Consider the following 461373-nt stretch of genomic DNA (forward strand, 5'->3'; position numbering starts at 1 on the left):
ACGGCGTCGTGGCCGGGGATGGGGCCGCGCTCGCCCTCGCCGAGGACCACGGCCGGGAGTCCCGCTATCTGGTGGTCTTCGCGCCCGCGGGCTGACGATCGCTTCCGGGGTCATGGGTGTACCGGCCCGAGGTCGGTCGCCGGCGCCGGTGGCGGATCCGGAGGTCGATCATGAAGTTGGCCGCACCCGCGAAGGTGCGCGCCCGCCATGCCCTAGGCTCGGCACGTGCGTTGGTGGCGAGGGCTGGACAACACGCCAGTCGACTGGCGTGGTGGCGTCGTCACGATCGGTTTTTTCGACGGCGTCCATGTGGGCCATCGGAAGATCATCGGCCGGGCCGTCGAGCGGGCGACGGCGCTCGGCCTGCCGTTGCTGGTGCTGACCTTCGATCCGCACCCCGGCGAGGTACTGCGCCCAGGCAGCCATCCGGCGCTGCTGACGACGCTGCAGTTCAAGACCGAGCTGCTCGCGGCGATCGGCGTCGACGCCCTCTGCGTCCAGCCGTTCACGCTGGAGTTCAGTGAGGTTCCGGCGGACGAGTTCGTCGCCAAGATCCTGGTCGAGACGCTGCGGGCCCGGGTGGTCGTCGTCGGGCAGAACTTCAGCTATGGGCACCGGGCGCTCGGCAGGATCGACACGTTGGTCCGGTCCGGCGCGCAGCACGGGTTCGAGGTCGACGCCATGCCGCTGCTGCGGGACGACCACCAGGCCGGCCCCGATTCGACCCCGGTCGTCAGCTCGACCCACATCCGCGCGCAGGTCGCCGAGGGCGACGTCGCCGGCGCGGCGCAGGGCCTGGGTCGGCTGCACCGGGTCGAGGGGGTCGTGGTGCACGGCGACGCGCGTGGCCGCACGATCGGCTTCCCCACGGCGAACCTGCAGGTCACCCCATGGGCGGCGATCCCGGCGGACGGCGTCTACGCGGGGTACGCCTGCTGGTCGGGCCGTCGCCAGCCGGCCGCGATCTCGATCGGCACGAACCCGACCTTCGCCGGCCGGGAGCGCCGGGTCGAGGCGTTCCTGCTCGACTTCGACGGCGACCTGTACGGCGAGTACATGGCCTTCGAGTTCGTCGCCCTGCTGCGCCCGACGTTGAAATTCAACTCGGTTGAAGAGCTGGTCAGCCAGATGACGCTCGACGTCGGGGCGACCCGCACCGCCACCACCGCGACCTGACGTTCAGGGCGATGACCTGACGTTCTGGGCGATGGGGCATCAGGTGGCGAACGGGCGCAGAAGGTGCCCCTCGGGCCCGCCGGGTGGGTGCGTTGGCTGCTCGGTTCCCTGGAGTTGATAGGCTGCGAAGTCAAGACGGGTGAGGTGTGTTCGCAAGCCGCAAGCCTTGATCAACGTCAATCGTGATCAGGGGCACGGAGTGGACAGTCGGAATGCCTGGGTGACGAAGACCCTGGGCACACCCCCCTGTGCGAGAAGAAGAGGTGGATCGTGCCGCTTTCCAGCGACGTGAAGCAGAAGATCATGTCCGATTACGCCACGGTCGAGCGTGACACCGGCTCCCCAGAGGTGCAGGTGGCCATGCTGACCCGGCGGATCAGTGACCTGACCGAGCACTTGAAGGTGCACAAGCACGACCACCACAGCCGTCGCGGCCTGCTGTTGCTGGTCGGTCGGCGCCGCCGGCTGCTGAACTACCTGCAGAAGACGGACATCGGCCGGTACCGGGCCCTGATCGAAAGACTCGGCCTTCGCCGGTAAGTGACCAGAGGGAGCGTCCCATGGGGCCGCTCCCTCTGCCGCATATCGGGTAGGTGCGGACAGTCGCGAGGCGGCGGATCCTGGTCGCCGCCCTGCGGGCGGCCTCCCGGCGGCCCGTGATGCTAGCCCGGGGGGCGACCCCCGGACCCGCGGCGATCCGCTGGCGCGGATCGCGGGTTCTCGGGCCGGCGGTGCGCTGGCCGGCCAGTGGTTCAGGGGCCGGCATGCAGGCGCAGGGTACGAGGTACGAGAAGTGCAGAACCGCTCCGGGCGAGACGAGACCCCGGCGCGGCGGAGGACCTGACCGGGTCCGTGGTGGCGCGAGCCGCCGGTCCTCGGTCGTGACTCCCGGATGGCCCGCGTACGCGGAGCCGGCCGAGAGCCACGACTGAGCACCGGCACCCCTTCGCCAGACGGCCCCGGCCAGGTGAAGAGGATGGAGGACCAAAGAAGTGGATGACTCGACAACGGCGACCGAGGCGGTCGTCACCACCCCGCTCGGCACCCGGACGATCCGGTTCGAGACCGGCCGGCTGGCCAAGCAGGCCGCGGGCTCCGTGGTCGCCTACCTGGGCGACACGATGGTGCTGTCCGCGACGACAGCCAGCAAGAACCCCAAGGAAAACCTGGACTTCTTCCCGCTGACGGTCGACGTCGAGGAGCGGATGTACGCGGCCGGGCGCATCCCCGGCTCGTTCTTCCGCCGCGAGGGCCGGCCGAGCGAGGACGCGATCCTGACCTGCCGGCTGATCGACCGGCCGCTGCGCCCGTCGTTCACCAAGGGCCTGCGCAACGAGATCCAGGTCGTCGCGACCGTGCTCGCGCTCGACCCGGAGACGCTCTACGACGTCGTCGCGATCAACGCGGCCAGCGCGTCGACGCTGCTCGCCGGCCTGCCGTTCACCGGCCCGGTCGGCGCGACCCGCGTCGGCTACGTCGACGGCCAGTGGGTCGCGTTCCCGACCCACGCCGAGCTCGCCCGCGCCACCTTCGACATGGTCGTCGCCGGCCGCGTGCTGGAGGACGACTCCGACGTCGCGATCATGATGGTCGAGGCCGAGGCGACCCCGGGCACCGTGGCGCTGCTCGCCGACGGCGCTCCGGCGCCGACCGAGGACGTCGTCGCCGCCGGCCTCGAGGCCGCGAAGCCCGCGATCCGCGAGCTGTGCCGGGCCCAGCGGGAGCTGGCCGCCGCCGCGGCCAAGCCGGTCCGCGAGTACCCCGTGTTCCTGGACTACACCGACGACGTGCTGGACGTGCTGACCAACGCGGTTGGCGACGAGCTGGCCGCCGCGCTGCGGATCGCCGGCAAGCAGGAGCGCGAGACCGAGCTGGACCGGGTCAAGGCCCTGGCGGTCGAGAAGGTCGGCTCGCAGTTCGACGGCCGCGAGAAGGAGATCGGCGCGGCCTACCGGGCGCTGACCAAGAAGCTGGTCCGCAAGCGGGTCGTCGAGGACGGCCTGCGCATCGACGGCCGGGCCACCACCGAGATCCGCGCGCTGTCCGCCGAGGTGGACTACGTGCCGCGGGTGCACGGCTCGGCGCTGTTCGAGCGTGGCGAGACCCAGATCCTGGGTGTCACGACGCTGGCGATGCTCCGGCTGGAGCAGACCATCGACACGCTCAACCCGGACCGCACCAAGCGCTACATGCACAACTACAACTTCCCGCCGTACTCGACCGGTGAGACCGGCCGGGTCGGCTCGCCGAAGCGCCGCGAGATCGGCCACGGCGCGCTGGCCGAGCGGGCGCTGCTGCCGGTGCTGCCGAGCCGCGAGGAGTTCCCCTACGCGATCCGGCAGGTCTCCGAGGCGCTCAGCTCCAACGGGTCGACCTCGATGGGCTCGGTGTGCGCGAGCACGCTGTCGCTGCTGAACGCCGGTGTGCCGCTGCGGGCGCCGGTCGCCGGCATCGCGATGGGCCTGATCCGCGAGGGCGACGCGTTCGTCACGCTGACGGACATCCTGGGCGCCGAGGACGCGTACGGCGACATGGACTTCAAGGTCGCCGGCACCCGCGAGTTCGTCACCGCCCTGCAGCTGGACACCAAGCTCGACGGCATCCCGGCGAACGTGCTCGCCGCCGCCCTGCAGCAGGCCCGCGCGGCCCGGCTCGCGATCCTCGACGTCATGGCCGAGGCCATCGAGGGCCCGGACGAGATGTCGCAGCACGCGCCGCGGGTCATCTCGGTCAAGATCCCGGTGGACAAGATCGGCGAGGTCATCGGCCCGAAGGGCAAGATGATCAACCAGATCCAGGCCGACAGCGGGGCCGAGATCACCGTCGAGGATGACGGCACGATCTACATCGGCGCGGCCGACGGCGTCTCCGCGGAGACGGCGCGCTCGGCGATCAACGCGATCGCCAACCCGCAGATGCCGGAGGTCGGGGAGCGCTACCTCGGCACGATCGTGAAGATCACGAACTTCGGCGCCTTCGTCTCCCTCACCCCGGGCAAGGACGGCCTGCTGCACGTCAGCAAGCTCAAGCAGCTCTCGGGCGGCAAGCGGGTGGAGAAGGTCGAGGACGTGCTCAACGTCGGCCAGAAGCTGCAGGTCGAGATCACCGAGATCGACAGCCGCGGCAAGATCAGTCTCTCGCCGGCGGAGGAAGCCGCCGCCGTCGCGGGCGCCTGACACGCCCATGACACAACTCGACGAGACCCAGACGCCGTCGGCTCGGGCCGCCGCGCTGCTCGCGGGCCGGCCGACCGTGGAACTGCTGGGCGGGAGCGCGCGGCGCACGGTCCTGCCCGGCGGCCTGCGGGTGCTGACCGAGCAGGTGCCCGGCGTACGGTCGGCCGCCATCGGCGTCTGGGTCGGCGTCGGCTCGCGGGACGAGGACCCGGCGACGGCGGGCTGCTCGCACTTCCTGGAGCACCTGCTGTTCAAGGGGACGCCGAGCCGCGACGCGCTGACCATCAGCGCGTCCGTCGAGGCCGTCGGCGGTGATCTCAACGCGTTCACCGCGAAGGAGTACACCTGCTACTACGCGCGGGTCCTCGACGAGGACCTGCCGATGGCGATCGACGTCGTCTGCGACATGGTGGCGAACTCGGTCATCACCGCGGCCGACGTCGAGGCCGAGCGGGGCGTGATCCTCGAGGAGATCGCCATGCACGAGGACGACCCCGGCGACGTCGTGCACGACGTCTTCGCCGAGGCCGTCCTCGGCTCGTCGTCGCTGGGCCGCCCGGTCCTCGGCACGATCGACTCGATCGAGGCCCTGCACCGGGACACGATCGCCGAGTACTACCGGGGGCGTTACACCGCGCCGGCGCTGGTGGTCGCGGTCGCGGGGAACATCGACCACGACCGGACCCTGGCGATGGTCGCGGAGGCCTTCGCCGACCGGCTCGCCGGCCCGGCCGACTCCGCCGGGCCGCGCGGCGGTGCCTACGGCTACCCGGGCAAGCCCGGGCTGCTGGTCTCCCGCCGGCCGACCGAGCAGGCCAACGTCGTGCTCGGCACCGCGGGGATGTCCCGGCGTGACCCGCGCCGGTTCGCGCTGGGCCTGCTCTCCACGGCGCTCGGCGGCGGCATGAGCTCGCGGCTGTTCCAGGAGGTCCGGGAGAAGCGCGGCCTGGCGTACTCGGTCTACTCGTTCGCGACCCACTTCGCCGACGCGGGCCTGTTCGGCCTGTACGCCGGCTGCGCGCCCAAGCGGGCCCGTGAGGTGCTGGAGATCTGCCGCGACGAGGTCCGCCAGATCGCCGAGCGAGGGATCACCCAGGAGGAGCTCGACCGGGCCCGCGGCCAGACCCGCGGCTCGCTCGTCCTCGGGCTGGAGGACACCGGCTCGCGGATGAGCCGCCTCGGCAAGGGCGAGCTGGTCCACGGCGAGCTGCTCTCCGTCGACGAGGTGCTCGCCAGGGTCGACGCCGTGACCCTCGGCGACGTCCAGGCGATCGCGGGCGAGCTCGTGGCGCAGCCCTGGGGCCTCGGCGTCATCGGGCCTTTCAAGAACGACAGCGACTTCGCGGCCCTGGTCTCCTGACCGGTCTCGCCTGACGAGGCCCTTCCCTGTCGGGGGAGGGCCTCGTCCGGTTTCGGCGGCGGACCGGGTCGTCGGGCACTTGGCCTGGCGCGGTACCAATCTCGCGCGGCAACGACCTCGCGCGGCACTAACCTGGCAGGGCGTAGCGGGTCCGCAGGCGTGTCCGCCGAGCCGATGGGTGGTTCTCTTTCATGATCAACGTGGCTGTGCTCGGGTCCAGGGGCCGGATGGGCGCGACGGTCTGCGCGGCCGTCGAGGCGGCCGACGACTTGGCGCTGGTGGCGGCGATCGACGCCGGTGAGGACCGGTCGGCGCTCACCAAGGCCGACGTGGTCGTCGACTTCACCAGCCCGTCCGCGGTCATGGACAACGTGCGCTGGTGCGTCGAGAACGGCCTGCACGCCGTCGTCGGCACGACCGGGTTCGACGACGCGCGGCTGGCCCAGGTGCGCGGCTGGCTCGCGGCCTCTCCCGAGGTCGGCGTGCTGGTCGCGCCCAACTTCGGCATCGCCGCGGTCCTGATGATGCGGTTCGCCGCCCAGGCGGCCCCGTTCTTCGAGTCAGTCGAGATCGTCGAGCTGCACCACCCGAACAAGGTCGACGCCCCCAGCGGCACCGCCCGGCGCACCGCCGAGCTCGTCGCCGCCGCCCGCCGCGAGGCCGGCCTGGACCCGGCCGGCCCGGACGCGACCACCACCGCCCTGGACGGCGCCCGCGGCGCGACCGTCGCCGGCGTCCCGGTGCACGCCGTCCGCCTCGGCGGCCTGGTCGCCCACCAGGAGGTCCTGCTCGGCGGCTCGGGGGAGACCCTGACGATCCGCCATGACTCGCTCGACCGGACGTCCTTCATGCCCGGCGTACTGCTCGCCGTCCGACAGATCGCCTCCCGCCCGGGCCTCACCGTCGGCCTGGACCCCCTGCTCGACCTGTAGGCGAGCCACCCGGACAGGTCCTTCGCCGCTCCGCCCTTGTATCTGGTTCGGCCGCCGCTTCCTCCGCGATGGCCCGGGTGGCCCGGGGTAGCCCGGGTTGGTCTCGGTGGTCGCGGTGCTGTGTTCGGGCGACCGCGCTTGTGGCCTAGGGCAACGCCGGTTTCCATACCTGATCGGTGATCACTGACAGCCGTTCCCGCGCCCGAGGGCGCTTGATCGCGTACTGGGTATGGAAATCGTCGTTCCATGCCCTGGTTCGCGCCTTTTATCCATATCCAATTAGTGATCATGGCTGGCCGGGCCGCTGAAATCGGCCGAAGATCGCCAGCTGGGTAGCCAAACCGGCGCCTGCGCTCGAAACGAAGAAGATCCACCTCGGGTGGCCCGACCTCGCCGAGAACGTGTCGCGTCCGCCGAGGGCGTCCCGGCGCCCGAGGCGTTCCGCGGTGCGGTCGATCTCCGTGTTCCGCGGTGTGGGGGGGTTATGCGAGGCGGTCGCGGGCGGGGAGTAGGCGGCGGGCTGGTGGGGCGGCGATCGAGGCGACGATCAGTTGGCCGGCGCGGTCGCGGACGCAGCCGAAGATCGCGATGTACAGCGGGCGGGCGGCCGGGAGTGGCAGGCCGTCGTCGAGCTCGTAGCGGGCGTTGGTGACCTTTCGGAACCCCGCGACCGGGTCGTTGGCGGCGATCGGCGGAGCGTCCGGCCGCCAGGTGACGATCACCTCGGTGCAGCCGTCCGGCCAGGTCCACTGGAGTCTGCCGGCCACGACCGCGAGGTCGCGGGCCGGCTCCAGGCTGTCGGCCGGCGTTCGGGTGAGCAGCCGGGTGCTCTCGTCCTCCGGGTCGATCGTGTCCGCCGCCTGGGCCGTCGGGCCGGCCGCCGGCTCGGTGATCGTCTCCGCGGCCAGTTCCTCCGCCGCCGGGCCCTGCCAGACGGCGGGCTGTGACCACACTCCGGCGATGCCGGCCCGTACCTCGTAGCCGGGCAGCGCGGCCTCGGCGGGTACGCCGCCGTCGTCGATCCGGGTCGTCGCGGTGACGCCGACCGCTCGGCTGGAGCCGTCCGTGCCGATCCGCAGCACCCGGTAGTGGACGCCGGGCGTGGGGGAGGGCACCCAGCTGACCTCGACGGCGCCGGCGGCGCGGCGGACCGCGAGCGCGCCCGGCGGCAGCAGGCCCTCCAGGAGCAGGGCGCGTGCCTCGTCCGAGTCCGCCGCCAGTTCCAGGGCGGCCATCGCGAGCGCCGCGCGGTCGGCCGGCGCGGCGGCGGCAGCGGCGGCGAGCAGCTCGCCGGCTCGCTGGTGGCGTTCCTCCACCTCGACGGTGACGGCGGCCAGGTCGGCGCCGTCCGGGCCGGGCACGTCCCGGGCGATCCGGCTCAGCTCGGCGGCCAGTTGCCTGGCCTGGTCCAGCCGATGGGCGGCGACGGCCTGGGTGAGCCTGGCCCAGCCCTCGTGGGCCTGGCGGATCACCGACTCGATCGCCTCCCCGAGAGCGCGGATCGGCGGGGTGGCGGTGCCGGCGATCTCCAGGGCGTGCGCGAGCCGCTCGTGGGCCGCTATCGGGGCGCCGGCGTCGAGCAGAACCCTGGCCTGTTCGAGGATCTCCCGCCAGTCCTGGTCGCTGCCGTGTCTCGACCGTCCGGGCGTGGCGGCGGCCGGCGACGTGTGCCCGGACGCCGCCCCGGGCTCGCGGGCCGTCCCTCGGGCCGGCGTCGAACCGGTCCGCCGATCGGGTGCCGAGCCCTGCGCGTGCTCCTGGTCGGGAACCTGGGTGATGGCCGCGTCATCCACGCCGGCCTCGCGGGCGAGGGCGCGGACCACGGCCTCGGCGCGCGCCCGGTCGAGGCCCTCGCCGCGCGCCGCCGTGACGAGCAGGGCCGCGTCGGCCGGCAGCAGCCGGTCCTCCACCAGCAGCACCGCCGCCAGCCGTGGGCGCAGCAGGTCGGCCGCGGCGGCCGCCAGCGCGTCCAGGTAGGCCTCCGGGTCGCCGTCGAGCAGCAGCGTCGTGACCGCGGCGAGCAGGTCGTCGATCAGCGCGCGGCGCCGGTCCGGCCGGCGGGCCCGGTTGCGGGTCGCGGCGCCGTCGCGGGCCGAGCGGATCGTCGCCTGGTCGCTGCCGGGTGGCACGCCGAGCAGGTCGAACAGGCTGCGCGGCGCGTCCTCGCCGACGATCCGGCCGAGCTCGTCGAGGTCGGCGCGGACCTGGCGCAGCACCTGGCGCGGCACCGAGCGGCGCGTGGTCCGTTCCGGTGTTCCGGCTGGCACGCGCGGGTAGCCGGCGATCCGCCGGTCGAACTCGGCGGCGTCGACCCCGGCTCCCGTCGCGATCAGGCGCAGGCCGGGGATCTTGTCCTCCGGTAGGCCGCCGAACCGCTCGACGAGGCGGTCGGCGGCCGCCGCCACCGTCGCGAACCGCTCGTCCTCGCGTTCCGCGCGGGCCTGGGCGACCACCTGGGCCAGCTCGACGCGGGCCCGCTGGCCACGCAGCGCCGCCGCGAGCTCGGGGTGCTGGCGCAACAGCGCGTCGATCACGCCGCGGTAGCGGGGATGGTCACGGCTGCGCTGCCAGAACGCCCAGACCGCGTCGATCTGGGCCGAGACCGCGGCGTCGTCGAGCGTTGTCGCCTCGGCGAGCGGGATGTCGTAGATCTCGAACGGGTCGCTGTGCTCGACCCCGCCGCGCGCATGGATCGGCCCCAACACCCGGCTTCGGTAGTCGTTGGCGTCGAACGGCCCCATCAGATCCCTGCCCTCGTCATCCTTCCGCTGCGTCGCCCGGGCGACCGGGGCTCAGGTCCAGCCGATCGGCGGCCCGCCGAGGCCGCCGCGGAAGCCGGGGCCGGGTGGTGGGCCGCCGCCCGGGCGACCGTCGTTCGGTCGACGGGCGCGGCTGGCGTCCCTGGCCCGGCGGGCGCGGGCGACCTGGTCGCGCTCCCGGGCCACGTCGGCCTGGCTGAGCGCGGCGGACGTCTCCACCCGGACGGTCAGCGGCCGGTCCGCCAGCCCCTCGTGTCGGGCGGTCACCTCCAGGATGCCGTCGAAGCCCATCCGGAAGGTGATCTCGATCTCGGTGCCGGCCGGGTAGCCGGACGGGATGTCGACGATCTCGGCCTCGGCGATGATCTTGTTGTCGTCGAGGCGGCGGGACTCGGTGCCGCCGGCCTGCTCGACCACGTAGACCGTCACTGCGTCCTGGTCGTCGCGCACCGTCCCGAACGGGCGGCGCACGACGACCGGCAGCCGGTCGTTGCGGTGTACCAGGAAGACGGCGCCGTGCTCACCGAACCGGTCGAGCGCGAGCACCCCGAAGCCGCGGGAGATGACGTTGATCACCTGCACCTCGACGGTGCGGCGGACCCGGGCCGCGGGCAGGCCGAGCGCGTCGGCGAGCCGCCGGCAGGCCGCGTCCAGGTCGGCCGGGTCGGCGGCGTCGACGCCCGCGCCGTCGGCCAGCCGGCCGCGGGTCACCAGGTCGCTGACGACGAGCCGCTCGAGCGCCTTCTTCTCGCCGTAGATCGCCGCGCCCTTCGCGACGGCCAGGTCCGGGTCGCTGAGCTCGACCGGGACGCCGAACTCCTCGGACAGCCGCCGCGCGACGGCCGGCATCCGGGAGGCGCCGCCCACCAGCAGCACCCGGTCGACGCCGCGGGCACCGCGCTCGGTGGCCGCCGTGACGGCCGCCCTGGTCAGCGTGATCGTGCGGTCCAGCAGGCCACTGGTCAGCCGTTCCAGCTCGGCCCGGGTGAGCTCGACGTCGAGTGCCGCGCCCGCGTGCTCGACCCGCACGACGGTCACGGTCCGATCGGTCAGCTCGCGCCGCGCCTGCTCGGCCGCCAGGGACAGCGTCTGCGCGGCTGCGCCGTCGTCGAGCAGGTCGGGCAGCGTCGGGAACTTCGCGGTGAAGGCGTCCGCCAGGTGGAGCACCAGCTTCTCGTCCCAGTCGGCCCCGCCGAGCTGGTGGTCGCCGTCGATCGCCATCACCGAGACCCGGCGGTCGGCGAGCTCGACGATGGTGACGTCGAAGGTGCCGCCGCCCAGGTCGTAGACCAGCGCGACCTCCTCGTCCGCGGCGCTCGGCCCGGCCAGCGTGCGCCGGGAGCCCACCTCGAAGCGGGCGAAGCCGTAGGAGAGGGCGGCCGCGGTCGGCTCGTTGATGACGTCGACGACGTTGAGGCCCGCGTACTCGCCGGCGAGCACGGTCGCCCGGCGTTCCTCGTCGCCGAAGTAGGCCGGCACGGTGATCACCACGTCGCGGACCGGCTCGCCGCCGGTCAGCTCCGCGTCCGAGATCAGCGCCGAGAGGATCAGCCCACTGACGGCCGGGGCGGACCAGGCCGTGCCCGGCGGCGCCCCGGCCGGCACGAACCGCCACTCGCCGTCGCCCATCCGCCGCTTGACCAGCGCGCACACGTCGTCTGGCCTGGACCGGGCGAGCTGACGGGCCGTCTCGCCGGTGATGTAGTCGTCCGCGCCGACGAAGAGCACGACGCTGGGCAGCGTCGCGGAGCCGTCCAGCAGGGGCACGATCTCGGCCTCGCCGGCTGGGGAGACGCGAGCCAGGCAGCTGAAGGTGGTGCCGAGGTCGATGCCGAAGACAGTCCCGTCTCCGGACAGCCCGGATGAACCACCCCGTCGTGCGCGCACAGGCAAAAACCTATCCGGTCACGGACGCGGGCGGGCTCCGGATGCCCGATCGGTGGTTCCGATGGGACAGGTAGAGTGACGGCCCGTGCACACCGTCCTCTCCACGCGACATCGGTAGCCGGCCCGCGTTCGTTCGCGCGCCGTGCTGTTGCCGTTTTCCAAAGCCGCCGTGAGAGGTCAGGTTTTTCCGCGATGAGTGATGCCCCGATCGTCAAGCCGGTCGCGATCAGTGGATTCCCCGAATGGCTGCCCGGAGTCAGGGCCGTGGAGCTGGCCTGGCTTGACCGGATTCGCGCCACTTTCGAGCGGTACGGCTTCTGCTCCGTCGAAACACCGTCGGTGGAGTCGCTCGACGTGCTCGCCGCCAAGGGGGAGACCTCCCAGGAGGTCTACGCGCTGCGCCGGCTGCAGGCCGAGCCGGGTGACGACTCGGGGCGGCTCGGGCTGCACTTCGACCTGACGGTGCCGTTCGCGCGCTACGTCGCCGCGCACTTCAACGAGCTGACCTTCCCGTTCCGGCGTTACCAGATCCAACGGGTCTGGCGGGGTGAGCGGCCACAGGAAGGCCGGTACCGCGAGTTCACCCAGTGCGACATCGACGTCATCAACGTCGACTCGGTGCCGCTGTACTTCGACGCGGAACTCCCGCGGATCGTGCACGAGGTGCTCACCGAGCTGAACGTCCCGGCCTGGACGTTGAACGTCAACAACCGGAAGCTGCTGCAGGGCTTCTACGAGGGCCTCGGCATCGACGACCCGGTGGCCGTCATCCGGGCCGCGGACAAGCTCGACAAGATCGGCCCCGACGGTGTCGCGAAGGTGCTTGTCGACCAGGTCGGGCTCACGGCCGCGCAGGCGAAGTCGGTGCTGGACCTGGCCGCCGTCAAGGCGAGCGACTCGGCCGCCGTCGCCGAGGCCGTCGGCCGGCTCGGCGTGAAGTCCGACCTGCTCACCACCGGGCTCGACGAGCTGGCCTTCGTCCTCGACGAGCTCGCGGACCTCCCCGTCGGCAGCGTGGTCGCCGACCTGTCGATCGCCCGGGGGCTGGACTACTACACCGGCACGGTCTACGAGGCGAAGTTCGTCGACTGGCCCGGCTTCGGCAGCATCTGCTCGGGCGGCCGGTACGACGACCTGGCCGGCTCGTTCATCCGGCGCAATCTGCCGGGCGTCGGTATCTCCATCGGTCTGACCCGGATCTTCGCCAAGCTGGTCGCCGAGGGGATGATCAATCCGGGGCCGGCGAGCCCGGCCGACGTCCTCGTCGTGATCCCGAGTGACGAGCGGCGCCGGGTCGCGGTCGCCACGGCCGGGCGGCTGCGCGCGCGTGGCCTCAAGGTCGAGACCTACCACCAGGCCGACAAGCTGGCCAAGCAGCTCCGCTACGCCAACCGCAAGGGCATCGGCGCCCTCTGGTTCCCGCCCTTCGAGGACGGCAAGCCCCACGAGGTCAAGAACCTGGCCACCGGCGACCAGACCGAGGCCGACCCGGACACCTGGACTCCCTGAGCCTGCTCGGCCGATTCGTGGCTGCCTGCCGGCCGGTGATCGCCGTTTTCGCCCTCGCGTGGTCATAATCTGGGCGTTCTTGCAACCACCCGAGGGCCCAAACGGCGATAACCGCTCCAATGTGCGCCACGGCGGCCCGCCCATAACGGCCCACCGGGAAGCTGACCCGGGGGTCAGCCTGCTCGGTGGGCCGCTAGCCGGGGGTGACGGGGGCGAAGACCCCGGCCGTCGCCGTGGTGGCTGTCCGTCGGCAGGGCCGGCGGCGGGTACACAGTCACCGTGGCGGTGGCGACCGCCCGTGAGCGGCTGCCGGTTCCGGTGTACCACGGCCACGCGCGCCGACCCAGACCTTGCTCCGGACGGGTGACCGGACGGGTATGTGGGTGCGGACACCGCCACACTCGGGGCCTCTTCCCGGCGAGTCCGGGTGCGTACCAGGTCGTCGGGCTCGGCTCACCCACAGCGCCGACGCTCCGGGGACGGCCGGCCCGCGACGTCGGACGGTACGGACCCGCGTCGGCCGGCGTGGTCTTCGGCCGGATCCCGGCCACCGGCAACCTGGACATCCCGGCCGCCGGTTACGGTGGATCGGCCGCCTCCAGCGGGGCGGCCCGATCGCGGAGGTGGCAGTGCGGGTTCAGGTGATCGCGCGGACGGAGTTCCTCCCGCCGGCCGACGTGCCGTGGGAGACCGACGCCGACGGCGGCCAGGCGCTGGCCGAGTTCGCGGGCCGGGCCTGCTACCAGAGCTGGAACAAGCCGAACCCGGCCACCGCGACGAACGCCGGCTACCTGCGCCACATCCTCGATGTCGGCCACCTGTCCGTGCTGGAGCACGGCACCGTGACCCTCTACATCACCGGCGTCTCGCGCAGCCTCACCCATGAGCTCGTCCGCCACCGGCACTTCTCCTACAGCCAGCTCTCCCAGCGCTATGTCCCGGAGCGCGACGCGGAGATGGTTGAGCCCGAGGTCGTGGCGGCGGACCCGGAGCTGCACGCGCTGTTCCAGGAGGCCGCCGCCGCGTCGCTGGAGGCGTACTCGAAGCTGCTGGAGGGCCTGGAGAAGCATTTCGCCGAGGTGGCAGCGCCGACCTCGCGGCGCAAGCAGGCCCGCCAGGCGGCCCGCTCCGTGCTGCCGAACGCCACCGAGACGCGCATCGTGGTCACCGGTAACTACCGCGCCTGGCGGCACTTCATCGCGATGCGGGCCTCCGAGTCCGCCGACGTCGAGATCCGGGGCCTGGCCATATTGGCCCTGCGCGCGCTCCAGGACGTCGCTCCGAACGTCTTCGCGGACTTCCGCGTCTCCACCCTCGACGACGGCACCGAGGTCGCGTCCAGCCCGCTCGTCAGCGAGGGGTAGGTCATCCCGGACGTCAGGCTGCCCGCCTGTCGTCGCGTCGGGGCGGGCTGACCCGGCGGCGACAGCCGCCGTGAACCCGATGCGCCGTTTCGGGCAAATACCGGTGTGAGCGCAGACACCAGCGTCCCAGCCGTCGCGGAGCCGGCGGAGCTCCCGCTCAGGCGTGGCCAGCGGTCACGCGAGGCGGGCAGTCCCGTCCTCCCGGCTCGGGATGAGCCGCCTGACCGGACGGACGCGCGGATCGTCGCGCGGTCGGTCGACTCGCCGGCGGCCTTCGCGGAGCTGTTCGACCGGCACGCGGTGGCGATCTACCGCTATCTGGCTCGCCGGGTCGGCCCGCAGGCCGCCGACGACCTCGTCGCCGCCACGTTCCTGGTCGCGTTCGAGCGGCGCGGCGCCTATGACCTGGACCGTGCCGACGCGCGGCCCTGGCTGTACGGCATCGCGTCGAACCTGGTCGGGCGCCACCACCGCGACGAGGCCCGGATGCTGCGGGCGTATGCCCGCAGCGGCGTCGACCCGGCGGCCGAGGACGGGACGGAGCGAGCCCTGGAACGGGCCGACGCCCAGGCCTCGGGGCCGGCCGTCGCGGCCGCCGTCGCCGAGCTGCCGCCCGAGGACCGGGACGTGCTGCTGCTGTTCGCCTGGGCCTCGCTGAGCTACGCGGAGATCGCCCAGGCCCTCGCGATCCCGCTGGGCACCGTGCGCTCACGCCTGCACCGGGCCCGCCGCCGGGTCCGGGCCGCCCTCGACGCCGACGCCGGGCGCCTGATCGTGACCGAGGAGAGCGACCATGGCTGACCACCTCCCGGCCTCCGGGGCCGGCCCCGCACCAGACGCCCGCTCGAACCCGGCTGCCGCCCTCAACGGCGCGCGGACGTCGGTCCCGTTGGACGAGGCGTCCGGCGGGCTCCCCGCCGGCCAGCTGGTCGTCGAGGAGGCCGTGGCCCGGGCCGAGCTCGCGCCGTTGGCCGGGCTGCGCCTCGGTCTTCCCGAGCCGAGGGCCGCCGCGCTCGCGGCGGCCCGCGACAGGCTGCTGAACCGCGCGGCGCAGGTCAGCGGCACGAGCGCGCCTGCCGCCGCCGCGCCTGCCGGCGGCGTTCCGGCCGACGGTGCCCTGGCCGACGGTGCGGCCGCGGCGCCGACCACGGGGCCAGACGCGGGGTCGGCCCGGCACCGGCTGCGGCTGCGGCCGCGGGTCACGACCCGTCGCGTGATCGCGGTGGCGGTCGCGGCCGTCGTCGTGGCGGCCGGGCTGTTCACCCTCGACACGGTGACGGTGGGGGGCAGGGCGGACGCGACCGCGGAGGCGTCGACCCTGCTGCGGCAGGCCGCATCCGTCGTCGCGGCGAAGCCGGATCCGCCGGTCGGCCCGACGCAGTACCGGGAGATCACCACTCGGGCCTCCTACAGCTCGAGCAGCACGGGGACCGACGGCAGGGAGGTCACCTGGCTGGTGGAGTCCGTGACCCGGCTCTGGATCCCCGGCGACCCGACGAAGCCCTGGATCATGCAGCAGGGCGGCCCGACGGCGATCCACTGGTTCAACCCAGGGGACGAGGTCTGGGCGAAGGCCAACGGACTGGGCGGGCAGAGTTCCCTGCCGTACCTGACTCGTGCCGTCGGCGGCGAGTTCAACGGCCCGATCTCGGACATTCAGGCCTGGCAGGCGCCGACTCCCGGCTTCCTGTCCCGCCTACCGCGTGACCCGGACCAGCTGCTGGCCCGGATCTACCAGGATTCGAAGGGGGAGGGCCGGTCGAAGGACGGCGAGGCGCTGGTCTTCATCGCCGACGTCATGCGGTGCGGATTCGTGCCCGCGGATCTGCGGGCCGCGTTCTTCCGGGCCGCGACCGGCATCCCGGGCGTGACGGTCACGGACCACGCGGCGAATCTCGCCGGCCGTACCGGCGTGGCGGTCGGCCGTGACGAGGGCGGTGACACCCGCCAGGAGATGATTTTCGACCCGGCCACGGGGGAGTTCATCGGAGAGCGGGAGGTCGTCCTGAACGCCGACTACATCCCCGGGGTCCCGGTGGGCACCGCGATCTCCTACACGGCGGTGAGCAGCGAGGTCGTCGACTCGGCTCCGACCGGCTGACCGTACCGGTCCGGCCGGGCCGGAAGTCACAGTCCGAGGGTCGGCAAGGCAGGTCGGAACGGGCCGGCGGACGTTGTCGAATGGAGCCGCGGGGCAAAGCGGCGACGTCCGCTCGACCGTCGAACGGCCCGCGCCCGGCCAGGACGACCGGGCCCGGGCTTGGCCTCAATGACCGAGGAGCCCACCGATGCCCGGTGCCATGGACGTCGCGGCTACCGACCGCGCCGAATCCGGGGCCGCGAGCCTCACCGACGCCGAGGCCGCGCTGCTGGACGCCTACTGGCGGGCGGCGAACTACCTGTCGGTCGGGCAGATCTACCTGCTGGACAACCCGCTGCTGCGCGAGCCGCTGGCGGCCGAGCACATCAAGCCGCGGCTGCTCGGCCACTGGGGGACGACCCCGGGCCTCAACCTGATCTATGCCCACCTCAACCGGGTCATCAAAGCCCGGGATCTCGACATGATGTACGTGATCGGGCCGGGGCACGGTGGGCCCGGCATCGTCGCCAACGCCTACCTGGAGGGCACCTACTCCGAGGTCTACCCGACGATCAGCGGGGACGAGGCCGGGATGCGTCGGCTGTTCCGCCAGTTCTCGTTCCCTGGCGGGATCCCAAGCCATGTCGCACCGGAGACCCCCGGGTCGATCCACGAGGGCGGCGAGCTGGGCTACGCGCTGGCGCACGCCTATGGCGCGGCCTTCGACAACCCGGAGCTGGTCGTCGCGGCCGTCGTGGGTGACGGCGAGGCCGAGACCGGGCCGCTGGCGGCCAGCTGGCACTCGAACAAGTTCCTCGACCCGGCCCGCGACGGTGCCGTCCTGCCGATCCTGCACCTCAACGGCTACAAGATCGCCCAGGCGACCCTGCTGGCCCGGATTCCGGAGGCCGAGCTGGACGCGCTCATGCGCGGCTACGGCTACGCCCCGCTGCACGTCACCGCCGATCTGGACGACGACCCGGCCGAGGTGCACCGCCGGTTCGCCGCCGTGTTGGACCAGGCGCTCGACGAGATCGCCCGAATCCAGCGGGCGGCCAGGGCGAGCGCCGCGGCCGGCGAGGACGTCGACCGCCCGGCGTGGCCCATGATCATTATGCGGACCCCGAAGGGCTGGACCGGGCCGCGGGCCGTCGACGGCAAGCCGGTCGAAGGCACCTGGCGTGCGCACCAGGTTCCGCTCACCGAGGTGCGCACGCATCCCGACCGGATCGCCGCGCTTGCCGCCTGGCTGGCGAGCTACCGGCCGCACGAGTTGTTCGACGCGACCGGCCGGCTGCGTCCAGAGCTGGCCGCACTCGCGCCGGCGGGCCGGTCGCGGATGAGCGCCAGCCCGCACGCCAACGGCGGTGAGCTGCTGCGCGAGCTCGCCCTGCCCGACTTCCGCGACTACGCCGTCGACGTCCGCGCGCCCGGCACCACGGAGACGTCCGCGACGACGGTGCTCGGCGCCCTGCTGCGCGACGTGATCCGGGGCAACCCGTCGAACTTCCGCCTGGTTGGGCCGGACGAGACGGCGTCGAACCGGCTGGGCGCCGTCTTCGAGGTCACCGACCGGGTCTGGGAAGGCTCACTGCTGCCGACCGACGAGCATCTCGCCCGGGCCGGCCGGGTGATGGAGGTGCTGTCCGAGCACCTGTGCCAGGGCTGGCTGGAGGGTTACCTGCTGACCGGGCGGCACGGGTTGTTCTCCTGCTACGAGGCGTTCATCCACATCGTCGACTCGATGGTCAACCAGCACGCGAAATGGCTGAAGACCACCCGGGAGATCCCGTGGCGACGGCCGATCGCCTCGCTGAACTACCTGTTGACCAGCCATGTCTGGCGCCAGGACCACAACGGCTTCTCCCATCAGGATCCCGGCTTCATCGATCACGTCGTGAACAAGAAGGCCGAGGTCGTCCGGGTCTACCTGCCGCCGGACACGAACACGCTGCTCTCGGTCGCCGACCATTGTCTGCGCAGCCGCGACTACATCAACGTGATCGTGGCCGGCAAGCAGCCCGCGCTGAACTACCTGACCATGGACCAGGCGATCGCCCACTGCACCCGCGGCCTCGGTATCTGGGACTTCGCCAGCAACGACCACGACGACGCGTCGCCGGGCGCGGACGGCCTGCCCGACGTCGTGCTGGCCTGTGCGGGCGACGTGCCGACCCTGGAGACGCTGGCCGCGGTCGACCTGCTGCGCCAGCACCTCCCGCGGCTGCGGATCCGGGTGGTGAACGTCGTCGACCTGATGGCGCTGCAGAGTGAGTCCGAGCATCCGCACGGCATCTCCGACGCCCGGTTCGACGCGTTGTTCACGGCGGACCGCCCGGTCATCTTCGCCTACCACGGCTATCCCTGGCTGATCCACCGGCTGACCTACCGGCGCGCCAACCACCACAACATCCACGTCCGCGGCTACATCGAGGAAGGCACGACGACCACGCCGTTCGACATGGTGATGATGAACGGCCTCGACCGGTTCCACCTGGTCGCCGACGTGATCGACCGGGTTCCGTCGCTCGGCGCCCGGGCGGCCCACGTCCGCCAGCTGATGATGGACGAGCGCCTCCGAGTCCGCGCCTACACCCGCGAGCACGGCGAGGACCCGCCCGAGATCAGTGACTGGGTCTGGCCCTACTGACCGCGTCCTCATCACTGGCTGGAGCTGATCACGCGTGAGTGAGCGGTCATCGTCAGCCGTGGACGTGCTGGTGGTCAACGCGGGCTCCTCGACGCTGAAGCTGGCCCTCGTCGCGCCGGGCGATGACCTGATCGGCGCGCGGGAGCTCGCCGCGCCCGGCGGCCACGCCGACCTCGCGGAGGCCCGAGCCGCCATCGACGAGCTGCTCGGAGCCGACGGCCTCGACCGGGCCAGCGCCGGGCGGGTCGCCGTCGGGCATCGGATCGTGCACGGCGGCACGGATTTCACCGCGCCGGTCCGGATCGACGCGCGGGTCGCCACGCGGCTCGCCGAGCTGACCGCGCTCGCGCCGCTGCACCAGCCGGCCGCGCTCGCCGCGCTCGACGAGACGCGGGCGCTGCTGCCGTACGCCGTCCAGGTCGCCTGTTTCGACACGTCGTTCCATGCCACGCTGCCGCCCGCCGCGACGACCTACGCCCTGCCGGCGGCCTGGCGTGAGCGGTACGGCCTGCGCCGCTACGGCTTCCACGGCCTCTCGCACTCCTACGCCGCCGGCCGGGCCCGCGCGCTGGCCGAGGCCCTGACCGGGTCAGCCGCCCGCCGGATCGTCACCTGCCATCTCGGCTCGGGGGCGTCGCTCGCGGCCGTTCGGGACGGGGTCAGCGTCGACACGACGATGGGCTTCACCCCGCTGGAAGGGCTCGTGATGGCGACCCGCTCCGGCGACGTCGACCCCGGCCTGCTGCTGTGGCTGCAGACCTCGGCAGGGCTGAGCGCCGAGGAGCTCACCGACCAGCTCTTCCACGCCTCCGGCCTGGTCGCCCTCGGCGGGACGGCCGACATGCGGGCCCTGGTGGAGCGCGCCGACCAACGTGAGGAAACGGCCGTGCTGGCCATCGCGGTGTATCTGCGTCGGCTGCGTGCCGGCATCGCCGCCATGGCCGCGTCGTTGGGCGGCCTCGACGCACTCGTCTTCACCGGCGGCGTCGGCGAGCACTCACCCCAGATCCGGGCCGCGACCGCCGACGGCCTGGCCTTCCTCGGAATAGCCCTGGACCCGGCCCGCAACGCCAACCATGACCCAACCACCACCCCCGACACCGACCTCACCGCCGACGGCGCCCCCGTCCGGTCCTACGTACTCGCCGCCCGCGAAGACCTAGAAATAGCCCGCGGCGTCCGCTCGGTCATCGCGGCCGAGTGACGTCGATTTCCATACCAATTTGGCGATCATCGACGGTCAGCGGTGCACTCACCCGCGATGATCGCCAGCCTGGTATCGAAACAGTCGCCCTGCGCCCGATAGGCGTCTTTTATCCATACCAGGTTCGCGATCTTGTCGATGGCGCCGGCCGGATACCGCCGAAGATCCGCGATCGGGTATGGAAACCGGCGCCACCTCCGACCGGAAGACCCGTCGGCAGCGTGACGCACCCTGCGCCGATGAAGGGTGACGGACTACGGCGTGGGCGAAGCGGTGGGGGAGATGGGAGTGGGGGCCACAGCGTCGGCCGGGCGGTGCCAGCCGACGGCGCGTAGGCCGGACAGGACGGCCAGGGCCACGAGGAGGGCCAGCAGAGCGGTCTTGGCGGGCCCGAGGACCCAGGCGGCGAGGCTGCTGCGTTCGCGGGTCAGCAGGATCGTCGCCGCGAACGAGGACGGGATCGTGATGACGGCGACCGCGTCCGGCCCGAGCCGCACCGGCAGGGCCGCCAGGCCGACCGCCAGGGCCATCAGGACCAGCAGGGCGACCGTCACGCGGGAGACGTCGGGGGACAGCGACAGGCCGACCGAGAGCCGGGCCCGGCTGGGGCGCCGGACGTCGGTCGTGTAGTAGGCGTAGACCTCGCGGTTGTGCTGGACGTCCTCGACGTAGATCCGCTCGATCTCCCGGTCGTAGAGGTCGAGCACGGCCGGGTGGCTGATCTCGATGCTGGAGTCGTCGGTGCCGATGCTGACGTGGTAGCTGCCCGGGCCGCCGGGGTCGAGGTCGACGAGCGCGACCGGGTTCGTCAGCGCCAGTGCCCGGGCTGGGCGGCGCCACCACCAGCCGGGGGTGGTCCGGGACGGGGGTGGTGGGCGGCGGCAGAGGATCGCCCGGCGTTCCTCGGTCATCTTGATCAGGCTCGGCTGGTAGGGGTCGAGCCGGACGGCGGCGAGCGCCTCCCAGCGCCGGCCGTACTCGGCGACCGTCGAGAGCACCGGCTCGGCGTCCGGGCCCGCCGCCCGCAGCTCGGCCACCCAGCTGACGAACGCCGCCAGGTGGCCCTCCACCTCGTCGGCGGTCGGGTTGTCGGGGCCGTCGGGGTCGCGCCACAGCTCGCCGGTGGCGAGCAGCAGCGTGCCCGCGCTGCACAGCGCGTCGAACGGCTCGTCGAGCGCGGTCATGAGCACCTCCTGCGCCGGCTTGACCAGCACGGACCACTGGCGCAACGCGGCCTCCGGCACCCACAGCTCGGCCGCCTGGCCCAGGTAGGTGTGCAGCGTCCCCAGCGACAGCGGGCGGCGGCCCTTCGAGGGCGCCAGCCGCGGGTAGTTGCCAGAGAACTTCCCGGGACGGAACCGGGAGATCGCGTCGATGACCCGGCGGACCGGCGCCGACGGCGGCAGGCCGATCCCGGCGGCCAGCAGCGCCACCACGTTGCCCTGGATCGCCACGGAGGTCGAGTAGGGCATCAGGTGGGCCGCGGTGTCGCCGGGCCCGGAGAGGTTGAAGCCGACCAGGGCGCGCTTGGGCAGCGTCGAGATCGGCAGCAGCACCGAGACCTCGGGCGGGAGGTGGCCCGTCGTGTCGATCCGGCCGGTCGGTGGCACCACGGAGGTCAGCAGGCCGTCGAGCGGGCCCCAGTTGACCGAGCGGGCGAGCTGGGCGCGGTTCGCCGACAGCAGGGTGAACTGGTCGACGACCCGGCGCCGCACCCCGAAGAACTCCGCCGGTGGCGCGAGCAGCGTCGTCGTCACCTCGTCGACGTCTGTCAGGTCGAGGATCGGTGCCGCCGCCGCGTCGTCAAGCCGCCGCCACCGACCGGTTGTCACCGTCGCAGACTAGGACATCTCTCTCCGTAAGGCTCGAAGCCGGCACCCGTGGAGGTGGCGGCGTCGCCCGGCGTTGTGCCGCCCAGCCGGTATCGGTGACGGAGCGGATGCGGCACGGTAACCTGTGCGGAAGTCCTATCCCGGACCTGCCGGATCGACGTCGCTACTGGATCTACGTTGCTACTGGATCTATGTTGCTGAGCATTCGTGGTTGCTGAGCACTCAACGTCGTTGATCGGGCAGGAACCCCGGCATCCGACGGATGGACCGGTGATCATGCCCAAAAACTTTGGCCTCGGCGTCACGGTGCGCGCGCCGCGGGCCGGCGGCCACGCGCTGGTTCGCCTGGCCCGCCGCGACCTGTGGCAGCGGCTCGACCGAAGCATGATCTCCAGGGCGCGCGGCGCCCGAGCCGAGTCGGGCCGCGACCAGCAGGTTCGCTGACCGGCCGGGTGTGGGCGGTCGCCGCCGCGGCGCCGGGCAATGGCGCCGTCCAGGGGCGGTGGCCGCGCTGAACTGTGGGGAACGGTCCGGTGCTCGGCCGGTGCGGCGAGATCGGGCGCCGTATCGTCAAGGTGTCCGCGGCCTCGTCCAGCGTTGACCGGCGGCGGTCGGGACCGTGGGCGCGTCATCGCCGCTGGCGGGAGAATGACGCCTGCGCCGCGGTCCAGGGTGGAGACCGGCGGGCCGGGCGCGGGCGCGGCCGGGCGCGGACCTGGCCCGATGGGTGGACGGGCCCGCGCGGGCGGCGCATCGTCGCCTGGAATGAAGCCGAGTGGAATGTCGGAGGTGCCAGCTAGCGTGGCCGGTATGTCAGTGTTGCCCCCGGCGCCTTTCGGGCGCCTGCTCACCGCGATGGTGACGCCGTTCGACGCCGACGGCGGCCTCGACCTCGATGGCGTGGCGGCACTGGCCACGCACCTGGTGGACGCGGGCAGCGACGGCCTGGTGATCAGTGGGACCACCGGTGAGTCGCCGACGACCTCCGACGCGGAGAAGGACCAGTTGCTGCGGACCGTGCTCGGCGCGGTCGGCGACCGGGCGAGCGTCATCGCCGGCGTGGGCACCTACGACACCCACCACACCATCGAGCTGGCGAAGGCCGCCGAGCGGGCCGGCGCGCACGGCCTGCTGGTCGTCACGCCCTACTACAGCAAGCCGCCGCAGGCCGGCCTCGCCCGGCACTTCCGGTCGGTCGCCGACGCCACCGGGCTGCCGGTGATGATCTATGACATTCCGGGCCGGTCCGGCGTCCCGGTGGCGACCGAGACGATGCTGGCCCTCGCCGAGCACCCGAACATCGTCGCGGTGAAGGACGCGAAGGCCGACCTCGAGGCGTCCTCGCGGGTCATCGCGAACACCGACCTGGCCTACTACTCGGGCGACGACGCGCTCACGCTGCCGCTGCTGGCCGTCGGTGCCGTCGGCCTGGTCAGCGTGGTCGCGCACGTCGGGGCGCCGGCCCTGCGCGCCATGATCGCCGCGTTCGACGCGGGCGACCCGGTGACAGCGCGCGAGCTGCACCAGGGCCTACTACCGATCTTCAAGGGAATTTTCAGTACGCAGGGAGTGATCACAACGAAGGCCGCTTTGACCCTCGCCGGCCTGCCCGGCGGGCCGGTCCGTTCACCACTGGTCGACGCCACGGAGGACGAGATCGCTCAGCTGACTCTCGACCTCGCCGCGTCGACGCTCACGCCGCCGGCAGACCTGTCCCTCGCGATGGCCGGGGTCACGACCCGCCCGGCCCAGCCGACCCTGGCGGTCCGGGGGGCAGCCGCGTCATGAGCCACCCGCATCCGGGGCTCGGTGCCCCGCCCCCGCTGCCCGTAGAGGGCCTGCGGATCATCGCTCTCGGCGGTCTCGGTGAGATCGGCCGGAACATGACCGTGTTCGAGCACGCGGGCCGGCTGCTCATCGTCGACTGTGGCGTGCTGTTCCCGGAGACCGACCAGCCCGGCGTCGACCTGATCCTGCCGGACTTCACCGCCATCCGGGACCGCCTCGACGACATCGAGGCCGTGATCCTCACCCACGCGCACGAGGACCACATCGGCGCGGTGCCCTACCTGCTGCGCGAGCGGGCCGACATCCCGCTGGTCGGGACCCGGCTGACGCTGGCGCTGATGGTCGCCAAGCTGCAGGAGCACCGGATCAAGCCGGTCACCCTCCAGATCACCGAGGAGGAGCGGCACAGCTTCGGGCCGTTCGACCTCGAGTTCTTCGCCGTCAACCACTCGATCCCGGACGCGGTCGCGGTCGCGATCCGCACCGCCGCGGGCCTGGTGCTGCACACGGGCGACTTCAAGATGGACCAGCTGCCGCTCGACGGCCGGCTCACCGACCTCGGCGGCTTCGCGCGGCTCGGGGCCGAGGGCGTCGACCTGCTCATGTCGGACTCGACGAACGCCGAGGTCCCCGGCTTCGTCACCTCCGAGCGCGAGATCGCGCCGGTGCTCGACGGCGTCTTCCGCGAGGCCGGCAAGCGGATCATCGTGGCCTGCTTCGCGAGCCACGTCCACCGCGTCCAGCAGGTTCTCGACGCCGCCGAGGCGCACGGCCGCTCGGTCGCGTTCATCGGCCGCTCGATGGTCCGCAACATGGGGGTGGCGCGCGATCTGGGCCTGCTGCGCGTTCCGCCGGGCCTGATCATCGACGCCCGCGACGTCGAGTCGCTGCCGGACCGCAACATCTGCCTGATCTCCACCGGATCCCAGGGCGAGCCGCTCTCGGCGCTGTCCCGGATGGCCAACCGCGACCACGCGATCCGGATCGAGGCCGGTGACACCGTCGTGCTCGCCTCCAGCCTGATCCCGGGCAACGAGGAGTCGGTCTTCCGGGTGATCAACGGGCTGACCCGGTGGGGCGCCAAGGTCGTCCACAAGGGCGTCGCCAAGGTGCACACCTCCGGCCACGCGCCGGCGGGCGAGCTGCTCTACGTGCTGAACGCGACCCGGCCGTCGAACATGATGCCGGTGCACGGCGAGTGGCGGCACCTGCGGGCGCACGGCGTGCTCGCGGAGCTGACCGGCCTCCCACCGGAGCGGATCGTGCTCGCGGAGGACGGCATGGTCGTCGACCTGGTCGAGGGCCAGGCGACGATCACGGGCGCGGTGCCGTGCGGCTACGTCTACGTCGACGGTCTCGCCGTGGGCGACGTCCGCGAGTCGAGCCTGAAGGACCGGCGCATCCTGGGCGAGGAGGGCTTCATCACGATCACCGCCGTGGTGGACGCCGCCGCGGGGAAGGTCGTCGCCGGCCCGGAGCTGCTCGCCCGGGGCTTCTCCGACGACAAGGTCGCCTTCGACAAGGTGCGCAAGCTGGTCAACGACGGCCTCGCCGACGGCATGCGCTCCGGCATGACCGACGTCAACGCCCTCCAACAGCTGGTCCGCCGCATCGTCGGCCGCTGGGTGAGCGACAACTACCGCCGCCGCCCGATGATCATCCCGGTGGTCGTCGAGGTCTGACGAGGAGCCAGCCGGGTCCGCGTCTCGCGAACCCCGGTGGCTTGATCGCCGTTTCGGCCCTCAAGTGGTTGCACGAGCGCCCGATTTGCAATCACCCGGGGGCCGAAACGGCGATCAGTGTCCGTCGGCGTTCCGCTAGTCGGCGGCCGGCGAGGCGGTGTGGTGAGCCTGGCGGCGGGCGGCGCGTTGGAGATCGAACACGCCCAGCAGGACCAGGATGAAGACGAACAGGCCGAGCATCAGCGCGTGGTCGGCCGCCGCGTAGTCATACGCCCGGATGCGGGAGAAGCCGAGGGGTGAGACGGCAGCCCCGGTGACGCTGAACGCCGCCAGCCAGCCGGGCCTGAACACGCTGAGGACGGCCATGGCGAGCCCGGCCACCAGGAAGGCCGAGGGCAACGACTCGGACAGGTCGTAGTACAGCGAGTACACCTCGAAATAGCCGCCTCTCACTATCAGTCGCGTGGGCAGGTCACCCGAGAACCGCGCGACCCGGTAGAAGAGCGCGACGGCGGGAACCCACCCGGTGATCAGCAATGTGGTGACAGCCAGCGGCCGGCGGTACTCGGCGCGCCCCGGGGCCGTGGGCGCCGTCCAGACCACCGTGACGATCAGTGCGAGCAGACAGAGCGTGGCCAGCAGGGCCAGCGGCGGACGCTGCAGCCGGCTGACCGAGCTGAGCGTCAGAACCGCCGCGGTCGCCGGCAGGACCGTCACGGCCGCGGCTCGGGCCACCCGCCGCTTCCCCAGGGCCGCCGCGCCGAACGCGACCAGCCAGGGCAGATAGACCACCAGCCCGTCGGTTTCCAGCGGGCCCAGGCCGACCGGCGCTGGGCCGCCCCACAGTGGCTGATCCGGCGAGGCGAACGGCCAGACCGGGCCAGGGCCCTGCTCGGCGACGGTGAGCATCACGGCGGAAAGCACACCGCCGGCCGCGAGGGCGACGGTCGCGATGGCGAGGCGTGCCCTGGCCGGAATCCATCCGATCACCGGGCGGGCGCGGGTGGCGAGACCGTTTCCCACCAGGTCGGCGGCCTCGGCGAGTGTTGGTCGCCCCCGCCCGACCGCCTCGGCGGCATCGAGCAGGGTGGCCATCAGCGCCGCTTCGTGCTCGGCGCGCCAGTGGCGCGGGTAGGCGAGCAACAGCCGGCCATACGCGGCGGCCAGACGGCTGCCGGCGGCGGGGGAGGCAGGGGTGCTCGGGCGGGCGACGGTCCGGTGCGGGTTGCCGGCGTCATCGGCCGGGGCGCTGTCGTGCCCCGAGGCCTCGGCGCTCATGCGAGGGCCCCGGCCGGCCCGGTAGCGGAGTCGAGGCCGCCACTGAGCCCGGCTCTGCGTACCCGCAGCCTGCGGTCCGCCTCGGCGGCGTTGGCGCGCAGGCGCGCGGTCTGATCTTCGAGAGCGGCGGCACCGTGGTCGGTGAGCTCGTAGTACCGGCGCAGGCGCCCGGCCACCGCCTCCTCGCGCCCGCGGCGGACCAGGCCGTCGGCCGCGAGGCGGTCCAACGCGCTGTAGAGGGTGCCCGCCCGCAGCCGGACGCGGCCGTTTGAGATCGTCTCGACCTCGCGAATGACGCCATAACCGTGGCGTGGCCCGTCGGCGAGCGCGGCCAGGACCAGGAAGGTGGGCTCGCGCATCTCGTCCCCTGACATGCGCTCCATATATACCGATAGTCGGTATATATAGGCAGGATGCATGTCCCAACTGACCCACAATGATCGGCGGCGCGCCCGGAAGGTCGGGGATGCGTGGAGTGGCGGGGGCCTGCTTGTAACGTGCTGGCGTGGCCACACGCACGACCGGGGCGGGCGCTCGACCCCGGGGGGGATCCGCCGCGTCCCGGTCCTCCGGAAGCGGCAGCCGGTCGGCGGCCCGCGGCGCGGGTGCGACCCGTCCCTCGGGCGGTTCCAGCGGCTCCGGCGGCGCCCGAGGGAAGTCCGCCAAGACGCCCTGGTCGCTCGCGGTGACGTTCTGGCTGCTGCGCGGGGTCGTCCGGCTGTGGCAGGCGATCGCGACGATGTTCGGCTCGTCGCTGCGGCACGTCCGGCGCGGCGGCAAGGAGCTGTGGATCGAGCCGGAGCACCGGCGCGACGGCGCGGGGCTCGCGTCGCTCGGCGGCGCGATCCTGACGCTGGCGGCGGTCTGGTTCCACGCGGCCGGCCCGGCTGGCTCCGGGCTCAACCTCGTGCTCCGGCTGCTGTTCGGCGCTGGCGCGATGCTGTTGCCGCTGATCGGGCTGGTCGCCGCGTGGCGGCTGGTGCGGGCGCCGGCGGACCCGGACAGCCGTGGCCGCGTCGTCATCGGCTGGGCCGCGACGACGCTGGGAACGCTCGGCTTCTACCACATCGTGCGCGGCATTCCCGACTACTCCGGCGGTACTCGTCAACTGCGCGCCGCCGGGGGAACCGCGGGCTTCGTCGCGTCCTCGCCGCTGGCCGCGGCCGTCACCCCGTATGTCGCCGCGCCGCTGCTGATCCTGTTGGCACTGTTCGGCGTCCTCGTGGTCACCCGGACGCCGCTGCGCCAGGTGCCGGTGGTCTTCCGCGGCCTCGCCGACCGGCTGGCCACCGGTCTGCGCGAGGACGCCACCGCCGGCCGCGGCCGGACCGGGGCCGGCACCGGCTTGGACGACCTCGACGACGGAGCCGGACTCGCGGACGAGCTGCTCTCCAGAGGCTCCGGGACGGGTGGGACGGGTGCCCCGACCAGCCGGGGTCGAGGCCGCTCCCGGGGCGGCCGCGCCGGCAAGTCGGTCGACGACGTGTACGACATCGACGCCGCCGTCGGTCGCGGGCGAGTCCCACCACCGGGCGGCCACGGCCCCGCGGTGGAGGCCGGCGACATCCTCGATCTCGACCTGGGCCTCGACCTCGGCCCGGGCCTGGAGGCCGAGGAGGCCGCCGAGGCGCCGCCGGCCGCCACCCGGCGCGCGCCACGGCAGCGTGCCTCAGCCGCCGCGTCGGCCCCGGCCGCCGCGGACGCCGACGACGAGATCGAGCACCTGGTGCCGGTGCCCGTCGAGGGCGACTACGTGCTCCCGTCACCGACGCTGCTGAAGTCCGGCACGCCGCCGAAGCTGCGGTCGGCCGCGACGGACGCCGTGATCGCCTCGCTGACCGACGTGCTCACCCAGTTCAAGGTGGACGCCCGGGTCACCGGCTTCACCCGTGGCCCGACGGTGACCCGCTACGAGGTCGAGCTGGGCTCCGCGGTGAAGGTCGAGCGGATCACCCAGCTGGGGAAGAACATCGCCTACGCGGTGAAGAGCCCCGACGTCCGGATCATCAGCCCGATCCCGGGCAAGAGCGCGGTCGGCATCGAGATCCCGAACACCGACCGGGAGCTGGTCTCGCTCGGCGACGTGCTGCGCAGCCCGGACGCGACCGGGAACCCGGCACCGCTGCTGGTCGGCCTCGGGAAGGACATCGAGGGCGGCTACGTCCTCGCGAACCTCGCGAAGATGCCGCACATCCTCATCGCGGGCGCCACGGGCGCGGGCAAGTCGACCTGCATCAACACGCTCATCACGAGCGTGTTGGCGCGCGCCACCCCCGACCAGGTGCGGATGGTGCTCGTCGACCCAAAACGCGTAGAACTGACGAGCTACCAAGGAATTCCGCACCTCATCACGCCCATCATCACGAACCCCAAAAAGGCGGCCGACGCGCTGCAGTGGGTCGTGAAGGAGATGGAAAACCGATACGAGGATCTCGCGGCCTGCGGTGTTCGCCATGTGGACGACTTCAACCGCAAGGTGCGAAACGGCGAGATCGTCGCGCCTCCCGGTTCGGAACGCGTCTACACCCCTTACCCGTACATCCTGGCGATCGTCGACGAGCTGGCCGACCTGATGATGGTCGCTCCCCGTGACGTCGAGGACGCGATCTGTCGGATCACCGCGATGGCGCGTGCCGTCGGCATCCACCTGGTGCTCGCTACCCAGCGGCCCTCCGTCGACGTCGTCACCGGCCTGATCAAGGCCAACGTGCCGTCTCGGCTGGCGTTCGCCATGGCGTCCCTGGCCGACAGCCGGACCATCCTCGACCAGGCCGGCGCCGAGAAGCTGGTCGGCCTTGGCGACGCCCTCTTCCTGCCGATGGGGGCCAGCAAGCCGGCCCGTATCCAGGGCGCCTACGTCTCCGAGGACGAGATCGCCGCGATCGTCGACCACACCAAGGAACAGGCGGTGCCGGCGTTCCGCGAGGACGTGTTCGAGGGGGAGGCCGGGCCCCGCAAGGAGATCGACGAGGAGATCGGCGACGACATGCAGCTGTTCCTGCAGGCCGTCGAGCTCGTCGTGAGCTCCCAGTTCGGGTCGACCTCGATGCTGCAGCGCAAGCTGCGGGTGGGTTTCGCGAAGGCCGGCCGGTTGATGGACCTGATGGAGAGCCGCGGGATCGTCGGACCCACCGAGGGTTCGAAGGCCCGTGATGTCCTGGTGATGCCAGATGAGCTAGAAGGACTTCTAGTTACGTTGCGGAGTGGCTGACGTCAGTCAGTTGGTCCTCTCGGGTCCCGTTGCGGGTTTCGACCGGCGGCGTTGAATCGTAAACTCAGACAACGTCTGTTCATCGCCGCTTGGCCGCTCTCTCCCCGCGCTTCGTTGATCGTCATTGGCTGACCGTCGTCCCCACGCCGGTCGCCGATGTCGGGTCATCGGGGTCGCGGCAGCGCGGACCAGCGCCGGACGCGTGCGGAGGTTCGCCCGTGGTGGCTATCGACGAGCCGCGCGACCAGCGACGCGCCGAAATTCCCGGCCCGTCGCCGGACGGGCCGGCTGCTGCGCCCGTGACCCCCGCGGCCCCCGGGTCCGCCGATCCGGCCGGCTCCTGCGGCGCGCGGCTGGTCGCCGCCCGGGTGGCCGCCGGCATGTCGATCGAGGAGGTCAGCGCCCGCACCCGGATCCGGGCCACGCTGATCCGCCAGATGGAGGAGGACGACTTCGCGGCGGTCGGTGGCGCCGTGTACGCGCGTGGCCACATCCGCGGCATCGCCCGCGCGCTCGGCGTCGCCCCGGAGCCGATCGTCGCGGCCTTCGACGCCGCCCAGCCGGGCGGGCCGACCCCGTCGTTCACCACCCCGGCCAACTCGTTCGACCCGCTGCGCCATGGCGCCACCAGTGGGAGCAGCCGGCGCTGGGGGGCCGCGATGGTCGTCGCCGCGGTCGTGTTCTGCGCCGTCCTGCTGTTCACGCTGTTGCGGCCGGGCCCGTCGCACAGCCAGCAGCCCGGGGCGGCGTCGAGCTCCCGCAGCCCCGTCGCCGCGGCACCGGCCAGGGCCGAGCCCGCCCCGACGACGCCGGCGCCGACCCAGGTCAGCCTGCGGCTGCAGGCCGTGAGCGCGCCGAGCTGGCTGCAGGTCAGCGATGACTCGAACAAGGTGCTTTACCAGCAGATCCTCACGAAGGGCGCGTCCCAGACCCTGACGGCCAAGGCCATGCGGATACGGATCGGCAACGCGGGCGCGATGAGCCTGAACTGCAACGGCCGCGACCTGGGCTCGCTCGGCGGTCCGGGCCAGGTCGTCACGGTGCAGGTCGGGCTGGGCGACGCCGGTGCGTGCACGGTCGAGGGCAACCCGGCGTCGGCGAACCCGGCGCGCTGACCCGCCACGTCTCGTCAGGAGATGGTCCGTCGGGTGTCCGACCCCTGGGCGCGGCAGCGCCCGACCGGTCCCGCCCGGTAGCCTGACCTGGTGCCCGCCGGTCAAGCTCATCGCGTCGCTCTGGTCACGCTGGGCTGTTCGCGCAACGAGGTCGACTCGGAAGAGCTCGCCGCCCGGCTGGCGGCGGGCGGCTTCCGGCTGGTCGACGACGCCGCCGACGCCGACGCGGTGCTGGTGAACACCTGCGGCTTCGTCGATGTGGCCAAGAAGGACTCGATCGACGCGCTGCTCGCCGCGGACGGGCTACGCGGCGGTGGCGGCAGCGGGCCCGGCCCGCAGGCCGTCGTCGCGGTCGGCTGCCTCGCCGAGCGTTACGGTGCCGAACTCGCCGAGAGCCTGCCCGAGGCCGACGCCATCCTCGGCTTCGACGCCTACCCGGACATCGCCGACCGGCTGTCCGCCGTGCTGGCCGGCAACCGGCCGGCCGCGCACGTGCCGCGCGACCGCCGGTCGTTGCTGCCGATCAGCCCGGTCGACCGTGGCGCGGCGGCGGCCGGGGTGGTCGTACCAGGACACGGCACGCACGCGCCGACGAGCGTGGGCGCGGCGGTGGTCCGCCGGCGGCTGGACGACGGGCCGGTCGCGGCGCTGAAGATCTCCAGCGGCTGCGACCGGCGGTGCAGCTTCTGCGCGATCCCGTCGTTCCGCGGCTCGCACGTCTCCCGGCCGCCGCAGGACATCCTGGCCGAGGCCGAGTGGCTGGCCGGCCAGGGCGCCCGCGAACTGGTGCTCGTCAGTGAGAACTCGACCTCCTACGGCAAGGACCTCGGCGACCTGCGCGCCCTGGAGAAGCTGCTGCCGCAACTGGCGGCCACGCCCGGCATCGTCCGGGTCCGCACGGTGTACCTGCAGCCCGCCGAGACCCGCCCGACGCTGCTTGAGGTGCTGCTGACCACCCCGGGGGTCGCGCCCTACCTGGACCTGTCGTTCCAGCACGCGAGCCCGGCCGTGCTGCGCCGGATGCGCCGGTTCGGTGGCTCGGCCGACTTCCTCGACCTGCTGCGCCGCGGCCGTGCCTTCGCGCCGGCCCTGGGTGCCCGGTCGAACTTCATCGTCGGCTTCCCCGGCGAGACGCCCGAGGACCTCGACATTCTCGCCGACTTCCTCGAACAGGCCGAGCTGGACGCGATCGGGATCTTCGGCTACTCGGACGAGGACGGCACCGAGGCCGTCGGCCTGCCCGGCAAGCTCTCCGAGGCCGAGATCGAGGACCGCCGTGCCCGGATCGCCGACCTCGTCGAGCAGCTCACCGCCGCCCGCGCCGAGCGCAGGGTCGGCGAGACCGTCGAGGTCCTGGTCGAGGAGATCGACCCCGACGCGACGCTCGACGCCGAGGCGGCCCGGTTCGCCTACGGCAGCGCCGCGCATCAGCAGCGTGACGCCGACGGTGCCTGCTCCGTGCGGCTCTCGGCAGGTGCCAGCGACGTGCCCGTGGCCGTCGGCGACCTGGTGGCGGCCCGGGTGGTCGGCACCGAGGGCGTGGACCTGGTGACCGAGCTCGTCGAGGTGGTCGACCGGGCCAGTGGCGGGTCGGTGCCGGTAGCCGCCGGAGCCCGTCCGTGACGGTGGCCGGCACGGCCGACGGCGCCGCGGTGCCGGATGACGAGGCCGTCGGTACCGCGGCGCCGGACGACGCCGTGCCGGTCGCGGTCGACGGGGCGATTCCGGCCGCCCGCGTGCCCGCCGCCGCGGAGACCGAACCGGTCGCATCCGGGGCGCGGCTGCTCAACATCGCGAACATCCTGACGATCATGCGGCTCGTCCTGGTGCCGGTGTTCGTCGTGTTCCTGTTCGTCGGGCCACACGAGGACGCCTGGCGGCTCGCCGCGTTCGCCGCCTATGCCGTCGCCGCCGTCACCGACCAGATCGACGGCGCGGTGGCCCGCAGGCACGGCCTGGTGACGGAGTTCGGGGCGTTCGTCGACCCGGTCGCGGACAAGGCGCTGACCGGCGCGGCGCTGGTGTCGCTCTCGATCCTGAACGAGATCCCGTGGGCGGTCACCGCGGTCATCGTCGTGCGCGAGCTGGGCGTCACCCTGCTGCGGCTGTGGGTCATCCGCCACGGGGTGATCGCCGCCAGCCGCGGCGGCAAGATCAAGACGTTGCTGCTGAACATCTCGCTGGGCCTCGCGGTGCTGCCGCTCACCGGGCTGGCGGCGGACGTCAGCAAGGCGGTGCTGGCTGTCGCGCTGGTCGTGGCCGTCGCCACCGGCGTCGACTACGTCGCCAGGGCTCTGAAGCTGCGCAACACCTCCAGGGCGGCGCGGCAGCCCGCCGAGGCCAGGGCCGGGGAGGCGCCGGATGGGGCTGGACGGGACGTCGATGCTGGCTGAGGTCGTCGCGGTCGGTGACGAACTGCTCTACGGCGACATCATCAACGGCAACGCGGCCTGGCTGGGCCGCCACCTCGCCGACGTCGGGGTGCGGGTCGAGCGGTCGGTCGTCGTCGGCGACGACGTGACGGTCATCGAGCAGGCGCTGCGGGCCGCCGCCGGCCGGGCCGACGTCGTGGTCGTCACCGGTGGCCTCGGGCCGACGCAGGACGACCTCACCCGTGAGGGCCTCGCCGCCGCCGCAGGGGTGGGGCTGCGGCGCGACGACTTCCTCGAGGCCCAGCTGCGCCGCCGGTTCCGCGAGCTGGGCCGCCAGGTGCCCGAGATGAACTACCGGCAGGCCGATCTGCCCGAGAGCGCCGAGCCGTTGCCGAACGTCCCCGGCACCGCTCCGGGCGTCCGGGCCGAGATCGGCCAGGCCGTGGTCTACGCGCTGCCCGGCGTGCCGCACGAGATGTACGCGATGTTCACCGCGAGCGTGCTGCCGGACCTGCTGCGCCGGGCCGGCCAGCCCGCGGTCGTCGTGCACCGCGTGCTGCGCACGGCCGGAATCTGGGAGTCGGCCGTCGCCGAGGCGGTGGCCGGCGAGGTCGAGCGCCTGCGTGGCGTGGGGAACCCGACCATCGCCTTCCTCGCCAGCGGCGGGCAGACCAGGCTGCGGATCACCGCGCGGGCCGGCGACCGGGCCGAGGCCGATCGGCTGATCGCGCCGGTCGAGGCCGCGGCGCGCGCCGCGCTCGGCCCGGCCGTCTACGGCGTCGACGACGAGACGCTCGCCGGCGTGGTCGGCCGGCAGCTGACCACCCGGACCGCCACGATCGCCGTCGCCGAGTCGCTCACCGGCGGCCGGCTGGCCGCGGCGTTCACCGAGACGCCCGGTGCGTCCGCGTACTTCCGCGGCGGCGCGGTCGTCTACGCGACCGACTCGAAGGCCTCGGTGCTCGGCGTCGACCCGGAGATCCTGGCGACCGACGGCGCTGTGTCGGCGCGCGCCGCGGCGGCCCTCGCGGTCGGCGTCCGGGACCTGTTCGGTGCCACCTGGGGGCTGGCGACGACGGGTGTCGCGGGGCCCGACGAGCAGGAGGGGAAGGCCGTCGGCACGCTGCATCTGGGTCTGGCCGGTCCGGACGGCACGACGACCCGTTCGCTGCGCCTGCCCGGTGACCGGCCGCGTATCCAGACCTTCGCGGTTGTCCAGGCGCTGGACGTGTTACGTCGTACGCTCTCGGGACTGCCGGTGGCGGGCACCGGGCCGTCAGGAGCCATGGAGCTTCCGGACAGATAACGGTCGAGGAGGCGCGGTCATGATGGATCTCCACTATGATCGCGAGATGAGCCCGTATGCCGCGCCCCACCGGACTGGGGACGTGCTGCGTCGGGACGCGTTGAACGGCGGCGAAAGCTTCCGCCTGACGGCGGCGGGGCGGAATGTCGGAGTTGAGATGGTCCCGCTGCTGTCGGGTCGGAACCTTCGCCAAATCGGCATAAGGCCGCGGGATGTCCGGGCCGCCGGTGACGACGCCCGGGGCGGCCGCGGCGCTGGTCGGATGGCGTGTAGGGAATCCTCGGTCTTCGATCTGGGTTGCTCGACGCAGGGCTACGGTCCCGTTAACGACGGCCCGACGGCCGCGTCGGTGGGTATACGGTGAAGCTCAGCCCGTGGACGAAGGGGGAGGCGCGATGGTCCTGCTCCGACGCATGATCGGCGAGGCGCTCCGCCGCCGCCGCCAGGATCAGCACCGCACGCTGCGCGAGGTGTCGTCCGCGGCGCGGGTCTCGCTCGGTTACCTGTCCGAGGTCGAGCGGGGGCAGAAGGAAGCCAGCTCCGAGCTGCTCGCGTCGATCTGCGACGCGCTCGGCGTCCGGCTGGCTGATCTGCTCCGCGAGGTCAGCGACGACGTGGAACTGGCCGAGCTCGCGACCGAGACGCCGCGCGTCGGCGCGCCGATGGTGGTGTCCGCCCGCCCACCGGCCCCGATGGTCGACCGGGCCGCCTGACCGCTGCGACGTTTCACCGGCCGGCGGTTGTTCGCGGGTTCTCGGTGTCGCTTTGTTCCATTCCGTCCGAATTGTCCGACACGGTGACCATCGCTTTGACCGAGAGTTCTGCCTGGTCAGCGGCGCGCGTGTCTGATCTCGGACATATCTCGCGCCGGCGACCTGCGTCGCGGGGGGTTTCTCCGGCGCCTGGACGTGCGACGATCGGAGCATGGCGAATGTCGTCCGCCGGGCCTTCCGCTATCTGTCGGCGTCGGCGAACCGGAAGTTCGATGAGAAGGCCGATCCGCGGGTGCAGATCGACCAGGCCATCGACGAGAGCCGTCGCCAGCATGAGGCGCTGCGCCAGCAGGCCGCCCTCGTGCTCGGCAACCAGCGCCAGCTGGAGATGCGGATGGCTCGCCAGATCGAGAACGTCGCGAACCTCACCGAGTCGGCGCGCACCGCGCTGACCTTCGCCGATGACGCGCGGGCGGCCGGTGACACGGCGACCTCGGCCCAGTACGAGCAGACCGCGCAGACGTTCGCCAGCGAGCTGGTCTCCGCCGAGGCGGCCCTGGAGGACATGCGCACCCTGCACCAGCAGGCCGAGCAGTCCAGCGGACTGGCCCGCCGGGCGGTCGACGACAACACCGAGCGGCTGCGCCAGCAGCTCGCCGAGCGGGCCCGCCTGTTGACCCAGATCGAGCACGCCGCGATGCGCGAGCAGATGAGCAAGGCGATGGAGTCGATGTCGGAGCTCACTCCGCCCGGCGACACACCGACGCTCGCGGAGATCAGGGAGAAGGTCGAGAAGCGGTACTCGGTCGCCCTCGGCCGCCACGAGCTCGCGTCCTCCGGCGTCGAGGCGCGGATGCTGGAGGTCCGCCGGGCGAGCATCGACGCGCGGGCCACCAACCGGCTCGCCGAGCTGCGGGCCAGCCTCCCGCCCGCGCCGGGCGCGGCCCAGGGCGAAGCCGGCGGCCCGGCGCAGCAGGTGGCGGCCGGCGCCGACCGGGTTGCCCTGGGCAAGAGCGAGCAGCCCGCGCCGGCCACCCCCACCACGCATGGCGCCCCGGAGAACCAGGGCGCCCCGGGCCCGGCGACCAACGGCCACTGAGCCAGCTCGCGGGGGGAACGGACGATGACGACGCCTGGAGCGGGCCCACCAAGGCCGCCGACCGGGCCCGACCCGCTCGGCCGGACCGGGCCGTGGTCGAAACCGCAGTGGTCCGCGCCGTACTCCGCCGGACAGCAGTGGCCGCCCTACACCCCCGGCCAGCCCGGCGGCCCTGCCGCGGATCCGTCGCAGCGGCGGCCCTGGATGCGGCTGGAGGGCTGGGACTGGCGCCGGACCAGGCCCCGGGTGCCCGACGCGGTCGGCGCGGACCTGGAACGGCGCGCCGCCTGGCGGCAGACCCGCGCGGCCGGCCGATATGTCCGCCGGGCGCAGTGGACGGCCGGCTGGTGGGCCGGGTTCGGCGTCATCACAGCCGGGATCGGCGAGGCGATCGACCCGTCGGCTGGGTGGCTGTGGCTGGCCGTCGGCGCGGGTGCGCTGGTCAACAGCGGCGTCTGGGTCGCGCACGCGGCCCGCTACCGGCTGCGCAACCCGGGGCCGCCGCTGCCGGTGGCACCCGCGCCGGGCGTCCGGGCGCTGACCGGCTCGGCGGCGGCCGCTCCGTTGCGCCGCGGGGAGGCGGCGATCACGGCCTTCCTCGCGCTGTCCCGGCCGCTGCCCCCGGGCCCGACCGCGGACGTGGTGCGTGGCGCGATGGCCTCGGCGGCCGAGGTCGTCGACGGGCTGCGGCTGCGGGCGAGCCGGGTGATCGCCTGTGAGGAGGCGGCCAGGGCGGTGACCGACCCGGCGGGGCGGGCGCAGGTCAACGCCGCGGCGCGGGCCCTCGTCGCGGAGATGGAGGCCGCCATGCGCGCGCTCGACGAGCTCGTCGCGGCATCGGCGGAGGTCGTCGGTGCCGGCGCGGCGGCGGGCGGCCTCCCGCTGGCAGGCGTCGCCGGCCCGCGACCGGTCGGCGGCGCGGGGCTTGGGATGTCGCCCGTCGATGTCGACGGGCTCGCCGCCCAGGCCGAGAACCTGCGCGGCTACGCCGCCGGCCTGCGCGAGCTGGCCGGTGGACGGCCGAGCTCCGGCGCCGAGAACGGCTGGAAGCAGCCCTGGGCCTAGCCGGCGACGGTGCCCGGCTCGGCGGGCTGCCCGGCGGCCAGGTGGGTGGCGGGCAGGCGCCGGGCCACGACGATGCTCACCAGGCCCACCGCGACGGAAATGGCGAAGGCCACGGCCAGGCCGGTCGGCGACGCCGCCTGCCCGGCCGCGTCGACGTGCCCGCCCTGACCGGCCGAGCTGCCGGCGGCCACCGCGACCCCGCCCAGGCCGGTGCCGAACGCGGTGCCCAGGTTGTCCGCGAGCGAGACCGAGCCGCTCGCGGCGCCCTGCCGGCCCGGCGGTGCCGCGTTCAGCGCGACGTTCATGCACGGCGAGTACGAGAGGCCGATGCCGTACGCGGCCACCGACCAGAACGCGAGACCGACGGGCAGCGGGACCGCCGAGTCGAGCAGCGTCACGCCGGCCCCGGCGATACCGACGACCATGAGGCCCATCCCGGTCGTGACCAGGAAACGCGCGGAATGGCGGACGGCGAGCCTGGCCTGGGTCCAGGATCCGCAGGTCCAGATGATCGCGGCCGCGGTGACGCCGATGCCCGCGACGCCCGTCGTCGAGTGGCGGTGCGAGGTGATGGTCAGCGGAAGGAAGGCCTCCGCGCCGAAGTAGACGAACGCGATCAGCCCGCGCGAGATCACCGCCGCGGGCGCCCCCGCTCTCGCCCGCGATGCCCCGGCCGGCAGCAGCCGGCTTAACGGCCGCAGCCCGGCCAGCAGGCCGGCCGCGACCAGCGGAATCCCGAGCAGGGAACGGCTGGTCAGCCCGGCGAGCACCAGGCCGGCTCCCACCGCGACCAGCACCGCCCGCAGCAGCGGAGTTCGTCCCGTCTCCTCCGCCGGCCAGATGTCCACCATCGCGGCGGCCCGCCCGGAACCGGCGAGCTCGTCGGCCGGAGGACCGTCGGCGAGATCGGTGGGCCCGGCGGCCAGCCGGCGGGCGGCGAGGCGCATCGCGTAGACCGTGACGCCGCCGGCGAGCACGACCAGCGGGATCAGGCCGCCGAACACCCAGCGCCAGCCGGCCTGCTCCGTGACCAACGCGGCCACCGCGGGCCCGCCGAGGCTCGGCACCACCCAGGCCGTGGAGATCACGGCGAACATCTTCGGCCGGATCTCGGCCGGGTACATCTGGCCGATCGTCGCCATGTTGATCGAGGTCATGGCGCCCGCGCCCAGGCCCTGTAACCCGCGGCCCACGATCACCACAGGCATGCTGACCGCGGTCGCCGCCACCGCGAGGCCCACGCCGAACGCCAACAGGCCAACGAGCAGGGGCCGGGCCGCTCCCGTCCGGTCCATGGCCGCTCCGGCCAGCACCGCGCCGACGACCGTGGTCAGGAAGAACGCTCCGGTCACCCAACCGTAGAGGTTCAGGCCCCGCAGGTCGGCCGACATCGCGGGCGCGACGGTCAGCACGGCCAGCGACTCGAACGCGACGAGCGTGATGGTCGAGACCAGCCCGATGCTGAGGATCCGCAGCTCGGGTCCCCAGATCCGGGCCGGGGGCGCGGTGCGCGGCCGGTCGGCGAGCGCGGTCACGCGCTCAGCCCCGCAGCCGCAGGCCGCCGCGCGGCGTCGGGTGGAAGCCCGCGCGCACCAGCGCGTCGCCGAGCGCGCTGCCGGTGATCGCCCGACCGTCCGCCCGCTCGACGGCGAGCTGGCCGAGCCAGCCGTCACGCACGGCCAACGCCAGCGCGTCGACCGCGGGTTGCAGGGCACGCGCGGGCTCCGGCCAGGACAGCAACGTCTTCCCTCCCCGCTCCACGTACAGCACCAGGTCGCCGTCGACCAGCACCACCAGCGCCCCCGCCTTGCGGCCGGGCCGGTGGCCCGGCCCGTCCGGATCCTCGGACCGGGCCGGCCACGGCAGCGCGGCGCCGTAGGGGTTCGCCGGGTCTGTCGCCGCGAGCACGACCGCGCGACGGTCGGTCTCGCGGCGCGCGCCCGGCTGGGCACGCCCGCCGGGCGCGGGGAACGCAACCGCTCCGAGGGCTCCGGTTATTCCGCCGGGCTGTTCGACCCAGTCGGGCTCCTCGTCGGCGGCGCGCTGGGTGGCGGCGACGGCCCGCAGCCGGTCCACCGCGCCGGGCATCGCGAACTGGGCGGCGCCGAGCCCTTCGACGAAGTAGCCGCGGCGGGCCCGGCCGGCGTCCTCGAAGGCGGACAGCACCCGGTAGACGGCGGCGAACCCGCCGGGCGCGCGCTCGGCGACGACCGCGCCGCGGGTGACGAGGCCGTGCCGGTCCAGCAGGGTCTCCGCCAGCGCGTGGGCCCGCCGGGTCGGGTCGGTGTCGCGGGGCGGCAGCAGCGACCAGCGTCCGGCGACCATGGGCGGACCGCCGCGACGGGGGGTCGCGGGCCGGCCGGCCCCTCGTCCGGTGCCGGTGAGGCCGGCGCCGTAGCCGGAGGCGAACCGCATGGTGGACCGCCGCGGCCGGGGCGGGGCGCGGTGAGTGGTCGCCGAGCCGCCGGACAGCCGGGCCCGCAGCGGGGCGAGCGTGTCGTTGGTGATCAGGCCGGCCCAGACGAGATCCCAGATCACGCCGGCCAGCGCGGTGTCGTCGAGGCTGCCGACCCGGTCGGACAGCGTCCGGAAGAACAGGGCCTGGTCGTCGGCGAGCGCGTCGAGCACGGCCCGGTGCAGTGGGGTCGCCGCGGCGTCGTCGATCATCAGGTCCGGCCCGTCGTCCGTGGGCGGGTGTTGGCTGCCGTCGGCCGGCCGCTCTCCGGCCTCGCCGGTGGCCAGCGCGGCGAGATCCACCGTCGCCGCTCGCGAGGACGGACTGGGCTCGCCGGTGTCCCCTGCTCGCGCGGCCAGGGCGGGCAGAAGCAGCGGGGCGGCGTCGGCGAGCATCAGAGTCACCCAGCCGTCGTCGCCGGGCAGGCCACCCGCGCCGGCCCAGAGCACCTCGCCGGTCGCGCACAGCTCGTCGAGCATCGCCGGCGAGTAGTCCGCGACCCGGGCCGGCAGGACCAGCTGCTCCCAGGCGCTCGCCGGGATCAGCGCCCCCTGCAGCTGCTCGACCGCCCGCGCGACGGCGTCGACGCCGCGGGACCGTCCCGCCGTCACCGCCTGCCAGGCCGGCAGGAAGGCGCCGAGGGCCCGCGGCGGCACGGCCTCGACCTCGCGGCGCGACGCGGCGAGGCTGCGGCGACGCAGCCGGCGCAGCACCTCGGCGTCACACCACTGCTCCCCGGTCCGGCCCGGACGCAGCTCGCCGCGCACCAACCGGCCCGCGCCCACCAACCGTTCGAGCGCGCCGACGGCCACCGAGACGCCGAGGCCGAACCTGGCGGCGAGCTCCTCGGCGTCGAAGGGGCCGCGCGTGCGGGTGAACCGGGAGACCAGGTCGCCCAGCGGATCGCGGACCGGCTCGGTGAACGCCGTCGGCACTCCCATCGGCAGCGGCACCCCCAACGCGTCCCGCAGCCGTCCGGCGTCCTCGACCGCGACCCAGCGCTCCTCGCCCGCGATCCGTACCTCCAGGGCCCGACCGGCAGCAGCCAGGGCCCGCAGCCACTCCTCGGTCGCGCCCCTGGCCAGCGCCTCCGCGGTGGTCAGGTCGCCAAGCACCCGCAGCAGGTCGGCGGCGCCCTCGACGTCACGGGCCCGCCGGTCGGGCGCGAGCCGGGCCAGCTCCGCCTCGACCTCGGCGAGGGCCGTCGGGTCGATCAGCTCCCGCAGGTCGGTCTCGCCGAGCAGCTCGGCCAGCAGCCGGCTGTCCAGGGACAGCATCTGCGCGCGGCGCTCGGCCAGCGGCGCGTCGCCGTCGTAGAGGAACGTGGCGACGTAGCCGAACAGCAGGGAGCGGGCGAACGGCGACGGCGCCGGGGTCTCCACCTCGACCACCCGCAGCCGGCGGGCGTCGACGTCGCGATGCAGCTCGACCAGCGCCGGGACGTCGAACACGTCCTGCAGGCACTCCCGCATCGTCTCCAGCACCACCGGGAAGTTCTCGAACCCGGCCGCCACCGACAGCAGCGCGGCGCTGCGCTGGCGCTGCTGCCACAGCGGCGTGCGCCGGCCGGGGGAGCGACGCGGCAGCAGCAGGGCGCGCCCGGCACACTCGCGGAACCGGCTGGCGAACAGCGCGCTCGCGCCGACCTCGGTCCGCACGACCGCGGCGATCTCGTCCGGGTCGAAGACGACGTCCGCGGCGCCCGGCGCGGCGTCGGCGTCCGGCACCCGGGCGACGATGCCGTCGTCGGTGTGCATGACCTGCACCTCGGCGCCGTACCGCTCCCGCAGCCGGCCGGCGATCGCCAGCGCCCACGGGGCGTTCACCCTGGCGCCGAACGGGGAGTGCACCGCGAGGCGCCAGTCGCCCAGCTCGTCGCGGAACCGTTCGACCACCAGGGTCCGGTCGTCGGACAGCCGCCCGGCCGCCTCCCGCTGCTCGTCAAGGTAGGCGAGCAGGTTGCTCGTCGCCCACTCGTCGAGGCCGGCCTGCCGCAGCCGCGCCTCGGCGTCCTGCGGGCTCTTCCTCGTCAGCTCCCGCAGGAACGCTCCGAGCGCGCGGCCGAGCTCGGCCGGCCGGCCGGGGGAGTCGCCGTGCCAGAACGGCAGCCGTCCGGGCCGGCCGGGCGCGGGGGTGACCAGCACCCGGTCCGGGGTGATCTCCTCGATCCGCCAGCTCGACGAGCCCAGCAGCACGACGTCGCCGACGCGTGACTCGTAGACCATCTCCTCGTCCAGCTCGCCGACCCGGCTGGCCTTCTCGCCGACGAGGAACACCCCGAACAGGCCCCGGTCGGGGATCGTGCCGCCGCTGGTGACCGCGAGCCGCTGGGCGCCGGGCCGGCCGGCGACGGTGTTCGCCGCGCGGTCCCAGACGATCCGGGGGCGCAGCTCGGCGAACGCGTCCGACGGGTAACGGCCGGACAGCATGTCCAGCACCGCCTCGAACGCGCCGCCCGGCAGCGTCGCGAACGGCGCCGCCCGGCGGACCAGCGCGCCCAGCTCCGCCACCGGCCAGGTGTCGACGGCCGTCATCGCCACGATCTGCTGGGCCAGCACGTCCAGCGGGTTACGCGGGTAGCGGGCCTCCTCGATCGCGCCGTCGCGCATCCGCTCGGCGACGACGGCCGCCTCCAGCAGGTCGGCGCGATGGCTGGGGAGCACGACGCCGCGGCTCTCGACCCCGACCTGGTGGCCGGCCCGGCCGACCCGCTGCATGCCCGCGGCCACGCTGGGCGGCGACGAGATCTGGACGACGAGGTCGACGGCGCCCATGTCGATGCCCAGCTCCAGGCTGGACGTCGCGACGACGGCGGGCAGCCGGCCGGCCTTGAGGTCCTCCTCGATCAGCAGCCGCTGCTCCCGGCTCACGCTGCCGTGATGCGCGCGGGCCACCTCGGCTGTCGGCAGGGATCCACGGGCCAGTCCGGCGGCGCCCATGACCTCGGCGGGCGTCACCCGCGTGGGCTCGGCGTGGTAGCCGAGCGGGCCGTCGAGCTCGTCGGACTGGCCGTCGGGCGGCCCGGCTGGCGGGCCGTCTAGGTCGATCCGGCCGCCGCCGCGGTGGACGCTCGCGTTCTCGGCCGCGATCAGCCGTTCGGTGTGCAGCTCGTTCAGCCGGGCGCAGAGCCGCTCGGCGACCCGGCGGGAGTTGGCGAAGACGATCGTCGACGTGTGAGCCTCGATCAGGTCGAGGACCCGGGCCTCCACCGCCGGCCAGATCGACGGCTTGGCCGGCTCGGCCGCCGGCGGGCCGTCAGCGAGGCTTTCCAACGTCGGCAGCCCCGACACCCCGCCCGGCGCCGTCAGCCCGGCCAGACCGTCCGGAGCGCCCGGGTCGGCCATGTCCCGCACCGGCACCACCACGTCCACCAGCAGCGTCTTCCGGGCCGGCGGCCGGACCACCGTCACCGGCCGGGTGCCGCCGAGGAACCGGGCGACCTCCTCGACCGGGCGCACCGTGGCCGAGAGCCCGATCCGACGGGCCGGCGCCGCCGCGGGGGCCGGATCGCCGCCCGACTCCGACGTCCGCAGCGCGTCCAGCCGCTCCAGACTGAGGGCCAGGTGGGCGCCGCGCTTGGTGCTCGCGACCGCGTGCACCTCGTCGACGATGACCGTCTCCACCGCGCGCAGCGCCTCGCGCGCCTGGCTGGTCAGGACGAGGAAGAGCGACTCCGGGGTGGTGATCAGAATGTCCGGCGGGGTTCGGCCGAAGGCTCGCCGCTCGGTCGCGGGGGTGTCTCCCGTCCGCATCCCGATCCTGATCTCGGGGACGGTCTGGCCGAGCCGGGTCGCCGCCGCCTGGATGCCCGCCAGCGGCGCGCGCAGGTTGCGGGCGACGTCCACGGCCAGAGCCTTGAGCGGGCTGACGTAGAGCACCCGGCAGCGCCGGGTCGGGTCGGCCGGCGGCCCGGAGCGCACCAGCTCGTCGAGCGACCACAGGAACGCCGCCAGCGTCTTGCCGGATCCGGTCGGTGCCACCACCAGAGCGCTTCCGCCGGCGCGCACCGCCGCCCAGGCGCCCGCCTGGGCCGGGGTCGGCGCCGGGAAGGCAGCCTGGAACCACGCCCTGGTCGGCGCCGAGAACGCGGCGAGCGGATCGGAGTCTGGCACGCCCGCCAGTCTGCCTCCCACCTACGACATAACGCCCCGGTCGGCCCGGCCGCGCCGCTGGCTGGCAGTCGGTGGCCGGCAGCCGGCAGCCGGCCTCGGCGGAGGCCGCCGCCCCGCCGGACCCGCGGCGCGGGACCACGTGAGTCATACCTGGTGGCCGGAAATCCGCCGAGATCTATCGCCACCAGTGCCGAGCCCGGCAAGGCCGGCCCGGCCGGCTTGATCGCCGTTTCGGCCCTCAGGTGGTCGTGAAACCGCCCCGATTACAGCCGCCCGAGGGCCAAAACGGCGATCTTGCCGGTGTTGGGGCGGGGCGAACCTTGCCAGGAGCGGCACTAGGTATGACTCGCGTGGGGCGGCAACGCAAGGCGGGCCGATTTGTCTGGATTGCGGACCGGATCGCGATCAAGGCTGCCCCTTGGGTGGACGGGGCACGCGGTGGAGGCCGTGGCGATCCGTGAGCGGGATAGGTGGCCGGCTTGCCGGGACGCGTCTGGCGCGGGCGGGCTGACCTGGCTGGTAGGCCCCACATCCGGGCGCGGCACACTGAACAGGTGCGACTCACCGAGTTCTGGTCCAGGATGAACCGCCAATTCGGGACCGAGTATGCGGAATCGGTTGCCCGGGACCATGTGCTGGGCAGCCTGGGCGGCGCGACCGTCGAGGGCGCCCTGGCCCGCGGCGACGACGCGAAGGCCGTCTGGCGCGCCGTCTGCCAGGAGTTCGACGTCCCGGCCAAGGAGCACTGACCGGCCTCGCCGGGCCCCGCGCCCGGTGCCTTGCCGGCACACCTGGGGAAAAGTCGGGGCGCGCTGGCGCGTCGACGTTCAGGTCGAACGAGTGTTCGGTTAGTCTGTCCACAGGGGGACGGTTGTCCACAGTTGCGGGCCACCCTCTCGAAACTGTCGGACCCACCCCCTAACGTCGCCTTCGTGGCCACCAAGACTCGACGACCTCAGCCAGGAGTAGCTCCCATGGCAGGACCCGACCGCGACAAGGCGCTCGACAACGCCCTCGCGCAGATTGACAAGCAGTTCGGCAAGGGCTCCGTCATGCGTCTCGGCGACGAGACCCGGGCCCCGATCCAGGCGATCCCGACCGGCTCGATCGCCCTCGACGTGGCCCTCGGGATCGGTGGGCTGCCGCGCGGCCGGATCATCGAGATCTACGGCCCGGAGTCGTCCGGCAAGACGACGGTCGCGCTGCACGCGGTGGCCAGTGCCCAGGCCGCCGGCGGCATCGCCGCCTTCATCGACGCCGAGCACGCGCTCGACCCGGACTACGCGGGGAAGCTGGGCGTGGACACCGACAACCTGCTGGTCTCCCAGCCGGACACCGGTGAGCAGGCCCTGGAGATCGCCGACCTGCTGGTCCGGTCCGGCGCGCTGGACATCATCGTCATCGACTCGGTCGCGGCGCTGGTGCCCCGCGCCGAGATCGAGGGCGAGATGGGCGACAGCCACGTCGGCCTGCAGGCCCGGCTGATGTCCCAGGCGCTGCGGAAGATGACCGGCGCGCTGTCGAACTCGAACACGACCGCGATCTTCATCAACCAGCTGCGCGAGAAGATCGGCGTGATGTTCGGCTCGCCGGAGACCACCACAGGTGGAAAGGCGCTGAAGTTCTACGCCTCCGTCCGCCTCGACGTCCGCCGGATCGAGACGCTCAAGGACGGCGCTGACGCGGTCGGCAACCGGACCAGGGTCAAGGTCGTCAAGAACAAGGTGGCCCCGCCTTTCCGGACCGCCGAGTTCGACATCGTCTACGGCGGCGGCATCAGCCGTGAGGGCTCCCTCATCGACATGGGCGTCGAGCACGCGATCATCCGGAAGTCCGGCGCCTGGTACACCTACGACGGCGACCAGCTCGGCCAGGGCAAGGAGAACGCCCGCAACTTCCTGCGCGACAACCCCGACCTCGCCGACGAGATCGAGAAGCGCATCAAGGAGAAGCTCGGCATCATCCCCACGCTCGACGGCGACACCCTGGCACCCGTCCCGGTCGACCTCTAGCCCCTCACTGGCGGGTCTGTCTGTCCACACCGGAGCGCCGGCTGGCCTCCCGGCGCCTCTCGCCCTGCCACGCACTCTGCCGGCGCACCGCGCTGCCGTGGTGGGTCGGTTCCCCTGCCTGAGACGGCGGCGCAGCGGGGAAAGCGGGGACACGGGCCCTGGGGACGCCTGGATCGATCTTTTGAGCTAGGAGGGTGCATGGTGGCGCCGGCCAGGACGGGCCAAGGAGCGGAGGTCGAACGGGATCCGCTGGCCGTCGCTCGGGAGATCTGCCTGCGGCAGCTGGCGGTCCGGGCGAGGAGCCGGGCCGAGCTCACGGCGGCGCTGCGGCGCCGCGGGGTAGCCGACGACGTCGCGGAGGCTGTGCTGGACCGGCTGACGGCCGTCGGACTGATCGACGACGACGCGTTCGCCGCGGCGGTGGTGTCCTCTGCCTACGAGAACCGTGGGCTTGCCCGACGAGGCCTCGCCGTCGAGCTGCGGCGCCGGGGCGTGGACGACGACGTGGCGACGGCGGCGCTGGCCAGCGTGGACGGCGCTGCCGAGGAGACCGCCGCGCGTGACCTCGTCGAGCGTCGGCTGCGTGGCATGGGCGGGCTCGAACGGCAGGTGCGGTTGCGCCGCCTGGTGGCGATGCTCGGCCGGAAGGGCTACCCGACGGATCTCGCGGTCCGGGTCGTCACCGAGGCGCTCGAAGCCGCCGGCGACGGCGCGGCCGACGACGACCTGCCGAGCGACGACCTGGACGACGGACTCGACTGACCGGAAGCCGCCGACACCGACGGGCGAGCAGGGGCAACAACCGGGCAAGAAGCAGCCACAGCGCCGGATGGCCATTGACCTGGCGGCTAGAGACCAACGATCTGTGCTGACCGGTATTTCTTGACCCGGCAAAACTGGTCGATCTACGCTCAGCAACGGCGCGAGGACTCCCGCGGACAACGCGGTCGCGATAGTTGGCTCAAGTGCATATGTAGGCAACACCCAGTGCTCCTTGGCGCTGCCGACCTCGTCGGTCGCGCGCGGGAGAGCGTTTCCACGCACCTGGAGACCGACACCGGGTGAATGCCGACGGTGTCGAGAAGGCGTCACGGCGTTTTCTCCGACCTGGCGAAAATGCCGCCGTCTCGCGTGGGCTACTCGCCGCTCCGGTCCGTTCGACGGGACCTGACAGGGTCGGCTTCTGCAGTTCGCCGGCGTCTGCAGTTCGCTGGCCGCTGGCTGGCTCCCGATGGGCTGGACGTGTGCCCGGGAGCAGCTTTCCCGCGGGCTCCGCGTGGAGTCGGTGGGGCTCCTGCTCCACGACCCGGATCGGGAGGAGCAGCGTTGATCGGCGTGCTCGTGGCACTCGTCGCGGTGGTGTTGGTCGCCATCGTCGCCCTCGCCCTGGTCGTGCTGCGGCTGTTGCGGGCGGGCTCGCGTGCCGGGGCCGAGCCGGGTCCGCGGCCATCACCGGTGGCCGACTCAGACGCGGCAGCGGCTCTGCGCGCCGCGCAGGCGGAGGCCGTCGCCCACGCCGAGACGGTCGCCCGGGAGCACGCCACCGCCGTCGCCCGAGAACATGCCGAAGCCACGTCCCGCGAACAGGCTCAGGCCTTGGCCCGCAAGCTCGCCGAGGCCGACCGCGAACGGGCCGAAGCGGCCCGCCGCGAGGCGCAGGAGGAACGCGACAAGGCGCTGGCCGAGCTGCGCGGCCGCCGGGCCGAGCTGCGCGAGTGGGACAGCCGGCTCACCCAGCGCGAGGCCCGGATCGAGGAACGCCTGGCCACCCTCGAGGACCAGACCCGCCGGATCGAGTCCCGTGACCGCGAACTCGCCGAGCGGGACGCGGCCCTCGCCCGTCGGGCCAGGGAGGCCGACGACCTCGACGCCCGCCGGGTCGCCGCGCTCGAACAGGCCGCCGGCATGACGTCGTCCGAGGCGAAGACCGAGCTGTTGTCGGTCGTCGAGCAGCACGCCAGGCTGGAGGCCGCGACGCTGGCCCGCGAGATCGAGGCCCGGGCCGAGGACGAGGCCCAGGAGCGGGCCCGCCGCATCGTCACCATCGCGATCCAGCGAGTCGCCGCCGAGCAGACCGCCGAGTCGGTGGTCTCCGTCCTGCATCTGCCGGGCGACGAGATGAAGGGCCGCATCATCGGGCGCGAGGGCCGCAACATCCGCGCCTTCGAGTCGGTCACCGGCGTGAACGTGCTCATCGACGACACCCCCGAGGCGGTGCTGCTCAGCTGCTTCGACCCGGTCCGCCGCGAGGTCGGCCGGATCACCCTGTCCGCGCTGGTCGCGGACGGGCGGATCCATCCGCAGCGGATCGAGGAGGAGTACGAGCGGGCCCAGCGCGAGGTCGAGGAACGCTGCGTGCGCGCCGGCAAGGACGCCCTGGTCGAGGTCGGCATCGGCGAGATGCACCCGGAGCTGGTCGTGCTGCTGGGCCGGCTGCGCTACCGCACCAGCTATGGCCAGAACGTGCTGGGCCATCTGGTCGAGTCCGCCCACCTGGCCGGGCTGATGGCCGCCGAGCTGCGGCTGCCGGCTCTGATCGCCAAGCGGGGCACCCTGCTGCACGACCTCGGCAAGGCGCTCACCCACGAGGTCGAGGGCTCGCATGCCCTGGTGGGCGCCGAGATCGCCCGCCGCTACGGCGAGCACGAGGACGTCGTCCACGCCATCGAGGCCCATCACAACGAGGTCGAGCCGCGTTCGGTCGAGGCGGTGCTCACCCAGGCGGCCGACGCGATCTCCGGCGGCCGCCCCGGCGCCCGCCGCGAGAGCCTCGAGTCCTACGTGCGCCGGCTGGAGCGGATCGAGCAGATAGCAGCCGAGCGCCCCGGCGTCGAGCGGGTGTTCGCCATGCAGGCCGGCCGGGAGGTCCGGGTGATGGTCGTCCCCGAGGAGGTCGACGACACCGCGGCCCATCTGCTCGCCCGTGACGTCGCACGCCAGATCGAGGACGAGCTCACCTACCCGGGTCAGATCCGGGTCACGGTCGTCCGCGAGACCCGCGCCATCGAAACCGCCCGTTGAGCCACCCGGCCATCGCCGTAACCTGGGTGAGTGATGGGCCGTAGCTACCAGGTGCGCACGTTCGGGTGCCAGATGAACGTGCATGATTCCGAGCGGATCTCCGGGCTGTTGGAATCCGCCGGCTATGTCCCGGTGGACGCCGGCGAGACGCCGGACCTCGTCGTGTTCAACACCTGCGCCGTCCGGGAGAACGCCGACAACCGCCTCTACGGCAACCTCGGCCACCTGTATCCGACCAAACGCGACAATCCGGGCATGCAGATCGCCGTCGGTGGCTGCCTCGCGCAGAAGGACCGCGGCACGATCACCCGTAAGGCCCCGTGGGTGGACGTGGTCTTCGGCACCCACAACCTGCATCGCCTGCCGGTGCTGCTGGAGCGGGCCCGGCACAACGCCGAGGCCCAGGTCGAGATCGCCGAGGCTCTTGAGGTCTTCCCCAGCACGCTGCCGGCCCGCCGGGCCAGTCACGCGTCCGCCTGGGTGAGCATCAGCGTCGGCTGCGACAACACCTGTACCTTCTGCATCGTCCCGAGCCTGCGCGGCAAGGAGCGCGACCGCCGGCCCGGCGACGTGCTCGCCGAGGTCGAGGCGCTGGTCGCCGACGGCGCCGTCGAGGTCACCCTGCTCGGCCAGAACGTCAACTCCTATGGCCGTTCCTTCGGGGACCCGGGTGCCTTCGCCAAGCTGCTGCGCGCCTGCGGTCGGATCGAGGGTCTCGAGCGCGTGCGGTTCACCTCTCCGCACCCACGTGACTTCACCGACGACGTGATCGCCGCGATGGCCGAGACCCCGAACGTCTGCCCCAGCCTGCACATGCCGATGCAGTCGGGCTCCGACGAGGTGCTGCGCCGGATGCGACGGTCGTATCGCCGGGACCGCTACCTCGGCATCGTCGAACGGGTCCGGGCCGCCCTGCCCGACGCCGCGATCACGACCGACATCATCGTCGGCTTCCCGGGCGAGACCGAGCGGGACTTCCTGGACACCCTCGACGTCGTGGGCCAGGCCCGGTTCTCCGGTGCCTTCACGTTCCAGTACTCGCCCCGGCCCGGCACCCCCGCCGCCACCATGGACGAGCAGGTCCCGCCGGCCGTCGTGGCTGAGCGCTATGGCCGCCTGGTCGCCCTCCAGGACGAGGTCTCGCTGGCGGAGAACAGGGCCCAGGTCGGCCGGACCGTCGAGGTCCTGCTGGCCGAGGGGGAGGGCCGCAAGGACGAGTCCACCGGTCGCCGTTCCGGCCGTGCCCGCGACGGGCGGCTCGTCCACCTCGGGCCGGACGCCAACGCCTCCGCCCGCTCGGGCGTGCACACCTCGCCGGCCGAAGAGGCGGCGGTGCTCGCGGAACTGGCCCGGCTGCGCCCCGGCGACGTCGTCACCACCGCGATCACCTACGGAGCGCCGCACTACCTGGTCGCCGCGGGTGCGCCGCTCGCCGCGCGGGCCACCCGCGCCGGGGACCTCTGGGCGGCCGACCGGGCGGCGCCCGCGGGCACGGCCCGCCAGTCGGTCAGCCTGGGCATGCCCGGCATCGGTGCGGCCGTGGCCGGCACACAGGCGCCTGACGAGACGCACGACGAGACCCATCCGCACGGCGATGGCCAGGCCTGCGGCTGCGCGGCGCCCGCACCGAGCCCTGCCTCAGCCCTGACGCTGGTCTCCGTCCCGACGCCTGCTCCGGCGCGGTAGCGGGGTGGCGCTCGTCGTCGCGGCGGTCTGCCCGCATCCTCCGCTGCTGGTGCCCCGGGTCGGTGCCGGTGAGCTGGTCGCCGCCCGTGAGCCCGCGTTGGCGGCCGTCCGTCGGCTGCGCGCCGCGAACCCGGATGTCGTGGTGGTCGTCGGCGACGACCCGGACGCCCTCGCGGCCGGCTTCCACACCTATCCGCCGGCGGCGGTAGGCGACTTCCGCGGCTTTGGCGTCGACTACCAGGTCCCGCTCGGGCCCGCGCCGCTCGCTGGGATGCCCGTTCTCGGTGGAGTCCCCGACGCCGTGGGGGAGGGCGGAGCGACCGACGTCCCCAGGCTGCCGCTCTCGCTCGCGGTCGGTGCCTGGCTGCTGGCCGAGACCGGCTGGGACGTCGCCCGCTGGGGGCTGGGGGTCTCACCGAAAGCCGAGGCCGCACAGGCTGTCGCGCGGGGCGCCGACCTGGTCGCGGGACCCGGCCGGGTCGCGCTGCTCGTGATGGGCGATGGCAGCGCCCGCCGGACGCCCAAGGCCCCCGGCGCCCTGGACGAGCGGGCCGAGCCCTACGACGCGGTCGTCGAACGCGCGCTGGCGACGGTCGATCTCGACGCGCTGCTCGCCCTGGATCCGGGCCTGTCCGCCGATCTGCTGGTCGCCGGGCGCGCCTCCTGGCAGGTGCTCGCCGGCGCCGTCGGTGCGCGGCCCAGCGGAACGCCCACGTGGGGGGCGGACGTTTTGTACGCGGACGCCCCGTTTGGCGTCGGGTATTTCGTCTGCGTGTGGGAACCGGGGGGTGTCGGGTGACGAGCGCCGTTGACAGGTTGGACGAGCCGCGAGGCGCGACCGTGGGAGGTCTCGCCGCGCTCGTCGCCGGACCCGCGGATGGCGCGGCCGTGCTGATGCTGCCCGGCTTCACCGGCAGCAAGGAGGACTTCCTCCCCATCCTGCCGCTGCTGGCCACCGCAGGGCTGCGCGCGGTCGCGGTCGACCTGCGCGGCCAGTACGAATCGAAGGGCGACCCCGACGGGCCCGACAGCCAGTTCTCCCTGGATGGTCTCGCCTCTGACGTCGCCCTGGCCGCCCGGGAGCTTGGCGGCCAGGTCCACCTCGTCGGCCACTCGTTCGGTGGCCTCGTCGCGCGGGCCACGCTGCTGGCGGACCCCGGGCTACTGGCGTCGGTCACCTTCTTCGGCTCCGGACCGGCCGCGATCGGCGGGCCGCGAGGCCTCGCGCTGCGCGCGATGTACGCGCTCTACGCACAGGGCGGCCTCGACGCGGTGTGGGCCGGGACCCGGGCGCTCGACCCCACGGTCCGCTCGGCGGCGGAGGCCGACTTCCTGCGGCGCCGCTTCTTCGGTAGCTCCGAGCGCGGCATGCTGGTCATGGCGAAGGCGCTGCTCGGCGAGCCGGACCGGGTCGCCGCCGCGACGGCCGCCGCGGCGGCGCACGGCATTCCGCTCCTGGTCACCCACGGGGTCGACGACGACGCGTGGCTGCCGGCGCAGCAGGCCGACATGGCCGTCCGGCTGGGGGCCCGCCACGCCGTCATCCCCGCCGCGATGCACTCGCCCGCGTTGCAGAATCCGACCGGCACCGTCGAGGTGCTCGTCGCCTTCATCCGCGAGGCCGAGGCCGAGGCCGCGGCCTGAACGGCGGCGACAACCCACACGAGGCGGCGGACCGGGCCCGGACGAGCACCCGCCCGGCCGTTGCCGACGGTCATGTCGGTCGCCGCGGACGGGCCTCGGCGCGGTCTCCGTGGCAGGCTTGACGGCATCCTGAAAGGGCGGTGACGGTGCGGGACGACGCTGACGGGCAGCGCCAACCTCGTGGCCGGGTGGTCGCGATCGTCGGGCCCACCGCGGCCGGGAAGAGCGACCTGGCCCTGGACCTCGTCGCCTCGCTGGGGGACGGCGCCGCCGAGATCATCAACGCCGACTCGATGCAGCTCTACCGGGGCATGGACATCGGGACCGCCAAGGTCCCGATCGAGGAGCGACGCGGAATCCCGCACCATCTGCTCGACATCTGGGACGTCACCAGGACGGCCGACGTCGCCAGCTACCAACGAGACGCCCGGGCGATCGTCGACCGTCTGCTGGCCGAGGGCCGGCTCCCGGTGCTCGTCGGCGGTTCCGGGCTCTACGTCCGGGCCGTGCTCGACGAGCTGGAGTTCCCCGGCACGGATCCGGCGATCCGCGCGGGCCTGGAGGCGCGGCTCGCCGAGATCGGCCCCGAGGCGCTGCACGCCGAGCTGGCCGCCGCGGCCCCGGAGGCCGCGACGGCGATCCTGCCGTCGAACGGCCGGCGGATCGTGCGGGCCCTCGAGGTCGTCGCGCTGACCGGCGGGTTCGTCGCGCGGCTGCCGGAGCACCGCTCGCACTACGACGTGGCCGTCATCGGCGTCGACCGGGCCGACCTGGACGACCGGATCACGACGCGCGTCGACCGGATGTGGGCCGCCGGCCTTGTCGAGGAGGTCCGGGAGCTGGACAAGGTCGGCCTCTCGACGGGCCGGACCGCGTCGCGCGCGCTCGGCTACGCGCAGGTGCTGGGCTGGCTGCAGGGTGAGTTCGCGTCGCAGGAGGACGCCCGCTCCGCGACCGTGACGGCGACGCGGCGGTTCGCGCGTCGCCAAAGGTCATGGTTCCGCCGTGATCCACGGATAAGCTGGCTCGACCAGCCCGATGCCGGCACCGTCCGCCGTCTGGTGGGCTCGCTGTGAAACTGGAAGGGCCCGCGGGCGCGCGGCTTCAGCACCGTCGCGCGCCGCGCGGCCCGTGACGTGTGACCGGAAGTCTCGCCGCTGATGTGCGCCAGCGGGGGCGCGGCCGGTCCATCCCGGCGTCCGGGAGTGGCCGCGTGACCCAGCTCGACCTTGCGCTCATCCATGCTCTCTACGCCGCCTTCGACGACGGCACGCTCCGGTTCACCTTCGAACCCGAGGTGGACCTGCGGACCGGGTCGGTGCCCGGCATGACCGCCCGCCTGCAGTGGGCGCACGCCGACCGCGGCCTGCTGGACGCCGCCGACGTCCGGGCGATCGCCCAGTTCGCCGGGCTCGCCGACCAGCTCGACCAGTGGGCGCTGCGCGCCGCCGTCACCGAGTGCCGCACGTGGCACCGGATGGCCACCGGCGGCGCAGTCCGTCCGCCCCGGCTCTGGCTGCACATCGGCTCGCGACAGCTCGCCCAGCCGCGGTTCGCCGCCGAGATCGTCACCATGGTCCGCGACCGCGGCGCGCTGCCGCCCGGCGCCGTCGGTCTCGCCTTCACCGAGGAGACGCTGGGGCGCGCGGACCCGTCGCTCCCGCGCACCCTCGACCGCCTGCGGGACAGCGGCGTGGCCGTCGCCGTGCGCGCGTTCGGCCGCTGGATCGGCTCGCCGGCCACCCTCGACCTGCTGCCCCTCGACCTGGTCCGGCTGGACGACCGTTTCCTGCGCGCCACGCTGCGTGATCTGGAGGGCGAGGCCGTCTTCGCCGCGATGGTGACCCTTGCCCGACGCCGCCGGACCGTGGTCCTCGCTGACGGGGTCGACACCGCTCGCTTCGCCGCGCGCCTCATCAGCCTCGGCTGCGACCGCGCGACCGGCCCCGTCTTCTGCCCGCCCCTCGGGGTGGACGAGGCTCGCCTGCTGGCCCTCGGCCGCGGCCGTCCCGACGAGCCCCGCACCCCGCACCAGGACGACACCCCGCACCAGGACGACACCCCCCACCAGGCCGGCACCCCCAGCAGGACAGCCACCGCCCACATGGCGCCCACCGGCTGACGCCGACCCCCTCGGGCCGAATCCGGTCAGAGGAGGGTGAGGATGCGTGGGCCGTCCGGGGTGATGGCCACCGTGTGCTCGACGTGGGCGGCCCGGCTCCCGTCGGTGGTGCGCAGCGACCAGCCGTCGGCGGCCGTGTGGTGGCTGTCGCGGCCCCCGGCGAGCAGCATCGGCTCGATCGCGAGCACGAGGCCGGGACGCAGCGGGAAGCCGCGCCCGGACGGTCCGTCGTTGGGGACGTGCGGGTCCTCGTGCATCCGCCGGCCGATGCCGTGGCCGCCGTAGCCGTCCAGGATGCCGAAACGCTCCCGGCGACAGACCGTGCCGACCGCGTGCGAGATGTCGCCCATCCGGCCGCCCGGGCGGGCCGCGGCGATCCCGGCGGCGAGGGCCTCCTCGGCCGCCGCGATCAGACGCAGGTCGGCCGGCCGGGCCGTGCCCACGATGAAGCTCGTCGCGGCGTCGCCCGTCCAGCCGGCCAGCTCGGCGCCGCAGTCGACGCTGACCAGGTCGCCGTCACGCAGCCGGTAGCCGTCGGGGATGCCGTGCACGATCACGTCGTTGACGGACACGCAGGTCACCGCCGGGAAAGGGGTCGGCGCGAAGGCCGGCCGGTAGTCCTTGAACGTCGACGTCGCGCCGGCCCGCGCGATCACCGTGGCGGCGACCTCGTCCAGCTCCAGGAGGCTCGTGCCGACCTGCGCCGCCTCTCGGACCGCCGCGAGGGCCTGGGCGACGACCTGGCCGGCCGCCCGCATCGCCCCGATCGCCTCTGCCGATTTCAGCTCGACCATGCCAAAGCCCACCTGTTCTCGGCCTTGCCGGCCGTTCGCGCTGGGACGCACCGTGAGGACTACGCGGGGTGCCGCCCACGTCCGGCGACTCCCACGAAGTACCGGTATAACTATCACGGTACGACGGATCGGGGGTGCATGGCCCCTCCCACCGGACGGGCAGCAGCGGCGGGCCGAGGGGCGGCCCCGTACGATCGCGGGGTGCGGTTTGTCAAGGGGCAGGGGACCGGGAACGACTTCGTGATCGTGCCGGACCCGGACGGTGAGCTGGAGCTGACCCCGCGCCTGGTGCGTGCGCTGTGCGACCGGCGGTTCGGCATCGGCGCCGACGGCGTGCTGCGGGTCGTGCTCACCGCGGCCGAGCCGTCGGCCGCCGGGCTGGGGAATTCCTGGGCCGCGGATCTCCCGGACGGGCGGCGCGCGCCCGCCGAAAGCCGCACGGCCCGACCGGCGGGAGCCGGCGGCGCCCGGTGGTTCATGGACTACCGCAACGCCGACGGGTCGATCGCCGAGATGTGCGGCAACGGCCTGCGCGTCTTCGGCCGCTACCTCGTCGACGCGGGCTACGAGCGGGCCGGGCTGATCCCGGTCGCGACGCGCGCGGGGGTGCGCCTGGCTGACGTCCCCAATGAGGGCGACGTGACGGTCGAGATGGGGCCCCCGACGATCGGCCCCCTCGGCGCGGAGCGCGTCTCCATCGCCGGCCGGACCTTCGAGGCCACAAACGTGTCGATGGGCAACCCGCACGCGGTCTGCTTCGCCGACGACCTCGCCGAGGCCGACCTGAACGCTCTCGACCTGACCCGACTGCCCCAGGTCTCCCCGGCGGCCTACCCGACCGGCGCCAACGTCGAGATCGTCATCGGTGCCCCGGACGCCGTGCGGATGCGGGTCTACGAGCGAGGCGTGGGCGAGACCCTGTCCTGCGGTACCGGGGCCTGCGCCGTGGCGGTCGCCGCGGCGACCAGGGCCGGTCGGGGCCCCGGGACGGTGATCCCGGTCGACGTCCCCGGCGGGCGGGTCACGGTGCTGTGGGACAGCGATCAGGTACGGCTACGCGGCCCGGCCGTGCTCGTCAGCGAGGGCCTGCTGCGTTCCGACTGGCTTGCCGCCGCCCAGGCTGGCTCGGCGGAGCCTGCGCTGGCCGGTCGTCCCACCTGACGATCCGCTCGGCGCTCGGCCATGGCCTGGCCCGTGACGGCGGCCTGATCCGTGCCGGTGGCCTGGTCCGTGACGGTGACGTGGTCCGAGAACCGAAAACCCGTCGCGGGGGTTGGCTGGGCGTGGCACGCTACCGGCACCGGCGATGTGTAGCACCTCCCGCTCCGGCGGGGCGCGAACCGCCGGGGGCCGGGAACCGCGGAGCAGGCGATAACAGACCGCGGAACCAGGCCGCATGGGAACAAGGCCCACAAAGGGCCCTCGGCATCACCCGTCCCGGATGTACATCCTGGACAACTGGAGCGAACGGTCACCGCGTGGAATTCGGGTGCGGGTCCGTCGCGTTGGAACGGACGGTATGAGTCTTCCAGCTGAATCCACTCCCAACAGCCCGGTCCGCCGGCCCGCTGCCACGCGAGGCGACCGGAACCCTTCTGACGCGGTGGCCCGGGTGCTGGCCACCGACAACGCCCTTGAGGACGCCGCCGACAGCGGCGAGATCACTTTCACGGGCCTTGGCTTCTACGACGACGCGGGCGACGAGCTGGCGGTCGAGGAGCGCGGCGCGCTGCGCCGGATGCAGGGGCTTGCCACCGAGCTCACCGACGTCACCGAGGTCGAATACCGGCAGCTGCGGCTGGAGCGGGTCGTCCTGATCGGGGTCTGGACGGTCGGCACGATCGTCGACGCCGAGACGTCGATGGCCGAGCTCGCCCAGCTCGCCGAGACCGCGGGCTCGGTCGTGCTCGACGCGCTGGTCCAGCGCCGGGACAAGCCGGACACGGCGACCTACGTCGGCTCCGGCAAGGCCAAGGAGCTGGCCGAGGTCGTCCGCGCGGCCGGAGCCGACACGGTGATCTGCGACGGTGAGCTCACTCCCGGCCAGCTGCGCCAGCTGGAGGAGGTCGTCAAGGTCAAGGTCATCGACCGGACCGCGCTGATCCTGGACATCTTCGCTCAGCACGCGACGTCCAAGGAGGGCAAGGCACAGGTCGAGCTGGCGCAGCTGCAGTACATGCTGCCGCGCCTGCGCGGCTGGGGTGAGTCGATGTCCCGGCAGGCGGCCTCCGGCGGGCGCGCGCCCATCGGTACCCGCGGCCCCGGTGAGACGAAGATCGAGACGGACCGCCGCCGGCTGCGCGCCCGGATCGCCAAGCTGCGCCGGGAGCTGCGCGAGATGGAGACCGTCCGCGAGACGAAGCGCTCGTCCCGCAAACGCGGCGAGGTGCCGTCGGTCGCGATCGCGGGCTACACCAACGCGGGCAAGTCCTCGCTGCTCAACCGGCTGACCGGCGCGGGCGTGCTGGTCGAGGACGCCCTGTTCGCCACGCTGGACCCGACGGTGCGCCGCGCGACCCTGCCCGACGGCCGGGCGTTCACGCTCACCGACACGGTCGGCTTCGTGCGCCACCTGCCACACCAGATCGTCGAGGCGTTCCGCTCCACGCTGGAGGAGGTCGCCGACGCGGACCTCATCCTGCACGTGGTCGACGGCTCGCACGCCGACCCGGTCGGGCAGCTCTCGGCGGTGCGCGAGGTGCTGAACGACATCGACGCCGGCGACGTGCCCGAGCTGGTCATCGTCAACAAGACCGACATCGCCGACAAGACGACGGTGGCGGCCATCAGGCGGGTGGCACCGGACGCGGTCTGCGTCTCGGCCAGGACCGGGGCGGGGATCGCCGAGCTGGTCGAGGCCCTCGCGACCCGCGTCCCGCACCCGCAGGTCGAGGTCGACGTCGTCGTCCCCTACAACCGGGGCGACCTGGTCGCCCGCGTTCACGAATCCGGCGAGGTGCTCCACCAGGGGCACAACGCCACCGGTACGGAGCTGCGCGCGCGCGTCTCCGCCGCCCTCGCCGCCGAACTGGGCGCCTACCGCGCGCCGGCGCGAGTCTGATTCGATCGTGCCGAGACCGGCTCCGCTAGTCCGCCTCTCGGCGGACGGGCGGGGCCGGTTTCGGCGCACGTCCTGACCGGTTCGCCACCGGAGCGAGATCGGCGCGAGCCCGTCAGAGGTCGGCCTGCGCCGTCCAGAGAGCCGAGATCGGAACGGCGCGCAGGCGTGGGCCGAAGGGCAGGACCTCGGGACCGGCGTAGAGCACATATCCGGCGTGGAAGCGGTCGCCGATCTGGTCGGCCAGCCGGCGCAGGCCGCGGAAGTCTTCCGTGCGCACGGTCTCGGCGGCCTTCACCTCGACCCCGACGATCTCACCGGACGCCCGCTCGAGCACCGCGTCGACCTCGTTGCCGTCCCGGTCCCGGTAGTGGAAGAGCGAGACCGGCTCCTGGGCCCAGGTCAGCTGTCGGGCCAGTTCACCCAGGACGAAGTTCTCGATCAGCGCGCCGACGTTCGCGGTCGGGTGAGACGCCCGCCGCGGCGACATACCTGTCAGGTGTCCGGCGAGGCCGGAGTCGACGAATATGATCTTCGGTGTCGCGACAGCTCTGGTGGTCAGGTTGTTGGACCAGGCCGGAATCCGCTGAACGACGTAGGAGAGCTCCAGCGCGGCCAGGTGTCTGCGGACGGTGGTCGCCGGCACCGCGAGGTCGTTGCTGAGCCGGTTCGGAACGAGAAGACCGCCTGCCGTTGCCGCCAGTGCCTGAACAAGCTGGCGCAACTCCGCCGTCCGTTCGATCTCGGATATCTGGCGAATATCGCGTCCGATGAGGTCCGAGATGTACGACTCGAAGAACCGGGCCCGCCGACGCAGATCCTCACGGCGCACGGCCTCGGGGTAACCGCCGCGCAGCGCCCGCTCGACATAGTCGTTCCGATCGAGGGCGCCCGGGGCCAGCAGCGGCTCGTCCCGCGCGAAAACGGCATCGACGAACGCGTCTGGGCCGCCATCGATCTCGCCCTGGGCGAGCGGCCATAGCTCCACGGTCTCCGACCGGCCCGGCAGGATGTCCGGAATGCCCTTCATTCCCCACAGGCGCGCGGACCCGGTGAGGAGGTACCGCCCCGGACGGGGGTCTCGATCCACCTTCGACTTGATCGCGAGCAGGAGATCCGGGGCTCGCTGGATCTCATCGATCATCAGCAGCCCGTCCGCGTTGACGAAGCCGGCAGGATCCGCCAGGGCCGCGGCTCGCACCGCGTCATCGTCCAGGTAGTAGGTTCGCGCCTCGCCGTGTGCGTCCACGGCGAGACGCGCAAGCGTGCTCTTTCCGACCTGGCGCGCGCCGTTCACGACGACGACGCGCGTATCCGCCAGCGCGGCGGACACCAACGCCTCCGCGTGCCTGGGGAAAAGCTCACGTCTCAGCTGCGACACCGCCACCACCGCCGTCCCTCGCCACCACGCCGCCAGCCGATTCTCTCATGATCGACGGTCGATCTGCCGCCATGGTCACGGTCGATCTGCCGTCATGATCACGGTCAATCTGCCGGGCGTGGCGCGGTGGATCCGGTACGCGGAGCCATCCGGTCGGGGCGCTTGGCGGTGGAGCGTCCGGTGGCGCGTGCCCGCGCTGTTCCGGACGCTCCGTCGCGCCTCAGTCGGGTCTAGACCCGCCGCATGACCGCGACGACGCGGCCGAGGATGGTGGCGTCGTCGCCGGCGATGTCGTGGAACGCGGGGTTCTCCGGCTGCAGCCAGACATGGCCGTCGTCGTGGCGGCGGAACCGCTTGACGGTCGCCTCGCCGTCGATCATCGCGGCGACGATCTCGCCGTTCTCGGCCACCGGCTGCTGGCGGACGGCGACCAGGTCCCCGTCGCAGATCGCCGCGTTGATCATCGACTCACCGACGACGCGCAGCAGGAACAGCGTGCCCTCGCCCACGATCTCCCGGGGCAGTGGCAGCACGTCCTCGACGGCCTGCTCGGCCAGGATCGGACCACCGGCCGCGATCCGGCCGACCAACGGCAGGTAGGCGGTGGCCGCGGTGAGCTGGGCGTTCTCGTCGTCGTCCGCGCGCACGTCGTCGTCCGAACCGAGGGTGTGCACCCGCAGCGGCGTCCGGCCCTTGCCCGCGGCGAGGTCGGGCCGGGTCTTCGGGAGCGGCCGGATCGGCGCCTCGCCCTCGGAGGTGACCACCTCGATCGCCCGCGGCCGGTTTGGGTCCCGGCGCAGGAAACCCTTGTCCTCCAGCATCTTCAACTGGTGCGCGACGCTGGACGTGCTGGTCAGCCCTACCGCTTCGCCGATCTCCCGGACGCTCGGCGGGTAGCCGCGACGCTCGACGGCGTCACGGATCACCTCGAGGACCTTCCGTTGCCGGGTGGTGAGACCCTGTTCGTCGACGGGCCCGTCGGGGAAGTCGCGCACGGTCCCACCGGCTTCGCCGCGGCCGGCGGACGGGCGACCGGCCCTGCGCGGTCCCCTTCCCTGCGTGGTCATGGCGTGGGCACTCCTAGCCTCGAGGTCATGGCGACCGTTCTCCTTCGTCGAGCTCGTCGAGCGAGGCTCGACATCGGGGGACCCGGAGCGCCTCCCGGCGTGTCCGGATCGAACGCCCGACAGGCCGGCCCACCGGCACCGAGGCCGGCGAGCCCGACCGGAACGGGCGCCTCAGGTTTCGGCGCCGCAGCCCGGCCACGCCGCCCCACTGGACCCGACGTCCGGGGACGCCTGCGCCGGGACTCCCGTCACCGGGACCCGGCGCTTCAGGGACCCCCGCGGTTCAGGGACCCCCGCGGTTCAGGGACCCCCGCGGTTCAGGGACCCCCGTTCTGCGGGGACCCCCGCCGTTCGGGGAACCCGACGTTTGGGAGACATCTGGGTGAAGCTGGGCGTGTGGATGAAGCTGCGCGCGTCATGCCTGATCGTGATGACCGTAGCCGGACGACGACGGAATCTCAAACACGCGTTCGAGCGTGTCCGGGTAGCTTGCCGGGCTTATGCGTGTAAGAATCGACCATCAGTTCGAACGACACCCTGCCCCAGTACCGGCCACCGCCGCATGTTGACCTTGAGTTAGCGTCGTCGGTGGTCCGCGATGTCTGCCCGGGGAACATCTCCCCGGACCCCCGAGTTGGTTGAGCTTCGCTCGACGAGCGCAGCCGGGTCGCTGGCCCGGCCGCTAGGAGGTTGGCGTGACGAACCCGCGTGGGGCCACGACGATCCCGGGCCGCCCGGCCCCGGTAGGTCCCGACGGTGCCCAAGTGATCAGTCTTCCCGTGCCGACGCGCCGGCGCCCTGGGCGCGCGGCAGCGCCCGTGGCCCCGGTACAGAGCCCGCTGGCGCGGGCGGCGGCGGCCGAGCATCCCGTCGCCGGTGTCCGGCCGGCGCGCCGCCGAACCCGTCGCGAGTCCCAGGCCGCGCCCGCGCTGCGGCTCACCGCCCGCGGCCGCGTCGTGGCCGCCTTTGTCATGGGCCTGGCGCTCTGGGGTGCCGCGAGCGGCATCTGGCTCGGCGTGACCTGGCTCCTCGCCACCACCGGCCACTGACCCAGGCGTTTCGCGGTCTCCGGTCGGCCGGGTGTCATACCCGGATGGCGATCTTCTGCCGGTAATGGGCTGCTGGTCGACCATGATCGCGAAGTTTGTATGAACTCTGGCGATTGATGTGCGATTGGCGCCCTTTCTTGATGGACGGTGCGTGATCGTGACCTCCACGGTTGAGGGCCAGCCGCCGATGATCGCCAGTTTGGGTATGGAATCTCGCGTTGGCGGATGATCCGCAAGTGAACGGCTGATCCATGCGGCGGCCCTGAGTCGTTTACTGTCGGGCCTGCTACCAGCCGTGTCCGGCGAGGCTTACGGCGGCGGGCGAGGAACGCGGGCGTGAGGCGACGCTGGCGTTGTGATACCCCCGTCCCGACTGCCCACCGGCGCCGAATCGCGCGGTGAAGCCGAGACAGAGCATTCCCCGCGGACCGTGGGGAGAGCCCACGTGCCGACGCTGGCCCATCGGTGCTGGTGATCGCGGATTTGGCCCTCGGATGGTCGGGGAAGAGGCCTGGTCGCGACCAGGGGAGGGCTAAAACGGCGATCAAGGACGGGCCGCGGGGTCTGAAGGGGCGCGACCCACTGCGCCAAGCGTGGCCACCACCGCCACTTCGCGGATCACGGCCATGTGGATCTTCATCTGGCCTCCGAAGATCCACGGCATGCGGTCTAGCTGTCGGGTCGTGACGGTGATCGCGGACAGGGCCCGTGAGTGGTGGTCCTCGTGCCGGCTCCGGCGGCTGGGATCGGAGCGGGATCGCGGACCTCGGCCGACCAGCGTGTCGTCGCCTCCCTCCTGACCTGCGAGGACGGGACGAAGCGGCGGTGTCGGAGCAGGTTGCGCCCGGCGTGTCCTGCGGCGGTGGATTCCGACACGCGAGGGGGGCATGCGCACCGACGAACCGGGCATGCGCTAGTCTGGCGACACAACATCTTGTAGTTACACACCTGTAAGTCATCCACTGGTAGTTTTGAAGGACACCGCGCTCGGCGGTGCCGACAGGCCGGTGCGAGGGCTCGGAGGTTCGTTCGCCGTCCCCGGTGACGCGCTGTCGCGCGGCTACCGGCCCCGGGTGCTGTCGCCATGCCCTGCGTCAGCCCTGTCCAGGGTGCGGCACGATCCCAGGTCGATGGATCGCCGTGCGCTCGCGCGGGCGGCCCGCCTCGACGAGCGTGAAGAAGGGAGGAGCCGTGCGATGTCCGTTCTGCCGGCATCCCGACAGCCGAGTGGTCGACAGCCGGGAGGCCGAGGAAGGCGCGGCCATCCGGAGGCGGCGGGCATGCCCGTCCTGTGGCCGGCGTTTCACGACGATGGAGGAGGCGTCGCTGCGGGTGCGCAAGCGCAGCGGGGCCGCCGAGCCGTTCAGCAGGGCCAAGGTGGTCGCCGGGGCTCGTAAGGCGTGCCAGGGCAGGCCGGTGAGCGCCGAGGACCTCGCGATCCTGGCCCAGCGGGTCGAGGACACGGTCCGCTCGTCGGGCGCGGCCGAGGTCGCCGCCGAGGACGTGGGCCGGGCGATCCTGGGTCCGCTGCGAGAGCTCGACGAGGTCGCCTACCTGCGGTTCGCGTCGGTCTACCTGGCGTTCGAGTCGCTCGCCGACTTCGAGCGGGCGATCTCCGAGCTGCGGGCCGACCCGGCGGCGCCGGCGAGCCCGGCCGCGCTGGCCGACGACCTGGATGTGGCCCTGTCGCCCGCGGCGGGCCCCGCCCGGCCGTAACGCCCGCGGCGGGCCTGGCCCGCCGCGGTTACACCGACGCGACGCCGTCGGTCACACCCGTCACGACGCGCCTCCGCCAGCGGTGGCGCGCGGAGTTCTGACGCGCGGAAACGCGAGCGCGTAGCAGGTCCACAACATCATCCGGGCCTTCAAGGGGACGAAGAGCTTGTGCCCTCCGAAGGCCAGCAAGCGGGTCGCGAGGCCGTCGGTCTATTCGGCGTGCCCGCGTTCGGCGCAGCGCACGAGACCAGCTGAGGAGTGTCATGACGGAGACCCGCGGCGCGAAGCAGAAGGCCAGCTCCAACGGAAAGGCCGCCTCGACCGCCGGGAAGCCCGCCGCCGCGGGGGAGGCCGCCACGGGCGAGGCCGGCACCGCCGGTGCAACGGCCACCGGGGGTGGCGCCGCCGGGGGTGGCAAGCCCACCGCGGACGCCGGCAAGGCCGCCGGGTCCGGCAAGGCCGCCACCCCCAAGGCAGCTGCCCGCAAGCCAGGCCTGCGGATCGAACGGCGTAACACCACCGCCGGGGTGCACCCGTACGACCAGGTGACCTGGGAGTCGCGGGACGTCGTCATGACGAACTGGCGGGACGGCTCGATCAACTTCGAGCAGCGCGGCGTCGAGTTCCCGGTCAACTGGTCGATCAACGCGTCGAACATCGTCACGAGCAAGTACTTCCGGGGCGCGGTCGGCAGCCCGCAGCGTGAGTCGTCGCTCCGTCAGCTGATCGACCGGGTCGTGCACGCCTACGGGCGGACCGGCCGGGACAACGGCTACTTCGCCTCCGACGAGGACGCGGAGATCTTCGAGCACGAGCTCACCTACATGCTGTTGCACCAGATGTTCAGCTTCAACAGCCCGGTCTGGTTCAACGTCGGCACTCCGGCCCCGCAGCAGGTGAGCGCCTGCTTCATCCTCGCGGTCGACGACACGATGGAGTCGATCCTCAACTGGTACCGCGAGGAAGGCCTGATCTTCAAGGGTGGCTCGGGCTCGGGCCTGAACCTCTCCCGCATTCGTTCGTCCAAGGAGCTGCTGTCCTCGGGCGGAACGGCTTCGGGGCCGGTCAGCTTCATGCGGGGCGCTGACGCGTCGGCGGGGACCATCAAGTCCGGCGGGGCCACCCGGCGCGCCGCGAAGATGGTCGTTCTCGACGTCGACCACCCCGACATCGTCGAGTTCGTCGAGACCAAGGCGCGCGAGGAGGACAAGGTCCGCGCGCTGCGGGACGCCGGTTTCGACATGGACCTCGGCGGCAAGGACATCACCTCGGTCCAGTACCAGAACGCCAACAACTCCGTCCGCGTCACCGACGACTTCATGCGCGCGGTCCAGGACGGCATCTCGTTCGACCTGCGGGCCCGGATGGACCACCGGGTGATCGAGTCGATCGACGCCCGCGGCCTCATGCGCAAGATCGCCACGGCGGCCTGGGAATGTGCCGACCCCGGAATCCAGTACGACGGCGTCATCAACGACTGGCACACCACCCCGGAGGCCGGTCGGATCTCGGCCAGCAATCCGTGCTCGGAGTACATGCACCTGGACAACTCCAGCTGCAACCTGGCCTCGCTGAACCTGATGCGCTTCCTGCGCAGTGACCTCACCTTCGACGTCGAGGGCTTCGTCCACGCCGTCGAGCTGATCATCACCGCGATGGACATCTCGATCTGCTTCGCCGACTTCCCGACGCCCCAGATCACCGAGGTCACCCGCGCCTACCGCCAGCTCGGCATCGGCTACGCCAACCTCGGCGCGCTGCTGATGGCCTCGGCCCGCGCGTATGACTCCGAGGGGGGCCGGACGCTCGCCGCCGCGATCACCTCGTTGATGACCGGCACGGCGTACCGCCGCTCGGCCGAGCTCGCCGGTGTCGTCGGCCCGTACGACGGCTACGCCCGGGACGCAGACGGCCACCGCCGCGTCATCCGCAAGCACGCCGCCGCCAACGACGCGGTCCGCAGCGTGCACAGCGAGGACGCGCGCATCCTGGCCGCCGCCGGCCAGGAATGGGCGAAGTGCCTCACGATCGGCGAGCGCGACGGCTGGCGCAACGCCCAGGCCAGCCTGCTCGCGCCGACCGGCACCATCGGCCTGGCCATGGACTGCGACACCACCGGCATCGAGCCGGACCTGGCACTGGTCAAGATGAAGAAGCTCGTCGGCGGTGCCAGCATGAAGATCGTCAACCAGACCGTGCCGGCCGCGCTGCGGGCCCTGGGCTACACGGAGGAGACGCTCGAGGCGATCGTCGAGTACATCGCCGAGCACGGCCACGTCATCGACGCCCCCGGGCTGCGCCCCGAGCACTACGAGGTGTTCGACTGCGCGATCGGCGAGCGGGCCATCGCCCCGATCGGCCACGTCCGGATGATGGCCGCGGTGCAGCCGTTCCTGTCCGGCGCGATCTCCAAGACGGTCAACATGCCGGAGACGGCCACCGTCGAGGAGGTCGAGGAGATCTACGTCGAGGGCTGGAAGCTCGGCCTGAAGGCGCTGGCGATCTACCGGGACAACTGCAAGGTCGGTCAGCCGCTCACCGACGTCCGGGGCGCGAAGCGCTCGGTGGACGAGGCGAAGGCGATCGCCGACGCGAACGCCGGCACCAGCGCGGCGCCGGCCCCGGTCGTCCACCGACCGGTCCGCAAGCGGCTGCCGAAGACCCGCCCGTCGCAGACGGTCTCGTTCTCCGTCGGCGGCGCCGAGGGCTACATGACCGCCGGCTCCTACCCCGACAACGGCCTCGGCGAGATCTTCGTCAAGATGTCCAAGCAGGGCTCGACGCTGGCCGGCGTCATGGACGCGTTCTCGATCGCGATCTCGATCGCGCTGCAGTACGGCGTGCCGCTGGAGACCTACGTCTCGAAGTTCATCAACATGCGGTTCGAGCCGGCCGGGATGACCGACGACCCGGACATCCGGATCGCCCAGTCGCTGATGGACTACCTGTTCCGCCGCCTCGCGCTGGACTACCTGTCCGAGGAGCAGCGCGCGGAGCTCGGCATCCTGACCGCCGCCGAGCGGGCCCGCCAGATCTCGGGCCAGTACGGCGGCCCGGCCGACGCGGACCTGGCCGACCCGGCCCAGACCGAGATCGCCCCGACCACGTCCCCGGCCGCCGGCAGGTCCGGTGAGCACACCGGCCACGGTCCGGCGTTCGTCGAACTGGAACTACGCGGCGCCGCCCCCGGCCAGTCGCTGTTCGCCCAGACCGCGGTCGACGCCCCGTTGTGCTTCACCTGCGGCGTGACCATGCGCCCCGCCGGCAGCTGCTACGTCTGCGAACAGTGCGGCTCCACCAGCGGCTGCAGCTAGCCGCTCCCGACCAGGTCTGCCCCGCTCCGCACCTTGATCATGATCGCGAGTTTGGCCCTCAAATGGTTGCGACCAGGCCCGATTCGCGACCACCCGAGGGCGAAAACGGCGATCACCGCGCCGGGCCGACCTTCGCCGGGCGCAGCACTAGGGATGGGCACCTCTTGGAGTGAGTTGTGGGGTGCGGTCTGGTGGCCGCACCCCACCTGGGCGACGGCTAGGGCGACCTCGCCGTCGTTGGGCAGGTGCGCTTGGGGGACGAGGTCGTACGCGGGACTGAGGGTCATCGATCCATCGGGACGGTGCACAAGCGAGATGTCTTTCGCGTGTGGGTCGAGGTTGCCGATGGCGACGGAGACGACGACGAGGGTGAACAGTCGTCGGAGCGAGTCGTCGTCCCCGACGTTCGAAAAAAGTAGGGCGATGGAGACGCCGGCCTGCTGCGCGAGGCGGGAGAGCATCCTGGCCTCGGGAAGCAGTTCGCGGAAGAAGTTGCCTCTGGTCCTCGCGCGCCCGGGTTCGCACCGCGGTGAGCGGGATCGCGGCCCGGCGGCGGGCCGGAGTGGGCAGCTGGACCCGTCCTGGGACTCCGCGGTCCCAGGACGGGGGGCGTGCTCTCCGCGGTAATCAGGCGGGCACGACGACCGTCTTCACGATCTTGTCGGCGAGCGTCTGCCGCTTGGGGTCCCACAGCGGGAACAGGTAGCCGATGTAGCAGATGACGCTGTCGACGAAGTGGCAGAGGTCGCGGGCGAACGCCATCGCGGGTCCGATCGGCTGGCCGGTGACCTCGCTGACGAGTCGGATGTTCAGCGTCTTGCGGCCCAGCGACTGACCGGTCCTGCCGGCCTGGATCCATCGGTTGTAGACGATCCAGCCGAGCGAGGCCAGCCAGAGGATGACCAGGAGCACCACCGCCGGCCCGCGGAGGATCGATCCGAACAGGACCAACACGACGATCTGTGGCAACACGTCGATGAGGTATGCGCCGACTCGCTGGGCCCAACTGGCGTAGGCGCCCGGCCCCGCCGGCTGGCCGGGTCCGTAGCCCGGCACGGGCTGCGGGTACGGGTTGGGCTGGTAGTAGCCGCCCTGACCGGGCTGCTGGTACTGGCCGGGCTGCTGGTACTGATCGGCCGGCGGGTACTGGCCAGGCTGCGGGTACTGCGGGTACTGGCCGGGCGGGGGCTGCTGGCCCCACTGCGGCGGAGTCGGCTCGGACGGGGGTGGGTTGTAGCCGGTCACGGTCGGCCTTTCTGAGAAGAGCGGTCCTGCATGGATTGGCGACCGCCTAGCTGAAGTGGTACCGATGCAGCTGGAAAAGCCAGCTGAGAGCCACGACGACGTAGGCCGAGTACCGGGTCCGCGCACGCGCGGCGGCGGACCAGGGGCGTGGCGGTGGCGCCAGGCCGAGGAACCGGGCGGCCAGGATCGGCGTCGTCGCGGTCACCAATGCCGCCGCGAGATAGACAAGAGGGTTGGTGCTCGCGGCAGCAGCCCATTCGCCGTGGGTCAGCGCGACCGTCGCGGTCGTCAGCCCGCAGAACGGACACGGCAGGCCGGTCAGCGCGCGCAGTGGACAGGAAAGCCCCCGCCCGCCCGTGTGTGCCATGATCGTCGGGTAGATCGCCCCGATCAGGCCCGCACCCAGCGCGGCCATCGTGATGTGCTCGGGAACCGAGTACATCCTCCGCAACATCGCCGGCATCCCCCATGTACCCGCAGACGGCATTCGCCGCATGCTAGGTGAAGTCATGCCCATCCGCAATGTCGGAAATTTTGCTTGTTACATGATTTGCGGCGCGCTCGGTGACCGCGACGAGACCCGCGTCGACAACCAGTCGCTGATCGGCGTGTGTGGATGACGCAGGCGCGGCCAATGGTCGCGATGCGTGACGCAGGGCCGCGTGGTGTCGGTGGCCGGCCTCTGGCGACGCTTCGCGCGGGCATTGTCAGCCCTCGACCGTTCGGGCCGGCGCGACCTTGTCCTTGACCCCGATGAGGGAGTTTGTTGCCGGTGTTGGGTTTGTTGTCGATGAGGCGTGTTGGAGGTGAGTCGGAACGTGGGCTACCCCGGCGGTTCGGCGGGGTCGAGCGCCGGTTGCTCGAGTTCGCCGGAAGGGCCGCGGGCCGCGAATAAGTACCCGCCGCCAGCTTGACCGGCCCGGCCGGTGGTGGCCAATCCTTCGCCACTGGCTGGGCTACTGAAAACCAATGCGAATGCGCTGTAATGAATGAGTCACCGCGCCCTGCCGTCGATACCGACGTCCTGGGTGTCTAGTGCCGCCTCCGCCTCCGGCAGAGTTCACCCGTTTCGGCGTCCCCATGATCGTTGTTTCGGCCCTCCGGTGGTCGTTACCGGGGCTGTTTCGTAGACACCAGAGGGCGAAAACGGTGATCAAGGTGACGGGCGGACCCTGGCCGTCACGGTACTGGCTTCGGGGTCAGGCTTCCCGCGGGCTGTTACCCCTGGGGCTCGGGCTTCCTCGGTCCGGGAAGACGACCCAGCGCATGACGCAGTACATGTAGATCGCCTCGCACGAACCCCCTGCGAGCCGGGCGATGTGGTATTCGACGCCGAGGTGGGCGAGGCCGTCGGTAACGCCCAGGATGAACGCCGCGTAGTTGATGCCGATGGCGACGAGGTAGAGCGTGACCTGCCCGCCGACCGGACCGTGGGAGCGGAAGTTGAAGCGGCGGTTCAGCAGGAAGCTCAGCCCGAAGGCCACCAGGTAGGACAGCGTGATCACGGCGGGAAGCGGCCAGTGCAGGCCAGAACGGAAGACCGTCAGCAGGCTGAGGTCGACGGTGAACGTGAACCCGTTGATCACAGCGAAGCCGAGAATACTGGGAGTGACGATCCGCGAAAGCCCGAACGGAAGACGCCGGGAGACGCTCTCCGTCGCGGCCTGAAACCGCCCGGTGCGCGCGGCGGGAACGGCCGCGGCGTCCGGCCGTTCGACGACCGTCTGACCGGCTGGCTCGACCACGGGCCTTGGCCCTTCCTGCCGATGAGTACGTCTGCCGCCGGAGACGCTACTGCCCGATGGCGACTTTTCGGTGACCAGACCTGGAAGAAGGGGGCGTCGGTAGGGCAGTCGCGAGGCGTGGAGGGTGCGCGGCCGGGCCGGGTGGCCTGGGCTGCCTGGTCGCCCTCGGCGATCGCTCCAGCGGCGACCCCGGCACTCGTTGGAAGCAACCTATGGTTGCGTAAGTCGGCTCCTCCGGCTAACCTGACGTGCAACCAAGTGTTGCAGGAGGTTGACGTGGAGCTGGGAACCATCGAGCGCGAGATCTTTATCGACGCCTCGCCCGAGGTCGTCTTCGAGGTGGTGAGCAGTCCCGACCACCTGAAGGAATGGTGGCCGGACGACGCCAGCTACGAGCCGGCCCCCGGGTCCACCGGGGAGATCGTCTTCGGGGACCGCGACACGGGCGGCACCGTGGTGGCGTTCACCGTGCTCGAGGTGCGGCCGCCGAGCACCTTCTCCTTCCGGTGGACGCATCCGGCCGACCAGCCGGCGGCCGTGGGGAACTCGCTGCTGGTCACGTTCGAGCTGGCGCCGTCGGGCGCCGGGACGCTGCTGAAGATGACCGAGACCGGCTTCCGGGAGCTCGGCTGGGAGGCCGCCGTCCTGGAGCACCAGTACAAGGACCACGTCAGCGGCTGGGACTTCTACCTGCCGCGGCTGGAGCGGTACGTCGCGGCGCTCGGGGTGCGGCGGTGAGCACGGCGGTGGCCGAGCGGGTCGACGACGACCTCTGGTCCGCGATCGGGGACCCGACCCGCCGTCGCCTGCTCGACCTGCTGCTCATCGACGGCGACGGCACCGCGACCACGCTGAGCCAGCAGCTGCCGGTCACCCGCCAGGCGGTGGCCAAGCACCTCGGCGTCCTGGACCGGGTCGGCCTGGTCCAGTCGGCGCCGGCCGGCCGGGAGAAGCGCTACCGGGTGGACGACGCCCAGCTCGCCCGTGCCGTCGCCCAGCTGGCGTCGGTCGGATCGGCCTGGGACGCCCGGCTGCGGCGGATCAAGCGGATCGCCGAGACCATCCAGCGCGCCGAGGCCGACGGGCAGCAGGACTGACGAGACCAAGGAGAACCGAGATGGTGGACATCCTGCACAGGGTCGGGGTCAAGGCCGTGACTCCGGAGAAGGTCTACGAGGCGCTGACGACCGTCGAGGGCCTCGCCGGCTGGTGGACCGACGACACGAAGGGCGACGGCGACGTCGGGGGAGTGCTGCAGTTCCGGTTCCCGCCCGTCGGCGGGTTCGACATGCGGGTCGTCGAACTGCTGCCGCCCGAGCGGGTGGCGTGGCGGGTGGTCGACGGCCCCGAGGAATGGGTCGGCACGACGATCGACTGGGAGCTGCGCCAGAGCGGCGACTACACGATCGTGCTGTTCAGCCACGAGGGCTGGCGGGAGCCAGGGGAGTTCATGCACCACTGCAGCACGAAATGGGGCTCGTTCCTGCTGAGCCTGAAGGCGCTGCTGGAGACCGGCGTCGGCGCGCCGGCGCCGCGGGACATGGAGATAAGTGACTGGCACTGACCAGGCGTAGGGGCGGCCGGAAGATCTTCGGTCTCCAGAGGGCCTTCCGTGGGTCTTCCGGCGCCCCAGGCGGGCGACTCGCGGACCCTGCGGCCGGCCGCCCATCTCCGGTGGAAATTGGCCGTTTCGAGGTAACGTGCCTGGTAGATGGCCTAATGGTCCGCGCGGGGCAAGAAACTCCGTGACCGCGGCTGCTTGTAACGGGTTGCCGGCTCCGACGCAACAGTAGCTGGATACCCTCGCACGATGCCCGCTCCGACGTCCGCTGGTTCCTCAGTCCCCACGTTGCCCCCTGACCTGCAGTCTCTGCGCGCCACAGCGGTAGAGGTGCTGCGCGGCAACGACCTTGGCGACGTCACCAGGCCGTCCCCCACCCTGTATCCACACCAGTGGCTGTGGGACTCATGTTTCATCGCGATCGGGCTGCGCCACATCGACCCGGCCCGGGCCGCGGCCGAGGTGCTCTCGCTGCTGCGCGGCCAGTGGCCGAACGGCATGATCCCGCACGTGATCTTCGCCGAGGTCGACGACTTCTACCACGCCGGCCCGCAGCGGTGGCGGATCGACCGGGTCACCACGACGGCGTCGGGCGCGCTGAGCACCGGCATCACCCAGCCGCCGATGATCGCGGAGGCCGCCCTGCGGGTCGGCGAGATGCTCGACCCGAAGGCCCGCGCGGACTTCTACCGGGCCCTGCTGCCCGGCCTGATCCGCTTCCACGAGTTCCTGCACTTCGAGCGTGACCCGGATGACGACGGCCTGGTCACGCTGGTGCACTCCTGGGAGTCGGGGATGGACAACACCCCGCCCTGGATGGAGGCGACGCTTCCGATCACGCCGCGCCGGGTGAACGTGCTCAAGCGGCTGGGCGCCGCGGAGGCGCTGGACGCGATGCGGCGGGACTCCAAGGAGGTCCCGGCGGAGGAGCGTCTCACCTCGGCCGAGCTCTTCACCCTCTACCGGGTGGTCCGGGAACTGCGCCGCAGCGGGTACGCCTTCCGGAACATCCGGGAGACCGATGTGCCGCTCGTGCAGGACGTCGCGTTCAACGCGATCCTCGTCCGGGCCGACGACCATCTGGTCGAGATCGCCGCCGAGGCCGGCGTGAAGCTGTCCAGGCGGCTGACCCGTCAGATGCGCCGCTGCCGCGAGGCGATGGAGCGGCTCTGGTCGTCCTCGACCTACTACAGCCGTGACTTCCGGACCGGCGAGCTGCTGCGTCACGAGACCGTCGGCGGTTTCCTGCCGCTGTACGCGGGCGTCGTTCCCGAGGACCGGGTCGACGTGCTGGTCAAGGCGATGACCTCGCCGCGGTACTGGCCCCGCTACGGCGTCGCGAGCGTTCCCGCCGACGACCCGGTGTTCGAGCCGCGCTGCTACTGGCAGGGGCCGGTCTGGATCAACATCAACTGGCTGCTCGCCGACGGCCTGGAGCGCTACGGCCGTCTGGACGCGGCGCGCGAGCTGCGCGCGAACGTGCTGAACCTGATCGTCAACTCGGGGGAGATGTTCGAGTACTACTCCCCGCTGGACGGCTCGGGCGCCGGCAGTAACAGCTTCTCGTGGACCGCGGCGCTGCTGGTCGACCTGCTGGCCCGCGAGGACCTGCCGGAGATCCAGGCCGTGGCGGCGCGGATGGCGGGCGGGCGCGAGGGCGTCACCGGGGTGCCGGGCGCCCGGCGGGCGGGCGACGACGCGCTGCTCGGCCGGTCCGCCGGAACCGGGGCTCGCGGCGGTGCCGGGGGCGTGGACGGCGAGAACGGCTGAGCCACGGGGGCTCGGCGCGCCGAGCGGTCACGGACCCGGTGTGGGGTGGATCACAAATGCGGAGTCGTTACACGCCGTGCGGAGGGTACTCCGTCTGATGCTGGACGTGTGACGCTCGAAGGTGGGACGGCAACCGTCTACACGTGACGTGTGTTTCTGTGCAGAGGGTGCCGCCCCAACCGCGAGGCGTTGTGAAAAGCGTCCGAGGGGCGTGTGCTGTAGGGAAGAACTGCCTAGATAGTTCGTCGTTTCAGCCACAACGGCCGATCGGCGGGGTAGTCTTCGCGACAAGCGAGTACAGCGTCCCGAGGTCGAGGGTCTACACTGCGGCGTAGGCCCGGCGTTCGCTGCCGTCCGGCTGTGCCTGCGCGGGGAATCGGTTCGCGTCGTCAGACGTTACCTCCACGTGCAAGGACGACGACCCACTCGCACCGACCTTCGGATCTATCACTGATGACGCTGTCTGCTCTGGAACTTCACGACGACGCCCCGCGCGCGCGTACCAGCGCGCGGCGCCCGCGTCGGTCGACTTCCGCTGCCCGTACTTCTTCCGCCCGTACCTTGACGGCAGTCGCCGAGGACATTGACGAGCTCGACGTCAGCGCTGTCGCGGAGCTCATTGCCCGCGGCCGCGACTCCGGCGAGGTCAGCCGGTCCGAGCTGCGCGAGGCCCTCGAGTCCGCCGACGTCGGCGTCGAGCTGCTGCCCGCGCTGGTCGCCCGGCTCGTCGCGGCCGGCGTCGAGGTGGTCGAGGAGGAGGACGGCGCGGAGCGATCCGCTGCCCCGTCCGAGACCGGCCGTGTGACGGCCGAGCACGCTGGCACCGCCGACCTCGTGCGCATGTACCTGCGCGAGATCGGCCGGGTCCCGCTGCTCAACGCCGCCCAGGAGGTCGAGCTATCCAAGCGCGTCGAGGCTGGCCTGTTCGCCGAGCACAAGCTCGCCACGGCGGCCGACCTCGAGCCCGAGCTGCACCGTGACCTGAAGCTGCTGGTCCGCGACGGCGAGGCCGCCAAGCAGCAGCTGGTCTCGGCCAACCTGCGTCTGGTCGTCTCGGTCGCCAAGAAGTACAGCGGCCGTGGCATGACGCTGCTGGACCTGGTGCAGGAGGGGAACCTCGGCCTCATCCGCGCGGTCGAGAAATTCGACTACGCCAAGGGCTACAAGTTCTCCACCTACGCGACCTGGTGGATTCGCCAGGCCATCGGCCGCGCCTTGGCCGACCAGGCCCGGACGATCCGGATCCCCGTTCACGTGGTCGAGCAGATCAACAAGATCACTCGGTTGCAGCGCCAGCTCGTCTCCACGCTCGGTCGCGAGCCGACAGACGAGGAACTGGCGCTCGAGCTCGACATGCCGCTCGAGCAGGTCGTGGAACTGCGCCGGTACGCGCAGGACACGGTCAGCCTGGAGACCACCGTCGGTGACGACGGCGACTCCGTGCTCGGCGACTTCATCGAGGACTCGGACGCGACCTCGCCGGCGGACGCCGCCTCGTACGGCGCCATGCAGGACGAGATCGACCACGTGCTCGGCAACCTGTCCCCGCGCGAGCGGGAGGTGATGCGCCTGCGGTTCGGCCTCGCCGACGGCAAGCAGCACACCCTGGCGGAGGTGGGCAACCGCCTCGGCCTCACCCGCGAGCGCATCCGCCAGATCGAACGCGACACCCTGCGAGAGCTCCGCAAGCCCGCCGTAGCAGGCCGCCTGCGCGAGTTTCTCGACTAGCAAGAGCTAGTCGAAGGCCCGTCCCCACACAGGGGGACGGGCCTTCTTCGTTTGCACCCCGGCCCCATTCGCGACGCGCAGCGGCAGGCGCCCGTGAGCGGAGGAGGACGCGGCGCGGAGGTCCCTTGGGAGCGAAGCGAGCAAGGGACCTCCGCGCCGCGCCCGGACGGAGCGAACCAGAAACCCCCCTATCGGATGAACGGGGCAAGTGCCTCGGGGTTGGCGATGGCGGCGAGGCTGACGGCGCGGTCGAGGGGGACTCCGGCCAGGAGGCGCTTGACCGGGACCTCCAGCTTCTTGCCGGTCAGTGTGCGGGGGACGTCGAGGATCTCGATCACGCGGTCGGGCACGTGCCGGGGGGAGAGCTCGGCGCGGATCTCGGCCTTGAGCGCGGCCGCCCGTTGCTCGGTCAGCGTGCCTCGCCTGGTCATCACGACGAACAGCAGCAGCTGGCCGGCCTGGCGCGGGCCCGCCGAGGTGTCGACGACCAGGCTGTCGCGCACGCCGTCGGACCGCTCCACCACCCGGTAGAGCTCGGCGGTGCCCAGCCGGATGCCGCCACGGTTGAGGGTCGCGTCCGAGCGGCCCTCGACGACCACGCCACCGGACGGGGTCAGCCGGGCGAAGTCGCCGTGCCGCCAGACTCCGGGGTACGTCGAGTAGTAGCTGTCCCGCAGCCGGGAGCCGTCCCGGTCGCCCCAGAACAGCAGCGGCATGGACGGCATCGGCGCCGTCACCACCAGCTCGCCGACCTCGTCGACCAGCGGTTTGCCCGCCTCGTCGAAGACGTCGACCGCGCAGCCGAGCGCCCGGCCGCCCATCTCGCCGGCGCGCACCGGGGTGGTCGGCAGCGCGGCGGCCAGCGGCCCGCACACGTCGGTGCCGCCGCTGATCGAGGTGAGCAGGACGTCGGGCTTCACCGAGTCGTACACCCAGGCATAGCCGTCGGTGGACAGCGGCGAGCCGGTGGAGCCGACGGTCCGCAGCGTCGACATGTCGGCGACGACGCAGGGGGACAGGCCCTTGCCCAGGCAGTCGTGGATGAACGCGGCCGACACCCCCAGGCAGGTCAGCTCCAGGGCCTCGACCAGCCGCCACAGCGTGGAGTTGTCCGGGAACGTCGGGCTGCCGTCATAGAGGACGATCGTCGAGCCGACCAGCATGCCGGAGATGAGAAAGTTCCACATCATCCAGCCGGTTGTGGTGAACCAGCAGAATCGATCGTCCGGGCCCAGATCGAGGTGTAGCGCCAGGGATTTGAGGTGCTCGAGGAGGATTCCGCCGTGGCTGTGCACGATGGGCTTCGGAAGGCCGGTCGTGCCGGACGAGTAGAGAATCCACAACGGCGCGGCGAACGGCATCGGCTCGAAGGTCGGGGTCTCTTCCAGGCCGATCACGAGCTCGTCCCACCAGGTCATCCCGGGCAGCCGCATCCGGATCGCGCGCTCGACGACATCGGCGGCCACGTAGGGCACGACGACGGTGGCGGCCAGTTCCGGCAGCGACTCCACGAGCTCGCCGATGTTGTGCAGGATGTCGTGCGGCGTGCCGTTGTAGGTGTAGCCGTCGACGACGATCAGTACCTTCGGGGCGATCTGGCTGAAACGGTCGGCCAGCCCGGAGGGGCCGAAATCCGGCGAGCAGCTCGACCAGACGGCGCCGATGCTGGCAGTGGCGAGCATCGCGATCACCGCGTGCGCGCAGTTCGGCAAAACCGCCGCGACCCGGTCGCCGCGATGAACGCCCAGCCTGCGTAGTCCGGCAGCGCACCGGGCGACCTGGCGGCGCATCTCGTCCCAGGACAGCACGACCGTGGCCGCGTCCTCCCGGATCGCGATCACCGCGGGCTCCGGGCCCCGGCGGCCGAGCGCGTTCTCGGCGTAGTTCACCTTCGCGCCCGGGAACCAGGTGGCGCCGGGCATCCGGGCATTGGCCAGCGCCGGGCCGTCGCCGCGCTCGCCGCGCAGGCCGCAGAAGGTCCAGATCGAGTCCCAGAACGGGCCCAGCTCGGTGGCCGACCAGCGCCACAGCTCGTGCTCGTCGGCGAACCGCTTCCCGTACTCGGCGGCGACGAACTCCCGGTAGTGCGTCACGCCGGAGTCGCGGACCCGTTCCGGCGAGGGTTCCCAGAGCAGCGATCCCTCACGGACCCCCTCGTTGGGCCCATCCGCGCCGTCGGGGGTCTGCGTGTACTGGTTGCCCGCCACCCGACCGACCCTAGTGAATCGGAGCCGACATTCCATCGCTCGCCACCACACACCGGGCGGGAAGTAATCTCCCACGCTTCTGCGGCCACCCGGTTCAAACAGGTCGTAGCGCCCTGGAAACCCCGCGCAATGGCCGGGCCCGGCCTCGGGACGGAACGGGCGGGCTCCGTCACCCGCGGGGCGGCCGGTGACCGCCGGTCGCGGGTGATGACCGGGCGCCACGCCAGGTCCGCTCCACGCCAGGCACGAGAGAGCTACCGTCGCGGTATGGACGCGAGCGGCGGCGAATCCGGCGAGCCGGTGGAGCCGGGCCCCGAGCCGGCGGAGTCCGGGCGGGACACGCTGGTGGTCTGGGATGACGGCATGCTCGGGTACGACTTCGGCCCGCACCACCCGATGCACCCGGTGCGCCTCGCGCTGACCATGGACCTGGCGGCGCGGACCGGCGTGCTCGCCACCCCGGGCCTGACGAGGGCCGGCGGGTCGCTCGCGACCGACCAGCTGATCGAGCTGGTCCACGACCCCGCCTACGTCGCCGCCGTCCGCCACGTCGGCGCACCCGGCGGCGGCAACCCACGGCTGGCCGCGATGTTCGCGCTCGGCACCTCCGACAACCCGGTGTTCCGCGGCATGCACGAGGCCGCGGCGACGGCGACCGGCGCGACCCTGACGGCTGCCAGGGCGGTCTGGTCGGGCACCCACCGGCACGCGGTGACGATCGCCGGCGGCCTGCACCACGCGATGCGGGCCGGCGCGAGCGGCTTCTGCGTCTACAACGACCCGGCCGTCGCGATCGCCTGGCTGCTGGCCAACGGGGCCAGCCGGGTCGCCTACGTCGACGTCGACGTCCACCACGGCGACGGGGTCCAGAACGCCTTCTACGACGACCCGCGGGTGCTGACGATCTCCCTGCACCAGTCGGGCCGGACGCTGTTCCCCGGCACCGGCTTCCCGCGGGAGAGCGGCGCCGGTGACGGCGAGGGCACGGCGGTGAACGTCGCGTTGCCGCCCGGCACCGACGACGCCGGCTGGCTGCGCGCGTTCTCCGGGGTCGTGCCGGTGCTGCTGCGCCAGTTCCGTCCGGACGTGCTGGTCACCCAGCACGGCTGCGACACCCACGCGCTCGACCCGCTGGCCGACCTGCGCCTGACCGTGGACGGCCAGCGGGCCTCCTACCTGGCCCTGCACGAGCTGGCCCACGAGGTCGCCGGCGGTCGCTGGGTCGCCTGCGGCGGCGGTGGGTACGCGCTGGACACGGTGGTCCCGCGGGCCTGGACGCACCTGCTGGCGATCGCGGCGCACGCGCCGGTGCCGGTCGAGCGCGCGCTGCCGACCGAGTGGCGTGAGGCGGCGCCCGGCCGGGTCAACGTCGCCACCGGGCGGGGGCCGGCGCAGGACGACGCGGCCGTCGACGCGATGCCGACCGCGTTCGGCGACGGCGGCGGTCCCGTCACCTACCGCGGCTGGGACGCCGGCGAGGGAGACCCGGACGACCCGCTGGACCGGGCGGTCGCCGAGACCCGCCGCGAGATCCTGCCGCTGCATGGTCTCGACCCGTGGCGAGACCGCTGAGCGCCGTGGGGTACCCGGCCGGCTGGGAAGCCGACGTGATCCTCTCCGACGGGGGCACCGCGCACATCCGGCCGATCCTGGCCAGCGACGGGCCCCGGCTGCTGGACTTCTGGGACCGGCTGTCGGAGCGGTCGATCTACCTGCGGTTCTTCGGGGTGCGCCGTGGCCTGTCGCCGGCGGACGTCGAGCGGTTCACCGTGGTCGACCAGTCGGTGCGCGGGGCCCTGATCGCGCTCATCGGCGAGGACATGGTCGCGCTCGCCCACTGGGAGGGGACCCCGGCGCCCCCCGAGGACGGCGCCTCGCTGCCGGTCGCCCGGTCCGGTCCGGACGTCGAGGCGCCGGTCCGCCCCGCGCCGGCCGCCGAGGTCGCCTTCCTGGTCGAGGACGCGCAGCAGGGCCGCGGCGTCGGTTCGGTGCTGCTGGAGCACCTGGCGGCGGCGGCGTGGGAGCGCGGCGTGCGCCGGTTCGACGCGGACGTGCTCGCCGAGAACCAGACCATGGTGCGGGTGTTCCTGGACGCCGGCTACAAGGTCTCCCGGCGGTGGGACTCCGGCGCGGTCCGGCTGTCGTTCGACATCGAGCCGACGCAGATGTCCGTCGACGTGATGCGGGCCCGCGAGCATCGGGCCGAGGCCGCGTCGATCGGCCGGCTGCTGCGCCCCCGCGCGGTGGCGGTCCTCGGCGCGTCCCGGCGCCCCGGCGCGACCGGCAACGCGGTGCTGCGCAACCTGCTGGACGGCGGGTTCGCCGGCCCGGTCTACCCGGTGAACCCGGCGGCCGCGGCGGACCCGGGCGCGGTCTCGTCGGTCCGGGCCTTCGCGCGGGTCGAGGACATCGACGGCCCGGTCGACCTCGCGGTGCTGTGCGTGCCACCCGCCGAGACCACGGAGGTCGTCGAGGCCTGCGGGCGCCACGGCGTGCGCGGCCTGGTCGTGATCACCGACCTGCGCGACGAGCCGGCCGAGGCGACGCTCGCCGCCGCCGCGCGCGCCGCCGGGATGCGAGTGGTCGGACCTGCGAGCCTCGGCATCCAGAACCCCGCCGCGGGGCTGAATGCGTCGTTGACGGGTCAGATGCCGCCACCCGGACGGATCGGGTGCTATTCGCAGTCCGGGCCGCTGGGGACCGCGATGCTGACCGCGGCGGAGACCCGCGGTCTGGGCATGTCGGTCTTCGTCTCGGCCGGCGACCGCGCCGACATCTCGGGCAACGACATGCTGCAGTACTGGGAGGACGACCCGGCGACCGAGGTCGCGCTGCTGCACCTGGAGACGTTCGGCAACCCGCGCAAGTTCGCCCGGCTGGCCCGCCGGGTCGGGCGCAGGACCCCGGTGGTGGTCGTGCGGGCCGGGCGTTCTGAGCTGGACAGCGCGCTGCTGCGGCAGGCCGGCGTGATCTCCGTGGACCGGGTGTCGGCCGGCTTCGACGTCGCGCAGCTGCTCGCCAGCCAGCCGCTGCCGCGGGGCCGGCGGGTGACCGTCATCGGCGACTCGCGCGCGCTGGTCCGGCTCACCGTCGAGGCGGCGGAGGCCGCCGGTCTCACCGTCGAGTCCGTCCTGCTGAAGCTCGGCAGCGCCCCGGAGCCGTTCGCGGCGGCCATGCGGACCGCGGCCGCGACCTCGGACGCGCTGATGGTCACCGTCGCCCCGCTGCCGCCGCAGCCGGTCGTGCCACTGGCCGTCGCCGTCGCGGCCGCCGCGGCGACGCTGGACATCCCGGTTCTCGCGGGCGTGCTCGGCGGGACCCGGATCCCGGAGCTGGGCGCCGTGCCGGCCTACCCGTCGCCGGAGGGAGCGGTCGCCGCGCTGCGCCAGGTGGTCTCCTACGCCCGCTGGCGATCCCGGCCGCTGGGGGCCGTCCCACCGCTGGAGGCCGACCTCGACGCGGCCCGCGCGCTGGTCGCCGGCCGGTCCGGGCCTCTCGACGACGAGGCGGGCACCGCGCTGCTGGCCTGCTACGGCGTCGAGGTCGAGCCGATGGTCAAGGTCGACAGCGCGGACGCCGCCGTCGAGGCGGCGAGCCGGCTCGGCTGGCCGGCGGTGCTGAAGGCCCGCTCCCGGCCCTACCGGCACCGTCCGGAGCTGGGCGGACAGCGGCTCGGGCTGCTGGACGAGGCGGCGGTGCGGGCCGCCTGGGCCTCGCTGCGCGACCGGGTCGGGCCGGACGCGCCGCTGGTCGTGCAGCGGCAGGCCGCGACCGGGGTTCCCGTCGTGCTCGGCTCGGAGGAACACCCCAGGTACGGCCCGCTGGTGTCGTTCGGGCTCGCGGGCCCGACGACCGACCTGCTCGGCGACCGGGCGTACCACATCCTGCCGCTCACGGACGTGGACGCGGAACGGCTGGTGTCGTCGGTGCGGGCCGCGCCCCTGCTGTCCGGGTACCGCGGCTCCGAGCCGGTGGACGTGGCCGCGCTGCGGGAGCTGATCCTGCGGCTGGCCCGGCTGGCCGACGACCTGCCGGACGTGGCCCGGCTGATGCTGGACCCGGTGATCGTGTCCGTGCGCGGCGTGACGGTGCTGTCGGCCGAGGTCGTCGCCGGGCCGCCGCCGCGGCGCGCGGACGCCGGGCCCCGGCGCTACTGGACGGCTCCGGTCCGGGCCGTCGACCCGATCTCCTGACGGTCGCTCGCCGCGCGCCGCCGGCAGTCAGGAGCGTCACATTCATCCGCCGGGCCCCGGCGGATGGGTCGCTACCCGTCGTCGTAATGTCCCATTCGGTGAGAACCGGGCCGCGAACCGGCGCAAACCGGCTTTCCGGCTGCGCTTCGTGGCGGCCTGGGTCGGCTGCCAGCGCTGCTCGGACCGCTTGTGAAGGGCCGGGCAGAACGCCGGCCAGCGGCAGGGTTCGGCCCGGTTCCACACAACATGTTCCCACCGTCGACAATTGGGACCCATGACGCCGTCCTCTGCCGCCGAGCCGTCCGGCCGCCCGCCCGCCGGTCCGACCGGCGGGTACGCCTCGCCCTATCCGGACCACGGGTACGGCGCGCCGGAGGACAACGACCCCCGACCCGGCGCCGCGCCCTGGCCGCCCGCGCCACCGGCCGGTGCCCACGACTGGGACGACCGCAACTGGAGCGGCGGCCAGGACTGGAGCACGTCCGCCGTCTGGCCGCCGGCCGCGACGGCGCGGACCGAGCCTGGTCATCAGGCGGGCGCCGCGCAGCCGCCGGTCGGCTCGCCGTACCAGGACCCGGGCGGGCCGCGCGGCTACGACACGGCGAACGGGTCGCACGGCGGCGTCCTGGGCAACGGCGCGCACGGCGACGGGTCACCCGCCGCCAACGCGGGCGCGGGTGGCGACGCCTACGGCGCCAGCGCCACCACCTATAGCGACGGCGCGTATGCCAACGGCGCCTATGGAGACGGCCCGTACGCCAACGGCGCCTACCGGGACGCGGGCTACGGGGGCTACGACCGGGCGCCCTATGGCGGGCAGAGCCAGGACGACGGCTACGGCGGCTACCCGGCGAGCGCACCGCCCGCGGGCTATCCCGGCTACGAACCGAGCGGCTACGACCGCGGGGACCAGGGCGCCGGCGGGTACGGCCCTGGCTACGGCGGCTTCGAGGTCGGCGGACCGAGCGTCGGCGGATCCGGCGTCGGCGGGCCAGGCGTCGGTGGATCGAGCGTCGGTGGTGCGCCGTCGGCGGGCGGTCCTGGCTACGGCGCGGCGCCGGCGGACGGCTACGGCGCGGCACCGGCCGGGAGCCCCGGCTACGGCGCGGCGCCCGCCGCGCCCGGGCCCGGCGCCGCCCGGCAGGCCTACGGCCAGAACCCCTACGGCCCGACCGCGCGGCACACCGGCTCCGTGCCGCTGGCCGAGCCGTCGAGCCGGCCGGCCGGCTCCGAGCAGGCCCGCTCCGGTCCACCCGGGCTCGCGACCACGCCGCCGCCCCAGCCCCCGAGCTACCCGCCGGGGGAGGCACCGCCGTTCGCCGGCCCGACCCCGCCTCCTGCCCCGGTCTCCACGCCGCCACCACCGCCCCCGGCCCCACCGGCACCACCGTCCGCGAACGCCACGGCCGGTCCCGGCGGCCAGCCGTCGCCCGCCCCGGCCGCGGCTGCGCCCGGCGGCGCGCCCGGAGCGGGCGGGGCGCTGCCGACGTCGGCCGCCGTCGCCGAGACGCTGTTCACCCGGGCGCCGATCGCGCTCGCGTTCCACGACGCCGCCGGCCGGTACGTGCGGGTCAACGACGTGCTGGCCAGGCTGAACGGCCGGACCGTCGCCGAGCACATCGGGCGCACCGCCCCCGAGCTGCTCGGCGAGATCGGCCACGAGCTGGCCAACCTGCTCGGGCGGGCGCTGCGCAGCGGCGAGCCGGTCGGCGACCTCGAGATGAGCGTCGCGACCGGCGCGGGCGGCCCGACCCAGACCTGGCAGGCGAGCTGGTACCCGGTGCCGGGGCCCGGCGGCGCTCCGCTGGGCGCGGTGTTCGTCGCGATCGACGTCAGCGCGCGCCGGGACGCGGAGCAGGACGCGGCGCGCGAGCGGGAGCGCACCCGCGTCCTGGCCGAGGCCGCCGGCGCCGATGTCCTGCGGGCCGGCCCGGACGGCACGTTCGACGCCGACCTGCCGCGCTGGCGGGCGTTCACCGGACAGCGGCGGGCCCAGTCCGACGGGTTCGGCTGGATCGACGCGGTGCACCCCGCCGACCGGGACGCCGTCCGCCGCGCCTGGCAGACCGCGCTGGACCGGGGCGAGAGCTTCGAGGCCGAGTTCCGGGTGCTGGGCTCGGACGGCGCGGAGCGGGTGCTGAGCGCCCGGGCGCTGACCGGCACGACCGGCGGTGAGTGGGTCGGCGCCCTCACCGACGTCACCGACCTGCGGGCCGCCGAGGCGGCGGCCGAGGCCGCCGCGGGCCGGGTCCGGGCCGCCACCGACCGGGTCGAGCAGATCCAGCGGGTGACCAGTGCCCTCGCCCGCGCGGTGACCAGCGAGGACGTCGTCTCCGTGGTCATGGAGGCCGGACGGGTGCTCGGTGCGTCAGGACGCGGCGTCGCGCTGATCGACGACGCCCGCGAGACGCTGGTCTTCCGCGCCCTGGCGGGCTACTCGGCCGATCACACCGCGCGGTGGTCGCGGATCGGCCTGGGCGCCGTGCACCCGGCCGCCGAGGTGGTCCGGGGCCGCCGGCCGTTGTTCCTGACCACCCGGGAGGAGCTGACGGCGCGCTGGCCGGTCCCCGACCTCGTCGCCGCCGTCAACGCCGCCGACGACCGGTCCTGGGCGCTGCTGCCGCTGGCCACCGGTGACACCCCGGTCGGGGTGCTGCTGTTCGGCTTCCCGACCGCCCGCGAGTTCAGCCTCGACGAGCGTGGCTACCTGGAGCTGCTCGCCGACCAGTGCGCGCTGGCCTTCGAGCGGGCCGAGCTGTTCGAGAGCGCGCTCGCGCAGGCCGCCGCCGGCCGGGTGGCCCAGGAGAACACCGCCGCGGCCCGGGCCGCCGCCGACCGGGCCGCCCGCCGGCTGGGCGTGCTCGCCACCGTGAGCGCGGCCGTGGCGGCCGGAGTCGGCCCCGCCCCGGCCAGCACGCCGGACCGGGCGTTGCGGGCGCTGTCCGAGGCCGCCGTCGGCGAGCTTGCCGACGCCTGCGCCGTCTACCTGCTCGCCGACCCGACCGCCGAGCAGCCCGCGGTCGCCGACGGGTCGCCCGTACGGGCCGACGGCTCGGGGGACACCGAGCCGGACGGCGACGAGGAATCCGCCTCCGTCGTGCCGGCGCCCGAGCTGGTCCGCGTCGCGGCGACCGTTCCGACCGGCGCCGCCGCGCTGCCCCGGCCGCGGCCGTTGCGCTGGCCGGCGGCCAGCGCGGTCGGCCGCGCGCTCGCCACGGGGCAGCCCCAGCTCGCCGTCCTGCGCGACGCGGCCGCCGACCCGGCCCAGACCGGACCATCCGGGGACGGCCCGAGTTCCGAGCGGGTCCTGTCGTCGGTCCAGACGCTGGCGGCGCCGGCCACGGACGAACTGCGCTGGGCCCGCCGCGCCGGCGCGAGCACGATCGCCGCGGCCCCGATCCTGCGCGGTGGCCGGGCGATCGGCGTCGTCACGCTGGCCGCGCTCGGCGACCGGCAGCCGCTGGCCGAGGCCGACCTCGCGATGGTCGGTGAGCTGGCGGCCCGCGCCGCGGATGCCGTGGACCGGGCCGAGCTCGCCGCTGCCGCCGCTCCGGCGGCGCTCGCGGCCAGCCGCCGGGCCGCCGCCCGTTCGCTCACGCCGGCCGGGCTCGCCGTGGTCGCCCGCCACCGCCCCGGCGAGGGCGGCGTCAGCTGGGACTGGTTCGACGTGATCGACCTCGGCGCCGGCCGCGCGGCGCTGGCGATCGGCAACATCGCCGGCGGCGACGCTGCGGCGGCTGTGATGGACGCCCTGCGGGCCTCGGTACGCGCCTGCGCCCGGCTCGACCTGCCGCCGCACGAGGTGATCACCCTGCTGGACGGCGTGCTCGGCGACCTCGCCGTCGAGGGACGCCAGGCTGACGGCGCCGACGAGCCCGATCAGGCGGGCGGCTCGCCGGGCGCCGGCGGGCCGGCTGACCTGCCCGTACAGCTGGCCACGTGCATCTACGCGATCGTCGAGACCGACTCCGGGCGGGTGACGCTGGCCAGCGCCGGGCACCCGCCGCCCCTGGTGGTGGCGCCCGACGGGCTGGTCTCCCGCCTCTACATGGAGGTCGGTCCCGCGTTGGGCTCGCGGCGCGACGACGTGAAGGAGTACGTCGTCCGCCTCGGACCGGACTGGCTGCTCGCGTTGTTCACCGACGGGCTGGTCGCCGCCGGTGGCCGTGAGCTGGACGCGGGGGTCTCCCAGCTGGCGGGCGCGCTGGCCCGGTCCGGGGTGCCGCTGCCAGAGCTGGCCGACGAGGCGTTCGCCCTGCTCGGCCCGACAGCGGGCGCCACGGTCGAGACAGTCACCCGCGCCGGCGCGGAGCCGGTCGGCGGCCCGGCCGAGGAGCCGGTGAGCGTCGACGCGGCGCTGCTGGTCGCCCGGCTGCCGGCGGCCCCGCCGCCCGGCGCGACAGTGGAGATCCCGGTGGACGGCGGCGCGGCCGACCTCGCGACGGCGCGGGCCGCCGCCCGGGCCGCGCTGGCCGACTGGGCGCTGCCCGCCGACGCGCTGGAGACGACCGTCCTCGTGCTGTCGGAGCTGGTCGGCAACGCCGTCGCGCACGGCCGGGCGCCGATCGACGCCCGCGTCCGCCGGCTCGCCGACCGGGTCGTGGTCGAGGTCGCCGACGGCGGCGGGCGGCTGCCGCGGCGACGGCACGCCGGCGTCGAGGACGAGGCCGGCCGCGGCCTGGACCTGGTCGCCACGCTCGCGGACCGCTGGGGTGCCCGGCCGTCCGCAGACGGCAAGGTCGTCTGGGCTGAGATCGGCCCTGCCGCGTTCACGGCCGGCCAGTCCGGCTGAGCCGCCGCGTCACCTCGGCCGGGAGCGATCACCGTGCTCCCGGCCCGCTCCGTCGTGCCAGGCCGCCCTCCACCGGCCGGGCGGGACCGCCACCCGGCGGCGGTGCGCGCGGCAAACGCCGCTCCGGTTGCTCGCTTCCCGACCGGTAACGTGAGCGCCATGGCGGACACGATCGTGAGCCTCGACGCGGTCAGCGTGCGGCGAGACGGGGCGGCGTTGCTGTCCGACGTGAGGTGGACGGTCACGGCCGGGCAGCGCTGGGTCGTGCTCGGGCCGAACGGCGCAGGCAAGACGACGCTGCTGCTCGTCGCGGCCGGCCGGCTCTTCCCGACCGCGGGCGCCGTCGACCTGTTCGGCTCGCGACTGGGTTCCGTCGACATGCGTGAGCTGCGCTACCGGGTCGGGCTGGTCAGCTCGGCGCTCACCGAGACGCCGCCGCCCGAGGAACGGGTGCTGGACGTGGTCCTCACCGCCGCCTGGGCGGTGTTCGGCCGGGGCTACGAGCGGTACGACGAGATCGACATGGCCAGGGCCGCCGGGCTGTTGCGCCAGTTCGGCTGCGGCGCGCTGGTTGACCGCCGGTTCGGCACCCTGTCCGAGGGCGAGCGCAAGCGGGTCGCGATCGCCCGCGCGCTGATGACCGACCCCGAGCTGCTGCTGCTCGACGAGCCGGCCGCCGGCCTCGACCTGGGCGCGCGGGAGGCCCTGCTGCGCCGGCTCACCCGGTTCGCCGCCGACCCGACCGCGCCGGCGATGGTGATGGTCAGCCATCACGTCGAGGAGATCCCGGTCGGCGTCACCCACGCCCTGCTGCTTCGCGACGGCCGGGTGGTGGCCGCCGGGCCGGTCCAGGAGACGGTGACCGCCGGGCCGCTGTCCGAATGCTTCGGCATTCCGCTGGACGTCACGGTCAACGGGGGCCGCTTCACCGCCCGGCTGGCACCGCGCCCGCCGCGCCCCCGGGCCGCTGCGCCGGCCTGAGCGGGCCGCTGCGGCCGTGTGGACGGCCGTGCCGACAAATCAGGTGCCGTATTGGCTAAACACGGTCCAGAAGGGCCCACAGGCTTCCTGCGCCGTGCGCCTGGGCGCCGTTCGCGGTGACGCGGCTGCGCAGGGCCCGATCCGAGGTGAAGACGAGCACGGGTGGCGTCGCGGCGAGCGCCGCCGCCACGATCGCGTCGTCGCCGGAGCCGGGCGCGTGCACCACGGTCAACGACCGCGCTGAATCCGGCGGCCGATCGGCATTCTCGGCGAGCCCGGACCGGGTTACGGCAAGCACCGTGCCGGGCTCGACGCCAGCCCTGGCCGCTCCTTCCAGGACGAGAACGACCCGCTCCGGCGGGCCGGGCGGGCTACCGGGTTCCGCGTCCCCGGCCGGCCTCGCGGGAGGCTCGGTGGCCAGCCCAACGGGTGCCTCGGCGGGCGGCTCGACGTAGGTGAGCAGGCGCAGAATCCGCGCGTGCAGGCGGGCGGCGGCGCCCGGGCGATCACGCCACCAGCCGTCCGGGCGGGAACCGACCACGTTTGCCGCGTCGATCACCCAGGTTCGCGCGGTCATCGCGGGGTGCTGACCAGGCGGGCCGGAATGACAGTGCTGATCCGCGCGGTCACCGCACGGACGCCGAGGGGGCGCCGAAAGACCGGAGGGTGGACCGTTCCGGCGGACCATCGGTCAAGGTTTCCCATTCGTGCTGCCGGCTCGTGCCGGCCTCGCGCTGGCGAAAGTCCGTCCCATAGGGGAGACAGCGGCCGCCGGATGCCGACCGTAGCGACTCCAAAGCCCGCCGACACCGCGTGGCTCTGTTTGACGAGCAATGGCGCCCCACCGGCCGCTGACCGTCGCGTAGGGCTGGCTCCAGGGCTCGCGGCACCCGTGCGTCGTGGCCCATCTGTCCCCAAGGGTGTGAAGTTCCGGGTCCGGGCGGGTGATTCCGTTGACACGATGGGCCTCCTATCATGCCGGCGGCGGTGGACTCTTTAGGTTCCGCTGACAGATCCACCGGTGCGACACCGTTCCGTGGTCGTGGGCATCGCCGGACGGCAACCGGGGCGAACGCGGAAGCCCGCCATCAGGGTTCCGGCGTCGCCCCACCCTTGATGGACATCACACCCATAGCCGAACCAGCAAACCACCGTGCCCGCCGATTCGTCGGGCTGCCGTAGGCTCGGCCCGGTCCGGAGCGGCGGAGGCTGAATCGGCGGGGAACCGCACGAAGCGGCGTGCCACAGCCTTGATCGCGCCATTGTCGCGGCGTCGCTTCACCACTGGCACTCTTGGCACGCGGTAGCTCCAGATGCCGACGGGAGCGCGCGGGCAGACATTGCGGCGCGCCGGAAGCCGAGCCGAAGCGCCATGTGGTCGATTCGGGGATCTCGCCCGTAGGCCCGCGTCCGCGCGTAGCGGAGTCCGCACGGATCTGCGTCGACAGATCTGCGCGCAGCGCTGAATCGTCGGTAGCCAGGCGAACAAGGTCGGCCTCCCGGCTCGCCACCTCGAACCAGTCGCGAACGTTCCCCGTGTTCTCGTGGTAATACTAGACGCGTGAGTTCTGGGGTCCGCTGACCTGAACCGCTGACCTGAAGGAGTTGACATGGCCCAGAAGACCATCGTCTCGTTGATTGACGATCTCAGCGGCGAAGAGGCCGACGAGACCGTCCGGTTCGGCCTCGACGGCGCGCAGTATGAGATCGACCTCTCCGAGAAGAACGCGACCAAGCTGCGTGAGTCGCTGGCCCCGTTCGTCGGCGCCGCTCGCCGTTCGGGTGGTCGTGCCTCGGGTGGCCGTCGCGCCGCTGCTCGCGTCACTTCTCGCCGTGGCGGTGGAACGGACCGTACCGCCGACATTCGTGAGTGGGCGCGCAGCAACGGCTACACCGTGAGTGACCGCGGCCGTATCGCCTCCAACATCGTCGAGGCGTACGAGAAGGCCCACTAGTTCGAGGCGGGTTCGCCTGCTCGCCGGTCTTCGACCGGCTTCGCCGGAGGCGGCGAACGAGAGGTCTGCCACGGGGTCATCTCCCCCGACAATCCGCAAGCGCGGCTTGCCGGGGACCCCGGGTCCACTGGAACCCCCGTTGTCGAGGTTCTCTCGGCCCGGGGGTAGGCAGATTGTTGGCCTTCGGTCGGGCTTCGCCGCCGGCCGCGGACTGGATCGCCACCCAGCGCTCCAGCTCGTGGAACCGGTGCTTCGAGGTGGGGTAGGGGTGGCCGTTCCGACGGTTTTCGGCCGGCTTCCCGGTGGCCCGCAATGTTCGTCCAGGGGATCTCCCCTGATGGCCCGCCAGCGTGGCTCGCGGGTGATCCTGGTCCCCGGAACCCCGGCTGTCGAGCATCGCTCGGCCCCGGGGCAGCCGGATTTCCGGGTTCGGTCGGCTTCGTCGGCGTGACCGGACCAGATGTCCGCCGTACGGGCGGTTCCTCAGCTATCCACGGTGTCCGCTGGCCCGGGATTGGCGGCCGGCCGGTCGGGGATTTTCGTTGACCTCGGCGAGGCCCGAGTCGGCTCGGTCTCCCGGTGCCGCGCCCGGCGGGGTGTTCGGCTGGTTACGGGATGACCGGTCCGAGTTGTCGTTTTCGCATTTTTCCAGTGACTTCGAGGGTCCGGCCGGATTTGGCGACTGCGTCGCGTCAGGCCGGTTGCCCGGACGGTGAGACCGACGGGCACCTTCGTCAGCCTTAGGTGAATCTATGTCACCACAGGGTGACGAGAAGGCCGGCTGGCTCCCGAACGGGAGCCAGCCGGCCTTTTTGGCGGAAACCAGCGCCCGCGGGCGCCGCTGCGCGGGCTGGCCGGCCCGCTGTCGTGCGCCCGATCAGACCGGGCGGTGCTGGCGCATCCAGGTCTCGATATCTCCGACCGCCCGCGGGAGAGCGGCCGACAGGTTGCGGGAGCCGTCCGAGGTGACAAGGATGTCGTCCTCGATGCGCACGCCGATGCCGCGCAGCTCAGGTGGGACCGTCAGATCGTCGGGCTGGAAGTAAAGCCCGGGCTCCACGGTGAGCACCATCCCGGCGGCCAGATCCGCGTTGCGGTACGTCGCATCCCTCGCCTGCGCGCAGTCGTGAACATCCAGACCGAGCATGTGCGAGGTGGAGTGCAGTGTGTAGCGCCGGTGCACGCCGGCGCCCGGCGCTTTCGTGTCCTCGGAGAGTGACTGCTCGACACTCGCCGGCAGCAGGCCCCAGTCGTGCAGTGCGGTGGCAATCACCCGCATGGCCGCCCGATGCGGGTCCAGGTACGCCGCGCCGGGCCGGACGGCGTCAATTCCGGCCTGCTGCGCGGCCAGCACCACCTCGTAAACCCTGCGCTGCACGTCGCTGAACGCACCGCTGATCGGCAGTGTGCGGGTCACGTCCGCGGTGTAAAGCGAGCGGCTTTCCACCCCCATGTCCAGAAGGGCGAGCTCCCCGGGGCGCACCGGGCCGTCGTCGCGCCACCAGTGCAGTGTGGTCGCGTGGTGTCCACAGGCCACGATCGAGCCGTATCCGACGTCGTTGCCGTCGACCCTGGCCCGCCGCCAGAACGTTCCCTCCAGCCAGCGTTCGCCGTTGGGGAGCCTGGCCGCCGCCGGCATCTCGACGACGCATTCGGTGAAGCCACGCACCGTCGCGGCGACGGCCTCCTCCATCCGGGCGATCTCGTAGTCGTCCTTCAGCAGCCGGAGCTCCGACAACGCCTCGGCGAGTTCACCGTCCCGACTCGGCGCATCCGCGCGGGCGGCCCGCCGGCCGGGATAGGTAAGCACCGCCTCGTCGACCTGAGCGTCCAGCCCACGCAGCACCCGCGTGTTACCAGGGGCGAGCCGGCCCAGCGCGGCCGGGAGTTCCGTCAGCGGCCGGCATTCGATCTCCAGCGCCTCGGACGTCTCCCGAACACCGGGTCGCGGGCCGACCCAGAGCTCACCGAGACGGTCGGTGTAGAAGGCCGGCGTCGACCGGTCGGAGCGGTCGGCCACGTACAGCACGGTGTCGTGCTCGCCGGCTGGATTCGGCAGCAGCAGCAGAACCGCGTCCGGATCACGGCAGCCGGTGAGCCAGAAGAAGTCGCTGCCTGGCCGGAATGGGTAGTCGGTGTCGTTTGCCCGTACCCGCAGCCCGCCGGTCGGAATCACCAGGGCCTCGGCGGGGAATCGGGTCCCGAGCAGCGCGCGTCGTTTCGCGGCGTAGGGAGCGGCGTCGTCGCGGGTCCCCGAGAGATCCGCGGGCGGCGCCCACCCCGTCGCCATGAACTGCCGGAACGCCGCGTGCGGTTCCTCGTCATGGCTCACCTGCCCGGCGGCGCGGCCACCGCTCGTCTCAGGCGTGGGCGCCGCGGCGTCTTCGGTGGGCCCGGGTGTTCCGGTGGTCACGGCCGTATCGGTGGTCACGGATGTTTCGGTGGTCACGGATGTTTCGGTGGTCACAGCCGGCCGGTCTCCCGGCACGGTCGGCGAAACGTCGGCTCGGTCGGTGAACGCGCCGCTCCCCGGCGGCGACGGTGAGCTTTCGGCGGGCTGAGCACTCATGGGTCAACGTTAGGCCGAGCGGTTGGGACAGCGCGGCCGGCCGGGAAAGTCGAGGTACCCGGCCTCCGCCGGGCCCGGTGGTTCGCCGCGGCCGGCTGCGCGAAACCGCCGGTGAAATGGCACGACTGGCCCGAAGGCGCCACCGTCGTACCGGTCTGACCGGGGACGGACGATCTTCGGCCGCCGGTCCGGTCGGGAGTATCGGGCCACGTCGTGGACCGAATGTCGAAACGACGCGTCGGCGGACCGGGCAGACCGAAGCAGGAAAATCCGCGACGCCGCGCAGTCGGGAGGCCGACGCCGCAGGCGAGGCCCGATCCGTCCCGAATCGTGATACGCAAGGTGGTGGACCCGCCAGTCGGGTCGAACCTCCACGATCGGGATATCTCGGCGCATCCGCGGGGAGGCCTCCACCATGACGTGGCCAGACGAGCCGCGACCGCGCGGCGGGCAAGAGGGAACGCCGCGGCCTCGCTACCAGGGGAGCCCTCGCTACCAGGGGAGCCCTAGGTACCAGGGGAGCAGAGCCGCCGATCCGGGCGGGTATCCCGACGAGGACCAGCCCGTCCCGGCGCCACCGCGGCGGGGAGCCGAGGGCACCCGCCGGCTGGTGACGGCGGTCGCGGCGCTCTGCTCGCTCGGCGTCCTGCTGCTCGCGGCCTGCGGCTGGGGGGTCGTGCGCCACTACAACGGCCGGGTGCATCACGTCGACCTGAGCCTGGCCGCGGCGGGCCGCCCGGCGGCGGCTCGCGGTGGCACCGAGAACATCCTGCTGGTCGGCTCCGACTCGCGCGCCGGCCTGGGCGGCCAGTTCGGCGAGGTCGAGGGCCAGCGGTCGGACACCACGATCCTCGCCCATCTCGACCGCGACGGCTCGACGACGATGGTCTCGTTCCCGCGCGACCTGTGGGTGACAATCCCGTCCTACCAGTCGGGCGGGGTCACCCACGCCGAACAGCGGTCCAAGCTCAACTCCGCGTTCTCACTCGGCGGCCCGGCGCTGCTGGTGCGCACGATCGAGGGGCTCACCGGCCTGCGGGTCGATCATTACGTCCAGGTGGACTTCGGCGGTTTTCAGGCGATCACCGACGCTCTGGGCGGGGTGACGGTCTGCGTCAAGGAACTGCCGGCCTCGCTGCGTGCCCGCGGGTTCGACAACCTCCACGACAGGATGTCGGGCTGGTCGGGCCAGGTCGGCGCGAACCGGCTCGACGGCGCCCAGGCCCTGGCCTTCGTCCGGCAGCGGTACGGCCTGCCCGAGGGCGACCTGGACCGCATCCGCCGCCAGCAGCAGTTCCTCAGCGTGGTGTTCCACGCGATGACCGCGCCGTCGACGCTGGCGAACCCGGTGCGGGTCCGCGACGTCCTGGACGCGACCACGTCCGCGCTGACGGTCGACCGGGGCACCAGCCTCACGGATCTCGAGCCGCTGGCGCTGCGGATGCGGACGCTCACCGGCGGCGGCTCCGGGTTCGAGACGGTGCCGGCCACGCCCGCGACCCGCGCGGGCCAGTCGGTGCTGCTGGTCGACCCGGCGAAGCTCGCAGCCTTCCTCGCCCCGCTGCGGCCGGCGGCCACGGCCGCGCCGGGCGGCCTCCAGCCGCGGGCCGCGGCGTCGACCAGCGTGACGCGCGCCGCGCGGCCCGCCGCGTTGCCGGCCGGCGGCGCGCCGGCCGCGGCCACCCAGCCTGCGACCGGTCAGTCGTCCGGCGGTTCGTCCTGTACGTACTGACTCCTGGCCGCCTCGGCGCCGGCCTCCGGTGACGCCGCCGGGGCCGAGTCAGGGGTGGGATCCTTGGCCACGGAGTCGTCCTGGGGCGCCTCGGGTGCCGGCGCGCCCGGGCGGCGCTGGTCCAGCGCCGCGTTGAGCTCGGCGCCGAGGAGGACCGCGAGGCCGGTGATGTAGAAGAACAGCAGCGCGGCGGCCGGAGCGGCGAGCGAGCCGTAGACCAGCTCGTTGCCGAAGACCCGCTCCAGGTACAGCCGCAGCACGTAGCTGCCCACCAGCCAACCGACCAGCGCGAACACGGCGCCGGGCAGCGCGCGCCGCCAGGGCCGCCGCTGCGGGAGGGCCTGGTGGTAGAGCGACGTCAGCACCGTCAGCGCGACCACCGCGACCACCGGCCAGAACGCCGACTTGAGGAGCAGCTCGATCGTTGGATGATGCTTGGCGCGCAGGAGTTCGGCCAGCAGGCCCGGCCCCAGCACCAGCGCGGGCAGCAGGATGATGCCGGTGATGACCTGGATGATGAACAACCGCAGGGCGACGATCCGGCTGCGGACCGCGGAGCGCAGGTCGCGCTGGCCGTAGGCGATCGTGATCGTGTTGACGAAGGTCGCCATGGCGGTCGAGCCGGTCCACAGCGACAGCACGAACCCGATCGAGATCACATCCGGGCGCCCGTGCGTCAGGATCTGGTCGACCGTCGGGCGGACCACGTCGTCGACGACGTCGGCGGTCAGCAGGTCGTCCGCGCCGCGCAGCAGGCTGTTGCGGATGCTGTTGACCGCGTCGGAGCCGAGCGCGTCGCCCAGGTAGCCGATCGACCCGAGCAGGGCCAGCAACAGCGGTGGCAACGACAGCAGCTGCCAGAAACCGGCCTCGGCCGCGAGGCCCAGCACCCGGTCGCGCCAGGCGTTCGACATCGCGCGGGCCGCCACGCGTCCCGCGTCCGCCGCGTGCAGCCGCGTCGCCGCGACGACCCGGTGTACCAGCGGGACGGCCGGCGCCTGGCCGGAGCCGTCGCCGGCCGGGCCGCCGTCGGCCTTCTGGGCCGCCGTACCGGCCGCCGACGACGTTGTGGCGCCGTTCGGGGGCCCGGCGGCGCCCGAGGGAGTGGTGGCGTCGCCAGCAGGCCTGTCGCGCTGATCGGGCTCGGGCCGGCCGTTGCTGGACCGCCGCCGCGCCGACGACGGCCCGGGCGGCTCGCCGGCCGGATGCGCTGCCGCGTGGTGGATGGACGTGGAGCGGTGCTCAGCGGGAGGCGTCTCGTGGCTTCCGGCCCCCCGTACGGGCGACGGCACCACCACGGGCGCGCGCTCGTTGGCCGTGGTCACGGCCCCAACCGTACGGGGTCGCCGGCCGGCGGTTGTGGACCATCTGTCGATGTGCGCGGTTGGCAGTATCCCCGCCGTGCTCCCGTTCCGCCAGGTGGGCGCACGGAGGGCCGGCATTGATGGCTGAGGGTGCTGTCCGCGAGCGCATCCGGGCTACTCGGCCACAACGTGACGCGGGCCTGCCGGGAGGCCGCCCGGGACCGGGCGACCACAGGGGTCGCCCGGCACGAGCGGCGGACCCGGCAGGCCCGCGCCAGTTCGGTTCGTCAGCTGCCGACGGTCAGCTTGTCTGACTCGTCGTGGTATTCGACGGCCATCTCGCGGAGCTTGGAGTCGTGGGACTTGGCGTGGTGCCGGCAGAAGAGCAGGTCGCTGCCACCGGGCAGGACGACGCGAACGTACGCCTGAGCGCCGCACCTGTCGCACCTGTCGAGGTTGGTCAGCGTCGGCTTCGTGGTAGTACCAGTCACACCCTCTCCAACTGTGTCCGGCGGCCAGAGCTTCCAGCCTGGCCGTGTGATCGGTCCCTCACACTTCGCTAGGACCGCCGGCCACGCGATGAGGTTGCATCGCATGGCGTCCGGTCATGCCGGCTGGAGTGGCGCCGTTGCGTCCAGAGCGGCCGTACCGCGTCCCGTTGGGTCTCCTCTGACCGCCGAGACCACCATCTTCGACCCTTCCCGGAGTCGTGCCCCGCGTTTCGCGGTTTCCGGGACTTCAGCCCCCTTTCGGGGGATTGAGCGCCATGCGCCAGGGGCCGTGCCCCGCCTACCTACAGTTCGCTAGGTGCGACGGGCTCCGAAGACGATGTCATCCCATGCTGGCACCGACTTGCGCCCACGTCGACCGCCTCCGGCACGTTCACCAGTTCGGGGGGTGTTCCGCGGGCGGTTCGATGGCGGACTCCCGGCGTCCTTGTCACCCTCCGTAGCGGCCGATCCGGGCGTCCTGTCCTGGTTCTTCCCGGGCGACTTCTCCGGCTTGTCCTGCTTTTCGGCGGCTTTCGCGGCGGCGGCCGCCGCCGCGAGCCGGTTCACGCCGGTAGCCGACGTCTTCTTCGTCACGTCGCCCTTCGCGGCGCCGGCCTGCGCACTCGCCTCGGTGGCGGCCGTCACCTCGGTTGGCGCTCCGTCACCGGTCGGTTCGTCAGCGTTCGGAACGTCGGCCGCCGCGTCCGTCGCGACGAGCTCCGGGTCGTGCGCGCCGGGGTCACCCGGAGTAGGTGCCTCGGCCGCCGCCGCGGCCGCGAGGGCCGCTCTGCCGCGCGCGGACGTCGTCCGGCCAGTCCTGGCCGAGACCGCGGCCGGGAGGGGCTCAGCGGCGGCCTCGGCCGCCGCTACCTGCGCGTCGGGGCCGGGCGTCGTCGGCGCGGGCGTGGTCGTGACGGGTGTGCTCGGGACGGCGGCCGACGGGCGGTCGGCGTCGGCCGCCCTGGCCGCCGGTCGGGCCGGGGAGCGGGAGGGCCGGGCCGGGACGACGGCCGGGCCCGCGACGCGTGGCGCGGCCAGGACCGGCTCCGCGGCCGGTGCGACGACCGGCAGGTCGTCCAGCTGGTCGGCCTCCGCCGGATCGGCGGCGGCCGGGAACTCGTCGCGAGCGGGCGCCTCCCACGACAGCGCCTCCTGGGCTGGTGGCGCGGTGGCGGGCCGGGAAGCCGCGCCGTGCTCCGGCGCCGTTGGGTCGACGGGCGCCTGCCGCGCCCACTGGTCGCCGGGGGTGCCGGCGCTGGCCTCGGCCGTGGCGGCGGTCTCGGCACGCCACGGGGTGTTCGAGGCCGGAGCCACCGCTGGCGGGGTGGGCCGAGGATCGGGCTGCCGGGCCACCTGGGGTGCCGGGGCAGGTGGGGTCGGTCGCGCGGTGGGGGTGCCGGGCGTTTCCAGGCCTGGCGGCGGCACCGGGCGCGGCTGGGCCGGTCGGGCCTCGGGCCGCTGTGGCGGGGCCGGAGGCAGCCCGGCGCGCTGGGGCGATGGCTGGGCCTGGGCGGCCGGCGGCCGGGCGGGCGCGGGCGCCGGGCGGGCCGGGGGAGCGGGCGTCCCCCGCGGCGGGGCGGTGGCCGGGCGCGGCAGCGGGCGGGCGGGCGCGGGCGACGGCGGGGCCAGGTGGTCGGCCGGCTCGTCGAACAGGTCCGCGTCGAGGGCGAGATCGAGGTCCGCGTCGTCGTGGTCCGGCCACCGACGGCCGTCGAGCGGCCGGGTCGGCCGTAGGTCCAGTGCCGGCGGCCGGGCCGGGCGGTGCGCCGCGGCCGGGCGAGCCGGGCGGCCCGCCTGCGCGGCGAAGGGCGTCTCGGGCTCGCCGGCCGGCGGCGCGATCGGCAGCCCGCCGGTGTGCTCCGGCGCGGGGAGGCGATAGGAGGGGGCGACCGGCGTCGGTCCGGTCGGCGGGCCGGCCGGCGCGCCTCGTCCGGCCGGGCCGCCGGCGTGCGGCGTCGCGTAGGGGTCCTGCGCGTACGGCTCGTCCGCGAACGGGTCCTCGCCGAACAGCGGGCCGCCGTCCGGTTCGGCGTCGAACGGCTCCGCGGCGAACTGCGGGAACGGGCGGGGGGCGTCCGCGGCCTGGTAATGGGTCGGGACCGGCTGCTCCGGCGGCGGGTAGCCGTCCGTCTGGTATCGGGTCTGGCCGACGGGTTCCGGCCGCTGCGGGGCCGGCGGGTAGGCGGCGGGGTCCGGGTACTGGCCCGGCCGGGCGGCGCCCTGGCCGAGGTCGTCACGGGACGCCTGAGAAGCCTCACCCGGGTACTGGGAGGCGGGGTACTGGTCTCCCGGGAACCGGGCCGCGGGGTGCTGGGCGCCAGGGTGCTGGGCGCCAGGGTTCTGGGCGCCAGGGTTCTGGGCGCCAGAGTGCTGGGCCGCGGCCGGGTAGTGCTCCTGGGGCGCGGGCTGGAACGGAGCCGCCGGGCCGGGCGTCTCCTGGTAGCCGCCGGCGGGGAACGGCGCCGGCTGGGCGTACCGCGGCCGCTGGTCCCCCGAGTACCCGGGGGCCGGGCGGGACGGGCCGGGCTGCCCCGCCGTCGGTTCGGGCACCAGCGTGAGGGCGGGCGGGCCCTGGCGGGCCGGCGCGGGGGCGGGCGCGGCGGGTGCCGGCGCGGCGTCGAGGGGCTCGGGCGCGACGAGCGCGCGGGCGGCGTCGTCGTGCGGCCGGACCCGGCGGACCACCGGGTCCCAGGTCCAGCGGGCGCAGCGGCTCTCGGAGGTGAGCTGCACCAGCCAGATCCCGTCGACCCGGCGCCAGGCGTCCCACTGGGCGCTGTCGGGGTTGTCCTGCCCGGCCATCAGACGGGCGTCGACCACCTCGCCGAGCGGCCGGCCGGGGGCGCCACCGGCGTCCTTGGGCAGCAGCGCGGCGCGCGCCTCCTGCACCACCCGGGCACGTTCGGCGAGGACCGGGCCCTCGTAGCGCTCGACCCGCTCCACCGGAATGCCCGCGGCGCGGGCGACGTCGGCGGCGGTCTCGCCCGCGCGCAGCCTGGCCTGGATCTCACGCGGGGTCAGCGCGCTCTCGGTCCGGACCTCGCTGCGCCGGGCGCCGCGCAGCGCCGCGCGCAGCCGGTCGTCGACAGGGACCCGGAACTGGTCGGCGTCGGACCGGCTGCTCGCGTCGGCGAGCACGAGGTAGCCGCCGTCCTCGCTGAGTGCGACCGCCCGCAGCTCGCGCATGACGCCATCTCCTCCCGTCGCCTTGCCCGCGCCCCGCCCGACGGGCCGCGCTTCGTCCCGGCCGGCCGCGGTCCGAAGCCTGGACCGCGCCGCCCGGCAGGCCTCGACCCGCCGGCACCGCCGCACATCGTCCCGCGTCGTCGTCGCGCTGACTCCCGAACCCGCCCGGAAGCCGAGCCGGGCAGCAGGCGGGCACGGCCACGATCACGGAGGGTGAGGGGTGGCTGGTGACAGACGGTCGACGATGGGCGGGGAACGACGGTTGGCCTGCGCCGGTGGGCGTTCGACCAGTGGCCTCGGTGGACGCGACCGGAGGCCAGGGCACCGCGCTGGGCGCCAATGGCATGGTCGCATCTGCTTTGGCCGGCTGGCCCGTGCCGGGCACCGACACCCATAGTCTGCCGTCCTGACCGGGTCGCGGCGATGTTCACCCGACCGTCCGGGCGTGTCGCACCCGGTCGAAGCGCGCGAAGCGCCCACGTCGGTCAGGGCCGGCGGCCGCCGGGGGGGCGGGTGGCCGGCGGGCGGCGGCGGACCGTGCGGGACGGGATCCTCGGCCGGTTCTGGTCGATGCCGGCGGCCAGCGCGGCGCCGACGATGCCGGCGTCGTTGCGCAGCTGGGCCGGGACGACCTTGGTGCGCACCGTCAGCAGGTCGAGGAACTTGTCGGCCCGCTTGCTCACCCCACCGCCGATGATGATCAGATCTGGCCACAGCAGCGCCTCGACCGTGTTGAGGTACTTGCTGACGCGCTTGGCCCAGTGTTCCCAGCTCAGGTCCTCGCGTTCCCGGGCCGCCTCGGACGCCTTGGTCTCGGCGTCGTGGCCGCCGATTTCCAGGTGCCCCAGCTCGGTGTTCGGGATGAGCTGCCCGTGCAGGAACAACGCGGTGCCGATGCCGGTGCCGAAGGTGGTCATCACCACGAGGCCGGGCACGTCCCGCCCGGCGCCGAAGGCCATCTCGGCCACCCCGGCGGCGTCCGCGTCGTTGATGACGACGATCTCCCGCCCGCCGAGGGGCTCGGCCAGCGTGGCGGCGACGTCGGTACCGACCCAGCCCTTGGCGACGTTGGCCGCGGTCTGCGCGACCCCGCCCTGGATCACCGCGGGGAAGGTCACCCCGATCGGGCCCTGCCAGCCGAACTCGCCGACGATCTCGGCAACCACCGCGGCGACGGCGCCGGGCTCCGCCGGGCTCGGGGTGGCCAGCCGGACTCTGGGCGCGGCCAGCGTGCCGTCGTCGATCTCCACCGGTGCGCCCTTGATGCCGGACCCGCCGATGTCGACTCCGAAGACGCGCATCCCACTCCCTCCAACGCCGTCCGCCCGCCGGTGACGTCGTCGACCGACTACCCGTAACGTCCAGCCACCCGTAACGTCCAGCCACCCGGAAAGTCCAGCCACCCGGGATGTCCCGGCGCCGCCGTAGTGTCCCAGGCCCGTCAACGAGATCGCGACCGACCGGCGACAACCCGGTTCGCTCCGTCACTGGCGGGCGCCGGTGCCGGCCGGTCGCCGCGGCTCCCAGCGGGTCCGCCAGCGCCCGCGTCCGGCCCGCCCGTTCAGCCGTACCCATACCCTGTCAGGTGTGCGCCTCATCGACACCTTCGGGCGGGCGGCCACGGACCTGCGAGTGTCCCTGACCGACCGGTGCACGCTGCGTTGTACGTACTGCATGCCGGCCGAAGGGGTGCCGTGGCTGCCGGGCACGGCCATCCTCACCGACGACGAGGTGGTCCGGCTCGTTCGGATCGCCGTCGAGCGGCTCGGCGTCACGGAGGTCCGGCTGACCGGCGGTGAGCCGACGCTGCGCCCCAACCTCGTCGAGCTGGTCGGCCGGCTGGCGGCGCTGCGGCCCCGGCCGGAGCTCTCGCTGACCACCAACGGCCTGACCCTGGCCCGCTCGGCCGGCGCGCTGCGCTCGGCCGGCCTCGACCGGGTGAATGTCTCGCTGGACACGACCGATCCCGCCCGCTTCCGTGCGATCACCCGCCGGGACCGCTGGTCCGACGTCGTCGCCGGCCTCGCCGCCGCCGCCGAGGCTGGGCTGCGGCCGGTGAAGGTGAACGCGGTGCTGACCCGGGGCGTCAACGAGGACGAGGCGCCCACGCTGCTGCGCTGGTGCCTGGAGCGCGGCTACGAGGCGCGCTTCATCGAGCAGATGCCTTTGGACGCGCAGCATGGCTGGGACCGTGCGTCGATGGTCACCGCCGCCGAGATCCTCACGGCGCTGCGCGCCGAGTTCGCGCTCACCGCGGTGGGTGACCGGGGCTCCGCGCCGGCCGAGCTGTTCCACATCGACGGCGGGCCGGCGACGGTGGGGGTGATCGGGTCGGTGACGGCGCCGTTCTGCGCCGCCTGCGACCGGGTCCGGCTGACCGCCGACGGGCACGTGCGCAACTGCCTGTTCGCCCGCGAGGAGGGCGATCTGCGCACCCCGATGCGCTCCGGCGAGACTGACGACGAGTTGGCGGAGCGCTGGCGGCAGGCGGTCTGGATCAAGCGTCCCGGCCATGGCATCGGCGAGCCGTCGTTCCGGCAGCCGGACCGGCCGATGTCCGCGATCGGTGGCTAGCGAGGGCCCGCGATCGGCGGCTGGAGAAGGCGAGGACCGGTGGGCGCACTGGAGGACTGGGTGGCCCGGGCGGGCGACGCGCTGGGACTGGACCCGGCCGCGGTCGACGTCGCGCAGCTGCTCGACCTGACCCGCGACGTGGCACACGGGGTGGCCCGGCCCGCCGCTCCGCTGACCGCGTTCCTCGTCGGCCTCGCCGCGGGCCAGGCCGGTGGTGGCCCGGCGGCGGTGGCTGACGCGGTCGCCACGGTCCGGGCCGCGCTCGCCGAGGGGCCGCCGGACGGAGATCACTGACGGGGACAGCTGACGGCGTGACCGTCGTCGCCGTCACGGAGGATGCGCGGCGGCGCTCCTACGGCATCCGGAAGCTGCCGGTGTCGTCCAGGTAGCCACGCATGTCGAGGGCCATGGTGTGCATCATGTCCTCGTTCGGCTCGGGCTCGGGCTCACCGTCGTCGTCCCAGTCCGGCCGCCGCCAGCCGCGCCAGCGCCTCGTCTCGGCGCCCGAGTCGTCGACGTCCGCCTCGTGGCCGTCGCCCTCGCCGTCGTACTCGTCCTCGTAACCGTCGAAATCGTCGTACTCGGCCTGCCGCGGCTGGGCCGGGTAGCTTGATCGCTGGTCGGGGTACTCGTCGGCCGGGCCGCGCTGGTAGGCGGCGGGACGCTCGCCGCCGACGTACGTCTCGTCGCCGTAACCCACCTCGCCGTACCCCGCCTCGGCGTGACGCCGCGCGCCGGGTCCGGTGCCGCCGGCCGGTAGGCCGCCGGGCCCCGTGCCGGTGTAGCGGTCGCCGGCTGGATCCCGTGGGTGGCGAGCCGCCGGCTGGGCCACGTCCGGTGCCGCCGGGTAGCGGTCGTCCGGGTAGCCGGGCCGCGGCTCCCTGGCCGACCGGGCGGCGTCGCCGGGGAACGCACGGGCCTGGTCGTCGGCGTGGTGGCGGGCGGCGGCGCGCCGTGGATCGACGCGGCCCGGATCGACGCGGCGCGGATCGACGTAGGCGGGGTCGCCGTCGAAGCCCGGCGGGGGAGTGGCGGCCCGCCGGGGCCGGGGAGCCTGCTCGTCGCGGCGGCCGCGGGCGTCGTCCCGGCCGTACCGGTCGTCGTCCGGCCGGTATCGACCAGGCGGTGGCGTCGGGCGCCGGACCGCTGTGGTGGGCCGCTCGGCCTCCTGGTCGTAGGGCGGCCGGTCGCCGTACCGGCTGGCGGTGGCGGGCCGGCGGGCGGGCACCCCACGGGACGGCGGGACCGCGCGGGAGGTCGCAGTGGTGGCCTGGCCGTCCCTGGCCGGGCGACGGGCGGACGCGCCGGCGGCCTTGGCCGCGGCGGGCACCGGCACGGCCCGCCGGACGATCAGAGCGAGCACCGCGATGAGCGGGACGGCGACCAGCGCCGACAACGGCCGCCAGAGGGTGAGCCCGACGAGGGCGAACACCGCGGCGACCGCGACGATCCCGAAGAGGTGCCGTGGGCCGCCGTCGCGGGAGGAACGCCCCGGGGTGCCCGGCAGGTCGTCGCCGGGAACGGCCCGGTACGCGCTGTCGTGCCCGGCTGCCCGCGTACGCGCCATGCGGACCAGTGTGCCTGACCCGTCCAGCCCCGGGAGGGAACTGGCCGAGAGAGCCGGGTGTGGCCGTGATGTCCGGGCGGCGTCGGCGGGATGGCGCGTCGCTGTTTCCCCGGCGGGATCGATGTGATCTGCTCGGAGCGGGAGATCTCCGGACGGTGGGGCCAGCTCCGTCGGGTGAACCGCTCCGACGCTCTCGTCGCCGTGCGTGGGGCGTGTCCCGCGGTGGCCTCCGGAGACGTCCAGTGGCGGCACGGTAGGCGGCGTCGCAGGGTGGTGCCGAGAGGTGGTGACGGTGCGTGCGCGGATGGCACGCGCAGGGTGGACGGAATCACACCTGGTCGGCAGGACGCGGCACGGCGGCCAGTAGCTTTAATGTTGTGTGAAGACGTAGTTTGACCATGGCTCGGTGCCGCACCATGGATTCGGCCTCATATTGGGGAGGTTTGCCGTGGTCGCGCGAGCAGCCGATCGGCGTCGCCGGTCGTGGTCCGTCCTCAGGGCCGCAGTAGCAGGCGCCGTCGTGGGTGTCCTTGTGCTTACTTCCGCGTGTAGTTCCGCGAGTAACAAATACGTTACAAACAAGGCCGCCGGCGTCTACGTGAAGGTGCCGGAAGGCTGGAGCCACGTGCAGATCCAGGACCCACAGCTGCTGGGCATCGACGCCCGCCAGATGAGTCCGGACATGTACGTCGCGCTCAGCCAGCGCGAGTGGATGACCAAGCTCGACGCCTCCGGGAGCACCCAGCCGACCTCGGCGCTCGCCCCGGACTCCCAGCAGCCGAACGGATTCCTGCAGGTTCGCCAGCTCCTGCCGGAAGAGGCCAAGACGATTTCCACCGACAGCCTGCGCAACCTGCTCGTCTCGGTCGACGACGCGCAGGCCGCGCAGGACGCCGCCATCAAGCAGGACCCGATCGGCGCCCGGCTGCACCCGGCTTTCCTGCTCCTGGCCGACGAGACCGTCAAGAAGGCCGATGGCGTGCACGGCGTGCACCTCATCTACCAGCTCTCGACCTCGGCTGGCCTCGCGGAGATCGACCAGACCAGCCTGCTGGACCAGAACCAGACCGTGCTCTACCAGCTCGTGATCACCTGCACCGCGCTCTGCTACGCGCAGAACAGCCCGGCGGTGGACAAGGTCCTGAGCTCCTTCACGATCAAGCCGACGTCGACGAGCTGACGGCGCGGGCCCCACGCGACCGCACGCAGACGCGACAACCCATCGACGAGACCGACGAACCGACGGACTGAGGGCGATAGTCATGGACCAGACCGACCCGCCGACGCCGGACGTCCTCGCCACCACCGGGGCGAACGGCACGTCCCCGGCGCCGGATGGCGACGGGGGCGCGGCAACGGCGACACCGGGCCCGAGGCGCAAGAAGGTCTCGCTCTGGGACCGGGGGAAGTTCCTCCTGCTGCTGCTCGGTCTGTTCGTATTCGTGGTCGCCGCGCAGGTCTCCGGGAACCCGCTGATGTCCTGGGGCGACGCCCTCAGCATCGAGACCCGGTCCAGCTGGTGGCTGTTGGCCCTGGCCGGGGTCGAGGTCGTCCGTCAGGTGCACATGTACATCGGCGAGCGTTCCTCGCCGTACTACGTGTTCTGGACCGACGGGGTGTTCGGCCGGGCCGAGCGCCGGATGCTGCGCTTCAACGACTGGAACCGCTACCGCCTGAGCCGCGCGGCCAAGTGGGTCGTGACGCTCGTCGTGGCGCTGTTCATCTACGCGAAGCTCGAGCACGTCTCGCTGTTCGACGCCGTCGTCAAGGTGCCCGACGCGATCTGGAGCGCCATCCCGCTGCTGTTCCAGATCGTGCTGTTGCTGCTCCTTGTGGTCGGCCAGTTCGCCGCGATCTTCTGGTTCATGTCGAAGGGCGGCGTCGAGGTCTACTACCCCGACGACGTGAAGACCCGTTTCGCCGACGTCTGGGGGCAGGACCACGTCGTCTCCCGGGTCAGGGAGAACGTCTTCTACCTGGAGCACCCGGAGGAGATCGAGAGCAAGGGTGGGTACGTTCCCGGCGGCATCCTGCTGTGGGGACCGCCCGGGACCGGTAAGACCCTGCTGGCCGAGGCGGTCGCCGGCGAGACCGGCAAGCCCTACGTCTTCATCGACCCGGGTGCGTTCCAGGCGATGTTCATGGGTGTCGGCATTCTGAAGGTGAAGTCGCTGTTCCGCCGGCTGCGCAAGCTCTCGCTGCGCTACGGCGGCGTGATCGCCTTCTTCGACGAGGCGGACAGCCTGGGCAACCGCGGCCAGCTCGCCCAGGGCTTCAACCGCAGCGCCGAGCCGACGCTCTCCCGCCGGGCGACGGTCCTGGGCGCGCAGGGCTGGCGTGCGCCGTCCTATGCGGACGGGCTGGACGACCACGCGGGCTGCAACGGCGTGCACTACCTGAGTTCCAGGGCGCAGGCGGAGCTCTACGGGCAGCGCGCCTCGGCGGCCAGCGGTCTTGGCTTCGGAGCCGACGGCTCGATCGCGCGCCGGGGTGGCGTCGACCGGGCCGTCATGCCGATGGGCGGAATGGGCGGCGGCGACATGGGCACGCTGCAGGCCCTGCTCGCCGAGATGTCCGGCCTGAAGAAGCCGCGCGGTTTCCTCAACCGGGTGGTGCGGCGCACGCTCGGGATGAAGCCCAAGCCTCCGCCGAAGTACCGCATCTTGATCATGATGGCCACCAACATGCCGAACTCGCTGGACGAGGCGCTGTTGCGACCGGGCCGCATCGACCGTCAGTACGAGGTCGGCTACCCGAGCAAGGAAGGCCGGGTCAAGACCTACAAGGGCTACCTCGCGAAGGTCCGGCACGAGCTCACCGAGGAGCAGATCGACCGGCTCGCGATCATGAGCCCGCAGGCCACCGGCGCGACCATCAAGGACACCGTCAACGAGGCGCTCACCCAGGCCATCAAGGACGGCCGCGACATGATCACCTGGCCGGACGTCCTGCGCGCCCGGGTGGTCAAGGAGCACGGGCTGCCCGACGACCACGAGTACATCGAGCGGGAGCGGCACAGCGTCGCCCTGCACGAGGCGTGCCACGCGGTCGCGGCGTACCGGCTGCGTCGCGGCACGGCGATCGACATCGCGACGATCGAGCGGCGCGGCGGCGTGGGCGGCTTCGTCGCCTGGGTCCAGCTCGAGGACTCGATGTTCGAGTGGCGGTCCGAGATCGAGGCGCACGTGATGGTCGCGCTCGCCTCGCTCGCCGGCGAACGGATGTTCTTCGACGGCGACAACACCCGCGGCGTCGGCAACGACCTGCAGACGGCCACCCGGCTGGTCGCGGAGAACATCATCGGCGCGGCCATGGGCGACACGATCACGAACTGGGGCTGGATGTCCGGCGTCGGCCTGGGCACCGGTTCCATCGACGCCGACCGGCCGCTGGGCCGGCAGGTCGAGGCCAAGCTGCGGGAGCTCTACGAGCGCACCGAGGACCTGCTCAGCGCCAACCGGCGTGAGGTGCTGGCCCTGACCCACGCGCTGGAGACGCACAAGACCATCACCGGCGAGGACGTCGAAGCGATCATGGAGGGGACCGTCGGCCCGACCGTCGACGGCCGGCGCTACCACGAGGACGAGTTCCTCGAGATCGCCGAGGAGTACCACACCAGCGCCTTGGCGGCGCACCGCGGCGGGGTCGAGGACCAGGTGCAGCTCCCCGAGCTGGACCGGGTCGCCGCCAAGGCCTCGGCCAGGGCGCCGAGCCCGGCCGCCAGCCCGTCCCAGACCGCGTCGTCCGCCCAGGCCACGGCCGAGCCCGAGTAGCGGCCGGCGCCCGTCCAGCGAGAACAGCGTGGCCCCCGACCAGTCCGACCGGTCGGGGGCCACGCTCGCTGTTGGCCGAGGTTCGCGGGTGCCGGCCGCTCAGCCCGAGCTGGGCGTGGGCCGGGCCGCCGCCGACACGGGACGGGCGGCGTCGGCGCGGCGCAGCGACGCGAGGCCGATCGCCGCGGAGACCAGCGCGGCCACGCCGGCCAGCACCAGTCCCGCCCGTGCTCCCAGGGCCTGCGCGACGGTGCCGGCGATCGGGCCGCCGACCGGCGTGGTGCCGATGAAGGCGATCGACCACAGCGCCATCACCCGGCCGCGCATCCTGGGCTCGGACGACAGCTGGACGGTCGCGTTGCCCGTCGAGATGAAGGCGACGCTGGCGGCACCGGTCAGGACCAGCGCGCCGACAACCAGAGGCAACGACGGAGCCGCGGCCGTGGCGAGGATCAGCACCCCGAACACGGCGGCGATGACGACCAGGCTGCGCACCCCGGTCAGGCGGCGCCGCGCCACCAGCAGGCCACCGACGACCGCGCCCGCGCCCGCGCCCATCGCGCCGGTCAGCAGGCTGTAGGTCGCCGCCGTGCCGTGGAACGTCTCCCGGGCGACCAGCGGCAGGGTCACCTGGAACTCGTAGGCCAGCGTGCCGGTGATCACCATCATCATCAGCGGGATCCGGATGCCCGCGGTGCGGACCGCGTAGTGGAAGCCCTCCCGGATCTGGCCCGGGGCCTTCGTCAGCCGGGGCTTCGGCCGCAGCGCCGCGCGGTCGAGCCGGATCAGCGCGACGATCACCGCGGCGAACGACAGCGCGTTGAGCAGGAAACATGTGCCGGTCCCGATGAGCGTGATGAGCAGGCCGGCGATCGCCGGGCCGACGACCCGCGCCGCGTTCATCGTCACCGAGTTCAGGGTGACCGCGTTGGGCAGCGTCTCGGGGCCGACCATCTCCTGGACGAAGCTCTGCCTGGCCGGGTTGTCGGCGGCCTGGGTCAGGCCGAGCAGGGCGGCGAAGACGACGACCATCCACAGCGCCACGACGTGGGTGATCACGAGAACGCCGAGGACGGCGGCCAGCGTGGCCTGCAACGACGCCGTCGTGATCAGCAGTGCCCGGGTGTTGGCGCGGTCGGCCACCAGCCCGCCGTACGCACCGACCAGGAGGACCGGCAGGAACTGCGCGGCGGTGACGACGCCGAGCATCGTCCCGGAGGCGCCGAGGGACAGCACCAGCCAGCCGAGCGCGATCGTCTGCATCCACGTGCCGCACATCGAGATGATCTGGCCGGTCATGAACCGCCGGTAGTTCGGCACCCGCAGCGCGGCGAACGTCCCGCCGGCCGGTGGGGCGGACCTCGGCGATCCGGCCGGGGCGACGCTCGTTGCCGGCGTTCCCGCTGAGTGGCTGGCCGTCGCGTCGGTGCCCGGATTGGCGGCGGCCGGGGGAGGAGCGCTGGCCGCGGGTGGCTGCCTGGTGGGCGGACCGACGGTTCGCTCGTCCGCTCCGCCCGCGACCGTCGCCTCGCGGTCTGTCTCGAAGTCCGTTTCCAACTCCCGCAACACCCGTCACGCACCTCCGACGGGTGCAACCTCTCCGCCAAGGTCGTTATTTCACATCAGGTAACTATCTGGCAGGTGGCCGGTCCCGGTGGTCCGGGCTGGCGGTCTGGGGCGGGTGGTCTGGGGTAGGCGGTCTGGCTGGGGCGGGGCCCGATGTCTGAGATGGCGGGCTGTCCTGGACCCGTGTCTCGCCAGCGGCCGTCGGGAAGCGTGTCGATCCTGGTCGATCGGCGCCCGTCGCCGCCGTTTCCGATTCCAACTTGCCGATCGTCGAGCGGGCGGAGCCTCCGAGGTTTGGCCTGATCGCCAGCCTGGTAGCGGAACTGATGGTTGGTGCCCGATTCGACGCATCTATCGATACCAGGTTGACGATCATCGCCGTGACACACTCCTGAGACCGCTGAAGATCGCCAGATCGGTATGCGGATCGACGGCTCGACACCTCGGACGCCCGGCTGGACCTCCTGCCCCACGGGGGTGGTCGCCGAGGGCGCCCTTGGCGCCCGAAGGCGTTCCGCCGTGCGGTTGATCTCCGCGTTCCGCCGTGCGGTTGATCTCCGCGTTCCGCCGTGCGGTTGATCTCCGCGTTCCGCCGTGCGGTTGATCTCCGCGTTCCGCCGTGCGGTTGATCTCCGCGTTCCGCCGGCCTCGGAGGGTCGATGGTGAGCCGTGGGCTCGTCCAGCAAGCCAACTGATGGACAACTGGCCGCTGGCGAACAGTCGTTCGATCGCCTAAAATACGAACATACGTTCGAACTCTCGACGGTCTCCCTCATCGTGCGCCGGATATCCCGGCCGCGGGCAGGCATGCCGTGGTGAGCTGGCGCAGAGGGGTGGCAACAAGGTGACCGACGTCCCCGACGACCGCGCAGGCATACCCGAGCCTGGGATACCGAGCGAGTCCGGCAACGCCTCCGGTGAGCCCGACCGACCCGGTTCAGGGATATCGGGCGGCGATCAGGCCCGATCCCCCGCCCCGAGCCCGGCCGAGGACCAGCTGCCGGGCCTTGAGAGCGATCAGGCCCTACCCGCCGACCAGCCCGCGTCCGTGGATCGACTGCCGGGACTCGACGGCGCCGAACTGGCCGAGTCGTCGCTGGCGGCCGGCGGCGGTGACGACCCGACCTATCCGGGTTGGGCGCCGCCGAACCCGCGGCTGCCGACCGAACCGGAGCGGCTCTCCGACATTGACCTGGCGACCGCGGTGATCGAGGGCCGAACGACGGTCGACGCCACGACCGCCCGTTGGATCCTGCTGCTCGGCGAGTTCGACCGCCGCTCGCTGTGGCTCGCCGACGGGGCCGTCTCGCCCACCGCGTGGCTGCGCCGGGAGTGCCGGATCAACGCGCCCACCTCGACGAACCTGATCACCGTCGCCCGCGCCCTGCGCGACCTGCCGGCGACCCGCGCCGCCTTCACCACCGGCACGATCAGCTTCGACCACGTCCGCGCGATAGCCCCGGCCCTGGGCGACGGCCGACTGGACCTCGCCCGCCGCGCCGACCCGATCTTCGCCCGCGCCGCCGCCTGGATGACCCCCCGCCAGGTAGCCCGTGTCGTCAGCACCTGGACCGACATCGCCGACGCCTGAGGCAGCCGGCCGGAACCGGCGCTTGCGCGCCTTCGGCCGGCTTGCCTGCTTCGGGCGCTTTGCGCCCTCGCCCACCCGGTTCGGGGCCGAGGGGGCCTGCGAGGCGTGCGCTTGTCCAGGGTCAGTAGCTCTGGTCGCGTACCGACTGCATCTGTGGTCGTGTCCCGGCGGCGGTGCGCTGGCGGGCTTGGGGCGCTTTGCGCCCTCGCCCACCCGGTTCGGGGCCGAAGGGGACCCACGAGGGCGGTGTCCAGGGTTGGTATCCCGGGGCGCGCACTGGCGGCGCTGCGCGGGCCGAGTCGTCTGCTTCGGGCGCTGAGCGCCCGTGCCAGCGTGGTTTCGGGCCGAGGCGGATGCGCGGGGGAGGCGCTTGTCCGGGGTCGGTGTCTCGGGTCGCGCACCACCAGCGCTGTGCCCCAAGTCGAGTCTCGGCAGCTCGTGGCGGCGCGGACTGATCGCTGTTTCGGCCCTCTCATGGTCGTCCCAAGGCGCAGAACGCGACCACCGCAGGGCCAAACCGGCGATCAAGCGTCGCGAATCGGCTGCGAGAGCGCGCGACGGGACCAGAGACGCCGACCACGGACAAGCGCCTACGCGCAAGCCGGCGTCGCCCCGAGCCACGTTGGCGGGGGCGCTCCGCGCCGGGCCGACATGCTTCGCGTGGTCCGTGGGACGGAGCGAAGCCCGTTCGCTGCGGAGGACGCGAGCCGCAGGCCACAACCGCAGCGAAGCAAGGTTGGGGCCGTAGGCTCGCGCCCGGACGCAGGGAACAAAAGTTACAGCGGGATGTTGCCGTGGACGTTCTTGTCGGGGCGGCCGGCGGCGAGGGCTTCGGCGATGGCGGCGGCCACCACGGTGCGGGTGTCGCCCGGCTCGACGACCGCGTCGACCACGCCGAGCTCGACGGCCTTGTCGACGCCGCCGACGGTGACTGCGTGCTCCTCGGCCAGCTCCTTGATCTTGTCGGGCTGGCGCTGCTCGGGGACCGCGGCGATCGTGCGGCGGTGAATGATCTTCACGGCCGCCTCGTGGCCCATGACGGCGACCTCGGCGGTCGGCCAGGCGTAGACGGCCGTGGCGCCCAGGGAGGCGGAGTTCATCGCGATGTAGGCGCCGCCGTAGGCCTTGCGGGTCATCACCGTCACCCGCGGCACGGTCGCCTCGGCGAAGGCGTAGAGCAGCTTGGCCCCGCGGCGGACGACGCCCTCCCATTCCTGGCCGACGCCGGGCAGGTACCCGGGCGTGTCGACGAGGACGACCAGCGGCACCCCGAAGGAGTCGCACAGCCGCACGAAGCGGGCCGCCTTCTCCGCCGACAGCGAGTCGAGGCAGCCACCGCGGCGCAACGGGTTGTTGGCGATGACGCCGACCGTCCGGCCGCCGAGGCGGCCCAGCGCGGTCACGATGTTGCGGGCCCACCGGGGGTGGATCTCGACGAAACCGTCGTCGACCAGCCCGCCGACCAGCGGGCGCACGTCGTAGGCGCGCCGGGGCGACTCGGGCAGGAACTGGGCGAGCTCGCGCGGCTCGACCTCGCCGATGTCACCCTGGTCGGCCAGCAGGCCGACGACGTGGCGCGTCGTCTCGTACGCCTGGTCGTCGGAGTCGCAGGTCATGTGGACGACGCCACTCTTGGTGGAGTGGATCGTCGGGCCGCCGAGGCTGTCGAACGTGCAGTCCTCCCCGGTCACCGAGCGGACGACGTCAGGACCGGTGACGAAGACCTTGCCGTCCGGACCCATGATGACCAGGTCGGTCAGCGCCGGGCCGTAGGCGGCGCCACCGGCGGCCGCGCCCAGCACCAGCGAGATCTGGGGGATCCGGCCCGACGCCCGCACGATCGCGGAGAACACGCGGCCCATGCCGTCGAGCGACGAGACGCCCTCCTGCAGCCGCGCGCCGCCCGAGTGCCAGATGCCGACCACCGGGACGCCCATCCGGGCCGCCGACTCGATGGCGTGCACGATGCGCGCACAGCCGTCGCGGCCCATCGCCCCGCCCTGCACCGTCGCGTCGCTGGCGAACGCGACCACCTCGTTGCCGTCGACCAGTCCCTGCCCGGCGACGACACCCGAGCTGTCGGGCGCGGCGAACAGGTTGACGCTGTCGGCATCGAAGAAGCGGTTCAGCCGGGCGACGGGGGAGCGAGGGTCGACGAGTTCCAACGTGGACAGACTCACCGGTAATCTCCTTGCCTGAACGGCGAACAGTCTGCTCCTGCACCCAGCCGCGGCAGCGGTGGGTGTGTTGCACATCCGTGTTACGCGGGGCGAGTCGCGACTACGAGGGGCGATACGCAGTTCCTCGGCCAGTGCGCCTTCCCCGGATCCGCTCACGCGGCTCGCGGGGGCGTGCGGCGCCCTGCTGAGGCCCGGCCCGTCGGCCGTGGCGGGTGGCACGGGTTCTCCGATTGGCCCGCTCGGCCATCGGCGCCGTCGTTGGCGCCACCAACATCACGAGAGCTGCTGGGTGTCCGGGTCCGGACCCGGACACCCAGCGCGTTCCCATGTCTCCGGGGACGGGCCCCGGAACGCGCACCCGCTCGCCGGCATTCTCGCCCGGCGGGCGGGGTTCTCGCCGCCGCTAGGCGGGCGTGAACGCGAGGCAGACGTCGTGTCCGCCGAACCCGAAGGAGTTCGACAGGGCGGCGCCTGACTTGATCTTCCGGTTGTCGATCCGCACCACGTCGAGCTCGACCTCGTCATCGAGAGCGTCGAGGTTGCGGGTCGCCGGGACGATGCGCTCCTGCATCGTCTTGACCGTCACGACGGCCTCGACGGCGCCGGCCGCGCCGAGCAGGTGCCCGGTCATCGACTTGGTCGCCGTGACCGCCGTCGCGCCGGCCGCTGCTCCGAGTGCAAGGTACAGCGCCTTCGCTTCGGCAAGGTCACCGACTGGTGTCGACGTCGCGTGCGCGTTGACGTGAGCGACATCACCGGCCACCAGCTCGCCGGTCTCCAGTGCCTCGGTGACCGCCCGGGCCGCGCCGGCCCCGGTCGGCTCCGGAGCGGCCACGTGGTAGGCGTCGGCGCTGATCCCGGCGCCGGCGAGGTAGCCGTAGATCCGGGCGCCTCGGGCCTTCGCGTGTTCCTCGGCCTCCAGCACCAGGATTCCGGCGCCCTCGCCCAGCACGAACCCGTCCCGGCCCTTGTCGAACGGCCGGGACGCGGCCGCCGGGTCGTCGGACCGCCGCGACAGCGCTTGCATCTGCGAGAACCCGGCGATCGGCAGCGGATGGATCGCCGCCTCCGTACCGCCCGCGATGATGACGTCGGCGCGGCCGAACTTGATCAGGTCGTACGCGAGCGCGATCGCCTCGGTGCCCGACGCGCAGGCACTGACCGGGGCACGTACCCCGCCCTTCGCGCCGAAGGCCAGGCCCACGGTCGCGGCCGGCCCGTTCGGCATCAGCATCGGGACGACGTGCGGGGTGACCTTGCGGAAACCCTGCTCGCGCAGCACGTCGTGCTGGGAGAGCAGAGTCAGCACGCCGCCGATGCCGGAGCCGACACAGACCTGAAGGCGCAGCGGGTCGATCTCCGGCGAGCCGGCGTCGGCCCACGCCTCCCGGGACGCGACCAGAGCCATCTGCTGGGTCCGGTCGAGCTTGCGGGCCTCGACACGGCCGAGCGGAAGCTCGGCCGCCAGCGGGGCGGCGATGTGGACCGGCACCGTCTCGATCCAGTCCTCGGTGAGAGCGCGGACGCCGGACCGGCCGGCGAGCAGGCCCTCCCACGTGGACGCCACATCGCCCCCGAGCGGAGTGGTCGCCCCGAGGCCGGTGACGACAACCCGCCTAGGGGACCGGGTCACGCCGCGATACCAGCCTTCTGGATGTACGAGACCGCGTCACCGACGGTCTTCAGGGTCTTCACGTCGTCGTCCGGGATCTTGACGCCGAACTTCTCCTCGGCCGCGACCACGACCTCGACCATCGACAGCGAGTCGACGTCCAGGTCGTCAATGAAGGTCTTCTCGGGGGTGACGTCGGAGGGCTCGACGCCGGCCACCTCCTCGAGGATCTCGGCGAGACCGGCGAGGACATCAGTCTGGGACATCGGGGACCTTTCTTGATCGGGCAGGAGATTCAGGTGCGGTTCTTGTAGCTGCCACCCGCGGGCGGGGGCCCTGAGCCGGGTCAGGCCCGGCAGATGGAGGGTTCCAGGGGACCCGCCCCCCGAGCGGATGCCGTGGGTGAGGCTCCGGCGGAGCCGCCCGTGACGCCCGGCCTAGGGGCAGCGGATGACCTGGCCACAGTAGGTCAAGCCGGCACCGAAGCCGAACAGGAGGACCGGGTCGCCGCGCCGCAGCTCCCCGGCGTCGAGCAGCCGGGCCAGGCCCAGCGGGATGCTGGCCGCCGAGGTGTTGCCCGCGTCGACCACATCGCGAGCGATGACGGCGTTCGTGGCGCCGAGACCGTTCACGAGCGCCTCGATGATCCTCAGGTTGGCCTGGTGTGGGACGACGCCGGCGAGCTCGTCGGGGGTGACCCCGGCCCGCTCGCAGATCTTCTTCAGCGCCGGCACCAGGGTGATCGCCCAGCGGAAGACCGCCTGTCCCTCCATCCGGAACAGGTTGTCGCCGTAGCCGGGCACCCTGATGACGTCCGGCCGGGAGCCGTCGTGGCCCCAGACCGCCGGGCCGATCTCGTCGACCTCGCTCGGGCCCACCACCGCGGCACCGGCACCGTCGGCGAGCAGGATGCAGGTCGTCCGGTCATCCCAGTCGACGTAGTCCGAGAGCCGCTCCGTCGCGACCACCAGCACGTGGCGGGCCGAGCCGGAGCGGACCGTGTCGGCCGCCTGGGACAGTGAGTAGCAGAACCCCGCGCAGCCCGCGTTGATGTCCAGCGCGCCGGCCGAGAGAGCGCCGATCCGGTGCGCGATCTGCGGGCTGGCGCCCGGGATCTGCGACGGGCTGGTGCAGCTCGCCGCGATCACCAGGTCGATGTCGGCGGCGGTGAGGCCGGCGGCGGCGAGCGCCTTCTCCGCGGCGGCCGCGCCCATCATCACGGTGGTCTCGTCCGAGTCGGCGATCCGCCGGGTGGCGATGCCGGTCCGGGTGCGAATCCATTCGTCGGACGTCTCGACTCGTTGGGCGAGATCGTCGTTGGTGACGACGCGGACCGGTCGGTAGGTACCGAATCCGAGCACGCGTGCTCCGGTGGTCATCAAGCCTCCCCGGCGTGGGCGGTGGCAGGTTCCAGCTCCCTGGCAGGAGCGGGGATCACGACCGAGGGCTGCTCGGCGCCGACGTGCTCGGCGATGAGCTCGCGAGCGGCGACCAGGTCGTCCGGGCTCTTCACCGCGAGGATCCGGACGCCGGGAAGTTCTCTGCGGGCGATGCCGGCCAGCGTGCCCGCCGGCGGCAGCTCGATGACGGCCTTCACGCCCAGCTCGCGCAGCGTCGCCAGGCACAGGTCCCAGCGGACCGGGTTGGCCACCTGGCTGACCAGCCGGGCCAGGACCTCGGCCCCGTCGGTGATGACGGCGCCGTCCGCGTTCGACACCTGGCCGAGGCGAGGAGCACCGGTCACGACACCGGGCGCGACCGCGGCGAGCGTGTCGCGGGCCGACGCCATGAAGTGGGTGTGGAACGCGCCCGCGACCGCGAGGGTCCGGACGCGGGCACCGGCCGGCGGCTCCTCGGTGAGCCGGGCGAGCGCCGCCAGGTCACCGGCGGCGACGATCTGGCCGGCGCCGTTGCGGTTCGCGGGCGTCAGGCCGAGGCCTTCCAGGTGTGCGACGACCGCGTCCGGGTCGCCGCCGAGCAGCGCGGACATGCCGGTCGGCGTGACGGCGGAGGCCGCGGCCATCGCCCGGCCGCGCAGCGCCACGAGGACCAGCGCGGCCTCCGGCGAGAGTGCTCCGGTGAGCGCCGCGGCGGTGATCTCGCCGACGCTGTGGCCGGCCACCCGCAGATCCGGACCCGCGAGTCCGGGCAGGCCGAGCTGCTCGGCGGCGAGGAGGCCGGTCGCCACGATGAGCGGCTGGGCCACCGCGGTGTCCTTGATCGTGTCTGCCGGTGCCTCGGTGCCGAGTTCGACGAGGTCCAGGCCGGTCGCCGCCGAGAACCAGCGCAGCCGCTCCGTCACGCCGGGGAGGTCGAGCCACGGATGCAGCATGCCTGGGGTCTGGGCGCCCTGGCCTGGCGCGAGGATGGCGAGCACCTATTTACCTAACCCTTCGCGGTGGTGGTCTGTCGCTGGCGGCCACTCACCGATGTGCCGACGGCTCGTTGTAGCAGACCTACAAAACGCGGAGCACGGTTGCGTACGTTAGTCGTGTCGCTGGACTACGGCCGACAAGCGTGTGACAGGGCTGTTAAGTCGGTCGATGTGACCGGTGTCGCACCGGTAACCTGCGGTCAGCTGACCATGCTCGCATTCTCGCAGCTGTAGGTCACGCACGAGGCGCATGCCGTGTTCGCGTGCCGACCTCGACAGTCGGTGGTCGGCGATCTACAACCGTCGTCTACGCATGCGAGCTGTCGAGACGGCCCAGAAGCAGAGCTATGTGCAGGGTGAAACGCTGCCGGTGGTCGGCGGTGTCAAGGCCGCAGATCTCGGACGCCTTCCGCAGCCGGTAACGGACCGTGTTCGGATGCAGGTAGAGCGCCTTCGCGGTCGCCTCCAGCGAGGCGCCGAAGTCGAGGTAGGTGCCCGCGGTCTCCAGCAGCGGCGCGCCGGCGTCCCGCAGCGGGAGGTAGACCTCGTCGATGAGCGCCCGGCGGGCCCCCTCGTCGCCGGCCAGCGCCCGCTCCGGCAGCAGCGCGCGGGCCGTCACCGGCCGCGGCGCCGCGGGCCACGCGGCCACGACGTCGGCCGCCGCGATCGCCGCCCGCGCCGACTCGGCGGCACCCGCCAGATCCGCCGCGACCGGCCCGACCACGACCGGGCCCGGCCCGCAGGCCGACATCAGCACCTCGGCGGCCGCCAACGCGGACTCGACGCTGGGGGCGAGCTCGCCGTCGGCGCGCCGCCGGCTGTTCGGCCGGTTCGGGTCGCCGGTCGCCGCCGCCACGGCGCGCGCCGCCGCCTCGCGCGGGACCGCGCCGGCGCCGGGCGCCGCCGCGACCGTCCCGCCGGCGTGCGGTTCCGCCGCGGCCGTCCCGTCGCCTGGACCGTCGGTCGTCCGGAACCGGCCGCCGACGATCATGACCAGTCGCTGGTTGTGCACGCTGGTCAGCACCTCGAGACCACCGGAGCGGGCCAGCCGGTGGACCTCGTCCACGACCGCCTCCGGGGCCTGCGGCGGCGCCGCGCCGACCACGACCGTCACCGCGGGCGGGTTGCGCCAGCCGACCGCCGCCGCGCGTGAGGACAGCGCCCGGTCCTGGTCGCCGCGCACGACGTGGTCGACGACGAGCGCCTCCAGCCGGGCGTCCCAGGCGCCGCGCTCCTCGGCGACCCGCGCGTAGACCACCGCCCCGGCGAACGCGATGTCCCGGGAGTAGCGCAGCACGTCGTTGAGCACCCGCTGCTCGTGCTCCGGGTCGACGATGTTCGAGACCTCGGCCTCGATCGTCTCGACCGCCACCCGGACCAGGTCGACGAGGCGGCGGAAGGTCACCGCCCGGACCAGCTCGCGCGGCGCCACCCGGAACACGTCGCTGGACAGCTCACGGGCGTGCTCCGGGCGCCGGCACCACTCGACGAACGACGCGATGCCCGCCTGCACGACCAGCTGGATGTCGGCCCGGTACCGCGCGGACATGCCGGGGTACCACGGCAGCTGCTCGGACATCCTGGCCACGGCCTTGTTCGCCAGCAGCCCGCTGGCCCGCTCGATCCGGCGGATGACGGCGTCGTTCGTGGCCGCGTCGGTGCGGCCGGCAGAGTCGTTGCGGCCAGCAGAGTCGTTGCGGTCGGCAGAGTCGTTGCGGCCGGCCGAGTCCCGGGGCGGGGCGACCGGGTCGAGTCCCGCGGCCTGGGCCGGCACCGGGGGTGACGGCTCGGCGGGGGAGCCGGGCGGCGGGGACGTCACCTCGGCGGCGGGCTGCTTCCGGGCGGACGGCGGGGACCCGTCAGCGCGCGCGGAGGCCGGTCTGGCCGGAGGCTGTGTCACGGCGTCCAGCATGCCTCACCGCGGCCGCCCACCGCGCCGTCCGGGCCGGACGCCGCGGGTGCCCCGCCGCCAGCGGCTCGCGACCTGCCGTCGGAGATGCCGGACACGGCCGTGTCCGGACGGCCACAATGAGGCGATGCCCCGTCAGCGAACACGCCAGGCGCCTGTCCTCGCGGCTGGCCTGGTGACCGTGCTCGCCGCGTTGCTGGGAGCCTGCTCGCAGGTGCTGCCGATGAGGTCGAGCAGCCTGATCCCGACGGACCTGATACCTGCCTTCCGGGCCGCCGCCACCACGTACGGGCTGTTGTCGGCCGCCCAGCTCGCGGCCCAGGCGAGGGTGGAGAGCCGCTTCGACTCCTCGGTCGTGTCCCGCGCGGGCGCCGTCGGGATGATGCAGTTCCTGCCGAAGACCTGGGCCGAGTTCGGCATCGACGGCGACGGCGACGGCGTGGCCGACCCGCTCGACCCGCTCGACGCGATCCCGTCGGCCGCGCGGTACGAGCAGCACCTCGCCGGGCTGGTCAGCCACCTGCCCGGGGACCGGGTCGCCCTCGTGCTCGCCGCCTACAACGCCGGCCCGTCGGCGGTCCAGGCGGCCGGCGGCGTCCCCGACTACGCCGAGACCAGGACCTACATCGCCCGCGTCAACGAGTGGGCCGCCACCTTCGCGACGGAGGTCTGAGTCACGATGGTGACCACCGCTGATCTTCTGACGGATGGCTTCGGGCGGGTTCAGGAGGCGGTCCACGAAGCCGTGGCGGGGCTGACCGCCGAGCAGCTGAACCATCGCCCGCAGGGGCGGCTCAACTCGATCACCTGGCTGGTCTGGCACCTGGCCCGGGTGCAGGACGATCACGTGGCCGGCGTCGCGGGCACCGAGCAGGTCTGGACCGCGGCAGGCTGGGTGGAGCGGTTCGGCCTCCCGCTGCCGCCGGAGTCGCACGGGTACGGCCACACGTCCGACGAGGTCGACAGCGTCCGCGTCGGTGACCCCGGCCTGCTGACCGGCTACTACGACGCCGTCCACGACGAGACCCTGCGCTACGTCGCCACGCTCGGCGACCAGGATCTCGACCGCGTCGTCGACACCCGGTGGGATCCCCCGGTCACCCTGGCCGTCCGCCTCGTCAGCGTGATCGCCGACGATCTCGAGCACGCCGGCCAGGCCGCCATCCTGCGAGGGCTGCTGCCCCCCGGCTGACGGCGTCGAGCGCGGCTCGACCGGCGGCTGGCCGTCAGTCGCCGACGGAGCCGTCGAGGCGTTCGCGGAGCAGGTCGGCGTGGCCGTTGTGGCGGGCGTACTCCTCGATCAGGTGGACGTAGACCCAACGCAGGCTGAGCCGCACGCCGCGCTGGTCCACGAAGGTGTCGTCCAGGCCGTGGGTGGCCGCCACGGCGCGGCAGGCCTCGACCTCCGAGGCGAAGGCCGTGAACGCCTCGCCGGGGTCCGCCGTGTCGACGTCGTCGAAGTCGGAGTTCTCGTTGTCCTCCCTGATGAAGCGGTACGGGATGTCCTGCTGGTCGAGCCGGCGGCGGAACCAGGAACGTTCCACGTCGGCCAGGTGCCGGACGAGGCCCAGCAGCGACAGCGACGACGGCGCTACCGCGCGCTCGCGCAGCTGCTCGGCCGTCAGGCCCGCGCACTTGAGCAGCAGCGTCTCGCGGTGGTAGTCGAGCCAGCTCTCCAGCATCTCGCGCTCGTCCGCGATGCCTGGCTCGTCCCGGCGGTTGACCTTGGGGGCTGTCCACGTCATGCCTGGCATGGTCGCGCCGACCTGTGACAGTTTCGAGCCATTTCCCGCCGGGTGGCGCCGCGCCCAGGCCCGTCGGGGCGGACGCGGTTTGGTGGTTGCGGCGACACGGCGCTAGGTTTCCGACCATGACCGACTCCTCGGCTCGCCTGGCCGCGGGCGACGTTGCCCCCGACTTCACGCTCCCGGACGCCGACGGCAAGGACGTGTCGCTCGCGTCCTACCGGGGCCGGCGGGTCGTCGTGTACTTCTACCCACGGGCGAGCACACCCGGCTGCACCAAGCAGGCCTGCGACTTCCGCGACAGCCTGGCCCAGCTGAACGACGCCGGCATCGACGTGCTGGGCGTCTCCCCGGACAAGCCCGCGGCGCTGGTGAAGTTCCGCGACAACGAGGGCCTGACGTTCCCGCTGCTGTCCGACCCCGACCGCGCCGTGCTGACCGCGTATGGCGCCTACGGCGAGAAGATGATGTACGGCAAGGTGACCACCGGTGTGATCCGCTCGACCTTCGTCGTCGGCGCCGACGGCACCCTGGAGAAGGTGCTCTACAACGTGAAGGCCACCGGTCACGTCGCCAAGCTGATCCGCGAGCTGGGGCTCGCGGCGGCCTGACTCACCGACCGGGCCGGCGGGGCCCCGCCGGCCCGGGTCCGGGTCGGCGCTACGCCTTGAGGACGGCGTCGAAGAGTTCGGCGGTGCGCTGCCAGTGCTGTTCGGCGGCCTTCTCGTCGTAGACGCCGGGGTGGTCGGTGACCGCGAAGCCATGCCGGGCGCCTGGGTAGAGCTCCAGCCGGTAGTCGACCTTCGCCTGGTCCAGCGCGGCCGCGAGCCGGGCCTGGTCCTCGGGGGTGCAGGAGCCGTCCTCGTCCGCCACCCCGAAGTACAGCCTCGCCTGAATCCTGTCCGCCTGGGTGTGCGGGCTCGCCGGGTCGTCCGCGACGGCGAGCCGGCCGCCGTGGAACGACGCGGCGGCGGCGACCCGGTCGGGGAACGTGCCGGCCGCGAGGAACGACAGCCTCCCGCCCATGCAGTAGCCGGTGGTGCCGACCTTCTCGGCGTTCGCCGCCGGGACGTCGGCCAGCGCCGCGAGCAGTGCGCCGGTGGCGGCCATGGCGCCCGCGTTGGCCACCCCCATGACCTGCCCCAGCCTGGCCCGCTCCGCCGGGTCGGAGAACGCGGTCTTCGGGTCGAACGGGAGGGCGTCCGGCGTGCGGAAGTGGACGTTCGGCAGCGCCACGGCGTAGCCGAGATCCGCGAGCCGTTGGGCCATGTCGTCGGTCGCCGGCCGAACGCCGAACGCGTCCGGGTACATGATCACCGTGGGCAGCGCGGGGCCGGCGTCGGCCGGGTGCCCGGCCGGAAGGTGCAGGTGGACGTCCATCACACCGTCGTCGGTGGGCACGTCGAGCTTGGTCACGGACAACACGAACTCCTGGGCGTCTGCCGCCCGGCCGCGCAAGGGCCGCCCCGACGCCGAGCGCGGTCGGGTCCTCCGGGTCGAGCGGGAAAGGATCTGCCTGGGCCGGGCCCAGGGGCGCCGCCCGGCGAGTCCGATCGGCCGGGCGGGCCGGCTCGGGCCGTGGCCGCGGCGAACAGCATCCCTCATAGCCGCAGGTCGGTCGCGGTCGAGGCCCGGCCCACCCCGCCCCGTTTGGGCCCTGTGGTGGTCGTCTTCAGGACGTTTTCAGGACGGCCGGCCGGTCAGCTCGGCGATCGTGCGCGACGTCCTCCCCCGGCGTCGTCAGCCGGCGGCGTTGACCGCGGCCTTGAACGGGTCGGGGAGCAGCTGGTCCTGGGAGAGCGTCTTGCCGTCGACCATCACGGTCGGGGTACCGGTCACCCCGCGCTTGGACGCGCTGTCCGCGACCTTGGCGACGTAGCCGTCGTACCGGCCCGACCTCACCGCGCTGGTGAAGGCCGGCGACGTCAGGCCGACCTGCGAGCCGAGCTGGATGAGCCGGTCGTTGGAGAAGCCCCCGGAGTTCTCCGCCGGCTGGTTGGCGAACAGCACCTGGTGGTACTGCTCGAACTTGCCGTCGTTGGCCGCGGCGGCCCCCGCGTTCGCGGCACGGACCGAGTCGGGCCCGATGAACGACATCATGTGGTAGACGGCCTTGATCTTGCCCGCGTCGATCAGCGAGCGCACGGTCGAGCCGGTGGTGGTCTCGAACTGCCGGCAGATCGGGCACTGGAAGTCCTCGTAGAAGTCGACCGTGACCGGGGCGGTCGCCTTGCCGACGACGATGCCGTTGTCCTGGCCGGTCGCCGTGGCCGGGAGGACGACCGGCTTGGAGTGCTGGCGGGTGTTCTGCACGACGATGCCGATGACGGCGGCGAGGATGATCACGCCGAGCACCGAGGCGAGCACGATCATCTGCTTGCGCCGCCGCTCCCTCGCCGCGGCCTGCGCCCGGGCCGCCGCGGCCCGTTCGCGCCGGACCGCCCCGCGCGGGTCCCGGTCCGGCCGGGGACCGGTGTCGACCCCGCCGCCCGAGCGGCCAGCACCCGGGCCGTTGCCCCGGCCCGATCCGCGTCCCGCGCCCGTGCTCATCGCTCGCGCCTCATGCGTCCCGCCCTGTCCCCGGGCCGCGGCTGGTCGCCCGTCCGCACCCGGTACCCGTCGTGCCAGTCCCCGCCGTCGCGGCTGTCGTCGGTCTCGTGCCCGTCGGCTTCGCCGTCGGCCCGGTGCTCGTCGCCAGCCCGGTGCTCGTCGCCAGCCCGGTGCTCGTCGAGGCCGCCGGACGTCCTGGGTCGACGGTCGGGGGCCGGGCCGAACAGCAGGCGGTCCAGCGTCAGGTAGCCGTCGGGCCAGACCGCCAGCAGCGCGCTGGCCAGCAGAAGCAGACTGTCACGAACTAGTTCCGATGTGTAATGGGTCGGCGCGCCCTTCGCGAGATCGCCGCCTTTCGAGAAGCAGCCACACTCGATGTGCAGGCCGCGGGCGGCCGCGGACGCGATCGCCCCGATGTAGACCGCCAGCAGCAGGCACGACAGCAGCGCGCCGGCCCGCACGGCCAGGCCCAGCAGGAGCAGGACTCCGAGCGCGATCTCCACGAACGGCACCGCGTAGGCGACGGGATGGACCAGCGCCTCCGGCAGGATGCGGAACGCCCGCACCGAGCGGACCATCCCGTCCGCGTCGCCGACCTTCAGGCAGCCGGCGACCAGCCACAGCACGCCCAGCCCGAGCCGCAGCAGCGTCGAGGCCACCCGCGCCCACGGCCGCCTGCCGCCCAGCGCGCCGCTGGCCGCCGGATGGTGGCTCATCGCGGCGCTCCCGCCCGCACCAGGACCGGAAGGTCATGGATGTAGTCGGTGATCTGGGTGCCCGGCGGGTAGCGCAGCGCCAGGTAGCCGTCGCGGCCGAACGCGAGCACGTCGGCGCCGTGGTTCTGCGTCATCGCACCGTCCGCGCGCGCCGTCGGCGGTGGGACGTCGACGCCCAGGGTGCGCGCGGTCGCCTGGATCCGTGCGAACGGGCCGGTCAGGCCGTAGAAGCCGAACCCGGGGTCGAAATGGTGCAACCAGCTGGCGAGCACCGCTGGCGTGTCGCGCGCCGGGTCGGTGCTGACGAAGACGACGCGGACCTGGCCGCGGACCACCGGGTCGAGCGCGCCCAGCGCGGCGGCGAGGTCTGCCATCGTCGTCGGGCAGACGTCCGGGCAGTGCGTGTAGCCGAAGTACAGCAACGTCACCAGGCCGGCGGTGCGGGCGCGCAGGTGGAACGCGAGCCCGTCGGTGCCGGTCAGGTCGAGCGCCGGCATCGGCAGCCGCGTCGCCGGGCTGATCCCGTGCAGGCCGTCGCCGCGACGGTCGTCGACGATCGCGGCCTGCATGCCAGGGGTGTGGTCGGCGCAGGCCGGCGCCCCCGCGAACAGCGCCGTCAACGCGATCGCCGCGACCGGCACCGTACGAGCCGCAGGCGCCGCGCGGGCAGCCCGCGCCGGGTGCGCGACCGGCGCCGTGCGCCGGGCCGGCCGGCGGGCGCCGGCCGGCCGAACCGTGGCGACGACGGCCGGCGAGGTGGTGGCCATGGTCCTCCGCGTTGAGAACATGGGCAGACGAGCGGACGGCTCGGGCGTGAGCGGGCCGAGGCGTCGATCGAAGTAATCGATCGACTACATGTAGTGACGAGACGGTGTCACGTTAACCGCAACCGGCGACGGGCGGCGTGAGGTACGGCCCAGCCGACCGCCGGGCCGGGTGTGACCCATCGGTCGGACCACCGTTTCCGCTCGTCAGGCGTTGGCTCCTCTGGCACTCTTGGTGACGGACCCGTCTGGCACTGCTGGTGACGGACCCGTCAACGCATCACCGACCGTTGGCCCGGATTGCGCGTCCGAGTGCGCGCGGACCGTGGTCTGGCGAGACGAGAGGTCACACCCGTGCCGCAGGACCCGGCGATCATCCAGAGTCAGATCGAGGAGACACGCGCCGAGCTGGCGGAGACCATCGACGCGATCGCGGAGCTGGTCCACCCCCGCCGGGTCGCCGAGCGCGCGGGCGAGCAGGCCCGCGCGAAGCTCGCCGAGCTGCGCGCCCGCGCCGGCCACCACGGCGGCCAGCCGCTCGAGCTCGCGGCCGACGCCCCCGGCGCGGGCCTGGTCGCCGCGGAGCCGCCCGGCGTGCGTGGTCCGGCCGGAGGGTCCCGCAGCGTCCGGTGGGGCCGGGTCGCGCTCGCGGTCGGCGCGACGATGCTGCTGGTGGTGGGCACCACCCGGCGCCGTCGCCGGCACCGAGGCTGAGGCCGGCGCGGTCCCAGGCCCGGCGACTACAGTCCCGCTGGGGAAGCCTGGACGCCGCCTGGGCCTGCGAACGCGACTGGGCCTGTGGGCGGGCGCTGCCGGGCCTGTGGACGCGACTGAGCCTGGGGACGCCGAGTGAGTCTTGACAGCCACGGCCGCGTACCTGCCGGCCGGATCGTGCTGGTCCGGCACGGAGAGACGGAGTGGAGCAGGTCGGGCCGCCATACCGGCCGTACCGACATTCCGCTCACCCCCGACGGCGAACGGCGCGCGGCCGCGCTGCTGCCGGCGCTGCGGGGCTTCCGGTTCGCGCTGGTCGCGACCAGCCCGCGCACCCGCGCCATCCACACCGCCGATCTGGCCGGCCTTTTCGCCGCGCCCGTAGGTGGCGGGCCGACGCACCAGCGCCAGGGCGGCCCCGACGGGGTGCGCCCGGCCGTGGCCGACGTGGCGGCGCGCGAGGTCTGGCCCGATTTGGCCGAGTGGGACTACGGCGACCTGGAGGGCCTGACCACGCCGACGATCCGCGAGACCCAGCCGGGCTGGACGATCTGGACCGGCCGGGTGCCCGGCGGGGAGACCGCCGGCCAGGTCGCCGCCCGGGCCGACGCGGTGCTGGCCCGGGCGCTGCCGCTGCTGCGCGACGGTGACGTCGCACTGGTCGGACACGGGCACATGTCGCGGGTGCTGATCGCGCGCTGGCTCGGGTTGGACCCGGCGCGCGGCGCGTCGTTCCTGGTGGAGCCGGCGAGCCTGACCATCCTTGAGCACGAGCGGGAGACCCGGGTCCTCGGTTCGCTCAACCTGCGGCCGTCGCCGCCGGAGGCCAGGCTGGACGCCTTCCAGCCCGGCGCCTCCGCGTCCGCGCTATAGGTCGCCCCTTCTGCGCAACGCCGTCAGGGCGATCACCCCCGGCACGACCGGCAGCCAGTAAGTGATCAGCCGGAAGACCAGGACGGCGGTGACCATCGCGGCGGCCGGGCCGCCGGCGGCCGTCAGGCCGATCGCGAGCGCGGGCTCGATCGCGCCGACGTTGCCGGCCGTCGGCGCGGCGCCCGCCACCGCGGAGCCGACCAGGTACACGGCCGCGACCGACAGCACGCTGACGTTGCCGCCGAACGCCCGTTCGCTGGCCGTCAGCGCGATCACCTGAGCCACCTTCGTCCCGGCCAGCGAACCGCTGAGCGCGGCGGCCCGGCCGGGGGAGTGGACGAGCCCGCTCAGGTGCGCCCGGAAGGTCGCCAGCGGGCCGCGCAGCCGGTCGCGCACCCGTCGGCGGGTCAGCACCACCGCGAGGACGGCGACGACGGCGCCCGCCACGATGCACACCGGTCCGAGGCCGAGGCTGGACATCGTGTCGCGCAGCGGCCCGGTCAGCCCCGCGGTCATCCGTGAGTCGCCGAGCAGCGCGGCCACGCAGGCGAGCGCGGCCAGGTGCACCAGGCCGCAGACGACCCGGATGGACGCGATCGTGGCGACCCCGGCCGGCCGGGGAAGTCCGCGGCGTTCCAGGAACCGCAGGTTGACGGCGATCGCGCCGAGGCCGGCGGGGATGATCCGGTTCGCGGCGGCGGCGGCGAACTGCACCCCGGTCGCGACCCGCACCCCCACCGGCAGGCCACTGCCCGCCCGTAGCGCGATCCCGTTGGAGACGTAGTACAGAACGGTCCCGACGCCGCAGAGCGGCAGCCACGGCCAGCTCGGCGCCGGGATGTCGGCCAGCTGGTGCTCGACCTCGGCGCGGAACTGGACGGCGAGCACCGCGAGCGGCACCCCGAGGACGACGGCGAGCAGGACCGTGCGCCGCCGGGGTGGCCGAAGCGCCCGGCGGGCCCCGAAGTCCAGCTCGCTCGCGGCGAGGGCTCGGTCCCCCAGCCCGGCGTTCCGGGCGCGGGCGCGCCCGCCGGGTGCCGGCAGCGCGACGGCGTCCGCGCCGCCCGCCATGCCGGCGACGGCGGGCAGGCCGATGGCGAAGGCCGGGCCGGCCTGCCGGGTCCGGTCCGGCCCCGCGGTCAGCATCGGAACCGCCGGCGAGCCCGGGACGACCGGGATGGCCGCCGGGCCAGCCAGCACCGACGTGCGCCGTACCAGCACCCGAAGGTTCAGCGGGGTCGCCAGCGACCGCGACCGCCTGGCCGCTCGGCTGGCGCCGCTGGTCGGGGCTCGGTCGCGCGCGGCCTCGCCGGCGTCGCGTGAGCCTCGACCCAGCAGTGGCAGCCCGGCCGGTGACGTGGGGAGCGTCGTCGCTCCGGTCGCGTCCGCTGCCAACAACGTCGGAGTCTCGATGACTGGGGCTCCCCTCGGGCAGGGCGGTTCGGGCGGAGTCGCTCGATTACTATCCGGGACTACCCGCTCCGCCCGTCATCATTGTGCGCACGGCCATGCGCGTTCGGCCATCGACGCGACCGGTGCCGCCGGCCGGGCGACCGGCGTTCGGCGTTACCGGTCGTGACGAGTCCGAACTGCCGGCCACGACTGGCGATACAACGGTCAGTGTGGGTGGGCCGTGCGACGGAACTCCCCGCTGGCGGGTGTCCGTTGGCGGTCTGACGGAAGAAGGAACGGTGTGGCACGGATCGCCCCATGCCCGACAGTCATGACGATATGTGGCGCCGGCGCCCGACGGAAGGAAGCTCGATGTCAGACCTTTTGGATCTTTCGGTGAACACGCTGGGTGGCGAAGCGGCGACCTTTGGCGGGCTGACCGGCGGGCGCGTGGCCCTCGTCGTCAACGTCGCCAGCCGCTGCGGGCTCACCCCGCAGTACACCGGGCTCGAAGCGCTGCACGAGGAGCTCGCCGGTCGGGGCTTCACGGTGCTCGGCTTTCCCTGCAACCAGTTCATGGGCCAGGAGCCGGGTACGGCGGAGGAGATCGCCGAGTTCTGCTCGGCGACGTACGGCGTGACCTTCCCGCTGACCGAGAAGATCGAGGTGAACGGGCCCGGCCGCCATCCGATCTACCAGGCGCTGACCGAGACGGCGGACTCGACCGGAACCGCGGGTGACATCACCTGGAACTTCGAGAAGTTCGTCGTCGGCGCCGACGGCCGCGTACTAGGCCGTTTCCGTCCCGGAGTCGAGCCGGCCGACCCGGAGCTGCGCGCGACCATCGAGCAGGCGCTGTCCGCCTGACCGGAGCGCACCCGAACGAGCCGGACGGCTGAACGACGAGTACTGAACGGCGAGATGCCCGAGCCATGAGCGCTCGGACGGCGAGGTGCCTGAGCGGCGGCCGTGCCCCGGCGCGGCGCCGGTCAGGCCTGCTGACAGGCCGCGAGGCCGGTGAGACCGGCCGTCGGCCCGCCGGCACAGAGCTCGAACCAGACCTGCTTGCCGTGGCCCTCGTCGGGCGGCGGGTCCACCACGCCCCAGGCGCTCGCCAGCGTCGCGACCAGATGGATGCCGCGGCCCGACTCGTCGGACGGGTGGACCGTGCGCAGCACCGGATGCAGTGGGCTTCCGTCGCCGACGAAGAACCGGATCCGATCCGGGTGCGCGACCAGGGCGAGCTGCAGCGCCGTGAGCCGCCCGGCGAACCGGACGGCGTTGGTGACCACCTCGCTGATCAGCAGCCGGGCCACCTCCACGTCCTCGGCGCGGTTCCAGGCGGCCAGCAGGTTGGACACCAGCCGTCTCGCCTGGCCGGCGGCGCTCGTGTCCGCGAGAAGGTCGAACCGAGCGGTCAGATCGTCGGCCACGCCCACCCTCCCGCCGCGAACCGGTCCGGCTGCGATCTCCAAGGCCACGTGCGGGCCCAGCTCCCTGAGGCCAGGTGCGGGGCTCAGGCTCCTGCTGGTTGCCTGCCACCGCTGCCTGTGCCGCAAACCTTGGCAACCGGGCGCCGGTCAGACCCGTGCTCCAGCTGACGTCCGCCCTAGATGACGTCGATGCCGTCGAGGATCGGGTCGCGACGCGTCATCCACTCCGGGGTGATGTCGTCGGTGAGGGGCGGCTGGCCGGGACGGCGTGCCATCGGGTCGAGCGGGCGGCCCGTGGCCGGGTCGACGCTGTCGCTGTGAATCGAGCGGTGCGGCGGTGGCGGCGCCGCGATCGAGCGGCTCTGCCCGCGTGGCGGGCCGGCGTGTGGCCGCAGCCGCGGGTCGATCGACCCCGGTAGCCCGTCGAGGCCCAGCACCCCGAACTGGTCGGCGACGCCGTTCGGCTCGCCGGGCCTAGACCCGACTGGCGGCGACCCGACTGGCGGCGGCCCGACCGGCGGTGGGCCGGCTGGCCGGCCCTGCGCGTCACCGGGGTACCCGGCGCCCGGCCGCCCGTCCGCCGGCCGCGGTGGCTGCCGTGGCGGGTAGGAGGCGGGCCCGCGGCCCTGGCCAGGCTGACCGCCGGGTCCGCCCTGCTCGGGCCTGGCCGCTGCCGGGTGCCCCTGTCCTGCCTGTGCTCCCGGCGGGTAGCCCTGCTGGCCGTTCGGAGCGCCGGGGTAGCCCGCGCGGGCCGCCGCCGGCCGTGGACCCGACTGGCCGGGCGGTAGCTGCTGCTGGCCGGGCAGGTGCTGGTGACCTGGCGGCTGTTGCTGGCCTGGCGATACCTGCTGGCCCGGGGGTAGCTGCTGGCCGTGCGACGCGGCGACGCCGGGCAGCCCCGACAGGCCGCCGGGCCCGCCCGGATGGCTGGACGGGCCCCCGGGCCGCTGGCCCCCCTGACGCGGGTTCGGATCGGGGTAACGGGCGGCCGACGGCCCTGACGGCGGTCCCGGCGGGCGTTGCGGACCGCCGGCCTGGTGGCGCTGCTGCTGCGGGGCCGGTCCGGGCGGCGGGGTGGACGGTCGGCCTGGCGGCCCGAAGCCCTGGGCGGCGGGGCCTCGCGCCTGCTGCGGGCCGGAGCTCAGGAACGGGTCATCGTCGGAGCGCGTCGGCGGTGCCACGGGGACGCCGCCCGTCAGGCCGGGTGGCGGAAGAATCGGGTTCCCCCCGGTCAGGCCGGGCGGTGGGAAACCGAGGCTCGCCGCCGTGGTTCCCGGCGCCGGGAACGCCGGATTGCCGCTCGCCGCCACGGGCGGTGGGAACGCCGGGTAGCTCTCCCCGGGGGGCGGAATATGCGGCATCGGCCCCGTCGGCGCCGGCCCGGCCGGTGGCGGGCTGGCCGGCGGCGGGGTCGACGGTGGCGGGGGCGACGGCGGGCCTGAACGACTGGTCGCCGGGATGAGCACCGGCCGGCCGACCGTCGGTGGCCCCGTCGGAGGCTGGGCACTCGGCGGCGGCGCCGGAGGCGGCGGGGGAGCGACGGCCGGGCGCGGTCCTGGTGGCTCCGGCAGGTTGCCCGGCATCATCCGGCCATCCGGCGTCATGACCGGGTGAGCCCCGGTCCCCGGCCCGCCGGGCCGCCCCGAGTTCATGATCGGCTGCTGGCGGCTGGGCGGCTGGGCGGCGGCCGGGATCGGCTGGGCGCCGGTCCGCGGCTGGGAGGACGCACCGGGGATCGCGTGAGCGCCCGACATCGCGTTGGTGATGGCCCGGCGGGTGGCGCCGGGCAGGGGACGCGGCGGGGCCACCTCGTCGTCGATCCCCGGAAGCTCGGGCGGCAGACCCGTGACCGCCACGACGGAGGCACACGGCCAGAGCCGGTCGCAGCCGAGGCAGACGTCGAACTCGTTGGGCTGGTGGAGGTCGATCAGGGCGAGCAGGGAACGGATGTGCTCGATGGTGCGCGGGCCGGCAAGCACCGGACCGCTCCTGATCATGTCAAGTTCCGAGCAGAGTCGACCGTGATAACGCTCGACGTCGGAAACGTCCTGATCCTCCATTATGACCAAGCATGCACCATGCGTCGGCGCGACGCGCGGGCGGTACCCGCCAAGCTGGACGAACCTGCCCCGGACGGGTCACGTGGACCGGTGCTCGTCCGGGCGCCGGACGTCTGCCGCCCAGCGCGGCTCGGCCGGCGGCCGTGGACCCGGAGAACGGGTCCACGGCCGCCGGCCGGGTGGGCCGGGCGCGGCTACGCGCGCTCGGGGCGGACCTCGTCGTTGCGGCGGACCTGACGCATCAGGCCCTCCTGGAGGCGAGCGAACTCCTCGATGTACGGGCTGTCCGCCGGGTTGCCGCCGGGCAGTTCCTTGCCCGGCGCGCCGCGGTCGAACGCGGGCTCGAAGCCGGCGTACGGACTGCCGCCACCGCTGGGGAGGCGGTCAGGCTGGCCGTTGTCGAACGAGGGGTAGTGGTTGCCGCCCTGCGGCGGCGCCCCCCGGTCGGCCGGCGCGTCGTAGGCCGGGTAGGACGGCGGCGGGCTCGACGGCCGCTCGGGCGGCGCGTTGTCGAACGCCGGGTAGTGCGAGCCGTTCGAGGGCGCCGAGCGGTCGGGCGCGGACTCGTAGCCGAAGGGCGCCGAGCCGTTGGTGGCCGGCGCCGCGCTGATCGACAGCGGCGACGAGCGCAGCGCGTCCGAGCCGCCGTCCGGCTCGACCGCCAGGAAGCCGTCGGTCTGCGGGAAGATCCGGGCCGAGAGGCTGACCGACATCGGGTCGCTGCCGTACGTGATCACGTCGACCTGGTCGTCCGGGCCGATGCCCCCATTGCGGGCGAGGTCGACGAACCGGAACAGATCGGCCCAGCGCAGGCCGTCAAGGTCCACACTGATGCGGAGTGCCATTTTGTGTCCCGTCCCGTGAGCTGCGTCGTGTGCCGACCGGCGCATGGCCGAAGCGTCCCCCGCTGATCCGCGTGCGCCGATCGGCGGGCCCCCGCTCGAGGCGGGATGAGCCGGCTCGTCCGCGGGTGCCTGCCCGCGCCCCCCCGGTGTGAATCTGACCAGCTAGGTAAATCTGACCACTTGCGTGGATCTGGCCAACTCCGGGCGATGGGCGGCAGCTTATACCCCGTTGGGAATGTGCCTGCGGGGCGGGCGTCTTCCCGGACATCCGTCGGCTTCCGGGCGGGCCGCCTCGGCGCGGGCGAAAGTCCGACTTCGCCCGGTTTCCGCCGCTGGACGAGACGACCGGGCGAACGGGATGCCGACGCCAGACCAGCGGGGACGGCGCATTGGTCAGCAAGCCCGGCAATGGGACCGGCGACCGGCGGCGACCGTGGGAGTAGTCTCCGGCCCGTGACAAGTCTCTCCGGTGGTGTCAACGGCCTCGGCGGCCCGGCCGGGGTCGACATGCGCTCCGGTTCGCTGCCGATACGGCTCCTGCATGACCGGGTGCTGGTCGAACCGCGTGAGGACTCGATCGATCGGCGCTCCAAGGCTGGCATCGTGATTCCGGCCACGGCCCAGATGGGGAAACGGCTCTCCTGGGCCGACGTCGTCGCCGTCGGAACCGCGGTTCGCACCATCCAGATCGGTGACCGGGTGCTGTTCGACCCGGAGGACCGCGCCGAGGTCGAGCTGCACGGCTCCACCTATGTCCTGATGCGGGAACGCGACGTGCACGCGGTCGCCGCCGAGCGCCTCGACGACGGGCTGACCGGGCTCTACCTCTGACCGGTCGCTACCGCTGGCCCGCCGGCGGCGGGTCGTCGCTGATCTCGTCGTAGCCCGCGCGGACGGCGAACCGGGTTAGCTCGACCCGGTTGCGCAGCCGCAGCTTGCTCAGGACGTTGTGGACGTGGTTCTGCACGGTCCGCGGCGAGACGCCGAGCCGGGCGGCGGCGTCCTTCGCGGACAGGCCCTTGGCCACCAGGCGCAGCACCTCGATCTCGCGGGCCGTCAGGCTCGGCGTTCCGGGCTCCGCCGGCCGCCGGGCCGCCCGGGACAGGTCGCCGAGGACGAGCGCCGCGAGGCCCGCGCCGAACACCGGGACACCGTCGGCGGTCCGGCGCACCGCGTCGACGAGCTCCTCGGGCCGGGCCGACTTGACCAGGTAACCGGACGCGCCGGACTTCACCGCGGCCAGCACGTCGGCCTGCTCCCCGGACGCGGACACCACGAGCACCGAGCCGGTGAAGCCGCTCGCGTGGCCCGGGCCGAGCAGCGCGCGGATCACCTCGACGCCCGAACCGTCCGGCAGCGACAGATCCAGCACGACGAGGTCGGGCCGGGTCGCGGCGACCACCCGCAGCGCCTGGGCGACGGACCCGGCCGTCCCGACCACCGGAAGACCGGCCTGGTCCAGGTCGCGAGCCAGTGCGTCCCGCCACAGCGGATGATCGTCCACGACCACCACCCGTGGCGGCCGGCCGGCGGCGCGCGTCCCGGTCCGCGGCGCCTCGCCGTCAGCTGGGGACACCCCGTCACCTCGGGACACCCCGTCACCTCGGGACACGTAGCTCCACCTCCGTTCCAAGCCCCGGGCCGCCGAGGACCGTGACGTCGCCGCCCAGGTCCCGGACGCGGCCGCGGATGCTGACCGCGAGTCCCAGCCGGCCCGCGGCGGCGGCCTCGTCGGCGCGGCCGGGCGCGATGCCCACCCCGTCATCCCGGATGGTCACGAGCACCTCGTCGCCGTCGTCCTCGACCAGCACCCAGGCGGACGCGGCCGGCCCGGCATGCCGGGCGACATTGTCGAGCGCGGCGCGCACCGCGGCGACCACCTCGGCGGCGCGGTGGGTCGCCAGCGGCACCGGGACGCCCGGCGTGGCGACCGTCACCCGGGGCGCCCCCGCCCGGCCGAGGTAATCGGCCCCGCCCAGCGGCTCGTCGGTGGAGCCCGCCGGTGGATGCACGAGTCGGACCAGCAGTTCGGCGAGGTCGGTTCGTGCGCCCGCGCCCGCCGTGTCCGGCGAGATCGGGTCGACGGGGGCCTCGCCGGGACTGGCCACCCGCAGCAGGTCGCGCAGCACCGACTCCTGCTCGGCGGCCAGCCGGGCGACCTGGTCGGCCGGCAGGCCGCGCGGCGCCTCCCGGGCGATCAGCGCGAGCACCTGCAGGACGCCGTCGTGCACGGCCCGGGCGAGCCGTGCCCGCTGCGCGTCGGCGGCCCGCGCGGCGAGCATGGCGGTCACCGCCGCCTCCGCCCGCAGCGCGGTCCGGGTCAGGTACCCGGTGACCGCTCCGGCGAGCAGCACCTGCAGGGTCGTCCTGACCAGGGAGTCGGTCACCGTGCCCCACTCGGCGAAGAACGCCGCCGCGATGAGCAGCCCGCCGACGACACCGCCCAGGGTGCCCCAGACCAGCGCGGCACCGAAGACGCCGCTGATCGCCCAGATCATCGGCAGTGCGTGGCTCGACCGCGGGCCGACCAGCTCCGCGCCCACCACGAGGGCAGCGCACACGGCCAGGTCGGCCAGGGCGAGCGCCCGCAGCAGCCGAGGCCGGGAGCGGCTGGCGGTGGGTGTCACCACGGTCAGGGCCGCCGACCAGGCGGTCATCACCACGATCAGCGCGAGCCCGAGCACCGGCCGGTCGGCGTAGCGGAGCCGGACGCCGGCCGCGATCGCCGCGTAGCCGAACGCCACCCATCGGAAGACGGCCAACGACCGCCACAGCGCCCCGCGCACGCCGTCCGGGCCGGCCGGGTAGGCCTCCGGGCTGACGGTGGGGAACACCGCTGTCTCCTTTGGTCGTGCCGCCGTGCGTCCGAATGGCGCACCGAGGCGGCCGGGAGCAGTGTGGCAGAACCGGGCGGTCGCGCCCTGAGCGTTCGTACTCAGGACGATCCGGGTGTTCGTGCTCAGGCCGGGCGCCGGCCGGGTCCCGAGACTGGCCGCATGACTACCAAGGCGCCCTCGTCGCGGGGCACTACCGCGTTCCTCGTCCAGTCAGCGGTCTCGTTCGGGATCTCGCTCGTCGCGGTGCTCTGGGCCGCCGCGCATCTGCCGGGCGACGGGTGGATGCGCGCGTTCGTCTTCCTCGGGCTGCTCTACGTCGTCACGTCGTCGTTCACGCTGGCCAAGTGCGTGCGTGACCAGCAGGAGGCGGCGAACGTGGTCAGCCGGGTGGACCAGGTCCGGCTGGAGCGGCTGCTCGCCGAGCACGACCCGTTCCAGGCCCAGCTGCACTGAATCTGGATGTGACGGGTCAGACACGAGGAGAGCCCGCCGAGATTGGCTCGGGGCGGCTTCCGGCCCGTATCCTTCGCACCGTCCTCGGTGATCCAGGCGTGGCCGGCCCGCTTGGGCGGGCGTCGCCACGGTGAAATGCGGACATAGGGCGCGGGGATCACTGCGTGCCAGAGACGTTGCGTATTGTGACCATCCGATCCCGTTCGGGTGAGCAAGTCCGGGCGTAGCGGTGGCTGGCGCCCAGGCGGGGCGTGCTGCTCGCCAGCGGCGGGCCTGGGATGAACGCCTCGTCTGGCGCGATGAGATCGTCCCCCTGCTGGTGGGACCCCCTGGTGTCCGGCCGCCTCGCGGCCGGCGCCACCGGCAGTCGGAAACGGACGGAAGGAAAGGAGAGGCATGGCTCGAGACTTCGACGCCCCGCGCGGCGGCGATGGAGACGACGACCTCCAGGAACAGAGCCTGGAGGCGCTGAAGGCGCAGCGGGTCGGCGCGGCCGCCGACCTGGGCGACGACGTGGACGCCCTTGAGGCGGACCTGGACCTGCCGGACGCCGAGGTGCGCGACGAGGAGCTCGCCCTGCGCGTGCTGCCGCGCCAGGCGGACGAGTTCACCTGCACGAGCTGCTTCCTGGTGCACCACCGCAGCCAGCTCGCCGACGTTCGCCGGACGGTCTGCTCGGACTGCGCGGCCTGACGCGTCTGGTCCCCGAGCTGCCTTGGCTCGGGCTCGCCCCTGGTTCGGCCGGGTTGGACCGCCTCCCCGGGATTGCCAGGAGAGGCGGTCAATGCGGTCGCGGGCGCCAGCGAAAGCCGCGGGTAGCGACCCGCGACCGCGACAGAGAGTGACCTCACAGCTACCGTACGGTGGGAGCTGGGGGGTGGTGGGATGCCGGGCGAGCGTGACAACGTTCCCGGAGAGCAGGGCGACGGTCCCGGAAGGCCAGGCGACGGTCCAGGGGAGCAGGGCGAAGGCCCGGGCGGACCTGGACGCGGCCGGCCGACAGGTCTGGTGGGCGCGACGACGAGGCCCGAACCCCGCGCGGCGGCGGCGGGCCTGCGCCCGCTGCGCAGCCGGCTCACGCCGCCCGCGCTGCCCGTTCCGCACATACCCAGGCCGCGGCTCTGGGAACTTCTCGACGCGGCCAGCGGCCAGGCGCTGACGATCGTGCGCGGGCCGGCGGGCTGCGGCAAGACGGCCCTGCTCGCGTCCTGGTACCTCGCCCGCCGCGACGCGCTGCCGGTCGTCTGGCTCCAGGTCGACCCGGCGACCGACGTCGCCCCGGCACCCACCGGGACCGACGACGGGACGCCGGCGGCCACCGGCCTGCCCCCGGCGGCTCCCGCCGGGGGAACTCCCGCCGCGCGGGCCTCCCTCTGGGAGCACCTGCTCGTGGCCCTGCGCGCCCATCCCGAGGCGGACCCGGACGGCGCACTGGCCCGGCTGAGCCCGCCGGTGCCCGGGGGTGCCAGCGACCTGTTCTGCCGCGAGCTGCTCGACGCGTTGGCCGGCGGCCGGCCCCAGCCGCTGGTGCTGATCGTCGACGACCTCGGGCTCATCGGGGACCCGGCGGACATCGCCGGCCTGGAGCTGCTCGCGGCCGGGGTGGCCGGGCTGCGGCTCGTGCTCTGCGGCCGGCGGGTCCCGGTCTCCGCGCACCGGGCTCGGGCGGCCGGCCAGCTGACCGAGATCGGCCCTGAGCTGCTCGCGTTCGACGCCACCGAGACCGACCGGCTGCTCGCGGCGATGCGGGTGCCGGCCGTGGCGGCCCCCGGCCTGCTGGCCGCGACCGCCGGCTGGGCCGCCGGGGTGCGCCTCGCCGCCGCGGGCCTCACCACCGCCGCCGACCTCGCCGCCCTGACCGCCAGCCAGAACCTGGTGCCCGGCGCGCGCGCACTCGTGGCGGTGACCGCGGGGACGGGGCCGGCCAGGGTCGGTGCCCCGGCCTCCGCCGGTGGCGAGCTGGCGGACACCGACCGGGACACGGGCACCGAGCCTCCGCTGCCGCCGGCCGCGTTCGCGCCGGTCGCCGAGTACCTGCGGGCGGAGGCGCTCGCGACGTTGCCCGCGCCGGTGCGCCGCCTGCTGCTGCGTACCAGCGTGCTGGACGCGGTGTGCGCGCCGCTGGCCGACGTGGTCGCGGCCGAGCCGGCCGCCGGAGCGCGGCTGCTGGCCGAGCTCGCGGCCGGTGCCATCCTCGCCTCGCCGCTCGCCACCGCGCCGCGGGCCCACGGCCCGGCCGTCACCGACGCCGGCTACCCGGGCGAGTTCGGCTACGGGACCGATTCGCCGGGCGCGGGTGCCGTGGCCGGCCCCGCCCCGGCCGACGATGGCTGCTCCGCGGGCGCGGTCGCGGTCGCCCCGACCTCCTGGTACCGGTACCACCTGCTGCTGCGCGGGATGCTGCGCGAGACCCTGCGCCGCGACCCGGCCGAGGATGAGGCCGAGCTCAACCTGCGCGCCGCGCTCTGGTACGCGGCGAACCGCCGGCTGGTCGACGCGGCGCGCCACGCCCGCCGGGCCGGTGACTGGCGCTACCTGGCCTGCCTGGTCGCGCGCGGCACCGTCCCGCTGATCCTGCAGGGCGAGCTGCCCGAGCTGGCCGCCCTCGTCGGCGGCTTCCCGGACCGTGCCGCCGGGCTCGGCCCGGAATGCGCCATCACGGCCGCTCTGGCGCGGGTGCTCGCGGGTGACGCGTCGACCGCCGGAGAACACCTGGAGCTGGCCCGCTCGCGGCTGGCCGCGTTCCCGCCGGCCGGCTCCGGCGGGCCCGTTGCCACGCGTCAGGGCCAGGCCGGGCCGCCGGACCCGGCGGACAGCGCCGGCGGGGCGGCTTCGGCCCGGCGGGTCCTGCTCGTCGCGATCGAGGCCGTCGAGCTGCGCCGTGCCGAGCTGGCCGGGGACGTGGAGGCCACCCTGACGGCCGCCCGCCGGGTACTGCGGGTGCGCGTCGCGTCGGAGCTCGGCCCGGCGGCCGGTCTGCCGGACGGCCTGCGGCCGCTCGCGCTGGCCGCCCGTGGCCGCGCCGAGCTGTGGCGCGGCCGGCTCGAGACCGCGGAGGACGCCCTGCGGGTCGCGCTCGCCGAGGCCAGACGGGCCCGGCTGGGTGGAGCCACCGTCGGCTGCCTGGGCGCGCTGGCGCTCGGTTATGCCCTGCGCGGACGGTTGCGGCAGGCCGACGAGGCCGCGGCCGGCGCCCTCGCCGCCGCCATCCGGCTGCGCGAGGTCGGTCCCGCGAGCCCAGCCCGGGCGGCGATGCCCGCCGCGGACGGCTCGGCCCCGGGACCGGGGGCGTTGGCACTGGGTGCGGGTTCCGGCGACGGCGCCGCGGTACTCGGCCATGCGGTCGCACCCCGCGGTGCCGCGGATGACGGCCAGGTAGACGCCGATCGGCTTGCCTGGCTCGCCGAGGCGCCGGCGCTCACCGGAGTCGCCGAGGCGCTGCTGGCCCTGGCGACCGCGGCCGGACATCGGGGGGACACCGCTGGCGGGCTCGGCTGGGCCGACCTCGCCGCGCACGCCGCCGGTGAGTCCGGGCAGCTGCCCGACCTGGTGAACCTGCTGCGGGCCTGGCTGCGGCTCGGCCGGCGGACCGGGGACGACCTGCGGGCCGCCAGGCGCGCCCTGGCCGCCTTCCCGGCCCGGGAGGCACCGGCATTGCTCGCCCTGGTGCGGGAGGCGACGCAGGCGGACCTGCTGGTCGCGGGCGGCAACCCGGACGCGGCGCTGCGGCTGCTCGGGCCACCGGATCCGGCCGGCCGTCGCGAGCGGCCCGCGGCCCGGCTGGCCAGGGGACGCGCCCACCTGGCGCAGGGAGACGCGGCGGAGGCGGCGCTCGCGGTCGCGCCGCTGTTGCGCGCGGACGGCGGCGGTTCGGCGAGTGTCGTCGCCGCGTGCGCGATCAGCGCGGTCGCGGCGGCGCGGCGTGGGGACGGGGCGCAGGCGGGCGGGCTGCTCGCCCGCGCGTTCGCGCTCGCCCAGGACGAGCTGCTGGTGCGGCCCTTCCTGGAGCTCGGGCCGGAGATCATGACGCTGACCGACGCGCACCCCGGGCTGCCGGACGCGGCGCCGGGCCTGGTCGCCGCGTTGCGCCTCGCCGTCACCCGGGACGTGCCGCGCCGGCCCCCCGGCGCCCGCAGACCCGGGTCAGCGGAGACCCGGGCGCGCACCGGCCCGCCGAGCGCGGCCGCGCTGCGCTCGAACGCGCCTCGACTCGACCGCGGTGGCGCCGTCACCGTGCCGACCGCCCGTCGGGCGCCGCTGCTGGCCGACGGCCACCCGGGCGGCCTGGATGATCGCGGGCTGCCGGCGGCGGGCGAGGACTTCAGCCACGTCGGCGCCGAGCCGCCGCCGCTGGCCGCCAACGGTCTCGCCCGGGGCGAGCAGTCGCCGACAGGGCGGCCGGACCCGTCCGTCCGGCCGGCACGGCCGGTGCCCCTGCCGCACGGCGGGCCAGGACGGTACCCACCCGGTGCCGCGATGGCGGACCGCCGTGGCCTCATCCCTCGAGACGCCGCCGACCGTGGGCAGGCCGGCGCCGCGCGGCCGGTCGGCCCGGAGACGGGGCTGGTCTCGGGCGGGCTGGCCCCGTTCCCGGCGGAGCGCGAGGCCGGCCAGCCGTCGGCCGGCCGGGCCGGGCGCGGGGCGGACCGGCTGAGCGACCGTGAGCTGGCGGTGCTCAGCTACCTGCCGACCATGCTCACGACGGCCGAGATCGCCGCGGAGCTGTACGTCTCGGTCAACACCGTGAAGACGCATCTGAAAAGCATCTACCGCAAGCTCGACGTCGCTCGGCGCCGCGATGCCGTGCACCGCGCCCGCGCCCTGCATCTGCTCTGACTTGCATCTGCTCTGACTCGACGCGCGGCTCTGGCCGCCGCCGGCCGCGGCGGCGGTTCTGACCTGTTTGTTCGCTCTGGCGGGGTATGGGCGAATGGGGCCGCGGACGGTCCGCGCCCCGGCTCGGCGCAGGTGCGTCACCATCCGTAACGATGACGCACCGTAGTTAGATGGCGGCGCTGGGCGGGCGCCTGGCCGCGCCGGGCGCCGCCGCCGGCCGGCCGTCCTAGGGGCGCAGGCCGCCCGGCCGCCACGCGTCGGGCCCGGTGGTCGCCGGCCGTGGCGCGGCCGGGGGCGGCAGGTTCGCGGGATGGACCGTCCAGTCGCCCAGCTCGCCCGGGAGCCCGGTGGGCGGGCGCGGCTCACGTTCGCCGAGGCCCGGGTTGAACAGCCAGATCAGCCGGAGCACCAGGGTGACGATGCCCGCGATCGCCAGGATCAGGCCCAGTGCCGGGAGATTCAGGCCCTGAACCCGCCAGGTGATCGCGTACCGGAGGATCGCGCCGACGACGATCATGAAGATCGACGAGCCGATGGTCACCGTTCTTCACCCCTCTCGGGCCGCGGTTCCGGCTCGCCGCCGGCCGGCGGACGCCGTGCCGCCCTCTGCTGGGCGGACGTCCGTCGGCCTGGCGCGGGACCCGGTCGCGGGCACGGTGAGTGCCGCGACCGAACGGGTCGGAACGGGCGGACCGTGTCGCCGGGAACCGTACCCTCGGTAGCAACCTGTTACACAGAGTGGGTGCGGGCGCGTTGGCCCGGTCGTGCCAGCGGTGCTGCGAATGGCCCATGTGTGCAGAGCGTAACTAGCCCGTTCGGGTAGTCGGAATGCGATCAACAACTACCGCTTGCATCTGTGTCGCTACTCTCGATAGACAGAGAGCGCTCTCATAGGACTTTAGGCCCTGTGTTGATCTCGAAAGCCCGAGTCAAGGTTGGCAAGGGGTAAAAAGTCCCGCCCGGCGTCTAGCGTGCCCCCGAGGGGGCCCCTACGCTGACCCAACATGTCCAGCTTGGTCGGTAATACCCCGGCGGCCTCGACCCGGGACGCCGAGCCCTCCGCGCCGATCGTCGCATCGGCGCTCTGGCGGCCCATGACGCCCGCCGCGACCGCCGGACTCCTCGTTACCTGTGCAGTTAAGCCTGGCGTCGACCGGACCCGGAGGCGGGCGTGACCGACCACATGCTTGATGGCGAGACGGATACCGATTTGGTCGGTACAGCCGGAATGTCTCACCTTCGTCGCCAGCCAAGACCGGTGACTATCGACACACCCTCCGCTGTCCTGCGCGGACCAGCGCCGCTGGTCGACGGCGCGGCGGTTCACCGGCATCCAGGTTCGGCCGGGAACCCGCCGATCGCGAACGCCTCGATGGTGGGTAATTCGTCGTCCGCCGCGGTCGACCGGGTACGCGGCGCCGGAATGGGAGCTCAGCCGGTTCGGCCGGCGGTGGTCGGAATGCAGGCTCGTACCCAGCTGAGCCCGCGTGCGGGCCAGACGCCGCGTGACCTCGCCCTCGGCGCGGCCGAGCTGCGCGGCATCCTGCGCCTCGTCGAGGACTGCGAGCGCGCCGCCACGCTGCCGGCGTTCCGCGAGGCCGTCCTGGACGCCATGTCCCGCCATCTCGGATACCGCAATTCGGCCTTCTTCCTCGGGCCGACCCTGGAGGCCGCCTTCCAGGACCCGCGCCCGTCTGGCCGTGGGCTCGCGTTGCGGATGGCCGGGCCGTTCCTGGACCGCTACCGCGGGCTGGAGGTGTTCTCCGACCCGGAAAGCCTCCGGCTCATCCGGGAACGCGGCCTGGTGACCCTGGAGGACGTCGGCAACCCGGCCCGGCCGGAGATCCGGCTGCGTATGGAACGTTTTCTGCGCGCCCACGGCATCCACTCCGAGCTGCTGCTCAGGCTGGCCGGGCCGGCGAACATTGGCGCGGTGATCTCCCTGCTGGACCCCCGGCCGGGCGCTTTCGGCCCGCGCGACCGGGCGATCGCCGCGGTGCTCGGGCGCCATCTGGGCAACCTGCTGCGGTTCCACGTCCGCGCCAACACCGGCCCGGCCGTGACCGCCAAGCTCTCCGCCCGGGAGCGCGACGTGGTCCGGCTCGTCGCCGAGGGGCACTCGAACCGGCAGGTCGCCGAGGCGCTGTGCATCAGCATCGACACCGTCAAGCACCACCTGACGCACGCGCTGGTCGCGACCGCCTGCACCAACCGGACCCAGCTGGCCCTTGCCTGGCAGCGTGAGATGGGCCCGTCGACGCCGGTCGCGAGCACCGGCCGGGAGTGAGCCGGCGCCGGGCGCCGAGGCCCGCGAGGCCCGGCGCCCGGCCCGGGGGTACCCCGGCGGGGACCCCCACCCTCCCGTGGGCTGAATGCCTGTCTTGTCTGGTTTTTTGCGGTTAACGACCGAATATCGCCGGCGTTCACGGAAAGCCCCGACCTGCGGCACGCACGGTCGCTGGGCCGTCCCCGCCCGGCCGCGCCGCAGGCCAAGTCGGGTATGAACGGCCTCCGGCGGCTACCCGGCCCCAGGTCCGATTGCCGACCGTCGTGAACGCCGTGGCCGTTCTCGGCGTCGGCTGCCGGCATTTGGCGGGGCAAGGCGGCGAGGTCGAGGACGCCCCGCGGGTCGGCACGCACGGTGTTCGCGCGTAACCCCCCGATCTGACTAGCTGGAACGTGCCACCCCGATGTAGCCCGGAGGTCGGCCGCGGGACTGTTTGCCGTGGACCGGCGTGTCGCGCGGACACGCAAGGGCCAAACGTCCGCGGCGGCGTGCCGCCTTGGGATGACGGCCTCCGCCACGGCCACCCCCCGCGCCGCCGCGTCGTTCGACCGCCCCTTCCGGGCGTAGGTCGTTTTGCTTTGTGGACTCGCGTTATGAATTTGTTGCCCGGGATTGTGTCAGGCAAGGAAACTTTTTCCGCACCCGCTATGGCGAAAAGTTACAGGGAAACGTCGGACGGTGTCTGCGGACTCATTCGGAAGGAACGGCGCGGCGGTGCTTCAACCGCCGAGAGTGGCCGCTTCGACCGCGTCGGATTCGCCGTCGGATGCCGGTATCTTTCGCCGGCCACGGCGCGGCAGTGCGGCGGCACGATCGTTATCGGTTGACCGCCTGGACACGCACAGGCATGGTCTGTACAGCCCCACCAGGCTCAGCCGGTGCCACCGCGCAGAGATCACTCTGCGGCCGGCTAGAATTCCCAGGAAGCTTCTCGGCTACGCGTCGTACCTACGGGACGGGTAGCCGGGGACCCGCGTGAAACCGACCCGGGTGCGTCCGGACAAGCCGGTCGCGCCCGTAGTACGGCACCTGGAGACGTTGTTTTTCGAGATGACCAAGGCTGTGGCGCACGCCCGTACTGGCCCGCCCGCGCGTCATCGCGCGATCGGCCGAGGGCCCGCTGCTCCGGTGGCGAAACCGGCGCGGTGATGATGCCCACGACAGGCCTGTCCGGCGAGCCCGTTCGGTCGCAGCGGCGCGGCCTGGGGCGTGGCCGTCGCGGCGGGATGGCAGCCGTCAACCCGCAGCCCGTACTCCGGTGTCGCCGCGGGCGTCACTGGCTCAGGAGGACCAGTCGATGACCAGGACTTCCAGTCAGCGCGACCCAGTCCGCCCCACCCGGCCGGGCGACGCGGCAACGGCGTCGGTCCCCACGGCCAGCACCCTGCCCGCGCCGGCGACGGCGGCCCGGGAGCTCGTCGCCGTCGTGACCCCGTTCGCCGAACCGAACGCGGCGCTGGTCGCGGCGGTCGAGCGGGCGGGTGGCCTGGGAGTACTGGACCTGGGCCGCGACGCCACTCGCGCCCGGCGGGCGCTCGCCGACGCCGCCCGCTGGTGTGACGCCTTCGCGGTCCGCGTCGGCCCGGCGGCGCCGCTGCGCCCGGCGGACCTGCCGGCCGGCGTCGACACCGTCCTGCTCGCCGACCCTGACCTGCTCGCCGCGACGCGGCCCACGGGCACGGCCGAGCCCGCGGAGTGGGACGTCGCCAGCGCGGCCGGCCCCGCGGCCCAGCGCCGGGTGCTCGTCGAGGTGACCTCGGTGGCTGGCGCGCGCGCGGCCCTGGCGGCCGGCGCGGACGGCGTGGTCGCGCGCGGCAGCGAGGCCGGCGGCCTGGTCGGCGACCTGACGACCTTCACACTGCTGCAGCACCTGCGCGCCGCGAGCCTCACGACCCGGTCCGGCGCGCCGGCCCCGTTCTGGGCCGCCGGCGGCATCGGGCCGCACTCGGCGGCCGGCGCGGTCGCCCTCGGAGCGGCCGGCGTCGTCCTGGACGCCCAGCTCGCCCTGGTCCGCGAGGTCGAGCTGCCCGCCGAGGTGGCCAGCGCCATCCGGGCCATGGACGGCAGCGAGACCACCCTGCTCGGCGACCACCGGGTGTACATCCGCCCCGACCTTCCGGTCGCGCGCCTGGCCGCCACCCCGGCCAACGATCCCGCCCGGCCGCGGGCCACCGGCGAGACCGCCGCCGACCTGCGGGACACCGGCGGCGAGATCGCCTCCGACGGCACCCTGCCCGCCGGCACCGGCGCCACGCCGTCCGCGGCCGAGATCGCCACCCGGCTGGGCGCCAAGGACCTGCGGGCCCAGCTGCTCCCGATCGGTCAGGACGGGGCTTTCGCCGGCCCGCTCGCCGACCTGTACGTCACCGCCAGCGGCGTCGTCGGCGCCGTCCGCGCCGCGATCGGCGACCAGCTGGCCACCGCGGCCAGCCTGCGCCCGCTCGCGCCGGGCGCGCCGTTCGCCGCCGCGCGCGGCCTGCGCTACCCCCTCGCCCAGGGCCCGATGACCCGGGTGAGCGACGTCCCCGCCTTCGCGAAGGCGGTCGCCGACGGCGGTGGGCTGCCGTTCCTCGCGCTCGCGCTGCTGACCGGCGAACAGTCGCGGGCGCTGCTGACCGAGACGGCCGAGCTGCTCGGTGACGCGCCGTGGGGCGTCGGCGTCCTCGGCTTCGCGCCGCCGGAGGTGCGCAACGCCCAGCTTGAGGCCGTCCTGGCGGTGCGGCCGCCGTGCGCGCTGATCGCCGGCGGCCGGCCGGCCCAGGCCACGCCGCTGGAGGCCGCCGGGATCGACACGTTCCTGCACGTCCCCTCGCCGGGGCTGCTGGACCGGTTCGTCGCCGACGGCGCCCGCAAGTTCGTCTTCGAGGGCCGGGAGTGCGGCGGGCACGTCGGGCCGCGGGCGAGCTTCGCGCTCTGGGAGGCCCAGGTCGCCGGCCTGCTGGCCGCCGGCGAGCGGGCCGGCGGGACGTTCTTCGAGGAGCTGCACCTGCTGTTCGCCGGCGGGGTGCACGACGAGGCGTCGGCCGCCGCCGTCGCGGCCGTCGCGGCGCCGCTGGCGGCCCGCGGCGCCAAGGTCGGCGCGCTGATGGGCACCGCCTACCTGTTCACGGACGAGGCGGTGACGTCCGGCGCGATCCAGGCCGGTTTCCAGGACGCGGCCCTGGCCTGCGAGCGGACCGTGCTGCTGGAGACGTCGCCCGGGCACGCCACCCGGTGTGTCCGCTCGCCGTTCGTCGACACCTTCCTCGCCGCCAGGGCCGACCTGGCCGCCGCCGGGCGTGGCCGCCAGGAGATGTGGGCCGAGCTGGAGAGCCTCAACCTGGGTCGGCTGCGGATCGCCAGCAAGGGCGTCCGTCGTGACGGCGGCGCGCTGGTGACCGTGGACCCGGCGACCCAGGCCGCCGAGGGCATGTTCATGATCGGCCAGGTGGCCGCGCTGCGGGCGGAGCGGACCACCGTCCCGGCACTGCACGAGCAGGTCACCACCGGCGCGGGGGATGCGCTCGCCCGGCGGGCCGCCGAGCTGGGCCTGGCCGCCGCCGAGGTCCCGGCCCAGGCCGGCACCGACGCGGCGCACGAGGGAACGCGGCGGGACGCGGCGGCGCGGTCGGTGGCCGCGGTCCGCGAGACCGCCCGGCCGCTGGACATCGCGATCGTGGGGATGGCGGCGGTCTTCCCGGGTGCCCCGGACGTCGAGACGTTCTGGGCGAACATCGTCTCGGGCGTCGACGCGGTCACCGAGGTGCCGGCGGACCGGTTCGACGCGGACCGTTTCTACGCCGAGGACGCGTTCGTCAAGGACGCCGGGAAGATGACCCCGTCGAAATGGGGCGGCTTCCTGCCGCCGATCCCGTTCGACGCGCTTGCCTATGGCATCCCGCCGCGCTCGCTGCGCAGCATCGAGACCGGCCAGCTGCTCGCGCTGGAGGTCGCGGCCAGGGCGCTGCGGGACGCCGGCTACGACACCGGGATCGGTGGTCAGGACAAGGCCGGCGGCCGCCGGCGGGCCGGCCGCGCGTTCGACCGGTCCCGTACCTCCGTGGTGTTCGGCGCCGAGGCCGGCGCCGACCTCTCGGGCGCCTACGGGCTGCGGGCCGGCTTCCGCGCCCTGCTCGGCGACCTGCCGGCCGAGCTCGACGACCACCTGCCGGAGCTGGACGAGGACTCGTTCCCGGGCATCCTGGCCAACGTCATCGCCGGCCGGGTGGCCAACCGGCTCGACCTCGGCGGGTCGAACTTCACCGTCGACGCCGCCTGCGCCTCCTCGTTCGCGGCTCTCGACGCCGCCTGCAAGGAGCTCGCCGCCGGCAACGCCGACATGGTGCTCTGCGGTGGCGCCGACACCCACAACGGCCTGAACGACTTCCTGATGTTCGCCTCGGTGCACGCCCTGTCGCCCAGCGGCAAGTGCGCCTCGTTCGACTCGTCCGCCGACGGGATCACCCTCGGCGAGGGCGTCGCGGTGGTCGTGCTCAAGCGCCTCGCCGACGCCGAGCGCGACGGCGACCGCATCCAGGCCGTGGTCCGGGCCGTCGCCGGCTCCTCCGACGGGCGGGCGCTCGGCCTCACCGCGCCGCGCCGCGCCGGCCAGGTCCTCTCGCTGGAGCGCGCCTACGGGCGGGCCGGCGTGTCGCCGTCCGAGGTCGGCCTCGTCGAGGCTCATGCCACCGGCACCGTCGTCGGCGACCGGACCGAGCTCTCGACCCTCACCGACGTGTTCTCCGAGCACGGCGCCGAGCCGGGCAGCATCACCGTCGGCTCGGTGAAGTCGCAGATCGGGCACACGAAGTGCGCCGCCGGCATGGCCGGGCTGATCAAGGCCACCCGGGCGCTCGCGGCCGGCGTGCGCCCGCCGACGCTGCACGTCACCAAGCCCAACCCGGCCTGGGAGGCCGGGTCCAGCCCGTTCGCCTTCGAGCGCACCGCGCGCCCGTGGGCGGCGCCGGCGGCCGAGCGGCACGCCGGGGTGTCCGCGTTCGGCTTCGGCGGGACGAACTTCCACGTCGTGCTCTCCGCGTACGACGGCGCGCCCGAGCCGGCCCACGGGCTGGGCCTGTGGCCGGCCGAGCTGTTCGTCGTCCGCGGCGCGGACCGGGCGGCCGCGGCCCGCCGGCTCGACCGGCTCGCCGAGCTGGCCGAGACGAACGAGTCCGCCGGGCGGCCGTGGCGGCTGCGCGACCTGGCCCGCACGGTCGCCGACGACCGGTCCGGGCCGGTCCAGCTCGCGTTCGTCGTCGCCGACCTGGACGAGCTGCCGACGGCGCTCGCCCGTGCGCGTTCCTTCCAGGCGGACCCGAGGGCCGGGCTGTTCGTCGCGCCGGACAAGGCCGACCAGACCGACCGGGCCGACCAGACCGACAGGGCCGACCAGACCGACGACACCGCCGGGCCCGGTCGGGTCGGGTTCCTGTTCCCGGGCCAGGGCAGCCAGCGGCCGGGGATGCTTGCGGACCTGTTCGTCGCGTTCCCGCGGCTGCGCGAGCTGCTCGCCCACGGCCCGCACCTGGCCGACACGATGTTCCCGCCGGCTCCGTTCGGCCGGGCCGAGGCGGACGCGCAGGCCGCCGCGATCACCGACACCCGGGCCGCCCAGCCGATCCTCGGCCTCGCGGACCTGGCGATGGCCGACCTGCTGGGCTCCCTGGGCATCCGCGCCGACGACCTGGCCGGCCACTCGTACGGCGAGCTGGTCGCGCTCACCGTCGCCGGCGTTCTGGACCGGGCCGACCTGGTCGGGCTCTCCGAGGCGCGCGCCGCCGCGATCCTCGCCGCGGCGGGTGACGACCCGGGCACGATGGCCGCGGTCTCCGCCACGGCCGAGAAGACCCGCGCCGCGCTCGCCGCCGCCGGTGGCCTGGCCGAGCAGGTCGTGCTCGCCAACCAGAACGCACCGAAGCAGACGGTCATCTCCGGCACGACCGCGGCCGTCGGCGCCGCGCTCACCGCGCTGTCCGCCGCCGGCCTCACCGCCAAGCAGATCCCGGTCGCCGCCGCGTTCCACAGCCCGGTCGTGGCCGGGGCCGCCGCCACGCTCGCCGACGTGCTCGCCGGGCTCGACGTCCGCCCGGCAGACGCGCGCGTCTGGTCGAACACGACCGGCGCGCCCTACCCCGGCACGGGGGACGAGGTGCGGGCGACGCTCGCCGGCCAGGTGGCCGCCCCGGTCCGGTTCGTCGAGCAGGTCGAGGCGATGTACGCCGCCGGGGTCCGCACGTTCGTCGAGGTCGGGCCCGGCCGGGTCCTCACCGGCCTGGTCGGCAAGATCCTCGCCGGCCGGCCGCACCGGGCCGTCGCCACCGACGTCGCCGGCGAGCCGGGGCTGCGCCGGCTGCTCCTCGCCGTCGCCGAGCTCGCCGCGGCGGGTGTCCCCGTCGACGTCGCCCCGCTGTTCGCCGGCCGGGACGCCAAGGCCGTCGCCGTGGCCGACGCGCCGCGCCGGCCCGGCTGGCTGGTCGACGGCGCCTTCGTGCGCACCGCGGACGGCCGTCCGGTCGCCGGGGGCCTCAAGCCGCCGACGGTCCTGTCGCTGGCCGCGCCGCTCGTCCCGGCCGCCACGCCCGGGTCGGTCCTGTTGCCCGCCGAGCCGGACGCCTCGCGGCCGGTCGACGCGGCCGTGCTGGAGTTCCTGCGGACCACGCGAGACCTCGTCGCCGCGCAGCGCGACGTCGTGCTGGGCTACCTCGGCCAGGGCGGCGCACGCGACCTGGGCCACGACGGTGCCCTGCTCGACGGCCTGGGCCTTGGGAGCGTCGCGCCACAGGCCTTCCACCCGGGTGGCGCGCAGCCGGCCGGGCGCGCGCTGGCGATCCCCGCGCAGGCCGTGCCGGTGGAGCCGGTGGCCGCCCAGGCGCCCGCCACCGCCTCGAACGGTGTGCCCGCCGGGCCGGTGGGCCGTGGCGTGGTGTTGGACGCGGTGGTGGAGGTGATCGGTTCGCAGACGGGTTATCCGGCGGAGATGCTGGAGCCGGGTCTTGACCTGGAGGCGGATCTGTCGATCGATTCGATCAAGCGGACGGAGATTTTGGGGGAGTTGGCGGGTCGGCTGGGTCTGGCTGGTGCCGAGGGTGGCGAGCTGGATGAGTCGGTGGTGGAGGAGTTGGCGGCGATCAAGACGGTGGACGGGATCGTCGACTGGATCGTCGCCCGCGCGCCCCGGACCGCTCAGCCCGGCCCCGACGGGCCCGCCGCGCCCGCTGGTGGCCCGATCCCGGCCGGCTCCGTCCCGGCGGGAGCCGCCCAGCCGCCGACGCTCGCCGGGCCGCCCGCCCGCGGCCTGGTGCTGGATGCCGTCGTCGAGGTGATCGGTTCGCAGACGGGTTATCCGGCGGAGATGCTGGAGCCGGGTCTTGACCTGGAGGCGGATCTGTCGATCGATTCGATCAAGCGGACGGAGATTTTGGGGGAGTTGGCGGGTCGGCTGGGTCTGGCTGGTGCCGAGGGTGGCGAGCTGGATGAGTCGGTGGTGGAGGAGTTGGCGGCGATCAAGACGGTGGACGGGATCGTCGACTGGATCGTCGCGCACGGCGGCGGCTCGGCCGGCGCGGCTGGTTCCGCCGCCGCGGTGACGCCGTCCGCCGGGGTCGTGCCGCCCGGCGCGGTGCCCGCGCAGCCGACTCCGGCCAGGTTCGGCACGCCCTTCCAGGCCGGCCCGGGCCTGTCGACAGCCCCGCCGTCGCGCAACGGCTCGTCCCACAACGGCGCCGCGCACAACGGCTCGTCTGGCAACGGCCTGTCCGGCGGCGGCTCGTCCCAGCCCGGGGCGCATGTCCCGTCCCGAGCGGACGCGCCGCCAGCCGTCGCGACGCTGGACGCCGGCCCGCGGCCGGTGGGCCGTGGCGTGGTGTTGGACGCGGTGGTGGAGGTGATCGGTTCGCAGACGGGTTATCCGGCGGAGATGCTGGAGCCGGGTCTTGACCTGGAGGCGGATCTGTCGATCGATTCGATCAAGCGGACGGAGATTTTGGGGGAGTTGGCGGGTCGGCTGGGTCTGGCTGGTGCCGAGGGTGGCGAGCTGGATGAGTCGGTGGTGGAGGAGTTGGCGGCGATCAAGACGGTGGACGGGATCGTCGACTGGATCGTCGCGCACACCAGCGCCGCCGCCGCGGGTGCGGCCGAGACCACCCCGGCCGCCGCCGCCGCGAGCACACGGATTCCGCTGCGCAGGTTCGTCGTCGAGCCGGTCCCGCTGCCGGCCGCGCCGAGCGTGGCCGAGGCGCTAGCTCGGTTGGGTGCCGCCCGTCCGGGCGGGCCTGGCCCGCTGGCCGGCGGCCGGTTCGCCGTCGTCGAGGGCGGCCTCGGCGTCGGCCTGGAGCTCGCCGACCTGCTGGAGCAGGCGGGCGCCGCGGTCCGGCTGCTCGACGCCGGGGCTCCCGACCTGGCCGACCAGGTAGCCAGCGGCGTCGCGGCCGACGGGCTGCTCTGGGTCGCCGCGCTGGACGCGGGCACCGGGTCGGCCGCCGAACTGCCCGGCGCGTTCGCCGCGCTGAAGGCCGCGGTGCTCGGCCCGCGTGCCGCCGGTGGTGGCGGCGGTACCCGCCGGCTCGTGCTCGCCAGTGGCCTCGGCGGCGACTTCGGCCGCCGCGCCGCGGCCGGCGTGGACCCCGGCCCGGCCGCCGGCGCCGGCTTCGCCGGCCTCGCCCGGACGCTCGCCCACGAGCTGCCGGACGTCGCCGTTCGGGTGGTCGACGTCGACCCGAAGGACGCGCCGCGCCGGATCGCCGAGTCGCTGCTCGCCGAGATGCTCGCCACCGACGCCCCGCTGGTCGTGGGCCACCGCGACGGCGTCCGTTCGGCCCTGCGGGTCGTCCCGGTCGAGCTCGCCGCGCCGGTGTCGGCCGGGCTGGAGACAGCCGGGCTGGGTCCGGACTCGGTGGTGCTGCTGACCGGCGGCGCCCGCGGGATCACCGCCCTGCTGGCGGTGGAGATCGCCCGTCGGTCCGGCGCGCACGTCGAGCTGGTCGGCCGGACCCCGCCGCCCGCCGCCCCCGAGGACCCGGCGACCGCCGGTGCCCTCGACGCCCCGGCGCTGCGCCGCGCCCTGATCGCCACGGGGATGCGCAAGCCGGCCGAGATCGAGGCCCGCCTCGCCCGGCTGCTCGCCGAGCGCGAGGTCCGGGCGACCCTCGCCGAGCTCGAGCGCACCGCGGCCGGCGTCCGCTACCACGCCGTCGACGTCCGCGACGCCGCCGCCGTGCGGGCCGTGGTCGCCGACGTCTACGCCCGGCACGGCCGGCTCGACGGCGTCGTCCACGGCGCCGGTGTGCTGGAGGACCGGCTGGTCCGGGACAAGACGCCCGAGTCGTTCGCCCGGGTGTACTCGACCAAGGTCGACGGGGCCCGGGCGCTGCTCGGCGCCCTGCGCCGGGACCGCTGCCTGCGCGAGACCGGTTCCGCCGCGCCGAGCGGTCCCGACCTCGGCGGGCCCGGGTTCGTCGTCCTGTTCGGCAGCGTCGCCGGCGTGTTCGGCAACCGCGGCCAGGTCGACTACGCCGCGGCCAACGACACCCTCGACGCGCTCGCGCACGCGCACGCCGGGGTGTTCCGGACCTACCGGCAGACCGCCCAGCCCGGCTCCGCCGAGCCGGCGGGAGTCCCGGGCCGGGTCGTCAGCGTCGACTGGGGCCCCTGGCGCGCCGAGGGCGGCGGCATGGTGTCGGCCGAGCTGGAGCGTGAGTACGCCCGGCGCGGGATCGGCCTGATCGAACCAGCCGAGGGGGTCGCGGCGCTGCTGCACGAGCTGTCCAGCCCCCAGGCCCCGGGGACGCAGGGCCCGGCACAGGTCGTCTACCTGTGCGGCGAGGCGGATGCCCTCCATGGCTGATCACCCCAGGGCGGGCCACCTCGGTCCCGACGGCGGCGGCGGTGAGCCGGTCGCGATCGTCGGCATGGCCGCGCTGTACCCGGGTGCCGGTGACCTGGACCGCTACTGGGCGAACATCGTCGGCGGGGTCGACGCGATCCGGGAGGCCCCGCCCGGCCGCTGGGACGACGAGTTCCACCGGCCCGAGGCGGCCGCGACCGCCCCGCCGCCCGGGACGCCCCGCGCCGACCGGCTCTACACCCGCCGCGGCGGGTTCGTCGACGAGCTCGCGACCTTCGACCCGACCGAGTTCGGCATCATGCCGATCGCGGTCGAGTGGGCCGAGCCGGACCAGATGCTCGCGCTGCGCCTCGCCGCCGAGGCGATCTCCGACGCGGGTGGCGCCGACCGGCTGGCCGACCGCGACCGCGTCGGCGTCGTGCTCGGCCGCGGCGGCTACTTCGGCCCGGCGTTCGCCCGGATCGAGCAGCGGGTCAAGACCGCCCGCCAGGTCGCCGTGACCCTGCGCGAGGTGCTGCCGGACCTGCCGGACGAGGCGATCGAGCGGGTCCACGACGCGTTCGTCGCGAAGCTCGGCCCGGAGCGGCCTGAGGCGGCCATCGGGCTGGTCCCGAACCTGGCCGCGTCCCGGATCGCCAACCGGCTCGACCTGCGCGGCCCCGCGTACACCGTCGACGCCGCCTGCGCCTCGTCGCTGGTCGCCGTCGACGCCGGGGTCCGCGAGCTGCGCCTCGGCCGCGCCGACACGATGATCGTCGGCGGGGCGCACATCGTGCACGAGCCGACCTTCTGGTCCACTTTCGCGATGCTGCGGGCGCTCTCGCCGTCCCAGCGGATCCGGCCGTTCGACAAGAGCGCCGACGGGGTGCTCATCGGCGAGGGCGTCGGTCTGGTGGTGCTGCGCCGGCTCACCGACGCCCTGGCCGCCGGCGACCCGATCCAGGCGGTCGTGCGCGGCACCGGGATGGCCAGCGACGGGCGGACGTCCTCGCTGATGTCGACCGCGGCGCAGGGCCAGGCCCGCGCCGTCCGCCGGGCCTGGGCCGACGCCGGGCTGGACCCGCGCGCGCCGGGCGCCGTCGGCCTGATCGAGGCGCACGGCACCGCGACCCCGACCGGTGACGCCGCCGAGCTCGAAAGCATGGCCGAGGTCTTCGGCCCGGGGGGGCCGGGCCAGGCGCCGATCGGGCTCGGCTCGGTCAAGTCGATGATCGGGCACACGATGCCCGCCGCGGGCGCCGCCGGCCTGATCAAGGCGGCCCTGGCGCTGCGCAACCGGACCCTGCCGCCGACGCTGCACTGCGACGACCCGCACCCCGCGTTCGCCGGCACCCGGTTCGCCCCGGTGCTGACCGCGATGCCGTGGGCCGAGCCGGCCGGTGGCGGACCGCGCCGGGCCGGGGTGAACGCCTTCGGCTTCGGCGGCATCAACGCGCACGCTGTCCTGGAGGAGGCACCCGACCGGACGGCCCCGTCGCCGGCCGGCACCTTCCCGGCACCCGTCGCCGTCCCCGTCGCCCTGGCGGCAGACCCGGCGGTGACACCAGCGGCAGACCCGGCGGTGACACCAGCGGCAGACCCGGCCGCGGAGCCGGTGCTCCTGCTCGCCGCCGCGACGCCCGCCGAGCTCGCCGCCCAGCTCGCCGTCCCCGACGCGGAGCTGCTCGCCCGCGACGACGCCGCCAGCCCGCCGACCGGCGGACCCTGCCGGCTCGCGCTGGTCGCGCCGACGCCGCGCCGGCTGGCCCTGGCCCGCACGATCGTCAAGCGCGGCACCCCGTGGCGCGGCCGCAACGACCTGTGGTTCACCCCGAACCCGCTGCTCGGCTGGCCACCCGCCGCCGACCGGCCGGCCGCCGGTGGCCCTCGCGCGGTCCCAGCTCCGCGCGCGCCCGAGACAGAGCGGGCCGGGCGGCTCGCGTTCCTGTTCTGCGGGCTGGAGGACAAGTTCGCCCCGCGGATCGACGACGTCTGCGCGCACTTCGACCTGCCGCTGCCGGACCTGGGCGAGACGGGCGTGCTCGGCGGGCACGGCCGGGCCAGCGTCGAGGTCGGCCGGGTGCTCGACCTCGCGCTGCGCCGGCTCGGGATCGTCCCCGACCTGGTCGGCGGGCACAGCATCGGCGAGTGGAACGCGATGATCTCGTCGGGCATGGTCCCGAACGACTACGTCGACGCTTTCATCGGCGGCTTCGACCCCGGGTCGGTCGAGGTGCCGGGGGTCATCTTCGGCGCGGTCGGCTGCGGCGTGGAGCTGGTCGCCGAGGCGATCGCCGGCCTGCCGGACGTCGTCGTGTCGCACGACAACTGCCCGCACCAGTCGGTGATCTGTGGCAAGGAGGCAAGCGTCACCGAGGCGCTGGCCCGGCTGCGGGCCCAGGGCGTGCTCGGCCAGGTGCTGCCGTTCCGCTCCGGGTTCCACTCGCCGTTCCTGCGGCCCTACCTGGACCTCGCCCCCTCGCCGATCGCCGCGATGCCGCTGGCCAGCCCGGACGTCCCGGTCTGGTCGGCGACCACCGTCGAGCCCTACCCGGCCGACGCCGAAGCGATCCGCGAGCTGGCCGTGCGCCACCTGGTGGAGCCGGTGCGGTTCCGCCAGCTCACCGAGCGGCTGCACGCCGACGGCGTCCGGATGTTCGTCCAGGTCGGTGTCGGCAGCGTCGCCGGCTTCGTCGACGACACGCTGGCCGTGAGCGCTCGGGCCGACGCGGCCGCGCCGGGCGAGGCGCCTGCTTCGGATCACGTGACCGTCGTGTCCAACAGTCCGAAGCGGTCCGGCCTCGACCAGCTGCGCCGGGTCGCGGCCGCCGTCTGGGCGGAGGGCGGCGCGCCCCGGCTGGACCTGCTGCCCTGCCGCCACCGCCCGTCGGCGGCGCCGGCCGTGGCCGAGCCAGTCGTCCGCGCGCCGGCCGAGACCGCGTCGCCGGCGGCCCCGCCGGCGCGGCGCGGCGGGCGCCCAGCGCTGCTGCGGCTGGGCTCGCCGATGGTCCGACTCGGGCCGGACGCTGCGGCGCTGCTCGGCGACCACACGTCCGTGGGCCGGCCCACCGCCGTGCCTGCCCACGGTCCCCTTCCCGCCGCCGCGCGGACCGAGCGGGCCGTCACCGCCAGTCGAAGCGACCGCGAGCTCACCGCGGCCGGGGCGGCCGAGCATCCGGTGCTCGCGGAACTCGGGCTGGCGCTGGCGGAGACGGCCTCGGTGCTCGCGGACGTCCAGGCCAGCTGGGACCGGCGCCGGGCCACGGTGCCGGCCGCGTCCTCCTGGTCACCCGGTTCGGTGCTGACCAGGCCACGGCCCGCCCCGGCTGGTCCTGCCGGTCCGGCCGCGCCGCAGGCACCGGCGGCGTCACTCGCGCCGCCGGCGCCGCCCGCACCGCCGCGTGCCGCGCCGGTCACGGTCGGCCGGTCGGGCCCGATCACGAGGACGGTGCGCCGGACGCTCTCGCTGCCGGAGCTGCCGCACGTCATCGACCACTGCTTCTACCGGCAGCCACCCGGCTGGAAGGACCTGTCCGACCGCTTCCCGGTCATGCCGATGACCGCCGTGCTGCAGATGATGATCGACGAGGCGCGGGCGCTCGCCCCCGGGCGGGTGGTCGTCGCCGTCCGGGACGTCCGGGCGCTGCGCTGGGTCGCCATCGAGCCGGCGGTCGAGGTGACCATCGCCTGCACCGAGCTGCCCGACGGCGCGGTCCGGGTCTCGATGGACGGCTACGCCCGGGTGACCGTCGTGTTCGGTGACGCCTTCCCCGCGGCCCCCGCGCACACGTCGTCCAGCGTGGACCTGCCTCCAGACGGGCGGCTTGCCGACGAGGTCCCGTCGCCGCACCAGGCGGCGGAGCTCTACGGCGGCCGGTGGATGTTCCACGGCCCCAGCTACCAGGGCATCACCCACGTGGACGCGATCGCGCCGCTGGGCGCCCGCGGCCAGCTGGTCGTCACCGGCGCTCCGGGCGCGCTGCTCGACACGATCGGGCAGCTCTACGGCTACTGGGCCACCCAGTACCTCGACGTCGACTCGCTGCTGCTGCCACAGGCCGTCACCGAGATGCGCTTCTACGGCCCCGACCCGGCCCCCGGCGACCGGATGACCTGCGTGACCCGCATCCGCGACATCGCGGCCAAGACCGTCACGGCCGACCTGGAGGTCCGGGCGGCGGACGGCACGGTCTGGTGCGAGGTCACCGGCTGGACCGACCGACGGTTCACCGCGAACGCCTGGCTGTGGCTGCTGATGCGCGACCCGGAGCGCAACACCGTCGCCGAGCCACGCCCGGATGGCTGGGTCGTCGTCCCCGACTACTGGCGCGACATCGCCTCCCGCGAGCTGGTCGTCCGGCACTTCCTGGACGCCGGGCGCCGCCAGGTGCTGACCGGGAAGAACCCGCGCGCCGCCCGCGAATGGCTGCTCGGCCGGATCGCGGCGTCCGACGCCGTCCGCCGCTGGCTGTGGGCCCGCGGCGCCGGGCCGGTCTGGGGCATCGAGATCACCGTCGACAACGACGCGAGCGGCCGCCCGGTGATCACCAAGGTCCCGGAGCGGCCGGGCATCCCGGCCGGGCCGCTGCCCAACCTCTCGATCGCGCACAAGGTCGACCTGGCCGTCGCGCTGGTCGACTCCGAGGGCGACGTCGGCATCGACCTGGAGACCGTCGCGGTGCGCACCCCCGGGGCCTACGCGGCCGGGCTCACCCCGGCCGAGCGTCAACTGCACGCCGCGCTGGTCGCGGGTGCCGCCGACCCGAAGCACAACGCCGACGCCGTCCGGCCCCCCGCCGAGGCAGCCCAGGCGGACCTGGCCGAGACCGGCCCAGGCGGCGAGGACGAGGCCGGCCAGCTGGCCGCGGCCGCCTGGTTCGCCCGGATCTGGGCGGCCAAGGAGGCGGTCGCCAAGGCGGACGGCACCGGGCTGCTGGGCCGGCCACGCCGGTTCGTCGTCGATCTGGTCGTCCCCGTCGGCGCCGGCGTGAGCGACTCCGGCGCCGACCTGGCCGTCGAGCTCGGTCTGGACGTCGGAAGTCCGGAGATCGTCGGGCCGGACCAGGTGACCGCCGACGGCATCAAGTCGCCGCCGCCACGCCCCGCCGAGTCGGCACACGCCGAGCCGCCGTTGCTGCTGAGAGTCACCGTGCTTGCCGACCCGGCGCCGGCCCAGGCCGCCGACGGTGACGAGGCGGCGGGGACTGTGACCCGGGTCCCCGCCGGGGCGGGGACTGTGACCCGGGTCCCCGCCGGGGCGGGGACTGTGACCGGCTACCTGCGCCGACGGTGGGTGGCGCTGCGTACCGTCGACGGCATGGGCCGGGTGCGGCGGGAGACCGGCGGCGGCGACGCCGTCCGGATCGGTGACCACATCGTGGCCTGGACGTCGCCCTCCGTCGAGCGAGCCGCCCGGGCCCGCCTGCCGCGGGCCTTATCCGAGCTGGTCCCGGCGGACCAGGCCATCGAGGCCGGCGACCACGTCGGCGGCGAGTAGCCGGACCGAACCTCCAGCGAACGCAGCCGCCGATCCCGTGAACCCGGAAGACCTGAGCACCCCTGACGAAGGAGCGCAGACCACATGACCATGCAGGACACCCTCCGTCCGGCCGACCCGGCGCTGGATGCCCTCGACACGCGGATTCTCGGTGAGGTTGCCGAGATGCTGCGGGAGGTGATCGGCGAGGAGTACGTGGTGGACATGGAGATCGCCATGGACACCTCCTTCAACGAGGACCTTGAGCTGGAGAGCATCGAGTTCGTGACCCTCGCCGACCGGATGCGGGTCACGTACGGCGACAAGGTCGACTTCGTCGGCTTCCTCGCCGAGATGGACGTCGACAAGGTCATCAACATGCAGGTCGGTGAGGTCGTCCGGTTCATCGCCGACTCGCTGCGGGCTGGCGTCGGCGCGTGATCACAGACCGCCTGCCGGCGGCGCCGACGGGCCTGGTAATACCAGTAGGGCTGGTGGGGCTGGCGACGTCGACGTGCCGGGATGGCATGTCGAGAAAGGAGTCCAACCGTGGCTGAAATCGTCGCGAACGGCGTGCGGCTGCATGTCCAGCGGCTCGCGCCGACCGGTGGCGCGCGACCGGACGCGCCCGTCGTGGTCATGCTGCACGGCATGGTGATCGACAACCTGGCGAGCTTCTACTTCTCGCTCGGCAACGCGATGGCCGACGCCGGCTGCGAGGTCGTCTGTTATGACCTGCGCGGGCACGGCAAGAGCGAGCGCACTCCGAGCGGTTACGGCATCGCGACCGCGATGGCCGACCTGACGGCGGTGCTTGACGAACTGGGCATCGACCGGCCGGTCCACCTGGTCGGCAACAGCTACGGCGCCACGCTCGCGCTGACCTACGGCGTCGAGCACCCCGACCGGGTCGCGAGCCTCACGCTGATCGAGCCGCCGTTCCGGATCGAGGGCCTCGGCGAGGAGATGGCTCGCTCGCTGACCCAGGTACTGGCCGCCATCTCCGACGACGAGGTCGAGGAGTGGCTGCAGTTCAGCGCGGGGCGCGCGGTCGGGCGGATCATGCGCTCGGCGCAGGCGCTGCTGCGCGAGACCACGGTCGCCGAGGACATGCTGGCGACGAAGCCGTTCTCGCCGGAGCGGCTCAGTGCCCTCCCGGCGCCGGTGCTCGCCATCTACGGCGGAAACTCGGAGATCATCGAGCAGGGCGACGGCCTGGCCCGGCTCGTCCCCGACTGCACGTTGGTGGTGCTCGAACACCACACCCACATGGTCCTGCGCGAGGCCGCCGACTACCTGCGCGAGCTGCTGCGCTGGTGGGTGCTGCGCCGCGACGAGCAGATGCCGGCCTACCAGCTGCACGAGGGCAAGAAGTTCGAGCTGGCTGACTGGGTGCTCTCGCGGACCATCCCGGCGGACCTCAACGCCGAGCGCCGGGCGGCGCGCGCCGAGGCCCAGGAGGGCGCGGAGCGGGCCACGGTCGTCCCGCAACCCGTCCCGGCCGGCGCGAGCACAACCTCGGCGGCGGCCGGCGCGTCACGACAGGAACCCCGGGCTTCAGCCGGGTCGACGCAGCACGAACAATAGGTCTGGGAGTCCCAGGCCAAGACCGAACCCCCGGGGAGTGATCAGGAGTGGCTCGCATCCTGTTCGTCGTCCCGCCGTTGGCCGGGCACGTGTACCCGGCCGTCGGAGTCGCCGGCGAGCTCGCGGAACGTGGCCACGAGGTCGCGGTCGCCGGTCACGCGAGCGTCGTGCGGTCGCTGGTGCCCGGACCGCTGCGGCTGGTCGAGCTGCCCGAGGACCTCACCGCCGAGGCCAGGGCCGAGGTCGAGGAGAAGTCGCGGCGGCAGCGCGGCACGAGCTCGTTCAAGTTCCTGTGGGAGGACTTCCTGCTCCCGCTGGGCGCCGCGATGGCCCGGGACCTCGAGCCGATCGTCGAGAAGTGGCGCCCCGACGTCGTCGTCGTGGACCAGCAGGCGGTCGGCGGCGCCCTGCTCGCGCGCCGCCAGGGCCTGCGGTGGGTGACGCTCGCGACCACCTCGGCCGAGTTCGACAACCCGTACGGGATCATCGCCGCGGTCGGCCAGTGGGTCGTCGACCAGCTGCGCGAGTTCCAGGTGGCCGCCGGCGTCCCCGCCGAGGAGGCCGCCCGCGGTGACCTCCGGTTCTCCGACCAGCTCACCCTGGTCTGCTCGGTCACCGGGCTGCTGCGCACTCCGGACGCGGTCGCGGCGTTGCCGCCGCACACGGAGTTCATCGGCTCGGCCGCCGGGCTGCGCCAGCCGCCGACCGACTTCCCGTGGACCTGGCTGGATCCGAAGCGCGCCCAGGTGCTCGTCTCGCTCGGCACCGTGACCCGGGAGGCCGGCGGCCGGTTCCTGCGGGTCGCGACCGAGGCGCTCGCCGGGATGGCGGACCGGGCGCAGACCATCGTCGTCGCGCCGCCCGGCATCGTCGACGACCTGGCCGCCGCCGCGCCCGCCGACGTGCTCGTGCGCGCCAGCGTGCCGCAGCTGGAGCTGATGGGCCGGCTCGCGGCCGTCGTCTGCCATGCCGGCAACAACACTGTCTGCGAGGCGCTGTCACAGGGGGTGCCGCTGGTGGTCGCTCCGGTCCGCGACGACCAGCCGGTGATCTCCGAGCAGGTCACCCGGGCCGGCGCGGGCGTGCGGGTCCGGTTCGGCCGGGTGAACGCGGCCGGCGTCGCCGCGGCGGTCGGGTCTGTTCTCGACGACCCGGAGATCCGGGCGTCCGCCGACCGGCTACGCGCCGAGTTCGCGGCGGCCGGCGGGGTGACCGCCGCCGCGGCGCACATCGAGAAGCTGCTGGGCTGAGCTCGTTGCCGTGGTGACCTTACTTTCCTGGACGCCGATCTTTGTCGTCCTGGGGCTGCTGGTCAACGGGGTACGGCTGCGCGGACGGCTGCGCCGGCTGGACACGCTGCCCGCCTCGGGCCGGCCGACCGATCCGGACCACCTGTTCATCTGCGCCGCCGGCGTCCAGCTGACCGAGGCCGCGAAACGGTCGGCCAGCTACCATGCCAGCCGCGAGCGGCTCGACGTCCTCGACCTGATCCCGGCCGACCTGACGATCGAGCGGGCGCTGGACGTCGCGCGCATGGTCGACACCCGCACCTACCGGGCCGACCGCCTCGCCCCGGGCCGGGGAGCGTTCCAGGCGCTGCTGGTGCGTGCCGAGGTCGCGCACCGGGCCGGCGTCGAGGTGCGCGACGACTACACCCCGGTCGAGCTGGTCGAGGTCACCGAGAAGCTGAAGCGGCACGCCCCGGCCAGCACCGACCTGGCGGTGCTGCCCGGGCTGCGCGCCGCCCGCGACGACGGCGCGACCCGGGTGCGGGTGCAACGGCGGTGCTGGTCGGTCTTACGCCCGATGAACACAATCCTCCCGACGCTGCGGGACGTCGCGACGGTCGTCGGGGTCCACCTGAACCGGCCCTGGGGGCTCGCGGCGACCGCGCTGTTCTGGTGCCAGCCGTTCTTCGTCTGTGCTGGCAGGGTGCCCGTCGCCCCCCGCGATCTGATCCGCAGCCCGATCGTGCGGATCACGGCCGGCGTGGAGTACTCGATCAGCACGGTCCGGGCCTGGCGGCGCCAGCAGCGCGCGGCCTCCGAGGCGAAGGCGGCCGGACTGCCGGCCGACCCGGTCAAGGCGAAGACCAAGGCCGAGGCGGCGGACCGGCGCGCGCGCTACCAGCGGGCCTTCTCCGAAGGCCCGGAGATGTTCTTCGCCCGTCCCTGGCCGGACTGCCCCTGGTGCGCGTCGACCGAGCTGCGAATCCGGCTCGTCTCGCCCGACCTGGAGCTGCGCAAGCCGGGCCGCTTTCAGATCGACGAGTGCCTCGTCTGCGGCCACCTGTTCCAGAACCCGCGGCTGACCCCGGCCGGCCGGGTGCTCTACGAACGCGACCGCCAGGACGGGATGAACGCGGCGAAGGCCGAGGTCGCCGTCGTCGCCCGCGCCGCGCAGCTGCGGGCCAGGGCCGAGGTGGTCCGGCCGTTTCTGCGGCCGCGGGCCTGGCTGGACGTCGGCGCCGGCGTCGGGTCGTTCTGCAACGCGGCCCGTTCGGTCTGGCCACGCACCGTGTTCGACGGGGTCGGGCCGGCCGAGTCCATCGGCGAGGCGCGGCGGCGCGGCTGGGTGGACCGGGCCTATCCGGCGAGCTTCGCCGACATCGCCGAGGCGATCACGGGCCACTACGACGTGATCAGCATGTTCGGCTACCTGGAGCGCAGCCGCGACCCGTCCGAGGACCTCGACGCGCTGGCGAAGGCGCTCGGCCCCGGCGGACTGCTGGTCGCCGAGCTGCCGAACCCGGCCGGCCTGGGCGCGCGGCGGCTGGGCCGGTACTGGCCGGGCTGGGGGGTCCCCGGGGTGCGGCAGCTGATCCCGGTCGACAACCTGGTCGCCGCGCTGGAGGACCGGGGGATGCGGACCGTCATGGTCCAGTTCGGCGCGGCCCACCAGCCGGGCGACCTGGTCGCCGCCGTGGGCCTGATGATCCAGGCGGTCGCGCCGAGCCCGACGCTGCCCTGGCTTCCGGGCTCACCGTCGTCGCCGCTGCGGTGGATCGCCCGTGGGACGGCGCTGACGGCGTCGATCGTGCCGGGAGTGCTGGCCGGTACCGCCGGTGCCGCGCTCGTCTCGTATACGCGCCAAGGGGATCGCTCCAACACATATCGTGTGGTGGCGCGGATGGAGGGGTGACGGACGCCGCCGTCACCGATGGTGCCAGTGGTTTGATTGGGTATGCGTAGTTTGTCCCAAGGTGATCAGAAGTGTTGTAGTTAGACATTGATTGTCTGATCTGCGGCGTTCATTGTGATTCCCATGAGATCGCAGCCCGCCTCGCGTGGTTCCGTGTCCCGGTCCGGCGCGACCCTCGTCGCCGACCTCCTCTTGCCCGGCCGGCCCGGGCCCGACGGGTTCAGGCCCGACGACGCCGGTCCGCCGGTGCCCGCGCCGCGCGACGGTGACCGTCCGGTGGCCTCCGTCGACGTCGACCAGCAGCCCGCGTGGCTTGCCCCCCAGCGCGACGGCGTGCTGACCATGAAGGAGGCGGTCGCCGCGGGCTTCTCCCGGGCCGAGATCCGCCGGCGGGTCGACAGCGGCCGGTGGCAGCTCTACTCCGGCGACGTCCTGGTCACCCAGGCCGGCCCGCTGACGCTGATCCAGCGACTGTGGTGCGCCCTGGTGTCGATTGGCCCGGACGCGCTGCTCGGCGGTGCCTCGGCCGCGGCGCTTGGCGGCCTGCGCGGCTGCGCGGAGCCCTGGCTGACGGTGATCCTCGCGTCCGGCCGGCGGGTCACGCCCCGCCCCGGGGTGAAGCTGCGCGCGACCGCCCGCCTCGCCGACGAGGATCTGCACCAGGACGGCTGGCCACCGCGCACCACGCTGCCGCGCTCGCTCGTCGACATGGCCGAATGGGCGGCCAGCCACGACGAGGCCCGCACCCTGCTCGCGCTCGCCGTGGCCAGCGGGATCGTCGAGTCCGACGAGGTCCGCGCGGCGCTGGCCCGGCGTGGCCCGATCGCGCGCCGGCAGGTCATCGGCGACGTCCTCGACGACCTCGACGGCGGCGCTCCCTGGGTCCCCGACCTGCTGTACCGCCGGCTGGAGGCGCGCCACGGCCTGCCCCCTGCCCTGCGCGGCCGACCCGATCCCCGCGCGCCAGGACGCCTCGACCTGTTGTACGAGGCCTGGCAGGTCCGGGTGGAGATCGGCGCGGTGGCCGCTCCAGGCATCCGCACCGCTGCTGAGGTCCCGCCGCCAGGGACTGGGCCTGTCGGCGTCCTCGGTCCCGGCGGACTGGCCGCCGCCGGCCCCTGGCCGTCCGTCCCGGGCGCCCGGGGGATCGTCCGGCGCGCCAACCGGCTCGTGCTCCGGGTGCCCCGACACCTGCTCCTGGAGGAACCGGACCGCGTCGGCACCGCCGTCGCGACCACCCTGCGCCAACGCGGCTGGCCCGGTGCCCCGCGCGTCGGCCGCCGCCCCGCTGCCTCCGGCGCCCTCCCACTGGGCAACGTCTTCGGCCCTGCCCTGGACCAGGCCCTCGGCCCCGCCGTCGGCGCGACGCTCTGCCTCGACGTCGACTGAGCCCTGACCCGAGCACCGCTTGACGGCTTGGTGGTCGCGGTATCGACGCGACATCGCGGCCACCAGTAGCCGGCGTCCTATTTCGCGGCTTGGGCCAGGGTCAGCAGGCCCAGCACCAGAACTGCGCCACTTCGCCTCGTGGCAGGTCAGGGGCCCTCTGCGTTCGTCGTCGGCCGCCGCGCTAGGGTCTGCCACAAATCAGATCAGTGACAAACGTCACGATCAGGGTGGGGCGGTCTCATGATTTTTCGGCGTAGGCGTGCGCGGGCCGGGAACGCGGCGTTCGCGGCCGTGCTGGCCTGGTTACCCATCGCGATCGCGGCCTGTGGGACGTCGAGCTCGACCTCCAACCGAGCGGCCGCCTGTCCGACACCGGCGCCGGGCGTGACCGCTACCTCGATCAAGGTCGGGTTCATCTATCCTGACAGCGGTCCCGCCGAGATTGTCTCCGTCTTCGGGGCGGCCCGCGGCGGTGTCGAGGCCCGCATCGACCAGCAGAACGCACAGGGTGGCGTCAACGGCCGCAAGCTCGATCTCGTGTGGGGCGACGACCGGTCTGACCCGGCGACCTTCTCGCTGGTGGCGGGCGACATGGTCCATGCTCAGCAGGCCTTCGGCCTCATCAGTTCGTCGATTGTGCTGGACAAGTCGGCCGACTGGCTCGCGAAGGAAAACGTTCCGATCACCGGCTTCGCCACGAGCGCCATCTGGAGCGACTACCCCAACCTTTTCCATACCGGTAACCGCTTCAACTCCGGCGGCTCCTCCGTGTTGGGTGACTTCGTCAAGGCGCGGGGCGGGACGAAGGCACTGGTCCTCGTCGACCCGAACGTCGCGAGCTCCCAGGGCCTCGTCGCCCAGTCCGCCGCCAGTCTGCAAAGCCGCGGAATCCAGGTCCTCGGCCAGGTGGCCTACACCCAGGGGGCCGGCAGCGCCGCTCGCGTCGCCGAACAGGTAAAGAAATCCGGCGCGGACACCCTCGTCGGCGCTGCCCAGTCCGATGCCTTCATCGACATCTATGCGCAGGCCAAGGCGCTCGGAGCGAACATCATCGTCGCGGTGGACACCAGCTCCGCCAGCCCCGCCCTGCTTGCGCGCCGCGGCAGCGACATGCCCGGAATGACATTTCCATCCACGACCGCCGCGCAGGGCAGCCCGGCGATGATCGCCTACCAGCACGCGATGAGCACCTACGCTCCGGAGGTGACGGATCAGGGCGACCAGATCGCGATCGGCGGTTACACCATCGCCGACGAGATGATCGAGGGCCTGCGGCGTGCCGGTCCCTGCCCAACTCGCGAGGCTTTCATCCGGAACCTCCGCGAGATGACCAACTTCACGGCTGGCGGCCTGATGGCGCCTGTCGATCTGTCCCAGCCGAAGCTGCCGACGCTCTGCGAGAGCTTCCTCAACGTCGACCGGTCGGGCCGGAGTCTCGTCCTGGTACAGCCACCCGCCGCGCTTGACCACGACGGCTACTGGTGTGGCGTGTCACTCCAGTAACGCCCAACGTGGGTGGCCCTGCGGGACTCCTGACTGGTGGAACGACAGCCCGCCCACCGTTGATCACCCGCCAGGCGTGGTGGTTGCCCGACCCGACCACCACCACGCGACCCAGGTTGGCGATCAGCAGGCTCGATCGGGCCCGGCCGGACGACAACGAGGGCGTGGCAGGCGCGGCCTGCTCAGCTGGCTGGCTTCTCGCTGTGGCCGCCGAACTGCTTGCGCATGGCCGAGAGGATCTTGTCGGAGTAGAGGGCCTCGCCGCGGGAGCTGAAGCGTTCGTAGAGGGAGGCCGTGAGGACGTGGGCGGGGACGCCTTCCTCGACGGCGGCCAGCACGGTCCAGCGGCCCTCGCCGGAGTCGGAGACGCGGCCGCCGAACTGGGCCAGCTCCGGGTCCTCGACCAGGGCGGCGGCGGTCAGGTCCAGCAGCCAGGACGCGACGACGCTGCCGCGCCGCCAGACCTCGGTGATCGCCGGCAGGTCGAGGTCGTACTGGTAGTACTCGGGGTGGGTGAGCGGGCTGGTCTCGGCGTCGTGCTCGCCGGCCAGCGCCTTGCCGATGTTGGCCTTGTTCAGCACGCCCAGGCCCTCGGCGAACGCGGCCATCATGCCGTACTCGATGCCGTTGTGAACCATCTTGACGAAGTGGCCGGCGCCGGGCGGGCCGCAGTGCAGGTAGCCCTGTTCGGCCGGGGTCGGCTCGCCGGAGCGGCCGGGAGTGCGCTCCGCGGTGCCGATACCGGGGGCGATGGTCGCGAACAGCGGCTCGAGGTGCGAGACGACCTCCGGCTCGCCGCCGATCATCAGGCAGAAGCCGCGCTCCAGGCCGAAGACGCCGCCCGACGTGCCGACGTCGACGTAGTGCAGGCCCTTGGCGTGCAGCGCCTTGGCCCGGTCGACGTCGTCGCGGTAGTAGGAGTTGCCGCCGTCGATGATGATGTCGCCTGGCTCGAACAGGTCGGCCAGCTTGAAGACGGTGTCGCCGGTCAGCCCGGCCGGGACCATCACCCAGGCCGCCCGCGGGGTGCTCAGCGCCGCGGCGAACTCCTCCAGCGTGGTGGTGCCGGTGGCGCCCTCGGCCGCGAGCGCGGCGACGGCGTCCTTGTTGACGTCGTAGACGACGCACTCGTGCCCGGCCCGCTGCAGCCGGCGCACCAGGTTGGCGCCCATCCGGCCCAGGCCGATCATCCCCAGCTGCATGTTCGTCTCTCCGCTCGTCGCGCGTGTACCCACCCGAGTCCGCCGCTACGGACCTACCACCACCGACGACCGGCTCCAAGCCGGTGCTGCCGTCACGATCGCCACAAATCGTGCCGCACGCTGAGCTGCCACACGAACTGTGCTGCCACAAAGGGTGCCAGCCTCGGCACGTCCCGCACCACTGTGCCCCTGCGCCGCCAGACCCCGCCAACCGGCCCCGCCGGAGGGGCTCGGTTCTTGATCCGGTGGGCTGGAGAGGTGTAGACCCCGGGCTATGAGAGCGCCAGAGCGTGGCCGACAGCGTGGCCGACGATGACCGCGCAGGACTCGATCCCGGCCCAGCCCAGCGTCGAGGCACCGCGGCGGCAGTTCGTCAACGATCCCGACGCCATCGTCGAGGAGGCGCTGGAAGGCCTTGAAGCGGCCTATCCACGCCTGATCCGGTGGAACCGCGATCCCAGCTTCGTCGCCAGGGCCACGCCGGCGCCCGCCGGGCAGGTGGCCGTCCTCTCGGGCGGCGGGTCCGGGCACGAGCCGCTGCACGTCGGGATGGTCGGCGCGGGGATGCTCGACGCCGCCGTCCCGGGCGCGGTGTTCGCGAGCCCGACGGCGGGGCAGATCCTGGCCGCCACCCAGGCGGTGTCGGGCGGGGCCGGGGTGGTGCACGTCGTGAAGAACTACACCGGCGACGTGCTGAACTTCGAGATCGCCGCCGAGGTCGCCGCCGACGACGGGATCGAGGTGCGCCAGGTCCTGGTCGACGACGACCTCGCGACGACATCCGCCACCGGCGACGGGCCGGGCCGGCGCGGAACCGCCGCGACCGTCGTCGTCGAGAAGATCGTCGGCGCGGCGGCCGCCGCCGGGGCCGACCTGGCCCGGGTCGCCGCGCTCGGGCAGCGGGTCGCCGCGACGTCACGGTCGATGGCCGTCGCGCTCGCGGCCGGCGCCCATCCGGGTGACCCGCGGCCGTCGTTCGACCTGCCGCGCGACGAGGTCGAGTTCGGCGTCGGGATCCACGGGGAGCGGGGGGTCGGCCGGAGGGCCTTCGCCTCGGCCGACGAGCTGGCCGACCTGCTGGTCCGGCCGCTGGTAGCCGATCTCGCGATCGGGCGCGGCGACCGCGTCATCGCGATCACCAACGGCCTGGGATCGACGACCAACCTGGAGCTCGCGGTCATCCATCGGCGGGTCGCGACGATCCTCGCGGCGGCCGGCATCACGATCGAACGGGCGCTCGTCGGCCCGTACGTCACGTCGCTGGACATGGCCGGCTGTTCGGTGACGTTGACGAGAGCCGACGACGAGCTGGTCGCGCTGTGGGACGCCCCGGTCCGCACGATCGCGCTGAGCTGGTGACCCTGGCCGGCGCGGCGCCGGCTTCAGGGTGGCGGAGCGGCGCCGCCGGTGACCGGCGGTGCGCCGAAGGAGGCGAAGTGGACGGAACAGCGGTGGACGCGAACGAAAGCCCAGACCAGCACGCGACGGGCGAGGCCGGCGAAGGCACGGTGGTCGGCGAACGTCCAAGGGCCGGCGAACGTCCAGGGGCCGGACACCCGCGGGCCGACGACCAGCCCGGCGGCCTGGACGTGGTGGGCGCGTGGGCATGGGTGGAGGCGTTTCACCGGCGGTTCTCGGCCGACGCCGCCGAGCTCGGCGAGCTCGACCGGCGCGCCGGTGACGGGGACTTCGGGAACAACATCCTGGCCGCGCTGCGGCGGGTCCGGGCGCGGCTTGAACAGACGCAGCCGACGACCCCCGGCGCGGTGTTCCTCGGCGTCTCGCACGGGTTCCTGAACACCGGCGGCACGTCCGGCCCGCTGTTCGGCCTGTGGTTTCGAGGCATCGGCCGGGCCACGGACGGCCCGGTGCTGACGCTCGCCCAGTTGGCCGCCGGCGTCGACGCCGGCACCGCGACGGTCCAGCGCCTCGGCAAGGCGCGTCCCGGCGACAAGACCATGGTCGACGCGATGGTTCCGGCCGTGGGCGCGCTCGCCGCCGCCGTCGCGGACGGGCTTGATCTTGCCGATGGCGTCGCGCTGGCCGCCGAGGCCGCCCGGGGCGGCGCGCTGGCCACCGAGGCGCTGCGCGCCCGTCGTGGCCGGGCCTCCTACGTCGGAGATGTCGCCCGTGGCGTGCTCGACCCGGGCGCCCTCACCGTGGCGCTGTTCTTCGACTCCTGTCACGGCTAGTCGCGGCCGGCCCTTTCCCGAGACGGCACCGAATTGCCGAGCCGGGCCGGTAGCGAGGGCGGAAGGTCGGTTTTCCGACCGGTTGTCCCGCACCGCGCGGCGCGTGGCATATTCAGCCGTGCGCGGTCGCTCCGCGCCGCCTGATCTTGTGAGTCCGCACTGCTGGGGGGCACCACCGACGATGACCGAGACCGGTGTTCCCCTGCAGGAGCGGCGCCCGGGCGACCCGGAGATGCTCGGCCGCCACCGGATCCTGGGCCGCCTCGGTGCCGGCGGCATGGGAGTCGTCTACCTGGCCGAAGGCCCGTTCGGGCAGGTGGCGATCAAGCTTATCCGCGAGGACCTGGCCGACGACCCGGATTTCCGGCGCCGGTTCCAGCGCGAGGTCCAGGCCTGTTTCCGGGTCGGGGGTACGCGGACGGTCCGCTTGGTCGACTTCGAGTTGGCCGCGGCTCGGCCGTGGCTCGCGACCGAGTTCGTCGACGCGCTCAATCTTGCCGAGCATGTGCGCGAGCATGGCCCGCTAAGCGCCGACGAACAGCTTCTGCTGGGCGCCGGCCTTGCCGAGGCATTGCTCTCGATTCACGCCACCGGCCTGATCCATCGCGACTTCAAACCGTCGAACGTGTTGTGGACGGCGCACGGTCCCAAGGTCATTGATTTCGGTATCGCCGCGGCGGCCGACGCGGCCGGCCTGACCTCGACCGGGCATTTCGTCGGCACGCCCGGCTGGCACTCGCCCGAGCAGGTCTCCGGCCAGGAGGTCACCGGCGCGGCGGACATCTTCGCCTGGGGCGGGCTGCTCTGCTATGCCGCGACCGGGAAGGCGCCGTTCGGCACGGGCACGCCCGAAGTGGTGCTGCACCGGGTCGCGGCGGCCGAACCGATCGTCGACCGCGAACTGCTCGCGCCGGCCCTGCGCGAGCCGGTAGCCGGCGCCATGGCCCGGGACCCGGCGGCCCGGCCGACCGCCGCGGACCTGTATGCCGCGCTGATCGGCCCGGTGCCCAGCGACGTCAACCTCCCGGTGACCCGGGTCCTGGTGTCCAAGCCGGGGGATACCCCGCCCTCCACCCCCGTCGCCGTGACGCCGACGCCCCCGTGGTCGGCGACCGTGGCTGCGGGCCAGGGCGCGCCCGAGGCTCCCCGGCCGCGCCGGTCGCGCAAGCTGATCGCCACGTTCGTCGTCGGTGGCGTGCTCCTGCTCGCCGCGGCCGGCACCATCGTGGGCCTCGTGGCGACCCGGGGTAATGGTGATGGTGGCACTCCGGCCAGCGTCGACACCTCGGCCGACTTCACGGCGGACGCCCCCTGGCGGATCACGATCGACGACCAGATCAACGGCAACGACGCCGAGGGCTGCGCGGTGACCGTGCTGGACGGCGACGGCGTGGAGCGCGGGAAGCTCGACGGGATCTACGGCCGCAAGACCTACCAGGTCTCCGTGACCGGCGCGTTCCACTGGACCGTCAACAATGACGCCTGCGTCGTGACCCCCGAGAAGGGCGCGGGCGACGTGCCACTGCCCTTCGCCCAGCAGGCCTACGAGGGCGACACGCCGTCCTTCCAGGCGCAGGGTGCGATCTCGGTCGACCCCATCGACTTCGGCGACGCCGACAGCTGCGATCTCACCCTGCGGGCAGTCGACGGCCGGACGCTCGACTTCACCACGGCCCACAAGGGCGACGGCCCGGTCACGCTGGACCCCGGCGCCCCGACCGAGGTCTACCTGTCCGAGCCCGGCTGCGGCATCAAGATCTCGGCAGCCGGGTAGCCGGACCGGCGGCGCCGGATCAGGCCGCGGCGGCTCAGGCGGCAGCCGGCTGGACGAAGCCGCGGATGGCCGTCAGGCCGCCGTCGACCGGGATCGTGGCGCCGTGTACGTGGGCGGCGTCGTCGCTGGCCAGGAAGACGGCGACGGCCGCGACCTCGGCGGTGCGGGCCAGCCGCCCGTCCGGGGCGGTCGCGGTCAGCTCGGTCAGGAAGTCCCGCAGGCCCTCGTTCCACTCGGTCTCGGTCGGGCCGGGGGCGACGGTGTTGACGCGGATGCCGCGCCGGCCCCACTCGGCCGACCAGGACGTCGTCAGCGAGTGCAGCGCCGACTTCGAGGCGCCATACAGGGCTGCCCCGTTCATGCCGATGAGGCCGTTGATCGAGCCGACGTTGACGATGACGCCGGCGCCGTGGTCGAGCATCGCCGGCACGAGCGCGGCGGCGAGCAACAGCGGTGCCTTGATGTTCGTCGCGAGGACGGTGTCGATCAGGGCGTCGTCGGTCTCGACGGTCGGCCGGCCGCCGACGAGCGCGGCCGCGTTGTTCACCAGGATGTCCACCCGGCCGCCGGCCACCGCCAGCGCGTCCCGGGCCAGTGCCGCGACCCCGGCGCCGTCCCGCAGGTCGCCGGCGAGGAACGTAGCCGCGCCTCCGGTCTCGGTGATCTCGGCGACGACCTTCTCGCCGGCCGCCGTCCCACGCCCGGTCACCAGCACCTGGGCGCCTTCGGCCGCGTACGCGAGCGCGATCCCGCGGCCGATGCCACGGGTGGACCCCGTCACCAGCGCGGTGCGGCCAGCCAGTCGTTGCGTCACGGCGTCTCCCTCACGTTGCTTAATGGACTCTGCGGTCCAATCCTGGCCCGCGAATAATGGACTGGCAAGTCCAGAACTTGTAGGTTGGCTCACGTGAGCCGCCCACTCACCGCGAAGGGTGCAGCCACCCGCGAGCGGATCGTCTCGGCCGCCGCCACGCTCGTCCGTGCCCAGGGGGCGCAGAACACCGGGCTCGACGACATCAGGGCGTCCACCGCGACCAGCAAGAGCCAGCTGTTCCACTACTTCCCGGGCGGTCGGGCCGACCTGCTCTACGCGGTCGCGGTCCACGAGGCGGCCCTGGTGATCGCCGACCAGCAGCCGGAGCTGGACCGGCTCGGGCCGCCGCCGAGCTGGCGGGCCTGGCGCGAGACCGTCGTGCGCAAGTACCGGGAGCAGGGACGGCAGTGCCCGCTGCGCTCGCTCACCAGCCAGCTCGCCGACTCCGACCCCCGGGTCGGGCCGCTGGTCGCGTCGATGGTGTCGGACTGGCACGCCTTGCTGCTGGCCGGAACCACCCGTGCCGGGGCCACGGCGCCGGACGCGCTGGCGACGTCCGTGCTCGCCGCGGTCCAGGGCGGCGCGGGCCTGCTCATCGCGACCGGCGAGCTCGGCTACCTGGAGACGGCCGTCGACCTCGCGATCGCGCCGCTGGTCGCGGCGGCCTGAGTCTCCGGCCGGCTCGCGCGACGGCCTGGCTGTCGCGCGGCCGGTCAGGCCTGCTGGGTCTCGCCGGGCGGGTTCAGTAGCCCGAGCAGGCGGTCGAGGAACGTGACCTGGCCGCGGACGAGCTTGGTCCGGGCGGTCGCCACGTCGAACCAGGCGACCCGGTCGATCTCGGGGAAGGCCTGGACCCGGCCCGAGCCGCGCGGCCATTCCAGCTCGAAGGTGTTGCTGACGGCCGTCGCCGGGTCGAACTCGCCGCGCAGCGCGTACGCCGTCACGATCTTGCCGGTGGACTGGCGGGCCTCGCCGAGCTCCAGCCACGCACCCGCCGGTGGCGGCGAGCCGAGCTCCTCGGCGAACTCCCGCGCGGCGGCCAGCCGCAGGTCCTCGCCGGGCTCGGTCTCGCCCTTCGGGATCGACCAGGCCCCCGCGTCCTTCCGCGCCCAGAACGGCCCACCCATATGGCCGATCAGCACTTCCGGGCCGTCCTCGACAACCCGGAACAGCAGCAGCCCGGCGCTGACCACCCGACCGCCGCCGGCCCGACCCCCGCTCACAGGCCGTAGGTCTCCAACAGGCGAAGCCAGACCTCGCTGACCGTGGGGAACGAGGGGACGGCGTGCCAGAGCCGCTCCAGCGGCACCTCGCCCACGATCGCGATCGTCGCCGAGTGCAGGAGCTCCTGGACGTCCTGACCGGTGAAGGTGGCGCCGACGAGCACGCGGCGTTCCTCGTCGACGACCAGCTGGGAAGTGCCGACCAGGCCGACGCCCCGGACCGAGGAACCGGCGACGCCGCTGGTCGGCACCGAGACGGCCCGGACCGGCAGGCCGGCCTCGCGGGCGGCCTGCTCGGTCAGCCCGACGGCCGCGACCTGCGGGTCGGTGAACGTGACGCGGGGGATGAGGCGCTCGCCCGCGACCTCGACGGGTACGGCGCCCGCCGCGTCCCGGCGGCCGGCGACGAGGTCGGCGACCAGCCGGCCCTGGTACTTGCCCATATGAGTCAGCAGAGCCCGGCCGTTCACGTCGCCGATCGCGTAGAGCCAGCCGTCGCCGTCCGCCTCCCCCGAGCCGCCGGTTGCCGGCGTCGCGCCCACCGCGCGCAGGCTGCTGTCGACCGTGACCGGGCGGCCGGGGGTCAGGCCGACGGTCTCCAGTCCCAGGTCCTCGGTGGCGGGCCGGCGGCCGACGGCGACCAGGATCTCGTCGGCCGTCAGCTCGTCGCCGTTGTCCAGGGTCACCACGACGGGCGGCCGCCGGCGCTCGCTCGACGCGGGCCCCGGCGCGGCCCCGTCGTCGCCGCGCCGGACGGCGGTGACGCGGCAGCCGGTGCGCACGGCGATGCCCTCGGCCTCGAACGCGGCGCCGACCTCGTCACCGGCGAACGGCTCCTCCCGGGCGAGCAGCCGGGGCTGGCCCTCGATGATGGTCACCTCGGCCGTACCGAGCCGGCGGAACCCCTGAGCGAGCTCGGTACCGACCGCCCCGCCGCCCAGCACCACCAGCCGGCGCGGAACGAGGGTCGCCCCGGTGGCGCTCCGGTTGTCCCACGGCTCCACGTCGGCGAGGCCCGGAATCGGCGGCATGAACGCCTTCGTCCCGGTCGCCAGCACGACCGCCTTGCGGGCCGCCAGCCGCCGGGTCGTCCCGGCCGGCGTCCCCGCGTCCGGCTGGATCGCGTCGGCGGTGTCGACGTCCACCCGCAGCGGGCCGGCCAGCCGGCCGCGGCCCCGCACCAGCGTGACCCCGCGGTCGAGCAGCCACGGCACCGCGCCCTCGTCCGAGTAGCCGCCGACCATCTCGTCCCGCCTGGCGAACGCGGCCGGGGTGTCGATCTCGCCGGTCACGGCGCTCGCGGCGCCGGGCACCCGGCGCGCCGCCGCGATGACGTCTCCCGGCCGCAGCAGCGTCTTGCTCGGGATGCACCCCCAGTAGGAGCACTCGCCGCCGACGCGCTCCCGCTCGACGACGGCCACCGACAGCCCGGCCTCGGCCGCGCGGCCGGCGACCACCTCACCCGCCGGCCCGGCCCCGATCACGACGACGTCGAAGACCTCCGGGCCTGGCCCGTTCGCGACTGCGCTCATGTCACCCCGTTCGCCCTGGCTGTTGCCGAGATCGACCGTTCCACGACCGTGACCGTAAGGCCTGGGCGCCCCGCGGCGGCGCAGGCTGCCCGGGGCCTCGTCAGGTGGCGCGACGACCGTCCGGCTGGCCGCCCGGTCAGGAGGCCAGGTCGGTCATGGTGCCCGGTGCGGCGCCGTCGGGGTGGGACGGGCCGGTGCCGCCGTTGCTGGACACCCGGCTGATCGAGCTGACGACGGCGCGGCGGGCGGCGCGCAGGCTCGCCGCGGCGGTGGCCGCCGCCGAGGTCGCGGCCGACGCGACGGTGACCCCGGTGATCGGGACCGTCTCGTCCAGGTCCACCTCCGCGGGAACGGGGGGCGTCGGCTGCGGGCGGGCGGTGGCGCGCACGGACGGCAGCCGGCGGGCGTCCGGCGCCGCGCGGCGGGCGACGTCGGCCGTGGCGTCGTCGGGCGTCTCCTGGGACGCGCGCTCGGCGGCGACGCGGGCCTCGTACAGGTCGATCTCGGCGCGGGTCCGCGTCTCGTCCCACCCGAGCACCGGGGCGACCAGCGCCGCGACCGGCCCGGCGGCGGCCAGGCCCCGGTCCGCGGCCTCGAAGGAGATGCGGGTGCGGCGGGTCAGCACGTCCTCCAGCCGCAGCGCGCCCTCATGCGTCACCGCGTACAGCGCCTCGACGGCGAGATACGCCTCCGCGCCGGGCAGCGCCGCGCCCAGGCTCGGGTCCGCGACGACCAGGTCGACGAGTTCCTCGGTCAGCGTCCCGTACCGGCGTAGCAGGTGCTCGATCCGGGCGACGTGCAGGCCGGCGCGCTCGGCGAGCCGCTCGCGGGCGTTCCACAGCGCCTGGTACCCGTCGGCTCCGAGCAGCGGGGTCTTGTCGGTGCACGACGGCGGTACCACCCTGGTCAGCCCGGCGGCCGCCGCGTCCACCGCGTCCTCGGCCATCACCCGGTAGGTCGTGTACTTCCCGCCGGCGACCGTGGTGAGTCCCGGCGCGGCGGCGAGGACGGCGTGCTCGCGGGACAGCTGCGCCGTGTCCTCGGACTCGCCGGCCAGCAGCGGGCGCAGGCCGGCGTAGACCCCGACGATGTCGTCCCGGGTGAGCGGGCTGCGCAGCACCCGGTTGAGCTGGTCGAGCAGATAGTCGATGTCGGCCCGGGTCGCCGCCGGGTGGGCGAGGTCGAGCTCCCAGTCGGTGTCGGTGGTACCGATGATCCAGTGGGTGCCCCAGGGGATGACGAACAGCACGCTGCGCTCGGTGCGCAGGATCAGCCCGGTGGTGCCCTGCAGCCGGTCGCGCGGGACGACCAGATGGACGCCCTTCGACGCCCGCACGGAGACGGGCCCCCGGGCGCCGCCGAGCAGCGCGTGCAGGTCGTCGGTCCACACCCCGGTGGCGCCGATCGTCTGGCGGGCCCGGACCCGGATCTCGGCCCCGCCGGGCGACTCCAGGTCGCGCACGACCGCGCCGGTCACCCGGTCCTCCTCCCGCAGCAGCCCGACGACCGGAGCGGACGTCACGACCGCGGCGCCGTACCTGGCCGCGGTGCGGGCGACGAACATCGTGTGCCGGGCGTCGTCGACCTGCCCGTCCCAGTACTGGATCGCGCCGACGAGGGCGTCGGGCCGCAGCGCCGGGAACTCGCGCAGCGCCGCCTTGCGGGTCAGATGCCGGTGCAGCGGCAGACCGCCGGAGTGCTGTGTGCCGGGAGCTGGGCTGATCCGGGCCAGGCCCTGGCCCAGGGTGTCGTAGAGCAGCACGCCGCTGCCGATGTAGGCCCGCTCCCAGCCGTGGTGCGTCAACGGCAGCAGGAACGGCACCGGGCGGACCAGGTGCGGGGCCAGCGTCTCGAGCAGCAGGGTCCGCTCCCGCAGCGCCTCGCGGACCAGCGCGCCGTTGAGCTGCTCCAGGTAACGCAGCCCGCCGTGTATCAGCTTGCTGGACCGGCTGGACGTGCCCGCCGCGAGGTCGCGGGCCTCGACGAGGGCGACGGACAGGCCGCGGGCCGCCGCGTCCAGCGCGGTGCCGGCGCCGGTGACGCCGCCGCCGATGACGAGCACGTCGAACGTCTCGGTGGCGAGGCGCCGCAGTGCCTCGGCGCGCTGCGCCGGCCCGAGGCGGCCGCCGGCCGTGGCGATCGGCGGGACGGCGGCGGCGTCGGGGACGAAGCCGTCCGAAGGGTCCGTGCCGGGCATCGGGGGTACCTCCTACGGATACCTGTGCGACCGAGAGCGGGTTCGGGGCGTGGTCCCCGTCAGCCACCATCGTGCCGGGCGGGTGCGACAACCGCCCCCGAGGCGGATCGGAGACGCGGTGATGTACGCCGCTGTTGGGCTGGTGTCCCGGACCTGGTAACCAACCGGCCGACCCGATCCCTTCAGCGCCTGCATCGTGCGCCCTTCCGGTGGATGATCGCGGTGTCGGCCAGCCAGCCGTCGCGTCATCTGTTACTTATGGGTAACCTATGACCCGCCGGCCGACGCCCCGGCACCGCCCGGCGGTGCCGCGCACCCGGGAGCGAGCACCCATGGATCTGACGTTCACCCCGCAGGAGGAGCAGTTCCGTTCGGAGCTGCGGAGCTGGCTCGACGCCAACATCCCCCAGGAGTGGCGCGAACCCGTCTTCTGGGAGCGGATCCCCGCGGACGAGGGCTTCGAGCTGCGCCGTGACTGGGAGCGGCGCAAGGCCGCGGCCGGGTTCGCCGGGATCGCCTGGCCCACCGAGTACGGCGGCCGCGGTGGCACGCCCGGCATGAAGGCGATCTACGACGAGGAGATGGCGCTCGCCAGCGCCCCCGAGTCGGCCAACGCGCTGGGCCTGACGTTCCTCGCGCCGACGGTCATGGCGATCGGCACCGAGGAGCAGAAGCGGGACATCATCGGCCCGATGCTGCGCAACGAGGTGATCTGGTGCCAGGGCTTCTCCGAGCCGGGCGCCGGCTCGGACCTCGCCGCGCTGCGCACCTCCGGCCGGCTGGAGGGCGACGAGTTCGTCGTCAACGGCCAGAAGATCTGGACCACCAACGCGATGCACGGCGACAAGCTGTTCACCCTGGTGCGGACCGAGCCCGGTAGCCAGTCCCACCGCGGCATCTCGATGCTGCTCATCGACATGCACCAGGAGGGCGTCGAGGCTCGCCCGCTCAAGCAGATCAGCGGGGCATCCGAGTTCGGCGAGGTGTTCTTCACCGACGCCCGGGTCAAGGTGTCCGACTGCGTCGGCGGCGTCGGCAACGGCTGGAAGACCGCGATGATGCTGCTCTCCTTCGAGCGCGGCGCCTCCGGCATCTCCCAGTACGCGAACTACCGGCGCGGCTACGACCAGATCGTCGCCGCCGCCCGCGTGCTCGGCCGGGACACCGACCCGACGCTGCGCCGTGAGCTCGCCAGCCGGCTCGTCGAGCTGGAGTGCCTGCGCTACCACGCCATGCACGTGCTCACCCAGGTCGAGCAGGGCCACGACCTCGGCTCCGAGTCCTCGATCACCAAGCTGCAGTGGTCGGAGACCTACCAGAAGCTGTTCGAGACGTTCGACCATCTGCTCGGCGTCGACGGCGTCCTCACCTCGCCGGTCGAGGGCCTGGACCTCAGCGCCCTGCAGCACGAGGCGTTCTGGACCCGGTCGGTGACGATCTGGGGTGGCTCGTCGCAGGTGCAGCGCAACATCGTCGCCGAGCGCGTGCTCGGCCTGCCGCGGTAAGGGGACGAGGCACAGTGTTCTTCGCGCTGACCGATGAGCAGCGGGCGCTCGCCGAGACCGTCCGCGACTATCTCGCGGACCGGTTCGACCTGACCGCCGTCCGGGCCGTCTTCGAGGACACCGCCGGTGACGGTCACCCGGCCGACCTGTGGAAGGCGTTCGGCGAGCAGGGCTGGCTCGCGGTGCTCGTGCCCGAGGAGAACGACGGGCTCGGCCTCGGCCTGCTGGACGCGCAGGTCATCGCCCGCGCGCTCGGGGCCGGCGCGGTGCCCGGGCCGTGGCTGGCGACCGTGCTCGCCGGCGAGGCGGTCCGGCTCGCGGGCTCCGCCGAGCAGCGTGCCGCCGTGCTCGGCCCGCTCGCCGCCGGCGAGCTGGTCGCGACGGTCGCGCTGCGCGCTCCCGGCAAGGCGTTCGACGTGTCCGGGGTGGGCGTCACCGCCGACGCCGACGGGCGGCTGACCGGGACGGCGTCGCCGGTCGAGTACCCGGCGGTCGCGCGCCTCGCCGTCGTCGCGGCCACCGAGCCCGACGGCGGGATCGGCCTCTACCTCGTCGAACCGACCGCCCCGGGGGTCACGGTCGCCCCGCACACCAGCTACGACGCCACGACGAGGCTCGGCGGCCTTACGTTCGCCGGCGCCGCCGGCGAGCGGCTGGCGGGCTCCAGCGGCGACGTGCTCGCCGACCTGAACCGGCGCGGCGCGGTGCTCACCGCCGCCGACCTCGTCGGCTCCGCGCGGGCCGCGATCACCCGGACCGTCGAGTACGACAAGACCCGGGTCCAGTTCGGCAAGGCGGTCGGCAGCTTCCAGGCGATCAAGCACACCCTCGCCGACCTGCACGTCGCGGTCCTGATGGCCGAGCACGCCGCGCTGTACGCCGCGCACGCGCTCGACGAGGCCCTGCCCGACGCCGAGCTCGCCGTCGCGGTCGCCAAGGCCAAGGCCAACGACGCCGCGACCGCCGCGACCGGCGCGATGATCCAGTACCACGGGGGCATCGGCTTCACCTGGGAGCACGAGGCCCACTTCTTCTACAAGCGGGCCAAGCGCCTCGTCGGCACCTTCGGCGACTCCGCCCAGCACCTGGACCGCGTCGCCGCGCTCAGCCTCGACAACTGAGGACCCTGGCCCGCGGGGTCAGTGGCAGTGCACGCGCCTGGTCCAGAGCAGGACGGGCGGGGTCGCGGTGTCGCTGCCGCCGTAGGTGTGCTGCCAGTCGCCGAGGGCGTTGGTCTGTTCGGGGCGGACGGCGAGCACCAGGGGAGTGCCGGGGCGGATGCCGGGCCTGCCCTTCGCCGTCGGCATGCCCTCGACCCAGCGGGTGTAGAGATCGGTGACGTCGGCGGTGATCTCGCGGGGCCTGGTCGCGGTCGCGGCCGGCTGCCCGTCGGCGCCGGGCTGGCCCGCGGCGGCGAGCGCGGCCGTGTCGCCGTCGCCGACGGGGTTCGGCAGGTTGTACGGCGTCCAGTCGAAGTCGCCGCGCGGCCGGTTCGCGACCAGGTCGAGCGTGGGCACCCTGGCCGGCACCACGCCGCGGGCCAGGCCCGTCAGCGCCGACGGATAGACCCCCAGCGGATAGGGGCCCTCGTCACCGATCGTGCCCTCGCTCGCCAGCAGCGTCAGCCGCAGCTGGACCTGGGCCACGCAGGCCAGGGGTGCCGGCAGCAGCGGGAAGACGAGCTCACCGGTGAGCAGGTGGTCGTCGCCGCGGCGCGGCACGTGCCGGTACATCCGGCCGACCGGGAGCCCACCCGAGGCGGCGGTGACCGCGGTCGGGCGGCCGCTGCCGGCCGCGAACGCGCTCAGCAGGAACGTCCGGGTGGCCGCGATCGGGACGCCGGGCGACTCGGTGACCGGGGGCGGGGCGGCGGTGGTCGTGGCCACGACCACCGCTGGGGCGCTGGGGGTGGGCAGCAGCGGGCGCAGCGCCGCCGGCCCGCCGCCCATCACGCCGAGCACCACCGAGCCGAACGCGATCAGCAGGACGGCGCCGCCCGTCGTCGTCAGGAAGATCCGCCCACCAAGCCCGGGTGACCGCAGCGTGACGCCGAGCCGCCGGTCGAGGCCGCGTTCGACCCGGCGGCCGATGCGAGCGAGAACGGCGCGCGTCTTGCGGGCGCGGCGACGCGCGAGCCGCGCCGGACCGGCGACGCCTGCCGTCAACAGCCAGGCCAGCCGGACCAGGCGGCGTCCGGACCAGCGCAGGCCCAGGCCCGTATGCGCCGCCGTCACTCGCCCAGCCCTGGCCGTGGCGTGGGCCGCCTGAACGCTCGCGCGGGTGATCCGCCTGACCCGCGGCGCTGCGCGCGCGCCGGGAATCCTCGCGAGGCCGGTTCGCGCCGGGCGCCCCTCAGCGGGAGTCCGGTACAGCGCCGCGGTCCGGGCTTCCGCGGCTGCCGGGCCCGTTCCCGAGACCGTCGGCGTCGTCGGTGGCTCGGGGGGCGCCGGGGCGAGCGGAGCAGGTGGGCTGGCGTCGTCCCGCGTGGTCGTCACCACCGAGAGGTTGTCCATGTGTGAACTCCCGGGTGTCGACCCCTCTTCGTGGTGAAGATGTCACTCCAAGTCGCGTTCCCGCCTGGAGGCGCGCCGGGTGCACCTGTGGGCCTCCTGTGTCCCGACAGATGCCGCTAGCCTGCCGGCAGCACGGTGTCGGGTCGGGGACGCGCGCGCCTACCTCCTGGATCGCTGCTGGTACGTTTCGGCCCGATTCAGACCCTTGGAGTGCCGCCATGTCGACCCCAGCTCCTGGCCAGTCGCCGGACCCGTTCGCCAAGCCCGGGCCGCAGCAGACCCCGGCCGGCGGGCCGGCCTACCCGCCGGCTCCCGGGCCTTACGGCGACCCGACCGCGCCATACTCCGGGGGCTACGCGCCTGGCGCCGGTGACCCGAACGCCGGGTACGGCTACCCGCCCGGCGGCTACCCGCCCGGGGACCCGAACGCCCAGTACGGCACCCCGCCAGGCGGCGGCTACCCGCCGGCCGGCGACCCGAACGCGCCCTACTACGGCCAGCCCGGCTACCCGCCTGGCCCGGGTTACCCGCCCGGCCCGGGCTACACCCCGGCGCCCGGTGACCCGGGCTTCGGCTACCCGCAGCCCGGCTACCAGCAGCCCGGCTACGGCGTGCCCGCCGTCTGGGGCGCGGACCCGGCGGCGCCGTTCGGGCGGCACCAGCTGACGGGTGAGCCGCTCTCCGACAAGGACAAGCTGACCGCCGGCCTGCTGGAGATCTTCCTCGGCTGGTGCGGCGCCGGCCGGTGGTACCTGGGCGACTACGGGATCGCGACCGCCCAGTTGCTCACCTGCGGTGGCCTGCACATCTGGTCGCTGATCGACGGCATCATGATGTTGACGGGCAGCGTCCGGGACAAGCAGGGCCGCCCCCTGCGGGACTGACCATGATCTCCGGAGAGCAGCTGGCGGGCTTCGCCGTCGCGGCGTTCGTGCTGATCGTGATCCCGGGCCCGAGCGTGCTGTTCGTGGTGGGGCGGGCGCTGTCGCTGGGGCGGGGCGCCGCGATCGCGAGCGTCGTCGGCAGCGCCCTGGGCAACTACGTCGTCGCGGTGCTGGTCGCCTTCGGCCTCGGCACGCTGGTGGAGCGCTCGGAGCTCGCGTTCCTGATCATCAAGCTGGTCGGCGGGGCGTACCTGGTCTGGCTGGGGGTCCAGGCGTTGCGCCACCGGCGGGCGTTGGCCGAGGTGGCCCAGGCCCGGGTCGCGGCGACGTCCCGGTGGCGGACGGCCCGGCAGGGCTTCGTCGTCGGCCTCACCAACCCCAAGGCACTGATCATGTTCGGCGCGGTGCTCCCGCCGTTCGTCAGCCGGGACGCGGGGCACGTGCCGGCCCAGATGCTGCTGATGTCGCTGGTCGCCATCTGCATCGGGCTGGTCTCGGACACCGTGTGGGCGATGACCGCGAGCGCCGTCCGGTCGTGGTTCACCCACGACACCCGCCGGCTCGCGGCCGTCGGCGGCGCCGGCGGCCTGGCGATGATCGGCGTCGGCCTGACGGTAGCCCTCACCGGCCGCCGCGGCTGAAACCGGCGCGGCCCGGGTCGCGCCGGCCTCGCGAGGCGCGCGGGCGTCAGCCGAGCAGCTCCGGGAGGGCTTCGGCGACCAGCTTCCAGTCCGGGGTGGCCGGGTCGATCAGCGAGTAGTGGTCGCCCGGGGTCTCCAGCAGGCGCGCGGTGGCGCCGGCGGCGGTGGCGGCCTCGACGTAGCGGACGCTCTGGTCGAACGGGACCTCGTCGTCGGCGCGGGCGTGCGCGCACAGCACCGGGACGTCGAGCGGGATCGCCGCGCCCGGATCCGCCAGGCGATAGGCCTCCGGAAGCCGTGCCGGGGTGCCCCCCATGAGGTCAACGGCCGCCGTGCCGCCTACGCCGTCGCGGGCGCAGTCGGCCAGCCACACCGCGCCGGCCTGGGAGACGACGCCGGTCAGCTCGACGCCCGGCCGGGCGCCCGGCGCGCCGGCGGGCAGCCTGGAACGCCCGGCGGCCCAGACGGCGAGGTGCCCGCCCGCGCTGTGCCCGACGGCGACGAGCCGGGAGGTGTCCACCGGCAGCGTCGCCAGCAGGTCGATCCCCGCGGCGACGTCGGCGAACGTGGCCGGCCAGCCGCCACCGTGCCCGACCCGCCGGTACTCCAGGTTCCAGGCCGCGTAGCCCCGCCCGGCCAGGTCCCTGGCCAGCGGCCGGGCCAGCGTCGAGCTGTACCGGGCCCGCCAGAACCCGCCGTGGAGCAGGACCACGGTGCCGCGCCCGGCCCCCGCACCGTCGGCCGGCAGCCACAGCTCGCCGAACTGGTCGCCATCCCGGCCATACCGGTGCACGCTCGGTCGCACGCCGCGCTCCCGCCTGGACAGAGAGAACATTTCCGCGCAGCCGTCGACTGGCCCTGCCGGCGGGCGCCACTCGACGTAGCCTGATCACGGGGGACGTGCTGCGCCCCCCAGGGGACGGGGCGTGATCACGCTTCCGTCCGCGTCTGGAGGGCATCATGCCCTCAGGCCGTGCCCGGGCGCACGGGGAGGTGGTCGCCGATGAGCCGGTATGCGGTGGACGTCCACGACCACGCGCTGGTGGTGTCCTGGGACACCGGGCTCGGCGACGTGGCCGCGCGGGTCGCCCATTTCCCGACCTCGGTGGACGAGTCGGACGCCCTTCAGCTGGCCCGCACGCTGACGTTCCTGTCCGCCGCGGCCTGGCGCACGTACACCCACCCGGAGGAGGCCGCGCTGCAGGCGCTGCCGACCGGGGACGACAACCTCAGCGGCCGCGGCCGCGAGGTGTTCGGCAAGGTGGTCGCGGCGATCGAGAGCCCGCACCTGCCGCGCGAGGGGCTGATCCAGCAGGCCGTGGTCGTCGTGGAGGAGGCCGCGCACCGGGTCGGCCGGGCGCTGCACACGATCGCCGACACCGAACTGACCACCCAGGTCGCCGCCGACGTGCGCGCCGAGCTGGCCGCCGTCGAGAGCGCCGAGCTGGGTGAGCTGTCCGGCCGCGCCCGCCAGGCGGTCACGCTGAGCCGGGCCGACGCCTCGCCGCTGCAGATCGCCGCGGCCGACCTGCTGCTGCGGGGCGACCCGTTGGGCTCGCGGGCGCTGTTCACCGACGTCGAGCCGACCGCGGCCGCGATCGCGGCCGCGCACTGGCTGCACGCGGCGGCGATCGTCGCCGCCCAGCACGCCGACCTCGACGTCACCCAGGTCGTCGCCGAGGCGGACGCGATCGAGCCGCTGCCGCACCGGACGCCGACCCTGGTGCTGCACCAGGTCGAGGCGGGCGACTCGCCCCGCGAGGCCGTGCTCGACCTGATCTCGCACGCGATGGTCGTCGCCGAGGGGCGCAACCCGGACCTGGACGACATCTTCGAATGGGTCGCCGAGATCGTCGAAGACGGCGGCCCGCGTGACGCCGACGGTGACGACGACGGCCCGCTGCCCCGGCTGCTGACCCGCCCGCCGACGCCGGTCGACGGCCTGGCGATCCAGATCCGCGGCGGCCTCGACGACGGCTCCGACGACGACCACGCCGACGACCCGCTCGGCCTCGCCGACGATGACGATGACGATGACGAGGAGATCGGCGAGACCGTCGTGCTGCCGGACCGGCTCACCCCGCTGGACCCGCGCCGCCCGGCCGTCGACCTGCTCGAGGACCTGCTCGCCGGGATCCACGGCTGCTGGCTGCTGTACCGCGAGTTCGCCGATCCGCCCACGGTCCCGCGCCCGCCGGAGCCGGCCGCCGCGAGCGCCGTGGCGCCGACCGCCGAGACCGTCGCCGCTGCCCGGCGCATCCGGCGCGAGCAGCTGCGGGCGGCGTTCGACGACGAGGTGCGCGCCGCGGCCGCGACCCTGCGCGACCAGCTCGTCTAGGCTGGGGCGCATGTCGCGGGCGCTGGTGCTCGGTGGCGGCGGGCTCGCCGGGCTGGCGTGGGAGATCGGGCTGCTGGCCGAGCTGGCCAACGGCGGGTCGGATCTGGCCGCGGCCGACACGGTGATCGGATCGTCGGCCGGCTCGGTGGCCGGCGCGCTGCTACGGACCGAGCCGAGCCTCCAGCCATCGCTCGCGTTCCAGCTGGCGGCGCACGAGGCGGGAACCGAGCTGTCGGTCAAGCTCGACCCGGAGCTGCTGTGGACCATGTTCGGCGAGGCGGTCAGCGGCGCCCGCGACCTGGAGTCCGCGCTGTCCCGGATCGGCGCGATGGCGCTGGCCACGCCGACGGTCGCCGAGGCCGAGCGCCGTCAGGTCATCGAGGCCCGGCTGCCCAGCCACGCCTGGCCGGCGGCCCGGCTGCTCGTCACCGCGATCGACGCCGAGCGCGGCGCGCTGCTCGTCTTCGACAAGGACTCGGGCGTGCCCCTGGTCGACGCGGTGACGGCCAGCTGCGCCGTCCCCGGGGTCTGGCCGCCGGTGACGATCGGCGGCCGACGCTACATCGACGGCGGCTCCGGCTCGCCGACGAACGCGACGCTCGCCGCCGGCCACGATGTCGTGCTCGTCGTCGCGGCGATGACGATGCCCGCCCGCGGCCCGTTCCTCGGCATCGACGACGAGGTGCACGAGCTGGAGTCGACCGGCAGCAGGGTGATGGTGATCAGCACCGACGACGCCGCCCAGGCCGCCTTCGGCGTGAACCCGCTGGACCCGAGCGTCCGCCCGGCCTCGGCCCGCGCCGGCCGCCGCCAGGGCCGCTACCTCGCCTCCGCCGTCCGCGCCTTCTGGGCCGGCGCGGCATAACTGGTGGGGGCGGTGTAGCCGGTCAGGGCCGGGACCGGACCTGCCAGAGGTCGGGGAAGCTGGGGCGAAAGAGGGTCGAGCGCAGGTAGGCGCTGCCGGCCGAGCCGCCGGTGCCGGCCCGGGCGCCGATGATCCGTTCGACCATCTTGACGTGGCGGTAGCGCCATTCCTGGATTCCCTCGTCGATGTCGACAAGGGCCTCGCACACACCGGCGGGGGCGGCGCGTTCGTCCTGGTAGACCTCCAGGAGGGCGGCCTGGACCGCGTCGTCGCCCGGCCAGGCCTCGCTCGGATCCCGGTCCAGGATCTCGGCGGGGAGCTGCCAGCCGGCGGTGGCCAGGTAACGCAGCAGCGAGGCGAAGACCGACCGGCGGCCCACGATCGCGTCGAGGGTGGCGTCGCCGCTGGGGTGGGGGAAGTCGCGGCGGCCGAGTGTCGCCTCGATCCAGCGGAACTGGGACGACTGGAACCCGCTGGACGAGCCGAGCTCGGGGCGGAAGCTCGCGAACTGGCGCGGGGTCATCGTCTCCAGGACGTCCAGCTGCCCGACGACCGTCTTGAGGATCTTCGCGACCCGCCCGGCGGTGTGCATGGCGCCGACGCCGTCCCCGGCTTCCAGCCGCCGCTGCAGCAGGGCCAGCTCGTGCAGGATCTGCTTGAACCACAGCTCGTACACCTGGTGGATCACGACGAACAGCAGTTCGTCGTGCTCGTCGGTGCGCGGGTGCTGGGCCGCGAGCAACTCGTCGAGGTGCAGGTAGGTGCCGTAGGTGAGCTCGTCCGCGTCCTGGCTGGACCCGCTCGGGCCGGTCATCGGCGCCGGCCGCGGCTGGTGAGGGCCCCGACTCGGAGGACCCCGGCCCCGAGGCCCGCGATCCCGGCGGCGGCGAGCGCCGTGAGCCGCGTCTGGCGGCGCATCCGGTCCGGGATCTCGGCGTAGGGCATCGTGGTGAAGCTGACCAGTTCGTAGCGGGAGACGAACCGGCCGGGCAGCCGGCGTTCCAGCCAGTGCTCGGCCGCGACCTTGGCCTGGAAGACCTTCGAGCTCACCCGGTCGCGCATCTCGACGAAGTTGTCCAGGGCCATCTCGGCGATCGCGTCGCAGTTCGCCTTGCGGCGGCGTTCGTACGCGGCCAGCGCCGCGGGCCAGTCGTCGCCGGACTCGGCCAGGCAGCGGTCGATCTCGACGCAGTCCTCGAACGCGCAGTTCGCGCCCTGGCCGAAGAACGGCACGATGGCGTGCGCCGCGTCGCCGACGAGCGCCAGAGTCGTGGCCACGCCCGCGCCCACGCTCGTACCGCTGTGCACCCACGGCCAGGCGCGGATCGTCGCCAGCGAGCCGAGCGGGTTGCGCTGGTAGTCCTCGACCAGGTCCGGCGCCAGCCCGACGACATCGGGATAGTGCGCGCGGAAATGGTCGACGATCTGTGCGGGGGTCCGCAGCGCCGCGAACTGCTCGGCCGTCCAGAACAGGGTGCAGGTGAAGGACCGGTCCAGGTTCGGAAGGGCGATCATCATCGACTCCCCGCGCGGCCAGATATGCAGCGCGTCCGGGTCCAGCGCGAACTCGCCGTCCCGGGCCGGGATCGTCAGCTCCTTGTACCGGTGGTCGAGATAGTCCTGGCCGAACGTGAAGCCTGGCCGGAACGTGACCGCGCGCCGGGCCGCGCTGAACGCGCCGTCGCAGGCCAGCACGAGGTCCGCCCTGGCCAACCGCGGCCCCTCGTCGGTGTCGAACCGCAGCTCGCCGGTGTCGAGATCCAGCTGGGTCAGCCGGCAGCCGAACGACACGTTCACCCCGGGCGTCTTCGCCGCGACGTCGAGCAGCGCGAGGTTCAGCTCGGCGCGGCTGATCGAGTTGATCGCCCGGCGGCCGTCGGCGCTGTACGGCCGGAAGCTGCGCCCGCCGGCCTGGTCGTGCACCATCCGCCCGTGCATCGGCAGCGCCCGGGACAGGGCCTGCTCCCGCAGCCCGACCTGGTCGAGCGCGGCCAGCCCACGCGCGGAGATGGCCAGGTTGATCGAACGCCCGCGTTCCGGCGGCGCGGCGCGGGGATCCTCACGCCGCTCGTAGACGACCACATCCAGGCCGCGGCGCCCGAGCAGGGTCGCCAGCAGGCAGCCGGCCAGGCCGGCTCCGATGATCACGACGCGCCGCGGCTCCCGCGGGTCGCCGGCGTGGGCCCGCTCAGGCATCGAGCACCGCCGCGAGCGCGCCGGCGGCCCGCCAGCAGTCGTGGAACGTGCAGTACAGCGGCGCGGGGGCCAGCCGGATCACGTCGGGGCGCCGGGCGTCGGCCAGGACGCCGTGGTCGTGGCGCAGCCGCTCGGTGAGCGGGCCGACGTCGTGGCCGTGGACGCGGACCGAGAGCTGGGCGCCCCGGCGTTCCGGCTCGCGCGGGGTGATGATCTCGACAGACCGTGACGCGCAGACCTCGTCGAGCAGCGACTCCAGGTAGGCCGTCAGCCGCACGCTCTTGGCCCGTAGCGCCGGCAGGCCGGTCTGGTCGAACATCTCCAGCGAGAGCAGCACCGGCGCCAGCGCGAGGATCGGCGGGTTGGACAGCTGCCAGGAGTCGGCCGAGTCCACGGGCGTGACCGTCGGCGCCATCTGGAAGCGACTCGCCGGGTCGGTCGACCACCAGCCGGCGAGCTTCGGCAGCGACCGGTCGGCCAGGTGCCGCTCGTGGACGAAGGCACCGGCGAGCGAGCCCGGCCCCGCGTTGAGGTACTTGTACGAGCACCAGGCGGCCCAGTCGGCGCCCGCGTCGTGCAGCCGCAACTCGACGTTGCCGGCGGCATGGGCGAGGTCCCAGCCGGCGACGGCGCCCGCCGCGTGGGCGGCGGCGGAGATCGCGGCGACGTCGAGGAGTTCGCCGCTGTAGTAGTTGACGGCGCCGAGCAGCACGAGCGCGACGCCCGCCCCCTGCTCGGCCAGGCAGGCGACGACGTCCTCGGAGCGCAGGGCGGCCTCGCCGGGCCGCGGTGCCAGCCGGACGACCGCCTCGTCCGGGTCGTAGCCGTGGAACGCGGCCTGCGACCGGACCGCGTAGCTGTCCGACGGGAACGCGCTGTCCTCGATGACGATCCGGTGCCGGTCGGGGGTCGGCCGGTAGAAGCTGACCATCAGCAGGTGCAGGTTGACGGTCAGGGAGTTCATCACGACGACCTCGCGCGGCAGCGCCCCGACCAGGCGCGCGGCCGGCTCCCGGGCCAGCTCGTGGTAGGGCAGCCAGGGCCGGCGGGCCTCCAGATGCCCCTCGACGCCGAGCCGGGCCCAGTCGTCCAGCTCCTCGCCGAGCCGGGCCCGCAGCGCCTTCGGCTGTAGCCCGAGTGAGTTCCCGGCGAAGTAGGCCGCCGTCCCGCCCGCGTGCGGCGGCAGGTGGAACTCGTCCCGGCGGGTCGGCAGCGGATCGTTCGTGTCCAGCTCCAGCGCCTGGCTTTCCCGGCCGACCAGGGTGAGCGGGCCCGTCACCCGAGCCCCTCAACCAGGCCCGCGCCCGCGGCGGCGGGTGCGGTGGCCGGCGCGGCTGTGGGTCCGGCGAGCCCCAGGAAGTCGCGTGCGTTGCCGGCGAGCAGCCTGGCGCGGGTGGCGGCGTCGAGGAAGTCGGCCGCGTGGACGACCGAGCCGGCGGGGCGTTCGCCGAGCGGGTAGGGGTAGTCGCTGCCGACGACGACCCGGTCGGCGCCGATCGTGTCGACGAGCAGCCGCAGCGCGCCGGCGTCGAAGACCACCGAGTCGACGTAGAACCGGCCGAGGTAATGCTCGGGGTGCAGCTCGGACGTGCCGATCACGTCGCCCCGCCGGTGCCAGGCGTTGCCGAGGCGGCCGAGCCAGAAGGCGAACGAGCCGCCGCCGTGGGCGAAGCAGATCCGCAGGCCCTCGTCGACCCGGTCGAAGACCCCGCCGAGGATCATCGCGAGGATCGACAGGTGCGTCTCGGACGGCATCCCGACCAGCCACTGCGCCATCCACCGGTCGAGCCGCGGTGAGGTCGGCATGTCCCACGGGTGCACGAAGACCGGCGCGCCGAGCGCCGCCGCGTGCTGCAGGAACGTCACGACGCCCTCGTTGTCGAGGTCGTGGTCGCCGACGTGGTTGCCGATCTCGACCCCGACGTGGCCGGCGGCCAGGCAGCGCTCCAGCTCGGCGCAGGCCGCGTCCGGGTCCTGCAGCGGCACCTGGCACATCGGCAGCAGCCGCCCGGGCGCCGGCGCGCAGATCTCCAGCGCCAGGTCGTTGAGGATGTGCGCGATCTTCGTGGCCTGGGCGACGTCGTGGGCGTAGGAGAAGAAGACCGGGGTGGGGGAGACGACCTGCCGCGCCACCCCGTCGGCGTCCATGTCGGCCAGCCGGATCTCGGCGTCCCAGCAGTCCGACGCCACCCGGCGGAACTCCCTGCCGGCCAGCATGATCATGACTTCGGCCTCGGTCTCGAACCGGGCGGTCGGCGTGTCCGGGCCGAGGTCCGGCCAGCCGTGCGGCACGTAGTGGGTGTGGACGTCGATCACCTCGACGCCCGGGGTTGGAGGCTCGGCGGCCGGGGACTCGGTAGCCTGGGATTGGGCGGGTCGCATGGGCCGGCGTCAGCCCCTTCCGGGGTGCACGGTGCCGCACTTCGGGCAGGTCCGGGCAGCTTCGTCGGCGTAGAACGCGCTGAACACCGGTGGCAGGTCCTTGACGATGTCGCGTACCTGCAATTCCGTCTCGTGCACCAGGGCCGCGCAGTCCGGGCAGTACCACTGGAACTTCTCCAGCAGCCCCTCCTCCCGGATCCGCTCCACGACCAGCCCGACGGAGCCCGCCTCCGGTCGCTGCGGCGAGTGCGGCACTCCCCGGGGCAGCAGCCAGGTCTCGCCCGCCCGGATGTCGATGCGCCGCGGGCTGCCGTCCTCGTCGATGACGTTGACGTGCATCGAGCCTCTGATCTGGTGGAACCACTCCTCGTACGGGTCGACGTGGTAGTCGGTGCGGGCGTTCGGGCCGCCGACGACCTGGACGATGTAGTCGTCCCCGACCACGAGCGTCTTGTTGCCGACCGGTGGCCTGAGCAGGTGCTGGTTCTCCTCGATCCAGGCGCCGAGGTTGATCGGCTGGGAGAGGCTCATGGCTCGGCCCTTCTCGGCACGTACGCGACGGCCTGCATCTCGATCAGCAACAACGGGTGCGGGAGCTGGTGGACGGCGACCGTCGTCCGGGTCGGCCCGGTCTCGTCGAAGAACTCGGCCCAGACCTCGTTGTAGCCGCCGAAGTCGTTCATGCTGACCAGGTAGGCCGTGACGTCCACGAGATCGGCCAGTCCGGCCCCGACTTCAGCGAGCAGTGCGCCCAGGTTCTCGATCACGGCTCTGGTCTGGGCCCGGATGTCCAGCGACGTCGTTCCCAACGGGTCGACCGCCGCGCCGACGAACGTGTTGTCGGGCCGCCGCGAGGACGTCCCGGACAGGTAGACGAGGTCGCCCGCTCGCCTCACATGCGGGAACCGCCCCCGTGGCGTCGCCGTCCCGGGGACCACCCTGGCCGAGCCGGAGGTCTCAGCCATCGGCCCCGCCCTCGTTCCCTGCCCTGGCGCGCACGCTCGCGGTGCCGAGGCCGAAGATCTCGACGCGCACCGGGCCGGCCCGCAGCGGCACGGCCGCCGTCGCGGCGCCGGCGAGGATCACCTGCCCGGCGCTCAGTGGGAACCCGTACTGACGGGCGAGTGGGACCAGGGCCCGCAGCGCGTTCAGCGGATGCCCGAGGATCTCCCTCGTGGACCCCGCCTCGACGGTCTCGTCGCCGGCGAACAGCTGGACCGACAGCGCGCCGAGTGTCTGCCGCCACGACTCGTGCATCGGCGGGCGCCACGTCCCGACGACGAAGAACGCGGCCGAGGTGTTGTCCGCGACGACGTCCGGCAGGCTGAACCGGAAGTCCGCGTACCGCGAGTCGATGATCTCCAGCGCCGCCGCGACCCCGCCGGTGCAGGCCACGATGTCCACGTCCGGGTCGCTCAGGTCGACGTCCCGGGCGAGCCGGAAGGCCACCTCCGGCTCCACCCGCGGATGGATCAGCGTCGTCAGGTCCACCGAGCCGCCGTCGGGCACCATCATCGCGTCGGTGAGCTGGCCGCAGATGATCTCGGAGATCCCCATTTGCTCCATCTTCGCCCGGCTCGTCATCCCGAGCTTCGTGCCGACCAGCCGCTCACCGCGCGCCAGCCGCCGGCCGACGACGGCCCGCTGGATCCGGTAGGCGTCGGCCAGCTCCAGCCCAGCCGGCAGCTGCGGCACCGCCGTGACCCGCAGCCGCGCGTCATCGAGATAGCCAGCCGTCTCCTCGATCGGCTTCACAGCGCCACACAGACGTTGGTCAGCTCGGTGTAGAAGTCCAGCGAGTGCTCGCCGCCCTCGCGGCCGATCCCGGACAGGCCGACGCCGCCGAAGGGCGAGCGCAGGTCCCGCAGGAACCAGGTGTTCACCCACGACAGCCCGACCCGCATCCGCTGCGCCACCCGGTGCCCGCGCGACAGGTTCGTCGTCCAGACCACCGAGGCCAGCCCGTAGTCGGTGTCGTTCGCGAGCCGGACCGCCTCGTCCTCGGTGTCGAACGGGACGATGGCCGCGCACGGCCCGAAGATCTCCTGGCGCAGCGGCGCGTCCGCGTTCGTCAGCCCGGTCCACAGCGTCGGCGAGATCCACGACCCGCCGTCCAGGCCGTCACCCAGCGCCGGGACCCCGCCGCCGACCAGCACCCGGGCCCCCTGCTCCTCGGCGAGCCGGTAGTACCCGAGCACCCTCTCCCGGTGCTCGGTGGAGATCAGCGGTCCGGTGGTGGTCGCCGGGTCGTCCGGTCGGCCGAGCCGCAGCGCCTCCGCCTGCTTGACCAGCCCGGCCACGACGTCGTCGAAGACCGGCCGTTCGACGTAGACCCGCTCCGTGCACAGGCAGACCTGGCCGGTGTTCGCGAACACCGAGCGGGTCAGCCCGGCGAGCGTCAGCTCCAGGTCGGCGTCCGCGAACACGACCGCCGCGTTCTTGCCGCCCAGCTCGAACGACACCGGCCGCACCCGCGGCGCGACCGTCCGCATGATCGCCGACCCGGTCGCCGACGAGCCGGTGAACGTCACCCCGTCGACGCCGGGATGCTCGGTGAGGAACTGTCCCGCCGACCCCGGCCCGAAGCCGTGCACCACGTTGTAGACGCCGTCCGGCACGCCCGCCTCGGCGAGCACCTCGGCCAGCAGCGTCGCCGTCGTCGGCGTCCACTCGCTCGGCTTGACCACGACGGCGTTCCCGCAGGCCAGCGCCGGCGCGACCTTCCAGGTCAGCAGCAGCAGCGGCAGGTTCCACGGGACGATCACGGCGACGACGCCGAGCGGCTTGCGGACGGCGTAGTTCAGCGCCTGCTTCCCGCCCGCGAGGTCGGTCAGGTAGCTCGGCGCCCCGGCGGCCGCGACCGTGTCGGCGAAGGCCCGGAAGTTCGCGACCGCGCGGGCCACGTCCAGCTCGCGGGCCTGGGCCAGCGGCTTGCCGGTGTCGCCGCTCTCGGCCAGCACGAACTCCTCGAACCGGGCCTCGATCCGGTCCGCGACCTTGCGCATCAGCCCGGTCCGCTGGGCGACCGACAGCGCGCCCCACGGTCCGTCGAGCGCGGCCCGGGCCGCCAGGACCGCCCGGTCGACCAGATCCTTGCCGGACTCCTGCACCCGGGAGCGGACCGAGCCGTCGACCGGGTCGACGTTGTCCCAGCTCGGGCCCGCGTCGACCGGACAACCGGCTACGAAGGCGCGCAGGACGGGCGGGTCCGCGCCGCCTGCCCCGGCGGTGCTCCGGGGTGCGGCTCGCCCGGCCGTCGTCGGGCCGACGGGGACGGTCGCGGAAGCCATGCCCACCAGTCTCGGGCGGCTCCATATGTTCCGCAAATACCGAGCAGGCGCTGGCGGCCGGGCCGTAGCCGCGATCGTTGGGTCGCACCGCACAGCCGCGCGGCGGCTCCGGATCAGCTCCGGAGCCGCCGCGGGTCTCCCGGGCCGGGCTCAGCCCTGGGCGCCGGCGGGCGTGGTGGTCGTGCTGAAGCCACCCACCTTGTTCGCCTGGATCGCGAAGTCGTTGGTGAACGTCGTCGACAGGTCGACCGATGATGTGGCCGACCCGATCAGCTCCTCCATTGCCAGCACGGTCTTCGGGCCGCCCGCTGGCATGATCCCGTCCGGCAGGAACTGGCCCTTGTCCTGGCTCAGCGCGCTGATGTAGTCCGCCTTGGAGATGACACTGTTCTGGACGTAGGCCGGTGGCAGGGCGTTGGCGATGTCCGTCGCGGTGTGGGTGTTGATCCAGTGCATGGTCGCCACGAGTGCGTCGACGACCCGCTGCGTCGCGTCCCTGTGGCTGTTGACCCAGCTGGTGAGGGCGATGACACCCGCGGCGGGCCAGGCGCCACCGAGCGCGGTGGTCGCGCCGGAGGTCGTCGCCAGGTCGATCGCCGAGTAGGCGATCCCCAGCTTCTGCATCGCGGTGACCGTCGGCTGGGTGGTCATGACACAGGCGGCGGAGCCACTCTTGACCGCGGCGATCGCGATGGATCCGGCTCCGACGGCGAGGCGGTGGAAGTCCGCGGACTTGAGGCCCTTCTGCGCCGCCAGGAATTTCGTGAGCGAATCAGTGCCGGAGCCGAGGTCGGTGACTCCCAGCGTCTTTCCGGCGAAGTCCGCCGCCGAGTGCACACCGCTGTTCGTGCCGCACATCTCGCGTTCGCCGGGCGCGCCGGACAGCTGCACGACGTCCTCGACAGCCTTGCCCTTCACCTGGAAGTCGATCGTGTGGTTGTACCAGGCTCCGGCCATGTCGACCTGGCCGGAAGCCATCGCGTCCTCGGCGCCGGTGCCGCCGTTGGACTCGGTGCTCAGTACGACGTTCACGCCGTACTTCTTGTAGAAGCCGAGCTGGTCGGCGAGCTTGTACGGCAGGTAGATCTGCTTGTCGATGCCACCGACCATGAGGCGCACGGTCGGGGTGCTCGTTCCCGAGCCGGATTTGGAAGAACCTGAGCCGCCTGAGCAGGCGACGGTTCCTAAGGTGAGAGCACCGACGACTGCGATGGCGGCCACGGATCTGCGCATGGCGAGTCAGCTTCCTTTCGAGGAATGGGCGGGGAGAACGTGCGGCAGGTGCCGGAGGGCGGCGGTCAGATGGCCGCGCTCTCCGTCGGGCTCGGGGGGCGCCAGGACAGGACCCGGTGCTCCAGCAGAGTGATCAGGTACTCGGCGACCAGGGTGATGACGGCGACGACGAGCATTCCGGCGAAGACGCCGTTCGGGTCGAGGTTGCCCTGGGAGGTGCGGATCACCAGGCCGACACCGTGCTGCGCGCCCAGCACCTCGCCGACGAGCGCGCCGACGATCGCGAAGCCGAAGGCCGTGTGAAGGCTCGCGATGATCCATGTCAGCGCGGACGGGAGCGTCACATGGCGGACGATCTGCAGTGTCGACGCGCCGAGCACCCGGACGTTGGACAGGATGGTCCGGTCGACCTCGCGCACGCCCTGGAAGGCGTTGAAGAAGACCACGAAGAAGACCAGCACGGCCGCGAGCAGCACCTTGGGGGTCGTCCCGACGCCGAACGCGACGATGAAGATCGAACCGAGGACGATACGCGGGATCGCGTTGACGACCTTGATATAAGGCCCGAGGACGTCGGCCAGGAAATGGTTCTGCCCCAGGCTGACGCCGAGGACGACCCCGGCGAGGGCACCGATGACGAAGCCGAACACGGCCTCCTTGAGCGTCGTGGCGATGTCCGTCCAGAACGACCCGAACTCCGTGCCGTGCTCGAACAGGTCGAGGGTCCGCCGCCAGATCCCGGTCGGCTGGCCGTAGAAGAACGGGTCGACGATCTTCAGGCTGGTGAACAGCTGCCAGCCACCGAGGACGACCACGGCGAAGAGCAGGCGCGCACCCCACACGGCCAGCCGGCGGCGCCGGCGTGCCCGGCGAGCCAGGGCCGAGGCTCGGTCCACCGTGGCGTCGGCGGGGACGGCCGCGGCCGACGTGGCGATGGTGCTCACGCGCTCGCCGCCGCGGTGCGCGCGTACGCGGCCTCGACCTCGTCCCGCAGCGAGCTCCAGATCTGCTGCTGAACGTCCAGGAACTGCCGGTCGAACCGGAGGTCCTGGACGGCGCCACGCGGGCGCGGCAGGTCGACGTCGTAGGAGGTCTTGACCGAGCCGGGGCCCGACGTCATGACGACGACCTGGTCGGCCAGGGCGACGGCCTCATCCAGGTCGTGCGTGATGAACACGACGGTGGGCCGCAACTGCTCCCACAGCGTGATCAGCTCGGTCTGCATGATCGCCTTGGTCTGGACGTCGAGCGCGCCGAACGGCTCGTCCATCAGCAGGATGCGGGGCTCGTTGATCAGCGCCGCGGCCATCGCGACCCGCTTGCGCATGCCGCCGGAGAGCTGATGCGGGTGGTGGTCCTCGAAGCCGCTCAGGCCGACCCGGCGCAGCCAGTCGCGCGCCGTGGCCTCGGCCTGCCGCCGGCCGCGGCCGTTGAGGACCGGCCCGAGCGCGACGTTGCCAAGTACGGTCTTCCATGGCAGGAGGGCATCCGCCTGGAACATGAAGCTGACGCCGTCGGTCAGCCCGTGTACCGGACGGCCGTCGACGGTGATCGTGCCGTCGCTGGGCTTCTCCAGGCCGCTGACCAGGCTGAGAGTGGTGGACTTACCGCAACCGGTGGGTCCGACGACGGCGCAGAAGCGTCCGGGCTCGACCCCGAACGTCACGTCTTTGATCGCGGTGAACGCGTGTCCCGCGGGGTCCAGGAACCGTTTGGTCACCCCGTCGAGTTCAATCCTGGCCCCCCCGAGGGCCGCGGACGCTTCGCCCGCGGTGGCGTTGGGTTTGCTGGCCATCGTGTCGGCTGACCTCCTCGGTCGACGTGTCGTCGGACACGGTCGGCAGCTGTGGTTGGCCGAACGTAAAGTGACGCTTCGGTGACGTCACGGTTTCGCGCGCATGTCGGGGTTTTGCGCGTTCTGCTCATGAATGGGCCCGTCGGTCACCTTGCCGGACCCTGTGATCCACCGCACAATGACGTCCGTGTCGCGCGGGATGAACCGGAAGCTGTCCACCCGAATCCTGATCAACCAGTTGCTGATCCTCGGTGCGACGGTTCTCATCGGTTTCGTCCTGTTCGCTCGCGTCGAGCGCGGCCAGCTGGACGGGCAGTACGAGCAGCGCGCCGCGGCCATCGCGCAGACCACCGCGGGCGTGCCCGACGTCATCGGGTGCCTGGAGGCCCCGCAGCCGCCCTGCTCGACACGGGTGGAGATGATCGCGGAGCGGATCCGCCGAGAGACGGGGGCCTCCTACGTCGTCGTCATCGACATGAACCGTGTCCGGCATTCGCACCCGATCGCGGCCCTGATCGGTCAGCAGGTCAGCGAGCCGATCGCGACGACGGACGGCCAGACGCACACCGGCATCGACAACGGGAGCACCGGGCGTTCCGCCAACGGCAAGGCGCCGATCTCCGGTGGTCGGGGGCAGCTGGTCGGTGAGGTGTCGGCCGGCATTCGCGAGAGCTCGGTCTCGCTGGCGCTGTGGCGGTCGCTGCCGGTCTACGCGCTCTGGTTCGCCGTGGCGCTCGCGTGCGGCGCGGTCGCCTCATGGCTGCTGGCGCGGCGCCTGAAGCGTCAGACGTTCGGCCTGGAGCTGGAGGAGATCTCGCTGCTGCTCCAGGAGCGAGAGGCGACCCTGCACGGCATCCGGGAGGGCATGATCGCGCTCGACCCGGGCGGGCGGGTCTCGATGATCAACGACGAGGCCAGGCGGCTGCTCGGCATCGGAACCGCCGGCGTGGGCAGGCGTCTCGACGAGCTGGTCGAGCCGGGGCGGTTGGCCGCTGTGCTGACCGGCCAGATCTCCGGTCCCGACGAGGTGGTGCTGACGGACGACTACTGCCTCACGGTCAACCGGATGCCCGTCACCCTCTACGGCCGGCCACACGGCGCGGTCGTCACGCTGCGGGACCGCACCGAGATGGCGGGGCTGCTGCGGGAGCTCGACAACGTCCGTGGCCTGACCGAATCCCTGCGCGCCCAGCAGCACGAGTTCTCCAACCGCATGCACACCGTCGCCGGGCTGCTGGAACTGGGCCATGCCGACGAGGCGCTCGGCTACCTCACGGAGCTGCATGCCCGCGAGGCCCGGTTCGGGGACGCCCTGGCGGCTCGCATCGCCTCACCGCTGATCGTCGGGCTGCTCGTCGGGAAGGCCGCCCAGGCCAGCGAGCGAGGCATCGCCCTGTCGATCGGTGAGGAGACCTGGCTCGGCGAGGTGCCGGACCTCGGCGACCCGCTGGTAACGATCATCGGAAACCTGATCGACAACGCGTTCGAGGCGCTGTCCAGCTCGGACCCGCCGGTCGTCGGCCCACGGGTCACGGTGGACCTGTTCGAGGACGAGGACGACGTGCGGGTCCGGGTGGTCGACAACGGACCGGGGATACCCGAGGGCGTCGGCCGGTCGGTCTTCCTCGACGGCTTCTCCACCAAGCCCGCGCGGGGAAGCCTTCGCCGTGGCCTCGGTCTCGCGCTCGTCCACCGTCTTGTCCAGCGGGTCGGTGGACACATCGACGTGTCCGAGGGCCCTGGCGCGGCCTTCGACGTCCGGCTCCCGAGGTGCGGCGAGACCATATCCGCGGGAGGGGTGCTCGTGGCGTGAGGAACAGTCCTATCCGGGTGCTGATTGTCGATGACGACTACCGCGTCGCCGGGATTCACGCCGCGTTTGTCGGCAGGGTGGACGGATTCGTCGCGATTGGCGCCGCGAACAGCGCCTCGACCGCGGTGGAGCTGGTCGACAGGCTGCGTCCCCACGTGATCCTTCTGGACATATACCTGCCAGATCGCGACGGCCTCTCCCTCATGCGCGCCCTCGCCGAGCGGAGCGATCCACCCGACTTCATCGCCATCACCGCGGCCCGCGACGTGAGCACCGTGCGTACGGCCATGCAGCTCGGTGCTGTCCACTATCTGGTCAAGCCATTCCGTTTCGCCGACCTGCGCGACCGACTGCTCTCCTACGCGGACCTGCGCCAGCGGATCGCCACCCTCGAGATCGGGGATGCCAGGCAGGAGGACGTCGACGAGCTGTTCGGAATGCTGCGTCGCCGGACTGTCCCGAAGATCCCGGTACCGTCGAAGGGACATTCGGCGCCGACCCTGGAGCTGGTCCGCAACGCCGTCGCGGCCGCGCCCGGCGAGGTCTCGGCCGTCGAGGTCGCCGCCGCGGTCGGAGTCAGCCGCGCCACCGCGCAGCGCTACCTGCGCTACCTGGCCGACCACGGCCTCCTTCGTCTACAGCTGCGCTACGGCGCGACCGGACGCCCCGAGCATCGCTACTTCCCCGCCACCTGAGGTTGAGCCGCTGGCGACCGGGAACCGGTGGTTTACCAAGCAAACGCTTGGTAGCGTGACCTGTCGTGCCAGCGGCCTACATCGTTGAAGCGGTCCGGACCCCGGTCGGGCGGCGCGGGGGCGCCCTGTCGGGCGTACACCCAGCCGACCTGGGGGCGGCCGCGATCAGCGCCCTGATGGAGCGTTCGGGCGTCGACCCGGCCGCGGTCGAGGACGTCATCTTCGGATGCGTCGACGCGGTCGGCCCGCAGGCCGGTGACATCGCCCGGACCTGCTGGCTGGTCGCCGGACTGCCCGACCACGTGCCGGGCACGACCGTCGACCGGCAGTGCGGCTCATCCCAGCAGGCCGTGCACTTCGCGGCGCAGGCGGTGCTGTCGGGCACGGCGGACCTGGTCGTCGCCGGTGGCGTGCAGAACATGAGCGCGATCCCGATCTCCTACGCCATGACCGCCGGGCAGGCGCTCGGCTTCGCCGACCCGTTCTCCGGCTCGCCGGGCTGGCGGGCGCGCTACGGCGACGGCGAGGTCTCCCAGTTCCGCTCGGCCGAGATGATCGCCGAGAAGTGGTCGCTGAGCCGGGACGTGATGGAGCGGTTCGCGGTCCGTTCGCACGAGCGGGCGATCGCGGCCCGCGCCGAGGGCCGGTTCGACCGGGAGATCGTGCCCGCGTTCGGCCTGACCGCCGACGAGGGCCCGCGCGAACCGAACTGGGCGAAGATCCGCTCCCTGCCGACGCTGATGCACGGTGGGCGGGTCACGGCGGCCACCGCGAGCCAGATCTCGGACGGCTCGGCCGCGCTGCTGATCGCCAGCGAGGCCGCGGTCCGGACCCACGGACTGACCCCACGCGCCCGCGTCGACCACATCTCCGTGCGCGGCGCGGACCCGGTCTGGATGCTGACCGCGCCGATCCCGGCGACCGCGCACGCGCTGGCGAAGGCCGGCCGCACACTCGACGACATCGACCTCGTCGAGATCAACGAGGCCTTCGCCTCCGTGGTGCTCGCCTGGGCCGCCGAGACCGGCGCGGACCCGGAGAAGGTGAACGTCAACGGCGGCGCGATCGCGCTGGGCCACCCGCTCGGCGCCACCGGTGCCCGCCTGATGACCACCCTGCTGCACGAGCTGGAGCGCACCGGCGGCCGGTTCGGCCTGCAGACCATGTGCGAGGGCGGCGGCCAGGCCAACGTCACCATCCTGGAACGGCTGGGCTGAGCCGGCGGCTCGGAAGCGGGGTCGGTCTTATGACGCAGGGCGAGATCGAGGCGGCGGTCGCGGTGGCCGGCAACGCTGCCCGGTACGACGGCCAGGCGGTGATCGTGACGGGCGGCACCCGGGGGATCGGCCGCTCGATCGCCCTGGCGTTCCTCGCGGCCGGCGCCGACGTGCTCGTCTGCGGCCGGTCACGACCGGACCTACTGCCGGCCGTAGCCGGCCGGGAGGCCAGCTTCGTCGCCGCGGACATCCGGGACGCGGCCGAGGCGAAGGGGGTCGTCACCGCGGCGGCCGACCGGTTCGGCCGGCTCGACGTCCTGGTGAACAACGCGGGCGGCGGTCCGGTCGCCGACGCGGCCACCGCCTCGCCCCGGTTCTTCGAACGGGTCGTCGCGCTCAACCTGCACGCCGCCTTCTACGTCGGCCAGCCCGCCAACGCGGTCATGCGGACCCAGCCCGGCGGCGGCGCGATCGTGAACATCGGCAGCGTCTCCGGCCGCCGCCCCGCGCCCGGCTCGGCCGCCTACGCGGCGGCCAAGGCCGGCCTGGTCGCGCTCACCTCGTCCCTCGCGCTGGAATGGGCGCCGAAGGTGCGGGTCAACCACGTGACGGTCGGGCTCGCGAACACCGCCGTCGACGCCGGCGGCTTCTACGGCGAGGCGACCGGCGCGATCGACGCCGTCGTCCCGATGGGCCGGGCCGCCCTGCCCGCCGACGTCGCCGCCGCCTGCCTCTACCTGGCCTCTCCGCTCGCCGGCTACGTCACCGGCGCCGACCTCGAGGTCCACGGCGGCGGCGAGCTCCCCGGCTTCTACGTGGCCACCAACAAGAACACCTGACGCCGCGTCGTCGAGAGCGCGTCAAGGTGTTCTTGACGCGCATAGGCGTCAGGCTTACCTTGACGGCATGGCTACTTCAGGAGCTTCCACAGTGACGACCAGTGAGCCGGCGCTCGCGCGCTGCTCGTTCTGCGGCAAGGACCAGAATTCGGTCGCCAAGCTGGTCGCAGGTCCGGGCGTCTACATCTGCAACGTCTGCGTCGACCTCTGCAACCAGATCATCCCGCTCCCGGCGCCCGAGCTCGGCTCCTGGGACGAACAGTCCGATGACGAGCTGCTCGCCAGCCTGGCCCGGATTCAGGCCGTCGTTTCCCAGGTCGACGCCGCTGTCCACCACCACGTGGACGCCCTGCGCCGCCGGGGAATCAGCTGGACCCGCATCGGCGAGACCCTCGGCGTGACGAAGCAGGCCGCGTGGGAGCGCTTCTCCGGCGAGGACTGAGGCCTCGCGGTCGGAGCGTTCCGCGGAACGCTCCGACCGCCCGGTCGCCCTGCCGAAAGGCCTAGAGAGGCACCAGCGTCGTGGTCGTTGCCGGCGCGAGCGTGGTGGTCGTCGGCGGTGCCAGTGTCGTGGTGGGTGCCAGCGTGGTGGTGGGTGCCAGCGTGGTGGTGGGTGCCAGCGTCGTCGTGGTCGTCGGTACGAGCGTCGTCGTGGGTGCGGGCGTCGTCGGTACGAGCGTGGTGGTCGGCGCGAGGGTCGTGGTGGGCACGAGTGTGGTCGTCGGCGCCGCGCTGGTAGTGGTGGACGGTGGCGCGGTGGTCGTCGTCGACGTGACCGGCGGCTTGGTCGTCGTCCGCGGTGGGTGCGTCGTGTGCGGCGGCCGTGTGGTGTGTGGCGGCCTCGGGCCGCACCACTTGCCGAGGGTGTTGACGGTGGGAACGCTGAAACCGAGCGCGACCATCTGCTTGAGGAAGGACCGCCGGCCGGTGCTGCCGGGAAGGCTGTCCTCGTCGGCCGGGCCGTCCGCCGAATCGTCCCGCGGGCGCTCCTGCATGTTCCCCCCTACATGTCATCCACCGAGGTCGCCAGATACCGAAGGCGCCTGGATACCGAGGGCGCCAAGATATCGCATCACGGTAAGGCGATCCCGGATTCCGCGAGAACCTCGATTTCGCGGAGCTGCGCGACGCAGGTGGCCACCTCGACGGACGGGGCCGGGGTCAGCGCGAAGATCTCGGCGAGCGACTCGGCGATCTGCGCGACGGTGCGGCCGCCGTCGCAGAGTTCCAGAATGACCGCGGCGGTGTTGTTCAGACGGTGTTCGCGCGGCGGGGAGCCCTGGCGAACCAGGAAGCCGTCCGTGAGCTGTATCACCTCGTTCCCCGGCGCGAGCACGGGCCGGTCGTCGTCCGACCGGTCGTAGGAGAAGTCGACCGCGGTGAGAATCCCGTCGGCAATACGTTCGCGAAGGTACCGGCGCGGGTCGTCCCAGGCGTTACGGAATTCCATAAAGGTGGGTGCGTCGTGTGGAAAATCCGCCAGGAGGCGTTCGTAGGCCCTTTGATGTACAGCCACCGTGAGGGGCGCGCTCCCGTCGCCGCCGGCCACGGACGCTGGTAGCAGGCACACGTCCCAGTCCCGGTCCGCGACCACCGCGAGCCGGTCCCGGTGATCCGGCCGGGTCGGTACCACCGGGCCGGCCGGGTCGTCGACCACGAGAACCTGGCCGTAGCCGCGCCGCGCCGCCGCCGTGAGAGCGGCCCGCCAGCGAGACAGCCGCCGCCACTCCGGATCGGCCGCCGGCCCGGCATCCGCCTGGACCCGCTCCACCCGCCAGGCGACGTCGGCCGGGTGGAGGTGGGCGTCGCAGGTCTCGTCGTCGCCGGCCACGCACAGAACCGCGTCGAAGACGGCCAGGGGATGCGCGGACTGGGCGCGGGCCTGCCCGAACACCGCGTCGGCGTCGACGTCCGGGCCGAGCAGCTCCCGGAAATGCTCCTCGATCGGCGCGTGATCCCAGCCGATCTCCGACCAGGCCACCTGGTAGTTCCGAATCCGGTCCTCCCACCGGTTCGCGTACCCGGTGCCGGCGGGCCGTGGGAAGCGGTGCAGCCAGCCCAGCCCGGGATGGCAGAGCACCCGTGCGCCCCGCTGCCGGAACTTCTCGTGCAGGTAGCCCTCCTCCGCGCCGAATCCGCGCAGCCTGGGGTTCAGCCCGGGCCACGCCTCCCGGCGGCAGGCGAACAGACCGAGCCCCTGCATCGCGATCTCGAACGGCTCACCGCTCGGGTCGTCGACCCGCGGGTCACGCCCCCACTGCCCGAACATGCCGGCGCCCCAGGTCGGCTCCAGATGCGTCGCGGCCGGCTCACCGAGACTGTCGTACAACAGCGGCCCCTGGAGCAGGTCCCGGCTTTCTGGATGGGCCTCGAACCAGTTCACCAGGTGGGTGAGCGCACCGGGCCGCAGCAGCACGTGTGAATCGACGCAGCAGACGATGTCCGCGTCGGTCTCGCGAAAGACCAGGTCACGCACGGCCGTGCCGCGATAGCCGGCGAAGGGGACGTATCGATAGCCGGGAATCCAGTCCGCCAGGGCCCGCAAAGGCTCCGCCGCGGCTCCCTCGGGGTGGTTGTCGATGACCACGAAGGACAGCTCCGCCGATACCTCGGACTGGTAGAGCCGTATCGCCTGGATCGTGAACCAGACCCCATCGAAGTCGTCGTAGGTCGCCATACCCACGCAAAGGCGTGGTAGCGCCCGGCCCCGTTCGTCTGGCACGAACCGAAATCCTACCGTCGCTCTGAGGACGAGCGGTCCTGGCCAGCTTTGATGGGTGGCTGATTTCACGTCGACCCGGGTAACGGCCAGGCTGCTTCAGCGGTCCGGCCCCCATAGCTCCCGGACGGTCGCATACACCTTCTGGTTGTGGCTGAACTCGACGACGTTGCCATCCGGGTCGTGCACCGCGCAGATGTAGCCGACCGGGTCCGGCATGTCCCGGGGCTCCCACCACAGGCTGCCGTCCGCCCGGGCCCTCGCGGCGATCGCGTCGACGTCCGCGCGGTGCGGGACCTCGATGCCGAGGTGCGCGAACGGCTTCATGATGCCCTGCCGCGTGCCCCGCGCCGTGTTGAAGGCGGTCAGGACCAGGACGAACGGTGTCTCCCACTGGCCCGGGTTGGACAGCCAGGCGTTGCGGCCGTCGGCGTCCTCCCGGGTCGCGACGACGACCAGCGGTGTCATCGACGTGTAGAACGCGATCGAGGCGTCGAGATCCCCGGACGGCAGCGCGATGTGGGTCCAACGGGGCTGGCTGAGCGCGGAGTCGACTGGTCCCGGCGTAGCGGCGGGTGTCCGCGTCCTGTCGGTGGTCACCGGCGTCACTCCTTCTGCGCTGCTGGTGCCGTGGTCGCACCGGGTTCTCGGCTGTTCGTACCCGGTAGGCCCGCGCGGGCGCACCTCCGCGGGGTCGCCGTCCCAGGTCGCCGTCCCAGGGGGCCGGGGCGCCACACGCGACGTCCGCGACGCGATGGGACCTTGGGTGTCGCTAATGGTGTTCAGGTGATTACTAGGTGAGACTTGCTCTATCGGCTGGCGGACGCGGGCCTGGAGGAGTCGCGACATGGTGATGAGACCGAGACCGGCCACGCGGCGGCGCCCCGCGCGGGCCACGACCGCGGCCGCCGGGCTGGCCGTCGTGCTGACCGGTGGCCTGGCCGCCTGCTCCTCGGAAGGGTCCGCGCGCCCGGCCGCGGCGGCCGGCCCGTCGGTACCGGTCTCGGTGCCGAGCTACGACCCCGCGAAGGGCGCCCGTTCGGACGCCACGGCCGGCACCTGCGGCCCGGACAAGGACGGCGGCTGGTCGCTCGCGGGCACCGTGCGCAACACGGCGAAGAGCAAGCGGTCGTACTCGATCGTCGTCGACTTCGTGACCGACAAGGGCAGCACCGTCGTCGACACCCGGGTCGTCAAGGTGCCCGGCGTCGAGCCGGGTACGTCGGTTCCGTTCTCCGTCGCCGGCGCCGCCGGCCGCGGCAGGGACGCCCTGCGCTGCGTGCTGCGCGACGTCCAGTTCGGCTGACGGCCTCCCCGTCCGGTTCACCCCGCGCCGTGCTGACGCGCGGCTCGTAGGAGAAGGAGAACGTCGTGGGCGGGGTGGCGTGGGGTCGGTGGCTCGCGCGGCGGTGGGGGCGCCTGGTCGGCACGCTCGCGACGGTCGCGGGCCTGGTCACGGCGGTCGTCCTGGTCGTGGGCGCGGTAGGGGGCCACTCCGGTTCGACCCGGCCGACCCCGCCGGCGGCCACCGAACCGGCGAAGCCCCGGCTGCCACCGGGCGTCACGCTGATCGCGCAGCTGTCCCACGACATCCCGCGTTACGCCACGCCCGACGCGACGAAGGCGGCGGGCGTGGTGCCCGGGTCGTGGCTGGGTTCGCCCACGGCGTTGCCGGTGATCGATCTGCGGCCCGGCTGGCTGCGGGTCCGACTGGCGCAGCGCCCGAACTTCTCGACGGCGTGGATCCGGACGGCCGACGCGCGGCTGGTGAGCACCTCCTACCGGATCGTCGTCTCCGTCCGTGACCGGCACCTGCGCCTCTACCAGAACGACAAGCTCACGCTGGACGCCCCGGCCGGCGTCGGCACTCCGGATGACCCGACGCCGACCGGCGAGTTCTTCCTCGCGCTGTTCGCGCCTCCGCCCGGTCCCGGGTACGGCGACTTCATCCTCGTCACGTCCGCGCACTCCACGAAGATCACGGACTGGGCCCACTCCGGGGACGCGATCGTCGGCATCCACGGGCCACTCGGCGCCGACGAGGCCATCGGCACGACCGGCGCGGCGGTCTCGCACGGCTGTGTCCGGCTGCACCTGGCCGACCTGGCCCGGCTGCGCCAGGTCCCGGCCGGTACCCCCATCTCGGTCGTGGGCAGCCCGGTTCTCTGACGGTCCCGGTTCTCTGACGGTCCCGGTGCTCTGACGGCCCCCGGGCGTGCCGGGACCCTCGGCTTTCGACACGCCGAGTAGCGCAATGTAGTAATCTGATTACGCTAAGTGATTATGGTGGCCCTCGGCAGTGTCAACCGCATCCCGCCGCGCGACCCGGCGCTTGCTCCGTCGGCGTAACGGGGGCGGGGAATGCTCGAGGAGCTTATGTGCGCATCGCCGGGAGAACCGGGTCAAGAACCCGGTCAATGATCATTTCTGCGCGGGTCGCGGCGCCGGCCGCCCTCGCGCTGGGCACCGCCGCCGCGGCCGCGGCGGTCGTGCTCGGCCCGCAGACCGCCAGCGCCACCCAGTCGTCCACGCTCACGCTGACGTCGTCGTCGAGCCCGGGCCGGTTCACCGGCCCCGGCCAGACGCTCACGTACAGCTATGTCATCAACAACGGCGGGACGGCCACGCTCTACAACGTCGGCATCCAGGATCCGCAGAGCGGGCTGTCGCCCGTCGACTGCCCGAACTCCGTGCTCGACGCCGGAGCGTCGGAGACCTGCGAGGCGACCTACACGACCACCCAGGCCGACTTCGACCGAGGATTCGTCACGGACCTGGCGACCGCCAGCGGCGACCTGGCCTCCGAGGGCGGCACCCTCACCTCGGCGCCGGCCAGCCTCACCGTCCCCGACGACAAGGCGGCGCAGGCCCCGACCACTCCGAGCGACACGCCTGGCTTCGTCTCCGACCAGGCACCCGACGCCTCCCCGAGCCCCACATCAGGCTTTGTCTCCGACGCCGCCCCGGGCGCCGATTCCGGCTTCGTGTCCGACGCCGTCCCGAACAGCACGCCCGACGCGACTCCCGGCACCGCCTCCGACGCCGCGTCGGGCTTTGTGTCCGACGTGGCACCCGACGCGGTGACACCCGACGCGGTGACACCTGGGGCGGTGGCACCTGAGGCGGTGGCGCCCGGCGCGGTGGCGCCGGCCGGTTCCGCCGCAGACTCGGTCGGGGCTCCGCTGGCGCCGCGGCCCAACCTGACCGGCGCGGGCGGCGGCGTGACCATCCTGCCGCTGCCGTTCCCGCTGCCGATCGGCGGTATCGGAACTGACAAGGGCGGCGTGGGCACCGGTGTCGGCGGCGTCGGCGTGGCCGGCGTCGGTGTAGGCGGGGTGGGCGGCCCGGGTGGCGGTCTCGGTCCTGCTGGCGGTGGGGGCCCGGCTGGCGGCGCCGGCCCGGCCGGCACGAGCCCGATCGGTGGCGCCCCGGCACAGGTCACCGGCTGACCTGGCTCCACTCGCGAGCCCCAGGCTCGGCGCGTCCGCCCCGGCCGCGCCGAGCCTGCCGTCCGTGGGCCCAGCTCGGACGGTCACCGCCCTGTCCGGGCCGGCGTTGAGTCTGAATGGCGGCCCCGTCCGGGTCCGGACCGCGATCGTCTGGGCGGCGGATCAATCCTGAGCGGTTGGCCCCCCGTGGCTGCCATTTCCCATACCCAATCGGCGATCATCACGCCCTGCGGGCGCCGGGCGTCTTCATGATCGCCAGTTGAGTATGGAAATCGTCGGCCGATGCCCTATTTTTCGCATTTATCCATACGCAACTGGCGATCACCGCTGTCACTCGCCGCTGGATCGCCCGAAGATCGCCAGATGGGTATGCGAAGCGGCGCCCTGACTGCTCCGGGCCTTCGGCGGATTCCCTGCCCGCGCCGGAGCGTTCGCCGAGGGCGCCCCGCCGCCCGAGGCGGTGCGGCCGATCTTCGCGTTCCGCGGTGCGGCCGATCTTCGCGTTCCGCGGTGCGGCCGATCTTCGCGTTCCGCGGTGCGGCCGATCTTCGCGTTCCGCGGTGCGGTCGATCTTCGCGTTCCGCGGTGCGGTCGATCTTCGCGTTCCGCGGTGCGGTCGATCTTCGCGTTCCGCGGTGCGGTCGATCTTCGCGTTCCGCGGTGCGGTCGATCTTCGCGTTCCGCGGTGCGGTCGATCTTCGCGTTCCGCGGTGCGGCCGATCAGAGCACAGTGCTATGTGGCAGCCCGGCGGCTGGAAGGCGGCTGGTCAGTCGCTGGATTCGGCGGCGCGGCGGGCGTCACGCATCGAGCGGGCGTCCTGGCCGGCGAGGGGGTCGGTTCCGACCTCGGCGTTGTGGGCGTGCGCCAGGTGGTGCAGTCCGAAGACGGAGTCCATGCCGGCCTGGAGGCCCATCAGGTCTTCGGCCTGGTTCACCGCCTTCTTGGTGAGGGCGAGTCCAAGGCGGGGCATCGTCGCGATGCGCTCGGCGACCGCGGTCACCTCGGTGGCGAGGCCGTCGCGGGGGACCACCCGGTTGACCATGCCCAGCTCCAGTGCGCGGCGGGCGGCGACGCGTTCGCCGAGGAACAGGAACTCCTTCGCCGCTCTCGGCCCCATCACCCACGGATGCGCGAAGTACTCGACCCCCGGAATGCCCATCCGCACGACCGGGTCGGCGAAGAACGCGTCGTCGGAGGCGATGATCAGGTCGCAGACCCAGGCGAGCATCAGACCGCCGGCGATGCAGGCGCCGTGCACCTGGGCGATCATCGGCTTCGGCAGTTCCCGCCACCGCCGGCACATTCCCAGGTACACCTCCTGCTCGCGGGCGAACCGGCTCTCCGCGCCGGAGGCGCCGACGTGGTCCCACCACAGGCCCGCGCGCCGGGTGAACGACTGGTCGATGTCCCGCCCCGGGGTTCCGATGTCGTGGCCGGCGCTGAAGTGCCGGCCCGCGCCGGCCAGCACGATGACCTTCACCTCGGGATCGGCCGCGGCCCGGTAGAACGCGTCGTCCAGGGCGTAGGTCATCTTCGAGTTCTGGGCGTTACGGAACTCGGGCCGGTTCATCGTGACCCGCGCGACCGGCCCGGTCACCTCGTACAGCACCACCGGAGGCTCGGCATCGTCGGCCGTCGGCGCCGGCTGGGCGATCTGCTCGGTCATCGCGACGTTTCCCTTCCGAAAGGCGGCACCAGGTCTGTCGGGGCGGCATCTGGGGCCGCTGACCGCAGGCCGAGGCTTTTGGCCAGCTGGGCGCGGTGGAACACCGGGTCGCCGAAGGCGGGAATGAGCGCCCAGGCGCGCTTGGCGAACAGGTGCAGGTCGTATTCGGTGGTGTACGCGATCGCGCCGTGGCACTGGATCGCCACGCGGGCCGCGAGCCGGGCCGACTCCGCTGCCAACACCTTCGCGACGCTGATCGCGTCCCGCGCGGCGAGCGTCGCGTCCCGCGCGGCGAGCGTCGCGTCCCGCGCGGCGGTGTGGTCGTCGGGGGAGTGGGCCAGCTGCCACCCGGCGGCGAGGACCGCGGGGCGGGCGAACTCGGTCGCGAGGTGCGCCGAGGCGCACGCGTGCTTGACCGCCTGGAAGCTGCCGACCGGAACCCCGAACTGATGACGAGTCTTCACGTAGTCGACGGTGATCGTGAGCATTCGGGCGGCCAGTCCGACGAGAACCGCCGACGTGCCGACCGCCGCTCGCCACCAGGCCAGCCGGGCGGCGTCCGGGTCGTCCGTCAGGACCGCGCCCGCCAGCGGGTCCGGCGATGCGGTCAGTCGGGCCAGCGCGCGGGCGCCGTCGACCGTCCCGACCGGCGCGAGCTCCAGCTCGTCGGCGCGATAGATCCGCAGCCGGGCCGTGCCGTGCGGCAGCCCACCGAACGCGTCGGACGCCAGCGAGCCGGTCGACACGTTCGACGCCGACGCCGACGCCGACGCCGACGCCGACGACCCCGACGACCTCGCCGAACCCGACGACGTCGCGCCGGGCGGCGCGGGTACCGGCAGGATGATCAGGTCGGCCTGCTGGCCGTGCGGCACGACGATGTCGCCGGACGGCGTGCGGGTGGCGACCGCGACGAGCGCCCGGCCGGCGACGAGGTCGGGCAGCGCCGGATGACCGGCGGCGGCCAACAGCGGCGCGGCGAACGCGACCGTCTCGACGGCGGGCACGGGCAGGCCAGCGTGGCCGACGCGTTCCAGCAGCGGGACGACGTCCGAGATGGTCAGGCCCAGCCCATCGGCTCCGTCCGGGACCAGCGCGCCGGCCAGACCGATGTCGGCGAGGGTCGCCCAGACCTTGCGCACCTGCTCCACGCCGCCCGCCGCCGCGCCGGAGCTGGCCGGCCAGGCGCCGCGGATGAGGGCCGTGGTCGCCTCGGCGTCGAGCACCGGAATGACCGCCCCCACGAGGGCAGCAGCCTCCGGGTCGAGTTCGAAGTCCATACCGGCTCCCTTCCGCGGTTTCCGGGTCAGACCCTGGGCAGGCCGAGGAGGCGTTCGGCGACGACGTTCCGCTGGATCTCGTTGGTGCCGGCGTAGATCGGGCCCGACAGCGAGAACAGGAAGCCCTTGCTCCACGGGCCGTCCAACTCGGCACCCGCACCCAGCAGATCGAGCGCGGTCTCGTGGATGCGGACGTCCAGCTCCGACCAGAAGAGCTTGTTCAGGCTCGACGCCGCTCCGGGCTGTCGGCCGTTGAGCAGGCCGCTGACCTGGTGCAGCGTGAAGAGCTGGTAGGCCTGTGCGTCGATGTGGGCCTGTACGACACGGTCGCGAACCGCCGCCGGCAGCCCGCCGGGAGTGGCGCGGGCGAGCTCGACCAAGCGGTTCGCGGTGGCCAGGAACCGGCCCGGCGGGCGCAGCGTCAGGCCGCGTTCGGAGCCGGTCGTCGCCATCGCGACCTGCCAGCCCCTGCCCACGCCACCGAGGACGTTCTCGGTGGGGACGAAGACGTCGTCGAGGAAGACCTCGGCGAAGCCCTCGTCACCATCCAGGCGCTCGAAGCCGCGGACCGTCACCCCCGGCGCGTCCAGCGGCACCAGGAAGTACGTGAGCCCGTGATGCCTGCCTCCGGCCCGGCCTGTGCGTGGCCCGGCTTCCGGCTCCGAAGCCGGTGCAGCGGGCGTGCCAGTCCGGAACAGACCGAACAGGTGGGTGCAGAACGCGCCCCGGGTCGTCCAGGTCTTCTGGCCGGAAAGACGCCAGCCACCGCCTTCGACGTCTTCGACCCCGGTGGAACGCAGACCGGCGAGATCGCTGCCCGCGCCCGGCTCGGACCAGCCCTGCGCCCAGGTGTCCAGGCCGGCGGCCATCCGGGGGAGGATCCGGTCCTGCTGCTCGGGAGTGCCGAACTCGAAGACGGTCGGGGCGAGCAGGAAGATCCCGTTCTGGGTGACCCGCTGCGGGGCGCCGGCCCGGGCGTACTCCTCCTCGAAGACCAGCCACTGCCAGAGGCTCGCGTCCCGGCCCCCATAGCGCTCCGGCCAGGAGACGACCGCCCAGCGAGCCTCGAAGAGCCGCCGTTCCCAGTCGAGATGGGCGGCGAAGCCCGTTCGGGTGTCGCCGGACGGTAACGGCGTCGCCGGCACGTTCGCCGTCAGCCACGCCCTGGCCTCGGCGCGGAACGCCTCATCCTCGTCCGACCAGGTCAGGTCCATCAGCCGTCGCCCTGATCGGCCTTCTGATCGGTCCCGTCCGGGGCCGGCTCGGCCTTCGGCGTGGAACCGAAGCCGGAGCGGACCTCGTCGGCGATGCCGGCCAGGTTGAGCTCGAAGGTGAAGCCCTGCTCGAAGCGGTAGCTGCGTTTGACGTCCCACGGGTCGATCCCGTTGAACGCCTCCTTGGCCATCCGGATCACCCGCGGGTCCTTCGCGGCGATCTCGCCGGCGACGGCTCGGGCCGCGTCCCGCAGCTTGGCGCGCGGGACGACGGTGTGCACCGAGCCGAACGCGTGCAGCTCGGCGGCGGTCGCCGTGGCCGAGGTGTACATCATCGCCCTGGCCTTCAGCTGCGGGACCAGCCGCGACAGGTGGGTCGCGGCGCCGAGCGCGCCCCGGTCGACCTCGGGTAGGCCGAAGGTGGCGTCGTCGCTGGCGACGATCACGTCGGCGTTGCCGACCAGCCCGATCCCGCCGCCCAGGCAGAAGCCGTGCACCGCGGCGACGACCGGGACCGCACAGTCGTAGACCGCGGCGAAGGCGGCGAAGCAGCCACGGTTAGCGCCGATGAGCGCCTGATGGCCCTTGTCGCGCTGGATCTCCTTGATGTCGACGCCCGCGTTGAATCCGCGTCCTTCAGCCCGCAGGACGACGACCCGGACGGCCGGGTTCGCGCCCGCGGCCCGCAGCTCGTCCGCGAGGGCGTACCAGCCGGCCACCGGGAGCGCGTTCACCGGCGGGTAGTCGACGACGATCTCGGCGATCCCGCCGTCCACCACCGTAGTGATCATCCAACCTCCAGGATCGAGCCGCGAGCACTCTAACAAGCGCTTGGTTGGCAAACCAGCGTTGCCGGGCCGGGCGCTCCGCGGCCGTCGCCCGCCCGGCTCGCGCCTGGGCCCGCCCGGCTCGCGACCCCGCCGACCGGGCCCGCGCCTCCGCCCGGCCCGGCCCGACCCGCGCCGCCCCCCGGCGCCCGCCGCCCGCGCGCCGGAAGGCGTCGGAGGCGTCCGAGGCGTCCGAGGCGTCGGAGGAGTCGGCGACGCTCGCCCGGCGCGGTCGTTGGATGTGGCGGAAATGGTCGCCGAATGTTCGGTTTCGAGGTTGGAATGCCCTCGACCGCACAACCTCCGGTACATGTCGGAAATGCGACTGGACGGGTGCCGACACGCCCTGTCGTTGGATTGACGGCGCGAACCGGTGTCATTGGCGTGGGTCGTTCGCACAATTGCTCTACTGACGTTGTGGGAAGGATCTGGCGATGGCTGCGCAGCGACGAGCTACTTCTCGGCCCGGCCGCGCGCGTGCCGCCTCCGGAGGCGCCGGCGCCGACGGACCGGGATCGCGCGGGACCGGCACGGCCCGGGCCGTGCTTGGCGGCCTCGTGGCCGGCGCGCTGATGGTCGCGCCCGTCGCGCTCCTGACGGCCAGCCCCGCCGAGGCGGCCGGGATGAGCCACCCGCTTTTCGACCATCCGCTCGACATTCACATCAACATCGGCCCTTCGGCGGCCCCGCAGCCGCCGGCGGACCTCGGCGGCATCTTCGGTGAGGTCACCCGGGGAATCGGCGGGCTGCTCGCCAGCGGCGGCGTGCCGACCCCGGCGCCCAACCATCCGGCCGGCCGCACCGGGTCCGGCTCGGGTTCCCGCGGCGGCTCGGGTTCCGGTCAGGGCGGGACGACGGCGACCCATCCAGCCGCGCCCGCGACCCCGGACCCGACCGTGGACGCCGGCCTGGGCGACCCGGCGGCCATCCCGCCGACCGCCGAGCCCTCCGAATCCGCGGCTCCCAGCAGCGAGGCGACGCCGGCGGGGGCCACGCCCGGGCCGACCGCCACCCCGGCCGGCCCCGCTCACCCGGCGGTCGTCCACGGCCAGTTGATCTCGTCATCCGATGGCGCCTCGATCGCCGCCCTCGACACCCTCGCCATCGTCCTGGCCGGTGTCGGTCTCGTCGGACCGCCGGCCGCCGCCGTGCTCAGGGGCCGCCGCGCCGCCCGGTAGCCGGATCGCGACCGGACGGCCCTGAGCGCGGCCGGGCGTCCTCGCGGGTGACGAACCGGAGAATGGCCTCGCGGTCGGGGGCCGCGCGTGGATGCGTCAGCGAGAACGGCGACCGGCGCGCGGTCTGGCCGGGCTGGGCGGCGAGTGGCGAGCCGGGCAGGGGGAGTATCCCGTCGAGGACGAGCTGGCCGGGCCGGCGGTCGCCCTCCCAGGCGCCGTCCGGGTGCCGAATGAACAGCTCACCCGCCACCACGGCGAGCCTGGCTGACCCCGCGGGCCCGTCGGACGGCCCGAACCCGCCGGACAGCGGTTCGAAGACCGGTTCGTCGCCGTGGCCGGCCGGCCAGCTCGCCCGCAGCCGGTCCGCCGCGGTCCGGATGCGGGCCAGGCTGATGCCGGCGCGCCGCAGCGCCGCGATGGTCCGTGCCTGGGCCAGGTCGTTGACGCCGGGGCGTAACAGGCCCGATCGCCGCCAGTAGGCGATCTGGCGTTCGGTGGTGAGCCCGGACCGCGCGTGCACCGTTCGGCCCGCGCCGGCCGGCGGAAGGCCGTCGTCGGCTCCCGCGGCCCGCGTTCCGGCGGCAGGTAGCGGCGACCCGCCCGTCATGCCAGCAATGTACGCCCGAGTCCGTGGCGGTCGCGGCCATCAGCGGCGTCGCGGGCCGGTCCGTACGGGGCCTATCGGAAATGGCGTTGCCCCGCCGGAACTCGGCCGGCGGGGCAACGCTCCGGACGGAGCCGGGACGCCGGCCGGACGTTCGACCGTCCCAGGCGCGGGTCCCGCGGATGGCCGTGCGGCCTGCTACCGGCGCGAGCTTCCCTCACGTCGGTACGAGAACGGGCCGGGAAGGTCGACGCTGGACAGGCCGCCGTGGCCGCGTTTGGACCAGACCCGCCAGGAGACACGACCGAGCTTGAGCGTGACAGAGGAGATCCCGTGCTCACCTATGTTCATGTGAAACGGGCCGATCTTGGGGCGACGGGTATAGCGCAGGCCCATGTCAGTGCTCCAGGACTGTCAGTGAGGTGTTCCAGGGAACACGCGCCGGACTTTGGCGGCGATGATCGACAATTTCCCCGTTTTCGTCGCATCAACCCTTTTGGCCTCGACAGGTGCCCGACCGCCGGGCGTCGCCCGGGGCCCCGGCCGACCTGGGTTCCCGACGCGATCGCCCGAGCGACCTGCCCCGCGTCCGCCGGGGCGACGGCGACTGGTGACCTGGCTCGGAACCCCGAAGCGGCCCAGCGGTAAATGGTTCGCGAGCGTCCCAGTTCCGCGTGATGATTCCGTCGTTCGCCGCGGCGACCGTGCACGGCGAACCTGGCGAGGGAGATTCATGACGACGACCGGCGCTCTGGGATCGGCGCCCGCGGGGTTGGGGCCGCAGGTCCGAGCGGTGGGCGGACGGCTGCGCGGCAGCCGGGAGTCGGGCGTGGCCGTCTTTCGCGGTATCCCGTTCGCCGCGCCGCCGGTCGGGGCGCTCCGGTTCGCCGCGCCGCGGCCGGCAGCGACCTGGGACGGCGTTCGGACGGCGGTGTCGTACGGCCCACCGGCGCCCCAGACCAGCGAGATCGGCGAGGTCCCGGCATCTCAGGGTGAGTCGGGCGACGACTGGCTTACGGTCAACGTCTGGTCGCCCGAGCCTGACCCCGCCGCGAAGCTCGCGGTTCTGGTGTGGATCTACGGCGGCGCCTACACGTTCGGCGTGGCCAGCCGGCCCGAGTTCGACGGCGGCCGCCTCGCCCGGGAGGGCGGCGTGGTCGTGGTGACGTTCAACTACCGCCTCGGCATCGAGGGATTCGCGCAGATCGCGGGAGCGCCCTCCAATCGGGGCCTGCTCGACCAGGTCGCCGCCCTGGAGTGGGTACGCGACAACATCACCGCCTTCGGCGGCGACCCGGACCGGGTCACGATCTTCGGCGAGTCGGCTGGCGGCGGTTCGGTCGCCGCCCTGCTGGCCATGCCACGGGCGGCGGGGCTGTTCCGCGCCGCCGTCGCGCAGAGCGTGCCGGGCACCTTCTTCTCGACGGACCTGGCCGCCGACATCGCCGCCGCCTGCGCCGACGAGCTCGGGCTGGCTCCCACGGTCGCCGACCTGGCCGCCGTGGACCCGGCTCTGCTGGCTCTCGCCGGAGACGCCGTCGCCGCCACGATCATGGAGCGGGCGCGACGCTGGGGCCAGCCGGCCCGCCGGTCGATCCTGTTCGCGCCCGTCGTCGACGGCGACGTCCTGCCGGCCACCCCGTGGCAGGCCCTCGCCGACGGCGCCAGCCGGGCCGTGCCCCTGCTCGTCGGCCACACCCGCGACGAGCAGCGCCTGTTCACCGCGATGTCCGGCCTGCTCGGCCAGGTCACGCCCGAACAGGCGGACGCGGCGCTACAGGACTTCGCGCCCGGTCCGGACGGCGCCAGCCGCTACCGGGACGCCTATCCGGAGGCGAGCCCCGACCAGCTCTACGAACTGGTCCACTCCGACTGGCTGTTCCGTATGCCCACCCTGCACCTCGCCGAGGCGCAGGCCGCGGCGGGTGGCCGGGCGCACCTCTACGAGTTGGCCTGGCCGGCCCCGGGCATGGGCGGCACGCTCGGCGCCTGCCATGGCCTCGACGTACCGCTCGTGTTCGGCAACCTCACCGGGAGCCAGCCGGCGATGCTGATCGGCGAGCCGACCACTCCAGAGGCGGAGGTGTTGTCCGCGCGCATGCGAACCGCCTGGACCAGTTTCGCCACGGAAGGCGACCCGGGCTGGCCGGCCTACGAGCCGGATAGGCGTCTCACGCAGGTCTTCGACACCCCCTCGGTCATCACCGCCTATCCGGAAGAGCGGTCCCGCCTGATCTGGCGGAACCATTCCTTCCCGGTCCTCGCCCTGCCCGGCGAATAGCGCGCGACATTCGCGGCAGGATTGGCACGCCCTGCGCGGCCGCCCGCGGGGGTCGCCTAGCTGAGTGTGACGGTCTCGCCGTCGCTGGCCAGATGCTCGACCCGGTCGAGGCCCGGAACGGCGGGTACGCCCGGGTCGGTGGGGGCATAACCCGAGGTCAGGACGGTCGTCGAGTTCAGGTTGACGACGACGTCGATCTTGTCGCCCCGCTGGCCGCCGCCCGTCGCCGGGATGTCGGCCTGGTGCTCGGTTCCGTCGCAGACGGCGGATTGCGGCGCGCCAAAACCACCGGAGAACCCGACCGCCGCCTCCAGGCTGATGGTGCCCGGTGTTCCGGCAGGACAGGCGTAGGAGACACCGATGAGCAAGGTTCCCCCGTTGACGGCCGCTCGATCGATTTTGACTCTTTTCGAGGGAGAAGAGGATCCGCCGCAGCCGGCAATGCCGACGGCCATGATTAGAGCGGCCACGAGGTGCGGTTTGTAGAACGCCATTCGGCGCATCGGCCAACCACCCGTCTCTAGTGCGGTCTTCTTGGCTCGCCCGGCATCCGTGACGATTTCTCTTGCGGGCTACCGTAATGCCGATATTTCGGGATTTACCCTATCCGTGCGTGGCCCTCGGACCGGGCCATCGCGGCGACCTACCGCGGCGCGAAGGTGTCGTGTCACTGACACGGGCATTTCAGGTGGTTGGCGGGCGTCCCAGACCTGAGGTCAGGCCTGCAGGCGCCGGACCCAGTCGTGGAAGGCGCCCAGATGGTGCTCGCTCGGCACCAGCACGCCGCCCCTGGCGTAGGCCCGCGAGGCCATCGCCGGCTGGCAGCGTTCACAGGCGGCGAAGTCCTGCCGGTTGACCCGGTCGAACAGCTCGACGGAACGATCGAGGTCGGTGCCTGCCTCGACGACGGCCGGCAGGTAAAGCCAGTCGCACTCGACCAGCGTGCGGTCGGCCGCCACCGGAAACATCCGGTGCAGGATGACGTGGTCGGGAACCAGGTTGACGAAGACCTGCGGGCGGATCGTGATCGCGTAGTAGCGACGCTCCTGCGCCGGCGCCAGGCCGGGCAGGCGCTCGACCCCTGGCGACCCGTCGACGGTGAAGCCCGCGACGTCCGGGCCGAACTCGGCGCCGTGCCCCACGTAGTACTGCGCGGCGTAGCCCCGGGCGAACTCCGGCAGGACGCGGACGAGCTCGGGGTGGATCGCCGGGCAGTGGTAGCACTCCAGGAAGTTCTCGACCAGCAGCTTCCAGTTGGCCGCCACGTCGTACGAGACGCGCCGGCCGACGCGCAGGCCCGCCACCTGGTAGCGCTCGATCGCCGCCGGATCTCCCAGCCGCTCGGTGGCCGCGCCGATGACCGTCTCCTCGAACGACGGCGGCGACGCGGCAGGGCACACCCAGACGTAGCCGAGCCACTCGCGCACATGCACCCGGTGCAGGCCGTAGGCGGACCTGTCGACGTCGGGCGCGTCCGCGAGGTTCGGCGCGGCGACGAGCGAGCCGTCCAGGGAGTACGTCCAGGCGTGGTACGGGCAGCGCAGGGTGCGCCGCGTCCGCCCGGCCGCCTCGACGCACAGCCGCGCGCCCCGGTGCCGGCACACGTTGAGAAAAGCGTGCACGGCTCCGTCGAGCGCCCGGGTGATCAGGACGCTCTCCCGGCCGACCGGCACGGTGCGGAACTGTCCGGGCTCGGCGAGGTCCGAGCCGTGCACCGCGCACGTCCACACCCGTTCGAAGATCCGTTCCTGCTCCCGGGCGAAGACCTCCGCCGACGTGTACGCGGCGCCGGGCAGCGTCGGCAGCAGGGTCGGGCCGGCCGGGTCCGGGCGGGAGGCGGGATCGGTCATCGAGGAGCCGTCAGGGCGGCGCGGGCCGGGTCGAACAGCGCGATCGGGTGGGGGGTCGAACCGGTCAGGGCGAGGTCGGCGAGGATCTCCCCGACGACCGGGACGAACTTGAAGCCGTGCCCGGAGAAGCCGCAGGCGACGGTGACCCGCTCGTGCGCGGGATGCCTGGCGATGACGAAGTGCTCGTCGGGCGTGTTCGTGTACATGCAGGCCTTGGCCCGCAGGAAGCGCCCGGCGGCGTCCGGCAGCCGGGCTTCCAGATGGGCGGCCATGTCCTCGATCTCCCGCGGGCGGATGGCGCGGTCGATGGTGTCGGGCGTGGTGACCTCGCCGCGGCGGAAGAACGCCACCTTCACGCCGCCGTCCGGGCCGTCCAGCGCCGGGAAGCCGTAGACCTGGATCCCGGCGGACTGCTCCCAGATGTAGATCGGCTGGCGCGCCGGCAGGAAAGGCTCGACGCCGCCGCGCGGGGCGAACCAGAACTGCACGTGGCGCTCGACGACGAGCGGCAGGCCGAGGTCGGCGAGCAGCCGCGAGGCCCAGGGGCCGGGGCAGACGACGAGGGCGTCGGCCCGGTAGGTCCCGGCGGCCGTGCGGACCGCGACCCCCGCGCCGTCGGCCGACCACGACACCACCGGCTCGTGGAAACGCAGCTCGGCACCGAGGCCGGCGGCCAGCGCCAGGTTGGCCTCGACGGTCGCCTCCGGCCGGACCAGCCCGGCCTTGTCCTCGTACAGCGCCACCTCGTCCGGCTCGGGCCGGAACAGCGGATACCGCCGGCGGATCTCGGCCGCGTCGAGCAACTCGTGCGGCAGCCCCCACTCCCGGGCGCTGCGCAGGCTGCCGGCGACGACCACCGAGTCCGGCCGGCCCGCCATGAGCCCGCCGGTCAGGGTGATCAGGTCCCGGCCGGAGTCGCGCGCCAGCTTGTCCCACAGCTCATAGGCGCGCAGCAGCAGCGGCACATAGGCCGGGTCCTCGAAGTAGGACTGGCGGGTGATCCGAGACCCGCCGTGGCTCGCGCCCTGGTCGTGGGCCGGGCCGAACCGCTCCAGGCCCAGCACCCGGCGCCCACGGGCGGCCAGGTGATAGGCGGCCGAGCTGCCCATGCCGCCGAGCCCCGCCACGATGACGTCGTACGCCCGCACCCCGCACCTCATTCATCGCCGGATCCTGCTGCCCGTCGGGTCGAACAGCGGCGCCGCCCGCACGGTCGCGGCGACCCGCTCGTCGAAATAGGCGATCTCCACCGGCTGCCCCGGCGTGCTGAGAGCCCTGGGCAGCCACGCGTAGGCGATCGGGGCGCCGACGCTGTAGCCGTAGGCGGCGCTGGTCACGTGGCCGACCGGCACGCCGTCGGCCAGCACCGGCTCGCGGCCCGCCGGCACCGTCCGGCCGTCGTCCACCGTCAGGCAGCACAGGGCTCGCGGGCCGTCCGGCCGCAGGGCCGCCCGGCCGACGAAGTCGCCGTGTGCGAGGTTCACGGCGAAGCCCAGGCCAGCCGAGTACGGGTCGTCCTGCGCGGTCATATCCACGCCCCAGGCCCGGTAGCCCTTCTCCAGCCGCAGGCTCGTCAGCGCGCTGCGCCCGGCGGCGACGGCGCCGACCGACGCACCCGCCGCCCACAGCGTGTCCCACAGCCGCGGGCCCAGCTCGGCGCTCGCGTACACCTCCCAGCCGAGCTCGCCGACGTAGGAGACGCGCAGCATCGTGACCGGCACCGCGTCGAGGTGGGTGCGGCGGGCGGTGAAGTAGCCGAACGCCTCGTGCGCGAGGTCCAGCGTCGTCAGCGGCGCCAGCAGGTCGCGGGCGGCCGGGCCCCACACCCCGACGCAGCAGGTCCCACCGGTGATGTCGGCGACGTGCACGTCGGCCGGGGCGTGCGCGCGCAGCCATGCCAGGTCGAGGCTCGAGTTGACGCCGAGCTGGAACTCCCGCGGGCCCAGGCGCGCCACCGTGATGTCGCCGCGCACCCCGGCGCCCTCGTCGAGCAGCAGGGCGTACGTGACGGCGCCGACCGGCCGGTCGACGTGGTTGGAGCACATCCGCTGCAGGAACGCGGCCGCGCCGGGGCCGGTCACCGCGAGCCGCTTCAGCGGGGTCAGGTCGAACAGGCCGACCCGCTCCCGGGTGGCGAGCGCCTCGGCCGCCGCGATCGGTGACCAGTGCCGAGCCGCCCAGACGTCCCGCGGCGGCAGGTCCGGCACCGGCAGGCCGGCGTTCGCCTCGAACCACAGCGGCCGCTCCCAGCCCGCGCCCTCGGTGAAACGGGCGCCGAGCGCGATGTGGCGGGCGTAGAACGGGCTCACCCGCAGCGGCCGCGGGTCGCCGGCAGGGTCGAGCGGGTGGATGACGTCGTACACCTCGACGAACGCGCGCTGCCCGCGGGCGTTGACGTAGGACGGCGAGAGCTGGGCCTCCTCGAAGCGCTGGGTGTCGCACTCGTGCAGGTCGACCGACGGGCGCCCGTCGACCAGCCACTCGGCGACCGCCCGCGCGACCCCGGCGGAGTGGGTGACCCAGACGGCCTCGGCCAGCCACAGGCCAGGCCGGCCCTCGACCGGGCCGAGCAGCGGGAACCCGTCGGGCGTGAACGAGAAGACCCCGTTGAGGCCGTGCTCGATGTCGGGGAGGCCGGGCAGCAGCGCCCGGGCGTCCGCGAGCGACGCGGCGAACTGCTCGGCGGCGAACGGCGGCTCGACGTCGGTCGGCATCGGGTCGTGCGCGTACGAACCGATGCCGAGGCAGCCCGCCGTCTCGCGGAAGTACAGATCCCGGTCCTGATGCCGCAGGATCGGCACCCCCGAGGGCAGGCCGCGCACCGGGCCGGTGACCGCGTACTGGTGCGCCAGCGGCAGCAGCGGGACGGGCGCGAGCTTCGGCCCCCAGTACCCGGCCGCGCAGACGACGAGGTCCGCCGGGACGTGCCGGTCACCGACCCGGACCCCGTCGTCCTCGAGCGCGGTCACCTCCTGGCGGCCGTGGAAGACCGCGCCACGGGCGATCGCGGCCTGCGCCTGCGCCCGGGCGGCGTCGACGGCGCGGGCCAGGCCGTCGGTCGGCACGTGCAGGCCGCCGAGCACCCGATCCGGCTCCAGCAGCGGGAACAGGGCGTGGCACTCGGCGGGGGAGAGGACCCGCGCCGCGATGCCCCACGCGAGGGCGAAGCCGTGGCGCCGGTGCAGCTCCGCCAGCCGCTCGGGCGTCGTCGCGACCTCGATGCTCCCGACCTGGTCGAAGCAGCCGAGGGCCAGGTACTTCTCGACCGTGTACCGGGCGAAGCCGGCCATCGTCCGCGACGGGTTCACCTGGAACACCAGGCCCGGCGCGTGCGACGTCGAGCCGCCGGTGCGAAACAGCGGGCCGCGGTCGAGCACCGTGACGTCCGTCCAGCCGCGCGCCGTCAGCTCGTCGGCGAGCGCGCACCCGACGATGCCGGCACCGACGATCACGACCCGTGGGCTCATGGCGTCAGGTCGCGGTCATCGGGTCGGCCGTCATCAGGTCGGCGCAGCGCTCGGCGACGAGCAGCACCGTGACCATCGGGTTCACCGAGGGAAGCGTCGGGAAGACGGACGCGTCGGCGATCCGCACGTTCGCCAGCCCGCGCAGCCGCAGCTGCGGGTCGACCACCGCCAGCGGGTCGTCGGGCGCTCCCATCCGGCAGGTGCTGGCCGGGTGGTAGACGGTGTGGTGGGCGGCCCGGCCGTACGCGGACAGCTCCGCGTCGGTCGTCAGCGCCGGGCCCGGCGCGATCTCGCGGGCGATCCAGTCCCGCAGCGGGGCGGCCCGCGCCACCTCGCGGGCCAGGCGCAGGCCGTCGACCACGGTCCGGTCGTCGTAGCCCTCGGCGTCGGTGAAGTACCGGAAGTCGAGCAGCGGCTTGGTCTCGGGCCGGTCGTCGGCCAGGGTGAGCCGCCCGCGGCTGCGCGGCCGGGGCACGTTCGGCGTCAGCCCGAAGCAGTTGTCGACCACCGGGTAGCCGAGCGGCTCGGTGTTGACCGTGAACGGCAGCTGGTAGATGTGGAACATCAGGTCGGGCCGGTCCTGCGCGGTGTCCCGCCGGACGAACAGCACGGCGTCGGCGTCCATCGCGGACTCGGCCGGCAGCGGCCGGGTCGCCTCCCACATGATGATCGACTCGGGGTGGTCGAGCAGGTTCGCGCCGACCCCCGGCAGGTCGATCCTCGTCCGCGCGCCCAGGTCCGCGGCCGGCCCGATGCCGGCGAGCAGCAGCAGCCTCGGCGTGTCGATCGCGCCGGCGCAGAGCACGAACTGGTCGCCGTGGACCTCGCCGCCACTGGTGGCGACGGAGACCACCCGGTCGCCGTCGAGCCTGAGGTCGTAGGCCCAGGTCTCCGTCAGCAGCGTGAGGTTCGGATGGTCGAGGAGCGGGTGCAGGTAGGCCACGGAGGACGAGCTGCGCACCCCGGTCTCCGGGTGGTAGCCGACCGGCGCGAACCCCGCTCCTTCGACGAACGGCTTCGCGTTGAAGTCCTCGACCAGCGGCACGCCGAGCGCCTCGACGGACGCGGCGATGAAAGCCTCCGTCAGCGCGTTGCGGTGCCGGGGCGCCACCGGCACGATGTTGGTCCGCAGCCGCCGGAAGAGCGGGAGCAGGGCGTCATAGGTCCAGCCGTCGGCTCCCGCGGCCACCCAGTCCGCGAAGTCGGCCGGCGGCGGCAGGAAGCTGATCATCGTGTTGTGCGACGAGCAGCCGCCCAGCACCTTCGCCCGTGAATGCCGGATGCGGCTGTTGCCCCGCGGCTGCTCGGTGATCGGGTAGTCGTAGTCCAGCTCGGACTCGAGCAGGTTGATCCAGTTGCGCAGCCGCAGCACCCGCTCGTCCCCGACGTCGCTCGGCCCGCCCTCGATCAGGCAGACCGTCGCGCCCCGCTCGACCAACCGTGCGGCCACCACGGCGCCGGCCGTCCCACCGCCGACGATCACCACGTCGTACGAGCCGTGCGCCTCCATCAGCAGCCCCGCCCCGTCCCCCGCTGTTGCGGATGGCACAACTTGCTGCCCCTGCCGCAACAGGATCGGATGGGAATCGCCGGCCGGTCAATGGGCCGAGCCAGGAGTTCACCCGCGCGAAACCGTCCCGCTGTGGGCGCCTTCAGTTGCTAGGAGAGGTGGCCGACCGCCGCGTTGATGTCTGTCGCGGCCCTGCGGACGGCCTCGGCGACCTCGGGGAAGCTCCCCTCGGGAAGGCGGTAGGTCGGCCCCGAGACGCTGACGGCCGCGCGTAGCTGGCCACCCCAGCCGCGGATCGGCGCGGCCACCGCGTTGAGGCCGATTTCCAGCTCCTCGCGGGTGCTGGCCCAACCACGGTCGGCGACGTCCCGCAGCTCGGCGGCCAGGACGGCGGGGTCGGTGATCGTGTGGGGCGTGAACCGCTCCAACGGATCTTTTACGAGCCTGTCCCGTTCGTCGGGCGGCAGCGTGCTGAGCAGGACCTTGCCGCTGGACGTGGCGTGCAGGGGCGTCCGCTGCCCGACCCAGTTGTGGCTGGCCACGGCCGCTGGCCCGCGGACCTGACTGATGTTGACGGCGAAGCCACGGTCGACGATGGCCACGTTGACGGTCTCGCCCAGCTCGTCGGCCAGCCGCTCGCAGACCTCGCGACTCGCGTGCCCGAGGTCGAACTGCGCGGTCACGGCACCGGCCAGCCGCGCGATGCCCAGCCCCAGCCGGTACTTCCCCCGCCCGCGCGGCTGCTCGACGAGCCCCCTGTGCTCGAGCGCCCCCAGGAGCCGGGAGGCGGTCGACTTGTGCACCCCGAGCTCGGCCGCGACCTCGGTGACGCCCGCTTCTCCGCCGCGCGCCAGGATCTCCAACACGGTGACCGCGCGATCGACCGACTGCACGAGCGCCGTCTCGCTGTTGCTCATGGCGCAACTCTAAGGCCGGTCTTGGGTAGGGGAGTCGTGTCTGACCAGGGCATACCCGGCTACCGCGGAGCGGTGGCTTCAGAGGGTGCGTCGTGTGGCCTTCGCGCGCAGCGCCCATGCTCGGGCGGCGGCGACCAGGATCAGCGCGGCTACCAGCGGTACGCCGAAGAAGACGACCAGCCCGTAGCCGATGTTGGCGCCGATCACTCCGGCGGTCGCGACGTGGTACCCGAAGCCGAAGACCACACCGACCCCGACGAGCGGGCACACGACCTGCCATAGGCGCCGGTCGGCGGTGCCACGGCGGGCCTCGTGCAGCAGCAGCGCCGTGATGGCGGCCATCAGGAGCAGGGCGGCGATACCGAGAGCCGTCATTCGCCCGGGCGGGATGTCCAGCGGTCGGACGGCGTAGTCGAGTTCCGAGCGTGGGACGCCCTGATAGTCGTCCTGACCGAGCAGTCCCGCGACCGCGACCGGAGCGGCCGCGACCAGAAGGAGGGCGGCCCCGGCGTGGAGCGCTCGCGTAGGGGTGGACACCGGCGACCGCTTCGGTGGTGAGGTGAGCATGAGAGCCAGTCTTCCCAGTGGCCGGCGGTATGGCCTGAGCGCAAATACTCAAATTCATCGGGCAGCGGTCCGTCGCCATTTGAGGGACACGCCGTGACTTTGTCCGGCAGGCGTCCCTGAACCCGGGCACAACGGCTTCGTGCTCCGGCGAGGTTGCCTTGCCCGAGGTCGACGGGTGAGCGGGCCTGGCGTTGAATAAGGCCATGTCTGTCGCCCGTGACTATGAGCCGAGCCCGTCGGACTGGGTCCGCAAGCAGGTCGAGGAGTACGAGAGCTCCGGAGGCACCCGCGGCACGGAGCTGAACGGCCGGCCGGTGATCATTCTCACCACGGTCGGCGCGAAGTCGGGCAAGATCCGCAAGAGCCCGCTGATGCGGGTCGAGCACGAGGGCCTCTACGCCGTCGTCGCCTCGCTGGGCGGCGCGCCGAAGCATCCCGTCTGGTACTACAACGTGCTGGCGAACCCGCGGGTGGAACTCCAGGACGGGCCGACCAAGCAGGCCATGGTGGCCCGCGAGGTGACCGGCGACGAGAAGGCGCTCTGGTGGGAGCGCGCTGTCGCCACCTGGCCCGACTACGCGGAGTACCAGAAGAAGACCACCCGCCAGATCCCCGTCTTCGTCCTGGAACCCGCCGCCGGCTAGCGCCACATCTGACCAGGCCGGCCTCGCCCGACGGCGGCAAGATCGCCGTTTCCGCCCTCGCGTGGCCGTAACCGCCGCGGTTTCGTGACCATTCGAGGGCCAAGACGGCGATCATGTTCGCCCGCCCGCCCTGCTGGACCGGCGTCAGGCGCGCAGGGCGGCGCGGATGGTCTCGGCCGGGTCGCCGGCGTGGTAGCGGCGTTCGCTCGGTTCGATGTTGTCGAGGAACTGCTGGTAGCGGACCGCGTAGGCGAGGTGGCCCAGCGGCGCGCCGAGGGCCAGGGCGCGCGCCGGGTCGCTGCCGGGGCGGCACGCCGCCCAGGTGGCGATCCAGGCGTCGGCGGCGTGCGCCCACTGATCGTCGGACAGGAACTCGCGGGGCCGTAGGCCGTCGAGCACGGGATGCCCGACATGGCTGTCGGAGAAGTCGACCAGGACGGTGTGCTTTCCGTCGGACCGCCAGTTTCCAGGGTGGAAGTCGCCGTGGAGCAGGGTGGTCGGCAGGCCGCAGGCTTCCAGCTCGGTGATCAGCTGCGGCAGGCGCTCGGCGAGGCGATGGACGGCGGTCAGTTCCGCGGCGGTCAGCTCGTGCGCGGCCGGGCCGTCGAGCAGCTGGTTGACCTCGTCGACCAAGGCGGCCGGGGACCGATTCGGCAGGCCGCTGGGAATCGTTTCGGGCCGGGTGGCCAGTTCCGCCTGTGCCGTGGCGAGCCCGCTGACGGCGGCGCGGATGGTGGCGGCCGAGGCGTTCCAGCAGTCCGAGCCCGGCACGTGGTCGAGCAGGACCCGTCGGCCCTCGGGATCGGCCGCCAGCACGGTGGGGGCGAGTCGTGGTGCGACGTGCGCGAACGCCGCGATGACGTCTGCTTCGTGGGCCGCGAACGGCGGGGTCGTTTTCAGCCAGACCGGCCCGGTTGCCGTCGGGATGCGGAACAACCCGGCGAGGTTCCAGGTCTTGACCTGTTCGACAGGTCCGGTCGAGGGCCGGCCCGCGGTCCGTAGCGAGGCATCGGCCCAGCTCAGCGCCTCCTGGAGGCCTTCTCTGGTGGCCCATCGGGCTCGAAGGGTCTCGGGCGCGGTCAGCAGCTGGTGCTCGGTGTTCGAGGGAGCTAACGGGCGGTCGGCGGGACGGCGGGCCGCCTGCACGTGGTAGGTCACATGCCCGTCGCGGGCACCGTCCGCGCCCTCGACATCGAGCAGCCGCAGCACCATCACGGGTACGTCCAGCTCCCGGGCGATGCGCGCGACGACCGGCTCGACGTCCGCCCACCACGGGCTGTCCACCGGGAAGGGCCCGAGAGCCCCGAGGCAGTCGCCGCCCGCGGTGACCACCGCGCTGATTGTCCGCCCTGCTCCGCGATCCACCGGGCCAGTGTCGGGGCCCGCGATCATCTCGGCAAAGGGATATCGGAGCCCTGCGCACGGTAGCGGGTCACGAAGCCGGGTGCTGCTGCGCTGCTGGGTAGCCAGCGGAGTCGGCGCGTGTCAGTCAGGCTCGTCGCGGGCTCGGGTGGCGGACCCGCGGGGGAGACGCTGGCGGGGGCTGAGGCCGGCCCACGTCTCGGCCCAGTCAGACAGCGGTTCGAGCAGGCCCTGCAGCCGGCGGCCGGTCGAGGTGAGCCGGTAGTCGCCAGCCTCGTCGACCTCGATCAGCCCGGCCTCCCGCAACTCGCGGGTCCGCTGAGTGAGCTGCGCCGACGGGGCGTCCAGCAGCGACTCGATCGCTCGGAACGATCGCGGCGCCGTCCGCAGGCTCCAGAAGATCATCAGGCTGTGCCGCCGGCCGAGCAGGTCGAGCAGCACGGCCAACGGCAGATCGGGACCGCCCGTCGACCGGTTCTCCGGCGCCGGGCGCGAGGCGGATCGACTCACCAGCCGCTCACGCGCCGCCCGAGTGGCCACCGTGACTGCCGATCACCGTTCTCGCGCGTCGGTACGCGCCACCCGCCTGGGCCGAGACGATGCCGGCGACGCTCTGCACCTCCGGGCGATCCCACACGAGGCGGGCCTGCCGGGTGATCTCTTCGTAGCTCTCGCGCCCCGCGCGCGTGCCGAGCACGTAGCCCAGCCCGAACGCGACGGCAACCGTGGGGCGGATCCGCATGCTGCCTCCCGAGGCCTGGGCCGAGCAAGGTACGCCACGCTGCGTTCCGCGGGGCCGAGTGACGCTGGCTTGGTGACGTTGGTTCCGAGCGACCTCGGCCCGGACGAGCCGGGCCGAGCCTGCGCGACGGCCCACCGCCCACCGCGATCACAACGGACCTTACCCACTCGCACCGACAACTCAGGACCGATCCGCCGGCCCGGCGAGGACACCGGCCACCGACAGCCCGGCAACGAGCCGTCAACGCGCACCTACCCCACCGCCGAACCCCCCGAACCTCCGGTAAGCTGACTCTCGTCGCCCCGCGCCGATGCAAGATCACCTCGGGAGATCCTCCCGGGAGTGGGACACATCGGTAGGATCGACACGAACGGTCCTGCGTAGCTCAATTGGCAGAGCAGCCGGCTGTTAACCGGCAGGTTATAGGTTCGAGTCCTATCGCAGGAGCTTCACGCCGGGAGAAACCCCAGGTAGAGGCCATGTTGATCTCGCAGAGACGATCACTGGTCGAGGGTCGAGTAAGATCATATCCGACTTACTCCCCACATTCGTTTTTCGTCATTCTCGGTCGGCCCTGGTCGCCAGCCACGCCGTCACGTCCTCACGGCGGTATCGCACGTGTCGCCCGATCCGCAGGCCAGTCGGCCCCTCCCCGGTCGTCCGCCACTTGTAGATCGTGTTCACCGGCACGCCGAGGTACTCGGCCAGGTCCCCGACCGTCCACAGCCGGTCCTGATCAGCGCTCTGGCCGTTCACTGTTCCGTCCTCTCACTGATGTGATGTCCAGTCGCGGACGCCGTTGCGCCGCGCCGGCCGCCAGATTTACAAGATCGCTGGGCGCCCCGGAACCGGCCCCGCCCACCCACCCCATCGCCGCGCGCGGCGGTCTTCACGCCCCGGCCTGATCTGTGGTCGCGGAGGGATCGCGTCCCCGCCCGGCGTAGCGCCATTCGCCGACGACGAGCGTCCGCGCGTCCCCGTCCGGCCGGCCGAATTCGTCGAGGGTCACGAGCCCGCCGGCCTCATCGGTGCCGAAGGGTCGGCCACCGAGCGCCGCCCCCAGGAGCCTTGCCCAGCGACGTCGCACCGCCCGGACCGCGCCGAACGTCGTCGAGTAGCGCCGGCTTTTCGTCATCCAGTGACTGCCGAACCCGAAGGCGTGCGACCAGCGGATCAGACCGACCGTCCGACCCGGCGCACGGCCCGCCGCCGCGTCGAGCGCCTCCGCGAATGCCCGGTCAGAGCCCAGACGCCAGCACGCTTCGACCAGACGACGCGGATGATCGCGCAGCGGAAGGCGGGCCAGGTGGCCCAACGACCGCACGGGGGAGTCGAGCAAGCCGTTACCGGTGACGCTTTTGGTCAGGTATTTGGCGAGGTAGTTGGCGACCTGCGCCGCGTTCGTCTCGCCGTCCAGGTCGATACGGCGGATGTCGACCTGAGCGCCCCAGCGGACCTCCCACCGGCCGTCTGACGAGGGTTGCGCCGGCAATGCCCCCGACGCGTCGAGCAGCGCGACACCTGCCGGGTCCGGCGCGTCCACGGCCACGGTCGCGACGACGCCGCGTAGACAGTCCGCGATCAGGTCCCCGGCCGCCCAGCTCGGCACCGCCGCCGGTTCACCCGAGGAGTCCCGGCCGTCGACCCGGATCACCACGTGCAGATGGACCAGGCCGCGTTTCTGCATTTCGGCGACCTTCACGAACGACACCCGGATCTCGCGACGCAGACCGGTCATGGTCAACCCGGCCGCTGAAGCCACCGCCGATTCGAGCCTGTCGCGGGTCGCTTTCCAGAGCGCGGCGCACATGCTGTTCCAGACCACGGCCCGGCCGTAGTTGAAGCAGCGCGGACAGATCGGTTCCCCGAGCCGCCGGTCGTCGGGTCCATGGCGTTCGGTGCAGCCCAGCGCCCGGCCGTGTTCGCAGGTACCACGACGCGGCCGGCACACCTTGGCCTCAGCGCCCCGACCGCACCGGGAGTGGACCGGTCCGAAGCTGGGAGCCGTCAGCGTGACGAACCAGACCGGACATCCAGCTCCCACGTTCTGGTTGCCTTTGGCCGCGCCAACGAGTCCGGTGATGACGATCCGGCGCGCGTCGCGCTTGTAGAGCGCAGAACACGTCGGACACGCGGACGCGCGCCGGTTGTTGCACCGCACATGTACGACGGGCGGGCCCGAGGCTCGGCGGATCTCACCGGTCGCCAGGTCCACGTGATCGGTCTGCCCGGCCAGACGGATCGGCCGCGCGCAGCCCCCCGCAGCCTTCGCCTGCTCATGCCCGGCCAGGACCTGTCAGCCGACCACATCCCGCAACGTCCACTCCTGGTCGCGCACGGCCACAGGACACGACATCACAGGCAAACAGGGTTAAAGGACAGGAAACGGGGAAGGGCGCTGCGCGTTGCCCCGCATCCCCGCGATCGGGGCAACACACCCGAGAGGAGGGAACGGCGGGGGAAAGCTGGGGCCGACCAACAGCCCCAGCCGGACCGCACATGACCACCGAAGCGTTCGATGTCCCGACGCTCACCGGACAGCTCCGCGCAGCGCTACGCCACGGCGTACGCGCCGCCAGCCTCGCCGCACACTCCTCGGACCTGATCGACCTGCTCACCGCCGGCAACCCCGGCACCCGCGACGAACGCGCCATCGTCGCCGAGCAGATCATCCGGACCGCGACCGAGCCACTCGGACCCGACATCGGACCCGCCATGCGGATCATGCTCGGACTCGAACCCGGAACCTGGCACACCCGGATCGAGACCCGCCGCAACCGCGCCGCAACCCTCCTCGGCATCGAGCCCGGCACCTTCCGCCGCCGAAGCCACGAAGCCGCCTACCTGCGCGACATCGCGTGGGAGATCTGGCAGACCCGCCGCAACCCGGCCTGAACCCGGACACGCAAACGGGGCACAGACGACGCTGTCTGTGCCCCCGCCCGCGAACGCCCAGGACGCCATCCCACAGGATCAACGCGGACCAGTACGGCCGTCCTCGTCCGTGTCTGGCCGTTTGCCAGCGCGGGCAGACTCCATCGCCGCCCGCCTCAAACGCTCCACGGCCGCGCGTTCCACCGCCGAGACCGGCACCAGATACCTGGGCCGCCGCCAGAGCAGGGCCCGAGGCAGCACCTGCCGCACCGTTCGATCGCTCATGCTGCAATCGGTCGCGGCGAAAGGGTCGCAAGCCAAATCGGGATCTGCGGCCAGGACACGATCTCCCACACGTGCCGGATTTCAACGCGGTCGCCGACTCGGACTGCCACCTCATGCGGAATCGCCGACCGACCGACACCAAGCGGGGGGCAGACCGCGCACGTCACGACCGCGTGACCATCCCCGCGATGCCCCCGCAGCACGCCAGCGACCGCGACGGCGAGCGCCGTGCGCGCGGGTGACACGCCCGGCGGGCAGATCACGACGGATGCCACCGACGACGATCGGCCCATGCTGACCGCGACCCGCGTCAGCTCACCCGCGTGGATCTCCACGAACTCGAACCCCGACGCCACCACTGCCGCTGACCGCCGTGCCATTTCCAGGCCCGGCCGCGTCTGCTCAACAGCGACCGGCCGCCCCAACAACAGGCCCGCCGTAGTCGCCGGCAGGTTCAACGGCAGCGCCGGTACAAACAGGGCTTCGAGGCCATCTCCGAGCGACACCGACACAGCCGGCATGCCCATTGCCATCGCCTTCTTTCCAGCTCCCCGTCGCACGAGGGGCGACATCCGGGCCGCAGCCTGTGCCACGACCCGGGAACGCCCAGCCGTGCGGCTAGGCGCGATCCGCGAGCAGCCGGAACCGGTTGAACTCGCCTCCAGCGACCGCGCGCAAGAAGATGTCGATCTCGGCCGCAGAGCAGCCGAGCATCACGTCTGGATTGGACGAGTCCCGGATCGCGATGCCGCCGGGCACCGCCGCCATCTCGACGCACATGCCGCCCGCGCCGTTCGACTCGGCCGGGTGCTGCCAGTTCAGATCTACCGCCGACAGCCCATCGAGAACGGGCTTGCGACGCTGCCTGTCCGTGTAGACGGGCGCCTCTTCGTACTCGGGTACCTGTTGCATGAACTTCCCCTCCGTCTAAGCGCCGCCCGGCCCGCGCGCAGGGCAAGAAGGACGCGGGCCGGGCGAGTGGGAAGCGCGGCGCGCGGATGCGCACGCGCTACACCCCAGAGGAGACACCCAGGAATGGCAGGGAACCCGGACAGCGTGTCCGGGTACGGTCAGCGCTCTTGGCGCCGCGCGCCCGCCGCCGTCATCGCATCGTCAATCGTGCGGAGGATTGCCGGCCAGGGCAGTTCACGGCCGGTGGCGCTCCTGGGCTGGTGGAGCGGCCACACGTCTTCCCCGTAGACGAGCCGCACGCCGGCCCGCTGCAACGTCGTAATGTGGGCATCCCACGCGGGCTGACCCGCGTGCGCCGCGTTGACCCGAGGAAACACCACGACCGGCACCTGCCGGCCGCCGACAGCCTCGCAAACCTGCGTCAGCGCCTGGTTGTCCGCAATCCCAAGCGCGATCTTGGCGACCATGTTCGCGGTCGCCGGTACCACGGCGTAGCAGTCGACCTGCGGATGCGGGCTGACTTCCTGAGGAAGCCGCGGAGCGGAGCGGACCGGCCAGCCCGTCACCTGCTCGATACGGGATGTCTCCCCTTCCGCGTCGAGCCACGTCGCCGCCGTCGGAGTCGCCGTGACCGCGACCGACCAACCTCTTTGGAATAGAGGCTCGACCAGCCGGGGACGCACCAGTTCCGCGCCGCCAGCCGCCGATACGACCACGCCGACGACCCCCGCGCTCACTACACCGCCCTGCACCGCGCTGCGAGCGCAAGCAGGGCCGACGATCGCCCCCCGGTAACCGGGGCACGCCGAGCCATGGTCTTCACCGTCTCCCGCACCGCCGGATGGTGCCGGACAAGGGAAGGAGCCTCGCGTTCGGCGTCGAGCAGCGTAGTCAGAGCGTCGTCGTCGCGCGCCATCATGTGCAGCGCACGGGCTACGTCGATGCGGTGTGACACCCGCCGCTCGACGGGCATGCTCTCCGCTTGGACTACCTGGCCCTGCTCAACCACCGTCGTGACGTCCCCGAGATCCAGAGCCGCCGACAGCCGGTGGAGTTCGACGTTGGTCGGTCCAAAGCCCGTCTGCCAGTGGTTGCCGTCGTACCCAAGCTGCTCAGCCGCGCGAGCCGCGACGCCGAGCAGCTCGGTCGCCGTCGAGCGGTCCTGTTTCCGCGCCGCCGCGACTGCCGTCCGAAGGTGCAACATGCCGTACAGGCTCAGTGCGGCCGGATCGCCCTGGTCCAGTTGCACGCGCAGCCAGGCTGACGCGGTCTTTCCGAGGTTCACCGCGTCCTCGAAGCGACCCAGCTCCAGGAGTGCATGGGTGCCAGCCCGCGCCGCAGAGGCCAAAACCAGCGGATCGTCAGAGTGATCGGCCGCCTGCATCGCGCGTTCGGCCGCGATCCAGCTCAAATCTGCCTCGCCCAGTTTGCTCAGCGTCGTCGACGCCAGATGGTGCGTCCGAGCCGAGGCCGCCCACGCACCGTGTTCGTAGTCGAGACCCGCGCCCGGTGCTGCGTCCTCCAGGTGCTGCGCCGTCCCAATCAGCCCCGGCAGAGCCGCGACAACGCGGCCGATCCGTCCCCGCTGATAGTCGGCCCAACCCGCCTCAACTGCTCGTACGACTGGTTGCAGATCGATGATCGGAGGATCTTCCGGGGCGGAAAACAGAACCCGCGAGAGACGACGCGGGCTCATAAGCGCATCCCTCACGGCCGGGACGTCGTCCCCCTGGAAAGCCTCTTCGGAGAGGATCGGCTGCCCGAGGAGATCACCCAAGGTCACGCGGAGCGCCTTCGCTACCTCAGCTAGAAGATCGACGCGGCGGATCTCCCGTTCTCCTCGCTCGACCTTGCTAAGCCAGTCCTCCGACCGACCCACGAGACCCGCGAGGACGGCCTGTGTCAGGCCCCGACGACGCCGGTAGAACGCAATCCGCTCACCGATCGTCAACCGATCTCCGGCCCCTCTCATAGGACGATCTTAGGTGCAGCCGTCGCGAGCCACTGGCGAGGGGCGCGGCTGCTATGCGACTACCGATTCGTTCGCTTTGGGGTCAAGGTGAACCTGCGGGAGACCCCTCGACGCCAGCGCCGGCGGGATGTCCACGGCGCCGAGAGACGGCCCTTGCAGCCGCTCGGGCCGGAACGGCCACCGCGTTGCCGGGAAGTCGGATGAGCGCTGGCGCCGCGACCCAGCCCTTCATAGCCTCAGCCACTGCCGCCGCGTGGCGTACTGCGTCGGCATCGCCAGTGCGCTCGACGGCGAACTGGATGACGTCCATATAGCGCTTCCAGGCCTTATAACGCGCGACGCATCCAGCCAGGACGAGCAAAGCAGTGGTGAGGGCGATGACGACGTACATGACGAGGGCTCCTACGCCTGCCCTCGCCGCCCCCGGCTCCGACGAGGGCTGACTCGTGCCAGCAACCATCGTCGAGACCGTCGGGCCGCCTCAGAGCTGTCCTCTGTCAGCGAGTGAAGAAGGTGCCTCGTCTCTAGAAGAGTCCGAGAGAGCGGCGCTTGCGCCCGCCGGGGGGACGGGCGTGAATCTTGCGCACTGGCCTTCTAACTCTGGTTGGCGCGACCATCACCTGAATCCGCACCTACCACTACCCTGTGGAAGAACGGGTCCCGGTTGCCATCCGGAGAATGAGGCCTAGAGCCAGGTGACGCTCGCGGCCACGATATCAGTTGGTGGCCCGGGTGGCCCGGGTGGCCCGGGTGGCCCGGGTGGCCCGGGTGGCCCGGGTGATTGTCTAGTCCCAGCTGATACTTGACGTTTCCGTCCCAGCTGATGTTGGACAGGTGGCCTAGGAACGCTCGGGGGATGGTGTCGCTGGCCTCCTGTCAGGGCGTGACCTGGAGGTGATCCTTAACCCAGTCGCGTAGGCAGTCTGCCTCGGGACGGCCCTGCCAGGTGCCGAAGAGGCTGATCGCGACGACGAACAAGGCCATGCCTACGCACCCGGCGGCGGTAGTTGCCGGGTGGACGGCGGCGGTGCCGCTGGCGGTGACGAGGTCAGCGACTGTGCGGACCACGTTGAGGACGAAGCCCGTGGTCGCGATGCCCAACCACGCGAGCATGATTGCCTGGGTCACCGGGCGCCAGCCGATCCAGCACGTGATCCGGCTGCCGGCGGCGGATGCCCACAGGTCGCCCCGCAGGATCGGCCGAAACGAGCCGATCCCGACTGCAAACACCCATAGCCGCAGCTCACCGTCGCGCAGCCGCCCGGCGATGGCAGCGCCGCTGAGGCCGTGCGCGTCGGCGTATTCCGCGGCGGCGGTGCGGGACGCCAGTCCAGCGGCAAGCTGCCGGCTGGCATCGTTGATGTTCAGCGGTGAGTCCACGACGAAGCGTTCGCCGCGCCAGCTGAGTGACCAGTTGATGATCCACTGTTGCACCTCGCCAGTGTCTCAACTGTCAAGCATCCCTACCGTCTTTCTTGGGTCGACTCGGGCCGGTCGTAGGGTCCGGGGGCCCAGGGGTGTCGGGTATGGCTTTCAAGCATCTGCCGTACGAGTGGCTTCACATGATTGGCCGCCCGGCGCCCCCTCGACGACTCGGCCGCTGATTGAGAATTGCGATCTGATCGCTGCGTAGGGATGAGCCGGCGAGGTCGTCTGTGGACAACGTGCTGGTCAGAGCAGGGAGACACGGGTGGAGCGTGTGTGGGCCGGGGTGGACATCGGCAAGGAGCACCACCATGTGGTGGTGATCGACGCCGACGGCGCCCGAATGCTGTCGCGCCGGGTAGCCAACGACGAGCCGACGCTGCTGGATCTACTCGGCCAGGTCACCGCGTTGGCCGAGCGGGTGCACTGGGCCGTCGACCTCAGCACAGGCGGAGCCGCGTTACTGCTGGGGCTGCTGGTCGCACACGGACAGCAGGTGTTCTACCTGTCCGGCAATCAGGTCAGCCGGGCGGCCGGCGGCTACCGGGGCGAAGGCAAGACCGACGCGAAAGACGCCGCGATCATCGCCGACCAGGTCCGCATGCGCCGGGACCTGGCCCCGATGCGCGTCGACGACGAACTGATCGTCGAGCTGCGGATGCTGGTCGCCCGCCGCCGCGACCTCGCCGGCGACCGGGTTCGCCTGGTCAACAGGCTGCACGAGCACCTGCTGGGCATCAGCCCCGCCCTCGAACGCGTCCTGAACCTGACCAACCGCGGACCGCTGGTCCTGCTCACCCACGTCCAGACCCCGGCCGCCATCCGCCAGCTCGGCCCGGCCGGGCTCGAACAGTGGCTGCGGTCGCAGAAGGTTCGCGGCGCCGCCGCACTGGCCGCCACCGTCACGGCGGCAGCGAACTCCCAACGCACCACCCTGCCCGGCGAACAACTGGCCGCGCAGCTCGTCGCGGACATGGCGAAGGGGGTGATGTCCCTCGACGAGCAGATCGCGCAGACCGACACGCTCATCGAGGGCCGGTTTCACCGCCACCGACACGCCGCCGCCCTGCTGAGCATGCCCGGCATCGGGGTCCTACTGGGCGCGGAATTCCTAGCCGCGACCGGCGGCGACATGGCCGCGTTCACCTCCGCCGACCACCTCGCCGGCTACGCCGGCCTGGCCCCGGCCCCACGCGACTCCGGCCGGATCAGCGGCAACCTGCACCGTCCCCGCCGCTACCACCGCGGCCTGCAACGCGTCTTCTACACCTCCGCGCTGGTCAGCATCCGCTACAACGACCAGTCACGAACCTTCTACGACCGCAAACGATCCGAGGGCAAACGCCACACCCAGGCCGTCCTCGCGCTCGCCCGCCGTCGCGTCAACGTGATCTGGGCGCTCCTGCGCGACAACCGTTGCTACCAACCAGCCCCACCGCCCCTGATCGCGGCCGCAGCCTAGCTTGATCATTTGACAACTTCATTGAGAATCAGCTGGGACTGGACAGGTGGCCCGGGTGATCGCGTCGCGAACTTTCGGTACTGCTTCAAGGGCGGCCTTCGGCCGCCGCGCCGTGCCGCCGCACACGCCACGCACGGCCAGGACCCGTCAGCCCGCCACGCCCCGGGGCCCAGCCTCGCTCCGCTCGGCACCCCGGACGTGTCGGGCCGCCACCCGCCCGCGCGCGTCGGAGCGTCGCCCCGTCGCCTTCAAGCGGACCTCACTTTCGGCGGATCGAAATGGCGGTGGCGCTTGCTGCACGCTCTTGTCGCATGCGCCGCATCTCTGCCTTACGTCGCTTCAGATCCTCCTTCGTGGTTCCCCCAAAGGACCAACCGAAAAATATAGATAGCGACCTAAAAGACATGAATAGAATCGCCATCACGAAGAACCCGGCAAAGCTGGAAAGCGCGACCGGCGTGATCTGCCTAGTTTGAAGCCACCACCCGGCAAAAACACCGACGGCGGCCGACAGTAGCATGACATCACGTATCGTGGCGAACGCCACCGGGCGACGCACAGGGTCTGACGAAAGACCGACCAATTCCAGTTTGTCGACTGCGACGACCGGCGCATCGGAGCCCTCATCTAACTCACCATCTCCGCCACTCACCGCCTCTACCAGCGGCGCACCAGTCTCTATGACACTAGATTCCGACAGTCGTCGACCAGGAAACGGAGGCGGCGCCCCAGGCTTGGCACGTCCCGACAGTGCGGCCCGAACGCCTTCCAACAACCTACTCCGCGCCACACTCTCCGACAGCTCGAAAAGATCGAAACTGCGAAGATCCGCCCATAGCCCGAGCGGGTCACAAGAGCTGATGCGAATCGGAATCAGAGTCCGATGAGAGCCAACCGGATCAGCCAGCCAGACCGGCCCCCAATGCCTCTGAGCCTCGGCAGATAGAACGAAGTCATCAGACAGCAGAGCGATGGTACGACGAGTTCCACGGAGCGCATGTTGGAGCCGACCGACCACACTTGATCCGGCGACACCGTCCCAAGCATCCAGATGAGTACTGTAACCATTCTCTTCAAGCTGCCAGGCAATCCACTTCGCCCAACGCTCACCTGAAGGCGCATACAAGATCAGGAAGTCTGTATCCACGTGCCGCCCCCATTGTCTGTCCCCCGGACTCAATAGTCTCACCGCCCGCCTACCTCGCGGCGCGTCCCCGGGGCGCTGCCCCGGACCCCGGCCCTTCCACCAGAGGAGGGGAGGGACGGTGCGAGTCCGCGTGTCTCCTCCGACAGGCAGGCACCCGAAGGGTTGCCCCAGGAACCCCGACCGCGCAAGACCCGCACCCGTGACGATGGGCGTGACACCGTCGGCGGATCTTGCACGGCCGAGAACCCTGGGGCAAAGCAAAGCTTGCCTGCCCGCCGGAGGAGCCCCGCTCAGCCGGAGTTATGAGGGGCAAGCACTCAGACCTGGCAGGCGCACCGGGCGGGACGGCGGACGCGCAGCAGGTCCGCCAGGTGCATAACCTCTTCCGGCAGCATCCGCATGACCAGGCCGACCATTCGGGCGCCGGCCGCGCCGTCCCCGGCCGCCGTGATGACCTCCCAGACCGCCAACTGATACGGCGTGATCCCGGGGTCCGGGCAGGCCGCCGCGCCGACCTCGGGTACCCAGCCGCCCCCGTCGTCGTCCCCGGGCAGCGTCAGCGCGTCGGCCAGGTCAGGCACCGGGCAGACCGGCACCGGCACAGTCGCCGAGTCCGCGACGCCCGCCGGGAAATCCTGAAAGACCAGCGTGACGACCGTTCCACCACGCGGCCGTGACGCGAAGTGATCCACCAGCACCGACGGCGGCAACAACGCGGCGACGCCCGCCAGATCCCGGGGTGTGGCTCCCGAGTGCAGGGTCATCGCGTGCCGGCCGCCGTCCATCGGTACCACCTCAGCGCTAGGGGGCATCCTGTGGATCTTCGGCTAGCCAGATGAAGATCGCGGCAATGGTGATCTCGTTGGTGAAGTAGTGCGCGCGCTTGGTGTAGCGGGTCGCGAGCGCGCGCCACTGCTTGAGGCGGTTGAAGAATCGTTCGACGACGTTGCGGTTCTTGTACCGCTCCTTGTCGAACGCCGAGGGCCGACCGCCAGCCGAACCGCGCCGCTGGCGGTTGGCTTTCTGGTCGGCGCGTTCGGGGATCGTGTGGCTGATGTTGCGCCGACGCAGCTCGGCCCGGATCGCCTTCGAGCTGTACGCCTAATCGCCCAAGACGTGATCGGGCCGAGTCCGCGGCCGGCCGGGACCGACCCGGGCGACCCGAATACCGCCCATGACCTGGGTGAACTGGGTCGAGTCGTTGACCTGGCCGGCGGTCAGCACGATCGACAGCGGCCGACCCTTCCCATCGACCGCGGCATGAATCTTGCTCGTCAGCCCACCGAGGGACCGCCCGAGCTCTTCCGCCTCCCCGGCGGTCTCCGCGGTGTGTCCGTTAATCTTGCTGGCCCCTTTTGATCCTCCGGGAGCTGGGGACGGGCACCCGCGGCGTGCTGGTGCGCGCGCACGACCGACGAGTCGACCGACACCTCCCACACGACCGCGCCCACGGAGTCGTCCTTGACCACGATGTGCGCGAGGATCTTCTCCCGGGTGCCGTCCAGCGACCACAGTCGAAAACGGTTGTAGACGGTCTGCCATGGCCCGTACCGCTCGGGCAGGTCCGCCCACGGAATATTGGTCCGCTCCCGGAACAGGATCCCGTTCAGGATCTTCCGATGATCAGCCCTGCGGCCACCACGAGGCGGGTCCTTCGGCAACAGCGGCTCGATCCGCGCCCACGCAACGTCGGTGATCTCATGCCGACCAACCATGAATCATGAGGGCTACCGAACTCTCATGATCCACGAGATACGGCCTAGCGGGCATCTCATAACCGCTGCGACCGCGGGAGGACCGGGAAGCGTAGGTACCGGGGGCGATCGGCACGGGTTCGAAAACGTCGGCTCCTGATAGCGGCTGGGCATGGAACGCGGACTGTTCTGCTGACCGCGTCGGCCGACTCGCTTCAGCCAGGCGCCCCGGTCTGGACTAAGGGCGCCTTGCTACGCTGCGTGTCCCGTACGCACCGGAGCGGCAGGGGGCCTGTGAACATGAAGCCGTTGATCAAGCCGGTGGTCGCAGCTCCCGACCTGGCTCTTGGCTGCAACGTGACCACGCACAACCAGACTCCGCCCTGCGGCGCCGCGGCCGGCATGGATCTTGACTCCGGGGGAGGAGAGATGGGCGGCCTAAGCGATGAGGAATCGACGGCGCTGGCCCGGCGCTACTGGAACTCGCGCGAGGCGCGGAGGTTGCTGGAACGCGCTGACTTTCCCGGTGACAAGATTCGCCGGTGCGTCAGGCGAGCAAGACCCGCGCGCAGCGTCCCACTCGCCGTCGCCTCCGCCCGATCGCTCATCTCCGGTCGGTGCGGGTGAGTCGCACCGAACCGCGATCATCGTGGCGCTCATCGGAGCCGCCGCCGTCATCGCCACCGCGGCCGTGACCGGCATCTTTGGATTGATTGGTGGAGGTCAACCACAGGCCGGACCAACTTCGCAGACCGCCACTTCTCCGGTGGGTAGGGCGAGTTCGGGGACATCACCGACGTCACCCGCTGCCGAGCCGACCGACCCGAACTTGTTGAACAACATGGCAGGAAAGACCTTCAAGGGCACGGTCCACCAGGAAGGGCTGAACGACTACGCCGTAACGGTAGTCTTCCTCGCCCAGCTTCGATCCGCCGGCGCCCCCGGAACCCTCATCGGCAAATCATCCTGAAGGCGGCTTGCCGCTCGGCTACGAGCGGCAAGCCGCCCGGTTGCCCTGACGTCATCCACCCGGCGGCGGACGTACCGGACAGGTGAGCGGCGGCGAGCCGGATGGAGATCCTGTCTGGAAGGCCGCGCCGGTCGAGCGCGACGCCGAAGAGACCGGAGACCGGAGCTTGCTCGTCGCGCGGCGGCTGGGCACGTGGTGTCCGTCGACGCACGCGCGATCACGGCCCCCTGGTAGGCTCCGGCGAAGAGACAACAACGCCGCTGGTCAGAGTGCTGCCGAGTATCCGGGCGGCCCCCTGCTGGCGCAGGTTGACCCGGCCAGCGATCGCGTTAGAAGCCTCAGGTCTGGCCGATGCCCGAAACCGCTCAGACTCGCAGACCGCAAAAGTTGCCGACAAAGGTCTGGAGCTGAATCTGCCAGTCGTAGAGCCACCAGTTGCTGTTGTACGGGGCAAAGCTGCCGTCGGGATAAGTGGCAGGTCCAGAGCCGACGACGGCGAGCTGCCAGGCGCCGGAACTTCCGGCAGGCCTCCGGTAGGCGTTGTAGCAGTACGTGGAGCCGACGAAGAACTTCGATGCGTGGTCCCAGCCCCACTGGCCTTTCGTTGTGGAATACGCTGGCAGGACTGCGTCGTAAGTGCCGGAGTGGTAGTCGTGCCACACGCCGATACCGACAGAGCTGTTGTTGAAGATGTAGTTGTTGGGCACGGCGGCGTTGGCTGCGACGGGCGGTGCGATGGCAAAGGCGGCCAGGACCGCCACCATCAGTGCCAATAGGCGAACAGGGGAAGATGTGAATCTTCTGAGCGCGCGTGGTACGGGGAGGAACATGCGTTCGCGGTTCATCTGTCTCCTTCATCTCCTTCGCGGAACGAATCGGTCGCCGCGATCACGGCTTTGGTTGCCGAGGTCGTGCGGTCGGTGTGGCGCTCGCCGCCGAAGAGCCAGGTCGGAGCTGTTCTGTTGGTGCCCAAGCCGCGCGGCCGACAGACGGCTCGCGGCTGCGTTTGATCACCACCCTTCACAGCGTCTGGTGATCTACTGAACACAGTTGCTGGCGTACTGCGAAGAGCCCGTTTTCCACTTGCTGCCCCACCGAGGCGCAAGTCCATCGATGATGGCGATCATGCGCCTTCTTCCGGGAACGAAGAAGCGGCACGACGGCCAAAAACCGTGGCTTTCGTGCCATCGTGCCGCGACGAGCGCTTTCACCGTGTGGTCGCCTGCGCACCCCCAGGCGTGACGCGGCTGAGCCTCGGCGCGGTGGGTGGACGCGGGTCCGGTCGGCCAGAACGTCTCGCCAGAGCGACGCTGTCGCCGGCGTGGTGCCCGGCTGCCTGGTAGGCCTCGGCGAGCCGGCTTCGGGACCGGTGCCGCACTGGGCTGCGACCGATCTACGCTGCTACAGGCAGGCTTGATGACTGCGCCTGCGGCCGATCGACCAAGACGGGCCCACCAATGCCGGATGCACTGAGCGAGCTGGAGATCAGGGAGCTCGCCGCGGCGTTCCATGCCCCGGGTGCGGCCCGTCAGCTTCTCGAGACGGCCGGCGTTCCCCGCGAGCGGCAGCCTGGTTGGGGGGAGTGCAGCGCGGAGGAGTTCTGGCGCGAGGTCGCGACGCTGCTGCGCTCGGGTGTTCTGGCGGACGGCCGTGAGCGCGTCCTGACTGCTGCCCGCCGCAGGTTTCCCGCGAATCACGTGTTCGCGATTAAGAAGCCCCAGAACGGGGCGACGCCAGCCGACGACCGCGCGGACGTCGGCTCGCCAATCCCGGTACGGGCCGACGACGGAGACCACGCTCGCCGAGGGACGCGGCACCTTCTGGCCCGAAGGTGGATATCGCGTGGGAGTGGTTTTCGACTCGCCGCGGCACTTGTCGTGGCGGCGCTCGGTATCGGTGTGGCGTGTGCGCTACTCGTCTTCCTGCCACCGCGCGTCGGCGGCCTCGGGGCCGCGGTGGCGCTGATCGCGGCCGGCGGGATCGCCGCCGGCGCTTGGCTGATCGGAACCGGCGCCTCACCCGTGGGGCCGGTCGCGGCGAGGGCCGACACGTCGACCTCGGTCGGCGCCAGCCTGGGCCGCGGGATCGTCGTCGACCGGGGAAGCCGGCTGAACGTCAGGAACTCGACGATCACCTTCCACGCCGAGGCGAGTGGCGAGGTGGTGCCCCCAAAAGTCCATGTGCGGATGGGCCACCTTCCCCTTAGGCCCGCCGCGTACGAAGACCGTCCAGAGCTCAGCGGGATGCTCGACTATCGACTCGGCCAGGGCAGGTCGGTCGCAGTCTGCGTACTGGTCGGCGCGCGCGGCGTCGGCAAAAGCAGCCTGGCTGCGGCGCACGCCCGGCGAGCCGCCGAGCATGGCTGGTCGGTGGTGGCCTGGTTCGACGCGCGGGACTCCGCCGGCCTGCTTGTGGCGTTCAGCCTGCTCGCGGAGCAGCTCGGTGTCGCACTCGACAAGGAGCCGGAGGCATCCGCGCACGCTGCGTTGGACTGGCTGCGTGCCACTCGCCAGCGCTGCCTGCTCGTGTTCGACAACGCCGTCGACCCAGACGCGGTCCGCCGCTGGATTCCGGCCACCGGCAATGTGCGCGTGATCATCACCACGAATGAAACCGACTTCGCCGTTCTCAGCACGGCCGCGCCGATCGAGGTCGAGGTGTTCACGTCCGTGCAGGCGGTCGCCTACCTGGACCGGCGCACCGGCGGCGGCGTTGAGGGCGCCGCCGAGCTGGCCGAGGACCTCGGCCGGCTGCCACTGGCGCTGGCGCAGGCGGCGCCGACGATCATCGACGACGTCCATGAGGGCCGTTCCTACGCCGGATATCGCGCCCGCATGGCCTCGGTGCCGCTGCGCGAGCTGCTCGGCCCGGTGCGCGGCGACGCCTACCCCCTCGGATATGCCCAGGCTGTCATGCTGGCGGTCGAGCGCGTCGAGCAGGAGATGGCCGCCGTTGGCCCGGTGCGGCGAGTCCTCGACATTGTCGCGCTGTTGGCGGGGGACGCCATTCCTCTTGACCTGGTGCGGGCGACCGGGGTCGAAGGGGACGCGGAGGCCGTCGACCAGGTGTTGCGGCGCCTCGAGTCGATCAGCCTGCTGAACCGCGTCGGGACCGGTGCCGTCGGCATGCACCATCTGACCCAGTTGGTCCTGCTGGGCCGCGGTCGCCGGCTGAGCACGCTCGGCGGGTCCTTGCGTGACCTGGTCGCAGCGCTTGAGGCAACGGCGCCGGCGACCGAGGACGCGTGGCCGCGCCGCGCGCTCATCGGCCAGCGGGCCCGTCAGTTGACCCACCTTCTCGGGCATTCCGAGGCGGGGCTGGCGAGCGCGCCGGACCTGCACGAGCGTCTGCTGCGCGTTCAGGCGCACGGCTTGGAGCTACTCAACGAGGTCTCCGACCACGCGCTGGTGCTCGCACACGGCACCGAGGTCGTGGCGCGCCTGGCCGATGTTGCGGGCACCGACGACCCTGCGGTGCTGTCCGCGCGCCAGCATCTGGGCGAGGCCTACCGGCGGTCCTGGCGGGAGCCCGAGGCCGCCGCCCTGCTCGAACAGGTCCTCGACGCTCGCGTCCGCGTCTCGGGGCCCGACCATCCTGACACGGTGGCCACCCGGGCAGCCCTCGCCGGGGCCTATCTGCTCACCGGTCAGCTTGCCCGGGCCGAGGATCTGTTCAGCGAGGTGGTGCGCGCCCGACACGCGGCGCTCGGCACGCGGCACCGCCAGGCCTTGGCCGCGCGCAACGACCTGGCCACCGTCAAGGCCGCGCGGGGAGATCTCGCGTCGGCTATCGAGATTCTCGACGAGGTTTATCGGGACCGCGTCGCCGCGCTGGGCAAGGATGATTCCGACACCATCGACACCCGTCTTTCCCTCATGTCCGTAAGCCTGCGCGCCGGCGAGATCGACCGAGCGACGGTGCTGGCCGAGCAGGTCGTCGCTGACCGACGGCGGGTACGCGGCGTCGACCATCCCGAGACGCTGGCGGCACGGCGGAACCTGGCTTTCGTCTACGTGTCCGACGGCCGGGTGAACGAGGCGATGCTGTTGATGGAGGAGGTGCTGCGGGGGTACCAGCGCGTCCACGGCGACGATCATCATGAGACGCTGTTCGCGCGGATCTACCTCGCCGATGTCTACGAGGCCGCGGGGCGCGACGGCGAGGCCGTGGCCCGCAACGAACGCACGTTGCCTCTCGCGCGCGCTGCCTTCGGCGAAGACCACTTTCTCGTACAGGCATGTGCCAGCCGCTTGGCGGCGGCCTATCTGAAGCGCGGCTCGTATCAGGAGGCGATCGCCCTCCATACGAACATCGCGGCGGAGCAGCGTGGCGCGCGCGGCGACGACGACAGCAAGGTGGTCAACAGCCGCACCGTCCTTGCGCGTTCGCTGCGCAGCGTCGGCCGCATCGGTGAGGCCGTCGACCTGTTCCGGTCCATTGTGGCCGATCTCGCCGCCACCGTCGGACCGGATCATCCCGACGCGCTGTCCGTCCGGGGCGAGCTCGCCGACGCACTCCTCGAAGCGCGCGCCGAGGAGGCGGCGGTCGGTTTGTACGAGGACGTGGTCCGGGCACGCCGGCGCGTGCAGGGCGACGACCATCCTGACACCCTGCGCGACCGGGCCGGGCTGGCCGACGCCTACCGGCAGACCTGGCGACGCAACGAAGCCGTAGCCGCGTTCGAGGAGGTCGTTGCCGACTGGGCTCGGCTGCGCGGACCGGAGCACCCGAGCACGATCGGCGCGCGGAAAAGCCTCGCCGACGCCTACGCAGCGATAGGGCGGCGCGACGACGCGGCGAATGAGCTGGAACAGGTTTTCGAGGCGCGGACCAGACTGCTCGGCGACGACCACCCGAGGACCCTGACCACCATGGGCGCTCTCGCCCAAGCCCTCGCCCACACGGGCCGCCACGACCGGGTCATCCCATTGCTCACCGCCGCCGCTGCGGGTTTCGCGCGGGTGAGCGGCCGGGCCCACATCGACACCCTCACCGCGCGGCGGGCTCTCGCCGACGCGTACCTCGCGCTCGGCGAGACCCAGCGCGGCCTGGCGTTGCACGTTCAGGCTGCCGAGGACGCTCGGCAGGACTTCAGCAGGACCACGCTGGTCGACGTCGGGCTCGACCTCTCGCTGTCCCTCGCGCGGCTGAAGGCGGGTCAGCTGACGGGCACCACCGAGAGCCTGGAGCGCGGCGTGGACACCGCCGAGCGGGAGCTGGGCGCGGATCACCATTCCACGCTGCTGTTGCGGGACGCCGTCGCCGCGCAGTATCTCGACCTTGACGACATCACCGCGGCGATTCGGGTGCACGAGGAGAGCCTCGCCCGGAGGCGCGCCAGGTTCGGTGACACGCATCGCAGCGTCCTGGACAACAGGTTCCGGCTGGCGAAGGCCTACCTCCGCGCGGGTCGCAACAAGGAGGCCGTCGCGGCCTTCGCCGATCTGGCCAAGGTGGTGACCTCGTCGCGCCCGAACCGGGATCGCCGCGACGCGGCGATGCTGCTCGCCTCCGTCCGCAGGGGACTCGCCGAGGCCCACCTGCACAACGGCGACTACGACCAGGCCGTGCGCCTGGCGGCCGAAAGCGTGGCTGAGGCTCGCCGGGCGGTAGGGGCGGACAACGAAATCGTCTTCGAGGGGCGGGCGTTGCACGCGGACGCGCTGGCCGCCGCGGGCCGCACAGACGAGGCCATTGCCGCGTACGAGGGGTTGATCACGGATCTCGGGCGGACCCTCAACGGCAGCCGGGCCGAGGCTCTCGGCTATCAGGTCCGGCTCGCCTGGCTCCAGCACAGCGCGGCCCACTTCGAACGGAGCGCCGCGCTGCTCACCGAGGTCATCGCGGTGTCCGCCGAGATCTGGGGTGAGCGGCATCCGCAGACCCTGCGGGCCCGTTCGCTGTACGCCCAGGCCACCGGTGCCCAAGCCGCTGGCGCGGACCCCCGGGACGAGCGGGGCGTCGCCGAGGCGGTCGACCGGCTTCGGGACGTGAACGCCACGCAGCGCGAAGCGCTTGGCCCCGACCATCCCGACGGCCTCGACAGCCGCTACGCCCTGCAGACGCTGCTGCGCCTCGCGGGCCGGCAGTTCGAAGCGCTGGCGGTGCTGGAAGACCTGGCCGGCGACCAGCGCAGGGTACGCGGCGAAGGCCATCGGAGCACGCTCCAGACGCGGGGCGATCAGGCCGAAGCCCACTTCGACGCGGGCCACCACGATCAGGCGATCGCCCTACAGGAACGCCTCGTCGCCGACGAACGGGACCTGCTCACCGCCGGTGACGAGCTACTGGTGCTCCACCGGGCCTCGCTGACCAGGATGTACGTGCTGGCCGGCCGTCACTCCGAGGCCCGCACGCTGGCCGCGTCCGTCGACGCCGATCTCGATGGAGATCGCAACCAGAGCATGTGGCGCGTGATCCAGCAGCAGATGGCGAGCATCGCGCTCCACAAACGGCTGAGCACGGATGACCCGACCGACGACGACCTCTCCGCGTTGATCGCCGTGCACGGCAGTGACGATCCCACCGTCCTACGTTTCCGCTACCGTCTGGCCATCGCGCACGGCACAGCAGGTGATCCCGCCCGCGCGGCGACCGAGTTCACGGAGATCGTCGGCGACTTCACGAAGGTGTTCGGCGCCGACCACGAGGACACCTTGTTCACCCGGTCCTATCAGGCTTACTGGCGCGCCGAGGCGGGCGACCCGGCCGGTTCGATCGTCGCGCTCGAGCGGTTGATGACCGACGTCCGCAGAGTCCTGGGCGACGAGCACACGCTCCAGTTGAGTTCGCGGATCCTGCTCGCCAAGCTGCGCGGCAGAACAGGCGGAGACCCGGCGGCGACCGCGGCCGAGTTCGCCGTGCTCGTGCCGCTGGCGCGCGTCCGTTGGGGGCCCGACCATCCCGACACTCTGGCGACGGCGGAGGGCCTCGCGCGCTGGCGGGGTGAGGCTGGCGATCCGGCCGGCGCGATCGCCGTCGCCGCGGACCTGCTCAGCCGCCGGATGGTCACGCTGGGCCCGGATCATCCGGCGACACTGAGCGTTCGCGTCATGCTGGCGCGTTGGCAGGGTGAGGCGGGCGATCCTGTCGGCGCGCTGCTCGCCATCGAGTCGGTGCTGGTCGAACTGGTCCGCGTCCTCGGGCCGGCCCACCGCTTGACGGCGACGGCACGGGTGATCCGCGCGCGCTGGCTTAGGGAGACCGGCGACGCGGCCGGTGCCGCGACAGAGCTCCTCGCGCTCATCCCGCTGCACACCGACCTGTTCGGCCCCGACCACGAGGAAGTCTGGACGATCCAGCACAATGCGGCGCTCTGGCACCTGGAGGTGGACGATGCCGAGCGCGCGATCCTGATCGGGACCGAGCTGCTCGCGAGCAAGGAGCGCGCGCTGGGGCCAAGCCATCGCTCCACGTTGGAGTCGCTGGGCGAACTCGCCGCGTGGCACGGCCACGCCGGCCGCCCGCGCCAAGCAGCGGCCGAGCTCGCCGAGCTGCTGCCCGTGGTGATCGACGCGCTCGGACCCGAAGACGAGATCACCTACGCGGTCCGCGGGGCCTATGCCCGATGGTGCGGGGAAGCGGGCGACACGGCGATCGCGATGCTCACCGAGCTGCTGCCCGAGATTCAGCGAGCACTCGGCCCGGACCACTATCGGACCCGAGCGGTAGCCGAGCGCCTGGAAGAGTTCCAGGGACGTGCCGACCAGCCCGCCGACGCCTGAGCGCCGACGACCATCGCCGGTGAAACGCCCCGGTGTGGGGCTACCTTATCGGTGTGGTGACGGGACGAGGAGTTCTCACGGTCACCAGTGGTGAACCGTCCGAGTGCGCCTCAGGTGGATGGCAGTTCTTCGAGTCTTACGCACCGGCCGAGCGCCGGTGACGCCATCCGGTCCGGTGCCCAGCCCCACCGGCGACAGTCTCAGTACAGTCCCGATCTCGACCTTCGGTAGTGCGAATCTGTTGCTGACCGGGCTGGGCACGGTCGTGATGGGGGTGAGGTCCGGTCGAGGGGCTGTCCGAGGTCGAGGTGCGCGAGTTCGCACGATGGTTCCCGGAGCGCGACTATGACCCGGGCGGTGCGCTCGTCCAGACCGCGGTGGAGACGTAGCGGGTCGGGTCGTCTCCGAACCCGGCGAGCACCCGGGCGGCGAGGACCGGTCCCAGGCCTGGCTGGGGCAGGAGGATCTCAGCGTCCGGGTGCCGGCCGAAATTCGCGGCCAGGTGTTCCTCGCTGGCACGCGAATCCATAGACATTCCGCGCGCGGGGCCGGTTGGTTCGTCCACTTTCGGCTGGCCCGGCCCCGCTTGGCTGGGTTCAGGGGGCCTGGGCGGGAATGTTCAGGGATAGTGGGGTCGAGCGGCGGGCGTCGACGACGACGGACTTGATCGCGGCGCCGTTGGTGAGGACGGTGTGCACCACGTTGGTCAGATCGACGACGTCGACGAAGTCGGCGTGGACGTAGTCGCGGCCGATCCAGAGCGGGTGGACGGCGCCCGCGAGCGCGGGATCCCAGTTGTTGATGAACTCGGTTCCGGACGCGCCCTCGCCCCCGGCGGAGTTGCCCACGGTGATACGTGTGAAGCCGAGGGTGGGGTATTCGACCCGGTAGGCCTCGATGAGCTTGTCGAGGGCGGCCTTGCTCACCGCGTAGGAGCCGAGGGCGGGCCAGGGCTCGGTGACCGAGCCGGTGATGGACGACAGGTAGGCGGCGACCCCACGGCTTTCGAGCAGGTGGGGCATCGCGGCCGCGGTGACGAGGGAGGCACCGATGACGTTGGTCTCGAAGACGGTGCGCCAGGTGCCGGCGTCCACGTCGACGAGGCGGCGCAGGACGCCGATGCCGGTCGCGTAGACGATCGCGTCGATGCCGCCGAGCCCGGTCGCCGCCTCCTCGACCGCGGCGCGGACGGAGCCCTCGTCGGTGACGTCGCAGGCGATCGCCAGCGAGCCCGTGCCGGCCTCGTGCGCCGCATCCACCAGTCGGTCCTTGCGCCGCGCGAGCAGCGCCACCCGCGCTCCGCGCTGGCCGAGGCCTATCCCGATGGCACGTCCTAACCCGCTGGAGGCGCCGACCACTACTGCTCGCATGGTGAATTCCCTTTTCGTCTCGTCGTCGGGTGTGAAAATGCGGCACTCACGGGCGTTCGTGTCGTCGCTGGCGACAGTCGAACCAACCGCGCAAAGCTCAGAACGCGGGAGGCGCCTTGAGCATCGCGCCCGCGTCGATCCGGAGGTTCAGCCCCGTCATGTAGCGGGAGTCGTCGCTCGCGAGGTACACGACCAGGGCAGAGACGTCCTCCGGCTCGATGTACGGGATCGGCATCGCCTGCATGACGGGGAAGGCGAGTTCCGCGTCCGCGCGCGTCGGGTTCTCCAGGTCCGGTCGGAACGCCCGGTAGACGTTGTCGTTGTGCAGCAGCACGGTGTTGACGTTCGTCGGGTGAATCGCGTTCAGGCGCACGGAGTGCGGCGCGAGCTGCAGCGCGAGGACCTCGACATACCTGGCGACGAGCTGCTTCGCGAGCGAGTAGCCGACCCCGCCGGGCGCGCCCATCTGGTCGGTCAGGCCGCCGATCATCCCAGCCGTCGAGCCGGTGACGATGATCGAGGAGCCCGCGCTCAGGTGCGGGAGGGCGACGGCGACCGTGTTCTGGACGCCCCCGAGGTCGACGTCCAGGGCATCGACGAAGCTGCTGCACAGCGTCTCGTCCGTCAGCGGGCAGACGCCGGCGTTGGCGCACACGACGTCCAGCCGGCCGAGCTTGGCGAGGCCGGCGTCGAGGGCGGCGCGCAGCTGGTCGCGGTCGCGGACGTCGGCCTGCGTGGCGACGATCCGTCGGCCGAGCGCCTCGACCTCCTTGACCGTCACGGCCAGGTCCTCGGGGGTCGCCAGCGGGTAGCTGACGCTGTTGATCTGTTGGCAGATGTCGACCGCGATGATGTCCGCGCCCTCGACGGCGAGCCGAACGGCGTGGCTGCGTCCCTGGCCGCGTGCCGCTCCGGTGATGAAGGCGACCTTGCCGTCCAGCTTGCCCATCGGTGTTCTCCTGATTCTTCGGGAAGGTGCGTCCTCGCCGCGGGACGACGTGAGCTGACCGGTCCGACGACGCCGCGCGGTCGCTTAGTCGTTCAGGTGGTGGTCGATGAACTGCCGGATGTCGGCGTCGAGCTCACTCAGCGGTGGCTGCGGCCTCCCGCCGATCAGGCCCTTTGCCAGCACCGCCTGCGCCTGCGGACTGATCGAGGTAGGCACCGGGATCTCGGGTGCCGGCACATGGAAGGCGGGTCGAGGGTCGTTCTCGCTCACGGCATCCTCCCCAGCGGCCGAGCCCTGGAGCAACGGCCGGCAGCTGTGCTCCGCTGGCCTGGCTCGGCTGTGCTTCCAGATCGTCTCGGCAACCGGCTGAACGGCGATCGATGATGCTGACCACCTGTTTAGCACATGGTGGGCGCCGTGAGCCCGGGAGGAGCCCTCAGGCGCGGGAGGGCCGATGGCCGAAGTCTTCGTGCGCGCGCCCGGAATCGTGGCCGCAGGGCCAGCCGCGGATGAGGCCGCCCTCGCAGCTGTCCCACGCCTCGGTCGCCGTCACCGGATGGTCGTGTCCCGCGCTGGAGACGCCGACGAGGAAACTGACGGTGTGCACGACGGCGGTGGCGACCGCGCCTGGCTGAAGGCGCGAGCGCACCTGCCCAGGCTGTTGCGCGTCGGCCATCATCTTGGTGCGCACCTGGACCAGCGGCCGCAGCGCGACCTGTCGGCCGGCCGTGCGGGAGGAAACCGTCAGTGGGGTGAAATGGCTGAGCAGTCCGGGCCGGCCTCGCTCGTCCGGTGCCAGCTGACCTTTGGACGGTGTCTACCCCCTGGCTGGGCTCGGTCCGACAGCGTCGCCACACCAGAATCCGTCTGGCCTGATGCTCGGCACGGTGACGAAGTTCGTCCCGACGGGGTTGACCTTGAGGAAGTTGAAGCACTTCGTCGGCGCGGTCGGTGTCGAGATATCCGTTGGCGCGAACAGTCCGCCGCCGGTGAAGTCGTGGACCTGACGCAGTTTCTCGATGAATTTGGCCCGAGTTGGGCAAGGTCCTGATACCTCTAAACCTTTGATCATCTCGTCGGCGGCGACGTAGGAACCGAGGGCGATCTCGTCGTCGGGATCGGCGAGTTCCGGCGCGAATCTCGCCATGGCCTCCTGGTAGGTATCCATCGCGGGCGCCTTGTCCTCGAACGGCATGTAGTCCACGAATACTGACATTCCGCCGAGGGCGCCAGGGTGCATCCGTAACAGGCTCGGGCTGTATCCGGCGCTGCTGAGTGCGACGTTGAGCCTGACGCCGGCCTTTCTCGCGGCCGAGTAGATGTCGACGAAGGCGTCGGTCTGTGCGGCGCCGACCAAGGTGTCCGCGCCCGTCACGCGGAGCCGATCGACCACTTTGTCAGGGCTCGAAATATTGTCGGTGTAGGGGTACTCGCCGACGACCTGGATGCCCTGACTCTGTAGACTCATCGTGAGCTGGGTCGCCAGATCCTGAGAGGCGGCTGAAGACGGGTCGAACACGACGAGAGCTCGGCTCCCATTCTGGGTCCTGACGTACTTGCCGAAGACGTCGATCGCGCCGCCCTTGTTGAAGAGGGATCCGAAATGGAAGAGATTGCCGTGTTCGCTCCAATCCGCGCTTGTGGCGATTCCGGTCACCGGGATGCCAGCCTTCTCCAACCAGCCCGCGGATGGAGGCATGACGACCGAGACGGCGATCAGCCCGAAAACGTGCTGCCGGTCGACGAGGTCATGTGCCGCGACCGCGAAAGCAGCGGCGGAGGACTGGTCATCACGCCATGTGATGACGATCTGACGGCCGTCTACTCCGCCGCTCGCGTTCTGTAACGCGACTCTGGCGTCGACACCGCTGCGGGTGGCTCGGAACGCCTCTGCCACCGCGCCACCGCTGTCGGGGTAGATCAGTCCGATGGTGATCTTGTTCGAAGTGATGCCCGGCGCTTGGCAGGTGTTGTTGCCGTGGCCGCCAGCTCCCGACGTGCCGGTGGCGCAGCCGGCCAGCGCTGCGGGCAGCCCGACGATGACCGCCGCTAGAGCGGTCGCCGCGCGTTGGCGAATCGGTCTTCTGTCGGTGCAAGTTCTCATGTCCTCGGCTCCCCGTCGAGACCTTTCGGTTTTTGAATGATCAGACTCCGCCGGCCCACCGGCCGGCGACTGAAAGCTTCTCCGGCGATGTGCGGCGTCGTTTAATGGCGGCGAACCGGTTGGGCGCACTCCCGGTGCCGCAGCCGCTTCTCTATTGTCGACGCAGCCGGGCTCAGGCCCGGACTCTGTTCCGAAGCGGCGGGAAACTCGGCCGGCCTATCGAAGTGATCTGGCGCAGCGGCCGATTCCGTGCGTGGGCAAACGCGAAGGCTGACGCACGCGAGTATTCGTGCTTCACCAGGCCGCCCGCCTGGATTTCTGGTCGTAGGCGCTCCATGCACACCCCCGCGCCGTGCATGTTCCCATTTCGTTCGCTCAGCTGACGGAGGAACAGTCGGGTGCCTGGATCCAGAAGGCTGCCGCCAAAGAGTGGCGGTGCAGCCGAAGAAGTATCTGACACACGCTGTCTGAACGTTGGTTTAGCATGCGCCCGGTCGCTGGTCAAGGTGGTCGTAGGCGCCGGTGCGCCGGCGATTGTCACGTTCGGGCGGCTACTCACCGTGATGGAGGGTGGGGTCGGTGTCATTGACCCGCGGCGCGATGACAGCGAGAACGGCGCTCACGCCGACGACGCGTCACCACGGGCCGTGACCAGGCTGCTCGCCCTCGCGGACGACGATGCCGTCGCTGTGCTAAGTCCCGATGTTTTGCGTCTGTCGAGGTGTCGGAGGCGTTCCCGCCAAGATAGGCCTGCTCGATGTCTGTGGTGTCGTCGCGGTAGTCGGCTGCGGGGACCGCGAGTCCAGTTCGGCCGCCGCGTAACACGATGATTCGGTGGGTCGGTCGCGGGGTGGTTTCTCAGCGAAGATCCATCCGGCGGTCGAGCAGGGGCAGAAACCGATGTCGGTCCTGGTCACCGCCGGACAGCGCGGGGACAGCCCGCAGTCCGTATCTCGGCGAAGGTCTAATAGTTGGCCAGGAAGTGCTGCACTTCGGGGGCGGCGATCTGGGCGCCGTAGCCGGCGTTGAGGACGAGGCAGGCGACGGCGATGTCCCGGGCTGGGTCGAAGGCGACGAACCAGCTGTTGGGCTGTCCCTGGTTGTCGACGTCCGCGGTCCCTGTCTTGGCGTAGACGGTGGGGCCGAAGCCGAGTCCGGCGGCTGTGCCCTGGGTGACCACGTCGCGCATCATGGTTTTCAGTTGCGCGTCGACGTTGGTGGGCAGGGGAGTCGCGGCGGCCTGGGCGGCTCCGGGCAGCAGGATGGGCTGCTTGAAGGTTCCGTTCGCGACGGTGGCCGCGACCGAGGCCATCGCGAGCGGGGACGCGGTGAGGTGGCCCTGGCCGAACATGTTCTGGGCGAGTTCGGAGCCGCTGGCGCTCGCCGGCTGGTTGTAATAGGTGGCTGGTTTGCCGAGGCCGATGTCCCAGGGCTGGTTGAGGCCGAAGTACTCCTTGGCGACCGAGGCGAGGCGGCCGTTGCTCTCCTGCCGCCACCACTGGCTGAAGGCGTTGTTGCAGGACTGGGCGAAGTCGTAGGACAGCGGCGTCGACGCCGGCTCGGACTCGCCCTTGTCGTTGTGGTAGCTGATGCCCTGCACGGTGTAGACGGCGGGGCACTCGACCGGGGTGTTCGCGGTGAGGACGCCCTGGCTGAGCAGGGCGGCGGCCGAGATGATTTTTCCGGTCGAGCCCGGTGCGACCGCGGCGGTGAGCGCGAAGTCGTTGTAGCCGGCGTTGTTGGCGATGGCGAGGATCTGGCCGGTGGACGGCTGGATGGCGACGAGCGAGCTCTGCGGGTGCTCCGCGACGGCGCCGCGCGCGGCCTGTTCCGCCTTGGCGCTGATGGTGGTGGCCAGGGTGGCGTCGACCGGCGCGGAGATGACGGCCTGGCTGCCCGTGACGGGCGCTCCGGTCGCGGACTGGATCTCGACGTCGAGCCCCGGTTGGCCCAGGTCCTTGGGTGGGCTGGCCTTCAGCGCTCCCGCGATCGTGTTCAGGCCCGCGTCCCCATAGGAGGTGAGGCTGTTGCCGGTGGAGTCGAGGACGGACGTGGCCTTCGGGGCCACCGGGACGGCGGCGAGGTGGGTGGTCGCGGTGAGGTTCGGCGCGAGGTCGTCAGGGGCCCACGCGATGGACCACGCTGGCGAGTCCGGTTTCTGGTAGGCGACCAGCGACGAGTGGTAGGTCCAGGTACCACTGATCGTCCCGGTGCTCGCGGTGGCCGCGACCAGGTCGTTCATCGCGACGGTGACCTTGACCCGGGGCGTCGACACGGTCGCGGCCGGCGCGCTTTCGGGCAGCCTGATGGCGCCGGTGGGTGAGCCGCGCAGCGTGCCGAGATGGAGGCCGTCGCGGTACGCGGCGAGCGCCGCCTCGGCGGCCTGTGGGCTGTCGGTGTAGCTGGCCGCCAACCCGAGGTTGCCGGCGCCCCACGCGGTCAGGAAAGCGGTGGTGAGCTGCTCGCCGTCCTGCTCCGGTGAGGTTCCCGTCGGCACGAAACCGACGACGGGATGGCTCTTCTTACCGGGCGCGACCACGGTCACGATGGTCGCGGCGACGGCTACCGCGACGACCACGGCCGCGACCGTCACGAGCGTGACGAACTTCCACGACCTGCGGCTCCGATGGCGCCTGGCCGGGCGAGGGGCGTCCTGCCACCCGCGCCCCTGGTCCGGGCCGGGGGGGTTCTGCCACTCGTCCGCAGGGTCGTATCGCCCGTCCGGGTGGGCCGCGCGCCGCGCCTCGGGCCCCGTGCTGGCCGATCGGCGATTTTCGGCCGGATCCGGCGCCCACGGGTCCATGCCGGGAACGCTACGGGTGGCGATTCATGCCGTCAAAGCGGACAGGGGCCCGGCTGCGCTCCCGCCGCGTCCGTCGCGGTCGCGCCATATGGTCGTGTTGGCCGTGGTGGCCTGGTTGGGCGCGTGGGCGGATCGGAGGCCGTGGATGGGATCTCTGGTCGTTATCGGGAAGTGGTTCATCCTCAGCCTGGCGGGTCTGGCCGCGGCTGGCTGGCTGGGCTCGATCCTGCTGCGGCGCCGCGGCCGCCTTGCGGTGATCCCGGTTGCCACGCTCGCGACGCTGCTGACGCTGGCCACCGTGGCGGACCTCGTCAACGCCCACTACGGCTATCTGCCCCGCGTCGACGACGTCGTCGGCCACCCGAGCTGGCCGACGGCCCGCTTCCATGACGCCACGGCCTCGCCGCCCACCCGGGTCCGGGCGCACCCGAACGGATCGGTGACCTCCCTGGCGATCCCCGGCGTGCACAGCGGCTTCGGGGCCCACCGCGCGATGATCTACTTACCCGCCTCGTACTTCACCGACCCGGCCCGCCGTTTCCCGGTCGTCTACCTGCTCCATGGCACTCCCGGCGCCCCGGTCGACTGGTACCGCGCCAACCGGGCCGCCCAGATCGGCGCCCATCTCGCCGCCGCAGGGCAGGCCGCGATCCTCGTCGCACCGCAGGTCAGCCGCGGCTGGCTGGACGACAGCGAATGCGTCGACCGCCCGAGCGAGCACATTGAGACCTACCTCATCGACGACGTGATCCCCACGGTCGACCAGCGGCTTCGTACCATTCCCAGCCGCGCGGACCGGATCTTCGCCGGGATGTCCGCCGGCGGATTCTGTGCCCTCAACCTCGGCCTTCGCCACCGCGACACCGTCGCCACCATCGTCGACCTGTCCGGATTCGACCGGCCCACCCACACCGGCGGCATGGTCGGACTGTTCGGCCGTCAGCCCGACCTCGCCCGCCTGGCCGCGGCCAACAGCCCCGCCGTCTACGCCCCCAGCCTGCCGGGGGCACCACCGATGCGGATCTGGCTGGACTGCGGTCGCGACGACCACACCGCGCTCAACGACCAGCGACACATCGCCAGCCTGCTCACCGGCCGTGGCTACACCGTCATCCTGCGGCTGCGCGCCGGCGGCCACGACTACGGCGTCTGGCGGCCCGCGCTCCGCGACAGTCTCACCTGGGCGATCCCGACCGATCGGGCCACCACGACCGCCTCCCAGCTGGACCATCCCCCGCAGGGAGCCTGAAAACACCGAGGGTCCTTCGTCGTCCGTGCCTCCCGGATCCGGCTCGCTTCACCCCATGAGACGTCCCTGGTGCGGTCGCACGTGACGTTCTCCATCCTTGCGCTGAAGCGGCCGGCGGTCGATTGCTGGTCGGGTACGTTGCTGCGCATGCCCGACCTCGACCCCGCCTCGCCCGCCGACGCGTACGTGGCTCTGCTGGAGGGCAACGCGCGTTTCGTGCATGGGGACCGGCTGCACCCCAACCAGGACGCCGATCGTCGATCCGCGGTGGCGCCGAGGCAGCACCCGTTCGCGGTGCTGTTCGGCTGCTCCGACTCCCGCCTCGCTGCCGAGATCATCTTCGACCGCGGGCTGGGAGACCTGTTCGTGGTTCGTACCGCGGGCCACGTCGCGGGACCTGAGGTGCTGGGCAGCATCGAGTACGGCGTCGGTGTGCTGAAAGCACCCCTCGTCGTCGTTCTCGGCCATGACTCCTGTGGCGCCGTCACCGCGGCCTCGGAGGCCGACCGGGACGGGGTCGCGCCGGCCGGCTACATCGGGGACGTGGTGGAACGCGTCATGCCGAGCATCCTGGAGGCCCGCGCGGCGGGCGCGACGGGCATCGACGAGTTCGTGCGGACCCATATCGAGCGGACGGTCGAAGGCCTGCTGGGACGGTCGGTGCTGCTGGCCAGCGAGGTCGCGGCGGGGCGGTGCGCGGTCGTCGGGCTGTCCTACCGCCTGGCGGACGGGACCGTCGGCGTCGTGGCCAGCCACGGCCCCTTGCCCAGCGGTGTGGGCCGATGATCGCCGTTATCATGTGGACGTGCCCGGATCGGACGCCCTGCTTCCCGCGGTGCTGCGCAACCGGCCCAGCTTCGTGCTTCTCCGACTGGCCGCGCTGAGTCGGCAACACTGTGCCGATCAACTGTCCTCGGTCGGCATCAGCCAGCATCAACACGGAATCCTGTGCTGCCTGCAGGAGTACGGCCCGGCCTGCCAACGCGACATCGCCGCCCGGCTGAGCATCGACAGCGGTGACCTCGTCGCCTTCGTCGACGGGCTCCAGAAGGACGAGCTGATCACCCGTCAGCGGGATGAGCGGGACCGGCGGCGCCAGATCCTGTCGCTGACCCCGGCCGGCGCCCGGATGCTGCGTCACATCGAGGACCTGCTCGACGCCTCCGAACCCGGCCCGCTCGAGGTCCTGCCCGAGGACCAACGCCAGGAGTTCCTCGCCGCCGCGACGCTCGTGCTGGCCCACCACGCTCCCGACACCTGGGGCGAGCCGGCCGACCGGTCCGGCGTTCCCGTGCCGGCGCGCTGACCCGGGGCGACCCGAGGCGAACCCAGGCCGGACCACGACCCGGACTCCAGCGCGTTTCGAGGCCTCCCGCCGATCCTCGATCCTCGACAGGTCGGCAACGGGAAGGCTCGGCAACGGGAAGGCGGAGGCCATGAGCGTGTGCCCACCCCAGACGGCGGCGGTCGTCGGCACCGGGACGATCGGCTTGGGCTGGATCGCCCTGTTCGCGGCCCGCGGGCTGCGGGTCCGGGTCAGCAGCACGCACCCGGCGGCCCCCGAGCGGGTCGCGGCGGCGCTCGGCCTCTACGCGGCCTCGATGCCGGGTGGGCCGGTCGACGTCCGGGACCTGATCGCCCGGCTCGACTTCCCGCCCACCGTCGAGGACGCGGTGACCGGGGTCGACGTGGTCCAGGAGACCGCTCCGGAGGACCTCGCGCTCAAGCAGGAGCTGTTCGCCCGGATCGCCGCCGCGGCCCCGGCCGGGGCGCTGCTGTTCTCGTCCACCTCCACCCTGCTGCCGGACGACCTCGGCGCCGCCGTCGACGAACCCGGGCGGGTGATCGTCGCCCATCCGTTCAACCCGCCGCACATCGTCCCGCTGGTCGAGCTGGTGACGAGCCGCGGCACCAAGCCGGAGGTCGTGGAGGCCGCCGCCGACTTCTACCGGTGGCTGGGCAAGACTCCGATCACCCTGCGCAGGCCCGTGCCCGGCTTCGTCGCCAACCGCCTCCAGGCGGCGTTGCTGCGCGAGAGCATCCACCTGGTCCGCGAGGGGGTGGTGACCGTCGACGAGCTCGACGACGTCGTCACCTCCTCGATCGGCTCCCGGTGGGCGGTGGTCGGACCGTTCCGGGCCCTGCACCTGGCCGGTGGCCCCGGTGGGCTGCGCCACTGGCTGAGCCACCTCGGCGGCGGTCTCGAGCGCACCTGGGCCGGGCTTGGCCAGCCGCCGAGCGACGAGTCCGTCCACGCCCTGCTCATCGAGCAGGTCGACGCCTCGTTCGGCCGGCAGCCCTACGAGGATCTGGCGGCCCGCCGTGACACCGAGCAGAACGCGGTGCTGGCCGCCATCGCGGCGGCGCGGGCGGCGGGCACCGGGCCGGCCGACGCGTAACGCCGGTCAGCGCGTACGCCGGTCAGCCAGGGCCGACCGTCACAGCGGCCCGCCGCACGGTCAGGGCCGCTCCCTGCCCGAACAGGCGGTTGCTTGTCTCCCCGAGCTCGTCGACGAAACGCTGGGGCGCCGGAGCGCCCCGCCGGGGGTCGAAACAGCCCTCGGCCGAGAGCCGGACCAGGCCCCGCCCGTCCGCTCCGGCCGCGTCGAGCAGGGAGAACAGCCCCAGGCCGAGGGTGAGCTGCCGGGGCGCGGCTGGCTGCTCGCGGCCGCCGTGGTCGAGCACCAGGTGCCGGCGGTCCAGCGCGCGGAACCCGAGCCGGTCGACGACGAGGACCTCCGCCCCGTCCACCGCCCACCGGACCGCGCCCCGGGACGGGTCGTAGGAGATCGACAGAGCCGACCAGTCCTCGGGCCGGCGGGTGGCGACCGGAACGGCGTAGCTGAAGCTGGCGTGGGTCGCGCCCGGCCGGGCGAGGCGCTCGTAGAACGCGTAGACCGCACCGCCGGTCAGGAGGAAGTCGAAGACCAGCCCCGACTCGACGTCGGCCAGGATCAGCGCCCCGGCGGCCAGCCTCAGATCCGTGGAGGCGTCGGTGACCGCGTCGCCGAACGGGTGCCCGGCGGTGCCGAACGTCCGGACCCGTAGCGACGCCGACCCGGTCAGCGTCGCCCCCGGGGGCGTGTCGAAGCCCGGAAAGCCGCTACCGGCCGGCCGGCCGACGAGCGCGTTCCACTTGAGGTGGTCGTTCTCCCGCCCGGGGCCGGTCGCGTAGGCGAAGGCCGGTTCGCCCGTGTCGGGATGGGCCCCGCTCGACTCCACCACCAGCCCGTCGGCCGTGGGGCGGACGGTTCCGTCCCCGGACGGGAAGGGACCGACCGGGCGCAGCGTCCAGGCGGTGGCCAGACCGGCGGCGAACTCGTCGACGAAGACCTCCCGGCCCGGATCCGGGCCGCCGGCCGGGTCCTGGCCGGGCCGGGTCCCCTCTTGGAGCTCGCCGTGCACTTCCTCGCGGACCTCGTCGCGCACCGTGCCTCCCGCCGCCGGGCCGAATGCCACCGTCCGGCGCGACGGTGCCCGTCCGGGCTGGAGGGCTGGTCAAGGGGACGTCCAGTCGCCGCCCGTCCCTGGACCGGGCTTCGAGCCGTCCGCGACCTTCGACGCCCACCATCGCCGGACACGGCGCCGGCCACCACGGCGTCCAGCCCGACCGCCCGGCCCGCGGGCCGAGCGTGCCGGCGGGACCCCTTCCGACAAGGACGATGGCATGTCAACCACGATCAACGCCGGTCACGACCTGGTCCACGCGGCGCGGCGGGTCGCCGGCATCGCGGCCGAGCACGCGTCCGACGCCAACCGTCACCGCCGCCTCCACCCCGACGTCGTCGAGGCGATCACCGAGGCCGGCTTCCTGCGGGCGTTCGTGCCGAGCGCGGTGGGCGGCGCGGCCGGCTCCCTCCGCGAGTTCTCCGGGGCCGTCGCCGCGGTCGGCGAGCGCTGCGCGTCCGCGGCCTGGGTCGCCTCGGTCAGCGCCTACGTCGGCCGGATGGCCGGTTTCCTGCCCGCGCCAGGGTGGGCCGAGGTCTGGTCGGCCGGTCCCGACACCCTGCTCGTCGGCGCCCTCATGCCAGCCGGATCGGCCACCGCGGTGCCCGGCGGCTGGTTGGTGTCCGGCGAATGGGCCTACATCAGCGCGGTCGACTTCTCGGCCTGGGCCCTGGTCTGCGCGCTGGCGCCGGGCGACGGCGGCCCGCAGGCCCGGTTCTTCGCCGTCCCGCGCGAGGCCTACTCCATCCGCGACACCTGGCACACCACCGGCATGCGCGGCACCGGCAGCAACACGCTGGTGCTGCCGGAGGTCTTCGTCCCGGCGCACCGGTCGGTCGCCCGGTCCCGGATCGCCGCCGGTCAGGGCTCCGATTCCCCGGCGCCCTGCCACAACGTCCCGCTCGGCGCGATCAACGGCCTGGCCTTCGGCGGCCCGGCGCTCGGTGCCGCTCGCGGGATGCTGGCCGCCTGGTCGGCCACGACGGCGCGGAAGCTCGGTGGCGGCCGGGGCCGGCCGGTGGACCGCGCGGCCTTCGACGGGCCGCTGACCTGGGCGTCGGCCGGGATCGACACGGCCGAGCTGCTGTTCGACCGGGTCGCGGCGACGGCCGACGCCGGAGATCCGGGGCCGCTGCTCTCGGCCCGCGGCTCCCGGGACAGCGTGGTGGCCATCAGCCACCTGGTCGACGCGGCGAACCGGGTGTTCGCCGCGAGTGGCAGCTCGGCCCAGGCCGAGGACAGCCCCATCGGCCGGGCCTGGCGGGACGTGCACGCGGCGGCCAGCCACGTCGCCGTCCGGTTCGAGCCGGCCGCCGCCGCGTACGCGGACGAGATCCTGCGGGCCCCGGCCTGACCTGACGCGGCCCGGTCGTCCGTGCCCCGCACGGACGACCGGGCCGCCGGCCGGGACGAGCGCGGGCTACGGCCCCACCGGCTCCGGGGCCGCGCCGGCAGGGGCGGACCGGGACGGCTCCGCCGCCCTTGCCCCGGCCGGCCCGATCACGGCCGGCCCGGCGCCGGCGGGCTCGGCCGGTGCCGCCGGTCGGGTGTGCTTGCTGACCGCGAACCGGCGCATGGCCGGCTTCTCGACGAGGACGTGCAGCAGCCAGGCGGCCGTGATCGCCAGTGCCAGTGCCAGCAGGATCAGGCCGACCGCCGGCGCGGTGTCCCAGGTGCGCCTGCGCCCCAGGGCGATGTGGCCGTACTTCAGGATCAGCCGGTGCAGGAGGTAGAAGGCGAAGGAGATCTCGCCCAGCCAGACCATGACCCTGTTGCGTAGCGGCGAGAAGCGCTCCCGCAGGTCGGCCGCCGCGGCCGCCGGTATCACCAGCGCGATCGGGATGATCGTCGCGGCGACGAAGGTGTAGAGGTTCGGCACGTGCAGCGAGATGTAGTAGCCGATCGCGACCAGCACGACGGCCGGCCCCAGGCCCACCCGGATCCATTTGCCGGTCTGCAGGATGCGGGCCATCACCATGCCGAGCACGAAGTCGAGGGTCCGCACCGGCGGCAGCATGTAGACCAGCCAGAGGCGCCAGACCGGCGTCGTCACGAAGAGCGGCGACGCCGGGAGCAGCTTCGCGACCAGCGGCAGGACGAGCACCACGACGACGATCAGGCCGGCGGCCGGCCACAGCAGCGTCGGGCGGATCCGCCGCACCAGCAGGAACAGCACCGGGAAGGCCAGGTAGAACAGCGCCTCGCAGGACAGCGTCCAGCTGACGTCGTCCATGCTGAAGAGAATGTTCGCCCGCGGTACCCAGGCATGCACCAGCAGCAGGTTGGGCACGGCCGCCGACGCCGTCACGGCCTCGCCGGCCGCGACCATCAGCACGAACGCGGCGATCCAGGCGACCACGTAGTTCGGATAGATCTTGACCGCCCGCCGGCGCCAGAACCGGCGGGCCGAGTCGTCCGGCCGCGCGGTCCAGGTCAGGACGAAGCCGCTCAGGACGAAGAAGAAGCCCACCCCGAGCGCACCGGCGTCGGCCACCGCCCGCGAATAGTCGCCCCCGATGCCCTGGTCGCGAAACGGGAACTCGTAGGCGGCGTGAAAGGCGAAGACCAGGAGTGCGGCGATGAAGCGCATCCCGGTCAGGGACGGGAGTCGTTCACCTTGATGGTGGCGAGTGGTTTCCACCGGGCATCAGCTCCAGCAGGTGGGTGGCAAGACGGCCAGTCTTGGGCTGCCGGCTCGGGGGTGGCTGGAGAACGGCTCGGGACAGCGGGGCTGGCCGTCGCCGGCACCCGGTGCCGGCGCGGCCGCCTCCACCGCGCCTTCAGCGGATCGCGAGCGGCCCGGAGCACGGTCACCGGCACCCGGCCCGGCCGATGGCGGCCCGGCCGACCGAACCGCTGACGACGGGAGCCGCTCATGACCGGGACACCCGGCAAGGTGGTCGTGCGTGACCAGATCCCCCCGGTCCGGTGGGCCGCGGAACAGGGGCGGTTCCTGCTTCGGGCCACCGACACCGGCGGCCGGTTCTCGCTCCTGGAGCTCACCACGCCCCCGGGCGGCGGGCCGCCCGCCCACCAGCACCGAACGGTCGACGAGGCCTTGATCGTGACGTCCGGGCGCTACGAGATCCGGCTCGGCGGCCGGGTCGTCCTGGCCACGCCCGGCACGGTCGTCTACGGCCCGCGCGGGCTACCGCATGGATTCCGCAACATCGGCGCCGAACCCGGCACGATTCTGTGCATCGCCAGCCCTGGCGGGGTCGAGTCGATGTTCGAGGAGCTGGCCGAGCTCTCGCGGTCCGACGGCCCCCGCGACCGGCGGCGGCTGGCCGAACTGATGGCCCGCCACGACGTCGAGTACGTCTGACATGGCCACGCCTGACCTGGCGACGGCCCCGTCGGCGACCATCGCGCTGATCACCGGAGCGAACAAGGGGATCGGTTTCGAGACCGCCCGCCAGCTGGGGGAGCGCGGGCTGACGGTACTGGTCGGCGCGCGCGACGAGGGGCGGGGCGAGGCCGCCGTCGCCGCGCTGACGGCCGAGGGCCTCGACGCGCGGGCCGTCCGGCTCGACGTCACCGACGAGGAGTCGGTGAAGGCGGCCGCCGCCTGGGTGGCCGACACGTTCGGGCGTCTCGACGTGCTGGTCAACAACGCCGGCATCCTGGTCGACGCCGGCCAGCCGGTCACCGAGACGACCGCGGCCCAGGTCCGGGAGACCTACGAGACCAACGTCTTCGGCCTGGTCGCGGTGACGCGGGCGATGATCCCGCTGCTGGCCCGGTCGCGCGGCGGCCGGATCGTCAACCTCTCCAGCAACCTCGGCTCGCTGGGCATCAACACCGGGCAGCCCGAGCGGCTGGCCGCCTTCCAGATGCTGGCCTACGGGTCGTCCAAGGCGGCCGTGAACGCGTTGACCATCCTGTACGCGAACGCCCTGCGGGGGCACGGGATCAAGGTGAACGCGGTCGAGCCGGGCTTCGTCGCCACCGACATCAACAACCACGCCGGCCCGGGCACGGCGCGGGAGGGCGCGCAGATCGTCGTCCGGCTGGCCACGGTAGGCGACGACGGCCCGACGGCCACCTTCCAGAGCGCGGCCGGCCCGGTTCCGTGGTGATGCGATCCGGCCCGCGCGGCGGGCGGAGGGGACAGAACAAATGCGCACCGTGATCTTGCGTGACTTCGGTGGCCCCGACGTGTTGCGGCTGGCCGAGACGCCGGCGCCCGAACCCGGCCCTGGCCAGGTGCGGATCGCGGTCGAGGCGGTCAGCGTCGGCTTCGCGCAGACCCAGATGCGGCAGGAGCGCTTCCCGGCGCCCATGTGGCGCCCGACGCTCCCGGTCGTGCTGGGCGGGGACGTGGTCGGCGTGATCGACCGCCTCGGCCCGGGGGTGGCGGCGGCGGCCGGCGCGCCGCGGATCGGCGACCGGGTCGGCGTGTTCGTCCTGCACGGCGGCTACGCGGAGCGGGTCGTGGCCGACATCGGCGGCCTGGTCCCCATCCCGGCCGACCTCGACCCGGCCGTGGCGACGCTCCTGCCGGGGACCGGGCCGATCGCCGCCGGCCTGCTCGACATCGGCCGCCTCCAGCCTGGCGAGAGCGTCCTGGTCCACGCCGCGGCCGGCGGCATCGGCCACGTCGCCCTGCAGCTCGCCCGGCGGGCCGGCGCCGGCCTGATCGTCGCGACCGCCGGCTCCCCGGCCAAGCGGGAGTTCGCGCGCTCGCTGGGCGCCGACGTCGTGGTCGACTACACCCAGGACGGCTGGCCGGACCGGGTGCGGGCGGCGACCGGCGGGCGCGGGGTCGACCTGATCCTCGACGGGGTCGGCGGGAACCTGCTGCGGGCCGGGGTCGGGCTGCTCGCGCCGCTCGGCCGGCTGGTGTACTACGGCTCGTCCGACGGCGGCCTCGACGTGCCGAGCATCTCGACGATGGACCTGATCGGGCTGAAGTTCGTCACGGGCTTCGCGCTGTCCGCCTGGCGGGCGGCCCGCCCGACCCAGTTCCAGGCCGGGCTGGCCGACCTCACCGCCGCGCTGCGCACCGGCGGGGTGACGTGCGAGGTGCACGCCCGGTTGCCGCTGTCGGGCGCGGCCGAGGGCCACCGGATCGTCGAGTCGCGGGCCTACCGGGGACGGGTGGTCCTGCTGCCGTCCCTTCCCGACGCCGACACCGGCGGCCGGGACCACCCGCGCGGTCCCGTGCTGGGCGAGGCGGCCGGGTCGTCGGCTGGCCGCTGATCCGGGCCGCCGCCGAGGACCCGGCGAGCTGCCCTGGTCAGGGCGAGCCGATGAACTCGGGCTGGGTCTTCAGCACCGCGTCGAGCAGACCGGGGAAACAGCGGTCGAGGTCGTCGCTGCGCAGGGACAGGATGCGTTCCGAGCCGCGCACCCGGACCTGGATGATCCCGGCCTCCCGCAGGACCTTCTGATGGTGGGAGAACGTCGAGCGGCTCACCGCCAGGCCGGCGTCCCGCAGGAGGCGGTTGCACGCGGACTCGCCGAGCTGGGCGAGCGCCCGCACGGTCGCCAGACGGCCCGGGTCGGCCAGGGCCGCGAGGACCCGGGGTAGTCGCAGCTCCTCGACGGCCGGGTGTGACTCGTCCAGCACAACGGTCATGGCCTCAGTGTAGGTCGGTCCGGCGCGGACGTTGAAGATCGTGATACTGTTCGATGAGTATCGACCTGGTCGACCGTCATCGAACAATCACCACCGAATCAGGAGAGCCGGCATGGCCACCCCCATCCCTGACTCCCGACGTTGGCTGATGCTGCCAGTGATCATGGCGGCATTCTTCATGTACGGCTTCGACGGCAACGTGGTCAACGTCGCGATCCCCTCGTTGCAGCACGAGCTGCACGCCGGTCAGGCCGCCCTCGAGCTGATCGTCGGCGGTTATGTCTTCACGTACGCGGCCGGCCTGGTGACCGGCGGGCGCCTCGGGGACCTGTTCGGCCACCGGCGGCTGTTCCTGGCCGGCATGGCCAGCTTCACCGTCGCGTCGGTGCTGTGCGGCCTGGCCCAGAACACGACCGAGCTGGTGCTCGCGCGCCTCCTGCAGGGGCTCACCGCCGCGGTGATGGTTCCCCAGGTCCTGGCCCTGGTCGCCGCGGTGTTCCCCCTTCAGGAGCGCCCGCGCGCGATGTCCTGGTACGGCGTGACCGCGGGGCTCTCGGGGATCTGCGGCCAGATCTTCGGCGGGCTGCTGCTGGTGGCGGACGTGTTCGGCCTTGGCTGGCGGGTCATCTTCTTCGTCAACGTGCCGATCGGGCTGCTCGTGCTGGGCCTCGCGCTGCGCCTGCTCCCGCGGGCCGACACCGGGCGCCGGCCCAGCCTCGACCTGGTCGGCGTGGTCGGGATCTCCGGGTCCCTGGCGTTCGCGCTGGTCCCGCTGGTGCTCGGGCGCGACCTGGGCTGGCCGGTCTGGGCCTGGGTGCTGCTCGCCGCCTCGGTCCCGGCCATGGCCCTCGTCCTGGTGTGGGAGGGCCGGCTCGCCCGCTCCGGCGGTCAGCCCCTGCTGGACCTCGGGCTGTTCCGCGGCCGGATCTTCAACGCAGGGCTGGCCATCAACGCGACGTTCATGCTCTTCTTCACCAGCACGATCTTCGTGATGAGCCTGCTTCTCCAGAACGGGCTCGGGCTGTCCGCGCTGCGGGCCGGCCTCGCCTTCGGCCCGATGGCCGTGCTGGCGATGGTGGCGTCGCTCGGCGGCCGGCGCCTCGTCACCCGCTACGGCCTGCGGGTTCTCACGCTCGGCTGCGCGGTGACCGGGGCCGGCGTGCTGCTGGCCGCCGTCGCCCTGCAGACCCTCGGCGGGCGGATCACCGAGCCATGGCTGGTCGTCGCCCTGGGCCTGGTGGGTCTGGGCAACGGGCTGATCCTGCCGTCGCTCGTCGGGGTCCCGCTGGCCGGCGTGGCGCCCCAGCAGGCCGGGGTGGCGGCCGGGATGCTGTCGACGACGCAGCAGTTCGCCAGCGTCACCGGGGTCGCTCTGATCGGGACCCTGTTCTTCACCTCGCTCGGCTCCAGGACCGGCCGGGCCGACTACGCCACGGCGGCCGAGCTCGCCGCCTGGGTCGCCCTCGGAGCCGTCGTGGTGATGACGGCGCTGGTCCAGGTGCTGGCCCGCGCGGTCGCCGCCCAGGCCGCCGCGCCGGCACCCGGCCGGCCCGCGGCCGGCTCCGATCCGAAGACCGCCCCCGCCGGGGCCGAGGCCTAGCGCGCCGCCCGAAGCCGATACCGGAAGCGCCCGACCGGTCCGCCGCCCCCGCGACGGACCGGTCGGGCGCTTTCGTCGCTGAGCAGCGGCGGGGTGCCGCGCCCTGGGCTCGTTGGCGCCCTCCGGTCTGGAGCATTTCTCCAGCCGCCCGCCATCGGGACTGAATTGATTCGCCACCGTGGCCGGTAATGCTGCGACAGCACGGCGATAACTCCCGCGCTTATCCCGTCGTCGCGCGAGCCGCGCGGGGGCGGCCGGCGCGGGAGGGCGCCGCGCGAAACGTACGGAACCGTTCAAGTGGAGGTTCTCATGGCCGGCGAAGGCGTATCCGTCGAACTGTACGTCGAGGTCCAGCAGTTCTACGCGCGGCAGATGCAGGCACTGGACAGTGGGAAGTACGAGACGTTCGCCGAGACGTTTACCGAGGACGGCCTGTTCACCCACACCCCAACCCGGCCGGCGGCCAGCACCCGGGCCGGGATCGTCGCCGACCTGTACGACTTCCACGCCGGCGCGGCCACCGACCCGGTGCAACGGCGCCACTGGTTCAACATGATCACACTGGTCCCCCTCGACGACGGGACGATCGAGTCGACCCTCTACGCGCTGGTCCTGCGGACGCGGCCCGGCGGCCAGCCCGAGGTCACCTTCAGCGGGACCGCGAGGGACGTGCTCGTCCGCCTCGACGGCCGGCTCCACAACCGCTCGCGGACCGTGACGCACGACGGCCAGCGGTGAACCCCTGATGGCGACCGGGCGGCGGCCGTCCCGGTCGCGCGACCGCGACCAATGTCTGTCCAGCCTCGGAAGGATGGTGCCGTGAGCCGGCGAGTTGTCATTACCGGAATGGGTGTTCGGGCCCCGGGCGGCCGCGACGCCAAGGAATTCTGGGACCTGCTGATATCGGGCCGCACAGCCACCCGTCGGATTACCTTCTTCGACCCGTCCGATTTCCGGTCGCAGGTCGCCGGCGAATGCGACTTCGACGCCGCGGCGGAGGGGCTGTCCCCCCGGGCCGTGCGCCGGATGGACCGGGCGACCCAGTTCGCGGTCGTCTGCGCGGGCGACGCCCTGGCCGACAGCGGCCTCGACCCGACGGAGCTGGACCCGACCCGGACGGGGGTCAGCGTCGGCAGCGCGGTCGGCGCCGCGACCAGTCTGGAACGGGAGTACCTCGTGCTGTCCGACAGCGGCCGGCACTGGGTCATGGACGACGACCACCTGTCGCCGCACATGTTCGACTACCTCGTCCCGAGCGCCATCCCCCGCGAGGTGGCGTGGCGGGTCGGGGCCGAGGGGCCGGTCACGATGGTCTCCACCGGCTGCACCTCGGGCATCGACGCGGTCGGGTACGGCGCCGAGCTGATCCGGGAGGGAAGCGCCGACGTCATGGTGGCCGGGGCCACCGACACGCCGATCTCGCCGATCGTCGTGTCCTGCTTCGACGCGATCAAGGCGACCACGCCCCGGACGGACGCGCCTGACCGCGCGTCGCGCCCGTTCGACGCGTCGCGCAACGGGTTCGTGCTGGCCGAGGGTTCGGCGATCTTCGTGCTGGAGGAGCTGGAGCACGCCCGCCGCCGCGGCGCCCCGGTCTACGCCGAGGTCGCCGGCTACGCGACCCGGTGCAACGCGTACCACATGACCGGGCTGCGCAAGGACGGCCGGGAGATGGCCGAGGCCATCGACGTGGCGCTCGACGGCGCCCGGCTGACCGGCGACGGCATCGACTACGTGAACGCGCACGGGTCGGGCACGAAGCAGAACGACCGGCACGAGACCGCGGCGATCAAGCGCAGCCTCGGCGAGCACGCCCGCCGCGTCCCGGTCAGCTCGATCAAGTCGATGGTCGGGCACTCGCTGGGGGCCATCGGCTCGATCGAGATCGCGGCCTCGGTCCTCGCGATCACCCACGGCGTCGTGCCGCCCACGGCCAACCTGCACGAGCCCGACCCCGAGTGCGATCTCGACTACGTCCCGCTGACCGCCCGCAGCCTGCCGGTGGACAACGTCCTGACGGTCGGGAGCGGCTTCGGCGGCTTCCAGAGCGCGATGGTCCTGCGCCGCCCAGACGGGCGGACGGCGTGAGCCCCACCGCCGTCGTCACCGGCCTGGGTGTCGCCGCCCCGACCGGGCTCGGCGTCGACGCCTTCTGGCGGGCCACCCTCGACGGGACGACCGGCCTCGGCGAGGTGTCGGGCTTCGACCCGTCGCGGTACCCGGTCCGGCTGGCCGGCCAGGTGCGCGACTTCGAACCGGCCGAGCACCTCCCGGGCCGGCTGCTGCCCCAGACCGACCGGGTGACCCGGCTCGCGGTCGCCGCGGCGGGCTGGGCGCTGGCCGACGCCGCCGTGCGAACCGAGGCCGTCCCGGCCTCCGGGATGGGCGTCGTGCTGTCCAACGGGCAGGGCGGCTCCGAGTTCACCCACCGGGAGTTCCAGAAGCTTTGGACCCAGGGTTCGCGCTTCGTCAGCGTGTACGAGTCGTTCGCCTGGTTCTACGCGGCCAACACCGGTCAGGTGTCCATCCGGCATGGGATGCGCGGGCCGAGCGGGGTCCTGGTCGGGGAGCAGGCCGGCGGCCTGGACGCGATCGGCCAGGCCCGCCGCAACGTTCGCGGCGGCACCCCGCTGGTGGTGACCGGTGGGGCCGACTCGGCCTTCGACCCGTGGGGCTTCATCGCCCAGTACTCGCACGGGCGGGTCAGCCGCGGCCGCGACCCCCGGCGGGCGTACCTCCCGTTCGACCGCGAGGCCGACGGCCACGTGCCCGGCGAAGGGGCGGCGATCCTGGTCGTCGAGGACGCGGACGCCGCCCGGGACCGGGCGGCCACGGTGTACGGGGAGATCGCCGGGTACGCGGCCACCTTCGATCCCGGACCGGACTCGTCCCGGCCGCCGGCGCTGCGCCGGGCCGTCGAGCGGGCGCTGGCCGACGCCGGGGTGGCGCCCGGCGAGGTGGACGCGGTCTTCGCCGACGCGGCCGGGCGGCCGGGGCCGGACCGGATCGAGGCCCAGGCCCTTGCCGACGTGTTCGGTCCCCGCGGCGTCCCGGTCACCGCGACGAAGGCCGCGTATGGCCGCCTCGGGGCGGGCGGAGGTCCGCTCGACGTGGTCACCGCGCTGCTGGCGATACGCGACGGCGTCATTCCAGCCACCGTCAACACGGCGGACGTGCCGGCCGAGTACGCCCTCGACCTGGTGACCGACGACCCGCGCCCGGCGGAGGTCGGCGTGGCCCTCGTCATCGCCCGCGGCTACGGCGGCTTCAACTCCGCGGTCGTCGTCCGCCGCCCCGAGGTCGGCCCGCCCGCGGCCCCGTAGTGCTCGCGGCCCCACCAGTCCCCGAGAAGACAGAAGCCCACAGCACCACGACCGGAGGAGGTCCACAGATGACCACGGTGAGCGTCGACGAGTTGTCCGCGGTGTTCGTGGAGTGCGCCGGCGAGGACGAGGGGGGCGAGATCACCCCGAGCAGCCTGGACACGACGTTCGAGGATCTCGGCTACGACTCGCTGGCCCTGATGGAGGTCACGGCCCGGATCAGCCAGCGGACCGGCCTGGCGATCCCGGACGACCAGGTGGCCGACCTGGAGACCCCGCGCGCGCTGCTCGACCTGATCAACAGCCTGGCGGTGAGCGCGTGACGGGCCAGGAGCCGGTCGAACGGCCGGCCGGCGGCGCGCGGCACGAGCGGGTCCACACGATGACGGTCGCCGCGCCGGCGGAGGGCGTCTACGACCTGGTCGCCGACGTCACCCGGTGGCCGGCCGTGTTCGGCCCGACCGTCCACGTCGAACACCGGTGGCGGGACGCGGGCGCCGAGCGGTTCCAGCTCTGGGCGACCGCGAACGGCGAGGTGAAGACCTGGACGTCGCGGCGGACGCTCGACCCGGTCGCGGGGCGGATCACGTTCGAGCAGGAGCGCAGCCAGGCGCCGATCGCGTCGATGGGCGGCGAGTGGTCCTTCAGCCCCGACGGTCCCCACTCCACCCTGATCACCTTGCGTCATCACTTCACCGCCGTCGGGGACGACCCGGCCGCGGTCGAGTGGATCGGTGTCGCGCTCGACCGCAACAGCGAGGCGGAGCTGGCCTCGCTGCGGCGGATCGCCGAGCTCGGCCACCCGCCGTCCGACCTCGTCTTCGCCTTCGAGGACGTCGAGCGGACCCCGGGCCGCGCGGCCGACGCCTACGAGTACATCCGGCGCGGTGACCTGTGGGCCGATCGCCTGCCCCACGTGAGGTCGGCCCGGATGACCGAGGACGCGGACGGGGTGCAGGAACTGACGATGGAGACCGAGACCGCGGACGGGTCGACGCACCGGACCTCCTCCACCCGGCTCCTGCTCGGCGGGAGCCGGATCGTCTACACCCAGCACGTCCTGCCGGCCCTGCTGCTCGGCCACAGCGGTCAGTGGATCTTCGAAGAGGACGTCACCCCCGGGCCGGACGGGGGAGCGCTGGCGACAACGGTCACCGCCCGGCACCTGGTCGCCGTGGATCCGGCCGCCGTGCCCACCGTGCTCGGGACGGGCACGACGCTCGCCGAGGCCAGGGCCTTCGTCCGGGACGCGCTCGGGGCCAACAGCCGGGTGACCCTGCGGTCCGCCTGCGCGTACGCCGCCGACCGGGCCGCGGTCGCCGGCGCGCGGGCCGGTCAGCGGTGAGCGGGACGGCGGCGGGCCCGGCCGCGATGAGCGGGGCGCGGCTCGAGGCTCCCCGGCTGCTGGAGGTGGCCGACCGGGTCTTCGCCTACGAGCAGCCTCCCGGCGGCTGGTGCGTGAACAACGCCGGGATCCTCGCCGACGGCGACGGCGTCGTGGTGATCGACACCGCGGCGACCGAGGCCCGCGCGCGGCGGCTGCGGCAGGCGGTCGACCGCCTCGGGGCGGGCCCTCGCCGGGTGCTCGTCAACACCCACTCCCACGGCGATCACACGTTCGGCAACCACCTGTTCGGCCAGGCGGCGACGATCATCGCGCACGAGAACGCCCGGGCCGAGATGCGGGCCACCGGTCTGGCCCTGACCGCCCTGTGGCCCGACACCCGCTGGGGGCGGATCGCGGTCACGCCGCCGGTGCTGACCGTGTCCGACGGGCTGACCGTGCACGTCGGGGACCGGTCGGCGCGGCTGCTGCCGGTCGGGCCGGCCCACACCACCGGGGACCTCGCGGTGTGGCTGCCGGACGACCGGGTGCTGTTCGCCGGCGACCTGCTGATGTCCGGCTGCACGCCCTTCCACCTGTTCGGCTCGATCAGCGGGGGCCTCGCGGCGATCGACCGGCTGCGGGCGCTGAACCCGCGGACCGTGATCTGTGGGCACGGCCCCCTCGCGGGACCGGAGGTGCTGGACCGGTGCGCGTCCTACCTGCGCTGGGTACAGCGGCTCGCCGCGTCGGCCCACGCCGCCGGCCTGACGCCGCTCGCGGCCGCCAGGGAGGCCGACCTGGGCCCGTTCGCCGATCTCCTCGACCCCGAGCGGCTGGTCGGAAACCTGCACCGGGCCTACGCCGAGCTCGACGGCGGCGAGGTCGCCCGGCCGCTGGACGCGGCCGGGATCTTCGCCGAGATGGTGGCCTTCAACGGCGGCAAGCTACCCGCCTGCCTGGCCTGAGCGGCCGGGCCGGTCGTGTTCGGCCGGCGCGGGCGGGACGTCAGAACCGGGATCGAAGGAGGAGACGATGGCGACTGTCGAGACCACGGACGAGGCGAGCGTGGGCGGGGACTCCTGGCCCGGCGGAGGAGGCCGGGACGCGGGCTCGCCGCCCGGCGTCGCGGCGCCGACCGTGCGGATGATCGAATTCCAGGACGGCCTGCGGCTGGCCCATCTGCTGTGCGCGATCGCGGAGATCGGGGTCGCCGACGCGGTGCCGCCCGACGGCGCGATCGGGGTGGCCGAGCTCGCCGAGCGGACCGGGACGAACCCCGGAACCCTGTACCGGGCGTTGCGCGCGGTCGCCAGCCGGGGGGTGTTCACCGAGGTCGCGCCGGCCACGTTCGCCCTGACCCCGTTGGCGGCCACGCTGCGGTCCGACGCCGCGGGCTCCCTGCGGGACACCTTCCGGCTCCAGGGGCAGCCCTTCATCCGTGAGGCGTACGCGGCGATCGGACACTCGCTGCGGACCGGGGAACCGTCCTTCGAGCACGTGCACGGCACCAGCCTGTTCTCCTACCTGCGGACCCGCCCCGAGGCGTCCCAGCTGTTCAGCGACGCGATGGGCAACGCCGCCCGGCAGGTGCAGCGGGCCGCGCTGGAGGCGTACGACCTTTCCGGCGCGCGGCGCCTGGTCGACGTCGGCGGCGCGCACGGCCAGCTCGTCGCGGCGGTCCTCGCCCGGTATCCCACCCTGACCGGGGTGGTGTTCGACCGGCCGGAGGTGGTGCCGGGCGCGGCCGACGTGCTGCGCGCGGCCGGGGTGGCCGACCGGGCCGAGCTGGTCGGGGGCGACTACCTGCGCTCGGTGCCCGGCGGCGGCGACGTCTATGTGATCTCCCACGTCACCCACCAGCTGAGCGACGAGGACGCCGTGACGGTGTTGACCAACATCCGCGCGGTGATGGCCCCGAACGCGCGGATCGTGATCATCGATCCGGTGATCCCCGACGGGGACGTCGCCCACCCGGGCAAGTTCATGGACATCACCATGATGGCGCTGACCTGGGGCCGGGACCGGACCGAGGCGGAGTTCTCGGACCTGTTCGCCCGCAGCGGCCTGCGCCACGCCCGGACGGTGGCCCTGTCGGCCCCGTCCAGCGTCGTGGTGGCCACGGCGGCCTGACCGCCCCGGTCCGGCCGCCGGCTAGGCGCTGCGCAGGACGGTCCGCTGAAGGGCCTGGATCTCGGCCGACGGGTCGAGGCCCAGCTCGTCGGCGAGCGTCGTGCGCAGCGTCTGGTAGGCGAGCAGGGCCTCGCTGCGGCGGCCGGCCCGGCCCAGGGCCTCGATCAGCCGGCCGTGAAACCACTCGTTCAGTGGATGCTCGGTGACGAGGGCACGCAGGTCCGCGATGAGGTCGCGGTGGCGCCCGAGGGCGAACTGCGCCTCCACCCACGCCATGAGCGCGGCGATCCGGAGTTCTTCGAGGTGCACGACGTGGGCGCTCAACAGACGGCCGCGCGTGACGTTCGAGAGCGGCGAGCCGACCCACCCGGCCAGCGCCTCCCGCAGCAGCGCGGACGCCTCCTCGTGGCGGCCGTGGGCGAGCAGGCCGCGGCCCCGGGCGACCCGTGCGCGGAACGCCGTCTCGTCGACCTGGTCGGGATCGACCCGCAGCAGGTAACCGGGCGACTGGGTCACGAGCAGCTCGCCGCTGGAGCCGACCAGGCCCGCGCCGCCGATGAGCTTGCGCAGCTGGTAGACGTAGGTCTGCGTCGTGGTGACGGCGCTGGCCGGTGGTTCGGTGTCCCAGAGCTCGTCGATGATCGTATCGACGTGGACGACCCGGTTGGACTGGACCAGCAGCAGGGCCAGCATCTGCCGGACCTTCGGCGGGGACGGGGTACGGTCCCGGCCCTGGTGCCACACCGTGAGTCCGCCAAAGATCTCAAATCGGGTCACGCGAACCGTCCTTAAGGATGGGCTCTTCGATTCGACCGGGTGGGATGTCGCGACCACTCGTGGCCCGCTCCCTGGGTCATTGAAGATGCCCGGGAAGTATCCGGCAAGGCGTCCGAACCCAAGGGTGCAACCTTCGTATCGAAGGTTGTAGTCGACGACTGCCATTCTGAAGCGGCTCACGCGGCGCGCCGCCTGCGGCTTTCGGATGATCATATGGCCGCCCGGCCGTCGTTGTGACGAGTCTAACTCGAAAGAGTCGGTCGGCCGGTCATACGATCCAGGTGGACCCGCAGGCGGCGCACCGCTCGTGCCGGTGGCGCCGCGGGTCCGGTTTGTTTGCCCAGCTCGGCGGCGGGCGGCGTCGCGGCCCCCGGCAGGCGAACGGGATTACCACTCCTGATATTCCTACTGGCTTTCACGTACCTCCTGAACGGGTGAGCAACGTGGTCGCGGATCGGTTCAACCGGTCGGGGCGCGCCGATTGTCGACCGGTAACTGTACGTAGAAGCAAGGAAGCGGCACGTGGCTGGAACCGAGCTCGCGGGCGCAGGGTGTGTCGAGCCCGCGGGCCCGCGGGGCGGTCGCCGGCCGCGCCGGCTCGGCTCCCGGTGGCGGCGCCGGCCGTCTCCCACTCGGGTGACAACCTCGCTCGCGATGCCACGTCTCGCCCTTTCTTCCCTGGTCGGCACGGTTGAGCAGGGGCGAGGCGGCCGGCTGCGTCGGACCGCGCGGCGCTTCGGCACGATAGCTGGGCGGCGCGGACCCGGCCGCGTCTTAATGAGAACGAAATGCGCGGTTCACACTACGCACACAGTAGCGGCTTGGTTGCCGAACCCCTTGCGTGGAGTGAAGAGGGTATGCAACCATGACCGAAGGTACACGGAGGGTAACGCTGCCCCATTGGGAGACACATGGGCGAAGACCGGTTGTACCCAGGAGACATTATGGCCGACCGGATCGGCGCCCGCGTCCCCGAGGTCGTGAACGAGTACCACAAGCGCCTGGCCGATAGTGGCAGTCCGATTATTGGTACGGTTTCCTGGGATCAGGCCGCCCGGCAGGCGAAATTGATAGTTCTCGACGTCGCGGCCGCGCTGCGTTCTGGTTCCGCGCCGTCCCGCGGGGCACGGATGCTGGCTCGGGAGGTGGGCCTCGGGCGGGCCTCGTACAACATTCAATTCACCGAGTACCTGCGCGCGGTCGGGATCCTGTTCGACGTCATTGTCGCGGTGGTCGCGGGCGAGACCGGAACGGACACGGCAACGCTCCTTCTCGCCGTCGGCGCCCTCAACCAGAGCATTATGCGCTCCATCCAGGAAACGGCGAACGGGTATGTGGGATTTCTGCTGGACCACGTCCACCAGTCCCATCTCGACGAGCGCCGGCGCATTGCCCGCGAGCTGCACGACCAGGTCGGGCACGGCATCAACGTCGCCCTGCGGCACCTGGAGCTGTTCGATCTCTACCGCGAGTCGGACCCACCCCGGGCCGAGGCGTCCGTCGTCACCGCCCGCGAGGCGGTCGGGTCGACCGGGGGTGCCGTCCGAGGCCTGACCTCGGAGTTGCGGCTGGTCGAGCCGCTCGAGAGCCTCGACACCGCCCTGCGGGCCCTGGCGGAGTCGGTCCTGGCCCTGGCCACCCGCATCGAGGTCGAGGTCAACGGGGACGAGGCCTGGGTCCCGCCGGACATGCGGGACGAGAGCTACCTGGTCCTGCGGGAGTCGATCCGCAACGCCGTCGAGCACGGGCGGCCGGAGACGGTCCACGTGCGGGTCGACATCGCCCCCCACGAACTGCGCGGCGTCGTCGACGATGACGGGACGGGCTTCGACCCGAACCGCCCGCGCTCGGGCGCCGGCCTCGCCTCCATGCACGAGCGGGTCGCTCTCCTCGGCGGATCGCTGTACCTGACGAGCAGCCCGGGCGAGGGAACCCGCGTCGAGATGATCGTTCCGCTACCGGGGAGGCGCGATGACCCGCACCCTTGATCCGATCCGCATCCTGCTCGCCGACGACCATGCCCTCTTCCGGGACGGGATCCGGCAGATCCTGGAGACCGCGCCTGACCTGGTCGTGGTGGGGGAGGCGGGCAGCAGCGACACCGTCGTGGTCGCCGCCCTGCGGACCCGGCCCGACGTCATCCTGCTCGACGTCGAGATGCCCGGCGCCGACGTGACGGTCACGGTGGCCACGCTGCGGCGGGTCGTGCCGGAGGCCCACATCCTGGTCCTCACGATGTACGACGGGCCGCAGCTGGTCCGGAACCTGATCGGGCTCGGGATCCGCGGCTACCTGCTCAAGAGCGCGACCCGCCACGAGCTCATGTCGGCGATCCGGGGAGCGTGCCATGACGACACCCGGGTGTCGCTGGTGGTCTCGCCGGAAAGCGTGACGCTCGCCCAGGTCCGCGGCGAGCAGCCGCTGTCGCGGCGGGAGCGTGACGTCCTGGAGCTGGCGGCCGAGGCGATGACCAACATCCAGATCGCGTCGCGCCTCTCGCTGACCGAGGCGACGGTGAAGCGACACATGCACAACATCTTCGGCAAGCTGCACGCGACCTCGCGGATCGACGCGATCAACAAGGCGGTCGCCGCCCGGCTGATCACGCCGCCCCGCCCGGACCTCGACGCCAAGCGCCTCAGTAGTTGCCCAGGCCGCCGCACACGTTGAGCGCCTGGGCGGTGACGGCCGCGGCGCCGTCCCCGATGAGGTAGTCGACCATCGCCGCGACCTCGTCCGGCTCGACGTAGCGACCCATCGGCACCCGCTCGGTGATCCGGGTGAAGACCTCGTCCTTCCCGACCCCCCAGATCCCCGCGTAGTGCTCGCGGACCTGCGCGGCCATCGGGGTCTCGACGAAGCCGGGGCACACCGCGTTCACGGTGACGCCGGTTCGCGCCAGCTCCAGGCCCAGTGCCTTCGTGAACCCGACGACACCGTGCTTGGACGCCGAGTACGGGGCGGCGGAGACCACGCCCTGCTTGCCCCCGGTCGACGCGATGCTGATCACCCGGCCCCAGCCCCGTTCCACCATCCCGCCCAGGTTGAGCACCTCCCTCGTCACCAGGAACACGCTGTTCAGGTTGGTATTGATCACGTCGAACCAGAGGTCGTCGGAGATCTGGGCGGTCGCGCCACCGCCACTGCGCCCGGCGTTGTTCACCAGCACGTCGATGCGCCCGAACCGGTCGCGCGCCGAACGGACCAGCCGGCGGATGTCGCTGGGCGAGGTGACGTCGCAGGTCGTGCCGTCGACGTTGGCGCCCTGGTCCTGGAACGCCTTCACGGTCTCGGCGAGCCGCTCGCCGTCCCGTGCGCAGATGAACACCCGGTAGCCGGCGGCCACCAGGTGATGGGTGATGGTGAGGCCGATGCCGCTCGTCGCGCCCGTCACCAGGGCGACGTTGTGCTGTTCGTCGTTCATCGTTACAACCCTCCTGTCGTCCGGCGGCCGGATCCTCCGGCGCGGACGTAGTGGGAACGCGAGGTCGCTGATCAGCGAGGTCGACAGGATCCCGGCCCCGGACACCTCGGCCAGCCGGCCGGAACAGCACCGGGTGCCGGGGTCGGACGCCTCGGATTGACCACGTCCCGAGCATCGGGAACCGGGCTGGAGTCTCGCTTCAGGACCGCTGGTGCCGACTTGTTGACAAAGTCGATCAGGTAAGTAGAGTATGATTCGCTGGTACTGCCAATCATTGATGATGACAGCTAATCGAGGGCGACGCTTCGCGGCGGCTTGGCGAGGTGGCCCACACCCATCGACGCCGGGAGGGCGCCACGTAGCGGCTCGGCGACCACTCCAGCAGCCCTCGACCCGAAAGGGCCCGCACCGCATGGCTAATCGGTCTGACCCCCGAGAGAGCGGCGTAGCAGTCTCCCGGCGCCAGGTAGTCGACCTCCCGCTGTCTCGCCGAGGGCTTCTCCTGGCCGCGGGGGCGACCGGTCTGCTCGCGGCGTGCTCGTCCACCTCGAACCCATCCGGCACGGCGGCAGGACCGCCCGGCAAGCCGGTCCGGGGCGGCACGCTGAAGCTCGGTTCCGAGGTACCGAGCTCCGGCATCGACCCGGTGACCAGCAGCGATCCCACCGGACTGGCTGCGGTGCAACTGGTCAACGAATACCTGTTCTCCCTCGAGGCCGACGCGACGTTGCGACCGGTCCTGGGCCTGCGGAGCTCGGTGGACCCCTCCGGCCTGGTCTGGACCGTCCCGCTGCGGCGCGGGGTGACCTTCAACGACCACACCCCGTTCACGGCCGACGCCGTGCTCTCAAGCCTTGGGCGCCTCACCGCGCCGCGGTCTGAGTCGCCCGCCGCCGCGACCTTCAGGGGAATCCTTGACACAATCACCAAGATCGACGACTTCACGGTTCAGTTCAGGCTGCATCGACCCTTCGCCGATTTCCCCTACCTGTTGTCGTCGGGAAACTTCAACACGTTCATTCTGCCGCCCTCCTACGGTGGGAACTGGGCGAGGACGCCGATGGGTACCGGGCCGTTCACCCTTACCGCGAATGTCACCGGTCAACGCTTGAGTTACGCCCGCCGACCGGATTACTGGAACGCTGGCCGCATCTACGTCGACGGGGTCGACCTTCTGCTGTACAAGGACGCCCAGGCGCGGTTGCTGGCCCTTCAAAGTGGTGAGATCGACGCCGAGACCAGCTCGATCGCCACCGACGGGGCGAGCCTCAACCGGTCGAGAATCACGACCGCCGCCGGGCCCAGCTCGACGTTCACGGCGCTCGCGCTGCGGACCGACCGGCCCCCGTTCGACGACCGCTCGGTCCGGCAGGCCGTCGCCTGGGCGCTGGACCGCTCGGCCGTCAACGCGGTCCAGCTGCGGTCCGAGGGCGCGGTGGGCAACGACCACATCTTCGCGCCCAGCTACGGCACCCGGCCCCAGGGCCTGGCGCAGCGGGACAAGAACCTTCAGAAGGTCAAGGAGCTGCTGGCCGGGCGGACCATCGCGTTCTCGATCACGGCCTCGCAGTTCGAGGTCTCCTACGCGGCCCAGCTCCAGCAGCAGCTCACCGCCGCGGGATTCAAGGTCGAGCTCGCGACCCTCTCCGACACCGCCTACTACGCGGGCAGCGACACGACGGCCCCCTGGCTCAACGCGGAGGCCACGCTGACGGGCTGGGCGGCCCGGCCGTCGCCGTCGGAATTCATCTCGTACATGTTCAGGACCGGGGCGGCGTGGAATGCCTCGCATTACAGCAATCCCGCCCTGGACCAGCTGGCGGTCAAGCTCGACGCGGTCACCGGCGACGGGGACAAACAGGGACTGGTCAACCAGATCGGCCGCATTCTCTGGGACGACGTACCCGTGGTGATTCCCGTCTGGGAGCCGACCGTGCGCTTCACGAACAAGCGGGTTCACGGCCTCGGGGCGGACATGGCCCTCGATCTCGGCGGCGTCTGGATCGGCGCCTGACCGGTTCGGCACCGTCCCCGCAAGGCTCGCGGTCCCGGGAAGGCTGGCGAAATGCTCCGCCTCATCGCGATACGACTGGTCGTGATTCCGCTCGTCCTGCTGGCCGTCTCGGTCGGCGTCTTCTTTCTCGTCCAGGTCGTCCCGGGCCAGCCGGGCCGGGTGGTCCTCGGGCCGTACGCGACCCAGCAGCAGGTCGCGCTGTGGCAGCACCGCCAGGGCCTCGACGGGTCGGTCGTCGCCCGGTACCTCCGGTGGATCGGGGGATTCGCCCGGGGCCGGTGGGGGACGAGCCTCTCGCTCGGCGTCCCGGTCCGGCCCCTCGTCCTGGGCCGGCTCGGCAACTCGATCCTGCTCGGCCTGTTCGCGCTGCTCGTGACGACCCCCGTGGCGATCGGCATCGGTCTCTGGCAGGCCCATCGCCTCGGCCGCAGGTCAGACCGCGTCCTGACGCTGGTCGGGGTGACCCTGTCGTCCATCCCGGAGTTCGTCAGCGGAGTCATCCTGCTGATCCTTTTCGCGGTCGAGCTCCACTGGTTCCCGGTCGACTCACAGCTCGCGTGGTCGGGACTCGACCGGGTGCGCGGAATGCTGCTGCCGGCGGTGGCGGTCGCGGTCGCGTCCTTCGGCCACACCAGCCGGATGATGCGCTCCACCACCACGGAGGTGCTCGGGTCGGCCCACTATCGGACCGCCGTCCTGAACGGGGTGCCGCCGGGGCGCCTGCTGCGCCGGCACGTGCTGCGCAACGCGTTGATCCCGACGACGGCGGTGCTCGGCAACCAGGCGGCGTTCATGCTGGGCGGGCTGGTCATCGTCGAGATCCTGTTCAACTATCCGGGGCTGGGCCAGCTGCTGGTCGACTCGGTGGTGAACAAGGACATCTTCGTGCTGGAGGCGTGCACGCTCGTCGCCGCACTGGTCTCGATGCTGGTCATCCTGACCGCCGACGTCGCCTACCGGCTGCTCGATCCCCGCGTCCGCTCGAGCCCGGACGGGCGGTGACGGGTGGTCGTCGCGGAGACCTCGCTCGGCCGGGCCGTCGAGCCGGCGAACCTGGCCGACCGGGCGGCCGCGGCCGGCCAGCCCGCCCGCGGCCATCCGGCGCGGCGGCTGCTGCGCCGGCTGTCGTTCACCCTGAGCGCGGCCGTCGTCGCCTTCTGGGTGATCATGGCCGTCGCCTGGCGGTGGCTGGGCGTGCGCCCCTTCGTCGCGGCCGGCACGCCGCTGCGCGGGCCTGGCTGGTCGCACCTGTTCGGCACCGACAACCTGGGCCGCGACGTGCTGGCCCGGGTTCTGGCCGGGGCCGAGCCGGTCATCGCCGTGGCCCCGGCCGCCACGGCGATGGCCGCCCTGGCCGGAACGGCGGTCGGACTGGCCGCGGGTTGGTACCGGGGCCTGACCGACGAGCTCGTCATGCGGGCCTGCGACGTGCTCACCGTCTTTCCCGGGATCATCACGCTGATTCTCATCGTCTCGGCGTTCGGTCATTCCGTGCTGACGATCATGCTGGCGATCACGGTGTTCCTGACCCCGCTGATCGCCCGGACGGTGCGGGCGATGGTGCTCGTCGAGCGGGAGACGCAGTACGTCGAGGCGGCTCGGCTGCAGGGCGAGCGCGGCCTGTGGATCATGTTCCGGGAAATCCTCCCGAACATCACACCGACCATCGTGATCGACGCGTCCGTCCGGCTGGGGCACGCCATCTTCATCGACGCCGGACTGTCGTTTCTCGGCCTGGGCGCCCAGCCGCCGTCCCCGGACTGGGGGCTGGCGGTCACCCAGAATCTGACCCTGCTGCAGAACGCCTGGTGGACGGTGGCGTTCCCGGCGTGCGCCATCGGTTCGCTGGTCGCGGCGGTGAACCTCGTCGCCGACAACCTGCGGGAGGTGCTCGAACAATGACGACGCCGGCCGCCCTGGAGCTACGTGATCTGACCGTCACCTTCCGGCAGCGCGGGAACGACCTGCCGGCCGTGCGGGGCCTCGATCTGACCATCGCCGCCGGCGAGACGTACGGACTGGTGGGTGAGTCCGGGTGCGGCAAGAGCACGACCGCGTACGCCGTGGCCCGGTACCTGGCCCAGAACGCCCAGGTCACCGGCGGGTCGATCCGGGTCGGCGGCCGGGACGTGCTCCGTCTCGCCGGCGACCAGCTCCGCCAGTTCCGGGCGACCGAACTGGCGATGGTCTACCAGGAGCCCGGGGCGGCCCTGAATCCGACGATGCGGATCGGCGACCAGGTGGCCGAGGTCCACGTCGCGCACGGAATGCCGGTGGCGGCGGCGCGGGCCGCCGCCACCGAGGATCTCGGCCGGGTCTCGTTGCCGGACCCGCGGAGAATCTCGCTCCGGTATCCGCACGAGCTTTCCGGGGGGCAACAGCAGCGCGTCGTCCTCGCGATGGCACTCGCGGTCCGGCCCCGGCTGCTGATCCTCGACGAGCCGACCACCGGACTGGATGCCACGGTCGAGGCGGAGATCCTTGACCTGGTCGGGCGGCTGCAGGCGGAGCTGGGATTCGGCGTGCTGATGATCAGCCACAACCTGCCCCTGATCGCGAGCATGTGCGACCGGATCGGGGTGCTCTACGCCGGGCGGCTCGTCGAGGAAGGACCGGTCGACACCCTTCTCCGGGCCCCACTGCACCCGTACACGGCCGGCCTGCTTCGCGGCGTCCCCCACCTGCGCGGACCGGGCCGCGAGATCGCGCTGCGACCCATTCCCGGGCGCCTGGCCGCGTCCGACCGGACTGCGCCCGGCTGCGTCTTCGCCGCGCGCTGCTCCGTCGCGACCCTGGAATGCCGCGAGACGGAGCCCCGGCTGGACGCGGCGGCGGGGGAGTGGCCGCTCCACCGGGCGCGGTGTTTCCATCCCGGCTCCCTCGACCCGCGGCCGCCGTCGGGGACGAGCGGCGCCCCGCGCCGGCCGCCGGGCGAACCCGTGGTGCGCATCGAGCACCTGACCAAGCGCTATGACGGCGCGTTCGCCTGCGACGACGTCAACCTGGAGATCCGGCGCGGTGAGGTCCTCGGCCTGGTCGGTGAATCCGGCAGTGGGAAGACGACCGTGGCCCGCTGTCTCGCCGGGCTCGTCAGCTACGACGGCACCATCCGCGTCGACGGGGTCGCGCGGCATCCGAACGTCGGTCGGCGTGACCCGCGGGCCCGCCGCGACCTCCAGATGGTGTTCCAACAGCCGGACGCCTCGCTGAACCGGAGGCGGACGGCGGCCGCCATTCTCGGGCGCGCCATTCGCAAACTCGGCGGGGACTGGACCGTCGAGCGGCTTGGCGACAGGGTCCGGCTGGACGCGGCGACACTCCAGCGCCGGTCGAGCCAGTTGTCGGGCGGGGAGAAACAGCGGGTGGCCATCGGCCGGGCCTTCGCCGGCCGGCCGGCCGTGGTGGTGTGCGACGAACCGGTGTCCGCCCTCGACGTCTCGGTGCAGGCCGGCATCCTGACCCTGCTCAAGGAGCTGCTGGACACGGGGGAGGTCTCGTACCTGTTCATCTCCCACGACCTCGGCGTGGTCCGTTACCTCGCCGACCGCATCGCCGTCATGTACCGGGGGCGGATCGTCGAGGTCGGGCCGGCGGCGGAAGTCCTCCGGTCGCCCCGGCACCCGTATACGCAGCTGCTCCTGGCCGCCGTCCCGCGCCTCGACCACGGGGTGCCTGCCCGGCGGCGCCGCCCGCCCGCCCCCGGTGCGGCCCGCCACCCGGACGTCGACACGTCCGGGCTCGAGTCCGCGGCGGGCTGCGCGTTCGCGGGTCGATGCCGGCATCGGATCGACGGGCTGTGCGAGGTGACCTCGCCTCCGTGGCGCGGGGCGGACCACGAGCACGGCCTTCGCTGCCACCTGACCGCACCCCCCGGCGAGGCCGGGGGAAGCCGGCCGAGCCCGGCCCCGCTCGGCGTGCCCACGCTCATCAAGGAGGCGAGGAGTGACGATCGCTGACACCTCGACCATCGAGGTCATCCCCCGCAACGCCTTCGTCGGTGCCGACATCACCGGAGTCGACCTCACCCGGCCCCTCGACGACGCGACGGTCGCGGCGATCCGGCGGGCGGTGCTCACCTGGAAGGCGGTCTTCTTCTCCGAACAGCATCTGGACCATGCCCAGCACGTGGCCTTCGCCCGGCGATTCGGTACGCCCAGCGCGACGACAGCGGTGCAGCCGCGTCGCTGGCGGCAGATCGAGGGCTACCCGGAGATCTTCCCGATCGTCTACAAGGCGTCCGGCAGCGCGTATCCGAGTGGCCGGCCGGCCCGGCCGGACGACGTGCTGCTGTCCGAGCAGATCCGGCAGGAGACGTTCTGGCACCAGGACGGAACGACGCTGCTGAACCCGCAGGCCAGCGCGGTCCTGCGGGCGGCCACCGCCTACCGGCTCGGCGGCGACACGGGCTTCGCGAACATGGCCGCCGCCTACCAGGGACTGCCCGAGTCCCTGCGCACCTTCGTGGACGGACTGCGCGCCGTGCACCGGCTGGGTATCCGGGACATCCCGTCCGAGGACATCCGCAAGGACATCCGGGCGCATCCGCGCTCGGTCATCCACCCCGTCGTCCGGGTGCATCCCGAAACCGGGGAACGGGCCCTGTTCGTCAACCGCATCTCGACCGAGGACATCATCGGCCTGACCATGCGGCAGAGCCAGCGGATTCTCGACCTCCTGTTTGACGAGACCGAGAAGCCCGAGTACGCGGTGTATTTCCACTGGAAGCCCGGGGACGTCGCGTTCTGGGACAACCGGTCCAGCCTGCACCGCGGGCCGGCCGACCTCGGGAAACTCGGCCACACGGCCGAGACCGACCGCCTGCTCTACCACGTCGCGCTCCTGGGCGACGTGCCCGTCGGGGTGGACGGCCGGCCGTCGACGGCGCTCGAAGGCGAGCCGGCCGAGCCGTATGTCCCCGCGTCCACCGGTGACTGATCCCGGCGCGTTGCCAATCCGCCGACCGACGAACTGAGGAGAGACAGATGCGAGGGTTCGTGACCGATCCGGCCGGTCAGGCCGGGCTGCGGCTGGCCGACGACCTGCCCGAGCCGGAGCCGGCGGCCGGCGAGTTCCTGCTGGAGGTCCGGGGGTACGCCATCAACCCGGGCGAGGTCGGCCTGATCGCGCGCCGGCCGAACGGCTGGCGGCCCGGGCAGGACGTGACCGGCGTGGTGCTGCGGGCCGCCGCCGACGGCAGCGGGCCGCCCGTCGGCAGCCGGGTCGCGGCCGTCGTGGACTGGGAGAGCTGGGCCGAGCGGGTCGCGGTGCCGAGCGGTTGGGCGGCCGTCCTGGACGACCGGGTGAGCTTCGCGCAGGCCGCGGCCATTCCGTGCGCCGGGCTGGCCGCCCTCCGGACGTTGCGTTACGGCGGCGCCGTGCTGGGGCGGGACGTCCTGGTGACGGGGGCCACCGGAGGCACCGGGCAGTTCAGCGTCCAGCTCGCGGTGCTGTCCGGCGCCCGGGTAACGGCCCTGGTGAGCGGCCCGCAGCGGGTCGACCTCGCCAGGGAGCTCGGCGCCCACCGGGTGCTGACCTCCCTCGAGGACGACACGGTCGGTCGGTTCGACCTCGTCCTGGACGGGGTGGCCGGCCCGACGGTCGCGCAGGCCGCGCGCCGGCTCAAGCCGGAGGGCACGCTCGTGGTCTACGGGGGCGGGACCGGATCGACCGTGGAGCCGCGCGACCTCTACCTCAACGGCGTGGCCAACGGGCGGCTGATCCTGGGCTTCATCGGCATCCTGCCCCACGAGACCAAGGGCGAGGACATCGCGATCGTGGCGGACCTGGTCGCCGAGGGCCGGGTGCGACCGCTCATCGGCTGGCAGGAGGACTGGACCCGTACGCCGGACGCGTTCGACGCACTGGCCAAGCGGGCCATCCGGGGTCGCGCCGTCCTCCTCCGGGAGCCATAGGCCGGGTAATCCGCCGACCATTCGGCTGCGCCCGAGCCTTGAGATGTGTTCGATCCATCCGCGAGGTGAGTGGCCGATGGTGAGGTCTCGGGCGGCGTATCGAATGCGCTCGCAGCGCGAGACCAGCTTGGGGAGCCAATGCGCATCAGCGACGAGCGGCAAGAGACCTATACCAGAATCGTGACCCAGTCACGCCACGCTCCGGACGACAATGGCTCGTCGTTGCGGCAGGCACCGCCAGCTCCGGGCGATGCCCGCCCAGCGCCCAGCGCCCGGGACCGGGCACTGGAACTCGCCGCGCTGCGCGAACGCGTGGCGGGCGGACCGGATGAATCGGCGACCGCGGCCCAGCATGCCCGCGGGAAGCTCACTGTCCGCGAGCGACTCGACCTGCTCTTCGACAAGGGAACCTTTACCGAGCTGGAGGCATTGCGGCGGCACCGGGCGAGTGGTTTCGGTCTGGAGTCTCGCCGGCCGTACACCGACGGAGTAGTGGTCGGCTGGGGGCAGATATATGGCCGGCTGGTTTTCGCCTACGCGCACGACTTCCGCGTCTTCGGCGGCGCGCTCGGGGAGGCTCACGCCGAGAAGATACACAAGATCATGGACATGGCCGAGGCGGCCGGCGCACCCCTGGTCGGCCTGTGCGACGGCGCCGGTGCACGGATCCAGGAAGGCGTCACGGCGCTCGCCGGCTACGGCGGGATCTTCCAGCGCAATGTCCGCCTTTCCGGGGTTGTCCCGCAGGTCTCCGTGGTGCTTGGGCCGTGCGCGGGTGGCGCCGCGTACAGTCCCGCGCTCACCGACTTCGTGTTCATGGTCCGCGGCGCGTCCCAGATGTTCGTCACCGGGCCCGACGTCGTGCGGGCGGTGACTGGGGAAAAGATCACGCACGAGGGCCTCGGCGGGGCCGACGTCCATGCTGAGACCACCGGCGTCGCGACCTTCATCCATGACAGCGAGGAGGTCTGCCTCGCCGACGTCAGATATCTCCTCTCGATGTTGCCGTCGAACAACCGTGAACTGCCGCCGGCGGCGCGTGCCGTGGACCCGCCCGGCAGGCTTACGGGCCAGCTTCTCGACATCGTCCCCGCTGACGGCAACCGCTCCTACGACATGCGGCTGGTGATCGAGGAAATTGTCGACGACGGCGAGTATCTGGAGGTACACGAACGCTGGGCGCCCAACATCATCTGCGCCCTGGCCCGCCTCGACGGCCATGTGGTCGGCATCGTCGCCAACCAGCCCGCTTCGTTCGCTGGAGTCCTGGATATCTCGGCGTCGGAGAAGGCCGCTAATTTCGTCCAGACCTGTGACGCGTTCAATATTCCGCTGGTGACCCTGGTCGACGTGCCGGGATTCCTGCCCGGCGTCGCGCAGGAGCACGGCGCGATTATCCGGCATGGCGCGAAGCTGCTCTACGCCTACTGCAATGCGACGGTGCCCCGGGTGCAGGTCATCCTTCGTAAGGCCTACGGAGGCGCCTACATCGTCATGGACTCGCATTCGATCGGCGCCGACCTGTCGCTCGTGTGGCCCACGAACGAGATCGCCGTGATGGGTGCGGAGGGCGCCGCGAACGTGGTCTTCCGTCGGGAGATCGCCGCGTCCGAAAACCCCGAGCGGACCAGGGCCGAGCGGATCGCCGAGTACCGCCGGGAGCTGATGCATCCCTACTACGCCGCCGAACGGGGGTTGGTGGACGACGTGATCGACCCGGCGGAGACGCGATTCCGGCTGATCGGGGCGCTCGACATGCTGCGCAAGAAGGACGTTCGGCTGCCCGCGCGTAAGCATGGGAACCAGCCGCAATGAGCGGCCCGGGCCCTGGCGCGGAAAAGGGCCGCGCGTCGGACCCGCCTGGTCCGGACATCCGTGTCACGCGCGGACGGGCGGACGAACGGGAACTCGCGGCGCTGACCGTGGTGCTCGCCATGCTGGTCAGGTCCCGAACCGGCGCGTCGGCTTCGGACCAGGCCGGGGCCACGGCCGTGCCGGGCTGGCGGCCCGCGGAGATGGGGGGCTGGACGGCGGCGGGCTCCTGGGCGGATGCGCCACCGCCCGGGGTTCGTCACCCGCGGGTCGCCTGACCGGGGGTACCGGAAAGCCTGCCGTTGTGCTGATCGGCTGGCTGGTGGCCGGCGGTTACCCGGCCTCCCGGCTGTCCGAGACGGCCTCGCGGACCGGGGCTCCGGTGACGTCGTGCGCGGCCACCGCCGGAAGGGCGGCCGCGCCCATCGGCTCGGAGCGCCAGTGCGCGAGGTTCCAGCCGGTCGACAGGTCGCCCTCGAGGGTGACCATTCCGGTGTTCGCGAGCCAGAGATCCTCGACAGAGCCAACGCCGCCGGCCCGAATGCCGACCCAGGCCCGGATCGCGGCGCCGTGACTGACGACCAGGACGGCGTTCTGGTCGGCGTGCGCGGCGGCGATGGTCGCGATGGCGGCGTCATACCGGTCCACGAACTCGCGGCCGGTCTGGCCGCCGGGCATCGCGCGGTCCAGGTCGCCGTGGATCCAGCCGCTGACGACGTCGAGGTAGGTGGCGATGGCCGCCTGGTCGCTGCGCAGCTCCAGGTCGCCCGCGGCGATCTCCTCGACGCCCTCCTCCACCCCGACCGCCAGCCCACGGGCTTCGGCGACGGGAGCCGCGGTGAGCTGAGTGCGAACGAGAACCGAGGCGTAGATCGCCGAGATGCTCTGGCCGTCGAAGGCGGCCGGCAATGCCTGTGCCTGCCCGTGGCCGAGGGGGGTCAGCCCGGCCCCTGGACGCGCGGTGTCCAGGGCGCCGGCGACGTTGTAGCGAGTCTGGCCGTGGCGGAGCAGCATGAGTCGCATCGCAGCCGAGTTTAGCGTCCGGCCCTCGTTCAGCTGTTCGATGACGACCGGCGATCAGATCCGGACGCGGCCGCGGGGAAGTGGCAGCGGGAGGTCGGTGTAGGTGACGATCCCCGGGGCCGCGGCGACGACCCCGGGGATCGCGTTCAGGGCGGGAAGCGCCGTCATCACCATTCCCAACACCATGAAGTCCCCGAGGGTCTTCCACTCGAAGTCCGCGGGCGGGGCGATGTCGATCTGGGTGCGGATCGTCGGGCGCCCCTGGACCTCGATGACGTAGCCCGTATTGATCTCCCAGTCGGGGTCGAGGGTCTGGCCCTTGCGCCAGCGCACCCGCAGGTCGACGATCGTGCGCCCGCCGATCCTGCCCTGCCAGCTGATCGCGATGCCGGCGACGTGGTTGGCGGCGATCTGCCATGAGCCCAGGTCGACGTCCTGGGTCGTCCGCGCGTACTCGGCCTCGCAGACCACCTCGTCGAACTCGACGCCGAGCGCGTCGCCGAGCAGCCGCACCGCGTCCTCGAAGACGGCCGTGGCGGAGGCCGTCATCCTCGGCAGCTCGGGGTCGTCCATCGGCCGCCCGAAACCGACCGGCAGCTCGGTGGCCGGCGAGTCGTAGCCGGAGATGTCCGCCGTCTCGGTGACCACGACCTTGTCCACCCGGTCGCAGCAGCTGGCGGACACGATCGCGACCAGGTCCGCGAAGCCGGGGTTGATACCACTCCCGAAGATCGAGGACTGTCCCCGCGCGCACGCCTCGGCGATGCGGCGACGCCCGTCCCCAAGCGAGTGACCGGTGATGAAGGCCGCCGTGCTGACGATGTTGGCGCCAGACTCCAGGATGCGGACGATCTCGTCGATGTCGGGCCACATCGGGTTGTAGACCACGCAGTCGGGCTTCAGGCCGAGCAGGGCGTCGACATCCGCGGTCGCCAGCACCCCCGTCGGCGCGATGCCGCATAACTCGCCGACGTCCCGCCCCGCCTTGTCCGGCGACCACGCGAAGCACCCGACGAGCTCCAGGTCGGGATGGGCCACGATCGCCTCGACCGACTGCCGTCCGACATTGCCCGTCGTCCACTGCACGACCCGGAACGTCATCGCCCACCTCCAGCTTCCGGGGCCGGCGCGCCCGGCCCCACCCAGGTCACACGGTTGCCGTCCGACCCTGACCTCACCTTAAGATCTAGATGTATTGACGTCGAGCGAATCGGCCGTTCCTTGCGAACCTGGGCCTTGGTCGGCCGTGTGGGGATTGGAGCTGGTCTCGGTCTGAGCTTGATCCATCTAGATGATTCAGGTTGATCTGACCGTGATCGGCCGGGCGCTGAGAGCGGGCCTGTACAAAGAAGCGTGGGGTTGCGGCACCCGTCACCGAGGAGAGACAGCGATGCCTGGTAAGCGCACGTTGACCGATGCGACCGCGCGGCACCGGTTCGAGCTGGACATCGACGGTGTTCTGGCCGGGTTCGTCACCTACACCGCGCACGCGGGGATCATCGCGTTCAACCACACGGAGACGCTGCCGGCGTTCGCCGGTCAGGGCGTCGGGGGCGACCTCGCCCGGGGCGTGCTCGACGAGGCCCGTGCCCGGCAGTTGAAGGTCTGGCCGCGCTGCCCCTTCATCAGCGCCTGGATCGGCAAGCACCCCGACTACGAGGACCTTGTCGACCCGGAGTGGAGCGCCGAGCACGAACCGGCCGATGGGTAGCACCAGGGCCGACGCCACCGGCATTGGCCTGGCGGGCGATGCCAGCGGCGTCCCGCTCCGGGTCGGTCAGGTTTCGGTGGGGACGGCGTACCGGGTCGTGTAGTCGGCGAACTCGTCGGTGAGCCGCGGGTAGGTCCAGCCGAAGTCGGTCGGGGTGTAGCGGTGGCGGCCGTGCGCGTCCTGGGGGACCTGGGCGAGCCAGGCGCGCATACGGCGGGCATGCAGGTCGCGGACGGTCAGGCCGAAGCGTTCGTAGAGGCTGCCGACCGCGCCGACCGGGTCGGCCATCAGCTGGTCATAGCGGACGTGGACGCACCAGCCGGGCGGGCTGTCGGTGTCGAACGCCATCGCGGCGCTGATGGCCCGGCGAGCCTTCCCCTTCCACTCCTCGGCCGTCGGACGCGGATCGGTGCGTTTCGTCAGCGGGCGCTGAGCGGCGTTGTTCAGGCTGGCCAGCGAGGTGACGACGGGGGCCGGGTCGCGATGGGTCCAGATCACCCGGGCATCCGGGTACGCCGCGAGCAGGGTCGGCAGGCACCACAGGTGGTTCGGGGACTTCAGCACCCAGTGGCCGGTCGGCTGCGCGGACTGGAAGGCCTGCAGCGCCAGCTTGTGCTGGGCGTAGGCCGGGGTCATGTCCGTCGTCTCCAGCCACCGGCCATAGGACGGGACATGTGCCTGCGTCTCGATCCCCAGGGTGCGCAGGTCGTACATGAACAGCGCGATGCACTCCTCGGCGACGCTCGCGCCGAACGGGTGCATCGCGCCCAGCGCGGGGTTGAGCCTGAGCAACTGGCCGAGCTCCCGGGCGCTTTGCGCGATACGCGGGTCCTCGGCCGCGGTCTCCAAGGTCGGCGGCGGAATGGGATGGGCCGCCTCCCATTGCCGCAGCGGGCGGGAAAGAGGATCCAGCCCGAGCAGGATCGACAGCAGGCTGGTGCCGGTGCGGGGCAGGCCGACGATGATCCACGGGCTTTCGATCTGTTCGGCGCGGATCTCCGGGTGCGCCGAGGTCCAGGCCTGTAGGGCGATGCGGTTGACCAGGGCGTTCGCCAGCATCCGGGTGACGAGAAGACGGCCGAAGGTCGTCAGGTCGGCCTCCGTGGCGGCCGCCGCCAGGTAGCGCTCCAGCGGTTCGCGATAGCTGGCCGAGCCGAGGTCATCGGCCCCGAACTGCGCGCGGGCCCGGGCCTGCGCCGCGGCGACGACCTTCTCGGGCGACAGCGCCGGCCAGTCGAGCCGAAGCCGGCGAAGTCCAGCGCCGACCGCGTTGAGCAGGCGAAGCGGCGGGTTGCGCAGTTCGGCCTCGCGCCAGGTGTACTCCCTGACCGGCGCGGCTTGCCTCGGGTCGCCGGCCGGATTGGCTAACGGACCTGGGTCGGCCGCGGCCCCTGCGGCCTGCGCCGTCTCGGCCTCGACCGCCGGGGAGACGCCGGGGACGGCCGGAGTGGTGGGAGCGACGGCGTTCGTCGGTTCGGTGGCCATGGCCGTCAGGCGCCGAGCTCGACGACGGTGCGGCCGACGGAGCGGCGCGCCTGGTGGTCGCCGAGCGCCGCGGGCGCCTCCTCGATCGTGACGCGACGGCCGACGAACGGCCGGATCGAACCGGCGGCCAGCAGGTCGAGGAGCTGGCCGTGCACCTCGTCCGCCGTCTCGCGGCCGAACGGGTTGAGGCCGAACCGCCGCATTCCCGGGTCGATCTGGTCGACCCACGCGAGCATCACCCCGACGATCGAGAAATTGCCGATACAGGCCAGGCGTAGCGGTCGGCCCGTCATGCCGTTCTCCGGATCGTCGGCAAAACCGACCGGGACGTAGCGGCCATCGCGGGCGATGCACGTCCAGGACTTGCCGACGAACGCCCCGCCGGACAGGTCGTAGATGACGTCCGCCCCGACGTCGTCGGTGTTCTTGAGGACCGCCTCGGCGAAGTCGTCCTTCGTGTGGTCGATGACGACCTCCGCGCCCAGCCGTTCGCAGACCTCTGCCTTCGCCGGACTGGAGACGGTGACGAACACCCGGGCGCCGATCGCCTGCCCGAGCTGGATGGCGGCGGTCCCCAGCCCGCTGGCACCGGCATGGATCAGCAACGTCTCGGCGGGGGTCAGCTGAGCCCGATGCAGCAGAGCGAGCGCGCCGGTATGAAACGGCAGCAGGAAGGCGGTCGCTTCGGCGTCGTCGAGCCCCGGCGGCGCCTCGAAGACCGATACCGCCGGCGCGATCGCGTACTCGGCGAGCCCACCGAGGGCGTTCTTCGTGATCGCGACGACGCGCCGGCCGACCCATGCCTCGGCGCCGTCCCCGGCCGCGTCGACCACCCCGCACACGTCCATTCCGAGCGTGAACGGCGGTGGGGTCGGAAGCGAGACCAGATTGCCGCGACAGCGGTCGATGTCGTTGAAGTTGAGCGAACCCGCCCCGACCCGGACGCGTACCTCGCCGGGCCCGGGCACCGGTAACTCGACCGTCGCCACGGCGAGAACGTCTGTCGGGTCGCCATGCTCCCGCACCTGCAGTGCCTTCATTCTGGGTTTCCCTCCCCGGTCCGCGGCAGACGGACTCAGATTTCCTCGGGCGTCGCCAGGCCGAGAAGCGCGGTGACGGCCGGTACCAGCAGCCGGTTGAGCTGGCGGCGGATCGTGGCCTCATCCAGGTCGCCCGGGCCGGGGACGGCGGCGTAGGAGATGATCAGCCGCAGGATCCAGTCCACGAGGTCGCCGAGCTCGGGTTCGGCCAGTCCTGCGACGGTCACGTCGACGAGCGGGCGGATCGCGTCCTCGCTGATCCGGCGCAGCGACGTCGCACGTATCGCCCGTCGTGCCGACCAGGCCGCGTCACCGGTCGAAAACAGCGCCGCGTGGACCGGCCGCCGCTGAACCTCCCGGATCGCGAAGACCATGCCCTCGACGAGCCGTAACGACGGGTCCGTCACCGACGCGAGTAGCTCGGCCGCATCGGCCGACATCTGCTCGGACTCCCGCGCCAGCACGGCATGGAAGATCTCCACGGTCCCGCCGTAGCGGCGGTAGAGCGTGGCCCGCGAGATCCCGGCGCCGCGGGCGATGTCGGCGGCGGTCGTCCGGCTGACCCCGAGCCGGACGAAGCACTCGGCCGCCGACGACAGCACCGCGTTCCTGGCGGCCGGGTCCGTCACGATCACCGCCCGCGTCATGAGACGGATCATGTAACACGTTCCAGTTCGACTCAACCCTGCCGTTGGCCCCGGGAAGCGGCCCAGGCCCGGCGGTCACGAAGCGGGGAACGCGCCGGCGTCGATCGGGCTGGTGGGGGCGGAGTTCGTCAGATCGCTGGTGTGCAAGGTCAGCGTCCAGACGCTGTACTCGATCGTCGTGCTGGTCGACGAGGTCGTGTATTCCACGGGATTGTCGAACTTGTCGAACGCGCAGTCCCGGGTGAACCGGCGGTTGCCGTCGTCCCAGTCGGTACCGGTCGTGTAGTAGGCGTCGTACGTCCCGTTGGGAATACCGGTGACGGTCGCCGAGCCGCCGGCCTGCACGTACACGGCGCGGATGAGGTCACCACCGGACATCACCTTGACCACCGAGTCGGCGGCGCCCTGGTTCTCGACGGTCAGGTGGCCGTAGCCACTCGAACGGCCGCCGGGAAGCGGCCCGGTTCCGGGCCGGCGGTCCGGGTCCGCCGTGGCGGCCGGCAGGAATGTGCCGAAGGTGTACGGATGGCCGGGGTCGGCGGTGGTGAGCGCCAGGTAGGCCAACCGGAACTCCTGGGCACCGTTGACGTTGGACGCCCGGGGCAGACCGGTGCCGCCGGTGCAGACCGAGGCGTCCTTGGTGTCCGTGGCGATGGTCGCCAGGTCGTTGGACAGGTCGCGCATCGCGGTGATCACCTGGCCGGTCGAGGCGACCTCGGGCCTTGGCGGGCGCAGGTTGCCGAGAACTCCGGCCTGGGCGTCCAGGTTGAGCTGTACCGCGCCGAGCGCGTTGGCCAGGTCGGTGGGAGTCTGCGCGGCCCCGATTGCGTCGAATCCCGGCTTTAGCGCGGCGTCGACCGTCGAAAGTGCCTGCTGGAACTCTTCGCGGGACATCGCCGTCGGCGGCGGCAGCGACCGGCGCACCGTGGGCGACGGTGAGACCGACGGCGCCGACGTTGGCGCGCCGCCTCCGCCCATACAGCCGGTCATCGCCAGCGTCAGGGCGCCGACTCCCGCGATCAGACATAACGTCCGCGGTCTGGCGCGGCGCCGTCTGATGGCGCCAGCGGGGAACTCGGAAGGTGACAGGGACAGGTGGCGCCCTCTTGACACGACAGCCTCACATGTCGAGTCACACAAGACTTTGGCGGAATCGCCCGATATCCGGGGAGCATATGCGCCACCGCCGGCCGAATGGGAGGCCTTCGGTCAACACTTCCCGCGGGCGCTCACGCTCCTGTTCGCCGCCTATGCCGACTCTGCCGCACGGGGTCGGATGAAGATCGGGAAGCCCCGTGCGATCAGTCCTCGCCGTAGTCGTGGTCCGGGTGGTCGGCCGCGCCGAGGCGCCAGTAGCCCCGGGAGGTCAGGGCGGCGCGGGGCCACTGCCGTTCGGTCAGGAAGTACGACCGCAGCTGGCGCACGGCACCCGACTCGCAGGCGACCCAGACCTGCGTGCCGGCCGGCGGGGTCGCCGACCTCGCCGCCGTGGCGAGCTCGGCTCCCCAGGCATCGGCGACGCGTCGGTGGTGCCAGGTGATCGTGGTTCCGGCCCGGGCGGGCAGCGGGAGCTCGTCCTGCGCGCCGGCCACCTCCAGGTGGACCTCGGCGGTCGCGGTGTCAGGAAGAGCCTCGAGCAGGGTCGCCACGGCGGGGACCGCGCTCTCGTCGGCGCCGATCCACCAGTGCGGCACGGTCTCGTCAAGGGAGAACCGGCCACCGGGACCGGCGATGGCCACCTGGTCGCCGACGGCCGCCCGCTGCGCCCAGGTCGACGCCGGGCCCTCCCCGTGCAGCACGAACTGGACCTCAAGGGTGTTGGTCGCGGCGTCGTAGCGGCGCGGGGTGTAGGTGCGCATCGTCGGCCGTTTCCCGGCCGGCATGACCAGACCGTCGGGACCCAGTTGCGGAAGCGCGAGCGTGCCGTTCTCGTCGGGAAGGAAGACCTTGATGTGGGCGGTCGGCGCCGGCGTGGGGAAGCCCACGAGTCCCGCGCCGCTGAAGTGGACGGCCGTCAGGCGCGGGGTCAGTCGTTCGACTCCCACGACCTCGACCTGGCGCGGCGGCGGGCGATGCCCGCGGCGGCCGGCGGCGCCCCGAACGGATGGTGTCGTCATGGTTGCTCCTCGGACCTCGATGACCGTTACGAGCATATCTCGATATATCGAGAGTGGGTCCGAGTTGGGGTGATCGGGAGCCGGGTGGGGGCTCTCCGCCCGTTCGAGCGGATAGGTCCGGCTATCGCCGGCAACGGCGCGGGCGCCTCGCCGGCCTCCGGATCGTCGCCTCGCGCGGGCCGTTCCCACGGGGAAACGGACCCGTTCCACCGTGGACAGACAGTCGTGGTTCGCTCTCCTCAGCGAAGGAGGCACGAACGGCGTGGCGAAGGTGTCGGGGCACGTCATCGTCTGCGGGCTGAGCGCTCTGGGGTCGCGGGTAGCCGAGCAGCTGGTGGCATCTGGGGTCGCTGTGGTGGTCGTGGACGACCGCGACCCGACGGGCTCGCGCCGGCGGCTGGAACGCAGCGGCGTCCGGGTGGTCCCCGAGAGCGCGCACAGCCCGGAGGCGCTGCGCGAGGCGGACATCGACACGGCGCTGGCCGTCGCCGCCTGCGGAGACCTGGATCTGGACAATCTGCAGACCGCGATCGCCGCCGCCGAGGTCGCGCCGAGCAGGCGGCTGGTCGTGAGCATCGACAACGCCCAGCTCGGCGACCAGCTCGCCACCGCGATCCCGGCCGCGACGGTCATCAACATGGCGGACCGGGTCGGGCCGAGCTTTGTCGAGGCCTGTATCCGGTCCGATGTGGTGCACGCCTTCACCTTGTTCGCGGATCCGGCGACCAACCACGACCAGGAGGCTTCGGAGGTCTTCGCCGTCGTCGACGCCGTCGTGGACGAAGCCGACGCGTTCCGGGCCCGCTACGGCGATCTCACCCCGATCGCGTTGCGGCGGCCGTCCGACCGGGACCCGGTGCTCTGCCCACCACGAGACATCCCGTTGGCCCCGGGGGACCAGCTGACGATGCTGGGCCGTCTCGCCGAGTTCGACGCCCGTGGGCTGACGGTCGCGGGAATGCACGATGCCCGTACCTTCGCTGAGATCGCAGCCGTCGCGCGCAAACGGCAGGAACGCTCCGGGTCCGACCCCATCCTGCGCAGTGACGCGGGCCAGGGGCGGCTCGGCCGGGTCCGGGCGCTGCTCGCCACCATCCGCGCCGAGTTCGACGGCCCGTTCCGCTGGGCGCTCGCCGCCGTGCTCACGCTCGTGGTCCTGAGCACCGTCGTGCTGCGACTGACCTACGCCGCCAACGACCCGGACGCACCGGACAACTTCGACGCCTTCGACGCGCTCTATCTGACGGTCGAGACGATGACGACGGTCGGGTACGGCGACTTCAATTTTGGCGACGCCACCCATTGGCTACAGGCCTTCGGCATCCTTCTGATGCTCTTCGGCGCCCTCTCGGTCGCCGTCATCTACGCCTTCATCACCAACGTCATCATCAGCCGGAAGCTGGAGAAGGCGCTCGGTCGCGGCCGGGCCGGCACCGTGCGCGGCCATGTGGTGCTGTGCGGGCTCGGCAAGGTCGGTACGGCGACGATGGAAGGGCTGCTGCGTGCCGGCCGGGCCGTGGTGGTGATCGAGCGGGACGAGCACAACCGGTTCCTGCCGGTCGCCCGCGAGCGTGGCGTCCCGGTGGTGATCGGCGACGCGACGGTGCGGACCACCCTGCTGCAGGCCGGTCTCGGCCATGCGACCGCGATCGCGGCTCTGACCAGCGACGGCGTCGCCAACCTGGAGACCGTGCTGTCCGCCCGCGATGCCTACGAGGAGCTGGCTCAGGCCCGCGACGAGCGGCTCGCGGCCCGCCACGCCGCCAGCAAGGCGGGCGGCCGGTCCTACCAGCGCCATGCCCGCGTCGCGGCCGGCCCGACCCCGGATGCAGGGTCCGACGAGACCGCGTTGCGGGTGGTGCTGCGCGTGGCCGACGCGTCGATGACCTCGGAGGTGGAGCGTCGGTTCGACATCCACACCGTGCGCAGTGCCGCGGCGCTCGCTGCGCCCTACTTCGTGGGCGCAGCCCTCGGTTACGACGTCATCAGCACCTTCTACGTCGAACGCACCCCGTTCCTGGTTGCTCGCATGGTCGTGCGCCCCGGTGCCGCCCTGGTCGGCCCGACCCTCGCCGAGCTGGCCACCGGGGCCCGCATTCTGGCCGTCACCGCGGCGGCGGAGCCGCACAGGGCCGGGCCCAACGGGGAGACTCCCGCCGCGGCGGTGAACGGCGCGGCGGTGAACGGCGCGGCGCCCGCCCGGCCCAATCTGCGGCCCAGCCGCCACACCCGGTTGCGGGCCGGCGACGAACTGCTCGCGGTCGGCCCGGTGACCGAGATCGTCGACATGATCCGCCGCAATCAGCGCCCGGTCGACGCACGCCGTTCGGAGTCGCTCTCGCCGGCGGGCGCCAATGGCACGGCCGAGCCGGAAGAACGCGACGGCTGACGTTTCCTCGTCCCGTTGGACGTGGCGAAGGCAGCCGAACTCAGGCACGGTGGCAGTACCCGCACCCGCTGACAGCGTGTCCTATCCGGCCGGTCCGTCCATCGTTCTTTCGGCTGATGTCTGCCATCCGGCCGATCCGCCGATCGTTCTTTCGGTGGACCCGGCGCGGGACACCTCGGGGCGAAAGACAGGGACTCAAACGGGCCCGAAGCGGGGATCTTGGAGTCAGAACACCACCTGGTGCACAAGGAAAGTGATGACCGATGCCCACCGAGCCCTACCCGGACTCCCCGGCCCCCTCCGCCCCGCTGCCCGCCGACCCAGGCCACCCCGTCCGTCTTGACGCCGAGCCCGAGCCCGACGAGCGGCTCTCGCGCTGGCTGTGGCTGGTCAAATGGTTCCTGATCATTCCACATTCGATTATCCTGCTGTTTCTCTGGATCGCGTTCTTCCTGCTCACCGTCGTCGCCTTCTTCGCGATCCTGTTCACCGGGCGCTATCCGCGCGGGATTTTCCGTTTCAATGTCGGAGTGCTGCGCTGGACCTGGCGGGTTCGATACTATGCCTACGGCGCGCTCGGAACCGACCAGTATCCACCATTCACGCTCGGCGACGTTCCGGACTATCCGATCCGTTTCGACGTGGCCTATCCGGAACGCCTTTCCCGTGGCCTCGTCCTGGTGAAGTGGTGGCTGCTCGCCATCCCGCAGTATCTGGTGGTCGCGATCTTCGCCGGGTTTGGCGACTGGGGCGGTGGCGGCCACCGGTTCCTGCACGGTGACCACGGCTTCGGCGGACCGCCCGGGCTGGTCGGCCTCCTGATCGCCGTCGCCGCCGTCGTCCTGCTGTTCAGGGGCCGGTATCCGCGTCCGCTGTATGACCTGATCATCGGTCTGGACCGGTGGACCGCCAGGGTCATCGCCTACGCGGCCCTGATGACTGACGTCTACCCGCCGTTCCGGCTCGACCAGGGAGGGCCCGACCCCTCGGCCGCGCCGACACCCCCGGCGCCCCCGGCGCCGACCTGGCCGGCTGCCTCTGTCGACGCTTCATAACCGCTGGCACATAAGGAGAACGGAAGTTCTCGTCTCGGCCGCCGACCCGCCCCGGGCCGGCGGCCGAGCGCGTGCGGAGCGGTTCAACCCCGCCCGGAGCGGTGCGATTTCCGGCTAGTCTGACAGCGCACAGAAGATCACCAGTTCGGCGACGTACGCGGGTCCGGTACTGGTCACATCACTGGGTCACGGCAGCGGGTCACGGCGACATGGGGTCACGGCGACATGGGTCGCGACGCCGGCGGGTCACCGCGGCGGCAGGTCATGGTGCGACACGGGTCTCGGAGGCGAGCCTGGTGTGATCATCAGGGTGACGGTGCGGCACGCGTCCACGGGCGCGAGCCGGGACGTCGAGATCACCGCGGAGCCCGCTACCACCCTCGCGTCCGTTCTGGCCGCGCTGCCGCTGCCCGCCGCGGGCCGTCCCTGCTACATCGGCGAGCGGCTTCTCGACCCGACGGTCACCGTGGGGGAGAGCCCGCTGCTCCAGGGCGCGACTGTCAGTATCGGCGCACCCGGCCCGCGCCAGCGCGCGCTGGCGGCGGGGGCGGTCGGCGCACTGCGGGTTCTCGACGGGCCCGACGTGGGAGTCGTCGCCTGGCTCCCGCCTGGTCGGCGGACGGCGGCCCGCACCGGCGACGCCGACCTCGTGCTGCACTGCGAGCAGGCCTCCCGTGAGCACGTCGAGATCGAGATCGATGTCCTGGGCCGAGCGGCGGCCGTCGACGTCGGCTCCTTCAACGGCACCTTCCTCGATGGCGAGCGGCTGACCGAGCCGGCCGTGCTGTCGGCTGGCTCGCTGCTCCAGGTCGGTTCCGACCGGCTGGAATGGGTTTCGCTGCCGGCCGCCGGCCTGATCACGAAGCCAGGCGGTGACGGCCGGCTCGACTTCGACCGGACGTTCATCTCCCCGCCGGCCGTCCACCCGGCCGAGATCGTGCTGCCGACCCCACCGACCCGGCCGCCCACCTCCCGGCTGGGAGCCTGGCTCTCGGCCCTGCTTCCGGTAGCGATGGGCCTGGTGCTCGCCGTGGTCACGCACCGCACGCTTGTCCTGCTGATGTGCCTGCTGGGCCCGCTCGGCGTGATCGGGACCCAGATGAGCGACCGTCGCCAACGCCGGCTGGACCGCGGGCGTTATGAAGAGGCCACAGCCGGCGTGGCTCGCGGTCTCGGTACAAGGATCGCCGACGAGGAACGGACCCGTCGGGCGCAGGCACCAGACCTTGTCGAGGTGACACTGGCGGCGACCGGCGCCAGTCGGCACCTGTGGCCCCGGAACGCGGACTCGCCGGATGGGCTGTCCCTTCGGCTCGGCGTCGGCACCGCCGCGCCTTCGTTCGTGATCCGCGGCGAGCGGTGGGCCGGCTTCCGGGAGCCTGAGCTGCGCGGGGTTCCGCTGACGGTAGACCTGCGCGCCGTCGGGGTCCTCGGCATCGTCGGCCCGGCGGCCACCGCGGGATCGCTCGCCCGTTGGCTGCTGATCCAGCTCGGCACGCTGCGCAGTCCCGACGACCTGCGTCTCGTGCTCATCACCTCGAACGACGGTGCCGACCTTTCCTGGGCGACCTGGCTGCCGCACACCTACGACAGCGAAGCCGGTGATCTTCCCTGTTGGGTGGGGAACACGGCGTCCACCCGAGCCGACCGCGTCCGCGAGTTGCGCGAACTGATCTCGATCCGGCTGGCCGAACGGCGCGGGAACACCAATGTCCGCCACGAGATGGACGTGGTCGTCCTGCTGGACGGCGCTCTCGCGTTGCGCAACCTGCCCGGGATGAAGGCGGTCCTTCGCGACGGTCCCGAGGCCGGCGTCTACGTCCTCGCGGTCGACCGGACCGCGCCGAACGAATGCCGCGGCACCTGCGTCGTCGACGACCACCTTGCCCTGGAGCTCACGCGCGGGCGGGGCGAGCCACCGGTACACGGCGTCGCCGAAGGCCTCGACGCCGAGCCGGCCGAGGAGCTCGCCCGCGCGATCGCGCCGATGCGGGACCGGCTGAGCCTCGGCGGCACGGCGGCGAGCCTGCCCACGCAGGTCCGGCTCCTCGACCTGGTTGGTATCCAACGGCCGAGCGCCGGCGCCGTCGCGGAGCTGTGGGCCGCCTCGCCGGGACCGACCACCCGTGTCGTTCTCGGCGCCGACGCCGACGGGCCCGTCACCATCGACCTGGCCGCCCAGGGACCGCACACGATGCTCGGCGGCGCCACCGGGGCGGGCAAGAGCATCCTGCTGCAGACGCTGGTGACCTCCCTGCTGCTGGCGAACGCGCCGGACGAGCTGAACCTGGTGCTCATCGACTTCAAGGGCGGTGGTGCGTTCCTGCCGTTCGAGAACTGCCCCCATGTGGTCGCGCTGCTGCGCTCGACCGGGGAGACGGCGGCCGACGTGTTCGACCAGGCGGCCGCCCGGCGCGTGCTCGCGTCGGTCCGAGCCGAGGTCCACCGGCGGGAACGGCTCCTCGCGCGGTACGGCGGCGAGATCGACGAGTACTGGCGTGCCCGACGTACCGGCCGCCCGATGGCTTCGTTGCCACGGCTTGCGCTGGTTTTTGACGAGTTCGCCCGGGTGCTGGAGACCTCGCCGGACTTCCTGCGTGAGCTGGTCAACGTCGCTGCCAAGGGGCGATCGCTGGGCATGCACCTCGTGCTGGCCACCCAGTCGTTGCAGGGGAAGCTCTCCGCTGAGCTGAAGAACAACATCGACCTGCGGATCACCCTGCGGCAGAACGAGCCGGCTGACAGCATCGAGGTCCTCGGTGTTCCCGATGCGGCGGCCATCCCCGGCCGGCTGCGCGGACGCGGCCTGATCCTCTTCACCAAGGACGAGACCCGTGCGCCGCGGCCGTTCCAGTCTGGCTACCTCGGCGACCCGCCCCCCGCCGACGGCGCGCCACCGGCCCGGGTCCGCGTCGTCGACTGGGGCGCGCTCGGCCTGCCGCGACCCGAGGAGAAGGTCGACCACGGAGGCGCCGCCACCGACCAGACGCTGACTATTCGCGCCATCGAGGAAGCGGCGGCCCGGGCGGACCTACCGGCACCGTTCCGGCCTCTGCTGCCACCGTTGCCCGCTGACCTGACGATCGCCGACCTGGCCGCGGCCGCGACGACACCGGCCGGCGCTACGGAGATCCCGGTCGGCCTGGCCGACGAGCCGGCCGTTCAGGCGCAACCCCCGCTGGTCTTCGACCTTGCCGGCACCGACCGGCTCCTGGCCGCGGGCGGACCGCAGAGCGGCCGCACCACGCTCGCCGCCGCGCTCATCACCGGTATGGCCGCACGGTTCAGGCCCGACGAGGCGCATGTCTACGTCATCGAACGACAACCAGCTGGCCTCGACGCCTATACGGCGCTGCCACACTGCGGCGCCGTCGTCTCCACGGCGGAACCTGACCGCGTCCGCCGGCTGACCGCCTGGCTGCTCGGGGAGGTCACCACTCGTCTGTCCACCCGCGCGGCGCCGGCCGGCCTCGGCGGTGCCGGTGCCAGGGGCGGTGCCAGCGGCGGTGGCGGTGGCGCGGCCGCGGGGCCGGGTGGTGGCGCGCGGTGGCCGTGGATCGTGCTGATCGTCGACGGTTGGGAGTACTTCGAGAACCGGGCCGACCCGAATTTCGTCGAGACAACCCCGTTGCAGGAACTACGCGAGGTGATCGCTGCCGGACCACCCGTCGGAGTCCATGTCATCCTGCTCGGCGGCCACGACCTCGCCGGCAGCCGGACGGCGGCCTTGTTCACCCGCCGGCTCCTGCTGCCGTTTGGCAAAGAGGAACTGCGCCGACTGCACTACCCGACCGGCACCCCGAGCCCGCCCGACCTCCCCGGCCGGGCCGTCGACGCCGCGACCGGTACCCACCTCCAACTGGTTCGTTCGCACCTGTCGGCGGCCCGTCTGACCGAGTACGTCACCCAGCTGAGGCTCGGGCCTGCCATTGACGACGCCCGCGGCCCGGACCGCCGGTCGGAGCCTGACCGGGCTGGGCCCGCTCGACAGGTCAGAATGGCCAGTCATTCCGAGAGCGGCCCCGCCGCCAATGCGGATAGCGATCGTTCGCCGGCGGACTTGGCGTCAGCAACCCACCGGCGGGCATTCGTGCCGCCGACCGCGGTCGCCCCGTTGGCCTTCGGACTGCCGCGCGCGTTTCCGTCGATGCCGATCCGAGTGCGATCCGACGAGCTACCGGCGCCGCATCCCGCACCCTCCCCGACCTGGCTCCCGCTCGGCATCGGGGGAAAGGACGTGGCAACCGTCGGTCTCGACCTGTTCGGTCCGGGACCGCACGCCCTGCTCGTCTCCGGCCCGCCCGGATCGGGCCGCACGACCGCGGCCGCGACCATCGTCCGGGGTCTTCGCCGTCTGGGCGTCGGCACGCTGGTCGTCGCGCCGCCACGATCGCCGCTCCCCGCCCTGCTCGGCGACGACGACCCGGGCATCCGCCTGATCCGCGCCGGCGACGTGAAGGACACCCAACTCCGCGAGGCGGCCGAGACCTTCGGCGACGGCCGTTTCGCCGTCATCGTCGACGACTGCGACCACCTCACCATCGAGCCAACGGTCGTCAACTTCGCCGACGCCCGCACGCTTCTCGAAGACGCCGCCAGCCCAGCCGCAGCCGGCCGCCAAGCCCTCATCCTGTGCGGCGACGCCACACCCATCCTCAACGGCCAACGCCGCTCCCTGCTCAAGGTAACCAACGAGATCAGGACGTCCGGCGGCCTCCTCCTGCTAACCCCGACCTCCCCGCACACCGCCCGCGAACACAACCTCCGCCTCGAACCCGACCAACTCGTCCCCACCCCACCAGGCCGGGGCTACCTCACCATCCGCGGAACCGCAACCCTGATCCAGCTGGCAACCTGACCGAGCGAAGTCCTGGGTTGGGTCCCTTGGACCTTGGCCGATGCGGGCGGCGTCGCCTGTATGGTCGAAAACCTGCGAAAATTCCCTCGTGCCGGGTCCGGCGAGGTCGGCCTGTGAGCTTGATCGCGGTTTTGGCCCTCAAGCGGTCACAAATTCGTGGCGGTTACAACCACGCGAGGGCGAAAACAGCGATCTTTCTGGCCTCGAGACGCGGCCGACCTTGCCGGTCGCGGCACTAGAAGCCTCACTGCCCACGGGGCCCCAGGCCCCGGCGGATAGGGCCGAACGATCCAATGCGCTCGGCGGCCGAATTGGGCCGGGCGGCCGATTTGAGCAGAAGCACGATGGGCGCACGGCCGAAGACGCGGTGGTGGGTCCCGGTGGCGGCCGCAAGACGTGGAGTCGGGCTGCCATTCCTTGCCTGAAGTCAGGTATCCGCGCGACGTCGACCGAGCCCAGGATTTACCTTGTGCCGAACGCTAAAGGCTTTCCGGGGTCTCTTGGCCGAGTAGGTCGCGATAGTCGTCCACAACCTCCTGCACCTCGGGGTCGTCCACCTCTGATGCCCACTTAATGAAGATGTTGAGAAGGTTGATCTGCTTGAGATCATCTAGAAGGTCGGCCACGCATCGGTAGTCGAGCCAGTCGATTGGCTCTGTCGGCTCCTTGAAATGTCGCGCGATGAGCGGGCGCAATGCGATAGCCAGCCACCCCGGGTCTACTCGGCGAAGAGCATCCCGCGCAAACAGGATATCATCGGTGGCACCGATCGTTGCATCAAAGACCTCGTCGATAAGGTCCATCGTTAGTGACTCCGGACCTTCGAGTAGAACCCGCAATGCGGTAGCTCGCCCTCGCCGAGTTCCGAGCGCCTGGCGAAGCTGGGTTCGGATGTCGACCGTGAATAGCCGCATCCTGGCGGCAATGAACGCGTTCTCGGCTTCCACTAGATTTTCCCAGGGTTCCATTTAGTTCTTTCTTCCAGCGCGTTTCCAGGGTAGTCCGAGGAACTTCTCTACAAAATCGTCTGGTTTCATCGGTTTTGTTGGGTATATGCTTGCGTGGGTCGGAAAATGTACGCCGCCGGCGTCTCTGCCGTCTCGTATAAGTCCAATCCCATCTGGCATCGGGGTGTCGGCGGGTATGGAATGATATATGCCTCTTACTGGCACCTTTGTGACGTCTGCGAATGTTGAGGCCCCCTTCACCTCGGGGGGTTCCTGAGGAATTATCATGCCGTCGGGCCCGATGTCGAAATCTTTACCGAGGCGAGGGGCTCGAGGTCCTTGTGCGTTGCCGAATGCGTGGAGGAGATCCTTGCATGGTGCAAGTCCGAAAGGGTCGATCCAGGTTAGCGGGTTCGTTACGTAGGTCCACGGATTGGGCGCAGGGGAGAGTCCCAAGGCGTCGGACGTTTTATAGCGTGCTGTCGCTGGGTCGTAGTAGCGGTGGAAGTTGTAGTTGAGGCCGGTTTCGGGGTCGTGGTACTGGCCGGGGAAGCGTAGCGGGCAGTCGGTCGTGGTCGGGGTGGATGGTGGGGAGACGCCCCAGAGCGTCGCGCGGGAGTGCCAGGCCAGGCGGCCGTCGGGGTCGACCAGCTCGGTTGGGGTGCCGATCAGGTCGGTGACGATGGCGTGGAACTGGGTGTCGTACCAGGCCTGATCGGGGTCGTCCGGCCGGGAGTTGGCAGACGAGGCCTGGTCGCCGGTGGGGCGGCGTTCCGACTGGGTGAGGGGCCGGAAGGTGTTGGGTTCCCAGTCCCAGGTGGTGACCGTTGTCGTGCTCGGGCCGGCGGTTTCGCCCGGCTCAGCCTGGACCGTGTGGTGCTGTTCGGCGAGGACGAGGCCGTCCCAGACGAAGGTGATCTGTTCGACGATGTCGCCGGCACTACTGAGGCGTTGTTTGGCGATGCGTCGGCCGAAGGCGTCGTAGCGGTATTGCCAGACGGTGCCGTCGGGTGTCGTGACTGCGGTCAGGTGATCGTCGGCGTCCCAGGTGTACCGCCAGTCGTCGGTCTCCCCGGCGGGGCGGAGCTGCCGGCGCAGGATTATCCGGCCTTGCGCGTCGTGCTCGTAGCGGGTCTTGCCCGCCTGACGGATCAGCGTGCCGTCGTAGCCGCGCTCGCCCTGTTCGTCGGCGGTGTCAGGGTCGACGGACGCTGGCCACGCGGCGTGGGTGAGATTGCCGGCAGGGTCGTAGGCATAGCGCTCCGCCCAGGCGCCGCCCCGGACGGCGGTGACGCGGCGCATCGCGTCGAGCTCGAAGTGATGCACGCCGGCCAGGAGATCGTCGGTTTCGGCGAGGTAGCCGTCCGACGTGTAGGCGAAGTCGCGGCGCTGAAGGAGTCTGGCGGTGCCGGCCCCGGCCGGCTGCCCAAGCCCGGCGGGGCCCGGGCCGGCGGGGCCCGGGCCGACGACGAGTGCCTGGGAGCGCAGCTGATCCCTGGCGTCCCACCGCTGGGTGAGCACGACCTCGGCGCCGCCGGGGGCGTCGCGGACTAGGTGGCGTTCGAGCTCGTGGCCTGCCGCGTCGTGGGTGAAGGTCAGGAGCTGGCCGGCCGTGCGGAGCGCCAGCGGCCGGCCGGCAGGGTCGTGTTCCCAGGAACTGATGGCACCCGACGGTGTGGTGCGCCGGGTTCGGTGGCCCAGTGGGTCATAGCGCGAGGCCAGACGGCGCCCGTCGCAGATCTCCGCGGTGACTCGGCCGAGGAGGTCGCGTTCGACGAGAACCTCGGCGTCCGGGCTGGTGGCGCGCACGACTCGGCCGGTGGCGTCGTAGGCGAACGTGGAGGTGCCGTCCGGGCCGGATCTCGCGACGATGTCCCCACCCGAGTCCCGGGCGAAGGTGACGGTCTCGCCCGCGCCGTTGGTTCGTCCAACCAGCTGGCCGGCGGCGTCGTAGTCGTAGCGGATCGTTCGGCCGTCGAAGTCGGTCTCGGCGACGAGCTGGCCGGCGGCGTCGTACTCGTAGCTCCAGCGCAGGCCCTGCGGGTTGGTGACGCTGGTCAGCCGGAGCTCGGTGTCGTAGCCGAAGGCCATCCGGCTGCCGTCGGGGCTCGTGCGCACGGTCGGAAGATCGAAGTGGGTGTACTCGGTGCGGGTGGTGAAGCCGGCCGGATCGACCTGTTCGACGAGGTTTCCCTCGGGGTCGTACCGGTAGGTGTCGGTGGCTCCGTCGGGGCGACCGCGACTGGTCAGGTGGCCCTCGGGCGTCCAGGAAAGGCGGGTGACGCCGCCGAGCGGGTCGGTCGTCGCGACCACGCGGCCGAGGGCGTCCCGATCCCAGGAGGTGACCGCGCCGGCCGGGTCGATCACGGCGATCGGCAGACCGGCGGCGTCGGTCTCGACCTGGGTCAGCTGGCCCAGGGCGTCAGTGAGCGCGATCAGTCGGCCACGGTCGTCGTGGACGAGGTCGGTGCGGCCACCGGTCGGGTCGACGACGGCGGCCAGGTTGCCGCGGGTGTCGTACTCGCGCTCCCAGCGGGCGCCGTTGGCGTCCACGGATACCAGTGGCCGGCGCTGCGCGTTCCAGGTCGTCGTGGTTTGGGTGCCATCCGGGCGTTCGACCGTGACGAGATTGCCGATGTCGTCGTAGCGGTAGCGGATCGTGCGGCCGAGTGGATCGGTGACCTCCGTCCGATTGTCGAAGCGGTCCCAGCCGAAGGCGGTCACCCGGCCGAGCGGGTCGACGTGGCGTGCGGGGCGCAGCCGATCGGTGAAGTGGTGCGCGGTGACGTGCCCCAGCGAGTTCGTTTCCGTCGTGACGTGGCGTTCGTCGTCGTAGGCGAGTGTTCCGGCGAGGTAGTCGTCCGAGCCGGCGGTACGTACGACCCGGCCGGTGGCGTCGTAGGTGTAGCGGTACTCGGTGCCGTTGCGATCGAGCCAGCGGACGATCCGACCGTCGGGGTCGTAGTCGAACCGCAGCGCTCGGCCCGATGAGTTGACCACCTGGGTGAGCTGGCCGGTCGCGTCGTAGCCGTAGCGGACCAGGGTCTGCTCGCCCTCGGCCGTGGCGGCGGCGACGGCCACGATCCGGTGGCCGTCGGTCCGCACGGTGAGCTGGTAGCCGCCGGAATGGCTGATCTGGGCGAGCTCACCGTCGGCGTCGTAGCCGAGCTCGATCCGGTTGCCATTGCGGTCGACGACCGCGGCCAGCGGCAACGCCACGTCGCGCTGGCCGTCGGCGGGAATCGCGAACAGGTAGCTGTGGCCGGCGGCCGCGTCCAGGATCGTGTAGCGGCCGGCCTCGTCAAGCGCCAGCTCCAGCCTTGGCCCCGCCTCGGGCAGCACCGGCGGGTCGCCCGGCGTCGGATGCGGGAAGGCGAGCGCCACCCCGTCCGCCGCCGCGAAGCAGACGCCGCCGTGGTCGACCTCCAACCGCAGGTCCACCGTGGAACTCCAGCCGGCGCCGAACCAGCGGCCGGCGGTGTAACCCGACTGGTAGGTGCGCCGCAGCGTCCACGCCAGGACGCCGGGTAGCTCGACGTCGTCCTGGTCGAGGATCATCTGGCCGCTGGCCAGGTCGATCGGGTCGCGGCCGGTGACCCGGCACCAGGCCGCCTTCGCGTACACCTCGGCGCGCCGCAGCGGACCGCGGATCCGGCCGGCCTCCTCCAGGCCGCGTGGCGTGGCGGTCCCGAGCCGGCGGCCGAGCGTCGCCAGCGGCGGCCGCGCCCGGCCCAGGCGCAGGGCCGCTGTCACGATCCGCGAGCCACCGCGGCCCGCGCGGACGGCCCGGGCGGCCTCACCCAGCCCGCGCGCGCCCTCGGCCGCGCCTCGGCCACCGGGGATGACGCCGACCGCGTCTATCAGCACCTCGCCGAGCGATGCCTGGCCGCGGCCGTAGCGGCGTAGCGCGTCCGTGAGGACGACGGCGCTCGCGCCCAGCACGACGGCGCCGAGAATCCAGCCGGCCGGACCGGAGACCACCATCGCGGCGACGCCCACGACGAGCGCCACGTCGGCGCAGAACCCGACGAAGTTGTGCCAGGACGTGAACGGCTCGGTGACGACGTGGCGGGTGCTGTCCCACGCCTTGAGGTACCAGGGCCGGTTCTTGATCCCGCTGTCCCGTAGCGCGGTGTCGATCCCTTCGGCGCAGGTCCTGGCCGCGCCGTCGCGCAGGCTGGCGGCGTCCCGGGCGAGCCGGGCCGCGAGATCGCGGTCGTGGCGGGCGTCCTCGCCCTGGCGGGCGACCACCCGCACCTGGTCGGCCACGTTCGGGCCTGGCAGGTCGGCGGTCGCGGCCGCGATCGAGCCTGGGCTGAGCTCGTCGTTCGGCCACAGCAGCAGTGCCCGCTCGGCCGGCAGCATCGTCTCGACGCGGGCGATCGCGCCCTGGTAGCGGGTATGGGCGTCGAGGCCCTGGCGCAGGGCGGCGCCGGCCTGGGACTTCGCGCGCCCGAGCGTGGTGGCGTAGGCGGACAGCGCCGTGCCGCAGTCGCGGTAGGCGCGGGCGAGCTTCGCCAGCTGGCCCGGGAGATCGTCGAACGCGCCGGTGTAGCTGGCCGCGTAGTCGCCCCGCATCGCCAGGTCGCCGCCCCCGGCCGCGACCGCGCGCAGCCGCCGGGTTCCGTCGTCGGCCGTCGTCGCGTTGCGCCCCAACCGGGTGGCGAGCGCATGGACGGCCGCCGGATCTCCCGGTGTGGGATCGGTGTCGAGGCCCAGCACCTGCCAGTCGCTGGTCATCCGGTGCTCCCCACTCCCGCGGGCGGTTGGCTACCCTCCCGCGGCCTGCCCGAGGGTCACGTCGAGCTGCTCGTGCTGGGAGATGGCATCGGTGAGGAACCGGCTCATGCCGGTCAGGCCGGTCATGGCCTGGCGGGTTCCGGTGTCCCAGCTGACATACGCCTCGTGGAACCGGCCGGAGGCCTGATCGGTGATGAAGCCGCTGGTCACCAGGTTGTCGATCAGGCCTTTGAGCGTCGTCAGCTGGCCTTCCATGTCGGTCTGCGCGCGGGACAGCGCGGTCGACGTTGAACGGATGGCCTCATAGTCGACCTGGATGTTCGCCATCGAGGGATCTCCCATCGGCGCGAGAAAGAGCAGAAGAGGGCAGGGAGCGGCTGTCGAGGGTCGTCATGGCTGAGGCGTTGGGTAGACGGACGATGTCTGTGGCGCGGTCGGTCGGAGGGAATCGTGGCGCCGTAGATGGAATTAGCCAGGTGGGTTGCTGCTCGACCACTGAAGCGTGTCGCTGATGGCCTCGAAAAGGTCGAGCAACGGGTCGGCGAGACCCACGTGTGGACTGGTAAGGACGACGTTCAGTACGCCGACTTGCCATTCCTCGTGATCGGTGGCGGGCACGGGAATGAGCGTCTGCATCGTGACGGTGTCGACTGCCGTGCCGCCGTCGAGCCTGGCCGGCTCGACGGCACGGATCCGGACAGCCTCGCCGGCCGGGATCCTGACGGTCTCGACGGTGCGCCACGGCCCACCCGGCTGGGCCGGCGCCCGGGCCGTCAGCGCCCCGGCGATCGCGGCGACGGTGCTGTCCGCCGGATCGTCGGCGCCGGCGCTCTCGAACACCAACAGGGTGGCGACCGTGCCGCCGCCGGGGTCGTCAGCCGGCGCGGCCGCGCAGTACACGGCGCCCCGCCGTTCGGCCCGGTCAGCCACCTCTCGCAGCATCTTGAGCAGCGCGGAACGGTACGGCCGCAGGCGCGGCTCGGCGGCCGTGCGCGCGTCGACCAGCCGGGCCAGATCCCCGGTCCGCGTCGCGCGTCGCACGTCGAACGCGAACCAGGAGTCCGGAACCCGCAGGCTGAACCCACGCTGCCCCGCCACCATCGCGTTCACGGCGCGCCCGCCGCCGCGGCGAGACCGAGAGCGCCGCCCAGCCCACCGGTGGCCGCCGGTGTGGAGGACGCTGGTCCGCTGGCCGGACCGAGCGCCTGGGCGAGACCCGTATCGACGGCAACCGTGCCGTCGACCAGGCCGTTCACGAGTCCGATTGCCCTGGCCAGCAGTTGGTCGAGATTTCCTCGGCTGTCCGACGAGTCACGCACGAATCTTTCCAGTGCGTCCTCGACCTCGGTCGAGCCCGTGATACCGCGCGCCTCGTCGATATCCGACCCGAGCGACGCCAATGACGCTCGAATGGCGGCAAGCTCGCCCGACAACGCGACGGCCGCGGCGCTGTTGAGCCCGAATATGCCGGCCATCACAGACCAGCCTCCGCGCACCTGACAGACAACCGTGCACCCCCGTCGTGGCCTGAAACCCGGCACCGGTTGACGCGGTGCTGTGCCGGTTGACGCGATACTGCGCCGGTTGATGCGATGCAGGCCCGCAAACAAGTCGGCAGATTCACGTCTGATCCGAGAATAGCGTGGGCCGGACCCCTTCGTCGGCGCCCGCGACCACTGGTCTGGCCGGAAAATGCCACGGCCGAGGCCTCGTCAACGGGCGCCCCGCGGCCCGATCACCTCGGCTCGGCGGCGCGAAACCGCTGGTAGACAGGCCACCCCGACCGACAGCGTGACCGTGGCCGGGCCCGCGAGGAGGGCCCGACGAGGGCCGCGGGCGGACCTGTCACCCCGATGGACAGGTCCGCGTGCGGAGCCCGGTCGCGTGGCCGCGGCTCGCCGGCCCGGGGTCGCCGCTCTCGCCGGCGGCGGCCACCGCCGAGAATGCCGACGGGCGGGGCCGGCAGCCAGCTGCCGGCCCCGCCCGTCGAGCGTCAGGTAGGGCGTCAGGCGTATACGCCGTGCAGCCAGGCGTGCAGGGCCTTGTCGACGGTCGGCTCGTCCGCGTCCGGGCTGAACAGATGGACGGCGACCGCCACCGGGGCACCGAAGGCGTTGCGGCCGAAGACCCGGTACATCGCGTCCTCGGTGTGGAGCCCGAGGAAGTGCGGAGTGAGGTAGTCGACGGCCGCGTCCAGCGCGGGAAGCCCGGGAATCGTCAGCTGAACCCGGTCGCCGACCTTCGCGTCGGCGAGGCCGGCGGCGCGGCGCAGCGCGTCGAAGCCGTCCGGTGTGACCGACGAGGCCGGAGCGTCGACGCTGACGTACTTGGCCGGCCGACCGTTGTAGTGCCGCAGGTACTGGCCCAGGGTGTGCAGGTAGAAGTCGGTGTGCTTGCCCGCGCCGTCGTACTGGTTGTCCCAGTCGTCGACGAAGACACCGCTGTGCACGTATCGGACCCAGGTCGTACCGCCGTCCCGAGCCTCGATCAGATGCTCAAGCTGGTTGAACCAGCCCTCCGGGCCCTCGCTGCGCATGATCAGGTGATGCGGCGGCTCCCAGGCCAGCACGGTGCCGCCGAACGCGGCGGCACCGCCGACGCGCGGCTCAGGGGCTTCCATCGGCCAGAGCCAGGCCGCGTTGCCGTTGGTGACCGCCTCCCAGTAGTCCTCGGGCGTGGTCCGCAGCTCTGTTTCGCGTTCGATCGCGAACTCGCGCCCGCCCGGGATGGGCTTGTCGCTCGTCGGCTCGTTCGGCATGTCAGCTCTCCTCGGTGAGACCGGGCTCGGGCGGGCTTGGACGGCGTTGCTGATTGGTGCCGGCGTCCGGCGGTTTGAGGCTGGGATGGAGGGCGATCACGAGCCGGTGCGGCCGGCCGCCGGTGGCCGTCTCGTCGTGGTACCTAGCCACCAGCGCCGTGACCGCGTCGGAAAGCTCGCCCGCGAACGCCGCCCGGTCCGCCGCGGTGGCGAACCGGATCTCGCTGTCGATCGCGAAGGTGGCCAGCCGCTTGCGGGCGGCCGTCGCGCCGGCGAGCAACTGCCCCACCTCGTGGATCAGCCGGGCGGCAAGGGCCAGCATCCAGCGGGCCGAGCCCTCATCTCGCGCCCGGTCTGGATCCGGGGCGACGTCCGCCAGCGCGGCTGGAGAGATGACGTACGAACTCGCGGTCGCCTGGAGTATCCGTTCGGTGCAGTTCCCCTTGCGGCGTTCCTCGACCAGTTCCACCAGCCCGTGCTGCTCCAGCGCGTGCAGGTGATAGTTCACCTTCTGCCTGGTGAGCCCGGTCCTGGCGGCCAGGCTCGTCGCCGACCCCGGTTCCGCGAGGGCGGCCAGCAGCCGGGCCCGCACCGGGTCCAGCGAGGCCTCCGCCGCGCCTGGACTATCGATGACCGCTACGTCGAGCATGGGTCCATGGTTCACCCGACAAAAAAATTTGTCAACGAGGTCGCACCTGTCGGTGAGGCGCGCGAAACGGTCGCACCCCGACGACCGGAGCGTTCTGGCTGGTCGTCGGCCCTGAAATGTCGGTGGTGTGGAGCACCATGGCCGTGTGGTCTCGTCCTGGGCGGCTGACGATCCGGCCGGGCCAGCCCGGCCGGCCAGCCTGGCTTCGCCGGCAGGGCCAGCTCTGCCGGCCAGCCCGGCCAGCCCGGCGAGCGCGCTGCGGGCGAGTGGCGTCGGACCGGGCACGGCGGTCGCGGTGGTCGCCGTTCCGGGCGTCGGGGTGGCGCTCGCGTTTGGGGACGGCGGCTGGGCCGGGCACGCCGATCCCGCGGCGGTGCTCACCGACGTGGAGGCGGCGATCGGCCCGCGTTGGGTGTGGTGGTCGGCGCGCGGCGCCGGGTCGCCGCTGGCGGGCGGGTGGCGCCAGTCCGCGGACCGTGGCCCGGCGCTGAGCTGGGACCTCGCCGCCGTGCACCGGATCCTGCGGGGCGGCCACCGCGACGACCCGGGCGCGGTCTGGGCGGCCACACGCGGCCTGCCGGTTCCGCCCCTGCCGCGACGGGCCCGCGGCGACGGCCAGCTCGACCTGCTGGCGATGGTCGAGCAGCAGGACGACGTCGGCGACGTCGACGACCCGGTCGGTCTCGACGGGCAGCTTCGGCTCGGTTGGGTCGACGAGACGTTGGGCGCCACCGCCGCCGGCGGGCCGGGCGTCCGGCTGGCGCGGGCGGCCCGGTTCGCGCGGCTCGCGCTGGTCGCGATGGCGGCGCAGGAGCAGGCGTTGAGCACGCTGCCGGACCCGCGAGCCAGCCCCGGGCGCCTGCCGCTGGCGCTGCTGACGGCACGCGCCGAGTCCGCCGCCGAGGTGCTGGCCCGCGAGCTCGAACGCGACGGCCTGCCGGTCGACCGGCCGACGGCGACCGCGACCATCACCGAGATCATCGGTCCGCCGCCGGTCGGCGACGCGGGGGAGGCGGCGGCCAGACGGACCCGGGACGCCCCGGTCCTGCGCCAGCTGAGCTCGTCGGTCGACCTGCGTAACCCGGCGTCGGTCCGGGCCGCCCTCGCGGCGGTCGGGATCGACGTGCCCGACACGCGGTCCGGCCGGCTGCGGGCCCTGAGCGCCGCCCACCCGGTCATCGACGAGCTGCTCGCCTGGCGCAAGGCGGAGCGGATCGCGACGACGTATGGGCATCGGTGGCTCGCCACCCACGTGGGCGCCGACGGCCGGCTGCGTGGCCGGTGGCACGGCAGCGACGGCGCGGCCGGCAGGATGACGGCCGACGCCGGGCTGCACAACCTGCCCGCCGAGATGCGGGTCGCCGTCGTGGCCGAGCCCGGCCACCGGTTCGTGCGCGCCGACCTGGGCCAGATCGAGCCACGGGTGCTCGCCGTCGTCTCCGGCGACCCGGAGCTGACCAGGGCGACCCGGCAGGACGACCTGTACGCCCCGGTCGCCGCCCGGCTCGGTGTCGACCGGCCGACCGCCAAGGTCGCGGTCCTCGCGGCGATGTACGGCCAGACCACCGGCGCGGCCGGTCAGGCGTTGCGCCAGATGCGCGAGACCTATGGCGTGGCGCTCGCCTACCTCGACGCGGCGGACGCCGCCGGGCGCTCGGCCGCGCTCGGCGCCGCTCCCGCCACGCCGCTGCGGACGTTCGGCGGCCGGCGGATCCCGCTGCGGGCGCTACCGGCCGACGCGGACGGCGACATCGGCCGCGCGGCGGCGGCCTACGGCCGGTTCGCCCGCAACGCCGTCGTCCAGGGGGCGGCCGCCGAACTGTTCAAGGCCTGGGCCGTCACCGTCCGCCAGGCGCTGATCCCGCTGGGCGGCACGATCGTCCTGTGCCTGCACGACGAGCTGCTGCTCCAGGTCCCGGTCCAGACCGCCGAGGCCGCCGTCGCCGCCACCCACCGGGCGCTCGACGCGACCGCCGCCCACTGGGCCGCCGGCAGCGCGGTCCGGTTCGTCGCCGACATCGCCGTCATCAGCCGCTGGTCCGACGCGAAGCCGTGACGGCGGGCCGGCCAGTGCCGTCGTTGGCGACGTTCGCTCGGCTCCGGCGTCTCCATGATCGCTGTTTCGGCCTTCTGGTGGTCGTAGCCCGGCCAGTTGGTCCTAGACCAGGCCGGCCCACGACCAGCGCGGGATCGTCAGTCCGGCGGGAACGTCGTCGGCGGAGTCGTGGTAGCGGTTCATCGTCGTCGTGGTGGCCCAAGCGAAGTAGTCGTGCAGAAGCTGGCGGAGCGGCTCGGCGGTCAGGCCGGCGTCCGCCAGGGCCTCGTCGAAGCAGTCGATCGCCCGGCGGTCCATGTCGTCATGCGGGCCGTTGCCGCTGTGGAGCCGCACAACGAGGGTCTCGTCGCCGTACTGGTCGGAGTACGAGGTAGGTCCGCCGAGCGCCTCGGCCCAGTAGCTGGCGAGCCGTTCGAGGTGGTCGGGACGGAATCCGTGGCTGAAGGCGTGGCTTACGACCTCGTCGGCCATCACCCGGCGATGCCAGGCGTCCGCCAGACGCCGCAGCCCCTCGTCGCCGCCCGCTTCCTCGTACACGCTGCGCATGGGCCAAGAATGCCAGCCTTCGGTCAGTCCTGGATGAGGCTGTCCAGGGCTTCCGGGTCGAACGAGTAGTGGCAACGCCACTCGACGATCTTCCCGTCCCGGTTGAGGCGAATGGAGTCGGCGCCGGTCTTCACCTGTCCGTCGGTGAACCGGCAGGTGTAGACGAAGACAACCGTCTGGGTGCTCACGAAGGACGCGTCGATGGAGTAGCGGATGTCGGGGACGCGGCGCATCGAGTCGTCGATGTAGGACCGGAAGGCGTCGTAGCCCTCGATGGTCACCTTTTCCGGATCGCCCGTCAGCCGCGGGACGAACGGCGAGCTGAACACCACGTCGCGGTCGACGGGCTCCATCACCAGGTCGAGGTCGTACTGGTTGAACCCGTCCTCCCAGTGCCGCTGCAACGCGGTGACGACCTTGTCCTCGATCATGATGTGTCCCCTCACGTCGCTCGGCGGGCACGCCGCCCCAGCCGGCCGGCCAGCCGGCCTCCGGCGGCGGCGGATGAGGCACGGGACACACTAGGTCCGCCTCAAGGCCGTGGCAAGAACTTAGTAAGCACTTGCTCTCGTGATGGATGGGCGGCAAAGGGCGCGAATCGGGCGCCGATGGACGGTTTCCATACCCAGTCCACGATCATCGTGACCTGGGCTGAGCGCGGCGACCGGTGATCGCCAACTTGGTATGGAAATCGGCGTCGGGTAGGCGGCCAGGGTACGAACCGCGCGCCGCGATCCTGACCACAAGCCGCCAAAAGGCCGCGTCGACGGCCGGAGCGCCGCCGGCCCGCTGGGTAGGGTCGGCCGACGGGAACCGCGGAGCGGGAGGTACGGAGAACGATGCCGGAGCCGGCCCCCGAGGTGCTGCGAGCGGACCGGGTCGACCTCGTCCGCGGTGGGCGCTACCTGCTGCGCGGGGTGGACCTGACCGTGCGTGCGGGGGAGCACTGGACGCTGCTCGGCCCCAACGGCGCAGGCAAGAGCACCCTGCTCGGGCTGCTCGGCGCGGTCAGCCACCCGACGTCCGGCACGGTGCGGGTCCTCGACCATCAGCTCGGGAAGGTCGACGTCCGCGCCCTGCGGGCCTTCATCGGCCACGTCAACCCGCGTCATCCGCTGCTCACCCCGCTGACGATCCGCGAGGTGGTCCTGACCGGGGCGACCAGCACGATCGACCTGGTTCCCCGCTGGACCCCGACGGCCGAGCAGGAACGTGACGCCGACGAGCTGCTGGACCTTCTGGGGATCGAGGCGCTCCGCTCGGCCCGCTGGCCGGAGCTCTCGCAGGGTGAGCGCGGCCGGGCCCTCATCGCCCGCGCGCTGATGCCCCGGCCACGGCTGCTGCTGCTCGACGAGCCGACCACCGGCCTCGACGTCGCCGCGCGGGAACAACTGCTCAGCGGCCTCGACGACCTGCGCGCCGAGCAGCCGGGCCTGGCGAGCGTGCTGGTCACCCATCACCTGGAGGAGATCCCGGCCAGCTCCACCCATGCCCTCCTGCTGCGGGAGGGCGAGACCGTCGCCGCCGGCCCGATCGACGAGGTCCTGACCACGGACCTCGTCACGGCCTGCTTCGCGCACCCGATCCGGGTCGCCCGCCTGGAGGGCCGCTTCGTGGCCCGCGCTCAGCGGACCCGCTCGCTGACCCGAGGCCGCTTGGGACCCGAGGCCGCTAGGGACCCGGAGCCGACAGGGGCCCGAGGCTGACAGGGGCCCGAGGCCGACAGGGGCCCGAGGCCGACAGGGCGTCAGCTCTCGTGGCCGACGGCGTCGCCGACCTGGTCGGCCGGCAGATCCGTCGTGAGTGTGATCAGCTCGATCCGGTTGCGCGCCTGGTAGCGCTCCATCAGCCGGCTCACCTCGCGCTGGACGGTGCGGGTCGAGACGCCGAGGTTCTTGCCGATGAGGTCGTTCGTCGCACCGGTCGCGATCAGGTGCAGGATCTGGGACTCGCGCTGCGGGTCGAGCGTGTCGGCCGCGGGCGGGGGCACGTTCGGCGACAGCGGCTGCCCGGCCCGGAACAGCGCGTCGATGAGGTGGGCGTACAGCGCCACCGTCGGATGGTGCGTGATGACGAGGGCACCCAGGCTCGGATCGTCGGGCTCGCGCTGGACCAGGACGGCCCGACCGTCGGCGACGACCGCGCGGTAAGGGACGTCGCGGCTGGCGTGCACCTGGCCCAACGGAGGTAGCCGGCCGTTCGGCGCTCCACGCGCGGCCGCGATGCATTCGGGTGTCCAGACGCTGGTCAGCCGCACGCCGCGCTTGGCCGCGCCGACGAACGCCCGGATGACGTGCGGGTTCGGCCCGAAACCCTCGTTGCCGGCGAGCATGAACCGCAGAGTGTCGGTGGCCTGCTCGGCGAGCTCCGCGATCCGGATGCTCACCTCCCCGTGGGTGACGAGCTCGGTGCCGTCGTTACCGACCAGCTTGCGGGTGCCCTGGCGATGCGCGGCCGGAAGGCGGCTGCGCAGCAGGCGGGACCGCTGCCGAGCCCGTTCGGCCGCCGCCGTCGCCTGCTCGGCCTGTTGACGGGCGTGTTCGGTGTCGAGCCACTGGGTCAGGTCCTCGGCCAGCCAGGCGCCACCCACCGAGCGGATCTGGCCACGGTTGGCCTGGTCGCGCAGTTCGGCGGCAACCGCGGCGACGTCCGCGCCGAGAAAGCCGGCTATGCCCTCTGTGTCGGCATACGGGTGCAAGGCCACCTGTTCGTAGACCTGCTGGCCGAACGGGGTGAGGCCCAGGAAATCGAGGTTGGTCAACGTGGCGTCCGTGCTTCGCGTCGTTCGTCGGCTTCCGTCGTCCGTCAGCTACCTGGCGTCGTCGAACAGGGGTGGCGGAATCGTGCCCTGCGCGTGGTGACGCAGGGAAGAGCGAGTTGTCCCGATCTGGTCCCGTCCGGGGTGATCAATACCACCAATGGGCCTATTGAGTGCAACGTTCTCCACCCGAGTGTGCAGCGTCCGAGCCATTGTTACGGGAAGGTTTCCGAGGGTTGGCCACATGTGGACAGGTGGCTAAAGCTGGCCACGCCCAAAACCTTCCCCTGAAGGGCAAGGTCGGGCTACTTTTCTGCGACGCGCCGGGACGGACCCGGCACCGTCCGTAGAAACCCCCCTCGGATGGTGCCGGCCGCCGCGACCCCCTCGACTGACCCTGACGGAAGGGACCACCCTCGTGTCCCTGGTCTGACCCGGCGCGCCTCTGTCCTTTTTGCGGCGTTTGTCGTAAAGACGGCGGATCGTTGGACGGGAGTGGAAGATGGAGCGCTGGCCGGTCCGATATCGGCTCGCCGCCGCCCTGGTCGTGCCGCTGCTGGCGGTCGCGGGGCTGAGCGTGGCCCTGGTGGTCGGCCAGGTGCACGCGGCGCACGCGGCCGGGCGCACCCGCACGGCGGCCCAGCTGACGGTCAAGGTGAACTCCCTGGTCCGCGCGCTCGCCCAGGAGCGGTACGCCACCTCGTCGTTCGTCGCCTCCGGCTACATCACGATGCAGGCCGACACCGCGGCCGCGCGCGAACCGGTCGACGCGGCCTACCGGGACGTCACGGCCGCCGCGCTCGGCGCACCCGACGACCAGCGGCTGCGCGACGCCCTGGCCGCCGCCGTGGGGCAGATGGGCCAGCTACCCACACTGCGCGGTCAGGTCGACGCCAGGACCGCCACCATCGGACCCATCTCGGACGCCTACAACGGCATCGTCGGCGCCTGGCTGGGGGTGACCTCGGCCCAGATCGGCCTCGGCACCGCGAGCTCGCCGCTCGTGCGCACGGCCACCGCGCTCGCCGCGATCAGCGCTGTCGCGGAGCAGACCGCGCAACAGCGTGGCTACGTCTCGCTCACGCTGTTCCTGCACGACCAGATTCCCGACAACGTCGGCCGTATCCGGATCGCGACCGGCGCCGAGGCGGCCTGGTTGGGCGAGTTCGAGGGCGCGGCCAGCGACGACCAGCGGCGCCTCTACGACCAGCGCGTAGGGCCGACCGTCGGCCCGGTCTCCGCCCTGCGCGACCAGGTCCTGGCCGAGGCCGCGGCCGGCAAGCCCATCGACGTCGTGCCCGCCGTCTGGCTCGGCAACGTCAACTCGAAGATCGACCAGCTGCGGGTGGTCGAGGGGCAGCTCAACGTGAGCCTGGCCGACCAGAGCAGCTCGCTGGTCTCCGCCGCCCGGCTGCGCGCCGGGATCGTCGGCGGCGGTGCCGCGGCGATCATGGTGCTGGCGATCGCCGTGTCCATGGTGATCACGCAACGGCTCGTGCGGCAGCTGCGGGTCCTGCGCGCCGACGCGGTCACCGTCGCCGAGCAGCGGCTGCCCTCGGTCACGGCGGCGCTGCGCGACCGGCGGCCGGTCGACCCCGGCGGCCTCGCGGACGACGTGGGCGGACGGGACGACCTGGCCACCGAGGACGAGATCGGCGAGGTCTCCCGGGCGCTGCGCTCCGTCTACGCGGCCGCCGTCCTGGCGGCGACCGAGGTGGCCGCGCAGAACTCGCTGTCCTCGTCGATGCACAACCTGGCCCGCCGCAGCCAGAACCTGATCCACCGCCAGCTCAGGCTGATCACCGTCCTGGAACGGGACCAGCAGGACCCCGAGATGCTCGAGCGGCTGTTCCGCCTCGACCACCTCGCCACCCGGATGCGCCGGGAGGTCGAGGGCCAGATCGCGCTGTCCGGCGGACAGCCCAGCCGGGTGTTCCGCCAGCCGGTGAAGCTGATCGACGCGATGCGGGCCGCCGTGGCGGAGGTCGAGGCCTACACCCGGGTGGAGGCCAGCGCCACCGTCGACACCAGGATCGCCGGACCCGTGGTCGGCGACGTCATCCACCTGCTCGCCGAGCTCATCGAGAACGCCTGCCAGATGTCCCCCGAGCTGACCCCGGTCGTCGTCACCGGCAGCGCGGTCGGCGCGGGCATCGCCGTCGAGGTCTCCGACCGTGGCATCGGCATCGAGCCGGCCACGATGGCCGGCCTCAACGAGCGGCTGGCCGACCCGCCGCCGTTCCACCCCGAGTCGGAGGCGGACAAGCTCGGCCTCTGGGTGGTCGCGAACCTCGCCCGCCGGCACGGGATCGACGTGTCCCTGGCCCGCAGTGCCTACGGCGGGGTCACCGCCGTCGCGATGCTCCCGGCGAGCGTCCTCGCCCCGGCCGACGCGCCCATCCTGGCTGGGCCACCCGACGACGAGCCGCTGCGGGCCGCGCTTGCCCGGATGGATGCCTTCGACCGGCTCGACGTCGTCGGCTCCGGCTACGACGAGCCGCCGGTCGCCGTCTCGGTCGCCGCTGGGCCGCCCGGTGACCCTCGCGCCGACCTCGGCGGGCACGTTGATCCCGACAGTGTCGATCTCGGCAGTGAGGTCGACTTCGCCGGCTACGGCCATGCTGCCCGGTACACCCACGACAGCGACTACGGCCACGACGCCGGCTACGCCTACGGCCACGATGCCAGCCCCGGCGATGACGGCGGCTACGGCCACGATGACGGCGGCCACGATGGTGGTGGCTACGGCCACGATGGTGGTGGCGGCCTCGGCCGCCGTCGGGCGACCGGGCCGCTGGTCCCGGCCGCGGTCCGGGACAGCTTCTTCCTGCCCCCACCGGTCCGCCACCCGGACCGAGAGGAGGCCGCCGGCCCTGCCCCGGACGCCCAGTCCTGGCAGCTGGGCCGTCCCGGGCTGGCGGCCCGCGCTGTCGCGGCGCCGCTGCCCGAGCGGCCGGTGGCCTGGTCCGCCGCTCCGGTGCCGGAGCCGGACGACTGGCCCGAAGACGAGCCGCGGGTCGGACACCTGCCGCGACGGAGCCGGGGCGCGAGCCTGAACGCCGAGCTGCGCGGCGGCCGGTATGCCCCCGCTGGTGTCGCCGCGAGCGGACCCAGGGCCGGCGGCTCCGACCCGGAGAAGGCCCGCCGGCTCGTCACGGCCTTCCGCGCCGGCTTCCAACAAGGGCTCCCCGCCGGGTCGCCCCGCGACGACGAAAGGAACGGCGATGCCACCCACCGGTAACCTCGACTTCCTGCTCAACGACCTGGAACGGCGCATCGTCGACATCCACTGGGCCGTAGCGCTGTCCGCCGACGGGCTGCAGCTGGCCCGCTCGGCCGCGCTGACCCGGGAGGGCGGCGACCACATCGCCGCCGTCGCCTCCGGCTTCCGCTCCCTCGCGCTCGGCGCCTCCCGGTACATGGAGGGCGGCGACGTACGCCAGACGATCGTCGAGATGGACAGCGGCTACCTGTTCGTCTCCGCGATCGGCGACGGCTCCTGCCTCGCGGTCGCCGCGAGCCCGGCGGCGGATCCGGGGGTCATCGCGTTCGAGATGGCCCGGCTCGTGACCCGCGCCGGGCAGGTCCTCTCCCCGCCGATGCGCGCACACGCGTAGAGGCCGCTGTGACCCGGGACGAGGAACTGCCCGACGACGAGGCGGGCCCGGTCGTTCGCCCGTACGCCGTCACCGGCGGGCGGACCCGGCCCACCGCGCCGCTGGAGCTGGTCGCGCTGGTCGCGACCACCAGCCGCGGCGTGAGCACCGCGCGTAACCCACCGCCCGGCATGCCGCCCGAGCAGCGCGACATCGCCTTCCTGTGCCGCCACCTGCAGTCGGTCGCGGAGATCTCGGCGCACCTGGACCTGCCCCTGGGCGTCGCGCAGGTGCTGGTCGCCGACATGGCCGCCGACGGTCTCGTCGCGGTCCACCGGCCCGAGCGCCCCGACTGGCGCCCCGACTCCACCCTGTTGCGAAAGGTCCTCGATGGACTTCAGCGGCTCTAGCCCCGTGCCTTTCGGCTCCGAAAGCGTCCAGGAGCCCACGACCACCCCTCTGAAGATCATCGTCGCCGGAGGCTTCGGGGTGGGGAAGACCACCTTCGTCGGCGCGGTCAGCGAGATCCCCCCGCTGACCACCGAGGCCCACATGACGGCGGCCGCCCTCGGCGTCGACGACGCCTCCCAGGTGTCGGGAAAGACGACGACGACCGTGGCGATGGACTTCGGCCGGATCACCCTGCCCGACCAGGACGTCGTGCTCTACCTGTTCGGCACCCCGGGCCAGGACCGTTTCTGGTTCATGTGGGACGAGCTGACGCTCGGTGCCGTCGGCGCGATCGTGCTCGTCGACACCCGGCGGCTGCAGGACAGCTTCGCCGCGATCGACTACTTCGAGGACCGGCGCGTGCCGTTCGTCGTCGCCGTCAACCAGTTCGACAACGCGATCGTGCACCCCGTCGAGGACGTCCGGGGGGCGCTGGACATCGACCATCCCGTGCTCACCCTGGACGCCCGCAGCCGGTCCACCTCCCGCTCCGCCCTGATCGAACTCGTCCGCCACGCCCTCGACGCCACCCTCGCCGAGGAGGCGCGCGCCGCTCGGGCACCTCTGCAGACAAGGACCTGACGTGCGTCGCATCCCCTGCTACCCGGAACCGGCCGACCTGCTGCGCACCCTGGCCCACGACGTGCCGCTGGACGGATGGGGCGGGCCCACTTGAGCGGGCGGGGAGACCGCCGCCCACCGCTGTTCTTCGTCGGCGGGCTCGAAGGCCCACCGCACCCGGGACAGCCCCTGGCCGGCGCGCTGATCGACACCATGCCGTGCCGCGGGCTGGATCTCCCGGGCCGGGACGGGGCTCGCCCGCCGCTGGGCGACGTCCGGGCGATGGCGTCCTACTTCCTGCCCGGCGTGCTGCTCGTCCAGCCGTGGGGTGGGCCGTTCCAGCTCGCCGGGTACGGCTTCGGCGGCATCCTGGCCTACGAGCTGGGCCGGCTGCTGCGCGGGATCGGCCAGCCGGTCGCGCCCGTGATCCTGTTCGACACCGCCCTGCCGCTGCCGGGCCAGCCGCCGCCGCGACCGAACCCCCAGCTGGCGATCCGGGAGCTGGCCCGGATGCGTCACCTGCCGTGCCTGTGGCAGGGCACCTGCCGTTGCGGCATCGACCACGGCGTGCCGCTGTCCGAGCAGGGCGCCCGCATCGCCCGAGCGCTCGGCGCCCGCGACCCGGCCCGCTACGAGGACTACCTGCTCGCGTCGATCGGCACCTACACCGCCGCCCTGCGCGCCTACGCGGCCTACCGCCCCGGACCGTCGGACCTGGCCGTCGTCCTGGCCCGCCCCGCCGACCGGACGAGCAACTGGGGCCTCCCGTCCCAGCTGGCCCTGCACGACTCCCGCTGCCTCGGCTGGGAACGCGCCCCCGTGGCCGAGCTGCACCTGGCCGTCATCCCCACCGACCGCGGCTCCTTCTTCGCGGACCCGCACCACTGGGACCTGGCCAACCTCGTCCACCGCCATCTGGCCACCCCGACCCCGCCACCGCCGCCGGGCCCACCGCTCGCCGGCCCACCGCTCTCCAGCCCAACGCTCGCCGGCCCAAGGCTCGTCAGCCCACCGCTCGCCGGGCTACCGCTTTACGGCCTACCGCCCGCCGGCCCGCCGCCCAGGACTCCCGAGCCCACTACAGAGCCCGGCGACCGCGCGGTCTCCATCCCCTGACAGCGGTCAGCGGTTGTCCGGGTCCGGGGCGCGGTACCTGGCGAGGAACATCGCCTCCCAGACGTACGGGGTGACGGGCTCGTAGTGCGGGCCGTCGGGGCCGACGAACGGTTCGAGCGGGGCGATCACCGTGTCGACGTTCGGCAGGTGGAAGGTGGCGATCGAGGCGCGGGTCGAGGTGGTGTCGGCGGCTGCGACGACGCGGTGGCGGGTCGACGGCCAGCGGTCGTTGGTCCACCGGGACATCAGGTCACCGATGTTGATCACCAGTGCGGCCGGGTCGATGGGCACGGTGACCCAGGCGTCGTCCAGGCCCTGGACCTGCAGGCCGGCGTAGTCGCCGCGCTGGTGCAGCACGGTCAGCATGCCGGAGTCGGTGTGCTCCCGGAACGTCAGCGACGGCTCCGTCGAGTCCCGGGCGGGCTGCGCCGGGTAGGTGTTCACGGCGAGGTCCGACACCGGATGGGTGAGCATCGGCGCGAAATGTTCCGGCGGCAGCCCCAGTGCTCGGGCGAACAGCTCCATCAGCGCGTCGCCGACCCGCTTCATCTCGGCGAGGCAGCGCAGGACGGACGCCCGAAGGCCCTCGACCTGCTCCGGCCAGACGTTCCGCGCGAAATAGTCGCCATACCGCGAGGGAACCCCGGCCGCGAGCGCCGTCGCCGCGTCCTCGTAGTTGCACACCTGGAACCGGTGCACGAGCGGTGACCCCTCCGGCGAACGCATGGTGGACAGGCCGCGCCAGGGATGCCCGTCGGGGGAGCCGAGCTGGGCCTTCTCAGCGTCGGGCAGCGCGAGCAGCGCGTCGTTCGCCCGGTAGACGGCGTCGAACGCCTCGGGCGCGATGCCGTGGCCGACGACCTGCAGGAAGCTCACCGACGAGCAGACCTGGGCGATCCGCTCGACCACCGGAGTCGGGTCGGCGCCGGCCAGGAACGGCCCAAGGTCGATGACGGGAATCCCGCCGTCCGGGCGCGGCCGGGTGGCCGCGTCGTTCCGCGCGGCCGGGCCGGCTGTGGTCGCCGCCAAGGTCACTCGACCAGCGTAGCCGCGTTCCCCCCGTCACCGACCCGTCTCGAAGTAACCGAAACACGTCCGTCACCGGGCGATCGCCACACGCCGTGACTACTGCCCCTAGCCGACTCCGATGGCGAGAAGGCTTTCTTCGAGCTCCGAGATCTCGGGATGGCAGGCCTTGCGCGGATCGGCCCGTAGCGTCCGCAGCGCTCGCGTGAGTTCGTCGCGATGCGGCCGGATCTCGGCCACGAACGACGAGGCGGAGGCCTCTCGGTGCCGGGAGAGGTAGTTGAGGTCGAACAGGATCATCCGCCAGTTCGCGGCCTCGACGTCCATGCCCAGTTCCGCGATCGTCCGGCTCACCAGGCGACGGCAGCTCTCGCCGCCCCGGTCGGCCGAGGGATCCAGCGGGTCCAACTCCTGGTCGCCGTAGAAACCGAGTTCCACCGCGATGTTCTTGCGCGCCATCGCGAGGTTCCCCGACTCCATCCCGACGCGCATCTCGTCGATGAACGCGTTGACGCAGGCCGGGGCGCCGCCGAAGGCCAGCCCGATCGCGCCGGACCGACGGACCCAGAAGTCGGTCTGCTCGGAGACCAGCCTTTCGAGCCAGGCGCGGCTGGGTTCATCCCCGATCGCGCCCAGGTAGTAGGCGATCCGCCCCGCGGCGAAGCTGCTGATCCGGGCGGACCGCTCGTCCGTCGACTGGCCGCGGTCGGCGAGCGCCTTCTCCAGCAGCCCCTTCAGTCGTTGGGCCGCGAAGCGCCGCAGCGGCGGATTGCGCGACAGACGGTAGACCGACTCCTTGACGAAGAAGGCGACCTCGGGGCCGTCGATCTGCTCGAAGAAGTCGCTGCCGCGCTCGGTCGTCCCCTGGATCCAGTCCTCGACCCAGCGCGCGACGAAATATTCTTCGAACGACTTGTGGTAAAAGCCGGCGTCGTATTCCCCGTCCAGCGCCGCCGGCCGCGCCCGCAAGGTCAGCAGGGGGCAGGTCTCCAGCGCGTCGACCACCTCGCGCCGCCCGGCCTCCGGCACCCCGGCCAGGGCCGCCGCCAGCTGGAGCGTGCCCCTGCCCGCCAGGCCGGCCGAGCCTCGGAACCTCAGCCACGCCAGCTCGCACAGGACGGAGATCAGGACTTCCGACGGCACCGCGTTGCGCCCGTCCCTGACCTCCCGCTCCAGGCTCTGCCGGACGAACTGGCGATACACGCTGGACCTGTCGATGGACCCGTCGGCGCCTTCGTAGCCGTGGGTCCAGACCAGCATGGTGAGCAGCAACGGGTTGCTGGCGAGGGCTCGGATCGCGGGCTCGCGGGTCCAGAGCTCCTTGACGGTCTGGGCGTGGGCCGCGGCGTCGGCCGAGCCGAGCAGCCGGTTGGACAGCACGTCTATGTACCGCAGAATCCAGGACTCGTCGGGCGCCCGGGAGAAAACGGTGTGGAGGCGCCGGACCACGCTGGTACTGCCCCGCAGAACCGACTCGTAGTAGGAGCTGCGTACCGTCACGACCTCGGCCTGGGAGAAGGCCCAGGAGGAGAGGAAGCGGTCGGCGTCCGCGGCGCCCAGCAGGCCGACGATCTCGTCCAGGCCGTCGATGACCAGCGTCAGCGCGGAGTCGAGGGCATCATCCAGCACGCGTCGCTCGAAAACCGAGAGCGACGAGCCCAGGACCCTCCTCTGCAGGATGTCGACCAGCCACTCGCGCCCTCCTACTCTCGACGGCGGTGGGTACGCGCCGGCGATGAAGTCGACCGCGTCGAGAGTCACCAGCCACCTGGTCGGGTCGGCGTCGGCGAGCCAGGCGGACTCGAGGCCACGGCACAGCACGGACTTGCCCGTTCCGGGCCGCCCGACGACCAGGAAGCCCTTGCGGTCGGGCGGCGCCGTCGGCGGCAGGGGGCCTTGAGCCGGCACCGTGATGGTGGCGTCCTGGCTGACGAACGCCGTCTCCAGCAGGAGATCCGGCGACTCCAGCAGTTCACGGCAGGCGAAGCCGACGGCACCCGACGCGGGCCGGTCGAGCCTCGCCCGGATCTCCTTGGACAGCCCCTCGACCATGGCGGCCGCGAGATCCTGCCTCGTCCGTCGGATCGCCGCGGTCAGGCTTTCCTTCCCGACGGGTTGCCCGGACTGCTCGGCGAGGCGCCGCCACAGCGCGTACTCACGTTCGCCCAGCCGACGCCGGTCGCCCCGGGTGACGGCCCGTCTGCGCAACCACAGGAGGGCCTGGTAGACGCCGTTCAGCAGACCCGCGACGCTGAGGCCGACCAGGGGCAGGACCTCGGCGCTGTGCAGCAGCAGGTGCCCCACGTCATGCGCCGAGCCGGTGGTCGAGGTCGCGAGTGTCCGGCCTCCCGGCCGGCTCCGTGGCCGGCCGCCTGAAGACGCCGCGGCCACGAACGTGTGGGCCGCGCTCGCGAGACCTCGGCCTTCTTCTGCTCGCCCCCGTACAGTCGCGCACGTCTTCCGCCTCTCTGGCGAGAACGAACGGCCGTCTGGCCCATTGTCATCCGTGCCTTCCCGCTCTGGGTCACGTTTTGTTCACCGGGAGCACGAAAACCGGGCGGGGACGGCCTGCCAGAGCAGCCGGCGGGCGGCGTGGGTTGCGTTCAAACGTGGGCGGGGGCCGGGGTGTCGGCGAGGAGGGTGCCGAGGCGGCGGGCCTGTTCGGCGGCGTTGCCCAGGGTGAACTCCAGCCGCTTGGCGTGCAGGAAGTAGCGGTGGACGAAGTACTCCTCGGCGATGCCCATGCCGCCGTGGACGTGGACGACGGCGCTGGCGACCCGGTGGCCCCCGTCGGCGGCCCAGAACTTGGCGGTGGCGACGGCCTCCGTCGCGTCCTGCCCCTCGGCGAACCGCCAGGCCGCCTGCCACAGGGTCAGCCGGATCGCCTCGACGTCGATGAAGCAGTCGGCCAGCCGGTGCCCGACGGCCTGGAACGATCCGATCGGGCGGCCGAACTGGACCCGGTTGGTGGTGTACTCGGCGGCCGCGCGCATCGCTCGCTCCGTGACGCCGAGCTGGAGCGCGCACAACCCGAGCGTCGCCCGGTCGCGCAGCGAGACGGCGACGGCGGTTCCGGCCGCGCCGTCGGGGCCGCCGAGCGCGGCGCCCTCGTCGACGAGAACGCCGTCGAGCGTGAGCAGCCCGACGGCCTCGCGCGCCGTGGTGAGCTGACGCTCGACGCTCACCCCGGCGGTGGCCGGGTCGACCAGGAAGACCGCGACACCGTGCTCGGTCCGGGCCGGGACGAGGAACGCGTCGGCGGCGGCCGCGTACGGCACCGCGGTCTTCACGCCGTCCAGCCGCCAGCCCGTGGGCGTCGGGGCGGCCGTCGTGGCGGGAGTGGCCGCGTCGGAGCCGCGCGGTTCGGCGAGCGCGACGGTGACGACCTTCTCGCCGCTGACGAGGGCCGGCAGCCAGGTCTCGCGCTGCGCGGGCGTGCCGTGGGCGGCGATCGCGCCGGCGGCGGCCGTCGCCGACGCCCACAGTGGTACCGGCGCGAGCACCCGGCCCGCCGCCTCCAGCACGAGGCACTCCTCGAACACGCCGTAGCCGAGGCCGCCGAACTCCTCCGGCACCCCCACGCCGAGCAGGTTCGCCTTCGCGAGCTCGGCCCACAGCTCCCGGTCGAGGCCGTCACCGTGGCCGGCGAGCACGTCGGCCTCGATCGCGGTGAGCCGCTCGGGGGTGACCATCCGGTCGAGGATCTGGGCCGCCAGGGCGGCCAGCTCCCGCTGTTCCTCGGTGTAGGCGAAATCCATGGCGGACACTCCTCGGTCGGCGGCGGTGCTCTGTAAAGCTAGAACTTGTTCTAGCGCACGCGCTAGCATCGGGCAGCACAATCTGACGGCCCATCAGGTGGGTTCCGCCGCGTCGACCGCGTCGTGGCGCACCCGCCGACGGGACCGGGCCGGCCGACGGGAGAGCCCATGCGCGTCGCCTACAGCCAGGAGCAGGAGCAGCTGCGCCAGGAGCTGCGGGACTACTTCGCCCAGCTGGTCACGCCGGAGCTCGGCGCCGAGCTCGCCACCGGCGAGACGACGCTGCTGGGCAAGGACGGCGCCTACTGCCGGGTGATCCGCCAGATGGGCAAGGACGGCTGGCTGGGGATCGGCTGGCCGGCCGAGTACGGCGGCCAGAGCCGGACCATGCTCGAACAGCTCGTCTTCGGCGACGAGGCGACGCTTGCCGGCGTTCCGATCCCGCTGCTGACGATGAACAGCGTCGGGCCGACGATCATGGAGTACGGCACCCAGGACCAGAAGGACTTCTTCCTGCCGAAGATCCTCGCCGGCGAGCTGCACTTCTCGATCGGCTACTCCGAGCCCGGCGCCGGGACCGACCTCGCGAGCCTGCGGACCAGAGCCGACCGGGACGGCGACGGCTGGGTGATCAACGGCCAGAAGATGTGGACCTCGGTCATCCAGGTCGCCGACTACGTCTGGCTCGCGGCCCGTACCGACCAGTCCCAGGCCCGCCACCGTGGGCTGTCGGTGTTCTGCGTGCCGACCGACGCGCCGGGCTTCTCCTGGACGCCGGTCCCGACGATCTCCGGCGGGATCACCAGCCAGACCTTCTACACCGACGTCCACGTCCCGGCCGAGGCGCTGGTCGGCGAGGTCAACGGCGGCTGGAAGCTGATCACCGGCCAGCTCAACCACGAGCGGGTCGCGCTGTGCTCGGCGGCGGGCATCCAGCAGTTGCTGCTGTGGACCCGGCGGTGGGCGCAGGAGACGCCGGCCCCGGAGGGCGGCCGGATCATCGACCGGCCGCTGGTGCGGGCCAACCTCGGGACCGTGCACGCCAAGGTCGAGTTCCTCAAGCTGATCAACTGGAAGATCGCCTGGGGCGTCGACCACGGGGCGCGGCTCGGCCCGGCGCAGGCGAGCGCGACGAAGATCTTCGGTACCGAGTTCGCCGTCGAGGCCTACCGGCTGCTGATGGAGTGCCTCGACGACGACGCCTACCTGACCCGGCCCGGGCCAGGCGAGGGCCGGGACTCGCCGGGCGCGGTGCTCGCCGGCCGGCTGGAGCGGGCCTACCGGCAGATCCTGATGCTCACCTTCGGCGGCGGCACCAACGAGATCCAGCGCGACATGATCGCGATGCTCGGACTCGGCCTGCCCCGGCCGCCGCGGTGACGGCCTCGCCGCACGCCCTCGTGGAGCGGGATGGGCACGTCCTGACCGTCACGCTCAACCGGCCGCACGTCCGCAATGCCGTCACCCCCGAGATGATCGGCATTCTGGAGAAGGCCTGGGACGAGGTGAACGCCGACCCGGAGATCCGGGTCGCGATCCTGACCGGAGCCGGCGGCGCCTTCTGCGCCGGCGCCGACCTGAAACAGATGTCCAGACGGCCGCCCGGTGAGGCCTTCACGGGCGGCGGTGACGGGACCAGGCTCGCGATGGACATGTCCGTCATGAAATGGGTTCTGAAGGGCTTCACGCTGACCAAACCGCTGATCGCGGCGGTCGAGGGGCCGGCGATCGCGGGCGGCACCGAGATTCTGCAGGGAACCGATATCCGGGTGGCGGGGGAGTCGGCCCGGTTCGGCGTCTCCGAGGTGCGCTGGGGGCTGTTCCCGCTGGGTGGCTCCGCGGTGAAGCTGCGCCGCCAGGTTCCCTACGCGGTCGCCGCCGACCTGCTGCTGACGGGCCGCCACCTCGGGGCGGCCGAGGCCAAGGAGATCGGCCTGGTCAACTACGTCGTCCCCGACGGCACCGCGCTCGCGAAGGCCCGGGAGATCGCCGACGTGATCGCCGCGAACGGCCCGGTCGCGGTGCAGGCCGTGCTGCGGACCCTGCGTGAGACCGAGTCGCTGCCCGAGGACGAGGCCTTCCGGATCGAGTCCGAGATCGGCATGCGGGTCTACCTGTCGGACGACGCGAAGATCGGCCCGCGCGCCTTCGCCGAAAAGCAGAGACCCCGTTTCACCGGACGTTGACCGACGACGGAGAAGGCGCAGCCATGGAGTTCAACCTCGCCGACCTCTTCGAGCACGCGGCCGACCGTTTTCCCGACCGGGACGCCCTCGTCGCCGGCCCGGCCCGGCGCACGTTTCCCCAGTTGGAGGAACGCGCGAACCGGATGGCGCACCACTTACGCGGCGCCGGGGTGACGCCCGGCGCGCATGTCGCCATCTACGCCTACAACGTCGCCGAATGGGTCGAGGCGATGGTCGCGATCTACAAGATCCGCGCGGTCTGCGTGAACGTGAACTTCCGGTACGTCGCCGAGGAGCTCGCCTACCTGCTCGACAACGCCTCGCCCGTCGCGCTCGTCTTCCAGCGCCAGTTCACCGACCGGGTCGCCGAGGTCGCGCCGAAGGTCGCCAGCCTGCGCCACCTCGTCGTCATCGAGGACGGCACCGAGGGGGCCGACGCCGAGGCGCTCGGCGCGGTCCGCTACGAGGACGCCCTCGCGGCGTCCCGGCCCGACCGGGACTTCGAGCCCCGCTCCGGCGACGACCACTACCTGCTCTACACCGGCGGGACGACCGGGCTGCCCAAGGGCGTGCTGTGGCGGCAGGAGGACGTCATCTTCGCGCTCGGCGGCGGCATCGACCTGATGACGGGGGAGCGGGCCCGCGACCCGGGGGAGCTGACCGAGAAGGGCGCCGCCGGCGTCGTGACGTCGCTGCCGATCGCGCCGCTCATGCACGGAGCGACCCAGTGGTGCCTGAACACCGGGCTGAGCAAGGGCCAGCGCACGGTCCTTGTCGACGCGTTCGACCCGGCGGAGGTCTGGCGGCTGGTCGAGGCCGAGCGCGTCAACATGGTCATGATCACCGGGGACGCGATGGCCCGGCCGCTGCTGGACACCCTGGACGACGCCCAGCGAGCCGGGCGCGACCTGTCGTCGCTGTACGCGGTGTCGTCCAGTGCCGCGTTGTTCTCGCCGGTGCTCAAGGAGGCGTTCATGGAACGCCTCGGAGTGATCATCACGGACGGTGTCGGCGCCTCCGAGGCCGGCTCGCACGGGGTGAGCATCGCGGCGAAGGGCCAGGTCGCCGCCGAGGCGGGCGTCCGGGTGAAGGCGATCGACGACGCGCTGGTCGTCGACGAGAACCTCCGGCCGCTGCCGGTCGGGGAGATCGGCCGGCTGGCCCGCCGGGGCAACATCCCGATCGGCTACCTGGGCGACCCGCAGCGGTCCGCCCAGGTGTTCCGTGTTGGCCCGGACGGACGGCGCTACTCGGTTCCCGGCGACTTCGCCCGCCTGGAGGCCGACGGCGGCATCACGCTGCTCGGGCGGGGCTCGGCGACTATCAACTCGGGCGGGGAGAAGATTTTCCCCGAGGAGGTCGAGAGTGCGCTCAAGAGTCATCCGGACGTGTACGACGTGATCGTCGTCGGTGTGCCGCACGAGCGCTGGGGTGAGACGGTGGCCGCCGTCGTCGCGGCCCGGCCGGGGAAGACGCCCACGCTCGTGGAGCTGCAGACCCACTGCCGCGCCCACGTCGCCGGCTACAAGGTGCCGCGGGTCCTGCGCCTCGTGGACGCCGTCCGGCGCACGCCGTCCGGGAAGGCCGACCTCGCCTGGGCCAAGCAGGCCGCCGGTTCGGCGCCTCCGGTCGCGTGAGCGTCCCGCCGGACACGCCTGTTCTCGTCGGTGCCGCCGCGGCGGCCCGGCTGCCCGACGCGGTCGAACTGATGGCCGCCGCCGCCGAGGCCGCGGCACTCGACGCGGGTGTCCCGGGCCTGCTCGGTCACGTCGACCGGGTGTACGTCGCCCGTGGCTCCTGGACCGACCCGAACCCGGGCCGCCCGATCGCGACGCGGTTCGGCGCGGCGAAGGTCCACTCGGTCGTCGCCGAGCTCGGCGTGCTGCAGCAGACCCTCGTGACCCGAGGCTGTCTGGACGTCGCGGCCGGCCGGGCCGAGGTCGTGCTGGTGCTCGGCGCCGAGGCGGCGCACACCGCCGGCGGGGTCCGGCTGACCGCGGGCCGCCTGGGCGCCCCGGGCCGCGGCGGGTGGAACGACGAGGGCCCTGACGAGGTCCTGGCCCCGAGCGACGACATCCTGCACCGGCTGGAGGTGCGGCGCGGCCTGTACCTGCCGGTCTGGCAGTACGCGGTGCTGGAGTCCGCGCTCCGGGCCGCGGGCGGCCTCGGCCTCGCCGCGCACGCCACCGAGGTCGCCGAGCTGTGGGCCGGCTTCTCCCGCGTCGCCGCCGGCAACGAGGACGCCTGGGCGCGCGACCCGGTCACCCCGGCGGATCTCGCCGCTTCGGACCGCAACCCGATGATGTCCTGGCCCTACACCCGTTCGCACTGCTCCCGGGCCGGGGTCGACCAGGGAGCGGCGTTGCTGCTGTGCTCGGCGCGGACCGCCCTTCGGCTCGGGGTGCCGCGCGACCGGTGGGTCTTCCCGGTGGCGGCCGCCGAGTCCAACGTCATGACGCCGGTCTCGACGCGGCCCGACCTGGCCCGCTCGCACGGGTTCGCCGCTGTCGGCCGCCGGCTCACGGAGGTCACCGGGGTCGCGCCGGCCGACGCCGACCTCGTCGACCTCTACAGCTGTTTCCCCGCCGCGGTCCGGCTGCAGCTCCGCGAGCTCGGCCTCGCCGGCCGGGCCGACCTCACCGTCACCGGTGGCATGACCTTCGCCGGCGGTCCGCTGAACAACTACGCCTTCCAGTCGACGGTGAAGATGGCCCAGCTCCTTCGGGCCGCCGAGCCGGGCGCCCACGGGCTGGTCACCTGCGTGTCGGGCATGGTCACGAAGCAGGGCGGCCTGCTGTGGAGCACCGCCCCGCCGTCGGCCGGCTTCCGCGCCGAGGACGTCTCCGCCGAGGTCCGAGCCGCCGAGCCGCCGCTTCCGCTGGTCGAGGACGTGCCGGCGGGGTCCGGTCGGGTGGCCGGCTTCACCGTGGTCTGCGAGAAGGGACGGCCGGTACGGGCGTGCGCCGTCGTCACCCTCGCCGACGGGACCCGCACCGTGGCCGCCAGCACCGCGTCGGACCTGGTAACCGCGATGACCACCGAGGAATGGGTCGGCCGCGCCGTGACCGTCCACGGCGAAACGCTCCTGGCGTCCGGCTAGCTGGCTTCGCCGAGGCCCGCCCGGCGGGCCTGCAGAATCGCCGCGGCCCGGTCGGGAGCGTGGAGTTTCGCGAGGATGCTGGAAACGTGGTTGGCGACGGTCTTCGCGCTCAGCCCGAGCCGGTGCGCGATCCGGTGGTTGGGCCAGCCGTCGGCGACCAGCACGAGCACCTCACGCTCCCGGTCGGTGAGCTGGGGGAAGGTCACCCCGGCCGGGCGGGGGTCGGTGAACGCCGTCAGGACCCGGCCCGCGATGTCGGCTCCGAACACGGCGTCGCCGCGGGCGACGGCGTTGATGGTGCGGATGACGTCGTCCTGCCGGGCGCCCTTGAGCAGGTAGCCGCGGGCGCCCGCGCGCAGGGCGGAGAACACGAACTCGTCCTCGCCGTACATCGTCAGCATGAGGACCGCGGTCGCGGAGTGGCTGGCTCGGATCCGCCGCGTCGCCTCGACGCCGCCGATTCCCGGCATCTCGATATCCATGAGCACGACGTCGGGCTGGAGCGAGCGGACCAGCGTGACGGCGGCTTCGCCCGAGGTGGCCTCACCGACCACCTCGATGCCGTCGATGGAGTCCAGCAGGGCGGCAAGCCCGTCCAGAACGATGCGGTGATCGTCGGCGATGACGACCCGGATCACCGGAGCGGTCGCGTCGGTCATGAGGCGCTCCCGGCCAGGGCGCCTGCGGGGGCGGCACTTCCGGCCAGCGTGAGCGGCAGCTCGACGCGGACCCGCCCGCCGCCGGGCGACGGGCCGGCGGCCCAGGTCCCGCCGAGTGCCGTCGCGCGTTCGCGCATCGACGCCAGCCCGACGCCGGGTGCCCACGTCCTGGCGCTCGCCCCGTCGTCGGCGATCTCGATCGTCAGGTGGTCGACGAAGGTGATGGTGACCTGGCAGGCCGACGCCTGGGCGTGCCGGGTGACGTTCGTGACCGCCTCGGTCACGATGCGGTAGGCGGCGATCTCGACGGCGGCGGGGAGGGCGGGGAACGGCTCGGACGCGGACAGCGTCACGGGGAGTGGGGCGTGCCGAAGGTGCTCGCGAAGAGCGCCCAGCAGGCCGAGCTCGTCGAGGACCGGCGGGCGCAGCGCGTAGACCAGGCGGCGCAGGTCGGTGAGCGCCGCGGACAGGTCCTGGCGGACGTGGTCGAGAAGCGTGATCGTGCGGGACGGGTCCTTCCGGGTCAGGTTGCGGGCCGCGTCGATCTTGTTGGCCGCGCCGGTGAGCACCGGGCCGAGCCCGTCGTGGAGATCGCGCCGCAGGCGGCGGCGCTCCTCCTCGGCCGCGCTGACGATGCGTTCCCGGGACCGCAGCAGCGCCTCGGTCAGGATCACGTTGCTCGCGGCCACGGCGACCTGCCGGGCCAGGTCGGTCAGCAGCCTCGCCTCCCGCGGGTCCAGGCCGTGCTGGCCCGAACGCAGCCCCACGACCAGCGCGCCGATGTCCCGGCCCTGGTGGACGAGCGGGAACCGGACCGAGGTGTCCGGTGGCGGCTCGCCGTGGGTGATCCGCCGCGTCGTGCCGTCGTCCGCTCGCATGTCCACGGCCGCGGCCGGCAGCCGCAGCGCCTCGGTGACGGCGTCCAGGAGGCTCGGCAGCAGCTGCTCCACGTCGCCGGCCGCCTCCAGCCTGGCCGCCACCCGGGTCACCACGGTGTATGGCTGGTCCCGCTCTCCATAGAGGAACCGGTTCACGCCGCGCTGGACCTGCTGGCGGGCCGGAGCCAGGCTGAACGCGGCGCCGACGGCGGCGAGCACCGTCCACGGATCGCCGACCGCCACCCCCAGCAGCGAGATCAGCGCGACGCAGCCCGCGTACACACCGGCGACGAACAGGGTGAGCAGGGTGTAGACGAGGGCTCGGTTCAGCACGAGGTCGATCCCGTAGATCTGGTTCGACAGCACCACCGCGACCACCACCAGCAGCTCGAAGACGGTGGTCAACGGGCCGATGACCGTGGCCGCTGGCAGCAGCAGGACCAGCGGCACCACCAGGATCACGGCCGCGTTCACGACCGCGAGCCAGCGCAGCACCCGGCGTAGTTCCCCGTCCGCGCGCAGCCACCGGACGATCATGGTGATCGATCCGAGGATGAAGCCGCCCGCGAACAGCGGCCCGTCGTCCCAGCCGGGCAGGAGGTCTCCGGCGAGCGGATTGCGCAGGCCGGCGAACACGGCCGACGAGCCCGGCACGGTCACCGGGCCCAGCAGCCCGTGGACGGCCGCCGCGGCGGTCAGGCCGGCGGCGGCCAGCGCCACCCAGGTGACCCGCCCGGATGGCAGCCGTCCGTAGGGGAAGCACGCCCAGGTCACCACGAGCGCCAACGGCTCGATCGTGGGCCCCCAGGAACCGGCCCACAGGCCGATCGCGGTCCCGCCCAGGTGGCGTGCGTGGTCGACGGAGAACACCGCCCACCCGAGCCCGGCTGCCGCGGCGGCATGACCGAGGGCCGCGGCCAACGCGATCCAGCCGAAGAGAACTGTGGGGCGCCGGGTGGCCAGGAGCCACCCGGCCACCGCGAAGGCCACCGCGCCGAGGATGTGGGCCCACAGATAGCCACTCCCCGTGGGATCGCCCGTCGGCGTCAGCTGGGAATGGCGGTTCAGCACGGCGAAGACGGCTCCGCCCACCGCCAGTGCCCCAGTGGCCAGAGCCAGTGTGTGGGCTGCCCCCCGTGGGTGCCGCGCCACCAGCGCGCCAGGCCCGCGTCCCGAAAACATACAGCTCAGTGTGCACCGGGGTGTTCCCGGCCGAGTCGGGAAAGTCTCCCGATCTACCTGGGAAAACGCACTCATCCCACCGGGACATGTCCGCCCCAGACTGCGGATGACAACCCATCCGGGCCGCCGACCGGCGCACTCGGCTGGCCGGGGGGCCGTGTTGATCATCGAGGTATCCGGGGGGTACCTCGGCTTGGCCGCCCGCCCCGCGTCGAGGGGTGCCCGGCACTGGGAACCGGCGGGATTCGCGTACCGACGGCGCCATGTCGTCATCCGAACAAAGGAAAACCATGCATTTCGACAGCCCCACCCAGCGCGCCGGCGCCATTGGAACAGCCGGCGGAATACTCTGGCTCGTCAACTGGGTCCTGCTGGTCCCCGACCCGGCCGACGAGTCCGCGGGCTGGTACGCCAGCGGCGTCGTCGCCTTTCTCGCCCTGCTGGCCACGGCCGCACTGATCGGCGGCGTCCGCCTGGTTGACGCGGGCGGGCCCGGCCGATTCGCCCGTATCACGCTCGCCGCCTGGACAGTCGGCTGGCTTGTTCTTTCCGCTGGCAGTCTCGTCGAGCTCGTGACGGGCAACGGCGACAACCCGCTGTATCCCGTGGGTGGCATTCTCACCAGCCTCGCGGGCCTGGTGAGCGGCATCCTCGTCGTCCGTTCGCGTGTTCTCGGGTCGTGGCGCCGGTACGCGGTTCTCGCTCTCGGGATCGGATACGTGCTGCTCGGGCCGCTGCAGAGCGGCGACGACCGCACCGCGTTGTCGTCCGCGGCCGAGCTCGTCGAGTACCTCCTCATTCTTGTGACCGCGATCGCGGTCGCGACGGCGGCGCCGAGCCCGCGGGTCGTGCCGGCCATTCCCTGACGTCGTTCACGCCAGATCGCTCGTGTACGAAGGAGCTCGTTCATGATTCCGCTTTCCGCCCGCCGCCGCGGGACGGCGGCCACGCTCGCCGTCGTGGCTCTCGCCGTCAGCGCGGCCTGTTCGTCCACCGGTTCCACGAGTGCCGTCGCGGCCTCGGCTGTCCCTTCCGCCGCCGGAACGAGCGGAAACACGCAGGCCGCCTGCGCCGCCGAAGTGGCGATCAACGGCACCGATTTCCCAGGGATCGATCCGGACGCACCAGCGCCGAGCGCACAGGAGCTGAAGGACTTCGCCGCGAGGATCAGGCCGACGGCGCAGTCGCTGCGGAGCAACGTCCCGACCCAGCTCGTCAGCCAGGCCGACGTGCTGATGTCCGTCGTGGACCGGGCCAGCCAGGGCCGTGCGTTCGATCCCGAGGGCAGCGGGCTTCTCGCCGCCGGGCGTGACATCGACGCGTGGATGTTCGACCACTGCGGCTACAGGAAGCTGGAGGTGACCAGCAATGACGGGATCTTCATCGGCCTGCCCGCCTCGGTCCCCGCCGGTCCGGTGGCCATCAGGTTCACCAGCCGCGGCAGTGCGGAGAAAAGCGCCTTCGTGCTGTTGTTCGGGCAGGTGAGGGCTGGATCCACGGCGACGGCACGCGACATCGCGTCCGGCCAGGCCAATCTGGAAGACGTCGCCGACATCCGCGCCGTCGCGCAGCCGACGAGTGACCAACCCGCCTACACCGTGAGGAACCTTCCCGCCGGTTCCTACATCGTTTCGAGCCCGCTCGGCACCCCGCCGAACTTCGACGGGGGAACGGCCGCCGTGGCATTCCGAGTCAGCTGAACTCGGGGTCCACGGCACCCGGAAGTCGCCCTTCCGTAGCTCGGTGGCCCGGCTACGGAAGGGCGACGCGGCGCAGTGCGTCGGGGGTCAGGTCGGCCAGCGCCGGATAGCCGTCCACCGCCATGATGAGGTCGGCCTCGGCCAGCAAGGTGCGTAGCACGTGGACGATGCCGTCGACGCCGCCGAGCGCCAGGCCGTAGGCGTACGGCCGGCCGATCCCGACCGCCGACGCGCCGAGCGCGAGCGCCTTCACGACGTCGGCACCGGAGCGGACGCCCGAGTCGAACAGGACGGGCAGATCGCCGGCCGCCTCGACCACATCGGGCAGGCACTGGATGGCGGGCAACCCGCCGTTGGCCTGCCGCCCGCCGTGGTTCGAGCAGTAGATCCCGTCGGCGCCGGCGTCGCGGGCCCGGCGGGCGTCGTCCGGATGCTGGATGCCCTTGAGGATCAGCGGCAGATCGGTGAGCGAGCGCAGCCAGGCCAGGTCGTCCCAGGTGACGGAATGCCCGAAGGTCGTGGCCCACTGCAACACCGCCGCCTGCGCGGTCTCGGCTGGCTCGGCGCCGAGCATCGCCCGGAACCGCGGGTCGGTGAAGTAGTTCGCCAGGCAGTGGCCACGTAGCTGCGGGAAGTTCGACGTCGCCAGGTCGCGGGGCCGCCAGCCGGTGACCCAGGTGTCCAGCGTGACGACGATCCCGGCGAAGCCGGCGCGTTCGGCCCGGGCGACCAGGCTCTCCGCGAGCTCCCGGTCCTTCGGCGTGTAGAGCTGGAAGAAGCCAGGAGTCTCGCCCAGCTCGGCGGCGACGTCCTCCAGCGGGTCGACGGTCAGCGTCGAGGCGACCATCGGGACGTCGGCCCGCGCGGCGGCCCGCGCCGTCTCCAGGTCGCCGTGGCCGCTCTGCGCGCACAGCCCGATGACCCCGATCGGCGCGAGGAACACCGGCGCCGGCCAGCGCCGGCCCCACAGCTCGACGGACAGGTCCCGCTCGACCGCGCCGACCAGCATCCGCGGGATCAGCCCCCAGGTCTGGAACGCCGCCACGTTGGCCCGCTGCGTCGCCTCGTCGCCCGCGCCGCCGGCCACATACGACCAGACCGACGCCGGCAACGCGCCCTGGGCCCGGCGTTCAAGCTCCTCGAACACCATCGGCAGCGTCGGAACGACCCCGCTCAGCCCCTGCAGGTAGATCTCAAGCTGAAAGTCCCCAAACGGCTGAGGAAGCCCCACCGCGCCCCACCTCCCGTTCGATCGCGCTCGAACCGGCAACGGCACCGGCCACACTCAGTCAGTCAGCCAGGACCGCACGGTCTGGGCAAGGCCAGGGATCTCGACGGTGACCGCGATCCACAGTAGATCTCGGGCCGCCGGAGTGGTGGTCAGGTTGCGGAGATCGCCGTTTGCGCCCTCGGGTGGCTGCTGAGCGGCTCGGAGTACGACCATCCGAGGGCCGAAACGGTGATCAAGCTCGGCGAAGCAAGCCGATGGAACGGGATCACCGTTGCGGGGTCGGCCGTGGGCGTGGCCGTGGTCAGTCGGCTGGCTCGGGCTGGGGTTGCGAGGCGCGCGGATCGGGGAGGCGCTCGGTCGAGGCGAACTGTTCGACGGTGATCTCGTCTGGGCCGGGGAGCAGGCGGTGGACCTGGCCGCGGCCGAGGACTGTCACCGCGTCGTCGGTCAGGTGGATGGCGGTGTCCTCGTCGATGCCCCAGCCCTCGGCGGGGCGCCCGGCGGCGGCCTCGGCCCGGGCCGCGGCGAGCAGGCGGGGGAGAGTTCCCCACTGGGCGCAGTGGATGTCGACGAGGGCGGGCACCAGGCCGAGGCCGTCCGTGACGGTGACCTCGTCCAGGCTCTCCCCGGCGTCCTCGTCGCAGATCGGCACGCCGCCTGAACGCCAGCCACCGATGACGGCACGCTCGGCCGCGACGGCGGCGCCGGCCGAGTAGCCCGCGTACGGGGCTCCGGTACGGCTGAGCCAGGCGAGCACGTCCGCGCGGACGGACGCGAGGGCCGTCGCGTAGTCGGGGGTGAGACCACCGGCGACGAACAGCCCGGTCGCGCCGTCGAGTGCCCCGACGTCGAGCCGGCCGCCGGACGGGATCTGTATCGGCACGGTCCGGCACGGTCCGGCGGCCGAGAGCAGCCGCGACCAGCGGTCGAACGGGTCCAGCCGGCGGGCGCGGCGGTAGGCGCGGGTCCACGGCGGCGCCGGCCGGTCGGAGCCCTCGTCGACGAGCACGCAGGCGATCACGGCGCCGGGCCCGGCCGCCGCGACGAAGGGGCCGAAAAGCGTCGGCGCGGCGGCTGTGTCCCGGCCACCGCCGACCAGCGTGACGTCCACCGAGCCATGTTTCCACCGCGACGTTTCCGTGGCGCTTCGCGGCCGACGCAAAACTGTCCCGTTGCCGACGCAGGTTCAGTACTAGACGTGGACGGCCGTGGCGTCGGGGCGTGCGCAACCGGGCCGTTGCCCGCGTGTCGGGTATGGCCACGCTTCGTGGCCTATGCAAAGCTAGGAGTCGCAGCGTGCGGGGGCGCGCCCGCGACCTGCGTGTCGTGTGACGGGGGAAAGTCCAATATGATCATGAATTTGGCGCTGGCTGGATGCTGCCCGCCGGCCGCCGCGCGGTGACCACCGACGCTGGCACCGCGGTGAGCGCGCCGACATTGCGCAGCTCGCGGCCGCCCTCGCTGCCAGGTTCACAACTGGCCGAGGCCATGGCGCCGGCCCTCCCCGAGTCCGAACCGGCGCCGCTGGCACGCGCGGCCGGGACCTGGCGGATGACGGCCGTGCAGCTGGTTCTGGTCGTGCTGCTGGCCGTCCCGGCGCTGGTCGCCGTCGGCGGCCTCTTCGACGGGCTGGCGTACCTGCCGCCGCTGGCCGGCGCCGTGCTGGTCGCGGCGCCGCTGGGCACCGTCGCGGCGTACCGGTCAACTGACCTGGGCCTGGTCGGCGTCGTCGGCCTGGTCGGCGGCCTGACCTACGGGGCCGCGGCGACGGCCGGCGCGGTGCTGCGCGACCTCGGCGCGGGCTGGCCGCACCTGCTGAGCGTCGCTCTGCCGGCCCAGCCGTCGGCGCTGCTGCTCACCCCGCCGGCCGCGTTGCTGTGGGTGGGCACGTACTGCGCGGCCGTCCTGGTGGTGCGAGGACGGCCGCCGCTCGCGCCGGTCGCCCCGCCGTTGGGGGCGCTGGTCGCGGTGCTGGTGCTGGTCGGCGGCGCGGGAGGGGGCTCCTCGCGCGCTCGACTGCTGGCGACCGGCGGGTTCGTGGCGGCCGCGCTGGCGCTCGCCGCGGTGCGCGCGAGCCTGCCGGCGGACTCCGCCGGCCGGACGCCGGGCGGTGACCGGGTCGTCGCGCGCGGCGCTGGAGCGTTGTCAGTCGGGCTGCCCGTCGTCGCCCTGATCGCCGCGGTCGGCACCCTCGCCGCGACCCTCGTACCGGTTGGCGGTACCCGCTACGACCCGCGCGAGCACTGGCACCCTCCGGTCGACGACGTCGCCGTGCTCAGCCCCCTTGTCCAGGTGCGCAGCCAGCTCTCGACCACACCGCCGCGGACGCTGTTCACCGTCCGGATCGCCGCCGGCGCGGGTCGCCTGCCGGTGGACCGGATCCGCGTCGCGGCGCTCGGTGGTTTCGACGGCGCAGCCTGGCAGGACGACGGCCAGTTCGTCCGCGTCGAGCGGGCGCTGCCGGCGCCCGCCGACCAGGTGTCCGTCACGGTCGCCCAGACCGCGGTCCGCGCCGACGTGACGGTCGCCGGCCTGGACGGTGTCCTGCTGCCGTCGCTCGGCCGGCCCACCGCCCTGCGTGTGCGGGCGCGGCCCGGCGCGGGCACGGCGTACCAGCCGGCGTCCGAGACCCTCGCGACGCGGGGAGCCGTTCCGGACGGCTACCGCTACGAGCTGGACAGCGACGTCGCGGTCCCGACCGAGGCGCGGCTGGCCGCGGCGACCCCGGCGACCGGTCCAGCCGCCGCACCCTCGCTGGGCCTGCCGCCCGGCCTGCCGCCCGCGCTGGTCAGCCTGGCCGCCGCGGTGACCGCGTCAGCGACCAGTCCCTACGCCAAGCTCGTCGCGCTCCAGGACTACCTGCGTGACGGGAGCCGGTTCCCGTACGACCTGGCGGCCACTCCTGGCCACTCGTACGGCGCGCTGACCCGTTTCCTGACCGGCAAGGGCGCCGGAGACCAGCGTGGCTACTCGGAGCAGCACGCTGCCGCGTTCGCCGTGCTCGCCAGAGCGCTCGGCTTCGCCACGCGGGTGAGCGTGGGCTACCTGCTCGACCGGGGCCGGATGTCCGCGGACGGCACGTTCACCGTGACGACCCAGCAGGCACACGCCTGGCCAGAGGTGTTGCTGACCGGCCTCGGCTGGGTGCCGTTCGAGCCAACCGACGACAGCCAGCTGACCAAGGTGCTGCCCCCACCGGCCGAGACGTCCCCGGACGCGCTCACCGGCGTGTCCGCCGGCCGCCGGGACGCGACGAGCGCCCAGGTGGTGCCTCCGCTGCGGGTTCCGCCGATCGGGGCCACGACGGACGGCGCCCGGCCACGCGTGTCGGACCTTCTGTGGCTGTGGGTCCTGCTGTCGGTGGCCGCGCTGGTCGTCGCCCTGCCGCTGTTGGTCGTAGCCGAAAAGGCCCGGCGACGCCGCCGTCGCCGGCGGGGCGACCCGGGTGCCAGGGTCATCGGCGCCTGGGGGGAGGCCCGCGATCGTCTCGCCGAGCACGGGGTGTCACGGGCGGGCACGCTGACCCAGCAGGAGGTCGTGGCGCTCGTCGCCGGCCGGCCCACGATCGCGGGGGCCGCGGCGCCGCTACGCCGGCTGGCGGCGCTCACCGACCGGGCGATGTTCGCGCCGGTCGGCGACGGGAACGAGCCGGACCTGGCCTGGGGCCTGGTCGGTGACCTGCGCCGGGAGCTGCACGCGGGCCGCGGCCGCGGGTGGGCGCTGGTGCGTGCGGCCGACCTTCGCCCGCTGCTGCCCGCACCGTCGGCCCGGAGCCGATGACATGACCGCGGTAACGGGACCGTCGGGCACGAAGAGGCGTCTGGCTGACAGAGGGTGGGCGACGGTGTTTCGGTGGGGCTGGCTGTCGCGCGTGGCGCTGGCCGTCTTGATCGTCGGGGTCACGGTCGTCGTCGTGGCCGTCGGGCGTTCTCGCGGGGAGCACGCCCGGTCGGTGAGCCTGCCCGAGGGTGAGGCCTGGCTGGTGTCGTCGGCCGCCGGGCAGGTCTCGCTGATCGACGGGTCCACCGCGCAGGTGCTCACCCAGGTGAGCGTCCCTGCGGCGCAGCTCGCCGGCGTCCAGGCCGGTTCGGACGAGTTCGTGACCGCCGGCAACGGCAGCCTGCGCCGGATCGACGGCGCCACGTACGGGGTGTCGGCGCCGGTCCGGTTCTCGACCCACAGTCAGGCACCGGCGCTCTACCCGGCGCCCGGAGCGCTGTTCGCCGTCGACCCGACGACCGGCCTCGTCACCCTCGCCGACCCCCGTTCGCTGCGGGTGCGTGGGCAGTTCTCGCTGGCCGCGCGGGTGGCACCCGGCGCCGCGGTCGCGGACTCCGACGACCGCCTCTGGGCCGTCGACGGCCGGACCGGCGACCTGATCCGGATCGGTCCGGGCGGCGAGAGGATCCAGCGGGCGGCGGTCGACCCGGCCAGAACCAGGCTGGTGACCGTCGGCGGTCGCCCCGTCGCGGTCGATCTCGCGGCTGGGCGGGCCAGGACGATCGCCGCGGACGGTGTGACCGGCGTCGGGGTGTGCCTCGCCACGGCACCGGGCGATACCAGCCTGACGGTCACCGGCGCGGTCCTCGGGTCGCGGCTCTATGTCGTCAGCGGCGCCCGTGGCCTGCTGCTGACCAGCGACCTCACCGCCGGCAGCTGCGGCCTCGCGGTCGACCTCGGCGCGGCCGGCCACCTGCTCGGCCAGCCGAAGGAGACCGCCGCGCACGTGTTCATCCCGGACTTCACCGCCGGCACCGTCATCGTGTTCGACGAGGCCAGCACGCGGGTCGTCGCGCGGCCGAAGGTGCTGCCGCCGAACACGCCGTTCGAGCTGGAGAACAACGGCCCGGTGATGTTCTTCAACGACCCGGCGAGCTCCCGCGCCGGCATCATCGACCTCACCGGTGCCGTGCGCCCGGTCCAGAAGTACGACCCGACCAAGGTCGGCCCAGGGGCGGGCAACGGCGCCGAGGGGGGCGGCCTCGGACTCACCGACACCACCGCGCTGCCGTCGTCCAGCCCGCGTACTCCACCGTCCGCCGGCCCGACGGCGACGCCGACGCCGACGGGCCAGCGCGGCGCGAACCCGTCGAGCCAGCCGGGCACGAACCCGCGCCAGACCCAGCCCGCGTCGGCGGGAGCCAGCAGTCCACCGCGGCCAGGCTCGTCGGCCGGGCCTTCTCAGCCTTCGACACGGCAGGGGCTCTCCCTGCCGGGCGTCGAGCCGAGGTCCACCGGGGACGGCGTCGGCACCGGCGTGGTGCCGGGTGGCTCCACGACCGGGCCGAGCGTGCTCGGATCCACCGGCTCCACCACGGTCGTCGGCGGGTCGACGACGGACGACAGCCCGGTACCGGACGTGGTGATCGCGGCGTCGACGACGTCCACGAAAATCGGCACCTCGGTGACTCTGCAGGCGCAGGCCAACGCCGCGGCCGGCGGAGTGCGCGCCGTGAGCTGGACGTTCGGTGACGGCGCGACCGCCGCCGGAACGACCGTGAGCCACGCCTGGACGACCGAAGGCGGTTACCCGGTCACCGCCACCGTCCAGCTCGTGAACGGCTCCACCCTGGTGCGTTCGGTGACGATCACCGTCTCGAAGCCGGGCGTCGGCCCGCCGACGGCGGCGCTGACCGTCTCGCCCAACTCGGGCGAGGCGCAGCTCCAGGTCAGTGCGAGCGCCGCCGGGTCGTCACCGGGCGCCGCGCCGATCAGCCGGTACGTCTTCGACTTCGGCGACGGGACGACGGCGGTGTCCTCATCGTCGCCCCAGGCCGCCCACAACTACCTGGTGAAGGGGGACTACGCCGTCGTCGTCACCGTCTTCGACAGCTCCGGTGCCAGCAGCCAGGCGAGTGCGCTGGTCATCGTCGACGAGGGCATCGTCCCGGTCCTGCGGGTTCGGCCGGCGGGAGACAACTCGCTCATGATCACGGCCGACGGCTCGCAGTCGCGTGGCGGGTCGGGGATGACCTACCGGTTCGACTGGGGTGACCGGACCGCTCCCACCTTGGGAGCGGCGACCGCGTCACACACCTACGCTGCTGCCGGCACCTACACCGTGACCCTCACGGTGACCGACTCGGCCGGCCGGTCGAGCGACAACGCGCGGGCGACCGTCACCGTCCCCGCGTCGGCCTGCTCTCTGGAACCGACGCTCGCCGTGACGCCCGAGACCGTCGCCCCGGGTGGGCAGGTCACCGCGACGGTCAGCCTGGCGTGTACCCCCACGGCCGCAGTCAGCTACGCCTTCGACTTCGGTGCCGGAGCTGGCAAGGAGAAGCCGACCGCGAGCGACACCGAGTCCCACACGTACCCGCAGACGGGCAACTACTACGTGAGCGTGACGGTTACCGCCGGCTCGGAGTCGCGGATGGTGACGGCGTCCATCGCGGTCAGCTCGAAGGTTCCTCCGCCCATGCCGGTGCTCAAGGTCAGCCCGACCTCAGGCGTCGCTCCGCTGACGGTCACCGCCGACGCCTCGGGGACCACCGGTACCGCTCCCATCGCGTACAGCTTCAGCTTCGGGGACGGCTCGCCCGCGACGGCGCACGGGTCGGGCACGACCGCGAGCCACACCTACGGCTCGCCCGGCACCTACACGGTGACGGTGACCGCCGACAACGCCGGCGGGACAGCCACCGCGTCCGAGTCGGTGACCGTCACGGGCAAGCCACCGGTGGCGTACCTGGTCGTCACCCCGGCCGGCGGCGAGGCACCGCTGCCGGTGGCGATGAGCGCCGCCAACTCGACCGCCGGCGACGCGCCGATCTCCAGCTACACCTTCATCGTCACCGGGCCGGCCGGCACACAGACCTATGGCCCGCAGGCCGCCTCCACGTTCGCGCAGACACTGGGCGCCGGATCGTGGGACCTGTCCGTAGAGGTCAAGGCCGACGACGGCTCGTCGGACACCAGCCGGGCGGTCCACCTGAACGTGACCACGCCGGCGAGCCCCACCGGACCGGGCAGCCCACCGCCGAGCAGCGCCGCACCGACGACCGCCCCGCCGAGAACGGAACCGCCGTCGTCGTCCCCGCCGCCCTCGGGGCCGCCCAGCGCCACGCCGCCGCCGACGCCTCCTGCCATCGCCTCGCCCACCGGACTGCCCGCGCCCACGACGTCCGCGTCCACGCTAAGACGCACGACGATTGCCCCAAGTGCAGTAATTTGATTGGAATATCTATTGTGTGGCCTTCGTCTCACATTGCGACCGGAAAGTGGCTCCCTGTGGCGAGGCGGCGTCGGCTAGCATCGGGAGCCGCGGAGCAGGTCACCAACACGCTCACGGATCGGACACACGCATGCCGGACTCCTCTGCGCCCCCTAGCGACAGTCTGGCCGCCTCGCTCAACGTCGAGGTGCCTCATTCGGCGCGGATGTGGAACTACTGGCTTGGCGGTAAGGACAACTTCCCGGCCGACCGGGCCGCCGCGGACCGGGTCGTCGAGGTGTTCCCGCAGATCATCGACATCGCGCGCAGCTCGCGCCTGCTGCTCAACCGGGTCGTCACCCACCTCGCGGGCACGCTGGGCATCCGGCAGTTCCTGGACGTCGGCACCGGCCTGCCGACGGCGGACAACACCCACGAGGTCGCGCAGAGCGTCGCGCCCGAGAGCAGGGTCGTCTACGCCGACAACGACCCGTTGGTCCTCCTGCACGCCCGGGCCCTGCTGGTCGGCCGCCCCGAAGGTGTCACCTCCTACGTCGATGCCGACGTGCGCGACCCGGAGAAGATCCTGCGCGGCGCGGCCGAGGTTCTCGACCTCGAGCAGCCGGTCGGGCTGATCCTGTTCGGCGTCATGGCCAACGTGATCGACGACGACGAGGCGTACGCGATCGTCCGGAAGCTCGCCGGCGCGCTGCCGAGCGGGAGCTACCTGGCCCTCAACGACGGCACCGCGAGCCCGGCTCGGGACGAGGCGATCCGGCGCAACCCCGAGAACGCCCCGTACCGGTCCAGGACGCCGGAGGACCTGGTCCGGTTCTTCGACGGCCTGGAGCTGCTGAAGCCCGGCGTCGTCTCGACCCCGCTGTGGCGGCCGGGCCGCCGGGCCCGCGGCAAGGTGCTCGACTCGTACACCGGATTCGCCCGCATCCCGTAGCAACCGGGCCCAGGCAGGCACCTCCGGCGCCCGGGGCCGTCGCTGTCTCCTGGCCGAAATGTCTGATAGTTTCGCCGGCCATGTCAGCTCGCGCGGGGTCAGCCCGGGGTACCGATGGGCACTAACCAGCGTTCGCAGATCGAGATGACCTCCGAGGAGATCTCGGCCTTCCTGGCGGGGCAGCGTACAGCCACGCTGGTCACGGTTGGGGCGACCGGCCATCCACACGCCGTCGCGATGTGGTTCGCCGTCCTCGACGGGACGCTGTGGTTCGAGACGAAGGCCAAGGCGCAGAAGGCGGTGAACATCCGCCGCGATCCCCGGGTCACCGTCCTGCTGGAGGACGGCCTGACCTACGACGCGCTGCGCGGGGTCTCCCTGGAGGGCCGGGCCGAGATCGTGACGGACCCGGAGGCGCTCTGGGCTGTCGGCGTCAACGTCTGGGAGCGCTACAACGGCCCCTACACCGACGAGGTCAAGCCGCTGGTGGAGGTCATGCTGCACAAGCGGGTCGCCGTGCGGGTCGACGTCGAGCGCACCCGGTCCTGGGACCACCGCAAGCTCGGCATGGGCCCGACGCCCCTCGGCGGCACCACGGCGCCAGATCTGCGGTGATCACCGTTTTCGCCCTCAACTGGTCGTAAACGATCCACGTTTGCGACTACCGCAGGGCCAAAACCGCGATCAGGCTCCCGGACGAGCCCTGCTCCGCGCGGGTGCGGCCTAGGCCGCCCGGCCCGCGCCCGGTGGTTGCGTTCCTCGTGCCCGCCCTGGCGCCGGCCGCAGGATGGAGCTGCGTCAGCGGCCTTCTGGAGGGGGAGCCGGATGTCTCGGAGCTCTGGCATCACCGTCGAGCCGACCCGGTCGGCGATGACGATCGGCGGGCCGGGCGAGGTGCTGGGCGACGAACGCCTGGCCGCCTTCATCTACGACCAGCTCGCGGCCGAGGATCTCGACGGCCGCAGCGTCTGCGTCGTCATCCCGGACGGGACGCGCAGCTGCCCGCTGCCGTCGCTGCTGTCGGCGGTGCACGGTGCGCTCGCCGGCCGGGCGAGCCGGCTGACCGCGCTGGTCGCGCTCGGGACCCACGCCGCGATGACGGACGCCGACCTCGCCCGCCACCTCGGCTATCCGGCCGGCGCCGCGGGCAGCCGCTATCCGGGCCTGACGATCCTCAACCACGCGTGGTGGGACCCGGCGGCCCTCGTCTCGGTCGGCACGATCCCGGCCGAGCGGGTGGCCGAGCTCTCCGAGGGCCGGCTGCGCCAGAGCGTCGACGTCCGGCTGAACCGGGCCGTCGTCGAGCACGACGTCGCCCTCGTGGTGGGCCCGGTGTTCCCCCACGAGGTCGTGGGCTTCTCCGGGGGCAACAAGTACTTCGTCCCTGGCATCGCCGGGCCCGAGGTCATCGACCTCTCCCACTGGCTCGGCGCCTTGATCACCAGCGCGGACATCATCGGCCGGCCGGGCGTCACCCCCGTGCGGGCGCTGATCGACGAGGCGGCCGCACTGATCCCCGCCACGACGCTGGCCCTGTGCGTCGTCGCGGAGTCCGGCAGCGGCGCCCTGCACGCGGCCTCGTTCGGCGAGCCGCGGGCGGCGTGGTCGGCCGCCGCGGAGATCTCGGCGCGGACCCATGTCCGGTACCTCGACCGGCCGGTGCGCCGGGTGCTGTCGGTCGTGCCGGCGAAGTACGCGGACATCTGGACCGCGGCCAAGGGCTTCTACAAGGTCGAGCCGGTCGTCGCCGACGGCGGCGAGGTGATCCTCTACGCCCCGCACATCACCGAGTTCGCCGGCACGCACCCCGAGATCCTGGACATCGGTTACCACTGCCGCGACTACTTCGTGCGGCAGTGGGACCGGTTCTCCGGCGTCCCCTGGGGCGTGCTCGCGCACTCCACCCACCTGCGCGGCGCCGGCACCTATGACGAGCGGGAGGGCGAGCGCTGCCGGGTGCGGGTGACGCTGGCGACGGGCATCCCCGGGGACGCCGCCCGCGCGGTGAACCTCGGCTACCTGGACCCGGCGCAGGTCGACCTCGACGCGTGCCAGGCCGACCCCGAGACGCTCTTCGTCCCCGACGCGGGCGAGATCCTCTTCCGGCTGCGCTGATCCCGCGGCCGGTCTCGCTTCAGGCCGAGGCGGGCGGCGTCACCACGGCAGCGGTGCCGGCGGCTGCGGGATCAGCCCGCCGCGGGCCTCGATCGCGTCGCGCAGGAACCCGTGCGAGGCGTCCATGAGCGCGAGCCGCCGGGCGGCGTCGGCGAGCAGCCGGCCGTCGCGCTTGAGGATCCGCCCGGCCACCATGACCGTGTCGACGTTGCCGGCGTGCGCGTGCAGCACGAGCGCGGAGACCGGGTCGTTGACGGGAATCATGTTCGGCGCGTCGCCGCGCACGACGATGAGGTCCGCCTCCTTGCCCGGGGTCAGCGTGCCGATCCGCGAGCCGAGACCGAGCGCCTCGGCCCCGTTGACCGTCGCGCCCTCCAGGTGCGAGAGCGTCGACGGGCCGATGTCGTCCGGGCCGTGCCGCCGGTCGAGCTCGCGGTCGTTGCGCAGCATCCGCTCGGTCTGCAGCGCGAGCCGGACCTGCGGGAACAGGTCGCCGGAGTTGTTCGAGATGACGTCACAGCCGAAGGTGCACCGCCCGCCGAGCGCCATGAACCGGCCGTGCACCGGATGCCCCATCCCCATCTGCATCTCGGTCTCGGGAGTCGTCGAGATCGCGCCCCCGGTGTCCAGGACGCGGCGCAGCTCGTCGTCGGTCGTCTGGTTCATGTGCACCCAGACGAGGTCCGGGCCGAGCAGGCCCGCCTCATCGAGGAAGCCGACCTCGCTGACCGGGGTCGGGAACATCACGGCGTTGGCGTGCAGCGTGATCGGCAGCCCGAGGTCACGGGAGACGGCGACCTCCTCGGTCACCCGCCCGATGCCCGCGACGAGCACGTCCGAGAGGCTGATGCCCATCGTGACCAGGGCGCTGTCGCTCTTCAGCTCGCCGTGCCGAAGCGCGCGCGCATGCTCGATCCGCTGCGCGAGCGTGCTGAAATGGATGTCGGGCACCGGCACGTCGTTGAGCCCGAGCGCGAAGACCGACCGGATGCCCGCGTCCCTGGTTCCGTTGAGCGCGGCGTCCGCGTGTTCGGGCGTATTGATGCAGTGGCTGAAATCGAGCACCGTGGTGATGCCGGCGTCGATCGCCTCCAACATTCCCAGGTAGTTGCCGACGTACATATCCTCCGGCCGGTAGCAGGCCGCCGCGGTGAACCGGACCGAGCGGATGTAGTCCTTCAGCGACCAGTCGTGCGTCACGCCGCGAAGCTGCGTCTGCCAGACGTGGCGATGGGTGTCGACCATGCCTGGCAGGACGAGGCAGCGGTCGGCCTCGACGACGTCGGCGTCGGCCGCCGCGAGATCCGGCGCCACGGCGACGATGAGCCCGTCCTCGACGAGGACGTCCGCGCGCAGCGGCGCCGCGCCTCGCTCCATCGTCAGCACCGTTCCACCACGGACGAGTACCCGCTCGGGCATGAAATCTCCAGGTTCGCCGGGAATCGGACATCTTGCGACCGGCGAACAGCGTCGCATCCAACCCGGTGGTCTCGTCCAATACAGAATCCGGCGGGATTGATAGCCGGCCGCCTATTCGCCCCCACCTTCCGGTAGTTAGTTCCTCGTTTACACGGCCGTCACCCCGTCGTGGAGGGCCGCGGCCACACTCGGTGTGTGGACCTCAACCTGCGGCTCGTGCGGTATTTCGTCACGGTCGCGGAGGAACGCCATTTCGGCCGGGCGGCGACGCGGTTGTTCATCGCTCAGCCGTCCCTGTCGGTCCAGATCCGGCGCCTCGAACAGGAGCTCGGCACTCCGCTGCTGATCCGGTCGACCCGGCAGGTCGAGCTGACCGGCGCGGGGGAGCGGTTCCTCGTCGCGGCGCGGCGGCTGCTCGCGGCGGCGGCGGACGCCGAGGCCGCGGTGGCCGAGGCCGAGGTGCTGCGGCTGGCGAGCATCCTCGACGGCCTGGACACGGTGCCGCTCATCCTGCGCACGCTGCGCCGCCTGGACCCCCTGCTGGAGGTCGTCCACGGGATCAACGGCATGCCGCGCCAGGTGGCCGAGGTCCGCGCCGGCCGCCTCGACGTCGCCGTCGGCCTGATCCGCGACGTGCCGGCCGACCTGGAGGTCGAGCTGGTCCGGCTCGACCCGGTCCGGGTCGTGCTGCGGGCGGACAACCCGCTCGCCCGGCGCTCGGCCGTCGCCGTGGCCGATCTCGGCGACGCCACCTGGGTGTTCGGCAACACCGAGCACACGCCGGACTGGATCGACTTCGTGCTGGGGTTCCTCGCCGAGGCGGGGCTGCGGCCGCGTCCGTCGCCGTCGGCGCAGACGCCGTTGTCCGCCATGCTCGAACAGGTTCGCGAGAACGACGGCGTGGCCGCCTGGCCCGCGTCGTGCCCGGAGCCCGGACCGGATCTCGTCGTCCGGCCGCTCGTGCACCCGTCGCCGGTCTACCCGTGGTACGTGCTCTGGCACCGCGACCGGCTCACCCGCGGCGTCCAGGCCTTCCGGGCCGCGGCCCGCGGCGCGGCCGGCGAGCATGGCTGGATGGCGGCGGCGCTCCCGCCCGCGCCGCCGCGCAGGCTGCCGGCCCCGGCGACCACGAGCCCCACGGCGCCCCGCCCGGTTTCTGTCGATCTCCACTGACCGGTGGTGACGACGCCTCCGCGCTCTCGACCACTCCCCGTATCGCTACGCTGTGCAGTGAAATGAGTGCATCGAGTTAGATCGTAGTACGATGGCGGCACTGTCAGGGACCGGCTCCGCGAGCCAGGACCGGGCTGCCGGCCGGGGGTGACGGCGGATGCGGGATGTCGAGAAGGCGAGATCCGCCGGAGCGCCGCCACGCGACGCGGCCGTCCCGGTGCTGAGCCCGCGCGCGTTTCGACGCCTCGCGATCGGTGCCGCCGCGTTCGTGCTGGTGGTGCTGGTGGTCGCCGTGTCGGTCGACCGGCCGGTCGCGGTCGTGGTGGAACCGGCCTCGGCGACCTTCGCCGCCGGAGCCGCGGCCGTGTGCTGCGCGGTGGGCGGCTGGCGCAACCGGGGCGCCCAGCGCTGGTGGCGCTGGCTGACCGGGAGCGCGGCGGCCTCGACCATGGTCGGGGTGGCCGCGGCCGCGATGACCGCGGCGAGATCGGGCACCAACGTGCCGCGGCTCGACTTATCGGATCTTGGCTACCTCGTCTGCTACGGGCTGGCGCTGGCGGGGCTGCTCATCGTCCCGACGGATCCGCTCGACCAGGCCCCCGGTGGTCCCGGCGCCCGCGACGGTCCACCGGACGCCGGCACACCGTCGTCGCACGGCCGACGCTGGCTGGCCGTCACCGTGCTGGACACCCTGCTCGTGGTCGGGTCGCTGGCCCTGCTGGTCTGGGAGCTCCTGCTTTCCGAGGTCGTCATGCGGGAGGGCTACAGCGCGATCGACGTCGCGATGGCGTGGGTGCTCGCGCTGGCCGCGCTGATGCTGGTGGTGCCCGTCTTTCTGCTGGGCGCCTTCCGACGGCCGTGGCACTGGCCGGAGTTCGCCCTGCTGGTGGCCGGCGTCGTCCTGTTGGCGCTCGTGGCGATCATCTACGCGGCCGCCGCGGTCCGCCGGTGGCCGGTCGTGCCGCCGCCGCTGTCCACCTTGTTCGTCGCCTCGCTGGTCCTGATCGGGCTCGCCGCGGTGGTCCCGGCGCCGCCGGCCACGACGCCCAGACCGAACCCGGGTGAGTTCGGGGCGCGCGACCGGTCGAGCCGGGTCGCGGTGCTGCATCTGGTGCTGCCGTACGTTCCGCTGGGCGCCGTGGGCGTGCTCGCCCTGGTGCAGCTGATTGAGGACACCCCGATCCAACGCGGTGAGACGTTCGCGCTGCTGTGCCTGCTCACGCTGGTCCTGGTGCGGCAGATCGTGACGCTGTGGGACAACACGCGGCTTCTCGACCGGTATCGGACCAGCCAGCGCCAACTGCGCTACCAGGCCTTCCACGACTCGCTGACGGGCCTCGCGAACCGTGCGCTGTTCGCCGACCGCCTGCGCGACGCGATGGAGCGCCGGGCCCGCGACGGCGGCCGGCGATCGGTCGCCGTGCTGTTCTGCGACCTCGATGACTTCAAGATCGTCAACGACGCGCTCGGGCACGCCGCCGGCGACGACCTGCTCCAGCTGACCGCCGACCGGCTGGTCCGGGCCGTCCGGCCGACCGACACCGTCGCCCGGCTGGGCGGTGACGAGTTCGCGATCCTGCTCGACGGTGGCGCCGAGGACCCCTGCCAGCTCGGCCATCGGGTCGCCGCGGCGGTGGAGGCTCCCTGCCTGCTGGCCGGTGCCCGCTACTCGGTGCGCGGCAGCGTCGGGGTCGCCATCGTCGAGCCGGGTGCCGTCACCGGTCCCGAGGGCCTGGTGCACGAGGCCGACCTCGCCATGTACGAGGCCAAACGGGCCGGCGGCAGCGTCGTCGTGTACGAGCCGGGGCTGCGGCGTCCGGGGCCCGCGCGCCGGCCGACGAAACCCCGCCGTCCCTGCTGACGACGGCGCGTCAGTCCCAGGTCGGAAGAACGTCTCCGGCCAGCTGGACCAGCAGGACGGCGATGTCGTCTTGCTGGGGCTCGTCGCCAGCGACCTCTCGGATGAGCGTGTCGGCGAGCTCCTCCAGCTCGGCGCGGGCCAGGCCGGTGCGGGCGGCGCCGGCGGCCGGGGCGTACCCGGCGAGGCGCGCGGCCGCCAGGCCGATGCCATCGTCGATGTCCTGGCCGCGTTGCTCGACCAGCCCGTCGGTGTAGAGAAGCAGGGTCGAGCCGGCGGGGAACGGGACGCTGACCTCGTCGCGGCCTCGGGTGGCCGTGACGCCCAGCATGATCGACTGGGCGCCGGTGAGTGGTCGCACCGCGTGTTCCCCGGTTCCGCCGAGGCTCAGCAAAGGCGGGAGGTGACCGGCATTGGCGTAGGTGAGCGTCGCCCCGCCGCCGGCCGGGTCGGGCTCCAGGATGGCGAAGAACGCGGTCGCGAAGCTGTCCATGGCGAGGCCCTGGACGAGCCGGTCGAGGCGGTCGAGTACCTCGCCGGGACCGACCAGCTCCCAGGCGTAGGCCCGCAGGGTGCTGCGGAACTGCGCCATCGCCGCGGCCGCGGGCAGGTCGTGGCCCATGACGTCACCGATCGCGAGCCCGACCTTGCCGCCGGGCAGCAACAGGACGTCGTACCAGTCGCCGCCGACTCGAGCCGTGTCGCTGGCCGGAAGGTAGCGGGCGGCGAAGGTCAGTCCGGGAATATTCGGCATGTCGGGCAACAGGCTGCGCTGCAACGTCTCGGCGACGGCGTGCGCGCGCCCGTACAGGTGGGCGTTCTCCAGCAGCAGGCCGGCCCGGCGGCCCAGCTCGACGGTCAGGTTGAGGTCGTCGCGGTCGTAGTGGTGCCTGGACGCCGTCGTGCTGATCAGACGCAGCGTGCCGACGGCCCGGCCGCCGGCGGACAGTGGCACCGCGATGATCGAGCGTGGCCGCAGCCGGCGGTAGGCGTCGAGCTGCGCCGGGCAGGTGGTGGCCGCGGCCAGGTCGGCCTCGCTTACCTGGGAGATCAGGACCGGCTGCCCGGTAGCAAGGATCTGGCCGACGAGCCCCCGCGCCGGGCCCGCGGGCTCGCCGGCCGCCTCGGCCGCGATGAAGGCGGCGACGAGCCCACCGTCGAGGCCGCTGAGGGCGATCCGACCCGACCCCTCGCCACCGGCCAGGTCACCGGCGAAGTCGACTCCGGCACCCTCGGCCCCGGCCAGGTCGACCACGGCCAGGTCGGCCAGCCCCGGCACGAGCACGTCGGTCAGCGCCCGCAGGGCGGCCGGAGCCCGCCGGAGCGCGCTCACCATGCCGTTGGTCGCCGCCCAGAGCAGTTCCAGCCGCCCCCGCGCGGCCTCCTCGACCCGGGTGGCCAGCTCCGCGGAAGACCGGGTGCGCCGCTCCCGGGCGAGCAGTTCCTCCCGTTCGGCCCTGGCCTCGACCCGGGCGGTCACGTCGTCCTGCACGCCGACGAAATGCGTGAGCCGACCGTCCCGGTCGAAGACAGGAGCCAGCACGATCTCGTTCCAGAAGGTGCTGCCGTCCTTGCGGTAGTTGAGCAGCTCGACCCGGGCTGGGCGCCGCTCCCGCACGGCGTCACCGAGCTTCGCGGCCGTCGCGCGGTCACTGCGCGGCCCTTGCAGGAACCGGCAGTTACGCCCCACGGCCTCGGCGAAGGGGTAGCCGGTCGTCCGGGTGAAGGCGTCGTTGACCCAGATCAGCGGGGTGTCGGGCTGGTGCGGGTCGGCGATCGTGAAGCTCACGTCGATGCTCTGCAGGGCGCGCAGGTGAAGGTCGGCCGTGGCTCCTGGCTCCTCGCCGTGGGTGCTCCGCCGATCCCGCCGCGCACCCACCCCGTCACTGTAGGTCCACACCGAGCCGACGGCCGGTCGAGCGAGATCGGCGCCGCTCCTGGCCCGCCGTTCTCTAGGGTTGGCCGGCGGGATGCCAGCGTTCCTGGTGGATCGCCTGACGCAGCGGGCGTCGGTGCGCCCAGCCGTGGCGTTCGAGGTCGGGGACGGTCTCGTGGTGGGTGACCGGTCCGAGGCACAGCCACGCGACGGGCCGGATGTCCGCCGGGATGCCGAGCAGCTCACGGACGAACGTCTCCCGGTAGAAGGAGACCCAGCCGACCCCGAGGCCCTCGGCCGTGGCCGCGAGCCACAGGTTCTCGATCGCCAGGCAGACCGAGTACAGGCCCGCGTCGGCGATGGCATGGCGGCCCAGGACCGCCGGTGCCCCGCGTCGCTCGTCGTAGGTCACGATGACGGACAGGGTCGACTCGAGCACCCCGTCGATCTTGATCCGGCTGAAGTCGGCGGCCTGCCGCTCGTCCAGCGAGGCGGCGAAGACCGCCCGCTCCTGGTGGACGTGGCCGTGGAAGGCCGCCTTGGTCCGCTGGTCGGCGACGAGGATGAAGTCCCAGGGCTGGCTGAGGCCGACGCTGGGCGCGGCGTGCGCGGCGGTGAGCACCCGGTCGAGCGTCTCGCCGGGGATTGGCGCGCCGGTGAACTGGCCGCGCACGTCCCGCCGCTGGTGGATCGCGTCGTACACGGACGCGGGCAGAACAGGTGTAGGCATGACAGGCTCCCGCCGTCTGGCCGCCCTGGCCGGCTGCTACACCGGGGGCGGCACCCGTGCGGGGCCGGTCTTCGGACTCCCGGATCGACGCCGGCTGTCCGCCTTCCCAGGCCCTGAGGCCCAGTGGCTGCGCGTGGCGCGTGGACAGCGACTTCCCGGTTACCGCGGCGGGCCCGTGCCGGACTCACACCGGCTTCCCGATTCTCCCCGGTCGCCCGGGGCACCCCACAAACGATGCCGTCGGGCACGTTATCAGGGCTTGGCGCGGTCCGCCCGCCCGTCGGGAGCGGATGATGGGGCCGGCGGCCAACACGGCTGGCGCAAAAAAAGGGGGGAGTACGCACTCCCCGCCACTCTTAACGTATAGCGCACCTGGGGGCTTGCGGCAAGACCCGGGTCGTACCGCAGAATCGGCGGTCGGCCCAGAACCTGCGGATATTGAGGACCCTGAATGCGTGTGCTGTTGTCGATGTTGCCGGTGTTGCCGATGTTCCAGGGGGGCTGACGTGTCCCCTCTGACCACGAGCGCGTTCGACCTCCCGGCGCACCTCGCCGCCAAGGCCGACCCGGCCCTGATCGCCGGCGACGAACAGCATTTCGTGGCGATCGCGGACAGCCTCGCGGAGTCGATCGCCGACCTGTCCGACCGCCTCGACGCCGAGCGCCGGGCTCCCGGCGGCAAGGGCCAGGCGGCGATGGACCGGGACCTGGAGGTCCACCGGCTGACCGCCCGGCTGCGCACCCTGCGCCGCTTCGGCCTGGACCTCTGCCTCGGCCGCATCGTGAGCGCGGACAGCCCGGAGCCGGTGTACGTCGGGCGGCTCGGCCTCACCGACCGCGCCGGGCGCCGGCTGCTGCTCGACTGGCGCTCGCCCGCGGCGGAGCCGTTCTTCGGGGCGACCCACGCCAACCCGATGGGCCTGGCCAGCCGCCGCCGGTACCGCTGGGCCCGGGGCCGGATCAGCGACTACTGGGACGAGGTGTTCACCTCGGACGGGTTCGAGGGCCATGCCGCCCTCGACGACCAGTCCGCCTTCATCGCCAGTCTGGGCGGCAACCGCACCGCGCGGATGCGGGATGTGCTCGGCACGATCCAGGCCGACCAGGACGCCATCATCCGGGCCGGATCGCGCGGCGCGCTCGTCGTCGACGGCGGTCCGGGCACCGGGAAGACCGTCGTCGCGCTGCACCGGTCCGCCTACCTGCTCTACTCCGACCCGCGCCTCGGCCACCGCCGGGGTGGGGTGCTGTTCGTCGGCCCGCACCAGCCCTACCTGGCCTACGTCGCCGATGTCCTGCCCAGCCTCGGCGAGGAGGGCGTGCAGACCTGCACCCTGCGGGATCTCGTCGCCGAGGGCGCCACGGCGACGGTCGAGGCCGACCCGGCGGTGGCCCGGCTGAAGGCGTCCGCGGACCTGGTGAAGGCGATCGAGGCGGCCGTCCGGTTCTACGAGGAGCCGCCGACCGAGGGCATGACGGTCACCATCGACGGCGCCGACACCTGGCTGAGCGCCGAGGACTGGGCCGAGGCGTTCGAGGCGGCTGAACCGGGCCTGACCCACAACGAGGCCCGCGACAAGATCCTGGAGGCGCTGCTCACGATCCTGACGGACAAGCAGGCCGGCGACCTCCCGCCACGGCTGCTGCGCCGCGCGCTCCTGCAGAACAAGGAGCTGCTCGGGACGCTGAACAGCGCCTGGCCGCTGCTGGAGGCGGCCGACCTCGTCGCCGACCTGTGGTCGGTCCCCGCCTACCTTCGCAAGTGCGCCCCGTGGCTGTCAGCGGCCGACGTCCAGAGGCTGCGGCGCCGGGACGCCCAGGCCTGGACGGTGTCCGACCTGCCGCTCCTGGACGCGGCCCGCCAGCGGCTCGGCGACCCGGCTGCCTCCCGGCGCCGACGTCAGCGCTCGGCTGCCGTCGCCGCGGAGCGCGAGGGGATGGCGCGGGTCGTCGACAACCTGATCCAGTCCGACGACGACGGCGAGGGCGTGGTGACGATCCTGCGCGGCGAGGACATCCAGACCCACTGGGTGGACGAGGACGCGCTGGCCGAGCCGGACCGGGACGTGCTCGCCGGGCCGTTCGCGCACGTCGTCGTGGACGAGGCCCAGGAGCTCACCGACGCGGAATGGCAGATGCTGCTGCTGCGCTGCCCGTCCCGCAGCTTCACCGTCGTCGGGGACCGGGCGCAGGCCAGGCACGGGTTCACCGAGTCGTGGCGGGAACGGCTCGGCCGGGTCGGGCTCGACCGGGTCACCCTGGCCTCGCTGAGCATCAACTACCGGACGCCCGAGGAGGTCATGGCCGCGGCCGAGCCCGTCATCCGCGCCGTGCTGCCGGACGCCAACGTGCCGACCTCGATCCGCGCGAACGGCCGTCCCGTCGTCCACGGATCCGTCGCCGAGCTGGGCTCGATCCTCGACGGCTGGCTCGCCGAGAACGCCGACGGGATCGCCTGCGTCATCAGCACCCGTGCCGACCAGGCCCAGACGTTCCCGGCGACGCCGCGCGTCCGGTCGTTGACGCCCGAGCTGTCGAAGGGTCTCGAGTTCGACCTGGTCGTCCTCATCGACCCGGAGACGTTCGGCACGGGCATCGAGGGAGCCGTCGACCGCTACGTCGCGATGACCCGGGCGACCCAGCAGCTCGTCATTCTGACGAGCTGACCTCCTGGCCGGTGGGGTCGAGGCCGCGGAAGAAGCGCACCACCGGCGGCGGGCTGAGCTGGACGCGTTCCGGCCGGGACATCGTGCCCGACGCCTGCGCGAGGCCGAGCGCGGCCTTGGCCGCCTCGACGTCACCGTCGATCTCGTAGACCGCGAGGAAGGTGTCGGAGTCGAGGGAGGCCAGCCGGCGGGCGGAGACGAAGCCGTCCACCTTGAGGATCTCGGGCAGGTGCGTCTGGTCGTACCACTCGTGGTAGGCCGCGAGCTCCTCGGGCGAGCTGGGCCGGGATTCGACGATGAGCAGGCCGCTGGGCATGCGGAGGTCCTTTCGGTCGTGGTCAGGCGCCTTCGTTGTCAGGCGCTCTTGTGGACGTGGCCGTCCTTCATGACGAACCGGACGTCCTGGGTGGCGGTGATGTCCTGGGTCGGGTCGCCGGGCACGGCGATGATGTCGGCGAGGTAGCCGTCGCGCAGGCGGCCCAACTCGTGGTCGCGTTCGATGAGCTCCGCGCTGGTGACGGTCGCCGCGCGCAGGGCCTGGAGCGGTGTCATGCCGCGGGCGACCAGCGCGGCCAGTTCCTTCGCATTGTCGCCGTGCGGGACGGCCGGTGCGTCGGTGCCGCAGGCGATCTTCACGCCGGCGGCGATGGCCTTGGGGAGCATGGCCCTGGCCTGGGGAAACACCACGGCGGCCTTCGCCTGGAGCTCCGGCGCCGCCCGCGCGATGTCCATCGCGTCGGTCAGGTAGGTGGTGGACACGAGGAACGTGCCGGCCTCGGCCATCAGCTTCAGCGTCTCGTCGCTGGCCAGGAAGCCGTGTTCGACGCAGTCGATCCCGGCCTCGACGCAGGCCCGGACGGCCCGGTCGCCGACCGCGTGGGCGGCGACCCGGATGTCGGCCCGGTGCGCCTCGTCGGCGATCGCGGCCAGCTCCTCGTCGGAGTACTGCTGGGCGCCGGGGCCGGTGCTGTGCGACATCACGCCGCCCGAGGCGGACACCTTGATGACCTTGGCGCCGTGCCGGATCTGGTAGCGCACGCAGTGGCGCACCTGGTCGACGCCGTTCGCGATCCCCTCGCCGACGCTCAGCGGCATGATCCCCGGAGCCAGCCGCTGGAACACCGTCGGGTCCAGATGGCCGCCGTACGGGGTGACCGCATGGCCGGCCGGGACGATCCGGGGGCCCTCCACCCAACCCTGGTCGACGGCGCGTTGCAGCGCGACATCCAGGAGGTAGCCGCCGGTCTTGACCATCAGGCCCAGATTGCGGACGGTCGTGAACCCGGCCAGCAGGGTCTTGCGGGCGTTGATGGTCGAGCGCAGCGTCCGGTACGCCGGGTCGTCCTGAACGCCGTGCATCGGCAGCGGCAGGCCCGTCGGGGTCTCCGGTCCGCCGATCAGGAGGTTGAGCTCCATGTCCATCAGTCCGGGCAGTAACGTCACGTCGCCCAGATCGAGTTCCGTCGCCCCGGTGGGGAGCTGCTCCGGGTTGATCCCGGTGATGCGGTTGCCCTCGACCACGATCACCGCGGGGGACCGGACCTCGTCCGCGTCGAGGTCCAGCCAGCGGTCGGCCCGCAGGACGATCGGCCCGGTCACGGCGTCGGCTCCACGAAGCAGTCGAAGCTCGTCGCGCCGGTATCCGGGACCCTCGGCTGATGCCAGATCTCGACCGGGAACGACGCCTGGACCATCGAGTAGAGCAGGTACAGCAGGTTCAGCGCGTCGTCCGGCAGGGCGTCGTACGGCAGCTTCTCCAGGTAGGCCATGGCGTCCTCGGCGCGCGGGGTGATCGCGGCGTAGAAGGCCTCCATCTCCTCGGTCGTGCTGGCCAGCCGGGTGCCGTAGCGCTCGGGTTCGCTGGGCAGCGCCCACTTCGCGGCGAACGGCTCCAGATCGGCAAACTCCACCGGCAGCAGAGTGCCCGTGCTGTCGGTGCTCACCGGGACGCCCCCTCATAGTTTTCGATCCACTCGCGCACCTCGGTGTGCAGGGCGCGGCAGAGGATCTCCTGGTCGTTCAGCAGGAAACGGTCGACGTACCGGGTCTCCAGCATCGACTGGGTGGCCTCCAGTGTGTTGGCGTCCTGCAGGGCGAACTCCTTGAACGTCACCGCCGACATCTCCTGGGAGATCCGCTCACGGACGTTCGTCGCCGGCAGGAAGTAGACGTTGCCCTCGAAGACGTGCGTGTTGTGCGACGTCGGCCAGTAGTTGTAGGTCAGGTACCAGCCCTGGCTCCAGATGAGGATCACGAAGTTCGGGAAGAGCTGGAAGGAGTCCAGCCCGTGCGGGTCGCACTTCGCCGGGTTGACGCCCTTCGGCATCTCGCCGAGGTCGACCTTGTCCCACGGGCCGAAAAGACCGCCTCGGGTGAGGCGCTCCATCGGTTTGATCAGGTCGTCGCCCATTTCCCAGAACCGGACGCCGGACGTGCTGACCAGCCGGTGCGGGGGCTCGATCTGGTAGTGGGGCGCCTCGAAGCCGGCCTGGACGGCGGCCTTCGAGTACTTCTCCGGCGACTGGTTCCCGTGCAGGACGGGCGCGTGGTAGAACTCCGCGAACGCGTCCATGAACAGCTTCCAGTTCGCGCCGACCGTGGTGCTGTACCCGAAGCGGGCGGTCATCCGGTCGAACGGGTAGCCCTCCAGGTCGGTCACCATCGGCCCGAGGAACTCGCGCAGCGACTGCGACGGCTCCCGGGAGAAGTTCACGAAGATGAACCCGGCCCAGACGTCGCAGTGCACCGGGGCCAGGCCCCACTGGCTCTTGTCGACGCCGAAGAACTCGCCCTCCTGCTGGATGAACGTGAGCGAGCCGTCGAGGTCGTAGCGCCAGCCGTGGTACTTGCAGGCGAACTGGCGGCAGATGCCCTGGCTCTCGTTCTTCGGGTCCTCGGTCCAGACCAGCTTGTTGCCGCGGTGGCGGCACATGTTGTGGAACGCGCGAACGGTGCCCGTCTTGTCTCGGACGACGACGATCGACGCGTGGGCTGCCTTGATCTCCTTCGTGAAATAGCTGCCGACGCGGGGCAGCTGCTCGACCCGTCCGACGTTCAGCCACGCGCGCTTGAAGACGGCCTCCTTCTCGCGCTCGAAGTACTCGGGCGAGATCGAGTCCTCGTAGGACACCGGACCGGTGCCGAGGCTCGGGTAGTGCTCGGTCCAGCTGCCTTCCGGCGGCTTCGGGAAACGCGGCATGCTTCTCCTCCTTCGGGGTCGAGTTACGGGGCGTCGGGTTACGTGGCGTCGAGGCGGGTCGGGTGCGCGGCCGGGTCGGTCCACGGGACGGGTGGGGAGTCCGCGGGCGGCGCCAGGCCGGCGCTGTTGAGGACCATGGCGAGGCAGACATAGCTGCCCACGACGAAGATCAGTTCCAGCAGCTCGCGCTCGTCGAGCTCGCCGGCCAGGCGGGCCCAGAGGACGTCGTCGAGCACGTGCTGGTCCACCAGCTGATCGACGGCGGTGAGCAGGTCACGGTCGCGCCCGGACCATCCCTCGGCCTCGGCGCCGACCCCGACGGTGGCGACCTCCGCCTCGGTCAGGCCGGCCTCCTGCCCGAGGCGGACATGCTCGGCCCACAGGTAGCGGCTGCGGGTCCGCACGCCTACCCGCAGGATCAGCAGCTCCCGGTCGCGCGGCCGCAGAGAGCCGTCCTCCAGCAGGCGGCCGCTGAAGGCCAGCCACGGGCCGCCGATCCGGGCATGGCGGGCCAGCAGGCCCAGGACCGGTGGCATCGGCGGCGCGTCCGGTTGGCCGGTCAGGTAGCGCTCGGCGCGGGCGAGGTGGCCGCGCAGCAGCTCCCGGTCCGCCTCGTCCCACTCGGCCGCCGGAAGCGGGCCGATCCGGGTGGCGGGAGCCCCGGTCAGCGCGTTCGTGCCCGTCACAGCACCTGCCCGCCGTTGACGCCGAGGATCTGCCCGGTGATGAACCTGGCCTCCTCGGAGGCGAGGAACGCGACCGCCGCCGCGAGGTCGTCCGGGGTGCCGAGGTGGCCCAACGGGATGGTCCCGGCCATCACCTCGTTGGACGGCAGGTTCCCCGCCGCCTGGTCGCGGTGCTGCATGGGCGTCTCGATGCCGGACGGCGGGATGCAGTTCACCGTGATGCCGTCGGCGGCGTAGGCACGGGCCAACGACTTGGTCAGTGTGAGGACACCGCCCTTCGCGGCGGCATAGTGCGCCATCTTCGGCGAGCCGCGCTGGGCGCTGGACGACGAGATCAGCACCATGCGGCCCCAGTGCGCCTCGACCATGTCGGGAAGGGCGGCCTGGCAGCAGTGGAACGTGCCGGTCAGGTTCACCTCGATGACCCGGTTCCAGCTCGCCAGCGTGATCTCGTGGAACTCCTCGAAGGCGACGAGGCCGGCGCTGGTCACCAGGATCTCCGTCGGCCCGAGCGTCGCGCGGATCTCGGCGAAGGCGGCGTCGAGGCCGGCCCGGTCGGTGACATCGACGCCCACCCCGATCGCCCGGGTGCCGTCGGCGACCAGCTCCTTCGCCACCCTGTCCGCGCCCGCACCGTCGAGGTCGAGCACGGCGAGGCGGTGGCCGCGCGCCGCGAGGTGATGGCAACTGGCCTCGCCGATGCCGGACGCTCCGCCGGTGACGACCGCCACCCGGGAGCGCGGCGTGCTGCTGAGCGCCATCGCTGGGTCCTTCCTCATTCGTAGATCACGGTGGCGGTGACGGACGTGGCCGGCGTGGCCCGGCAGGGGCGCGGCCGGCCCGCGGCGACCTCGACACCCGCGCCGCGTTCGCCGGTCTGTGCCGTGCTGCTTGTCACGCCGGCCCAGCCCACCACGTGCCTTCTTCCTGGCTGCCAGGGTGTTCTTCAATCGACTAACATTGTTCTCCGCATGACTAACATGGCGCTCGGCCGGGGGCAAGCGCCCCGACGGCGGCGATCGGCGCGAAACTGGGGGACCGGGCTGCGGGAACCGCGGGAGGATGGACATGGCGCCGGCACGGCGGAGCGTCGTCGATGAGTCGAGCACGCGGACGGCGCTGCTCGACGCCACCGCGGCGCTCATGCTCGAGGAGGGCTACGCCGCCGTCACCACCCGCCGGCTGGCCCAGCGGGCCGGCGTCAACAACGGGCTCGTCTACTACTACTTCGGCACGATGGACGGCCTGTACCTCGAACTGTTCCGCCGCGGCGCCGAACGCAGCCTGGCCCGGCTCAAGGAGGCGTTGCGGGCCCCACAGCCGCTGTGGTCGCTCTGGGAGCTGACGCAGGACTTCTCCAGCAATGCGCTGACGATGGAGTTCATCGCGCTGGCCAACCACCGCAAGGCGATCAGGACCGAGATCGCGTCCTACTCGCGGACCTTCCGGACCCTTCAGCTCGACGCCCTCTCCGGCGTTCTCGCGGGCTACGGGCTCGACCCCCAGCGGTGGCCGCCGGCGGCGTTGATCGTCATGATCGCCGCGGTCTCCCGGTTCCTGCACATCGAGGACGGGTTCGACGTCGACATCGGCCACATGGAGCTGACCGCCGTGATCGAACGCGAGATCCGCGCGCTGGAGGGCGACCGTGGCCCGACGCGGGAGACATTGGCCCACCAGGTCGGCTAGTCAACGGATCGGCTCGTTGCCGAACACCGTCGTGCGCAGCAGTTCCCGCGACGAATTGGGGTCGTAGGGCGACGCGCGGTGCACCACACCGGTGTTGTCCCAGATGACGGTGTCTCCTACCGACCACGTGTGCCGATAGGTGAGCCCGGCCGCGGTCGTGTGGTCGATCAGGCGCCGCAGCAGTGCGTCACTCTCTTCGACGTCCATCCCGACGATGTGGCTGGCGTGGGCGCCGACGACCAGGGATCTGCGGCCGGTGCGATGCGTCCAGACCAGCGGATGGGTCGAGGTCGGCCGGCGCCGCCACCGCTCCAGCTGGTCCGGCGTCGGGTCGGGGTAGACCGCTCGCTGGGACGCCTCGAACGTGTGAACCACCCGGAGCGCGGCGAACCGCTCCTTGTCCGCGTCGCTGAGCGCCTCGTAGCCGGCGTAGGTGCTGGCGAACTCGGTCTCCCCGCCGGTCGCCGCCACCTGCTTGGCGGACAGGATCGTCGCCTTCTGCGGCGGTTCACCGTGCAGCGGCATGCAGCCGTCCATGTGCCAGGCGAACGTGCCCTTCAGATAGTCGGCCGAGGTGTTCTTCGACTTGTCCAGCGTCACCCGGTAGATGCCCCGCACCGGGTGGTGGCCGTACTCGAAGTCGATCTCGCCGAGACGGCGGCAGAACGCGACCTGGTTCTCCGGACCGAGGTCCAGGCCCCGGAAGACCAGGACGCCGAACCGCTCCAGCGCGTCGAGGACCGCCGCCGCGGCGGCGTCGTCGTGCGCGAGCTGGTCGGCGTCGACGCCGCGTACCTCGGCGCCGACGGTCGCGGCCAGTGGCTCGCAGGTGAGGGTCGCGGTCACGGGGTGGGCTCCAGGTAGCGGTCGAAGTAGGCGGTTCCGCTGTCGATGACCCTGGGCTGGTGCCAGACCTCGACGGGCAGTGAAACCATGATCAGTGAGTAGGTCAGGTAGAGCAGGTTCAGCTGCTGGTCGGGCAGGTCGGCCAGCGGGAAGCCGTCGAGATAGGTCATGGCCTCGGCCACCCGCGGGTAGGCGGCGGCGTAGAACGCCTCCATCTCGGCCATCGGGCTGTTCACCCGGGTGGCATACCGGGCCGCCTCGGTCGCGAGGCTCCATCTTTCGGCGAACGGTTCGAGATCGGCGAACTCGGCTGGCAGCAACGCGTCGCTCACGCTCGGGCGTCCTTTCCGTCGCGCAGGTACGCCTCGACCCAGTCGCCGACCACCTTGTGGTGGTGGCGGACGGTGAGTTCCTGGTCGGACAGCGGGAACTTGTCGATCGCCCTGGATTCCAGGCCCATCTGCGTCCCGTCGAGAGTGGCGGCGTCCTGGAGGGCTGCCTCCTTGGAGACGACCGCGGTCACCTCATGGCGAATCCGCTCGCTCGCGGTCCGGGCCGGCGGGAAGTAGTAGGACATCTCCCAGTCGTGGGTGCCGACGGACGTCGGCCAGTACTGGTAGGTGAGATACCAGCCGCGCTCGTAGACCAGGATCACGAAGTTCGGGAAGATCTGGAAGTTCGAGATCGACCACGGCTGCAGGTTGCCCGGGTTGAGGCCGGGCGGCAGGTTCGCGGGGTCGAGCTCGGGAATGTCCGGCCGGTCCCAGGGGCCCATCAGGCCGGACCGGGTCGCGTGCTCGATCGGGTACATCTGGTCAGGCGGCGTGAGGTGGCGCGGCACGCCCTTCCAGCCGCCCGTGCTGACCAGCCGGTGCGGCCCGTCGATCTGGAAATGCGGGATCTTGTAGCCGCTCTCGAAGCTGCGCAGCGACGGGACCTGCTGCTGTGCATGCAGCACCGACGCGTGGTAGTACTCCTGAAAGGCGTCCAGGAAGATCTTCCAGTTGCTGGAGATCTCCGACTTGAACGCATACCGCTCGCCGCACAGGTGAAACGGGTAGCCCTCCAGGCCGAGCACCATCGGCCCGAGGAAGTCACGCAGCGACTGGCTCGGCCGCTCCGCCAGGTTGACGAAGACGAAGCCCTCCCAGACCTCGCAGTGCACCGACACCAACGGGAAGTCGGCCTTGTCGAAGTCGAAGAACTCCTCCTCCTGCAGGACGAACTTCAGGGCCCCGTCCACGCCGTAGCGCCAGCCGTGGTACTTGCACATGAACTGCCGGCACACCCCGCTGGACTCGGTCCGTGGCGTGTGGTCCCAGACCAGCTTGTTACCGCGGTGGCGGCACACGTTGTGGAAGGCGTGGATCTCGCCGGCCAGATCCCGGGTGACGAGCAGCGAGGTCTTCGCGACCGCGAGCTCCTTGGTGAAATAGCTGCCCTTGCGGGGCAGCTGCTCGACCCGGCCCACGTTCAGCCAGGCCCGGCGGAAGATGGCCTCGCGTTCGAGCTCGTAGAACTCGGGCGAGATCGAGTCCTCGTAGGACACCAGACCGGTGCCCAGGTCCGGGTAGCGCTGCGTCCACTTGGCCGGCGGCGTGGCGAGTTGCGCCATGGCCATCCCTCCGTCGAGGTCACGCCTCGATCCCGATCGAGGCGTTCTTCAGCTGACTAACAGCTTGTTCCCCAAGTGACTAACATGGCCGTCGCGGCCGGCGCAAGGCCCGGCCGCCGGGTCCAGGCCAGGAGCGCCCATGAAGGAGCACGGCACGCTGTTCATCGGAGGCCGGTGGGTCGCCCCCCGCGCCGAGCGGACCATCGAGGTGATCTCTCCGCACACCGAGCAGCCGATCGCCCGCGTCGCGGCCGCCGGGCCGCCGGACGTCGACGACGCCGTCTCGGCCGCGCGCCACGCCTTCGACGAGGGGCCCTGGCCGCGTCTCGACCCGGCCGAGCGGATCGAGGCGGTCCGCCGCCTGGCCGACCTCTACGGCACCCGCCGCGACGAGCTGGCCGAGCTGATCACCGACCAGCTCGGCGCGCCGATCTCCTTCGCCCGGCGAGCCCAGGTCGCGCTGCCGTGGTCGATGATGAACGCGCTGACCGACCTCGCGCGCACCTATCCCTGGCAGGAGAACCGGCCCGGTGTCTACGGCCAGGACATCCTGCTGCGCAAAGAGCCCGTCGGGGTCGTCGCCGCGGTGATCCCGTGGAACATGCCGCAGTTCCTGACCGTCACCAAAGTCGTTCCGGCATTGCTCGCGGGCTGCACGGTCGTCCTGAAGCCGGCGCCCGAATCGCCGTTGGACGCCCTTTTCCTCGCGGGCCTCGTCGAGGAGGCCGGGCTTCCGCCCGGCGTCGTGAACGTGATCCCGGCGGACCGGGACACCAGCGCCCACCTCGTCGCCCATCGGGGCCTCGACAAGGTCTCCTTCACCGGCTCTACCGCCGCCGGCCGGCAGGTCGCGGGAGCCTGCGCGCAGAACCTCACCAAGGTCAGTCTGGAGCTGGGCGGGAAATCGGCGGCCATCGCGCTCGACGACGCCGACCCGTCGGCCGTGGCGAGCGCCGTGCGCCTTTCCGGGCTGGGAATGGCCGGCCAGATCTGCAACGCCCTCACCCGCGTCGTCGTCCCGGCCAATCGCGCCGACGACTACGCGCAGGCCCTCGCCGCGACGATGTCGGCGCTCAACGTCGGCGACCCCACCGATCCGGCGACCGAGATGGGCCCGCTGGTGGCCCGGCGCCAACAGGAACGCGTGCGGCATTACATCGACACCGGCGTGCGCGAAGGGGCCACGCTCGTCACCGGGGGCAGCGACCTGCCCGCCGGTGTCGAACGAGGCTGGTATGTCCGCCCGACCGTGCTCGGCGCGGTGCATCCGTCGATGACCGTCGCCCGTGAGGAGATCTTCGGGCCGGTCATCGTCGTGATTCCCTACCGCGACGACGAGGAGGCCATTCGCATCGCGAACGACAGCGCCTACGGGCTGGCGGGCTCCGTGTTCACCACCGACAAGGCGCGCGGGCTTGACGTCGCCAGCAAGGTCCGTACCGGGACGTTCGGTATCAACCAGGGATACTCGATGGACCCCGCGGCGCCCTTCGGCGGCGTCAAGGCCAGTGGCTACGGCCGAGAGCTCGGCCGCGAGGGCCTGGAGGCCTACCTGGACGTCAAGTCCATCTCCGTCGGCCCGATCTGACAGGTCGTGGCCGTCCACCCGTCGCTGGGCGATCGCCCACCTGCCTCCAGGTCGCCGATTCGCATACCCAGTCGGTGATCTTCGGTCGGTCTGGCGACGGCTGGCGCTCCTGATCGCGAACCGCGTATGGATAAATGAGGCAAAACGGGCTCGAACCAGCGATCCGCATACCCAGTTGGCGATCATGGGAGGCGCTCGGGCGATGACGGGGCCGTGATCGTCAACTGGGTATGGAAATCGGCGGCGGGGCCGCGCCTGAACCGACACGTTGGCGTGCTCGGCTCGCCAACGCGTGCTGCCCTGGAGCCGATGTGCCTGTCGGTCCGGCTCAGATCGCGTGCGGCGGTCCGTCGAAGCTGGGTTTGCTGAAAAGGAGGAAGGCCCGCAGGAAGCGCTCGCTCTCGGTCGGGACGCGGGTCAGGAGGGCGGTCTCGGTGAAGCCGGCGTCGCGCAGCAGGGCGGCGGCGGTCGCGGTGGGCCAGCGGTAGGCCGTGGCGACCTTGTGGTCGAACGACTGGGGTGGGCCGTCGGGCTGATCGGTGGTCTGGAAGGCCACCAGCAGCTGGCCGCCGGGGGCCAGGAGCCGGTGGAACTCGGCGAGGAAGCCGGGCAGGTCGGCGGGCGGGGTGTGGATGATCGAGAACCAGGCGACGATGCCGCCGAGCGTCCCGTCGGCCCGGCCCAGGCCGGTCATGGTCCCGACGTCGAAGCTGAGGTCCGGACGCTCGCGACGGGCGATGGCGATCATCGCGGGGGAGAGGTCGACACCGAACGTGTCGAGGCCGAGGTCGCTCAGGAAGGCCGTCAGACGACCGGGCCCGCAGCCGAGGTCCGCCACCGGTCCGGGCGGGCCGGTGCGGACGAGCTCGGCGAAGGCGGTCAGCAGCCCGCGCTCCAGGGGCCCGGCGGCCAGCGAGTCGGCGAACAGCGCCGCGTACTCGTCGGCGACGGCGTCGTAGGCGGCACGGGTCGCGCCGAGGTACGCGGACTGGGTCATGACCGACAACGTAGTGATCCGCCGCGAAGGCGCTGAGACGCGGTTGGTGTGTTCTCCGGGCGCGAGCCGGCAGGCTTTGCGGCGATCGCGGTCAGTTCGGCTCGATGAGCAGCTCGCGCCAGCGGGCGATCTGGTCCCGCGTCGCGCCGTTGGCGATGAGGTAGCCCGCCGGGCCGCCCGGCGCGGCCTCGACGAGGTCCAGGACGCCGGCGATGGCCCGCGGCTCGACCACGGGCGGCGCGTCGGGAAGCTTGCTCGCGGCGATCCGCGCGCGGAGATGGCTGTACTCGGGCTTGCGGGCGAGCGTCTCCCGGATGATCTGAATGCGTTCCGCGGTGGCGAGGTAGTCGGCGATGATCGCGTCCCGCTCGACCCCGGCGACGGCCAGCAGGACGGCGACGGTGACACCGGTGCGGTCCTTGCCCGCCGCGCAGTGCACGAGGGCCGGGATGCGCGGGCCTGACACGAGGAACTCCAGGATGCGGGCCAGGCCGGGACCGGCCGGCTCCAGCATCCGCGCGTAGAGCCCGGCGTAGTCACGGCCGTCCTGGGCGTTGATGACCGCCGGGTCTGTGAGCCCGGTGAGGTCCAGGAGCGGTTCGTGCAGCCAGCTGACGCCGTGGCGCGGCAGCCACTCGGCGGCTCTCGGGTTCTCGAAGGGCGCGCGCAGGTCCACGATGGCGCGCAGCCCGACCTCCTCGCCCAGCAACGCGATGTCCTCGCCGGTGAGGCTGTCGAGGTTGTCGCCGCGCAGCAGCACCCGCGGCCGGACGGTGCCTCCGGCGGCGGGCAGGCCGCCGAGATCGCGCACGTTGTAGGCGCCGGCGAGCTCGATCCAGTGGGGCACATGGTGGGCGGTCGTCATGCCGCGACCGTAGAACCGGACAGTGAAGCGCGGGTGAACAGGTGCTTGTCGCGCCGGCTCCGCCGCCCGAACTCGCGCCCGCCCGCGCGGGTGGTGGGGGCCGGGCCTGGACGCGCGACGGCCGGCCGGGTACGGGGGTACCCGGCCGGCCGTCGAACCCGCCGCCACGCGGCAGGGGCGGACCTCACCCTGTCGAGGACGGCGAGGTCACAGGCGGTGCGGTCAGATGGTCGGGCGTCGCGAGGAGTCGACGCCGGGCATCTGGTCCATCCGTCCGGCGATGACGTCGGAAGCGGCCTCCAGGTTCGTGGCCGGCGGGAGGTTGGTGCCGGCCGTCGTCCCGGTGCCGGTGGTCGTCGGCGGCGTCAGGGGCGTCGGGTCCTCGTCGTGACCGAGGCTCGTCTCGCCCCGCTGGCCGGAGCCGGGCAGGTACTTGCGGGCCGCGATGGTCGCCGCCGCCCCGCCGCCGAGCAGCAGCATCGTGACCATGCCGCGCCGGCGCCGCCGGTGCACCCGGGCCAGCTTCCGCTCGGCCTTCCCGAGCCGGTTCTCCAGCACGAGCTGCGCCTTGTCCGCCGCCTCCCGGGCCTTGCGCTCGGCCCGGATGGCCTTGCCGGACCGGGCCTTCTCGACCCGCAGCTCGGTCGCGCCGCGGGCGCGCTCGGCGGACAGCTCCGCCGCGCCGCGGGCCTTCTCGATCTTCCGCGCGGTGCGGCCCGAGACGGTCGCGGCCCTGGTCGCGGTCCTGACAGCCGTCCTGGCCGGGACCTTCGTCGCGTTGGTCGCCCGCCGGCTGACCGAGTCGATGCCGGAGCTCGACGTGTCCGCCACCTTGCTGGCCAGGGCGCTGCCGGCGTCCCGGGTGGCGGAAGCGGCGGTGTGCCCCGCCCGGGCCACGCCGTGACCGGCCTTGGCCGTGGCGTCGGCGACGGCGTGTCCGGCCCGGTCGGCGGCCGCGCGGGCCGCGTCGGGAAGCTCACTGACCGGGACGGCCTCGGTGACGTGTGAGAGCCGGTCCTTGATCGTGTTACTCATCGGTCTCCCTTCCTTGCATGCCCCGGGTGGGTGGGGCGGTGCGGGGTCGGGGCGGGTGGCCCGCCACCGGCTCTCCAAGATCTGACGACCTTGCCGTACCCCCGGTCGGGCCCAACCAACATTTCCACCCTCCGTGACATGACTGTCACCCCAAAGTCGGGTCGCGCGGCCCGCTCGGGCACGGTGCTCCAGGCGGTCCCGAAGCGCTCCCAAGGACCGCGAACCGCCCATGACCGCGGCCGGGCCCTACGACATCCATGCCCGCACCCCATGGCTCGCAACGGCGTGGCCGCCTCGAGCCGAACAGGCCGCGCTCTACGCGATGAGGAGGCCGCTCAGGGCGAGATCGACAGGTTGGTCGGGCTGTCCGGGGCGTCGCTGTCGATGCGGATCTGGTTCGGGCTGGGTATGCCGACGACGTCGTGCCAGGTGCAGGACGCTCCCACGGCGAGGGTCGTCACGCAGGAGGCCGCATTGCTGTCGGCGTCGCCGTTCGAGGTGATCGACGTGATGTGCAGGGGAGCGGTTCCCGTGCTCTTCAGGGTGATGTCGACGCAGTGGTTGCCGAGGTTGTACTGCTCGGAGCAGATACCGGCATCGAGGTAGGTGTAGCTGGCCGCTATACCCGGGCTCGTGGTCTGTGTGGTGCCGGAGACGGTCACCGTGGCTTCCTGGTAGTCGTCCACCGGCTGGCCGTCGGGAAGCTCCACGTCCATGCGGATCGTGTAGGTGCCGGGGTTGGCGTACGTGTACTGGTGGCCGTCGACCGTGCCCCGCTGGAAGAACCCGCTGTTGGGCTCGGCCGGGTCCCCGAAGTCGAAGTGGTAGTAGGTGCCGTCGGGCCCGGTGACGTGCAGGGTGATCGTCAGCGGGGCCGCGCCCGACGTCGGGGTCACGGAGAAGTGGGGCTTCTCGTCCGTGACGGTCACCGTCTGCTGCGCCGTGGCGGTCCCCGCCGGTCCGGTCACGGTCACGCGGACCGGATAGGTGCCCGCCGCGGCGTAGGTGTGGCCCGCGGACGCGCTGGACTGCGGGCCGACCGCCGCCGACCCGTCGCCGAAGTCGAACTGGTACCGCAGGGCGCCCGAACCGGAGGAGCCGGACGCGTCCGCGGTGACCTGCAGCGGAGCCTGCCCGGACGACGGGCTGACCCCCAGGCGCGCCGTGAGGGCGGAGCCGGCGGTGACGCCTCTGGTCGCGGTGGCGGTGAGCCCGGCCGTGTCCGTGACGGTCAGGGTGACGGTGTAGCTGCCGGGCTGGGCATAGGTGTGGCTGGCGGTCTGGGACGACGCCGTGGAGCCGTCGCCGAAGTCGACGCGATAGCTCGCGATCGGCGCCGCGCCGGCGCGGCTGGCCGACGCGTCCGCGGTCACCGTCAGCGGGGCGTCGCCGGTGGCCGGCGAGACCGCGAGCGCGGCCGTCGGGGGTGTCGGCGCCGCGGCGGGGACGACGGTGATCGCGGTGGCGGCGGTCAGTGCAGCGCCGCCCGCCACCTGGACCGTGGCGGCCACCCGGTAGGTGCCGGCCGCGGACCAGGCGTGGTCCACCCGCTCGCCGGCTCCCGTCGCTCCGTCGCCGAACGTCCAGGCCACGTCCGTGAGCCGCGCGGTCGTCGGCTGGCCGTTCGCGTCGACGACCACCGCCCGCAACGTCAGCGAGTCGCCGACCTTCGCCTGTGCCGCCGAGACCTCGATGCGCGCGCCCGCGGCGCTCGGGCCGGTCGCGGGGCCCTGGCCGGCTGACGGCGTCCCGGTCGGTGGCGCGGCCGGATCGGCTGGCTGGTTGGTCGGGTCCGGCGCGGCTGGAGTGCTTCGTGGCCGGGTGCCCGGAGCCGAGGCCGGCCCGGTCGGCTGGCTCGTCGGCTGGACCGGTGGCTGGGAGGGCCGGGTGCCAGGCGGGGCGGTCTGGCCGCCTGGGGTGCCGCCGGTGGGCGTGGGGTCGTACTTCTGGACCGGGCGAACGGAACCGTCGAGGCCGATGACGCCGGCCCGCGCCGACGCCGGGTCGTTGAAGAACACCGCGCCGTTCTGGCCGACCAGCTCGAACGACGTTCCCGGCGGCAGGACCGACGGGTGGGCGATGACCCGCTGCGCGGCGACGTCGACGACCAGGACCTCGCCGGCCGTCACATCCGGGATGAACACACGCCCGGCGGCCTCCCTCGGCTGGCCGAGGACGTCGCCGGCGGTGCCGAGGTCGACCGCGGTGCCGCAGCGGCCCGTCGTCAGGTCGGTGATCATCAGTGTGCCGCGGCTGCCGCTGGTCAGGTAGACGCGCGCCGCGCTGGCCGAGCCCACCACGGCCACCGTGTCGTCGCCGGTGGTCGTCCCGACACAGGCGCCGGTGCCGGTCAGGCCTCGTCGGCCAAGCCGCCAGGCCCGCCGGGCCGAGAGGTCGACGGCGACGGGCCGGCCGTCGGCCGTGACCAGGTGGGTGCGCGCCGCGTCGACGGCGTGCGGCTGCGTCGTGGTGCCGTCGGGGGTCACCCGGACCAGGTCGCCGTTCCCGGAGTCCACGGCCCACAGGCCGTCTGCCGCGTCCGTGACGATCCCGCCGGCGGGTACGTTCGCCGCCAGCGAGTAGGTCGCGCGCACGGCCAGCGACCGCGGGTCTGCCACCCGGACCAGGCCCGACGTCCGGTCGACCAAGAACGCCCGGCCCGTACCGGCATAGACAGCCAGCGGGTCGGCCGGCCTCGCGAAACGCACCGGCGGGGAAAGCCGGTAGGTCGATCCGTCGATGCGCCGGACCGTGCCGGCGGCGCTGTCGGCGACCAGCTCGTCCGGGCCCGACTGCGTGCCGGAAAGGCTCGCGCCGCCGAGCGCGACCCGGGTGATGACCTGGCCGGTGTTCCCGTCGACAAGCTCGGCCTCACCGGCCCCGCGCGACAGCAGCCAGGCAGAGACGTCATCCAGGCTGACGGAACGGGCCGTCGCCGCGCCGGCCCGGGTCACCGCCAGTCCTGCCGCGACGCCGAGGATCAGCACAGCCAGAAGAATTCGCGGCGCCCACCGCGAACCAGGCACGCCCACGCCAGGACCCCCGTCCCCTCGCTCCGGCTGGTGACAGCATCCCAGATCCGGACCGGGTAAACCCGCCCCGCCTGAAACGCGGCGGAGGCGAGGACACGGGGGTCCCACATTGCGTCGAGAGTGCCGGCATCCGCCCCCGCCCTCGGCGGTGCCGGAATCCTCGGCAGGATTCCTCGGGCCGGGGCGGCGCGGAAAAGTCGGTCCGGCCTCCCGGGAGGCATTCATCGGGGTGTCTCGTCAGACCGTCAGCGGCGCCATGGACTTTATTCGCCAAGTCCACGCGTCATTCTTTGGTGAGCCGCCGCCCGTCGTCGTGCCCGGCCGAGGAGCGTGGCCACAAATGCGGCGAGTCGGATTACGAGCAGATTACGGTCGGTGCCGCAGCTGGCAGGCCGGCCTCGGTCCGAGATCGGCAAGATCGGTGTTTTCGCCCTCGCGTGGCTGTAACCGCCGCGGTTCTGTGACCAGGTGAGGGCCAAAACGGTGATCAAGCCAGCGGGCCGGCCGCGCCGGACCCGGCGCCGGCCGGGTGGGCGGCTGCCGCGTGAGCGGGCGCAAGGCCGTTCCGACGGCTGTCGCCCGAGCGGGCGCACCCGATCCGACCCTTATCGCCAGATATGGGCTGTTACAGGATGTCTGCGCAGATAGTGGCCTTTGCGGGCGTTACGCTGGGCCGGAGCGCGGGCAGCCCACGTCCCACCCGCCCGCCGCCATGACCTCGCGGAGCGGAGGCGACAGACGTGGACGTCACCAGTCCCTCGGAAGCCACAGCCGAGGCGCCCGCCTCGGCCGATCCCGACATGACGACCCCGTCCGGCCTCGCGACGTCCGGGCCGGCGGACGCCGGCCTGCCAGCGGCCGCTTCGGCGGGCGCCGGTTGGCCTGGGGCCGCGTCGGCGGGCGCCGGCCTCTCGGCGGCGAACCTCCCGGACTCGATCCACGACGCGCCGACCGGCCCGCTGCCCTCGGGCCGCGACGAGCTGGCGGTTCCGACGCGACCCGCCGCCCCGGACAGCCAGGCCGGACCCGCGGTTCCCGGGCCGCGGCTCGGGCCGGCCGGTGCGCCCGAGCCCGGGGGAGCGGTCGTACCACCGGCCTCGGGGCGGGGACAGCCGCCGACGGGGCGCCGACGCGCCGCCAGGCCGGCCTCGAACCGGCGCCGCGCCGTGCTGGTCGGCGCCGCCGGCCTGGCGGCGCTGATCCTGGTGGCCTCGGTCCTGGCCTGGGCGCTGCACGGCTCGGGAACCGCGACGCAGGCGGGGCGGGCCGGAGGCAACCAGCAGGCCGCCGGCGCGTCGCAGGGGCCCGGCGGGCTGGTCCCGAAGGACGGGCGGGGCCGCGCGCGGTCCGCCGGCGACGGCCCGGTCCAGGGCGCCGAGGCCGCGGGCTCGGCCGGCGCGGCTCCCGGCGCGCTCGGCCAGGTTCCGGGGGACACCGCCGGGGCCGCCGGCCAGGGCGGCGCGAACGCGGGCGCGGGAACGGTGCCGGCATCCGGCGCCGGCTCAGGCACCGTCACGGGTTCAGGCCCCGCCACCGTCCCGTCGCCGGGCACCGGCGCGGGTGGCGGTACCGGCTCCGGGACCGCGGCCACGCACACCGCCGCACCGGCACCCGCCACGCCGGCCACCGCCAGGAAGAACCCCTACACCGCCGCCCAGGTGTGCGGCTCCGGTTACTCGCAGATCGACAGCCACACGCTGACCAGCGGTTCCACGACGGTGACGATCGTCCTGATGTACAACGGCGGCACCAACTGTGTCGCGACGATGAAGTCCGGTGCCGGCGTGGGCACGGCCCAGTCGGTGTCGGCCTCGGTGCAGGCGCAGAACGGGTCGGCGAAGGTGACCGACTCGGGCTCCTACCAGTACTACGCCGGGCCGGTGAAGGTAGCGGCCAAGGCCATCTGCGTGAAGTGGGGCGGCAGCCTCGGCAGCGTCTCCTGGACCAGCGGCTGGTCACACTGCGGCTGACCCGCCACCGGCCGCCCGGCTGTCGGCCTGGCGGTGGTGCAGGTCCGGGCCGACCGCGCTGCCCTGGAAGAGGTCACAGTTCAGCGCGCGGACCGCGGCCAGCTCGCCCGGTGTGTCCACTCCGCGGACGGTGACGTCCAGCCGCAGCAGGTGCAGGATGCGGATCAGGCCGGCGAGGATCGCCTGCGCCGTCTCGTCATGCTCGACCGCGCGGGCGTTCTTGTCGCTGAGCCGGACCCCGACGAGCCCACGGGGCAGGCTGTCCACCGTCACCGCCCGGATGGGGCCGAGCTCGGCGAAGTCGAGCCGGACCGCGACGCCGGCCTCGGCGAGCTCGTCGATGATCGCGTCGGACTGCTGACGGTCCGCCCGCCTGAGCGTGTCGGGGACCAGCACGCAGGGCACCGGGCCTCGAGCCGCCGGTTCCCCGCAACCCGCGGCGTGCGCGATGAGCTCCTTGCGCAGCGCGGCATCGCGCAGGCCCCGGTCGGAGAGGCGGAGCCAGAGCTCGCGCGGCCGCCCTGGCTCGCCACGGCCGGCCGGGCCCGGGATCCCGGGTGCGTCCGGCCGCCGCAGCGCCTCCAGGTAGCGGATCATGTTGTCGACCAGCCAGCCGTCCAGGTCGCCACTGAGCCCGGCCTCGAACGCGATCGGCTCGATGTCCTCCGGTCCGAGCCAGCTGCGGGTGGGGTGCAGCCAGCACGCGACCGCCTCGGCGGCGAAGACCGTGCGGGAGCGGTCCGCGACGGGCCGGAACCGCGGTCTCAGCTCGTCGGCGCCGAAGGCCCGGCGCAGCTCGGTGATGTCGCGCAGCCGGGTCGCGATCGTCGCGCGGACGCGTTCGTCGTAGGCGACACAGCGTCCGGGGCCGCCCTGCTTGGCCTGGTACATCGCGACGTCCGCGGCGTCCAGCAGCTGCTCGGCGTCCGTGAGGTCGGGGCCGGACAGCGCCAGCCCGACACTCCCACCGACGCTGACCGGCCGGTGCAGCTCCACCGGCGGCGCGAGCTCGTGCATGACCCGCTCGCCGATGGCGCGCAGGTCGTCCAGGCCGTCGACGCCCTCGCACAGCATGGCGAACTCGTCGCCCCCGAGCCGGCTGACGACGTCGCCGGGCCGGATCACCCGCCGCAGCCGGTCACCGATGACCTTCAGCAGCTCGTCGCCGGCCTGATGGCCGAAGGTGTCGTTCACCGCCTTGAAGCCGTCCAGGTCGATGAACAGGACACCGGTCCGGTGCCCGTCCCGTTGGGCCCGGCGCAGGCTTCGGCGCAGCCGGTCCAGCAGCGCCCCCCGGTTCGGCAGGCCCGTGAGCGGGTCGTGCAGAGACCAGAACCGCGTCGCCGCCTCCACCCGGATCCGCAGCACCGCCGACCCGAGGACTGCGCCGACCGACCGGGCGAAGTCGACGTCCTCACAGGTCAGCCCGCGGGCCGCCCGGCAAATCGTGATCGTCGCGATCGGCTCGGTGGCGGAGCCGACCGGGATCCGCACGACGGACGGTTCCGATCCCGGCTCCTCGGCGGCGCGCTCGCCGGCAGGGTGGTCGCCGGCGCGGTGGTCGCCGGCGCGGTGGTCGCCGGTGCCGTGGTCGCCGGTGCGGTCGGCCCACCGCTCCGCGCCCGGCCATGGGCGCTCCTCGTCGCCCGCCGGGGTGGGCGGGGGATCGGGTGCCGCCCAGCCAGGCGGCCCCGCCAACCCGTCGGCCGCGTCCTCGTCGACCAGGTGCCTGCGTACCACCACCTCGTCGGCGCTTAGCTGCTCGGTCAGCGTCCGGACGCAGTGATCCCACAGGGGCTGCTCGTCGGCGCTCTCCAGCGCGCGTTGCGCGAGGTCCGCGAGCGCCGTCTGGCGGGCCGTGCGGACCAGCAGCTCCGCGGTCGCCCGCTCGCGGTCCGTGACGTCGCTGGCGACACCGGCGAGCGACGAGGGCCGCCCTCCCGCTCCAGGCAGCGGGACGAGATGCAGGTCGTACCAGCGTCCGTGAGCCTCGAGCACCTCGTGCACGTACTCCCCGCCCATCGAACGGCGCATCAACGCCACCAGGTCCGGCCGGTCGCGGAACGCCGCGCGGATCCGCGACTCGTCGAACCTGCCCGGCGACGCGACCGGATCGTGGGTGGCGGACCCGCCGCGGGCGACCACGCGGCCGTCCTGGTCGAGCAGGAAGACCGCGACGGGCACATGGTCGAGCACCGTCTGCAGCTGGACCTGGGTCGAGATCAGCTCGCTGATGTCCTGGAACTGGGCGAGAACGCACTGCTCGCCGTCGGCCTCGATGATCACGCCGGACGACAACGCATGGGTGATCGTCCCGTCCGGGCGGACCAACCGGACGAGCCGCTGACCCCCCCTCTTCTCGCCATCGACGACAACCCGCTCCATCGTGACGAACAGGTCATCGAACTGCGCAGGGTCGACCAGGTCGCGCCAGTCCATGCCGACCAGGTCGGCCTCGTCACGGCCGGCCATCTGGCACGCGGCCGCGTTCGCGCGGCGAATCCGCCGGTCCTCGACGCCGCTGAGGGTCAGGCCCATCTCGAGCACGTCGAACAGCTCGACTGCCCACATCCCGCCATCACCCTCGGTAGCCGGCACCGCTGGTCGCACCACCTCTGTCGCCGGTGGCACGGCAAGAGACCGATCTTCGACAGCGACGCCATCGACGTGCCACCAGGCATGGCTACCCGGACCGCCGCCGAGGAATCCGACGGGCGATCCCTCGGCGGCCGTCGGAGACCCCCGGGCCGCTTGCTCACTGTGAGTAGCTGTTCGGGTTGACGGCGGCCCGGCGGCGGGCTAGCCGACCTGGTCGCGGGTCAGCAGGTGGCGGCCGGTGACGAACGGCAGGCCGGTGTGGTTGACGATGCCCGGTGGGGCCGCGACGACGTGGGGGATCGCGTTGACCGCCGGCATCGCGGTGGCGATCGCGCCGGAGAAGTGCGCCCCGCCGAGGGGTGCCAGCTGGACCCGCACGCCGGGACTGCCCTCGATCTCCAGCACGTAGCCGTCCTCGACCGGCCAGTTCGGGGTCAGGTCGTGCCCGAGCTTCCAGACGAACCGGCACTCGATCACCGAACGGCCGCGGTGCATCCCGGCGGTGACGCCCTTGAACCCGGCGATCTGGCCTTTCCGCAGCTTCATGAACCCGAAGTCGAGATCGTCGTTCGCCACCCCGAACTCGGCCGTGAACCGGATCTCGTCGAGATCGACGGCGAGCGCGCCGGCCATGACCCGGATCTGCTCCTTGAACGACCCGCAGTTGGCCTCGATCATCCCCGGCGCGGCCGGGTCCGCCGGGTCCAGCCCGATGCTCATCGCCCGGAACATCCGCTCGTTCGGGTAGCCGCTCATCTCGACCGACTCCAACAGCGAGATCCGGTCGATGCGGCTGCACATCGCGCTCACCGCGAGCGCCGTCATCCCCATGTGCCCGGGGTAGACGCCCGTCGTGTAGAGCGACGCCCCACCGCGTTCGCAGGCCGCCGCGAGCCGGTCCCGGACCTCCTCGCCGTAGCCGGCGCCGGCCAGCATGTACATCGTCGTCACGACGTTCACACCGGCTTCGAGGATCCGCTCCAGATGCTCGAAGTCCGGCCGGTAGGCCAGGTAGGTCACGCAGTCCGGCCGCAGCGCCAGCAGCGCGTCGACGTCGTCGGTCGCCGTCACCCCGATCGGACCGATCCCGGCCAACTCCCCGACGTCACGCCCGACCTTCTCCGGCGAGTACGCGTAACACCCGACGATCTCCAGCGCCGGATGGCCGACCATCCCACGCACGGCCGCGGTCCCGGTCTTCCCGGTGGTCCACTGGACCACCCGCAGCCTGCTACCCACCGGCTCCTCCGTATCCCCGACCGACCAAGAGGATACTTTATCCAATATCGAGGGAGCTCGTCGGACAGCCCGAGCCGGGTCAGGGGCGGTTGAGCGCCCAGGCGGCGGCCAAACCCAGACCCGTGGCGACCAGCACCAGCGCCACCCCGCCGAGAAAGAAGAACCCGACCGTCTTCGCCAGCGCCACCGCGACCGGGATGGTGGCGGCCAGGACGAGGAAGCCCCGGGCCGTCACCGGGGCTCGCAGCAGCGTCAGCCACGTCCTCGACGTGCCGGCCCCTTCCTCGCTCAGGTCCGCCAGCATGGCCGGAACGAGCCGCAGCGTCCCCCAGGAAAGCACCGCGAACGCGCCGGACAGCACGAGGGCGTAGAGGAAACCGATGCCCGCGCCGAACGCGTTGAATGACGCGCCAGCCCCGATCGCGGTACCGACGAACGCGAGATACCACGGCACGGTGCGGTCCTGCCGGGCCTGGCCGACCAGCCGGCGGGCCTGGGCCATCCGCTCGGCCCGCCGACCGCCTCCCGCGGAACCCGTGACGTCCATCGCAGACCCGTTCCCTCCACGCTCGTGAAGCCTCGGACACCCGACGTCCATCGTCTCGCCCCGAGTCCACGCACGCAGGACATCGCGCGATTCGACCGGCCAACCAGGCACGTCGCCGCCGGTACGGTGCCGAACCGCCGCCTGCCTCAGCCGCTGAGGCGGCTCACTCGGCTGGCTGGCCGGTGGCGGGCCGTGGCGCGGCGAAGAGGCCGTCGAGGATGACGTTGAGAAGTCGCTCGATCGCGGCGTTCCGGTCGCCGCCGACCGCTTCGACCGTGGAGGCGCTCGCCGCGTCGATGTCGGTCGCGGCGGTGAGCATGGCCATGATCCACGCGAGATCCGTCGGTCTGACGTCGTCGCGCAGCTGGCCCGCTGCCTGCGCGAGGTGGAAGGGAGGGCTCAGGACGGCGATGAGTTCCGTCGTGTACTGCTGCTGAGCGTTGGGCGGCAGTTCCCCCATGAGCGTGACGAGCGGGCGCATCGAGACCCCCGTCTCCAGCACCCACTGGAGAAGGTCGCGGAAGGTGCGCCGCCCGTTCATCGTCGCGTCGACGGCCTCCTTGAGCGCGCCGAAGTACTCCGCGACCACGGCGCCGGCCAGCGCATGACGATCGGGAAAGTGGCGATAGACCGTCGCGCGCCCGAGTCCGGTGCGACGCGCGATCTCGTTGAGTGGAACGACCTCGGGGCTTTCCGAGAACGCCTCTCCCGCGACCTGGAGGATGGCCCGCCGATTCCGACGCGCGTCACCGCGGCGTGTTCTCACCGCACGTGGCTTCGCCGACGTGACATGCGTCGTATCCTACTCATCGAAGTGAGACTTGCAACGCCATCCGTTCTCGTTTCCGCGCCGAGCCGTCGCCGGGATGTGCGCGTCGTCGACGGTGCTACTCCCGCGTTCTCCTGGTCGCCGGTTCGCGAACCGGCGGCGTCGCCGAGGGCGGTCCGCGCCCCGCGGCCCGGCGCCGTCGAAGGTGCGGGTATGCGCGGGGGCCTGGTCGCCTATTCAAATCGCGATGGCCGGCCAACGGTTGTGGGATTCGCCGGTACTTCCGAGTCTCGCTTCTTTTCCCTATGCTTCGGGCCGACCTGGCGGAAGCTGTCGAAATATCCATCGGCCACGCCCCATGCCCGGTTGAGTCGAAGGAAAGGTCGAATGAACTGCTTCGCCGTGCCGACTGCCGGGAACGGGGCCCGAACTTCAAAGTCAGGAAGAAAATGCGCGCACGAAGAATTACCACGGTCTTAGCCGCCGCGGGACTGGCCCTGGTGGCAGCGGGCCTGGCCGAGACGCCCCTGGCCAGCGCGAGCGCCACCCGCAGCACGGGCGGCGCGGGAACGTGCCCCTCGCCGCGGTGGGTCGCGGCGTGGGCCGCGAGCCCGACCGACGGCTCGGTCCCGTTCGACGCGTCGCTGGGCACCCTCCCGCTGCAGTTGAAGAACCAGACGGTCCGGATGGTGGTCACCCCCCACATGGGCGGATCGTCCACGCGATTTCACCTGAGCAACCGGTTCGGCGGCGGACCGCTGACGTTCACGCACGTCACCGTCGCGCCGCAGGGAGCGGGAGCGGCCATCGGAACTCCGGTGACGGTGACGTTCGGCGGCGCGACCTCGGTGACGGTGCCGGGTGGCCAGGACATCGTCAGTGACCCGGTGGCCGTGAACGTCAGTGCGTTCAGCCCGCTGTCGGTCAGCATCTATCTGGCGGGCTCCACCAGTGCGTTGACCAAGCACTGGAACGCGAACGCGACGTCCTACTACGCGAACGCCAACACCGGTGATCTCACCACCCAGACCAGCGGGTCGGGCTTCCCGAACAAGTCCCTCAGCTGGCTGTATGTCGACGGCGTCGATGTGATGGCGAACGCCAGCTCAGTCGTGGCATTCGGCGACTCCATCACCGATGGCTTCGTCGGTGGCGGCCTCTTCAGTATTCCGGCGGACAAGTCGGTCGCGGACCAGAACGGCCGCTACCCCGACGACCTACAACGGCGGGTGACCGCCTCGGGCCTGCCCCTCTCGGTGGTCAACGCCGGCATCGGGTCAAACCAGCTCCTGGGCAGCCTCGGCCTCATGGACGGCCCCAGCGGCGTCTCCCGCTTCCAGGCCGACGCGCTGAACCTCCCGGCCGTCTCGGGCGTCCTCGTCCTCGAAGGGATCAACGACCTGGGCCTCGGCAACAACGTCACCCCCCAGCAACTGGAGGACGGTTACACCCAGCTCATCGGGAAGACCCACGACGCCGGCCACAAGATCTGGCTCGGCACCATCACCCCGGCGTCCAACGCCCTCGTAGACGGGAGCCTGACGGCTCCCAACAGCGAGAAGTACCGGGAGCAGGTGAACGCCTGGATCCGGAACCAGCACCTCGCCGACGGCGTCGTCGACTTCGACGCCGCCCTGCGCGACCCGGCTCATCCCACCCAGCTGCTCCCCGCCTACGCCAGCGTGGACAACCTGCACCCCAGCCTCGCCGGCTACCAGAAGATGGCCGACTCGATTCCCCTCGACCTGCTCGCGGCCGCCACCTGCGGCTGACCGGTCGACCTCACCGCGGCCGGGTGGCTGGCTCCGCGATCCCGACGGAGCCAGCCGCCTTTCGCCCCGTCAGCCCGGTCCGGGCGCCGGCCTGAGGCCAGGCCGGGACCTGAGGATGCCGTCGGCGCCGTCGGGCCTCCGCGGTCAGTGGCTCATGTAGACGGCCTTGGTGTTGAAGTAGCCCTCGATGCCCTTCCAGCCGCGCTCGCCGCCCCAGCCGGACTCCTTGTGGCCGGAGATCGGCATCGCGGGGTCCGCCGCGATCGCGCAGTTCACCCAGACCTGCCCGGCGCGCAGCTCGTTGGCGACCCGATGGGCGCGGCTGAGGCTCTCGGTCCAGATGGAGCCGGCCAGCCCGTAGCGGGTGTCGTTCGCGGCGGCGAGGACTTCGTCCTCCTCGTCGAAGGGGATCACGCAGCCGACCGGCCCGAAGATCTCCTCGCGGATCAGGCGCATGTCGGGTGTGGTGTTGGTGACGATCGTCGCCTCGACGAAGTAGCCGCGGCGGTCCATCACCTTGCCGCCCGTCACCACCTCGGCGCCGCCGGCCACGCCGTCGTTCAGGATGCCGAGCACTCGCTGGCGCTGCTTCTCGCTGATCAGCGGCCCGAGCAGCGAGCCGGGCTCGTCGCTGCCGCCCATCGGTAGTTTCTGGGCGAAGGCGGCGAGCTTCGCGACGACCTGGTCGTAGATGCCGCGCTGGACGTAGATGCGCGAGGTGCAGGAGCAGTTCTGGCCCGAGCCGGCGAGCAGGCCCATGCCGGCGCCGGGAATGGCCTTCTTGAGGTTGGCGTCGTCGAACATGATCAGCGGTGACTTGCCGCCGAGTTCGAGGGTGAGGCGCTTGAGGTTGCCGGCGGCTGCCTTGACGATGAGGCGCCCGACCTCGGTCGACCCGGTGAACGAGATCTTGTCGACGTCGGGGTGGGCGGTGAGTGCCGCGCCGGTGGTCTCGCCGTAGCCGGTGATGACGTTCAGGACGCCGTCGGGCAGCCCGGCCTCGCGGAAGATCTCCTCCAGTTTGAGCGCGCTGAACGGCGTCTCCTCGGCGGGCTTGAGGACGGCGCTGCAACCGGCCGCGAGCGCGGGCGCGACCTTGAGCATCGCGACGAAGAACGGCCCGTTCCAGGGAATGATCAGCCCGACGACGCCGACCGGCTCGAGCTGGGTGAAGTTGTGGTAGTTCTCGTAACGGCCGAGCAGGCCGTCGGACACGACGTTGCTCGACTCGCCGTGGATCTTGCCGACCCAGCCGGCGTAGTACATCAACATGTCGTACGACACGGTGATGATGTGGCGCGCGGCCGCCAGGTTCAGGCCGTTGTCGCGGGACTCGATCGCGGCGATCTCGTCGGTCCGGTCCCGGATGATCTGCGCGGCGCGGAAGAGGACCTCCGCGCGACGCGTGGCGGGCAGCTTGCGCCAGACCCCGGACTCGAACGTCTCGCGGGCGCGTGCCACCGCGGCGTCCACGACCTTCTGGTCGGAGTCGGGCACCTCCCCGATCCGCTCCTCCGTCGACGGGTCGAAGACCGGAATGATCCCCGAGGCGTGACCCTCACCCGCGGGATCGGCCTCGATGACGTCACTCATTGTCTTTCATCCTCTCGTCGAGGCGTGCGGGCCTGGGTGGTCGACCAGCCTGCTGGGCGGTCGCCCAACATGCTGGTCGACTGCTTAACACGATCCAGACGACGGTCGCAACCAACCCCGCGGCGGCCTCGACGCGCGCACGGCGGTGATCGGCGGTGGCGGGCGCGGCGCGCTCGGACACCCTCGCTCGCACGTCCCGGACCGGACAGCGCCGGCCCCCCGCGGGCACACCTCACGGCGAAAGGCCGCCGTTAGGCTGGAACCATGGCCGGCTCGTTCTCCACCGTGGCCGGTGGCCGGTCGTTCCCGGGTGCCGGCCCTGTCGTCCGGATAGGGCGTCGCACGCTGAAGGAGTCGCTCTACCTGCTGACGGGTCCCGTCAGCGCGGTCGCGGGCCTCCTGATCGTGCTCGGCGGTCTCGGCGTGGGAATGCTGGGCCGGCTCGTCGGACGGGCGCCGGTCGCGGCCGGTGCCGCGGCGCCGGTGTACTGGTCCGCCGATCTGGAGCGGTGGCGGATCGACCGGGTCCGCACGGCGGCACCTGGCCGGGAGCGACTCGGGCGGCAACCGAGGCCGAGCGGGCCCGCCTCCGCGTCCGACCCGGGATTGTGGCTGAGCCTGGCGCATGCGGTGATCCTGCCGCCCATCACCGTGGCCACCGCCATGATCACTGCGATGTGGTGGTTCGTCGGCGTAGGCGCCGCGACGACCGCGGTACGCAACTGGGGCACGGCCGCCGGGACGCCGCCGCCGTTGACGCTGAGCACGGGCGGCGGTCCCAACCACGTCGACGTCAGCCTGGGCCTGACCTCGCCGACCATGCGGCTGATCTTCGGCACCGTGCTCGGGCTGCTGCTGGTGCTGGCCTTGCCGCTGCTGACCAGGGCGTGCGTGGCGGTGCAGGCCGGTCTCGGACGGGCGCTGCTCTCGGACGCCTCTCGATGGCACCGCAGGATCCGCGGGCTGGAGCAGGAGCGCGACACCGCCCGGGCGCAGACCGTCGCCGCGCTGACCGCCGAGGCGGTGGCGCTGCGTCGCCTCGAGCGCGACATCCACGACGGGCCGCAGCAACGCCTGGTCCGGCTGGCGATGGAGCTGGGCCGCGCGCAGCGCCATCTCGACCGCCGGCCCGAGACCGCGCGGGAAGCACTCGCCGACGCCATGATCCAGGCCGAGGAGGCGTTGGAGGAGCTGCGGGCCCTGTCGCGGGGCATCGCCCCGCCGATCCTCGTCGATCGTGGCCTGCGCGCGGCGCTCGCCGAACTGGCCATGCGCTCGACGGTTCCCGCCCACCTCGACGCGGGAACCCTGAGCCACCGGCCGGCGGCAGCCGTCGAGACAGCCGCGTACTTCGTCGTCTCCGAGGCCCTGACCAACGTGGCCAAGCACAGCCAGGCCAGCCGGTGCGTGATCGGGCTCCACCACGAAGCGGACCTCCTGCGCGTCTGGGTGACCGACGACGGGGCTGGCGGCGCCGCGTTCGACAAGGGCCACGGGCTGCGCGGGCTGCGGGACCGGGTGCACGCGGTCGGCGGCCAGCTCCGCCTCACCAGCCCGCGTGGCGGCCCGACGACGATCACCGCGGAACTGCCGTGCCGCTGACGGCCGCCGACGAGACGCCCGAACGACCTCAGCCCGCCGGCGGGCTGAGGATCGTCGTGGCCGATGACGCCGTGCTGTTGCGGGAGGGCCTCGTCCGGCTGCTCGCCGAGGAGGGCCACCGGGTGGTGGCCGCGGTCGGTGACGCCCCGGCCCTGGTCGACGCGGTGCTGCTGCACCGCCCGGACGTCTCGGTCGTCGACGTCCGGATGCCGCCGACGCACACCGATGAGGGCCTGCGGGCGGCGATCGACGTCCGCGCGCGCCTGCCCGGCTCGCCGGTGCTGGTGCTCAGCCAGTACGTCGAGACCTCCTACGCGGCTGACCTGCTCGCGGACGGCTCGGGCGGGGTCGGCTACCTGCTGAAGGACCGGGTCGGCCGGGTCGGGGAGTTCCTGGACGCGCTGGAGCGGGTCGCCGGCGGCGCGACGGTGCTCGACCCGCAGGTCGTCGTGCGCCTGCTGGACGGGCAGCGCGGTGGCAGGGCACTGGCGTCGCTGACGCCGCGAGAGCGAGAACTGCTCGCTCTGATGGCCGAGGGCCATTCGAACACGGCCATCGCCCGGCGGCTGGTGCTGTCCGCCAGCGCGGTCGAGAAGCACATCGGCAACATCTTCGCCAAGCTCGGCCTGCCACCCGACGACGCCCAGCACCGGCGCGTGCTCGCCGTCCTCGCCTATCTCCGCGCCTGACGGCGGCCGGCGGGGTGCCCATTCCGCGGCGGGTCCGGCTGACCGGGTAGGGCCTGCCACACCTCCGATGTCCGGCTCGCTCCGGTGACCGGGCGGCGCGACCGCGAAATCGTCAAAGCCATGCTCACACCCTCACCCGCCACGGGTCCCCGCCCGAATCCGGAACGGTCTCCGGGCGGTGCCGCCCGGAGCCTGGACGCCCAAGGTCAGCCGAGCCGGGGGCTGGCCCGCCGCCACCGCTCGGCGCCGAGCCGGCACCGTTCCCCGCGCAGCTCCGCCGGCCCGGCGGGCACCTCAGGCCGCGGGCTCCTGGCGTTGGCGCTCTGCGCCGCCGCTCTCGTCGGCGCCTTCGTCGTCGCCCCGAGCCGACTGGCGGCAGGCGGTGGGGACGGCGACCTCGTCCACCACCACCAGCTCGTCGCTGCCGTGCACAGCGGGTTCGTCGAGTACTGGCGTACCGGAAACCGGCGGCTTTCCCCGCACCTCGCGCGGGTCGTCGACTACTGGTACCGATACCACCTGGTCAAGGGCCTGATCTCCGCGCTCCTGCTGGCCGTCCTGATCGTGCTGACCAGCGGGCTCTGGCGGAGTTTCCTGACGGCCGGCGCCACGGCAAGGCGGGCCGGCCTCGCGTCGGCCGGCGTGCTCACGGCCGCGCTCGCGCTGCTCGCGCTGGCGGCGGTGATGGCGAACATCCAGGGCGCGGCCGCGCCGTTCTCCTCACTGGTGCCCATGCTGCGGGAGGGCGGGACCGACCCCGCGCTCGCCGGCACGCTCGACCAGGCCACGCGACAGCTGGCCGACTCGCGCCCGGGCGCGCGGACCGCGCCGGCCCTCCAGGTGATGACGGCCGGCTTCGCCGGCTACCACGTGGCACTGGCCGTGGTCGCCGCGGTTGTCGCGGCCGCGTTCCTCACCGTCAGCGTCCTGCTGTGGAGAAGGGCTCCGGCCGACCGGACGGCCAGGCGGCTGACGCGCGCCTTCGGCGTCCTGACGGCGGTGCTGACACTGGCCCTGCTCGTCCTCGTCGCGGCGAACGTGACCACCGCGGCCCACTCCGCCCCCGCTCTGCTCGACGCGCTGAATGGCGGCCTGTGAGCGGGAAACCCGGGTGGGCCGGCGGGACGGGTCGTCAGCGCGCGTCATCGATGGGCGAGAGCCGGAGGGCCTCCGTCGGGCATTCGGCGACGACGTCGCGCAGGAAGGCGTCGTCGCCGTCGACCTTTCCGACGACGGTCGCGAGGGAGCGGTCGTCGAGGCGGAAGACCTCGGGGGCGGCGTAGGCGCAGGCGCCGGTACCGACGCACCGGCGCCGGTCGACCTCGATCCGCCAGGCGTCCGTCACGAACGGCCGCCGCGGGCTGTGCTGATGGGAAGCCTGCTGATCCGGCGGGCATTGAAGTGGCTCGGGTCGTACTCGATCTGGCCGGCGATCCGCGCGCTGTCGCCGAACCGCCGCTCAAATTCCTCGATCATGAGCTTCCCCTGGACCTTGACCAGGTTCAGGCCGATGCACAGGTGCGGGCCGGCCCCAAAGATGATGTTGCCGGCGTGGTTGCGGGTGACGTCGAAGAGCAGTGGATCCGACCATTTCGCCGGGTCGAGCCCGGCCGCGGAGAACATGAGCATCACGTGGCTGCCCTTCTCCAGCAGCTGGCCGCCGATCTCGACGTCCTCGCGGGGGAAGCGAGGAATCGCGCCGAACTTGCCGTGCCCGCCCCAGCGCAGCACCTCGAGGATGACGCTCTCCATCAGGTCCGGCCTCGCGCGCAGGAGCGCCCACTGCTCGGGATGCGTCAGGAGAGCGCGCAGCGTCAGCGTATGGAGATCCACCGCGGTGTCGGCGCCGGCGGTGACCAGCGCCGTGATGACGCTGACGATCTCCCAGTCGGTCAGCTGCTCGCCGTCGACCTCGGTGGCCAGCAGGGTTCCCAGGAAGTCGTCGTGGTCGCCCGGGGACCGGCGCCGCTCGGCGACCGTGTCCAGCAGGTACTGGAGGCCTGGCAGCGCGCCCTCGGCGTACTGCGCCCGCTGCTGCGCGCTGTAGAGCGGGTTCGACGCGCGCACGAGGTTCCAGCCGAGCCCGTGTTCGAAGAGGGTCTCGGACTCGGCGGGAACACCCACCATCCGAGCGATCGCCCGGATCGGGACCTTCGCCGCGATGTCCGTCGCGGCGTCGAACTCGCGCGGATCGTCGATCTCGTCGAAGATCCCGGCGACGGAGTCCCGGATCCGGTCCTCGATCTGGTCCATGACCCGGCGGGAGAACGCGGGCGCGGTCAGCCGCCGCAGGCGCATGTGCGCGGCGGGCGGCACGGTCCCCATCGACATCGACTGCTGCTGGTCGTACAGGGTCCATTCGGACCTCGGCTTCGGCTTCGGCGCGTTGTTCCAGTCGGCGAAGTTGGTGCTGAACCGTGTGTCGCGGAGGATCTCGGCGATCAGGTCGTGCCGGGAGACCATCCAGGCGTTGATCTCCCGATGAAAGGCCACCGGGTAGTCGGCGATCAGCTTCCCGAAGACGGGGTACGGGTTCTCGACCGACTCGATGTCATAGGGGTTGTAGACGTCGAGGTCGATTTCGACCCGGTCGGCAAGGGCCGGTGCGGACATCGCTGTTCCCATCTGCTCGTCTGTTCCCGTTCGACGGTCAGGGCCCGGACGGCGCGGCCGGTCGCCGCCGGGATCACGAGAGATCCCCGCCGCCTGTCGGCGTGGCGCGTCCAGGCCGGCGCGGGCCTCGACGCGCCAGCGGCGCGCCCGCCTGGTCGTCCTACCGTTGGTGGATGTGTCACCGGAGGCCGCCAGAACGACCTGGGCATCGCTCAGCCAGGCCGCCCGCGCGACAGCTCTAATATTACCTGACGACATGTAACATAACTCGGCGCCGCGTTGCAAGGGCCCGAGACCTGATCGACTACTACCGCGAAGGGAGCGGCAGTGAGCGCCAGCAACGCGGCCGCGCGTGAGGACCCTGAGGGCGACGGGCTCGCGCGGTCGCGACGCCCGTCGTCCCCCTCGATCACCGAGGCGGCGGGCGCGCCGTCCGGGCGACCCCGGGATCTCTCCATTGACGAGCGCGTACTCGCGACGACCCGCGCGCAGCTGCTGAGCCTCGGCTACACGGACATGAGCCTCGGCACGATCGCCCGGGAGGCCGGGGTGAACCGCCCCGCCATCTACCGCCGCTGGCCCTCGAAGATGCACCTCGTCTTCGACGCCGTCGCCCCCGCTCAGCCCGCCGTCAAGGAGTACGACTCGGGCGACTTCGAGCGTGACCTGCGCGACCTCATCCGCCGCGCCGCCGCGTTCTTCGACCTGCCTGAGGTGCGCGCGGCACTTCCCGGGCTGATGGCGGACGTGGGAAGCAACGAAGCGCTGCGGGTCAGCGTGGTGGAGCGTCTCGAGACGGAGGCGCGTCACCGCGTCGCACACCTCGTCGCCCTCGCGACGGAACGCGGGCAGATCCTGCCCGGGGTCGATGCCGACGCGCTGTTCGACTCGATCAGCGGAGCGCTTATCTACCGCCTGGTCCTGCGCGACCAGCCGTCGTCGTCGTTCGCCGACACCCTCGCGACGCTTTTCCTGAACCCGATCATCCGTGCGCCGGTCGCCGACGAACCGAGGGAGCTCCCGAGGTAGTCGGGAAGCGTCCGCCTACAGCACAGCCGACGATCATCGTCAGTTGACGGGACCCGCCCTGATTCCACTCGGCTTGACATATGCCGATATCGGCATACGATCGGGCCATGGCACGAGCAGCGACGACGTCGGACGTCTTCAACGCGATCGCCGAGCCGCAGCGCCGGGAGATCCTGGTGCTGCTGCGGGCGGGGGAGAGGCCGGTGACCGAGCTGGCGCAGGAGCTCGGGATGACCCAGCCGGGGGCGTCGAAACACCTGCGGGTGCTTCGGGAGGTCGGACTGGTCCGGGACCGCAGGGCAGGCAAACAACGCCTGTACGGCCTCGACGCCCGCGGGCTGCGCCCGGTTCACGAGTGGGCCGGCGGGTTCGAGCGGTTCTGGAACGAGAGCTTCGACCGGCTGGACGCCTACGTGCGGGACCTCAAGCAGGCAAGGCAGGGGGAGTAGCTGATGAGCGCGACGGGACGAGAGGCGCCGGCGCGGTCCGCGACGGCCGACCGCGAGATCGTGATCTCCCGGGTCATCGGTGCCCCTCGGGAGCTGGTGTTCGAGGCGTTCACCGAGGTGCGGCACCTGTCGCGGTGGTGGGGCCCGGACGGGTTCACCACCACCACGCGGGCCTTCGAGTTCCGCGTCGGCGGGGAGTGGGACTTCGTGATGCACGGGCCGGACGGGACGGACTACCAGGAGTGGATCTCCTGGACCGAGATCGCCCCGCCGGAGCGGATCGCCTTGCTGCACGGTGAGACCCGCGGCGACCCGAACGCCTTCGAGTCGGTCCTGACGTTCGCGCCCGACGGCGCGGCGACCCGGATCGAGATGCGCACGGTGTTTCCCACGAAGGAACTGCGCGACGAGGTGGTCGAGAAGTACCACGCGATCGAGGGTGGCCAGCAGACCCTGAGCAACCTGGCTGCCTACGTCACCGAGAGCCTTCAAAAGGGAGCAGCGGACTGATGGCCGGCAAGGTGTTCTTCAGCGTGTCGATGGCGCTGGACGGTTTCATCGCGCCCGAGTCTCCCGAGGAGTTGATGGGACAGCTGTGGATGGAGCTGCAGGGGTGGGCTTTCCCGCTGCGGTTCTTCCGGGAGAACCTCAAGCTCGGCGAGGGCGGTGAGGAGGGGCGCGACAACGACATCGCGCGGGAGACGTTCGAGCGCACCGGCGCGAGCGTGATGGGCAAGCGCATGTTCGAGGCCGGCGAACACGCGTGGCCGCCGGAGGCGCCGTTCCACACGCCGGTCTTCGTCGTGACGCACGAGAAGCGTGACCCCTGGGAGCGGCAGGGCGGGACCACCTTCCACTTCGTCAACGACGGCATCGAGGCCGCGCTCGACCGGGCCCGCGAGGCCGCCGGCGACCGGGACGTCCGCATCGCGGGCGGCGGGGCGACGATCCTGGAGTACCTGAACGCCGGGCTGATCGACGAGTTCACGATCGCGCTCTCACCGGTCCTGTTCGGCTCCGGCATCCGCCTGTTCGAGGGCGTCGACGCGGGCCGGGTCGCCCTGGAGCTGGTCGGCACGCAGGCGTCGCGGCGAGTGACCCACCTGACCTACGCGGTCCGGGAGCGGTAGCGGTCTCGACCGCGGCGCCCCCCGTCCAGCGGGGTATCGAACTCGTATGCGTGTCTCGAACCTCGCCAGGACGGGCCTGGCCACGGCGGTGGCCGCCGCCGGTGGCGCGATCGGTGCCAGCCCGGACTCCGACTGGTACCGATCGCTGGACAAGCCGGCGTGGCAGCCGCCGGCGGCGGTGTTTCCGGCGGTGTGGACGCCGCTGTACGCGTCGATCGCGTTCGCCGGGGCCCGGGCGCTGGAGGCGAGCGCCGGCGGGGCGCGGCGAACGCAGCTACGGCGCGCGTTCGGGATCGACCTCGCGCTGAACGCCGGGTGGACGCCGCTGTTCTTCCGGGCCAGGCGTCCGCGCCTCGCGCTGGCCGAGATCATCTCCCTCGACGTGGCGAACGTGGTTCTGCTGCGCCGGGCCTGGCGGGCCGACCCGCTGGCTGGCGCCGCGCTGCTTCCGTACGCCGCCTGGACCGGGTTCGCCACCGGGCTGAACGCCGCGATCGTCCTGCGCAACCCGGGCCGTGGCGCTGGGCGTGGTCCGGGTCCTTGAGCGTGCCGCGGAGCCGTCAGGCTTCGTCGAAGAAGTCCAGCAGGACTGGCGCGGCCTGTACCCAGGGGTCGAACAGGTTCCCGGTGCCGGCGAAGGACGCCGCCAGGGCCCGCTCCCACGCGTCCTCGGGCCACGGAGGCTCGACCAGCCGCGAACCCGCGATCAGCGCGTGCACCTCCATCGAGGTCCGCTTCGGGTGGTTGAAGTCCCGCTCGCCGCCACGGACGATCAGCGTCGGCACCTTGATGTCCCCGAACTCCCAGTCGCTGACGCCGGGGATCGGCTCGTTCGGCTTGGGGACGTAGGCGTCCAGCCAGCGGTTCATCACGTGCTCGAAGCCCTCGGTCCCCAGGGCGAGCAGCCGCTCCCGGTTGCGCGGGTTCGCCTCGATGAGGCCGGCCCATTCCGGCAGCTTCAGCACGCCCTCGATGCCCTCGGACCGCACGGTTCGCAGCTCGTTCATGACGTAGACGTTGGCCAGCGAGATCGTGCTGTACGTGCCGCCGACGATCGACCAGAGCGCCAGCTTGCGCACCATCCGCGGCCACATCAGGGTGAAGACGATCGAGTCCCGGGCGCCGCCGGAGCCACCGGCCACCAGGACCCGCTCGATGCCGAGCGCCTGCAGCAGCCGACCGAGCGTGTCGGCCCGCATGTGTGACTCCGTACGGCCGTAGAGCTGGACGTCGGACCGCCCGCAGTTCGGCCGGTCCCAGAGCAGCACTCGCTTGCCGTTCTTGGCCAGCGCCGCGGCCAGTTCGTGGATGCCGCCCACATCCTTGCTGAACCGACCACCAGGAGTGACAACGATGACCTCGCCGTCATCTGGGCCTACGAACTCGTAGACGACGACACCGTCGTTGATCTCGATTTCCCGGTCGACCATGCCACTTCCTCCCTCGCGCGTACCTCGGCGAGCCCACAGCACTCTCTGCATCGTATATACGTTGCAGACAAGCATTTCAATGATATAGACAGAAGGCTCGAAGGGTGCTACGGTTCCGGTCATGGTGCACGACGACCGGCAGCGGACCGGCGAGCAGCCGATGCCCGCCATCCAGGCGCCGAAGGTGGCCGAGCTGGTAGCCGCGCAGCTGCGGCGACGGATCGTCACCGGCGAGCTCAGCGACGGCGCGGTGCTCCCACGCGAGGCGAACCTGCTCGACGAGTTCGGCGTCAGCAGGCCGAGCCTGCGGGAGGCGCTGCGGATCCTGGAGACCGAGGGCCTCGTGCGCATCCGGCGTGGGAATGTCGGCGGCGCCGTGGTCACCCGGCCCACGGCGACCAGCGCCGCCTACCATCTCGGCCTGACGCTGCGCGCGAACGAGGTCACCTGTGACGACCTCGCGGTCGGCCGGCTCGCGATCGAGCCCACGTGCGCCGCTCTCGCGGCCGCCCTGCCCGATCGGCAGGCGATCGTCGCCCAGCTCACCCGCCTCATCGACGAGAGCGAGGCCAGCGAGGCGGCCGCGGAGTTCCACGACGCGGCGCATGCCTTCCACCTGGGCCTCACCGAGCTGTGCGGCAACACGACCATGCGGCTGATCGCCGGAACGCTCGAAGCCGTCTGGAACGCGCAGGAGGACCGCGTGCTGCGGGCCGACTACCAGTCGGACCAGCGCGCCCGTCGGATGTCCATCGCGTCGCACCGCCGCATCGTCGCCGCGATCGAGGCAGGCCGGGGCGACCAGGCCAGCCGCGAGATGAGCCGCCATCTCGGTGACACGCACGACCTGATGACCGCCCGGTACGGGTCCAGCGTGATCGAGCTGCCGGCCCCCGCCTCGCTGAGCACGCTGCGCGCCGTCAGCGGACTGTCCCTCGCGGGCACGTCCGCTCCTTGACCAACAAATCAGCCATGACGCAGGGCCGACCCGAAAACCAGGACAGCCGGATCGGCAGCACCGTTCGGGGCTGATCCCCGACCGGGCCAGTGAGGAAAGGCGCGGGTACATGAGCACGATCACCGTCAAGGACCTGCGGGACGGCCTGCCGTTCGGTGCGCGGATTTCCGGCATCACCTCGGCCGCGCTGGCGGACCAGGCCGTGCGCCAGGAGATCGCCGACACCTTCGAACGTCGCGGCGTGATCGTCTTCGAGGGCGTGGAGCCGAGCACCGAGCTTCAGGTACAGATAAGCAACGTCTTCGGCCCGCTGAAGGACCACCCGAGCAAGACCACCACCCGCGTCGACGCCGAGCGGTGGCCGGGCGTGATCGCGATCAGCGCGACCCCCGACATGTGCATCGTCGAGATCGACGGCAAGCCGCGCATCAGCTGGCAGCCCTGGCACTTCGACCATTGCTACAACGACGAGCTCAACCGGGCCGGCGTCCTGCGCGCGGTGACGGTCGCGCCGGATGACGGCCTGACCGGGTTCGCCGACGGTATCCAGATCTGGAACGACCTGCCCGCCGAGGCGAAGGCCGTCGCCGCCGACCTGAACGTCATCTACACCCTCGACCTGCTGTACCCGCATCAGCGTTTCGGGCTGCCCGCGTCGTTCAAGGAGCTGCGGCCCTACGCGAACGCCGAGCAGATCCTGCGGAACGCCGCGGCGCTCCCGCGCGCCATTCACCCTGCCGTGTGGACGCGCGAGACCGGGGAGAAGGTCATGCACCTTTCTCCGTACATGGCGGTGGGTTTCGAGGGACAGGAGACGCCGGACGGCGAGGAGAAGTTCCACTACGTCTGGGCCGAGGTCCTGAAGGTGATCCGTCCTTACTGGCACAGCTGGAAGACGACGGACATGCTCATCTGGGACAACTGGCGCATGCTGCACGAGGCCGGCGGGTGCGACCCGAGCCTCGACCGTGTCATGCACCGGACCACGATCAAGGGCGACTATGGCCTGGGCCGCTTCGAGGGCGGCGTGAAGGTCGGCGCGACCACGTCGGCGATGTGACGCGTGGCGTCGAGCCGCCGCATGCCGCATGTCGTGCGCTGACGGGGATCGTCGTCCGGCTGGACCTGCTCGGCTGCCCGCTCCTCACACGAGCGACCGCAGGCGGTCGGTGGTCTCGCGATCGGCGGGGTAGAAGGTCTCGATCGTGAGTTCGTCGACGGTGACGTCGCCGGCGGTCTCGACCTTCGCCGCGATGGTGAAGAACGACAGTTCGCCTGCCTCGTGCCGGAGCCGCAGCGGTAGCACCACGTTGCTGGGCGCCAACGTCGAGTCGGTCCCGCCGGGGTAGTCGGCGAGCTCATCGTGCAGTTCCGTCAGCCGTTCGTCCCCGGTCTCGCCGGCCCGTCGGCGCACCTGACCCAGCAGGTGTGTGCGCCATTGCGCGAGATTCGCGATCCGCGGCGCCATCCCGTCCGGATGCAGGCTCAACCGCAGCACGTTCACCGGCGGCTTGAGGAGATGCGGAGCGCAGCCGGCAGTGATGACGCCGACCGCGGCGTTCGCGTCCAGAAGCTCCCACCACCGGTTGATCACCAGAGCCGGGCATGGCTCGTGCCCGGCGAGCACGAGGCGCAGTGCCGTCCGCACGCTCGCGAGTTCCGGCTCATCAAGCCCGTGCTGCGGATACGCGGGTGCGTAGCCGCCTGCCAGGAGCAGCAGGTTGCGTTCCCGCAGCGGAACGTCAAGGCGCTCGCTGAGCCGCAGGATCATCTCCGGCGTCGGGCGTGACCGTCCCGTCTCCACGAAGCTTAGGTGGCGCGTCGATATCTCGGCCTGGTTGGACAGCTCGAGCTGGCTCAGTCGCCGCCGTTCGCGCCAGTCGCGCAGCAGCTGACCGACCGGGCGGGTGGGTAGCGCGGTGACGCTCATCCGGCAACCGTATCTCCCACTCGCGCGCCCGCGATTACCTCACGGGTAACGAGATCGCTTTACCTCGGAGGGAATCGACCGGGACCTATTGCCACCGGCAGGATCGTCATCGACCGATGGAAATCCGGTGGTGAAAGGAAAATCGCAGTGTCTGACCTCGTTGACCGTTATCTGGCGTGCTGGAACGAGACCGACGCCGACACCCGTCGTGCTCTGATCGACCGCCATTGGAGCGCCGACCCCAGCTACGTCGACCCGCTGGCGCAGGTCCAGGGCCGGGAAGCGCTGGCCGCGACCATCGCCGCCGTCCAGGGCCAGTTCCCTGGCTTCGTCTTCTCGCAGGCGGGCCCGATCGACACCCACCACAATGTCGCGCGGTTCACCTGGGGCCTGGGGCCCGAGGGCGCCGAGCCGATCGTGGTCGGCTTCGACGTCGTGGCCACCGACGCGGACGGGCGCATCGACCGGGTGCTGGGCTTCCTCGACCGCGTGCCCGGCTGACCTTCCCGGCTGTCCTGATCCGATGACCACTCCCGTTGACGTCCGGCCGGTCTCGGGAGTGGCGTCACGGCGGCCAGCATCGCGAGGACGGCGCCGCCGCGCCTTCGGCCCTGACCTGGGCGGACGATCCCGTTTTCGGGTCAGGGCCGGCGGACGGGGCGCCCCTTCACGAACTGCTGCTCCTTTCTCCTCCTCGCGTTCTCCTGACTCCGCCGCAGGAGGCCCAGGAAAATCTGATCGCCCTCCCCCGTCGACAGCGGGCCGCTGGTAGCCAAAGTCGGTGACGAGAAACTCGAGCTCCGACCCGACGGCCGCCAGGAAAACGTCGTACGCGTCTCCGCTGGGCATCATGGACTCCCAAGCTAGAAGGCCGCCGCGCCTTGGCCGGTCAGAAGTCGCGCGGGCCGGGTGGTCAAGCGGAGGCGGGCACAGCCCGTCATCGGGGTCACAGACCTGTGAATTGTCGTGGGTCTCCACGCGCTCAGTACATGCGCCACAGCCGTACCGTCCCGTCGTGGTCGCCGGTGGCGAGGGTGTGTCCATTGGCTGTGAACGCGACAGACATCACGGCCTCCGTGTGACCGGTGAGGGGTTGGCCGATCGGTCGGGGTCGGGTGCGATCAGCTACGTCCCAGAGTCGCACCATCCGGTCACAGCCGACGGTGGCGAGGGTGTGCCCGTCCGCGGCGAACGCGACCGACATCGCGGTGCCGACATAGCCGGTGAGGGGTTCGCCGATCGGTCCGGGTCGGGCGGGATCAGTGACGTCCCACAGTCGCACCGTTCCGTCACAGCCGACGGTGGCGAGGGTGTGTCCGTCCGCGGCGAACGCGACCGAGACGACGCCGCCTCTGTGACCAGTGAGGATCTGGCAGGTCTGCTCGGGTCGGGCGGGGTCGGTGATGTCCCAGAGCCGCACCATCCAGTCATAGCCGACGGTGGCGAGGGTGTGTCCGTTCGCCGCGAACGCGACCGACACGACGCCGCCAGCATGCCCGGTGAGAGGATGACCGATCTGCTCGGGTCGGGCAGGATCGGTGATGTCCCACAGCCGCACCAACCAGTCGACGCCGACGGTGGCGAGGATGTGCCCGTTCGCCGCGAACGCGACCGACACGACGCCGCCAGTCTGACCGGTAAGAGGTCGGCTGATCTGCTCGGGTCGGGTGGGATCGGTGACGTCCCACAGCCGTACCGACCAGTCGGCGCCGACGGTGGCGAGGGTGTGTCCGTCCGCGGCGAACGCGAGCGACACGACGCCGCCGACGTTGCCGGTGAAAGGTTCGCAGAGCGGGCCGGGATCGGTTGGCGGCGGGACGGGTGCCCGTCGAGCCGGCGAGGGGAAGGCATGCTCATCCACGGACCGGCTGTCGGGTACGGATATGGGGAACGTGGGCTGGGTGGTGGGCTTGGCTCGGCCAGAAATCGAGCTTTGAACCTGGTCGAGCAGGTGCTGGGGGGCGTCGGCGGCGGTCCGGTCGAACAGGTCGATGGACACGACGGTATCGAGGAGACTCGGGCGAAGGCAGTCCTCGACACGGATGGGCAGGAGCTTGCGAGCGAAGCCGTTGGGGTCGGCGGCCTGGGCGGCCTGCCACTCCTGCTCGCCGTAGACCGACTTCAAGTAGGCAGCGGACAGGATCGCGATCGTCCGCTCCGCACGCTGGGCGCCTTCGCCCATGCGGAATCGCCAGTTCGTTCCGGGGACGAAGTCCCATGCCTCGATCAGGACGCTGTACCCGGCTTCTTCTAAGTGCCAGGCCACCCACTCGGCCCAAGTGCGGTCAACACGCGTGTAGGAGACGAAGAAGTCCCACGCCTTCGCCTGCGGCGAAGCCCCCGAAGCACCCACGGCACAGATCTTCGCACCACGCACGGAACCGCATGACGTCAGAGGGCGCTACCACACAGGCAGCTGCCGGGCGTCGGATAACTCTCCCGCCGATCCTTGCTGGCTCATCACGATTGACCCGTCTGGATGTCCTGTGGTTGGGTTTCCGGTGTGGCGCTTCGGCCGCGTGGACGGCCCGGGTCGCGGAGCGCCCAGAAGTGAATCGTGAGAATCAGCAGTCACGCTTTTTAGCATCCCACCTCTGCATCAGCGTGATTGCCGAGTTCGAGCGTGCGAGCGAGCGTTCGCGCGTGATCGCCGCTGACTTCGAGCTCGACGAACCAGGGCGCACCCTCGCGCTGGCGATGTCAGCCTGCGTTTTGTCTACCTGCTCCTGATCGAGGATTTCGCCCGTCACGCCGGCCATGGTGACGTTCTCCGAGAACAAATCACCGCCGCACGACAGGCGTTGGCAATGGGTCGATGCGCCGTGCCCGCGCCGACCCCGGCTCGGCGCGCGATCTCGTCCAGGGGAACAGCGAGCCCCTCGACGGCGAACGGCTCTCGGGCGAGTGCCGCCGGGGTCCCGACTGCTCGAATATGTGTTTGCCCGTTGGGTCGCGGGCCGGGACACTCAGATGCTGTGGGCCTGGGGATCTCTGGTTTCAAGCCGTCCTTCCTGGTCGGCATCGAGGCGGTTCGGCAGGCGCATGGATCACGTCTGGCGATGCTCGCTGGTAGGCCGCTGACGGGGTTCGCCGTGGTGCGCTACGTCGAGGACGGGGAGTGGTTCGCCGACTGCCCGGTGGTGCTGGATTTCGACGGTGTCCAGGTCGAGGTGTGCCACTGCTACCTCGACAACCTCTCGCTGGGCTGGGACACGATCGACACCACGGCGGCCATCACCGGGTGGGAGGGGTTCGAATTCACACCGGCGTGGTCCCACCGCGATGAACGCCTGGAACCGTTCGTCGGCCAGGAACTGCGCGAGGTCGCGCTGCTTGAGTGGCGGCCAGCGGAGTTCGACATGGCGGCTGGAACGGTGGCGGTCGAGTTCGTCTTCGCCGGGGACTGTGTGCAGATCTTCAACGGCCTTGACGAGAACCGCATCGAGGTCGGTCCGACGCACCCGGATTACCTTCGACACCGGCTGGACAGCTGAGCACCGCTGTCACGTTCGTCGATACCCGTCCGAGCCCGGACCGACAGCCGAAGGCCACCCGCCGTGAGGGCGACCTCTGCCCCTGATCATGCGGCAAGGAGGCCCGTTTGCGGAGCCGCGGCTCGGCCTGGGTGACCGCCCACGCGACGCGCCGCGGCGGCCATGGTCCTGCCGCTGCGGCGGCGCGGGCAGGACGGTGTCGACCGGGCGTTCCGGTGGGCGCGGCACCATGCGCTGGCCCAGGTCGACGCCTGTCGGGAGGACCTGCGCGCCGGCCGGGCAATTGACGGGGCCTCATATGTGATCACGATGTCAATATTGGCTCCGGCTGTCGCCAGGAGTGCTCGCAGGAGTCGGGTGGAGGTCAGCGGCCGTGCGCTGGCGGCGCGCCTGCTGGCGGCAGGCGCGACCAGACGGCATACGAGTGCCGAATCTCATCGCCGGTGCCCAACGGCGCCAGCTACCCGACGCCGTCGCCTACACCTGGATGGTGATGCAGGCGACGCTCCGGTATCCGTCCGTATAGGTGGCGGCGCTGCACACCCCTGAGCCCGAGGGCACCCATCGCTGAGCCCCCCACTCTCGATACGGATTGACGTCGTTCGGATTTACGTTCGACGAGAAATAGAAGTTGGAGGACCACGATTCCAGCTTCACGATGCCGTTGGAGCCGCCCCAGCCGTAGGATCGGACCCAGCCGACCCATTGAGTGTGGTTCTGGAAGTTCTTGCTACCGGTCGTCGCCTGCACACAGTTACCGGATATCAAGCCGGTGCACCCGCCGACCGTCGTGTCGGCGCGTGCGGCCGTCGGAGCGAGACCCACGGTGACGAACATCGCTGCCAGCAGGCTGCCCGCGGCGGCGAGCGCCCTCGCTCGGCTGCGTCCCTGGAAGGATCGTTTGGGTGCCCCATCGTGTACAGATCTCATGCCAGTCTTCCTGTCCGATGTGATTTCTGCTGGTGGCCGGCGTTTTATGATTCGCATCGTCACCCAGAGGCCCGACGGCTGGTACAACGCCGAGATCGAATTGTCGTGACCTGCGTCGATGATCTAGCTGGAGCGTGCCGTCACGTCGGGCCGGCGCTCCCCTTCGAGTGAGGTTCCATGACGATCCTTTCCCTCGACGGTGGTCCGGGTGGCCCCGTGACGCCACGAAACCACTGCGAAAGATCGGAGGGAATATGGTCGAATAGACTCGTACAATGCCGTACAGCCCGTACGGGCTCGGGATGTACGGCCATGATGTGAGCGCGGGGGATGCGACCGTGATAGACAACCGCCGGATGCATCACGAGGATCCGAATCCAGCCATGATCCGCTCCCGCGACGACTTCACCGCCGCGCTGCGACGGGTGCAGCACCGGTCCGGGATGTCGGTCCGCGAACTGGCCGCCGCGTCAGGCATACCGGCCAGCACGCTCGGCGGCTACCTGTCCGGCGCTCACCTTCCGGCCCGCCGCCCCGCCGGGCTGCTGGGAAACCTCCTGCGGGCCGGCGGCATTCACCAGCCCGACCGCATCGAGGGCTGGGAACAGGCGTTGGCTCGCGTCAGGCACGGAAGCCCGGCCGAGCCCCTGCACGAGGGGATTAGCGAGGTCGCGGCGGTTCTTGGCTCCGTACGGCCGCCGTTCGGGCGGTTGGCGGACCGCCCGGCGGTACGCGGGCGCGACGGACTCATCGGTCTACTGGTCGAGGGCCTCATGGACACGGATGGCCGCGAGGCGCGCCCGCCCGACGGCCCTCGCGCCGCTCGTGTCCACGCGCTGACCGGAATGGGCGGCGTGGGCAAGAGCACCGTCGCGTTGGAGGTCGCGCATCGTGCCAGGCAGCTTGGTGTTCGCACCTGGTGGGTGAACGCCGGGGCAAGCCAGACCGTGGTGGCCGGCATGACCGCGGTAGCGATCGACCTCGGCGTGCCTGCCGAGCTCCTCCGGATCGGAAGCCTGCCGGATCTGACCCTGCGCGCGCTTGACGAGCTCGCCGAGCCCTGGCTGCTGGTGCTCGACGATGCTGATGACCCCGTCGGCGTCCTCGCGATGCCAGGCAGCGACGTCGCCGACGGGACCGGCTGGCTCCGGCCGGTCGACAGCCGTTATGGCACGGTGATCGTGACGACCCGTGACGGGTCCGACCAGACCTGGTCCGCGGGTGGTTCCGTGAACGGGAGCCGCTGGCTGCGCCGACACCGACTTGCGCGTCTGGACTCAACTGCCGGTGCGATGGTCCTGGCTGACGTCGCAGGGGAGCGGATCGGGCCCGCCGACGCCGCACGAGCCCTCTCGGACCGTCTTGACGGGCTGCCACTCGCGCTTGTCCTGGCGGGCCGGCTCATGGCCGAGGCTCGCCTCACCCCGGCGGCCATCCCGGGCCCGAGGCTCCCGAGTACCTGCGCCGAGTACGTGACGATGCTGGACCGGTCCGGGAATGAACTGCTCCACAGAGCGGACACGGCGGACCTCCGCGCGCCCGAGGCGCCGGCGCGCAGCAGCCTGACTCGGACCTGGGATCTGTCTCTCGACCTGCTGGCCAGTCGTGGCCTGCCGCTCGCGCGGCCATTGCTGCGCCTGTTGTCATGCTTCGGGGCGGCTCCCATCGACGTCGGGCTCGTCCTCGACCTGAGCAGCCTGCCCCGCCCGGCGGTGCTTGAGAACCTCGGCGGGCCCGAGCTGTGGCGGCTGCTGCGGTCGCTGGCCGACGTCGGCCTGGTGGAGCTGAGCCATGAGCGCGACCCCGGTGACCAGCTGGACCTTCCGATCGCGGGCTCAGACCTGCAGGTCGTCGTCCATCGGACGGTACGGGACGCGGCTAGAGCCGACCCGGACGTTCGACGCCGAGCGCTGGACTACCACGGCGCCGTCGCGGCGATGCTCCTCAGGGCCGCGACGGGCGCCGATCCTCGCTCGCCGAGTTCCTGGCAGAGGTGGCTCGCCATCGCGCCGCACTGCGACCCGTTGGTAGATGTGGTGCGCGAGCAGGGCGCGGACCATGCCGGTCTGGCCGAGTCCGCGCTGGGCCTCGCCGCCTCCTGCGCCGCGTTCCGCCGGTCGGTTGGCTGGCTCGCCCTGTCCAAGGCTGCCTGCGCTTACGCGCTCCGAACCGGCACGGCGATGCTCGGGCCACGATCCCCGATCGTCCTTGAGCTACGGCACCAGCACGCTCGGGCCCGCTACGCGAACGGGGAGCTGGACGCCGCGCAGGTCGAGTTGCGAGCAGTGCTCGAGACCCGGGCCGGCATGCTCGGGACACTCCATCCGGACACCCTCACCACTCGGCACTATCTAGCCAGGACGTTACGTGATCTTGGGTTTGTCGATGAGGCGGAGGATCTGTTCGCACGCACAGCCCAGGACCGTGCGAGCACCCTGGGCGCGCATCATCGGGACACACTCACCAGCCGCAACAATCTGGCGGATGTGCTGCGGGAGCGTGGCAAGTACCAGGAGGCTGAGGTGATTCTCACCGACGTACTGACGGCGCGGGCCGCGCTTCTCGGCGCGGACCATCCTGCGACCCTCGTGACCGAGTACCACCTGGCCAGGTTAGAACGCGGCCAGGGCGACCTGCCCGCAGCTCGGGTGCGTCTGCGGAGGCTGCACCAGACCAGCAGGCGAGTACTCGGACCGTCGCATCCACGGACTTTGGCGGTCGAGCAATCCATCGTCGAGCTTCTACGAGAACTTGGGCACCATGAGGAAGCGCGACGACGTGGCCGCGCCCTCCTTGACGCGAGAACCGAGGTGCTGGGCGCCGATCACCCGGCGACCAGGCAGACCCGTCAGGTTCTTACGCTGGTCATGGCGGATCTGGCTCGTTCCAGGTGACCTGCTGCCCGTCGAACGCCGCCGTGCGTCATGGACCGGACTGACTCACCCGATTCGGAGGGCCGATGGATCCCGATGTTGTGGACCGGCTCGGCGCGGAACTCGCGGCGGGACTCGGTGAGCCGGCGGCGCGCGCCCTGACCGAATGGGCCGCTCAGGAGGACACCAGGTTCCGTCTCGACCGCTGGCTCGTCAACGGCAAAACGAACGCGGTGCTAGCGGTCGTTGAGGAGAACGACGACCTTGCGGAGCGGGCGCGCAAGCTGGTTCTCAAACTGGACCGGGTGCCCGCCGGCGACGCTGGTACCAGCGAATACGCTCGGGCCAGGCGCGCGATCAAGGACTCGCCCGAGTTCGCGAGGGTGCACCTGGCCGCTCCGGTTCGCGGGCCGGTCAGGGTTGGTGACGGAACCTGGCTGGCGTTCCAGGAGATCGCCGGCCATGATCCCACCGACTACCGCGTGCTCGCCGCGCTGTTCGCCGGAATGCTCGGTAGCGCTCTGGGCACAAGCGACGGCGTCGACCCTGTTACCTGCGACCCGGCGACCTTCGTGGCGACCTGCCGTCGCCTGGTCGACGGGGTTCTCGTTGAGTGGGCCCGCCAACCGAAAACGGAGGTCTGCACCAGCCAGCATTTCCTCCGCGCCATCCTTGGGAATCGGCTCGCCCCCGGCCAGCCGCTGCATCGGCTGGCGTCCGAGCTACCCCGGGACCGGATCGACCTCGAGGGCGAGCCGGAATCGCTTCCCAACCCTTTCGCGCTCGCCATGGGCGCCGCACCGGGCCCCACGCTGTCCATGCTCCTCGGGCGCTGCCACGCCGACCTGCACAGCCAGAACGTACTCGTCCGGGTGAACCCGGCCATTGACGCTGCGGACTATGTGTTCGTCGACCTCGCCAAGTACGAATCGGCGGGCCCACTCGTTCGCGATCCTGTCCACCTCGTCCTGTACGTCATCTCGCGGGCGATGCCTACGTTGAGCGCGCACCACCGCGACGTACTGCTCGACGTGCTGGTCAGGCCCGCCAACGCTCCAGACGGCCGCGGTTCGTTCCTTCCGCTCTGGCTCGGAGACCTCGTCAACGGCGTATGGGAGACGGGGGAGTCCTGGATACGTGAGTTCTCCTACGGCCCGGAGTGGAGACAGCAGCGGCTGCTCGCCCTGCTCGCCTGCGCACTGATCTTCTACGGTCGCGAATCCACCGCCGAGGATGTGCGTCCTTGGTTCCTGCGCCTGGCGGCCCGCTGCGCTTCGGTGGTCGGCGGCGACGGATGGGGCGTCGGCCCGACCACCGCCGGGACGCAGCCAGGGGGCTCCGCTGCCGACGGGGTCCCGGCGGCTGGCGTAAGGGCGTCGGGCGTGGCTGCGAACGCGTCGTCGACAGGGGCGACGCCGCGGTCACGGGAGCTGTCCGACACCGAGTCGTACATGGTCGGACGGGGCCAGGAGCTCCAGATGCTCGGCGAGCTGGTGTCGGGCACGTCCGACCAACGGCTGGTCAACATCTATGGACCTGGGGGGATCGGTAAGTCCGAGGTCTGCCGGGCGTTCCTCCGCCAGGAGCGAGCCGCTCTGCGGGGCGTGGTCACCTCGGTGGACCTCAACCGACCAGATCTCACCCCGAACGTCATCCTGCGTGATCTGACCGAGGGTCTGGTCATGACAGCGCGACCGGATGACGACCGGGTCCGATCCGTTCTGGCCGGCGTCCTCGCCCGGCTGGACGAGCATGCTTTCGTGTCGAACCTGGTCGACACGAGCGGCGGTATCGACGCGATGTTCGACGTGCTCGGCAGGCCACTGGATGAGGCGACGCTGGCCAGGGCGACCGCCGCCGCTGACGTCGACGCCGCGGTCTCGCCGATGGCGCGGCGGGCGCTTGGCAACCGGTTCGCGCTGGATCGTTATCTGCGAGGCGCGGAACGCGACCTGGCCAGGACGTTCGCGGCCGCCCTGGCGACTGCCTTCGAGGACGAGAGCCGGCCGGTGGTGATGCTGCTGGACACCTATGAGGAAATCGGTTCTCTCGACGACTGGCTATGCCGGCGGCTGGTCCCAGAGCTTCCCCAGTCGGCTCGGCTCGTTCTCTTCGGTCGTAACCAGCTAACGAAGGAAAACCTCGACTGGGCGGACTACGGCGACTCCCTGCGGATGCAGCCGCTTCCCGAACTGGCGGAGGACGACGCCAAGACATTCCTGCGCCATCACGGTCTCTCCGATCCTACGGCGCTGGACGAGGTCTATCGGTTCACCGGCGGGTATCCACTCCTGCTGGTGCTGGTACGGCTACTCGCCCGTGAATCCGGGAGCTGGTCAGCGATCGGCGAGATGCGCGCGTCCGGGAACCGCGACCGGGTGGCGAGCCGGCTGCTGGACCGCATCCTGCGCGAACAGCGAGCGGCCGAGGTGCGCGAGGTGCTGGAGAAGTGCGCCGTCGCGTCCTGGATCGACCCTGAGATCATCGCGACGTTGCTGGAGATCGGATCCGACGAGGCCAGAGGCGTCTACGAGAAGATCCAACGCCACTCCTTCATGGAGCCGCATCCGTTCGGAGTGCGACTCCACGACAAGATCCGCGAACTACTGGTCGAGCGGATGCGGTTCACGAGCGAGTCGGAGTACCAGCGGCTGGACGGCCTGCTCACCGAGATGCACCGGGCTCGGGCCCGGATCGCCCAGCCGAAAGAGGACGAGGATGACGGGCCCAGGCCGGAGGCGTGACGTCGACGAGCTGACCCACCTGGTCGAGTACATCCGCCGGGTGCTGGCACGGGACACCATGGTCGGTCTGCGGGAATGGTCGACCCACTTCACCGCGAGCCGGCAGTCGGGGGCCTACGACAGATGCCAGCGCCTGCTGCATGCCGTGAAGAGTGTGCCTCTGCCGCCGCATGGAATCGGCATCGTCCGCTACGGAGAGGGCTGGCTGTACGACCGGATGGGTCTGTGGCAGGAGTCGATCACCGCATATCGCGCCAGCCTGAAGGCATTCGAGGCGGTCGGGCTGCCGCTGGCGACCGAGGTCTGGATGAACATCGGGTCCGTCTACCAGGACCAGGGTGACTGGGGCGCCGCAGAGGATGCTTATCGCAAGGCGCTCGACGTCGCGGACGATCCTCGGTCGCGCGGTGCGGTCTACAACAATCTCGGCGGCTTGCTGCTGCTTCGTGACGACCTGGATGGCGCGGCGGAAAGCTACGCGCAGGCGCGTGCCCTACTGCGGTCCGCGGAGGATCACTACAACTACGCGGCGGCGACCGTCGGCGAGGCGGGTGTCCTGCGTGACCGCGGCCTCTTCGGAGACGCGCAAAAGCTCCTCATGGAGGCTCTGGGGATCTATCAGCGGCTGCGGGATCCGCACGCGGTGGCGATGACCTTGGGTGCTCTCGCCGTGACATACCAATACGCCAACGAAGTCGGTGAGGCGATCCGCTGGTACGAGATCGCGCTCGCCATCGGCGTTGCCGCCAAGGACCAGACAGTCGTCGTCCGTACCCTCGCGAACCTTGCACTCACCAACGAATCGGCCGGCGACCATGACAAAGCACTCGACTACCTGGAACAAGCAGTTGAGGGTTACCGCGAGCTTGGCGACCGTCACGGCGAGGCGGTGGCGTTGGTGAACCTGGCCCGCTTGCAGCAACGCCGCGCGGACCATGCCGCGAGCGCGGTGGCTGCGGAGGCCGCCGCCAGACTGTGCGACACCTACGGGTACCCGGAGGAACTCGCGCGGCTGCGCGAGCAGGTATCCACCATCGCTGAGATCGGCCCCGCCCCCGGCTACCGAGTCCACGGTGCCGACTAGTGCTGCGTCAGGCAACGTTCGAGACGGCTCGTGGGATGAGTCGGGCGCCGTGGCGCCGGGCCCCGACCGTCGTTGTCGCGGATCCCGGTGAATCCGTCAGAGGGCGGCCAATTCCCGGTCAGCCCCAGCCGTCGCTGGCGGCCGTCCGGGTGACGTAGTCCTCGAAGGGCGTCGGCGGCCGGTCGAGGGCGCGCTCGACGCCGTCGGCGAGAGCGGAGTCATGACCGTCGCGAATAGCCGACCGGTTCTTGCCCGTGCCGCCAAGGATCAGATTCTCGTCCGTGGCATCAGACAACAGCACCGGCCCCAAGCGGATCCATGGGAGAATGCGATCTTGTGGCCGATTCCGTGAGGCCGCATGCGATTCCCGCAGCGTCGGAACTCTGAGTCAACGCCTTTGCGCTTGGCTGCGGCGGGCGCGCGCTCGGCGCGGGCCGCATCGCTCACGGCGCCGGGCGGGCGAAGAAGGATGTTTTCGCTCACCCTCTGGCTGCGTTAGCACAGCAGGGATGGCGGTACCTCCTGTGGGGTGAAGCGTACCGACCGCTCCTGCCGGTAGCTGTCAAGGTCGATGATTCCGCCCTGCAACGTGTTGCGCCGCCGCAGTTCCTCCCAGTATCCCGGGTCGAGGTATACCGCCGGGTTCTCCCGCGACAGGGTAAGACTGTCCGGCTGGCCTACGTAGAGGCCGGCGTCGAGGACCGATTCGAGCGCGACGCCGCACATGGCGTTGGTTGGCTGACTGCCGGATCCTCTGATCACGGCCGGAAAGAGCAGGCCCGCGTTGAAATCGCCGAGCCAGGTACCAGAGGTTGGAATGACGGTGCGCCGCGGATACCCGGTCAGACGCCTGGCCAGACCTTCCGGATCTCCGGACAGTGGCACGAGGCTGGCGACCGTGTAGACACGTTCGCCCGTCTGGTTTTCGATCACGGAGACGAGTCCCGGGGGCAGCGCGGGCTGCTTGCTCGTCCTGATGACGTGGCCTACGCCGTAGCAGATGAGGGCTCGGCGCCCCTTTCGGAGAACCTCGCGCTCGACGACGGACGCAGCATGAGCGTCGCGCTGGACAAGGAACGCTTCGAGGTCCTTCCGTTTTTCGATCTTCGACCAATCGATGGGTGGGTCGCCGAGGAGCACGCGCATCCGCTTGTCCGGCGCCAGCGTCCCGTTGACCGCCCGGACCGTACGGTAGACGTGCTCGAACACCGGCTCCTCCCAGGTGCCGAGAGGTGATTGCGTGGTGTCCCGCCACACCGGTCGCAGATCGGTGTTGCCGACCGGTTCCCCCGCGGTGAAGCGGTCCATCGTCGCCTGGTAGCGAGCATTGCCGAACTCGACGACGACATCGTTGACCACCTCGGGCAGCCGAGGATCGGCGAGCAACATGGCGAGCGCGTCGTGATGTTCCTGGAGACCGTGGGCACCGCCCTCTCCTACAGCTACGAGGCGGTGATTCCGGAAGGCGGCTAGCACCGCTTCGACGAATCCAGCGCCGTTCTGTCCGCCGCCGCCCGGTCTCGTTCGTCCCGGCGCATCGGCCGCACGGGCGCTGGTGGCGTCCCATGATGCCGCGACCCCAGCGGCCGAGGCCGCGCCGAGTGTCATGGCTGATACGACCAGGAACCCGCCCCGCGTCAGCATCGGGCGGTCATGGTTTGACATAAAGATTCTCCCAGCATTGTCGGTTGGTGCTGCGCGCCGGGTCCTTGGATTCGGGAGAGCCTTCCTGCCCGTACAGCGGGCTGCGCGCGCGGCTCCCATTGGCGACGCTGATCGTCTCGCCGTTTCGGGTCAGACGGTCCATAGCGCTTCGGTCGGTTGGAGGCGTGCGGCACGGACGGCCGGGATGATGCCGGCGACGGCCCCGATAAGGAGGGCGGCGCCGAGGCCGCCGGCCCAGGCGAGGGTAGGTATGACGATGGCCCAGTGCTTTGTCTGGGCGTAGACGGCGGTAGCCGCCGCGCCGAGTCCGACGCCACCAGCTCCGCCGAAGACAGCGAGCAGCGCTGCTTCGCTGAGGAACTGGATGCGGATGTGACCCTTGGTGGCGCCGAGCGCGCGGCGCAGCCCGATCTCCGACCGGCGTTCGAGGACCGAGATGATCATAGTGTTGGCGACGCCGACCGCGCCAACGAGCAAGGAGACGGCGCCGAGGCCGAGGAATAGACCGCTCAGCGCGCTCTTGGCCTGAGCCCGGGCGACGAGGGCGTCCGAGGGCCGGCTGACGGTCACCTCGTGGGGGGACTGCGGATTGGCGGTGGTGGTGAGGCGTGCGTGTACCTCACTGACGTGATCGCTTTGCGCGCGCACGTACACCGTCGAGGGGTGGCCGTCGAATCCGAGGTATTTCTTGGCGGCGGGGTAGCCGACGAGTACTGCGTCGTCGACCGCCGGGGCGAGCACGGCGGGGTTGAGGATTCCGACGACATAGAACCATTGCCCGCCAACCAGGATGCGTTCGCCTGGGTGTACCTGGGCGATGCCGAGCCGCTGCGCGGCCGCTGCGCCGAGGACCGCGACGGGCTGTTGTGCCGTTGCCGCGTTGAGGTACTGACCGTGTGCGACGCTGGTGCCGATGCAAGGCAGCAGGTCGAGGCTGGCGGCCTGGACGGACAGGGCGTTCGTGTCGATCGCCGGGATCAGGTTGCTGCGGTAGGCGTTGACGTGCACGGTGCCGGTGTCCTGCACGTCTTCGACCGAGGCGATGCGGCCGATCATCGGCGGCGCGGTGGTGGGCAGTTCCGCGGGCTGGCCGAAGAGGGTTTGCCCGTTGGTGACGGTAAGCAGGTTGGTGCCCAGTCGGTCGATCTCGGCGAGCAGCCCGGCCTGGGAAGACGACGAGAGCCCGAGTACGGCGACGATGGCCGCGACGCCGATGGCGATGCCGAGCGCGGACAGCGCGGCCCGTAGTTTGCGGGTGCGCAGCCCGACGCTGGAGATTCGGCCGAGGTCGGCCGCACGCAGCCGGGCCACTGGCGGAGCGGGAGTCTGCGTCATGGTCGCCCGGCCGCGGTGTCGGAGACGATCTGCCCGTCCCGGACGTGGACCTGGCGGGGCATTCTGGCAGCGACGTCGCGGTCATGGGTGATGATCACGATCGTCGTGCCGGCCCGGTGTAGCGCGTCGACCAGCGTGAGGATGGCCTGCCCGGTGGCGTGGTCGAGGTTGCCTGTCGGTTCGTCGGCCAGGACGATGGCCGGGCTGCCGACCACCGCGCGGGCGATGGCGACGCGCTGCCGTTGCCCCCCTGATAGCTGGGTGGGGCGGGCGTGCAGCCGGTGGTCGAGTCTCACGGCGGCCAACGCCTCGGCGGCGCGTTCGTACCGTTCCCGGTGCGGGATTCCGGTGTAGAGCAGACCGTCGGCGACGTTGTCCAGCAGGGTCGCGTGCTCGGCGAGGAAAAACTGTTGGAACACGAAGCCGATCCGCTGGGCGCGCAGGCCGGCCAACTCGCGGTCCGGCAGTTCTGACGTCTCGAAGCCGGTCAGGCGTACCGTGCCGGAGCTGGGCCGGTCCAGCGTGCCCATCATGTGCAACAGGGTTGTCTTCCCCGAGCCGGACGGGCCGACGATGGCCACTAGTTCACCTTCTAGGATCGTCAGGCTCACCCCACGCAACGCAGGCACCGGCGGCGTGCTCGGGTAGGTCTTGTGCACGTCACGTAGCTCGAGCACGAGACGACGCTCCGGTGGCTTCGCTCGTTCCCCACCGGAACAGCCGGTCGCGTCCGGCGCAGAGCGGGTGGTGGTCGGCAGGCTCATGACGCGGGCACCACGACACGCTGTCCGGCCGCCAGTCCTGGGCCGGTGACCTGGACGAGGCCGTCCGCGTCGTCGAACAGTCCGGTCTGCACCGTGACCAGGCGGTGCGGCCCGTCACCGTCGGCGACCTCGACGACGTACTGCCCGCCGGGCTGGGAGAGCAGTGCGGTAACCGGGACGGCCAGCACGTCCCTGACCGTGGCGGCGACGACGGTGACCTGGATCGGGGCTTGGTCCAGGTTCCCGAAAGCCGCGGGGTCACCAGGGGTGATGTCGACCGCGATCGTCGGCGCGGAGCCGCTCGATCCTCCCGGCGATCCCGCGGAACTTGAGCCCGAGGATGACGAGGAGCCCGAGGAGGTCGCGACGGTGCCGACGGCGGCGACGACACCGGGTGTGGTGCGTCCGCTGGGCAAGGTGATGGTGACCTTGTCACCGGCGTTCACCTGGGTCTGTTGAGCCGCGTCGAGGGCCACGGTCACCTGCCGTTCGGTGGACGTGGCTTGCATGATCACCGCGCTGGTTGGCGTTGGCGCGCCGACAGTGGCCGAGACCGCGATGATGCGCGCCGCCGTGGGCAGGAAGACGATCTGGCCCAGGTCAAGACGGCCGGTCTGATCCAGGCCGAGGTGGTCCTGCAGCCGCTCGATGGCGAGCTTCGTGGCCCAGCCGAACTGGTCAGAGTCCGGGTCCAACCCGAGCTCGTTGGCATACCCAAGCCTGACCAGGGCCTGGTTGAGCTGCCGGACATCGCTGCCGGCGATCTCGGATCCGGTGGTGCCCTGCGCCATGCTCCGGTACATCGGCGTGGATCCCTGCAGGAGGACGATCGGCTGGCCGTCGCGCCGGTACAACACCTGACCTTCGCTGATCACGGCGCTGACCTGCGGCAGCGCAGTGATGATCCCGGCTCGCGGCGTGACGATGGTGTAACTAGCGGCATAGCCGATTCGGCCGTTGACCTGTGTTCGTGACGACAGCGCCGCCACCCTCGTCACCGTGGCCAACGACGTCGCATGGTTGGAGGTACCGTCAGCGGGTCGCTGCCCCGTGCCGCCTGATCCGTGTTGCCAGACGGCCATCGCCGTACCCGCCGCGATGAGCGGCGCGACCGCGAGCGCGATGATCAGACGATGCCTGCGGACCGGACCGGGCCGCGCGGGTTGCGTGAGCGCATCGGCGCTGGGGGATGGCACCTGGGTCGTGGTCACGGAGCGCCCCCAGGCAGGCCTGCGGGAACCAGCTTCTGGCACGCCTTGCTCGCGGCCTGGAACTGCGGTGAGTTGGGGTCCACGCCGCTGTCGAACGAAAGCTGCCCGTTCGCGCCGGCGGAGATGGGTTGGCCGTGCTGCTGCATGCACGTGGCGTACTGGGCCAGGCCCGCCAGGTTCTGAGGTGCGGTCACCCGACCCGGCCCGGCGTCGGGTAGCAGCGATGCGCACGCCTGGCCCGCCGCCTGGAACTGGGGCGTGTTCGGGTCGATTCCTTGCGGCAACGTCAGGTATCCCTGCGCATCCGGGTCCGGAAAGTTCGTGACGCCGTGGGCGCGCATGCACTGGGCGAACGCCAACGGACCGCTGCCGCCCTGGCCGCTGCCGCCAGCGCCAGCAGCCGCGTCCGAACCCGATGCGCCACAGGCGGCAGCCAGCATGACGGCGGTCAGTAGCACGCCGCGGACGGCCAAACGCCGGCGCCGGACGGCCCGACGGCTGGCGTGGGTCGGGGAGCGGTCACCCGACCCACGACTGCGGAATGTCGATGGCAAAGGCGTTCTCCTTGCGTGACTGCGAACCAGAAGTGATCCCGTTCTATGCGGGCACTGGTTGCAGTCCGGTGACAGCCAGGCGGGTGCCGTACGCTGACCCGCGTAACCATTCCGCAACCCCGGATCAGCGATTCTCGGCCGGGACGAGCAGGCGCGGCGCCGAAGTCGACGGGAGAGAGGATCACGTGCGGGTACTGGTGATCGACGACGACGCCGAGTTGGCCGAGATCGTCGCGCTGGGACTTCGCCGCGCGGCAATGGCCGTCGACGTCGCCGTCACCGGATCCGGCGGCCTCGAATCCGCAATGACCAACCGCTACGACGTGATCGTCCTGGATCGTGACCTCCCCGACCTGCACGGCGATGACGTATGCAGCCGGCTCGCCGCCGCCGGCGGCGAGGGACGAGTGCTCATGCTCACCGCCGCGGCGACGACCGAAGACCTGGTGGACGGGCTGGCACTCGGGGCCGATGACTACTTGGCCAAGCCGTTCGCGTTCGCCGAACTGGTCGCACGTGTCCGTGCTCTGGCACGCCGCGCGCATCCCCTGGCCACGCCGACGTTGACGCACGATGACCTCGAACTGGACACGGCGCGCCACCGTGCATTCCGCGCCGGCCGCCTCCTGGATCTGGGGCCCAAGGAGTTCGGCATTCTCGAACTCCTGCTCGCCTCCGCCGGACGTGTCGTGTCGGCCGAGGAACTGCTCGAACGCGTCTGGGACGAGGCCATTGACCCGACGACCACGGCAGTCAAGGTGACTTTGAGCCGGCTACGCCGCAAGCTAGGCGATCCGTCGGTGATCGAAACAATTCCGAAGTTCGGATACCGGATCTGACCATGCCGTGGCGCCACCCGGCCGTTTCGTTGACCAGCCGTCTCCCGCCGCGATGCCGGACAGTTCGCGTGCGGCTCACCGCCTTCTACGGCGGTCTTTTTCTCCTCGCCGGTGTCGTCCTGCTGACCATCACCAACATCCTTGTCAACCACACCACCGGCGACGTCGTCTACTCCGCCCGACCAGCTGATCGCTTCCAACCAGCGTCGCCCGACGGCCGATCCGCCCGGTCGGACCACCTCCCGATGGACGCCCGTCAACTGCATGCCGAACTGGGAAGACTGCATGCCCGGGATGTCCACCAGTTCCTCGTCCAGTCGGGCGTCGCCCTGGCCATAACCGCTGTGGCGTGCATCGCGCTCGGCTACGTCCTCGCCAGCAGAGCGCTACGACCCGTCCGCACCATCACCGCCCAGGCCCGCACCATCTCCGCACACAACCTGCATAAACGGGTCAAGGTCGAAGGCCCGGCCGACGAGCTCAAACTCCTCGGCGACACCTTCGACGAGCTGCTCGACCGTCTTGAACAGGCGTTTGACGCCCAGCGTCAGTTTATCGCGAACGTGTCCCACGAACTCCGGTCCCCACTCGCCCGGCAACGCGCCATCACCGAGGTAGCCCTCGGCGACGCGGAGGCAAACGCCGCAACACTGCGCGCTGCACACGAACGCGTGCTCGTCGCCGAAGTGCAGCAGGAAAGACTCATCGACGCCCTGCTGGCCCTCGCCCGTGGACAAGCCTCCGTTCAGCACCCACGCCCCGTCGATCTCGCCGACATCACTGCCCGCGTACTCGACGCGCGCCGCGACGAGGCAAGCCGTCGCGGCCTCAAAATCAGCACGTCATTGGACCACGCCGAGACCACAGGCGACCCGCGGCTCGTCGAGCGCCTCGCGACGAACCTGATCGACAACGCCATACGACACAATCAGGCCGGCGGGCGCGTCGACATACGAACCAGTACGCACAGCGGGAGCGCCCACCTTGACGTCGCCAACACCGGCCCTGTCGTACCTGCGGCGGCCGTCGAACGAATCTTCCAACCATTCCGCCGGCTAGACCCCGACCGCACCCACAGCGGCGACGGCCTCGGGCTCGGACTCTCCATCGTCCAAGCCATCGCCAACTCCCATGGCGCCGCAATTACCACCTCCGTCCGGCCGGAAGGTGGACTACACATACGTATCAGTTTTACCCCCATCGCCGACACGGAACCGAACAGGGCCAGTACCGTCACGAGCTAGGAAAACCGCCGGGTCACCGGGTGGGTGTAGCCAGGTGCGGCAGCCCGGCGCGGAAATCGGCCAACGCTGACCGCGTTGACCCCGCGTCATTTTCCGGTCATACCCCTGTTGCCTCCCACATTCGCGTGGCGCCTGGCGGGCGGTGCGGTGGCGGGCCGCGGGGTCGCGACTCGCCGTAGGCAACGCGAGGTGGACGAGCGGCCCGTCGGAGCGAAGTTGCCGCCAGGCTGGACCTTTCCAAGATCGTCCAGGTGGCGACTGGATCGCCCTTGTTGCCTCGGCCCACCGACGTTACGATGCGCACGCTCCGCGCTGCTTCACTCGGAACGCGGATGGTGTGCCGGGAAGCCTGGTCGGCGGTCGATGTCCGTATGCGGCGCCGGAGGCCCTGATTGGCGACGAACACCTGGGCACCCCCGCCTGGTAGCCCGCCGCCCTACCACGGGGCTGCCAGGAGGGTGCGTTCCGAGGACCAGGCGATGATGATCAGCTTCGCGGCCATCGCCGCGGTTGCGGTCCTGTTGGTCGCCCTGGTTGCGTGGTACTTCGCCCAGGTCCGCGCGGAACGGGCCAGGGCGACCGCGGTAGCGGTGGGCCAGGTCGTCGCCGTCGATTCCGCGACGAAGCCCGGGGGTGCGGACTGGATCCGCGTCCGGTGGAACGACAACACGGGCAGAGAACATCAAGAAGGCTTCTTCGGGTCCGAGTCGACATTCCCCGTCGAGTCGACGTTTCCCGTCGCGTACGACCCCACCGACCCGACTCCACACGGGTATCCAGTGGATCCACGAGCCGAAGACTCCGGGAACCAGACTACGATCGTGACAGTCCTCACCGTGATGTCGTGGCTTTTCCTCGTTGCGCCGTGGTTCGGACGTCTCGTCCAGCTCGATATGCGTCTGCCTGCGCGGGCAGACATAGGCCTCGCGACGGCCTGGTCTGTAAGCGTTCCAACGAACCGGGGCGGCCGTCTACCACTGCCCTATTTCTATGTTCAGCTGACAAACCCTGGCGGCTTCACCACCAGTTGGCGCAGGGTGATGTGGAGCCCGGCGCTTGAACGGCTCGGCCGTGGGGTGCCCGTCACGGTGCACAAGAAAGACCGAGATATGCCCTTGGGTCGCGGCAGCGGTCGCCCCGTCCTCGTTCTACCGGACGGTTCGCGGCTGATGCAGGCCAGCCTCTTCGGCCGTGGACTGTGGCCGGCCAGTTGGTTGACCCCGCTGGCCACGCCCGCTGGCGGTCGATCCCACGTCTCGTACTCCGGTCGAGGCGCCCGAGGGCTGCGCTACGCCGTCACGGGGCTGCTCCTCGGCTGCCTCACCGACTGCCTCGTGTACATCGTGGCCAGCGCGGTCCGCGGTGGCGCTCTCGGCAGTCTCGGGGTGGTCCTTCCTCTGATCGCCGCCGGTTCCCTGCTTGGCTCGAGCCTGGCGGTGTATGCCTGGGCTCTCGCCGGCGCACCGCCCGACATCCCCGCCACCATGGAGTAGCGCCCGGTTCGCTCGAGGTGGTGGCGCAGCGCGTACAGGCCGGCCGCGGCGATCACCCCGGCCTGGCGCATCCCGCCGCCGAGCCGCTTTCCTTTCCGGCGCGAGCGACTTGACGCGGCCTGCCCGGCGAGCCCTTGGCCCTGAAGCACTACTGACCAGCGGACTCGGGCGCGAGGATAGGGCTATGGCTGATAGTCGTGGGCCGGCCGCGGACCGGTCGGGTTTCGTCTACGAGGCCTGGGTGCGGCTCGCGGCGGGCGCCGACAGTCGGGCGTTGGGGGGCGCGGTAACGGTCGCCCTGTGCGGGCACTGGGAACACGAGGGCGCGTGCACCTGGCCGCACAACGTCCGGGTTGGGGAGCACGTTGACGGGATGCTCGCCGTCCGGGTCGTCGCTGTCAGTGCGCAGGCCGAGCAAGCGGTGGTGATGCAGCTGATCGACGGTGCTCTCGCGGTTGGCAGGCTCGCCGGACCGGACGGGGCGAGCCAGTGGTCGGTCATCCGCGCCGGTTCCGCCGAGCTGACCGCCGACGAACGCGCCCTGGTCGCGCGCCTGAACCGCTGACGACCGCATCCGGTGCCTCACTTATCCGCGGAACCCGGAGCTGCCGGTCAGCCGAGAAGGCGTCGGGCTTGGTGCTGGTAGCGCCTGGGGCTAAAGGCGAAGGCGCGTGTGCTGCGCGGCGAGTTCACAGCGCCCGGCGAGATCCGGCTGCGTCGGGAGAGTCGGACAACACGTCGCCCGCCGTTCTCACCCCGCCGGGGCTCTGCGATGGTGGGCCGGTGTCCACGGTGGAGACGTCCGGCCGGCTGCTGCGCCGCGGTGTCGTGTTGGAGTGCGTCACGCTTGGTTGGAACGTCATCGGGATCGCGGTGCTCGTCGTCGCCGCGATCGCCGCGCGTTCGGTGGCGCTCGCTGGGTTCGGCTTGGACTCGCTCATCGAGATCGGCGCGTCCACGGTGGTGTTGTGGGAGCTGTCCGGGAGCGGCGAGGAGCGTCGGCGCCGCGCGCTGCGTCTGATCGGGGCCGGCTTCGCTCTCCTGGCGGGCTACCTGCTGGTGCAGTCGACCTGGGCGCTGGCGGTCGGGTTCCGTCCGCACCACTCGCCGCTGGGCATCGCGTGGACCGCGGCGACCGCGGCCGTGATGTTCACCCTCGCCGCGGGAAAATCGCGGACCGGCGCCGCGCTGGGCAACCCGGTGCTGACGACCGAGGGCCGGGTCACGCTGATCGACGGCCTGCTCGCGACCGCGGTACTGGCCGGTCTGGTCCTCAACGCCACGTTCGGCCTGTGGTGGGCGGATCCGGCCGCCGGCTACGTCCTGGTGTACTACGCGGCCCGCGAGGCGAAGGACATCTTCTCCCACCGCGACTGAGCCCCGAGCCGCCCGTGGGCGCTGCTCACAGCGCTTTCGGGCAGGCGGCGACTAAGTCAGTGCACGAGGCCCTGGTGTCCCCAGCGTGGGGTGGGTCCGGGATCGCCGAGGTCGGTTCCGGCGGGGTCCAGGGAGACCTGTTGGGCGATGGCGGTGCCCCAGCCGAAGTAGTCCATGAGCGTCGCCGCCAGTTCCGGCCGGCCGGGGAGTATCTCGTTGATCGCGTCGGCCATCAGGTCGAGCCAGCGTTGGCGGTGTTCGTCGCGGATGCCCAGGCCGAGGTGGCTGCGTAGCAGTGCCTGATGGCCGCCGAGGTGTGCGGAGAAGTCGGCGGGCCCGCCGAAGACCTCGGCCAGCCAGACGGCCACGTGATCGAGGTGGGTCGGGGTGAAGTGGGCGAACACGGGAGCGAGGAGTTCGTCGGCGAGCACGCGGTCGTAGAACGCCGCGGACAGCCGCCGCAGGCCGTCGAGACCGCCGACCTCGGAGTAGAGCGAGGAACCCACGATGACCTCCCGAGGGCTGGTACGCGGGGGCGCCCAGAGGTCCACCATGCCAGACCCGTCGCTGCGGGTCATGGCTGGGGTGATCTTGAAAGCTGGTCGGTCGCGTTCGTCTCACGGTGCTGGTCGTCGCTGGGTCAGGTGGCTTCGACGAGGTAGAGGACGGCGAGCGCGATCGCGAGGCCGCCGAGGACCAGTCGCAGGGCGGCATTCGGCAGCCTGCCCTGGAGCCGGGCGCCCAGATAGCCGCCCGTGAGACCGCCCGCGCCGCAGGCGAGACCGAGCGCCCAGTGAGGAGCGATGTTTCCCGGGGTCGTCAGCCTCCGCCGTCGCCGAAGGCCGCTCGGGGAGACACGCCGATCGGACCAGCCGGGCTCCGGGCCCTCTGATCAGAGGGGTCGTGGGGATGTGTTCCTCGTCGCCGCGGCCGTTCTGGCGGCGGCGAGGGTGGTCGCGGTATGGAGCGCCGCGACGATGGCCGCGATGACGGCGACCGACACGGTTCCCTCGCGCGCCTGGTGGTGGATCTCAGCGATGTCGAGGACCGCCGCGCTGGCGGCGAACAGGGCGACGAGCGCGCAGACACCTGTCGACGGGCGGCGCCAAACAGCCGCGGCGAGGAGCAGCGACGCGGCCACGAAGGCCGCGACGGTGCCGGGTGACTCTGCGGGGATCCCGAACACGGTCTCGGACTCGTGCGCGTCGCCGGCCGCGCGTTCCCCGCTTTCACCAGCCTCGCGGCTTTCGCTGTCTGCGGTGCCGGTCCTTTCGTCGGCTTCACTGGTTTCGCTGTGCCCGCCTTCCGGTTCGGTCCCGGCGGTTTCGCCGGGATGCGCTGGCTGTTCGGAAGCGGCCTCGTGATGGGGGCGGGCCTCCACACGTCCGCCTGCCCGGTATGTCCGCGTCATCCTCGCGGCTCACCGGCACCGCACCGCCGGGTTGTCGGTGCGAACTATCGATGGGCGCGAGGGGTGGGCAGGCCCAGGTCGACCGGGCCGGGAACGGCCCGGCAGGCCGCATGGCGGCGACGGCGGACCACGACGACCCCGACCAACGCGGCGACCGCCATCACGGCGAGCACGGGAACCCACAGGGCGGCGACCGTCGCGGCGGCGGCGACCGTGCCGAGGACGGCGAGCAGCGGGCCGGCACAGCACACCGCACACGCCGCGACCACGGCGACGCCGGCGCCGATCCGCGACCACGGACCAGACCTGCCAGGCGAGGCGCTCACGCCGTCACTCCGAACAGATCAGCCAGCAAGCCAGTAGCGGCCTGGGGTGCGCGGACGGTCAGGACCAGCGCGCCAGCAGCGAGTTCGAGGGTGAACGCGAAGAACGCGCAGCAGTCCTGCTCGGCCGCCGCAAGCGCGGCAACCCGGCCGGCGAGATCCGGGCCGGGCGGGAACGTCAGACGCAGCCCGTCCGTGATCTCCTGCCGGCTGACCGCAGTGCCGAGGAGCTCGCGCCACTGGCCGGCACGGTCGGCCTGCTCGTCCCCACCGAGGGCGCATGCCACTGGCGCATCACGCCGTGTCTCGTCCTCGGCGGTGTCGGCGGGTCGGGTCGGGGACAGCGTGAGTGACACCGGGCCGGCGGTTGCCGGACCGGCTGTGGTCAGGCAACCGCAGTCCGGACCACACCCGCCCACGGGCGCCTCCTGCCCGAGCTCGGTGTGGAACGCGGCCAGCCGCGCGGAGAACGCCGACAGCTCGGCCGCGCGCTGGTCGGCGTCCGCGATCCGGGCGGCGACCAGCGGGCGCATCCGTTCCCGGACCGCCGCGCACACCCCCTGCTCCCACACCCCCAGCAGATCGCCGATCTCCTCCAGCGACAGCCCGAGCAGCTTCCCGGAGGAGATGAACGCCAGCCTCTCCACAGCGTCGTCGTCGTAGACGCGGTAGCCCGACGGGGTCCGCTCGGCAGGCAACAGCCCGGCTGTCTCATAGAACCGCAGCGTCGTCGCCGGCACACCGACACGATCCGCCAGCTGCGAAATCCGATAGGAAACCATGACCGGACCGTAAACCTTCGACCCGACTCGAAGGTCAAGGCCGCGGTCGACCCAACGGCACCATAGGCCGCTGACCGATTCCGTCTCGACCGTCAGCTTCAGGTGTTCGCTGCCGTGTGGGCGTAGTCGGTGAAGCTGGTCGGTGGGCGTCCCCAAGGCCTGACCCTCGGACACAATGAGCGGGTGTCCGATATCGCGTGGGACGACGTGCACATCGACTTTGACCCCGACGTGAACGGGGTCTTGCCTGACGTCGTTATCGAGTCGGCGGGCATCGACGACTGGCAGGCGGTGCTTGACTTCGTCAACGCACGGGGCTGGGCCTACGACTACGGGGACGAGGCCGGGAACCGCCTCGTCCTACCCACCGCTCAGCAGTTCTTCGCCCGACGCGACCGGGGCACGCCGCTCGCGGTCTGGCCCGGGCCGGGTATGAGGGTCAACTTCTGGTCTCTGGACGAGGGCACGATCGACGCCGATGTGGATCTTCGGGAGCTTCAGGGGCAGGAACCGCTGGACCAGCTCTGCGATCTGATCCGGGCTCTCGGGCAACTCCTGCGCAAGCCTGTGGTGATGCTCGCGGAAGGCTGCGGCCCACCGCGGTATCCGATCCTGGCCTACGACGTCGAGGCGGACCGGGTAGTTGTGTTGGCTCGGTCCACTGCCGACTGACGGTCCGCCCCCGGCAGCCTCACACGAACATGTGGCTGCCAGCGTGGCTGCCAGAAACGATCAAAGATCGCCGCCCATGATCCACTCTGGGGCGGCGACCTGTGAAAACTACATAGCGTGAGCGTGGGGCGGGTGGGGCTCGAACCCACGACCGGAGGACTATGAGGACTTTGCGGGCTTAGCGGTGTGCTGAGCTGCGAAGACGCAGGTCGTGCGCGACCGTGGATCGCCGAATACTCCGCTGTACGGGAGCCGGCTGGGTCTGTGGCTTGTCGGCGAGATCACAGGTCCAGCGGGGCGTTCGCCATCGTTCCAGGGGCGGCCCTGACCCGGATGGGCCGCTTGGGGTGGCCGCGTTCTCATGAGTACGCGTCCCGCGCGAGCAGCGATCTGCGTCGGGCGGAGCTGCCGCGCGGATGTCCTCGACGGGTGCCGACCACCGATCCGCCCCGGGTCGTCGCCAGCCGCCGGGACCGTGTCGGGGCGTCGGCTGACTGCGTGCCTCCGTCAGCGCGAGTCGGCGCTTGGAAGACCATCGCTCATGCGATTGGAAGACTAGAGGTTCTGCGATTGGTAGACTGACGAGGTGGTCGACTATCGGCGCCGGATCATTGACGACATGCTGGACGAACTCCAGCCGCATCTGCGCGCCCTGTCGATCCATGGCCCGAAGGGCGTCGGTAAGACCGCGACCGCGATGCAGCGTGCCGTATCGGTCGTCGACCTCAGCCTGGCCGGCCAGCGCGAGATCGTCTCTGCGGACCCGTCGGTACTGACCAGCCTGCCCGGCCCGGTCCTGGTGGACGAGTGGCAGAGACTGCCCGAGGTCTGGGACCACGTGCGGCGCTCGGTCGACGCCGGCTCGCCGGCTGGCCATTTCATCATCGCCGGCAGTTCCGCTCCCCGGGGCGCCGTGATCCACTCAGGTGCCGGGCGGATCGTGCCAATGCGGATGCGTCCGCTGAGCGTGGCGGAGCGCGGCCTCGAGACGCCGACGGTGAGCCTGTCCGCGCTCCTCGATGGGACCCGCGACATTGGCGGAACCACAAAGCTTCGGCTGACGGACTACGTCGAAGAGATCACCGCATCGGGCTTCCCCGCCATCCGCGGCCTGCCACCACGCGTCCGCCGCGCGGAACTGGATGCCTACCTGGAGAATGTGGTGCACCGGGAGTTTCCCGAGCAGGGCTACCCGGTTCGCCGGCCGGCCGTCCTGCGAGCCTGGCTTGCCGCCTACGCCGCAGCGACCTCAACGACGACGGCCTATTCGAGGATTCTGGACACAGCCACCGCCGGGCTGGCGAACAAGCCGGCCAAGGAGACCACGCTCGCTTACCGCGACGCGTTGTCGTCTCTGTGGCTGCTGGACCCGACAGCACCGTGGATCCCTGGTCGCAACCACTTCGACCGGCTCGCGCAATCGCCGAAACACCACCTGGCAGACCCCGCGCTGGCCGCCCGCCTACTCGGGCTCGATGGCCCCGCGCTCCTGCGCGCTGAGCAGGGCAGCGCGAGCCTGTCGGAAGGGACGATCCTCGGCGCCCTCTTCGAACACCTCGCGGCGCTGAGCATGCACACCTACGCCGAGGCAGCCGAAGCCCGAGTCGGCCACCTACGCACCCGCAACAACGACCATGAGGTGGACCTGATCGTCCAGCGTGCGGACGGCCGAGTGCTCGGTATCGAGGTCAAACTCGCCGACCGCGTCGAGGACGACGACGTCAAGCATCTCCGATGGCTCCGCGACCGGATCGGGAACGACCTGATCGACGCCGTCATCATCTACGCAGGCGAACGCGCATACCGACGGCGCGACGACATTGCCGCCGTCCCGCTAGCGCTGATCGGCCCGTGACCGCCGCAGCACCTGCCTGCGGCAGAGGTCCTGAATCCGGGCCGCTCGTTGGGGCTGGACAGCGCGGCGCCAGCAGTCCCTGACCGTTACTTCGGCCGTCCCGGCAGGCACGGATGCATGATCGGGTTAGGGCGTGAAAGGGTCGATCGGTGACGCTTCGCATGATGGTCGACCGTGACTCCCTCACCCTCGACCGGATCTCGCCGCTCTTCGTCGGCGGCAGAGTCTGGCTCCAGGCGGGGAACACGACCTTCCCCTTGTCCGTCCGGTCGCTACCCGGGCCCTGACCAGGGGCGATGCCCAGTGACCGCGCCGACCTCTACATCATCTACCGAATCGAACAAGCGTTCCGTACGCCTGGCGCGTCCGGACGGTTCGACCCGTCTCGTGACCGTGATCGTCGGCGTGGTCGTCGCTCTAACTTTCCTCTTCGGGTTCGGGAATGTGCTCGCGCTGGAGCTGCGTCTCGGTGTTCCGATGTGGGTAGCGCCGCTCGTCGCGCCCGCGGTTGATCTGTCGGTCGTGGGCCTTTTGCTCGGCAGCCGGCAACTCGCTGTGAACGGCGGTTCGGTGGAGGTGTTGCGCTCGGCACGGCGGCTGCTCATCTTCGCGAGCATGGTAACGCTGGCCCTGAACATCGCGGAACCCCTGATCGCCGGCCGCTACGGCAAAGCAGCGTTCGACGCCGTCGGACCGTTGCTTCTTATCGGCCGGGCCGAGGTGGGAGTGCGCCACGAAGCAGTGTGTGACCGAGTGGAGGTGGAAGGACTCCGCCAGGATGGCTGGGTCGAGTAGGTCCCAGAAGACGTCGAAGGCGGGTGTGCCGTCGGGTAGCTGGGCCCATTCGAAGGTGTGGTTGTGGTAGCCGAGGCGAATGCCGTGTTCGGCCAGTTCGCCTGCGGCCGAGTTGAGGCGCAGTGCGAAGGCGGTCAGGGTCTGGCGGTCCTCGAAGACGGTGCCGTCGAATCCTTCGACGAGGAACGGGATCGGCACGAAGACGGTGTCTGTGCCGAGGATGTGGCACGTCTCGACGAGAGTGGCCTGGCTGTCGGCGGCAATCGCGCCGTGCAGGGAGCTGACCGCGAGGCCCGCCGCGTCGAGGTCGGCGCGCAGTGCTGTGGCGTCGGTGCGGCTCTGCTCAGCAGGGGTGTTCCAGAGGCTGAGGACGAACGGTTCGACGTACCGGTAGCCGAGGTCAGCCAGCCGCCTGAGGGCGCTGGGACGGTCCGCGGCGAGGGAGTCGCGGACGCTGTAGAGCTGCACGCCGAGCGTGCCCGTCATATCGGTCGCCTCCTTCGGCGGCTTTTCCGGAGACGTGTGCTGGGCCTCGGTCGGCGCGCGGTCCAGCCGGTCCTCGATGCTGGTCGGAGCACCGGGCTAGAGGCCGGTCTTGCGGAAGTCCCAGCTCACGATCTTGATCGGGGTGAGCTTCAGCCAGGCGTGGCGGCCGTCGTAGTGGAAGGTGCCGTTGCTGTACTTCTCGCCGAACAGGCGCTCAGGCTCGGTGAGCAGCGCCGCAGCCTCGGGCGCGCCTGTCCGCGGTACCTCGCCGACGATCTCGGCCTGGCCGATCAGCTCGACGCCGCGCAGGTCGCCGAAGCCGTGGCCGGCGTCGACGATGACCGACGCCCGTGGGTCACGGGTCAGGTCGGTCCAGCGCTGGCTCTTGACGATGCTGTTGAGCCACAGCGCGGTGCCGTCCCAGACGAACCACAGGGCGGAGATGTGCGGGGCGCCGTCTGCGCCCACCGTCGAGACCCTGCAGGTCCGCTCCTCGGCGAGGAATCCGTCGCGCTCTTGCGGCGTCATCGCTATCCGCCGACCACGTCGCTGCTCGCGCAGCGGTGTGGCGTATCCGTGGTCGCTGCTGGCCGGCTCGGCACTCATCGAGGTCTTCCTTTCGTCGGCGCGTCTGGGCGGAACTAGAGGCGGGTGATCCATCCGCCGTCGACGAGGATCGTCTGGCCGGTGATCCAGTCGCCGGCTTGGGAGCACAGCAGGAGCAGCGGGCCGACCAGGTCCTCGGGCGGGCCGGACTTCTTGCCCGGGATGCGTGCCTCGATCGCGGCGCGGAACGGCGAGTCCTGGGGCAGGGAGACGTAGCCGCTGTCGTTGGCGACGAGGCCGGGCGCGATCGCGTTGACGTTGATGCCGCGGGGGCCGAGCTCGGCGGCGAGGTTGATCGTCAGGCCGTGGAGCGCGAACTTGCTGAGGCCGTAGATACCGCCGGTCATGAAGGCTCCGGCGGACAGTCCGTTCACGATCCGGCCGCCGCCGCGTTCGGTCATCGACGCGACTACGGCCTGGGTGCAGAGCAGCGGCCCGCGCAGGTTGACGTTCATGACACGGTCGTAGTCGGCGACGGGCATGTTCGAGAGTCCGTAGGGCGGCAGGTTCGTCATGATCGCCGCGTTGTTGATCAGGATGTCGATCCCGCCGAACGCGGTGACAGCGGCGGCGGCCATCGCCGCGGTCGACTCGGCGGACGAGACGTCGACCTGAGCCGCCGTGGCTGCCAGTCCCTGGCTGGTCAGCTTCTCGGCCGTGCGCTCGGCCGCGTCGCCGTCCAGGTCGGCGACGACGACGCGGGCGCCGGCCTGACAGAGGGCCTGCGCGTAGACCACGCCGATGCCTCCCGCTCCGCCGGTGAGGACCGCGACCTTGCCCGTGAGGTCGAACAGCTCCGTGGGTGTCATGCGGCCACTAAGTCATGCGCATACTTCCCGAGTCAAGTACCTTCGGTCTTAAAGCGACTGCTTTAGCTGGGAGGAGGGTCTGTTATGGGCATCGAGCGCACGGTCCCCGCCGTACACCTGCACATCGGCGGCCAGGCACGGGCGGAGGGCACCGGCGGCATGGCCGAACACGTGTACCCCGCGACGGGAGAGGTCCAGGGCCTGGTCCCGCTCGCCGGGCCGGCCGACGTCGCGGAGGCCGTCGAGGCGGCACACGCTGCGTTTCCGGCCTGGCGCTCGTGGACGCCGGCGGAGCGCCGCGGCGTACTCGTCCGGCTCGCGGAGCTGATCAAGGCGGACGTCGCGGAGTTGGGCCGGTTGTCGGTGCTGGACAACGGGATGACGCATCGCATCGGTCTGCACCTGGCGAGCGCGATGGCTGGCTACACGGAGTACTACGCCGGCTGGGCGGACAAGATCGAGGGCCGGGTCACCACGGCGCCGGCACAGCGCCGGGAACTCGCCTACACGATCCCCGAGCCTTACGGTGTCGTTGGGATCATCCTCACCTGGAACGGTCCGCTGATCTCGGTCGGGATGAAGGTCATCCCGGCGCTCGCGGCGGGCAACACCGTCGTCGTCAAGCCGTCCGAGCTGACGCCCTACGCGACCGAGCACCTGATGCGCCTCGTGCGTGAGGCGGGGATCCCGGACGGCGTGGTCAACCTGGTCCTCGGCGGCCCGGACGCGGGTGAGGCGCTCGTGCGCCATCCGCTCGTACAGAAAGTCAGCTTCACGGGCGGCCCCACGACCGCGCGGAAGATCCTCGCGTCGTGCGCGGAGTCGCTCAAGCCCGCGGTACTTGAGCTTGGCGGCAAGTCAGCCAACCTCGTCTTCCCGGACGCCGACCTTGATCGCGTCACTCTGATCAACACGTCGTCGGTGTTCGAGACGTTGGCGGGCCAGGGCTGCGCGATCCCGTCGCGGCTGCTCGTGCACGAGTCGGTCTACGACGAGGTCGCAGAGAAGGTCATCGCGCGGGTGCGCTCGCTGCGGTTCGGGGATCCGTTCGACCCGACGACCAACGTCAGCCCGGTGGTCACGCGCGCGGCCCGCGACCGGATCCTCGGGATGATCGACCGGGCGCGGTCGCAGGGCGCGGGCAGGCTGCTCGCTGGTGGCGGCGTGCCCGACGGCGTGCCGGCGGGCGGCTACTACGTCGAGCCGACGGTCTTCGGTGACGTCGTGCCGGACAGCGAGATCGCCCAGGTGGAGGTGTTCGGCCCGGTCCTGTCGCTGCTGCGGTTCTCCTCCGAGGAGGAGGCGGTCGCGATCGCGAACAGCACGTCCTACGGCTTGGCGGCCTACGTGAACACCCGCGACATCGGCCGGGTCAACCGGCTGACGTCCCAGCTGCGCGCCGGCGGGGTCTATGTCAACGGAGCTCCGCCGGTCGTCGGCTATGAACTGCCCTTCGGAGGGGTGGGCATCTCCGGCTACGGCCGTGAGGGCGGCCTGGAGGGCCTGCTGGAGTTCGTCCGCACGAAGGCCGTGGCGATCGCATGACCCGGCCCCTGACGCTCACCGGCGCTGTCACCGCCGTGACCGGCGGCGGCAGCGGGATCGGCCGGGCCGCCGCGCTCGCCTTTGCCCGCCGCGGCGCCCGGGTCGCCGTGAGCGACCTCGATCTCGACCGGGCGCTCGCCGTCGCCGCCGAGATCACCGCCGCCGGCGGCGAGGCGTTCGCCACCCGGGTCGACGTCACCCGCGAGGCCGACTTCGCCGCCTGGCGTGACGCCGCACTCGACCGGTTCGGCCAGGTCGACCTCATCATGAACAACGTTGGCGTCCTCGCCCTGGGTGCCCCCGAATCGCTCCCGGACGAGGCCTGGCAGCGCGTGCTCGACCTCAACCTGATGAGCATCGCGCGCAGCAACCGGGTGTTCCTGCCCCTCCTGCTCGCCCAGGGTCACGGCCATGTCGTCAACACCGCGTCAGCGTCGGGGCTGCTCGCCTATGGCTTCGACCGGCTGCCGTACGTCGCGAGCAAGCACGCGGTCGTCGGACTATCTGAGGCACTCGCCCTCTACCTGGGTCCCCGCGGCGTCGGGGTCACCTGCCTGTGCCCATCCGGGGTGATCACGAACATTCTTGAGCAGGTGACCGTCTACGGCGAGGTTGCCTCCTCGCCGCGCGCTCCTGATCATCCCGTGGTGCCCGCGGACACCGTGGGTGATCTCGCGGCGGACGCGGTGACGCAGGGCCGGTTCCTTGTCCTGACGGCTCCCGCGATCCATGACGAGCTGGCAGCTCGGGCCCACGACCTGGAGGCCTACCTCCAGGCCCGGATCAGCGAGCAGACGCCGTGAGCGGGGCGAACGAGGAAGGCGGCCTGCGGGTCGGTTACATCGGGCTCGGCTCGCAGGGCGGCCCGATGGCTCGAAGGATCATCGACGCTGGCTTCCCGACCACGCTGTGGGCGCGCCGCCCCGAGGCACAGCAGGCCTTCGCGGGCACACCCGCCCGCTTCGCCGCGAGCCGGGTCGCGCTCGGCGCCGCCAGCGACGTGCTCGGCGTGTGCGTGGTGGGCGACGCCGACGTGGACGAGGTGCTCCGCGGACCGGCTGGTGCGCTCGCCGGCATGGCGCCGGGCGGGATCGTCGTGGTGCACAGCACCACCCGTCCGGATACCTGCCGCCGGCTGCAGGAGGACCATCCGCACCTGCATGTCCTGGACGCGCCCGTCAGCGGCGGCGGTAGGGCCGCGGCTGAACGCGCGCTGCTGGTGATGGTCGGCGGCGAGGCGGAGATCCTGGAGCGGTGCCGGCTGGTTCTCGCCGCCTTCGCCGACCCGATCGTGCACCTTGGGCCCCTGGGCAGCGCCCAAGAAGCGAAGGTGTTCAACAACGCCCTGTTCACCGCTCAGCTCGCGCTCGCCGCTGAGGTCCACTCGGCCGCGCAGCGCCGCGGGCTCGACCCCGCGGCCATGGCGACCGTGCTACGCCGCGGCAGCGGCCACAGCTTCGCTGCCGACGTCGTCGCCAGGAACGGCTTTCACCTGGCCCCCCTCGCGGGCAGCGCCGGAGGGCTGCTCGCCAAGGACGTCGGGATCCTTGCCGACCTGCTCGCACCCGCCGGGTCACCGCTGATCGACATGGCTGAGACGGCGTTGGCCGCCATGGGCCTCGCCCGCACCACACGAGAGGACCACGCATGACCTCGCCGACGACCGCGGACGACGTCTACCGCACCGTCATGACCGTCGACCCGCCGACGCCACGGACACCCTTCGACGAGGCGTCACGCCAATACCTGTTCGGAGAGGTCTGGAACAGGCCCGGCCTGGGTATCCGCGACCGACGCTTCGTGACGCTCGCCTGTGTCGCCGCCGCCGACGCAGTGACACCGATCGACCAACACGTCTACGCGGCGCTGCGCAGCGGCGACCTCACGATCGAGCAGATGAACGAGGTCACCCTGCACTTCGCTGTCTACTGCGGCTGGCCGAAAGCCTCGGCACTGGAGCAGACCGTCCGCAAGCAGTGGAACCGCCTCCATGCCGAGCGGGGACAGGAGGCGCCGGCCTGGCCGACGCTCACCGTCGAGGACCTCGGGCCGGCGGACCGCGAGGAACGGATCCGCGGCGGGCAGGAGGAGTTCAGGACCGTCAACGTCATCCCCGCTCCGCCACCCGACTCGCCATACTTCTACGCCGGCATCCTCAACTTCGTCTTCGGCCACGTCTGGCGCCGCGACGGGCTCAGCCGCCGTGAACGGCGGCTCGTCACGATTCCCTGCGTCGGAGCCTCGGACGCGGTCGGACCGATCTTCTCCCATGTCGGGTCGGCACTAGAGTCAGGCGACGTGACCTACGAGGAGATGCAGGAGATCATCCTGCACTTCAGCGCCTACTACGGAATCGCGAAGGGCGAGGCGCTGCACGAGGCCGCACGCCGCTGGCGAGCAGGCCAGCCGTGAGCCAGCCGCAGGGCACCCCGGCCGGTGCGATGGCACTGCAACTCCTGCTGACCGCCGAGCGGCTCTTCGCCGAGCACGGCATCGACGGGGTGTCCCTGCGGCAGATCGCCACCCAGGCCGGGTCTGGCAACAACTCGGCCGTGCACTACTACTTCGGCTCGAAACGACAGCTGATCGAAGCGATCTTCGCCCACCGCATGCCGCAGCTGGTCCAGCGGCGCGCGCTCCTGCTCGCCCGCATCGACCCCGACGACCTGCGAGCCCGATTCGAGGCACACCTGCTACCCGTGCTGGAGCTGGCAGAATCACCGGACAACTTCTACGTGTCGTTCGTCGAACAGCTCCAACGTAGCGCCGAAGCCACCGGCGCCCTCGTCCAGTCGGGAGAGATCCGGCGGTCCCAGGACGCATTTCTCCACGACATGCGCCGCCTCGTCCCCCACGTCGAGGAACCTATCCGCACGATGCGCATCCGTGAGGTCCAGGAACTCGGCGTGCACGCCGCGGCCCGCCGCGAGCGGGCAATCGCGGCCGGCGAACAGGTCGTCCCCTTCGGCCTGTTCGTCAGCACCTTGATCGACGGTTTCACCGGACACCTCGCGGCTCCGGTGTCGCCAGAGACCCGGCGATTCCTCGCCACGACCGACCAGACACTCCCGGCCATATCGCAGCCGGCACTCTGATTGCGATTCGACGTTGTCCGCTGGCACCGGTCCGCGGCGCGCCTATAAAAGTCACGTCGCACAGGTCGCGACAAGACCCTCATCATTTGAGCGATCGCCTGGCGAGGTATCGACGGCACGCAGGTCAGCCAGGGATTCGGGGCCAGAACGGCAGGAGGTCATTCCCCCTGCCGGCCGCCGACATCACACCGTTGCGCCGATCACGTCGAGACGCATGGAGCCGTCGCGCGCTGGCATTGCCGAGTCCGCCAACGCCAGCGGCGACGTCTGCTAGCTGCCCGTCATTCGTGGCGAGGCGGATCTACTTCCGCAGGACGATCGGAAGCTTCTCCCAGCCCCGTACTGTCGAGGTACTCGCGAGCTTGGCGCCGCTCCAGTCGACGTCCCACCCCTTCGGGAAACGCTTCACGAGTTCTTCGAGGACGATGCGTCCTTCCATGCGGGCGAGGTTCGCGCCGAGGCAGTAGTGCAGGCCGTAGCCGAAGGTGCGCTGCGCCGTGATGTCGCGGTGGATGTCGAGGTCGTCGGGGTTGGCGAACTTGGACTCGTCACGGCCGGCGGAGCCGACGATGAACAGCGCGGTGCTGCCTTCGGGGATGGTCTGGCCGTGAAACTCCACGTCCTTGGTGACGTACCGTCCCACCGCCTGACCGACCGGTTCCAGGCGCAGGATCTCCTCGACCGCTTTGGCTGACAGGGACGGGTCGGCGACGACCTCCTGGTACTGGGCGTGGTTGTTCTCCTCGCCGAAGATCTTGCCGATCCAGCCCATGAGCTGGCCGGTGGTCTCGTTGCCGGCGCCGGCGATGACGGCGCAGTAGACCAGGATCTCCTCGCGGGTGAGCTTGCGGGTGGTGCCGTCGTGGTCCTCGAACTCCACGCCCAGGAGCTTGGTCATGATGTCGTCGGAGGGGTTCGCGATGCGCCAGTCGATGTAGCTCTCGAAGATGTCGGTCGCGATCTGCGACGCCTCCGCGTCGATCTTGCCGCCCTCCTCGGTCTTGAGGTTGGCGACGGTCCGGTCGCGGACCGACTGCTGCATCTGCTCCGGGATGCCGACGAGCATGCCGATCACACGCATCGGCACCTTGTCCGAGAGGATGTCGATGACGTCGAAGCCGTCGCCGCCGTGCACCGGGTCGAGCTGGCGGGCGACGTAGTCGCGGATCTTCGGCTCCAGCGCCCTGATGCCGCCGGGGGAGAACAGCCGGGAGACCAGGCGCCGGTGGATGTCGTGGCTGGGCGGGTCCTCGAAGATCACGCTACCCGGGGGCATCTCGATGCCGGACTTGATGAACTCGTAGATGTTGCCGCGGGCGTTGCTGAAGTGCTCGATGTCCGGCAGACCGCGGTCCACGTCGTCCCACCGCGCGAAGGCATAGAAGTCGTGCTCGTCGTTGTAGTAGACCGGAGCCTCGGCGCGCAGGCGCTTGTAGATGGGGTACGGGTCCACCCAGATGTCGTGGCGGAACGGGTCCCAGTAGAGGTCGGTGGCGGTCATTCGTCGTCTCTCATTCCTTCACTGGGGTGGTGTTGGCGGCGAGCCAGTTCTCGATCCAGGTACGGGTCTCGTCGTGCCCGTCAGTGAAACCGAGCAGGCGATCGTTCGCTTCTAGCTGCGCCAGGCCGGTGGTGAGCAGCAGAACGACCATCGGTGGTATGACCTCGGGTGAGATCGACTCGCGGTCGAGGGCCGCTCGCGCGAAGTCGAGCTGCGCGTTGCGGAAACGTCGCGCGTAGGAGGCGATCTCCAACCGCAGCGCGGGGTGGCGCTGGGCGAGAGCCACGAACTCGGCCATGAGTTTACTGGCGCCGGCGTCGCCATGGATCTTCCAGAATCTGCGGAGCGAGGCCTCACCCTTCGCGATCTCGGCGAGGCGGGCAAGGTTCTCCTCGGCGCCACGGCGGAACGCCTCTATGAAGAGGTCCTCCATCGAGGCGAAGTAGTAGTGGACGAGCTGGTACTTCACTCCGGCAACCTCCCCGATACGGCGCGTCGTGATGGCGCCGTACCCCTCCTTGGCGAGGAGTTGGAGCGTCGCGGCGACGATCCGGTCGCGGGTCTCGGGAGCGCGGGAACCCCGCGAACGAATCTCTTGCCCTGGCTGTCCCACAGACGTACTTTTACACACGTCAAAACTTCGTGTCCAGTAGGGAGCAACGCATGGCTCGCGTCGCAGTCGTCACGGGTGCCGCCGAGGGCATCGGTTCCGGGATCGCCACGCGGCTGGCGAAGGACGGCCACCGGGTCGCGATGCTCGACTGGCAGGGGGACAAGGTCGAGAAGCTCGCCGCCGAGCTCACCGCCGCCGGCGGGAGCGTCCTGCCGCTCACCGTGGACGTCTCCGACCGCGCCTCGATCGAGGCCGCCTACGCGACGGTGCGCGAGACGTTCGGGCCGATCCACATCGTCGTCGCGAACGCCGGCATCTCCAGCATGATCCCGTTCGTGCAGCTCGACCAGGCGACCTGGGACCGGATGATCGCGGTCAACCTCACCGGCGTCTTCCACACGGTCCAGGCCGCGGTCGCGGACATGATCGAGGCGAGCTACGGCCGGATCGTCACCATCTCGTCGTCCAGCGCCCAGTCGGGAGCGCCGGCGATGGCGCACTACGTCTCCAGCAAGGGCGGAGTGATCGGCCTGACCAAAGCGCTGGCCCGCGAGCTCGCCGAGCACCGCATCACCGTGAACACGATCCCGCCGACGATCGTGGACACCCCGATGGCGCACCACGAGGCGGGCCAGGCCGGCGGCGCGGAACAGTTCCTCGAAGCCGTCAGCGCGATGGTGCCGCTCGGCCGGGCCGGCACCCCCGCCGACATCGGCAACGCCGTGTCGTTCCTCGTCTCCGACGACGCCGCCTACATCACCGGCCAGATCATCGGCGTCAACGGCGGCATGTACATCTGACCCGGGGCAGGTGTCGCGCGGCGTGTGCGCGCAGCACCACAGAACATCGTTGGGGGTCGCCCTGGGATGCGGTCGCCCTTCCCAGGGTCCTGGTCTTCATGCAGATCGTGACACCTTCATGTCGATGATCGTCGGGGGCGGCGAAGGGCGTCGGTCTGTTTTCGCGAGTCGTATCGATGGAGGTCTCTATGCGGGTGGTCGTCGACCCCGTGCTTTGTGAGAGCAACGCGCTGTGTGTGGGTCTTGCACCCTCGGTATTCGAGCTTGACGGGGACGACACGCTCACGGTGCTGGAGGAGCGTCCAGAGGAGGACCTGCGCGCAGATGTGCAGGCGGCTGCGGCGGCCTGCCCGAAGAGAGCGATCAGCGTCATCGACGGCTGACCGTACCGAGAGCGGCCGAGGCTGTCGGCCCGGGTCGTGACGTCTCCCCTGATTCCCGCACGCCGTATCCGATCTGCCGGCGGTCGCGGGACTCGGTGACAGCCAGAAGAGATGGTGGCCAACTCGCGACCCTGCGATGCGCGCACGCGCCGACCGCAGGAGATGCCGACGTGCTCGGTGATCGCGCTTGTGGGAGGGAATCCTATGGAGCTTGTCGGCAAGGCCGCAGTGGTCGCGGGTGGCGCGGGTGGTCTCGGGGGAGCGACGGTACGGCGTCTGGCCACGCAGGGGGTCGGAGTCGTGGTGCTCGATCCCGATGCGCACCGCGCAGCGGCGCTCGTCGCCGAATTGGGTCCCACGGTCAAGGCGGTGACCGGCGACAGCAACGACGACGAGGCCGTGGCCGCCGCGATCTCGGCGGCACAGACCCTCGGCGTCTTCTCCATCGCCGTCAGCGCGACGGGCGTCGTCATCCCCAGTCCCCGGCTCGTCGGCGATGACGGGTCGGTCATGCCGACGGACGTACTGCGCGCGAATCTCGACCTGCATGTGTGTGGCCCGTTCAACCTCACCCGGCTCGCGGCGTCGGCGTTCAGCGCCAACGTGCCGGACGAGGACGGTCAGCGCGGAGTCGTCGTGCAGACAGCGTCGATCAGTGCGTTCGACGCCCAGGCGACCATGGTTCCCTACGCCGCGGCCAAAGGGGCGATCGTCGCGATGCTGCTGCCCATGGCGCGGGACCTCGCCGCGATTGGCATCCGGGTGTGCGCGATCGCGCCCGGCGCCTTCGCCACGCCACGGCTGTCGAACCCCGTGGTCCAGGAGCTGCTCGTCCGCGACGTCCTGTTCCCGAAACGGCTGGGCAGGCCTGAGGAATACGCCCAGCTCGCGGAGGCGATCATCCGCAATCCCTACCTCAACGGGGAGGTCATTCGGCTCGACGGCGCAGCACGCCTCTCCGCCGAGATGGCCCCCAGCCCGCCACGCCAGCACTGACCCCCGCACGTTTCCGTGCGCAGTTCGACTGGCTCGTGCCGCCGTCGAACTGCGCACGGTGACGCTCACCCCGCAGTGCCGACGAGCCCGACGGCCAGCGTTAGCGACCGGAGCGGTGGCACACTCACGCGGAGCGGTCAAAGGTCTGACCGCCAGCGTCGTTACCGCTGAGGGGGAAGGGTTGCCAGCCGCGCAAGCGCGTCGCGGCCCGGCCGCGGCCGGCCCCCATCATGAGTGGTTCGAGAGCGCTTGCCCGCACCAGAACCCGTGGTGGTCGAGCGCCGCCGGCGGCTGGACCGTCGCGAAGCTGTTTCTTGAGGGGTCCGCCTTGACGAAGTTCTCACAGAGCACTGGCTCCTTGGGCTTCGCTAGATCCACCGGAGCCGTGATCCCGCTGCCGGTGAAATCTGTCACGTGGCGGAGTTTGTCGACGAACGCGGTACGGGTGGGGCATGATCCCGCGAGTTGTAGACCCTGGAGCATCTCGTCCGTGGCAACATAAGACGAGGTCGCGACCTCGTCGCTCGGGTCGGCCAACTCAGGCGCGTAGATGCTCATTGCATGCCTGTAGGAGATCATCGCCGGGGATTCCGGGGCAGCGAACGTCGAGATCGCCGACATCCCCGCCATCCTCGAACCGAACGTTCTGAACAGCGAGGCGCCGTAGCCGACGGCGATGAGGTCGGCGCCCTCCCAGACGAGGCGGTGTCAGCCGACGCTGAGGGGGAGGGTCTCCCAACCCCGCATGGTCGAGGTCGAGGACAGCGCGGTGTTGTCCCAGTCGATGTCCCAGGCCTGGAACCTGGTGAGGAACTCCTCCAACGCGATCCGGCCTTCCAGTCGGGCCAGTGCCGCGCCGAGGCAGTAGTGCGTACCGATCCCGAAGGTGATGTGCTGGTCGATCTTGCGGCGGATGTCGTAGGTCTCGCCGTCGTCCCAGCGTTTCTCGTCGCGGTTCGCCGAGGCGACGAGCAGCATCATCGCGCTGCCCTCCGGGACCGTCTGGCCGTACAGCTGCACGTCACGCGCGACGTAACGGGCGATGGCATGGCCGGTCGGCTCGAAACGCAGTGTCTCTTCGATCGTGTTCGGGATCAGCTGACGGTCCGCGAGAAGCTCGGTGCGCTGGTCCGGATACCGGGCGAGCAGCGCGACGAGCCAGCCGATCAGCCGGGCGGTCGTCTCGTTACCAGCGCCGGCGAGCACCGTGACGTAGGTGAGGATCTCCTCGCGGGTCAGCGTCCGCGTGGTCCCCGTCTCGTCCTCGAACTCGGCGTTCAGGAGCTCGGTCATCAGGTCGTCGGAGGGGTGCTCGGCCCGCCAGTCGATGTAGTCCGCGAACAGATCGGTGTCCATGATCGCCTCCCTGGACACCTTCATCTGCTGGCCGGGCTCCGTGCGCAGCTTCGCATCGGCGCGCTCCCGGACTGTCAGCTGGTCGTCCTCGGGAATCCCGAGCAGCATGCCAATGACCCGCATCGGCACCTCGTTGGCGAACTCGGTCATCAGGTCAAACGCGTCGACACCGTCGAGCCGGTCTAAGCAGCGGACGCAGTACTCGCGGATGGCCGGTTCCAGCGACAGCACCCTGCGGGGGGTGAACACGCGCGCGAGCAGGCGGCGGTGGATGTCGTGGATCGGCGGGTCCTCCATGAGCAGCGTGCCGGGTGGGATCTCGATGTTCGCCTTGATGACCTCCAGGATCGGGCCCCTCGACGAGGAGTAGGTCGCCCAGTCGACCAGCGCGCTGTTGATGTCGTCCCAGCGGCTGAGGACCCAGAAGTCGTGGCGCTCGTTGTACCAGAGCGGCGCCTCGGCGCGGAGCCGCCGGTAGATCGGGTACGGGTCACGAGCGATCTCGCGGTCGAACGGGTCCCAGTAGACCGGGCTCGCGTTGCTCACTCCGACACCTCCGGCGTCACGGTTCACTACACGTCGTCTTTGAGCGGTCATTCAAACTTCGATGGCACATGCTGTCAACACGCTCGACCGTCCGGCAGGATGGGATGAGGGACTGAGGGAGGAGCTGGATGGCCGAGCCGCGTCGCCGGCGCGCGGCGACCGAGGAGAAGGTCACCCGCGTGCTCAACGCCGCGGAGGAGATCATGCTCCTGGAGGGCTACGCCGCCGTGACCTCACGCAACGTCGCCAACCGGATCGGCCTGAGCTCACCGCTGCTGCACTACTACTTTCCGACGATGGACGAGCTGTTCGTCGCCCTGCTGCGCAGGCGCTCCGAGCGCGTCGTCGCGCGTATGGAGGAGGCGCTGGCCTCGCCGCGGCCCCTGCAGGCCTGGTGGGACCTCGCTTCGGATCCCCGTGGCGCTGCGCTGTTCATCGAGTTCCTCGCCGCGGCGAACCACCGGCCGGCGCTGAAGGACACGATGGGTGAGGTCGCCCGCGAGGTACGGCGCCTGCAGATGGCGGTCCTCGACAAGATCGCCCCCGAGTACGACCTCGACCCGCGTGACTACCCACCCGCCCTGATCGCCGCGACCATGCAGGGCTTGGCCCTCGGCCTCGTCGCCGACGAGGTCGCTGGCTACGAGACCGCGCACAAGCAGGCCCGTGCCGCGATGGGCCGCCTGATCCGGCGCCTTGAACAGCACCGGGCCCGGCGCCGCTGACGCCAGGATCCGGCGTCCGGAAAGTTTGACCGACCGCTCCACTATCGGATGGAGTTTGGGCATCGACACTGCTCGCCAGCCGTGCGGACGGTGCCGAGGTAGGGCGTGGCCCCGGTGACCGCCTCCCTGGCGGGGTTGACTCTTACCCCGTCGCGGCGAAGGGGCATGCGACGCGGCCCACGCGTCGACCGGTTCGCCCGAAGGCAGCCGTCGCCGGCGCTCGGAGGCAGCCGGCCTGTAGTTCCGGCCGGGGCAGGTGGGTACCGTCGGCTGGTGGAGCGTCGTGGTCGTGGGCGTGTGCCGACCTTCAGCCGCGAGGAGATGATCGCGGCGGCCCGGCGGCTCGGCCCCGATGCCGCGAACCCGGCCGCGCTGGCCGCCGAGCTCGGTGTGGCCCGGACCAGCATCTACTGGCACGTCCGCGACCGCAGCGACATCGGTGAGCTCGTCCTCGGCGCGATCATCGACGAGGGTGAATCGGCGCGGTGGTCTCCGCAACCGGCGCGCAGCTGGAACGAGGTGATGGAGTCCTACGCCCGCGTGACGCGTGCCGGGCTCATGGCGGCCGGAGGGTGGATCCGGTTCGCCACACCGCGACTCGTGCTTGGGCAGGGGCAGTTGCGTGCCATGGACGACATGGTCGCCCGCCTTCGTGCCTGCGGCTTCTCGATCAACGATGCCACCCGCGCCTATGCGTTCCTCATCCAGGTGGTCCTGGCGAGCATCGGATCCGGTGACGCGCCGGTGATGGGGATGCACCGGGCGCTCCTGACCGAGCTTGAGACCGTGGAGGCCAACGAGCTCACGACGCTGCGTGAGGTGGCGGCGGCGGCTGCCAAGACCTCACCGGACGCACAGTTCGAGTACGACCTCGACTGCGCGCTGCGGGGGATCGCAGCCCGCAGCGGAGTGCGGCTCGGCGCCTTGCCGACGACCTGAGTCAGCGCCCCGGTCGCTCCCTCTCCCGCGGGCGTCGCCGTCGCCGGCCAGGCAGAGTGCCCTGAACAAAGATCATCCTGGTCCCTTGGTCGACGACGCCGGGGGCCGGGCAGCTCCGGCACATCTTCTCTCGACATGCGTCGAGAATTCTGGTTACCTCTCACTGTCGCGGTCGGAGCTAGTCGCCTGTTCCGAGGAGGGGGCAGGCTTGACGGTCAGCGTTCGGGCCGGTGATGACCGCGATGCGTGCGACCTGCCGTCGTGCGGGTGAAGGTTCGCGGTCGAGCCGCCCGAGCGGCGCAACGCCTCGGTACCGGCTGGGCGGCAGTGAGCACGTCCGAGTCGGCCGGGGATGACCGGGCCGTTCACAGCCTCATCGCCCGAGGGACGCGCCAGCTGATCTGGTGTCTGGAAGAATTGAGAGAGCTCTTCATGCGCCGACGCATGCTCCTGCTTGTGGTGCCCCTGGTGTTGGCGGTCGGGTGCGGATCGACCGGCGGCCATGCCGCCGCCACTCCCAGCGCCCGACTCGAAAGCAACTCGACGCCGCCCGTCGCTGCGACCACCTTCTCTATCGAAACTGTTCCGACGGCGACAGCCTCGGCTTCGAAGGACCCGGCCGGGCCGACCGGAACCATCATGATGATCAAACTTAATGTTGGCAGCCTCGACGCGGGCGTGAAGTTCTATGGCGCGGTCTTCGGCGCGAAACTCGCTCTCAAAATCCAGAGCAACGCAGGCGTCGTGACGTTTCCCAACGGCGGCCCCGGATTGATCCTGCTGCCTGGGCACGCCGACGGCGCGAAGGCGGGAGCCTTCGTCATCCAGGTCCCGAACCTGCGCGAGGCACAAGCACGGGCGGTCTCGAACGGCGCCACCGTGCAGGGGGAGTTCACCGGGACCCCGAACAACCAGACGGGGCGATCCATCGACCTTCTCGACCCCTGGGGAAACCAGGTCGAAATCTTGCAGCTCGGTTGATGGCGATGCCGCGACGCACCGCCCGGTCGCGGCCCGCTGTTGGTGGTCTGGTCAAACGATTCGCGTCGCGAGTCCCGTCAGATGCCCGGCACCTGGTTCGTGTCTGCGCCGGCCCGATCAACAGGAGGTGACCCCATGACTTTATCCACCGACCCGGTCATCGTGGTCTCGAACGACACGCACATCGGGCCACGGCTGACCGAGGACCTGCGCGCCTACTGCCCGGCGAGGTATCTCGACGACTTCGACCGCTTCGCCGCGAGCGAGAGTGCGAACAAGGAGGCCGCGGCGACGATGCTCGCGGGCAGCGGCTACCTCGATCACCCGAACTTCCGTACCGCCGGGCACCACGACTCAGCGGCGCGTCTCGCCGACTACGACCACGACGGCATCGCCGCCGGGGTGATCTTCCACGGTTCGATGAACCTGGAACCGATCCCGTTCGTCTCCTCGCCGTTGGGCAAGCCAAAGCCTCAAGGTGACCGGGAGCTCATCGACGTCGGGCAACGGATCTACAACAGATGGCTCGCCGACTTCGTCGCGCAGGCACCGCATCGCCACATCGGCCTCGCCTACCTGCCGATGTGGGACGTGGACGCCGCCGTCGCGGAGGTGGCGTGGGCCCGGGAGGCCGGGCTGCGGGGGGTGAACTTCCCGGCGATGCGCGACGGCGAACTACCGGAGTACAACCGGCGTCTGTGGGAACCGCTGTGGTCGGCCTGCGAAGAACTCGGGATGCCGCTGGTCACCCACGTCGGCGGGGGTATGACCGCCCGCTACACGGGACTTGAGTCCGTCGCGCTGATCCAGTTGGAGTCGGCGGGATTTCTCTCCCAGCGGGCGGTCTGGTGGCTGATCTTCGCGGGTGTTTTCGAGCGCCACCCGGGCCTCAAACTGGTGATCACAGAGACGCCTGGTAGCTGGTTTCCCGCGAAGGCGATCGAACTCGACGCGCTGTACGCCTTCTACGTCTCCAAGCGCGACGAACCACTCAACAAGGCCCTGCTCGAACAGGTACCACGACGGCCCAGCGAATACCTGACTGCCAACGTCTTCTTCGGCGCGAGTTTCGCCTCGCCGTACGAGGTCGAGGAGGCGGTCAGCCATGGGCTGCAGTCTCAGCTGCTGTGGGGATCCGACTACCCCCACCTTGAAGGCACCTTCGTCTATCCCGACCGCCAGGACACGCCGTCGGTCACCCGGCTCGCGCTGCGCAACACCTTCAACGCCATGGCACCGGCGGACACCCGGCGGATGGTCGGCGAGAACGCGATCGACGTCTACGGCCTCGACCGCACCGCCCTCCAGGCCATCGCACGCGACATCGACGCTCCCAGCACCGAACAGCTCGCCACCCCGATCGACGCCGTCCCCGCGGGCGCCAGCATCACCGCCTTCCGTACAGGAGCCGGTGGCTGGAGCTGACCCGCCTACAGACCAAAGCAGGCCGGATGAGGACCGCCGCCTCCACGGCTTATAGGCCGCTGTCCGGTCTTGCGCGAGGTGCCGCCGCTGGCATCGGGTAGTCAATCGCCCCAATACGTGACCCGCAGCGATCATGAACCCGACGGCGCCGAGGGAAGTTCTAGAAGGCTCCGAGGTCGACCAGTCGACCTGAGCGCGGGCGCCACGTACACCTTCGCGATGGCAGACACGTACGTCGTGGTCAAGCGGTCTACGGTCACACGCAACGCCGACCAGAACCCGCCCCACGTCCTGATCCAGAGCATGCTTCAGGTCCCCATCGTGTTAAGCGGGATGCGGACCGGACCGTTCGTTCGACCACGGCTCCAATGTTGACCTCGGAGCCTCTAATAGCGAAACCCCCGGAATCCCGGTGGTTGAACACATCGGGTTTTCCGGCGGGTAGGGGCGGTCGTCGCCGTCTTTTCGCAGGGATAAGAGGACAAGATGCCCTTACGTTTGACGAGTTTTCGTGCCGCCCCACAGATAGCACACCCCTCCGCTAGAGCGACCGCGACTGGTCATCGGCTGCCATCTGTGGCCGCGGGGCCACGGTGGTCGGCACTGGGCTTGGTGATGGCGCTGATGGTCGCGGTGGCGGCGTGCTCGTCGTCCGGCTCGGCCGGCACCACGGGAGCGGCGCCCTCCGGGATCAACGCGCTTCCCGAGGTGGTGAGTAATCCGCCGGCGCCGAAGCCGGAGCCGATCTCGGTCAGTGAGTTGCCATTGCCTCCGGTGACGACTAATACCGCGTCGGGTGGCTGTACGGTGGCGGTCAACCCGCACGGGACGGGTTGTATCGGCCAGTCGGTCGGTCTGCAGTCGGGTGGCTATCTGCCGGACGGGCACGCGGTCTCCGCGATGGTCAGTTTCGCTGGGGCGCCGGCGGCTCCCGACCCGGCGAGTGTCTACGCGGGCCCGCAGATCATCATTGTGCGGACCGACGGCACGACCTTCCCTGGCGGCGACGCGTGGAAGTGTGTGACCTGTGGTGTCCCGGCCGCGAATCAGGCCGGGCGCAACGAGGCCCTGGACTATCCGCAGCCGTTCAACGACGGCAAGCGGATCCTGGCCGGCACGAACGTCATCGACTGTGGGTCGTTCAAGCTCGCCGATACCGGCTGCGCCCCGGGCCGGGTCCATGTCTATCCGGTCCGGTTCAACAACACGGCCGACGGGTCCGGCAAGGGCGGGAGTATCCGTGAGCTGCGGCTGAACCCGGACAACGTCCATCTCGGCTTCAACAGCTTCACGTTCTCAGGCGGCGCGATCGGGCAGTTCGGCTACCTCGGCCGGCTGACGTTCAACCCGAACCCCACCACCGGCACCCCGCTGGCTGCCCGCTACGACCTCACGTCGGTCACCCGGCTGTTCGACACCGCGACCGACAAGCAGACCGTGTACGTCGATCCGGCCCACCCCGGCCAGCTGACGATCAACCGCAACGCGATCTCGGTGGGTGAGCTGCGTGGCTTCAGCAAGGACGGCAAGGAGGTCACCTACATCGGCTACCCGGACGAGTCGTCCAACATCGATGTCTTCGCCGCCGACCTGACCACCGGCAAAGTCCGCCGGCTCACCAGCAACCCCGAATACACCGACCCGATCGACCTCTCGCCCGACGGCGACTGGACCGTCGCCATGGACACCCGCGGCTCCGACCGCCAGGAGTTCCTCGCCGGCATGCGGGGCATCCCCCCGATCACCGACCTGGTCACCCCCGGCGCGGTCTCCTCGGTGCGCAACAACGGGACGCGACGCTTCTTCCAGCCCATCCTGATCGACCGCTACGGCGACCGCGGCACCTACCAGGGCCAGCAGATCAACGCCGCCGGCGACGGCAGCCCCGGCGCGGTCAACGACCCGAACTGGAACGGGGAGGCCGACCCCCGCTGGTCACCGGACGGCACCGCCGTCGTCTACTGGCAGGCACTCGCGACCCCACCCGCCTGCGGCGGCGCGAACCCGCTGACATGCGAGACCTCCACCGAACCCGGCGGCCGGACCGCCCGCCTGATGATCGCCACGTTCACCAGCCGCAAACCAGCACCGGCACCCACCGTCGCCCCGATCTCCGACACCGTCCCCTGGGGCACCCCCTACGTCCCCGGCAGCCCGATCCCGACCCGCCCCTTCCCACCCACCGGCTCCTACACACTCGCCGGAGCCAAGACCGGAACAGCGGCCGTCACGATCACCGAGAACGCGGCGAAGACCGCGATCGACACCATCGCCGTCCGCTACACCAACTACTCCGACGACGGCCTGCGCACCCTCAACGGCACCGAGAAAGTCACCGCCGCCGCCCCGAGCCTCACCGTCTCCAAACTCGACTGGTACTCCGACCTCACCCAGACCGGCATCACCCCAAGCACCAAGAAAACCAGCCCCGACGGCTTCCACCTCACCATCGACCTACTGACCAACGACTTCCAAGCCACCGGAACGATGACCACCACCATCAACGGCCACGCCTACCACCAGCCACAGAACAGCACGTGACCCTTAGGCGGTAAGGCGCTTCCACCACCGCACAAGGATGCGTATGGCCGACACGGATAACCCCATCCGTGTCGGCCATACGCCGTCCAGGACCTACTGAAGGGAAGGCAGCCTCGCGGACGCGATGAGACCGCCACCCACAGCGGTTCCGCCCCGCGAGCTACTTCGGCCCCTCCAGCACCCGCCGGAAACGTCTGGACGGTGGATGAGCCGGTAGCAGCGCTTCCTGGCGAGCCCGAGGTTGCGGATCAGGTGTCCAACGCTCACGAAGAACCTCGATGTCGATTCCGCCGACGGCGGCGCGCTGCCGTCGGCCGGGAACCGCGCCGACCGATCGCCGCGTCCCGGCCCAGCGGCCAGCCGTGAGTAGCCAGCAGAAGACCAGGCCGCCCGGACAGCGTCTCCGGCGGCCTCAGCGGCACCCGTCAGGGACGTAGGGCCCGCACGAACAACTCGACCGCCACCTGCCGCTCAACCTTCTGGGTAGCTGGGTCGCGAGTGACGCCGAACGCCGCGAACAGGCTCGGCGCGGTCGCGACCATAGCGAGGAAGTGCCCGGCGAGGATCTCAGGCTCGTCCGCGACGATCGCGCCAGCGGCGGCGTGGCGGCGCAGCAGGTCAGCCACCTGACGTTGCCGTGGCCAGTGGACCAGGCGGGCGCGGCGACCGAGGGCCGGAAACCGAGCCTCCTGTGCAATTGCGATCTTGAAGACGGCGACCATCTGCGGGTCGAGCGCGCGGCGTACGGCCGCCTCCGCGATCGCCGTCAGCGTCTCCTCCAGGCTGTCAGAGTCGGGTAGCTCCGGTTCGGGCACGGGCCAGTCGGACCGGCCCATCGCCCACTCGAACGCGCGCTCGAACACGGCTTCCTTGCTGGGGAATCGGGCGTAGAGCGTGGCCTTGGTCGTGCCCGCGGCCTGGGCGATCGCGGCCATGGTAGTGGCCTCGTAGCCATGTTCAAGGAACAGCCGCAGTGCGCTTTCGCGGACGTCCCGATCTAGGCGGGCAGCGTCCGCCGATGTCGGTCGGCCACGGGGCAGCCGGGTCTGCGCGGCACGGGACCCATCCATGACCAGACAGTCTCGCCGAGATAACTGAACCGGTCGGTCTAGCTTTACCGGCGGTGACCTTACGTCGTCGATCCAGTGCTCAAGGTGGAAGGTGGTGGATAATTTGACTCACGAGTCTATTTATCGGACGCTGGACCAGCGCCAGCCAGCGATGAGGTGACGCGCCCCCTCCCTGGCTGAGCCTGTCCCCGAGGAGGTCCTATGACTTCGGCACTTGAGCAGCTACTCCGCCTACGCGATGCGGATGATCGCTACGACCGACCCGTCGAAGATCTCGTGCCGCTGCAGCTGGCCGCGGCGAACGAGCGACTGGAGACCCGCGCGGCGCGAATTCCGCTACTGAAGAACCGCCTGGACAGCAGCGGCCTGACCAAGATCACACGGTCGGCCGACCTCGTCCCGTTGTTGTTCGCGCACAACACCTACAAGAGCTACGGCGAGTCGTGGCTGGCAGCCGGCCAGTGGGATCGGATGGCCCGATGGCTGCAGACCGTGTCGACCTACCCCGGGCACGCCAGCTTCGCGGGCGTGGACGGGCTCGACGAGTGGATCGCCCGGCTTGAGACCGAGGGGCGCTTCGTCGCGTGCTCGTCAGGGACAACAGGAAAGCCTGCGATGCTGGGCGCCACCGACGCGGATCTAGACTTCTCGTCGCGGGCGAACGTTTCCTCGTTCGCGTGGGCGACCGGCATCAGGCCCGCCAACGATCGAAAGTTCTTCGGGCTCGGCCCGCGTACGACCGTCACGCGGAACGAACGCATCCGCGAAGCGATGATCGCCGCATACGGCTCACCGACGGAAGAGCCGTACCAGCTACCGGTCCCGCCGATCAGCGTCGGCTCGACCATGGCGATGATCCTGCTGCGCAGGCGGATCACCGAAGGGACTGCGCGCGCGGCAGAGATCGCCGAGTTCGAACGACTGAGCGGCGAGCGGCAGGCGAACCTCGACGCCGCACAGGCCGACGCCGTTGCGGCCCTCATCAAGTCCCGTGAGCACAGGCTGCTGCTGACAGGGTTCTTTCCCAGCCTCTACCCGCTTGCCATCGCCGTCCGCGAGCAGGGCTTCGGCACGGGTTTCCACTCGGATAACGCGGTGCTGACCGGAGGCGGGCTGAAGGGTGTGTCGCTTCCGCCGGACTACCGCGAGGTCATTCTGGAGACGTTCAGCGTCCGAGAGCGACACGTTTTCCACCTGTACTCGATGCAGGAGCTCAACACACCGTTCCCCCGCTGCGCCGCGGGTCGCTACCACGTAGCGCCCTGGGTCATCGCGCTGCCGCTCGACGAGCCAGGAGAGCAGCTGCTGGACACCACAGGCGGCGAAATCCAGGCACGAGCGGCGTTCCTGGACCTGTCCCTGGACGGCCGCTGGGGCGGGATCATCTCCGGCGACCGGATCTCCATCGATGTCCGGTCCTGCGCCTGCGGTCACCAGGGCCCGACCATCGGTCCGGAGATCGTACGTTTCTCGGACCTCGCCAGTGGCGACAAGATCACCTGTGCCGGCACGATCGACGCCTATGTAAGGGGTGTGGCATGACCACGGGCGGCGTCCACACCGCGCCGTTCTTCGTCCGCGGCACCCTCGTCGAGGGGGAGACCGTCCGGCACACCTCCCGCGATCTCGGCGCGGATTTCACCACCCCCGAACTGGACCTGGACCAGGTGGTCACCCCCCGCTCCACCCTGCCACCGCTGCTGGACGTCAAGGTCTCGGAGATCATCGACTTCCTGGTCGAGACCGGTCATGCGCTCGCGCTCGACCACAACCCGCACATGCAGTCCTGCCTGGAGATGCTGGCCGCGACCAACCCCTTGCCACGACGGGTCGTCGAAAACCTGTACCGCACAGCGCCGGACCTGCTGTCCCGTGCGTCCTTGGAGTCGATGATCACCTCGAACTTCGGCGGCCCGGATGCTCTGGACGGGTGGGTGACGCGAACCGATAAGCATGGAAACAAAGGCCATCTTCGCGCCTTCCCACCCCGGATGGTGCACATGCTGGCAGGCAACGCCCCGGCGGGCTGTATCGCCTCGATCGCACAAGGGGCCCTGGTCAAAGCCATCAACCTGTTCAAGATGCCGTCCAGCGACCCGTTCACCACCGTCGCCGTGCTGCGGACCATGGCCGAGATCGACCCCAACCACCCAGTCGTGCGATCGATGTCCGCCGTGTACTGGCAGGGCGGCGACGAGACCGTCGAGAGCACCCTCTACCGACCGCAGTTCTTCGACCGGATCGTCGCCTGGGGAGGCGGCCCGGCCATCATGAACGTCATCAAATACCTCGGACCCGGCATCCAACTCGTATCCTTCGACCCCAAGTCGTCGATCTCGCTGATCGGCCGGGAAGCGTTCGCCTCACCGGACACGGTCGGTGAGGTCGCCGAACGGGTCGCCGAGGACACCACCGTGTTCAACCAGGAAGCCTGCCTGGCCAGCCGGTTCGTCTTCATGGAAGGCGAACGGGACCAGATCGAGGACTTCTGCGCCGCACTGGCCGCCCGGCTCGCCGTCGACCGGACCTTCGCCTCCGCGCAGGCCCCGCCCCCTCCACGAGACCTCCGCGACGAAGTCGAAGTCATGGCCACCATGGGTGACCTCACGCTGTGGGGCGGATTCGACGGCCACGGCCTAGTCGTTCTATCCGACCAGCCCGTCGACTTCCACCCCACGAACAAGACGTCCAACGTCGTCATCGTCCCCTCGCTCGAAAACGCGCTGAGCTACGTCACCGTCGCGACGCAGACCGTCGGGGTCTATCCCTGGCACCGGAAAGCCGAACTGCGCGACGCCCTAGCAAGCGCCGGCGCCCAGCGAGTCTGCCGCGTCGGCACAGCGAACATGCACGTGCCAGGAGGCCCACACGACGCGATGTTCGCCCTCCAACGCTTCGTCCACTGGATGGGCGACGACGACATCGAACGGTAGCGACGACACGAACTCGCCTCTGGTGACGAGCCTGCGCCCACCTTGACCCGCGGATGGACGCGTGATCGACATCGCTTCCCGTCGCCACCCCTACCACCGAGGCACCGTCCTGACTGTTGGCACCGCCGCCTGGGTCAGCCGCCACCACGACGGTCGGCAACAGCGCCAGCGCCGCGTGCCGGCGAAGATCGTTTGATGCCGCGTCGTCCGCCCAGCAAGGCCTCCCGAGCCTTGGCCGCCGTCGGTACATGCCGCAATGTGCTTCACCGGGGCGCGCTGTGCTGTGCAGTTCGGCATCACGTCGGCGTCATCGATCCGCCGTCCTATCGGAGAAGCTGCAACACACTGTCAATGACACACAGTGATGTCGATCCGAGCCCGGTCCGGTACGCGGGCTCCCGCTGGCGGCCCATCCGATCTCGGCAGGGCGGCTCTGGCTTTCTGGATCGCGATACATGGGCATTACGAGCGTCGCCCACGACTGATGGCGGGGCCGCGGGAGGTTGATCGCCTGGCGGCGAGGGAGATCATCGGCCAGCTCGATCTCTCCGACGCGCGCCTGGCCCGCCGCCGGCCGGTCCGGTCGCTCCTGCCGGTCTGCGGGGATGGGCGCGACCGCGCCGGCTCGCGTTTTGGCGTCCCCGCATGCCCGGAGAAGCAGCGTAGGCGCGACAGGTGCGCGACGCGGGGGGCCCGGCGAGGGTCAGGGTGAGGGCGGTCGATTGGACGGTGGGATGTAACCGGGTGAGGGGTGCTGGACATTGACGGATGAGGACCCGCGAAAGGACTGCCCCTGTGCACCGTGCCCTCGTTCGAGGCGCTGTTCGGGGAGCACCGCGGGGCGGTCCTGCGGTTCGCGCAGCGACGCCTTGGTAGTGACGCCGCCTGGGACGTCGTGTCGGAGACCTTCCTCGCGGCTTGGCGGCATTGGCAGGGCAGCCCCGCCACCTCGGAGGAGACCAGGGCGTGGCTGTTTGGAATCGCCGGCAATTTCGTGCGCAACCAGCGCCGCGCGGGGATCCGACGGCTACGGCTCGAAGTCCGGATGGTCGGGTTCGTGCGGCTTGTCCTCGCCGACATCGATCTCCTCATAGACCAACTCCGATCTTTCGGCAAAGATCTCGGTTACGGGGCCATGCTCCGGTCGATGGTTGTTCGTTCGGGGGGACGGCACAGCGTGGATGGTCTTTGGGCGGGCGAGGACGACGGGGCTGTCGCCGCTGGCGGCGTGGCGCCGGAAAGCGCGATCGTGTGGGACCTTCCGTGGCCACGGAACCCGCACTTCGCGGGCCGCGTCGGCGAACTCGCGGCGCTGAACGCCGGGCTGGCCGCATCGGGCGCGTTAGTCCTGCTGCCGGCGCGACCGCACGCGCTTGGTGGTGTCGGCCTTACCCAGCTGGCGGTCGAGTACTGCTACCTCCACGCCGCCGAATACCAGGTCGTCTGGTGGGTGCGAGCTGATGGCCTGGCCTTGATGACCGCGTCGCTCGCCAGGCTGGCGGATCGGCTCGGCGTCTCCCATGCCGGGTCCGTGATGAACACGGTCCGTGCGGTGACGGCGCTCCTGGCCTGGGGACCTCCGCAGGGCCGCTGGTTGCTGGTTCTGCAGGACGCCGACGCGCCAGAAGCGGTCGACGACACTGCTTCTGCCCTGGGCGACTGGATCTCCGGCGCGGAGCCGTCGGCCGTCATACTCGGTCTGCTCCAGGCGGCGCAGTCCGGCAACGGCCAGGTACTGGTGACGTCGCGCGACCCCGGGTGGTCGACGAGGATGCGGACCCTGGAGGTCGATGCGCTGCCGACGGCCGATGCGGTGTCTCTCCTCCGCGGCCACGTGCCACAGATCAGCGCCGAGGACGCACACGAACTGGCGGCGACGCTCGAGGGACTCCCGCTGGCTCTGGACCAGGCGGGGGCGTTCCTCGGCGCCACTGGAATGGAACCGGCGGAGTACCTGGGCCGGCTGCATGCCCAGTCGCACAGCCAGGCGCGGGAGGAGCGATCCGCGCCGGCACCGGCGGTCGCGGCGACCTGGGCCGTCGCGCAAGACGTGCTGGGACCGGCGGAACCAGCCGTGTTGCTTCTCGCTCAACTCTGGGCGCATTTCGGCGCCAGCCCGATTCCCCTAGATCTGATCCGGCCCCGGACGGCCGGCATACTGCCGCCGCCACTCCGAGAACTGGCCGATGCTCCGGCGCTGTTCACTGCGCTGGTCGACCGGCTCGTCGCCTTGGCCTGCGTCCGCCGCACGAACGGCACCGTCTCGATGCACAGACTGACTCAGTGGACACTGCGTGACGACACCCCGGCCGATCTGCGATCAACACTGCGTGCCGTGGCGCGAGCGCTGCTCGCGCAGGGCGAACTCGTTTCGTCGACACGGAACCCTGCCGCGTTGGAACGGTCCGCCGATATCCACGTCCACGCGCTTGCGACCGGTCTGGTCGGTGACGACGGTGCAGCCAGTCGACGCGTCGTCATTGTTCTCATTTCCCACCTGTCCGCGCTCGGCGACCACGTGAATGGCCGCCGCCTTGGTACCGACGCGCTGCGCAGGTGGTCGGAGCCTCTCGGCGAAGACCATCCCGATCTGATCACGACGCTCGGCAGCCTGGGCGCGGTGGCGCGCTCCCAAGGCGACTATCTCGCCGCACGCGACATGTTTAACGAGCTGCTGAACATGTCGCGTCGGACGCTCGGCGAGAACGCGGGCGACACTCTCCGCGCCTGGTGTTCGCTGGCGTCCGTGATCCTCGACGGTGGTGACCCGGCCTCCTCGCGGGAGATGTCCGCCGACCTCGTCAGCCGGGCGCGCACCGCCCTCGGAGAGGACCACCCCGTCACTCTGAAAGCCGAGCACAATCTCGCCCGCGCGCTTCGCTACCAGGGCGACACCCGAACGGCGCGCGAGATCTTCTCCGACGTGCTGGACCGAGCGCGCCGGGCGTTCGGCGAGGACGACCCTGACGTGCTCGTGACCGCGCACAACCTGGCTTCAACCTTGGCTGCCGAGGGCGATCATGAGTCGGCTCGAGAGATGTTCGAAGATGTACTCGCACGTGCACGGCGTGTTCTAGGCCCGGATCACCCGGCCACGCTCACCACCACCCACTACCTGGCAGTCGTCATGCACGCGGCGGGCGACTGGTCCGGCGCGCACGTGATTTTGGAAGATCTTCTTCCCAGGCGCCGTCGGGTTCTCGGCAATGACGACCCGCGCACGCTCGCGACCGCGCATGCCCTCGCGTCGGTGGCTCGCGAGCGCGGCGACTATGCGGCCGCGCAGGCGATGTTCAGCGATCTGCTCGCCCGGCGGCGGCGCAGGTTCGGCGCCGACGACCCGAGCGCCCTGAAGGCCGCCCACAACGTCGCGTCCGTCTTGCGGGTTCGGGGTGACCTCGCGGAGGCGAGGGGCTTGTTCGAAGATCTGCTGCGGCGGCGGACCCGCGTTTTGGGTGAGGATCACGTCGACACACTGACGACCCGCTATGAGCTCGCGTTCGTCATACGGTCACAGGGTGACCCATCTGAGGCCAAGGAAAGGTTCAGGGATCTCCTTTCCAGGCTCCAGGAGGTGCTCGGCGCTCGACATCCACTGAGCGAATCGGTGCGGCGGGCGTCGGATGAGCTCGATTCTCTCGCTGCTGACGATGGCCCCGAGGAGCGGTGGGAATGAACCGGAGCTCGAAACCAGGAGCAATCTCTGGCGCCGGAACGGGATTCCGCGCGGACCGGGCAATTGAGAAGTAGTGGAATCATGAAAGAGCTCTCCGAGCAAGAAATACAGGCGCTGATCGATGCATTTCCCGGGCCCGTGGAGGCCAGGGAGATCCTGATTCGTGCGGGTGTACGCGCGGGCAGCGTGACCTGGGAGTCGGTGACCGCCACGATGTTTTGGCAAGGAGCCGCGCGTCAGCTCGCCAGCGGCCTGCTGATTGACGGCGCACTCAGGCTGCTCGAGGCTGCCAGTGACGAACGTCCGGGAAATTTCGTATTCACCGCCGGCGTCAAGGCTCGGCGCCCGGCCAGCGGCCCACGCCCCTCAGCCCGCGAAGATCCCGTCGACCCGGCGAATTGGCCACGTTATGAGGGCGTGCTGGCTGGCTATCTGCGGGCGCCCGCGCAGAGCATCGCGGACGCCGAAACCGACGCCAACCTGCGCGCGGACCTTCTGAAGACCTGTACGTACCTGCACGCGGTTGGCCGATACGACGTGGCTCGCGAACTAGCCGCTGGCCTGCGCGGACACCTGACCGTCGTGCTGGGGGTCGACGACCTGGACACGTGGGCCGCGGCGCACCATCTTGCGAGCGCGCTCCTCGGCGGGAAGGACTATGAGACGGCGGCCGTGCTCCTGACCGAGGTGCTGGCTGCGCGCGAGCGGCGGTTGGGCGCACGCGACCCGGCCACCAGCGCCACCCGGGCGAACCTTGGCGTGGCCCTCACCCGGCTGAATCGGCTCCAGGACGCGGAGGACCATCTCCGCACGGCGCTGCGAGACCGGATCGCAATCCTCGGTGCCAATCACGGGGACACGGTGATGTCGAGGTTGAACCTCGCCGCCTGGCACCGCGAGCGTGAGGAGGCGGACGACGCCTACCGGCTCGATGCCGAGGCCCTTGCGTCCGCCGAGAAGCACCTGGGCGGCAAGCATCCGCTGACGCTGGAGGCGGTGGTTTGCGTCAGCGTGGATCTCATCTGGCTGGCCCGCGGCTACCAGAAGCGAGACGCGAGGGAGGCGAGCTACGCTTCGGCGGTCGAAGGGCTGAGACGCGGCCACGGCGGCCGGATGGAGATCTTCGGCGCGGACAGTGTGGTGACGCTCGAGTCGGCCGCGCGGTTGGTAGCGGTGCTACTCCAGCTCCGGCGCTGGGCCGAGGCCGAGCCACTCGCGCGGCGGACCTTCTTGGCGAGTCAGCGTGTCCTTGGCCGCTCCCACCCTTTGACCTCGCAACTCGGGCGCTACCTCGAACTGTGCGAGGAAGCCATGCAGGCCCGGCGCCGACGGTAGTCCTCACGGCAGCGGGTTCTGGATCTCGGGTGGGTCGTCCGGCTCACCGAAGGGCTCGCGGTCCGGTGCCGGCCGGCCGGCACCGGGGGCCGCGTCGGCGTTCCGCGGAACCGGACCATAGCCGTCCTCGGGCGGGTCGGTGTCCCGGCCATCGGTGTACCAGTCGGACAGATCACGTGCGCGGTCATTCCCGCGCTCGCGTGCTCGGGCGACGACCTGCTCCGGGCGGTCGAGCGGGTAGTCACTGGGGCTGTCGGCCTCGTCGAGCATCGTCACGGCGGCCTCGTTGCCGTGGCGCGCGAGGACCAGCGGCCCGGCAATCAAGGTGAACCCGGCCAGCATCGAGGTCTCACGGAAGAATCCCAGCACTGCCTGACCGCCTCGCCGCGCGGCCTCGTCGAGCTCGGCGGAGCTGCTGGCACTCGCCGGCGCGACGGCATCCAGCGCGCGGCGCGCTTCCAGACGGACGGCCTCCGCCGTGTAGCCACCCACCGGCCGCAGCAGGTACATGCGCATCCAGGAGCCGCGAATCACGTCGCCGGCCAGGGCGACCTCGAGATGGAGCGCATCGAAGACCGGTTTAACGTCCTCCTCGAACTTCGAGGCTCCCTGGTCTGTCAGGTCGTCGGAGGAGTACACGCCGCCTTCGAACGCCATACCGTATTTCTGATACAGCTCGCGCCGACGGGCGGCAGCCTTCAGCCTGACCTCGAGAATGCCGACCTCGAGCTCCATCTGCGCCGCGACGACCTCGCCACTCACCTGACGGCCCTCGCTGTCGGTGGAGGCGACTACCAGGCTCCGCTTGATGATGAGGGGTACCAGGTCGATGAGGACACCGGCGAGCAACAGGACCAGGCGGGTTGGCAGTCGGGTGGTCGGGCGTTCCTCGAGGTAGTCGATCCCTGCCTCGATGCGTGGCCCGATGCCGTCGTCGGCGGCTATGGCGGTCTGGCTGTCGAGCGTGCGGTCGTGCGTCTTTCCCTGAATCTCGCCGGCTTCGTTCTGCAGTTGCGTGAGCGTGGAACCGTTCTTGGCGTTCCATTCGTCCAGGGCTTTCGTCGCCGTGGTCAGATCCGAATCGCGCGCAGTCGCCGCGACCTCGTAACCCGGCCGGCCCGTTCCTGGGAAGGAGGCACAGTCGACTGTGGTTTCGGGATCATTCGTCAGGTGGCTGACGTTACCATTCTGCTCGCAGGCGAGCCGCTCGCGCGCGGCGTTCTTATTTTTCTGCAGCTGGCGTTGCTGGTTGAGCAGCTGGGCGTAGACACCGGTGGGCTGCCCCTTCGCATCGACCAGCCCGTTCGCCTGCGCGCCGGTCGCCGTGTTCGTCTCCGTATTGACTGCGGCCGTGTTCTCCTTGGAATGGTTGGCGGCCACCACTCGGGTCAGGCTCGGCGCGAAAAGCAGCTGCACGAGCATCTCGGAGACGAGAACACCGAACACGATAGCGACACCGACCCGGCCCCAGAGCCCGTACAGCCGATGAACGCTGTGGCGCCGGCCGGACTTGGTCGTCGCCGCGCGTACCGAAGACGTCCCGACCTGGCTGGTGATGGAAAGCTCAAGCGCGTAGATGAAAATGGCCCAGACGGTGGCCGCCTCCCAGTAGCTCAGGTGACCCACGAACCTCGCCGCGCCCCTGGTGCTCGATGAGCCGGTCAGGTCGCGCAGCGCCTGGGCGTCGAGGGCGAGCGTCAGGAAAATACGCGCGCAGATCCAGTGAATGGCGATGACGACCACCATGGAGAGCCCGAGCGCGCGGTAGCCCGCGCGGCGGCCCGCGGTCATCACGTCACTCGGCCGAGTGCCCGTCAGTCGAATCGGCAGCCCGAGCAGTTCCCACCAGAGCTGCTTCACGGCTGTGACCGCGTGACTGCGCGCCTGCGCCGCCCAGATCCTCAGGACCTTCAGCGACGAACGGACCCGGTCGGCTGCCGGCGACATCAGCCCCTACCGCTCGGCGACGTAGGGGAAACACCAGGAGTAAAGCAGCCGACCTCGACGGAAAATATCTTCATGCGCCCCCCGACCCATGACTGTCGCGTGTCGCGACGTGCACATCATCCACCCGGCGGGAGTCGCTGCTCAACCGGCCCTGCTGATGAGACGGCGAGGACCTGGACGTGTGTCGGTCTGGCATCGTGAGGCGGAGGTCCCCGGTGCCGCGCTGCAGGACCCGCAGTATTGCCACGGAGACGCCGGAGCGATCGGCGAGTTCGCGCTGTGAGACGTGGCGTTCAGCCCGGCGGGGGACTTCCCGAAAGTGCGGCAGAGCCGCAGGTCAGGCGCTCCCGCCCGATGCGCCCGATCTCAGGGGCGCGACGCTGGCGCTCATCCGATGGGAGGTAGCACAACTGCGCTCTCCCCTGGCGGACCGCGGCGCGTTGACGCGACCGGAGCTCCGATCCGCGGTCATCACGTTCGGTCAAGTCGATCGGCCATAGGCCCCTGATGCTGGGGACGGTGAGGACGTCCGTCCAGGCGGCGGGCCCGGTCGCGATGCTCCTCTCGCGCGCCTGACGACGGTAGCCCGCTGCCGGCCGCGCGAGGTAATCGACCAGAACCACGGCGTGGTTGATGGCCTCGTCCTTGGCTGCATAGAGAAACGTCCTCGTCGGGAGCGTTGCCACAGTTTCGCGGAGGCGGCCGACCGCGGGATTCTCGTTGAACTCGGCCCGGTAGCGGTTGCCGAAGTCCGAGAAACGAATCTGGTGTTGGCCGTAAAAGGTACGTAGCTGTCCGCTGGGAGCGACCTCCTTGCATCACTGGTCGACGGCGGCGCGCTCTTTCGACAGGCGCCGCGGCCGCAGTCGCTCGGCTGGGACCCGCAACCCGCCTTCGGACTCTGGGGCGTCATGGGCGCGCTTGACTCGCACCACCGTGTGCTCCGTATCCTCGCTGACGGTCAGCCTGTCTCGACGTGCCCGATCGTGTTGTTGTCCTCGCCATGGGCATGATCAGGCAAGATCCGCCGCCCAGATCCGGCCGGCATGCCTGCCCTTCCGAACGAGTACGATCGCGCCATTCGCGAGCCGGGCGGTGCGTGGCTGATGAGCCGCGTCCGTATCGACCGCGAGAAGGCACGCGGCCGCCTCGATCGAATGATCGTCCGCAGCCGACGCAAGATCACCGAGGAGCCCGACTTCCCGGGGCAGTGATCACATGGGCGGCGCAAGTGCCGCCGGGACCGGAACCGTTGTTCCAGGCCGTCCTGGGGAAGATCCGCGTCCTGCGGAACGGCCCAGGCCGGCCTGGCTTCTCACCCGGGAAGCCGGCGGCTGGCACAGCGTGGAAGCGGACCTGCGCGCCGCCGCCGACCCGGACCCCCGCTTGGTCTCCCTCGGACGCGCGGCTGCGCGCCTGGCTGGCAACAGACGCCGCGACGACCTGGCAACCCCTTCCCAAAGCCCAGCAAGGCATGGATGGCCGTCTACCTCTCCAACGCGGGACGCTACGACGCCGGCCCCACGCCGGCTGGCCCTCTACGCCGGAATCAGACCCAGAGCCCCACTGCCACGCACCGAACGCGAAACGGTGACAACAACCAAACTCCGTCGCCGGCCGCGCCTCGCCTGGGCGCTGACCACTGCAACGACTACGACAATCTCATCGCTCGTGCCCGTTGGCGGACGCGACGGCACACAATGACATTCACCCACGATGCACAGGTTGATGCACCGCGACGTTGATCGCGATGACTCCACGGAAATTGCGGCGCAGCTGCAATTTCCATGTGTGCCGGGGCGTGGCGGAGACCACTGATGGGTCGTACCTGCCATCTGAACTCGTCCAGGCGAGGTAGGCCTCTAGCCAGTCATCGGGCAGGCCGTCGAGGAGAGCTGGTCCAGCCGAACAAAAATCCAGTAGAAGTCTGAACTCGATCTGAATGATAGTGAATGCCTTCTTGATTTTTTGGTCGCGGCGTGGATTTCGGCCAGCCACGTGACGACCGTGGAGCGACGCTCCCCGCGTGGCGCGTCTGCGGGCTGTTACTGCGGCAGAGGAGGCTGCTCGCTAGCGTCGAGTTGATGGGCGCCGTAGTAGGGGGTGACGCTAGTCCGGGCTAGGTTCATGCGGAGGCCATGATCACGGACCTCGGAGGTGGGATGCTGGTCGTCTCTGCAATGGAGCCAAACGCTCCGGTGCATTGGCGAGCGGCGGTGAGAGGTGCACGGGTTGACTCCGGAGGAGATCCGGGCTCTAGCAGACGTGTTCGCGGACCCGGTCGCGGCCGGCCAGCTGGTGGAAGCGGCAGGGTTGGCCCGGAGCCGCCATCCGGCGTGGCCTGCTGGCGGGTCCGGGTCGTTCTGGAGCGAGGTTTCCCGACTACTGGCGGCGGGAGCCCTCGTAGACGGGCGGGAGAATCTGCTGGCGGTGGCCGCAGCCCTTTACCCCGCGAACGCAGCCTTCGGCACCGTGGCCCCAGTCGCTGAGCCTGGGTTCGATCGCGACGCGACCGTTCTGCCGCTCTGGTATGTGCCGTGGCTGCGCAACCCGAACTTCACCGGCCGCGATGACGAACTGAACGCGCTGCGCGAGCGGTTTTCCGCGAAGGGCGCGGTTTCGATGCTTCCCCAGGCGCTTTACGGCCTCGGCGGCGTCGGCAAGACCCAGCTCGCGGTCGAGTACTGCTACAGGTTCCGCGACTTCTATGAGATCGTCTGGTGGATCTCGGCCGGACCTGGTGGCCTGGTCAGCGGGCTTGCTGAGCTGGCACGCCGTCTTGGAGTGGCGATCCACGGAGCGGCGGCTGAGTCCGCGGCGCACGCCGTCGATCTACTCGCTGGACACCGCCGAGTACATCGCTGGCTAGTGGTGGTCGACGACGCTGGCAGCCCTCCAGATCCCGCTGCCGAAGATCCGGACAGGCAGGTGTTGACCGCTCTCCTACGGGCAACAGGAAGCGGCGGCCAAGTGCTAGTGACCTCCCGTGACCCTGCCTGGGCCGGCCTGGCGGAAGCGGTGCGCGTCGAGGTCCTTCGGAGAGTCGAGGCGGTCCGGTTCCTTCGCCGTCGTGCCCCAAGGCTGTTGGAGGTGCAGGGTGAACACCTCGCCGACCTGCTCGGCGACCTGCCACTTGCCTTGGAGCAGGCCGGCGCGTGGCTCGACCAGTCCGGCATGGCGGTTGAGATCTACCTCGACCTGCTCGACCGACGGACCCAGGCGATTTTGGCCGAGGGGAAACCAGACGGCTACCCAGTGCCGGTTGCAGCGACATGGACGCTCGCTGTGGACCGCCTCAAAAATCCGGCGGCCATTTGGCTGCTGCGCCTGTGGGCACACTGCGGGCACGACCCGATCCCCGCCGATCTGATCGGACCCGGTGTCGCCCACCTCCTGCCCGCCCCGCTTGACGAGTTTGCAGCCGATCCGCTGTCCTTCGGGCGATTGGTCCAAACTTTGACCGCGCTAGGCCTGCTTCGAGTGCTGCCTCACGGATTTGTGCTACACCGATTGGTCCAGGCAGTCCTCCGCGCACACACCCCGCCACACGACAGGGACACTGCGCGCCGCGCTCTACACCAGTTGCTGGCCGCCGCCGACCCCGCCGACCCCGATCTCCCCGCGAACTGGCCGCGTTATGCGCAGCTGCGCCCACATGCGGTCGCTTCCGGCCTGGCGGACAGCGACGACTACGGTTGCCGCCAACTCGCACTGCGGCTTCCCTGGTTCCTGAATGCGGCCGGTGACTACCAGGCGAGCCTCGTATTGGGCACCGACACTTACAATCGCTGGTCGCGCCGGCTCGGTAGTCATGACTCGCAGACCCTGGCTATCGGGATCGGCCTCGTCGGCACGCTGATCGCGCTTCGCGACGACGTCTCGGCTCACACGCTGGCTGAGGAGGTGCGGGCCCGCGTCCCCGGCGCCCTCGGCGACGACCACCCCACCACCCTGATGGCGGACTCCGGTCTCTCGGCCGCGCTGCTGTCGACGGGCGACTATGCCGAAGGCCAAGCGCTGGCAGAGGCGATCCTGGCCCGCCGACGCGCCACCCTCGGTGACGACCACCCTCTGACGCTCGGTGCAGCAATCGGTGTCGCCGCCGCACTGCTGGGGAAGGGGGAATTCTCGGCCGCACGCACCCTGTCAGAGCAGGTACACACCAGACTGCGGGGCATCCTCGGCGAGGACCACCCCACGACCCTGACAGCTGCATCCGGTCTCGTTACCACCCTGACCTTGCTGGGTGACCTACCTGCCGCTCGCGCGCTAGCCGAGGAGGTGCTGGCCCGGCGCCGCGCCGTTCTCGGTAACGATCATCCGCACGCACTCGACGCGGCAGCTAACCTCGCCGGCACCCTGCTGGCCTTGGGCGACCTATCGGACGCGCACAGGCTGTTCGAGGACGTGCTGGCGCGGTGCCGTGAGGCCTTCGGTGACGACCACCCCAGGACTTTGAGCGCCGCGGCCAATCTCGCGGCCGCGCTGGGGTGCTTGGGCGACGCTTCGGCAGCCCGGAGCATGCTCGATGAGGTGGTAATCCGAAGCCGTGACACGCTCGGCGACGACCACCCGGACACTCTGACAGCCATGGCTAAGCTCGGATACGCCCTTATCTCGCTCGGCGAGATATTCACAGCCCAGACGCTCCTCGAGGAGGTCTGGGCCCGCGGCCGAGATGCCCTCAGCGACAATCACCTTTCGACTTTGGGCGCCGCCACGGGCCTTTCCACGATATTGGCAGAGCAAGGCGACCATCTGGCAGCCCGCGCACTTGCTGCGGACGTGTTGGCCCGCTGCCGGACCACCTACGGTGACGATCACCTGCAAACTCTGACCATCGCGGTGATTCTCGCCGACGTGCTGGTAGAGATCGGAGATCAGGACGCGGCCCGGACTCTGTTCGAAGAGGTTCTGACCCGTAGCAGGAACCTCCTCGGCGACGAGCATCCATTCACTGTGAGTGTCCGGAGGTCGCTTCTCCTTTAGCTAATTCGCCGTGGGCAACAGTCTCGGCCGAGATGGGAACCGAGAAGAACGGAGTCCCGCCACGGGATGGGATGGCAGTCGGTCGGAAATGGCCCGTGCCATTGGTCCGGCACGGCGCGCTCGCGGTCCTGGAGCAAGGTATGGGGTCCACGCAGGCCAAGACATTCGTTTCAGACATTCGAGCGAAATACACGTTCGGGGCTGGGCGAACTCCGATAATGGCGGACCGGCCGGCGAACTCCGGGCGACTGCGTGTCTGAGATTGCTCTCGGCGAGGGCCGCCAGGATTTTCAGATCCGCGAGGAGTTCGGGCGGGAGGAGGCCGCAGGCCGGCCCCGCTTCGGCAACTATGTGGGTCAGGCGGTCCTGCTCGTCGACGGTCCGTCTGGGTCGTAGGTGGGGGTTGTCGCGAATCTGGGCAGCAGCGCAGACGTCAGAGTTGCACTGCGCGTCCGTAGTGAGCCGGCGGACGATGGGCCCGGCCTTGGAGTCGCTCGACGCGAGGGCGAGGAGGCTGAGGCCAAGACGGCTGCGGAAGACGACGTCGGCACGGTCAGCGTCGAGCGTGAGGTAGTTCGCTACGGCCGCCGAGAACACCGTCTCGAATGGCATGTCGCCGGCCCGCAGGCACAGGAGGCGCAGCGCGGCCGCGACGGCGTTCTCCCAACGATCCTGCGTGAGGCTGGCGTCGAGGCAGTCGAGGGCTTTGCGGTGGTCTCCGGTGGCGCAGTGGGCGAGGACGAGGACCTGGCGGCCGTCGAGAAGGCGTTGGCCGATTCCGCGGTGCCGACGGACGTGATCGAGCGCCTTAGCCCAGTGACCGGCTCGTGTCAGGGCACGGGTGCCATCGGCGAGGAGCACGGTCCAGAGGAATCGTTCGGCCGGATCGGGCGTCAGGCCCGGGGTCACGCCGGTGAGCTCGCCGACGGTCTTGTTCGTCGCGGTGGCGCCACCTGTTGGTAGTGCCGCTCCGGTCGCCCGCGGGTCACCGCCCAGGCGTTCATCGAGGACAGGCTGCATGGTCAGGGCCTTCGCTCCAGATGGCACGGCCCGGCCGGTGGAGGGGGTGTCCGGCCGGGCCGTGCTGGATTCGACGAGGTCAGCGACGGGCGGCGATCGCCGTTACGCGCAGGTGTTGGTGCAGGCGCTCTGGCACGTGGTGCCGCAGTTGTCGTCGGTCAGGCGCATCAGCTCGTCGAGGATCGGGCCGGACTCGACGATGCTCACGTCGAGATCGAAGTCCGTGTCGACGGCCGGCGCCGCGGCGGTCGTGGGCGGGGTCATGGGATTTCCTCCTTGGAGAACGGCGGGAGTGCGGGGCTTTCCGAGGGTCAGTTCGGAAGATCGGTGGCGGTCGGCCAGGAGACGGCCAGTCGCCGGTGTCGCCGGTCGAGAACCACGGCACCTGCGGGAAGCACGAGGTCAGGGGCGTCGGCGGGGAAGGCTTCGATGCGCGCGGTGAGGCTGCCGCCGTCCCAGGTTCGGATGCGGGCGGCCATCCGCTCGGCGAGCGCCTCGGCGTCCGGGCCGTGTGCGTACACGCCGAACTCACGCGACGTCTGGCCCGGGGCCTTCGGGCTGAGCGCGAGGTAGGCGAAGCTGCCCTTGCCGACGATCGTCGGGATGCCCAGCGGCCAGGCGTGGCCGACGACGCCGCGCGCGACGGCTGCCGGCCGGGCCATGAGCAGCCCGAAGTTGTCGAGCCCGGTCGCCAGCCACAGCAGCAGGCCCTCGAACGACCCGTCCTCGCCGACGCTGGCACTCGACCAGACCTCGACCCGCGGCCAGGACACCGCCTGACGGACCAAGACCGGGTCGGCGTCCGGCGGATCCTCAAACCGGATCGCCGCATCGTCACCATCGAGGCGGATCACCTCGTCAGGGTGGGCGCCCACCCCGCGCACAGGGACGAAGCTGCACAGCTCATAACCCCGGCTCACCAGCCGGCCGCCGGCGGACTCGAACACCACCGACCGCGTGAGCCCCCGCAGCCGCAGCGGGATGACCAGACGGCCGCCAGGCGCGAGCTGGTCGGTGAACGCGGGCGGGATGTCCCACATCCCGGTGGTCACCAACACCAGGTCGAACGGCGCCCGGTCCGGGACACCGGCGTCGGCGTCCGCGAGCACGACCGTCACCTGGTCGTAGCCGGCGGCGGCCAGACAGCTGCGCGCCCGGTCGACGACCTCCGGGTCGATGTCGACCGTCGTCACCGCGCCCGACGGCCCGACCAGCTCCGCGAGCAACGCCGCGTTGTAGCCGCCGCTGCCCACTTCGAGGACCCGCATCCCGGGCCGGACCTGTACCTGCTCCAGCATCATCGCCTGGATGTGCGGCGCCGAGACCGTGCTGACCAGCGCTCCGGTGTCGTCCCGCCGCACAAGCACCGTGTTCTCCGGCGCGTACGCCGCTTCGAGGCTCGCGCCTGGCGCGAACAGGTGCCGGGGCACCGTCGAGAACGCCCGCGCCACGTCCTCGCCGCGCACGGCGCCCAGCTCGCGCAGCCGCTGGACCATCGCCGCTCGCCGCGCTCCGGCTCGGTCGTCGTCAGCGGGGCCGGGTTCCACTCGGGCGTTGCTCATGCTCCCCTTCTTGGTGCCAGATCTGGCTCTCCCGGCGGGTCGCGCCCCGGAGAGGCTTGGTTGTGCCGTTCAGAGCGTCGGCCGTGCCGAATGGCGCCGCCATGCGACGAACGGATACAGGCCATACGCATCACGCATAGACACCGCTACAGCCGGTGCTAGCGTCCACCTGTTGACCGGCCCAGCCAGCAACCCCGGGGAGACGGCCTGGCATGACCAGCGACCGCCCGCGCCGCCACTGTTCCCGCTGCGGCCACCGCCTCGCAGCCGACAACCGGGCGGCGACCTGCAGCGCCTGCCAGAGCACGGCGACCAGCGA

371 protein-coding genes, 1 tRNA gene, 3 pseudogenes and 1 riboswitch (2 of these 376 cut by a window edge) are annotated in these 461373 nt (G+C 72.1%); of the genes and pseudogenes, 200 read left to right on the forward strand and 175 right to left on the reverse strand.

The genetic code is table 11. The annotated features are described in order from the left end of the window. The 6 genes from truB to dapB form a co-directional block, all read left to right on the forward strand. Positions 1-95 carry the final stretch of a tRNA pseudouridine(55) synthase TruB gene (truB, locus tag FRAEUI1C_RS05545; protein WP_013422300.1) on the forward strand. It extends 859 nt beyond the left edge of the window, so only the last 95 of its 954 coding nucleotides appear in the window; its start codon lies beyond the left edge, outside the window; it ends in the stop codon at positions 93-95. 130 nt (positions 96-225) lie between these two features. Continuing rightward, on the forward strand, positions 226-1176 hold the full coding sequence (locus FRAEUI1C_RS05550; protein WP_013422301.1) for a bifunctional riboflavin kinase/FAD synthetase: 951 nt from the start codon (positions 226-228) through the stop codon (positions 1174-1176). 270 nt (positions 1177-1446) lie between these two features. After that, on the forward strand, positions 1447-1716 hold the full coding sequence (gene rpsO / locus FRAEUI1C_RS05555; RefSeq protein ID WP_013422302.1) for a 30S ribosomal protein S15: 270 nt from the start codon (positions 1447-1449) through the stop codon (positions 1714-1716). Between the two features lie 452 nt (positions 1717-2168). Next, positions 2169-4352 carry a polyribonucleotide nucleotidyltransferase gene (locus FRAEUI1C_RS05560; protein WP_013422303.1) on the forward strand — a complete coding sequence of 728 codons (2184 nt, stop codon included), beginning with the start codon at positions 2169-2171 and terminating at the stop codon, positions 4350-4352. A gap of 7 nt (positions 4353-4359) precedes the next feature. After that, entirely contained in the window at positions 4360-5712 is a 1353-nt protein-coding gene (locus FRAEUI1C_RS05565) for a M16 family metallopeptidase (protein WP_013422304.1), read from the forward strand. 191 nt (positions 5713-5903) lie between these two features. Then, on the forward strand, positions 5904-6644 hold the full coding sequence (gene dapB, locus FRAEUI1C_RS05570; protein ID WP_013422305.1) for a 4-hydroxy-tetrahydrodipicolinate reductase: 741 nt from the start codon (positions 5904-5906) through the stop codon (positions 6642-6644). Between the two features lie 482 nt (positions 6645-7126). Here dapB and FRAEUI1C_RS05575 read toward each other — a convergent pair whose 3' ends face one another. Together FRAEUI1C_RS05575 and FRAEUI1C_RS05580 are read right to left on the reverse strand one after the other, a co-directional pair. Then, entirely contained in the window at positions 7127-9385 is a 2259-nt protein-coding gene (locus FRAEUI1C_RS05575; RefSeq protein WP_013422306.1) for a hypothetical protein, read from the reverse strand. A gap of 51 nt (positions 9386-9436) precedes the next feature. Continuing rightward, positions 9437-11290: an Hsp70 family protein gene (locus FRAEUI1C_RS05580; RefSeq protein WP_013422307.1), complete on the reverse strand. Its 1854-nt coding sequence runs from the start codon at positions 11288-11290 to the stop codon at positions 9437-9439. 192 nt (positions 11291-11482) lie between these two features. Here FRAEUI1C_RS05580 and hisS point away from each other — a divergent pair, with 192 nt between their 5' ends. The 6 genes from hisS (at position 11483) to FRAEUI1C_RS05610 (ending at position 20097) form a co-directional block, all read left to right on the forward strand. Beyond that, the gene (hisS, locus tag FRAEUI1C_RS05585; protein WP_013422308.1) at positions 11483-12799 is read left to right on the forward strand and encodes a histidine--tRNA ligase; all 1317 of its coding nucleotides are present in this window, start codon (positions 11483-11485) and stop codon (positions 12797-12799) included. A 629-nt stretch (positions 12800-13428) separates the two neighbouring features. Beyond that, positions 13429-14163 carry an FAD-dependent thymidylate synthase gene (gene thyX / locus FRAEUI1C_RS05590; protein ID WP_013422309.1) on the forward strand — a complete coding sequence of 245 codons (735 nt, stop codon included), beginning with the start codon at positions 13429-13431 and terminating at the stop codon, positions 14161-14163. A 105-nt stretch (positions 14164-14268) separates the two neighbouring features. Beyond that, positions 14269-14964 carry an RNA polymerase sigma factor gene (locus FRAEUI1C_RS05595; protein ID WP_013422310.1) on the forward strand — a complete coding sequence of 232 codons (696 nt, stop codon included), beginning with the start codon at positions 14269-14271 and terminating at the stop codon, positions 14962-14964. Then, complete coding sequence (locus FRAEUI1C_RS35930) at positions 14957-16264, forward strand: CU044_5270 family protein (protein WP_013422311.1); 1308 nt, start codon at positions 14957-14959, stop codon at positions 16262-16264. Before FRAEUI1C_RS05595 ends, FRAEUI1C_RS35930 begins: the two co-directional genes overlap by 8 nt. A 187-nt stretch (positions 16265-16451) precedes the next feature. Then, complete coding sequence (locus tag FRAEUI1C_RS05605; protein ID WP_013422312.1) at positions 16452-18893, forward strand: phosphoketolase family protein; 2442 nt, start codon at positions 16452-16454, stop codon at positions 18891-18893. Between the two features lie 34 nt (positions 18894-18927). Next, the gene (locus tag FRAEUI1C_RS05610; RefSeq protein ID WP_013422313.1) at positions 18928-20097 is read left to right on the forward strand and encodes an acetate/propionate family kinase; all 1170 of its coding nucleotides are present in this window, start codon (positions 18928-18930) and stop codon (positions 20095-20097) included. A 254-nt stretch (positions 20098-20351) separates the two neighbouring features. Here the strand turns inward: FRAEUI1C_RS05610 and FRAEUI1C_RS05615 are convergent, their stop codons facing one another. Further along, complete coding sequence (locus FRAEUI1C_RS05615; RefSeq protein WP_013422314.1) at positions 20352-21929, reverse strand: hypothetical protein; 1578 nt, start codon at positions 21927-21929, stop codon at positions 20352-20354. 276 nt (positions 21930-22205) lie between these two features. Here FRAEUI1C_RS05615 and FRAEUI1C_RS40090 point away from each other — a divergent pair, with 276 nt between their 5' ends. From FRAEUI1C_RS40090 to FRAEUI1C_RS05625, 3 genes are all read left to right on the forward strand, one after another. Next, on the forward strand, positions 22206-22373 hold the full coding sequence (locus FRAEUI1C_RS40090) for a hypothetical protein (protein ID WP_013422315.1): 168 nt from the start codon (positions 22206-22208) through the stop codon (positions 22371-22373). 366 nt (positions 22374-22739) lie between these two features. Beyond that, positions 22740-23717: a 4-hydroxy-tetrahydrodipicolinate synthase gene (dapA, locus tag FRAEUI1C_RS05620; protein WP_438270016.1), complete on the forward strand. Its 978-nt coding sequence runs from the start codon at positions 22740-22742 to the stop codon at positions 23715-23717. Next, positions 23714-25399: a ribonuclease J gene (locus FRAEUI1C_RS05625; protein WP_013422317.1), complete on the forward strand. Its 1686-nt coding sequence runs from the start codon at positions 23714-23716 to the stop codon at positions 25397-25399. The genes dapA and FRAEUI1C_RS05625 overlap by 4 nt, the downstream gene beginning before the upstream one ends. A 135-nt stretch (positions 25400-25534) precedes the next feature. Here FRAEUI1C_RS05625 and FRAEUI1C_RS40095 read toward each other — a convergent pair whose 3' ends face one another. After that, positions 25535-26677, reverse strand: a complete 1143-nt coding sequence (locus tag FRAEUI1C_RS40095) for a hypothetical protein (protein WP_013422318.1) — start codon at positions 26675-26677, stop codon at positions 25535-25537. Beyond that, a complete protein-coding gene (locus FRAEUI1C_RS05635) occupies positions 26674-27051 on the reverse strand; it encodes a PadR family transcriptional regulator (RefSeq protein ID WP_049807118.1) in 378 nt (125 codons plus the stop codon). Before FRAEUI1C_RS05635 ends, FRAEUI1C_RS40095 begins: the two co-directional genes overlap by 4 nt. 131 nt (positions 27052-27182) lie before the next feature. On the opposite strand from FRAEUI1C_RS05635, the gene FRAEUI1C_RS05640 reads away from it, so the two are divergent. The 8 genes from FRAEUI1C_RS05640 to FRAEUI1C_RS05680 all read left to right on the forward strand — a co-directional run bounded on the left by FRAEUI1C_RS05640 (position 27183) and on the right by FRAEUI1C_RS05680 (position 37558). Continuing rightward, positions 27183-29888: an FtsK/SpoIIIE family DNA translocase gene (locus tag FRAEUI1C_RS05640; RefSeq protein WP_013422320.1), complete on the forward strand. Its 2706-nt coding sequence runs from the start codon at positions 27183-27185 to the stop codon at positions 29886-29888. A gap of 221 nt (positions 29889-30109) precedes the next feature. Further along, the gene (locus tag FRAEUI1C_RS05645) at positions 30110-31003 is read left to right on the forward strand and encodes a helix-turn-helix domain-containing protein (RefSeq protein WP_157734829.1); all 894 of its coding nucleotides are present in this window, start codon (positions 30110-30112) and stop codon (positions 31001-31003) included. Positions 31004-31093: 90 nt separating this feature from the next. Continuing rightward, positions 31094-32626 (forward strand): MiaB/RimO family radical SAM methylthiotransferase, encoded by a 1533-nt coding sequence (locus FRAEUI1C_RS05650; protein WP_013422322.1) that lies wholly within the window; start codon positions 31094-31096, stop codon positions 32624-32626. Then, a complete protein-coding gene (locus FRAEUI1C_RS05655) occupies positions 32623-33396 on the forward strand; it encodes a CDP-alcohol phosphatidyltransferase family protein (protein WP_013422323.1) in 774 nt (257 codons plus the stop codon). The genes FRAEUI1C_RS05650 and FRAEUI1C_RS05655 overlap by 4 nt, the downstream gene beginning before the upstream one ends. Further along, positions 33386-34681: a competence/damage-inducible protein A gene (locus FRAEUI1C_RS05660; protein WP_013422324.1), complete on the forward strand. Its 1296-nt coding sequence runs from the start codon at positions 33386-33388 to the stop codon at positions 34679-34681. Before FRAEUI1C_RS05655 ends, FRAEUI1C_RS05660 begins: the two co-directional genes overlap by 11 nt. A gap of 395 nt (positions 34682-35076) precedes the next feature. Continuing rightward, positions 35077-35394 (forward strand): helix-turn-helix domain-containing protein, encoded by a 318-nt coding sequence (locus tag FRAEUI1C_RS05670; RefSeq protein ID WP_013422326.1) that lies wholly within the window; start codon positions 35077-35079, stop codon positions 35392-35394. 211 nt (positions 35395-35605) lie between these two features. Next, complete coding sequence (locus FRAEUI1C_RS05675) at positions 35606-36493, forward strand: PspA/IM30 family protein (protein WP_013422327.1); 888 nt, start codon at positions 35606-35608, stop codon at positions 36491-36493. A 24-nt stretch (positions 36494-36517) separates the two neighbouring features. Further along, positions 36518-37558, forward strand: coding sequence for a serine/threonine-protein kinase (locus tag FRAEUI1C_RS05680; RefSeq protein ID WP_232425309.1), 1041 nt, complete (start codon positions 36518-36520; stop codon positions 37556-37558). On the opposite strand, the gene FRAEUI1C_RS05685 is transcribed toward FRAEUI1C_RS05680, so the two are convergent. After that, positions 37555-39093, reverse strand: a complete 1539-nt coding sequence (locus FRAEUI1C_RS05685; RefSeq protein WP_013422329.1) for an MFS transporter — start codon at positions 39091-39093, stop codon at positions 37555-37557. The genes FRAEUI1C_RS05680 and FRAEUI1C_RS05685 overlap by 4 nt on opposite strands. Before the next feature lie 4 nt (positions 39094-39097). After that, positions 39098-44125, reverse strand: a complete 5028-nt coding sequence (locus tag FRAEUI1C_RS05690) for an Lhr family helicase (protein ID WP_013422330.1) — start codon at positions 44123-44125, stop codon at positions 39098-39100. A gap of 554 nt (positions 44126-44679) precedes the next feature. On the opposite strand from FRAEUI1C_RS05690, the gene FRAEUI1C_RS05695 reads away from it, so the two are divergent. The 9 genes from FRAEUI1C_RS05695 (at position 44680) to FRAEUI1C_RS05735 (ending at position 54610) form a co-directional block, all read left to right on the forward strand. Continuing rightward, positions 44680-44874 (forward strand): DUF3046 domain-containing protein, encoded by a 195-nt coding sequence (locus FRAEUI1C_RS05695; RefSeq protein WP_013422331.1) that lies wholly within the window; start codon positions 44680-44682, stop codon positions 44872-44874. Between the two features lie 225 nt (positions 44875-45099). Then, on the forward strand, positions 45100-46137 hold the full coding sequence (gene recA, locus FRAEUI1C_RS05700) for a recombinase RecA (protein WP_013422332.1): 1038 nt from the start codon (positions 45100-45102) through the stop codon (positions 46135-46137). A 198-nt stretch (positions 46138-46335) separates the two neighbouring features. Continuing rightward, positions 46336-46899: a recombination regulator RecX gene (gene recX / locus FRAEUI1C_RS05705; protein WP_013422333.1), complete on the forward strand. Its 564-nt coding sequence runs from the start codon at positions 46336-46338 to the stop codon at positions 46897-46899. A 564-nt stretch (positions 46900-47463) separates the two neighbouring features. Beyond that, positions 47464-49158 carry a ribonuclease Y gene (rny, locus tag FRAEUI1C_RS05710; RefSeq protein ID WP_013422334.1) on the forward strand — a complete coding sequence of 565 codons (1695 nt, stop codon included), beginning with the start codon at positions 47464-47466 and terminating at the stop codon, positions 49156-49158. Positions 49159-49230: 72 nt separating this feature from the next. Continuing rightward, positions 49231-50844, forward strand: coding sequence for a tRNA (N6-isopentenyl adenosine(37)-C2)-methylthiotransferase MiaB (miaB, locus tag FRAEUI1C_RS05715; protein ID WP_049807119.1), 1614 nt, complete (start codon positions 49231-49233; stop codon positions 50842-50844). A 4-nt stretch (positions 50845-50848) separates the two neighbouring features. After that, positions 50849-51643: a class III extradiol dioxygenase subunit B-like domain-containing protein gene (locus FRAEUI1C_RS05720; protein ID WP_013422336.1), complete on the forward strand. Its 795-nt coding sequence runs from the start codon at positions 50849-50851 to the stop codon at positions 51641-51643. A 41-nt stretch (positions 51644-51684) separates the two neighbouring features. Further along, positions 51685-52488: an alpha/beta fold hydrolase gene (locus tag FRAEUI1C_RS05725; RefSeq protein ID WP_013422337.1), complete on the forward strand. Its 804-nt coding sequence runs from the start codon at positions 51685-51687 to the stop codon at positions 52486-52488. 146 nt (positions 52489-52634) lie between these two features. Beyond that, the gene (miaA, locus tag FRAEUI1C_RS05730; RefSeq protein ID WP_013422338.1) at positions 52635-53564 is read left to right on the forward strand and encodes a tRNA (adenosine(37)-N6)-dimethylallyltransferase MiaA; all 930 of its coding nucleotides are present in this window, start codon (positions 52635-52637) and stop codon (positions 53562-53564) included. 137 nt (positions 53565-53701) lie between these two features. Further along, the gene (locus FRAEUI1C_RS05735; protein ID WP_013422339.1) at positions 53702-54610 is read left to right on the forward strand and encodes an EAL domain-containing protein; all 909 of its coding nucleotides are present in this window, start codon (positions 53702-53704) and stop codon (positions 54608-54610) included. 26 nt (positions 54611-54636) lie between these two features. Here FRAEUI1C_RS05735 and map read toward each other — a convergent pair whose 3' ends face one another. Continuing rightward, positions 54637-55404 (reverse strand): type I methionyl aminopeptidase, encoded by a 768-nt coding sequence (gene map, locus FRAEUI1C_RS05740; protein WP_013422340.1) that lies wholly within the window; start codon positions 55402-55404, stop codon positions 54637-54639. Between the two features lie 201 nt (positions 55405-55605). Between map and dapF the strand changes: the two genes are divergently transcribed. Both dapF and hflX read left to right on the forward strand, forming a co-directional pair. After that, a complete protein-coding gene (gene dapF / locus FRAEUI1C_RS05745; protein ID WP_041258909.1) occupies positions 55606-56565 on the forward strand; it encodes a diaminopimelate epimerase in 960 nt (319 codons plus the stop codon). Between the two features lie 451 nt (positions 56566-57016). Then, positions 57017-58465 carry a GTPase HflX gene (hflX, locus tag FRAEUI1C_RS05750; RefSeq protein ID WP_013422342.1) on the forward strand — a complete coding sequence of 483 codons (1449 nt, stop codon included), beginning with the start codon at positions 57017-57019 and terminating at the stop codon, positions 58463-58465. 112 nt (positions 58466-58577) lie between these two features. Here hflX and FRAEUI1C_RS05755 read toward each other — a convergent pair whose 3' ends face one another. Then, the gene (locus tag FRAEUI1C_RS05755) at positions 58578-59843 is read right to left on the reverse strand and encodes an ATP-binding protein (RefSeq protein ID WP_232425310.1); all 1266 of its coding nucleotides are present in this window, start codon (positions 59841-59843) and stop codon (positions 58578-58580) included. 230 nt (positions 59844-60073) lie between these two features. Beyond that, positions 60074-60910 (reverse strand): transcriptional repressor LexA, encoded by an 837-nt coding sequence (lexA, locus tag FRAEUI1C_RS05760; RefSeq protein WP_013422344.1) that lies wholly within the window; start codon positions 60908-60910, stop codon positions 60074-60076. A 764-nt stretch (positions 60911-61674) separates the two neighbouring features. Here lexA and FRAEUI1C_RS05765 point away from each other — a divergent pair. From FRAEUI1C_RS05765 to FRAEUI1C_RS05775, 3 genes are all read left to right on the forward strand, one after another. Further along, on the forward strand, positions 61675-61959 hold the full coding sequence (locus FRAEUI1C_RS05765; protein ID WP_232425311.1) for a hypothetical protein: 285 nt from the start codon (positions 61675-61677) through the stop codon (positions 61957-61959). A 1227-nt stretch (positions 61960-63186) separates the two neighbouring features. Continuing rightward, the gene (locus FRAEUI1C_RS05770; RefSeq protein WP_232425480.1) at positions 63187-63675 is read left to right on the forward strand and encodes an ATP cone domain-containing protein; all 489 of its coding nucleotides are present in this window, start codon (positions 63187-63189) and stop codon (positions 63673-63675) included. A gap of 263 nt (positions 63676-63938) precedes the next feature. After that, complete coding sequence (locus FRAEUI1C_RS05775) at positions 63939-66989, forward strand: vitamin B12-dependent ribonucleotide reductase (RefSeq protein WP_013422347.1); 3051 nt, start codon at positions 63939-63941, stop codon at positions 66987-66989. On the opposite strand, the gene FRAEUI1C_RS40765 is transcribed toward FRAEUI1C_RS05775, so the two are convergent. The 4 genes from FRAEUI1C_RS40765 to FRAEUI1C_RS05795 all read right to left on the reverse strand — a co-directional run bounded on the left by FRAEUI1C_RS40765 (position 66986) and on the right by FRAEUI1C_RS05795 (position 69979). Next, positions 66986-67450: a HipA domain-containing protein gene (locus tag FRAEUI1C_RS40765; RefSeq protein WP_049806829.1), complete on the reverse strand. Its 465-nt coding sequence runs from the start codon at positions 67448-67450 to the stop codon at positions 66986-66988. The genes FRAEUI1C_RS05775 and FRAEUI1C_RS40765 overlap by 4 nt on opposite strands. Positions 67451-67616: 166 nt before the next feature. Next, a complete protein-coding gene (locus FRAEUI1C_RS05785; RefSeq protein ID WP_013422348.1) occupies positions 67617-68234 on the reverse strand; it encodes an RDD family protein in 618 nt (205 codons plus the stop codon). 46 nt (positions 68235-68280) lie between these two features. Further along, positions 68281-68676 (reverse strand): DUF2752 domain-containing protein, encoded by a 396-nt coding sequence (locus FRAEUI1C_RS05790; RefSeq protein ID WP_041258913.1) that lies wholly within the window; start codon positions 68674-68676, stop codon positions 68281-68283. A gap of 757 nt (positions 68677-69433) precedes the next feature. Then, a complete protein-coding gene (locus tag FRAEUI1C_RS05795) occupies positions 69434-69979 on the reverse strand; it encodes a GtrA family protein (protein ID WP_013422351.1) in 546 nt (181 codons plus the stop codon). Positions 69980-70255: 276 nt separating this feature from the next. Here FRAEUI1C_RS05795 and FRAEUI1C_RS05800 point away from each other — a divergent pair, with 276 nt between their 5' ends. The 5 genes from FRAEUI1C_RS05800 to FRAEUI1C_RS05820 all read left to right on the forward strand — a co-directional run bounded on the left by FRAEUI1C_RS05800 (position 70256) and on the right by FRAEUI1C_RS05820 (position 75038). Next, positions 70256-70717 carry an SRPBCC family protein gene (locus tag FRAEUI1C_RS05800; protein ID WP_013422352.1) on the forward strand — a complete coding sequence of 154 codons (462 nt, stop codon included), beginning with the start codon at positions 70256-70258 and terminating at the stop codon, positions 70715-70717. After that, complete coding sequence (locus tag FRAEUI1C_RS05805) at positions 70714-71076, forward strand: ArsR/SmtB family transcription factor (RefSeq protein WP_013422353.1); 363 nt, start codon at positions 70714-70716, stop codon at positions 71074-71076. The genes FRAEUI1C_RS05800 and FRAEUI1C_RS05805 overlap by 4 nt, the downstream gene beginning before the upstream one ends. Before the next feature lie 20 nt (positions 71077-71096). Beyond that, on the forward strand, positions 71097-71543 hold the full coding sequence (locus FRAEUI1C_RS05810; protein WP_013422354.1) for an SRPBCC family protein: 447 nt from the start codon (positions 71097-71099) through the stop codon (positions 71541-71543). Positions 71544-71789: 246 nt separating this feature from the next. Next, entirely contained in the window at positions 71790-73310 is a 1521-nt protein-coding gene (locus tag FRAEUI1C_RS05815) for an amylo-alpha-1,6-glucosidase (RefSeq protein ID WP_013422355.1), read from the forward strand. A gap of 453 nt (positions 73311-73763) precedes the next feature. Then, positions 73764-75038, forward strand: a complete 1275-nt coding sequence (locus tag FRAEUI1C_RS05820; protein ID WP_013422356.1) for an RNA polymerase sigma factor — start codon at positions 73764-73766, stop codon at positions 75036-75038. Between the two features lie 188 nt (positions 75039-75226). Here FRAEUI1C_RS05820 and FRAEUI1C_RS05825 read toward each other — a convergent pair whose 3' ends face one another. After that, positions 75227-77281: an acetoacetate--CoA ligase gene (locus tag FRAEUI1C_RS05825; RefSeq protein WP_013422357.1), complete on the reverse strand. Its 2055-nt coding sequence runs from the start codon at positions 77279-77281 to the stop codon at positions 75227-75229. Between the two features lie 231 nt (positions 77282-77512). Here FRAEUI1C_RS05825 and FRAEUI1C_RS05830 point away from each other — a divergent pair, with 231 nt between their 5' ends. From FRAEUI1C_RS05830 to FRAEUI1C_RS05845, 4 genes are all read left to right on the forward strand, one after another. Next, positions 77513-78817: an acetoin utilization protein AcuC gene (locus FRAEUI1C_RS05830; protein ID WP_041258916.1), complete on the forward strand. Its 1305-nt coding sequence runs from the start codon at positions 77513-77515 to the stop codon at positions 78815-78817. Continuing rightward, the gene (locus FRAEUI1C_RS05835) at positions 78802-81438 is read left to right on the forward strand and encodes a bifunctional acetate--CoA ligase family protein/GNAT family N-acetyltransferase (RefSeq protein ID WP_013422359.1); all 2637 of its coding nucleotides are present in this window, start codon (positions 78802-78804) and stop codon (positions 81436-81438) included. The genes FRAEUI1C_RS05830 and FRAEUI1C_RS05835 overlap by 16 nt, the downstream gene beginning before the upstream one ends. A gap of 274 nt (positions 81439-81712) precedes the next feature. Next, complete coding sequence (locus tag FRAEUI1C_RS05840; protein WP_013422360.1) at positions 81713-86230, forward strand: ATP-binding SpoIIE family protein phosphatase; 4518 nt, start codon at positions 81713-81715, stop codon at positions 86228-86230. Positions 86231-86389: 159 nt separating this feature from the next. Beyond that, entirely contained in the window at positions 86390-87211 is an 822-nt protein-coding gene (locus tag FRAEUI1C_RS05845; protein ID WP_041258918.1) for an ABC transporter ATP-binding protein, read from the forward strand. Between the two features lie 55 nt (positions 87212-87266). Here FRAEUI1C_RS05845 and FRAEUI1C_RS05850 read toward each other — a convergent pair whose 3' ends face one another. Beyond that, positions 87267-87788, reverse strand: coding sequence for a hypothetical protein (locus tag FRAEUI1C_RS05850; protein ID WP_013422362.1), 522 nt, complete (start codon positions 87786-87788; stop codon positions 87267-87269). A 1033-nt stretch (positions 87789-88821) separates the two neighbouring features. On the opposite strand from FRAEUI1C_RS05850, the gene FRAEUI1C_RS05855 reads away from it, so the two are divergent. Continuing rightward, on the forward strand, positions 88822-89166 hold the full coding sequence (locus FRAEUI1C_RS05855; RefSeq protein ID WP_013422363.1) for a histone-like nucleoid-structuring protein Lsr2: 345 nt from the start codon (positions 88822-88824) through the stop codon (positions 89164-89166). 877 nt (positions 89167-90043) lie between these two features. Here FRAEUI1C_RS05855 and FRAEUI1C_RS05860 read toward each other — a convergent pair. Further along, complete coding sequence (locus tag FRAEUI1C_RS05860) at positions 90044-91456, reverse strand: aminopeptidase P family protein (RefSeq protein ID WP_041260216.1); 1413 nt, start codon at positions 91454-91456, stop codon at positions 90044-90046. Between the two features lie 889 nt (positions 91457-92345). Here FRAEUI1C_RS05860 and FRAEUI1C_RS05865 point away from each other — a divergent pair. After that, positions 92346-93467, forward strand: coding sequence for an LCP family protein (locus FRAEUI1C_RS05865; RefSeq protein ID WP_232425313.1), 1122 nt, complete (start codon positions 92346-92348; stop codon positions 93465-93467). On the opposite strand, the gene FRAEUI1C_RS05870 is transcribed toward FRAEUI1C_RS05865, so the two are convergent. The 4 genes from FRAEUI1C_RS05870 to ppgK all read right to left on the reverse strand — a co-directional run bounded on the left by FRAEUI1C_RS05870 (position 93434) and on the right by ppgK (position 99746). Further along, entirely contained in the window at positions 93434-94792 is a 1359-nt protein-coding gene (locus FRAEUI1C_RS05870) for a YihY/virulence factor BrkB family protein (protein WP_013422366.1), read from the reverse strand. The two genes, FRAEUI1C_RS05865 and FRAEUI1C_RS05870, sit on opposite strands and share 34 nt — an antisense overlap. A 266-nt stretch (positions 94793-95058) precedes the next feature. Continuing rightward, a complete protein-coding gene (locus FRAEUI1C_RS05875; RefSeq protein WP_013422367.1) occupies positions 95059-95262 on the reverse strand; it encodes a DUF7455 domain-containing protein in 204 nt (67 codons plus the stop codon). A 312-nt stretch (positions 95263-95574) separates the two neighbouring features. Further along, a complete protein-coding gene (gene sepH, locus FRAEUI1C_RS40770) occupies positions 95575-98445 on the reverse strand; it encodes a septation protein SepH (RefSeq protein ID WP_013422368.1) in 2871 nt (956 codons plus the stop codon). 485 nt (positions 98446-98930) lie between these two features. Next, a complete protein-coding gene (gene ppgK / locus FRAEUI1C_RS05885) occupies positions 98931-99746 on the reverse strand; it encodes a polyphosphate--glucose phosphotransferase (protein WP_013422369.1) in 816 nt (271 codons plus the stop codon). A gap of 286 nt (positions 99747-100032) precedes the next feature. Here ppgK and moaA point away from each other — a divergent pair, with 286 nt between their 5' ends. Together moaA and FRAEUI1C_RS05895 are read left to right on the forward strand one after the other, a co-directional pair. After that, entirely contained in the window at positions 100033-101019 is a 987-nt protein-coding gene (moaA, locus tag FRAEUI1C_RS05890; protein ID WP_041258922.1) for a GTP 3',8-cyclase MoaA, read from the forward strand. A 39-nt stretch (positions 101020-101058) separates the two neighbouring features. Continuing rightward, a complete protein-coding gene (locus FRAEUI1C_RS05895; protein WP_013422371.1) occupies positions 101059-101313 on the forward strand; it encodes a DUF6457 domain-containing protein in 255 nt (84 codons plus the stop codon). Positions 101314-101371: 58 nt separating this feature from the next. Here FRAEUI1C_RS05895 and FRAEUI1C_RS05900 read toward each other — a convergent pair whose 3' ends face one another. Continuing rightward, complete coding sequence (locus FRAEUI1C_RS05900; protein WP_013422372.1) at positions 101372-102586, reverse strand: chromosomal replication initiator protein DnaA; 1215 nt, start codon at positions 102584-102586, stop codon at positions 101372-101374. Positions 102587-103184: 598 nt separating this feature from the next. Between FRAEUI1C_RS05900 and FRAEUI1C_RS05905 the strand changes: the two genes are divergently transcribed. Both FRAEUI1C_RS05905 and FRAEUI1C_RS05910 read left to right on the forward strand, forming a co-directional pair. Next, positions 103185-103766, forward strand: coding sequence for a hypothetical protein (locus FRAEUI1C_RS05905; RefSeq protein ID WP_368411167.1), 582 nt, complete (start codon positions 103185-103187; stop codon positions 103764-103766). An 82-nt stretch (positions 103767-103848) separates the two neighbouring features. Continuing rightward, complete coding sequence (locus FRAEUI1C_RS05910; RefSeq protein WP_013422374.1) at positions 103849-106359, forward strand: AAA family ATPase; 2511 nt, start codon at positions 103849-103851, stop codon at positions 106357-106359. A gap of 99 nt (positions 106360-106458) precedes the next feature. On the opposite strand, the gene FRAEUI1C_RS05915 is transcribed toward FRAEUI1C_RS05910, so the two are convergent. Beyond that, on the reverse strand, positions 106459-107928 hold the full coding sequence (locus tag FRAEUI1C_RS05915) for an MFS transporter (RefSeq protein WP_013422375.1): 1470 nt from the start codon (positions 107926-107928) through the stop codon (positions 106459-106461). Between the two features lie 1045 nt (positions 107929-108973). Here FRAEUI1C_RS05915 and FRAEUI1C_RS05920 point away from each other — a divergent pair. Next, positions 108974-109516 carry a DUF222 domain-containing protein gene (locus FRAEUI1C_RS05920; RefSeq protein ID WP_232425314.1) on the forward strand — a complete coding sequence of 181 codons (543 nt, stop codon included), beginning with the start codon at positions 108974-108976 and terminating at the stop codon, positions 109514-109516. 776 nt (positions 109517-110292) lie between these two features. Here the strand turns inward: FRAEUI1C_RS05920 and FRAEUI1C_RS05925 are convergent. The 6 genes from FRAEUI1C_RS05925 to FRAEUI1C_RS05950 all read right to left on the reverse strand — a co-directional run bounded on the left by FRAEUI1C_RS05925 (position 110293) and on the right by FRAEUI1C_RS05950 (position 117594). After that, a complete protein-coding gene (locus FRAEUI1C_RS05925; protein ID WP_013422377.1) occupies positions 110293-111696 on the reverse strand; it encodes an acyl-CoA carboxylase subunit beta in 1404 nt (467 codons plus the stop codon). 403 nt (positions 111697-112099) lie between these two features. Beyond that, a complete protein-coding gene (gene fabF / locus FRAEUI1C_RS05930) occupies positions 112100-113329 on the reverse strand; it encodes a beta-ketoacyl-ACP synthase II (protein WP_013422378.1) in 1230 nt (409 codons plus the stop codon). Then, the gene (locus FRAEUI1C_RS05935) at positions 113326-113574 is read right to left on the reverse strand and encodes an acyl carrier protein (RefSeq protein WP_013422379.1); all 249 of its coding nucleotides are present in this window, start codon (positions 113572-113574) and stop codon (positions 113326-113328) included. Before FRAEUI1C_RS05935 ends, fabF begins: the two co-directional genes overlap by 4 nt. Positions 113575-113745: 171 nt before the next feature. Beyond that, complete coding sequence (locus FRAEUI1C_RS05940; RefSeq protein ID WP_013422380.1) at positions 113746-114687, reverse strand: beta-ketoacyl-ACP synthase III; 942 nt, start codon at positions 114685-114687, stop codon at positions 113746-113748. Continuing rightward, positions 114687-115685 carry an ACP S-malonyltransferase gene (locus tag FRAEUI1C_RS05945; RefSeq protein ID WP_013422381.1) on the reverse strand — a complete coding sequence of 333 codons (999 nt, stop codon included), beginning with the start codon at positions 115683-115685 and terminating at the stop codon, positions 114687-114689. The genes FRAEUI1C_RS05940 and FRAEUI1C_RS05945 overlap by 1 nt, the downstream gene beginning before the upstream one ends. A 304-nt stretch (positions 115686-115989) precedes the next feature. After that, positions 115990-117594, reverse strand: coding sequence for a PucR family transcriptional regulator (locus FRAEUI1C_RS05950; RefSeq protein WP_013422382.1), 1605 nt, complete (start codon positions 117592-117594; stop codon positions 115990-115992). A 124-nt stretch (positions 117595-117718) separates the two neighbouring features. Here FRAEUI1C_RS05950 and FRAEUI1C_RS05955 point away from each other — a divergent pair, with 124 nt between their 5' ends. Together FRAEUI1C_RS05955 and FRAEUI1C_RS05960 are read left to right on the forward strand one after the other, a co-directional pair. Then, positions 117719-118264: a lytic transglycosylase domain-containing protein gene (locus tag FRAEUI1C_RS05955; RefSeq protein WP_013422383.1), complete on the forward strand. Its 546-nt coding sequence runs from the start codon at positions 117719-117721 to the stop codon at positions 118262-118264. 6 nt (positions 118265-118270) lie between these two features. Continuing rightward, positions 118271-118783, forward strand: a complete 513-nt coding sequence (locus tag FRAEUI1C_RS05960; RefSeq protein ID WP_013422384.1) for a mycothiol transferase — start codon at positions 118271-118273, stop codon at positions 118781-118783. Positions 118784-118817: 34 nt separating this feature from the next. Here FRAEUI1C_RS05960 and FRAEUI1C_RS05965 read toward each other — a convergent pair whose 3' ends face one another. Continuing rightward, entirely contained in the window at positions 118818-119336 is a 519-nt protein-coding gene (locus tag FRAEUI1C_RS05965; RefSeq protein WP_041258925.1) for a DinB family protein, read from the reverse strand. Positions 119337-119461: 125 nt separating this feature from the next. On the opposite strand from FRAEUI1C_RS05965, the gene bcp reads away from it, so the two are divergent. Beyond that, the gene (bcp, locus tag FRAEUI1C_RS05970) at positions 119462-119947 is read left to right on the forward strand and encodes a thioredoxin-dependent thiol peroxidase (protein WP_013422386.1); all 486 of its coding nucleotides are present in this window, start codon (positions 119462-119464) and stop codon (positions 119945-119947) included. 49 nt (positions 119948-119996) lie between these two features. On the opposite strand, the gene FRAEUI1C_RS05975 is transcribed toward bcp, so the two are convergent. The 4 genes from FRAEUI1C_RS05975 to FRAEUI1C_RS05990 all read right to left on the reverse strand — a co-directional run bounded on the left by FRAEUI1C_RS05975 (position 119997) and on the right by FRAEUI1C_RS05990 (position 123369). After that, a complete protein-coding gene (locus FRAEUI1C_RS05975) occupies positions 119997-120761 on the reverse strand; it encodes a dienelactone hydrolase family protein (RefSeq protein WP_232425316.1) in 765 nt (254 codons plus the stop codon). A gap of 315 nt (positions 120762-121076) precedes the next feature. Continuing rightward, on the reverse strand, positions 121077-121886 hold the full coding sequence (locus tag FRAEUI1C_RS05980; RefSeq protein WP_013422388.1) for a DsbA family protein: 810 nt from the start codon (positions 121884-121886) through the stop codon (positions 121077-121079). Further along, positions 121883-122602, reverse strand: coding sequence for a MauE/DoxX family redox-associated membrane protein (locus FRAEUI1C_RS05985; RefSeq protein WP_013422389.1), 720 nt, complete (start codon positions 122600-122602; stop codon positions 121883-121885). Before FRAEUI1C_RS05985 ends, FRAEUI1C_RS05980 begins: the two co-directional genes overlap by 4 nt. After that, positions 122599-123369 (reverse strand): SCO family protein, encoded by a 771-nt coding sequence (locus FRAEUI1C_RS05990; protein ID WP_013422390.1) that lies wholly within the window; start codon positions 123367-123369, stop codon positions 122599-122601. Before FRAEUI1C_RS05990 ends, FRAEUI1C_RS05985 begins: the two co-directional genes overlap by 4 nt. Positions 123370-123720: 351 nt before the next feature. Between FRAEUI1C_RS05990 and FRAEUI1C_RS05995 the strand changes: the two genes are divergently transcribed. Further along, positions 123721-124080, forward strand: coding sequence for a DUF3618 domain-containing protein (locus FRAEUI1C_RS05995; protein WP_013422391.1), 360 nt, complete (start codon positions 123721-123723; stop codon positions 124078-124080). Positions 124081-124215: 135 nt separating this feature from the next. Then, positions 124216-124953, forward strand: coding sequence for a histidine phosphatase family protein (locus FRAEUI1C_RS06000; protein ID WP_013422392.1), 738 nt, complete (start codon positions 124216-124218; stop codon positions 124951-124953). Here FRAEUI1C_RS06000 and FRAEUI1C_RS06005 read toward each other — a convergent pair. Next, positions 124948-126351 (reverse strand): lysylphosphatidylglycerol synthase transmembrane domain-containing protein, encoded by a 1404-nt coding sequence (locus FRAEUI1C_RS06005; RefSeq protein WP_232425317.1) that lies wholly within the window; start codon positions 126349-126351, stop codon positions 124948-124950. The two genes, FRAEUI1C_RS06000 and FRAEUI1C_RS06005, sit on opposite strands and share 6 nt — an antisense overlap. A 366-nt stretch (positions 126352-126717) precedes the next feature. Between FRAEUI1C_RS06005 and FRAEUI1C_RS06010 the strand changes: the two genes are divergently transcribed. Then, positions 126718-127212, forward strand: a complete 495-nt coding sequence (locus FRAEUI1C_RS06010) for a glutathione peroxidase (RefSeq protein WP_013422394.1) — start codon at positions 126718-126720, stop codon at positions 127210-127212. Between the two features lie 122 nt (positions 127213-127334). Here FRAEUI1C_RS06010 and FRAEUI1C_RS06015 read toward each other — a convergent pair whose 3' ends face one another. The 3 genes from FRAEUI1C_RS06015 to FRAEUI1C_RS06025 all read right to left on the reverse strand — a co-directional run bounded on the left by FRAEUI1C_RS06015 (position 127335) and on the right by FRAEUI1C_RS06025 (position 130683). Further along, complete coding sequence (locus FRAEUI1C_RS06015; protein ID WP_013422395.1) at positions 127335-127778, reverse strand: ATP-binding protein; 444 nt, start codon at positions 127776-127778, stop codon at positions 127335-127337. A gap of 176 nt (positions 127779-127954) precedes the next feature. Further along, positions 127955-129775: a hypothetical protein gene (locus FRAEUI1C_RS06020; protein ID WP_041258927.1), complete on the reverse strand. Its 1821-nt coding sequence runs from the start codon at positions 129773-129775 to the stop codon at positions 127955-127957. A 257-nt stretch (positions 129776-130032) separates the two neighbouring features. Further along, positions 130033-130683, reverse strand: a complete 651-nt coding sequence (locus tag FRAEUI1C_RS06025; RefSeq protein WP_013422397.1) for a hypothetical protein — start codon at positions 130681-130683, stop codon at positions 130033-130035. A gap of 507 nt (positions 130684-131190) precedes the next feature. Between FRAEUI1C_RS06025 and FRAEUI1C_RS06030 the strand changes: the two genes are divergently transcribed. Continuing rightward, complete coding sequence (locus tag FRAEUI1C_RS06030; protein WP_232425482.1) at positions 131191-131514, forward strand: GroES family chaperonin; 324 nt, start codon at positions 131191-131193, stop codon at positions 131512-131514. A gap of 7 nt (positions 131515-131521) precedes the next feature. Here FRAEUI1C_RS06030 and FRAEUI1C_RS06035 read toward each other — a convergent pair whose 3' ends face one another. Then, positions 131522-132259 carry a response regulator gene (locus tag FRAEUI1C_RS06035; RefSeq protein ID WP_049806830.1) on the reverse strand — a complete coding sequence of 246 codons (738 nt, stop codon included), beginning with the start codon at positions 132257-132259 and terminating at the stop codon, positions 131522-131524. Positions 132260-132281: 22 nt separating this feature from the next. Beyond that, positions 132282-133517, reverse strand: a complete 1236-nt coding sequence (macS, locus tag FRAEUI1C_RS06040; RefSeq protein WP_013422400.1) for a MacS family sensor histidine kinase — start codon at positions 133515-133517, stop codon at positions 132282-132284. Positions 133518-133679: 162 nt separating this feature from the next. On the opposite strand from macS, the gene FRAEUI1C_RS06045 reads away from it, so the two are divergent. The 3 genes from FRAEUI1C_RS06045 to FRAEUI1C_RS41555 all read left to right on the forward strand — a co-directional run bounded on the left by FRAEUI1C_RS06045 (position 133680) and on the right by FRAEUI1C_RS41555 (position 138809). After that, the gene (locus FRAEUI1C_RS06045; RefSeq protein WP_013422401.1) at positions 133680-133973 is read left to right on the forward strand and encodes a YiaA/YiaB family inner membrane protein; all 294 of its coding nucleotides are present in this window, start codon (positions 133680-133682) and stop codon (positions 133971-133973) included. Positions 133974-134369: 396 nt separating this feature from the next. Further along, on the forward strand, positions 134370-134666 hold the full coding sequence (locus FRAEUI1C_RS06050; protein WP_013422402.1) for a DUF4193 family protein: 297 nt from the start codon (positions 134370-134372) through the stop codon (positions 134664-134666). Between the two features lie 315 nt (positions 134667-134981). Beyond that, on the forward strand, positions 134982-138809 hold the full coding sequence (locus tag FRAEUI1C_RS41555) for a helix-turn-helix transcriptional regulator (RefSeq protein WP_013422403.1): 3828 nt from the start codon (positions 134982-134984) through the stop codon (positions 138807-138809). A 226-nt stretch (positions 138810-139035) separates the two neighbouring features. Here the strand turns inward: FRAEUI1C_RS41555 and FRAEUI1C_RS06060 are convergent, their stop codons facing one another. Beyond that, a complete protein-coding gene (locus tag FRAEUI1C_RS06060; protein ID WP_013422404.1) occupies positions 139036-139350 on the reverse strand; it encodes a hypothetical protein in 315 nt (104 codons plus the stop codon). A gap of 717 nt (positions 139351-140067) precedes the next feature. On the opposite strand from FRAEUI1C_RS06060, the gene FRAEUI1C_RS06070 reads away from it, so the two are divergent. From FRAEUI1C_RS06070 to FRAEUI1C_RS06110, 9 genes are all read left to right on the forward strand, one after another. After that, complete coding sequence (locus FRAEUI1C_RS06070) at positions 140068-141096, forward strand: helix-turn-helix transcriptional regulator (protein ID WP_232425318.1); 1029 nt, start codon at positions 140068-140070, stop codon at positions 141094-141096. A gap of 1297 nt (positions 141097-142393) precedes the next feature. Continuing rightward, positions 142394-150916, forward strand: a complete 8523-nt coding sequence (locus FRAEUI1C_RS06075) for a type I polyketide synthase (protein WP_013422407.1) — start codon at positions 142394-142396, stop codon at positions 150914-150916. After that, positions 150909-156392 (forward strand): type I polyketide synthase, encoded by a 5484-nt coding sequence (locus FRAEUI1C_RS06080; RefSeq protein WP_013422408.1) that lies wholly within the window; start codon positions 150909-150911, stop codon positions 156390-156392. Before FRAEUI1C_RS06075 ends, FRAEUI1C_RS06080 begins: the two co-directional genes overlap by 8 nt. An 84-nt stretch (positions 156393-156476) precedes the next feature. Then, positions 156477-156812 (forward strand): phosphopantetheine-binding protein, encoded by a 336-nt coding sequence (locus FRAEUI1C_RS06085; protein WP_013422409.1) that lies wholly within the window; start codon positions 156477-156479, stop codon positions 156810-156812. Positions 156813-156920: 108 nt separating this feature from the next. Further along, entirely contained in the window at positions 156921-157958 is a 1038-nt protein-coding gene (locus FRAEUI1C_RS06090; protein WP_013422410.1) for an alpha/beta fold hydrolase, read from the forward strand. Positions 157959-158005: 47 nt separating this feature from the next. Continuing rightward, on the forward strand, positions 158006-159208 hold the full coding sequence (locus tag FRAEUI1C_RS06095; RefSeq protein WP_013422411.1) for a glycosyltransferase: 1203 nt from the start codon (positions 158006-158008) through the stop codon (positions 159206-159208). Between the two features lie 10 nt (positions 159209-159218). Further along, the gene (locus FRAEUI1C_RS06100) at positions 159219-161099 is read left to right on the forward strand and encodes a class I SAM-dependent methyltransferase (protein ID WP_013422412.1); all 1881 of its coding nucleotides are present in this window, start codon (positions 159219-159221) and stop codon (positions 161097-161099) included. 123 nt (positions 161100-161222) lie between these two features. Next, positions 161223-162488 (forward strand): type IV toxin-antitoxin system AbiEi family antitoxin domain-containing protein, encoded by a 1266-nt coding sequence (locus tag FRAEUI1C_RS35940; RefSeq protein WP_013422413.1) that lies wholly within the window; start codon positions 161223-161225, stop codon positions 162486-162488. Between the two features lie 240 nt (positions 162489-162728). Continuing rightward, the gene (locus FRAEUI1C_RS06110; protein WP_013422414.1) at positions 162729-163991 is read left to right on the forward strand and encodes an ABC transporter substrate-binding protein; all 1263 of its coding nucleotides are present in this window, start codon (positions 162729-162731) and stop codon (positions 163989-163991) included. Positions 163992-164173: 182 nt separating this feature from the next. On the opposite strand, the gene gnd is transcribed toward FRAEUI1C_RS06110, so the two are convergent. After that, on the reverse strand, positions 164174-165193 hold the full coding sequence (gene gnd / locus FRAEUI1C_RS06115; RefSeq protein WP_013422415.1) for a phosphogluconate dehydrogenase (NAD(+)-dependent, decarboxylating): 1020 nt from the start codon (positions 165191-165193) through the stop codon (positions 164174-164176). A gap of 312 nt (positions 165194-165505) precedes the next feature. Here gnd and FRAEUI1C_RS06120 point away from each other — a divergent pair, with 312 nt between their 5' ends. The 3 genes from FRAEUI1C_RS06120 (at position 165506) to FRAEUI1C_RS06130 (ending at position 169159) form a co-directional block, all read left to right on the forward strand. Further along, positions 165506-166552, forward strand: a complete 1047-nt coding sequence (locus FRAEUI1C_RS06120; RefSeq protein WP_013422416.1) for a dihydroxyacetone kinase subunit DhaK — start codon at positions 165506-165508, stop codon at positions 166550-166552. Between the two features lie 77 nt (positions 166553-166629). Then, the gene (gene dhaL / locus FRAEUI1C_RS06125) at positions 166630-167385 is read left to right on the forward strand and encodes a dihydroxyacetone kinase subunit DhaL (RefSeq protein WP_013422417.1); all 756 of its coding nucleotides are present in this window, start codon (positions 166630-166632) and stop codon (positions 167383-167385) included. Positions 167386-167566: 181 nt separating this feature from the next. Further along, on the forward strand, positions 167567-169159 hold the full coding sequence (locus FRAEUI1C_RS06130; RefSeq protein WP_013422418.1) for a serine/threonine-protein kinase: 1593 nt from the start codon (positions 167567-167569) through the stop codon (positions 169157-169159). Positions 169160-169193: 34 nt separating this feature from the next. On the opposite strand, the gene FRAEUI1C_RS06135 is transcribed toward FRAEUI1C_RS06130, so the two are convergent. Continuing rightward, a complete protein-coding gene (locus FRAEUI1C_RS06135) occupies positions 169194-169973 on the reverse strand; it encodes an SDR family NAD(P)-dependent oxidoreductase (protein ID WP_013422419.1) in 780 nt (259 codons plus the stop codon). A gap of 93 nt (positions 169974-170066) precedes the next feature. On the opposite strand from FRAEUI1C_RS06135, the gene FRAEUI1C_RS06140 reads away from it, so the two are divergent. Further along, entirely contained in the window at positions 170067-170642 is a 576-nt protein-coding gene (locus FRAEUI1C_RS06140; RefSeq protein ID WP_013422420.1) for a TetR/AcrR family transcriptional regulator, read from the forward strand. A gap of 44 nt (positions 170643-170686) precedes the next feature. On the opposite strand, the gene FRAEUI1C_RS06145 is transcribed toward FRAEUI1C_RS06140, so the two are convergent. From FRAEUI1C_RS06145 to FRAEUI1C_RS06155, 3 genes are all read right to left on the reverse strand, one after another. Next, positions 170687-171196 carry an NUDIX hydrolase gene (locus FRAEUI1C_RS06145; protein ID WP_232425319.1) on the reverse strand — a complete coding sequence of 170 codons (510 nt, stop codon included), beginning with the start codon at positions 171194-171196 and terminating at the stop codon, positions 170687-170689. Next, positions 171193-172728 carry a dihydrolipoyl dehydrogenase family protein gene (locus FRAEUI1C_RS06150; protein WP_013422422.1) on the reverse strand — a complete coding sequence of 512 codons (1536 nt, stop codon included), beginning with the start codon at positions 172726-172728 and terminating at the stop codon, positions 171193-171195. The genes FRAEUI1C_RS06145 and FRAEUI1C_RS06150 overlap by 4 nt, the downstream gene beginning before the upstream one ends. A gap of 136 nt (positions 172729-172864) precedes the next feature. After that, the gene (locus FRAEUI1C_RS06155; RefSeq protein ID WP_013422423.1) at positions 172865-174925 is read right to left on the reverse strand and encodes a glycerol-3-phosphate dehydrogenase/oxidase; all 2061 of its coding nucleotides are present in this window, start codon (positions 174923-174925) and stop codon (positions 172865-172867) included. Positions 174926-175257: 332 nt separating this feature from the next. Here FRAEUI1C_RS06155 and FRAEUI1C_RS06160 point away from each other — a divergent pair, with 332 nt between their 5' ends. After that, on the forward strand, positions 175258-176430 hold the full coding sequence (locus FRAEUI1C_RS06160) for an acyl-CoA dehydrogenase family protein (RefSeq protein ID WP_013422424.1): 1173 nt from the start codon (positions 175258-175260) through the stop codon (positions 176428-176430). A 14-nt stretch (positions 176431-176444) separates the two neighbouring features. Continuing rightward, positions 176445-177551 (forward strand): acyl-CoA dehydrogenase family protein, encoded by a 1107-nt coding sequence (locus FRAEUI1C_RS06165; protein ID WP_013422425.1) that lies wholly within the window; start codon positions 176445-176447, stop codon positions 177549-177551. 18 nt (positions 177552-177569) lie between these two features. Here FRAEUI1C_RS06165 and FRAEUI1C_RS06170 read toward each other — a convergent pair whose 3' ends face one another. Then, complete coding sequence (locus FRAEUI1C_RS06170; RefSeq protein ID WP_013422426.1) at positions 177570-178943, reverse strand: hypothetical protein; 1374 nt, start codon at positions 178941-178943, stop codon at positions 177570-177572. 218 nt (positions 178944-179161) lie between these two features. Between FRAEUI1C_RS06170 and FRAEUI1C_RS06175 the strand changes: the two genes are divergently transcribed. Further along, positions 179162-179827 (forward strand): TM2 domain-containing protein, encoded by a 666-nt coding sequence (locus FRAEUI1C_RS06175; protein ID WP_013422427.1) that lies wholly within the window; start codon positions 179162-179164, stop codon positions 179825-179827. 2 nt (positions 179828-179829) lie between these two features. Next, a complete protein-coding gene (locus tag FRAEUI1C_RS06180; protein ID WP_013422428.1) occupies positions 179830-180468 on the forward strand; it encodes a LysE family translocator in 639 nt (212 codons plus the stop codon). Between the two features lie 46 nt (positions 180469-180514). Here the strand turns inward: FRAEUI1C_RS06180 and FRAEUI1C_RS06185 are convergent, their stop codons facing one another. Then, complete coding sequence (locus FRAEUI1C_RS06185) at positions 180515-181273, reverse strand: alpha/beta hydrolase family protein (protein ID WP_013422429.1); 759 nt, start codon at positions 181271-181273, stop codon at positions 180515-180517. Positions 181274-181471: 198 nt separating this feature from the next. Between FRAEUI1C_RS06185 and FRAEUI1C_RS35945 the strand changes: the two genes are divergently transcribed. Both FRAEUI1C_RS35945 and FRAEUI1C_RS06195 read left to right on the forward strand, forming a co-directional pair. After that, positions 181472-182806, forward strand: a complete 1335-nt coding sequence (locus FRAEUI1C_RS35945) for a hypothetical protein (protein ID WP_013422430.1) — start codon at positions 181472-181474, stop codon at positions 182804-182806. 10 nt (positions 182807-182816) lie between these two features. Continuing rightward, on the forward strand, positions 182817-183671 hold the full coding sequence (locus FRAEUI1C_RS06195) for a patatin-like phospholipase family protein (RefSeq protein ID WP_013422431.1): 855 nt from the start codon (positions 182817-182819) through the stop codon (positions 183669-183671). A gap of 22 nt (positions 183672-183693) precedes the next feature. Here FRAEUI1C_RS06195 and FRAEUI1C_RS06200 read toward each other — a convergent pair whose 3' ends face one another. The 11 genes from FRAEUI1C_RS06200 to FRAEUI1C_RS06250 all read right to left on the reverse strand — a co-directional run bounded on the left by FRAEUI1C_RS06200 (position 183694) and on the right by FRAEUI1C_RS06250 (position 194567). Beyond that, positions 183694-184485: a tryptophan 2,3-dioxygenase gene (locus FRAEUI1C_RS06200; protein WP_013422432.1), complete on the reverse strand. Its 792-nt coding sequence runs from the start codon at positions 184483-184485 to the stop codon at positions 183694-183696. Beyond that, on the reverse strand, positions 184482-185867 hold the full coding sequence (locus FRAEUI1C_RS06205; protein ID WP_013422433.1) for an FAD-dependent oxidoreductase: 1386 nt from the start codon (positions 185865-185867) through the stop codon (positions 184482-184484). The genes FRAEUI1C_RS06200 and FRAEUI1C_RS06205 overlap by 4 nt, the downstream gene beginning before the upstream one ends. Then, positions 185860-187146, reverse strand: a complete 1287-nt coding sequence (kynU, locus tag FRAEUI1C_RS06210) for a kynureninase (protein WP_013422434.1) — start codon at positions 187144-187146, stop codon at positions 185860-185862. The genes FRAEUI1C_RS06205 and kynU overlap by 8 nt, the downstream gene beginning before the upstream one ends. After that, positions 187143-188249, reverse strand: a complete 1107-nt coding sequence (locus FRAEUI1C_RS06215) for an amidohydrolase family protein (RefSeq protein ID WP_013422435.1) — start codon at positions 188247-188249, stop codon at positions 187143-187145. Before FRAEUI1C_RS06215 ends, kynU begins: the two co-directional genes overlap by 4 nt. Positions 188250-188258: 9 nt before the next feature. Further along, the gene (locus FRAEUI1C_RS06220; RefSeq protein WP_013422436.1) at positions 188259-188780 is read right to left on the reverse strand and encodes a 3-hydroxyanthranilate 3,4-dioxygenase; all 522 of its coding nucleotides are present in this window, start codon (positions 188778-188780) and stop codon (positions 188259-188261) included. Further along, entirely contained in the window at positions 188777-189214 is a 438-nt protein-coding gene (locus FRAEUI1C_RS06225) for a RidA family protein (protein ID WP_013422437.1), read from the reverse strand. The genes FRAEUI1C_RS06220 and FRAEUI1C_RS06225 overlap by 4 nt, the downstream gene beginning before the upstream one ends. Further along, complete coding sequence (locus FRAEUI1C_RS06230) at positions 189207-190004, reverse strand: 2-keto-4-pentenoate hydratase (protein WP_013422438.1); 798 nt, start codon at positions 190002-190004, stop codon at positions 189207-189209. The genes FRAEUI1C_RS06225 and FRAEUI1C_RS06230 overlap by 8 nt, the downstream gene beginning before the upstream one ends. Continuing rightward, positions 190001-191539, reverse strand: coding sequence for a 2-hydroxymuconic semialdehyde dehydrogenase (locus FRAEUI1C_RS06235; protein ID WP_013422439.1), 1539 nt, complete (start codon positions 191537-191539; stop codon positions 190001-190003). Before FRAEUI1C_RS06235 ends, FRAEUI1C_RS06230 begins: the two co-directional genes overlap by 4 nt. Positions 191540-191689: 150 nt before the next feature. After that, the gene (locus FRAEUI1C_RS06240) at positions 191690-192649 is read right to left on the reverse strand and encodes an ABC transporter substrate-binding protein (protein WP_198318716.1); all 960 of its coding nucleotides are present in this window, start codon (positions 192647-192649) and stop codon (positions 191690-191692) included. A 188-nt stretch (positions 192650-192837) separates the two neighbouring features. Beyond that, positions 192838-193716 (reverse strand): ABC transporter permease, encoded by an 879-nt coding sequence (locus tag FRAEUI1C_RS06245; protein WP_013422441.1) that lies wholly within the window; start codon positions 193714-193716, stop codon positions 192838-192840. Beyond that, a complete protein-coding gene (locus FRAEUI1C_RS06250) occupies positions 193713-194567 on the reverse strand; it encodes an ABC transporter ATP-binding protein (RefSeq protein ID WP_013422442.1) in 855 nt (284 codons plus the stop codon). Before FRAEUI1C_RS06250 ends, FRAEUI1C_RS06245 begins: the two co-directional genes overlap by 4 nt. A 178-nt stretch (positions 194568-194745) precedes the next feature. On the opposite strand from FRAEUI1C_RS06250, the gene FRAEUI1C_RS06255 reads away from it, so the two are divergent. The 5 genes from FRAEUI1C_RS06255 (at position 194746) to FRAEUI1C_RS41820 (ending at position 199573) form a co-directional block, all read left to right on the forward strand. Beyond that, positions 194746-196380, forward strand: a complete 1635-nt coding sequence (locus FRAEUI1C_RS06255) for a sensor histidine kinase (protein ID WP_438270017.1) — start codon at positions 194746-194748, stop codon at positions 196378-196380. Next, a complete protein-coding gene (locus FRAEUI1C_RS06260; RefSeq protein ID WP_013422444.1) occupies positions 196377-197075 on the forward strand; it encodes a response regulator in 699 nt (232 codons plus the stop codon). Before FRAEUI1C_RS06255 ends, FRAEUI1C_RS06260 begins: the two co-directional genes overlap by 4 nt. A gap of 65 nt (positions 197076-197140) precedes the next feature. Then, positions 197141-198292: an acetyl-CoA C-acetyltransferase gene (locus FRAEUI1C_RS06265; protein WP_013422445.1), complete on the forward strand. Its 1152-nt coding sequence runs from the start codon at positions 197141-197143 to the stop codon at positions 198290-198292. Positions 198293-198321: 29 nt separating this feature from the next. After that, the gene (locus FRAEUI1C_RS06270) at positions 198322-199131 is read left to right on the forward strand and encodes an SDR family oxidoreductase (protein WP_013422446.1); all 810 of its coding nucleotides are present in this window, start codon (positions 198322-198324) and stop codon (positions 199129-199131) included. A gap of 91 nt (positions 199132-199222) precedes the next feature. After that, positions 199223-199573, forward strand: coding sequence for a ClpX C4-type zinc finger protein (locus FRAEUI1C_RS41820; protein WP_013422447.1), 351 nt, complete (start codon positions 199223-199225; stop codon positions 199571-199573). 61 nt (positions 199574-199634) lie between these two features. On the opposite strand, the gene FRAEUI1C_RS40105 is transcribed toward FRAEUI1C_RS41820, so the two are convergent. The 3 genes from FRAEUI1C_RS40105 to FRAEUI1C_RS06290 form a co-directional block, all read right to left on the reverse strand. Continuing rightward, entirely contained in the window at positions 199635-200126 is a 492-nt protein-coding gene (locus tag FRAEUI1C_RS40105) for a hypothetical protein (RefSeq protein ID WP_013422448.1), read from the reverse strand. Positions 200127-200203: 77 nt separating this feature from the next. Then, positions 200204-201808: a PqqD family peptide modification chaperone gene (locus tag FRAEUI1C_RS06285; protein ID WP_157735317.1), complete on the reverse strand. Its 1605-nt coding sequence runs from the start codon at positions 201806-201808 to the stop codon at positions 200204-200206. Between the two features lie 141 nt (positions 201809-201949). Continuing rightward, entirely contained in the window at positions 201950-202450 is a 501-nt protein-coding gene (locus FRAEUI1C_RS06290) for a VOC family protein (RefSeq protein WP_013422450.1), read from the reverse strand. Positions 202451-202697: 247 nt separating this feature from the next. On the opposite strand from FRAEUI1C_RS06290, the gene FRAEUI1C_RS06295 reads away from it, so the two are divergent. The 3 genes from FRAEUI1C_RS06295 (at position 202698) to FRAEUI1C_RS38930 (ending at position 205299) form a co-directional block, all read left to right on the forward strand. Next, a complete protein-coding gene (locus FRAEUI1C_RS06295; RefSeq protein ID WP_013422451.1) occupies positions 202698-203156 on the forward strand; it encodes a hypothetical protein in 459 nt (152 codons plus the stop codon). 65 nt (positions 203157-203221) lie between these two features. Then, positions 203222-204019, forward strand: coding sequence for a L,D-transpeptidase (locus tag FRAEUI1C_RS06300; RefSeq protein WP_013422452.1), 798 nt, complete (start codon positions 203222-203224; stop codon positions 204017-204019). A 248-nt stretch (positions 204020-204267) separates the two neighbouring features. Next, positions 204268-205299 (forward strand): CLIPPER-2 domain-containing protein, encoded by a 1032-nt coding sequence (locus FRAEUI1C_RS38930; protein WP_041258933.1) that lies wholly within the window; start codon positions 204268-204270, stop codon positions 205297-205299. Between the two features lie 767 nt (positions 205300-206066). Here the strand turns inward: FRAEUI1C_RS38930 and FRAEUI1C_RS06310 are convergent. Genes FRAEUI1C_RS06310 through FRAEUI1C_RS06325 form a run of 4 tightly spaced genes read right to left on the reverse strand, consistent with a single transcriptional unit; the run spans position 206067 to position 210251 of the window. After that, positions 206067-206966, reverse strand: coding sequence for an enoyl-CoA hydratase (locus FRAEUI1C_RS06310; protein ID WP_013422454.1), 900 nt, complete (start codon positions 206964-206966; stop codon positions 206067-206069). Beyond that, a complete protein-coding gene (locus tag FRAEUI1C_RS06315) occupies positions 206963-208246 on the reverse strand; it encodes an acyl-CoA dehydrogenase family protein (protein WP_013422455.1) in 1284 nt (427 codons plus the stop codon). The genes FRAEUI1C_RS06310 and FRAEUI1C_RS06315 overlap by 4 nt, the downstream gene beginning before the upstream one ends. Positions 208247-208272: 26 nt before the next feature. Further along, positions 208273-209460, reverse strand: a complete 1188-nt coding sequence (locus FRAEUI1C_RS06320) for an acyl-CoA dehydrogenase family protein (RefSeq protein ID WP_013422456.1) — start codon at positions 209458-209460, stop codon at positions 208273-208275. Then, on the reverse strand, positions 209460-210251 hold the full coding sequence (locus FRAEUI1C_RS06325; RefSeq protein ID WP_013422457.1) for an enoyl-CoA hydratase family protein: 792 nt from the start codon (positions 210249-210251) through the stop codon (positions 209460-209462). Before FRAEUI1C_RS06325 ends, FRAEUI1C_RS06320 begins: the two co-directional genes overlap by 1 nt. Positions 210252-210721: 470 nt before the next feature. Between FRAEUI1C_RS06325 and FRAEUI1C_RS06335 the strand changes: the two genes are divergently transcribed. Then, the gene (locus FRAEUI1C_RS06335) at positions 210722-211465 is read left to right on the forward strand and encodes a hypothetical protein (RefSeq protein WP_013422458.1); all 744 of its coding nucleotides are present in this window, start codon (positions 210722-210724) and stop codon (positions 211463-211465) included. Here the strand turns inward: FRAEUI1C_RS06335 and FRAEUI1C_RS35950 are convergent. Continuing rightward, the gene (locus FRAEUI1C_RS35950; RefSeq protein WP_013422459.1) at positions 211440-212072 is read right to left on the reverse strand and encodes a MerR family transcriptional regulator; all 633 of its coding nucleotides are present in this window, start codon (positions 212070-212072) and stop codon (positions 211440-211442) included. The genes FRAEUI1C_RS06335 and FRAEUI1C_RS35950 overlap by 26 nt on opposite strands. Before the next feature lie 195 nt (positions 212073-212267). Next, a complete protein-coding gene (locus tag FRAEUI1C_RS37385) occupies positions 212268-212465 on the reverse strand; it encodes a DUF4236 domain-containing protein (protein ID WP_013422460.1) in 198 nt (65 codons plus the stop codon). Between the two features lie 337 nt (positions 212466-212802). Between FRAEUI1C_RS37385 and FRAEUI1C_RS06345 the strand changes: the two genes are divergently transcribed. Next, on the forward strand, positions 212803-214350 hold the full coding sequence (locus FRAEUI1C_RS06345) for a carboxylesterase/lipase family protein (protein WP_013422461.1): 1548 nt from the start codon (positions 212803-212805) through the stop codon (positions 214348-214350). Positions 214351-214406: 56 nt separating this feature from the next. Here the strand turns inward: FRAEUI1C_RS06345 and FRAEUI1C_RS06350 are convergent, their stop codons facing one another. From FRAEUI1C_RS06350 to FRAEUI1C_RS06380, 7 genes are all read right to left on the reverse strand, one after another. Further along, positions 214407-214853, reverse strand: a complete 447-nt coding sequence (locus tag FRAEUI1C_RS06350; protein ID WP_013422462.1) for a hypothetical protein — start codon at positions 214851-214853, stop codon at positions 214407-214409. A gap of 213 nt (positions 214854-215066) precedes the next feature. After that, positions 215067-216200: an aromatic ring-hydroxylating oxygenase subunit alpha gene (locus FRAEUI1C_RS06355; protein WP_013422463.1), complete on the reverse strand. Its 1134-nt coding sequence runs from the start codon at positions 216198-216200 to the stop codon at positions 215067-215069. After that, positions 216197-217348 (reverse strand): N-methyl-L-tryptophan oxidase, encoded by a 1152-nt coding sequence (gene solA, locus FRAEUI1C_RS06360; RefSeq protein ID WP_013422464.1) that lies wholly within the window; start codon positions 217346-217348, stop codon positions 216197-216199. The genes FRAEUI1C_RS06355 and solA overlap by 4 nt, the downstream gene beginning before the upstream one ends. Positions 217349-217360: 12 nt before the next feature. Continuing rightward, a complete protein-coding gene (locus FRAEUI1C_RS06365) occupies positions 217361-219667 on the reverse strand; it encodes a GcvT family protein (protein WP_013422465.1) in 2307 nt (768 codons plus the stop codon). A gap of 4 nt (positions 219668-219671) precedes the next feature. Next, a complete protein-coding gene (locus FRAEUI1C_RS06370; RefSeq protein WP_232425320.1) occupies positions 219672-221216 on the reverse strand; it encodes a GMC family oxidoreductase in 1545 nt (514 codons plus the stop codon). A gap of 110 nt (positions 221217-221326) precedes the next feature. Beyond that, the gene (locus tag FRAEUI1C_RS06375; protein ID WP_013422467.1) at positions 221327-222094 is read right to left on the reverse strand and encodes an IclR family transcriptional regulator; all 768 of its coding nucleotides are present in this window, start codon (positions 222092-222094) and stop codon (positions 221327-221329) included. 78 nt (positions 222095-222172) lie between these two features. Next, positions 222173-222661 carry a hypothetical protein gene (locus FRAEUI1C_RS06380; protein WP_013422468.1) on the reverse strand — a complete coding sequence of 163 codons (489 nt, stop codon included), beginning with the start codon at positions 222659-222661 and terminating at the stop codon, positions 222173-222175. 203 nt (positions 222662-222864) lie between these two features. On the opposite strand from FRAEUI1C_RS06380, the gene FRAEUI1C_RS06385 reads away from it, so the two are divergent. Then, positions 222865-223305: a nitroreductase family deazaflavin-dependent oxidoreductase gene (locus FRAEUI1C_RS06385; RefSeq protein ID WP_013422469.1), complete on the forward strand. Its 441-nt coding sequence runs from the start codon at positions 222865-222867 to the stop codon at positions 223303-223305. 144 nt (positions 223306-223449) lie between these two features. Here FRAEUI1C_RS06385 and FRAEUI1C_RS06390 read toward each other — a convergent pair whose 3' ends face one another. The 3 genes from FRAEUI1C_RS06390 to FRAEUI1C_RS06400 all read right to left on the reverse strand — a co-directional run bounded on the left by FRAEUI1C_RS06390 (position 223450) and on the right by FRAEUI1C_RS06400 (position 225409). Beyond that, on the reverse strand, positions 223450-224637 hold the full coding sequence (locus tag FRAEUI1C_RS06390) for an aminoglycoside phosphotransferase family protein (RefSeq protein ID WP_013422470.1): 1188 nt from the start codon (positions 224635-224637) through the stop codon (positions 223450-223452). 153 nt (positions 224638-224790) lie between these two features. Next, the gene (locus FRAEUI1C_RS06395) at positions 224791-225177 is read right to left on the reverse strand and encodes a winged helix-turn-helix transcriptional regulator (protein ID WP_013422471.1); all 387 of its coding nucleotides are present in this window, start codon (positions 225175-225177) and stop codon (positions 224791-224793) included. Positions 225178-225184: 7 nt separating this feature from the next. Then, positions 225185-225409: a hypothetical protein gene (locus FRAEUI1C_RS06400; RefSeq protein WP_013422472.1), complete on the reverse strand. Its 225-nt coding sequence runs from the start codon at positions 225407-225409 to the stop codon at positions 225185-225187. Positions 225410-225783: 374 nt separating this feature from the next. On the opposite strand from FRAEUI1C_RS06400, the gene FRAEUI1C_RS06405 reads away from it, so the two are divergent. Then, positions 225784-225856: transfer RNA gene (locus FRAEUI1C_RS06405), tRNA-Asn, on the forward strand. 111 nt (positions 225857-225967) lie between these two features. Here the strand turns inward: FRAEUI1C_RS06405 and FRAEUI1C_RS06410 are convergent. Next, positions 225968-226165 carry a helix-turn-helix transcriptional regulator gene (locus FRAEUI1C_RS06410; RefSeq protein ID WP_013422473.1) on the reverse strand — a complete coding sequence of 66 codons (198 nt, stop codon included), beginning with the start codon at positions 226163-226165 and terminating at the stop codon, positions 225968-225970. A gap of 133 nt (positions 226166-226298) precedes the next feature. Next, complete coding sequence (locus tag FRAEUI1C_RS06415; protein WP_368411208.1) at positions 226299-227699, reverse strand: replication initiator; 1401 nt, start codon at positions 227697-227699, stop codon at positions 226299-226301. 209 nt (positions 227700-227908) lie between these two features. Here FRAEUI1C_RS06415 and FRAEUI1C_RS06420 point away from each other — a divergent pair, with 209 nt between their 5' ends. Beyond that, complete coding sequence (locus tag FRAEUI1C_RS06420; RefSeq protein ID WP_013422475.1) at positions 227909-228304, forward strand: hypothetical protein; 396 nt, start codon at positions 227909-227911, stop codon at positions 228302-228304. A gap of 260 nt (positions 228305-228564) precedes the next feature. On the opposite strand, the gene FRAEUI1C_RS06425 is transcribed toward FRAEUI1C_RS06420, so the two are convergent. From FRAEUI1C_RS06425 to FRAEUI1C_RS06445, 5 genes are all read right to left on the reverse strand, one after another. Further along, on the reverse strand, positions 228565-229095 hold the full coding sequence (locus tag FRAEUI1C_RS06425) for a hypothetical protein (protein WP_013422476.1): 531 nt from the start codon (positions 229093-229095) through the stop codon (positions 228565-228567). Positions 229096-229186: 91 nt separating this feature from the next. Next, positions 229187-229480 carry a DUF397 domain-containing protein gene (locus FRAEUI1C_RS41565; RefSeq protein WP_013422477.1) on the reverse strand — a complete coding sequence of 98 codons (294 nt, stop codon included), beginning with the start codon at positions 229478-229480 and terminating at the stop codon, positions 229187-229189. A gap of 158 nt (positions 229481-229638) precedes the next feature. Further along, positions 229639-230217, reverse strand: coding sequence for a flavoprotein (locus FRAEUI1C_RS06435; protein ID WP_013422478.1), 579 nt, complete (start codon positions 230215-230217; stop codon positions 229639-229641). Continuing rightward, positions 230217-231431, reverse strand: a complete 1215-nt coding sequence (locus FRAEUI1C_RS06440; protein ID WP_013422479.1) for a helix-turn-helix domain-containing protein — start codon at positions 231429-231431, stop codon at positions 230217-230219. Before FRAEUI1C_RS06440 ends, FRAEUI1C_RS06435 begins: the two co-directional genes overlap by 1 nt. 897 nt (positions 231432-232328) lie before the next feature. Then, complete coding sequence (locus FRAEUI1C_RS06445) at positions 232329-232886, reverse strand: hypothetical protein (protein WP_013422481.1); 558 nt, start codon at positions 232884-232886, stop codon at positions 232329-232331. 256 nt (positions 232887-233142) lie between these two features. Between FRAEUI1C_RS06445 and FRAEUI1C_RS06450 the strand changes: the two genes are divergently transcribed. Next, positions 233143-234339: an IS110 family RNA-guided transposase gene (locus tag FRAEUI1C_RS06450; protein ID WP_013421767.1), complete on the forward strand. Its 1197-nt coding sequence runs from the start codon at positions 233143-233145 to the stop codon at positions 234337-234339. Between the two features lie 259 nt (positions 234340-234598). On the opposite strand, the gene FRAEUI1C_RS37390 is transcribed toward FRAEUI1C_RS06450, so the two are convergent. The 3 genes and pseudogenes from FRAEUI1C_RS37390 to FRAEUI1C_RS38115 form a co-directional block, all read right to left on the reverse strand. Further along, positions 234599-235486, reverse strand: a complete 888-nt coding sequence (locus FRAEUI1C_RS37390; RefSeq protein ID WP_071587929.1) for a toll/interleukin-1 receptor domain-containing protein — start codon at positions 235484-235486, stop codon at positions 234599-234601. Positions 235487-235803: 317 nt separating this feature from the next. Beyond that, positions 235804-236298, reverse strand: a complete 495-nt coding sequence (locus FRAEUI1C_RS06455; RefSeq protein ID WP_157734833.1) for a hypothetical protein — start codon at positions 236296-236298, stop codon at positions 235804-235806. After that, a pseudogene (locus tag FRAEUI1C_RS38115) lies at positions 236288-237201 on the reverse strand (IS5 family transposase). Before FRAEUI1C_RS38115 ends, FRAEUI1C_RS06455 begins: the two are co-directional and overlap by 11 nt. Before the next feature lie 628 nt (positions 237202-237829). Between FRAEUI1C_RS38115 and FRAEUI1C_RS39335 the strand changes: the two are divergent. Further along, a complete protein-coding gene (locus FRAEUI1C_RS39335) occupies positions 237830-238150 on the forward strand; it encodes a hypothetical protein (RefSeq protein WP_157734834.1) in 321 nt (106 codons plus the stop codon). A 365-nt stretch (positions 238151-238515) separates the two neighbouring features. On the opposite strand, the gene FRAEUI1C_RS06470 is transcribed toward FRAEUI1C_RS39335, so the two are convergent. Continuing rightward, complete coding sequence (locus FRAEUI1C_RS06470) at positions 238516-238995, reverse strand: hypothetical protein (protein WP_013422484.1); 480 nt, start codon at positions 238993-238995, stop codon at positions 238516-238518. A gap of 612 nt (positions 238996-239607) precedes the next feature. Here FRAEUI1C_RS06470 and fxsT (FRAEUI1C_RS06475) point away from each other — a divergent pair. Beyond that, the gene (gene fxsT, locus FRAEUI1C_RS06475) at positions 239608-245874 is read left to right on the forward strand and encodes an FxSxx-COOH system tetratricopeptide repeat protein (protein WP_013422485.1); all 6267 of its coding nucleotides are present in this window, start codon (positions 239608-239610) and stop codon (positions 245872-245874) included. 343 nt (positions 245875-246217) lie between these two features. On the opposite strand, the gene FRAEUI1C_RS06480 is transcribed toward fxsT (FRAEUI1C_RS06475), so the two are convergent. From FRAEUI1C_RS06480 to FRAEUI1C_RS35955, 7 genes are all read right to left on the reverse strand, one after another. Next, positions 246218-246403 carry a hypothetical protein gene (locus tag FRAEUI1C_RS06480; RefSeq protein ID WP_041258953.1) on the reverse strand — a complete coding sequence of 62 codons (186 nt, stop codon included), beginning with the start codon at positions 246401-246403 and terminating at the stop codon, positions 246218-246220. 67 nt (positions 246404-246470) lie between these two features. Beyond that, positions 246471-247244, reverse strand: coding sequence for an SDR family oxidoreductase (locus FRAEUI1C_RS06485; RefSeq protein WP_013422486.1), 774 nt, complete (start codon positions 247242-247244; stop codon positions 246471-246473). A 97-nt stretch (positions 247245-247341) separates the two neighbouring features. Then, positions 247342-248193, reverse strand: a complete 852-nt coding sequence (locus tag FRAEUI1C_RS06490) for a mycofactocin-coupled SDR family oxidoreductase (protein ID WP_013422487.1) — start codon at positions 248191-248193, stop codon at positions 247342-247344. An 84-nt stretch (positions 248194-248277) separates the two neighbouring features. Next, positions 248278-248463: a hypothetical protein gene (locus FRAEUI1C_RS06495; RefSeq protein WP_013422488.1), complete on the reverse strand. Its 186-nt coding sequence runs from the start codon at positions 248461-248463 to the stop codon at positions 248278-248280. 166 nt (positions 248464-248629) lie between these two features. Further along, the gene (locus FRAEUI1C_RS06500) at positions 248630-248884 is read right to left on the reverse strand and encodes a hypothetical protein (protein WP_041258956.1); all 255 of its coding nucleotides are present in this window, start codon (positions 248882-248884) and stop codon (positions 248630-248632) included. 126 nt (positions 248885-249010) lie between these two features. Beyond that, positions 249011-250297, reverse strand: coding sequence for an ABC transporter substrate-binding protein (locus tag FRAEUI1C_RS06505; protein WP_013422489.1), 1287 nt, complete (start codon positions 250295-250297; stop codon positions 249011-249013). A gap of 964 nt (positions 250298-251261) precedes the next feature. Beyond that, positions 251262-252890, reverse strand: a complete 1629-nt coding sequence (locus FRAEUI1C_RS35955) for a penicillin-binding transpeptidase domain-containing protein (RefSeq protein ID WP_232425321.1) — start codon at positions 252888-252890, stop codon at positions 251262-251264. Between the two features lie 355 nt (positions 252891-253245). Here FRAEUI1C_RS35955 and FRAEUI1C_RS06515 point away from each other — a divergent pair, with 355 nt between their 5' ends. From FRAEUI1C_RS06515 to FRAEUI1C_RS06530, 4 genes are all read left to right on the forward strand, one after another. After that, entirely contained in the window at positions 253246-254349 is a 1104-nt protein-coding gene (locus tag FRAEUI1C_RS06515; RefSeq protein WP_013422491.1) for an alpha/beta hydrolase, read from the forward strand. A gap of 147 nt (positions 254350-254496) precedes the next feature. Further along, the gene (locus tag FRAEUI1C_RS06520; RefSeq protein WP_041260266.1) at positions 254497-255135 is read left to right on the forward strand and encodes a carbonic anhydrase; all 639 of its coding nucleotides are present in this window, start codon (positions 254497-254499) and stop codon (positions 255133-255135) included. A gap of 19 nt (positions 255136-255154) precedes the next feature. Continuing rightward, entirely contained in the window at positions 255155-255655 is a 501-nt protein-coding gene (locus tag FRAEUI1C_RS06525) for a MarR family winged helix-turn-helix transcriptional regulator (RefSeq protein WP_232425322.1), read from the forward strand. 130 nt (positions 255656-255785) lie between these two features. Then, complete coding sequence (locus tag FRAEUI1C_RS06530; protein WP_041258958.1) at positions 255786-256748, forward strand: 3-hydroxyacyl-CoA dehydrogenase NAD-binding domain-containing protein; 963 nt, start codon at positions 255786-255788, stop codon at positions 256746-256748. Positions 256749-256770: 22 nt separating this feature from the next. Here the strand turns inward: FRAEUI1C_RS06530 and FRAEUI1C_RS06535 are convergent, their stop codons facing one another. Beyond that, positions 256771-257778, reverse strand: coding sequence for a DUF6081 family protein (locus FRAEUI1C_RS06535; protein ID WP_013422495.1), 1008 nt, complete (start codon positions 257776-257778; stop codon positions 256771-256773). 238 nt (positions 257779-258016) lie between these two features. Between FRAEUI1C_RS06535 and FRAEUI1C_RS06540 the strand changes: the two genes are divergently transcribed. Continuing rightward, complete coding sequence (locus FRAEUI1C_RS06540; RefSeq protein WP_013422496.1) at positions 258017-259150, forward strand: acyl-CoA dehydrogenase family protein; 1134 nt, start codon at positions 258017-258019, stop codon at positions 259148-259150. Positions 259151-259216: 66 nt separating this feature from the next. On the opposite strand, the gene FRAEUI1C_RS06545 is transcribed toward FRAEUI1C_RS06540, so the two are convergent. Continuing rightward, on the reverse strand, positions 259217-260386 hold the full coding sequence (locus FRAEUI1C_RS06545; protein ID WP_049806834.1) for an acyltransferase family protein: 1170 nt from the start codon (positions 260384-260386) through the stop codon (positions 259217-259219). A gap of 285 nt (positions 260387-260671) precedes the next feature. On the opposite strand from FRAEUI1C_RS06545, the gene FRAEUI1C_RS06550 reads away from it, so the two are divergent. From FRAEUI1C_RS06550 to FRAEUI1C_RS06560, 3 genes are read left to right on the forward strand one after another with little or no spacing between them, the layout of a single operon-like run. Continuing rightward, positions 260672-261121, forward strand: a complete 450-nt coding sequence (locus FRAEUI1C_RS06550) for a cupin domain-containing protein (RefSeq protein WP_013422498.1) — start codon at positions 260672-260674, stop codon at positions 261119-261121. Position 261122: 1 nt separating this feature from the next. Further along, positions 261123-261875 carry an SDR family oxidoreductase gene (locus tag FRAEUI1C_RS06555; protein WP_013422499.1) on the forward strand — a complete coding sequence of 251 codons (753 nt, stop codon included), beginning with the start codon at positions 261123-261125 and terminating at the stop codon, positions 261873-261875. Between the two features lie 40 nt (positions 261876-261915). Beyond that, positions 261916-262998 (forward strand): quinone oxidoreductase family protein, encoded by a 1083-nt coding sequence (locus FRAEUI1C_RS06560; protein WP_013422500.1) that lies wholly within the window; start codon positions 261916-261918, stop codon positions 262996-262998. 37 nt (positions 262999-263035) lie between these two features. On the opposite strand, the gene FRAEUI1C_RS06565 is transcribed toward FRAEUI1C_RS06560, so the two are convergent. Further along, entirely contained in the window at positions 263036-263377 is a 342-nt protein-coding gene (locus tag FRAEUI1C_RS06565) for an ArsR/SmtB family transcription factor (protein WP_013422501.1), read from the reverse strand. 112 nt (positions 263378-263489) lie between these two features. Here FRAEUI1C_RS06565 and FRAEUI1C_RS06570 point away from each other — a divergent pair, with 112 nt between their 5' ends. The 8 genes from FRAEUI1C_RS06570 (at position 263490) to FRAEUI1C_RS06605 (ending at position 271757) form a co-directional block, all read left to right on the forward strand. Further along, entirely contained in the window at positions 263490-264977 is a 1488-nt protein-coding gene (locus tag FRAEUI1C_RS06570; RefSeq protein ID WP_013422502.1) for an MFS transporter, read from the forward strand. Between the two features lie 309 nt (positions 264978-265286). After that, the gene (locus FRAEUI1C_RS06575; RefSeq protein ID WP_013422503.1) at positions 265287-265715 is read left to right on the forward strand and encodes a nuclear transport factor 2 family protein; all 429 of its coding nucleotides are present in this window, start codon (positions 265287-265289) and stop codon (positions 265713-265715) included. A 51-nt stretch (positions 265716-265766) separates the two neighbouring features. Then, entirely contained in the window at positions 265767-267065 is a 1299-nt protein-coding gene (locus FRAEUI1C_RS06580) for a beta-ketoacyl-[acyl-carrier-protein] synthase family protein (RefSeq protein WP_157734836.1), read from the forward strand. Beyond that, positions 267062-268300: a ketosynthase chain-length factor gene (locus FRAEUI1C_RS06585; protein ID WP_013422505.1), complete on the forward strand. Its 1239-nt coding sequence runs from the start codon at positions 267062-267064 to the stop codon at positions 268298-268300. Before FRAEUI1C_RS06580 ends, FRAEUI1C_RS06585 begins: the two co-directional genes overlap by 4 nt. Positions 268301-268368: 68 nt before the next feature. Then, positions 268369-268623, forward strand: a complete 255-nt coding sequence (locus FRAEUI1C_RS06590) for an acyl carrier protein (RefSeq protein WP_013422506.1) — start codon at positions 268369-268371, stop codon at positions 268621-268623. Continuing rightward, positions 268620-269645 (forward strand): aromatase/cyclase, encoded by a 1026-nt coding sequence (locus FRAEUI1C_RS06595; RefSeq protein ID WP_013422507.1) that lies wholly within the window; start codon positions 268620-268622, stop codon positions 269643-269645. The genes FRAEUI1C_RS06590 and FRAEUI1C_RS06595 overlap by 4 nt, the downstream gene beginning before the upstream one ends. Beyond that, the gene (locus FRAEUI1C_RS06600) at positions 269642-270592 is read left to right on the forward strand and encodes an MBL fold metallo-hydrolase (protein WP_013422508.1); all 951 of its coding nucleotides are present in this window, start codon (positions 269642-269644) and stop codon (positions 270590-270592) included. Before FRAEUI1C_RS06595 ends, FRAEUI1C_RS06600 begins: the two co-directional genes overlap by 4 nt. A 67-nt stretch (positions 270593-270659) precedes the next feature. After that, positions 270660-271757: a methyltransferase gene (locus FRAEUI1C_RS06605; protein WP_013422509.1), complete on the forward strand. Its 1098-nt coding sequence runs from the start codon at positions 270660-270662 to the stop codon at positions 271755-271757. A gap of 21 nt (positions 271758-271778) precedes the next feature. Here FRAEUI1C_RS06605 and FRAEUI1C_RS06610 read toward each other — a convergent pair whose 3' ends face one another. Then, positions 271779-272534 (reverse strand): AfsR/SARP family transcriptional regulator, encoded by a 756-nt coding sequence (locus FRAEUI1C_RS06610; RefSeq protein WP_049806835.1) that lies wholly within the window; start codon positions 272532-272534, stop codon positions 271779-271781. Positions 272535-273478: 944 nt separating this feature from the next. Here FRAEUI1C_RS06610 and FRAEUI1C_RS06615 point away from each other — a divergent pair. Then, positions 273479-274522 carry a sensor histidine kinase gene (locus tag FRAEUI1C_RS06615; protein WP_013422511.1) on the forward strand — a complete coding sequence of 348 codons (1044 nt, stop codon included), beginning with the start codon at positions 273479-273481 and terminating at the stop codon, positions 274520-274522. Next, entirely contained in the window at positions 274506-275204 is a 699-nt protein-coding gene (locus FRAEUI1C_RS06620) for a response regulator (RefSeq protein ID WP_013422512.1), read from the forward strand. Before FRAEUI1C_RS06615 ends, FRAEUI1C_RS06620 begins: the two co-directional genes overlap by 17 nt. Here the strand turns inward: FRAEUI1C_RS06620 and FRAEUI1C_RS06625 are convergent. Then, positions 275173-275958 (reverse strand): 3-oxoacyl-ACP reductase, encoded by a 786-nt coding sequence (locus FRAEUI1C_RS06625; protein WP_013422513.1) that lies wholly within the window; start codon positions 275956-275958, stop codon positions 275173-275175. The two genes, FRAEUI1C_RS06620 and FRAEUI1C_RS06625, sit on opposite strands and share 32 nt — an antisense overlap. A gap of 412 nt (positions 275959-276370) precedes the next feature. On the opposite strand from FRAEUI1C_RS06625, the gene FRAEUI1C_RS06630 reads away from it, so the two are divergent. From FRAEUI1C_RS06630 to FRAEUI1C_RS41830, 8 genes are all read left to right on the forward strand, one after another. Further along, the gene (locus FRAEUI1C_RS06630; RefSeq protein ID WP_013422514.1) at positions 276371-277972 is read left to right on the forward strand and encodes an ABC transporter substrate-binding protein; all 1602 of its coding nucleotides are present in this window, start codon (positions 276371-276373) and stop codon (positions 277970-277972) included. A gap of 51 nt (positions 277973-278023) precedes the next feature. Beyond that, positions 278024-278974: an ABC transporter permease gene (locus FRAEUI1C_RS06635; RefSeq protein WP_013422515.1), complete on the forward strand. Its 951-nt coding sequence runs from the start codon at positions 278024-278026 to the stop codon at positions 278972-278974. A 3-nt stretch (positions 278975-278977) separates the two neighbouring features. Then, on the forward strand, positions 278978-279874 hold the full coding sequence (locus FRAEUI1C_RS06640; RefSeq protein WP_013422516.1) for an ABC transporter permease: 897 nt from the start codon (positions 278978-278980) through the stop codon (positions 279872-279874). Further along, the gene (locus FRAEUI1C_RS06645; protein ID WP_013422517.1) at positions 279871-281928 is read left to right on the forward strand and encodes a dipeptide ABC transporter ATP-binding protein; all 2058 of its coding nucleotides are present in this window, start codon (positions 279871-279873) and stop codon (positions 281926-281928) included. Before FRAEUI1C_RS06640 ends, FRAEUI1C_RS06645 begins: the two co-directional genes overlap by 4 nt. After that, on the forward strand, positions 281915-282907 hold the full coding sequence (locus tag FRAEUI1C_RS06650) for a TauD/TfdA dioxygenase family protein (RefSeq protein ID WP_013422518.1): 993 nt from the start codon (positions 281915-281917) through the stop codon (positions 282905-282907). Before FRAEUI1C_RS06645 ends, FRAEUI1C_RS06650 begins: the two co-directional genes overlap by 14 nt. 47 nt (positions 282908-282954) lie before the next feature. Next, a complete protein-coding gene (locus FRAEUI1C_RS06655) occupies positions 282955-283884 on the forward strand; it encodes a zinc-binding dehydrogenase (protein ID WP_013422519.1) in 930 nt (309 codons plus the stop codon). 138 nt (positions 283885-284022) lie between these two features. Next, on the forward strand, positions 284023-285699 hold the full coding sequence (locus FRAEUI1C_RS06660; RefSeq protein ID WP_013422520.1) for an acyl-CoA carboxylase subunit beta: 1677 nt from the start codon (positions 284023-284025) through the stop codon (positions 285697-285699). Beyond that, entirely contained in the window at positions 285696-285974 is a 279-nt protein-coding gene (locus FRAEUI1C_RS41830; protein WP_013422521.1) for an acyl-CoA carboxylase epsilon subunit, read from the forward strand. Before FRAEUI1C_RS06660 ends, FRAEUI1C_RS41830 begins: the two co-directional genes overlap by 4 nt. A 55-nt stretch (positions 285975-286029) precedes the next feature. Here the strand turns inward: FRAEUI1C_RS41830 and FRAEUI1C_RS06665 are convergent, their stop codons facing one another. Together FRAEUI1C_RS06665 and FRAEUI1C_RS06670 are read right to left on the reverse strand one after the other, a co-directional pair. After that, the gene (locus FRAEUI1C_RS06665; protein ID WP_013422522.1) at positions 286030-286719 is read right to left on the reverse strand and encodes a histidine phosphatase family protein; all 690 of its coding nucleotides are present in this window, start codon (positions 286717-286719) and stop codon (positions 286030-286032) included. A gap of 54 nt (positions 286720-286773) precedes the next feature. Next, positions 286774-287820: an NAD(P)H-dependent amine dehydrogenase family protein gene (locus FRAEUI1C_RS06670; protein WP_013422523.1), complete on the reverse strand. Its 1047-nt coding sequence runs from the start codon at positions 287818-287820 to the stop codon at positions 286774-286776. Between the two features lie 289 nt (positions 287821-288109). Between FRAEUI1C_RS06670 and FRAEUI1C_RS06675 the strand changes: the two genes are divergently transcribed. Further along, positions 288110-288430, forward strand: coding sequence for a GNAT family N-acetyltransferase (locus FRAEUI1C_RS06675; RefSeq protein WP_013422524.1), 321 nt, complete (start codon positions 288110-288112; stop codon positions 288428-288430). A gap of 66 nt (positions 288431-288496) precedes the next feature. Here the strand turns inward: FRAEUI1C_RS06675 and FRAEUI1C_RS35960 are convergent, their stop codons facing one another. The 5 genes from FRAEUI1C_RS35960 to FRAEUI1C_RS06700 all read right to left on the reverse strand — a co-directional run bounded on the left by FRAEUI1C_RS35960 (position 288497) and on the right by FRAEUI1C_RS06700 (position 293719). Further along, positions 288497-289915, reverse strand: coding sequence for a sulfotransferase family protein (locus FRAEUI1C_RS35960; protein WP_013422525.1), 1419 nt, complete (start codon positions 289913-289915; stop codon positions 288497-288499). Between the two features lie 5 nt (positions 289916-289920). Continuing rightward, a complete protein-coding gene (locus FRAEUI1C_RS06685) occupies positions 289921-290955 on the reverse strand; it encodes a quinone oxidoreductase family protein (protein ID WP_013422526.1) in 1035 nt (344 codons plus the stop codon). Between the two features lie 35 nt (positions 290956-290990). Then, positions 290991-291602, reverse strand: coding sequence for a TetR/AcrR family transcriptional regulator (locus FRAEUI1C_RS06690; RefSeq protein WP_198318717.1), 612 nt, complete (start codon positions 291600-291602; stop codon positions 290991-290993). A 75-nt stretch (positions 291603-291677) separates the two neighbouring features. After that, positions 291678-292526 (reverse strand): hypothetical protein, encoded by an 849-nt coding sequence (locus FRAEUI1C_RS06695; protein ID WP_232425323.1) that lies wholly within the window; start codon positions 292524-292526, stop codon positions 291678-291680. 377 nt (positions 292527-292903) lie between these two features. Then, complete coding sequence (locus FRAEUI1C_RS06700) at positions 292904-293719, reverse strand: siderophore-interacting protein (RefSeq protein ID WP_013422529.1); 816 nt, start codon at positions 293717-293719, stop codon at positions 292904-292906. Positions 293720-293981: 262 nt separating this feature from the next. On the opposite strand from FRAEUI1C_RS06700, the gene FRAEUI1C_RS06705 reads away from it, so the two are divergent. From FRAEUI1C_RS06705 to FRAEUI1C_RS06715, 3 genes are all read left to right on the forward strand, one after another. Next, a complete protein-coding gene (locus FRAEUI1C_RS06705; RefSeq protein ID WP_013422530.1) occupies positions 293982-296108 on the forward strand; it encodes an NAD-binding protein in 2127 nt (708 codons plus the stop codon). A 263-nt stretch (positions 296109-296371) separates the two neighbouring features. Continuing rightward, on the forward strand, positions 296372-297163 hold the full coding sequence (locus FRAEUI1C_RS06710) for a DUF4389 domain-containing protein (protein ID WP_013422531.1): 792 nt from the start codon (positions 296372-296374) through the stop codon (positions 297161-297163). Between the two features lie 310 nt (positions 297164-297473). Beyond that, positions 297474-302021, forward strand: coding sequence for an FtsK/SpoIIIE domain-containing protein (locus tag FRAEUI1C_RS06715; protein ID WP_232425324.1), 4548 nt, complete (start codon positions 297474-297476; stop codon positions 302019-302021). 479 nt (positions 302022-302500) lie between these two features. On the opposite strand, the gene FRAEUI1C_RS06720 is transcribed toward FRAEUI1C_RS06715, so the two are convergent. From FRAEUI1C_RS06720 to FRAEUI1C_RS06750, 7 genes are all read right to left on the reverse strand, one after another. Then, positions 302501-302968 carry a hypothetical protein gene (locus FRAEUI1C_RS06720; RefSeq protein WP_198318718.1) on the reverse strand — a complete coding sequence of 156 codons (468 nt, stop codon included), beginning with the start codon at positions 302966-302968 and terminating at the stop codon, positions 302501-302503. Positions 302969-302989: 21 nt separating this feature from the next. Next, positions 302990-307708, reverse strand: a complete 4719-nt coding sequence (locus tag FRAEUI1C_RS06725) for a DUF6531 domain-containing protein (protein ID WP_013422534.1) — start codon at positions 307706-307708, stop codon at positions 302990-302992. A 30-nt stretch (positions 307709-307738) separates the two neighbouring features. Next, complete coding sequence (locus tag FRAEUI1C_RS06730) at positions 307739-308035, reverse strand: WXG100 family type VII secretion target (protein ID WP_013422535.1); 297 nt, start codon at positions 308033-308035, stop codon at positions 307739-307741. Positions 308036-308176: 141 nt separating this feature from the next. Then, on the reverse strand, positions 308177-308809 hold the full coding sequence (locus FRAEUI1C_RS06735; protein WP_157735323.1) for a hypothetical protein: 633 nt from the start codon (positions 308807-308809) through the stop codon (positions 308177-308179). 5 nt (positions 308810-308814) lie between these two features. Then, positions 308815-309318 (reverse strand): hypothetical protein, encoded by a 504-nt coding sequence (locus FRAEUI1C_RS06740; RefSeq protein ID WP_157734837.1) that lies wholly within the window; start codon positions 309316-309318, stop codon positions 308815-308817. 395 nt (positions 309319-309713) lie between these two features. Continuing rightward, entirely contained in the window at positions 309714-310466 is a 753-nt protein-coding gene (locus FRAEUI1C_RS06745) for an SRPBCC family protein (RefSeq protein WP_013422538.1), read from the reverse strand. Between the two features lies 1 nt (position 310467). Then, on the reverse strand, positions 310468-311115 hold the full coding sequence (locus FRAEUI1C_RS06750) for an ArsR/SmtB family transcription factor (protein WP_013422539.1): 648 nt from the start codon (positions 311113-311115) through the stop codon (positions 310468-310470). 145 nt (positions 311116-311260) lie between these two features. Between FRAEUI1C_RS06750 and FRAEUI1C_RS06755 the strand changes: the two genes are divergently transcribed. Next, complete coding sequence (locus FRAEUI1C_RS06755) at positions 311261-313171, forward strand: DNA polymerase (protein WP_157734838.1); 1911 nt, start codon at positions 311261-311263, stop codon at positions 313169-313171. 102 nt (positions 313172-313273) lie between these two features. Here the strand turns inward: FRAEUI1C_RS06755 and FRAEUI1C_RS06760 are convergent, their stop codons facing one another. Both FRAEUI1C_RS06760 and FRAEUI1C_RS06765 read right to left on the reverse strand, forming a co-directional pair. Then, the gene (locus FRAEUI1C_RS06760; RefSeq protein ID WP_013422541.1) at positions 313274-313717 is read right to left on the reverse strand and encodes a group II truncated hemoglobin; all 444 of its coding nucleotides are present in this window, start codon (positions 313715-313717) and stop codon (positions 313274-313276) included. A gap of 23 nt (positions 313718-313740) precedes the next feature. Further along, a complete protein-coding gene (locus FRAEUI1C_RS06765) occupies positions 313741-314148 on the reverse strand; it encodes a nuclear transport factor 2 family protein (protein ID WP_013422542.1) in 408 nt (135 codons plus the stop codon). A 408-nt stretch (positions 314149-314556) separates the two neighbouring features. On the opposite strand from FRAEUI1C_RS06765, the gene FRAEUI1C_RS06770 reads away from it, so the two are divergent. Then, a complete protein-coding gene (locus tag FRAEUI1C_RS06770; protein WP_013422543.1) occupies positions 314557-315423 on the forward strand; it encodes an ABC transporter ATP-binding protein in 867 nt (288 codons plus the stop codon). A 41-nt stretch (positions 315424-315464) separates the two neighbouring features. Here the strand turns inward: FRAEUI1C_RS06770 and FRAEUI1C_RS06775 are convergent, their stop codons facing one another. After that, positions 315465-316478: a helix-turn-helix transcriptional regulator gene (locus tag FRAEUI1C_RS06775; RefSeq protein WP_013422544.1), complete on the reverse strand. Its 1014-nt coding sequence runs from the start codon at positions 316476-316478 to the stop codon at positions 315465-315467. Positions 316479-316977: 499 nt separating this feature from the next. On the opposite strand from FRAEUI1C_RS06775, the gene FRAEUI1C_RS06780 reads away from it, so the two are divergent. The 5 genes from FRAEUI1C_RS06780 to FRAEUI1C_RS06800 all read left to right on the forward strand — a co-directional run bounded on the left by FRAEUI1C_RS06780 (position 316978) and on the right by FRAEUI1C_RS06800 (position 322198). Then, entirely contained in the window at positions 316978-319716 is a 2739-nt protein-coding gene (locus FRAEUI1C_RS06780; RefSeq protein WP_013422545.1) for a sensor histidine kinase, read from the forward strand. Further along, a complete protein-coding gene (locus tag FRAEUI1C_RS06785) occupies positions 319700-320092 on the forward strand; it encodes a roadblock/LC7 domain-containing protein (protein ID WP_013422546.1) in 393 nt (130 codons plus the stop codon). The genes FRAEUI1C_RS06780 and FRAEUI1C_RS06785 overlap by 17 nt, the downstream gene beginning before the upstream one ends. Positions 320093-320100: 8 nt before the next feature. Further along, positions 320101-320481: a DUF742 domain-containing protein gene (locus FRAEUI1C_RS06790; RefSeq protein WP_013422547.1), complete on the forward strand. Its 381-nt coding sequence runs from the start codon at positions 320101-320103 to the stop codon at positions 320479-320481. Further along, positions 320462-321103: a GTP-binding protein gene (locus FRAEUI1C_RS06795; RefSeq protein ID WP_013422548.1), complete on the forward strand. Its 642-nt coding sequence runs from the start codon at positions 320462-320464 to the stop codon at positions 321101-321103. Before FRAEUI1C_RS06790 ends, FRAEUI1C_RS06795 begins: the two co-directional genes overlap by 20 nt. A 90-nt stretch (positions 321104-321193) precedes the next feature. After that, a complete protein-coding gene (locus FRAEUI1C_RS06800; protein WP_232425325.1) occupies positions 321194-322198 on the forward strand; it encodes a thioesterase domain-containing protein in 1005 nt (334 codons plus the stop codon). A 6-nt stretch (positions 322199-322204) separates the two neighbouring features. Here the strand turns inward: FRAEUI1C_RS06800 and FRAEUI1C_RS06805 are convergent, their stop codons facing one another. The 3 genes from FRAEUI1C_RS06805 to FRAEUI1C_RS06815 all read right to left on the reverse strand — a co-directional run bounded on the left by FRAEUI1C_RS06805 (position 322205) and on the right by FRAEUI1C_RS06815 (position 326982). Next, positions 322205-323233 carry an isopenicillin N synthase family dioxygenase gene (locus FRAEUI1C_RS06805; RefSeq protein ID WP_013422551.1) on the reverse strand — a complete coding sequence of 343 codons (1029 nt, stop codon included), beginning with the start codon at positions 323231-323233 and terminating at the stop codon, positions 322205-322207. Between the two features lie 99 nt (positions 323234-323332). Beyond that, the gene (locus FRAEUI1C_RS06810; RefSeq protein WP_013422552.1) at positions 323333-325528 is read right to left on the reverse strand and encodes an NACHT domain-containing protein; all 2196 of its coding nucleotides are present in this window, start codon (positions 325526-325528) and stop codon (positions 323333-323335) included. 299 nt (positions 325529-325827) lie between these two features. Beyond that, on the reverse strand, positions 325828-326982 hold the full coding sequence (locus FRAEUI1C_RS06815; protein ID WP_013422553.1) for an acyl-CoA dehydrogenase family protein: 1155 nt from the start codon (positions 326980-326982) through the stop codon (positions 325828-325830). Positions 326983-327150: 168 nt separating this feature from the next. Between FRAEUI1C_RS06815 and FRAEUI1C_RS06820 the strand changes: the two genes are divergently transcribed. Genes FRAEUI1C_RS06820 through FRAEUI1C_RS06835 form a run of 4 tightly spaced genes read left to right on the forward strand, consistent with a single transcriptional unit; the run spans position 327151 to position 332268 of the window. Then, positions 327151-328362, forward strand: coding sequence for an acyl-CoA dehydrogenase family protein (locus FRAEUI1C_RS06820; protein ID WP_013422554.1), 1212 nt, complete (start codon positions 327151-327153; stop codon positions 328360-328362). Beyond that, positions 328359-329168, forward strand: a complete 810-nt coding sequence (locus FRAEUI1C_RS06825) for a crotonase/enoyl-CoA hydratase family protein (protein WP_013422555.1) — start codon at positions 328359-328361, stop codon at positions 329166-329168. Before FRAEUI1C_RS06820 ends, FRAEUI1C_RS06825 begins: the two co-directional genes overlap by 4 nt. Before the next feature lie 23 nt (positions 329169-329191). Continuing rightward, complete coding sequence (locus FRAEUI1C_RS06830) at positions 329192-330805, forward strand: acyl-CoA synthetase (protein ID WP_013422556.1); 1614 nt, start codon at positions 329192-329194, stop codon at positions 330803-330805. Next, a complete protein-coding gene (locus FRAEUI1C_RS06835) occupies positions 330802-332268 on the forward strand; it encodes an acetyl-CoA acetyltransferase (protein ID WP_013422557.1) in 1467 nt (488 codons plus the stop codon). Before FRAEUI1C_RS06830 ends, FRAEUI1C_RS06835 begins: the two co-directional genes overlap by 4 nt. Here FRAEUI1C_RS06835 and FRAEUI1C_RS06840 read toward each other — a convergent pair. Both FRAEUI1C_RS06840 and FRAEUI1C_RS06845 read right to left on the reverse strand, forming a co-directional pair. Continuing rightward, positions 332265-332927 carry a response regulator gene (locus FRAEUI1C_RS06840; protein WP_013422558.1) on the reverse strand — a complete coding sequence of 221 codons (663 nt, stop codon included), beginning with the start codon at positions 332925-332927 and terminating at the stop codon, positions 332265-332267. The two genes, FRAEUI1C_RS06835 and FRAEUI1C_RS06840, sit on opposite strands and share 4 nt — an antisense overlap. Next, positions 332924-334897 (reverse strand): sensor histidine kinase, encoded by a 1974-nt coding sequence (locus FRAEUI1C_RS06845; protein ID WP_232425326.1) that lies wholly within the window; start codon positions 334895-334897, stop codon positions 332924-332926. The genes FRAEUI1C_RS06840 and FRAEUI1C_RS06845 overlap by 4 nt, the downstream gene beginning before the upstream one ends. A 380-nt stretch (positions 334898-335277) precedes the next feature. Between FRAEUI1C_RS06845 and FRAEUI1C_RS06850 the strand changes: the two genes are divergently transcribed. Together FRAEUI1C_RS06850 and FRAEUI1C_RS06855 are read left to right on the forward strand one after the other, a co-directional pair. Further along, positions 335278-335853, forward strand: a complete 576-nt coding sequence (locus FRAEUI1C_RS06850) for a hypothetical protein (protein ID WP_013422560.1) — start codon at positions 335278-335280, stop codon at positions 335851-335853. A gap of 213 nt (positions 335854-336066) precedes the next feature. Continuing rightward, entirely contained in the window at positions 336067-336687 is a 621-nt protein-coding gene (locus FRAEUI1C_RS06855) for a hypothetical protein (RefSeq protein WP_232425327.1), read from the forward strand. A gap of 52 nt (positions 336688-336739) precedes the next feature. Here the strand turns inward: FRAEUI1C_RS06855 and FRAEUI1C_RS06860 are convergent, their stop codons facing one another. Both FRAEUI1C_RS06860 and FRAEUI1C_RS06865 read right to left on the reverse strand, forming a co-directional pair. Beyond that, entirely contained in the window at positions 336740-337918 is a 1179-nt protein-coding gene (locus tag FRAEUI1C_RS06860; RefSeq protein WP_013422562.1) for a lactate 2-monooxygenase, read from the reverse strand. Positions 337919-338219: 301 nt separating this feature from the next. Then, positions 338220-339029 (reverse strand): Type 1 glutamine amidotransferase-like domain-containing protein, encoded by an 810-nt coding sequence (locus FRAEUI1C_RS06865; protein WP_013422563.1) that lies wholly within the window; start codon positions 339027-339029, stop codon positions 338220-338222. A gap of 263 nt (positions 339030-339292) precedes the next feature. Here FRAEUI1C_RS06865 and FRAEUI1C_RS06870 point away from each other — a divergent pair, with 263 nt between their 5' ends. The 5 genes from FRAEUI1C_RS06870 to FRAEUI1C_RS06890 all read left to right on the forward strand — a co-directional run bounded on the left by FRAEUI1C_RS06870 (position 339293) and on the right by FRAEUI1C_RS06890 (position 348138). After that, positions 339293-341698 carry a transglutaminase TgpA family protein gene (locus FRAEUI1C_RS06870; RefSeq protein ID WP_013422564.1) on the forward strand — a complete coding sequence of 802 codons (2406 nt, stop codon included), beginning with the start codon at positions 339293-339295 and terminating at the stop codon, positions 341696-341698. Between the two features lie 91 nt (positions 341699-341789). Further along, positions 341790-345092, forward strand: coding sequence for a PKD domain-containing protein (locus FRAEUI1C_RS06875; RefSeq protein WP_198318719.1), 3303 nt, complete (start codon positions 341790-341792; stop codon positions 345090-345092). A gap of 130 nt (positions 345093-345222) precedes the next feature. Beyond that, entirely contained in the window at positions 345223-346023 is an 801-nt protein-coding gene (locus FRAEUI1C_RS06880; RefSeq protein WP_013422566.1) for an SAM-dependent methyltransferase, read from the forward strand. Positions 346024-346137: 114 nt separating this feature from the next. Next, a complete protein-coding gene (locus FRAEUI1C_RS06885; protein ID WP_013422567.1) occupies positions 346138-346638 on the forward strand; it encodes a pyridoxamine 5'-phosphate oxidase family protein in 501 nt (166 codons plus the stop codon). 210 nt (positions 346639-346848) lie between these two features. Beyond that, a complete protein-coding gene (locus FRAEUI1C_RS06890) occupies positions 346849-348138 on the forward strand; it encodes a lactate racemase domain-containing protein (RefSeq protein ID WP_013422568.1) in 1290 nt (429 codons plus the stop codon). Positions 348139-348177: 39 nt separating this feature from the next. Here FRAEUI1C_RS06890 and FRAEUI1C_RS06895 read toward each other — a convergent pair whose 3' ends face one another. Continuing rightward, positions 348178-349557 carry an amidohydrolase family protein gene (locus tag FRAEUI1C_RS06895; protein ID WP_013422569.1) on the reverse strand — a complete coding sequence of 460 codons (1380 nt, stop codon included), beginning with the start codon at positions 349555-349557 and terminating at the stop codon, positions 348178-348180. A 195-nt stretch (positions 349558-349752) separates the two neighbouring features. Here FRAEUI1C_RS06895 and FRAEUI1C_RS06900 point away from each other — a divergent pair, with 195 nt between their 5' ends. After that, on the forward strand, positions 349753-350730 hold the full coding sequence (locus FRAEUI1C_RS06900; RefSeq protein WP_049806837.1) for a LysR family transcriptional regulator: 978 nt from the start codon (positions 349753-349755) through the stop codon (positions 350728-350730). 157 nt (positions 350731-350887) lie between these two features. After that, on the forward strand, positions 350888-352591 hold the full coding sequence (locus tag FRAEUI1C_RS06905) for a GGDEF domain-containing protein (RefSeq protein ID WP_013422571.1): 1704 nt from the start codon (positions 350888-350890) through the stop codon (positions 352589-352591). 10 nt (positions 352592-352601) lie between these two features. On the opposite strand, the gene FRAEUI1C_RS06910 is transcribed toward FRAEUI1C_RS06905, so the two are convergent. Continuing rightward, positions 352602-354467: a GAF domain-containing SpoIIE family protein phosphatase gene (locus FRAEUI1C_RS06910; protein WP_157734839.1), complete on the reverse strand. Its 1866-nt coding sequence runs from the start codon at positions 354465-354467 to the stop codon at positions 352602-352604. Between the two features lie 73 nt (positions 354468-354540). Further along, the gene (gene bluB / locus FRAEUI1C_RS06915; protein ID WP_013422573.1) at positions 354541-355194 is read right to left on the reverse strand and encodes a 5,6-dimethylbenzimidazole synthase; all 654 of its coding nucleotides are present in this window, start codon (positions 355192-355194) and stop codon (positions 354541-354543) included. A 45-nt stretch (positions 355195-355239) separates the two neighbouring features. Further along, positions 355240-355437: riboswitch (cobalamin riboswitch) on the reverse strand. A gap of 263 nt (positions 355438-355700) precedes the next feature. On the opposite strand from bluB, the gene helR reads away from it, so the two are divergent. Continuing rightward, positions 355701-357860 (forward strand): RNA polymerase recycling motor ATPase HelR, encoded by a 2160-nt coding sequence (gene helR / locus FRAEUI1C_RS06920; protein WP_013422574.1) that lies wholly within the window; start codon positions 355701-355703, stop codon positions 357858-357860. Here the strand turns inward: helR and FRAEUI1C_RS06925 are convergent. Genes FRAEUI1C_RS06925 through FRAEUI1C_RS41570 form a run of 7 tightly spaced genes read right to left on the reverse strand, consistent with a single transcriptional unit; the run spans position 357844 to position 362643 of the window. Then, entirely contained in the window at positions 357844-358176 is a 333-nt protein-coding gene (locus FRAEUI1C_RS06925) for a DUF4286 family protein (protein ID WP_013422575.1), read from the reverse strand. The genes helR and FRAEUI1C_RS06925 overlap by 17 nt on opposite strands. Positions 358177-358214: 38 nt before the next feature. Next, positions 358215-359459: a metal-dependent hydrolase family protein gene (locus FRAEUI1C_RS06930; protein ID WP_013422576.1), complete on the reverse strand. Its 1245-nt coding sequence runs from the start codon at positions 359457-359459 to the stop codon at positions 358215-358217. Then, complete coding sequence (locus tag FRAEUI1C_RS06935) at positions 359456-359803, reverse strand: hypothetical protein (protein ID WP_013422577.1); 348 nt, start codon at positions 359801-359803, stop codon at positions 359456-359458. Before FRAEUI1C_RS06935 ends, FRAEUI1C_RS06930 begins: the two co-directional genes overlap by 4 nt. Continuing rightward, entirely contained in the window at positions 359800-361059 is a 1260-nt protein-coding gene (locus FRAEUI1C_RS06940; protein WP_013422578.1) for an aromatic ring-hydroxylating oxygenase subunit alpha, read from the reverse strand. The genes FRAEUI1C_RS06935 and FRAEUI1C_RS06940 overlap by 4 nt, the downstream gene beginning before the upstream one ends. A gap of 38 nt (positions 361060-361097) precedes the next feature. Then, positions 361098-361745 carry a carboxymuconolactone decarboxylase family protein gene (locus FRAEUI1C_RS06945; protein ID WP_013422579.1) on the reverse strand — a complete coding sequence of 216 codons (648 nt, stop codon included), beginning with the start codon at positions 361743-361745 and terminating at the stop codon, positions 361098-361100. After that, positions 361742-362506 carry an SDR family NAD(P)-dependent oxidoreductase gene (locus FRAEUI1C_RS06950; protein ID WP_013422580.1) on the reverse strand — a complete coding sequence of 255 codons (765 nt, stop codon included), beginning with the start codon at positions 362504-362506 and terminating at the stop codon, positions 361742-361744. The genes FRAEUI1C_RS06945 and FRAEUI1C_RS06950 overlap by 4 nt, the downstream gene beginning before the upstream one ends. Before the next feature lie 14 nt (positions 362507-362520). Next, the gene (locus FRAEUI1C_RS41570) at positions 362521-362643 is read right to left on the reverse strand and encodes a hypothetical protein (RefSeq protein WP_269724393.1); all 123 of its coding nucleotides are present in this window, start codon (positions 362641-362643) and stop codon (positions 362521-362523) included. Positions 362644-362813: 170 nt separating this feature from the next. Between FRAEUI1C_RS41570 and FRAEUI1C_RS06955 the strand changes: the two genes are divergently transcribed. Beyond that, positions 362814-363434: a TetR/AcrR family transcriptional regulator gene (locus FRAEUI1C_RS06955; protein ID WP_013422582.1), complete on the forward strand. Its 621-nt coding sequence runs from the start codon at positions 362814-362816 to the stop codon at positions 363432-363434. Here FRAEUI1C_RS06955 and FRAEUI1C_RS06960 read toward each other — a convergent pair whose 3' ends face one another. The 3 genes from FRAEUI1C_RS06960 to FRAEUI1C_RS06970 are packed head-to-tail and all read right to left on the reverse strand — an operon-like array spanning position 363435 to position 365895. Further along, positions 363435-364280 (reverse strand): TauD/TfdA dioxygenase family protein, encoded by an 846-nt coding sequence (locus FRAEUI1C_RS06960; protein WP_013422583.1) that lies wholly within the window; start codon positions 364278-364280, stop codon positions 363435-363437. Next, a complete protein-coding gene (locus FRAEUI1C_RS06965) occupies positions 364277-364612 on the reverse strand; it encodes a hypothetical protein (RefSeq protein ID WP_013422584.1) in 336 nt (111 codons plus the stop codon). The genes FRAEUI1C_RS06960 and FRAEUI1C_RS06965 overlap by 4 nt, the downstream gene beginning before the upstream one ends. Further along, positions 364609-365895, reverse strand: coding sequence for an aromatic ring-hydroxylating oxygenase subunit alpha (locus tag FRAEUI1C_RS06970; RefSeq protein ID WP_013422585.1), 1287 nt, complete (start codon positions 365893-365895; stop codon positions 364609-364611). The genes FRAEUI1C_RS06965 and FRAEUI1C_RS06970 overlap by 4 nt, the downstream gene beginning before the upstream one ends. A gap of 139 nt (positions 365896-366034) precedes the next feature. Here FRAEUI1C_RS06970 and FRAEUI1C_RS06975 point away from each other — a divergent pair, with 139 nt between their 5' ends. After that, on the forward strand, positions 366035-367483 hold the full coding sequence (locus FRAEUI1C_RS06975; protein WP_013422586.1) for an aldehyde dehydrogenase: 1449 nt from the start codon (positions 366035-366037) through the stop codon (positions 367481-367483). Positions 367484-367811: 328 nt separating this feature from the next. Here the strand turns inward: FRAEUI1C_RS06975 and FRAEUI1C_RS06980 are convergent, their stop codons facing one another. The 4 genes from FRAEUI1C_RS06980 to FRAEUI1C_RS06995 form a co-directional block, all read right to left on the reverse strand. Continuing rightward, entirely contained in the window at positions 367812-368480 is a 669-nt protein-coding gene (locus tag FRAEUI1C_RS06980) for a class I SAM-dependent DNA methyltransferase (RefSeq protein ID WP_013422587.1), read from the reverse strand. A gap of 91 nt (positions 368481-368571) precedes the next feature. After that, positions 368572-369345, reverse strand: coding sequence for a tyrosine-protein phosphatase (locus FRAEUI1C_RS06985; protein WP_013422588.1), 774 nt, complete (start codon positions 369343-369345; stop codon positions 368572-368574). Positions 369346-369567: 222 nt separating this feature from the next. Continuing rightward, entirely contained in the window at positions 369568-370380 is an 813-nt protein-coding gene (locus FRAEUI1C_RS06990) for a hypothetical protein (protein ID WP_013422589.1), read from the reverse strand. Positions 370381-370715: 335 nt separating this feature from the next. Further along, positions 370716-373367 carry a PKD domain-containing protein gene (locus FRAEUI1C_RS06995; protein WP_041258979.1) on the reverse strand — a complete coding sequence of 884 codons (2652 nt, stop codon included), beginning with the start codon at positions 373365-373367 and terminating at the stop codon, positions 370716-370718. Between the two features lie 845 nt (positions 373368-374212). Here FRAEUI1C_RS06995 and FRAEUI1C_RS40790 point away from each other — a divergent pair. Then, complete coding sequence (locus tag FRAEUI1C_RS40790) at positions 374213-375382, forward strand: serine/threonine protein kinase (RefSeq protein ID WP_232425328.1); 1170 nt, start codon at positions 374213-374215, stop codon at positions 375380-375382. Here FRAEUI1C_RS40790 and FRAEUI1C_RS07005 read toward each other — a convergent pair. The 4 genes from FRAEUI1C_RS07005 to FRAEUI1C_RS07020 all read right to left on the reverse strand — a co-directional run bounded on the left by FRAEUI1C_RS07005 (position 375368) and on the right by FRAEUI1C_RS07020 (position 380532). Further along, complete coding sequence (locus FRAEUI1C_RS07005; protein ID WP_013422592.1) at positions 375368-377953, reverse strand: diguanylate cyclase domain-containing protein; 2586 nt, start codon at positions 377951-377953, stop codon at positions 375368-375370. The two genes, FRAEUI1C_RS40790 and FRAEUI1C_RS07005, sit on opposite strands and share 15 nt — an antisense overlap. A gap of 228 nt (positions 377954-378181) precedes the next feature. After that, positions 378182-379219: an NAD(P)H-dependent amine dehydrogenase family protein gene (locus tag FRAEUI1C_RS07010; protein ID WP_013422593.1), complete on the reverse strand. Its 1038-nt coding sequence runs from the start codon at positions 379217-379219 to the stop codon at positions 378182-378184. A gap of 79 nt (positions 379220-379298) precedes the next feature. After that, positions 379299-379766, reverse strand: a complete 468-nt coding sequence (locus FRAEUI1C_RS07015) for a hypothetical protein (RefSeq protein ID WP_013422594.1) — start codon at positions 379764-379766, stop codon at positions 379299-379301. 163 nt (positions 379767-379929) lie between these two features. Next, positions 379930-380532, reverse strand: a complete 603-nt coding sequence (locus FRAEUI1C_RS07020) for a TetR/AcrR family transcriptional regulator (RefSeq protein WP_013422595.1) — start codon at positions 380530-380532, stop codon at positions 379930-379932. Positions 380533-380984: 452 nt separating this feature from the next. On the opposite strand from FRAEUI1C_RS07020, the gene FRAEUI1C_RS07025 reads away from it, so the two are divergent. Continuing rightward, positions 380985-382307, forward strand: coding sequence for a GDSL-type esterase/lipase family protein (locus FRAEUI1C_RS07025; protein WP_013422596.1), 1323 nt, complete (start codon positions 380985-380987; stop codon positions 382305-382307). Between the two features lie 144 nt (positions 382308-382451). Here the strand turns inward: FRAEUI1C_RS07025 and FRAEUI1C_RS07030 are convergent, their stop codons facing one another. Continuing rightward, the gene (locus FRAEUI1C_RS07030) at positions 382452-383900 is read right to left on the reverse strand and encodes an aldehyde dehydrogenase family protein (RefSeq protein WP_013422597.1); all 1449 of its coding nucleotides are present in this window, start codon (positions 383898-383900) and stop codon (positions 382452-382454) included. A 264-nt stretch (positions 383901-384164) separates the two neighbouring features. Between FRAEUI1C_RS07030 and FRAEUI1C_RS07035 the strand changes: the two genes are divergently transcribed. From FRAEUI1C_RS07035 to FRAEUI1C_RS07045, 3 genes are all read left to right on the forward strand, one after another. Next, positions 384165-385502 carry a sensor histidine kinase gene (locus tag FRAEUI1C_RS07035; protein WP_013422598.1) on the forward strand — a complete coding sequence of 446 codons (1338 nt, stop codon included), beginning with the start codon at positions 384165-384167 and terminating at the stop codon, positions 385500-385502. Further along, complete coding sequence (locus tag FRAEUI1C_RS07040) at positions 385493-386191, forward strand: LuxR C-terminal-related transcriptional regulator (RefSeq protein WP_013422599.1); 699 nt, start codon at positions 385493-385495, stop codon at positions 386189-386191. Before FRAEUI1C_RS07035 ends, FRAEUI1C_RS07040 begins: the two co-directional genes overlap by 10 nt. 120 nt (positions 386192-386311) lie before the next feature. Further along, positions 386312-387289: a hypothetical protein gene (locus FRAEUI1C_RS07045; RefSeq protein ID WP_083819717.1), complete on the forward strand. Its 978-nt coding sequence runs from the start codon at positions 386312-386314 to the stop codon at positions 387287-387289. Positions 387290-387323: 34 nt separating this feature from the next. Here the strand turns inward: FRAEUI1C_RS07045 and FRAEUI1C_RS07050 are convergent, their stop codons facing one another. Further along, positions 387324-387536 (reverse strand): ferredoxin, encoded by a 213-nt coding sequence (locus FRAEUI1C_RS07050; protein ID WP_013422601.1) that lies wholly within the window; start codon positions 387534-387536, stop codon positions 387324-387326. After that, entirely contained in the window at positions 387533-388804 is a 1272-nt protein-coding gene (locus FRAEUI1C_RS07055) for a cytochrome P450 (RefSeq protein ID WP_013422602.1), read from the reverse strand. The genes FRAEUI1C_RS07050 and FRAEUI1C_RS07055 overlap by 4 nt, the downstream gene beginning before the upstream one ends. A 327-nt stretch (positions 388805-389131) precedes the next feature. Between FRAEUI1C_RS07055 and FRAEUI1C_RS07060 the strand changes: the two genes are divergently transcribed. From FRAEUI1C_RS07060 to FRAEUI1C_RS07080, 5 genes are all read left to right on the forward strand, one after another. Beyond that, entirely contained in the window at positions 389132-389833 is a 702-nt protein-coding gene (locus FRAEUI1C_RS07060) for a TetR/AcrR family transcriptional regulator (RefSeq protein WP_013422603.1), read from the forward strand. A gap of 107 nt (positions 389834-389940) precedes the next feature. After that, positions 389941-390282, forward strand: coding sequence for an ArsR/SmtB family transcription factor (locus FRAEUI1C_RS07065; protein ID WP_013422604.1), 342 nt, complete (start codon positions 389941-389943; stop codon positions 390280-390282). Between the two features lie 3 nt (positions 390283-390285). Further along, entirely contained in the window at positions 390286-390792 is a 507-nt protein-coding gene (locus FRAEUI1C_RS07070) for an SRPBCC family protein (protein WP_013422605.1), read from the forward strand. Beyond that, the gene (locus FRAEUI1C_RS07075; protein WP_013422606.1) at positions 390792-391412 is read left to right on the forward strand and encodes a dihydrofolate reductase family protein; all 621 of its coding nucleotides are present in this window, start codon (positions 390792-390794) and stop codon (positions 391410-391412) included. The genes FRAEUI1C_RS07070 and FRAEUI1C_RS07075 overlap by 1 nt, the downstream gene beginning before the upstream one ends. 46 nt (positions 391413-391458) lie before the next feature. Then, positions 391459-391956, forward strand: a complete 498-nt coding sequence (locus FRAEUI1C_RS07080) for a TspO/MBR family protein (protein WP_013422607.1) — start codon at positions 391459-391461, stop codon at positions 391954-391956. Between the two features lie 16 nt (positions 391957-391972). On the opposite strand, the gene FRAEUI1C_RS07085 is transcribed toward FRAEUI1C_RS07080, so the two are convergent. Beyond that, positions 391973-392842, reverse strand: coding sequence for an alpha/beta fold hydrolase (locus FRAEUI1C_RS07085; RefSeq protein WP_013422608.1), 870 nt, complete (start codon positions 392840-392842; stop codon positions 391973-391975). Between the two features lie 121 nt (positions 392843-392963). On the opposite strand from FRAEUI1C_RS07085, the gene FRAEUI1C_RS07090 reads away from it, so the two are divergent. Next, the gene (locus FRAEUI1C_RS07090; protein WP_013422609.1) at positions 392964-393800 is read left to right on the forward strand and encodes a FadR/GntR family transcriptional regulator; all 837 of its coding nucleotides are present in this window, start codon (positions 392964-392966) and stop codon (positions 393798-393800) included. A gap of 109 nt (positions 393801-393909) precedes the next feature. Beyond that, a complete protein-coding gene (locus FRAEUI1C_RS07095; protein ID WP_013422610.1) occupies positions 393910-394860 on the forward strand; it encodes a TauD/TfdA dioxygenase family protein in 951 nt (316 codons plus the stop codon). An 84-nt stretch (positions 394861-394944) separates the two neighbouring features. Here the strand turns inward: FRAEUI1C_RS07095 and FRAEUI1C_RS07100 are convergent, their stop codons facing one another. Beyond that, entirely contained in the window at positions 394945-395730 is a 786-nt protein-coding gene (locus FRAEUI1C_RS07100) for a helix-turn-helix domain-containing protein (RefSeq protein WP_013422611.1), read from the reverse strand. Positions 395731-395877: 147 nt separating this feature from the next. Here FRAEUI1C_RS07100 and FRAEUI1C_RS07105 point away from each other — a divergent pair, with 147 nt between their 5' ends. Then, a complete protein-coding gene (locus FRAEUI1C_RS07105) occupies positions 395878-396231 on the forward strand; it encodes a nuclear transport factor 2 family protein (protein WP_013422612.1) in 354 nt (117 codons plus the stop codon). 481 nt (positions 396232-396712) lie between these two features. On the opposite strand, the gene FRAEUI1C_RS07110 is transcribed toward FRAEUI1C_RS07105, so the two are convergent. After that, positions 396713-398083: a toll/interleukin-1 receptor domain-containing protein gene (locus FRAEUI1C_RS07110; protein ID WP_041258982.1), complete on the reverse strand. Its 1371-nt coding sequence runs from the start codon at positions 398081-398083 to the stop codon at positions 396713-396715. A gap of 592 nt (positions 398084-398675) precedes the next feature. On the opposite strand from FRAEUI1C_RS07110, the gene FRAEUI1C_RS07120 reads away from it, so the two are divergent. After that, positions 398676-399224, forward strand: a complete 549-nt coding sequence (locus FRAEUI1C_RS07120; protein WP_198318911.1) for a hypothetical protein — start codon at positions 398676-398678, stop codon at positions 399222-399224. A gap of 477 nt (positions 399225-399701) precedes the next feature. Here FRAEUI1C_RS07120 and FRAEUI1C_RS39345 read toward each other — a convergent pair whose 3' ends face one another. Then, entirely contained in the window at positions 399702-400061 is a 360-nt protein-coding gene (locus tag FRAEUI1C_RS39345; RefSeq protein WP_157734840.1) for a hypothetical protein, read from the reverse strand. On the opposite strand from FRAEUI1C_RS39345, the gene FRAEUI1C_RS39350 reads away from it, so the two are divergent. From FRAEUI1C_RS39350 to FRAEUI1C_RS07135, 4 genes are all read left to right on the forward strand, one after another. After that, entirely contained in the window at positions 400051-400263 is a 213-nt protein-coding gene (locus FRAEUI1C_RS39350; RefSeq protein ID WP_157734841.1) for a hypothetical protein, read from the forward strand. The two genes, FRAEUI1C_RS39345 and FRAEUI1C_RS39350, sit on opposite strands and share 11 nt — an antisense overlap. Positions 400264-400429: 166 nt before the next feature. After that, complete coding sequence (locus FRAEUI1C_RS07125) at positions 400430-403048, forward strand: tetratricopeptide repeat protein (protein ID WP_013422617.1); 2619 nt, start codon at positions 400430-400432, stop codon at positions 403046-403048. Between the two features lie 65 nt (positions 403049-403113). Then, the gene (locus tag FRAEUI1C_RS35965; protein WP_013422618.1) at positions 403114-405771 is read left to right on the forward strand and encodes an ATP-binding protein; all 2658 of its coding nucleotides are present in this window, start codon (positions 403114-403116) and stop codon (positions 405769-405771) included. Continuing rightward, the gene (locus tag FRAEUI1C_RS07135) at positions 405746-406855 is read left to right on the forward strand and encodes a tetratricopeptide repeat protein (RefSeq protein WP_013422619.1); all 1110 of its coding nucleotides are present in this window, start codon (positions 405746-405748) and stop codon (positions 406853-406855) included. Before FRAEUI1C_RS35965 ends, FRAEUI1C_RS07135 begins: the two co-directional genes overlap by 26 nt. 118 nt (positions 406856-406973) lie before the next feature. On the opposite strand, the gene FRAEUI1C_RS07140 is transcribed toward FRAEUI1C_RS07135, so the two are convergent. From FRAEUI1C_RS07140 to FRAEUI1C_RS07165, 6 genes are all read right to left on the reverse strand, one after another. Next, complete coding sequence (locus FRAEUI1C_RS07140) at positions 406974-407156, reverse strand: hypothetical protein (RefSeq protein ID WP_041258987.1); 183 nt, start codon at positions 407154-407156, stop codon at positions 406974-406976. A 194-nt stretch (positions 407157-407350) separates the two neighbouring features. After that, positions 407351-408499 carry a hypothetical protein gene (locus tag FRAEUI1C_RS07145; protein WP_157734842.1) on the reverse strand — a complete coding sequence of 383 codons (1149 nt, stop codon included), beginning with the start codon at positions 408497-408499 and terminating at the stop codon, positions 407351-407353. 150 nt (positions 408500-408649) lie between these two features. Then, the gene (locus FRAEUI1C_RS07150) at positions 408650-409831 is read right to left on the reverse strand and encodes an ABC transporter permease (RefSeq protein WP_232425329.1); all 1182 of its coding nucleotides are present in this window, start codon (positions 409829-409831) and stop codon (positions 408650-408652) included. 20 nt (positions 409832-409851) lie between these two features. Further along, complete coding sequence (locus FRAEUI1C_RS07155; RefSeq protein WP_013422622.1) at positions 409852-410532, reverse strand: ABC transporter ATP-binding protein; 681 nt, start codon at positions 410530-410532, stop codon at positions 409852-409854. An 83-nt stretch (positions 410533-410615) separates the two neighbouring features. Next, positions 410616-411608 (reverse strand): peptidoglycan-binding protein, encoded by a 993-nt coding sequence (locus FRAEUI1C_RS07160; protein ID WP_157734844.1) that lies wholly within the window; start codon positions 411606-411608, stop codon positions 410616-410618. Positions 411609-411826: 218 nt separating this feature from the next. Continuing rightward, positions 411827-412288, reverse strand: a complete 462-nt coding sequence (locus FRAEUI1C_RS07165; protein WP_041258989.1) for a hypothetical protein — start codon at positions 412286-412288, stop codon at positions 411827-411829. Positions 412289-412569: 281 nt separating this feature from the next. Here FRAEUI1C_RS07165 and FRAEUI1C_RS07170 point away from each other — a divergent pair, with 281 nt between their 5' ends. The 5 genes from FRAEUI1C_RS07170 to FRAEUI1C_RS07195 all read left to right on the forward strand — a co-directional run bounded on the left by FRAEUI1C_RS07170 (position 412570) and on the right by FRAEUI1C_RS07195 (position 417337). Beyond that, on the forward strand, positions 412570-413223 hold the full coding sequence (locus FRAEUI1C_RS07170) for a response regulator transcription factor (protein WP_013422625.1): 654 nt from the start codon (positions 412570-412572) through the stop codon (positions 413221-413223). Between the two features lie 68 nt (positions 413224-413291). Then, positions 413292-414467, forward strand: a complete 1176-nt coding sequence (locus FRAEUI1C_RS07175) for a sensor histidine kinase (RefSeq protein ID WP_013422626.1) — start codon at positions 413292-413294, stop codon at positions 414465-414467. 482 nt (positions 414468-414949) lie between these two features. Beyond that, the gene (locus tag FRAEUI1C_RS40110) at positions 414950-415960 is read left to right on the forward strand and encodes a DUF3592 domain-containing protein (RefSeq protein ID WP_198318721.1); all 1011 of its coding nucleotides are present in this window, start codon (positions 414950-414952) and stop codon (positions 415958-415960) included. 184 nt (positions 415961-416144) lie between these two features. Next, positions 416145-416525 carry a hypothetical protein gene (locus FRAEUI1C_RS07190; protein WP_013422628.1) on the forward strand — a complete coding sequence of 127 codons (381 nt, stop codon included), beginning with the start codon at positions 416145-416147 and terminating at the stop codon, positions 416523-416525. Positions 416526-416743: 218 nt separating this feature from the next. Next, positions 416744-417337 carry a cation diffusion facilitator family transporter gene (locus FRAEUI1C_RS07195; RefSeq protein ID WP_013422629.1) on the forward strand — a complete coding sequence of 198 codons (594 nt, stop codon included), beginning with the start codon at positions 416744-416746 and terminating at the stop codon, positions 417335-417337. Positions 417338-417393: 56 nt separating this feature from the next. Here FRAEUI1C_RS07195 and FRAEUI1C_RS07200 read toward each other — a convergent pair whose 3' ends face one another. The 4 genes from FRAEUI1C_RS07200 to FRAEUI1C_RS07220 all read right to left on the reverse strand — a co-directional run bounded on the left by FRAEUI1C_RS07200 (position 417394) and on the right by FRAEUI1C_RS07220 (position 419853). Beyond that, positions 417394-417915 carry a group II truncated hemoglobin gene (locus FRAEUI1C_RS07200; protein ID WP_232425330.1) on the reverse strand — a complete coding sequence of 174 codons (522 nt, stop codon included), beginning with the start codon at positions 417913-417915 and terminating at the stop codon, positions 417394-417396. 314 nt (positions 417916-418229) lie between these two features. After that, entirely contained in the window at positions 418230-418718 is a 489-nt protein-coding gene (locus tag FRAEUI1C_RS07210) for a hypothetical protein (protein ID WP_013422631.1), read from the reverse strand. A gap of 74 nt (positions 418719-418792) precedes the next feature. Further along, entirely contained in the window at positions 418793-419074 is a 282-nt protein-coding gene (locus FRAEUI1C_RS07215; protein WP_198318722.1) for a hypothetical protein, read from the reverse strand. Further along, on the reverse strand, positions 419071-419853 hold the full coding sequence (locus FRAEUI1C_RS07220; RefSeq protein WP_013422632.1) for a MerR family transcriptional regulator: 783 nt from the start codon (positions 419851-419853) through the stop codon (positions 419071-419073). Before FRAEUI1C_RS07220 ends, FRAEUI1C_RS07215 begins: the two co-directional genes overlap by 4 nt. Before the next feature lie 183 nt (positions 419854-420036). Here FRAEUI1C_RS07220 and FRAEUI1C_RS07225 point away from each other — a divergent pair, with 183 nt between their 5' ends. The 4 genes and pseudogenes from FRAEUI1C_RS07225 to FRAEUI1C_RS40805 all read left to right on the forward strand — a co-directional run. Next, on the forward strand, positions 420037-420525 hold the full coding sequence (locus FRAEUI1C_RS07225) for a hypothetical protein (RefSeq protein WP_041258995.1): 489 nt from the start codon (positions 420037-420039) through the stop codon (positions 420523-420525). 586 nt (positions 420526-421111) lie between these two features. Next, positions 421112-422380 (forward strand): ATP-binding protein, encoded by a 1269-nt coding sequence (locus tag FRAEUI1C_RS07230; RefSeq protein ID WP_013422634.1) that lies wholly within the window; start codon positions 421112-421114, stop codon positions 422378-422380. Between the two features lie 149 nt (positions 422381-422529). Continuing rightward, a complete protein-coding gene (locus tag FRAEUI1C_RS39370) occupies positions 422530-422667 on the forward strand; it encodes a hypothetical protein (RefSeq protein ID WP_013422635.1) in 138 nt (45 codons plus the stop codon). 16 nt (positions 422668-422683) lie between these two features. Beyond that, positions 422684-423106, forward strand: a pseudogene (locus FRAEUI1C_RS40805) (hypothetical protein); the annotation flags it as partial. A gap of 651 nt (positions 423107-423757) precedes the next feature. Here FRAEUI1C_RS40805 and FRAEUI1C_RS07240 read toward each other — a convergent pair. Beyond that, positions 423758-424267: a pyridoxamine 5'-phosphate oxidase family protein gene (locus FRAEUI1C_RS07240; protein WP_013422637.1), complete on the reverse strand. Its 510-nt coding sequence runs from the start codon at positions 424265-424267 to the stop codon at positions 423758-423760. A 35-nt stretch (positions 424268-424302) separates the two neighbouring features. Continuing rightward, positions 424303-425076: an SDR family oxidoreductase gene (locus FRAEUI1C_RS07245; RefSeq protein WP_013422638.1), complete on the reverse strand. Its 774-nt coding sequence runs from the start codon at positions 425074-425076 to the stop codon at positions 424303-424305. Positions 425077-425160: 84 nt separating this feature from the next. Between FRAEUI1C_RS07245 and FRAEUI1C_RS07250 the strand changes: the two genes are divergently transcribed. Genes FRAEUI1C_RS07250 through FRAEUI1C_RS07270 form a run of 5 tightly spaced genes read left to right on the forward strand, consistent with a single transcriptional unit; the run spans position 425161 to position 429716 of the window. Beyond that, the gene (locus tag FRAEUI1C_RS07250) at positions 425161-426621 is read left to right on the forward strand and encodes an aldehyde dehydrogenase family protein (RefSeq protein WP_013422639.1); all 1461 of its coding nucleotides are present in this window, start codon (positions 425161-425163) and stop codon (positions 426619-426621) included. Continuing rightward, positions 426618-427424 carry an SDR family oxidoreductase gene (locus tag FRAEUI1C_RS07255; RefSeq protein ID WP_013422640.1) on the forward strand — a complete coding sequence of 269 codons (807 nt, stop codon included), beginning with the start codon at positions 426618-426620 and terminating at the stop codon, positions 427422-427424. Before FRAEUI1C_RS07250 ends, FRAEUI1C_RS07255 begins: the two co-directional genes overlap by 4 nt. Beyond that, positions 427421-428272, forward strand: a complete 852-nt coding sequence (locus FRAEUI1C_RS07260) for an NAD(P)-dependent oxidoreductase (protein ID WP_013422641.1) — start codon at positions 427421-427423, stop codon at positions 428270-428272. The genes FRAEUI1C_RS07255 and FRAEUI1C_RS07260 overlap by 4 nt, the downstream gene beginning before the upstream one ends. Then, positions 428269-429033 (forward strand): carboxymuconolactone decarboxylase family protein, encoded by a 765-nt coding sequence (locus tag FRAEUI1C_RS07265; RefSeq protein WP_013422642.1) that lies wholly within the window; start codon positions 428269-428271, stop codon positions 429031-429033. The genes FRAEUI1C_RS07260 and FRAEUI1C_RS07265 overlap by 4 nt, the downstream gene beginning before the upstream one ends. Beyond that, positions 429030-429716 carry a TetR/AcrR family transcriptional regulator gene (locus tag FRAEUI1C_RS07270; protein WP_013422643.1) on the forward strand — a complete coding sequence of 229 codons (687 nt, stop codon included), beginning with the start codon at positions 429030-429032 and terminating at the stop codon, positions 429714-429716. Before FRAEUI1C_RS07265 ends, FRAEUI1C_RS07270 begins: the two co-directional genes overlap by 4 nt. 301 nt (positions 429717-430017) lie before the next feature. On the opposite strand, the gene FRAEUI1C_RS07275 is transcribed toward FRAEUI1C_RS07270, so the two are convergent. Then, the gene (locus tag FRAEUI1C_RS07275) at positions 430018-431217 is read right to left on the reverse strand and encodes a cytochrome P450 (RefSeq protein WP_013422644.1); all 1200 of its coding nucleotides are present in this window, start codon (positions 431215-431217) and stop codon (positions 430018-430020) included. Between the two features lie 10 nt (positions 431218-431227). After that, positions 431228-431830 (reverse strand): TetR/AcrR family transcriptional regulator, encoded by a 603-nt coding sequence (locus FRAEUI1C_RS07280; protein WP_013422645.1) that lies wholly within the window; start codon positions 431828-431830, stop codon positions 431228-431230. 50 nt (positions 431831-431880) lie between these two features. Here FRAEUI1C_RS07280 and FRAEUI1C_RS07285 point away from each other — a divergent pair, with 50 nt between their 5' ends. From FRAEUI1C_RS07285 to FRAEUI1C_RS07295, 3 genes are all read left to right on the forward strand, one after another. Continuing rightward, positions 431881-432630: an SDR family NAD(P)-dependent oxidoreductase gene (locus FRAEUI1C_RS07285; RefSeq protein ID WP_013422646.1), complete on the forward strand. Its 750-nt coding sequence runs from the start codon at positions 431881-431883 to the stop codon at positions 432628-432630. Positions 432631-432818: 188 nt separating this feature from the next. Next, the gene (locus FRAEUI1C_RS07290) at positions 432819-433013 is read left to right on the forward strand and encodes a ferredoxin (protein WP_013422647.1); all 195 of its coding nucleotides are present in this window, start codon (positions 432819-432821) and stop codon (positions 433011-433013) included. Positions 433014-433217: 204 nt separating this feature from the next. Then, positions 433218-434009 (forward strand): SDR family NAD(P)-dependent oxidoreductase, encoded by a 792-nt coding sequence (locus FRAEUI1C_RS07295; RefSeq protein WP_013422648.1) that lies wholly within the window; start codon positions 433218-433220, stop codon positions 434007-434009. A 228-nt stretch (positions 434010-434237) separates the two neighbouring features. Here FRAEUI1C_RS07295 and FRAEUI1C_RS07300 read toward each other — a convergent pair whose 3' ends face one another. Continuing rightward, positions 434238-434687, reverse strand: a complete 450-nt coding sequence (locus FRAEUI1C_RS07300) for an ABC transporter substrate-binding protein (protein WP_269724412.1) — start codon at positions 434685-434687, stop codon at positions 434238-434240. 30 nt (positions 434688-434717) lie between these two features. After that, a complete protein-coding gene (locus tag FRAEUI1C_RS07305; protein ID WP_013422649.1) occupies positions 434718-435911 on the reverse strand; it encodes a cytochrome P450 in 1194 nt (397 codons plus the stop codon). Between the two features lie 128 nt (positions 435912-436039). Here FRAEUI1C_RS07305 and FRAEUI1C_RS07310 point away from each other — a divergent pair, with 128 nt between their 5' ends. The 5 genes from FRAEUI1C_RS07310 (at position 436040) to FRAEUI1C_RS07330 (ending at position 442522) form a co-directional block, all read left to right on the forward strand. Beyond that, positions 436040-436636 (forward strand): TetR/AcrR family transcriptional regulator, encoded by a 597-nt coding sequence (locus FRAEUI1C_RS07310; protein WP_013422650.1) that lies wholly within the window; start codon positions 436040-436042, stop codon positions 436634-436636. Positions 436637-436909: 273 nt separating this feature from the next. Continuing rightward, positions 436910-437575 carry a TetR/AcrR family transcriptional regulator C-terminal domain-containing protein gene (locus tag FRAEUI1C_RS07315; protein ID WP_232425333.1) on the forward strand — a complete coding sequence of 222 codons (666 nt, stop codon included), beginning with the start codon at positions 436910-436912 and terminating at the stop codon, positions 437573-437575. 327 nt (positions 437576-437902) lie between these two features. Beyond that, complete coding sequence (locus tag FRAEUI1C_RS40815) at positions 437903-438556, forward strand: VOC family protein (protein WP_232425334.1); 654 nt, start codon at positions 437903-437905, stop codon at positions 438554-438556. Between the two features lie 81 nt (positions 438557-438637). Continuing rightward, complete coding sequence (locus tag FRAEUI1C_RS07325; RefSeq protein ID WP_232425335.1) at positions 438638-439981, forward strand: amidohydrolase family protein; 1344 nt, start codon at positions 438638-438640, stop codon at positions 439979-439981. A gap of 615 nt (positions 439982-440596) precedes the next feature. Continuing rightward, a complete protein-coding gene (locus tag FRAEUI1C_RS07330; protein WP_013422654.1) occupies positions 440597-442522 on the forward strand; it encodes a TolB family protein in 1926 nt (641 codons plus the stop codon). A gap of 425 nt (positions 442523-442947) precedes the next feature. Here the strand turns inward: FRAEUI1C_RS07330 and FRAEUI1C_RS07335 are convergent, their stop codons facing one another. Further along, the gene (locus FRAEUI1C_RS07335) at positions 442948-443592 is read right to left on the reverse strand and encodes a TetR/AcrR family transcriptional regulator (protein WP_013422655.1); all 645 of its coding nucleotides are present in this window, start codon (positions 443590-443592) and stop codon (positions 442948-442950) included. A 201-nt stretch (positions 443593-443793) separates the two neighbouring features. On the opposite strand from FRAEUI1C_RS07335, the gene FRAEUI1C_RS07340 reads away from it, so the two are divergent. From FRAEUI1C_RS07340 to FRAEUI1C_RS07360, 4 genes are all read left to right on the forward strand, one after another. Next, positions 443794-445134 (forward strand): long-chain-fatty-acid--protein ligase, encoded by a 1341-nt coding sequence (locus FRAEUI1C_RS07340; protein WP_013422656.1) that lies wholly within the window; start codon positions 443794-443796, stop codon positions 445132-445134. Then, positions 445131-446525, forward strand: coding sequence for an acyl-CoA reductase (locus FRAEUI1C_RS07345; RefSeq protein WP_013422657.1), 1395 nt, complete (start codon positions 445131-445133; stop codon positions 446523-446525). Before FRAEUI1C_RS07340 ends, FRAEUI1C_RS07345 begins: the two co-directional genes overlap by 4 nt. Positions 446526-447327: 802 nt before the next feature. Next, a complete protein-coding gene (gene fxsT, locus FRAEUI1C_RS35975) occupies positions 447328-450201 on the forward strand; it encodes an FxSxx-COOH system tetratricopeptide repeat protein (RefSeq protein ID WP_013422658.1) in 2874 nt (957 codons plus the stop codon). Positions 450202-450282: 81 nt separating this feature from the next. Next, positions 450283-451536, forward strand: coding sequence for a tetratricopeptide repeat protein (locus tag FRAEUI1C_RS07360; RefSeq protein WP_013422659.1), 1254 nt, complete (start codon positions 450283-450285; stop codon positions 451534-451536). A 3-nt stretch (positions 451537-451539) separates the two neighbouring features. Here FRAEUI1C_RS07360 and FRAEUI1C_RS07365 read toward each other — a convergent pair whose 3' ends face one another. Continuing rightward, positions 451540-453483, reverse strand: coding sequence for a DUF4407 domain-containing protein (locus FRAEUI1C_RS07365; RefSeq protein WP_013422660.1), 1944 nt, complete (start codon positions 453481-453483; stop codon positions 451540-451542). 293 nt (positions 453484-453776) lie between these two features. Further along, a pseudogene (locus tag FRAEUI1C_RS41850) lies at positions 453777-454289 on the reverse strand (DUF488 domain-containing protein); the annotation flags it as partial. 240 nt (positions 454290-454529) lie between these two features. On the opposite strand from FRAEUI1C_RS41850, the gene FRAEUI1C_RS39375 reads away from it, so the two are divergent. Further along, positions 454530-454697 (forward strand): hypothetical protein, encoded by a 168-nt coding sequence (locus tag FRAEUI1C_RS39375; protein WP_157734848.1) that lies wholly within the window; start codon positions 454530-454532, stop codon positions 454695-454697. Between the two features lie 493 nt (positions 454698-455190). On the opposite strand, the gene FRAEUI1C_RS39380 is transcribed toward FRAEUI1C_RS39375, so the two are convergent. After that, entirely contained in the window at positions 455191-455481 is a 291-nt protein-coding gene (locus FRAEUI1C_RS39380; RefSeq protein WP_157734849.1) for a hypothetical protein, read from the reverse strand. A gap of 225 nt (positions 455482-455706) precedes the next feature. Between FRAEUI1C_RS39380 and fxsT (FRAEUI1C_RS07375) the strand changes: the two genes are divergently transcribed. From fxsT (FRAEUI1C_RS07375) to FRAEUI1C_RS07380, 3 genes are all read left to right on the forward strand, one after another. Beyond that, entirely contained in the window at positions 455707-458472 is a 2766-nt protein-coding gene (gene fxsT / locus FRAEUI1C_RS07375) for an FxSxx-COOH system tetratricopeptide repeat protein (RefSeq protein ID WP_013422661.1), read from the forward strand. Positions 458473-458724: 252 nt separating this feature from the next. Then, positions 458725-458868 carry a hypothetical protein gene (locus FRAEUI1C_RS39385; RefSeq protein ID WP_157734851.1) on the forward strand — a complete coding sequence of 48 codons (144 nt, stop codon included), beginning with the start codon at positions 458725-458727 and terminating at the stop codon, positions 458866-458868. After that, a complete protein-coding gene (locus FRAEUI1C_RS07380; protein WP_041259005.1) occupies positions 458869-459435 on the forward strand; it encodes a hypothetical protein in 567 nt (188 codons plus the stop codon). 159 nt (positions 459436-459594) lie between these two features. Here FRAEUI1C_RS07380 and FRAEUI1C_RS37425 read toward each other — a convergent pair whose 3' ends face one another. Then, positions 459595-459756 carry an FxLD family lanthipeptide gene (locus FRAEUI1C_RS37425; protein ID WP_013422663.1) on the reverse strand — a complete coding sequence of 54 codons (162 nt, stop codon included), beginning with the start codon at positions 459754-459756 and terminating at the stop codon, positions 459595-459597. 47 nt (positions 459757-459803) lie between these two features. Continuing rightward, positions 459804-461054, reverse strand: coding sequence for a methyltransferase, FxLD system (fxlM, locus tag FRAEUI1C_RS07385; RefSeq protein ID WP_013422664.1), 1251 nt, complete (start codon positions 461052-461054; stop codon positions 459804-459806). Positions 461055-461266: 212 nt separating this feature from the next. Between fxlM and FRAEUI1C_RS07390 the strand changes: the two genes are divergently transcribed. Further along, a protein-coding gene (locus FRAEUI1C_RS07390; RefSeq protein WP_013422665.1) for a helix-turn-helix domain-containing protein crosses the window boundary here: on the forward strand, positions 461267-461373 show its 5' end (the start). It continues 1387 nt past the right edge of the window; the window shows 107 of its 1494 coding nt (coding positions 1-107); its start codon is at positions 461267-461269; its stop codon lies off the right edge, out of view.

It is taken from the genome of Pseudofrankia inefficax, from assembly GCF_000166135.1.
Lineage (GTDB): Bacteria > Actinomycetota > Actinomycetes > Frankiales > Frankiaceae > Pseudofrankia > Pseudofrankia inefficax.

Coding starts and splice junctions, on each gene's coding strand:
- FRAEUI1C_RS06175 (WP_013422427.1), top strand. CDS start 179,162: ATGTCGACCCCAGCTCCTGGCCAGTCGCCGGACCCGTTCGCCAAGCCC.
- FRAEUI1C_RS06870 (WP_013422564.1), top strand. CDS start 339,293: ATGCTGCCCGCCGGCCGCCGCGCGGTGACCACCGACGCTGGCACCGCG.
- FRAEUI1C_RS06850 (WP_013422560.1), top strand. CDS start 335,278: ATGCATTTCGACAGCCCCACCCAGCGCGCCGGCGCCATTGGAACAGCC.
- FRAEUI1C_RS06045 (WP_013422401.1), top strand. CDS start 133,680: ATGACTACCAAGGCGCCCTCGTCGCGGGGCACTACCGCGTTCCTCGTC.
- FRAEUI1C_RS06220 (WP_013422436.1), bottom strand. CDS start 188,780: ATGAGCCTCTCCCAGCCGATCAACCTCGGCGCCTGGATCGAGGAGAAC.
- FRAEUI1C_RS07340 (WP_013422656.1), top strand. CDS start 443,794: ATGACTTCGGCACTTGAGCAGCTACTCCGCCTACGCGATGCGGATGAT.
- FRAEUI1C_RS06880 (WP_013422566.1), top strand. CDS start 345,223: ATGCCGGACTCCTCTGCGCCCCCTAGCGACAGTCTGGCCGCCTCGCTC.
- FRAEUI1C_RS06940 (WP_013422578.1), bottom strand. CDS start 361,059: ATGCCGCGTTTCCCGAAGCCGCCGGAAGGCAGCTGGACCGAGCACTAC.
- FRAEUI1C_RS06385 (WP_013422469.1), top strand. CDS start 222,865: ATGTCTGTCGCCCGTGACTATGAGCCGAGCCCGTCGGACTGGGTCCGC.
- FRAEUI1C_RS06080 (WP_013422408.1), top strand. CDS start 150,909: ATGGCTGATCACCCCAGGGCGGGCCACCTCGGTCCCGACGGCGGCGGC.
- FRAEUI1C_RS06815 (WP_013422553.1), bottom strand. CDS start 326,982: ATGGATTTCGCCTACACCGAGGAACAGCGGGAGCTGGCCGCCCTGGCG.
- FRAEUI1C_RS06225 (WP_013422437.1), bottom strand. CDS start 189,214: ATGGCTGAGACCTCCGGCTCGGCCAGGGTGGTCCCCGGGACGGCGACG.
- FRAEUI1C_RS06895 (WP_013422569.1), bottom strand. CDS start 349,557: ATGCCCGAGCGGGTACTCGTCCGTGGTGGAACGGTGCTGACGATGGAG.
- FRAEUI1C_RS05990 (WP_013422390.1), bottom strand. CDS start 123,369: ATGGCCACCACCTCGCCGGCCGTCGTCGCCACGGTTCGGCCGGCCGGC.
- FRAEUI1C_RS05840 (WP_013422360.1), top strand. CDS start 81,713: ATGACGCCGTCCTCTGCCGCCGAGCCGTCCGGCCGCCCGCCCGCCGGT.
- FRAEUI1C_RS07100 (WP_013422611.1), bottom strand. CDS start 395,730: ATGAGCGTCACCGCGCTACCCACCCGCCCGGTCGGTCAGCTGCTGCGC.
- FRAEUI1C_RS05935 (WP_013422379.1), bottom strand. CDS start 113,574: ATGTCCCAGACTGATGTCCTCGCCGGTCTCGCCGAGATCCTCGAGGAG.
- FRAEUI1C_RS06380 (WP_013422468.1), bottom strand. CDS start 222,661: ATGCTCACCTCACCACCGAAGCGGTCGCCGGTGTCCACCCCTACGCGA.
- FRAEUI1C_RS07250 (WP_013422639.1), top strand. CDS start 425,161: ATGGGCATCGAGCGCACGGTCCCCGCCGTACACCTGCACATCGGCGGC.
- FRAEUI1C_RS37385 (WP_013422460.1), bottom strand. CDS start 212,465: ATGGGCCTGCGCTATACCCGTCGCCCCAAGATCGGCCCGTTTCACATG.
- FRAEUI1C_RS06150 (WP_013422422.1), bottom strand. CDS start 172,728: ATGAGCGCAGTCGCGAACGGGCCAGGCCCGGAGGTCTTCGACGTCGTC.
- FRAEUI1C_RS05815 (WP_013422355.1), top strand. CDS start 71,790: ATGCCCGCTCCGACGTCCGCTGGTTCCTCAGTCCCCACGTTGCCCCCT.
- FRAEUI1C_RS35965 (WP_013422618.1), top strand. CDS start 403,114: ATGGATCCCGATGTTGTGGACCGGCTCGGCGCGGAACTCGCGGCGGGA.
- FRAEUI1C_RS35960 (WP_013422525.1), bottom strand. CDS start 289,915: ATGGCCACCGAACCGACGAACGCCGTCGCTCCCACCACTCCGGCCGTC.
- sepH (WP_013422368.1), bottom strand. CDS start 98,445: ATGCGCGAGCTGCGGGCGGTCGCACTCAGCGAGGACGGCGGCTACCTC.
- FRAEUI1C_RS06580 (WP_157734836.1), top strand. CDS start 265,767: ATGTCTGTCCAGCCTCGGAAGGATGGTGCCGTGAGCCGGCGAGTTGTC.
- FRAEUI1C_RS05955 (WP_013422383.1), top strand. CDS start 117,719: ATGCCCCGTCAGCGAACACGCCAGGCGCCTGTCCTCGCGGCTGGCCTG.
- FRAEUI1C_RS05775 (WP_013422347.1), top strand. CDS start 63,939: ATGACGGAGACCCGCGGCGCGAAGCAGAAGGCCAGCTCCAACGGAAAG.
- FRAEUI1C_RS35940 (WP_013422413.1), top strand. CDS start 161,223: ATGAGATCGCAGCCCGCCTCGCGTGGTTCCGTGTCCCGGTCCGGCGCG.
- FRAEUI1C_RS40110 (WP_198318721.1), top strand. CDS start 414,950: ATGATCAGCTTCGCGGCCATCGCCGCGGTTGCGGTCCTGTTGGTCGCC.
- gnd (WP_013422415.1), bottom strand. CDS start 165,193: ATGCAGCTGGGGATGATCGGCCTGGGCCGGATGGGCGCCAACCTGGTG.
- FRAEUI1C_RS06840 (WP_013422558.1), bottom strand. CDS start 332,927: ATGACCGACGCGACCGCTCCGGTGATCCGGGTCGTCATCGCCGACGAT.
- FRAEUI1C_RS06195 (WP_013422431.1), top strand. CDS start 182,817: ATGTCGCGGGCGCTGGTGCTCGGTGGCGGCGGGCTCGCCGGGCTGGCG.
- FRAEUI1C_RS06780 (WP_013422545.1), top strand. CDS start 316,978: ATGGAGCGCTGGCCGGTCCGATATCGGCTCGCCGCCGCCCTGGTCGTG.
- recX (WP_013422333.1), top strand. CDS start 46,336: ATGGTGGCGCCGGCCAGGACGGGCCAAGGAGCGGAGGTCGAACGGGAT.
- FRAEUI1C_RS07065 (WP_013422604.1), top strand. CDS start 389,941: ATGGCACGAGCAGCGACGACGTCGGACGTCTTCAACGCGATCGCCGAG.
- map (WP_013422340.1), bottom strand. CDS start 55,404: ATGGTCGAGCTGAAATCGGCAGAGGCGATCGGGGCGATGCGGGCGGCC.
- FRAEUI1C_RS06130 (WP_013422418.1), top strand. CDS start 167,567: ATGACCGAGACCGGTGTTCCCCTGCAGGAGCGGCGCCCGGGCGACCCG.
- FRAEUI1C_RS07145 (WP_157734842.1), bottom strand. CDS start 408,499: ATGCTGACGCGGGGCGGGTTCCTGGTCGTATCAGCCATGACACTCGGC.
- FRAEUI1C_RS06365 (WP_013422465.1), bottom strand. CDS start 219,667: ATGAGCCCACGGGTCGTGATCGTCGGTGCCGGCATCGTCGGGTGCGCG.
- FRAEUI1C_RS06675 (WP_013422524.1), top strand. CDS start 288,110: ATGCCTGGTAAGCGCACGTTGACCGATGCGACCGCGCGGCACCGGTTC.
- FRAEUI1C_RS06725 (WP_013422534.1), bottom strand. CDS start 307,708: ATGACCAGCGACTGGCAGGTGCTGGGCCTCGACACCGATCCCACACCG.
- FRAEUI1C_RS06355 (WP_013422463.1), bottom strand. CDS start 216,200: ATGACCGATCCCGCCTCCCGCCCGGACCCGGCCGGCCCGACCCTGCTG.
- FRAEUI1C_RS06285 (WP_157735317.1), bottom strand. CDS start 201,808: ATGGCGACCTACGACGACTTCGATGGGGTCTGGTTCACGATCCAGGCG.
- FRAEUI1C_RS06735 (WP_157735323.1), bottom strand. CDS start 308,809: ATGGTGGCGGGGCAGCGTGGGTTCAGCCTGCGGGTTCCGGACTCCTGG.
- FRAEUI1C_RS07285 (WP_013422646.1), top strand. CDS start 431,881: ATGGCTCGCGTCGCAGTCGTCACGGGTGCCGCCGAGGGCATCGGTTCC.
- FRAEUI1C_RS06520 (WP_041260266.1), top strand. CDS start 254,497: ATGCCCGACCTCGACCCCGCCTCGCCCGCCGACGCGTACGTGGCTCTG.
- lexA (WP_013422344.1), bottom strand. CDS start 60,910: ATGACCACGCAGGGAAGGGGACCGCGCAGGGCCGGTCGCCCGTCCGCC.
- FRAEUI1C_RS06485 (WP_013422486.1), bottom strand. CDS start 247,244: ATGCGAGCAGTAGTGGTCGGCGCCTCCAGCGGGTTAGGACGTGCCATC.
- FRAEUI1C_RS07255 (WP_013422640.1), top strand. CDS start 426,618: ATGACCCGGCCCCTGACGCTCACCGGCGCTGTCACCGCCGTGACCGGC.
- FRAEUI1C_RS06030 (WP_232425482.1), top strand. CDS start 131,191: ATGCGCTCCGGTTCGCTGCCGATACGGCTCCTGCATGACCGGGTGCTG.
- FRAEUI1C_RS06730 (WP_013422535.1), bottom strand. CDS start 308,035: ATGGCGAACATCCAGGTCGACTATGAGGCCATCCGTTCAACGTCGACC.
- FRAEUI1C_RS07035 (WP_013422598.1), top strand. CDS start 384,165: ATGGCCGGCTCGTTCTCCACCGTGGCCGGTGGCCGGTCGTTCCCGGGT.
- fxsT (WP_013422485.1), top strand. CDS start 239,608: ATGCCGGATGCACTGAGCGAGCTGGAGATCAGGGAGCTCGCCGCGGCG.
- FRAEUI1C_RS06400 (WP_013422472.1), bottom strand. CDS start 225,409: ATGCGGATCCGCCCCACGGTTGCCGTCGCGTTCGGGCTGGGCTACGTG.
- FRAEUI1C_RS07310 (WP_013422650.1), top strand. CDS start 436,040: ATGGCCGAGCCGCGTCGCCGGCGCGCGGCGACCGAGGAGAAGGTCACC.
- FRAEUI1C_RS06025 (WP_013422397.1), bottom strand. CDS start 130,683: ATGGCACTCCGCATCAGTGTGGACCTTGACGGCCTGCGCTGGGCCGAT.
- FRAEUI1C_RS06905 (WP_013422571.1), top strand. CDS start 350,888: ATGCGGGATGTCGAGAAGGCGAGATCCGCCGGAGCGCCGCCACGCGAC.
- FRAEUI1C_RS05910 (WP_013422374.1), top strand. CDS start 103,849: ATGGACCAGACCGACCCGCCGACGCCGGACGTCCTCGCCACCACCGGG.
- FRAEUI1C_RS06575 (WP_013422503.1), top strand. CDS start 265,287: ATGGCCGGCGAAGGCGTATCCGTCGAACTGTACGTCGAGGTCCAGCAG.
- FRAEUI1C_RS06270 (WP_013422446.1), top strand. CDS start 198,322: ATGACGCAGGGCGAGATCGAGGCGGCGGTCGCGGTGGCCGGCAACGCT.
- FRAEUI1C_RS05635 (WP_049807118.1), bottom strand. CDS start 27,051: ATGTCAGGGGACGAGATGCGCGAGCCCACCTTCCTGGTCCTGGCCGCG.
- FRAEUI1C_RS06180 (WP_013422428.1), top strand. CDS start 179,830: ATGATCTCCGGAGAGCAGCTGGCGGGCTTCGCCGTCGCGGCGTTCGTG.
- FRAEUI1C_RS05680 (WP_232425309.1), top strand. CDS start 36,518: ATGACGACGCCTGGAGCGGGCCCACCAAGGCCGCCGACCGGGCCCGAC.
- FRAEUI1C_RS06205 (WP_013422433.1), bottom strand. CDS start 185,867: ATGCCTGAGCGGGCCCACGCCGGCGACCCGCGGGAGCCGCGGCGCGTC.
- FRAEUI1C_RS07360 (WP_013422659.1), top strand. CDS start 450,283: ATGAAAGAGCTCTCCGAGCAAGAAATACAGGCGCTGATCGATGCATTT.
- FRAEUI1C_RS05830 (WP_041258916.1), top strand. CDS start 77,513: ATGGACGCGAGCGGCGGCGAATCCGGCGAGCCGGTGGAGCCGGGCCCC.
- bcp (WP_013422386.1), top strand. CDS start 119,462: ATGACCGACTCCTCGGCTCGCCTGGCCGCGGGCGACGTTGCCCCCGAC.
- FRAEUI1C_RS07085 (WP_013422608.1), bottom strand. CDS start 392,842: ATGGTCGACCGGGAAATCGAGATCAACGACGGTGTCGTCGTCTACGAG.
- FRAEUI1C_RS07335 (WP_013422655.1), bottom strand. CDS start 443,592: ATGGATGGGTCCCGTGCCGCGCAGACCCGGCTGCCCCGTGGCCGACCG.
- FRAEUI1C_RS06670 (WP_013422523.1), bottom strand. CDS start 287,820: ATGACGTTCCGGGTCGTGCAGTGGACGACGGGCAATGTCGGACGGCAG.
- FRAEUI1C_RS06990 (WP_013422589.1), bottom strand. CDS start 370,380: ATGAGTAACACGATCAAGGACCGGCTCTCACACGTCACCGAGGCCGTC.
- FRAEUI1C_RS41565 (WP_013422477.1), bottom strand. CDS start 229,480: ATGCAACAGGTACCCGAGTACGAAGAGGCGCCCGTCTACACGGACAGG.
- FRAEUI1C_RS06560 (WP_013422500.1), top strand. CDS start 261,916: ATGCGCACCGTGATCTTGCGTGACTTCGGTGGCCCCGACGTGTTGCGG.
- FRAEUI1C_RS37425 (WP_013422663.1), bottom strand. CDS start 459,756: ATGACCCCGCCCACGACCGCCGCGGCGCCGGCCGTCGACACGGACTTC.
- FRAEUI1C_RS38930 (WP_041258933.1), top strand. CDS start 204,268: ATGATCATTTCTGCGCGGGTCGCGGCGCCGGCCGCCCTCGCGCTGGGC.
- FRAEUI1C_RS06255 (WP_438270017.1), top strand. CDS start 194,746: ATGACGTCCGTGTCGCGCGGGATGAACCGGAAGCTGTCCACCCGAATC.
- FRAEUI1C_RS40765 (WP_049806829.1), bottom strand. CDS start 67,450: ATGCTCTCCCGCCTCGCGCAGCAGGCCGGCGTCTCCATCGCCCTACTT.
- FRAEUI1C_RS06235 (WP_013422439.1), bottom strand. CDS start 191,539: ATGGCTTCCGCGACCGTCCCCGTCGGCCCGACGACGGCCGGGCGAGCC.
- FRAEUI1C_RS07125 (WP_013422617.1), top strand. CDS start 400,430: ATGCCGTACAGCCCGTACGGGCTCGGGATGTACGGCCATGATGTGAGC.
- FRAEUI1C_RS40105 (WP_013422448.1), bottom strand. CDS start 200,126: ATGCAGGAGCGCCCGCGGGACGATTCGGCGGACGGCCCGGCCGACGAG.
- FRAEUI1C_RS07200 (WP_232425330.1), bottom strand. CDS start 417,915: ATGACCCGCAGCGACGGGTCTGGCATGGTGGACCTCTGGGCGCCCCCG.
- FRAEUI1C_RS06955 (WP_013422582.1), top strand. CDS start 362,814: ATGGCGCCGGCACGGCGGAGCGTCGTCGATGAGTCGAGCACGCGGACG.
- FRAEUI1C_RS06490 (WP_013422487.1), bottom strand. CDS start 248,193: ATGGGCAAGCTGGACGGCAAGGTCGCCTTCATCACCGGAGCGGCACGC.
- FRAEUI1C_RS39375 (WP_157734848.1), top strand. CDS start 454,530: ATGCCTGCCCTTCCGAACGAGTACGATCGCGCCATTCGCGAGCCGGGC.
- FRAEUI1C_RS07030 (WP_013422597.1), bottom strand. CDS start 383,900: ATGAGTGACGTCATCGAGGCCGATCCCGCGGGTGAGGGTCACGCCTCG.
- FRAEUI1C_RS06665 (WP_013422522.1), bottom strand. CDS start 286,719: ATGCGACTCATGCTGCTCCGCCACGGCCAGACTCGCTACAACGTCGCC.
- FRAEUI1C_RS06745 (WP_013422538.1), bottom strand. CDS start 310,466: ATGCCGAACGAGCCGACGAGCGACAAGCCCATCCCGGGCGGGCGCGAG.
- FRAEUI1C_RS06200 (WP_013422432.1), bottom strand. CDS start 184,485: ATGACCGGCCCGAGCGGGTCCAGCCAGGACGCGGACGAGCTCACCTAC.
- FRAEUI1C_RS05790 (WP_041258913.1), bottom strand. CDS start 68,676: ATGTACTCGGTTCCCGAGCACATCACGATGGCCGCGCTGGGTGCGGGC.
- FRAEUI1C_RS06155 (WP_013422423.1), bottom strand. CDS start 174,925: ATGCCCGGCACGGACCCTTCGGACGGCTTCGTCCCCGACGCCGCCGCC.
- FRAEUI1C_RS07055 (WP_013422602.1), bottom strand. CDS start 388,804: ATGTCCGCACCGGCCCTTGCCGACCGGGTCGAAATCGACCTCGACGTC.
- FRAEUI1C_RS06980 (WP_013422587.1), bottom strand. CDS start 368,480: ATGACCCAGTCCGCGTACCTCGGCGCGACCCGTGCCGCCTACGACGCC.
- FRAEUI1C_RS06630 (WP_013422514.1), top strand. CDS start 276,371: ATGGCTAATCGGTCTGACCCCCGAGAGAGCGGCGTAGCAGTCTCCCGG.
- FRAEUI1C_RS06540 (WP_013422496.1), top strand. CDS start 258,017: ATGTCAACCACGATCAACGCCGGTCACGACCTGGTCCACGCGGCGCGG.
- FRAEUI1C_RS06240 (WP_198318716.1), bottom strand. CDS start 192,649: ATGGTCGGTGGCATCGACAAGCAGATCTACCTGCCGTACAAGCTCGCC.
- FRAEUI1C_RS05660 (WP_013422324.1), top strand. CDS start 33,386: ATGCTGGCTGAGGTCGTCGCGGTCGGTGACGAACTGCTCTACGGCGAC.
- FRAEUI1C_RS07240 (WP_013422637.1), bottom strand. CDS start 424,267: ATGAGTGCCGAGCCGGCCAGCAGCGACCACGGATACGCCACACCGCTG.
- FRAEUI1C_RS05845 (WP_041258918.1), top strand. CDS start 86,390: ATGGCGGACACGATCGTGAGCCTCGACGCGGTCAGCGTGCGGCGAGAC.
- ppgK (WP_013422369.1), bottom strand. CDS start 99,746: ATGCGCGTCTTCGGAGTCGACATCGGCGGGTCCGGCATCAAGGGCGCA.
- FRAEUI1C_RS07295 (WP_013422648.1), top strand. CDS start 433,218: ATGGAGCTTGTCGGCAAGGCCGCAGTGGTCGCGGGTGGCGCGGGTGGT.
- FRAEUI1C_RS05670 (WP_013422326.1), top strand. CDS start 35,077: ATGGTCCTGCTCCGACGCATGATCGGCGAGGCGCTCCGCCGCCGCCGC.
- FRAEUI1C_RS06635 (WP_013422515.1), top strand. CDS start 278,024: ATGCTCCGCCTCATCGCGATACGACTGGTCGTGATTCCGCTCGTCCTG.
- FRAEUI1C_RS06470 (WP_013422484.1), bottom strand. CDS start 238,995: ATGAACCGCGAACGCATGTTCCTCCCCGTACCACGCGCGCTCAGAAGA.
- FRAEUI1C_RS07090 (WP_013422609.1), top strand. CDS start 392,964: ATGGTGCACGACGACCGGCAGCGGACCGGCGAGCAGCCGATGCCCGCC.
- FRAEUI1C_RS07345 (WP_013422657.1), top strand. CDS start 445,131: ATGACCACGGGCGGCGTCCACACCGCGCCGTTCTTCGTCCGCGGCACC.
- FRAEUI1C_RS40790 (WP_232425328.1), top strand. CDS start 374,213: ATGACGACCCCGTCCGGCCTCGCGACGTCCGGGCCGGCGGACGCCGGC.
- FRAEUI1C_RS06625 (WP_013422513.1), bottom strand. CDS start 275,958: ATGAACGACGAACAGCACAACGTCGCCCTGGTGACGGGCGCGACGAGC.
- FRAEUI1C_RS06085 (WP_013422409.1), top strand. CDS start 156,477: ATGACCATGCAGGACACCCTCCGTCCGGCCGACCCGGCGCTGGATGCC.
- FRAEUI1C_RS07290 (WP_013422647.1), top strand. CDS start 432,819: ATGCGGGTGGTCGTCGACCCCGTGCTTTGTGAGAGCAACGCGCTGTGT.
- FRAEUI1C_RS06970 (WP_013422585.1), bottom strand. CDS start 365,895: ATGGCGCAACTCGCCACGCCGCCGGCCAAGTGGACGCAGCGCTACCCG.
- FRAEUI1C_RS07095 (WP_013422610.1), top strand. CDS start 393,910: ATGAGCACGATCACCGTCAAGGACCTGCGGGACGGCCTGCCGTTCGGT.
- FRAEUI1C_RS05850 (WP_013422362.1), bottom strand. CDS start 87,788: ATGACCGCGCGAACCTGGGTGATCGACGCGGCAAACGTGGTCGGTTCC.
- FRAEUI1C_RS06555 (WP_013422499.1), top strand. CDS start 261,123: ATGGCCACGCCTGACCTGGCGACGGCCCCGTCGGCGACCATCGCGCTG.
- dapB (WP_013422305.1), top strand. CDS start 5,904: ATGATCAACGTGGCTGTGCTCGGGTCCAGGGGCCGGATGGGCGCGACG.
- FRAEUI1C_RS40090 (WP_013422315.1), top strand. CDS start 22,206: ATGCCCAAAAACTTTGGCCTCGGCGTCACGGTGCGCGCGCCGCGGGCC.
- FRAEUI1C_RS06320 (WP_013422456.1), bottom strand. CDS start 209,460: ATGGACCTGACCTGGTCGGACGAGGATGAGGCGTTCCGCGCCGAGGCC.
- FRAEUI1C_RS05860 (WP_041260216.1), bottom strand. CDS start 91,456: ATGGCGACGGGGTGGGCGCCGCCCGCGGATCTCTCGGGGACCCGCGAC.
- FRAEUI1C_RS35945 (WP_013422430.1), top strand. CDS start 181,472: ATGAGCCGGTATGCGGTGGACGTCCACGACCACGCGCTGGTGGTGTCC.
- FRAEUI1C_RS06505 (WP_013422489.1), bottom strand. CDS start 250,297: ATGAGAACTTGCACCGACAGAAGACCGATTCGCCAACGCGCGGCGACC.
- FRAEUI1C_RS06770 (WP_013422543.1), top strand. CDS start 314,557: ATGCCGGAGCCGGCCCCCGAGGTGCTGCGAGCGGACCGGGTCGACCTC.
- FRAEUI1C_RS06350 (WP_013422462.1), bottom strand. CDS start 214,853: ATGCGCCGAATGGCGTTCTACAAACCGCACCTCGTGGCCGCTCTAATC.
- FRAEUI1C_RS06010 (WP_013422394.1), top strand. CDS start 126,718: ATGTCAGACCTTTTGGATCTTTCGGTGAACACGCTGGGTGGCGAAGCG.
- FRAEUI1C_RS06315 (WP_013422455.1), bottom strand. CDS start 208,246: ATGGACTTCGAACTCGACCCGGAGGCTGCTGCCCTCGTGGGGGCGGTC.
- FRAEUI1C_RS06310 (WP_013422454.1), bottom strand. CDS start 206,966: ATGACCGAGCAGATCGCCCAGCCGGCGCCGACGGCCGACGATGCCGAG.
- FRAEUI1C_RS06885 (WP_013422567.1), top strand. CDS start 346,138: ATGGGCACTAACCAGCGTTCGCAGATCGAGATGACCTCCGAGGAGATC.
- FRAEUI1C_RS05940 (WP_013422380.1), bottom strand. CDS start 114,687: ATGACCACCGGAGCACGCGTGCTCGGATTCGGTACCTACCGACCGGTC.
- fxlM (WP_013422664.1), bottom strand. CDS start 461,054: ATGAGCAACGCCCGAGTGGAACCCGGCCCCGCTGACGACGACCGAGCC.
- FRAEUI1C_RS06975 (WP_013422586.1), top strand. CDS start 366,035: ATGAAGGAGCACGGCACGCTGTTCATCGGAGGCCGGTGGGTCGCCCCC.
- FRAEUI1C_RS05565 (WP_013422304.1), top strand. CDS start 4,360: ATGACACAACTCGACGAGACCCAGACGCCGTCGGCTCGGGCCGCCGCG.
- FRAEUI1C_RS05625 (WP_013422317.1), top strand. CDS start 23,714: ATGAGCCACCCGCATCCGGGGCTCGGTGCCCCGCCCCCGCTGCCCGTA.
- FRAEUI1C_RS06645 (WP_013422517.1), top strand. CDS start 279,871: ATGACGACGCCGGCCGCCCTGGAGCTACGTGATCTGACCGTCACCTTC.
- FRAEUI1C_RS06820 (WP_013422554.1), top strand. CDS start 327,151: ATGCGCGTCGCCTACAGCCAGGAGCAGGAGCAGCTGCGCCAGGAGCTG.
- FRAEUI1C_RS06700 (WP_013422529.1), bottom strand. CDS start 293,719: ATGACGACACCATCCGTTCGGGGCGCCGCCGGCCGCCGCGGGCATCGC.
- FRAEUI1C_RS07275 (WP_013422644.1), bottom strand. CDS start 431,217: ATGACCGCCACCGACCTCTACTGGGACCCGTTCCGCCACGACATCTGG.
- FRAEUI1C_RS06750 (WP_013422539.1), bottom strand. CDS start 311,115: ATGCTCGACGTAGCGGTCATCGATAGTCCAGGCGCGGCGGAGGCCTCG.
- FRAEUI1C_RS07265 (WP_013422642.1), top strand. CDS start 428,269: ATGACCTCGCCGACGACCGCGGACGACGTCTACCGCACCGTCATGACC.
- hisS (WP_013422308.1), top strand. CDS start 11,483: ATGAGTGATGCCCCGATCGTCAAGCCGGTCGCGATCAGTGGATTCCCC.
- FRAEUI1C_RS07135 (WP_013422619.1), top strand. CDS start 405,746: ATGACGGGCCCAGGCCGGAGGCGTGACGTCGACGAGCTGACCCACCTG.
- FRAEUI1C_RS06530 (WP_041258958.1), top strand. CDS start 255,786: ATGAGCGTGTGCCCACCCCAGACGGCGGCGGTCGTCGGCACCGGGACG.
- FRAEUI1C_RS06325 (WP_013422457.1), bottom strand. CDS start 210,251: ATGATCACTACGGTGGTGGACGGCGGGATCGCCGAGATCGTCGTCGAC.
- FRAEUI1C_RS06685 (WP_013422526.1), bottom strand. CDS start 290,955: ATGAAGGCACTGCAGGTGCGGGAGCATGGCGACCCGACAGACGTTCTC.
- FRAEUI1C_RS06170 (WP_013422426.1), bottom strand. CDS start 178,943: ATGGACAACCTCTCGGTGGTGACGACCACGCGGGACGACGCCAGCCCA.
- FRAEUI1C_RS06160 (WP_013422424.1), top strand. CDS start 175,258: ATGGATCTGACGTTCACCCCGCAGGAGGAGCAGTTCCGTTCGGAGCTG.
- FRAEUI1C_RS07015 (WP_013422594.1), bottom strand. CDS start 379,766: ATGGACGTCACGGGTTCCGCGGGAGGCGGTCGGCGGGCCGAGCGGATG.
- recA (WP_013422332.1), top strand. CDS start 45,100: ATGGCAGGACCCGACCGCGACAAGGCGCTCGACAACGCCCTCGCGCAG.
- FRAEUI1C_RS06250 (WP_013422442.1), bottom strand. CDS start 194,567: ATGGCCAGCAAACCCAACGCCACCGCGGGCGAAGCGTCCGCGGCCCTC.
- FRAEUI1C_RS06375 (WP_013422467.1), bottom strand. CDS start 222,094: ATGAGCAACAGCGAGACGGCGCTCGTGCAGTCGGTCGATCGCGCGGTC.
- FRAEUI1C_RS06455 (WP_157734833.1), bottom strand. CDS start 236,298: ATGCCCCCTAGCGCTGAGGTGGTACCGATGGACGGCGGCCGGCACGCG.
- FRAEUI1C_RS05985 (WP_013422389.1), bottom strand. CDS start 122,602: ATGAGCCACCATCCGGCGGCCAGCGGCGCGCTGGGCGGCAGGCGGCCG.
- FRAEUI1C_RS06660 (WP_013422520.1), top strand. CDS start 284,023: ATGCGCATCAGCGACGAGCGGCAAGAGACCTATACCAGAATCGTGACC.
- FRAEUI1C_RS05980 (WP_013422388.1), bottom strand. CDS start 121,886: ATGAGCACGGGCGCGGGACGCGGATCGGGCCGGGGCAACGGCCCGGGT.
- FRAEUI1C_RS07080 (WP_013422607.1), top strand. CDS start 391,459: ATGCGTGTCTCGAACCTCGCCAGGACGGGCCTGGCCACGGCGGTGGCC.
- FRAEUI1C_RS07365 (WP_013422660.1), bottom strand. CDS start 453,483: ATGTCGCCGGCAGCCGACCGGGTCCGTTCGTCGCTGAAGGTCCTGAGG.
- FRAEUI1C_RS06950 (WP_013422580.1), bottom strand. CDS start 362,506: ATGGCGCTCAGCAGCACGCCGCGCTCCCGGGTGGCGGTCGTCACCGGC.
- FRAEUI1C_RS06075 (WP_013422407.1), top strand. CDS start 142,394: ATGACCAGGACTTCCAGTCAGCGCGACCCAGTCCGCCCCACCCGGCCG.
- FRAEUI1C_RS05950 (WP_013422382.1), bottom strand. CDS start 117,594: ATGCTGGACGCCGTGACACAGCCTCCGGCCAGACCGGCCTCCGCGCGC.
- FRAEUI1C_RS06515 (WP_013422491.1), top strand. CDS start 253,246: ATGGGATCTCTGGTCGTTATCGGGAAGTGGTTCATCCTCAGCCTGGCG.
- FRAEUI1C_RS06615 (WP_013422511.1), top strand. CDS start 273,479: ATGGCCGACCGGATCGGCGCCCGCGTCCCCGAGGTCGTGAACGAGTAC.
- FRAEUI1C_RS05900 (WP_013422372.1), bottom strand. CDS start 102,586: ATGGCGCGTACGCGGGCAGCCGGGCACGACAGCGCGTACCGGGCCGTT.
- FRAEUI1C_RS06335 (WP_013422458.1), top strand. CDS start 210,722: ATGGCTGCGCAGCGACGAGCTACTTCTCGGCCCGGCCGCGCGCGTGCC.
- FRAEUI1C_RS05810 (WP_013422354.1), top strand. CDS start 71,097: ATGGTGGACATCCTGCACAGGGTCGGGGTCAAGGCCGTGACTCCGGAG.
- FRAEUI1C_RS07045 (WP_083819717.1), top strand. CDS start 386,312: ATGCTCACACCCTCACCCGCCACGGGTCCCCGCCCGAATCCGGAACGG.
- FRAEUI1C_RS39345 (WP_157734840.1), bottom strand. CDS start 400,061: ATGTTCGTCACCGTGGGTCTCGCTCCGACGGCCGCACGCGCCGACACG.
- FRAEUI1C_RS07190 (WP_013422628.1), top strand. CDS start 416,145: ATGGCTGATAGTCGTGGGCCGGCCGCGGACCGGTCGGGTTTCGTCTAC.
- FRAEUI1C_RS06120 (WP_013422416.1), top strand. CDS start 165,506: ATGACCGCGCAGGACTCGATCCCGGCCCAGCCCAGCGTCGAGGCACCG.
- FRAEUI1C_RS07005 (WP_013422592.1), bottom strand. CDS start 377,953: ATGTGGGCAGTCGAGCTGTTCGACGTGCTCGAGATGGGCCTGACCCTC.
- dapA (WP_438270016.1), top strand. CDS start 22,740: ATGTCAGTGTTGCCCCCGGCGCCTTTCGGGCGCCTGCTCACCGCGATG.
- FRAEUI1C_RS06830 (WP_013422556.1), top strand. CDS start 329,192: ATGGAGTTCAACCTCGCCGACCTCTTCGAGCACGCGGCCGACCGTTTT.
- bluB (WP_013422573.1), bottom strand. CDS start 355,194: ATGCCTACACCTGTTCTGCCCGCGTCCGTGTACGACGCGATCCACCAG.
- FRAEUI1C_RS06215 (WP_013422435.1), bottom strand. CDS start 188,249: ATGCGACCCGCCCAATCCCAGGCTACCGAGTCCCCGGCCGCCGAGCCT.
- FRAEUI1C_RS07245 (WP_013422638.1), bottom strand. CDS start 425,076: ATGACACCCACGGAGCTGTTCGACCTCACGGGCAAGGTCGCGGTCCTC.
- FRAEUI1C_RS06890 (WP_013422568.1), top strand. CDS start 346,849: ATGTCTCGGAGCTCTGGCATCACCGTCGAGCCGACCCGGTCGGCGATG.
- FRAEUI1C_RS06050 (WP_013422402.1), top strand. CDS start 134,370: ATGGCTCGAGACTTCGACGCCCCGCGCGGCGGCGATGGAGACGACGAC.
- FRAEUI1C_RS06110 (WP_013422414.1), top strand. CDS start 162,729: ATGATTTTTCGGCGTAGGCGTGCGCGGGCCGGGAACGCGGCGTTCGCG.
- FRAEUI1C_RS06425 (WP_013422476.1), bottom strand. CDS start 229,095: ATGGGCATGCCGGCTGTGTCGGTGTCGCTCGGAGATGGCCTCGAAGCC.
- FRAEUI1C_RS06620 (WP_013422512.1), top strand. CDS start 274,506: ATGACCCGCACCCTTGATCCGATCCGCATCCTGCTCGCCGACGACCAT.
- FRAEUI1C_RS07325 (WP_232425335.1), top strand. CDS start 438,638: ATGCCCGGCACCTGGTTCGTGTCTGCGCCGGCCCGATCAACAGGAGGT.
- FRAEUI1C_RS07330 (WP_013422654.1), top strand. CDS start 440,597: ATGGCGCTGATGGTCGCGGTGGCGGCGTGCTCGTCGTCCGGCTCGGCC.
- FRAEUI1C_RS35930 (WP_013422311.1), top strand. CDS start 14,957: ATGGCTGACCACCTCCCGGCCTCCGGGGCCGGCCCCGCACCAGACGCC.
- FRAEUI1C_RS06985 (WP_013422588.1), bottom strand. CDS start 369,345: ATGACGACCGCCCACCATGTGCCCCACTGGATCGAGCTCGCCGGCGCC.
- FRAEUI1C_RS05820 (WP_013422356.1), top strand. CDS start 73,764: ATGACGCTGTCTGCTCTGGAACTTCACGACGACGCCCCGCGCGCGCGT.
- FRAEUI1C_RS40095 (WP_013422318.1), bottom strand. CDS start 26,677: ATGAGCGCCGAGGCCTCGGGGCACGACAGCGCCCCGGCCGATGACGCC.
- FRAEUI1C_RS06550 (WP_013422498.1), top strand. CDS start 260,672: ATGACCGGGACACCCGGCAAGGTGGTCGTGCGTGACCAGATCCCCCCG.
- FRAEUI1C_RS06760 (WP_013422541.1), bottom strand. CDS start 313,717: ATGCGCAGCGTGTACGAGGAAGCGGGCGGCGACGAGGGGCTGCGGCGT.
- FRAEUI1C_RS05965 (WP_041258925.1), bottom strand. CDS start 119,336: ATGACGTGGACAGCCCCCAAGGTCAACCGCCGGGACGAGCCAGGCATC.
- FRAEUI1C_RS06765 (WP_013422542.1), bottom strand. CDS start 314,148: ATGATCGAGGACAAGGTCGTCACCGCGTTGCAGCGGCACTGGGAGGAC.
- FRAEUI1C_RS35950 (WP_013422459.1), bottom strand. CDS start 212,072: ATGACGGGCGGGTCGCCGCTACCTGCCGCCGGAACGCGGGCCGCGGGA.
- FRAEUI1C_RS05855 (WP_013422363.1), top strand. CDS start 88,822: ATGGCCCAGAAGACCATCGTCTCGTTGATTGACGATCTCAGCGGCGAA.
- FRAEUI1C_RS06020 (WP_041258927.1), bottom strand. CDS start 129,775: ATGATCAGGAGCGGTCCGGTGCTTGCCGGCCCGCGCACCATCGAGCAC.
- FRAEUI1C_RS05575 (WP_013422306.1), bottom strand. CDS start 9,385: ATGGGGCCGTTCGACGCCAACGACTACCGAAGCCGGGTGTTGGGGCCG.
- FRAEUI1C_RS07220 (WP_013422632.1), bottom strand. CDS start 419,853: ATGGTTTCCTATCGGATTTCGCAGCTGGCGGATCGTGTCGGTGTGCCG.
- FRAEUI1C_RS06570 (WP_013422502.1), top strand. CDS start 263,490: ATGGCCACCCCCATCCCTGACTCCCGACGTTGGCTGATGCTGCCAGTG.
- FRAEUI1C_RS06545 (WP_049806834.1), bottom strand. CDS start 260,386: ATGCGCTTCATCGCCGCACTCCTGGTCTTCGCCTTTCACGCCGCCTAC.
- FRAEUI1C_RS07025 (WP_013422596.1), top strand. CDS start 380,985: ATGCGCGCACGAAGAATTACCACGGTCTTAGCCGCCGCGGGACTGGCC.
- FRAEUI1C_RS05825 (WP_013422357.1), bottom strand. CDS start 77,281: ATGGAATGTCGGCTCCGATTCACTAGGGTCGGTCGGGTGGCGGGCAAC.
- FRAEUI1C_RS05605 (WP_013422312.1), top strand. CDS start 16,452: ATGCCCGGTGCCATGGACGTCGCGGCTACCGACCGCGCCGAATCCGGG.
- FRAEUI1C_RS07075 (WP_013422606.1), top strand. CDS start 390,792: ATGGCCGGCAAGGTGTTCTTCAGCGTGTCGATGGCGCTGGACGGTTTC.
- FRAEUI1C_RS06295 (WP_013422451.1), top strand. CDS start 202,698: ATGGTGATGAGACCGAGACCGGCCACGCGGCGGCGCCCCGCGCGGGCC.
- FRAEUI1C_RS05675 (WP_013422327.1), top strand. CDS start 35,606: ATGGCGAATGTCGTCCGCCGGGCCTTCCGCTATCTGTCGGCGTCGGCG.
- FRAEUI1C_RS41830 (WP_013422521.1), top strand. CDS start 285,696: ATGAGCGGCCCGGGCCCTGGCGCGGAAAAGGGCCGCGCGTCGGACCCG.
- FRAEUI1C_RS06590 (WP_013422506.1), top strand. CDS start 268,369: ATGACCACGGTGAGCGTCGACGAGTTGTCCGCGGTGTTCGTGGAGTGC.
- FRAEUI1C_RS06420 (WP_013422475.1), top strand. CDS start 227,909: ATGACCACCGAAGCGTTCGATGTCCCGACGCTCACCGGACAGCTCCGC.
- FRAEUI1C_RS06655 (WP_013422519.1), top strand. CDS start 282,955: ATGCGAGGGTTCGTGACCGATCCGGCCGGTCAGGCCGGGCTGCGGCTG.
- miaB (WP_049807119.1), top strand. CDS start 49,231: ATGAACGTGCATGATTCCGAGCGGATCTCCGGGCTGTTGGAATCCGCC.
- FRAEUI1C_RS05960 (WP_013422384.1), top strand. CDS start 118,271: ATGGTGACCACCGCTGATCTTCTGACGGATGGCTTCGGGCGGGTTCAG.
- FRAEUI1C_RS06565 (WP_013422501.1), bottom strand. CDS start 263,377: ATGACCGTTGTGCTGGACGAGTCACACCCGGCCGTCGAGGAGCTGCGA.
- FRAEUI1C_RS06795 (WP_013422548.1), top strand. CDS start 320,462: ATGGACTTCAGCGGCTCTAGCCCCGTGCCTTTCGGCTCCGAAAGCGTC.
- FRAEUI1C_RS06785 (WP_013422546.1), top strand. CDS start 319,700: ATGCCACCCACCGGTAACCTCGACTTCCTGCTCAACGACCTGGAACGG.
- FRAEUI1C_RS06690 (WP_198318717.1), bottom strand. CDS start 291,602: ATGACGCGGGCGGTGATCGTGACGGACCCGGCCGCCAGGAACGCGGTG.
- FRAEUI1C_RS06345 (WP_013422461.1), top strand. CDS start 212,803: ATGACGACGACCGGCGCTCTGGGATCGGCGCCCGCGGGGTTGGGGCCG.
- FRAEUI1C_RS07070 (WP_013422605.1), top strand. CDS start 390,286: ATGAGCGCGACGGGACGAGAGGCGCCGGCGCGGTCCGCGACGGCCGAC.
- FRAEUI1C_RS06605 (WP_013422509.1), top strand. CDS start 270,660: ATGGCGACTGTCGAGACCACGGACGAGGCGAGCGTGGGCGGGGACTCC.
- FRAEUI1C_RS06480 (WP_041258953.1), bottom strand. CDS start 246,403: ATGGATTCGCGTGCCAGCGAGGAACACCTGGCCGCGAATTTCGGCCGG.
- FRAEUI1C_RS06925 (WP_013422575.1), bottom strand. CDS start 358,176: ATGCCCAGCGGCCTGCTCATCGTCGAATCCCGGCCCAGCTCGCCCGAG.
- FRAEUI1C_RS06710 (WP_013422531.1), top strand. CDS start 296,372: ATGCCCACCGAGCCCTACCCGGACTCCCCGGCCCCCTCCGCCCCGCTG.